Source organism: Curtobacterium sp. AC268, from assembly GCF_979258745.1.
The window spans coordinates 3,298,682-3,674,048 of the sequence record NZ_OZ409878.1; the positions used below are offsets into that span (position 1 = coordinate 3,298,682).

At 70.4% G+C, this 375,367-nt stretch carries 342 protein-coding genes, 4 tRNA genes, 3 rRNA genes and 5 pseudogenes (1 of these 354 only partly in view); 219 read left to right on the forward strand and 135 right to left on the reverse strand.

Annotation, left to right across the window (positions count from 1 at the left end; all coding sequences use genetic code 11):
• Positions 1-207: the 5' portion of a hypothetical protein gene (locus ACZZ9K_RS15650; protein ID WP_017886047.1), read on the reverse strand. The gene continues 60 nt to the left of window position 1, outside the view; 207 of the gene's 267 nt are visible here — the first part of the coding sequence; its start codon is at positions 205-207; its stop codon lies beyond the left edge, outside the window.
• Positions 208-357: 150 nt separating this feature from the next.
• Between ACZZ9K_RS15650 and msrA the strand changes: the two genes are divergently transcribed.
• The 3 genes from msrA (at position 358) to ACZZ9K_RS15665 (ending at position 1,926) form a co-directional block, all read left to right on the forward strand.
• Positions 358-885, forward strand: a complete 528-nt coding sequence (gene msrA, locus ACZZ9K_RS15655; RefSeq protein ID WP_463444541.1) for a peptide-methionine (S)-S-oxide reductase MsrA — start codon at positions 358-360, stop codon at positions 883-885.
• A gap of 37 nt (positions 886-922) precedes the next feature.
• A complete protein-coding gene (locus tag ACZZ9K_RS15660) occupies positions 923-1,126 on the forward strand; it encodes a hypothetical protein (protein WP_027464651.1) in 204 nt (67 codons plus the stop codon).
• A 119-nt stretch (positions 1,127-1,245) separates the two neighbouring features.
• Positions 1,246-1,926, forward strand: a complete 681-nt coding sequence (locus ACZZ9K_RS15665; RefSeq protein ID WP_463444542.1) for a single-stranded DNA-binding protein — start codon at positions 1,246-1,248, stop codon at positions 1,924-1,926.
• Positions 1,927-1,996: 70 nt separating this feature from the next.
• On the opposite strand, the gene ACZZ9K_RS15670 is transcribed toward ACZZ9K_RS15665, so the two are convergent.
• Positions 1,997-2,734: a hypothetical protein gene (locus ACZZ9K_RS15670; RefSeq protein WP_463444543.1), complete on the reverse strand. Its 738-nt coding sequence runs from the start codon at positions 2,732-2,734 to the stop codon at positions 1,997-1,999.
• Positions 2,735-2,926: 192 nt separating this feature from the next.
• Between ACZZ9K_RS15670 and ettA the strand changes: the two genes are divergently transcribed.
• Positions 2,927-4,612 (forward strand): energy-dependent translational throttle protein EttA, encoded by a 1,686-nt coding sequence (ettA, locus tag ACZZ9K_RS15675; protein ID WP_027464653.1) that lies wholly within the window; start codon positions 2,927-2,929, stop codon positions 4,610-4,612.
• Positions 4,613-4,644: 32 nt separating this feature from the next.
• Entirely contained in the window at positions 4,645-5,097 is a 453-nt protein-coding gene (locus ACZZ9K_RS15680) for an acyl-CoA thioesterase (protein ID WP_071405517.1), read from the forward strand.
• Here ACZZ9K_RS15680 and ACZZ9K_RS15685 read toward each other — a convergent pair.
• Entirely contained in the window at positions 5,084-5,947 is an 864-nt protein-coding gene (locus ACZZ9K_RS15685; RefSeq protein ID WP_463444544.1) for an acyl-CoA thioesterase, read from the reverse strand. The two genes, ACZZ9K_RS15680 and ACZZ9K_RS15685, sit on opposite strands and share 14 nt — an antisense overlap.
• A gap of 67 nt (positions 5,948-6,014) precedes the next feature.
• Here ACZZ9K_RS15685 and ACZZ9K_RS15690 point away from each other — a divergent pair, with 67 nt between their 5' ends.
• Positions 6,015-6,740, forward strand: coding sequence for a hypothetical protein (locus ACZZ9K_RS15690; protein WP_463444545.1), 726 nt, complete (start codon positions 6,015-6,017; stop codon positions 6,738-6,740).
• 137 nt (positions 6,741-6,877) lie between these two features.
• The gene (locus tag ACZZ9K_RS15695) at positions 6,878-7,660 is read left to right on the forward strand and encodes an NAD(P)H-binding protein (RefSeq protein ID WP_463444546.1); all 783 of its coding nucleotides are present in this window, start codon (positions 6,878-6,880) and stop codon (positions 7,658-7,660) included.
• 151 nt (positions 7,661-7,811) lie between these two features.
• On the opposite strand, the gene ACZZ9K_RS15700 is transcribed toward ACZZ9K_RS15695, so the two are convergent.
• The 3 genes from ACZZ9K_RS15700 to pepN all read right to left on the reverse strand — a co-directional run bounded on the left by ACZZ9K_RS15700 (position 7,812) and on the right by pepN (position 12,048).
• Positions 7,812-8,273 carry a globin gene (locus ACZZ9K_RS15700; RefSeq protein WP_260678908.1) on the reverse strand — a complete coding sequence of 154 codons (462 nt, stop codon included), beginning with the start codon at positions 8,271-8,273 and terminating at the stop codon, positions 7,812-7,814.
• Positions 8,274-8,329: 56 nt separating this feature from the next.
• On the reverse strand, positions 8,330-9,394 hold the full coding sequence (locus ACZZ9K_RS15705; protein ID WP_463444547.1) for a mechanosensitive ion channel family protein: 1,065 nt from the start codon (positions 9,392-9,394) through the stop codon (positions 8,330-8,332).
• Positions 9,395-9,468: 74 nt separating this feature from the next.
• The gene (gene pepN, locus ACZZ9K_RS15710; protein ID WP_463444548.1) at positions 9,469-12,048 is read right to left on the reverse strand and encodes an aminopeptidase N; all 2,580 of its coding nucleotides are present in this window, start codon (positions 12,046-12,048) and stop codon (positions 9,469-9,471) included.
• Between the two features lie 213 nt (positions 12,049-12,261).
• On the opposite strand from pepN, the gene ACZZ9K_RS15715 reads away from it, so the two are divergent.
• The gene (locus ACZZ9K_RS15715) at positions 12,262-12,822 is read left to right on the forward strand and encodes a mycothiol-dependent nitroreductase Rv2466c family protein (RefSeq protein WP_244993485.1); all 561 of its coding nucleotides are present in this window, start codon (positions 12,262-12,264) and stop codon (positions 12,820-12,822) included.
• 66 nt (positions 12,823-12,888) lie between these two features.
• Here ACZZ9K_RS15715 and ACZZ9K_RS15720 read toward each other — a convergent pair whose 3' ends face one another.
• Positions 12,889-13,407: a GNAT family N-acetyltransferase gene (locus tag ACZZ9K_RS15720; protein WP_463444549.1), complete on the reverse strand. Its 519-nt coding sequence runs from the start codon at positions 13,405-13,407 to the stop codon at positions 12,889-12,891.
• On the opposite strand from ACZZ9K_RS15720, the gene ACZZ9K_RS15725 reads away from it, so the two are divergent.
• The 3 genes from ACZZ9K_RS15725 to ACZZ9K_RS15735 are packed head-to-tail and all read left to right on the forward strand — an operon-like array spanning position 13,406 to position 15,548.
• Complete coding sequence (locus tag ACZZ9K_RS15725) at positions 13,406-14,047, forward strand: helix-turn-helix domain-containing protein (RefSeq protein WP_463444550.1); 642 nt, start codon at positions 13,406-13,408, stop codon at positions 14,045-14,047. The two genes, ACZZ9K_RS15720 and ACZZ9K_RS15725, sit on opposite strands and share 2 nt — an antisense overlap.
• A gap of 46 nt (positions 14,048-14,093) precedes the next feature.
• Complete coding sequence (locus tag ACZZ9K_RS15730; RefSeq protein ID WP_027464669.1) at positions 14,094-14,582, forward strand: ribose-5-phosphate isomerase; 489 nt, start codon at positions 14,094-14,096, stop codon at positions 14,580-14,582.
• 36 nt (positions 14,583-14,618) lie between these two features.
• Positions 14,619-15,548 (forward strand): Fpg/Nei family DNA glycosylase, encoded by a 930-nt coding sequence (locus ACZZ9K_RS15735; RefSeq protein WP_071246661.1) that lies wholly within the window; start codon positions 14,619-14,621, stop codon positions 15,546-15,548.
• Positions 15,549-15,584: 36 nt separating this feature from the next.
• Here ACZZ9K_RS15735 and ACZZ9K_RS15740 read toward each other — a convergent pair whose 3' ends face one another.
• Together ACZZ9K_RS15740 and ACZZ9K_RS15745 are read right to left on the reverse strand one after the other, a co-directional pair.
• Positions 15,585-17,054 (reverse strand): amidohydrolase, encoded by a 1,470-nt coding sequence (locus ACZZ9K_RS15740; RefSeq protein WP_463444551.1) that lies wholly within the window; start codon positions 17,052-17,054, stop codon positions 15,585-15,587.
• A complete protein-coding gene (locus tag ACZZ9K_RS15745; protein WP_463444552.1) occupies positions 17,051-17,704 on the reverse strand; it encodes an FMN-binding negative transcriptional regulator in 654 nt (217 codons plus the stop codon). Before ACZZ9K_RS15745 ends, ACZZ9K_RS15740 begins: the two co-directional genes overlap by 4 nt.
• A gap of 179 nt (positions 17,705-17,883) precedes the next feature.
• Here ACZZ9K_RS15745 and ACZZ9K_RS15750 point away from each other — a divergent pair, with 179 nt between their 5' ends.
• The 7 genes from ACZZ9K_RS15750 to ACZZ9K_RS15780 all read left to right on the forward strand — a co-directional run bounded on the left by ACZZ9K_RS15750 (position 17,884) and on the right by ACZZ9K_RS15780 (position 26,369).
• Complete coding sequence (locus tag ACZZ9K_RS15750) at positions 17,884-19,470, forward strand: peptide ABC transporter substrate-binding protein (protein ID WP_463444553.1); 1,587 nt, start codon at positions 17,884-17,886, stop codon at positions 19,468-19,470.
• An 8-nt stretch (positions 19,471-19,478) separates the two neighbouring features.
• Positions 19,479-20,873, forward strand: a complete 1,395-nt coding sequence (locus ACZZ9K_RS15755) for a M14 family zinc carboxypeptidase (protein WP_463444554.1) — start codon at positions 19,479-19,481, stop codon at positions 20,871-20,873.
• Entirely contained in the window at positions 20,873-21,814 is a 942-nt protein-coding gene (locus ACZZ9K_RS15760) for an ABC transporter permease (RefSeq protein ID WP_463444555.1), read from the forward strand. The genes ACZZ9K_RS15755 and ACZZ9K_RS15760 overlap by 1 nt, the downstream gene beginning before the upstream one ends.
• The gene (locus tag ACZZ9K_RS15765) at positions 21,811-22,701 is read left to right on the forward strand and encodes an ABC transporter permease (RefSeq protein WP_071246671.1); all 891 of its coding nucleotides are present in this window, start codon (positions 21,811-21,813) and stop codon (positions 22,699-22,701) included. Before ACZZ9K_RS15760 ends, ACZZ9K_RS15765 begins: the two co-directional genes overlap by 4 nt.
• A 70-nt stretch (positions 22,702-22,771) precedes the next feature.
• Complete coding sequence (locus ACZZ9K_RS15770; protein ID WP_260678823.1) at positions 22,772-24,181, forward strand: serine hydrolase; 1,410 nt, start codon at positions 22,772-22,774, stop codon at positions 24,179-24,181.
• Positions 24,178-24,711: a GbsR/MarR family transcriptional regulator gene (locus ACZZ9K_RS15775; RefSeq protein WP_231495614.1), complete on the forward strand. Its 534-nt coding sequence runs from the start codon at positions 24,178-24,180 to the stop codon at positions 24,709-24,711. Before ACZZ9K_RS15770 ends, ACZZ9K_RS15775 begins: the two co-directional genes overlap by 4 nt.
• Positions 24,708-26,369 carry a dipeptide ABC transporter ATP-binding protein gene (locus ACZZ9K_RS15780; RefSeq protein WP_463444556.1) on the forward strand — a complete coding sequence of 554 codons (1,662 nt, stop codon included), beginning with the start codon at positions 24,708-24,710 and terminating at the stop codon, positions 26,367-26,369. The genes ACZZ9K_RS15775 and ACZZ9K_RS15780 overlap by 4 nt, the downstream gene beginning before the upstream one ends.
• Before the next feature lie 17 nt (positions 26,370-26,386).
• Here ACZZ9K_RS15780 and ACZZ9K_RS15785 read toward each other — a convergent pair whose 3' ends face one another.
• The gene (locus ACZZ9K_RS15785) at positions 26,387-26,968 is read right to left on the reverse strand and encodes a hypothetical protein (protein WP_463444557.1); all 582 of its coding nucleotides are present in this window, start codon (positions 26,966-26,968) and stop codon (positions 26,387-26,389) included.
• A 147-nt stretch (positions 26,969-27,115) separates the two neighbouring features.
• Between ACZZ9K_RS15785 and ACZZ9K_RS15790 the strand changes: the two genes are divergently transcribed.
• Both ACZZ9K_RS15790 and ACZZ9K_RS15795 read left to right on the forward strand, forming a co-directional pair.
• Positions 27,116-27,445 (forward strand): hypothetical protein, encoded by a 330-nt coding sequence (locus tag ACZZ9K_RS15790; protein ID WP_138802820.1) that lies wholly within the window; start codon positions 27,116-27,118, stop codon positions 27,443-27,445.
• A gap of 99 nt (positions 27,446-27,544) precedes the next feature.
• The gene (locus ACZZ9K_RS15795) at positions 27,545-27,697 is read left to right on the forward strand and encodes a hypothetical protein (RefSeq protein WP_017886018.1); all 153 of its coding nucleotides are present in this window, start codon (positions 27,545-27,547) and stop codon (positions 27,695-27,697) included.
• 68 nt (positions 27,698-27,765) lie between these two features.
• Here ACZZ9K_RS15795 and ACZZ9K_RS15800 read toward each other — a convergent pair whose 3' ends face one another.
• The 4 genes from ACZZ9K_RS15800 to ACZZ9K_RS15815 form a co-directional block, all read right to left on the reverse strand.
• Complete coding sequence (locus ACZZ9K_RS15800; RefSeq protein ID WP_463444558.1) at positions 27,766-28,623, reverse strand: EamA family transporter; 858 nt, start codon at positions 28,621-28,623, stop codon at positions 27,766-27,768.
• A 13-nt stretch (positions 28,624-28,636) separates the two neighbouring features.
• Entirely contained in the window at positions 28,637-29,299 is a 663-nt protein-coding gene (locus ACZZ9K_RS15805) for a response regulator transcription factor (RefSeq protein WP_027464682.1), read from the reverse strand.
• A gap of 39 nt (positions 29,300-29,338) precedes the next feature.
• Complete coding sequence (locus ACZZ9K_RS15810) at positions 29,339-30,907, reverse strand: sensor histidine kinase (protein WP_463444559.1); 1,569 nt, start codon at positions 30,905-30,907, stop codon at positions 29,339-29,341.
• 221 nt (positions 30,908-31,128) lie between these two features.
• On the reverse strand, positions 31,129-32,160 hold the full coding sequence (locus ACZZ9K_RS15815; protein WP_463444560.1) for a LacI family DNA-binding transcriptional regulator: 1,032 nt from the start codon (positions 32,158-32,160) through the stop codon (positions 31,129-31,131).
• A gap of 118 nt (positions 32,161-32,278) precedes the next feature.
• Between ACZZ9K_RS15815 and ACZZ9K_RS15820 the strand changes: the two genes are divergently transcribed.
• The 8 genes from ACZZ9K_RS15820 to ACZZ9K_RS15855 all read left to right on the forward strand — a co-directional run bounded on the left by ACZZ9K_RS15820 (position 32,279) and on the right by ACZZ9K_RS15855 (position 42,154).
• A complete protein-coding gene (locus ACZZ9K_RS15820) occupies positions 32,279-33,553 on the forward strand; it encodes an ABC transporter substrate-binding protein (RefSeq protein WP_463444561.1) in 1,275 nt (424 codons plus the stop codon).
• Between the two features lie 33 nt (positions 33,554-33,586).
• Positions 33,587-34,465 carry a carbohydrate ABC transporter permease gene (locus ACZZ9K_RS15825; RefSeq protein ID WP_027464687.1) on the forward strand — a complete coding sequence of 293 codons (879 nt, stop codon included), beginning with the start codon at positions 33,587-33,589 and terminating at the stop codon, positions 34,463-34,465.
• On the forward strand, positions 34,462-35,478 hold the full coding sequence (locus tag ACZZ9K_RS15830) for a carbohydrate ABC transporter permease (protein WP_463444562.1): 1,017 nt from the start codon (positions 34,462-34,464) through the stop codon (positions 35,476-35,478). The genes ACZZ9K_RS15825 and ACZZ9K_RS15830 overlap by 4 nt, the downstream gene beginning before the upstream one ends.
• A complete protein-coding gene (locus ACZZ9K_RS15835) occupies positions 35,478-36,875 on the forward strand; it encodes a glycoside hydrolase 5 family protein (protein ID WP_463444563.1) in 1,398 nt (465 codons plus the stop codon). The genes ACZZ9K_RS15830 and ACZZ9K_RS15835 overlap by 1 nt, the downstream gene beginning before the upstream one ends.
• Before the next feature lie 14 nt (positions 36,876-36,889).
• Positions 36,890-39,913 (forward strand): alpha-mannosidase, encoded by a 3,024-nt coding sequence (locus ACZZ9K_RS15840; RefSeq protein ID WP_463444564.1) that lies wholly within the window; start codon positions 36,890-36,892, stop codon positions 39,911-39,913.
• Between the two features lie 56 nt (positions 39,914-39,969).
• Positions 39,970-40,947, forward strand: coding sequence for an endo-beta-N-acetylglucosaminidase H (locus ACZZ9K_RS15845; protein WP_138802828.1), 978 nt, complete (start codon positions 39,970-39,972; stop codon positions 40,945-40,947).
• A 235-nt stretch (positions 40,948-41,182) separates the two neighbouring features.
• Positions 41,183-41,473 (forward strand): DUF1905 domain-containing protein, encoded by a 291-nt coding sequence (locus ACZZ9K_RS15850; RefSeq protein WP_071246689.1) that lies wholly within the window; start codon positions 41,183-41,185, stop codon positions 41,471-41,473.
• Between the two features lie 348 nt (positions 41,474-41,821).
• Positions 41,822-42,154 carry a hypothetical protein gene (locus ACZZ9K_RS15855; RefSeq protein ID WP_301566807.1) on the forward strand — a complete coding sequence of 111 codons (333 nt, stop codon included), beginning with the start codon at positions 41,822-41,824 and terminating at the stop codon, positions 42,152-42,154.
• A gap of 237 nt (positions 42,155-42,391) precedes the next feature.
• On the opposite strand, the gene ACZZ9K_RS15860 is transcribed toward ACZZ9K_RS15855, so the two are convergent.
• A tRNA-Gly gene (locus ACZZ9K_RS15860) sits at positions 42,392-42,462 on the reverse strand.
• Between the two features lie 54 nt (positions 42,463-42,516).
• Between ACZZ9K_RS15860 and ACZZ9K_RS15865 the strand changes: the two genes are divergently transcribed.
• The 5 genes from ACZZ9K_RS15865 (at position 42,517) to ACZZ9K_RS15885 (ending at position 45,809) form a co-directional block, all read left to right on the forward strand.
• Positions 42,517-42,792 carry a hypothetical protein gene (locus ACZZ9K_RS15865; protein ID WP_111054863.1) on the forward strand — a complete coding sequence of 92 codons (276 nt, stop codon included), beginning with the start codon at positions 42,517-42,519 and terminating at the stop codon, positions 42,790-42,792.
• Between the two features lie 94 nt (positions 42,793-42,886).
• A tRNA-Pro gene (locus tag ACZZ9K_RS15870) sits at positions 42,887-42,963 on the forward strand.
• 53 nt (positions 42,964-43,016) lie between these two features.
• Positions 43,017-44,324 (forward strand): trigger factor, encoded by a 1,308-nt coding sequence (gene tig, locus ACZZ9K_RS15875; RefSeq protein ID WP_027464695.1) that lies wholly within the window; start codon positions 43,017-43,019, stop codon positions 44,322-44,324.
• A 169-nt stretch (positions 44,325-44,493) separates the two neighbouring features.
• Positions 44,494-45,123, forward strand: coding sequence for an ATP-dependent Clp protease proteolytic subunit (locus tag ACZZ9K_RS15880; protein WP_035807635.1), 630 nt, complete (start codon positions 44,494-44,496; stop codon positions 45,121-45,123).
• Between the two features lie 26 nt (positions 45,124-45,149).
• The gene (locus ACZZ9K_RS15885) at positions 45,150-45,809 is read left to right on the forward strand and encodes an ATP-dependent Clp protease proteolytic subunit (protein ID WP_027464696.1); all 660 of its coding nucleotides are present in this window, start codon (positions 45,150-45,152) and stop codon (positions 45,807-45,809) included.
• A 63-nt stretch (positions 45,810-45,872) separates the two neighbouring features.
• Here ACZZ9K_RS15885 and ACZZ9K_RS15890 read toward each other — a convergent pair whose 3' ends face one another.
• Positions 45,873-46,481, reverse strand: coding sequence for a copper resistance CopC family protein (locus ACZZ9K_RS15890; protein ID WP_463444565.1), 609 nt, complete (start codon positions 46,479-46,481; stop codon positions 45,873-45,875).
• Positions 46,482-46,531: 50 nt separating this feature from the next.
• Positions 46,532-47,376, reverse strand: a pseudogene (locus tag ACZZ9K_RS15895) (YcnI family copper-binding membrane protein).
• A gap of 119 nt (positions 47,377-47,495) precedes the next feature.
• Here ACZZ9K_RS15895 and clpX point away from each other — a divergent pair.
• Positions 47,496-48,776, forward strand: coding sequence for an ATP-dependent Clp protease ATP-binding subunit ClpX (clpX, locus tag ACZZ9K_RS15900; protein ID WP_017886000.1), 1,281 nt, complete (start codon positions 47,496-47,498; stop codon positions 48,774-48,776).
• 212 nt (positions 48,777-48,988) lie between these two features.
• On the opposite strand, the gene ACZZ9K_RS15905 is transcribed toward clpX, so the two are convergent.
• Entirely contained in the window at positions 48,989-51,013 is a 2,025-nt protein-coding gene (locus ACZZ9K_RS15905; RefSeq protein WP_463444566.1) for a M3 family metallopeptidase, read from the reverse strand.
• A 227-nt stretch (positions 51,014-51,240) separates the two neighbouring features.
• The gene (locus ACZZ9K_RS15910) at positions 51,241-51,822 is read right to left on the reverse strand and encodes a TetR/AcrR family transcriptional regulator (RefSeq protein WP_111039271.1); all 582 of its coding nucleotides are present in this window, start codon (positions 51,820-51,822) and stop codon (positions 51,241-51,243) included.
• Positions 51,823-51,944: 122 nt separating this feature from the next.
• Here ACZZ9K_RS15910 and ACZZ9K_RS15915 point away from each other — a divergent pair, with 122 nt between their 5' ends.
• On the forward strand, positions 51,945-52,784 hold the full coding sequence (locus ACZZ9K_RS15915) for an alpha/beta fold hydrolase (RefSeq protein ID WP_463444567.1): 840 nt from the start codon (positions 51,945-51,947) through the stop codon (positions 52,782-52,784).
• A 117-nt stretch (positions 52,785-52,901) separates the two neighbouring features.
• On the opposite strand, the gene ACZZ9K_RS15920 is transcribed toward ACZZ9K_RS15915, so the two are convergent.
• On the reverse strand, positions 52,902-53,153 hold the full coding sequence (locus ACZZ9K_RS15920) for a hypothetical protein (protein ID WP_027464702.1): 252 nt from the start codon (positions 53,151-53,153) through the stop codon (positions 52,902-52,904).
• Between the two features lie 65 nt (positions 53,154-53,218).
• A pseudogene (gene valS / locus ACZZ9K_RS15925) lies at positions 53,219-55,800 on the reverse strand (valine--tRNA ligase).
• Between the two features lie 299 nt (positions 55,801-56,099).
• Between valS and proP the strand changes: the two are divergent.
• Positions 56,100-57,665 (forward strand): glycine betaine/L-proline transporter ProP, encoded by a 1,566-nt coding sequence (gene proP / locus ACZZ9K_RS15930; protein ID WP_463444568.1) that lies wholly within the window; start codon positions 56,100-56,102, stop codon positions 57,663-57,665.
• 150 nt (positions 57,666-57,815) lie between these two features.
• Here proP and ACZZ9K_RS15935 read toward each other — a convergent pair whose 3' ends face one another.
• The 4 genes from ACZZ9K_RS15935 to ACZZ9K_RS15950 are packed head-to-tail and all read right to left on the reverse strand — an operon-like array spanning position 57,816 to position 63,071.
• Positions 57,816-59,558: an ABC transporter ATP-binding protein gene (locus ACZZ9K_RS15935; RefSeq protein WP_463444569.1), complete on the reverse strand. Its 1,743-nt coding sequence runs from the start codon at positions 59,556-59,558 to the stop codon at positions 57,816-57,818.
• Positions 59,555-60,454, reverse strand: coding sequence for an ABC transporter permease (locus ACZZ9K_RS15940; protein ID WP_463444570.1), 900 nt, complete (start codon positions 60,452-60,454; stop codon positions 59,555-59,557). Before ACZZ9K_RS15940 ends, ACZZ9K_RS15935 begins: the two co-directional genes overlap by 4 nt.
• Positions 60,451-61,446 (reverse strand): ABC transporter permease, encoded by a 996-nt coding sequence (locus ACZZ9K_RS15945; protein WP_463444571.1) that lies wholly within the window; start codon positions 61,444-61,446, stop codon positions 60,451-60,453. Before ACZZ9K_RS15945 ends, ACZZ9K_RS15940 begins: the two co-directional genes overlap by 4 nt.
• A 5-nt stretch (positions 61,447-61,451) precedes the next feature.
• The gene (locus ACZZ9K_RS15950; protein WP_463444572.1) at positions 61,452-63,071 is read right to left on the reverse strand and encodes an ABC transporter substrate-binding protein; all 1,620 of its coding nucleotides are present in this window, start codon (positions 63,069-63,071) and stop codon (positions 61,452-61,454) included.
• Positions 63,072-63,103: 32 nt separating this feature from the next.
• Between ACZZ9K_RS15950 and ACZZ9K_RS15955 the strand changes: the two genes are divergently transcribed.
• A complete protein-coding gene (locus tag ACZZ9K_RS15955) occupies positions 63,104-63,703 on the forward strand; it encodes an acyl-CoA-like ligand-binding transcription factor (protein ID WP_027464707.1) in 600 nt (199 codons plus the stop codon).
• Between the two features lie 255 nt (positions 63,704-63,958).
• Here ACZZ9K_RS15955 and ACZZ9K_RS15960 read toward each other — a convergent pair whose 3' ends face one another.
• A complete protein-coding gene (locus ACZZ9K_RS15960) occupies positions 63,959-64,981 on the reverse strand; it encodes a cation diffusion facilitator family transporter (RefSeq protein WP_463444573.1) in 1,023 nt (340 codons plus the stop codon).
• Positions 64,982-65,226: 245 nt separating this feature from the next.
• Here ACZZ9K_RS15960 and ileS point away from each other — a divergent pair, with 245 nt between their 5' ends.
• Genes ileS through ACZZ9K_RS15985 form a run of 5 tightly spaced genes read left to right on the forward strand, consistent with a single transcriptional unit; the run spans position 65,227 to position 71,705 of the window.
• Positions 65,227-68,484: an isoleucine--tRNA ligase gene (ileS, locus tag ACZZ9K_RS15965; RefSeq protein WP_463444574.1), complete on the forward strand. Its 3,258-nt coding sequence runs from the start codon at positions 65,227-65,229 to the stop codon at positions 68,482-68,484.
• Positions 68,481-69,974, forward strand: coding sequence for a bifunctional folylpolyglutamate synthase/dihydrofolate synthase (locus ACZZ9K_RS15970; RefSeq protein WP_463444575.1), 1,494 nt, complete (start codon positions 68,481-68,483; stop codon positions 69,972-69,974). The genes ileS and ACZZ9K_RS15970 overlap by 4 nt, the downstream gene beginning before the upstream one ends.
• Positions 69,971-70,387 carry a DUF4233 domain-containing protein gene (locus tag ACZZ9K_RS15975; protein ID WP_463444576.1) on the forward strand — a complete coding sequence of 139 codons (417 nt, stop codon included), beginning with the start codon at positions 69,971-69,973 and terminating at the stop codon, positions 70,385-70,387. Before ACZZ9K_RS15970 ends, ACZZ9K_RS15975 begins: the two co-directional genes overlap by 4 nt.
• Before the next feature lie 35 nt (positions 70,388-70,422).
• Positions 70,423-70,842 carry a nucleoside-diphosphate kinase gene (gene ndk, locus ACZZ9K_RS15980; protein ID WP_017885984.1) on the forward strand — a complete coding sequence of 140 codons (420 nt, stop codon included), beginning with the start codon at positions 70,423-70,425 and terminating at the stop codon, positions 70,840-70,842.
• Between the two features lie 14 nt (positions 70,843-70,856).
• The gene (locus ACZZ9K_RS15985; protein ID WP_111057898.1) at positions 70,857-71,705 is read left to right on the forward strand and encodes a DsbA family protein; all 849 of its coding nucleotides are present in this window, start codon (positions 70,857-70,859) and stop codon (positions 71,703-71,705) included.
• 70 nt (positions 71,706-71,775) lie between these two features.
• Here ACZZ9K_RS15985 and ACZZ9K_RS15990 read toward each other — a convergent pair whose 3' ends face one another.
• Positions 71,776-72,639 carry a DsbA family protein gene (locus ACZZ9K_RS15990; RefSeq protein ID WP_463444577.1) on the reverse strand — a complete coding sequence of 288 codons (864 nt, stop codon included), beginning with the start codon at positions 72,637-72,639 and terminating at the stop codon, positions 71,776-71,778.
• Between the two features lie 31 nt (positions 72,640-72,670).
• Positions 72,671-73,273 carry a vitamin K epoxide reductase family protein gene (locus tag ACZZ9K_RS15995; protein ID WP_463444578.1) on the reverse strand — a complete coding sequence of 201 codons (603 nt, stop codon included), beginning with the start codon at positions 73,271-73,273 and terminating at the stop codon, positions 72,671-72,673.
• Positions 73,274-73,620: 347 nt separating this feature from the next.
• Here ACZZ9K_RS15995 and ACZZ9K_RS16000 point away from each other — a divergent pair, with 347 nt between their 5' ends.
• Together ACZZ9K_RS16000 and ACZZ9K_RS16005 are read left to right on the forward strand one after the other, a co-directional pair.
• The gene (locus tag ACZZ9K_RS16000) at positions 73,621-76,641 is read left to right on the forward strand and encodes an Rne/Rng family ribonuclease (RefSeq protein WP_463444579.1); all 3,021 of its coding nucleotides are present in this window, start codon (positions 73,621-73,623) and stop codon (positions 76,639-76,641) included.
• 1 nt (position 76,642) lies between these two features.
• On the forward strand, positions 76,643-77,449 hold the full coding sequence (locus ACZZ9K_RS16005; RefSeq protein ID WP_463444580.1) for a hypothetical protein: 807 nt from the start codon (positions 76,643-76,645) through the stop codon (positions 77,447-77,449).
• A 95-nt stretch (positions 77,450-77,544) separates the two neighbouring features.
• Here ACZZ9K_RS16005 and ACZZ9K_RS16010 read toward each other — a convergent pair whose 3' ends face one another.
• A complete protein-coding gene (locus ACZZ9K_RS16010; protein ID WP_138802846.1) occupies positions 77,545-77,817 on the reverse strand; it encodes a DUF4031 domain-containing protein in 273 nt (90 codons plus the stop codon).
• 179 nt (positions 77,818-77,996) lie between these two features.
• Here ACZZ9K_RS16010 and rplU point away from each other — a divergent pair, with 179 nt between their 5' ends.
• The 15 genes and pseudogenes from rplU (at position 77,997) to ACZZ9K_RS16085 (ending at position 94,205) form a co-directional block, all read left to right on the forward strand.
• Positions 77,997-78,305, forward strand: coding sequence for a 50S ribosomal protein L21 (rplU, locus tag ACZZ9K_RS16015; protein WP_027464715.1), 309 nt, complete (start codon positions 77,997-77,999; stop codon positions 78,303-78,305).
• Positions 78,306-78,317: 12 nt separating this feature from the next.
• Complete coding sequence (gene rpmA, locus ACZZ9K_RS16020; RefSeq protein ID WP_017885976.1) at positions 78,318-78,569, forward strand: 50S ribosomal protein L27; 252 nt, start codon at positions 78,318-78,320, stop codon at positions 78,567-78,569.
• A gap of 104 nt (positions 78,570-78,673) precedes the next feature.
• Positions 78,674-80,236 (forward strand): GTPase ObgE, encoded by a 1,563-nt coding sequence (gene obgE, locus ACZZ9K_RS16025; protein WP_176708422.1) that lies wholly within the window; start codon positions 78,674-78,676, stop codon positions 80,234-80,236.
• 7 nt (positions 80,237-80,243) lie between these two features.
• Positions 80,244-81,061 (forward strand): annotated as a pseudogene (gene proB, locus ACZZ9K_RS16030) (glutamate 5-kinase).
• A 372-nt stretch (positions 81,062-81,433) separates the two neighbouring features.
• Positions 81,434-82,699, forward strand: coding sequence for a glutamate-5-semialdehyde dehydrogenase (locus ACZZ9K_RS16035; protein WP_138802848.1), 1,266 nt, complete (start codon positions 81,434-81,436; stop codon positions 82,697-82,699).
• A gap of 40 nt (positions 82,700-82,739) precedes the next feature.
• Positions 82,740-82,940, forward strand: a complete 201-nt coding sequence (locus ACZZ9K_RS16040) for a hypothetical protein (protein WP_035807661.1) — start codon at positions 82,740-82,742, stop codon at positions 82,938-82,940.
• A gap of 11 nt (positions 82,941-82,951) precedes the next feature.
• Positions 82,952-83,551, forward strand: a complete 600-nt coding sequence (gene nadD, locus ACZZ9K_RS16045; protein WP_027464719.1) for a nicotinate-nucleotide adenylyltransferase — start codon at positions 82,952-82,954, stop codon at positions 83,549-83,551.
• Positions 83,548-85,032: a hypothetical protein gene (locus tag ACZZ9K_RS16050; RefSeq protein ID WP_138802849.1), complete on the forward strand. Its 1,485-nt coding sequence runs from the start codon at positions 83,548-83,550 to the stop codon at positions 85,030-85,032. Before nadD ends, ACZZ9K_RS16050 begins: the two co-directional genes overlap by 4 nt.
• Before the next feature lie 132 nt (positions 85,033-85,164).
• The gene (gene rsfS / locus ACZZ9K_RS16055; RefSeq protein WP_027464721.1) at positions 85,165-85,539 is read left to right on the forward strand and encodes a ribosome silencing factor; all 375 of its coding nucleotides are present in this window, start codon (positions 85,165-85,167) and stop codon (positions 85,537-85,539) included.
• Between the two features lie 108 nt (positions 85,540-85,647).
• A tRNA-Ala gene (locus ACZZ9K_RS16060) sits at positions 85,648-85,720 on the forward strand.
• A 79-nt stretch (positions 85,721-85,799) separates the two neighbouring features.
• On the forward strand, positions 85,800-86,723 hold the full coding sequence (locus ACZZ9K_RS16065) for an aldose 1-epimerase family protein (protein WP_463444581.1): 924 nt from the start codon (positions 85,800-85,802) through the stop codon (positions 86,721-86,723).
• Positions 86,702-88,219 carry an anthranilate synthase component I family protein gene (locus ACZZ9K_RS16070; protein WP_463444582.1) on the forward strand — a complete coding sequence of 506 codons (1,518 nt, stop codon included), beginning with the start codon at positions 86,702-86,704 and terminating at the stop codon, positions 88,217-88,219. Before ACZZ9K_RS16065 ends, ACZZ9K_RS16070 begins: the two co-directional genes overlap by 22 nt.
• A gap of 46 nt (positions 88,220-88,265) precedes the next feature.
• A complete protein-coding gene (locus ACZZ9K_RS16075) occupies positions 88,266-89,135 on the forward strand; it encodes a hypothetical protein (protein WP_463444583.1) in 870 nt (289 codons plus the stop codon).
• Positions 89,132-90,760 (forward strand): DNA polymerase Y family protein, encoded by a 1,629-nt coding sequence (locus ACZZ9K_RS16080; RefSeq protein WP_463444584.1) that lies wholly within the window; start codon positions 89,132-89,134, stop codon positions 90,758-90,760. The genes ACZZ9K_RS16075 and ACZZ9K_RS16080 overlap by 4 nt, the downstream gene beginning before the upstream one ends.
• 34 nt (positions 90,761-90,794) lie before the next feature.
• Entirely contained in the window at positions 90,795-94,205 is a 3,411-nt protein-coding gene (locus ACZZ9K_RS16085) for an error-prone DNA polymerase (protein WP_138802853.1), read from the forward strand.
• A 28-nt stretch (positions 94,206-94,233) separates the two neighbouring features.
• Here the strand turns inward: ACZZ9K_RS16085 and ACZZ9K_RS16090 are convergent, their stop codons facing one another.
• The 3 genes from ACZZ9K_RS16090 to ACZZ9K_RS16100 all read right to left on the reverse strand — a co-directional run bounded on the left by ACZZ9K_RS16090 (position 94,234) and on the right by ACZZ9K_RS16100 (position 98,128).
• Positions 94,234-95,745, reverse strand: a complete 1,512-nt coding sequence (locus ACZZ9K_RS16090) for a sensor histidine kinase (protein ID WP_138802854.1) — start codon at positions 95,743-95,745, stop codon at positions 94,234-94,236.
• Complete coding sequence (locus tag ACZZ9K_RS16095; protein WP_017885962.1) at positions 95,742-96,419, reverse strand: response regulator transcription factor; 678 nt, start codon at positions 96,417-96,419, stop codon at positions 95,742-95,744. Before ACZZ9K_RS16095 ends, ACZZ9K_RS16090 begins: the two co-directional genes overlap by 4 nt.
• A gap of 77 nt (positions 96,420-96,496) precedes the next feature.
• A complete protein-coding gene (locus ACZZ9K_RS16100; RefSeq protein WP_463444585.1) occupies positions 96,497-98,128 on the reverse strand; it encodes an FUSC family protein in 1,632 nt (543 codons plus the stop codon).
• 80 nt (positions 98,129-98,208) lie between these two features.
• Between ACZZ9K_RS16100 and ACZZ9K_RS16105 the strand changes: the two genes are divergently transcribed.
• Positions 98,209-99,453 carry a phosphotransferase enzyme family protein gene (locus ACZZ9K_RS16105; RefSeq protein ID WP_071405569.1) on the forward strand — a complete coding sequence of 415 codons (1,245 nt, stop codon included), beginning with the start codon at positions 98,209-98,211 and terminating at the stop codon, positions 99,451-99,453.
• Positions 99,454-99,905: 452 nt separating this feature from the next.
• Positions 99,906-102,031 (forward strand): annotated as a pseudogene (locus ACZZ9K_RS16110) (DEAD/DEAH box helicase).
• A 104-nt stretch (positions 102,032-102,135) separates the two neighbouring features.
• Here the strand turns inward: ACZZ9K_RS16110 and ACZZ9K_RS16115 are convergent.
• Positions 102,136-102,408 (reverse strand): mycoredoxin, encoded by a 273-nt coding sequence (locus ACZZ9K_RS16115; protein ID WP_027464730.1) that lies wholly within the window; start codon positions 102,406-102,408, stop codon positions 102,136-102,138.
• Positions 102,409-102,466: 58 nt separating this feature from the next.
• Here ACZZ9K_RS16115 and ACZZ9K_RS16120 point away from each other — a divergent pair, with 58 nt between their 5' ends.
• Entirely contained in the window at positions 102,467-103,996 is a 1,530-nt protein-coding gene (locus ACZZ9K_RS16120) for a CYTH domain-containing protein (protein ID WP_463444586.1), read from the forward strand.
• A gap of 105 nt (positions 103,997-104,101) precedes the next feature.
• Here the strand turns inward: ACZZ9K_RS16120 and ACZZ9K_RS16125 are convergent, their stop codons facing one another.
• A complete protein-coding gene (locus ACZZ9K_RS16125; protein ID WP_138802857.1) occupies positions 104,102-106,273 on the reverse strand; it encodes a S9 family peptidase in 2,172 nt (723 codons plus the stop codon).
• 29 nt (positions 106,274-106,302) lie between these two features.
• Positions 106,303-107,499, reverse strand: coding sequence for a Fic family protein (locus ACZZ9K_RS16130; protein WP_463444587.1), 1,197 nt, complete (start codon positions 107,497-107,499; stop codon positions 106,303-106,305).
• A gap of 94 nt (positions 107,500-107,593) precedes the next feature.
• On the opposite strand from ACZZ9K_RS16130, the gene ACZZ9K_RS16135 reads away from it, so the two are divergent.
• A complete protein-coding gene (locus ACZZ9K_RS16135; protein ID WP_138802859.1) occupies positions 107,594-108,793 on the forward strand; it encodes an amidohydrolase in 1,200 nt (399 codons plus the stop codon).
• Between the two features lie 87 nt (positions 108,794-108,880).
• On the opposite strand, the gene ACZZ9K_RS16140 is transcribed toward ACZZ9K_RS16135, so the two are convergent.
• Positions 108,881-109,771 (reverse strand): aminodeoxychorismate lyase, encoded by an 891-nt coding sequence (locus ACZZ9K_RS16140; RefSeq protein ID WP_027464735.1) that lies wholly within the window; start codon positions 109,769-109,771, stop codon positions 108,881-108,883.
• 19 nt (positions 109,772-109,790) lie between these two features.
• Positions 109,791-110,141: a tryptophan synthase subunit alpha gene (locus ACZZ9K_RS16145; RefSeq protein ID WP_027464736.1), complete on the reverse strand. Its 351-nt coding sequence runs from the start codon at positions 110,139-110,141 to the stop codon at positions 109,791-109,793.
• Positions 110,142-110,205: 64 nt separating this feature from the next.
• Here ACZZ9K_RS16145 and ACZZ9K_RS16150 point away from each other — a divergent pair, with 64 nt between their 5' ends.
• Positions 110,206-110,724 carry an 8-oxo-dGTP diphosphatase gene (locus ACZZ9K_RS16150; RefSeq protein ID WP_463444588.1) on the forward strand — a complete coding sequence of 173 codons (519 nt, stop codon included), beginning with the start codon at positions 110,206-110,208 and terminating at the stop codon, positions 110,722-110,724.
• 3 nt (positions 110,725-110,727) lie between these two features.
• Here ACZZ9K_RS16150 and ACZZ9K_RS16155 read toward each other — a convergent pair whose 3' ends face one another.
• Genes ACZZ9K_RS16155 through ACZZ9K_RS16165 form a run of 3 tightly spaced genes read right to left on the reverse strand, consistent with a single transcriptional unit; the run spans position 110,728 to position 114,251 of the window.
• Entirely contained in the window at positions 110,728-111,015 is a 288-nt protein-coding gene (locus ACZZ9K_RS16155; protein ID WP_027464737.1) for a hypothetical protein, read from the reverse strand.
• A gap of 16 nt (positions 111,016-111,031) precedes the next feature.
• Positions 111,032-112,510, reverse strand: coding sequence for an ABC transporter permease (locus ACZZ9K_RS16160; protein ID WP_463444589.1), 1,479 nt, complete (start codon positions 112,508-112,510; stop codon positions 111,032-111,034).
• Between the two features lie 52 nt (positions 112,511-112,562).
• Positions 112,563-114,251: a cation:proton antiporter gene (locus ACZZ9K_RS16165; RefSeq protein ID WP_111057467.1), complete on the reverse strand. Its 1,689-nt coding sequence runs from the start codon at positions 114,249-114,251 to the stop codon at positions 112,563-112,565.
• Between the two features lie 115 nt (positions 114,252-114,366).
• Here ACZZ9K_RS16165 and ACZZ9K_RS16170 point away from each other — a divergent pair, with 115 nt between their 5' ends.
• The 3 genes from ACZZ9K_RS16170 to ACZZ9K_RS16180 all read left to right on the forward strand — a co-directional run bounded on the left by ACZZ9K_RS16170 (position 114,367) and on the right by ACZZ9K_RS16180 (position 118,063).
• Positions 114,367-115,623: an inorganic phosphate transporter gene (locus tag ACZZ9K_RS16170; RefSeq protein ID WP_035807670.1), complete on the forward strand. Its 1,257-nt coding sequence runs from the start codon at positions 114,367-114,369 to the stop codon at positions 115,621-115,623.
• Positions 115,623-115,919 (forward strand): hypothetical protein, encoded by a 297-nt coding sequence (locus ACZZ9K_RS16175; RefSeq protein WP_027464739.1) that lies wholly within the window; start codon positions 115,623-115,625, stop codon positions 115,917-115,919. Before ACZZ9K_RS16170 ends, ACZZ9K_RS16175 begins: the two co-directional genes overlap by 1 nt.
• A gap of 683 nt (positions 115,920-116,602) precedes the next feature.
• Positions 116,603-118,063 (forward strand): aspartate ammonia-lyase, encoded by a 1,461-nt coding sequence (locus ACZZ9K_RS16180; protein WP_035807851.1) that lies wholly within the window; start codon positions 116,603-116,605, stop codon positions 118,061-118,063.
• Between the two features lie 79 nt (positions 118,064-118,142).
• Here the strand turns inward: ACZZ9K_RS16180 and ACZZ9K_RS16185 are convergent, their stop codons facing one another.
• A complete protein-coding gene (locus ACZZ9K_RS16185; RefSeq protein ID WP_138802863.1) occupies positions 118,143-119,228 on the reverse strand; it encodes a YihY/virulence factor BrkB family protein in 1,086 nt (361 codons plus the stop codon).
• A 190-nt stretch (positions 119,229-119,418) separates the two neighbouring features.
• A complete protein-coding gene (locus ACZZ9K_RS16190) occupies positions 119,419-120,738 on the reverse strand; it encodes an MFS transporter (protein WP_111094701.1) in 1,320 nt (439 codons plus the stop codon).
• Between the two features lie 69 nt (positions 120,739-120,807).
• Here ACZZ9K_RS16190 and ACZZ9K_RS16195 point away from each other — a divergent pair, with 69 nt between their 5' ends.
• The 3 genes from ACZZ9K_RS16195 to ACZZ9K_RS16205 all read left to right on the forward strand — a co-directional run bounded on the left by ACZZ9K_RS16195 (position 120,808) and on the right by ACZZ9K_RS16205 (position 124,337).
• Complete coding sequence (locus ACZZ9K_RS16195) at positions 120,808-121,179, forward strand: FKBP-type peptidyl-prolyl cis-trans isomerase (protein ID WP_173035534.1); 372 nt, start codon at positions 120,808-120,810, stop codon at positions 121,177-121,179.
• Positions 121,179-122,015 (forward strand): aldo/keto reductase, encoded by an 837-nt coding sequence (locus tag ACZZ9K_RS16200; protein ID WP_027464743.1) that lies wholly within the window; start codon positions 121,179-121,181, stop codon positions 122,013-122,015. Before ACZZ9K_RS16195 ends, ACZZ9K_RS16200 begins: the two co-directional genes overlap by 1 nt.
• A 78-nt stretch (positions 122,016-122,093) precedes the next feature.
• Entirely contained in the window at positions 122,094-124,337 is a 2,244-nt protein-coding gene (locus ACZZ9K_RS16205) for a HelD family protein (protein ID WP_463444590.1), read from the forward strand.
• A 61-nt stretch (positions 124,338-124,398) separates the two neighbouring features.
• Here ACZZ9K_RS16205 and ACZZ9K_RS16210 read toward each other — a convergent pair whose 3' ends face one another.
• Genes ACZZ9K_RS16210 through ACZZ9K_RS16220 form a run of 3 tightly spaced genes read right to left on the reverse strand, consistent with a single transcriptional unit; the run spans position 124,399 to position 126,883 of the window.
• Positions 124,399-124,668: a protealysin inhibitor emfourin gene (locus ACZZ9K_RS16210; RefSeq protein ID WP_051596534.1), complete on the reverse strand. Its 270-nt coding sequence runs from the start codon at positions 124,666-124,668 to the stop codon at positions 124,399-124,401.
• A gap of 29 nt (positions 124,669-124,697) precedes the next feature.
• Positions 124,698-125,747, reverse strand: a complete 1,050-nt coding sequence (locus ACZZ9K_RS16215; RefSeq protein WP_463444591.1) for a M4 family metallopeptidase — start codon at positions 125,745-125,747, stop codon at positions 124,698-124,700.
• 59 nt (positions 125,748-125,806) lie between these two features.
• Entirely contained in the window at positions 125,807-126,883 is a 1,077-nt protein-coding gene (locus tag ACZZ9K_RS16220; RefSeq protein ID WP_463444592.1) for a glycoside hydrolase family 6 protein, read from the reverse strand.
• A 182-nt stretch (positions 126,884-127,065) separates the two neighbouring features.
• On the opposite strand from ACZZ9K_RS16220, the gene ACZZ9K_RS16225 reads away from it, so the two are divergent.
• The 8 genes from ACZZ9K_RS16225 to ACZZ9K_RS16260 all read left to right on the forward strand — a co-directional run bounded on the left by ACZZ9K_RS16225 (position 127,066) and on the right by ACZZ9K_RS16260 (position 132,314).
• Entirely contained in the window at positions 127,066-127,515 is a 450-nt protein-coding gene (locus ACZZ9K_RS16225) for a VanZ family protein (RefSeq protein ID WP_463444593.1), read from the forward strand.
• Positions 127,516-127,615: 100 nt separating this feature from the next.
• Positions 127,616-127,885 (forward strand): 30S ribosomal protein S15, encoded by a 270-nt coding sequence (rpsO, locus tag ACZZ9K_RS16230; protein WP_017885935.1) that lies wholly within the window; start codon positions 127,616-127,618, stop codon positions 127,883-127,885.
• 243 nt (positions 127,886-128,128) lie between these two features.
• On the forward strand, positions 128,129-128,746 hold the full coding sequence (locus ACZZ9K_RS16235) for a CE1759 family FMN reductase (RefSeq protein ID WP_071245007.1): 618 nt from the start codon (positions 128,129-128,131) through the stop codon (positions 128,744-128,746).
• Positions 128,747-128,880: 134 nt separating this feature from the next.
• Complete coding sequence (locus ACZZ9K_RS16240) at positions 128,881-129,231, forward strand: hypothetical protein (protein ID WP_463444594.1); 351 nt, start codon at positions 128,881-128,883, stop codon at positions 129,229-129,231.
• Entirely contained in the window at positions 129,228-130,157 is a 930-nt protein-coding gene (locus ACZZ9K_RS16245) for an FAD:protein FMN transferase (protein ID WP_463444595.1), read from the forward strand. Before ACZZ9K_RS16240 ends, ACZZ9K_RS16245 begins: the two co-directional genes overlap by 4 nt.
• Complete coding sequence (locus ACZZ9K_RS16250) at positions 130,157-130,714, forward strand: ferric reductase-like transmembrane domain-containing protein (protein ID WP_035807679.1); 558 nt, start codon at positions 130,157-130,159, stop codon at positions 130,712-130,714. The genes ACZZ9K_RS16245 and ACZZ9K_RS16250 overlap by 1 nt, the downstream gene beginning before the upstream one ends.
• Positions 130,711-132,018 carry an NADH-ubiquinone oxidoreductase-F iron-sulfur binding region domain-containing protein gene (locus tag ACZZ9K_RS16255; protein ID WP_463444596.1) on the forward strand — a complete coding sequence of 436 codons (1,308 nt, stop codon included), beginning with the start codon at positions 130,711-130,713 and terminating at the stop codon, positions 132,016-132,018. The genes ACZZ9K_RS16250 and ACZZ9K_RS16255 overlap by 4 nt, the downstream gene beginning before the upstream one ends.
• Entirely contained in the window at positions 132,015-132,314 is a 300-nt protein-coding gene (locus tag ACZZ9K_RS16260) for a ferredoxin (protein ID WP_463444597.1), read from the forward strand. The genes ACZZ9K_RS16255 and ACZZ9K_RS16260 overlap by 4 nt, the downstream gene beginning before the upstream one ends.
• 41 nt (positions 132,315-132,355) lie before the next feature.
• Here ACZZ9K_RS16260 and ACZZ9K_RS16265 read toward each other — a convergent pair whose 3' ends face one another.
• Complete coding sequence (locus tag ACZZ9K_RS16265; RefSeq protein ID WP_463444598.1) at positions 132,356-133,573, reverse strand: coiled-coil domain-containing protein; 1,218 nt, start codon at positions 133,571-133,573, stop codon at positions 132,356-132,358.
• A 281-nt stretch (positions 133,574-133,854) separates the two neighbouring features.
• Here ACZZ9K_RS16265 and ACZZ9K_RS16270 point away from each other — a divergent pair, with 281 nt between their 5' ends.
• Complete coding sequence (locus ACZZ9K_RS16270; protein ID WP_017885932.1) at positions 133,855-136,134, forward strand: polyribonucleotide nucleotidyltransferase; 2,280 nt, start codon at positions 133,855-133,857, stop codon at positions 136,132-136,134.
• Positions 136,135-136,317: 183 nt separating this feature from the next.
• Here ACZZ9K_RS16270 and ACZZ9K_RS16275 read toward each other — a convergent pair whose 3' ends face one another.
• Positions 136,318-136,845: a YbhB/YbcL family Raf kinase inhibitor-like protein gene (locus ACZZ9K_RS16275; protein WP_463444599.1), complete on the reverse strand. Its 528-nt coding sequence runs from the start codon at positions 136,843-136,845 to the stop codon at positions 136,318-136,320.
• Between the two features lie 170 nt (positions 136,846-137,015).
• On the reverse strand, positions 137,016-137,663 hold the full coding sequence (locus ACZZ9K_RS16280; protein ID WP_110859266.1) for a TetR/AcrR family transcriptional regulator: 648 nt from the start codon (positions 137,661-137,663) through the stop codon (positions 137,016-137,018).
• Positions 137,664-137,914: 251 nt separating this feature from the next.
• On the opposite strand from ACZZ9K_RS16280, the gene ACZZ9K_RS16285 reads away from it, so the two are divergent.
• On the forward strand, positions 137,915-139,249 hold the full coding sequence (locus tag ACZZ9K_RS16285; RefSeq protein WP_071245003.1) for a M16 family metallopeptidase: 1,335 nt from the start codon (positions 137,915-137,917) through the stop codon (positions 139,247-139,249).
• An 8-nt stretch (positions 139,250-139,257) separates the two neighbouring features.
• On the forward strand, positions 139,258-139,860 hold the full coding sequence (locus ACZZ9K_RS16290) for a histidine phosphatase family protein (RefSeq protein ID WP_027464756.1): 603 nt from the start codon (positions 139,258-139,260) through the stop codon (positions 139,858-139,860).
• A 114-nt stretch (positions 139,861-139,974) separates the two neighbouring features.
• Here ACZZ9K_RS16290 and ACZZ9K_RS16295 read toward each other — a convergent pair whose 3' ends face one another.
• A complete protein-coding gene (locus ACZZ9K_RS16295; RefSeq protein ID WP_463444600.1) occupies positions 139,975-140,466 on the reverse strand; it encodes a GNAT family N-acetyltransferase in 492 nt (163 codons plus the stop codon).
• A gap of 23 nt (positions 140,467-140,489) precedes the next feature.
• Here ACZZ9K_RS16295 and ACZZ9K_RS16300 point away from each other — a divergent pair, with 23 nt between their 5' ends.
• Both ACZZ9K_RS16300 and ACZZ9K_RS16305 read left to right on the forward strand, forming a co-directional pair.
• Positions 140,490-141,236, forward strand: coding sequence for a 4-hydroxy-tetrahydrodipicolinate reductase (locus ACZZ9K_RS16300; protein ID WP_260678832.1), 747 nt, complete (start codon positions 140,490-140,492; stop codon positions 141,234-141,236).
• Between the two features lie 15 nt (positions 141,237-141,251).
• A complete protein-coding gene (locus ACZZ9K_RS16305) occupies positions 141,252-141,716 on the forward strand; it encodes a tetratricopeptide repeat protein (protein ID WP_463444764.1) in 465 nt (154 codons plus the stop codon).
• Positions 141,717-141,735: 19 nt separating this feature from the next.
• Here ACZZ9K_RS16305 and ACZZ9K_RS16310 read toward each other — a convergent pair whose 3' ends face one another.
• Positions 141,736-142,650, reverse strand: coding sequence for a TIGR01777 family oxidoreductase (locus tag ACZZ9K_RS16310; protein WP_071245000.1), 915 nt, complete (start codon positions 142,648-142,650; stop codon positions 141,736-141,738).
• Between the two features lie 38 nt (positions 142,651-142,688).
• Between ACZZ9K_RS16310 and ACZZ9K_RS16315 the strand changes: the two genes are divergently transcribed.
• From ACZZ9K_RS16315 to dapF, 14 genes are all read left to right on the forward strand, one after another.
• Positions 142,689-143,519, forward strand: coding sequence for a thymidylate synthase (locus tag ACZZ9K_RS16315; protein WP_035807687.1), 831 nt, complete (start codon positions 142,689-142,691; stop codon positions 143,517-143,519).
• Positions 143,519-144,004, forward strand: a complete 486-nt coding sequence (locus tag ACZZ9K_RS16320) for a dihydrofolate reductase (protein WP_463444601.1) — start codon at positions 143,519-143,521, stop codon at positions 144,002-144,004. Before ACZZ9K_RS16315 ends, ACZZ9K_RS16320 begins: the two co-directional genes overlap by 1 nt.
• A 125-nt stretch (positions 144,005-144,129) precedes the next feature.
• A complete protein-coding gene (gene dapA, locus ACZZ9K_RS16325) occupies positions 144,130-145,107 on the forward strand; it encodes a 4-hydroxy-tetrahydrodipicolinate synthase (RefSeq protein WP_017885921.1) in 978 nt (325 codons plus the stop codon).
• Between the two features lie 49 nt (positions 145,108-145,156).
• On the forward strand, positions 145,157-146,833 hold the full coding sequence (locus ACZZ9K_RS16330; protein WP_027464761.1) for a ribonuclease J: 1,677 nt from the start codon (positions 145,157-145,159) through the stop codon (positions 146,831-146,833).
• Positions 146,834-146,929: 96 nt separating this feature from the next.
• Positions 146,930-149,869: an FtsK/SpoIIIE family DNA translocase gene (locus ACZZ9K_RS16335; protein ID WP_463444602.1), complete on the forward strand. Its 2,940-nt coding sequence runs from the start codon at positions 146,930-146,932 to the stop codon at positions 149,867-149,869.
• A gap of 5 nt (positions 149,870-149,874) precedes the next feature.
• Positions 149,875-150,519 (forward strand): CDP-diacylglycerol--glycerol-3-phosphate 3-phosphatidyltransferase, encoded by a 645-nt coding sequence (gene pgsA / locus ACZZ9K_RS16340; protein WP_185974141.1) that lies wholly within the window; start codon positions 149,875-149,877, stop codon positions 150,517-150,519.
• The gene (locus ACZZ9K_RS16345) at positions 150,516-151,043 is read left to right on the forward strand and encodes a CinA family protein (protein WP_138802881.1); all 528 of its coding nucleotides are present in this window, start codon (positions 150,516-150,518) and stop codon (positions 151,041-151,043) included. The genes pgsA and ACZZ9K_RS16345 overlap by 4 nt, the downstream gene beginning before the upstream one ends.
• Positions 151,044-151,197: 154 nt before the next feature.
• Positions 151,198-151,506 (forward strand): helix-turn-helix domain-containing protein, encoded by a 309-nt coding sequence (locus tag ACZZ9K_RS16350; protein ID WP_027464765.1) that lies wholly within the window; start codon positions 151,198-151,200, stop codon positions 151,504-151,506.
• Positions 151,507-151,592: 86 nt separating this feature from the next.
• The gene (locus ACZZ9K_RS16355) at positions 151,593-151,817 is read left to right on the forward strand and encodes a DUF3046 domain-containing protein (RefSeq protein ID WP_017885915.1); all 225 of its coding nucleotides are present in this window, start codon (positions 151,593-151,595) and stop codon (positions 151,815-151,817) included.
• A gap of 272 nt (positions 151,818-152,089) precedes the next feature.
• Positions 152,090-153,151, forward strand: a complete 1,062-nt coding sequence (gene recA / locus ACZZ9K_RS16360) for a recombinase RecA (protein WP_027464767.1) — start codon at positions 152,090-152,092, stop codon at positions 153,149-153,151.
• Entirely contained in the window at positions 153,148-154,062 is a 915-nt protein-coding gene (locus ACZZ9K_RS16365) for a regulatory protein RecX (protein WP_463444603.1), read from the forward strand. Before recA ends, ACZZ9K_RS16365 begins: the two co-directional genes overlap by 4 nt.
• Positions 154,063-154,088: 26 nt before the next feature.
• Positions 154,089-155,585, forward strand: a complete 1,497-nt coding sequence (miaB, locus tag ACZZ9K_RS16370) for a tRNA (N6-isopentenyl adenosine(37)-C2)-methylthiotransferase MiaB (protein WP_463444604.1) — start codon at positions 154,089-154,091, stop codon at positions 155,583-155,585.
• A complete protein-coding gene (miaA, locus tag ACZZ9K_RS16375; RefSeq protein WP_463444605.1) occupies positions 155,572-156,549 on the forward strand; it encodes a tRNA (adenosine(37)-N6)-dimethylallyltransferase MiaA in 978 nt (325 codons plus the stop codon). Before miaB ends, miaA begins: the two co-directional genes overlap by 14 nt.
• Positions 156,546-157,436 carry a diaminopimelate epimerase gene (dapF, locus tag ACZZ9K_RS16380; RefSeq protein ID WP_027464770.1) on the forward strand — a complete coding sequence of 297 codons (891 nt, stop codon included), beginning with the start codon at positions 156,546-156,548 and terminating at the stop codon, positions 157,434-157,436. The genes miaA and dapF overlap by 4 nt, the downstream gene beginning before the upstream one ends.
• A 116-nt stretch (positions 157,437-157,552) precedes the next feature.
• On the opposite strand, the gene ACZZ9K_RS16385 is transcribed toward dapF, so the two are convergent.
• Positions 157,553-158,164 (reverse strand): class I SAM-dependent methyltransferase, encoded by a 612-nt coding sequence (locus ACZZ9K_RS16385; RefSeq protein WP_463444606.1) that lies wholly within the window; start codon positions 158,162-158,164, stop codon positions 157,553-157,555.
• 61 nt (positions 158,165-158,225) lie between these two features.
• Here ACZZ9K_RS16385 and hflX point away from each other — a divergent pair, with 61 nt between their 5' ends.
• Positions 158,226-159,767: a GTPase HflX gene (gene hflX, locus ACZZ9K_RS16390; protein ID WP_111054278.1), complete on the forward strand. Its 1,542-nt coding sequence runs from the start codon at positions 158,226-158,228 to the stop codon at positions 159,765-159,767.
• A 207-nt stretch (positions 159,768-159,974) separates the two neighbouring features.
• Here the strand turns inward: hflX and lexA are convergent, their stop codons facing one another.
• Complete coding sequence (lexA, locus tag ACZZ9K_RS16395) at positions 159,975-160,619, reverse strand: transcriptional repressor LexA (protein WP_027464773.1); 645 nt, start codon at positions 160,617-160,619, stop codon at positions 159,975-159,977.
• 236 nt (positions 160,620-160,855) lie between these two features.
• On the opposite strand from lexA, the gene ACZZ9K_RS16400 reads away from it, so the two are divergent.
• From ACZZ9K_RS16400 to ACZZ9K_RS16470, 15 genes are all read left to right on the forward strand, one after another.
• Complete coding sequence (locus tag ACZZ9K_RS16400) at positions 160,856-161,233, forward strand: LysM peptidoglycan-binding domain-containing protein (protein ID WP_110859282.1); 378 nt, start codon at positions 160,856-160,858, stop codon at positions 161,231-161,233.
• A 64-nt stretch (positions 161,234-161,297) separates the two neighbouring features.
• Positions 161,298-162,404, forward strand: a complete 1,107-nt coding sequence (locus ACZZ9K_RS16405) for a histidinol-phosphate transaminase (protein WP_463444607.1) — start codon at positions 161,298-161,300, stop codon at positions 162,402-162,404.
• Positions 162,401-163,003, forward strand: a complete 603-nt coding sequence (gene hisB / locus ACZZ9K_RS16410; RefSeq protein ID WP_027464776.1) for an imidazoleglycerol-phosphate dehydratase HisB — start codon at positions 162,401-162,403, stop codon at positions 163,001-163,003. The genes ACZZ9K_RS16405 and hisB overlap by 4 nt, the downstream gene beginning before the upstream one ends.
• A complete protein-coding gene (gene hisH / locus ACZZ9K_RS16415) occupies positions 163,000-163,638 on the forward strand; it encodes an imidazole glycerol phosphate synthase subunit HisH (protein WP_463444608.1) in 639 nt (212 codons plus the stop codon). Before hisB ends, hisH begins: the two co-directional genes overlap by 4 nt.
• A 97-nt stretch (positions 163,639-163,735) precedes the next feature.
• The gene (gene priA, locus ACZZ9K_RS16420) at positions 163,736-164,482 is read left to right on the forward strand and encodes a bifunctional 1-(5-phosphoribosyl)-5-((5-phosphoribosylamino)methylideneamino)imidazole-4-carboxamide isomerase/phosphoribosylanthranilate isomerase PriA (RefSeq protein WP_017885902.1); all 747 of its coding nucleotides are present in this window, start codon (positions 163,736-163,738) and stop codon (positions 164,480-164,482) included.
• Positions 164,483-164,486: 4 nt separating this feature from the next.
• The gene (locus ACZZ9K_RS16425; protein ID WP_111057442.1) at positions 164,487-165,302 is read left to right on the forward strand and encodes an SseB family protein; all 816 of its coding nucleotides are present in this window, start codon (positions 164,487-164,489) and stop codon (positions 165,300-165,302) included.
• A gap of 132 nt (positions 165,303-165,434) precedes the next feature.
• Positions 165,435-166,310 (forward strand): ParA family protein, encoded by an 876-nt coding sequence (locus ACZZ9K_RS16430; protein ID WP_017885900.1) that lies wholly within the window; start codon positions 165,435-165,437, stop codon positions 166,308-166,310.
• Positions 166,294-167,097, forward strand: a complete 804-nt coding sequence (locus ACZZ9K_RS16435) for a segregation and condensation protein A (RefSeq protein WP_171907825.1) — start codon at positions 166,294-166,296, stop codon at positions 167,095-167,097. Before ACZZ9K_RS16430 ends, ACZZ9K_RS16435 begins: the two co-directional genes overlap by 17 nt.
• Complete coding sequence (scpB, locus tag ACZZ9K_RS16440) at positions 167,087-167,776, forward strand: SMC-Scp complex subunit ScpB (RefSeq protein WP_463444609.1); 690 nt, start codon at positions 167,087-167,089, stop codon at positions 167,774-167,776. The genes ACZZ9K_RS16435 and scpB overlap by 11 nt, the downstream gene beginning before the upstream one ends.
• 1,264 nt (positions 167,777-169,040) lie before the next feature.
• Positions 169,041-169,829 (forward strand): pseudouridine synthase, encoded by a 789-nt coding sequence (locus ACZZ9K_RS16445; protein WP_228501111.1) that lies wholly within the window; start codon positions 169,041-169,043, stop codon positions 169,827-169,829.
• A 58-nt stretch (positions 169,830-169,887) separates the two neighbouring features.
• On the forward strand, positions 169,888-171,000 hold the full coding sequence (locus ACZZ9K_RS16450; protein ID WP_463444610.1) for a prephenate dehydrogenase: 1,113 nt from the start codon (positions 169,888-169,890) through the stop codon (positions 170,998-171,000).
• A gap of 197 nt (positions 171,001-171,197) precedes the next feature.
• Entirely contained in the window at positions 171,198-171,893 is a 696-nt protein-coding gene (cmk, locus tag ACZZ9K_RS16455; protein WP_051596569.1) for a (d)CMP kinase, read from the forward strand.
• Positions 171,894-171,999: 106 nt separating this feature from the next.
• Complete coding sequence (gene der / locus ACZZ9K_RS16460; RefSeq protein WP_027464783.1) at positions 172,000-173,520, forward strand: ribosome biogenesis GTPase Der; 1,521 nt, start codon at positions 172,000-172,002, stop codon at positions 173,518-173,520.
• 115 nt (positions 173,521-173,635) lie between these two features.
• Positions 173,636-174,262, forward strand: a complete 627-nt coding sequence (locus tag ACZZ9K_RS16465; RefSeq protein ID WP_463444611.1) for a hypothetical protein — start codon at positions 173,636-173,638, stop codon at positions 174,260-174,262.
• Between the two features lie 139 nt (positions 174,263-174,401).
• Positions 174,402-174,923 (forward strand): hypothetical protein, encoded by a 522-nt coding sequence (locus ACZZ9K_RS16470; protein WP_071244988.1) that lies wholly within the window; start codon positions 174,402-174,404, stop codon positions 174,921-174,923.
• Between the two features lie 96 nt (positions 174,924-175,019).
• Here the strand turns inward: ACZZ9K_RS16470 and ACZZ9K_RS16475 are convergent, their stop codons facing one another.
• Together ACZZ9K_RS16475 and ACZZ9K_RS16480 are read right to left on the reverse strand one after the other, a co-directional pair.
• Positions 175,020-177,167: a RecQ family ATP-dependent DNA helicase gene (locus ACZZ9K_RS16475; protein WP_463444612.1), complete on the reverse strand. Its 2,148-nt coding sequence runs from the start codon at positions 177,165-177,167 to the stop codon at positions 175,020-175,022.
• A 75-nt stretch (positions 177,168-177,242) separates the two neighbouring features.
• Entirely contained in the window at positions 177,243-178,718 is a 1,476-nt protein-coding gene (locus ACZZ9K_RS16480) for a hypothetical protein (protein WP_463444613.1), read from the reverse strand.
• Positions 178,719-179,062: 344 nt separating this feature from the next.
• On the opposite strand from ACZZ9K_RS16480, the gene ACZZ9K_RS16485 reads away from it, so the two are divergent.
• The 5 genes from ACZZ9K_RS16485 (at position 179,063) to ACZZ9K_RS16505 (ending at position 183,923) form a co-directional block, all read left to right on the forward strand.
• Complete coding sequence (locus tag ACZZ9K_RS16485; protein WP_463444614.1) at positions 179,063-179,620, forward strand: endonuclease/exonuclease/phosphatase family protein; 558 nt, start codon at positions 179,063-179,065, stop codon at positions 179,618-179,620.
• The gene (locus tag ACZZ9K_RS16490) at positions 179,617-180,198 is read left to right on the forward strand and encodes a hypothetical protein (protein WP_463444615.1); all 582 of its coding nucleotides are present in this window, start codon (positions 179,617-179,619) and stop codon (positions 180,196-180,198) included. Before ACZZ9K_RS16485 ends, ACZZ9K_RS16490 begins: the two co-directional genes overlap by 4 nt.
• Before the next feature lie 137 nt (positions 180,199-180,335).
• Positions 180,336-180,409 (forward strand) — tRNA-Pro (locus ACZZ9K_RS16495).
• Between the two features lie 269 nt (positions 180,410-180,678).
• Positions 180,679-181,284 (forward strand): hypothetical protein, encoded by a 606-nt coding sequence (locus ACZZ9K_RS16500; RefSeq protein ID WP_463444616.1) that lies wholly within the window; start codon positions 180,679-180,681, stop codon positions 181,282-181,284.
• 179 nt (positions 181,285-181,463) lie between these two features.
• On the forward strand, positions 181,464-183,923 hold the full coding sequence (locus ACZZ9K_RS16505; protein WP_463444617.1) for a GH32 C-terminal domain-containing protein: 2,460 nt from the start codon (positions 181,464-181,466) through the stop codon (positions 183,921-183,923).
• Positions 183,924-183,984: 61 nt separating this feature from the next.
• Here the strand turns inward: ACZZ9K_RS16505 and ACZZ9K_RS16510 are convergent, their stop codons facing one another.
• On the reverse strand, positions 183,985-185,457 hold the full coding sequence (locus ACZZ9K_RS16510) for a glycoside hydrolase family 32 protein (RefSeq protein WP_071293201.1): 1,473 nt from the start codon (positions 185,455-185,457) through the stop codon (positions 183,985-183,987).
• The gene (locus tag ACZZ9K_RS16515; protein ID WP_456796170.1) at positions 185,458-186,507 is read right to left on the reverse strand and encodes a LacI family DNA-binding transcriptional regulator; all 1,050 of its coding nucleotides are present in this window, start codon (positions 186,505-186,507) and stop codon (positions 185,458-185,460) included.
• 137 nt (positions 186,508-186,644) lie between these two features.
• On the opposite strand from ACZZ9K_RS16515, the gene ACZZ9K_RS16520 reads away from it, so the two are divergent.
• The 12 genes from ACZZ9K_RS16520 to ACZZ9K_RS16575 all read left to right on the forward strand — a co-directional run bounded on the left by ACZZ9K_RS16520 (position 186,645) and on the right by ACZZ9K_RS16575 (position 197,033).
• Positions 186,645-188,051: an ABC transporter substrate-binding protein gene (locus tag ACZZ9K_RS16520; protein ID WP_463444618.1), complete on the forward strand. Its 1,407-nt coding sequence runs from the start codon at positions 186,645-186,647 to the stop codon at positions 188,049-188,051.
• A complete protein-coding gene (locus tag ACZZ9K_RS16525; protein WP_456796168.1) occupies positions 188,051-188,998 on the forward strand; it encodes a carbohydrate ABC transporter permease in 948 nt (315 codons plus the stop codon). The genes ACZZ9K_RS16520 and ACZZ9K_RS16525 overlap by 1 nt, the downstream gene beginning before the upstream one ends.
• Positions 188,995-189,903, forward strand: coding sequence for a carbohydrate ABC transporter permease (locus ACZZ9K_RS16530; protein WP_083402920.1), 909 nt, complete (start codon positions 188,995-188,997; stop codon positions 189,901-189,903). Before ACZZ9K_RS16525 ends, ACZZ9K_RS16530 begins: the two co-directional genes overlap by 4 nt.
• Positions 189,900-191,330, forward strand: coding sequence for a glycoside hydrolase family 32 protein (locus ACZZ9K_RS16535; protein ID WP_463444619.1), 1,431 nt, complete (start codon positions 189,900-189,902; stop codon positions 191,328-191,330). The genes ACZZ9K_RS16530 and ACZZ9K_RS16535 overlap by 4 nt, the downstream gene beginning before the upstream one ends.
• A gap of 50 nt (positions 191,331-191,380) precedes the next feature.
• A complete protein-coding gene (locus ACZZ9K_RS16540; RefSeq protein WP_456796166.1) occupies positions 191,381-192,289 on the forward strand; it encodes a carbohydrate kinase family protein in 909 nt (302 codons plus the stop codon).
• A 56-nt stretch (positions 192,290-192,345) separates the two neighbouring features.
• Positions 192,346-193,107, forward strand: coding sequence for a twin-arginine translocase subunit TatC (gene tatC, locus ACZZ9K_RS16545; RefSeq protein WP_071293195.1), 762 nt, complete (start codon positions 192,346-192,348; stop codon positions 193,105-193,107).
• Between the two features lie 35 nt (positions 193,108-193,142).
• Positions 193,143-193,355 (forward strand): twin-arginine translocase TatA/TatE family subunit, encoded by a 213-nt coding sequence (locus ACZZ9K_RS16550; protein ID WP_071293194.1) that lies wholly within the window; start codon positions 193,143-193,145, stop codon positions 193,353-193,355.
• A 32-nt stretch (positions 193,356-193,387) separates the two neighbouring features.
• The gene (locus ACZZ9K_RS16555) at positions 193,388-193,714 is read left to right on the forward strand and encodes a Sec-independent protein translocase family protein (RefSeq protein WP_456796165.1); all 327 of its coding nucleotides are present in this window, start codon (positions 193,388-193,390) and stop codon (positions 193,712-193,714) included.
• Positions 193,704-195,293, forward strand: coding sequence for a glycoside hydrolase family 32 protein (locus ACZZ9K_RS16560; protein ID WP_071293193.1), 1,590 nt, complete (start codon positions 193,704-193,706; stop codon positions 195,291-195,293). Before ACZZ9K_RS16555 ends, ACZZ9K_RS16560 begins: the two co-directional genes overlap by 11 nt.
• 201 nt (positions 195,294-195,494) lie before the next feature.
• The gene (locus ACZZ9K_RS16565) at positions 195,495-195,758 is read left to right on the forward strand and encodes a hypothetical protein (RefSeq protein WP_463444620.1); all 264 of its coding nucleotides are present in this window, start codon (positions 195,495-195,497) and stop codon (positions 195,756-195,758) included.
• A 102-nt stretch (positions 195,759-195,860) separates the two neighbouring features.
• On the forward strand, positions 195,861-196,262 hold the full coding sequence (locus ACZZ9K_RS16570; protein ID WP_396290734.1) for an NUDIX domain-containing protein: 402 nt from the start codon (positions 195,861-195,863) through the stop codon (positions 196,260-196,262).
• Between the two features lie 264 nt (positions 196,263-196,526).
• Entirely contained in the window at positions 196,527-197,033 is a 507-nt protein-coding gene (locus ACZZ9K_RS16575) for a hypothetical protein (RefSeq protein ID WP_463444621.1), read from the forward strand.
• Between the two features lie 200 nt (positions 197,034-197,233).
• Here ACZZ9K_RS16575 and ACZZ9K_RS16580 read toward each other — a convergent pair whose 3' ends face one another.
• From ACZZ9K_RS16580 to ACZZ9K_RS16620, 9 genes are all read right to left on the reverse strand, one after another.
• Complete coding sequence (locus ACZZ9K_RS16580) at positions 197,234-197,776, reverse strand: VanZ family protein (protein ID WP_463444622.1); 543 nt, start codon at positions 197,774-197,776, stop codon at positions 197,234-197,236.
• 321 nt (positions 197,777-198,097) lie between these two features.
• A complete protein-coding gene (locus tag ACZZ9K_RS16585; RefSeq protein ID WP_463444623.1) occupies positions 198,098-198,760 on the reverse strand; it encodes an ABC transporter ATP-binding protein in 663 nt (220 codons plus the stop codon).
• On the reverse strand, positions 198,757-200,049 hold the full coding sequence (locus ACZZ9K_RS16590) for a hypothetical protein (protein WP_463444624.1): 1,293 nt from the start codon (positions 200,047-200,049) through the stop codon (positions 198,757-198,759). The genes ACZZ9K_RS16585 and ACZZ9K_RS16590 overlap by 4 nt, the downstream gene beginning before the upstream one ends.
• On the reverse strand, positions 200,037-200,948 hold the full coding sequence (locus ACZZ9K_RS16595) for a hypothetical protein (protein WP_463444625.1): 912 nt from the start codon (positions 200,946-200,948) through the stop codon (positions 200,037-200,039). Before ACZZ9K_RS16595 ends, ACZZ9K_RS16590 begins: the two co-directional genes overlap by 13 nt.
• A 278-nt stretch (positions 200,949-201,226) precedes the next feature.
• Entirely contained in the window at positions 201,227-205,072 is a 3,846-nt protein-coding gene (locus tag ACZZ9K_RS16600; RefSeq protein WP_463444626.1) for a TIM-barrel domain-containing protein, read from the reverse strand.
• Between the two features lie 330 nt (positions 205,073-205,402).
• Positions 205,403-207,214 (reverse strand): histidine-type phosphatase, encoded by a 1,812-nt coding sequence (locus ACZZ9K_RS16605; RefSeq protein ID WP_463444627.1) that lies wholly within the window; start codon positions 207,212-207,214, stop codon positions 205,403-205,405.
• Positions 207,215-207,341: 127 nt separating this feature from the next.
• Positions 207,342-207,527 carry a hypothetical protein gene (locus ACZZ9K_RS16610; RefSeq protein WP_214520786.1) on the reverse strand — a complete coding sequence of 62 codons (186 nt, stop codon included), beginning with the start codon at positions 207,525-207,527 and terminating at the stop codon, positions 207,342-207,344.
• A gap of 89 nt (positions 207,528-207,616) precedes the next feature.
• Positions 207,617-208,600, reverse strand: coding sequence for a zinc-binding alcohol dehydrogenase family protein (locus ACZZ9K_RS16615; RefSeq protein ID WP_463444628.1), 984 nt, complete (start codon positions 208,598-208,600; stop codon positions 207,617-207,619).
• Positions 208,597-209,091 carry a MarR family transcriptional regulator gene (locus ACZZ9K_RS16620; RefSeq protein WP_042536897.1) on the reverse strand — a complete coding sequence of 165 codons (495 nt, stop codon included), beginning with the start codon at positions 209,089-209,091 and terminating at the stop codon, positions 208,597-208,599. Before ACZZ9K_RS16620 ends, ACZZ9K_RS16615 begins: the two co-directional genes overlap by 4 nt.
• 44 nt (positions 209,092-209,135) lie before the next feature.
• Here ACZZ9K_RS16620 and ACZZ9K_RS16625 point away from each other — a divergent pair, with 44 nt between their 5' ends.
• The gene (locus ACZZ9K_RS16625) at positions 209,136-209,558 is read left to right on the forward strand and encodes an ester cyclase (protein WP_056071192.1); all 423 of its coding nucleotides are present in this window, start codon (positions 209,136-209,138) and stop codon (positions 209,556-209,558) included.
• 88 nt (positions 209,559-209,646) lie between these two features.
• On the opposite strand, the gene ACZZ9K_RS16630 is transcribed toward ACZZ9K_RS16625, so the two are convergent.
• The gene (locus ACZZ9K_RS16630) at positions 209,647-210,210 is read right to left on the reverse strand and encodes a TetR/AcrR family transcriptional regulator (RefSeq protein ID WP_052481587.1); all 564 of its coding nucleotides are present in this window, start codon (positions 210,208-210,210) and stop codon (positions 209,647-209,649) included.
• Positions 210,211-210,327: 117 nt separating this feature from the next.
• On the opposite strand from ACZZ9K_RS16630, the gene ACZZ9K_RS16635 reads away from it, so the two are divergent.
• On the forward strand, positions 210,328-210,993 hold the full coding sequence (locus ACZZ9K_RS16635) for an SDR family NAD(P)-dependent oxidoreductase (protein WP_017885863.1): 666 nt from the start codon (positions 210,328-210,330) through the stop codon (positions 210,991-210,993).
• 72 nt (positions 210,994-211,065) lie between these two features.
• Here the strand turns inward: ACZZ9K_RS16635 and ACZZ9K_RS16640 are convergent, their stop codons facing one another.
• Positions 211,066-211,683: a TetR/AcrR family transcriptional regulator gene (locus ACZZ9K_RS16640; protein WP_017885862.1), complete on the reverse strand. Its 618-nt coding sequence runs from the start codon at positions 211,681-211,683 to the stop codon at positions 211,066-211,068.
• Between the two features lie 78 nt (positions 211,684-211,761).
• Between ACZZ9K_RS16640 and ACZZ9K_RS16645 the strand changes: the two genes are divergently transcribed.
• Entirely contained in the window at positions 211,762-212,952 is a 1,191-nt protein-coding gene (locus ACZZ9K_RS16645) for an ABC transporter permease (protein ID WP_463444768.1), read from the forward strand.
• Between the two features lie 99 nt (positions 212,953-213,051).
• Positions 213,052-214,116, forward strand: a complete 1,065-nt coding sequence (locus tag ACZZ9K_RS16650) for an amidohydrolase family protein (protein ID WP_463444629.1) — start codon at positions 213,052-213,054, stop codon at positions 214,114-214,116.
• A gap of 150 nt (positions 214,117-214,266) precedes the next feature.
• Here ACZZ9K_RS16650 and ACZZ9K_RS16655 read toward each other — a convergent pair whose 3' ends face one another.
• Together ACZZ9K_RS16655 and ACZZ9K_RS16660 are read right to left on the reverse strand one after the other, a co-directional pair.
• Positions 214,267-215,514, reverse strand: a complete 1,248-nt coding sequence (locus ACZZ9K_RS16655) for an MFS transporter (RefSeq protein ID WP_214520782.1) — start codon at positions 215,512-215,514, stop codon at positions 214,267-214,269.
• Between the two features lie 57 nt (positions 215,515-215,571).
• Positions 215,572-216,165: an MFS transporter gene (locus ACZZ9K_RS16660; RefSeq protein WP_463444630.1), complete on the reverse strand. Its 594-nt coding sequence runs from the start codon at positions 216,163-216,165 to the stop codon at positions 215,572-215,574.
• Between the two features lie 280 nt (positions 216,166-216,445).
• On the opposite strand from ACZZ9K_RS16660, the gene ACZZ9K_RS16665 reads away from it, so the two are divergent.
• The 6 genes from ACZZ9K_RS16665 (at position 216,446) to eno (ending at position 220,552) form a co-directional block, all read left to right on the forward strand.
• On the forward strand, positions 216,446-216,952 hold the full coding sequence (locus tag ACZZ9K_RS16665; RefSeq protein WP_060915497.1) for a universal stress protein: 507 nt from the start codon (positions 216,446-216,448) through the stop codon (positions 216,950-216,952).
• Positions 216,949-217,692, forward strand: a complete 744-nt coding sequence (locus ACZZ9K_RS16670; protein ID WP_463444631.1) for a 2,3-bisphosphoglycerate-dependent phosphoglycerate mutase — start codon at positions 216,949-216,951, stop codon at positions 217,690-217,692. Before ACZZ9K_RS16665 ends, ACZZ9K_RS16670 begins: the two co-directional genes overlap by 4 nt.
• A gap of 89 nt (positions 217,693-217,781) precedes the next feature.
• Entirely contained in the window at positions 217,782-218,192 is a 411-nt protein-coding gene (locus ACZZ9K_RS16675) for a CrcB family protein (RefSeq protein ID WP_055962328.1), read from the forward strand.
• A complete protein-coding gene (locus ACZZ9K_RS16680) occupies positions 218,189-218,560 on the forward strand; it encodes a fluoride efflux transporter FluC (RefSeq protein ID WP_055960823.1) in 372 nt (123 codons plus the stop codon). The genes ACZZ9K_RS16675 and ACZZ9K_RS16680 overlap by 4 nt, the downstream gene beginning before the upstream one ends.
• Positions 218,561-218,586: 26 nt before the next feature.
• Positions 218,587-219,072: an inorganic diphosphatase gene (locus ACZZ9K_RS16685; protein WP_055960822.1), complete on the forward strand. Its 486-nt coding sequence runs from the start codon at positions 218,587-218,589 to the stop codon at positions 219,070-219,072.
• A 145-nt stretch (positions 219,073-219,217) separates the two neighbouring features.
• Positions 219,218-220,552, forward strand: coding sequence for a phosphopyruvate hydratase (gene eno, locus ACZZ9K_RS16690; RefSeq protein ID WP_083393829.1), 1,335 nt, complete (start codon positions 219,218-219,220; stop codon positions 220,550-220,552).
• Here eno and ACZZ9K_RS16695 read toward each other — a convergent pair.
• Positions 220,537-221,469, reverse strand: coding sequence for a LysR family transcriptional regulator (locus ACZZ9K_RS16695; protein WP_208385475.1), 933 nt, complete (start codon positions 221,467-221,469; stop codon positions 220,537-220,539). The two genes, eno and ACZZ9K_RS16695, sit on opposite strands and share 16 nt — an antisense overlap.
• A 165-nt stretch (positions 221,470-221,634) precedes the next feature.
• On the opposite strand from ACZZ9K_RS16695, the gene ACZZ9K_RS16700 reads away from it, so the two are divergent.
• From ACZZ9K_RS16700 to ACZZ9K_RS16720, 5 genes are all read left to right on the forward strand, one after another.
• A complete protein-coding gene (locus ACZZ9K_RS16700; protein ID WP_240614499.1) occupies positions 221,635-222,699 on the forward strand; it encodes a TDT family transporter in 1,065 nt (354 codons plus the stop codon).
• Between the two features lie 140 nt (positions 222,700-222,839).
• On the forward strand, positions 222,840-223,268 hold the full coding sequence (locus ACZZ9K_RS16705; protein WP_228506156.1) for a uracil-DNA glycosylase family protein: 429 nt from the start codon (positions 222,840-222,842) through the stop codon (positions 223,266-223,268).
• Between the two features lie 140 nt (positions 223,269-223,408).
• The gene (locus tag ACZZ9K_RS16710; protein ID WP_055960814.1) at positions 223,409-224,011 is read left to right on the forward strand and encodes a recombinase family protein; all 603 of its coding nucleotides are present in this window, start codon (positions 223,409-223,411) and stop codon (positions 224,009-224,011) included.
• Between the two features lie 6 nt (positions 224,012-224,017).
• Positions 224,018-225,427, forward strand: a complete 1,410-nt coding sequence (locus tag ACZZ9K_RS16715) for a transposase (protein ID WP_463444632.1) — start codon at positions 224,018-224,020, stop codon at positions 225,425-225,427.
• On the forward strand, positions 225,424-226,236 hold the full coding sequence (locus ACZZ9K_RS16720) for an AAA family ATPase (RefSeq protein ID WP_055960810.1): 813 nt from the start codon (positions 225,424-225,426) through the stop codon (positions 226,234-226,236). The genes ACZZ9K_RS16715 and ACZZ9K_RS16720 overlap by 4 nt, the downstream gene beginning before the upstream one ends.
• A gap of 45 nt (positions 226,237-226,281) precedes the next feature.
• Here ACZZ9K_RS16720 and ACZZ9K_RS16725 read toward each other — a convergent pair whose 3' ends face one another.
• Both ACZZ9K_RS16725 and ACZZ9K_RS16730 read right to left on the reverse strand, forming a co-directional pair.
• Positions 226,282-226,905 carry an MFS transporter gene (locus tag ACZZ9K_RS16725; RefSeq protein ID WP_463444633.1) on the reverse strand — a complete coding sequence of 208 codons (624 nt, stop codon included), beginning with the start codon at positions 226,903-226,905 and terminating at the stop codon, positions 226,282-226,284.
• 347 nt (positions 226,906-227,252) lie between these two features.
• Positions 227,253-227,735 carry a MarR family winged helix-turn-helix transcriptional regulator gene (locus ACZZ9K_RS16730; RefSeq protein WP_111102958.1) on the reverse strand — a complete coding sequence of 161 codons (483 nt, stop codon included), beginning with the start codon at positions 227,733-227,735 and terminating at the stop codon, positions 227,253-227,255.
• A gap of 55 nt (positions 227,736-227,790) precedes the next feature.
• On the opposite strand from ACZZ9K_RS16730, the gene ACZZ9K_RS16735 reads away from it, so the two are divergent.
• Together ACZZ9K_RS16735 and ACZZ9K_RS16740 are read left to right on the forward strand one after the other, a co-directional pair.
• Complete coding sequence (locus tag ACZZ9K_RS16735) at positions 227,791-228,981, forward strand: FAD-dependent monooxygenase (RefSeq protein ID WP_418516839.1); 1,191 nt, start codon at positions 227,791-227,793, stop codon at positions 228,979-228,981.
• Positions 228,982-229,038: 57 nt separating this feature from the next.
• Positions 229,039-229,377: an ASCH domain-containing protein gene (locus ACZZ9K_RS16740; protein WP_463444634.1), complete on the forward strand. Its 339-nt coding sequence runs from the start codon at positions 229,039-229,041 to the stop codon at positions 229,375-229,377.
• 171 nt (positions 229,378-229,548) lie between these two features.
• Here the strand turns inward: ACZZ9K_RS16740 and ACZZ9K_RS16745 are convergent, their stop codons facing one another.
• Positions 229,549-230,259, reverse strand: a complete 711-nt coding sequence (locus tag ACZZ9K_RS16745; RefSeq protein ID WP_463444635.1) for an SDR family oxidoreductase — start codon at positions 230,257-230,259, stop codon at positions 229,549-229,551.
• Positions 230,260-230,314: 55 nt separating this feature from the next.
• On the opposite strand from ACZZ9K_RS16745, the gene ACZZ9K_RS16750 reads away from it, so the two are divergent.
• The gene (locus ACZZ9K_RS16750) at positions 230,315-230,710 is read left to right on the forward strand and encodes a MerR family transcriptional regulator (protein ID WP_463444636.1); all 396 of its coding nucleotides are present in this window, start codon (positions 230,315-230,317) and stop codon (positions 230,708-230,710) included.
• A gap of 9 nt (positions 230,711-230,719) precedes the next feature.
• Here ACZZ9K_RS16750 and ACZZ9K_RS16755 read toward each other — a convergent pair whose 3' ends face one another.
• Together ACZZ9K_RS16755 and ACZZ9K_RS16760 are read right to left on the reverse strand one after the other, a co-directional pair.
• Complete coding sequence (locus ACZZ9K_RS16755) at positions 230,720-231,094, reverse strand: VOC family protein (protein ID WP_138802943.1); 375 nt, start codon at positions 231,092-231,094, stop codon at positions 230,720-230,722.
• Between the two features lie 112 nt (positions 231,095-231,206).
• Entirely contained in the window at positions 231,207-231,902 is a 696-nt protein-coding gene (locus ACZZ9K_RS16760) for a helix-turn-helix transcriptional regulator (RefSeq protein ID WP_463444637.1), read from the reverse strand.
• A gap of 255 nt (positions 231,903-232,157) precedes the next feature.
• On the opposite strand from ACZZ9K_RS16760, the pseudogene ACZZ9K_RS16765 reads away from it, so the two are divergent.
• Positions 232,158-233,229, forward strand: a pseudogene (locus ACZZ9K_RS16765) (magnesium and cobalt transport protein CorA).
• Between the two features lie 92 nt (positions 233,230-233,321).
• On the opposite strand, the gene ACZZ9K_RS16770 reads toward ACZZ9K_RS16765, so the two are convergent.
• Positions 233,322-234,266, reverse strand: a complete 945-nt coding sequence (locus tag ACZZ9K_RS16770; protein ID WP_463444638.1) for a GNAT family N-acetyltransferase — start codon at positions 234,264-234,266, stop codon at positions 233,322-233,324.
• A 144-nt stretch (positions 234,267-234,410) separates the two neighbouring features.
• Here ACZZ9K_RS16770 and ACZZ9K_RS16775 point away from each other — a divergent pair, with 144 nt between their 5' ends.
• Positions 234,411-234,608 carry a hypothetical protein gene (locus tag ACZZ9K_RS16775; RefSeq protein WP_463444639.1) on the forward strand — a complete coding sequence of 66 codons (198 nt, stop codon included), beginning with the start codon at positions 234,411-234,413 and terminating at the stop codon, positions 234,606-234,608.
• A 36-nt stretch (positions 234,609-234,644) separates the two neighbouring features.
• Here the strand turns inward: ACZZ9K_RS16775 and ACZZ9K_RS16780 are convergent, their stop codons facing one another.
• On the reverse strand, positions 234,645-236,162 hold the full coding sequence (locus ACZZ9K_RS16780; protein ID WP_463444640.1) for a SulP family inorganic anion transporter: 1,518 nt from the start codon (positions 236,160-236,162) through the stop codon (positions 234,645-234,647).
• A 212-nt stretch (positions 236,163-236,374) separates the two neighbouring features.
• Here ACZZ9K_RS16780 and ACZZ9K_RS16785 point away from each other — a divergent pair, with 212 nt between their 5' ends.
• The 3 genes from ACZZ9K_RS16785 (at position 236,375) to ACZZ9K_RS16795 (ending at position 238,955) form a co-directional block, all read left to right on the forward strand.
• Positions 236,375-236,761: a MerR family transcriptional regulator gene (locus ACZZ9K_RS16785; RefSeq protein WP_307807752.1), complete on the forward strand. Its 387-nt coding sequence runs from the start codon at positions 236,375-236,377 to the stop codon at positions 236,759-236,761.
• Positions 236,762-236,931: 170 nt separating this feature from the next.
• Complete coding sequence (locus ACZZ9K_RS16790) at positions 236,932-237,744, forward strand: HAD-IIB family hydrolase (RefSeq protein ID WP_463444641.1); 813 nt, start codon at positions 236,932-236,934, stop codon at positions 237,742-237,744.
• On the forward strand, positions 237,741-238,955 hold the full coding sequence (locus ACZZ9K_RS16795) for a glycosyltransferase family protein (protein ID WP_111033140.1): 1,215 nt from the start codon (positions 237,741-237,743) through the stop codon (positions 238,953-238,955). The genes ACZZ9K_RS16790 and ACZZ9K_RS16795 overlap by 4 nt, the downstream gene beginning before the upstream one ends.
• A gap of 98 nt (positions 238,956-239,053) precedes the next feature.
• On the opposite strand, the gene ACZZ9K_RS16800 is transcribed toward ACZZ9K_RS16795, so the two are convergent.
• Positions 239,054-240,085, reverse strand: coding sequence for an LLM class flavin-dependent oxidoreductase (locus tag ACZZ9K_RS16800; protein ID WP_463444642.1), 1,032 nt, complete (start codon positions 240,083-240,085; stop codon positions 239,054-239,056).
• A gap of 63 nt (positions 240,086-240,148) precedes the next feature.
• Positions 240,149-240,541 carry a VOC family protein gene (locus tag ACZZ9K_RS16805; protein WP_418516853.1) on the reverse strand — a complete coding sequence of 131 codons (393 nt, stop codon included), beginning with the start codon at positions 240,539-240,541 and terminating at the stop codon, positions 240,149-240,151.
• 70 nt (positions 240,542-240,611) lie between these two features.
• Between ACZZ9K_RS16805 and ACZZ9K_RS16810 the strand changes: the two genes are divergently transcribed.
• The gene (locus ACZZ9K_RS16810) at positions 240,612-241,478 is read left to right on the forward strand and encodes an SMP-30/gluconolactonase/LRE family protein (RefSeq protein ID WP_463444643.1); all 867 of its coding nucleotides are present in this window, start codon (positions 240,612-240,614) and stop codon (positions 241,476-241,478) included.
• A gap of 282 nt (positions 241,479-241,760) precedes the next feature.
• Positions 241,761-242,768 (forward strand): SPFH domain-containing protein, encoded by a 1,008-nt coding sequence (locus ACZZ9K_RS16815; RefSeq protein WP_214523964.1) that lies wholly within the window; start codon positions 241,761-241,763, stop codon positions 242,766-242,768.
• A gap of 186 nt (positions 242,769-242,954) precedes the next feature.
• Here ACZZ9K_RS16815 and ACZZ9K_RS16820 read toward each other — a convergent pair whose 3' ends face one another.
• The 5 genes from ACZZ9K_RS16820 to ACZZ9K_RS16840 all read right to left on the reverse strand — a co-directional run bounded on the left by ACZZ9K_RS16820 (position 242,955) and on the right by ACZZ9K_RS16840 (position 248,630).
• Positions 242,955-244,223, reverse strand: coding sequence for a sugar ABC transporter permease (locus ACZZ9K_RS16820; protein WP_463444644.1), 1,269 nt, complete (start codon positions 244,221-244,223; stop codon positions 242,955-242,957).
• Positions 244,220-244,984, reverse strand: coding sequence for an ATP-binding cassette domain-containing protein (locus tag ACZZ9K_RS16825; RefSeq protein ID WP_111038920.1), 765 nt, complete (start codon positions 244,982-244,984; stop codon positions 244,220-244,222). Before ACZZ9K_RS16825 ends, ACZZ9K_RS16820 begins: the two co-directional genes overlap by 4 nt.
• Before the next feature lie 129 nt (positions 244,985-245,113).
• A complete protein-coding gene (locus ACZZ9K_RS16830; RefSeq protein WP_138802953.1) occupies positions 245,114-246,229 on the reverse strand; it encodes a sugar ABC transporter substrate-binding protein in 1,116 nt (371 codons plus the stop codon).
• Between the two features lie 176 nt (positions 246,230-246,405).
• Positions 246,406-247,578 (reverse strand): ROK family transcriptional regulator, encoded by a 1,173-nt coding sequence (locus tag ACZZ9K_RS16835; protein ID WP_071246751.1) that lies wholly within the window; start codon positions 247,576-247,578, stop codon positions 246,406-246,408.
• A 116-nt stretch (positions 247,579-247,694) separates the two neighbouring features.
• Positions 247,695-248,630 (reverse strand): ketopantoate reductase family protein, encoded by a 936-nt coding sequence (locus ACZZ9K_RS16840; RefSeq protein ID WP_463444645.1) that lies wholly within the window; start codon positions 248,628-248,630, stop codon positions 247,695-247,697.
• A 77-nt stretch (positions 248,631-248,707) separates the two neighbouring features.
• Here ACZZ9K_RS16840 and ACZZ9K_RS16845 point away from each other — a divergent pair, with 77 nt between their 5' ends.
• Positions 248,708-249,274, forward strand: a complete 567-nt coding sequence (locus ACZZ9K_RS16845; RefSeq protein WP_463444646.1) for a TetR/AcrR family transcriptional regulator — start codon at positions 248,708-248,710, stop codon at positions 249,272-249,274.
• 4 nt (positions 249,275-249,278) lie between these two features.
• On the opposite strand, the gene ACZZ9K_RS16850 is transcribed toward ACZZ9K_RS16845, so the two are convergent.
• From ACZZ9K_RS16850 to ACZZ9K_RS16865, 4 genes are read right to left on the reverse strand one after another with little or no spacing between them, the layout of a single operon-like run.
• Positions 249,279-250,223, reverse strand: a complete 945-nt coding sequence (locus tag ACZZ9K_RS16850; RefSeq protein ID WP_463444647.1) for a hypothetical protein — start codon at positions 250,221-250,223, stop codon at positions 249,279-249,281.
• Positions 250,220-251,182, reverse strand: a complete 963-nt coding sequence (locus ACZZ9K_RS16855; RefSeq protein ID WP_214520765.1) for an NAD-dependent epimerase/dehydratase family protein — start codon at positions 251,180-251,182, stop codon at positions 250,220-250,222. Before ACZZ9K_RS16855 ends, ACZZ9K_RS16850 begins: the two co-directional genes overlap by 4 nt.
• A complete protein-coding gene (locus ACZZ9K_RS16860; protein WP_214520764.1) occupies positions 251,179-251,826 on the reverse strand; it encodes a MerR family transcriptional regulator in 648 nt (215 codons plus the stop codon). The genes ACZZ9K_RS16855 and ACZZ9K_RS16860 overlap by 4 nt, the downstream gene beginning before the upstream one ends.
• A gap of 40 nt (positions 251,827-251,866) precedes the next feature.
• Positions 251,867-253,048 carry an epoxide hydrolase family protein gene (locus ACZZ9K_RS16865; protein ID WP_463444648.1) on the reverse strand — a complete coding sequence of 394 codons (1,182 nt, stop codon included), beginning with the start codon at positions 253,046-253,048 and terminating at the stop codon, positions 251,867-251,869.
• Between the two features lie 93 nt (positions 253,049-253,141).
• On the opposite strand from ACZZ9K_RS16865, the gene ACZZ9K_RS16870 reads away from it, so the two are divergent.
• On the forward strand, positions 253,142-253,735 hold the full coding sequence (locus ACZZ9K_RS16870; protein WP_071404274.1) for a MarR family winged helix-turn-helix transcriptional regulator: 594 nt from the start codon (positions 253,142-253,144) through the stop codon (positions 253,733-253,735).
• Positions 253,732-254,652: an NmrA family NAD(P)-binding protein gene (locus tag ACZZ9K_RS16875; RefSeq protein ID WP_111038929.1), complete on the forward strand. Its 921-nt coding sequence runs from the start codon at positions 253,732-253,734 to the stop codon at positions 254,650-254,652. The genes ACZZ9K_RS16870 and ACZZ9K_RS16875 overlap by 4 nt, the downstream gene beginning before the upstream one ends.
• Here ACZZ9K_RS16875 and ACZZ9K_RS16880 read toward each other — a convergent pair.
• Positions 254,621-254,938, reverse strand: a complete 318-nt coding sequence (locus tag ACZZ9K_RS16880; RefSeq protein WP_463444649.1) for a hypothetical protein — start codon at positions 254,936-254,938, stop codon at positions 254,621-254,623. The two genes, ACZZ9K_RS16875 and ACZZ9K_RS16880, sit on opposite strands and share 32 nt — an antisense overlap.
• Before the next feature lie 251 nt (positions 254,939-255,189).
• On the reverse strand, positions 255,190-255,546 hold the full coding sequence (locus ACZZ9K_RS16885) for a nuclear transport factor 2 family protein (RefSeq protein WP_463444650.1): 357 nt from the start codon (positions 255,544-255,546) through the stop codon (positions 255,190-255,192).
• A gap of 158 nt (positions 255,547-255,704) precedes the next feature.
• Between ACZZ9K_RS16885 and ACZZ9K_RS16890 the strand changes: the two genes are divergently transcribed.
• The gene (locus ACZZ9K_RS16890) at positions 255,705-256,859 is read left to right on the forward strand and encodes a low temperature requirement protein A (RefSeq protein WP_463444651.1); all 1,155 of its coding nucleotides are present in this window, start codon (positions 255,705-255,707) and stop codon (positions 256,857-256,859) included.
• Between the two features lie 75 nt (positions 256,860-256,934).
• Here the strand turns inward: ACZZ9K_RS16890 and ACZZ9K_RS16895 are convergent, their stop codons facing one another.
• Entirely contained in the window at positions 256,935-258,764 is a 1,830-nt protein-coding gene (locus ACZZ9K_RS16895) for a BCCT family transporter (RefSeq protein WP_463444652.1), read from the reverse strand.
• A gap of 351 nt (positions 258,765-259,115) precedes the next feature.
• On the opposite strand from ACZZ9K_RS16895, the gene ACZZ9K_RS16900 reads away from it, so the two are divergent.
• From ACZZ9K_RS16900 to ACZZ9K_RS16915, 4 genes are read left to right on the forward strand one after another with little or no spacing between them, the layout of a single operon-like run.
• Complete coding sequence (locus tag ACZZ9K_RS16900; protein ID WP_463444653.1) at positions 259,116-260,387, forward strand: ABC transporter substrate-binding protein; 1,272 nt, start codon at positions 259,116-259,118, stop codon at positions 260,385-260,387.
• A 25-nt stretch (positions 260,388-260,412) separates the two neighbouring features.
• On the forward strand, positions 260,413-261,369 hold the full coding sequence (locus ACZZ9K_RS16905; protein WP_071246778.1) for a carbohydrate ABC transporter permease: 957 nt from the start codon (positions 260,413-260,415) through the stop codon (positions 261,367-261,369).
• Complete coding sequence (locus ACZZ9K_RS16910; RefSeq protein WP_111024510.1) at positions 261,366-262,277, forward strand: carbohydrate ABC transporter permease; 912 nt, start codon at positions 261,366-261,368, stop codon at positions 262,275-262,277. The genes ACZZ9K_RS16905 and ACZZ9K_RS16910 overlap by 4 nt, the downstream gene beginning before the upstream one ends.
• 10 nt (positions 262,278-262,287) lie before the next feature.
• On the forward strand, positions 262,288-264,807 hold the full coding sequence (locus tag ACZZ9K_RS16915) for a glycoside hydrolase family 31 protein (RefSeq protein ID WP_463444654.1): 2,520 nt from the start codon (positions 262,288-262,290) through the stop codon (positions 264,805-264,807).
• Positions 264,808-264,876: 69 nt separating this feature from the next.
• Here the strand turns inward: ACZZ9K_RS16915 and ACZZ9K_RS16920 are convergent, their stop codons facing one another.
• The 4 genes from ACZZ9K_RS16920 to ACZZ9K_RS16935 form a co-directional block, all read right to left on the reverse strand.
• Entirely contained in the window at positions 264,877-265,923 is a 1,047-nt protein-coding gene (locus ACZZ9K_RS16920) for a LacI family DNA-binding transcriptional regulator (protein WP_301597920.1), read from the reverse strand.
• Between the two features lie 68 nt (positions 265,924-265,991).
• On the reverse strand, positions 265,992-266,705 hold the full coding sequence (locus tag ACZZ9K_RS16925; protein ID WP_463444655.1) for a GAF and ANTAR domain-containing protein: 714 nt from the start codon (positions 266,703-266,705) through the stop codon (positions 265,992-265,994).
• Complete coding sequence (locus ACZZ9K_RS16930) at positions 266,702-267,415, reverse strand: GAF and ANTAR domain-containing protein (protein WP_463444656.1); 714 nt, start codon at positions 267,413-267,415, stop codon at positions 266,702-266,704. The genes ACZZ9K_RS16925 and ACZZ9K_RS16930 overlap by 4 nt, the downstream gene beginning before the upstream one ends.
• Entirely contained in the window at positions 267,408-268,196 is a 789-nt protein-coding gene (locus tag ACZZ9K_RS16935; RefSeq protein WP_463444657.1) for a helix-turn-helix domain-containing protein, read from the reverse strand. Before ACZZ9K_RS16935 ends, ACZZ9K_RS16930 begins: the two co-directional genes overlap by 8 nt.
• Before the next feature lie 183 nt (positions 268,197-268,379).
• Between ACZZ9K_RS16935 and ACZZ9K_RS16940 the strand changes: the two genes are divergently transcribed.
• The 4 genes from ACZZ9K_RS16940 (at position 268,380) to ACZZ9K_RS16955 (ending at position 271,219) form a co-directional block, all read left to right on the forward strand.
• A complete protein-coding gene (locus tag ACZZ9K_RS16940; RefSeq protein WP_214520753.1) occupies positions 268,380-268,712 on the forward strand; it encodes a hypothetical protein in 333 nt (110 codons plus the stop codon).
• Positions 268,706-269,749 (forward strand): helix-turn-helix domain-containing protein, encoded by a 1,044-nt coding sequence (locus ACZZ9K_RS16945; protein WP_463444658.1) that lies wholly within the window; start codon positions 268,706-268,708, stop codon positions 269,747-269,749. The genes ACZZ9K_RS16940 and ACZZ9K_RS16945 overlap by 7 nt, the downstream gene beginning before the upstream one ends.
• Before the next feature lie 134 nt (positions 269,750-269,883).
• On the forward strand, positions 269,884-270,993 hold the full coding sequence (locus ACZZ9K_RS16950; RefSeq protein WP_111235189.1) for a fatty acid desaturase family protein: 1,110 nt from the start codon (positions 269,884-269,886) through the stop codon (positions 270,991-270,993).
• Positions 270,994-270,997: 4 nt separating this feature from the next.
• Positions 270,998-271,219: a cold-shock protein gene (locus ACZZ9K_RS16955; RefSeq protein WP_463444659.1), complete on the forward strand. Its 222-nt coding sequence runs from the start codon at positions 270,998-271,000 to the stop codon at positions 271,217-271,219.
• 262 nt (positions 271,220-271,481) lie between these two features.
• Here ACZZ9K_RS16955 and ACZZ9K_RS16960 read toward each other — a convergent pair whose 3' ends face one another.
• The 5 genes from ACZZ9K_RS16960 to ACZZ9K_RS16980 all read right to left on the reverse strand — a co-directional run bounded on the left by ACZZ9K_RS16960 (position 271,482) and on the right by ACZZ9K_RS16980 (position 275,673).
• Complete coding sequence (locus tag ACZZ9K_RS16960; RefSeq protein WP_463444660.1) at positions 271,482-271,985, reverse strand: hypothetical protein; 504 nt, start codon at positions 271,983-271,985, stop codon at positions 271,482-271,484.
• A gap of 241 nt (positions 271,986-272,226) precedes the next feature.
• Complete coding sequence (locus tag ACZZ9K_RS16965) at positions 272,227-272,736, reverse strand: hypothetical protein (protein WP_463444661.1); 510 nt, start codon at positions 272,734-272,736, stop codon at positions 272,227-272,229.
• Positions 272,733-274,490, reverse strand: a complete 1,758-nt coding sequence (locus ACZZ9K_RS16970; protein ID WP_463444662.1) for a hypothetical protein — start codon at positions 274,488-274,490, stop codon at positions 272,733-272,735. Before ACZZ9K_RS16970 ends, ACZZ9K_RS16965 begins: the two co-directional genes overlap by 4 nt.
• On the reverse strand, positions 274,490-274,774 hold the full coding sequence (locus ACZZ9K_RS16975) for a hypothetical protein (RefSeq protein ID WP_463444663.1): 285 nt from the start codon (positions 274,772-274,774) through the stop codon (positions 274,490-274,492). Before ACZZ9K_RS16975 ends, ACZZ9K_RS16970 begins: the two co-directional genes overlap by 1 nt.
• A gap of 215 nt (positions 274,775-274,989) precedes the next feature.
• Positions 274,990-275,673, reverse strand: a complete 684-nt coding sequence (locus ACZZ9K_RS16980; RefSeq protein WP_110865654.1) for a hypothetical protein — start codon at positions 275,671-275,673, stop codon at positions 274,990-274,992.
• A gap of 198 nt (positions 275,674-275,871) precedes the next feature.
• Between ACZZ9K_RS16980 and ACZZ9K_RS16985 the strand changes: the two genes are divergently transcribed.
• The 9 genes from ACZZ9K_RS16985 (at position 275,872) to ACZZ9K_RS17025 (ending at position 283,445) form a co-directional block, all read left to right on the forward strand.
• Positions 275,872-276,387 carry a GNAT family N-acetyltransferase gene (locus ACZZ9K_RS16985; RefSeq protein WP_463444664.1) on the forward strand — a complete coding sequence of 172 codons (516 nt, stop codon included), beginning with the start codon at positions 275,872-275,874 and terminating at the stop codon, positions 276,385-276,387.
• The gene (locus tag ACZZ9K_RS16990) at positions 276,384-277,046 is read left to right on the forward strand and encodes an HAD-IA family hydrolase (RefSeq protein WP_463444665.1); all 663 of its coding nucleotides are present in this window, start codon (positions 276,384-276,386) and stop codon (positions 277,044-277,046) included. The genes ACZZ9K_RS16985 and ACZZ9K_RS16990 overlap by 4 nt, the downstream gene beginning before the upstream one ends.
• Positions 277,043-277,693 carry an HAD family hydrolase gene (locus tag ACZZ9K_RS16995; protein ID WP_463444666.1) on the forward strand — a complete coding sequence of 217 codons (651 nt, stop codon included), beginning with the start codon at positions 277,043-277,045 and terminating at the stop codon, positions 277,691-277,693. Before ACZZ9K_RS16990 ends, ACZZ9K_RS16995 begins: the two co-directional genes overlap by 4 nt.
• A gap of 19 nt (positions 277,694-277,712) precedes the next feature.
• A complete protein-coding gene (locus tag ACZZ9K_RS17000; protein WP_463444667.1) occupies positions 277,713-279,461 on the forward strand; it encodes an AMP-binding protein in 1,749 nt (582 codons plus the stop codon).
• Positions 279,462-279,488: 27 nt separating this feature from the next.
• Entirely contained in the window at positions 279,489-280,349 is an 861-nt protein-coding gene (locus tag ACZZ9K_RS17005) for a hypothetical protein (protein ID WP_463444668.1), read from the forward strand.
• A 49-nt stretch (positions 280,350-280,398) separates the two neighbouring features.
• On the forward strand, positions 280,399-280,884 hold the full coding sequence (locus ACZZ9K_RS17010) for a luciferase domain-containing protein (protein WP_463444669.1): 486 nt from the start codon (positions 280,399-280,401) through the stop codon (positions 280,882-280,884).
• A gap of 184 nt (positions 280,885-281,068) precedes the next feature.
• Positions 281,069-282,001: an ABC transporter ATP-binding protein gene (locus ACZZ9K_RS17015; protein ID WP_138802976.1), complete on the forward strand. Its 933-nt coding sequence runs from the start codon at positions 281,069-281,071 to the stop codon at positions 281,999-282,001.
• Positions 281,998-282,861 (forward strand): ABC transporter permease, encoded by an 864-nt coding sequence (locus ACZZ9K_RS17020; RefSeq protein WP_463444670.1) that lies wholly within the window; start codon positions 281,998-282,000, stop codon positions 282,859-282,861. The genes ACZZ9K_RS17015 and ACZZ9K_RS17020 overlap by 4 nt, the downstream gene beginning before the upstream one ends.
• Before the next feature lie 95 nt (positions 282,862-282,956).
• Positions 282,957-283,445: a hypothetical protein gene (locus ACZZ9K_RS17025; RefSeq protein ID WP_463444671.1), complete on the forward strand. Its 489-nt coding sequence runs from the start codon at positions 282,957-282,959 to the stop codon at positions 283,443-283,445.
• 8 nt (positions 283,446-283,453) lie between these two features.
• On the opposite strand, the gene ACZZ9K_RS17030 is transcribed toward ACZZ9K_RS17025, so the two are convergent.
• On the reverse strand, positions 283,454-284,059 hold the full coding sequence (locus ACZZ9K_RS17030) for a dihydrofolate reductase family protein (RefSeq protein WP_463444672.1): 606 nt from the start codon (positions 284,057-284,059) through the stop codon (positions 283,454-283,456).
• A 104-nt stretch (positions 284,060-284,163) separates the two neighbouring features.
• Between ACZZ9K_RS17030 and ACZZ9K_RS17035 the strand changes: the two genes are divergently transcribed.
• Both ACZZ9K_RS17035 and ACZZ9K_RS17040 read left to right on the forward strand, forming a co-directional pair.
• Positions 284,164-286,107: a family 43 glycosylhydrolase gene (locus tag ACZZ9K_RS17035; RefSeq protein WP_463444673.1), complete on the forward strand. Its 1,944-nt coding sequence runs from the start codon at positions 284,164-284,166 to the stop codon at positions 286,105-286,107.
• 230 nt (positions 286,108-286,337) lie between these two features.
• Positions 286,338-287,750, forward strand: a complete 1,413-nt coding sequence (locus ACZZ9K_RS17040) for a protein kinase domain-containing protein (RefSeq protein WP_185974150.1) — start codon at positions 286,338-286,340, stop codon at positions 287,748-287,750.
• 602 nt (positions 287,751-288,352) lie between these two features.
• On the opposite strand, the gene ACZZ9K_RS17045 is transcribed toward ACZZ9K_RS17040, so the two are convergent.
• Positions 288,353-289,150: an SDR family NAD(P)-dependent oxidoreductase gene (locus tag ACZZ9K_RS17045; protein WP_463444674.1), complete on the reverse strand. Its 798-nt coding sequence runs from the start codon at positions 289,148-289,150 to the stop codon at positions 288,353-288,355.
• Between the two features lie 110 nt (positions 289,151-289,260).
• On the opposite strand from ACZZ9K_RS17045, the gene ACZZ9K_RS17050 reads away from it, so the two are divergent.
• Entirely contained in the window at positions 289,261-290,166 is a 906-nt protein-coding gene (locus ACZZ9K_RS17050) for an AraC family transcriptional regulator (protein ID WP_463444675.1), read from the forward strand.
• Between the two features lie 6 nt (positions 290,167-290,172).
• Here the strand turns inward: ACZZ9K_RS17050 and ACZZ9K_RS17055 are convergent, their stop codons facing one another.
• From ACZZ9K_RS17055 to ACZZ9K_RS17070, 4 genes are all read right to left on the reverse strand, one after another.
• The gene (locus ACZZ9K_RS17055) at positions 290,173-290,658 is read right to left on the reverse strand and encodes a tetratricopeptide repeat protein (RefSeq protein WP_071246354.1); all 486 of its coding nucleotides are present in this window, start codon (positions 290,656-290,658) and stop codon (positions 290,173-290,175) included.
• Positions 290,655-291,464, reverse strand: coding sequence for a DUF6807 domain-containing protein (locus ACZZ9K_RS17060; protein WP_463444676.1), 810 nt, complete (start codon positions 291,462-291,464; stop codon positions 290,655-290,657). Before ACZZ9K_RS17060 ends, ACZZ9K_RS17055 begins: the two co-directional genes overlap by 4 nt.
• A 10-nt stretch (positions 291,465-291,474) precedes the next feature.
• Positions 291,475-292,155 (reverse strand): class I SAM-dependent methyltransferase, encoded by a 681-nt coding sequence (locus ACZZ9K_RS17065; RefSeq protein WP_138802984.1) that lies wholly within the window; start codon positions 292,153-292,155, stop codon positions 291,475-291,477.
• 204 nt (positions 292,156-292,359) lie between these two features.
• Positions 292,360-293,109, reverse strand: coding sequence for a FadR/GntR family transcriptional regulator (locus ACZZ9K_RS17070; RefSeq protein WP_111093734.1), 750 nt, complete (start codon positions 293,107-293,109; stop codon positions 292,360-292,362).
• Between the two features lie 287 nt (positions 293,110-293,396).
• Here ACZZ9K_RS17070 and ACZZ9K_RS17075 point away from each other — a divergent pair, with 287 nt between their 5' ends.
• From ACZZ9K_RS17075 to ACZZ9K_RS17100, 6 genes are read left to right on the forward strand one after another with little or no spacing between them, the layout of a single operon-like run.
• Positions 293,397-294,815: an MFS transporter gene (locus ACZZ9K_RS17075; RefSeq protein WP_463444677.1), complete on the forward strand. Its 1,419-nt coding sequence runs from the start codon at positions 293,397-293,399 to the stop codon at positions 294,813-294,815.
• Positions 294,812-296,572 carry a dihydroxyacetone kinase family protein gene (locus ACZZ9K_RS17080; protein ID WP_463444678.1) on the forward strand — a complete coding sequence of 587 codons (1,761 nt, stop codon included), beginning with the start codon at positions 294,812-294,814 and terminating at the stop codon, positions 296,570-296,572. Before ACZZ9K_RS17075 ends, ACZZ9K_RS17080 begins: the two co-directional genes overlap by 4 nt.
• 25 nt (positions 296,573-296,597) lie before the next feature.
• Positions 296,598-297,083 (forward strand): ribose-5-phosphate isomerase, encoded by a 486-nt coding sequence (locus tag ACZZ9K_RS17085; RefSeq protein ID WP_138802987.1) that lies wholly within the window; start codon positions 296,598-296,600, stop codon positions 297,081-297,083.
• Entirely contained in the window at positions 297,083-297,904 is an 822-nt protein-coding gene (locus tag ACZZ9K_RS17090; protein WP_463444679.1) for a triose-phosphate isomerase family protein, read from the forward strand. Before ACZZ9K_RS17085 ends, ACZZ9K_RS17090 begins: the two co-directional genes overlap by 1 nt.
• The gene (locus tag ACZZ9K_RS17095) at positions 297,901-298,746 is read left to right on the forward strand and encodes a sugar phosphate isomerase/epimerase family protein (protein ID WP_463444680.1); all 846 of its coding nucleotides are present in this window, start codon (positions 297,901-297,903) and stop codon (positions 298,744-298,746) included. Before ACZZ9K_RS17090 ends, ACZZ9K_RS17095 begins: the two co-directional genes overlap by 4 nt.
• Positions 298,743-299,660: a phosphogluconate dehydrogenase C-terminal domain-containing protein gene (locus tag ACZZ9K_RS17100; RefSeq protein WP_463444681.1), complete on the forward strand. Its 918-nt coding sequence runs from the start codon at positions 298,743-298,745 to the stop codon at positions 299,658-299,660. The genes ACZZ9K_RS17095 and ACZZ9K_RS17100 overlap by 4 nt, the downstream gene beginning before the upstream one ends.
• Positions 299,661-299,692: 32 nt before the next feature.
• Here the strand turns inward: ACZZ9K_RS17100 and ACZZ9K_RS17105 are convergent, their stop codons facing one another.
• Entirely contained in the window at positions 299,693-301,288 is a 1,596-nt protein-coding gene (locus tag ACZZ9K_RS17105) for a hypothetical protein (RefSeq protein ID WP_463444682.1), read from the reverse strand.
• Positions 301,289-301,368: 80 nt separating this feature from the next.
• Between ACZZ9K_RS17105 and ACZZ9K_RS17110 the strand changes: the two genes are divergently transcribed.
• From ACZZ9K_RS17110 to ACZZ9K_RS17120, 3 genes are all read left to right on the forward strand, one after another.
• Positions 301,369-302,130, forward strand: coding sequence for an SDR family NAD(P)-dependent oxidoreductase (locus ACZZ9K_RS17110; RefSeq protein WP_463444683.1), 762 nt, complete (start codon positions 301,369-301,371; stop codon positions 302,128-302,130).
• 109 nt (positions 302,131-302,239) lie between these two features.
• Entirely contained in the window at positions 302,240-302,434 is a 195-nt protein-coding gene (locus ACZZ9K_RS17115; RefSeq protein ID WP_071246336.1) for a hypothetical protein, read from the forward strand.
• Positions 302,435-302,519: 85 nt separating this feature from the next.
• Complete coding sequence (locus ACZZ9K_RS17120) at positions 302,520-303,035, forward strand: hypothetical protein (protein ID WP_463444684.1); 516 nt, start codon at positions 302,520-302,522, stop codon at positions 303,033-303,035.
• Between the two features lie 9 nt (positions 303,036-303,044).
• Here the strand turns inward: ACZZ9K_RS17120 and pdxR are convergent, their stop codons facing one another.
• Positions 303,045-304,496, reverse strand: coding sequence for a MocR-like pyridoxine biosynthesis transcription factor PdxR (gene pdxR, locus ACZZ9K_RS17125; RefSeq protein ID WP_463444685.1), 1,452 nt, complete (start codon positions 304,494-304,496; stop codon positions 303,045-303,047).
• Between the two features lie 21 nt (positions 304,497-304,517).
• On the opposite strand from pdxR, the gene ACZZ9K_RS17130 reads away from it, so the two are divergent.
• The 9 genes from ACZZ9K_RS17130 (at position 304,518) to ACZZ9K_RS17170 (ending at position 319,163) form a co-directional block, all read left to right on the forward strand.
• Positions 304,518-305,267, forward strand: coding sequence for a pyridoxamine 5'-phosphate oxidase family protein (locus tag ACZZ9K_RS17130; protein WP_463444686.1), 750 nt, complete (start codon positions 304,518-304,520; stop codon positions 305,265-305,267).
• Positions 305,268-305,449: 182 nt separating this feature from the next.
• Positions 305,450-306,403 (forward strand): C40 family peptidase, encoded by a 954-nt coding sequence (locus ACZZ9K_RS17135; protein ID WP_463444687.1) that lies wholly within the window; start codon positions 305,450-305,452, stop codon positions 306,401-306,403.
• 93 nt (positions 306,404-306,496) lie between these two features.
• The gene (gene rlmN / locus ACZZ9K_RS17140; protein ID WP_463444688.1) at positions 306,497-307,729 is read left to right on the forward strand and encodes a dual-specificity RNA methyltransferase RlmN; all 1,233 of its coding nucleotides are present in this window, start codon (positions 306,497-306,499) and stop codon (positions 307,727-307,729) included.
• A gap of 558 nt (positions 307,730-308,287) precedes the next feature.
• Positions 308,288-309,809, forward strand: a 16S ribosomal RNA gene (locus ACZZ9K_RS17145).
• 407 nt (positions 309,810-310,216) lie between these two features.
• A 23S ribosomal RNA gene (locus ACZZ9K_RS17150) occupies positions 310,217-313,344 on the forward strand.
• Positions 313,345-313,500: 156 nt separating this feature from the next.
• Positions 313,501-313,617: ribosomal RNA gene (gene rrf, locus ACZZ9K_RS17155) — 5S ribosomal RNA — on the forward strand.
• The 16S, 23S and 5S rRNA genes sit together here, the layout of an rRNA operon.
• 126 nt (positions 313,618-313,743) lie before the next feature.
• On the forward strand, positions 313,744-314,874 hold the full coding sequence (locus tag ACZZ9K_RS17160) for an ROK family transcriptional regulator (protein ID WP_051596651.1): 1,131 nt from the start codon (positions 313,744-313,746) through the stop codon (positions 314,872-314,874).
• 105 nt (positions 314,875-314,979) lie between these two features.
• Positions 314,980-316,995, forward strand: coding sequence for a beta-galactosidase (locus ACZZ9K_RS17165; protein ID WP_463444689.1), 2,016 nt, complete (start codon positions 314,980-314,982; stop codon positions 316,993-316,995).
• Positions 316,992-319,163 carry an alpha-galactosidase gene (locus ACZZ9K_RS17170; RefSeq protein WP_463444690.1) on the forward strand — a complete coding sequence of 724 codons (2,172 nt, stop codon included), beginning with the start codon at positions 316,992-316,994 and terminating at the stop codon, positions 319,161-319,163. Before ACZZ9K_RS17165 ends, ACZZ9K_RS17170 begins: the two co-directional genes overlap by 4 nt.
• A gap of 73 nt (positions 319,164-319,236) precedes the next feature.
• Here ACZZ9K_RS17170 and ACZZ9K_RS17175 read toward each other — a convergent pair whose 3' ends face one another.
• Positions 319,237-321,807, reverse strand: coding sequence for a glycoside hydrolase family 2 protein (locus ACZZ9K_RS17175; RefSeq protein WP_463444691.1), 2,571 nt, complete (start codon positions 321,805-321,807; stop codon positions 319,237-319,239).
• A 116-nt stretch (positions 321,808-321,923) separates the two neighbouring features.
• Between ACZZ9K_RS17175 and ACZZ9K_RS17180 the strand changes: the two genes are divergently transcribed.
• Genes ACZZ9K_RS17180 through ACZZ9K_RS17205 form a run of 6 tightly spaced genes read left to right on the forward strand, consistent with a single transcriptional unit; the run spans position 321,924 to position 329,651 of the window.
• Complete coding sequence (locus ACZZ9K_RS17180; protein WP_463444692.1) at positions 321,924-323,609, forward strand: ABC transporter substrate-binding protein; 1,686 nt, start codon at positions 321,924-321,926, stop codon at positions 323,607-323,609.
• A 34-nt stretch (positions 323,610-323,643) separates the two neighbouring features.
• Positions 323,644-324,633, forward strand: a complete 990-nt coding sequence (locus ACZZ9K_RS17185; RefSeq protein WP_071247140.1) for an ABC transporter permease — start codon at positions 323,644-323,646, stop codon at positions 324,631-324,633.
• 14 nt (positions 324,634-324,647) lie between these two features.
• Complete coding sequence (locus ACZZ9K_RS17190; RefSeq protein WP_084741308.1) at positions 324,648-325,688, forward strand: ABC transporter permease; 1,041 nt, start codon at positions 324,648-324,650, stop codon at positions 325,686-325,688.
• Complete coding sequence (locus ACZZ9K_RS17195; protein ID WP_194622258.1) at positions 325,685-326,641, forward strand: ABC transporter ATP-binding protein; 957 nt, start codon at positions 325,685-325,687, stop codon at positions 326,639-326,641. Before ACZZ9K_RS17190 ends, ACZZ9K_RS17195 begins: the two co-directional genes overlap by 4 nt.
• Positions 326,638-327,531 (forward strand): ABC transporter ATP-binding protein, encoded by an 894-nt coding sequence (locus ACZZ9K_RS17200; RefSeq protein WP_111023915.1) that lies wholly within the window; start codon positions 326,638-326,640, stop codon positions 327,529-327,531. The genes ACZZ9K_RS17195 and ACZZ9K_RS17200 overlap by 4 nt, the downstream gene beginning before the upstream one ends.
• Positions 327,528-329,651 carry a glycoside hydrolase family 36 protein gene (locus ACZZ9K_RS17205; RefSeq protein ID WP_463444693.1) on the forward strand — a complete coding sequence of 708 codons (2,124 nt, stop codon included), beginning with the start codon at positions 327,528-327,530 and terminating at the stop codon, positions 329,649-329,651. Before ACZZ9K_RS17200 ends, ACZZ9K_RS17205 begins: the two co-directional genes overlap by 4 nt.
• 205 nt (positions 329,652-329,856) lie before the next feature.
• Here the strand turns inward: ACZZ9K_RS17205 and ACZZ9K_RS17210 are convergent, their stop codons facing one another.
• From ACZZ9K_RS17210 to ACZZ9K_RS17230, 5 genes are all read right to left on the reverse strand, one after another.
• Positions 329,857-331,461 carry a DHA2 family efflux MFS transporter permease subunit gene (locus ACZZ9K_RS17210; protein WP_463444694.1) on the reverse strand — a complete coding sequence of 535 codons (1,605 nt, stop codon included), beginning with the start codon at positions 331,459-331,461 and terminating at the stop codon, positions 329,857-329,859.
• A gap of 79 nt (positions 331,462-331,540) precedes the next feature.
• Positions 331,541-332,173 (reverse strand): response regulator transcription factor, encoded by a 633-nt coding sequence (locus tag ACZZ9K_RS17215; protein ID WP_412148066.1) that lies wholly within the window; start codon positions 332,171-332,173, stop codon positions 331,541-331,543.
• Positions 332,170-333,372, reverse strand: coding sequence for a sensor histidine kinase (locus ACZZ9K_RS17220; protein WP_463444695.1), 1,203 nt, complete (start codon positions 333,370-333,372; stop codon positions 332,170-332,172). The genes ACZZ9K_RS17215 and ACZZ9K_RS17220 overlap by 4 nt, the downstream gene beginning before the upstream one ends.
• A gap of 29 nt (positions 333,373-333,401) precedes the next feature.
• Complete coding sequence (locus tag ACZZ9K_RS17225; RefSeq protein WP_463444696.1) at positions 333,402-334,199, reverse strand: ABC transporter permease; 798 nt, start codon at positions 334,197-334,199, stop codon at positions 333,402-333,404.
• On the reverse strand, positions 334,196-335,035 hold the full coding sequence (locus ACZZ9K_RS17230) for an ABC transporter ATP-binding protein (protein ID WP_463444697.1): 840 nt from the start codon (positions 335,033-335,035) through the stop codon (positions 334,196-334,198). Before ACZZ9K_RS17230 ends, ACZZ9K_RS17225 begins: the two co-directional genes overlap by 4 nt.
• Before the next feature lie 246 nt (positions 335,036-335,281).
• Between ACZZ9K_RS17230 and ACZZ9K_RS17235 the strand changes: the two genes are divergently transcribed.
• Both ACZZ9K_RS17235 and ACZZ9K_RS17240 read left to right on the forward strand, forming a co-directional pair.
• Positions 335,282-335,836 (forward strand): hypothetical protein, encoded by a 555-nt coding sequence (locus ACZZ9K_RS17235; protein WP_463444698.1) that lies wholly within the window; start codon positions 335,282-335,284, stop codon positions 335,834-335,836.
• 59 nt (positions 335,837-335,895) lie between these two features.
• A complete protein-coding gene (locus ACZZ9K_RS17240) occupies positions 335,896-336,828 on the forward strand; it encodes an NADP-dependent oxidoreductase (protein ID WP_463444699.1) in 933 nt (310 codons plus the stop codon).
• Positions 336,829-336,985: 157 nt separating this feature from the next.
• On the opposite strand, the gene ACZZ9K_RS17245 is transcribed toward ACZZ9K_RS17240, so the two are convergent.
• A complete protein-coding gene (locus ACZZ9K_RS17245) occupies positions 336,986-337,585 on the reverse strand; it encodes a GIY-YIG nuclease family protein (RefSeq protein ID WP_463444700.1) in 600 nt (199 codons plus the stop codon).
• A gap of 239 nt (positions 337,586-337,824) precedes the next feature.
• On the opposite strand from ACZZ9K_RS17245, the gene ACZZ9K_RS17250 reads away from it, so the two are divergent.
• A complete protein-coding gene (locus ACZZ9K_RS17250; protein WP_463444701.1) occupies positions 337,825-338,580 on the forward strand; it encodes a DUF4839 domain-containing protein in 756 nt (251 codons plus the stop codon).
• A 93-nt stretch (positions 338,581-338,673) separates the two neighbouring features.
• Entirely contained in the window at positions 338,674-339,111 is a 438-nt protein-coding gene (locus tag ACZZ9K_RS17255; RefSeq protein WP_463444702.1) for a DUF6998 domain-containing protein, read from the forward strand.
• A gap of 254 nt (positions 339,112-339,365) precedes the next feature.
• On the opposite strand, the gene ACZZ9K_RS17260 is transcribed toward ACZZ9K_RS17255, so the two are convergent.
• The 3 genes from ACZZ9K_RS17260 to ACZZ9K_RS17270 all read right to left on the reverse strand — a co-directional run bounded on the left by ACZZ9K_RS17260 (position 339,366) and on the right by ACZZ9K_RS17270 (position 340,494).
• A complete protein-coding gene (locus ACZZ9K_RS17260) occupies positions 339,366-339,539 on the reverse strand; it encodes a hypothetical protein (RefSeq protein ID WP_274008283.1) in 174 nt (57 codons plus the stop codon).
• Between the two features lie 198 nt (positions 339,540-339,737).
• Complete coding sequence (locus ACZZ9K_RS17265) at positions 339,738-340,226, reverse strand: hypothetical protein (RefSeq protein WP_463444703.1); 489 nt, start codon at positions 340,224-340,226, stop codon at positions 339,738-339,740.
• Positions 340,195-340,494 carry a UvrD-helicase domain-containing protein gene (locus ACZZ9K_RS17270; protein ID WP_463444704.1) on the reverse strand — a complete coding sequence of 100 codons (300 nt, stop codon included), beginning with the start codon at positions 340,492-340,494 and terminating at the stop codon, positions 340,195-340,197. The genes ACZZ9K_RS17265 and ACZZ9K_RS17270 overlap by 32 nt, the downstream gene beginning before the upstream one ends.
• Before the next feature lie 328 nt (positions 340,495-340,822).
• Between ACZZ9K_RS17270 and ACZZ9K_RS17275 the strand changes: the two genes are divergently transcribed.
• Genes ACZZ9K_RS17275 through ACZZ9K_RS17285 form a run of 3 tightly spaced genes read left to right on the forward strand, consistent with a single transcriptional unit; the run spans position 340,823 to position 348,410 of the window.
• Positions 340,823-343,006 (forward strand): site-specific DNA-methyltransferase, encoded by a 2,184-nt coding sequence (locus tag ACZZ9K_RS17275; RefSeq protein WP_274008285.1) that lies wholly within the window; start codon positions 340,823-340,825, stop codon positions 343,004-343,006.
• Positions 343,003-345,615, forward strand: coding sequence for a DEAD/DEAH box helicase (locus tag ACZZ9K_RS17280; protein WP_463444705.1), 2,613 nt, complete (start codon positions 343,003-343,005; stop codon positions 345,613-345,615). The genes ACZZ9K_RS17275 and ACZZ9K_RS17280 overlap by 4 nt, the downstream gene beginning before the upstream one ends.
• Positions 345,612-348,410: an ATP-dependent helicase gene (locus tag ACZZ9K_RS17285; RefSeq protein ID WP_463444706.1), complete on the forward strand. Its 2,799-nt coding sequence runs from the start codon at positions 345,612-345,614 to the stop codon at positions 348,408-348,410. Before ACZZ9K_RS17280 ends, ACZZ9K_RS17285 begins: the two co-directional genes overlap by 4 nt.
• 537 nt (positions 348,411-348,947) lie before the next feature.
• On the opposite strand, the gene ACZZ9K_RS17290 is transcribed toward ACZZ9K_RS17285, so the two are convergent.
• The 7 genes from ACZZ9K_RS17290 to ACZZ9K_RS17320 all read right to left on the reverse strand — a co-directional run bounded on the left by ACZZ9K_RS17290 (position 348,948) and on the right by ACZZ9K_RS17320 (position 355,681).
• Complete coding sequence (locus ACZZ9K_RS17290; protein WP_463444707.1) at positions 348,948-350,516, reverse strand: PTS transporter subunit EIIC; 1,569 nt, start codon at positions 350,514-350,516, stop codon at positions 348,948-348,950.
• Between the two features lie 44 nt (positions 350,517-350,560).
• Positions 350,561-351,484, reverse strand: coding sequence for an N-acetylmuramic acid 6-phosphate etherase (gene murQ / locus ACZZ9K_RS17295; protein ID WP_463444708.1), 924 nt, complete (start codon positions 351,482-351,484; stop codon positions 350,561-350,563).
• An 8-nt stretch (positions 351,485-351,492) separates the two neighbouring features.
• Positions 351,493-352,380: a MurR/RpiR family transcriptional regulator gene (locus ACZZ9K_RS17300; RefSeq protein ID WP_463444709.1), complete on the reverse strand. Its 888-nt coding sequence runs from the start codon at positions 352,378-352,380 to the stop codon at positions 351,493-351,495.
• A gap of 166 nt (positions 352,381-352,546) precedes the next feature.
• Positions 352,547-353,134 carry a hypothetical protein gene (locus ACZZ9K_RS17305; protein ID WP_463444710.1) on the reverse strand — a complete coding sequence of 196 codons (588 nt, stop codon included), beginning with the start codon at positions 353,132-353,134 and terminating at the stop codon, positions 352,547-352,549.
• Positions 353,116-353,721: a hypothetical protein gene (locus ACZZ9K_RS17310; protein ID WP_463444711.1), complete on the reverse strand. Its 606-nt coding sequence runs from the start codon at positions 353,719-353,721 to the stop codon at positions 353,116-353,118. The genes ACZZ9K_RS17305 and ACZZ9K_RS17310 overlap by 19 nt, the downstream gene beginning before the upstream one ends.
• Positions 353,718-355,010 carry a DUF7224 domain-containing protein gene (locus ACZZ9K_RS17315; protein ID WP_463444712.1) on the reverse strand — a complete coding sequence of 431 codons (1,293 nt, stop codon included), beginning with the start codon at positions 355,008-355,010 and terminating at the stop codon, positions 353,718-353,720. The genes ACZZ9K_RS17310 and ACZZ9K_RS17315 overlap by 4 nt, the downstream gene beginning before the upstream one ends.
• Entirely contained in the window at positions 355,010-355,681 is a 672-nt protein-coding gene (locus ACZZ9K_RS17320; protein ID WP_463444765.1) for an ATP-binding cassette domain-containing protein, read from the reverse strand. Before ACZZ9K_RS17320 ends, ACZZ9K_RS17315 begins: the two co-directional genes overlap by 1 nt.
• A 165-nt stretch (positions 355,682-355,846) precedes the next feature.
• Here ACZZ9K_RS17320 and ACZZ9K_RS17325 point away from each other — a divergent pair, with 165 nt between their 5' ends.
• A complete protein-coding gene (locus tag ACZZ9K_RS17325) occupies positions 355,847-356,275 on the forward strand; it encodes a hypothetical protein (protein WP_463444713.1) in 429 nt (142 codons plus the stop codon).
• A 273-nt stretch (positions 356,276-356,548) separates the two neighbouring features.
• Here ACZZ9K_RS17325 and ACZZ9K_RS17330 read toward each other — a convergent pair whose 3' ends face one another.
• The 3 genes from ACZZ9K_RS17330 to ACZZ9K_RS17340 form a co-directional block, all read right to left on the reverse strand.
• On the reverse strand, positions 356,549-357,028 hold the full coding sequence (locus ACZZ9K_RS17330) for a DUF4395 domain-containing protein (protein WP_138803023.1): 480 nt from the start codon (positions 357,026-357,028) through the stop codon (positions 356,549-356,551).
• Positions 357,025-357,522 carry a TlpA family protein disulfide reductase gene (locus ACZZ9K_RS17335; protein WP_138803024.1) on the reverse strand — a complete coding sequence of 166 codons (498 nt, stop codon included), beginning with the start codon at positions 357,520-357,522 and terminating at the stop codon, positions 357,025-357,027. The genes ACZZ9K_RS17330 and ACZZ9K_RS17335 overlap by 4 nt, the downstream gene beginning before the upstream one ends.
• 91 nt (positions 357,523-357,613) lie before the next feature.
• A complete protein-coding gene (locus ACZZ9K_RS17340; protein WP_138803025.1) occupies positions 357,614-358,366 on the reverse strand; it encodes a hypothetical protein in 753 nt (250 codons plus the stop codon).
• A 91-nt stretch (positions 358,367-358,457) separates the two neighbouring features.
• On the opposite strand from ACZZ9K_RS17340, the gene ACZZ9K_RS17345 reads away from it, so the two are divergent.
• The 3 genes from ACZZ9K_RS17345 (at position 358,458) to ACZZ9K_RS17355 (ending at position 363,274) form a co-directional block, all read left to right on the forward strand.
• Complete coding sequence (locus ACZZ9K_RS17345) at positions 358,458-358,676, forward strand: DUF1653 domain-containing protein (RefSeq protein ID WP_463444714.1); 219 nt, start codon at positions 358,458-358,460, stop codon at positions 358,674-358,676.
• 68 nt (positions 358,677-358,744) lie between these two features.
• Positions 358,745-362,236, forward strand: coding sequence for a TM0106 family RecB-like putative nuclease (locus ACZZ9K_RS17350; RefSeq protein WP_463444715.1), 3,492 nt, complete (start codon positions 358,745-358,747; stop codon positions 362,234-362,236).
• A 180-nt stretch (positions 362,237-362,416) separates the two neighbouring features.
• Positions 362,417-363,274 (forward strand): nuclease-related domain-containing protein, encoded by an 858-nt coding sequence (locus tag ACZZ9K_RS17355; protein WP_463444716.1) that lies wholly within the window; start codon positions 362,417-362,419, stop codon positions 363,272-363,274.
• Between the two features lie 32 nt (positions 363,275-363,306).
• Here the strand turns inward: ACZZ9K_RS17355 and ACZZ9K_RS17360 are convergent, their stop codons facing one another.
• The 5 genes from ACZZ9K_RS17360 to ACZZ9K_RS17380 all read right to left on the reverse strand — a co-directional run bounded on the left by ACZZ9K_RS17360 (position 363,307) and on the right by ACZZ9K_RS17380 (position 369,858).
• Positions 363,307-363,732, reverse strand: a complete 426-nt coding sequence (locus ACZZ9K_RS17360; protein WP_463444717.1) for an SseB family protein — start codon at positions 363,730-363,732, stop codon at positions 363,307-363,309.
• 95 nt (positions 363,733-363,827) lie between these two features.
• Positions 363,828-364,631 (reverse strand): SDR family oxidoreductase, encoded by an 804-nt coding sequence (locus ACZZ9K_RS17365; RefSeq protein ID WP_027465177.1) that lies wholly within the window; start codon positions 364,629-364,631, stop codon positions 363,828-363,830.
• A gap of 159 nt (positions 364,632-364,790) precedes the next feature.
• Positions 364,791-365,456, reverse strand: a complete 666-nt coding sequence (locus ACZZ9K_RS17370) for a GOLPH3/VPS74 family protein (RefSeq protein WP_138803031.1) — start codon at positions 365,454-365,456, stop codon at positions 364,791-364,793.
• Positions 365,457-365,532: 76 nt separating this feature from the next.
• On the reverse strand, positions 365,533-366,324 hold the full coding sequence (locus tag ACZZ9K_RS17375; protein ID WP_463444718.1) for an HNH endonuclease family protein: 792 nt from the start codon (positions 366,322-366,324) through the stop codon (positions 365,533-365,535).
• Positions 366,325-366,399: 75 nt separating this feature from the next.
• Positions 366,400-369,858, reverse strand: coding sequence for a DEAD/DEAH box helicase (locus ACZZ9K_RS17380; RefSeq protein WP_463444719.1), 3,459 nt, complete (start codon positions 369,856-369,858; stop codon positions 366,400-366,402).
• 436 nt (positions 369,859-370,294) lie between these two features.
• Between ACZZ9K_RS17380 and ACZZ9K_RS17385 the strand changes: the two genes are divergently transcribed.
• Positions 370,295-371,296 carry an AraC family transcriptional regulator gene (locus ACZZ9K_RS17385; protein WP_463444720.1) on the forward strand — a complete coding sequence of 334 codons (1,002 nt, stop codon included), beginning with the start codon at positions 370,295-370,297 and terminating at the stop codon, positions 371,294-371,296.
• A gap of 7 nt (positions 371,297-371,303) precedes the next feature.
• On the opposite strand, the gene ACZZ9K_RS17390 is transcribed toward ACZZ9K_RS17385, so the two are convergent.
• The gene (locus tag ACZZ9K_RS17390; RefSeq protein ID WP_111110622.1) at positions 371,304-372,716 is read right to left on the reverse strand and encodes an amino acid permease; all 1,413 of its coding nucleotides are present in this window, start codon (positions 372,714-372,716) and stop codon (positions 371,304-371,306) included.
• 216 nt (positions 372,717-372,932) lie between these two features.
• Here ACZZ9K_RS17390 and ACZZ9K_RS17395 point away from each other — a divergent pair, with 216 nt between their 5' ends.
• Positions 372,933-373,433: a DUF427 domain-containing protein gene (locus ACZZ9K_RS17395; RefSeq protein WP_071247210.1), complete on the forward strand. Its 501-nt coding sequence runs from the start codon at positions 372,933-372,935 to the stop codon at positions 373,431-373,433.
• 7 nt (positions 373,434-373,440) lie between these two features.
• On the opposite strand, the gene ACZZ9K_RS17400 is transcribed toward ACZZ9K_RS17395, so the two are convergent.
• Positions 373,441-373,773, reverse strand: coding sequence for a hypothetical protein (locus ACZZ9K_RS17400; RefSeq protein ID WP_463444721.1), 333 nt, complete (start codon positions 373,771-373,773; stop codon positions 373,441-373,443).
• A gap of 90 nt (positions 373,774-373,863) precedes the next feature.
• Between ACZZ9K_RS17400 and ACZZ9K_RS17405 the strand changes: the two genes are divergently transcribed.
• The 3 genes from ACZZ9K_RS17405 to ACZZ9K_RS17415 all read left to right on the forward strand — a co-directional run bounded on the left by ACZZ9K_RS17405 (position 373,864) and on the right by ACZZ9K_RS17415 (position 375,221).
• Entirely contained in the window at positions 373,864-374,244 is a 381-nt protein-coding gene (locus ACZZ9K_RS17405; RefSeq protein WP_027465186.1) for a DoxX family protein, read from the forward strand.
• Positions 374,217-374,690 carry a DUF6264 family protein gene (locus ACZZ9K_RS17410; RefSeq protein WP_395876601.1) on the forward strand — a complete coding sequence of 158 codons (474 nt, stop codon included), beginning with the start codon at positions 374,217-374,219 and terminating at the stop codon, positions 374,688-374,690. Before ACZZ9K_RS17405 ends, ACZZ9K_RS17410 begins: the two co-directional genes overlap by 28 nt.
• Positions 374,691-374,786: 96 nt before the next feature.
• Positions 374,787-375,221, forward strand: a complete 435-nt coding sequence (locus ACZZ9K_RS17415) for a hypothetical protein (protein WP_138803037.1) — start codon at positions 374,787-374,789, stop codon at positions 375,219-375,221.
• Positions 375,222-375,367: the final 146 nt, after the last annotated feature.

A 375,367-nucleotide genomic window follows, 5' to 3' on the forward strand; every position in this document is an offset into this window, starting at 1 on the left:
GAACCGGCGCTCGGTCGCGACGTACCGGCGGGCGCGGTACGCGGTGTCGCCGGCGACGTCGATGCGGTCGACGTACCCGACGATCTCGCCGTTGGCCCGGGTGACCCGGCTCAGGTCGTCGCGGACGTCGAGGATGCGGTAGTCGCCCCGGGCGCGGGCCAGCGGGACGGTGCGGATCCGCAGTGCGGGTTCGGTGATGGTCTGCATCGCTGGCCTCCTGGTCGGTGTGGTACCGACGCTACGGCGGACCACCGACACGCCGAGAGGTGCCAGCCGATCTGGGGAACAGGGTCTCCGCGCACACTGTTGTGGAGGAACGAGGTGGCTGCATCGGCGGCCCGGAGAGAGGGAGTGGCCATGACCACGTTCGTGCTCGCAGGTGGATGTTTCTGGTGTCTCGACGCCGTGTACCGCACGCTCCAGGGTGTGCAGGACGTCGTGTCCGGCTACATCGGCGGACAGGTCGAGGAGCCCTCCTACGAACTGGTGTGCACCGGTACGACAGGGCACGCCGAGGCGGTCGCCGTGACGTTCGACGAGTCGGTGATCCCGGCCGACGTGATCCTCGACGTCTTCTTCACGCTGCACGACCCGCGTCAGCTGAACCGTCAGGGCGCCGACGTCGGCACGCAGTACCGCTCGGCGATGTTCCCGGCCGACGACGCGCAGCGCGAGCTGTTCGAGCGCGCGATCGAGCGGGCTTCCGACATCTGGGACGGCGGCATCGTCACCACCATCGAGCCGCTCTCGACGTTCCACCGCGCCGAGGAGTACCACCAGGACTTCTTCGCGAAGAACCCCGGCCAGGGCTACTGCCTCGCAGTGGCGCTGCCCAAGGTGAACAAGGTCCGGAAGGCCTACAGTCAGTACATCCTGGCGTCCTGACCCCGGGACGGCAGGGCCACGAGGAGGTGGTTCGAACATGACGGACAACACGGGAACCTGGGTCGCCATCGGTCCGGCCGGCGCGGTGGGCAGCATCCACCGGGCGGCGGACGGCTTCCAGGTCGAGCTCTACGGACGCCGACGGGCGGGCGGGCCCTACCCGTCCCTCGAGTCCGCCAAGGGTGCGGTCCACGCCGCGCTCGGACCGTTGGCCGCCCGGCCCGAGTTCCGAGCGCACTGAGCGGGTCCGTCCAGGAGGCCCGGGGGACTCGTCCTCCACAGGTCGCCTGATCGGGTCCACATGCCACAGATCGAGCCCGGGGCCGCTGACGCAGCCCCGGGCTCCGTGACGATCGACGCATGAACGACATCATCACCGTCTGCGGAATCGTCGCCACCGAGCCCCGGCACCTCGTCACCGAGACCGGCATCGCCATCACGAGTCTCCGACTCGCGTCGCCCTCACGCCGTTGGGACCGGGCCACCGCCGCCTGGGTCAACGGCGCGACCAACTGGTACACCGTCACCGCGTTCCGGTCGCTCGCGTCGAACGTGTACAAGTCCCTGAAGAAGGGCGACCGGATCGTCGTCGCCGGCCGGGTCCGCATCCGCACGTGGGAACGCGACGGTCGCGGTGGGACCTCGGTCGAGATCGACGCCGACGGCATCGGCCACGACCTGGCCTGGGGGATCAGCAACTGGCTCCGGGTGCCACGGCAGGTCGGCGACGGTGCATCGGGGCAGGGTGGCCTGCGCGGCGTGGACCCCCGCACCGGCGAGGTCCGTGACCCCGCTGCGGGGCGCGGTGCCGGTCACGGGCCCGACCACGGGGCAGAGTCCGACGGCGCGCACGAACACGCACCGTCCACGGAGCACGGTCCGGACGGAGACCTCGACGGGGCAGACGGCGCGCCGGCCCTCGGCGACGGCGACGGTGCGGAGCCCGCCGAGCCCTCCGAGCACGTGCTCGACCAGGACGACGCACCATGGGACCCGGCGCCACCCCTCGACGACCACACCCACGACGCCGAAGCGGCCTGACCCGCACGCCGACCGGGGTCGGGGTGCGGGTCAGGCCGCTGGGCGCGCGCGGGTCAGCGCGTCGCGTCGGTCACCACTTCTGCGCGATCATCCCGATGCCGGACACCTGATCGGTGTCCCAGTTGCCGCCGCGCGGCAGCCCGGAGACCCGGCCGTTGATCCGGAACGTCGCCCCCTGGACCGCCGGCGCGTTGATCTGGGTCGCCTTGATGCCGTGGAACGAGAAGTTCGTGTTCCACTTGCCGTTCAGACCGGTCCGGCCCGCGACGTTGCCCACCGTGATGCGGGTGTTCTGGACCGTGGAGTGCACGACATCGCCGTTGAGTCGACCGTTCGCCTCGGCGTTGAAGAACAGCCGCCCGTCCAGGTTGAGCTTGAGCGTGCCGATCGTCTTGTGGTTGACGATCATCGTCGCGACGTCGTTCTGGTACCAGCGCATCCCGATCGGGGTGTTCTTGTTCGTCGCCGGACCGAGGTACCCGTAGGTGAACTTGCCGTTCTGCACCCGCTCCCAGATGAAGCGCGGCTTGCCCTTGCTCTCGGGCGAGCCCTTGTCCGACTGGATGCCGAACGCGTACGCGTTGTTGTGGGCGTCGTGCACGTTGATGTAGGACGAGTACCCCGTGCCGGCGCCGTCCGCGCTGATGGTCGCCGTGTAGAGCAGGTAGGGGGAACCCTTCGGCACGGCACCGGCGGCCGATGCCGGCGACACGGGTGCGAGGAGTGCGGCGGTGAGTGCGATCGCTCCGATCAATGGGAGCGCGAGGCGGCGGAGCCGCGACGTGGTCGTGTTCGTGTGCGTGGTCATGGTCCTCGTCCTGTCCGTGGTCCTGATCCTGGTCCTCGTCGTGGTGAGCGACGGGCCCCCGAGGTTGCGGGGCGAGGAGAGGTTACGTCGAGACGTGCGTTGCGCAACAGGGCTGTTCGTACAGGTGCGGGAAGCGGCGATCCGGCGTCGGGCGAGCGGTGCTCCGGCGGTGTCACTACACTTGGGGCCGATATGGCTGAGTACATCTACCAGATGGTCCGCGCCCGCAAGGCGGTCGGCGACAAGCTGATCCTCGACGACGTCACGATGTCGTTCCTCCCCGGTGCCAAGATCGGCGTCGTCGGACCGAACGGTGCTGGCAAGTCGACGATCCTGAAGATCATGGCGGGTCTCGACCAGCCGTCCAACGGCGAGGCGAAGCTCACGCCGGGCTTCAGCGTCGGCATCCTCATGCAGGAGCCGGAGCTCGACGAGAGCAAGACCGTGCTCGAGAACGTGCAGGAAGGCGTGGGCGAGATCCACGGCAAGCTCGCACGCTTCAACGAGATCTCGGCGCTCATGGCCGAGCCGGACGCCGACTTCGACGCGCTCCTGGCCGAGATGGGCACGCTGCAGGAAGACATCGACGCCGCCGACGCATGGGACCTCGACTCCCAGCTCGAGCAGGCCATGGCCGCGTTGCAGTGCCCCCCGGGGGACGAACTCGTCACGCACCTGTCCGGTGGTGAGAAGCGCCGCGTCGCGCTCTGCAAGCTGCTGCTCCAGAAGCCCGACCTGCTCCTCCTCGACGAGCCCACCAACCACCTCGACGCCGAGAGCGTGCTCTGGCTCGAGCAGCACCTGCAGCAGTACCACGGTGCCGTCCTCGCCGTGACCCACGACCGGTACTTCCTCGACCACGTCGCCGAGTGGATCGCCGAGGTCGACCGCGGCCGCCTGTACCCGTACGAGGGCAACTACTCGACCTACCTCGAGAAGAAGCGCGCTCGCCTCGAGGTCCAGGGCAAGAAGGACGCCAAGCTCGCGAAGCGCCTGTCCTCGGAGCTCGACTGGGTCCGGAGCAACACCAAGGGCCGTCAGGCGAAGTCGAAGGCCCGTCTCGCCCGCTACGAGGAGATGGTCACCGAGGCCGAGCGCACCCGCAAGCTCGACTTCGAGGAGATCGTCATCCCGGTCGGCCCGCGTCTGGGTTCGCAGGTCATCGACGCCGAGCACCTGCGCAAGCAGTTCGGTGAGCGCGTCATCATCGGCGACCTGTCGTTCACGCTGCCCCGCAACGGCATCGTCGGCGTCATCGGCCCGAACGGCGTCGGCAAGACCACGCTCTTCAAGACGATCGTCGGCCTCGAGCCCCTCGACGGCGGCACGCTGAAGATCGGTGACACCGTCCAGATCTCCTACGTCGACCAGACCCGCGGCGGCATCGACCCGAACAAGAACCTGTGGGAGGTCGTGTCCGACGGACTCGACTACATCCAGGTCGGCAAGACCGAGATCCCATCCCGCGCCTACGTGTCGCAGTTCGGGTTCAAGGGCCCGGACCAGCAGAAGCGCGCCGGCATCCTGTCCGGTGGCGAGCGCAACCGTCTGAACCTGGCGCTGACGCTCAAGCAGGGCGGCAACCTGCTGCTCCTCGACGAGCCGACCAACGACCTGGACGTCGAGACGCTCGGCAGCCTCGAGAACGCCCTGCTCGAGTACCCCGGTTGCGCCGTGGTCATCACCCACGACCGGTGGTTCCTCGACCGCATCGCCACGCACATCCTGGCGTGGGAGGGCCTCAACGAGGACGGCACGCCGAACTGGTACTGGTTCGAGGGCAACTTCGAGGCCTACGAGGAGAACAAGATCGAGCGCCTCGGCGCCGATGCCGCGAAGCCCGGGCGCGCGACGTACCGCAAGCTCACCCGCGACTGATCCCCGTGGCGAGACTGCACGCTCCCATCCGCATGCGGTGGAGCGACATCGACGCCTACGGTCACGTCAACAACTCCGCGATGCTGCGCCTGCTCGAAGAGGCGCGCATCGTGGGGTTCTGGGGTGCGGACCCGGGTGAGGACCCGGACGGCGACCTGCCCGAGCCGATCATCGACGGTCGGCCCGGTTCGGGCACCATGACGGTGATCGCCGGCCAGCGCCTCGAGTACCTGGCGTCGATCCCGTACCTCCGCCAACCGCTCGACATCCAGATGTGGATCGGGCGGCTCGGGGGCGCGAGCATCGACGTCTCCTACGAGGTCTGGTCGCCGGTGGGGCAGCACCCCGCCGTCCTGTACACGCGGGCGACGACGGCACTCGTGATGGTCGACGCGGCGACGAACCGTCCGCGTCGGCTGACCGACACCGAGCGGGCCGCGTGCGAGCGCTACCTCGAGGAACCGGTGCAGTTCAGCCGGCCGTAGGCACCCGCATCATGCCCTCCTGGGCGACGGTGGCCAGCAGCTTGCCGTCACGGGAGAACATCCGGCCGAATGCGAGTCCCCGTCCGCCCTGTGCGCTCGGGGACTCCTGCGTGTACAGGATCCACTCGTCGGCGCGACCGTCGCGGTGCCACCACATGGCGTGGTCGAGGCTCGCGCTCTTGACCCCCGGGGTGCCCCAGGCGACGCCGTGCCGACGCATGACCGGCTCGAGGATCGACAGGTCGCTCGCGTACCCGAGCACCGCACGGTGGAGCGCCGGGTCCTCCGGCAGGTCGCCCTGCACCCGGAACCAGACCGCCTGGTGCGGCACGTGCTCGCCCTGCACGTCGACGAACACCGGTCCCTCGACGTGTCGCAGGTCGATGGACCGCGCGGCCCAGGCACGTGCGACCGGGTGGTCGATCGCGGACAGGATCGACGCAGCCGACGGCAGGGACTCCGGGTCCGGGGTGTCCACCGGGTACGGGTCCTGGTGCTCGATGCCGGTGTCCGGCACCTGGAACGACGCAATCATCGAGAAGATCGGGACACCCCGCTGGTAGGCCTGCACGCGACGGGCCGCGAACGACCGGCCGTCGTGGATGCGCTCGACGCCGAAGGTGATCGGCACGTCGATGTCGCCGGGCCGCAGGAAGTAGCCGTGCATCGAGTGGACGTCGCGTCCCTCGATGGTCCGCTGCGCGGCGACGATGCACTGCGCGAGGACCTGGCCGCCGAACACCCGTCCACCGGGGGACCAGTGGCTGGCACCGGTCAGGATCGTCTCGCCCGTGCTCGCGCCGGTGTCCTCGAGTCGCAGGGTCCGCAGGAAGTCGGGTTCGCCGTTCACGCTGTGCAGTCTACGAACGGCTGCCCGCCGCCGTCGCGGGTCGTCGCCCCCAGGCTGCGCGGCGCCGATGGCCGGTAGGATCGAGGACGACATGGGCAACTCGTTCACGCTTCCCGACGCCGCCTCACTCGGTGACCTCCGCACGTACCTCGGACGTGCCGCTCGGATCGAGGACGGCTCGGTCCGGCTCATCGCCGACTCCGGCGTCCTGGCCGTCTACACAGCGATCCTCTACCCGCTCGGGCTGCTCGACGAACTGCCGACGGTGCTCGGGCTCCGCACGTTCTCGCTCACCGAGCCCGCGTCGATCGACACCGTGGTCCCGCTGCAGTCGCTCCTCGAGCGCCTCCGCCTGCTGGCCGAGGCGCAGGACGCCGAACACGCCGAGGGAGCCGACCCGACGCGGGCCACCCCGATCGAGGTCGAGCTGCCGCACGAGGTGCACACCGTGACGTGGGCGGCCATCTCACCGCCCCGCGGTGGTTGGGTCCCGCTGCCGGACGTCTCCCCGGAACTCCTCCGCCGGGCCACCCGCGACGGCATCGCCGAGGTCGCAGACGCTGTGCCGTCCAACGCGGGCGAGGCCATCGTCCGGCGGATCCGTGCCGAGGTCTGGGGCCGACCGGTCCCGGGCGTCGAACACCTGCCCGCCGGTGCGGGCTTCGCGGGCGAGAGCCTCGGGTTCCTCGGGCACGACCCGGTCCGCCTGTTCGAGACGGGTCCGTGGAGCCGACTCACGACCTCGCGCGGCCACGTGCTCGTCAAGCGCCGCGCCTGGACCCTGAGCTCCTAGCGACGGCGACGGCGACGGCGACGGCGACGGCGACGACGACACCGCCCGGCCGCCGTGGTTGGCTGGCCGCATGCACGTCTTCCTCACCGGCGCGTCCGGCTACATCGGCTCCTCCGTCCTCCGTCCTCCGCTCCCTCGTGGCCCACGGCGACGAGGTCACCGCGCTCGTCCGGTCCGACGAGAAGGCCCAGCGCGTCCGTGACGCCGGTGGCCGGGCGCTGGTCGGCGACGTCACCGACACCGACGTCGTCGAACGGCTGCTGCACGAGAGCGACGGTGTGGTCCACACGGCATCGGCGCCCGGCGTCGACCCGGACTTCATCCGCACCGCGATCGGCGCTTTGTCCGGCACACCGAAGCCGTTCGTGCACACCGGTGGGATCTTCACCTTCGGCGACTCGACGGACATCTCCGAGCAGTCGCCGCTCGACCCGCCGGCGTTGACCGCCTGGCGCGGACCGAACGAGGCCCTGCTGCGGGCGAGCGACGTGCGGAGCACCATCGTCGCCCCCGGCATCGTGTACGGGCGCGGCGCCGGTATCCCGGCGATGTTCGTCAGCGACGGCGAGCAGCCGGTGCGGCTGGTGGGCGACGGCTCCCAGCGGTGGACGACGGTGCACGTCGACGACCTCGGCGAGCTCTACGTCCTCGCGCTGCACCGCGGCGAGCCCGACGGGTACATCGTCGCCGCGACCGGCGACAACCCCACCGTCCGCCAGGTTGCCGAGGCCGGGTCCCACGGCGCACCGGTCGTCGCCGAGAGCGTCGACGCGAGCCGTGAACGGCTCGGGCGGGACTACGCCGACGCCCTGCTGCTGCACCAGGAGGCGTCCGGCGCGCACGCCCGGTCGGCGTTCGGCTGGCGTCCGTCACGGCCGTCTCTGGTCGAGGACCTCGCCTCCGGCTCGTACGTGCGCTGAGACGCGCTGGCGGAAGACGCCGGCGTCCCACGAACACGCCGCGAGTCCCGCGAGACGCCGCCGAATACGGAGGCGTGAAACGCACATGGCGGCGTCGAACGGACACGACGGCGTCCGGCGTGCACTGCGCCGGCGTCGCGCCGGGTGCGCGTCAGTCGAAGGTGTTCGTCATCGCGTGGGCGGCGCGGTCGAGGTAGCCCCAGAGCTCGGCTTCGTCGAGGGGCGCGAGCTCGAGTGACTCGACCGCGTCGTGCATGTGGTGGAGCCAGCGTTCCCGGGCCTCCGACGTGATGCGGAACGGGTTGTGCCGCATCCGCAGGCGGGGGTGCCCGCGCTGTTCGCTGTAGGTGCCCGGGCCGCCCCAGTACTGCTGCAGGAAGGCGGAGAGGCGCCAGATCGCACCCTCGAGGTCGTCGGCCGGGTACATCGGCCAGATGACCTCGTCCTGCTGCACGCCCTCGTAGAAGCGCCGGACGAGCCGGTCGAAGGTGGGGGCACCGCCGATCCGCTCGTACAGCGACCCGGTGGCCGAGGCGCCGTGCTCGCCGACGCGCAGGGTGATCGGCTGCGCCGGGACCCCGACGGAGCCGGGCACGCCCGGGGAGCCGGGCATGCCGAGCGAGCCGCGTGCTCCGGGCCCGCCGGTGCCGCTCGGGGGTGTGGGGTCGGTCATCGGGGGTCCTTCCCGCTGTCGGGGTCGTCCGTGCGGATCGGCTGCCCGAGGATGTTGCGCTTGGTCCGCCGGGGCTTCGTGGGCGCCGGCGTCGGCTGGGTCCGGACGGTGCGCAGGCCGTTGATCGATGTGGCGTTCTCCCAGCCCTCGGGCATGATCATCGCCATCGCGGGCAGGCTGATGCCGAGCTCGTCGACGGCGTGCTTCAGGCGGGTGCGGAGCTCCCGGCCGACGACGTCGAGCTCGGACGCGCGGGTCTTCACGACCAGGCGGAAGACCATGCCCGCGTCGGTGATCGACTGCAGGCCCCAGATCTCCGGCTTCTCGACGATCCGCTGCCGCCAGCGGGACTCCTGCGACATCGTGACTGCGGCCTTGAGCAGGGCGTCCTGCGCGGCGTCGATGTCGGTGTCGTAGGGCACGGTGATGTCGACGAGCACGCGCGACCAGCCTTGCGACAGGTTGCCGACGCGCAGGATCTGGCCGTTCGGCACGAACCACAGGATGCCGTTCACGTCGCGGATCTGCATGACGCGCAGCCCGACGTTCTCGACGACGCCCGTGGCCTGACCGGTGTCGACGACGTCACCGACGCCGGCCTGGTCCTCGAGGATCATGAAGACGCCGGACAGCAGGTCCTTCACGATCGACTGGGCGCCGACGGCGAGACCCGCTGCGACGAGCGATGCCCCGCCGACGATGCCGACCGCGGCGTCCGGGATCGCGACCGGGATGATGATCGCCAGCGCGATGACGACGACGATGACCGTCGCCAGGTTCTCGAGCACACTGCCCAGCGTCCGGGTCCGCTGCACGACCCGGGCGGTCTGCACGGGCGAGGCGATGAGCGCCTGCGTGTCCTCAGCGCCCTGGCGCTTCTTGACGCCGTTCACGACCCGGTCGACGACCTGCTTGATCATGCGCCGCAGGAACACGCGCACGAGGATCGCCGCGAGGATCGTGATGACGATCGTGATCGGGATGTGCCACGCGTCGACGAACTGGGTGAAGGTGTTGGAGGCCCACTTCGGGACGTCGGTGGAGTCTGCAGCCAGGTTCATATCCGGTCGATGCTAAGCGGCGGGGCCTCGGCATCCCTGGAGGAACACCAAGACCCCGCCGGATCAGCGCAGGGTCAGGCGTCGGCGGCCTGGACCCGGAGCGCGCGCTCGGTGCCCGCGAGGCTCTCGGACACGATGCGGCGCAGCGCCGGCGTCTCCGGGTGCTCCTCGAGCCACGCGGCGGCGGCGTCACGGAGCTCGGCCGACGCGAGCGGCGCCGGGTAGAGGCCCGAGACGATGGTGTCCGCCATGTGGTAGCTGCGCTCGGCCCAGATGCGCGTGAGCACCTCGAAGTACTTCGGCACGAGGCCCTCGAGCAGCACCGGGCTGTTCACGTGCTGGAACCCGACCGTGGTCTGGCGCACGATGGCGTTCGGCAGCTCGGACGAGTCGACCAGCGACGAGAACGCCGCCAGCTTGCCCTCGGCCGTGGGGATCGTCGCCCGGGCGCGGGCCGCGGCCTGCTCGCCCGACGCGGTCTTGTCCGCGGCGAGCTCGGCGTCGATCTCGGCGTTGTCCGCAGCACCCGCGAGCACGAGGCCCTCGAGCAGCTCCCAGCGCAGGTCGGTGTCGATCTCGAGGCCCTGGAGCGTGACCGATCCGTCGCGGAGACCCTGCAGCGTCGCGACGTGCTCGGGCGTGGACGGGATCTGCGCGAAGAACTTCACGAACTGGAACTGCGCGTCGGAACCGGCCTCGGCCGAGGACGCGAGCTGCCAGAGCGTGTCGCCGACGGTGCGGACCGTGGCCTCGACCGAGCCCGGTGCCACGTAGTTGCGTGCGGTGAGCAGCAGCTGCGAGAGCGTCGTGCGGATGGTGGTCGACTCGGTCTCGGTCGCGATGTTGCCGAGCACGAGGCGGACGTAGTCGCTGGCCGGGGACTCGGCGTCGCGCGTGGCGTCCCACACGGAACCCCAGACGATCGAGCGGGCGAGCGGGTTCGCGATCGACGCGAGGTGCTCGATCGCGGTGCGCCGGGAGTGCTCGTCGAGACGGATCTTGGCGTAGGCCAGGTCGTCGTCGTTCAGCAGCACGAGGTCGCCGCTCTGGACGCCGACGAGCTCGGGCACCTCGGTGCGGGCACCGTCGACGTCGATCTCGACGCGGTGGACCCGCTCGAGCTTGCCGCCGGCCGAGGCCGTGTCGGCACCGAACGGCGCGGACTCGTCGTTCCGGAAGGCGTACACGCCGATCGCCAGACGGTGCGGTCGCAGCGTCGGGTAGTCGGCGGGGGCTTCCTGCAGGACGGTGAACGACGTGATGACGCCGGACTCGTCGGTCTCGATCTCGGGACGCAGGGTGTTGACGCCCGCGGTCTCGAGCCAGAGCTTCGACCACTCGGTCAGCTCACGGCCGCTCGTCGCCTCGAGCTCGACGAGCAGGTCGCGGAGCTCGGTGTTCGAGTGGTGGTGCTTCTTGAAGTAGGCGGAGACACCCGCGAAGAACGCGTCGATGCCGACCCAGGCGACGAGCTGCTTGAGGACCGAGCCGCCCTTCGCGTAGGTGATGCCGTCGAAGTTGACCTGGACGTCTTCGAGGTCGTTGATCGTCGCGACGATCGGGTGCGTCGAGGGGAGCTGGTCCTGGCGGTAGGCCCAGGACTTCTCCATCGCCTGGAACGTGGTCCAGGCCTCGGTCCACTCGGTGGCCTCGGCCGTGGCGATCGTGGAGGCCCACTCGGCGAAGGACTCGTTGAGCCACAGGTCGTTCCACCACTTCATGGTGACCAGGTCGCCGAACCACATGTGGGCGAGCTCGTGCAGGATCGTGACGACCCGGCGCTCCTTGATGGCGTCGGTGACCTTCGACCGGAACACGTAGGTCTCGGTGAAGGTGACCGCGCCGGCGTTCTCCATCGCACCGGCGTTGAACTCCGGCACGAACAGCTGGTCGTACTTGTCGAAGGGGTAGGCGACGTCGAACTTCTCCTCGAAGTACGCGAAGCCCTTCTTCGTGATGTCGAACACGTACTCGGGGTCGAGGTACGAGGCGAGCGACTTGCGCGCGAACACGCCGAGCGGGATCGTCCGGCCGTCGCGGCTGGTCAGCTCGTCGCGCACGACCTCGTACGGGCCGGCGACGAGCGCGGTGATGTAGCTCGAGATGCGCGCGGTGGGCGGGAAGGCCCAGGTCGCGACGTCGCCGTCGACGTGCGGCTCCGGCGTGGGGGAGTTCGAGACGACCTGCCACCGCGACGGCGCCGTCACGGTGAAGGAGAACTCGGCCTTCAGGTCGGGCTGCTCGAACACCGCGAACATGCGGCGGGAGTCGGGGACCTCGAACTGGGAGTACAGGTACACCTCGTCGTCCACCGGGTCGACGAAGCGGTGCAGGCCTTCACCGGTGTTCGTGTACAGCGCGTCGCTGACGACCACGAGCTCGTTCTGCTCCTGCAGGTCGTCGAGCCGGATGCGCACGCCGTCGTTCACCGCGGCGACGTCGAGCGCCGTGCCGTTCAGCGTGATCGAGTGCACGGTCTTCGTGATGGCGTCGATGAAGGTCGATGCGCCGGCGGTGGCGGTGAAGCGCACCCGCGTGGTGCTGCCGAAGCTGTCGGCGCCGCGGGTCAGGTCGAGCTCGACGTCGTACGTCTGCACGGCGACGACGGCCGCGCGCTCCTGGGCTTCGATTCGGGTGAGGTTCTCTCCGGGCACGCAACGCTCCATCTTCGCTGGGGACGCGGACGATCGGTGTCCGCGTACGGGGCCCCGGACGGCGTCGTGCGCCGGCGGGACGATGGGTTCCAGCCTAGCGACGCCGCGTACGCTCGGATCGTGACCGAGACGACTGTGGACAACCCGACCGACCCCACCACCGAGCGCACCGCCGTGGAGTTCTGGTTCGACCCGAACTGCCCCTGGGCCTGGATGACGAGCCGCTGGGTGGGTGAGGTCGCCGAGCACCGCGACCTCGACGTGACCTGGAACGTGATGAGCCTGTTCGTCCTCAACGAGGACCAGGACGTCCCGGAGAGCTACAAGGAGCGCCTGCACGCGGGCCAGGTCTACCCGCGCATCGTCACGGCGGCGAGGCTCCGGCTCGGACAGGACGTCGTCAAGCCGCTCTACGACGCCCTCGGCGAGCACATCCACCACCGCCAGGAGTCCGACCCGGAGCAGGTCGTCCCCGCCGTCCTCGCCGAGCTCGGCCTCGACGCCGACCTGCTCGAGTACGCCTGGACGGACGAGGTCGACGCCGCCGTTCGTGCCAGCCACCAGGACGGCATCGACCGCGTCGGACAGGACGTCGGCACGCCGGTCATCGCCGTCGAGGGCACCGCGTTCTTCGGACCGGTCATCTCCCCGGCACCCAAGGGCCAGGAGGCGCTCGACCTGTGGGACGGCGTCGTCGCCGTCGCGAAGTACCCCGGCTTCTTCGAGCTCAAGCGCTCGCGCACGGTCGGTCCGATCTTCGACACCACCGACTGATCCGGTACCGACCGACGGGGGACGGGCGGCCGGGAGGCCCGTGGTGCGTCCGCCCCGCCCGTCGCGTCAGACGAGCGGCAGCTGCATCATCGTCAGGTCGAGCCAGCGGTCGAACTTGCGTCCGACCTCGGGCACGACCGCGACCGTGGTGAACCCCAGGCGTTCGTGCAGGGCGATCGACCCCGTGTTGGTGCTGCAGATCCCGGCCATCATGACGTGCCGGCCCTCGGCGGTGGCGCGCGCGATCAACTCGGCCATCAGGGTCGTCGCGATGCCCCGGCCGCGGAACGCCTCGACCACGTAGACGCTGTGCTCGACGGTCAGCCGGTACCCCTGGTGCGGCCGCCACTGGGAGTACGTGGCGTACCCGGCCACGACGCCGTCGACCTCGGCCACGACCACCGGGTACCCGCCTCCCTGCCGTTCGGCGAGCCACCCGTCGAAGTACGCACGCGGGTGCGGGGTGTCCTGCCAGATGGCCGTGGAGTGCAGGACGGCGTCGACGTGCAGGGCGTGCACGACGTCGAGGTCGCTCGGGGTGCAGTCGCGGATCACGACCCCGTTCGTCGCATATGCTGTCGTCATGTCTCACATCGTAGACGACGAGCGCCCCGATCCCGCGACCGGCGTCGACGACACCTCGGTCGCCGAGCAGCGGGCGCTCGGTGAACGCCTCCAGCGGCTCCGCACCGAGCGGAAGTGGAGCCTCACCGAGCTCGCCGAGGAGTCGGGCGTCTCCCGCGCGATGATCAACCGCGTCGAGCGCGGGGTCTCCAGCCCCACCGCGACGATCCTCGGTCGCCTGTCCGGTGCCTTCGGCCTGACGATCTCGCAGCTCCTCGACGATGCCCTGGAGCACGAGGTGCCCAGGGTGACGGACCCCGACGAGGCGCGCGGGGTCCAGCGCGGCGCGACCGCCGATTCCTGGACCGATCCCGACACCGGGTACCGCCGCCGTCCGGTCTCGAGCGCGACGTTCCCCGCCGACGTCACCGAGGTGCGCCTCCCGGCCGGCCGCGAGGTGGCCTACCCGGCGTCCGCCTACGCGTTCCTGCGGCACTGCATCTGGGTCGTCGACGGCGTGCTCGAGGTGGTCGTCGGCGGCGAGCCGACGCGTCTGGCGGCGGGGGACCGGATCGAGCTCGGCGACCCAGCCGACGTCGTCTACCGCAACCCGGGCGAGGACCCCACCCGGTACCTCGTCGTGGTGGTCCGCGCGCCGTAGTCCGTGGTGGTCCGGGGCCCGGAGCCGCAGGAATATGATCGGTTCCATGCGCATCCACCTCGGAACGGACCACGCCGGCCTCGAGTTCAACAAGACCCTCGCAACCCACCTGACCGAAGCCGGGCACGAGGTGGTGGACCACGGTCCGACCGAGTACGACGCGCTCGACGACTACCCCTCGTTCTGCATCAACGCCGCGCACGCCGTGGTGCAGGACCAGCGCGCCGGTGTCCAGGCGCTCGGTGTCGTCTTCGGCGGTTCCGGCAACGGTGAGCAGATCGCCGCCAACAAGGTCGAGGGCATCCGTGCCGCGCTCGTCTGGAACGAGTCGACCGCGCTGCTCGCCCGTCAGCACAACGACGCCAACGTCATCTCCATCGGCGCGCGCCAGCACACCGAGGACGAGGCGATCCGGTTCGTCGACCTGTTCATCGCCGAGCCGTTCTCCGGCGAGGAGCGCCACGCCCGCCGCATCGCCCAGCTCGCCGAGTACGAGACCACCGGGCTGATCGCCGGCCGCCAGATCGACGCGTAGTCCGGCCCGTCAGGGGTACCGGGTAGAACGGTAGTCATGCCCGAGGGTCACTCCGTCCACCGCATCGCCAACCAGTTCACCCGGCACTTCGTCGGCAAGCGCTGCGAGGTGTCGAGCCCCCAGGGGCGCTTCGCCGCCGGGGCCGCGCAGCTCGACGGCAAGCGCATGATCGCCGCGCGTGCGGTGGCGAAGCAGATGTTCCTGGAGTTCGAGGGCGACCTGTTCCTCCGCGTCCACCTCGGGCTGTACGGGGCATGGGACTTCGCGGGCGTGATCTCCACCGCCGAGGCGCTGTCCGACGACGACGACCGCGAAGAGTCGCTCAGCTCGATCGGCGCACCGCGGCTCGCCCGCTACCGGATGGCCGAGCAGGAGAAGGCGGAGGACCCGATCGAGTCCTTCCCGCCGGACCCGGTGGGCCAGGTCCGGGTGCGGATCCTCACCGAGGACACCGTCGCCGACCTGCGCGGCCCGACGGCGTGCGTGGTGGAGACCCCGGCCGAGGTGCAGCGCGCGCTCGACAAGCTCGGCCCCGACCCGATGAACGACGACGGGCCCGAGGCCGAGAAGACCTTCGTCGACAACGTCCGCCGTCGGAACGTCGCGATCGGGCAGCTGCTCATGGACCAGTCCGTCGTGGCCGGCATCGGCAACATCTACCGCGCCGAGCTGCTGTTCCGGCAGCGCATCGACCCGTACAAGCCCGGCAAGAAGATCACCGTCAAGCAGGCCAAGGCGCTCTGGGCCGACTGGTCGAAGCTGCTCCACGACGGCGTCCGCGACGGCCTGATGATGACGATGGACGACCTGTCCGAGGCCGACCACAAGAAGGCCCTGCGCTCCCGCAAGGACCGGCACTGGGTCTACCACCGGCAGGGCGAGCCGTGCCGGGTGTGCGGCACCGAGATCCGGATGGCCGACATGGCCGGCCGGAAGCTCTACTGGTGCCCGAAGGACCAGAAGTAGCCCACGGGGCACAGACGCAGCCGCCCGCCCTCCTGGTCACAGCTCCCGGTACGTGAACCGCCCGGCCACGGCCGTCCCGAGCACCCGCATGCCGCGCAGTGCGGCGGACGGCGCCGCCAGCGGGTCGGACTCGACGAGCACCAGGTCCGCCACGTCGCCGACGGACACCCCGACCCGCCCGTCGGTCGACCCCTGCCAGGCGACGAGCGCCGAGAGCCGTTCGGCCGGGTGCCACGGGTCCCGCCCGTCGCGGTCCCGCCCGACGGCCGCCGCCATCGACACCCACGGGTCGAGCGGCGCCACCGGCGCGTCCGACCCGAGCAGCAGGCGCGCTCCGGCCCGGGCGAGCGAGGCGAAGGCGAAGGCCCGGTCGGTGTGCCCGGCCCAGTGTCGATCGGCGATGTCCCGGTCGTCCATGGCGTGTTCGGGCTGCACGGACGCGGCGACCCCGAGCCGGGCGAACCGGTCCACGTCGGTGTCGACGAGCAACTGCGCGTGCTCGATCGTGCCGCGGGCCCCGACGGTCTCGAAGACGTCGAGCGCCAGGGTGTTCGCACGGTCGCCGATCGCGTGGATCGCGGGGACGAGTCCGGCGTCGACGGCACGGCGGGTGATCGCGACGAGCTCCTCGAACGGCCAGGCGAGCACGCCGGAGCCGTCGGTCATGGCGGCGGTCCGGGTGCCGAGCGACCCGTCCGTGACCACCTTGAACGGGCCCATCGTGAGCAGGCCCCGCGTGCCGTCGACCACGTCGCCGGTGCGCAGACCCCGGGCGATGGCCTCGTCGAGCTCGGCCGGGTACACCCCGGACGCGACCCGGATCGCGTCGGTGCCGGCGTGGATCCGGCGGCGCCAGCGGTCGAGCCCGAAGCGCATCTCGAGGTCGACCACGCCCGTCACCCCGCGGGCCGCCGCGGCCTCGGCAGCATCCGCCACGTAGGCGTCGAGCAGGTCGTCCGGCACCTGCGACAGCGCACCGGTCACGTCGAACGCGTCCTGCTCGCGCAGGACCCCGTCCTCGCCCGCCTCGAGCGGGCGGCCGACAGCAGCCGAGAAGTGCGCGAGCGCGAGCGCGTTGCACCACACCGCGTGCAGGTCCGCGCTGATCACGACGACCGGGAGGCCCGGTGCGGCACGGTCGAGCAGCTCGCGTCGTGCCGGGCGCGGCCACATCCCGTCGCGGTAGCCGTGTCCGACCAGGACGCGGTCCGTCACGCCCGACTGCGCGACGGCGGCGAGCAGGTCGGCGGTCGCCTCGGCGGAGTCGCAGCCGGTGACGTCGACACGGCGGCGGACGAGTGCCCACTGGTCGAAGTGCGTGTGGTGGTCGCGGAGCCCCGGGCCGAGCCAGGCGCCGGCGGCCTCGACCACGTCGGTGTCGACGCTCATGGGGTCGAGCGTGCCGGCCGGTGCGATCTCGGCGACCCGGCCGTCGACGATGCGGACGTCGGCAGGGGCCCCGGAGGTGCCCACCCTGCGGACGGTGCGCAGCAGGATCTCGCTCATCGAGCCTCCCGGTCGTCAGCGCGCGCAGCGTGCGCTCGTGCCATCTCGTCGGCGAGCGCCGGCGACGCGTAGGGGCCGTCGCCCCGCAGCCCGTCGACGATGCGGTCGATCACCTCGGGAGCCTTGTTCTGCGACAGCTTGGCGCGGGCGTCGAACCGGGTGACGCGGATCCGGATGCCGACGGTGCCCTTCGCGATCCGGCGGGCGGTCTCCTCGTCGATCTGCAACGACACCGGCGAGGGCATGACCCGCTCGAAGTGGTCGACGAGTTCGCCGAGCACCCGGAAGTTCTCGTCGTCGGACAGGATCTCGGGGGTGCCCCAGACGTGGGCGGTGACGTGGTTCCAGGTGGGCACGAACTGCTCCGGCGGGTACCACGCGGGGGAGACGTAGCCGTGCGGGCCCTGGAACACGACGAGGACCTCGTGCCGTCCGAGTTCGTGCGCGACCTCGTCGGGGCGGCCGACGTGGGACACCAGGACGAGGGCGTCCGGGTCGTCGTCGGGGCCGGGGGTCTCGAGCAGCACCGGGTAGTGCGAGGCGACCAATCCGGCCTCGGTGTGGGACACGATCGTCGCCCACGGGTTCCCGGTGATGAGGCGTCGGACCTCGTCGACGTCGGTCATCAGGAAGTGCGGTGTGTGGCGCATGTTCCGAGCGTGGCACAACGGGCCCGGTCGCGCGACGGGTGTCGTTTCGTCAGTGTTTCTGCGCGGTAAAACTCTCAGAGCGCATTGAAAGAAGTCTTGTGGTCGGGATTCGAACCGTCCTAGCTTTCCCACCACGACGACCGGGCAGGGATCCGGCCGCACCCGATCGAGGAGAGATCATGCGACGCAGGACGATCGCCGCGCTGGCCGCGGCGGCAACCTTGGCACTGGTGGCGACCGGCTGTTCGGCGGGCGGCGCGGCCGACGACGACGCTCCCTCGAGCCTGGTCTACGCGACCGGCGAGCCCGACCACCTGACCCCGGGACGGCAGACCGTGGCCTTCGACCAGGTGATGAGCGTCTTCGCGCCGCTGACCCAGACCGACGCCGACGGTGACCTGCGGTACGTCGCGGCGAAGAGCGTCGAGAGCGACGACGCCACCACCTGGACGATCACGCTGCGGGACGGCTGGACGTTCCAGAACGGCGAGGCCGTCACACCGGAGAGCTACGTGACGGCCTGGAACCACGTCGCCTACGGCCCGAACGCTTGGGAGAACAGCGGTCAGCTCGCCGGGATCGTCGGGTACACCGACCTCAACCCGGCGAAGGGCACCCCGGAGACCAAGGAGATGTCGGGACTCAAGGTCACCGGCAAGGACACCTTCACGGTCACGCTCACCCACGCGGACAGCCAGTTCCCCCTGCAGCTCAGCCAGGCCCAGACGGCGTTCTACCCGATGCCCGAGGCCGCCTACGACGACCTGAAGGCGTACGACAAGAAGCCGATCGGCAACGGCCCGTACGAGATGACGAAGGCGTGGAAGGCGGACCAGGAGTTCACCGTCACGGCCTGGAAGGACTACGAGGGCACGAAGCCCGCCACCGACGAGGTGACCTTCCGCAGCTACTCCGACATGAACACCGCGTACACCGACGTCCTGGCCGGCAACGCCGACGTGCTGTTCCTGCCGACCGACAAGATGACGAGCGCGAAGGCCGACTTCGGCGACCGCCTGCACTCCTTCGACGCCCCCGGCATCGACTACCTCGGGTTCCCGCTGTGGGACGACCGGTACTCCGACCCCGACGTGCGCCGCGCGATCTCGATGTCGATCGACCGTGACGAGGTCAACGACGCGATCTACGGCGGCCTGTACGACCCGGCCACCGCGCTGACCCCACCGTCGATGTCCGGCACCGAAGAGGGGATCTGCGGCGACGCCTGCGAGTTCGACCCGGCAGCGGCGAAGAAGCTCCTCGCCAGCGCCGGCGGGTTCGACGGCACCATGACGCTCGTCTACCCGGGCGGCACCGGCCTCGACTCCCTGTACGAGGCGTACGCCAACCAGATCCGGCAGAACCTGGGCGTCGACGCCGAGGCGAAGGCCACCACCGACTGGGCGTCCTACTACTCGGAGCTCACCGACAAGACCGTCGCCGGCCCGCACTTCGGCCACTGGGGCGCGCTGTACATCAGCCAGCAGAACACGCTCCGCGCGCTGTTCACCACGGCCGGCGGCTGCTCCCCGTGCACCGGCTACTACCAGTCCGACGACGTCGACTCGCTGCTCGCGAAGGCCGACTCCGCCGGGTCCCAGGACGAGGCGAACGGGTACTACACGAAGACGCAGGAGGCGGTCCTCGAGGACTTCCCGATCGTCCCGACCTTCTTCGACAAGTACTCGTACGTCACGAGCGACAAGATCGCGAAGCTGCCGGCGGTGGCGGGCAGCCCCGTGATCGCGCAGATCGCCGTGAAGTAGGGCGGGGCATGGAGCAGCACACCGTCCTCGACCTGGTCCGCGACGTCCCCGACCGCGACGGCTTCCCGCTCGTCGACGACCTGCACGCCCGGTTCGCCGCGCTCGCCGCCGCGCACCGGGACCGGGTCACGGTCACCCGGATCGGCACGAGCCGCCTCGGCGAACCCCTGCACAGCTACCGCATCGGCACCGGGTCGCACGCGGCCGTCGTGGTCGGCGGGGTGCACCCGAACGAGCCGATCGGTTCGTGGACGGCGCTGCACCTCGCCGAGACGGCCCTCGGTGACGAGCGGGTGCAGGCGCTCGACGTCACCTGGCACATCGTCCCGACGATCGACCCGGACGGCATGCGGCTCAACGAGGCGTGGTTCCACGATCCGCACGACCGGGTCTTCTACTCGCGGCACTTCTACCGGCCCGCGCCGGACAGCCAGGTCGAGTGGACGTTCCCGAACAGCTACAAGTCGGTGTACTTCGACCAGGTGCTGCCCGAGACGCTCGCGTTCATGCGGCTCATCGACGACACCGAGCCGGACCTGCTCGTGAGCCTGCACAACGGCGAGATGGGCGGCGTCTACTACTACCTGTCCGAGGACCTGCCCGACGTCGTCGACACCCTGCACGCGGTGCCGGCCGCACTCGGGCTGCCGCTCGACACCGGGGAGCCGGAGTCCCCGTACCTGCGGGAGCTCGCCCCGGCCGTGTTCGCGATGGACGGCATCGAGACGGCGTACGCCTACCTCGAGGAGCTCGGCGTCGACCCCGGCGAGCACATCCACGGCGGGTCGAGCGCGGCGTGGGCGATGCGCCACGGCGCCCTCTGCATGGTGGCCGAGCTGCCGTACTGGAGCCACCCCGACGCCGACGACCCGACCCCGACCGACGAGTCGTACGCCGACCTGCTCCGCCGGTGCGCGGACGAGCTCGGTGCCTCGGGTGCGGAGCTGCAGGCGTTCCTCGACGAGGCGTCGCCGATGCTCTCGATCCCGTCCCCGTTCCTCGAGGCCTCCCGGGCGTTCGTCCCGATGCTCGTCGGCATGGCGGACACCGACCGCCGCCGCGCCGAACGGGAACCGGCCGACCGCACCGCCACCGTCGCGGAGCGCTTCGGCTGCGAGGACCTCGTCCGCTGCTTCCGCCTGCGCTACGGCGGCATGCTCCTGCGCGCCGTCGAGGCGGAGACGACCGCCGGCACGGCGTCCGCGCCGCTCCGGCGGCTCCGCGACCGCCTGGCGGAGCGGTACGCGCACTGGCAGGCGGACGCGTCGACGGGTGCCGAGCCGATCCCGGTGGGGAAGCTCGTGGGCGTGCAGTACGGGGCGATCCTCGCCTGCGCGGCGCACGTGGCGGACCCGACCCGCGCCTCCCGGCCGGTGTCGGCGACCGTCTCGGGAGGCGCGTGATGCGTCCGACGCTCGCCGTCGGTCGCCGACTCGGCGGCCTGGTCATCGTGTTCCTCGGGGTGACCTTCCTGATCTACGCGATGACGTTCGCGCTGCCCGGCGACCCGATCAAGGCGCTCGGCGGCGAGCGCCCCCTCACCGACTCGGTCGTGCGGGCGCTGCGGGCGGAGTACCACCTGGACCAGCCGCTGTGGCTGCAGTACGTGCAGTACCTGGGCGGCCTGTTCCGGGGTGACTTCGGCACCGACTTCAACGGGCAGTCCGTGGGCGAGCAGATGGCCTCGCGGTGGCCGGTGACGATCACGCTGGCGCTGAGCGCGTGGGCGCTCGAGATCGTCCTCGGCATCGGGCTCGGCGTCGTCTCGGCGCTCAAGCGCGGCACCGTGCTCGACAAGACGGTGCTCGTCGGCACCATCGTCGTCGGCGCGGTCCCCGTGTTCGTGCTCGGTGTGGCCCTGCAGCTGGTGTTCTCGGTGCGGCTGCACTGGTTCCCGGTCGCGGGCGTCACCGCCGGGTGGCCGACCGCGTACGTCCTGCCGGCGTTCGTGATCGCCCTGTTCGGCCTGGCCGCGGTGTCCCGGCTCACCCGGACGTCGATGATCGAGACGCTCGACGCCGACTACGTGCGGACGGCCCGTGCCAAGGGGCTCGCCCCGGGCCGGATCGTCGGCGTGCACGTGCTGCGGAACTCGCTCATCCCCACCGCCACCTACCTGGCGACCGACCTCGGGTACCTGATGGGCGGCACCGTCATCATCGAGGGCATCTTCAACCTGCCGGGCGTCGGGAACCTGCTGTTCCAGGGCATCCGCTCGCACGAGGGTGCCGTCGTCGTCGGCATCTCGACCGCCCTCATCCTGGTGTTCCTCGTCACGAGCGTGCTCGTCGACCTGCTGCACGCCGCCCTCGACCCGCGCGTCCGGACAGGAGCCACCCGATGACCACCGAAGCCCTCGGCGCCACCGTCGAACCCGTCGTCGGGGTCCGGCGCCGGCCACTGCTCGCCGCGGCACGGACGCCGGGGTTCTGGGTGCCCGCGTCGGTGCTCGTGGTGGTCCTGCTCATCGCGGCGTTCCCGCAGCTGTTCGCCGGCCTGTTCGGCCACGGCGACCCCCGGGTGTGCGACCTCGGCCGGAGCGGGGCGTCACCGACCGCCGGGCACCCGTTCGGCTTCGACCTGCAGGGCTGCGACGTGTACGCGAACGTCGTCTGGGGCACCCGGTCGTCGATCGCCGTCGCGGTGCTCACGACCCTGCTCGCCGGCATGGTCGCGGTCGTCGTCGGGACCGTCGCGGGCATGGTCGGCGGGTGGGTCGACGCCGTCCTCGCCCGGCTCACCGACGTGTTCCTCGGGTTCCCGTTCCTGCTCGGCGCCGTCGTGGTGCTGAACAGCGTGGGGGAGCGGTCGGTGCTCACCGTGTCGCTCGTGCTCGCCCTGTTCGGGTGGCCGACGATGGCCCGGCTCGTGCGGTCGAGCGTCCGCAGCGTCCGGGGCGCCGAGTTCGTGCTCGCCGCGCGGACGATGGGGTTGTCGACGTGGCGGATCACCACCCGGTACGTGCTGCCGTCGTCGATCTCGCCGCTGCTCGTGCTCGCCACCATCACGGTCGGCGGCGTCATCGTGTCCGAGTCGTCGCTGACCTACCTCGGCATCGGGCTGGAGCGTCCGGCGATCTCGTGGGGGCTGCAGCTGTCCGCGGCGACGTCGCAGTTCCTCCGGGCCCCGCACATGCTCATCGCGCCGGCGGCGTTCCTCGCCGTGACCGTGCTCGCCGTCATCGCGCTCGGCGACACGCTGCGTGCCGCACTCGACCCGCGTCGGCGCTGACGTGCGTCGCGGCGGACGCCGCAGCGATCGACGCGCCAGACTCGAACCACCGCTTCTCGAAAGGACCACCGTGACCGACACCCTCTCCGCCTACCGGAAGACCCTGCCCTACATCCGTGAGTGGGTGTCGTACAAGGTGTGGCAGCTGCGGGTGCCCGGCGTGCAGGTCGCCGTCGGGTACGGCGGCGAGGTGCTGTTCGACGAGGCCTGGGGCTACGCCGACGTCGAGGCCGGGCGCCGCCTGACCACCACCGACCTGTTCCGCATCGCCTCGCACTCGAAGACCTTCACCGCGACGGCCCTGCTGCAGCTCGCCGAGCGCGGGTCGCTCCGGCTCGACGACACCGTCGGCACGTACGTCCCGGCACTGGTCGACGGTGGCTCCCCGCTCGCCGACGCCACCCTGCGCGAGCTCATGGAGATGGGTGCCGGTGTCATCCGCGATGGGCACGACGGCGACTACTGGTCCCTGCTCCGCCCGTTCCCCGACGAGCAGGAACTCCTGGCGCTCGTGCTCGACCGGGGCCAGAAGGTGCCGACCGGCTCGTCGTTCAACTACTCGAACCTCGGCTACTCCCTGCTCGGCCTGGTCATCGCCGAGGTCTCCGGGCGGTCGTACAACGACTTCGTGCGGGAGTCGATCACCGAACCCCTGGGCTTGCGGAACACCGGCCCCGATTGGGACCCCGCACGCGCCGACGACTTCGTGGTCGGGTACACCGGCTTCCACACCGCCAGGCACCGGCAGCGCATCGACCACGTCGACACCCGCGCGATGGCCGCCGCCACCGGGTTCCACGGCACCGCGTCCGACCTGGTCCGCTACTTCTCGCAGCACGTGATCGGGCAGGGCACCCTGCTCGACGACCACTCCAAGCGCCTCGCGCAGCGGAAGGCCTGGAGCGCCACCGACGACCCCGCGGCCCGCGGCTACGGCGCCGGGTTCATCGTCGACCGGATCGGCGGACGGGAGATCCGCGGCCACTCGGGCGGGTTCCCCGGCCACATCACCCAGTCGATGTTCGACCCGGCGTCCGGGCTCGTCGTGTCGGTGCTCACGAGTGCCGCCGCCGGACCCGCCACGCTCATCGCCACCGCGGTCATCGCCATGCTCGACGCAGCGGCCGACGCCGATGCCCCGGGGACCCCGGTGCCCGACGACGTCGACACCGCCGCGTTCACCGGACGCTTCGCCAACCCGTGGGGCGTCACCGACGTCGCCCGGATCGGTGACCGGCTCGTCGAGGTCGACCCGTCCGGCCCCGAACCGATGGACACCCCCACCCGGCTCGAGGTCGTCGACGCCGACACCCTGCGGATGACCCACGGCAACCGCTTCGGCTCGGTCGACGAGGACATCACCTACACGCGCGACGAGGACGGCACCGTGCGGGCGATCCGCGGCGGGGGCGGCATGTCGCAGGAGCCGTGGTCGATCCCGGACGAGCGACCCGAGGTGGCCGCCGGGCTGGCCTCGTGACCGACGACCGGCTGCTCGGACCGGAGCGCCAGGCGTTCGTCGAGGAGTTCGCCCTGATGCTCAACGACGGCGCGGGCATGCCCCTCACCGACGCCCGGGTGCTCGGCTACCTGATGATGACCCGCGCGCCGCACTCGTCGTCGTCCGACCTGCAGGCAGCGCTCGGTGCCAGCTCGGGGTCGGTGTCGATGGCCACCCGGCGGCTCGTCGACTCCGGGTTCGTGAAGCGCCACATCGTCCCCGGCGAGCGCAGCCACTACTTCCGCGCCGAGGCCGACGTCTGGGGCTCCTGGCTCGCCAGCGAACGGAAGTACCTCGACCGGCAGCGCGACATCATCGGCCGCGGGCTCGCCGTCGTCGAGGGTGCCGGCCGCACCGGCACGGGCGACGTGGACGCCGAGGTCCGCGAGCGCCTGCTCAACGGCCGCGACTACATGCAGTGGCTGCAGGGCTACCACCGCAAGATGCTCGAGGAGTGGGAGGCCTTCAAGGCCGCCCGCGACGACACCGACCCCCCGGAGACCCCATGAGCGGCACCACCGACGTCCTGACCGTCGAGCACCTCACCGTCACCTTCGACGTCGACGGCGAGGTCGTCCGCGCCGTCGAAGACGCCTCGTTCACCGTCGCCCGGGGCGAGGTCGTCGCGGTCGTGGGGGAGTCCGGCTCCGGCAAGAGCATGACCGCGATGACCGCGATGGGCATCGCCCCCGACGGTGCGCGCGCCTCGGGGAGCATCCGGCTCGGCGACCTCGAGGTCATCGGCACCGACGAGCGCACCCTCCGGTCGGTCCGGGGCCGCAGCGTGTCGATGATCTTCCAGGACCCGTCCGCGGCGCTGAACCCGGTGTTCACCATCGGGTTCCAGCTCGCCGAGGCCGTCCGACGCACCGACGGCCCGCACGACCGCGCCGCCGTCCGGGAGCGCTCGCTCGAGCTGCTCCGCGCCGTGGAGGTCCCCGAACCCGAACGCCGCCTGGGCCAGTACCCGCACGAACTCTCCGGCGGGCAGGCCCAGCGCGTGATGATCGCGATGGCGCTCGCCGCCGACCCGGACCTGCTCATCGCGGACGAGCCGACGACCGCCCTCGACGTCACCGTGCAGGCCGAGGTGCTCGACGTCCTCCGCGCGCTGCGCGAGCGCACCGGCACCGCGATCCTGCTCATCACCCACGACATGGGCGTCGTCGCTGACCTCGCCGACCGGGTGGTCGTGATGCGCCGCGGACGCGTCGTCGAGACCGGCACCGCCGAGGCGGTCTTCGCCGCACCGTCCGCCGAGTACACGCGGGAACTCCTCGCTGCGGTCCCGCGGATGGGCACCGGGTCCGGCCAGGAGGCCCGGCTCGGTTCCGCCACGGAGCCCCCGGCCGCCGTGTTGGACGTCCGGCACCTCGTGGTCGAGTACGGCGGTGCCCTGCGCGGGCGCTTCCGTGCCGTCGACGACGTGTCGTTCACCGTCGGCCGTGGCGAGATCGTCGGCCTGGTGGGGGAGTCCGGCAGCGGCAAGACCACCATCGGCCGGGCCGCGGTCGGTCTCGCGCCGATCACCTCCGGCTCGGTGGTCGTCGACGGCACCGACGTCGCCGGCGCACGACGAGCCGCCCGCCGGCAGATGCGCCAGCACGTCGGCGTGGTGTTCCAGAACCCGCTCCGGTCGCTCAACCCCCGGTACACCGTCGGGCAGACCGTCGCCGAGCCCCTCCGCCAGATCCTCCGGCTGCCGGCGGTGCAGGTCGAGGAGCGTGTCGAACGGCTCCTCGCCGACGTCGGTCTCGACGGCGGCTACGCCGAGCGCTACCCGCACGAACTCTCCGGTGGCCAACGGCAACGCGTCGCGATCGCCCGCGCGGTGGCCCTCGACCCCGCGCTCCTGATCGCCGACGAGCCGACGAGTGCGCTCGACGTGTCGGTGCAGGCCCGCGTGCTCGACGTGTTCCGCGAGCTGCAGGAGCGCCTCGGGTTCGCGTGCCTGTTCGTCACGCACGACCTCGCCGTGGTCGACACCCTGTGCGACCGGGTCGTCGTGCTGCACGGCGGCCGGGTCGCCGAACACGGGACCCGCGACGCCATCCTGCGCTCGCCGCAGGACCCGTACACACGACGGCTCATCCAGGCCGCCCCGGTGCCGGACCCCGGGGAGCAGGCACGCCGACGCTCCGAGCGTCTGGCGGCCCGCGCAGGCTGAGGCGGGCGGTGTCCGGGTCAGCGCACCTCGGCCGAGGCCCACAACACGCCGACACCGCGGCCCACCGGGCGCAGCAGCGGCACCGCGACGAGCACCGCCGCGGCCAGGTACGCGACGGTCTGCAGCAGGCCCGGGACCGCGAAGGCCACGCCGAGCGACTCCTGCGGGAGCGCCGTGAGGAGCACGGTCTCCGACAGCAGCGCGGTGACGAACCACGCCGCGGCCGCCACCGTGACGATCCAGCCGAAGGCCCGCTGCACTCCCGGCTCACTCCGGACGGTGACGACACCGAAGGCCACGAGCGCCGCCTGCGCGACGACGAGGAACACGTCGATCAACAGTCCGGGAACCAGCGACACGAGCGCGAACGCGAGCACGGACACCCCGAACGTGAGCGCCCGGCGGTCCCGAGCACGCACCGCGGCGACGAGCACGACGACTGCGGCGATGCCGGCGACGACCGTGGCGCCGAGGAGCAACCCGCGGGGCAGGTCCCAGGGCGCCAACCAGACCGTCCCGACCAGTCCGGCCGCTCCGAACACCAGCGCCGCCACGACCGCGGCCGCCGACACCACCCGTACCCCCGTGCTGCTCTGCATGCCCGCACCCTATGCCCCGGGACCCCGCCAGCGGAACACGCTCCCCGCCGTTCGGTGCCCCTTGCGACACGCCCGTCCGTCCCCGGGTGCTCGTCCAGACGGCGCGGTCGACTTGACTGTCGTTCGAACACACGTTCGAATACCGTCGTGGGACGGCGTCGCGAGAACCGGTGGCAGCCCCCGGAACACCCGGAGGTCGAGCGTCCGCGCGCGTACTCCCTGTCCGAGGACGCCCGCGGCGGCGACGTCTGCCACGCCGTCACCCCGAAGCCGGTCTGGGCGTGGATCCAATTCCCGACCTTCCACGTCCGGGTGAAGGCCTTCGCGAAGAGCTGGACCCGCGATGCCGTGCTGGTGGAGTGGGCGCAGTTCGGGCAGCAGGCCGAGGCGTGGGTGTGGCGCTCCGCGGTGAAGCACCGCATGCTCCGTGCCGACCGGGACAGCGCGAACCGGAGTCCGCAGAACGCACTGCGTTGACTTCCGCCCGCACCCCGAGGATGGTTTAGCGAACGCGGGTTCAGCAAGTAACTCACTGATCGAGGCATTCGGTCCGACCCGTGTCCAGAAGGAGGCACCATGAAGAACGCAGCGGTGCCGTCCTGGGTCGCCCACGTGCTCACCCCGCCCGAGGTCATCAGCGCCTACGTCGAGCGCCGGATCAACGATCCGGCCCTGCTGTCGGGCGAGCAGTCGGAACCCACGTACGCAGACTTCCTGCGCGACGAGTAGACGGTCTTCTCCAGGAGGCCCGGATCACGCACCGCCGTCGGCGGAGTTGATCCGGGCCTCCTCTTCGTTCACCCCACCGGTCCGCCGCGTCGGCGACGCGCCGACAGCGTCACGCCGACGCTCGCGGCGGTGACGCACGCCAGGGCGACCGTCTCGAGCACCGACAGCCCCTCGGCCAGCACCACCAGGCCGGCCAGGGCGGCGATCGCCGGGCCGAGGCTCTGCAGCACGCCGAACACCCGCGTCGGCATCCGGCGGAGCGCGAGCATCTCGAGGGCGTACGGCAGCACGCTGGACAGCACGGCGACCGCACCGAAGACGATCAGGAGCGTCGGTTCGCGCAGGACGCCGTCGACCGCGGACCGGAGCCCGAAGGGCAACGACACGAGCATCGCGACCACCATCGACACGACGAGCCCGTCGACTCCGGGGATCGCGGCGCCGACGTGCCGGTTCATCACGATGTAGCCCGCCCAGCACCCGGCTGCCAGGACCGCCCAGACGACCCCACCCACCTCGGTCACCGCGGTCGGACCGACGCCGAGCAGCACGACCCCGGCGAGCGCCAGCACCGCCCACAGTGCATCGCGCCAACGCCGGGTGTGCACGAGCGACAGGGCGAGCGGCCCGAGGAACTCGATCGTCACGGCGACCCCGATCGGGATGCTCGCGAACGACAGGTAGATGAAGACGTTCATGCCGCCGAGCGCCAGGCCGAGCCCGACCGCACCGAGCCACTGCGCCCGCGTCCAGTGCCGGACGCGGGGACGGACCACCACGGCGAGCACGACGGCACCGATGACGAGCCGCAGCGTGGCGGCCCCGACCGCACCGACGTCGTCGAAGTGGGTCTTCGCGATCGCGGCGCCGAGCTGGACGGACACCATCGCGGTGAGGGCCAGCAGGGGCGCGGGGACCCGGTTCATCCTCGGGCTCGGCTCATCCGAGGTAGGCGAGGACGGCGAGGACCCGGCGGTGGTCCTCTCCGGTGTCCTCGAGTGCGAGCTTGCCGAAGATGCTCGACACGTGCTTCTCGACGGCACCGGTGCCGATCACCAGGGCGCGGGCGATCGCGGCGTTCGTGCGGCCCTCGGCCATCAGCCCGAGCACGTCACGCTCGCGCGGGGTCAGGGCTGCGAGCGGGTCGCGGCGGCGGCTCATCAGCTGCGTGACGACCTCGGGGTCGAGCACGGTGCCCCCGGCGGCGATGCGGCGGACGGCGTCGTCGATCTCCTCGAGCCGGGTGACGCGGTCCTTGAGCAGGTAGCCGATGCCGGTCGCGCCGGCGGCGAGGACGTCCTCGGCGTAGGTGGCCTCGACGTACTGGGAGAGCAGGAGCACGCCCGTCCGTGGGGCGATCCGGCGGGTCTCGACGGCGGCGCGGACGCCCTCGTCGGTGAAGGTCGGCGGCATCCGCACGTCCATCACCACGACGTCGGGTGCACCCTCGGGCAACGTCGCCAGGAACGCCCGGGCGTCGGAGTACTGCCCGATGACGTCGATGCCGGCCTCGTCGAGCACGCGGGCCAGGCCCTCGCGCAGCAGGACGGCGTCGTCGACGACGACGGCCCGGATGCGTGCTGCATCCGGGCCGTCTGTCATGCCGACCAGCCTAGTGGGAGCGCGGACGCCCCCGTGGGGTCACGACCGCTGGTTCGCCGCCGTCGGCACGCCGTTCAGGGCACCGAGGGGGATCCGGGCGGTGGCCTCGGTCGGGCCGCCCTCGGGGCTCGAGACGACCAGGTCGCCGTCGAGGGCCCGCATGCGGCCGATCAGGCCCTCGATCCCGTGGCCCTGCTGCGGTCGGGCACCACCTCGGCCGTCGTCGGTGACGCTGACGGTCAGGTACCAGAGGCCCGAGGCGTCGACGACCAGGCCGAGGTACACCCCGGCGGTGGTGGCGCCGGCGTGCTTCATGGTGTTCGTCAGGAGCTCGCTCACCGTGAAGTACACGTTGCGCTGGATCTCCGTGGCGAGTTCCAGGCCCTCGGGCAGCCGGACGTCCAGGCCCACCGGGATCGGGGTGCGGGCGACCAGTGCCTCGAGCGCCGCGACGAGTCCGCGGTCGAGCAGGATCGGCGGGGCGAAGCCGCGTGACAGTGCGCGCAGTTCGTCGAGGGCGTCCTGGGCGTGCTCGGATGCCTCACCGATGAGCTGCTTGGCCTTCTCGGGGTCCTTCTCGAAGGCGCGCTCGGCGGCGGACAGGTCCATGCGGAGTCGCACCAGCCGCTGCTGCGGGCCGTCGTGCAGGTCGCGCTCGATCTGGCGGAGTGCCTGGCCCTCGGCGGTGACGGCACCGGCGCGGGAGGCCTGCAGGCCGGCGACGCGCTGCTCGAGTTGCTCGGCCCGGAAGCCGCCCAGCAGGCCGAAGTCGACCCAGTAGTGCGCCAGGACGGAGCCGCGGGCCCAGAGCGGGAAGAGCACGACCGAGGCGGCCATCGACAGCAGCCCGAGGGCGCCGACGCCGGTCACGAACCCGACGCTGTCCGTGAAGTAGCCGACCCGGACGTTGTTCGCGAAGTACAGTCCGCCCACGACGATCGGCCAGGCGAAGCCGACGAGCAGCAGTGCACCGGTCCCGACGGTCACGACCGCGACGAGCGGGTACACGACCGCGGCGTGCAGCAGGTAGAGCCAGTAGTGCGGGTTGGCGACGGCCGAGCCCGTGCGGGTCCACCAGTTCTGCTGCCAGCGGGGCGTCCAGTCCACCGGGCGGATCGGACGTCGGTCGGCCCAGCTCATGCGGAGCTTCTCGAACTGTCCGAGCCACCGCGCCACGAACAGCGCGATGAAGAACATGAGCAGGACGAAGGGGTTGAACAGGTCCCGGAACCCGCCACCGAAGACCGCCGCCGGGAACGCGAAGTACAGCGTGCAGAGCAGCACGGCGGTGAGCGCCATGTAGCCGAAGTCCCGCGGCAGGCGCTTCCACGCGTCGCGGTAGAACTGCCCCGCGGTCATGCCGGACCCGCGACCGGAACCACCGACCGGGCCGGACCCGACCCGAGGGGTGGCGCTCCACGACGCCGGCGGTGACTGCGGGGCGTCCTGGGGGTCCTGGTGGTGCTGGCGCGGGTACTGGGGCATCGGCTTGGTGGCTCCAGGGGGCACGGAGTCGCCCAGCGGGACGGTCTGGGCCTGGTCGGGCGAAGGCGTGACGTCGTCCAGCGGGACGGTTCGCGCCTGGTCGAGGCGGTCGGTGTCGGTCATGCATCCAGCCTCGCGATCGCGGAGCCGTTCCCCCATCCTGCCCTCTCCCCACCCCGGGTGGGGTTATCCCCCCTCTTCCGCAGGCCACCCGATCCTCGCCCACGCGTCCTGCCCGTGGATCACTGTCCCGTGCGAGGTTCCGGAGTCGGTGCTGGGCAGGAGCCGCTGCACGGTATCCGGAACCTCGCACCGTGTCACGCGGGGCAGCCGGGGCAGCAGGGTCAGGCGGGTGCGCGACCGGTGGACTCGCGGACGCTCAGGGTGAGCGAGGGGCCCGGGCGTGAGGGGAGCGCGGCGCTGGCGTCGATCTGCGCGCGCAGCAGGGTCGCCGCACGCTGTCCGAGCTCGACCGTGTCGCGGGTGAGCGAGGTGATCGCCGGCCGGACGAGCCGGATCATCGCCGAGTCGTCGAAGGACACGATCGAGACGTCGCCGGGCACCGCGACGCCCATCTCGCTCGCCACGCCCAGCCCGGCGACGGCGAGCACGTCGTTGTCGTAGACGATCGCGGTCGGTCGGACGCTCCTCGACAGCAGAGTGCGGGTGGCGCTCGCGCCGGCCTCGGCCGAGTAGTCCGTCGGCACCGAGACCGCGTCGTCGAGCCCCTCGTCGGCAGCGAACGCCCGGAGCCGGTCCATGCGCATGGCGGTGTGCTCGAACTCGGGCCTGCCGGCGACGTGCGCGATGCGTCGGTGCCCGAGGGCGTGCAGGTACCGCAGAACGGTGTCGGTGGCGTCCGAGTCGTCGATCCAGACCGTGGGTGCTGCGCCGTCGGGAGAGGGGTGCGAGCCGACGACGACGGTCGGCATGCCGAGGTCGGCGAGCAGGGCGAGCCGGGCGTCGTCGCGACGGGGGTCGATCACGATCACGCCGTCGACACGGTGCCCGCGCCACCAGTCCCGGTAGGTCTCGAGTTCTTCCTCGGCATCACGGGCGACGAGCAGGTTCATGCCGACGTGGGTGCCGGCGAGCCCGAGCTGGATGCCGGAGATCAGGTCGCCGAAGAACGACTCCGTGCCCAGGGTCCGGGCCGGGCGGTTCAGCACGAACCCGATGGAACCGGCCTTCGCGCCGCCGAGTGCCCGGGCCGCGGTGTGTGGCTGCCAGTCGAGCTCGCGGGCGATCTCACGCACGCGGCGACGGGTCTCGTCGGAGACACCGGGGCGGTCGTTCAACGCGAACGACACCGCGCTGATGGACACACCGGCCCGCGCGGCGATGTCGGCGATCGTCGTTCGACGCTTGGTGGCCACGGGGTTGACTATAGCGCTTTAGTCATCCACAGTGGCTGCCACACACGGGTTCGGTGACTGCTGCTGAACCGGTTCAGCTATGACGAGGGAGTCAGACGCCATGAGGACCACCACACGCATGACGAGGGGCCGCGCCACCGCGCTGCTCGCGACGGCCGCCGCGACGGCGCTCGTCCTGACCGGCTGCTCGAGCGGCGGAAACGCGGCCGACAACGGCGGCGGCGAGATCAGCGGCACCATCACCCTGCAGACCTGGGCGCTCACGCCGACCTACACGGGCTACCTCGACGGGGTCATCGAGGACTTCGAGCAGGCCCACCCGGACGCGAAGGTCAAGCTGCAGGACCAGCCCGGCGACGGGTACGCCGACAAGGTGCTCAGCCAGGCCTCGTCGAACAGCCTGCCCGACGTGATCAACCTGCCGCCGGACATCGCCCTGCCGCTCGCGAAGCGCGGGTTCCTGCAGGACGTCGCGAAGGACGACTCGAAGCTCGAGGGCACGTACGTCGCCGGCGCGTTGGACTCTTACAAGTACAAGGGAGTGGACGGCACGTTCGGGTACCCCTGGTACCTCAACACCGACGTGAACTACTGGAACTCGACGATGTTCGCCAAGTGCGGCCTCGACGCGAAGAACCCGCCGAAGACCACCGACGAGCTGTTCACGCAGGCGAAGACCATGCACGACAACTGCCCGACCGACTACCTGATGAGCCGGAAGCCCGGCCTCGGTGACTTCACCCTCGCCGGCGTCAAGGTGCTCAACGCCGACGGCACGAAGTTCACCTTCGCCGACTCGGCGAAGGCCGCCGACCTGATCGACCGCTACAAGGACGCGTACCAGGACGGCTACATGCCCTCCAACGTGCTGAACAGCGACTACCTCGGCAACTCCACCCTCTTCACACAGGCCAAGGTCGCCTGGACCACCGGTGGGGCCACCTCGCTCGCCGACTTCGAGAAGAACAACCCGTCGCTCAAGGGCAAGGTCACCGTCAGCCCCGCACTCGACACCCCGCCGCTCTACGTGCAGGGCCTGTCGGTCTCGAGCAAGTCGAAGCACCTCGCCACCGCCGAGGCCTTCGCGGAGTTCATGACGAACGCGAAGAACCAGGAGGCGTTCGCCCACAAGGTCAACATCTTCCCGTCCACCACGTCGTCGCAGTCCGACCCGTACTTCTCGAAGGACGACGGCACCGTGAACGGCGAGGCCCGGGTCCTGGCGAACGAGGCCCTGAAGACGGCGAAGGTCATCAACCCGGTCGAGGCGAACTCCGCGATGACGGACTTCCTCGACCAGCAGATCGCCCTCGCGATGAAGGGCCAGGTGGCGCCCGAGAAGGCGCTGCAGACCGCCCAGACCAAGATGAACAGCCTGCTGGCCAACGGCTGATCCGGCCCCGGAGAAGGAAGAGGGAGGATCGTCATGCGTGCGAACCGCTGGTACACGCCCTGGTTGCTCGTCCTGCCGGCACTGATCTGGCTCGTCGCGTTCAGCCTGTGGCCCTCGATCAACACGGTCCGGTTGTCGTTCACGAACGCCAGCCCGCTCGGCGGCGTCAGCCAGTGGGTGGGGGTCCAGAACTTCGAGACCCTGCTCGCTGATCCGCAGGTGTGGGAGGCGCTGCTCAACAGCGTCATCTACATGGCGGTGTGCCTGCCGCTGCTGACGGTCCTCCCGCTCCTCATCGCGGTGCTCGTGCAGCAGAAGCTGCCCGGGATCGCGTTCTTCCGCACCGCGTTCTACACGCCGGTCATCGCGTCCGCGGTGGTCGTCGGGCTCATCTGGACGTGGATCCTCGACGACCGCGGCGTCATCAACGAGATGGCGCAGGCCCTCGGCGTCGTGCAGGGCAGCGTCCCGTTCCTGACCGACCGCTGGCTGCTGCTCCTCAGCGCCATCAGCCTGACGGTGTGGAAGGGGCTCGGCTACTACATGATCATCTTCCTGGCCGCCCTCGGGAACGTCGGCAAGGACCTGCACGAGGCCGCCGCGCTCGACGGCGCCGGCGCGGTCCGGCGCTTCTGGTCGGTCACGATGCCCGGGGTCCGCGGCACCATGACGCTCGTCGGGATCCTGGTGTGCGTCTCCGCGCTCCGGGTGTTCAGCGAGCTCTACATCCTCACGAACGGCACCGGCGGGCCCGGCGGGCAGGACAACTCGCTCGTCATGCTCATCCAGCAGTACGCCCGCGGCTTCACCGGCAACCTCGGCTACGCGTCCGCCCTGAGCCTCCTGCTCTTCGTCGTGACGCTCGTGCCGATGCTCGCCCTCGCCCGGATGAACAGCAAGGCGGACAAGTGACGAACACGACCAGCACGACCGAACCCGTCATCGGCGGCGCGCAGGGCGCAGCCAGCCCGACGCCGGACGTGACCGGCGCGACGGGCGCAGCCAGCCCGACGCCGGACGTGACCGGCGCGACGGGCGCGGGACGGGCCTCCAGGCAGAAGGGACGCGACGGACGCAAGCGGCGCCGCGCGGTCTGGGGCGTCATGTCCACCCGCGAGAAAGTCGTCCGCTACGTCCTGCTCATCGTGGTGCTCTTCATCACGATCGGCCCGTTCCTGTGGCAGCTGTCCACGTCGCTCAAGGGCGCCGGTGAGGACATCTACACGGCGAACCCGTCGTTCATCCCGTCCGAACCGACCATCGAGAACTACCTGAAGGTCGCCGCCGCGATCCCGGTGTGGCGGTACATCGGCAACTCGCTGCTCGTCGCCGCGATCGACGTGCTCGGCAACATCGTGTTCGCGACCCTGGCCGGGTTCGCCCTCGCCCGTCTGCAGTGGCGGCACCGGAAGCTCGTGCTCGGCCTGTTCCTCGGCACCCTCGTGCTGCCCGGCGAGGCGACGATCATCTCCCAGTTCGTCACCGTGAAGGACCTCGGCCTCGCCGACAACCTGGTCGGCGTCGCCCTGCCCGGCATGATCGCGGCGCTCAACGTCCTGCTGATGTTCAACGCGTTCCGGCAGATCCCCGAGGAGATCGACCAAGCCGCGGTGATGGACGGTGCGAACGCCCTGCAGCGCCTGCGCTACATCTCGCTGCCCGCCGTGCAGGGGACCATCGCGGTCATCGCGATCTTCTCGTTCATCGGTGCTTGGGACGACTTCCTCTGGCCGCTCATCGTGCTGCAGTCGCCCGAGAACCTCACCCTGACCGTCGGGTTGCAGTACCTGCAGGGCACGTTCGCCACCGACCAGCGGATGATCGCGGCCGGCACCATGATCGCCTTCATCCCGATCGCCGTGATCTTCGCCGTCCTGCAGCGCTTCTTCTTCAAGGGCGTCGAAGAGGGCGGTGTGAAGGGCTGATGCGGTTCGGGGTCAACTACACGCCCTCGGTCGGCTGGTTCCACTCGTGGCTCGACTTCTCGCGGTCGGACACGGCCAGGGACCTCGAGGCCATCGCGTCGATCGGCGCCGACCACGTGCGGATCTTCCCGCTCTGGCCGGTCGTCCAGCCGAACCGCACACTCATCCGGCAGCAGGCCCTCGACGACGTCGCGACGGTCGTCGACCTCGCCGGCTCGTTCGGACTCGACGTCAACGTGGACGCCCTGCAGGGGCACCTGTCGAGCTTCGACTTCGTGCCGTCCTGGCTGGACAGCTGGCACCGCCGCAACATGTTCACCGACCCGGACGTGGTCGCGTCGACCGCCGCGTACGTCCGGGCGCTCGCCGGAGCGGTCGCCGACAAGCCCAACCTGCTCGGGATCACCATCGGCAACGAGGTCAACCAGTTCGCACACGCGCCGCACCCCGCACCGCACGCGATCACGGCGGAGCAGGGGCACGCGTGGGCGGCGGCGATGGTCGCGGCGGCGCGGGCGGGGCTGTCGGAAGGGTCGTCGGCGTCGGTCGCCTCGTCCGTGTCGGTCGGCCTGGAGGCGCGCCTCGACCCCGCCTCGTCGGTCCCGTCCGCCACCGGGTCGCGCCCCGGGCCACTGGTCACCGTCGCGCAGTACGACGCGGCCTGGTACGACGACACCCAGCCCTTCGGCCCCGAGCACGCGGCGGACCACGGTGACGCCACGGTCACGCACTCGTGGGTGTTCAACGGCTCGGCGGCCCTGCACGGCGCCCTCGGAGCCGGGTCGGTGCGGCACGGGGAGTACCTGCTCCAGCTCGCCGCGGCCTGGAACCGCGACCCCGCCCGGCCGAACTGGCTGCAGGAGGTCGGCGCCCCCACCAACGTCGTCGACCCCGCCGACGCCGCCGCCTTCACCGAGCAGACCATCCGGCACGTCCTCGACGCGCAGCAGGTGCTCGGCGTGACGTGGTGGTGCTCGCACGACGTCGCCCGGTCGCTCGCGGACTTCCCGGAGCTCGAGTACGACCTCGGGCTGTTCACGAACGACGGACGACTGAAGCCCGCCGGCGAGGCGTTCGCCGCCCTGGCCCGCGCCGAGCACACCCGCGACGCCCGCGCCGCACCGTCGGCCACGGCGCTCGTCCTCGACGACGTGCTGTCCGACGGCACCGACCGGCACGGCACCCGCGCCGACTGCGCCCCCGGCGGTCGGTTCGCCGCCGCCTGGCTCGCCCTGGCCGAGGCCGCACCGGACGGCCGCGGCCCGCAGGTCGTCCTGCGCTCCCGACGCTCGGACACCGCGCTGCTGGCCGCCCGCGGCATCGACCGCTGCGTCGACGTGCCCTCCGACCTCGACACCACCACCGTCCGCGTCGCCCACCCGGCGACGACGCCCTGACCCCGGAAGGCCCCATGCACGACGACATCCCCCTCACCACCGGACGCGCCCGACGGGTGCTCGACGAGCGGATCACCCCCGCGGTGCACGCGACCACGACGGCCCTCCAAGCCGCCTGGCACGAGCTGCCGGGGGAGCCGGTCCCGCCGACCGAGGGGCTCGCGCTCACGTTCGAGCCCTACGAGGTCGGCACTCCGTGGGGCGCGGCCTGGGGCACGACGTGGTTCCGGCTGACCGGGACCGTGCCGACCGAGTGGGCCGGACGCCGGGTGGAGGCCGTGATCGACCTCGGCTTCGACAAGAACATGCCCGGGTTCCAGTGCGAGGGACTCGTCTACCTGGCAGACGGCACCCCCGTGAAGTCGATCAACCCGCGCAACCAGTGGGTCCTGGTCACCGAACGGGCCGAGGGCGGCGAGACCGTCGAACTGTTCGTCGAGGCCGCGTCGAACCCCGTCCTGCTCGACTACCACCCCTTCCTGCCGACGCAGGAGGGCGACGTGCAGACCTCGTCCTCGAAGCGCCTCTACGCCACCCGGCGGATGGAGCTCGCCGTCTTCGAGTCCGAGGTGCACGAACTCGCCCTCGACATCGACGTCCTGCTCGAACTGCAGGCCGAGCTGCCCGCCGGACCCCGACGCATGCGGATCCTGCAGGCCCTCGACGACGCCCTCGACGCGCTCGACCTGCAGCACATCCCGGAGACCGCCGGAGACGCCCGTGCGGCGCTCGCCGAGGTGCTCGCCGCTCCTGCCGAGGCCTCGGCGCACACGATCTCGGCCGTCGGGCACGCCCACATCGACTCCGCCTGGCTCTGGCCCGTGCGCGAGACCATCCGCAAGGTCGCCCGCACCACGTCGACCATGACCGAGCTCATCGACCAGACCGACGACTTCCTGTACGGCATGTCGAGCGCGCAGCAGTACGCGTGGATCAAGGAGCACCGCCCCGAGGTCTACGCCCGGGTCACGGCCGCGGTCGAGGCCGGCCGGTTCCTGCCGATCGGCGGCATGTGGGTCGAGTCCGACACCGTGATGCCGACCGGCGAGAGCATCGTCCGGCAGTTCTCGCAGGGCCAGCGGTTCTTCGAGCGCGAGTTCGGCATCCGACCCAAGGGCGTCTGGCTGCCGGACAGCTTCGGGTACTCGCCGGCACTGCCGCAGCTCATGCGCCGTGCGGGCTTCGAGTGGTTCTTCACGCAGAAGATCTCGTGGAACCAGGTCAACAAGTTCCCGCACCACACGTTCCTGTGGGAGGGCATCGACGGGTCGCGGGTGTTCTCGCACTTCCCGTCGATGGACACCTACAACTCGCGGTTGTCCGGCAGCGAGGTCGCGAAGGCCTCCCGCCAGTTCCGCGAGAACCGGCTCGCGACCGGCTCGATCGCCCCGGTCGGCTGGGGCGACGGCGGCGGTGGCACCACCCGCGAGATGACCGGCACCGCCGCACGGTTGGCGGACCTCGAGGGCAGCGCGAAGGTCCGCTGGGAGCACCCGGACACGTTCTTCGACCGGGCGAAGTCCGAACTGACCGATCCGCCCGTGTGGGTGGGGGAGCTGTACCTCGAGCTGCACCGGGCCACGCTCACGTCGCAGCACGGCACGAAGCAGGGCAACCGCCGGTGCGAGCAGCTGCTCATCGAGGCCGAGCTCTGGGCCGCGACCGCCGCCGTCCGCACCGACTTCGCCTACCCGTACGACGAGCTCGACGCCCTGTGGCAGCAGGTCCTGCTCCAGCAGTTCCACGACATCCTGCCGGGCACATCGATCGCGTGGGTGCACCGCGAAGCGGTCGAGCGGTACGCCGAGACGGCCGCGGCGCTGACCGCGATCATCGACCAGGCGCTCTCGGCGCTCGCCGGCACCGGGGACGCGGCCGTCGTCGTGAACCCGGCCCCGTTCCTCCAGGCCGGAGCACCCGCGCAGGGCGCCGTCGTGGCGATCGATGTGGCGGTGGCGACCGCCGTGTCCCTGACCGAGCGGGACGGCGGGTACGTGCTGGCGAACGACCTGGTGCGGGTCGTCGTCGACGCGCAGGGGCTCGTGACGAGCGCCGTCGACCTGGCGAGCGGGCGCGAGGCGATCGCGGCAGGCCAGGCGGCGAACCTGCTGCAGCTGCACCAGGACTTCCCGAACATGTGGGACGCGTGGGACGTCGACCGGTACTACCGCAACCGCGTCGAGGACCTCGTGTCGACCACCGCGCTGACCGCTTCGGTCGACGAGGCCGGGGTCGCACGGGTCGTCGTGTCCCGGGCGTTCGGTGACTCGACGGTGACGCAGGAGATCGTCCTGGCGCCGGGGTCCCGCACCCTGGAGTTCGACCAGGTGACCGACTGGCACGAGACCGAGAAGTTCCTCAAGGTGGCGTTCCCGCTCGACGTCCGCGCCGAGCACACCGTCGCCGAGACGCAGTTCGGCGCGCAGAAGCGGGTGACGCACACGAACACCTCGTGGGAGGCCGCGAAGTTCGAGACCTCGATGCACCGCTACGTGCTGGTGGCCGAGCCCGGCTTCGGTGTCGCGCTCGTGAACGACTCGATCCACGGCTTCGACACCACGCGCGACGCCGTCGACGGGCACGTCACCACCACCGTGCGGCTGTCGCTGCTGCGGGCACCGCGGTTCCCGGACCCCGAGACCGACCAGGGCGTGCAGACGCACCGGTACGGCATCGTCATCGGCACCGACCAGCTCGGAGCGACGTCGGCCGGCGTGCGGATGAACGCGGGCGCGCGGACGATCACGGGGGCGCACGGCTTCGAGCCGCTGGTGCAGGTGTCCGGCGACGTCGTGCTGTCGAGTGTCAAGCTCGCCGACGACCGGTCGGGCGACCTGGTCGTGCGCGTCTACGAGCCGTCCGGGCAGCGGGGGACCGGGGCCATCGCGGTCTCGGCCGACGAGGCGACCTTCGGCGCTGCCGTCGAGGTGACCCTGCTCGAGGAACCGCTCGGTGACGCCGGGGCGTCGTCCGCCGCCGCGTCCTCGTTCGCCGTCGACGCCTACGAGGTCCGCACCTTCCGGTTCCCGCGCGCCTGACCGACTGACCGACCGACTGACCGACCAACCGCCCGTCCCACCCAAGGAGGAACCACATGAAGCAGTCCACGAAGTTCAGCATCGCGACCGCACTGGTCGCCATGCTCGCGGCACCACTGGTGCCCGCCGCAGCGTCCGCGGCGCCCTCCTCGTCCGGGTCCAGCCACGGGCACGGGCACGGTTCGTCCCACGGCGGCGGGCACGGCCACGGTCATGGCCACGGGCACCACGCTGCGCCCACCAAGTCAGGGCCGACGAGCATCGCCTACGTCGAGGTGAACAACGACGAGCTCGCCAACGTCGGTCGGTACACGCTGGAGAACGGTGCGAACGCGTTCGACGTGGCGATCATCTTCGCCGCGAACATCAACTACGAGGACGGCAAGGCGGTCCTGTACAACAACGAGAACGTGCAGCGCACCCTCGACCAGGCCGCCACGCAGATCCGCCCGCTGCAGGCCAAGGGCATCAAGGTCACGCTCTCGGTGCTCGGCAACCACCAGGGCGCCGGCCTCGCGAACTTCCCGACCAAGGCCGCGGCGCGGGACTTCGCGGCGCAGGTCTCGGCGACGGTGAAGAAGTACGGACTCGACGGCGTCGACCTGGACGACGAGTACTCCGACTACGGCGTGAACGGTACCCCGCAGCCGAACCAGCAGTCCATCGGCTGGCTCATCAGTGCCCTGCGTGCGGACATGCCGGGCAAGATCATCTCGTTCTACGACATCGGCCCGTCGTCCGACGCCCTGAAGACCGCGAGCCCGTCGATCGGCGGCAAGCTCGACTACGCCTGGAACCCGTACTACGGCACCTACACGGCGCCGACGATCCCGGGCCTGCCGAAGTCGAAGCTGTCCGCCGCCGCGGTCGACATCCAGAACACCCCGCAGGCCACCGCGGTGTCGCTCGCACAGCGCACGAAGGCCGACGGGTACGGCGTCTTCATGACGTACAACCTGCCGGGAGGCGACGAGTCCGCCTACGTCTCCTCCTTCACGAAGGTGCTGTACGGACAGGCCGCGTCGTACCGCTGACGCGTCCGTCGTGACGGCGGCTCGCGCTCCGTGCTCCCCGGCTCCGGCCTGGAGGCGCGGGGCGCGTCCGTCGTCCGGGTCCCGCTGGTCAGGGGGAGGCACCAGTTCCTCCTCGCCCGTGACGGTTCCGGTTCGCAGACCCCGGCGATCGTGAACCGGAACCGCCATCCACCGACAACGAATCCCGGCCCGGCCCGGCCCGGCGCGCTCGATGCCGCGGCCGTACGATCGCCGCATGGAGCTCGAGTTCCGCGGCGAGGTGATCGAGTGGCGCGGCCCGTCACCGTTCTTCTTCGCCGTCGTGCCGCCGGACGCCGCCGAGGTCATCGCTGACCTCGCGCCGGTGCTCACCTACGGGTGGGGTGTGATCCCGGCGCGCGTGACGATCGGCTCGGTGACGTGGACGACGTCGCTGTTCCCGAAGGACGGCGGGTACCTCGTGCCGTTGCGTGCCGCGGAGCGCAAGCGTGCCCGGGTGGAACTCGGCGACTCCCCGGAGATCACCCTGGAGTTCGCCGACCCCTGACGGAGAGCCACCGACCGCCAGTCCTCCACAGGTCCGTCGATCGCGATACCTCCCCACAGTCATCGACGGTGGGCCCCGGTGTCGTGGTCCTGCTCCCTACCGTCGAAGGTGTGGAGGGGAGGTGGCGATGGTCGAACGACCACGACATCCCAAGAAGGACATCGAACGGGTCATGCGCGGGGCAGAGGCGCGGGGATGGCGCTTCGCGAAGGGGCGGAAGTACTACAAGGCGTACTGCCCGTGCGGCGAACACCTGCACACGGTCGACTTGACGCCGTCGAACCCCTGGTACGTTGTGCATCTGAAGTATCGGCTCGCGCGAACGGGCTGTGAGGACAGGAGAACGTGATGACGAACTACCTCGTGCGGCTCGAGTGCGTGGCGCAACTCGGGGCAGCGGACGATCCGCGCGCAGCCCTCGCAGCGGACTTCGACGCCATCGCGGACGCACTCTTCGACCTCGACGACGTCCACGACCAGGACCTGACCGCTGACCTGTCGAGCGGCACGCTCACCTTCTCGATCGGTGTCGACGCGGACGACGAGTCCGGTGCACTCGACCGTGCGCTCGGAGCCGTCCGGACCGCGCTGCACGTCGCTGGACGCGGCACTCCCGGTTGGGAGCAGCACTACCGGATGCTGCGGCAGGAAGTCGGAGAAGCGCCGCTCGGAGCGCTCTAGGGGAGGCTCGGGAGCGAGCGAGCGACCGTTCGTTCGGCACTGAGCTCCTTGGTATGGCGAGAACGGCTCAAGTGTCCTGGGATCAGCCCCGCCGTCCCATCCCCAGTTCTGGGTGGGACCGAGCGCACGGTAAGCAGGTGGTGCGAGGTTGATCGCTCGGTGCGCCGGAAGAACCTCGCACCGAGCGTGCAACCGCGCACCAGCTGACGAAGCGCGGCGCCGAAGGAGGAAGAAGAGAGGGGATGACGGGAATCGAACCCGCGTAGCCAGTTTGGAAGACTGGGGCTCTACCATTGAGCTACATCCCCGCGCCTGCGCACCAGGCGCAGCCCGACCATCGTAGCGGACGAACGAGCACCGACATGCCGACGCGCGTCATCCCGAAGCCGGACGCCGGTGCGGAGCGCACCATCCGCTGGTCGCGAGTGGTCTCCTACGTGCTGGTGGTCCTCGCCGCCGCGGTCCTGTCCCTGCGGCCCGATCTGTTCGGCGACCCGCAGTCGCAGCCCGCGCACGCACTGCTGCACGTCTGGCGGATCGTCGTCGGACTGCTGCTCGCGGTGGCCGCTCTCGGGGTCCAGGTGGCCGTCGGGATCCGGTGGCGGCGGGGTCTGCGACGCGCCGCGGAGGACGACTGAGCAACCCCCGGGAACAGCGCGCCGTCGGACCGCTAGACTCACCGGGGTCGCATGCGCCCCTCGGCGTGCGCGGCTGATCCCTGGCACGAAGCAACGGGGCGTAGCTCAGCTTGGTAGAGCGCCCGCTTTGGGAGCGGGAGGTCGCAGGTTCAAATCCTGTCGCCCCGACCAGGTCCTCCGAGCACCACCGACCACACGAACGTCAACCAACAGGAGAACATCCCTTGGCCACCAGCACCGTCGACAAGGTGAGCGACACCCGCGTCAAGCTCACCGTGAACGTGACGCCGGACGATCTCAAGCCGAGCATCGACCACGCCTACAAGCACATCGCCGAGCAGATCAACATCCCCGGCTTCCGCAAGGGCAAGGTCCCGCCGGCGATCGTCGACCAGCGCGTCGGCCGCGGCGAGGTCCTGAACCACGCCGTCGGTGACGCCATCGACAACTTCTACCGCCAGGCGGTGGAAGAGCAGGAGCTGCGCATCCTCGGCCGTGCCGAGGCCGACGTCGCCGAACTGCCGAACGTCGCGGACTTCACCGGCGACCTCGTCCTCACTTTCGAGGTCGACGTCCGCCCCGAGTTCGACCTGCCGGACTACTCCTCGTACGAGCTCACCGTCGACGCCGTCGAGGTGTCGGACGACGAGATCGAAGAGGAGCTGCAGAACCTCCGCACCCGCTTCGGCACGCTCGTGACGGTCGACCGTCCGGCGAAGACCGGCGACTTCGCGCAGATCGACCTCACCGCCAGCATCGGCGACGACGAGGTCGACTCGGCCACCGGCGTCTCCTACGAGATCGGCTCCGGCGACCTGCTCGAGGGCATCGACGAGGCGCTCGAGTCCCTGACCGCCGGTGAGTCGACGACCTTCGAGTCGAAGCTCGTCGGTGGCGACCGCGAGGGCGAGACCGCCCAGATCGCCGTCACCGTCACCGCCGTCAAGGAGCGCGAGCTCCCCGAGGCCGACGACGAGTTCGCCCAGATCGCCAGCCAGTTCGACACCATCGACGAGCTCAAGGCTGACCTCAAGGAGCAGATCGCGAAGTCCAAGACCTTCGGTCAGGGTGCCGCGGCTCGCGACAAGCTCGTCGAGAAGCTCACCGAGGACGTCAACATCCCGATCTCGGAGCAGCTCATCGCCGACGAGGTGCACCGTCACCTCGAGCAGGAGAACCGCCTCGAGGACGAGGAGCACCGCAAGGAGGTCTCCGAGTCCAGCGAGACCGCCTTCCGCTCGCAGATCCTCCTCGACGCGATCGCCGAGAAGGAAGAGATCCAGGTCTCGCAGGAGGAACTGACCCAGTACCTCATCCAGGCCGCCGCGCAGTACGGCATGGAGCCGGCCGAGTTCATCAAGGTCATCGACCAGAACGGCCAGATCCCCGGCATGGTCGGCGAGGTCGCCCGTTCGAAGGCGGTCGCGACCGTCCTGTCCAAGGTGACCGTCAAGGACACCAACGGCGACGCAGTCGACCTGTCCGCCTTCACGGCGGGCGTCGCGCAGGAGCCGGCAGGGGACGCCGAGTAACGATCTCGACGCCACCAGCATGCAAGACGGGAGGCACGGTGCCAGCTGGCACCGTGCCTCCCGTCTCGTGTTTTCCGCACCACCGCATTGCTGTCGGCGAACAGACGAGAACTGGTGCGTTGCACCCGATAAGTTCGACAACAAGCGACAACTGAACGGGAGCTTTTCCATGGCCGAAGCAACACTGAACCCCAGTGTTTTTGACCGCCTTCTGAGAGACCGGATCGTGTGGCTCGGCTCCGAGGTCCGCGACGACAACTCGAACGAGATCGCAGCCAAGCTGCTGCTGCTCGCCGCCGAGGACCCTGAGAAGGACATCTACCTCTACATCAACTCGCCCGGTGGTTCGATCACCGCCGGTATGGCGATCTACGACACGATGCAGTTCGTCCCGAACGACATCGTCACCGTGGGCATCGGCCTCGCCGCGTCGATGGGACAGTTCCTGCTGTCCTCCGGCACGCCCGGCAAGCGCTACATCACGCCGAACGCGCGCGTGCTGCTCCACCAGCCGTCCGGTGGCTTCGGCGGCACCGCTGCCGACATCCAGACGCAGGCCAAGGTCATCCTCGACATGAAGCAGCGCATGGCGGAGCTCACGGCCGAGCAGACCGGCAAGTCGGTCGAGCAGATCCTCAAGGACAACGACCGCGACAACTGGTTCACGGCGCAGGAAGCACTCGAGTACGGCTTCGTCGACCACCTCCGCGCCTCGAGCGCCGAGGTCATCGGCGGTGGTGGCACCGTCGGCGACGGCGAGACGCCCACCAGCGCAGCCGAGCCCGACGCCCAGTCCTGATCACCACCGAAGAAAAGGAAACGAGAATGCATCTCCCCATGCTCGGTGGCGCGCAGAACGTCCCGGCTCCGTCCAATCGGTACATCCTGCCGAGCTTCGAAGAGCGCACGGCCTACGGCTACAAGCGCCAGGACCCGTACGCCAAGCTGTTCGAGGACCGCATCGTGTTCCTCGGCGTGCAGGTCGACGATGCGTCGGCTGACGACGTCATGGCCCAGCTGCTCGTGCTCGAGTCGATGGACCCCGACCGCGACATCGTGATGTACATCAACTCGCCCGGTGGCTCGTTCACCGCGATGACGGCGATCTACGACACGATGCAGTACATCCGTCCGCAGATCCAGACGGTCTGCCTCGGCCAGGCTGCCTCGGCCGCGTCGGTGCTGCTCGCCGGTGGTACCCCCGGCAAGCGCCTCGCGCTGCCGAACGCCCGCGTGCTGATCCACCAGCCCGCGACCCAGCAGGGTGGCGGCCAGGCGTCCGACATCGAGATCCAGGCAGCGGAGATCCTCCGCATGCGCACCTGGCTCGAGGAGACGCTGTCGAAGCACTCCAACAAGACGCCGGAGGAGATCAACCACGACATCGAGCGCGACAAGATCATGTCCGCGCAGGAAGCCGTGGAGTACGGCCTGATCGATCAGGTCCTCACCAGCCGCAAGAACCTGCCGGCGCTCGTCAAGTAGCACCAGCAGGAACGACGAAGGCCCCGCACCGAACGGTGCGGGGCCTTCGTCGTTGCGCGGTGGTCAGTCCTCGGTGTCGTCGGACTCCGGGGCCGGCTTGCGGCGCAGGAGCAGCAGCACCGCGACGACCACCCCGACCAGCACGACGCCACCGGCGCCGATCCAGATCGCGTCGGACGCCGCCGAGTCGCTCGACCCCGAGGCGGTGCCGGTGGTGGTGTCCGAGCCGGCGTCGTCGTCAGCAGCGGTGGCGCAGGTCGGGGGCTTCGCCGTACCCGAGGCCGGGGTGAAGCCCGACGGCGCCTTCCAGGTGAAGGGGTACTCGTCGGACACGGTGTGCCCGTCGGCGGAGACGATCTGCCACTCGACGGTGTACTTGCCGGATCCGCCGAGTGCGGCGGTCGTGGTCATCGACGGCCCCTCGACGTCGACGCAGCCGTCCTCGTAGTACCTGTCGTCGGGGCCGACGATGCGGAACGCGAAGCCCGACCCCGAGTCGCCGATGTCGAGCAGCCTGTCGTTCGTCGTGATGTCGAACGTCTTCGGCAGCTCGGTCAGGGTGCCGCCGACCTCCGGGTCGGACGAGATCAGGTAGTTGTGCGCGCTGGCCGGACCGGCGAGCCCGAGGACCGCGCCACCGGCGATCGCGACGGCCGCGGCGGTCCCGGCCACGAGCCTCCAGGCAGAGGACCGGGGCCGGGACCGACGCGAGCCGCGCTGCGTCACTTGGCGGAGCTCCGACGACGCGTGCCGGCGACGGCGACGACCAAGGCGACGGCGCCGAGCACCAGGCCGCCGAGGCCGAGGAAGCGGCCGACCAGGTCGGGGTCGCTCGAGGCGGTCGTGCCGGCGGCCTCGGCCGTCGGGGTCGCGGCGATCGGGTCACCGTCGTCGTCCGTCGCCTCGGCGGCGGTCAGCGTGATCGAGGGGGCCGGGTGTTCGGGCTCGGCTTCGCCGGCCTTCTGCTCCTGGTTCCACTCGACGCTGCCCTTCTCGCAGGTCTGGATCGCGGGGAACTCGACCAGGTCACCGGCCTTGCCGTCCGGCAGCGAGAACGAGAGTGCGAAGGTGTCGCGCTCGTCAGCGGGCAGGGGGTCTTCGCGGTGTACGTGACGCTGGTGACGCGCTCGGCGGCCGTCTCGGCGTGGTCCTCGTCCGACGCCGAGGCCGAGGGGTCGGTGTAGGGCTCGGTCGCCTTCGTGATCGTCCAGTTCGGGTTCACGGTGGGCGTGACCTCGATGACGGACTCCGGCACCTGGAACTGGATCTTCGTCGTGGGGGAGCCGTCGCAGCCGTGCGGGACCGAGAAGGTCGCCGTGGTGTACGAGTTCGCTGCGGTCGACGTGGCCGTGGCGGACACGTGTGCGCTGGCCGCCGTGGCGCTGCCGAGGACGATGACGGCTGCGACACCGAGGGTGACGGCGCCGCCGGCGGCGAGACGCTTCTGCATGGGGTTCCTTCCGGGGTGGTTCTGCACCTGCTGTTCTACAAGATGTAGAGAAGTCCGGATCACCGTAGCAGGCTCGCACGCCCTGGGCGAACGCGCGGGCGGATTCCGGAGGGGCATCGCGGTCGGTGTCACCGGTTGCGGTTAGGCTCGTGTCCACGACGAGGTGCCCACCAGCAGCGGTGCACCAGCGGTGGTGCGACAGCGCGGCCGGCATGTCCAATCAGGGAGGCACGGGAATGGCACGCATCGGAGAGAGCGGCGATCTCCTCAAGTGCTCGTTCTGCGGCAAGAGCCAGAAGCAGGTCCAGCAGCTCATCGCCGGACCGGGCGTCTACATCTGCGACGAGTGCGTCGAGCTCTGCAACGAGATCATCGAGGAACGTCTGGCCGAAGCCGGCGAGGACACCTCGAGCGGGGACTTCGAACTGCCCAAGCCGCGGGAGATCTTCGACTTCCTGCAGGAGTACGTCATCGGGCAGGACCCGGCGAAGCGCGCCCTCGCCGTGGCCGTCTACAACCACTACAAGCGCATCCGTGCGCAGGGGCAGATCACCGCCGCCGAAGACCGCGACGACATCGAGATCGCCAAGTCGAACATCCTGCTCATCGGCCCGACCGGCTGCGGCAAGACGTACCTGGCCCAGACGCTGGCCAAGCGCCTCAACGTGCCGTTCGCCGTCGCGGACGCCACCGCCCTGACCGAGGCCGGCTACGTCGGCGAGGACGTCGAGAACATCCTCCTCAAGCTCATCCAGGCCGCCGACTACGACGTGAAGCGCGCCGAGACCGGCATCATCTACATCGACGAGGTCGACAAGATCGCCCGCAAGGCCGAGAACCCGTCGATCACCCGCGACGTCTCGGGCGAAGGCGTGCAGCAGGCGCTGCTCAAGATCCTCGAGGGCACGGTCGCCTCGGTCCCGCCGCAGGGCGGCCGCAAGCACCCGCACCAGGAGTTCATCCAGATCGACACGACGAACGTGCTGTTCATCGTGGCGGGTGCGTTCGCCGGGCTCGAGGACATCGTGTCCTCGCGCGTCGGCAAGCGCGGGATCGGCTTCGGGGCACCCCTGCACAGCGCGACCGACCACCAGGACCTGTACTCCGAGGTGCTGCCGGAAGACCTGCACAAGTTCGGTCTGATCCCCGAGTTCATCGGTCGTCTGCCCGTCGTCACCACGGTGTCGCAGCTCGACCAGGCGGCGCTCATGCAGATCCTGACCGAGCCGAAGAACGCTCTGGTGAAGCAGTACCAGCGGATGTTCCAGATCGACGGCGTCGAGCTCGAGTTCGACCAGGGTGCGCTCGAGGCCATCGCGGACCTCGCGGTGCTGCGCCAGACGGGCGCCCGCGGGCTCCGGGCGATCCTCGAAGAGGTCCTCGGCCCGGTGATGTTCGACGTCCCGTCCGACGACGACGTCGCCCGCGTGGTGATCACCCGCGAGTCCGTGCTCGAGAACGCGGCGCCGACGATCGTGCCGCGGCCCCGGGCCAAGCGCGTCGAGAAGTCGGCGTAGTCCGCTCCGTCGTCCTCAGCGTGAAGGCCCGCACCGTGATCGGTGCGGGCCTTCGTCGTTCGTGCCGCGTTGTCGCGCGAGTCGGTGCGGGAGCGCTGCGCACAACCAAAGTCGCCCCGAACCACGCGGTTGCGTGGTTCGGGGCGACTTTGGTTGTGCGGTGCCCGCGCCACCTGCCGCCGGCGTCCGCCGCCGGCGGCACCGTGCGCCGCCTACTCCAGCCCGCGGCGCCGCAGCAACGGGCCGACCTCGGCGTCGCGGCCGCGGAAGTCCCGGTACGCCTCGAGCGGGTCCTTCGCCCCGCCGACCCCGAGCAGGCGTTCCGCGAAGCGTCGACCAGCTGCACGGTCCAGCCCGCCGTTGTCGCGGAACCACTCCACCGTGTCGGCGTCGAGCACCTCGGACCAGATGTACCCGTAGTACCCGGCGTCGTAGCCGCCCGAGAACGTGTGCGCGAAGTACGTCGACGAGTAGCGCGGCGGCACGGCCTCGACGGCGATGCCGGCGGACTCCAACGCCGAACGCTCGAAGTCCTCGACGGACGTCACCGCCGCGGCGTCGGCAGCCGACAGTCGGTGCCACGCCTGGTCGAGCAGTGCTGCGGCGAGGTACTCGGTCGTGCCGAAGCCCTCGTTGAACCCCTCGGACTCGCTGAGCCCCAGGACGAGCTCGGGCGGCAGGGGTGCTCCGGTCTCGTGGTGCTTCGCGTAGTTCGCCAGCACGGACGGCCACGACAGCCACATCTCGTTCACCTGGCTCGGGAACTCGACGAAGTCCCGCTCGACGTTCGTGCCGGAGAACCGCGGGTAGGTGGTGCGGGCGATGAGACCGTGCAGGGCGTGGCCGAACTCGTGGAAGAGCGTCTCGACCTCGTCCTGGATGAGCAGGGTGGGGGAGCCGGCGGACGGCTTCGCGACGTTGAGGTTGTTGACCACGACGGGCAGGGTGCCGAGCAGCTCGGACTGCTCGACGACCGGGTTCATCCACGCGCCGCCGCGCTTGCCGTCACGCGTGTAGAGGTCGAGCAGGTACAGCCCGACGGGTTCGTCGTCGTCGCCGGTGACCTCGAAGACCCGGACCTCGTCGTTGTAGCCGTGCAGGTCCGGGCGCTCGGTGAAGGTCAGACCGTACAGGGCGCCGGCGGCGTGGAAGACCCCGTCGTGCAGGACCCGGTCGGCCTCGAAGTACGGGCGGAGCGCGGTGCTGTCCGCGGCGAACTGCTCGCCGCGCAGGATCTCGGTGGCGTACGCCCAGTCCCACGACTCGATGTCGAACCCGACCGTGCGCGACCGGACCGCACGCTCGTCGTCGGCGTTCCGTGCCGCGGCGCCGACGAGCGAGGACAGCAGCCCGTCCACGGCCTCGGGGGTCTTCGCCGTCTCGTCGGCGGTGACCACGGCGGCGTGGTTCGGGAACCCGAGCAGCTCGGCGCGCTCGGCGCGGAGCCGGACGATGCGGAGCAGCACGTCGCGGTTGTCGTACTCGTTGCCGCGACGACCGCGGGTGAGCGAGGCGCGCATGATCCGCTCGCGCAGGTCACGGTTCGCCAGTGACGACAGCCACGGGTGTCCGGTGTAGAGCGGCAGCGTGATGAGCCAGCCGTCGAGGCCCCGGTCGGCTGCAGCAGCGGCCGCGGCGGACTTCGCCCCGTCGTCGAGCCCCTCGAGCTCGTCCTCGTTCGTCACGTGCACGGCGGAGTCGTTGGTGTCCTCGAGCAGGTTCCGCTCGAAGGTCGTCGTGAGGGTCGAGAGCTCCTGGTTGATCGCGGTCAGACGCTCCTTGCCCGCGTCGTCGAGGCCGGCGCCCGCCAGGGTCATCTCGGCGTGGGTCCGCTCGACCAGGCGCAGCGCCTCACCGGTCAGTCCGGCGGCCTCGGCACCGCCCCGCACCTCCTGTACGCGGGCGTACAGGCGGGAGTCGAGCGTGATCGCGTCGCGGTGGGCGGCGAGGAGCGGGGAGACCTCGGCCTCGAGGTCGTGCAGCTCCGGGGTCGAGTCGGCCGACGACAGCGTGAAGAACACGTGGCTGACGCGGGTCAGCAGCTGCCCGGATCGCTCGAGTGCGACCAGGGTGTTCTCGACCGTCGGGGCGTGCGGGTCGGTGGCGATGGCCTCGACCTCGGCGCGCTGCTCGGCCATGCCGGCCTCGAACGCCGGTCGGTAGTGCTCGAGTCGCACGTCGCCGAAGGGCGGCAGGGCGTAGGGGAGGGTGCTCGGGACGTCGAACGGGGTTGCCATCTGCCCACCCTATGCACGGGTGCTGGAGTCCGTTCCTTCCCATGACGCCCGGACTGGGAAGCGGAATCGGGCGTACCTGGTCGAAGGAACCGACCCGGTACGCCCGGAACGACCAGGTACGCCCGGAACGGCCCGGCGAGCGCACCCGCGCCCGGCGCGACCAGCGGGATGGTCTGGAGGCCCGTGGCGGCGCCACCACGGGCCTCCCGACCGTCCCGCGTCGCGTGTCAGCGCATCGCGGCGTCGATCAGGGTCACCGCGGCACGGCGCGCGTGCGCGGCCGGCGCCGTGGTGCCGGCGATGGCCGCGGTGGTCTGCGCGCCCTCGGCGAGCAGTGCGAGCTGCGCGGCGAGTTCCTCGGCGTGCTCGGGGTCGGCGACGACCTCGGCGGTGAGGCGCTGCACGAACTGCTGGAACGAGTCCTTGTGCGCGCGCGCGATCTCGGCGACCGCGGGCGAGGTCGCGCCGAGCTCGCCGAACGCGTTGATGAACCCGCAGCCGCGGAACGTGTCGTCGCCGAACCACGACTCGAGGAAGTCGTAGACCGCGAGGAGCTTGTCGCGCGGGCTGGTCGCAGCCTCGACCGCGCCGTGCACACCCTGCTCCCACATGTCGTGGCGGCCGGCGAGCACCGCGGCGATGAGCTGCTCCTTGCCGGGGAACGCCGCGTACAGCTTCTTGAGGGAGACTCCTGCGCCGGTGCGGATCTCGTCCATCCCCACGGACTGGATCCCGCGCGTGTAGAACAGCTGGTCCGCGACCTCGACGATGTGTGCTCGGACGTCCGGCTCGACGGTGCTGGTGGCCATGTGTGTACCCCGTTCCCTGAGTGTTCACCGTTCTCGACTTGCGTCGGGAACGGGCGTTCTCTACTGTAGTCCACATCGGCGGAGAACGATCGTTCTCCGCGATGCTCAGGGAAGGAACGATCATGGGTGCCATCACCGTCGGAACCGAGAACAGCGTCGACATCGAACTCCACTACGAGGACAAGGGCCAGGGGCAGCCGATCGTGCTGATCCACGGCTTCCCCCTCGACGGCAACTCGTGGGAGGGGCAGGTCCCGATGCTCCTCGAGGCCGGCTACCGCGTCATCACGTACGACCGCCGCGGCTTCGGCCGGTCCTCGCAGCCGTCCACCGGCTACGACTACGACACCTTCGCCGACGACCTGCACACGGTCCTGACGACCCTCGACCTGCGCGACGTGATCCTCGTCGGCTTCTCGATGGGCACCGGCGAGATCGCCCGCTACATCGGCCGCCACGGAGAGGACCGGATCGCGAAGGTCGCGTTCCTCGCCTCGCTCGAGCCGTTCCTGGCCATCACCGACGACAACCCCGACGGCGCCGGCCCGATGTCGTTCTTCGAGGGCATCGCCGCCGACGTGGCGAAGGACCGCTACGCGTACTTCACGAACTTCTACCAGGACTTCTTCAACCTGTCGGAGAACCTCGGCACCCGCATCTCCGAGGAGCAGGTCCGCAACGCCTGGAACATCGCGGCCGGCTCCGGCTCCATCGCGTCCGCGGCCGCACCCCTTACCTGGCCGACCGACTTCCGCCAGGACATCCCGAAGGTCACCGTCCCCGCCCTGATCGTGCACGGCACGTCGGACAACATCCTGCCCATCGACGCCACCGGCCGACGCTTCACCCAGGCACTGCCCGCGGCGAAGTACGTCGAGATCGAGGGCGCGCCGCACGGCCTGCTCACCACGCACACCGCCGAGGTGAACGAGGTCCTCGGCACCTGGCTCGCCGAGTCCTGATCCCTCGGCGATCACGCGGGCGCTCCCCGGCGGGGGCGCCCGCATCGTGAGCAGGAATGGTCGGGTCCCCACCGGGGACCCGACCATTTCTGCACTCCAAGCGAACCAAGCCGCGCGCTAGTCCTCTTCGCCCGCGTCGTCGGGGTTCGTCACCTGGGCGTGCCCGAGTGCGTCGAGGTGGATCGAGGTGCCGTCGTCGAGCTCGACGATCGGCTTGCCCTCCAGGAACGTCAGGGTCCAGCCCCACGTCGCCGTGTCGACGGACTCCGCCGCGAGCTCGTCCTCGACCCCGCGCACGGCGACGACCATCGTCTCGGGCAGTCGCGCAGGCGGCTCCCCACCCACGTTCCAGCGTGTGCCCAACTGCATCCGTGCCTCCGATCCGGTGGTTGACGGGCCGGGTCGCCGAAGTGACCCGGCCCGGAGAGCCGACGTTACGCCTGCTGCTCCGCGAGCTCGATCTCGGTGACGGCGAGCTCGTCGCCGTCGACGAACGACAGGTTCTCGATGCGGCCGACTGCCGCCAGGTCGACGGCCGCGCGCTCGATGAGCACCCGCGTCTCGGCGGGCGCCGCGACAACGGCACGCGTCACGGGCGTCTTCTGGGACGCCTTCGCCGCCGTCTTCGCACCGCGGATCCCGATGAGCGCCTGTCCGACGGCCGCGAGCAGCCCGGTGGGGGCCGCGTCGGTCGGCAGGTCGGCAGCGGTCGGCCAGGAGGCCCGGTGCACGCTGGTCTCGTGGGTCCAGGCCCACACTTCTTCCGTCGCGTACGGGAGGAACGGTGCCAGCAGTCGGAGCAGCACGTCGATCGCGCCGCGCAGCGCCAGGACCGCGCTCGCCTGCGTCTCGTGCGTCGCGTCGGACGCGGTGCCGTACGCACGCTCCTTCACGAGCTCGAGGTAGTCGTCGCAGAACGTCCAGAAGAAGCGCTCGGTGATCTCGAGGGCACGGGCGTGGTCGAACCCGTCGAACGCCGCGGTGGCCTGCTCGACGACGGCACCGAGCTCGGCGAGCATGTCGACGTCGAGGGCCTCGGTGACGCTCGTGGCGCCCTCGGGCAGCGGGAAGCCGTAGACGAACTTCGCCGCGTTGAGCACCTTGATCGCCAGACGACGGCCGACCTTGATCTGCTTCGGGTTCTGCGGGTCGAACGCCGCGTCCGTGCCGAGCTTGGACGAGGCCGCCCAGTAACGGACCGCGTCGGCGCCGTGCTGCTCGAGGATCGACAGCGGCGTGACGACGTTGCCCTTCGACTTCGACATCTTCTTGCGGTCGGGGTCGACGATGAAGCCGGAGATGGAGGCGTGCTTCCACGGCACCACGTCGGCCTCGAGCTGGCTGCGGAGCACGGTCGTGAACAGCCACGTGCGGATGATGTCCTGCGCCTGCGGGCGGACGTCGTACGGGTACACCAGGTCGTAGAGCGCCGGGTCGGTCTCCCACTTGCCCGCGAGCTGCGGGGTCAGCGACGAGGTGGCCCAGGTGTCCATGACGTCGAGTTCGCCCTGGAACCCGCCGGGCACGCCGCGCTGGTCCTCGGTGAAGCCGGGGGCGGGCTCGGAGGCCGGGTCGACGGGCAGCTGCGCCTCGGTCGGCACGATCGGCTGGTCGAACACCGGGTTGCCGTCGGCGTCGAGCGGGTACCAGACGGGCAGCGGCACGCCGAAGAAGCGCTGGCGCGAGATGAGCCAGTCACCGGACAGGCCACCGACCCAGTTGTCGTAGCGGACGCGCATGAAGTCCGGGTGGAACGCGATCTCCTCGCCGCGCTGGCGGAGCGTGCTCTTCAGCTGCTCGTCGCGCGCACCGTTGACGATGTACCACTGGCGGGTCGACACGATCTCGAGGGGCTTGTCGCCCTTCTCGAAGAACTTCACCGGGTGCTGGATGGTCTTGACGTCACCGATCAGCTCGCCGGACTCGGTCAGGGCGTCGACGACGACCTTCTTCGCCGAGAACACGGTCTTGCCGGCCATCTCGGCGTAGAGCTCCCGGCCCGTCGCCGACTCGATCCAGGCGGGCTCGTCGGAACGCACGCGGCCGTCGAAGCCGATGATCGCGCGGTTCGGCAGCTGCAGCTCGCGCCACCACACGACGTCGGTGGTGTCACCGAAGGTGCAGACCATCGCGATGCCGGCGCCCTTGTCCTTCTGCGCCAGGTGGTGTGCGAGCACCGGGACCTCGACGTCGAACAGGGGGAGCGGACCGTGGTGCCGAAGAGGTCCTGGAACCGCTCGTCGTCCGGGTGCGCCACCAGGGCGACGCAGGCGGGGAGGAGCTCCGGGCGGGTGGTCTGGATGACGACGTCGTCGCCGCCGTCGGTGCGGTGGAAGGCGATGCCGTGGTAGGCGCCGGGCATCTCCTTGTCCTCGAGCTCGGCCTGCGCGACCGCGGTGCGGAACGTGACGTCCCACAGGGTCGGGGCGTCGGCCTGGTAGGCCTCGCCGCGCTCGAGGTTGCGCAGGAACGCGCGCTGGGCGCTGGCCCGCGAGGTGTCGTCGATGGTGCGGTACGACTGGGTCCAGTCGACCGACAGGCCGAGCGTGCGGAAGAGCTCCTCGAACTGCTGCTCGTCCTGCACGGTCAGGCGCTCGCACAGCTCGATGAAGTTGCGGCGCGACACCGGCAGCTGGTCGGCGGCCTTCGAGGACTTGCCGTCCCCGCCCTCGAACGGCGGCGTGAACCCGGGGTCGTACGGCAGGGTCGGGTCGCAGCGGACCCCGTAGTAGTTCTGCACACGGCGCTCGGTGGGCAGACCGTTGTCGTCCCAGCCCATCGGGTAGAAGACGTGCTTGCCGCGCATGCGCTCGAACCGGGCCTTGAGGTCGGTGTGCGTGTACGAGAACACGTGGCCGATGTGCAGCGAGCCGGAGGCGGTGGGCGGCGGGGTGTCGATCGACCAGACGGCGTCGCGGTGACCGGCGGCGTCGCGGTCGAAGCGGTAGGTGCCGTCCTGTTCCCAGACGGGCCCCCAGACCTGCTCCAGTCCGTCGACGCTCGGCTTCTCGGGCATGGGCTTGGTCATGGGTGTGCCTTCCGTACGTGTGTGCGGCACCGAGTCCGTGATGAGGTGCCTGAGTGTTCCGCGCCTGACGCGCGGTGCCCCAATCGTAGCGGCCGCGCACACACGCGCAGGCGGACGACCGATCGGACGGGGCCATCATCGAGCAGCGTTTAGCACACCGAACTGTCGGACACGCCCGGAGCCTGCTAGTCTTCCTGGGTTTGTCCGGCGAGCGCAGGGTTCGCAGGAGCTGCAACGTCGCCGTCCGCCGGACGCCCGAAGGAAGCACCGCACCCCGGAGGAACGACTTGGCACCGAACAACGCACCCCACCCGCACGGCGATCGGCCGCTGCGCACGAAGGGCGCCGCGAAGCGCGCTCGTCGCGATCTGACGAAGGACGACGTCACCGTCGTCGAGGAGTCGCTGCTCAAGCGTGCCGTCGCGGCTGCCGCGCTCGGCAACGCCATGGAGTGGTTCGACTTCGGCATCTTCGCGTACCTGACGGTCACCATCTCGCAGGTGTTCCTGCCGCAGGGCGACCCGGCCGCGAACATCGTCGCCACGTTCGGCTTCTTCGCCGCCGCGTTCATCGTGCGCCCGATCGGCGGTGCCGTGTTCGGCCCGATCGGCGACAAGATCGGCCGCCAGAAGGTCCTCGCGCTGACGATGATCCTGATGGCAGCCGGCACGCTCATGATCGGTCTGATCCCGTCGTACGACACGATCGGCTTCTGGGCCCCGGTCCTGCTGCTCGTCGCCCGCTTCGTGCAGGGCTTCTCGACCGGTGGTGAGTACGGCGGCGCTGCGACCTTCATCGCCGAGTACTCGCCCGACAAGCGCCGCGGCTTCATGGGCTCGTGGCTCGAGTTCGGCACCCTCGCCGGCTACGTGCTCGGCGCCTCGATCGTCACCGGCCTGCAGTTCGGCCTGTCCGAGGACGCCCTGCTCAGCTGGGGCTGGCGCATCCCGTTCATCGTCGCGGGCCCCCTCGGCCTGATCGGCCTCTACCTGCGCCTCAAGCTCGAGGAGACCCCGGCGTTCCAGAAGCAGCAGGAGCAGGCCGCCGAGCGCGAGGGCCAGAAGACCCCGTTCCTCAAGCTCTTCGCCGAGAACTGGCGCTCGCTCATCATCTGCATCGGCCTGGTCCTGGTCTTCAACGTGACCGACTACATGCTGCTGTCGTACATGCCGACCTACCTCGAGCAGAACCTCGGCCAGAAGGCCACGTTCGGCCTGATCCTCATCGTCATCGTGATGCTGCTCATGATGGTCGTCATCACCTTCGGCGGCCGACTGTCCGACAAGTTCGGGCGCCGTCCGGTGCTCGCCGCCGGCTGCATCGGCTTCATCCTGCTGTCCTGGCCGGCCCTCAAGCTGGTCCAGACCGGCACCGGCGTCGGCGTCTTCGCCGGACTGCTGATCCTCGGCGTCGTGCTGGTCACGTTCACCTCGACCATGCCGTCGACGCTGCCCGCGCTGTTCCCGACGATCATCCGCTACGGCGCCCTGGCGATCGCGTTCAACGTGTCGGTGTCGCTCTTCGGCGGGACCACCCCGCTCGCGACCGCCGCGCTCATCAACGCCGCGAAGGACGCCGGGTACGGCTGGGCCGAGGACATCCCCGCGTTCTACCTGATGCTCGCCGCCGTGATCGGCCTGGTCGCGGTGTACTTCACCAAGGAGACCGCCGCGAGCCCGCTGATGGGTTCCGGCCCGACGGTCGGCTCCGAGGACGAGATCGCCGGCGTCATCGAGGACTACAACGACCCGACGTCGGAGCTCGCGCAGTCCGACTGGGCGAAGGACTTCTCGACGAGCGAGATCCCGATCATCTCGGCCGACGCAGCGCAGAAGGAACCCTCCGGTTCCTGACCACGGGGCCGCCCCGCGGCAACCCGGCCAGGAGGCCCGGTGCACGTTCCGTCTCGGAACGCGCGCCGGGCCTCCTGGCCGTTCCAGTGCCGTCGGTGACGTCACGCGCACAGCGACAGTCCACGGGTGCGAGCGCGCGTGGACTGTCGCTCAGCCCGTGAGGGCGGGGCCCGCTGCCAGCCGCTCCGCGGCGTGCAGCAGCCGCGCGGTCACCGGGTGCGCCGGGCGCGCGAAGACCTCGGCGGCGGGGCCGTGCTCGACGACCGCACCGCGGTGCACCACGAGCACGTCGTCGGCCATCCGCCGGACCGCCCGCAGGTCGTGCGACACGAACACCATCGCCACCCCGGTCTCGTCGCGGAGCCGTTCGAGCAGCCGCAGCACGGCGTCCTGCACGGTGGCGTCGAGGGCGGTCACCGGCTCGTCGAGCACGATCACCTCGGGCTCGGTCGCCAGCGCACGGGCGATCGCGAGCCGCTGTCGTTGCCCGCCGGACAGGGTGCGGGGGGAGCGGGACCGCAGCACGGGGTCGAGGTCGACCTGCCGCAGTGCCGCGTCGACCCGTTCGCCGAGCGCACCGCGTGCCCGCCGTTCGTCACCGCGCGAGAACGCGTCGGCGAGGACCCGCTCCACGCTCCACCGTTCGTCGAACGTCGCGCCGGGGTCCTGCACGACCGCCGCGACCCGGTGCCGTCGGGGGCGTCGCTCGCGCTCGGGCAGCGGGACCCAGGGTTCGTCGTCGAGCGTGACCGTGCCGGCGTCGGGCGTCTCGAGCCCGAGGAGCATCCGCGCCAGCGTCGTCTTGCCCGAGCCCGAGGCGCCGATCACCCCGAGCACCCGGCCGCGCACGAGCCCGAACGACACGTCGTCCACCGCGAGCACCCCGTCGTACTCACGCGAGAGCCCCTGCGCCGCGAGCACCCCCCTCGCACCGTGCGAGGCTGCGCGCTCGGTGCCGCGGTCGCCGATCGGCGCATGGTGCGCAGTCGCGCGGTCGGTGCGAGGCTGGCCGCTCGGTGCATCGTCAGAGGACTGCACGGAGCCATCTCCCTCGCACCGGTCCGCTCGATCGGCACCGTGCGGTGGCTCGGGCTCTGCGCCGGGCTTGGGCTCGGGGCCGGCCGCCGCCGCAACGGCCGCCCGCACCAGCGCCCGGGTCGCGGGGTGCGTCGGCGCCGCGAAGACCTCGGCGACCGCGCCCTGCTCGACGATCCGGCCCTCGTGGACGACGGCGACCCGGTCGGCCCACCCCGCGACGAGCCCCAGGTCGTGCGTGATGACGAGCAGTCCGGCGCCCCGGGTCTGCGCGGCCCGCAGCTGCTCCATCACGGTGACGGCGACCCCGGCGTCGAGCGCCGTCGTCGGTTCGTCGGCGACCAGCAGCGCGGGGGACCCGACGGTCGCCGCGGCGATGAGGGCCCGCTGACGCATCCCACCCGACAGCGTTCCGGCGAGCCGGCCGTCCGTCGCGATGTCCGGGTCGAGGCCCACCGCGGCCAGGGCGTCGCGCACGGCGTCCACGCGCTCGGCCGCACGCATCTCGGTGTGCAGGCGGAGGCTGTCGGCGACCTCGCGCCCGACGGGGCGCAGCGGGTCCAGCGCGCCCAGGGCCTCCTGGCCGACGTAGCCGACCCGTGATCCCCGCAGCCGGCGCCACCGCCGGTCCGTGTACCCGCCGACGTCGACGCCGTCGACCGCGAACGCGTCGGCGTGCACGGCGGCACCGGGCGCGGACAGGCCGAGCACTGCTCGGGCGGTGACGGTCTTGCCGGAACCGGACGCCCCGACCAGGGCGACGCACTCGCCGGCGTCGACGCGCAGGCCGACACCGTGCACGATCGGGGTGCCGCCGATGGCGACGGTGAGCCCGCGGACGTCGAGGACAGCGCTCACCGCGCGGCCCCGGTCCGTCGGATCGCGCGGCCGAGCACGGTGACGGCGGTCGCGAGCACCACGATCGCGAGTCCGGGGAAGGTGCTCATCCACGGCGCGGTCTGCAGGTACGTGCGACCGTCGGCGAGCATCGCGCCCCACTCCGGCGCGGGCGGGGGCGTGCCGACGCCGAGGTAGCTCAGCGCCGAGGCCCACACGACCGCCTGCCCGACCCCGAGCGTGGCGACGGCGACGACGGGCCAGAGCGCCGTCGGCAGCACGTGCCGGACCACGGTGCGGGCGGGGGAGCGGCCGAGCAGCACCGCCGTCTCGACCACCTGCGAACTCCGGGCGGCCCGGACCAGGCCGCGCACGATCCGGGCGTAGCCGGGAGCGGTCGCGAACCCGACCGCGAGCACCGCCGGCACCGGACCCGGACCGGTCACGGCGATGACGACCAGGGCGACGAGCAGCAGCGGCAGGGCGAACGCGACCTCGGTGACGCGTCCGATGACGGCGTCGAGCAGGCGTCCGGGTCGTCCGGCCCCGGCGCCGAGTCCGGCCACGACGCCGAGCAGGACGCCCACGCCGCCGCCGATCAGGGTCGCGGCGACGCCGACGACGAGCGATGCCCGGGTCCCCGCGACCACCCGTGCCAGGACGTCGCGTCCGGACTCGTCGGTGCCGAACGGGTGCGCGCCGCTCGGCGCAGCCAGGGCATCTGCGGGGTGCACCGCGAGCGGGTCCCCACCGCCGAGCAGGGCGGGCCACGCCGCCGCCACGACGGCGACCAGGACGACCACCCCCGCGGCGGTGCCGCCGGCGCCGAGCGTCCCCCCACGGACGCGCTCGGTGCCGACGGCGGTCTGGTGGCCGGGCGCTCCGGTCTGGAGGCCCGGGTCGGCGATCCCGCTCACCGCGCGCCCGCCGGACGTCCGGCTCGACGGCGTCGCGCACCACCGGGGTGCAGGGCCGCGTTCCGTGCGGTGCTGCGCGGGTCGACGGCACGCTCGACCAGGTCGGCCACGGCCAGCACGACGACGTACGCGGCGGCGGACACCATCGCGATGCCGGCGACGAGTGGCATGTCCCGCTGGGTGACGGCGGTGACCAGGGCACGGCCGATGCCGGGCAGGGCGAACACGGACTCGACGACCACGGCTCCGGAGACGAGCGACCCGAAGGCCCACGCGGACAGCGCGATCCCGGGCAGGGCGGCGTGCCGGAGCAGGTGGCGTCCGAACAGTCCGAGGCGGGTCTCACCCCGGCCCCGGGCGGCGAGTGCGAAGGCGGAGCGCTGCGCGTCGACCACGCCGTCGCGCACGGTCTCGGCCAGGTACCCGGCGACCGGCACGGCCACGGTCAGCACCGGGAGCACCCACCCGCGCGCGGTGCCGTCACTGACCGCAGGCACCCATCCCAGGGAGGTGGCGAACACCACGATGAGCACGCTGCCGAGCCAGAAGTGCGGCATCACGCTCGCGGTGACGCTCAGGGCGCTGGTGAGCCCGGCGGCGATCCGGCCGCGCTGCGTCGAGGCCCACGCGGCGACGATCGCGAGCACCCAGGCGACGACGAGGCCGGCGACCGCGAGCGTCAGCGTGACGGGCAGCTGCTGGGCGAGGAGCGTCGCGACCGGGGTGCGGAAGGCGTACGAGTCCCCGAGCTGGCCGGTCGCCAGGCGTCCGAGGAACACCGCGTACTGCACCAGGACCGGCTGGTCGAGGCCGTACTCGTGCCGGACCTGGGCGACGGCCTCGGCCGAGGCCTGCGAGCCCGGTCCGCCGAGGATCGCGAGCGCCGGGTCACCGGGGATGAGCCGGATCGCGACGAAGACGATCGTCGCGACGGCCCAGAGCACGCCGATGCCCCCGGCGAGCCGCCGGACGGCCCACCAGACCCATCGCATCCGGGTCAGCGGTCGATCCAGGCGGTGCCGAACCAGGGCGTCGAGACCGGGGTGGTCCGGATGCCGTGCACGGCCGAGCGCACCAGGAAGTGGTTCTGCTGGTCGTACAGGGGGAGCACCGTGTCGCTCGCCAGGATCGCCTTCTGGGCCTGCTCGTACAGGTCGGGGCGCTGGTCGGCGTCCGAGGTGCGGGCGGCCCGCTCGAGCAGCCGGTCGAGCGCGGGGTCGTCGAGCTGGGCGAGGTTCGCGAAGTAGCCGGACGGTGCCGGTTCGATGCTCGCGCTGTCGTACAGGATGCGCAGGACGTCGGGGCCGACCTTCGTGTACGGGGCGCTGACGACGTCGTACTCGTTCGCGGCGAGGGCGGCGTACCAGCTGGACAGGTCGAGTTCGTCGAGGACGACCTTGAACCCGACGGCCTTCTCGGACGCCTGGATCTGCTGGAACAAGCTGCGCTCGGCCGGCACCGACTGGTTCGTCGAGACGGGGAACGTCACGGTGAGCTGCTTGCCGTCCTTCTCGCGGATGCCGTCCGACCCGACCTTCCACCCGGCGTCGTCGAGGATCTGCTTCGCCTTGGTGGGGGAGTAGTCGAACCGGCTCTTCTCCGAGTACGCGAGCGGCTCGGCGCTCGAGAGCACCGAGTACGAGCGCTTCGCGGTGCCGAGGAACAGCGACTGCAGGCCTGGGTCGATCTCGGCACCGGCGATGAAGGCCTGGCGCACCGATTGGTCGCGGAACACCCCGTGACCGGAGTTCAGCTCGAGCCGGTTCGAGGCACCAGGGCGTGGGGCGTCGAGGTCGCGGATGGCGCCCTTCGCCGATGCGGCCTTGAGCTGGTCGGGCTGGGCGTTGTCGATCACGTCGACCTGGCCGGACTGCAGTGCGGCGTAGCGCGAGGTCGAGTCCGGCAGGAACCGCCACGTGATGCCGGACAGGCGCGGCTTCGTCGCGCCCCAGTAGTCGGTGTTCTTCGTCAGGGTGACGCGGTCGCCGTGCTTCCAGCCGGTGACCCGGAACGGGCCGGTGCCGACGGGGGACTCGCAGTTCGTCGCCTGCTCGCGCTCGAGCGCCTTCGGCGATTCCATGCCGACCCAGGGCTGCGAGAAGGACTCGAGCAGCGCGCTGTCCGGTCGGCTCAGCGTCAGCGTGACGGTGCGCTCGTCGGTGGCGGTCGCCTTCGTGATGGACTGCAGCGCCAGGTAGCCGGTGCTCGAGGCGGTGGCCGGGTCCTGCACGTGCTCGATGTTCGCCACGACCGCGGCGGCGTCGAACGGGGTGCCGTCGCTGAAGGAGACGTCGTCACGCAGGGTGAACGTCAGGGTCTTCCCGTCGTCGCTCGTGGTCCACTTCGTCGCGAGTTCCGGCGTGGGCTTGCCGTCCTCGAGCCCGACGAGCTCCTCGATGTACTGCGTCGCCAGGAGCGCCTGCGGGTAGTTGCCGCCGACGTGCGGGTCGAGGCAGGTCGGTTCGGCGTCGCCGGAGGCGTAGGTGAGCGTGCCGCCCGCGACCGGGGTGCTGCTCCCGGTGCTCGTGCCCGGTCCGCTGCAGGCAGCCAGGACGAGCAGGACCGCCGAGGCGCCCGCGACGGCGGTGAGGGTTTTCTGTACTGAGTCCAAGATCATGGCTGACCGAGTCTAGCGGTTTACTGGGGCCCATGGACGAACCGATCCGCCGCGGTGGCCGCCCCCGACGCTCGAGCGCCGAGGTGCTCGCGGACGCCGCCGCCGAGCTCTTCCTCGAGCAGGGGTACGGACGCACCACGGTCGACCAGATCGCCGCCCGCGCCGGGGTCAGCCGCGCGACGTTCTTCAACTACTTCCCGGCGAAGGCCGACGTGATGTGGCTCGAGCTTGACGCCGCCGTCGCCGGGCTGCCCGGGTACCTCGCCGCGTCGACCGAGCCGAGCGTCGTCCGGGCCGTCGAGCAGGCGCTCCTCGCCGCAGCGCGTGCCCACGACCCCGAGCGGGTGCCGTGGGCCGTCGCGCAGGCCGAGGTGATGGGCATCGGGCCCGAACTGGTGGCGGGCGTCGCGGTCCGGGTGACGGCGCAGCACGAGGCCGTCGCCGCCTTCGTCGCGGGCCGCACGGGGGAGCAGCCGCGCTCGCTCTGGCCGCAGACGGTGTCCGGCGCGATGCTCGGTGCCGCCGCCGCGGCGTTCGGGGTGTGGGTCACCGACGGGGTCGGCCGCCGTGCGCTCGTCGAGTACGTCGCGGCGGCGCTCACCCCGGTGGTCGCGGGCCTCGACGCCCGCTGACGCCGTCGTCCTGCGGTCGTGCCCGGGGCGGTGGTCGTGACCGACGGTCGGTCCGGAGGCTCGTGGCGGTCTGGCACCGCGCCTCCCGTCCGCCGGTCGGTCGCTCACAGAACACGCCGTCGTCTTCGCGGGACGCCGCCTCGCCGGCGAGACGCCGCCGGATTCGGCGGCGTCTCGAGCACGTGGCGGCGTCGGACGGACACGCCGGCGTCTTGCGACACGAACGCCGCCGCCGTCCACCCACCGAGTCGATGCTCACTCGGTGCGCAGGGTCCCCGCGCCACCGGACGCCACGTCCGAAGCCGTGCCGTCCCGGACCACCTCGGGCACGTCGCCGTCGGTCGGCACCAGCGACTCGTCGCCCGGGTAGCTCAGGGTGAGGACGGCCTCCTCGATGTACGGGCTGTCCTCGAGTGACTTCTCCACGTCGCGCAACCGCACCGCCACGTGCTCCTCGGTCTCGTTGCCCGTCAGGTCGACGGCCGCGACGAGGTACACCCGCGACGGCCCCACGAACTCCAGGTGCAGGTATGTGACCCGCTCGACCTGCGACCGGCCCAGCAGCTCGACGAGCACCGCGTTCTCGAGCTCGGGGGACGTGCTCTGACCGAGCAGGAACCGGCGGTTGCGGTCGATCAGCACGATCGCGACGATCCCGAGCAGCACACCGATCGCGATGGAGCCGAGCGCGTCGAACACCGCCAGCCCGGTGACCTGGTGCAGGAACACCCCGAGGAACGCCACGACCAGGCCGATCAGCGCCGCCGCGTCCTCGGCGAACACCGCACGGAGCGTCGGGTTCGACGACTGCAGAACGTGCCGCAGCACCGGGACCCTGCGCTTGGTCGCGGCACCGTGCGCCTGCCGGTACGCCTGCAGGAAGCTCGTGCCCTCGAGCAGGAACGCGACCCCGAGCACGACGTAGTTGAGCACCACGTCCTCGGCCGGCCCGGTGTCCCCGAACTCCGAGATGCCGTGGTAGATCGACACGATCGCACCGGCCGTGAACAGACCGAACGCGGCGAACATCGACCAGATGTACGTCTCGCGTCCGTACCCGAGCGGATGCGCGGTGTCCCGCTTCTTGCCGCCCCGTCGTTCCGCGACGAGCAGGAACACCTCGTTGCCGGTGTCCGCCCAGGAGTGCGCCGCCTCGGCCACCATCGAGGCCGAACCCGAGACGAGCGAGGCGATCGTCTTCGCGATCGCGACGAGCAGGTTCGCCCCGAACGCGATCAGGACGGTGACGAGTGACTCGGGACGTTCTTCTGCGGGCATCACTCAAGCATGCTCCCGTCCGGTAAAGTCGTGTTCCAAGAGCGTCGATCCGGCCATCACCGGGGAGCTTCCGGAAGAACGCGGAGCGCACCAGCGCCTCCGTCAGTAGAACCGGGCGGGTTCGGGACCGTCACCACCCCCGACACAGAGTGGTCGCACAGCGCACGTTGGGCGGCAAACGAGGTGGTACCGCGGAACCTGTTTTCCGTCCTCGTGGAGATCGAGCGAACCCACAAGGAGTCCCGGTGCCGTACCCGTTGAACGCCGATGCCGATGGCGTCGTCCCCTCGCCGAGCTTCCCCGCCGTCGAGCGGGGCATCCTCGCCTTCTGGAAGCGCGACGACACGTTCCAGGCGTCCATCGACGCGCGACAGGGCTGCCCGGAGTGGACCTTCTACGACGGCCCGCCGTTCGCCAACGGCCTGCCGCACTACGGGCACCTGCTGACCGGGTACGCGAAGGACGTCTTCCCGCGCTACCAGACCATGCGCGGCAAGCAGGTGCACCGCCGCTTCGGCTGGGACACCCACGGCCTGCCCGCCGAGCTCGAGGCGATGCGCCAGCTCGGCATCACCGAGAAGCACGAGATCGACGCCATGGGCATCGACGTCTTCAACGCCGCCGCCAAGAAGTCCGTGCTGCAGTACACCGACGAGTGGCAGGAGTACGTCACCCGTCAGGCGCGCTGGGTCGACTTCGAGGACGACTACAAGACCCTCGACGTCACCTTCATGGAGAGCGTGCTCTGGGCGTGGAAGCAGCTCTGGGACAAGGGCCTGGCGTACGAGGGCTTCCGAGTCCTGCCGTACTGCTGGAACGACCAGACGCCGCTGTCCAACCACGAGCTGCGCATGGACGACGACGTCTACAAGATGCGCCAGGACCAGTCCGTCACGGTCTCGTTCCCGCTGCACGGCTCGCGCGCGGACGCGCTCGAGCTCACCGGCGTGCGGGCACTCGCCTGGACGACGACCCCGTGGACCCTCCCGACGAACGCCGCCCTGGCCGTCGGTCCGGAGATCGCGTACGCGGTCGTGCAGGCAGGGCCTGGAGGCGCGGCTGACGGTGCCGAAGCCGGTTCCGTCTCCTACCTGCTGGCTTCGGACACCGTGGCCGCGCACGCCAAGGAGCTCGGCTACGCCTCGGGTGACGAGGCGCTCGCCGCCGTCGCGCGCACGCTGACGGGTGCCGAGCTCGACGGCGTCGAGTACGAGCGCCTGTTCGACCACCTGGCCGACCAGGAAGGCTACGAAAACGCCTGGCGCATCCTGGTCGCCGAGTACGTCGAGACCGGTGAGGGCACCGGCATCGTGCACCAGGCCCCGGCCTACGGTGCCGACGACCAAGAGGTCTGCGCCGCCGCCGGCATCCCCGTGGTGCTGTCCCTCGACGAGGGCGGCGTCTTCACGTCGCAGTTCGGCGAGGTCGCCGGCATGCTCTGGTCGGACGCGAACAAGCCGCTGACGAAGGCCGTCCGCGACGCCGGGCGACTGCTCCGCCAGGCGTCCTACGAGCACAGCTACCCGCACTGCTGGCGCTGCCGGAAGCCCCTCATCTACAAGGCCGTCTCGTCGTGGTTCGTCCGTGTCACCGAGCTCCGCGACCGCATGGGCCAGCTCAACCAGGACATCAACTGGGTGCCGGACAACGTCAAGGACGGCCAGTTCGGCAAGTGGGTGGGCAACGCCATCGACTGGTCGGTCTCGCGCAACCGCTACTTCGGCACGCCGATCCCGGTGTGGCAGTCCGACGACCCCGAGTACCCGCGCACCGACGTGTACGGCTCGCTCGCCGACATCGAGCGCGACTTCGGTCGCCTGCCGGTGAACGCCGAGGGTGAAGTGGACCTGCACCGGCCGTTCATCGATGACCTGACGCGGCCGAACCCCGACGACCCCACGGGCGGGTCGACGATGCGCCGGATCACCGACGTGTTCGACGTGTGGTTCGACTCCGGGTCGATGCCGTACGCCCAGGTGCACTACCCGTTCGAGAACGCTGCGTGGTTCGAGTCGCACAGCCCGGCCGACTTCATCGTCGAGTACATCGGGCAGACGCGCGGCTGGTTCTACGTCATGCACGTGCTCTCCACCGCGCTGTTCGACCGGCCGGCGTTCCAGAACGTCATCAGCCACGGCATCGTCCTCGGCTCGGACGGCCAGAAGATGTCGAAGTCGCTCCGGAACTACCCGGACGTCTCCGAGGTCTTCGACCGCGACGGCGCCGACGCCATGCGCTGGTTCCTGATGTCCTCGTCGGTGATCCGCGGCGGCAACCTCGTCGTCACCGAAGAGGGCATCCGCCAGGGCGTCCGCGAGTTCATGCTGCCGCTGTGGTCGACGTACTACTTCTTCACCCTGTACGCGAACGCCTCGGGTCCCGACGGCTACCGGGCCCAGCGCCGGACCGACTCGACCGACGTGCTCGACCGGTACCTGCTCGCGAAGACCCGGGTCCTCGTCACCGACGTCCGGACGCACCTCGACGCCCTCGACACCCCGCTCGCGGCCCAGGCCGTCCGCGACTTCGCCGACGTGCTGACGAACTGGTACGTCCGCCGCTCGCGCGACAAGTTCTGGACCGGGGCCGACGCGGACGCCGGAGCCGAGACCCGTGCGGCGTTCGACACGCTGTACACCGTGCTCGAGACCCTGACCCGGGTCGCCGCCCCGCTCGCGCCGCTCGTCACCGAGGAGATCTGGAAGGGCCTGACCGGCGGGCGCAGCGTCCACCTGACGGACTTCCCGGACCCCGACGAGTTCCCCGCCGACGACGCCCTCGTCGACGCGATGGACCGCGTGCGCGACGTCGCCTCGAAGGGCCTGGCGCTCCGCAAGGCCACCGGCAAGCGCGTCCGCCTGCCCGTCGCCACCCTGACCCTGGTGGTGCCGGACCCGGCCGCGGTCGAACCGTTCGCCGACATCCTGCGCGACGAGCTCAACGTCAAGCGCGTGGTGCTCGAGGCCCAGGCCGAGGAGTCGCTGGCGCAGTACGGCATCGAGCGGAAGCTCACCGTGAACGCCCGCGTCGCCGGCCCCCGCATCGGCAAGCAGGTGCAGCAGGTGATCCCGGCCGCCAAGAAGGGCGACTGGACCGCGACCGACTCCGGCGTGACCGTCGGCGGCGTCGACCTGATCGAGGGCGAGTACTCGCTCGACCTCACGGTGGCCGACGCCTCGGTGGCCGTGGCGTTCCTCGACGAGGGCGGCTTCGTCGTGCTCGACACCGTGACCACGCCCGAGCTCGAGGCCGAAGGGCTGGCCCGCGACGTCGTCCGCGCCGTCCAGCAGGCCCGCCGCGACGCCGACCTCGACGTCAGCGACCGCATCGCCCTGACCCTCCGGGTGGACGACACTGCCGACGGCGCGGTCCGCACGCACCAGGAGCTCATCGCGGGGGAGACCCTGGCGACGAGCGTCGAGATCGAGCCCCTCGGGGCGGACGACACCACCACCGACGTCGGTGACGGTGCGAAGGTATCCGTGGAGGTAGCACGCGCATGAGTGACGACGACCAGTACGACGGCCACGAGGCGAACGAGGAGTTCGTCGGACACGACGAGTTCGACGGTCGCGACGAGGACGGCATCCGCATCCCGGTCGGCCCCTCCGGAGACGCTCCGTCCGACGCCGTGCCCTACGGCGGCGACGACGACGAGGTCCGCCGCGTCGAGGCCGCCCTGTACGCCCGCATCGGTGAACAGGCCCCCGAGCGCCGGCTGACCGCGACCCGCCGCGCCGTCGAGCTGCTCGGCGACCCGCACCTGGCGTACCCGGTGATCCACGTGACGGGCACGAACGGCAAGACGTCGACCGCGCGCACCATCGAGAGCATCGTCCGGGCACACGGTCTGCGCACCGGTCTGATGACGAGCCCGCACCTGGTGTCGATCCGGGAACGCATCGTGGTCGACGGCCAGCCGATCGCGGCGGACCGGTTCGTCGAGAACTGGGACGACATCGCCCCGGTGCTCGAGATCACCGACCGCGAGCTCGCCGACAAGGGCGAACTCCCGCTGACCTTCTTCGAGGCGCTCACCGTGCTCGCCCTGGCGTGCTTCGCCGAGGCGCCGGTGGACGTCGCCGTGATCGAGGTCGGGATGGGCGGCGAGTGGGACTCCACCAACGTCGTGCAGAGCCAGGTGTCGGTGTTCACGCCGATCGCGATCGACCACGCGAAGCAGCTCGGTGCCACCGTGGCCGAGATCGCCCGCACCAAGTCGGGCATCGTCAAGCCGTCGTCCGCCGTGGTGTCGAGCCGGCAGGTCCCCGAGGCCCTCGCCGAACTCGAGCGCGCCGCCGAGCTCACCGAGTCCACCCTGGCCGTCGAGGGCACCGGCTTCAGTGTCGTCGACGTCACCCCGGCCGTGGGCGGACAGCTCATCACCGTGCAGGGCATCGCCGGCCGCTACGACGACCTGTTCCTGCCGCTGTTCGGCCGGCACCAGGCCGAGAACGCCGCCGTGGCGATCGCGGCGGTCGAGTCGTTCCTCGGCCGCGGGGCCCAGGCCCTCGACGAGGACGTCCTGTCCGAGGGCATCGCCGGCACGACCAGCCCCGGCCGCCTGCAGCCCATCGCGACCGACCCGACCGTCGTCGTCGACGCCGCGCACAACCCGCACGGTGCGAAGGCCCTCGCCGAGGCGCTGCCGGTCGCGTTCCCGTCCGAGCACGTCGTCGGCGTCGTCGGGATCCTCGGCGACAAGGACGCCCGCGGGTTCGTCCGCGCGCTCAAGGACACCGTCGCGACGTTCGTCGTGACACAGCCGCCGGGGGAACGTGCGCTCGACGCGGACGAGTTCGCCCGGGTCGTCGTCGACGAGGTCGGCGAGGACCGCGTCGTCGTCGAGCCGTCCCTGGCATCCGCACTGCAGGAAGCGCGCAGCCTGGCCGACGAGGCGGACGCCGAGGACGCCCTCGTGCTCGTCGCGGGCTCCATCGTGATGGTGGGCGCGGTCATGCACCTCGTGCACCGCGAAGGCGAGTCGAAGTGACGGACGCACCCCGGGCCTCCCGGCCGGGCCGGTCACCGCGCACCCGGAAGCCGCGCCGCGAACGCGGGGCGCAGGAGAGCCTGCTCTCGATCACGCTGGTGCTCGAGGCGATCATGTTCTTCTTCCCCATGCTCGTCGTCTTCGGCAAGGGCACGCTGCCGCCCGCCGCGGCCTTCGGCGGTGGCATCGGCGCGATCATCGTCCTCGCAGCTGCCTCACGTCTGACGGGCAACCGGGCCGGTGTATGGTTCGGGTGGCTGCTGCAGGCGGCCATCCTCGCCACCGGGTTCATCGAACCGTTCATGTTCGCGGTCGCCGTGGTGTTCCTGGCGCTGTGGGTCTTCTGCTTCGTCAAGGGCGGTCAACTGGACCGTCAGAACGCCGCGCGCCGAGCGGCCATGGGCGAGGACTGACCACCACATTCGACCCCGAACACAGGGAGTACTGCGTGTCCGACTTCGAAGAGACCCTCGTCCTCGTCAAGCCCGACGGCGTCGCCCGCCAGCTGACCGGTGAGATCCTCCGCCGGATCGAGGCGAAGGGCTACGAGCTCGTCGACCTGAAGATGCTCACCGCACCGCGCGACCTGCTCGACGCGCACTACGAGGAGCACCAGGGCAAGCCGTTCTTCGAGCCGCTCGTCGAGTTCATGCAGTCCGGTCCCGTCGTCGCCGTGCGCGTCGCCGGCAACGGTGCGATCGCGGGCTTCCGCTCGCTCGCCGGCACCACCGACCCGACCTCGGCCGCGCCCGGCACCATCCGTGGTGACCTCGGCCGCGACTGGGGCCTCAAGGTGCAGCAGAACCTGGTCCACGGTTCGGACAGCCCCGAGTCGGCCGCGCGCGAGCTCGCGCTCTGGTTCGCCTGAGCGGCGGGCACGACGTGACGAACAACGACCGACCCACCAAGAACGAGCGGCGTCAGCACGCCCGAGAGGTCGCACGCCAGCGCGCCGACGCCGAGAAGCGCCGCAAGCGCCGCAACAAGTGGTTCCTGCAGGGCGGCATCGGCCTGGGCATCGTGGCGATCGCCGCGATCATCGCGATCGTCGTGGTGAACGTGAACAACGCCCCCGTGGTGTCCGCAGCGGGGCCGAAGAACATGGCCACCGGCGCGATCCAGTTCACCGGCCAGGACGGCAAGGTCACCCCGGTGACCACGCCGGCCGTCTCCGCGACGGGTTCGGCCTCGCCGGTCCCGACGGCGAACAGCGATGGCGCCGTGACGGTCACCGAGTACGTCGACTGGGCCTGCCCGGTCTGCAAGCAGTTCGAGGCGGCCTACTCCGACCAGATCCTCGACAAGGTGAAGTCGGGCGACGCGACCCTGGCGATCCAGCCGGTGTCGATCCTCGACCGCAGCTACGCGGGCTCCCGCTACGCCAGCCGTGCCGCGAACGCCGCCATGTGCGTGGCGAACTACGCGCCGGACAAGTTCCTCGACGTGCAGACGCAGTTCTTCGAGAACCAGCCGGCCGAGGGCACCAAGGGCCTGACCAACTCCGAGATCGCGAAGCTCGTCAAGGCGGGCGGCGCGACCGGATCGGACCTGTCCGAGTGCCTGTCGTCCGAGCAGTTCAAGGGCTGGGTGACGAAGTCCACGCAGGCCGTCACCACGAACGAGGCGCTCGCGGGCACGCAGGGCTTCGGCACGCCGACGATCGTCGTCGACGGCAAGCGCCTGGACGACCTGAGCACCGTCATCACCGCGATCGACGCCGCGGCGAAGTAGCACTCCCCGAACGACCGACGGCCCTCGCTCCCATCCGGGAGCGGGGGCCGTTCGTCGTGAGCGGGGAAGGCTAGGACGCTCCGCCGTGCTTCCGGACGAAGGCCGCGAACGCGTCGACGTCGGCGAGGGACGCCGCGCCGTCCGCGTTGTACTGCTCGCCGTCGACGATGATCGTCGGCGTGCTCGTGATCCCGTCGAGCGACGAGTTCGGCACCGGGTCGTTCATCGCCCGGTTCGTGGCGTCGGCGACCCACCCGGCGAAGTCCTGCCGGGTGATGCAGGGTGCCACGGCCGGGTCCGTCGCCCCGGCCTGGCGCGCGAGGGACGCCAGCTCGTCGTTGGTGAGTCCGCGCGTGCTCTCCGAGGGCTGGTGTTCGTAGAGCGAGCTGTTGAACGTCAGGAACGCGTCCGGGTCGTGGTCCGCCACGCAGGCCGCAGCCGCAGCCGACCGGGTGGAGTACCGCGACCCGAGCGACACGCGGTCGAGCAGCCCGAGCGGATGCAGCTCGAGGGTCGCGGTGCCGTCCTCGACCCACTGTCGGATCCGGGGCATCTGGGCCGTCTCGAACTGGTTGCAGTACGGGCACATGTAGTCCGCGTAGATCGTGATCGCGGCCTTGGAGCCGTCCTGCTCGGTCGGCGTCGGGGTCCCGCCGTCGGGCACCGCCCGCGTCTCGACGGGCACGATCCTGCCGTGCACCCCGGTGAGCAGGACGCCGTCGCTCGCCGCGTTCCGCGGACCCGGCCCGGCGGGCTGCACGGAGTTCGCGATCACCAGGACGACGACCGCGGCCACCGCGAGGCCACCGACGATGATCCCGCTGATGCCGAGTGCGCGGCGGCGTCGTCGTCGCGACTGCTCCGCCGCCCGTGTCGCTCGCGCGCGGTCACGTGCGGCGTCCCGGCGCGCCCTGCTGCTCTCGTTCTCGCTCATCGGTCCCGAGCGTAGGGGCAGCGGGGACGGCTCAGAAGCTGGTGAGCACCGCGGGGAACTTGATGATGATCGTGACGATGATGACCAGGTAGTTCGCCAGCGCGAACGCCCAGCTGAAGGGCAGGAGCGACCGCCCGACGCGCTGCGCCCCGGCGCCGAAGCGACCCTGCGCCGTGTTCCAGATCGTGAACACCCAGAACATCGGGATCGTCATCGACCAGACGAGCATGCACCACGGGCACAGGGCACCGATGACGAAGACGGTCTGCGTGAACAGCCAGGTCACGAACACCCATGCCAGGAAGACCCCGGCGTTGAAGACGATCCAGAACCAGCGCGAACCGTTCCGGAACCCGGCGAGCAGCAGCACTGCGACGGCGATCGGGGCGACGAACCCCATGACGCCGAGCAGCGGGTTCGGGAACCCGAACAGGTTCCCCTGCCAGCTGGCCATCACGTCGGAGCAGTTGATGAACGGGTTCACGTCACAGCTCAGGACGGCCTTCGGGTTCTGGTACTTCGTGAACTCGTCGAGGACGAGCCGGAACGAGCCGAACAGGCCGACGATCCCGGTGACGAGCAGGAAGACCGCCATCGCGATCGGACGACGGGGGGCAGGGGCAGACGCGGTCACGCGGCCATCATCGCATGCGGGTTCCGGTGCTTTCCGGGTGCGGCATGCGATAATGCCTGGAGGTCGTGCGGCCAACCGCACACCGAAGAGAGCTTTCCGAGTGACGCCCCACCGGGCCGAACCCGGACGATCAGGTGCGGTGAGAGCGCACTGTGGTCGGGCAGCGTCACTCCGACGCCGAGCCGGACCGGGCCGGGTGCCCGGACCGGAACGGGCGCGGACGCAACGAGAAGTTGACGCGGACCGATCACGAGACAGCGAGCGCGGGGGCGTCGACGCCGCCCGCCACGACACAGAATTCCCGCCACCCGAAAGGGTGCGAGTGGGGCCGAGGAGTGCACCAGTCCATGGTGGAGCAGAACAACGACAACACGACCAACGACGAGAACGCGCCGAAGCGCCGGAGCCGCCTGTTCGGCGGTCGCCGCGCCCGGTCGTCCGGCCAGGAGGCTGGGCCCACGCGAGCCGGTTCCGACGCGTCGCGAAGCGACGTGGCGGCCGAGCTCGTGGGGAAGAGCGCCGAGCAGGCACCCCACGCCGACGAGACCCTCGCGCTGACGGGCGGCGCTGACGCCCGTCCCGCGGCCAGCGTCGCGTCGGCCGGTTCGCCGGACTCTCCCGATTCGCCGGCCTCGCCCGACTCCCCGGCCTCGCCGGCGTCGCCCGTCGAGCCGACCGACACCGGGGCGGTCTCCGTCGCGGTCGAGGCCGTCGCCGACAGCGGTGCCGAGCCGCACGACGTGAGCACGCTGACCGGTGACCTGCCGGTCGTGACGGGCGACCAGTCGGGCAGCGCGACCGACGGGGCGGACGCGGACCGCGCCTCCCGTCCGGCCGACGCCGCACCGACGGCCGAGGCGAGCGACGACGCCGCACCCGCCGACGAGCCGTTCGTGCCGAAGGCCACGAGCACGCTCAGCCTGATCTTCCACGCGCCGGTGCTGCCGGAGCTGCCGCAGCGCGCGCCCCGGTTCGACCGCGACCGCGACCGCGATGAGGACGACCGCTACGACCGCGAGGACCGGTTCGACCGCGACCGCGATCGTGACCGTGACGACCGCGACGACCAGGGCGGCTCGCGCCGTCGCTCGCGTCGCCGTGGTTCGAGCGCCGACCGCGAGGCCCGTGAGCCGCGCGACCACCAGGAGCCGCGCCGCCGCGAGCCGGAGCTCATCACCGAGCCGCAGCGCATCAAGGGCTCGACCCGGCTCGAGGCGAAGAAGCAGCGCCGTCGTGACGGCCGCGACGCCGGACGCCGCCGTCAGGTGGTCAGCGAGGACGAGTTCCTCGCCCGCCGCGAGAGCGTCGACCGCCAGATGATCGTCCGCTCCAGTTCGTCGACGATCGAGATCGGCGTGCTCGAGGACGGCATCCTCGCGGAGCACTACATCACCAAGTCCGAGAACGTGTCGCTCATCGGCAACGTCTACCTCGGCAAGGTGCAGAACGTCCTGCCCTCGATGGAGGCGGCGTTCGTCGACATCGGTCGTGGCCGGAACGCCGTGCTCTACGCCGGTGAGGTCGACTGGAACTCCGTCGAGACCGGCAACCACGGTCGCCGCATCGAAGCAGCGCTCAAGCCGGGCGACAAGGTCCTCGTGCAGGTCACGAAGGACCCGGTCGGCCACAAGGGCGCCCGTCTCACCAGCCAGATCTCGCTGCCGGGTCGCTACCTGGTCTACGTGCCGAACGGCTCGATGAACGGGATCTCGCGGAAGCTGCCGGACACCGAGCGTGCCCGACTGAAGAAGATCCTGAAGGAGGTCCTGCCGGAGCACGCGGGCGTCATCGTGCGCACCGCTGCCGAGGGCGCGACCGAGGAGCAGCTCACCCGCGACGTGCAGCGCCTGACCAGCCAGTGGGAGGCCATCCAGAAGAAGGTCGCCGGTGGCCACGCCCCGGTGATGCTGCACTCCGAGCCCGACCTGCTCATCAAGATCGTCCGCGACGTCTTCAACGAGGACTTCACGAAGCTGATCATCGACGGCGAGGCCGCCGGCGGCACCATCGACGAGTACCTGTCGGCCGTCGCCCCGGACCTCAAGGACCGCGTCGTCCGGTACGAGGGCCCCGACTCCTTCGAGGAGTTCCGCCTCAACGAGCAGATCGACAAGGCGCTCGACCGCAAGGTCTGGCTGCCCTCCGGCGGTTCGCTCGTCATCGACCGCACCGAGGCCATGACGGTCGTCGACGTCAACACGGGCAAGTTCGTCGGCTCCGGCGGCAACCTCGAGGAGACGGTCACGAAGAACAACCTCGAGGCCGCCGAGGAGATCGTCCGGCAGCTCCGCCTGCGGGACATCGGCGGCATCATCGTCGTCGACTTCATCGACATGGTGCTCGAGGAGAACCGCGACCTCGTGCTCCGCCGCCTGGTGGAGTGCCTGAGCCGTGACCGAACGAAGCACCAGGTCGCCGAGATCACCTCGCTCGGCCTCGTGCAGATGACCCGCAAGAAGATCGGTGTCGGCCTGCGCGAGTCCCTCGACGAGGTCAACGCCAAGATCAACGACAACAACGCCGACCCGGGCCCGAGTAAGGGTCGTCGCAAGGGCCGTGGCGGGAACGGCAACGAGAACGGTCGGTCCGGCAACGGCGGCAACGGCGGGAACGGCAACGGGAACTCCGGTTCGTCGGGGTCGTCGAACGGGGCGTCCAGCCAGGCGCACCAGATCACCGACGACGTGAAGAACGCGCTGTCGCGGATCGCCGCCTCGACCCTGTCGCACGACGAGCAAGAGGCAGCAGCGGCTGCCGTGACCGCGACGGAGGCCACGGCACCGTCGTCGGCCGACGCGTCGACCAGCACGGACAGCACGGGTGGCGAACAGCCGACCGGTTCGAAGCGTCGTCGTCGTGGCCGTGGAGGCCGCGGGGGAGACCAGCAGAACAGCGACCAGCAGACCGGCGACCAGCAGGCCGCCGCGCAGGCCGAAGCCGCCGAGCAGTCGGACGCACCGGAGTCCTCGGCAATCGCCGAGCCCGCCGTGGTCGTCGAGTCCGAGGCGCGCGCGCCGAAGGCTGACGCTCCGGCCGTCACGGAGCCCGCTGCCGAACCGAAGGCGAAGGCCCCGGCCCGCCGTCGCGTGAGCTCGAGCGCCACCGTGACCCCGACCGACAACACCGTCGCGATCCTGGACATCCCGATCGCCGCGGCGCCCAAGCGCGAGCCCCGCGCGGTCGCCCCGGACGCCGAGTCCCTGCTCGACTCGGTGCTCCAGGCGCTCCCGGAGCCGAAGCAGCCCGGACAGGGGCGCTCGCGCTCCCGCCGGGTCTCGTCGCCGAGCATCAGCGCTCCGGCCACCCCGACGGAGGAGCCGACCGACGACGCCGACGGCTCCGACGGCGCAGTGATCCTGGGGAACTGACGTGACGAACCCGGGCGACCCGCAGCAGCAGCGTGGGTACTACGGTGCGGGCTGGTCCCAGCCCGCACCGCCCGGCCCGGGTGCCCAGCCGCCCGGTGGCCCCGTGCCGCCGCAGCAGGGCGGTGTGCCGCAGTACGGGCGTCAGCCCGGTGCCGGTGCGCCGTACGCCCCGCCGCGGCCGCCCCGTGCCCCGGCAGACCCGCGTCGGGCCTTCGCGCCCGGCGCCTCGGTGGCGAACACGGCCGGTGCGCTCATCGCCGTGGTGGCGCTGGTGCTCGTCGAGTTCGTGTCCGGGCTCTTCGGGCTGCTCGGCACCTCGCTCGTGGTCAGTCCGTTCCGGCACTACGGTGCCGGCACGAGCCTGCTCGGAAGCTTCACGACCGGGGTCTTCGTGGCGCCGTTCCCGTACTACGTCGGCGCGTTCCTGGCCCTGGCGTTCCTGACGCCGATCGACCGCCGCAGTCCGCTGCCGAGGCTCCTGCTCCGCGTGGTCCTCGCCGGCGCCGCTGGCACGGTGGCCCTGATGCTCGTCGGGGTCTTCACCGGGTCGCTCGGAGCGACCACCGCCGGCGCCTCCCAGCTCGTCATCGACGTGGTCACGCGGCCGCTGCAGAACGGTCTGCCGTTCACGGTGATGCTCCTGGCGACCGCCACGGCGGCCTGGCTCTGGCTCGGTCGACCGCGCCGCGGACGAGGCCCGTCGACGACCCCGGGGATGCCGGGCACCGTCCGACCCGCCGACGCGGTGCCGCCGTCGACGATCCAGCAGCCCCCGGCGAACCCCTGGGGCGGTCCAGCGCCCCGCTGAGCCCGTTCGTGCGGCCCTGCGAGCCGGCGGCGCGCCGTGCGAGGTGCCGCGCGGGGCGGACCCGACCCGTGCCTCCCGGCCGCCCTGCGGTGCTGTCAGCGGCCGCGCTTGTCCCGCTGCGCCACGCGCAGCCCACTGCGGATCAACCGCAGCACGAGCTCGCGACCGGTCACGGCCGAGGCGCCCGCGGCCACCAGTTCGTCGTACCGCGCGAGCGGGACGTCGTAGTGGTCGTGGTCGAACGCGCGGCGCGGCACACCGGCACGCGCAGCGAACGCGTGGAGTTCCGCGTAGGATTCATCACTGACGAGGTGCGACCACAGTGTGTCGTGGGCGGGCCACGTCGGTGGGTCGATCAACACGGTCACCGTGCAATCGTACGGGTGTCGCCGTTTGACCGGACCCAGGGTGATCGAGTATTCTCGGTCCCTGGTGTCAGCGGGCCGTTCTGCCTGCGTCGCCGATCGGGCCCGGCCTTCCGGGAGCCGCTCGTGCAGAAGTGGGCACCCGAGACTTCCCTCAAGCAGAGTTACGTAAGGATTTCCACGTGGTTTACGCAGTAGTGCGCGCCGGCGGCCGTCAGGAGAAGGTCGAGGTCGGCACCATCCTGACCATCGACCGTGCCAAGGCGGACGACAAGGGCAACATCGACCTCGCCCCCGTGCTCCTCGTGGACGGTGACAAGATCACGTCGGCGGCTTCCGAGCTCGCGAACGTGACCGTCACCGCCGAGGTGCTCGACGACCTCCGTGGTCCCAAGGTCATCATCCAGAAGTTCAAGAACAAGACCGGGTACAAGAAGCGCCAGGGTTTCCGCGCTGAGCTGACCCGCGTCAAGATCACCAAGATCGCGTAAGGGAGTCAACTCATGGCACACAAGAAGGGTGCGAGTTCCACTCGCAACGGTCGTGACTCGAACGCACAGCGCCTCGGCGTGAAGCGCTTCGGTGGCGAGGTCGTCAACGCCGGCGAGATCATCGTCCGCCAGCGCGGTACCCACTTCCACCCGGGCGCCAACGTCGGCCGCGGTGGCGACGACACGCTGTTCGCCCTCTCGTCCGGTTCGGTCGAGTTCGGCACCAAGGGTGGCCGCAAGGTCATCAACATCGTCAACGCGTAGTCGTTCGAACGACTGCAGCTGGAGGGGCGGGCCGAGTGCCCGCCCCTCCTTCGCTTTTCCCGCCGACGATCCCGTCGGCACAACGAAACACCAGGAGTGGACCCATGGCGACCTTCGTCGACCGCGTGACCCTGCACCTCAGCGCGGGGCACGGCGGCAACGGCTGCGTGTCGGTCCGCCGTGAGAAGTTCAAGCCCCTCGCCGGGCCCGACGGCGGCAACGGCGGTGACGGCGGTGACATCGTGCTCGTCGCCGACCCGCAGGTGACGACGCTGCTCGGCTACCACCGTTCACCGCACCGCTCGTCGAAGAACGGGCAGCCCGGCATGGGCGACCACCGCAGCGGTGTCAGCGGCGAGGTCCTCGAACTCCCGATGCCCGTCGGCACCGTGGTGTACGACGAGTCCGGCGAGGTCATCGCCGACCTCACCGAGCCCGGCATGCGCGTCGTCGTGGCCCCCGGTGGACAGGGCGGCCTCGGCAACGCGGCGCTCTCCACCACGAAGCGCAAGGCCCCCGGCTTCGCGCTCCTCGGCACCGAGGGCTGGGCAGGGGACATCAGCCTCGAGCTGAAGACCATCGCCGACGTGGCCCTCGTCGGGTTCCCGAGCGCCGGAAAGTCCTCGCTCATCGCAGCCGTCTCCGCCGCCAAGCCGAAGATCGCGGACTACCCGTTCACGACCCTCACCCCGAACCTCGGTGTCGTCGAGTCCGGCGACACCCGGTTCACCGTCGCCGACGTCCCCGGTCTGATCGAGGGCGCGTCCGAGGGCAAGGGCCTGGGCCTCGAGTTCCTGCGCCACGTCGAGCGGTGCGAGGCGCTGCTCCACGTCATCGACTGCGCCACGCTCGACCCGGGCCGCGACCCGATCAGCGACCTCGACGTCATCCTCGGTGAGCTCGAGCGCTACCCGGTCCCCGAGGGCCAGGTGCCGCTGCTCGAGCGCCCGCAGCTCATCGCCCTGAACAAGATCGACGTACCCGAGGCGCAGGAGCTCGCCGAGTTCGTCACCGCCGAGCTCGAGGGCCGCGGCTACCGCGTCTTCCCGATCTCCACGGCGTCCCGCAAGGGGCTCCGTGAGCTGACCTTCGCCCTGGCCGACATCGTCGAGCAGGCCCGCGCCGCCCGTGCGGCAGAGCCCGTGCCGGAGCGCATCGTGCTCCGCCCCCGCTCGGTCAACGAGAAGCCGTTCACCGTGCGCGCCGAGGGCGGCGAGGAGCACCGCTTCTACCGCGTCCGCGGCGCCAAGCCGGAGCGCTGGGTCCAGCAGACCGACTTCACCAACGAAGAGGCGATCGGCTACCTGGCCGACCGGCTCGCGAAGCTCGGCGTCGAGGACGGCCTGTTCAAGGCCGGAGCCGTCGCCGGCTCGACCGTCGTCATCGGTGGCGACGGCGGCATGGTGTTCGACTGGGAGCCGACGCTCACGTCGACCGCGGAGCTCATCACGAGCGCCCGTGGCACCGACGCCCGCATCGGTGCGACCTCGCGTCCGACCCGCAACGAGCGGCGCGAGGAGTACTTCGAGCGGATGGACGCCAAGGCGGCCGCCCGTGCCGAGCTCGAGCAGGAGCGCGTCTCCGGGCTCTGGGTGGACGACGACGTGGTGACCAGCGACCAGCTCGGCACCAGCGAGCAGGTCGAGACCAGCGACCAGAAGGACTGACCGCGGCATGACCGACACGACCGCCCGCACCGACCTCGGACCCGTCACCCGGCGCGAGGACATCCCGCGTGCGCGGCGGATCGTGGTCAAGGTCGGCTCGTCCTCGGTCAGCGGTGACGCCGCCGGCCAGATCGGCCCCCTGGTGGACGCCCTGGCCGCCGCCTACGGCCGGGGAACGGAGGTCGTGCTCGTGTCGTCCGGTGCGATCGCGACCGGGTTCCCGTTCCTCGGGCTCGAAGGCCGGCCGGACGACCTCGCCACCCAGCAGGCTGCGGCGGCCACCGGGCAGAACGTCCTGATGTTCCGGTACCAGAAGGAACTCGACCGGCACGGTGTCGTCGCGGCGCAGATCCTGCTCACCGCCGGTGACCTGCAGAACCCCACGCACCGGGTGAACGCCCAGCGCGCCATCGACCGGTTGCTCGCGCTGCGCGTGCTGCCGATCGTGAACGAGAACGACACCGTCGCCACGCACGAGATCCGCTTCGGCGACAACGACCGGCTCGCGGCCCTGGTGGCCCGGCTGCTCGGGGCCGATGCCCTCGTGCTGCTCTCCGACGTCGAGGCGCTCTACACGGCACCCCGGAGCAGCCCGGCGCGACCCGCATCGACGAGGTGCCGTTCGGCGACGAGCTGGCCGGGGTCACCTTCGGCTCGATCGGCACCGCCGGCGTCGGCACCGGGGGAGCGGGGACCAAGGTCGCCGCCGCGCGGCTCGCGGCCGAGGCGGGCACCGCTGTGCTCGTGACCGACACTGCGCTGGTCGACCGTGCGCTGGCCGGCGAGCACCTCGGCACCTGGTTCCACGCCGCGCCGCGCCCCTGAGGCGGGTTGCGCCCGGAGTGGTCACGATCCGCCGTCGGGACTGCGCCGACTGGTCGGGGACCGTCGGCGCGGGCGTCGCGGAGCGACGATCTGCGACCGCTCGGCGGGCGTGACGCGACGTGTCGTGTCCGGTCGGCGGGGTGGACGCGACTGCCTGGAGGCCCGGTGCGGGTCCCTGGACCGGTGGCGGGCCTCCAGGCGGTCACGACTCGCCGTCGGGGTGCGGTCGTGTGGTCGGGAACCGTCGGCGCGGGCGTCGCGGAGCGACGATCTGCGACCGCTCGGCGGTCCTGGTACGACGTGTCCTGACCCGTCAGCAGGGTCTGTGGGCGCGTCCGTCACACGGGCTCGCCGCGGACCTACAATCGGTCCATGTCGTCGATCGCGCCCGCCCCGACCCTGACCGACAAGCTCGTGGCCGCACGGGCCGCCTCGTCGGCGCTCGCGACCGCGACGACCGCCGTCAAGGACGCGGCCCTCGGTGCGATCGCCTCGGCGGTGCGTGCCGCGACCGACGAGATCGTCGCCGCGAACCACGACGACCTCGTCGCCGGCGAGGACGGCGGACTCTCGTCCGGGCTGCTCGACCGGCTGCGACTCGACCCCGTCCGGATCGAGGCCCTCGCCGCCGCGGTCGAGCACGTCGTCGGGCTGACCGACCCCGTGGGGGAGCACGTGCGCGGGTCGCAGCTGCCGAACGGACTCCAGCTCACCCAGGTGCGCGTGCCGTTCGGTGTCGTCGGGGCGGTCTACGAGGCGCGCCCGAACGTCACCGTCGACATCGCCTCGCTCGCGCTCAAGTCGGGCAACGCCGTCGTGCTCCGTGGCGGATCGGCGGCCCAGCACACGAACGCCGTGCTCGTCGCCCGGATCCAGGACGCGGTCGAGTCGGTCGGCCTGCCCCGCGACCTGGTGCAGACCATCGACGAGTTCGGCCGCGCCGGTGCCACCGAGCTCATGCGCGCACGCGGCCTGGTCGACGTGCTGATCCCGCGGGGGAGCGCCGCACTCATCCAGACCGTCGTCACCGAGTCGCAGGTGCCCGTCATTGAGACCGGTGCGGGCGTCGTGCACGTGTTCCTCGACGCCTCCGCGCCGGAGCAGCGTGCGGTCGACATCGTCCTGAACAGCAAGGTGCAGCGGCCGAGCGTGTGCAACGCCCTCGAGACCCTCCTGGTGCACGAGGCCGCCGCCGAACGACTCCTGCCGGTACTGGCTGACCGGCTGCGGGCCTCCGGTGTGACGCTGCGCGGCGACGACGCCACGCGGGCGATCGTGCCCGGGGTGCTCCGCGCCACCGACGACGACTGGGCGACCGAGTCGATGGACCTCGACCTGTCGATCCGCGTCGTGCCCGACGTCGACGCGGCGATGGCGCACATCGCACGGTGGTCGACGCACCACACGGAGTCGATCGTCACGAACGACGTCGACACCGCCGAACGGTTCCTGGCGACCGTCGACTCGGCGGTCGTGATGGTGAACGCGTCGACCCGGTTCACCGACGGCGGCGAGTTCGGTTTCGGGGCCGAGGTCGGCATCTCGACGCAGAAGCTGCACGCGCGCGGTCCGATGGGCCTGCCGGAGCTGACGAGCACGAAGTGGATCGTGCGCGGCTCCGGGCAGATCCGCGGCTAGACTGAACGGCGTCTTTCCCCGACCGAACGGAGCACGAACGATGACCCTCCTCGCAGAAGCTGCTGAGCACGCCTCCGGGGCGCCCGCGTTCGTGTTCCCCATGGTCGGCGCCCTCTTCTTCATCTTCCTCGGCTTCGTGACCTGGAGCTTCCGCGACGTGGCCTACCGCCACTCCCAGAAGTTCGAGGCCACCCGCCACCACGAGACGGGTGTCGACGAGTTCGGCCACACCAAGATCTGACCGACCACTCGATGCTCGAGACCACCGGACGGCCACGCATCGGCGTGATGGGTGGCACGTTCGACCCCATCCACCACGGGCACCTGGTCGCGGCGTCCGAGGTGGCGCGGGCGTTCGACCTCGACGAGGTCGTCTTCGTCCCCACCGGACAGCCGTACATGAAGTCCGACGTCACCGACGCCGAGCACCGGTACCTGATGACCGTCATCGCCACCGCGTCGAACCCGATGTTCACCGTCAGCCGCGTGGACATCGACCGCCCGGGGCCGACGTACACCGTCGACACCCTGCGGGACCTGCACGAACAGCGACCGGATGCCCAGCTCGTCTTCATCTCGGGCGCAGACGCCGTTCAGCAGATCGTCGACTGGAAAGACCATGATGGTCTTTGGGACCTCGCGCACTTCGTGGCCGTGACGCGTCCGGGACACGCCTTGAGCCTCACCGGATTGCCCGAGCGGGACGTAAGCTTGCTCGAAGTCCCTGCACTGGCCATATCCTCGACGGATTGCCGTGACCGGGTTCGACGGGGGTTCCCCGTCTGGTACTTGGTTCCCGACGGTGTCGTCCAGTACATCTCCAAGCACCATCTGTATCGGAGCGTTGCATGAGTTCGTCCGACGCGCAGCCGCCCCTGTCGCGGCGCCAGGCGCGCGAGCGGGAGCGTGCCGCCGCGGCCGGTTCGCAGCCCGCGACGCCGCCCCCGACCGTCGCCGCACCCGCCGCCGAGACTCCCGAGTCCCGCCGTCCCGGGTCGCACGTCGCCCCGGCCCCCGGTGGCCCCGCCCAGTCGTCCACGCCGGCCTCGGCGCAGGCCGCTCCGGCCTCTGCCCCGTCCGTCCCGGCATCGGGGTCCGCGGCCGGTGTGCCGCCGTTCCCGCCTGCTTCCGCGACCGAGATCGTCCCCGGCAGCGGTGGGCTCACCCGTCGGCAGATCCGGCAGCTCCGCGCCGCCGAGCGCCAGGCGGTGCAGCCGGTCCCGCTGCAGGACCCCACGCCCCAGTCGTCCGACCGCACCGTCGAGGACGTCCTCGGGTCGGTGGACACGATCGACCCCACGGCCGCGCCGCAGAGCGCTCCGGACGCCGAGGCCGCGCACGACGAGCAGCCCGCTGCCCCGACGGTCCTCGACCAGGCCGCGGTCGCCCAGGCCACAGAGGCCGACGGCTCCCCGGACGCGCTCGAGCCCCTCGACGAGGCCGCTGCGCACGCCGAGGAGCCCCGCCGCCACCGGTCGACGTGGTCGCCGCCCGCCGACGTCACCGACTCCGACGCACCGGCGACCGACGTCCCCGAGTCCGATGCGCCGGTGACTGACGCCCCTGCGGACGAGACGACCGACGTCGCCCCGGCGGACGAGACGTCCGAGGACGCTCCGGCCCGTTCGGCCGACGACGCTCCCGCTCCCGCCGCCGGCTCGCAGCCCGCCGTCACGCCGGTGCCGATCCCGACGAACACCGCAGCAGCGACCCCAGCGGTGTTCCCGCTCTCGCTCGACGCCGAGGACGACGACACCAACGAGGTGCCGCTGCCCGAGCCCGCGACCGAGGCCCCGAAGGTCCCCGCCGCGTTCCAGCGTCCGACCGAGCCGAAGCCGGTGACCACGGCCTTCGCGCCGCCCGCCGGCCACTGGTCGCAGCAGGCGCACGACTCGAACGACTCCGAGGTGCACGACGCCGAGACCGGCACCCGCCGCGTCGCGGTGACGAACACGAACGCGATCATCCTGCCGAACTCGGCCCTGGCCGACCCCACGGGCGCCCTCAACGCGACGGGCGAGGTGATCCTGACGGGGTCGATCGACCTGCCGGCATCGCTGTCGTCGACGGGGTCGCACCGGCCGATCGACGGCGCCGAGGTCGACCGCCTGCTCGAGCAGCAGGACGAGCAGCCCGACACCGATGCCAGCCCGGTCCGGGCCAGCCGCGCGGTGTCCAGCCACACCTCGACCCGCCAGGTCGTGCTCGCCGCCGCCAAGCCGAAGGAGTCGCGGACGCCGCTGATCCTCGGTGTCACGGTCGGCGCGGTCGGACTGGCTGCGGCCGGTGTCATCATCACCGCACTGCTCACCACCCACGCGTTCGGCGGCTGACCGCTGCCGTCCCCGACGTCCGTTCTCCACCACCCCGCCGACCCTGGCCTGGCCGCTGTCGGCGGGGTGGCTTATGATCGTGACCCATCAAGCGAACCGGCTGTCCGTCGGTTCGACGACCGGAAGGAATCCGTGACCGCCTCCACTCGCGCACTGGAACTCGTGCAGGCCGCAGCACTCGCGGCCGACGCCAAGCAGGCCGAGGACCTCGTCGCTCTCGACGTGACCGGGCCGTTGCAGCTCACGGACGTGTTCCTGCTCGCAACCGGTCGGAACGAGCGCAACGTGCAGTCCATCGCCGATGCCGTCGAGGAGCGCCTCCTCGAGCTCGGTGCCAAGACGCTCCGCCGCGAAGGCCGTACCGAGGGCCGTTGGGTCCTCATCGACTTCGGCGAGATCATCGTGCACGTCTTCCACGACGAAGACCGTCAGTACTACTCGCTCGAGCGTCTCTGGGCCGACTGCCCGACGATCCCGCTCGAGCTCCCGGTGGACCACACCGCCTGATCAGCGACGCGCCCGGGTGACGGCTTCGATTTCGTTGCCCGGCGTGCGCATGGTGTACGCTTCTATGGTGCCTCCGGGGAACCGGTTGGTACGGAAGCAGCACGATCTGGGTCTGTGGCGCAGCTGGTAGCGCACCTGCATGGCATGCAGGGGGTCAGGGGTTCGAGTCCCCTCAGATCCACCCTCAACCCCGTCGTTCCTCGGAACGGCGGGGTTTTTCGTGCGCCCGTCAGGCCTCGGTGGCCCGATACGCTGAGCGCATGAGCAACGACGCGCCGCTGTCCGGGTCCCCGCTGACGATCGCCTCCGCCGGGTACACGGCTGACATCGCCACCGTCGGAGCGACACTGCGGACCCTGCGGCACGAGGGCCGGGACCTGGTCGTCCCGTTCGACGCCGACGAGGTCCGCCCGGTCTTCCGTGGTGCCGTCCTGGCCCCGTGGCCGAACCGGATCGTCGACGGCGAGTACTCCTTCGGCGGCGTCGACCACGAGCTCGCCCTCACCGAGCCCGCACGGCACCACGCCCTGCACGGACTCGTCGCGTGGACGGACTTCCGCGTGCAGGAGCAGGCGGACGACCGCGTGGTGCTCGCCACGACCGTGCAGGCGCAGCAGGGCTACCCGTACCGCGTCGAGGTCACCGTCGAGTACCGGCTCGACGCCGAGGGGCTGCACACCACGATCACCGGGACGAACACCGGCGCCGAGGACGCGCCGTGGGGGACCGGCCCGCACCCCTACCTCGTCGCGGGTGCCGGCACCGTCGACGACTGGACCCTGACGCTCCCCGCCGCCCAGGTGCTCGAGGTGACGCCGGACCGGCTCGTCCCGACCGACCTGGTCCCCGTGCACGACGAGTTCGACCTGCGCACGCCCACACTGATCGGCGACCGGTTCATCGACCACGCCTTCACCGGCTTCGACCGTGACGCCGCCGGCCTCGCCACCATCGCGGTCACGGCGGCGGACGGTCACGGGGTCCGTGCGAGCTTCGGGCCGGAGTGCGGCTGGGCCCAGGTGCACACCGCCGACCACGTCGTCCCCGAGTACCACCGCGCCGGTCTCGCCGTCGAGCCGATGACGTGCGCCCCGGACGCCTTCAACGACGGCGAGGACCGCGGCCTCGTGGTGCTCGCGCCCGGTGCCTCGCACGCCGCCGCATGGACGATCGCCGCGATCTGAGCACCCCCGACCCCGGCGTCCGCGTCGAGGTCCGCCGACTCGACCCGGTCCCCGACCTCGCGGCCGTGGTGGCGCAGGTCGCCGGGGACGTGGTGTGGCTCGACTCCGGCCTGCCCGACGGTGCTCCCGCCACGGCTCGACCCCGGGCGCGGTGGTCCGTGCTGGCGTGGACGGACGGGCCGTTCGCCGCCCGGTTCCGGCACCAGGACCGTCGTGCGCACCTGACGGTCGCCGCGCCCGCCCAGGAGTGGTTCGGGCCCGCCCGATCCGAGGATCGTCCGGCCTTCGCGGTGCTGGCTGACCTGCTCCGACGCACGCCCAGCCTGCCCGAGCCGGTCGTCGGGTGCGGGTTCGCGCTGGGTTGGGTCGGGTTCCTCGGCTACGAGCTCGGCCGCGAGTCCGGCGGCCCGGACCGCACCGCCGACGGGCACGCCGACGCCGACCTGCGGTTCGTCGACCGAGCCGTCGTCGTCGACCACACCGGTGGCGCCTGGGCGCTCGCGCTCGTCGCCGACGCGGAACCGGCGGCCAGCGCGCGGAACCGCGCGTGGCTCGAGGAGATGCGCACCCCCGCGACGTCGGTCGGTGTCGTGGACGCGGCCACGGGCCTCCCGGCCGGGGTGTCCACGGCGACCGGACGCGTGACGCGTGCCGCCTACGAGCGGGCGGTCGACGTGTGCCGCGCGGAGATCCGCGAGGGGAACGCGTTCCAGGTCTGCCTCACCACCGCCTTCGCGGTCGGACAGGAGGCCCGTGGCGGCCCCGGTACGGACCCGCACCTGGACGAGTACCTGCGGATGCGGGCGTCCGACCCCGTCCCGTTCGGTGCGTTCCTGCGGCTCGGCCCGCTGCGCGTGGCGAGCCGGTCACCGGAGCGGTTCCTGCGGATCGACGCGGCCGGAGCGGTGCTCGCGGAGCCGATCAAGGGCACGCGGCGGCGGCTCGCCGACGCGGTGGCGGACGCAGCCGCGCGGGACGACCTGGCGGCGAGCCCGAAGGACCGCGCCGAGAACGTGATGATCGTCGACCTGCTGCGGAACGACCTGCTGCGGACCGCGGTGCCCGGGTCGGTGCACGTCGAGCGGCTGTGCGCCGTCGAGACGTACGCCAGCGTGCACCAGCTGGTCTCGACGATCGGGGCGGTGCTGCCGCCGGGGACGTCTCGGGCCGACGTGGTGCACGCGGCGTTCCCGCCGGGGTCGATGACCGGGGCGCCGAAGAGCAGTGCCACGGCGATCGCGGACCGGCTCGAGGGGGCGCCGCGCGGGGTGTACTCGGGCGCGATCGGGTACTTCTCGGCGAGCGGGGCGGCCGACCTGTCGGTGGCGATCCGTAGCCTCGTGACCGTGCTCGACGAGTCGGGGGCGGTGCGTTCCCGGACCCTCGGAGCCGGGGGAGCGGTGACCTGGTCGTCGGTGCCCGCGGACGAGGCGGACGAGGTCGAGACCAAGACGCGGTCGGTGCTCGGCGGAGTCGGGTCGGTCGCCAGCTGGTGAGCTGATGCCCTGATCCGAACACGTGTTCGACCAGGACTGTCCACGGATGTCGGACGCGATTGACATCATCGAACACATGTTCGAATATGAGGGCATGCAGACGGCGGCGGCACTCCGGTCGCCCACCCCGGACCGGGGCGGGCGGAGCGGTGCTGCACGCGGTGGCAGCGGTGCGGGCGGTGGCGGTGCGCGCCGTGGGCCGGACCACCTGAGCGATGCCCGGGCCGCGCTCGACCGCATCACGTCCCTGCGGTCCCGGGTGGCCGACATGGAGTCCACGCGGGTCGACACCGCCGGGCTCCCCACGGCCCCGGCACTCGAACCCCTGCTGCCCGGTGGCGCGATCCGGGTCGGTGGCACCTACGCCGTCCCCGAGTCGGTGCTGCTCGCGATCACGATGCTGCAGGCGGCCTCGGCGGCCGGGGCGTGGTGTGCGGTCGTCGGGGTGCCGTCCTTCGGGATCGAAGCCGCCGCCGCCGCGGGGATCGACCTCGAACGACTCGTGCTCGTCCCCGATCCCGGTGACCAGTGGCTCGCCGTGACGGCGGCGATGGCCGACGTCGCCCAGATCGTCCTCACCCGACCGCTCGGCCGGGTCGTGCCGGGCGACGTGGCACGGCTGTCGGCTCGGCTGCGACAGCGCGGCGGCGCGCTCGTCGCGCTCGGCTCCTGGCCCGGGGCGGACGTCACGCTGCGGGTCACGTCCTCGACGTGGAGCGGCATCGGTCAGGGCCACGGCCACCTGACGGAGCGCCTGGCCACCGTGACCGCGACCGGGCGAGCCGGCGCGGTGCGTCCGGCGACCGCCGAGCTGCTCCTGCCCGCGGCCGACGGTGCGGTCCGGGCCGCCACACCGGTGCCGACGGTGGTCTCCGGGGACACCCGGGTGCTGCGGCCCGTGGCGGTGGCGTCGTGATCGCCTCCGGGCGCGTCCGGACCGACGCGATCACGCGTGGGGCGGCACTGCCCGAACCACCCCCGACCCGGACGATCGTGCTCTGGTGCCCGGACTGGCCGGTCATCGCGGCGGCTCGGGCCGGTGGCACCCCGCCGGAGCAGCCCCTCGCCCTGACCGCCAAGGGGCTCGTGTTCGCGAGCTCCGCGTCCGCGCGTGAGCAGGGTGTCGTGCGGGGGCTCCGCGTGCGTGAGGCCCAGGCACGATGCCCCGAGCTCCTCGTGCAGCCCTACGACGACGCCCTCGACCACCGCGCCTTCGAGCCCGTCATCCGTGCGGTCGAGGCTGCGGTCCCCGGGGTCGAGGTGCTGCGGCCGGGCACCCTCGCGCTCCGCGCCCGCGGCCCGGCCCGGTACTACGGCGGTGAGCGCGCGGCAGCGGCGACCCTTGCCGGCATCGCGGCCGACCACGGCGCCCCCGCGGTGCGGGCCGGGGTGGCCGACACCCCGTTCGCGGCGGACCAGGCCGCCCGGGCCCGTCCGGTGCGTCCCGGTGAACGGGTGCGGCTCGTGCCCGTCGGGGGATCGGCGGACTTCCTCGCGCACCTGCCGCTCGGTGTGCTCGGCGACCCCGACCTCACGACGGTGCTCGACCGGCTCGGCATCACCACGCTCGGCGACTTCGCGGCACTCGGCGACGAACAGGTGCGGGACCGCTTCGGCGTGGCCGGGGCGTTCCTGCACCGATTGGCCGGGGGCCGCGACCCCCGCGAGATCGCGGCGCGGGAGATCCCGCCGGAACTCCGGGTCGAGGCGTCGTTCGAACCCCCGCTGGACCGCGCCGACCAGATCGCGTTCGCGTTCCGGCGTTCCGCCGACGACTTCGCCGAGCGACTCCGGGCCGAGGGGCTCGTGGCGACGACCATCCGTGTGGGGATCGTCGACGAGCGCGACATCCTGCTCGAACGGACCTGGGCGCACCCGCGCTGGTTCGACGCTGCCGACGTGGTCGACCGGGTGCGGTGGCAGCTCGCCGGCGGGGTGGACCCCAGCGGGCTCGAGGCGCCGGTCACCTCGGTCGTGCTCGAGCCGGTCGCCGTCGACGACATGGCGAACCACGAGCGCGGGCTGTGGGGCTCCGGCCCGGACGAGCGCGTGCACCACGGCCTCGCCCGGATCCAGGGCATGGTCGGCCACGACGGTGTGGTGAGCCCGCGCATCGGCGGGGGCCGCACCCTGTCCGAGCGCGTGGTGCTCGTGCCGTGGGGCGACGCACCCGCCGGCGGTGAGCGAGCCCTGGCGACCGTCCGCGACCGCCCGTGGCCCGGCAAGCTGCCCGGCCCGCCCCCCGCCACCGTGCTCGAGCGCCCCCGACCGGTCGACGTCGTCGCCGTCGGTGGTGCGAGCGTCGACGTCGATGAGCGTGGCGTGCTGTCCGGCGCACCCGAACGGTTCCGTGCCGAGGGCGACCGGGGCGGCGGCTTCTCGGCCGTGACGGCCTGGGCGGGTCCGTGGCCGCTCGTCGTCCGGTGGTGGGAGTCCGGCGGCCGACGCCTGCACCGGCTGCAGCTCGTCGACGCCGAGGGGCGTGCCTGGTACCTGGTGCTGGCGGACCACCGCTGGTGGGCCGAGGCGATCGCGACGTGACCCCGACCACCACCACCGACAGGAGCGTGACCTGATGGGCTACAGCAACCCACCCATCCCGTGGTCGCAGTTCGAGCGCGCGCTGTCCGACAAGCGGAGCCCGGGCACGGCGCACGACGGCGACGGCGGCGACAGCCCCGCGTGGTCGCGGAAGCGCGAGCCGTACGTCCCGTCACCGCTCGACACCGACGGCGGGCCCGTGGTGCCGTACGCCGAACTGCACGCGCACTCGGCCTTCAGCTTCCTCGACGGCGCCAGCCAGCCCGAGCACCTGTTCGAAGAAGCTGCTCGGCTCCGACTGCACGCCCTCGCGCTCACCGACCACGACGGCTTCTACGGGGCCGCCCGGATGGCCGAGGTCGCCGAGTCGTACCCGCAGGTCGGCACCGTGTTCGGCACCGAGCTGTCCCTGGGGCTGACCGAACCGCAGAACGGTGTGCCCGACCCCGAGGGCTCGCACCTGCTCCTGCTCGCCGACGGTCAGGACGGCTACCACCGGCTCGCCGGTGCGGTGACGAGCGCACACCTGGCAGCCGGGTCCGAGAAGGGCAGCCCGCAGTACGACCTCGACGACCTCGCCGCGCGGGCGGACGGGCACTGGCGCGTCCTCACCGGGTGCCGGAAGGGCTCCGTGCGGCAGGCCCTCGAGCAGGGTGGCGAGTCCGCCGCCGAGACCGCGCTCCGGGTGCTGCTCGACCGGTTCGGCAGCCGCAACGTCGTCGTGGAGCTGCTCGACCACGGCGACCCGCTCGACAGCGCCCGCAACGACGCCCTGGCCGCCCTCGCCGCGAAGCACGCGCTGCCCCTGGTCGCGACTGGCAACGTGCACTACGCCACCCCCGACCGGTTCCCGGTGGCGACCGCGCTCGCGGCGGTGCGTGCCCGCCGCAGCCTCGACGAGATCGACGGCTGGCTGCCGGCCGCCGACACCGCCCACCTGCGCTCCGGCGCCGAGATGGCCAGACGGTTCGGGCGCTACCCCGGTGCGATCGAGCGGACCGTGGAACTCGCCGACGAGCTCGGGTTCCGGCTGAAGACCGTGCAGCCCGGGTTGCCCGACCTCGACGTCCCGGACGGACACACCGCGATGTCGTGGCTCCGCGAGCTGACGTGGACGGGTGCCCGGCGGTTCTACCCCGGCAGCGCCGACGGCGTCGACCCCCGCAAGCGGGAGCGCATCGAGCGTGAGCTTTCCGTGATCGAGGAGAAGAACTTCCCGGGGTACTTCCTGATCGTGCGCGACATGGTGCAGTACGCCCGCGGTCGGGGCATCCTCTGCCAGGGGCGTGGCTCGGCGGCGAACTCGGCGGTCTGCTACCTGCTCGAGATCACCGCGGTGGACTCGATCCGGTACGGGTTGCCATTCGAGCGGTTCCTGTCGGCGATGCGCGACGAGGAACCCGACATCGACGTCGACTTCGACTCGGACCGCCGCGAAGAGGTGATCCAGTACGTGTACGCCAAGTACGGCCGGCACAACGCCGCCCAGGTCGCGAACGTCATCACCTACCGGCCCAAGGGTGCGGTGCGCGACATGGCGAAGGCGCTCGGCCACAGCCCCGGGCAGCAGGACGCCTGGTCGAAGCAGGTCGAGCGGTGGGGCTCGGTGACCGAGAGCCAGGACCACGACATCCCGCCGGCGGTCGTCGGGCTCGCGAGCGACGTCCTCGGGTTCCCGCGGCACCTCGGCATCCACTCCGGCGGCATGGTGCTGACCGACCGCCCGGTGGGCGAGGTCGTGCCGATCGAGCACGCCCGGATGGACGGCCGCACCGTGCTGCAGTGGGACAAGGACGACTGCGCCTACATGGGGCTCGTGAAGTTCGACATGCTCGGGCTCGGCATGCTCGCGGCCCTGCAGTACTCGTTCGACCTGGCGGCAGAGCACTGCGGGGAGCGCTGGGAGATGCACTCCATCCCGAAGGAAGAACAGGGTGTCTACGACCAGCTCTGCCGCGCGGACACGATCGGGGTGTTCCAGGTGGAGTCCCGCGCGCAGATGGGCACCCTGCCCCGACTGCTCCCGCGGCGGTTCTACGACCTGGTGATCGAGGTCGCACTCGTCCGACCCGGACCGATCCAGGGCGGCGCGGTGCACCCGTACATCCGCCGGCGCACGGGGGAGGAACCGATCACCTACATGCACCCGGCGCTCGAACCCGTGCTCGAACGCACCCTCGGGGTCCCGCTGTTCCAGGAACAGCTCATGCAGATGGCGATCGCGGTCGGCAACTGCTCCGGTGACGACGCCGACCTGCTGCGACGGGCGATGGGGTCGAAGCGCGGGCACGAGAAGATCGACCGGCTGCGCGACAAGCTCTACACGGGGATGGCGGACAACGGCATCCACGGTGCGGACGCCGACGCGATCTACGCGAAGATCCAGGCCTTCGCGAACTTCGGCTTCGCGGAGAGCCACTCGATCAGCTTCGCCCTCATCGTCTACGCGAGCGCGTGGATGCGGCTGCACTACCCGGGGGCGTTCCTGGCGGCGCTGCTCCGGGCGCAGCCGATGGGGTTCTACTCACCGCAGACCCTGGTCGCCGACGCCCGACGGCACGGCGTCCGCGTGCTGCGACCGGACATCCTGCGGTCCGGGGTCGACGCCACGCTCGAACCGCTGCCGGACGGGGACACCCCTGCCGGTGACGACGCGTGCCTGGCCACCGAGCAGCCCCCGGTGCTGCCCTTCGCCAAGGCGCTCCCCGACGACACCGCGAGCCACCGACGCGACGGTGCCTTCGCCGTGCGGCTCGGGCTCGCCGAGGTCGCGTCGCTCAGCCGGAAGAGCGCCGAGAAGATCGTCGCGGAGCGGGACGCGAACGGTCCCTTCCGCGACATGTCGGACCTGGCCCGACGGGTCGGGCTCACCACGCCGCAGCTCGAGGCACTCGCCGCTGCCGACGCCTTCGCCCCCTTCGACATCGACCGCCGCGGTGCGATGTGGTCGGCTGCCCAGGCGGCCGCCGAACGTCCGGACCAGTTGCCGGACACGCAGGTGTTCGTGCAGCCGCCGCTGTTCGGGCAGATGACGAGCGGGGACGTGCTCATCGCCGACATGTGGTCGACGGGCATGACGACCGACGACCACCCCGTCCGGCACGTGCGCGACCGCCTCGCCGCCCGCCGGGTGCTCAGCGTGCAGGACACCGCGACCGCCGAGACCGGACGACGGGTCGAGGTCGGCGGGATCGTGACGCACCGGCAGCGTCCGGCGACGGCCTCCGGCATCACGTTCCTGAACGTCGAGGACGAGACCGGGCTGGTCAACGTCATCTGCAGTGTCGGGGTCTGGGGGCGCTTCCGCCGGGTGGCGCGGGAGTCCCCGGCGGTGATCGTCCGGGGCATCCTCGAGCGCTCGCCCGACGGGGTCGTCAACCTGGTGGCGGACCGCATCGAGCACCTGTCGCTGTCCGTCCGCACCCGCTCGCGGGACTTCCAGTGAGCGGTCGTGCACGGGCGAGTGGTTGTGCTCAGCGCACCTCGGGCAGGCGGATCGTGACCTCGAGCCCACCGGTGGGCACGTTGCGGAGCGACGCCGTGCCTCCCGCCCGTTCCGCCACCGCACGCACGATCGCGAGTCCCAGCCCGGAGCCGCCGGGCAGGGCGCCGACACCGGTCGACGGGTCCGGGTTCGGGCGGGACGTCCGGGCCTCGTCCGGACGCGTGAAGCGGTCGAACGCCACGGGGATGAAGGACTCGGGGACGCCGGGGCCGTCGTCGGTGATCTGCAGCACGCCCTCGCCGCCGGTGCTCCGCCAGGACACGAAGATGCCGCCGCCGCGGGGGAGTGCCGCCACGGCGTTGCCCGCGATGTTCGTGACGAGCTGGGCCATCCCGCCGGTGTCGATCCGGTACCGCGGTTCGACGGTGCCACCGCCGATGCCCGGGCCGGAACCGCCGACGGCGACGGGCGGCTCGAGGTCGAAGTCGACGGTGACGTCCTTCGCCGAGGCGATGAGCCGGACGCGGTCGACCGCGGCCATCACCTCGTCGCCGAGGTCCGACCACGCGGTCTCGGGTCGTCGGTCGCCGTCCTGTTCACGCCGCTCGGACTCCTCGATCCGCGACAGCGCGAGCAGGTCGTTCGCCAGCCGCGACAACCGCGCGACGCTGTGCTTGGCGCGTTCGATGTGGGCGGCGAGGGCGGCGGCGTCGTTCCCGTCGAGCGAGGCGAGGTCGAGCTGGGTCGTCAGGATCGCCAGGGGTGTCCGGAGCTCGTGGCTGGCGTCCGACACCATCTGGCGTTCGCGCTCGGTCGCCTGCCGGGTCCGGGCGAGGAACGCGTTGAGCGTGGTCGCCAGGGATGCCAGCTCGTCCTGTGCGGGGCCCACCGGCAGTTCGGCACGCTCCGGGGCGACGGAGAGCCGTTCGGCTTCGCGGCGCATCCGGTTCACCGGGCGCAGTGCGGTGGTCGCGAGCACCCAGGACGCCACGCCGAAGGCGAGCAGGATCGCCAGGCCGGTCAGGGACAGGGTCGTCGTGAGGTCGTCGACGACGATGGCCTCGGCCTGCGAGTTGCGGGCGGCGACGACGGTCCAGCGGCCGGCCTCGTTGACGGGGTGCTCCACCACGACGCGGTACTCCGAGCCGGAGACGGTGATGATCGAGGTGCCGGCAGGGGTGGACCGCAGACTGCCGAGCGCCTGCTCGACACGGTCGGGCATCGTCGACAGCACGATCTCGCCGGACGGGGACACGACGGCGACGAGCTGCGCGTTGCCCGGCGGCGACAGGTCGGGGTCGCTGTCGACCTCGAGCGTGGCGACGTAGGGGTCGGCGTCGGCGTCGAGCAGCGTGCGCGTCGCACTCGCGACGACGCTCACCACCTGGAACCGCATCACGAGGACGAGCAGCAGGATGACGATCGCGGCGATCGCCGTCGAGCCGATCGTGATCCGGGCACGCAGCGACAGCAGACGCAGCGGCCGGATCGGACCGCCGCGTCGGCGGTCCGACCGTGGGGCGTCGTCGGCCCCGTTCACGCCCCGAGCAGATCCAGGCGGTACCCGCGACCGCGGACCGTGGCGATGGCGACGGTCGCCTCGTGCGCGGTGAGCTTCTTGCGGAGGTACGAGATGTACTGCTCGACCACGTTCGGGTCGACGTGCTGCGAACCGTCCCAGACCTCTTCGAGGATCTTCGGGCGGTCGACGACACTGCCGGCGGAGCGGGCGAGCAGTCGGAGCAGGGCGAACTCGGTGGGGCTCACGGCGACGCGCTGCCCCTTGATCGAGATGCGGCGCGCCTCGGAGTCGATCGACACGTCCCCGACCTCGATCGTGCGGGGAGCCCCGGCGGACTCGCGACGGCCGAGCGCACGCAGCCGGGCGGTGAGCTCGGCGAAGGCGAAGGGCTTGGTGAGGTAGTCGTCCGCGCCGGCGTCGAGCCCGAACACGCGGTCGTCGACGGCGTCGCGCGCGGTCACGAGCAGGATCCGCACGGGGTCCTCGCGCTCACGGATCCGCCGCGCGAGCTCGAAGCCGGACATGCCGGGCATCATCACGTCCACGACCGCCAGGTCGAACGCCTGCTCGCCGAGGGCGATGAGCGCCTCGACACCGTTCTCGACGGCCGTGACCCGGTACCCCTCGGCCGCGAGTCCGCGTTCCATCAGGGCACGCATCTCGTCGTCGTCCTCGACCACCAACAGCCGCATAGTGGACCTCCTCGAACCCATCGTGGCATCGAACCGGCGCGGAGGGCCGTTCTCCGGGTCCGACTCGCTGAATCTCGTCACAGGACAGAGCAGAACGGTCTGTCCCACGTTCTAGGGACGTGAGCGCCGCTTGCTTCGTTGCTAGGCTCCGGCAGCGGACAGCGCGACCCGATGCGCCGCCCGCACTGGGGGATCATGAACGACTCGATCGACCACCCGGCCATCGTGCGCCTGCGCGCCGAACTGGACGCCGCGTGGAAGGGCATCGGCGCCCTCGCGCAGCTGGAGGACGCTCCGCGCGACCGCGTGGTCGCGGAGCTGCGGACGGCCGTGCCGGACGTGGCGAGCCGTGCTGCGCGCGAGGTCGGCACCGAGGCCGTCGTCGCGGAGATCAGCCGGTACGCCGACGCCGGCATCCCAGGTGCGACCGCGACCGACGTCGTCCCGACCGCGGTGATCTGGTCCGACGTCGTCCGGACGGCGTCGGAAGCGGCATGCGCAGCGCGCTGAAGCGGACCGAGCGGCATGCGCAGCGCGCTGAAGCGGACCGAGCGGCCTGCGCAGCGCGCTGAACCGGACCGAGCGGCCTGCGCAGCACGCTGAACCGGACTGACTAGTCGTCCTCGCCGAGCAGCTCGCCACGCACCCGTCGGATGTCCTCGAGCAGCGCCCCGATGAGCACCCAGTGCCGGGAGCTTCGGCCGCACCACCTCGAGCGGCGCGGTGAGCGCCGGCTCCGAGGCCTCCGCCCACGGCTCGACGTCCGGTCCGAAGGCAGCGGCGTCCGCCCGGCCGGCCCCGTCCACCGGGTCGAGTCGTGTCGATTCGACCCGCGCACTGAGCGCCCGGACGTCCGCACCGATCCGTGCCACCTCGGTCGCGATGCCGTGCACCACCGGGTCGTCGCGCAGGTCCGGTGCGGTGTTGTCGCGGATCGCCCGGGTCATCCCGGTGACCCGGGTCACCAGGACGCGCAGGTGGTCGGTGGTCACCACATCGCGGTCGAGGATCGTCCGGTGCCGGCCGCCGCGCGGGTTCATCGTCAGGGACTCGCGCGCCGACCCCAGGGACGCCTCGGCCTTGGCGTGCTGCTGCCGCAGTGCCCGGGCGGCGACGAGCGCCTCGTCCCAGCGCTCGCGGTCCCACCCCTCGGTCAGGCCGATCGCGATCCGCTCGAACGCCACCGCGGTGTCACGGGCGAGCCGCGCGACGGCGAGGTGAGCCGGTTCGAGCAGCACGGGCGGCACGATGAGCGCGTTCACGACCAGGGCGACGATCGCACCGATCACGGTCTCGAGGATCCGGTCGGCGGAGTAGTTCGGCGTCACGACCCCGGCGGTGAGCACGAGCATCCCGCTGATCCCGACCTGGGTGGCCGAGGTCGGGGTGAGCCGGAGCGCCCAGGCGATGAGGATCGCGAGCACGATGACGAGCAGCACGACGAACACGCCGTCGCCGAGCAGCAGGTGGAACCCGGTGGCCAGCACGACGCCGATCACGACGCCCGCGCTCCGCTCGAGCCCCTTCACGAACGACTGGTTGATGCTCGGCTGCACCACGAGCAGGGCAGCGATCGCCGCGAAGGTGGGGAACGGCCCCTGGATGACCAGGCGGCAGAGGAGCACGGCTGCGACCACCGCGACGGCGGTCTTCACGACCTGCAGGAACGGCGTGCGACTGGAGCTGCGGAGGCGCGCGACCGGGTTCACACCGACCACGGTAGCCACCGGCCGCGCGCCGAGCCGTGCACGAACGCGACGAAACCCGCGCGACACGGTTGACTGATGTCGTGTGGCCCAACCATGAGCGCGTCATCCCGCAGGCCTTCGCCGGCTCCGGGACCTCCGTGGTGGCCGCGCGGGCGCACTCCGTCGAGCCCTCGGGCAACGGCTACCTGTACGGCTACGAGGTCGACACGGTGGACCGCAACGGCCAGCGCGCCACGGTCCTGACCTACGTCGACACCGGCGGCACCCACGACCAGAACAGCGCGATCGTCACCGATCCGGCGACGGGCGACCCGGTGTCGGTGTGGGCGTACCCGAACGATCCCGGCCTGCCGGTGCTGCCGCAGGTCACCTACCGCGACGCCGTCGCCGAGCTGCTGACCACGCTCGGCATGCCCGTCACCGACCCGGTGCTCACCGTGGCGGCGTACCGGCCCGGCAAGCGCGCGGTCGTGCGCGTGGACGCCCCCGAGCGCACGCTGTTCCTGAAGATCGTGCGTCCGCACCGGGTCGCACCGATCGTGCAGTCGCACGAGCAGTTCGTCGCGGCCGGTCTGCCCGTGCCGCGTGTGCTGTCCAGCCGTGGCGACGGCCTGCTCGTGCTCGAGCGCATCCGCGGCGTGCCCGCCGGCAGCCGGATCCTCGACATCGCCGACGACCCCCGCTTCGTGGCGTCGCTCGCCGCGCTGAGCGGCCGGGTCGCCACCGTCCCGATGACCCAGCAGGCGCGTGCCGACGCGATGGACCACGCCGACTGGCACCGTCGCACGCTCATCGCCGCGCTGCCGCGCGACGCCGAGGAGATCGACCGCCTGTACGACGCCATCGGCCGCCGCTCCATCGGCTGGTCGAGCTCGACCAAGCAGGTCGTGCACGGCGACCTGCACCTGGAGCAGGTGTTCGTCGACGAGGACGAGCCGTGGCGCATCTCCGGTCTGCTCGACATCGACACCGCGGGCTGGGGCTTCCCGGTCCGTGACGTCGGCGCCGTCGTCGCCCACCTCGTGGTCACCGGGCTCTGGCACCGGTCCCGCGGCGACGCCGAGCGCGGCGCCGCCGCCGAGCGCCTCGCCGACGCGATCGCCCGCGACTGGGTCGCGCGCAACCCGCGCGAGGCCGACCGCATCGGACCGGCCATCGGCGCCCAGCTGCTCGCCCACGCCGGCGGTCAGGCGACCACCGGCTCCGCCAACGGGATCCAGACCGCCCAGCAGCTCCTCGCCGCGACGCAGGCCGCCCTGGCGGACGCTGCCCCGAGCCTCCCGACCGGTGGTTCGACCCGCCCGCGGTCCGCACCGCAGGTCTGAGAGGCGACCGAAGAGCGGACGGGAGGCGCGGGTCGGGCCCGCCACGGGCCTCCCGTCCGCCGTCGCGACGCGCGCGGGCAACGCGTCGGTCGCCTCTGTCGGTGGTCCGGGAGTAAACTGAGCGCGCACGCACCGCGTTCCCGCGTGCCGCGTCGATTCCGGACGCAGCCGTCGATCACTTGATCGACGCGGGGACCGGGCCGTGACCGCCCCGAGGGGGCATCACGTGCGTGCGACGACGCCGGATCCCGGCGCGGACCGTCCGAACCTGCTCCCGGCAGGTGCTCGTGTGGAACGGCTCGCGGGAGTCCACCGGACGTCCCGATGCGGGGACCGGCGATGCGGTGGGCCACGGTGGCCCGCAGCCGAACCGGAGCCGCGCCAGGCCCCGGTGCAGGACTTCCCGCCCCACGGGCGGATCGCCCCGACGTGTGGGCGGAACAGGAGGAGCGTTGGCTCGATCAGGCACCCGGCGTGCTGCCGGCGGGACGCGGACCGCGTCACGTCGCACCAGGCCGCTGGACAACGACGGCGTCATCCCCGTCCTCGCCCGCGCTGTGCGCGAGGTCGAGGCCGCGGCACAGCGCGGACCGCTCAAGGCATCGAACCGGACGAAGTTCCAGGCGGTCGCCCTGCTCATGCGTGAAGAGCGCGCACGGGTGAAGGCCGACACGGAGCTCACCGACGCGCAGCGCGCCGAGCAGCTCAAGCGGCTCGACGGCGTGGCCACGATCCTGGCGAAGACGGCGGCGCGCGACACCAGCGTCATCCAGCTCCTCGCCGAAGAGGTCCAGGTGTCCGAGGCGACGCGTGCGGTCAAGCGCGACATGATGATCGCCGGCGGCATGGAACTGCAGCCGGAGGACCTCGTCATCGCGTCCGAGCCGGCCGCGGTGGTCGAGACCCCGGTGCGGGCCGTCGTGCCGCAGGCGGTCGTGCAGCGCCAGCTCGCGAACCCGTTCATGCCGCCGGACTTCGCCCTCGCCGACCAGCCCGTCGCACACCCGCGTCGCCTGGCGAACTGGGAACTGTTCGGACCGCTGTTCAAGTCGTTCGAGTACGGCGCGGGCGGGGAGCGGCGTCGATGCCGCTGCCGGAGCCCACGACGCTGCACTCGCGCTCGGGCACCACGCTCATGAAGCACCAGGCGGAACTCGTCGTCGCCGCCGCGCAGGGGCACCGCACGTTCCTGCTCGCAGACGAGCCCGGCCTCGGCAAGACCGCACAGTCGCTGCTCGCCGCCGATGCCGCGAACGCGTTCCCGCTGCTCGTCGTCGTGCCGAACGTCGTCAAGACGAACTGGGCGCGCGAAGCCGAGCGCTGGGTGCCGAACCACCGCGCCACGGTGATCCACGGGGATGGCAACGACCTCGACGGGTTCGCCGACATCGTCATCGTGAACTACGAGATCCTCGACCGGCACGCCGGGTGGCTCGGCAACTTCGGGTTCAAGGGGATGGTCGTCGACGAGGCGCACTTCATCAAGAACAAGGACTCGCAGCGCGCCCGGTTCGTGCTGCAGATCGCCGAGCGGATCCGGCAGCGCACCGCCGCGCCGCTGCTCATGGCGCTGACCGGTACCCCGCTGATCAACTCGGTCGAGGACTTCCGCACCATCTGGGAGTACCTCGGCTGGATCGACGACAAGAAGCCGCGCGCGAAGCTCATGAACGAGCTCGAGGAGATCGGTCTGACGCCGGCCGACCCTGGGTTCTTCGTCGAGGCCCGCCGTGCCGTCATCGACCAGGGCATCGTCCGACGCCGCAAGGTCGACGTCGCCGCGGACATCCCCGCCCGCCGGATCGCCGACATCCCCGTCGAGCTCGACGGTGACGAGGGTCGCTCCATCCGCGACGCGGAGCGCGAGCTCACCGCGAAGCTCGTCCGCCGCTACCACCAGGCGCTCGACGCCCGCACCGGGCAGGACCCGGTCGTCGGCATCGACCACAAGCTGGTCCGCCAGGTCGCGCGCTGGGAGCTCGAGGACCAGGACGCCTCGTCGACCGGCGAGAACGTGTTCTCGATGGTCCGCCGCATCGGCCGAGCCAAGGCCCAGCTCGCGGCCGACTACGCGGCACAGCTCGCCTCGAACGTCGGCAAGGTCGTGTTCTTCGCGAAGCACCTCGACGTGATGGACCAGGCGGAAGAGGTGTTCGCCCGTCGCGGCCTGCGCACCGCCACGATCCGCGGCGACCAGACCCCGACGCAGCGCACGGCCGAGATCGACTCGTTCGTGAACGACCCCGACGTCGCCGTCATCGTCTGCTCGCTGACCGCGGCCGGTGTCGGTCTGAACCTGCAGGTGTCGTCGAACGTCGTGCTCGCCGAGCTGTCGTGGACGAGCGCCGAGCAGACCCAGGCGATCGACCGTGTGCACCGCATCGGCCAGGAAGAGCCCGTCACCGCGTGGCGCATCATCGCCGCGCAGACGATCGACACCAAGATCGCCGAGCTCATCGACTCGAAGGCGTCCCTGGCCGCCCGCGCGCTCGACGGTTCGGACGAAGAGGTCGTCGACTCCGGTGACATCCAGCTCGACGCGATGGCTGCGCTGCTGACCGAGGCGCTCGGCGGCTAGGGCTGGCGCGCGGCGCTGACAGCAAAACACCGGTGTTCGCACTCTGAACCGCGTCATGCGCGTGTTCGGAGCGTGAACACCGGTGTTTTGCGGAGGGCCGCCGCTCAGATGCGGGACTGCACCTCGGCCAGGGACGGGTTCGTCGCCGTCGTGCCGTCGGGGAACACCAGCGTCGGCACGGTCTGGTTGCCGCCGTTGACCTCGGCGACGAGCTCGGCGGTGCCCGGGGTCTGCTCGATGTCGACCTCGGTGAAGGGCACCCCTGCCTTCGACATCTGGTTCTTCAGCCGGGCGCAGTAGCCGCACCACGTGGTGGTGAACATCGTGACGCCGCCGGCTTCGGGCGTGAACTGCTCGCGGGTGATCGTGTCGCTCATCCCTGCAGGCTAACCCCGGGTGCGGGGAATCCCCGCAGTGCCTGGTAGACAAGAGCGTGTGAGCCACACGCACCTCGAGATCGAGCGCACCTACGACCTGCCCGAGGGCGGTGCCCTCCCCGACCTCGTCGGCGCGGGCGGCATCCTCCGCACCGAGCACCAGGAGCCGTTCGAACTGGACGCGACCTACTGGGACACCGAGCGGTACGACCTGGTGGCGGCGCGGGTGACCGTGCGCCGCCGCACGGGCGGCCCCGACGCCGGCTGGCACATCAAGCGCTCGGAGTCGGACACGGTCCGCCACGAGCAGCAGTTCCCCCTGACCGACGACCCTGACACGGTGCCCGACGAGGTCCTCGCCGCGCTCTTCACGGAGCGTCGCGGTCGCGGGCTGCGTCCCGTCGTCCGGATCACCACCACCCGCACCGTCACCCGACTGCTCGACGAGGACGGCGACCAGATCGCCGAGCTCGCCGACGACCAGGTCACCGCCCAGCGCCTCGACGACGATGCTCCGGAGACCCCCCGCACCTGGCGTGAGGTCGAGATCGAGCCCGTCGACGGCGTCGACCCGCAGATCGCCCACGAGCTGTTCGCGGCCCTCGACGGGCGCTTCGCGGCCGTCGGCGCCGGCCCCGCCGCCGTCGCGTCCAAGCTGGCACGCGGGCTGGCAGGAGCACCGGCACCGCGCCTCCAGACCGAGGAGAAGCCGGCCAAGGGCACGACCGCACGCATCCTGGCGAAGCGGGTGCGCAAGCTGCGCGTCGCGCTGCTCGGCCAGGAGGCCCGGCTCCGCTCCGGCGACACGGCCGACCTCCGGCAGGCGGCCGACACCACCCTCGAGATCGCCGCGATCCTGGGCGCCTACCGCCCGGCGTTCCCCGACGGCGAGGCCGTCGACCGCGCCGCCGAGGCGGCGGACGGCCTGGCGGGCGTCACCACGCGGGCAGCGCTGGCCGAGTACCTGATCAACCGGCTGCCGCGGGCGTCGTCGCCGGCGCAGGACGACCTGGTCGACGCGAGGACCCGCGAGCGCATCCTCGCCTCGACCCGGGAACGTCGCGACCAGGCGGTGCGGGACGTCGTCGCGTTCCTGCACGGCGAGCCGTTCCTCGAACTGCTCGACGCCCTCGACGACGCTGCCGAGCGCCCGGCGCCGACGGCGTGGTCGCTCCGCGCACCGAAGCAGGTCGCGCAGGACGTCGGCGCCGACGTGAAGCCGCGTGTGCGCGAGCTCGTCCGGGCCGCCGTGGCCGACGACACCTCGGACACCGCCGCCGAGCGCGAGGCCGCCGACCGGACCACCACCGAGGCCGCGTGGCAGGAGACGATGCGCGCCCGGATGGCGATGGACGTGCTCGGCGACGACGCGTTCCCGCACGCGCTGTGGAAGCGGATCGGCACCGCTGCCGACGTGCTGACCGAACGGGTGCGGTCCCTGCACGCCCTCGACATCCTGCGGGCGAACGCGGCGATCGCGGAGCGCGGGGGTGAGGGCACGTTCGGGTACGGGGTGCTCGCGGGGGACCGGGTGCGCCTGGCCGAGGAGTCCTACGACGAGGCGGTGCACGCGCTCAACCGCGTGTGATCGGGGTGCGGGCGCTGCGTGCGCCGCTGGTCGCTTGGTGAGCAGAAGAGGTCGGGTCCCGCGTTCGGACCCGACCTCTTCTGCTCACGGAGTGCGCGGTGCGGCTCAGCCCGCGGCGATCGGGTTGGCGGTCGCTGCGGCGGGCGTCTCGTCGGCGAGCCCGAGCACGTCGAGCAGCCAGGCGAGCTCGAACGCCCGCTCCTTCCATGACGCGTAGCGACCGCTGACACCACCGTGGCCGGCGGACATCTCGGTCTTCAGCAGCACCGGAGCGCCGACCTCGCGGAGCTTCGCGGTCCACTTCGCGGGCTCGACGTAGAGCACACGGGTGTCGTTGATCGAGGTCACGGCGAGGATCTGCGGGTACTGCACGTCGTCGCGGACGTTCTCGTACGGGGTGTACTCGCTCATGTACCGGTAGACCTCGGCGTCGTGCAGCGGGTCGCCCCACTCGTCCCACTCGATGACGGTGAGGGGCAGGTCCGGGTCGAGGATGCTCGTCAGCGCGTCGACGAACGGCACGGCGGCCAGGATGCCGGCGAACCGCTCGGGTGCGAGGTTGGCGACCGCACCCATCAGGAGCCCGCCCGCGCTGCCACCCTCGGCCACAAGCCGGTCGGCGCTCGTCCGGCCGGACTCGATCAGGTGCTCGGCGACCGCGACGAAGTCGGTGAACGTGTTCTTCTTCGTCAGGGTCTTGCCGTTCTCGTACCAGTGCCGGCCGAGCTCACCGCCACCACGGACGTGGGCGACGGCGAAGACGACACCGCGGTCGAGCATCGACAGGCGCATGACGCTGAAGCCGGGGTCGATCGAGTGCTCGTACGAGCCGTAGCCGTAGAGGTGCAGCGGTGCCGGGGTACCGTCCTCGACGGCGTCACGACGCCAGACGAGCGAGATCGGCACGCGGGTGCCGTCCGACGCGGTCGCCCAGTCGCGCTCCTGCACGTAGTCGGCCGGGTCGTAGCCACCGAGCACGGGCTGGCGCTTCAGGACGGTGACCTCGCCGGTGGCCAGGTCGAGGTCGCTGACCTCGGAGGGGGTCACGAACGACGTGTACCCGATGCGGAGCGTCGGCTGCTCCCACTCCGGGTTGCCGCCGAGCCCCGCCGAGAACAGTGCTTCGTCGAAGGGGACCTCGTGCGCGTCGCCGTACCCGTCGCCCTCGATCGGGATGATCGCGACGCGGGGGAGCGCCTCGGAGCGGTACTCCAGGGCGAGGTGTCCGGCGAAGGCGTCGACCGACTCGATGCGGCGCTCGGTGTGGTGCGCCACGACGACGCGGCGGTCACGCTCTGAGGTCGGGTCGTCGGCGGGGACGTCGACGAGCTCGAAGTTCTCGGCGCCGTCGTTGTGCAGCACCAGGAACCGGTCGCTGCCGCCGACGATGGCGTGCTCGATCTCGTACTCGACGCCCTCGCGGCGAGGCCAGACGACCTGGAACTCACCGGTCGGGTCCGCGGCGTCGAGGACGTGCGCCTCGGATGTGATCTTCGAGCCGAGCTCGATGACGATGTACTGCGAGGAGCGGGTGACACCGACGCCGACCCAGTAGCGGTCGTCGGGCTCCTCGAACACCAGGACGTCCTCGGACGTCGCGGTGCCGACCGTGTGGCGCCAGATCTTGTCCGGACGCCAGGACTCGTCGACCGTGGGGTAGAACACGTAGCGGCCGGCCGGGTCGAACGTGGCGCCGGCCCCGGTGTTCGGGATCGCGTCGCCGAGGTCGGTCCCCGAGGCCAGGTCGCGCACGTGCAGGGTGTACCGCTCGTCACCCTCGACGTCGATGCCGTAGACCAGGCGGGTGCCGTCGTCGCTGATGTCGTAGGTGCCGAGGGAGAAGAACTCGTGGCCGTCGGCCAGGGCGTTGCCGTCCAGGACCACCTGCTCGCCGGGGAGCGTCGACTCGCCCTCGACGACGGCGGGCGGCGTCCAGTCGTCGGCACCGGCGACCGGCACGCGGCAGTGCACGCCGTACTGGCTGCCCTCGGCGGTGCGGGTGAAGTACCACCAGTCGCCCATGCGGACCGGTACCGAGAGGTCGGTCTCCTGCACGCGGCTCTTCACCTCGGCGAAGATGCGGTCCCGCAGCGGCGCGAGGTGCGCGGTGGCGGCGTCGGTGTGGGCGTTCTCGGCTTCGAGGTACGCCAGGGTGTCGGGGGATTCCTTGTCCCGCAGCCACTCGTAGTCGTCGACGAAGTCGATGCCGTGGTGGGTCCGTGTCACGGGCCGCTTCGCGGCGCTGGGCGGGGTGGATGCGGTGTGCTCGTTGCTCACCGTCCCACCCTATTCGCCCGCACCCCCGGTCAGGCCGCCGTGCGCTCGCGGCCGCCCACAGCGGCGTGCACCCGCTGCTCGAACGCCTCGAGCTCGGCGACCACGGCGGGTGCGACCCACGCGCGGTCACGGCGACGACCGGTGACCGGACGGAGCGCCCCTGCCAGCACCAGGTCGTGCGTGACGCGCTCGACCTGGTCGGCGGTGAGCAGGGTGTCCAGGTGCGCTTCGGTCAGGACGGGATCGTCGGCGAGTGCACGGCCGACCACGGCGTGCGGGCCCGAGGCGCAGGGGCCGGCGGACCGGTCGGCGTCGTGCTCGGCGAGCAGCAGGGCGCTCAGCGTCGCCTCGTCGCACACCGTCCCGATCGCCAGGGCCAGGTCGACCACGAACCCGGTGACCCGGCCGTCGCGGTACTGATCCAGGTGCCGGAAGTACCGCAGCCGGTCCGCCGCGAGCGCGGCGGACACCGGTGCCGTGACCGTGGTCGTCACCCCGCGTCGCCGGAGCACGGCCCCGATCAGCGCCCGCCCGATCCGACCGTTGCCGTCGGTGAACGGGTGGATCGACTCGAACTGCGCGTGGGCGATCGCGGCCTGGGCGATCGGGTGCAGGTCCACGCGGTGCACGAACGCGAACAGGTCGGCCATCAGCGGTGCCACGAGCTCGGGCGGTGGTGGCACGTGGACGGCGTCGCGGGGCGTGGCGCCGCCGATCCAGTTCTGCACGTCGCGGTACCGGCCGGCGTACCGTCCGTCGACCGGGTCGTCGCGCATCAGCAGGCGGTGTGCCTCGAGCAGGGACGACTCGGTGACGGTGCCCGAGTCCGCTCCGGACACCAGGTGCTCGACGGCGCCGCCGGCCCGGACGACCGCGGTGGCACCCGCGTTCGCCCGGATGCCGACGAGAGCCCGCGCCAGGTCGTCGATGGTCGCGGACTCGTCCTCGATCCGCGACGACGCGACGGCTTCGGTCCGGCCGAGCACGGACCCGAGCGGTGCGAGCCGGGAGCCGTGGTGGACGTCGAGGGCGCGCAGGGCCGTGGCGCTCCGGTCGAGCAGCGCGACGGTGTCGTCGTCGGGCGTCCACCGGGCCCTCGCGATGGACGGGGGCAGCGACACCTGCACGGTGGTCACCAACCGGTCGTCGCGGCAGCCGCGGACGGTGCTCCGCCACGGTCGCACGCTGCGTTCGTGCGTCGGCCAGGTGTCGCTCCGGTGTGCCATCCCGCGACGGTAGAACCACCCGGACGCTCGACGCCAGGAATCGGTATTCCGCCCGCTCGCCGCCGCCCGCACGCCCACGCGTACCGTTGGTGCCATGAGCAACTCCTTCGCGATCACCGGTGCCCACGTCGTCCCCGTCTCCGCCCCCGCCTTCGACGGCGGCGCGGTCGTCGTCGAGGACGGCCGGATCACCGCGATCGGTCCGGACGTCTCCCCGCCCGAGGGGATGACGGTCATCGACGCCGCGGGTTCGTGGCTCGTCCCCGGCTTCGTCGAGGCACACGGCCACGTCGGGATCCACGAGGAGGCCAACGGCGAGGCCGGCAACGACACGAACGAGATGACCGCCCCGAACATGGCCGGCGTCCGGGCGATCGACGCGATCGACATCGACGACGAGGGCTTCCGGGATGCGCTCGCCGGCGGCATCACGAGCATCGTCGTCAAGCCCGGCTCCGGCAACCCGATCGGCGGTCAGAGCGTCGCCATCAAGACCTGGGGCGGCCGCACGATCGACGAGCAGCTCATCTCCGACTCGGTGAGCGTGAAGAGCGCCCTCGGCGAGAACCCGAAGCGCGTCTACGGCGGCAAGGGCCAGACGCCCTCGACCCGGCTCGGCGTCGCGAAGGTCATCCGAGACGCCTTCGTCGAGGCGCAGAACTACCGGGCCGCCCGTGACGCCGCCGCCGCGAAGGACGAGCCGTTCGCCCGCGACCTGACGAAGGAGACGCTCGTCCGGGTGCTCGACGGCGAGCTCGTCTGGGACCAGCACACCCACCGCCACGACGACATCGCCACCGCGATCCGCCTGTCCGAGGAGTTCGGCTACCGGCTCGTCGTGAACCACGGCACCGAAGCGCACAAGATCGCCGACGTGCTGGCCGCCAAGGACATCCCGGTCATCTACGGCCCGCTCTTCACCAGTCGCTCGAAGGTCGAGCTCCGCGACCGCGGCATCCCGAACCTCGCCACGATCGCGGCGGCCGGTGTGCGGGTCGCCATCACGACGGACGCGCCGGTCGTGCCGATCAACATGCTCGTCGACCAGGCGACCGCCGCCGTGAAGGAGGGCCTGCCCGCCCAGACCGCACTCGAGGCGCTCACGGTCAACCCGGCCGAGTTCCTCGGGTTCGGGGACCGCGTCGGTCGGCTGGCCGAGGGGTACGACGCCGACCTCGTGCTCTGGGACGGCGACCCGCTCGACGCGACCAGTCGCGCGACGCGCGTCTGGATCGACGGCGAGTCCGTCTTCACGTGGGCCGACGGAGCCGGCGTCACCACGCCGCGCTGGTAGCGGGTGCAGAGCCTGGAGGCCCGGATCGCGACGTGCCTGCGGGTCGCGATCCGGGCCTCCAGGCCGTTGCGCCGGGGCGCCGCGCACTCAGACCTCGCGCGCCAGCAGGAAGTCGTTGATCCGCGTCGTGAGCTCCGCGTCGATCGGGCGCGCGTCGCCGTTCACCGAACGGATCGGCGCCGCCTGCCGCACGCTCGACACGAGCCAGAGCGCGTCCGCCGCCGCCAGGTCGGCGAGGGTGACGAGTTCGTAGGCGGTCTCGATGCCCTCCTGCTCGGCGAAGCGGAACACGTCGGCCTGCGTCGTGCCGGCCAGGATCCCGATGTCGGTGCGGGGCGTGACGAGCCGGTCGCCGACCTTCATGATCAGGTTGGCGCGCGTGCCCTCGAGCACGTAGCCGTCGCTCGAGACGAACAGGGCGTCGTCGGCGCCGCGGCGGACGGCCTCGCGCAGGGCGGCCATGTTGACGCCGTACGACAGCGTCTTCGCGCCCTGCAGCAGCCACGGCGAGGTGCGCTCGACGTCGTGCCGGTACCCGCGGTCCAGGACGACGACGGAGATGCCCTCGGTGCGTGCGGCCGTGGAGTCGCCCGACGGCGCCGCGTAGACCCACCCGGTCGGGCGGTCGGTGCCCTCGACGCCGCGGGTCAGGACGGTCTTGGCGAAGGCCTCGCGCACCGGGTCGAGTCGGGCGCAGACGGCCTCGATGGCCTGGCGCCAGGCCTCCGGATCAGGGGCGGGCAGGTCGAGCATCGCGGCGGAGCGGCCGAAGCGGGCGAGGTGCGCCTCGAGGGCCTGGGGCCGACCGTCGATGACCGTGATCGTCTCGAACACGCCGTCGCCGCGCGTCACGCCGAGGTCCTGCACCTGCACGTGCTCCTCGAGCGGCTTCGCCCAGGTGAAGGCGTCGGCCGCGGGGTCGTGCGGCGCGGCGTCGCGGGAGGGCTGGTTGAGGACGGCGAGCACGGTTTCGGTCATGCGTCCATCCAACCGCAGCTCAGCCGGCTTCGGGCAGCGCGCCCAGCAGCTTCCACACGGCGGGCGTCAGCTCGGGGTGCTGCAGCGCGATCCGGCGCAGCCGGTGGTACTCCTCGCCCAGCCTGGTGCCCTGCCCGGACGCCGGGTGGCTCGACCACTGCGCGTGCCGCTTGCCGATCGCCTCGTCCAGGTCGACGGCGTCCGCACGCAGGATCAGCACGACCTGCTCGTCGACGGTGGGGAGCGTCGGCATGAACTCCCACGGGTCCTCACCCTGACGGCTCCGGTGCTCGACGAGCATCGAGATCTCCTCGGCGGCCTCGGCGCGCAGCACTTCGAGGCTGCGCCCGGTCCTGCGGGGCTCAGCCATGGTGCCCCCGCAGCACGCCTGCCATGGGAAAAGCGTACGACACTCCATCGGTCACACTGGACGCGTGACCCTTCGCGACGAGAGCAAGTCCCAGCATCCCCGGGTGGTGGTCGTGTACCTGCTGCGCGACGGCGAGGCAGGCCCCGAGGTGCTGCTGGGGGAGAAGCGCCGTGGCCTCGGCACGGGCCGTCTGGTCGGCCCCGGCGGCAAGCGCGAGCCCGGCGAGTCGGCGGTCGAGACCGCCGTGCGCGAAGTGCGTGAAGAGGTCGGCCTGCAGCTCGACACGGTCGACCTGGAGGCCCGTGGCACGTTGGACTACCGGTTCCCGTACCGACCGTCCTGGTCCCAGGTCTCGGACGTCTTCGTCTGCCGCCGCTGGCAGGGAGACCCGTCGGGCTCCGATGAACTGGAGCCGCGGTGGATACCGGTCGACACCGTGCCCTACGACGCGATGTGGGACGACGCCCGCTACTGGCTGCCGGGGGTGCTCGCCGGTGGCAGCGTCCGCGCGCGGTTCACGTTCGCCGAGGACGACGCGACGGTCGCCGGGTTCACCGGGACGGGCGTCGGCGTGGGTGACTAGCGGCTAGCGCGGCTGCTGGGTGCGGGTGCTGCCGGTGCGCGCTTCCTCGGCGGCGGCCATGACGTCGGCGTCGCCGCTCCGGCCGCCCAGGGGCCGCACGAAGAAGTCGATGATGCCGACGACGATCGCGCCGATCATCGAGAACATCGCCCACCCGACGAACAGCCCGGCGGTACCGCGGCCGTCGGCGGGCGCGAGCAGGACGCTCGCGGCGTAGAAGCCGACCGTCAGCACGAGGAACACGACGACGACGGTGATGAGGACGCGGTGCCAGGTGATGCGCGGGTTCATCCGATCAGGATACGCGTCAGCGGTCGGCGTGCTTGCCGTGCTGCGCCGCCGCCGGTCGCGGTTCCTTCCGGTTCGCCGGGCGCTGCACGGCGATGCGTCCGGTCGGCGTCCCGCTGGGCTCGAGGCCGTCGCGACCGCCGGTGAAGACGTCACCGCCGGTGCGGTCGTCCTCCCAGTCGTCGTCCCGCAGCACGCTCAGGGTGCCGGTCTCGGTGGAGGTCAGGCCGTGGCGCTCGAGCTCGGCGTCGCGCTGCCCGCCGAGGAACTCGCGGTTGGCCGTGTTGGCGTCCTGGAACATCGTGGTCCGGCCGGTGACGATCGCCCGGATCCGTCGGCGCTCCCACCACTTCTTGCCGAAGTACATCAGCACCAGGCCGGCCGTGGCGTAGCAGGCCATCGTGATCAGGCCGCGAGCCGGGCCGGGGCCGACGCCGTAGACCTGGTGCTTGATCATGTCGACCATGCTCGAGCCGACGACGACGTTGTTCAGCCAGGCGAAGGGCTCGGGCATGAACCACTTCGGGTAGGCGCCGCCGGACGACGGCATGGACAGGAAGACGAAGCAGATCATCGCGGGTGCGGCGATGAACCGACCGACGAAGTAGCTCAGGCCGTTCACCGCGAGGCCGATCGCCACGATCCAGCCCCAGGCGATGAGCACGAGCTGGATCCAGTGCCCGTGGATGGCGCCGAGCACGGGCCCGGCGAGCGTGTTCGTGATGAGCGAGATGACGAGGCCGCCGACCACGATGACCGTCATCCGGGTGCGGTGCCGGAGCGGGCCGCCCATGATGCCGATGAACATCGCGACCATGTAGCCGCCGATGCACCACGCGAGCATGACGTACATCGCGACGGTGCCGTACTCGTCCCACGCCGGCAGGGGTGCGAGCTCGGTGACCTTCGGGGTGGCGACGCCCAGGCCGGTCAGCACCGCGGTGAGGGTGGCCGGTACGAGGCTCGCGACCTGGAACTGGTGCGCGCTCGCCTTGAAGAACTCGTTCGCAGCGGGGTCGTACGCGACCGCCATCGAGCCGCCCACCACGTCGCGCTTCGCCTGCGCGAGCGAGTCGTACGTGTGGAACACGAACTCGCCGGGCAACGCCTGCTGCACCGCCCGCACGAACGCCGGGTCACTGCCGATCAGGGCGATCGGGACGTCGTGTGGGTGCGGGGCGTGGAACGCGAAGACGTAGCACAGGCAGAACCCGACGATGAAGAACAGCGGCATCCAGAGCTGCAGGCCGATCAGCTGCAGCGACGGGTGCAGGGTCGAGTACCACCGGCGGTAGGCGCCGTGCTGCTGGGGCGCAGGAACCGGAGCCTGTCGCCGGGGTCCCGAACGCGTGTGCCCGGCGACCTTGCCACCACGACGGGGCTTGGTCCCACGTGCGGAGGGCCGGGACCCGCGCGGCTTCGGCGGCGTGGGACGGGGACCGCCGGGGCGCTCCGGTCCGTCGTCGTTCCTGGGGACGTCGTTCCGCGGCGTGCTCACTCGGCGCTCTGCTCCTGCTCTCGATCGGAGCGCCAGGATACGCCCGGGGTGCTCAGGAGCGACTGCGCGACGCCTGCGCCGAGTCCATCGCGAGCTCCTCGGCGTCGAGGGTCACGAGCACGCGGCGCATGACCTCCTCGTCGAGGTTCCCCTTCTCCCGCTCCTCGAGCACGATCTCGCGGCGGCGGTCGAGGAGCTCGCGCCGGATGTCCTGGATCTGCGAGCCACGCAGGCGCAGTGCGACGTTCCGCCCTTCGTCCTCTTCTTCCTCGGCGTCCTGACGGAACGTCTCGGCCTGTCGCTCGAGTCGCGCCTTCAGCCGGTTCACCACCGAGTCGACGGCCTCCGAGCCGTACTGCTTCGCCCACGCCGGACGCCGCTTCTCGAGCAGCTCGATCGCGGCCTCGGTGGTGCGCTGGTTGAGCCGCATCTCGCTGCGCACGTCCTCCTCGCCCTCGGCCGGGTCCTGCACCTTGAGCGCGCGTATGACGAACGGCAGGGTGAGTCCCTGCAGCAGCAGGGTGCCCACGGTGACGAAGAAGGCGATGATGAAGATCGTGTCCTGTGCCGGGATCTGCGTCGGGCTCGCCACGACGGACACCGCAGCCGCCAGGGTCACCACACCGCGCATACCCGTCCACGAGATGACGGTGAGCTCCCGCCAGTTGAGCTTCGGCTCGGCGGAACCGCGCATCCAGCGCAGCGAGGGGTGCCCGCGGGACAGCTTGATCCGCAGTGGCCGGAGCCACTTCCCGTTGAAGCGGTTGCGCGCGTAGGACTCGAACACGAACAGCGGCCGCACCAGGATCACGACGACGAGCACGACGGCCGCGGCGGTGAGTGTCTGCCCGAGGCTCCGCTCGCTCTCGACCAGGTCCTGCACGACGGTGTTGAGCTGCAGGCCGATGAGCGCGAACACGAAGCCCTCGAGGATGACGTCGATGCTCGTCCAGAGTGGACGTTCCTGCAGGCGGGTGGCGTAGCCCTCCTTCGGCGAGTTGTAGCCGATGTACAGGCCGGCCGTGACGACCGCGATGACCCCGGAGCCGGACAGGTCCTCGGCGAGGATGTAGGCGACGAAGGGCAGCAGGATGCTCATGATCGTCTCGACCACGGGGTCGTTGATGCGCATCCGGATCCAGTGCACGACGACGCCGAGCACGATGCCGACGACCAGACCGACGCCGATCGCCAGGCCGAAGATGCCGAGGTCCTGCCAGACGGTCAGTGAGGTGCCCGCGATGATGAGCGTGAACACCCGCACCAGGGTCAGCGAGGCCGCGTCGTTGATCAGGCTCTCGCCGGACAGCACGGTCATGACGCGTCGGGGGAGTCCGAGCTTCCGGCCGATCGCGGCGGCGGACACCGCGTCCGGCGGGGCGACGATCGCGCCGAGCAGGATCGCCGCCGGCAGCGTCATGTCCGGGATGAGCAGGTACGCCACCCCGCCGACGACCAGGGCGGTGACGATCACCAGGAAGATGCCGAGCCGTCGGATCTGCTTGATCGAGCCGCGGAAGCTCTGCCACGACACGTCGAGGGCCGCCGAGTAGAGCAGCGGCGGCAGGATCACCGTGAGGATGACCTCGGAGTCGATCTCCATCGGCGGCAGCCCGGGCAGGAACGAGGCGGCCAGGGCGACCGCCGTGACGAGCAGTGGCGCGGGGAGTCCCTTGGCCCGGGCGAACCCCGTCACCGCGAGCGATCCGATCAGCAGGATGAGGAGCTCAGCGGTGTCCATGGAAGCATTCTCCCATCGGCATGGTTCCGAAGCTGAACGAGTGTGAAGCTGCGGTGAACAACGGGTTGCCGATCAGGTTTGCTCGAAGGGCCGACGCCTGGGACACTTGCCCGCGGTGGACATCACACTCATAGTCGTCCTGGTCATCGCGTTGGCCCTCTTCTTCGACTTCACAAACGGTTTTCACGACACCGCCAACGCGATGGCGACCCCGATCGCGACCGGCGCCATGAAGCCCAAGGTGGCGGTCACCGTCGCCGCGGTGCTCAACCTGGTCGGTGCGTTCCTCAGCACCGCCGTGGCGACGTCGATCTCGCACGGGTTGATCAACGAGGGGCCCGGTGGCGTCGCCATCAGCCCGGAGATGATCTTCGCGGGCCTGATCGGGGCAGTCGTCTGGAACATGATCACATGGCTCCGCGGGCTGCCGTCGTCGTCGTCGCACGCGCTGTTCGGCGGGCTGATCGGTGCCGCGATCGTCGGCGCCGGGTTCCAGTCGGTCAACTACGTCGCGCTGCTGACGGTGGTGATCATCCCCGCGTTCGCCTCGCCCGTGATCGCCGCGCTCGTGTCGTTCCTGTCGACGCGCATCGCGTACCGGATCACGAAGCGTCCGGTGTTCCCGAACGAGCGGGGCGGCTTCCGCATCGGGCAGGTCTTCACCAGCTCGATGGTGTCCCTGGCGCACGGCACCAACGACGCGCAGAAGACGATGGGTGTCATCACGCTGACCCTCATCGCCTCGGGCGCGCAGTCGTCGAACCAGGGCGTGCAGTTCTGGGTCGTCGTCGCCTGTGCCCTCGCGATCGCCCTCGGTACCTACACGGGCGGTTGGCGCATCATCCGCACCCTCGGCTCGGGCATCACCGAGATCCGTGCGACGCAGGGCTTCGCCGCCGAGGCCTCGACCGCCGCGACGATCCTCGCCTCCAGCCACCTCGGCTTCGCGCTGTCAACCACGCAGGTGTCCTCGGGCTCCATCATCGGTGCCGGGCTCGGCCGCCGCGGCTCGAAGATCCAGTGGTCGACCGCCGGCAAGATCGTCATCGCCTGGTTCATCACCCTGCCCGCCGCCGCCGCGGTCGGTGCGGTCGCCTCGGGCATCGCCCGCCTCGGCGTCATCGGGCTCGTGCTCGACGCCGTGATCGGTGCCGTCGTCATCCTCGGCCTGTACCTGTGGTCGCTCCGGAAGCCGCACGAGCAGGCCTCCGCGATCGAGGTCGACGTCGCCGCGAACGCGGTCCTGACCCGCAAGGAGCTGCGTGACATGCAGCGCAAGAAGCGTGCCGACGCGGTCGCCCAGCGTCGCGCCGAACTGAGCCGCGAGCGCACGCTGCGTCGCATGGCGGCCCGCAAGGGGGGCCGTCGCTGATGGGCATCGACTGGTTTGCATTCCTCACCGTGGCGCTCGTCGCCGTGGTCTCGTCGTGCTTCGTCGTCGCCGTGTACTCGGTCGGCCTCCGTCTCTGGAGCGCCGCTGACACCCGCGAAGGCAAGTTCACCGTGAAGGACGACGGCACGATCGGCCCGGCCACCGCCGGCTTCCCGAACCCGGCCGGAGCCTCGGCAGCGGCACGTGCGCTCCGCGCAGCGGCCATCGCCTGCTTCGTCGTGTGCGGCGCCGTCGTGCTCTACGGCATCTACCTCATCGTCCCGCAGTTCCACTGACGGGCCCGCTCACCGAGTGAGCAGAAGACGCCGGGTCGCCCTTCGCGACCCGGCGTCTTCTGCTCACTCGTCCCGCTTTCACCGCGTGCGCTGCGCGAGCGGGCGAAATACCCGCGTCTTCGCGCGCAGGAACCCCGCCATCTCGCCCGCTCGCGTCCGGGCGTGAGCGTGGGTCGGACGGGAGGCCCGTGGCGGCCTGGCACCGCGCCTCCAGGCCGTCGCGGGCGAGCGGGCGGAATGCCGGCGTGCGTTGCCGAGGCGACCGCGGGATTCCGCCCGCTCGCGCGGGCGGCGCGTTCGGTGAGCAGAAGGTGTCGGGTCGCCGTCTGGGACCCGACATCTTCTGCTCACGAAGTGCAAGCGAGGGCGTCCGGGCGTGAGCGTGGGTCGGACGGGAGGCCCGTGGCGGCCTGGCACCGCGCCTCCAAGCCGTCGCGGGCGAGCGGGCGGAATGCCGGCGTGCGTTGCCGAGGCGACCGCGGGATTCCGCCCGCTCGCGCGGGCGGCGCGTTCGGTGAGCAGAAGGTGTCGGGTCGCCGTCTGGGACCCGACGTCTTCTGCTCACGAAGGGCGAATGGTGCCGTCGCGCAGGAACGCGCGGTCCCACCAGCCCCGGCGCGTTCCCGGACCGGCCGGACGGACGGGACTAGCCTCGACGTGTGACCGGCAACGAGGAGGCACCTGTGACGACGACGACGCGGACCGAGAGCGACTCGCTGGGATCACGGGAGGTCCCGAACGACGCGTACTGGGGCGTCAACACGTTGCGGGCCCTGGAGAACTTCCCGATCACCTCGGTCCCGATCGCCGTGTACCCGGACCTCATCGAGGCGCTCGTCACCGTCAAGCAGGCGGCGGCACGGGCGAACCGGGCGATCGGTGTCCTCGACGAGGAGCGCGCCGACGCGATCGACCGCGCGGCGCAGGAGGTCCGCGACGGGGCGCTCCGCGAGCAGTTCGTCGTCGACGTCGTGCAGGGCGGCGCCGGGACGAGCACGAACATGAACACGAACGAGGTGCTCGCGAACCGGGCCCTCGAACTCCTCGGGCGGGAGCGTGGCGACTACGCGTACCTGCACCCGATCGACCACGTGAACCGCAGCCAGTCGACGAACGACACGTACCCGACGAGCATCAAGATCGCGATGATCTTCGGGGTCCGTCGTCTGATCGTGCAGCTCGAAGAACTGTCGGCGGCGTTCGCCGAACGGGGCCGCGCCTTCGCCGACGTGCTGAAGGTGGGCCGGACGCAGCTGCAGGACGCCGTGCCGATGACCCTCGGGCAGGAGTTCACCGGGTTCTCGCACACGATCCAGGAGGACGCGGACCTGCTCCGCAAGGTGATGCCGCTGCTCGCTGAGATGAACCTCGGCGCGACGGCGATCGGCACCGGGATCACCGCGGACCCGCTCTACCGCGACGAGGTCCGTCGGCAGCTGCAGGAGGCGAGTGGCATCGACGTCGTCACCGCCCCCGACCTCATCGAGGCGACGAGCGACGCCGGTGCGTTCATGACCCTGTCCGGCACGGTGAAGCGCAGCGCCGCGAAGCTCTCGAAGATCTGCAACGACCTGCGGCTGCTGTCGTCCGGTCCGCAGGCGGGCCTCGGCGAGATCACGTTGCCCGCTCGCCAGGCCGGCTCGTCGATCATGCCGGGCAAGGTCAACCCGGTGATCCCCGAGGTCGTGAACCAGATCGCCTACGCGGTCGCCGGGGCCGACACCACCGTGACGATGGCGGCGGAGAGCGGGCAGCTGCAGCTCAACGCCTTCGAGCCGATCATCGCCCACTCGATCCTGCAGTCGCTGCAGTGGATGTCCCGCGGCTGCGCGACCCTGCGCGAGCACTGCGTCGTCGGTATCGAGGCGAACGAGGCGAAGCTCGCTGCCCAGGTCGACACGAACGTCGGCGTCGTCACCGCGCTCACGCCGTACATCGGGTACGCGGCGGCTGCGTCGATCGCGCACACGGCGCTGACCACCTCGACGCCGATCTCGACGCTCGTCGTGGCCGCGGGGCTGATGGAGGAGGACCAGGTCATGCGGGTGCTCAGCCCGGCACGGCTGTCGGGCATCGAGCTGGCGACGGGCGCGATCCCGATCATCACCGAGGAGATGCTCGACGCCGAGGCGCGCAAGCGCTGAGGCGGGGCGTCCGCGCCGACAAGCACGCGCGCACGCGCGCCCACGCACGCGCCCCACGCGGCGCGCCCGCACGCACCCGTCAGGGCAGCGGCCGCTCGCCCACCCGCACCTGCTGCGCCATCGCCCGCAGGTGCTCCTCGCCCGGGGTCAGCTCGGCGTGCTCGTCCTCGGCCACCCGCGCGGCCTCGGCCCGCACGTGCTGCGCGGCCGCGATGTCCTGGTCCCGCCAGCGCGCGAGCGTGAAGTTCCGCGTGACGTCCCGCAGCGGCAGCCGGATCGACTCGTCCGCTTCGATGCCGGCGAGCAGCTGCCGCATCCGGATCACCTCGGAGTCGAGCTCCCCGCCGACCACGAGCACGAAGTTCGAGATGTACAGGTAGACGAGCAGCAGGATCGCGCCACCGAGCCATCCGTAGGCGCGGTTCCCGCCGCCCAGGGTCTCCACGTACAGCGCGAACCCCACCGTCGCGATGGCCCAGGTCACGATCGCGAACGCGGCACCGGCCGACACCCACCGCAGCTGCGGAGTCTTCACGTTCGGCGTCGCGTAGTAGAGCACCGCCACCATCACGACGAGGTCGGCCGCGAGCACCGGCCACTTCACCACGTTCCACACGTCGTCGATCCAGGGCGCCCACCCGAGCTGTCGGATGACGGCTTCGGAGATCGTCGGCGTGCCGAGCAGGATGACGATGGCGACGGCGCCGCCGACCATGACGAGCAGCGTGACGAGGAGCATCATGCTGCGGAACTTCCAGATCCGCCGGCCCTCCTCGACCTCGTAGGCGGTGTTCATCGCCCGCCCGAACGCCGTCGCGTAGCCGGACAGCGACCAGAGCGTGAGCACGACGCCGATCGTGAACCCGAGCCACGGGTTGTCCAGGGTCAGCAGCTGCCGGAGCGGCCCCTCGAGGTGCTCGGCGGTCTCCGGCCGGACGATGAACCCGAGGACCTCGACGATGTCGGTCAGGCTGTCGCCCTTGCGGTCGACGATGGACAGCGCCGACACGACCGCCAGCGCGGTCGGGAACACCGTCAGCAGCGCGAAGAACGTCAGGGACGCGGCCGCGTCGACGACGCGGTGCCGGATGACCGAGTGGTAGGTGCGCCGGACGACGGCGCGGACTCCGGTCCGCTGGAGGTCGCGCGATGCGCTGTCCGGCATGTCTCGTACGGTACCCGACACGTGCGGTCCTGGAGGCCCGTGGCGGGCCCGCCCCGCGCCTCCCGACCGCCTGTTGGTCGCGCTGGTGCGCCGGCAAGACACCGGTGTTCACGCTCCGCACCGCGGAACGCGGGTGTTCCACGCGCGAACACCGGTGTTTTGCGGCCCCGACCCCGACGGCCGCCCGAGGTCAGTTGGCGTGCGGGTGCAGGGCGTCGTAGCGGCGGAACGACGGGACCATCCGGAGGAGCAACGCGACGAGGCCGATGATGAGCACGCCGCCGATCACCGGCGGGTACGCGATGCCGGCCGCGACGACCAGGCCGGCGTACAGGTCGCCGAGCCGCGGGCCGCCCGTGACGACGACGATGAAGATGCCCTGCAGTCGACCGCGCATGCCGTCCGGCGACGCCGCCTGCAGGATCGTGTTCCGGAACACCGAGCTGACGTTGTCCGCGCCGCCGGCCATCGCCAGGAACAGCGCCGCGAGCCCGAGGGCCGGCAGGATCTCGACGCCGAACGCCTCGCCCGAACGGCCGCCGAGCACGTGCGCCAGCGCGATGACCACACCGAACGCCGCGATCGCCCCGCCGTACGCCGTGATGGCCCAGCCGACGGCCTCACCCTGGCGTCGGACGTGCCCGAGCGGCCCGGAGAACACGCTCGACAGCAGCGCCCCGATCGCGTACGCGGCGGTCAGGGTGCCGACGGTGATCGACCCACCGCCGATGACGAGCGCGCCGATCGCGGGGAACAGCACACGCGGCTGCCCGAAGGTCATCGCGATGATGTCGAGCACGAACGTCATCGTGATGTTGCGCGACCGCCGCAGGAACTTCGCGCCCTCGATGAGCGAACCGAGCCCGGGCCGCAGTGCGTCGTGGTCGGCGGCCATCCGGGGCAGCGTGAACACCCCGAGGAACGCGAACGTGAACAGCACGACGTCGATCGTGTAGGTCGGCGCGAACCCGACGCTCGCGATGAGCACGCCGGCGATCGCCGGACCCACGGTGACCTGGAACCCGGACGCGATCCCGCCCAGGGCGCTCGCCGCGGGCAGCAGGTCGGTACCGACGAGCCGCGGGACGATGGCCGAGCGGGAGGCATTGCTGACGGTGGCGGCCACGGCGTTCACCGTCGCGAGCACGTAGAGCAGTGCGACGCTGTGCAGGTCGAGCCAGGCGTGCGTGGCGATCAGGGCGACGGCGACCCAGGCGATGATCGACGACACGAGCGCGACGAGGCGTCGGTCGAAGGCGTCCGCGAGCATGCCGCCGTACAAGCCGGCGACGATCATCGGCACGAGCGCGATGACACCCACCAGGGCCACGGCGAACGTCGAGCGGGTGATCTCGTAGACCTCGAGCCCGACGGCGACCGTGGTCATCTGGGTGCCGATGCCGGCGATCGCGGTGCCGGCCCAGAGCCGGGCGAAGGCGGGGGAGCGGCGGAGCGGGGTGAGGTCGGCGAGCAGGCGGCGGCGCGGCGGTGCGGGAGTCGATGGTGTCACGGTGGAACCATTCTGCGGGCTGGACGCTCGTTGCGCGTGCCCGGTGCGCGCTCTGGTTGACTGATCGGCATGACTGACCTGAACAGCAAGCCCGAGTTCGACGCCCCCGAGGGCCCCGCCCCCACCGAGCTCGTCATCACCGACATCGTCGAGGGTTCCGGCGAGGAAGCGTCCGCCGGCTCCACCGTCAAGGTCCACTACGCCGGGGTCGAGTACGAGACCGGCGAGGAGTTCGACAGCTCCTGGAACCGCGGCGAGCCCATCGACTTCCCGCTCGCGGCCCTGGTGCGCGGCTGGCAGGAGGGCATCCCCGGCATGAAGGTCGGCGGTCGCCGCAAGCTCGTCGTCCCGCCGGAGCTGGCCTACGGTCCTGCCGGTGGTGGGCACTTCCTGTCCGGCAAGACCCTGATCTTCGTGATCGACCTGCTCGGGGTCCGCTGATGCAGGTCGGTGCCCCGACGATCGAGCTGAACGACGGCCACCGGTTCCCGGAGCTCGGCCTCGGCACCTACGGCCTGAACGGCGACGAGGGTGCTGCCGCGGTCGGCACCGCGATCGCGAGCGGCTACCGGCTGCTCGACACGGCGCTGAACTACGGCAACGAGGACGCCGTCGGCAAGGCGGTGCGCGAGTCCGAGGTGGCGCGCGAGGACCTCGTCGTCACGTCGAAGCTGCCCGGCCGGCACCACGGCTACGACGAGGCGCACCGCTCGATCGACGAGACCCTCGGCAACCTGGGGCTCGACCACGTCGACCTGTACCTGATCCACTGGCCGAACCCGTCGGTGGACAAGTTCGTCGACACCTGGAAGGCGTTCGTCGACCTCCGCGACAGCGGCAAGGTCCGCTCGATCGGCGTCTCGAACTTCACGCCGGAGCACCTCCGCCGCATCGTCGACGCCACCGGGGTCGCCCCGGCCGTCAACCAGGTGGAGCTGCACCCGTACTTCCCCCAGGCGGAACTGCGGAAGGTGCACCAGGAGCTCGGCATCGTGACCGAGAGCTGGAGCCCGCTCGCGAAGCGGTCGGAACTGCTCACCGAGCAGCCGATCGTCGACGCCGCCGCCGCGCACGGTGTGGCCCCCGGCCAGGTCGTGCTGCGCTGGCACGTCCAGCTCGGTGCCGTGCCGGTGCCGAAGTCGGGCGACGCCGCCCGTCAGAAGGAGAACCTCGACGTCTTCGGCTTCGAGCTGACCGACGACGAGGTGCAGGCGATCTCCGCGCTCGAGCGCGGTCGTCTGTGGGACGGCGACCCGGACACGCACGAGGAGATGTGACTCCGACGCGACCCTTCGGGGACAGCGGGGCTCCCGGTGGGCAGTACACTGGTTCCCCCTCTTCCCGAAGGGTTGCGTGTGTCCGAACCGACCGAGATCGACCGTGAACGCGGCTACGTCGACGGCCTCTTCCGTCGTCTCGACGAGCTGACCGCCGAGGCTGAGCAGCGCCTCGCCGAGACCCGCCGACAGGCGGTCGGCGGGAACCACCAGAGCCGCAGCGAGCGCGACGCGTACGCGCGGCTCTACGAGGACACCGTCGCGACGCTCGAGCGGGTGGGGGACCGTCTGGTCTTCGGCCGGCTCGAGGTCGCCGAGCCCGACAACCCCGACGACACCTTCCGGTACATCGGCCGTGTGGGGCTGCGCGACGCCGAGCACCGGCCGCTGCTGCTCGACTGGCGCGTCCCCGGTGCGAGCGCGTTCTACCAGGCCACCGCAGCGCACCCGATGGGCATGCGGTCCCGTCGGCACCTGTCCCTGCAGGGCCGTCGCGTGGTCGGCGTCGAGGACGAGGTGTTCGACGCCTCGCTCTACGACGACGAGCGCACTCACCTGCAGGGCGAGGGGGCGCTGCTCGCCGCGGTGACCGCCGAGCGCACCGGCCGGATGACCGACATCGTCGCGACGGTCCAGGGCGAGCAGGACCGCATCATCCGCTCCCCGCTCGAGGGCGTGCTCATCGTGCAGGGCGGCCCCGGCACCGGCAAGACCGCCGTGGCGCTGCACCGGGCCGCCTACCTGCTCTACTCGTACCGCGAGCGGCTGCGGGGCTCCGGCGTGCTCATGGTCGGCCCGTCCCCGGCGTTCCTGACGTACATCGAGCAGGTGCTGCCGTCGCTCGGTGAGACCGGTGTCGTGATGGCGTCGCTCGGCTCGCTCTACCCGGGCGTGCACGCGACGACGCACGACACCCGCGACGTCGCCGCCGTGAAGGGCGCAGCGCAGATGGCGTCACTCCTTCGGCGGGCCGTGCGCTCGCGCCAGGTCGTTCCGACCGAGTCGGTCACGCTCGACGTCGAGGGCGAGCGGCTCGTCGTGCCGCCGCAGCTCGTCGCCGACGCCATGAAGCGTGCGCAGGACCGCGGCAAGCCGCACAACGCCGCTCGCGTCACGTTCAACAAGATCGCCCTCGACGCGATGACCCGCCTGCTCGCCGAGCAGCTGCGGGAGCGTGGCACCACGGTGGACGAGGCCGACGAGAAGGTCCTGCGCGAGGACATCCGGAGTTCGTACGACGCCCGCGTGCTGCTCAACACCGCGTGGCTGCCGCTGCCGCCGGAGAAGTTCCTCGAGGACCTCTACGCCCGGCCGAACTGGCTCGCCTCGCTCACCCCCGACTGGACCGCGGAGCGCCGAGCCCTGCTGCAGCGTGCCCGAGGGGCAGCCTGGACCGTCGAGGACGTCCCCCTGCTCGACGAGGCCGCCGAACTGCTCGGCCCGTTCGACCCGACCGGCGGCGCCGCCAAGCGCGCGGCGAAGGCCAGCCGGAACCGCGACATCGAGAACGCCCGCCAGGCCATCGAGAACATGGGTGTCGAGGGCATCGTCAGCGCCGAGCAGGTCGCCGGCTCGTTCGCCGAGGGCGGCGACCCCCGCTCCACGGCCGAGCGCGCCGCCGACGACCGCGAGTGGACCTACGGGCACATCGTCGTCGACGAGGCGCAGGAGCTCTCGCCGATGCAGTGGCGCGTGCTCGCCCGCCGCAACCCGCTGCGCTCGTTCACGATCGTCGGCGACATGGCGCAGGGTTCCTCGCCGGGTGCCGCACGCACCTGGGATGACGTCATCGGGGCGCTCGCGCGTCGCCGACGCGGCCGTGCGCCGCAGGTGCCGCTCGACCACCGCATCGAGCAGCTCACGGTGAACTACCGCACCCCGCGCTCCATCGTCGAGGCCGCCGGAGCCTTCGCGGACAGCGCCGGCCTCACCGTCACCCGCAACGAGGCCGTGCGCGACGGCGACCCGGTCGAGCGTGTCCGCGTCGCCCGGGCCGACCTGCTCGACACCGTCGTGGCGGTCGCCGACGCCGAGCGTGCCCGGATCGGCTCCGGCACCATCGGCGTCATCGTCCCCGAGTCCCGGGTCGACACGGTCCGGCAGCGGCTCGCCCGCACCGAGGCGGACGTCCGGGGGCTCGCCTCGCCGAACGCCGGCTCGCTCACGGTGCTGACGGGCGCGGACGCCAAGGGCCTGGAGTTCGACGGCGTGCTGCTCGTCGACCCGGACGGCGTGGGCGCCGACGCCGCCCGTGCCGCCGCCGCGGTGTACGTCGCGATGACGCGTCCGACCCGTCGCCTGACGGTCATCGACGTCGACTGACGCTCGCGTGACCGCGGGGCGGACGGGAGGCCCGGTGCGGGCCCGCCACGGGCCTCCCGGCTCAGGTCGGGTCGCCCTCGGAGCGCACACGCGCGACCAGGTCGGCCCACGGACCGTCGAGGCGGCGACCGGGGATCGTCACGGTGGTGCGCTCGACGGTGATCGTCCAGCTGAAGTCGTCGGGGACGGGCGCTGCCGTCGGCGCCGGGGTGCGCTGCAACGCATCGACGACCTCGGACCACGCCGTGGGGTCGCTGCTCGTGTCGGTGTCGACCCGCCAGCGCCGTGTGGTGCCGGCGAAGCCCCCGGAGCGGCGGACCTCGATGCGCATGCCCACGACGCTACGCCCGGGTGGCGCGGTCAGTCGAGCACGCCCACCTGCTGCCAGGCCTGGCGCACCGCGGTCTGCTCGGCGGAGCCGTTCCCGAACCGCCGCCCGGCCACGTCGACGGTGACGGTGGCGAAGCCCGCGAAGTCGATCGAGGCGGTCACCTCGGGCGACGTCAGGGCGTCCCACCAGACGGCACCGGCGCCCAGCCACGCGGGGCCGCCGATCGCCGTGGCCGCCAGGAAGAACGAGTGGTTCGGTATGCCGGAGTTCGTGTGGACCCCGCCGGCGTCGTCCGTGGTGTCGACGAACCCGGCCATGGTCGCCGGTTGCGGGTCCTTCCCGAGCACCGGGTCGTCGTACGCGGTGCCGGGGGCTCGCATCGACCGGAGCGCGTCGCCCTGCACGGCGTCGGTGAACAGCCCCTCGCCGATGAGCCAGCTCGCCTGCTCGGCCGTCTGCCCCGCCGCGTACTGGGCGACGAGGGAGCCGAAGACGTCGCTGATCGACTCGTTGAGGGCGCCCGACTGGCCCTGGTAGGTCAGGTCGGCGGTGTACTGCGTGACGCCGTGCGCGAGCTCGTGGCCGATGACGTCCAGCGCGACGGTGAAGCGGCGGAACACCTCGTCGTCGCCGTCGCCGAACACCATCCGGTTGCCGTCCCAGTAGGCGTTGTCGTAGTCCTGGCCGTAGTGCACGGTCGCGTCGAGGGGGAGCCCCGCGCCATCGATCGACACCCGGTCGAACACCTCGAGCCAGAAGGCGTGCGTGGCACCGAGGCCCGTGTACGCCTCGTCGACCGCGGCGTCACCGGAGTCGGCGTCGCCCTCGCGCCGGACGACGGTGCCGGGCAGCGTCGTGGTGCCGTGCGCGTCGGTGATCGTCCGCTGCGGGGAGCGGTCGACGGTGCCGCTGACGCCGCGCGGCGCGACCAGGTGCTCGTGCTTCGGCGCCTGCACGGCGTCGAGCGAGGCCAGTGCGGTGCGTGCCGCCGAGGCCGCCCGGGGGAACGCCTGAGCATCGGCGACGGCGCGGAGCAGGTAGGGCGGGACGACGGAGCGGATGCGGTCGGTCGCGGTCATGCGCACATGCAACCACCGGGCACCGACACGGCCCTGCGCGGGCTGTCGGGCGGCGGCGGTCAGTCGCGCTTGCGGTGCTCGACGAGGGCCAGCGCGTACGACTCCCACCACTGGCCGGCCGCGGGGCCGCCGTTGCAGGTGCCGTCGCTGAGCCCCGGCGTCTTCACCCAGAGCAGGGCGTCGAGCCGGGTGCTGCCGCCGGTGACGTGCGGCTCCTGGCCGAGGCCGGCGCCCTCGGGGTTGCACCAGGTTCCCCGCCACCCCTGCCCGTTCCGGGAGACGTCGATGACGAAGTGCGGGTCGCCGCCGATCGCGTCGGCGAGCTCGTCGGCGTACGCGCGCTCCTGGTCGACGCGGTAGAAGTTCGACACGTTCGTGAAGAACCCCTGCACCTCGTCGACGCCGGCCTGCCGCAGCCAGTCCGCCATGGTGGCGGTCGGCACACGGTTCTCGTTGCCGCCGTCCAGGTACACGGTGAGCCCGTGGCCGGTCAGCGCGTCGACGGCCTTCCGCAGCAGGGGCAGGCGTTCGTCACGCAGCCGCTCGCAGTTCTGGATCTGGGCGATCGAGTCGGGTTCGACGAGCACGACGGCGTGCGAACCGGCCATCGCACGGACGGCCGACCGGACCCATGGCAGGTAGGCGTCGTCCGCGGTGCCGCCCTTCGAGTAGCTGCCGCAGTCGCGGTCCGGGATGCTGTAGAGGACGAACACGGGGGTGCCACCGCGTTGCTTCGCCGTGCTGACGACCGACCGGATCGTTGAACGGGTCTCGGCCCGCGAGGTGTTCGTCAGCCAGGTCGCGATCGGCTGGTCGGCGATCACGGCGATCTGCTCGGCGGTCGCGGCGTCGCCGGCGGCCCGTGCCTGTCGCTCGCGGATGCCGGCCTGGTTCACGGCGGTCGGCTGGCGCGCGAGCCCGCCCGGGAACGCCTCGGCGGCGGACTTCCGCTCGGCGACGGTGCGCCCGCTCGGGGTGCCGTCGCCGTCCGGCTGGCCGCCGTTCCACGGGCCGACGACCACGAGCGTCGTGACGACCGCGGCGACGACGACGGCGGCGACGGCGATCCACCCCCACTGCCGCAGGCTGCCGGTGCGGCTGCGGCGCGGGGTGCTGGGTGCCTCGTGCTCCGGCATGCTGCGGTGCTCCTGATCTGCCCGTGCGGTGTCGGTGGTGTGGGCACCGATCGCGCCCCGACCCATGCTGACAGGTGCGGGGGAGTCCTGACCAGCGCCGATCCACGATCCCCCAGGAGTCGCACCGGTCGCTGACAGGAGCGCTCCAGCGACCGGCCAGGACCGTGCAGCACACTGTCCGGATGTTCCGTCGACTCCTCCTCCTCGCCCTGACCGCGGGCTACGCCTGGGTGATCTGGCGGATGACGCTGACCCCGCAGGTCTTCACCTCTGCCCAGAACTCGCTCGTCCTGCACGCGATCGCCTGGGTGCAGCAGCTCCCGCACGGTACGTGGTTCACGTACGAGCGCACCGAGTTCCTCGCCAACATCGCGATGTTCGTGCCGGTGGGGGTGCTCGCGGCGCTGTTGCTGCCCCGGCGCTGGTGGATCCTCGGCGCGCTCGTCGCGGTCGCGCTGTCCACGGGCATCGAGTTCGCGCAGGCCACCTACCTGCCGTACCGCGTCGCGGACCCGCGCGACGTGCTGTCGAACGGCCTCGGCGGACTGCTCGGCGCGACGCTGGTCGGACTCGTCCGCAGTCTGCTGCCGGACCGTCGCCGCCGACGCCGGCTGCACCCCAGGACCGTCTAGGACTCTGGTAGTCTTGTGCGGTTGCCGTCGAACGGCCGCGGACAAAGAGCGCTCGTGCATCAGGCACGGGCACCGCGCAACGGACAGGAAGGGGATCACCATGGCACTTGACGCACAGGTCAAGCAGGAGATCATCGAAGAGTACGCGACCCACCCGGGCGACACCGGATCCCCCGAGGTCCAGGTCGCCGTTCTGACGCGTCGTATCAACGACCTGAACGAGCACCTCAAGGAGCACAAGCACGACCACCACTCGCGTCGTGGCCTGCTCCTCATGGTCGGTCAGCGTCGCCGTCTCCTCGGCTACCTCTCCGACGTCGACATCGCCCGCTACCGCACGCTCATCGAGCGCCTCGGCCTGCGTCGCTAGTCGACCGACACACGCTTGACCGAACGCCCCGGACCTCTTCGTGAGGACCGGGGCGTTCTTCGTTCCCGGGGCGGTCACGATTCGTCGGTTACCGGGGTCCCGGTCGACACTTCGTGACCGCTCCACAGTCAGCGCGCGGGGAGTCGTGACCGAACGGCACGCTGCTCGACGGCGGGAATGGTCGTGACGGTGACTCGGTTGGATGCTATGTTCATGCAAACGCATCGAAAGTCGGGAAGCATCATGACCACCATCGCCGTCGTCTCCGCCGGACTCTCCGAGCCCAGCTCCACCCGCCTGCTCGCCGACCGTCTGGGCGAGGCCGCCGTGGCGTCGCTCGTCGCCGAGGGCACCCCGGCACACGTCGTGCACGTCGAACTCCGGCCGCTCGCGCACGAGATCACCGACGCGATGCTCACCGGCTTCGCGGCCCCGGCGCTCTCCGCAGCGATGGCCGCCGTGGTCGAGGCCGACGCCGTCGTGTTCGTCACGCCGATCTTCACCGCGGGCGTCAGCGGACTCGCGAAGTCGTTCCTGGACGTGCTCGACAAGGACTCCATGGCCGACATGCCCGTCCTGCTCGGGGCCACCGGCGGGACTTCGCGGCACTCCCTCGCGATCGACCACGCCCTGCGGCCCGTCTTCGCGTACCTGCGCGCGGCGATCGTGCCCACCGGGGTCTTCGCCGCGACCGACGACTGGGGGACCGACGGTGACGCGGCCGCCCTGGACGGTCGCATCCGCCGGGCCGGAGCGGACCTGGCCTGGGCGATCCGGGCCTCCAGGCGGGCCCCGCAGGAAGCCGACGCGCTCCCGGCGACCCCGGACTTCGCGAGCCTGCTCGGCGGCCTCGGCCACTGACCGACGGTCCGCCGCCGTCGCCGGGAGCACGTGCTCTTAGACGGACCACAGGGTTCGTACGGTCGGTGCGCGGCGGGTGCGCGGCTGGCTCATCGGTGCCCTCGGGAACCTCGTCATGACGACGAGGAGCACCGATGGACACCAGAGGCAGCGGCAGGCGATGCGCACGGATCACGAGTGCGCTCGTCAGCATGGGCGGGCTCGTGGTGGCGATGGTCACCGGTGCGGGGCTCTGGCTCGGGCACGAGCAGGCGAGCACGAGCAGCGACACAAGCACGAGCAGCAGTGCCGACACGAGCACGACAACCGACTCGTCGACCCAGCCGACCGACGCCGCGACCGACTCGACGAGCGACTCCGACTCGTCGACCAGCTCCGGCACGACCGGCTCCGGCACGACCGACTCCGGCACGAGCGACTCGGATACCGGCGTCTCGCAGGGCACCACCGGCGGGACCTCCGACACCACGACGACGGGGTCGTGACCGTGCGCGCCGCCACCGAGTGGGACCTCTGGACCACGACCGCCCGGGTCGTCCTCGACCACCGGGACCGTCGGCACCTCGCTGCCGCGGAGTCCTGCGTCCGGCAGGTCACCTCCGCCGTCGACGCCGCGTGCAGCCGCTTCCGCGACGACTCCGAACTCACCGCATGCGCCGACGACCTGGTGCGCGGAACCGAGGTGTCGCCGCTCCTCGCCGCACTGGTGCACCAGGCCCTCGACGCAGCCCGGCTCTCCGACGGTGACGTCGACCCCACCCTCGGGCGCCGGATGGTGTCCCTCGGGTACGACGCCGCCTTCGCCGACGCCCGGCCGGTCCCGTCGCCCGAGGCCCTGTCTCGTGCACTCGACGACCGTCCGGCATGGCAGCGCATCCTGCTGTCGGGCACGTTCCTGCGCATCCCCGAGGGGGTCTCCCTCGACCTCGGTGCCACGGCGAAGGCCGCTGCCGCCGACATGGCCGCGGCGAGCATCACCGCACGGCTCGGCATCGGTGCGCTGGTGTCCCTCGGCGGTGACGTCGCGACCGCCGGCCCGGATCCGTCCGGCGGCTGGCAGGTGCGGGTGGAGGACCTCGAGGGTGACCCGGTCGACCACGTCCGGATCGCCTCGGGGTGGTCCGTGGCCACCTCGAGCACGCAGAAGCGCCGCTGGGAGCAGGACGGCACCGCCCGGCACCACATCCTCGACCCGCGGTGGGGTCTGCCCGCCGAGCCGGTCTGGCGCACGGTGACCGTCGTCGCCCCGTCGTGCACCACCGCCAACACGATGACGACCGCCGCCGTGGTGCGCGGTCGCGCCGCCGCCGAGTGGCTCCGGCAGAGCGGACGCGCCGCCCGGCTCGTCGCCGCCGACGGCACGGTCGTGCGGCTCGGCGGCTGGCCCGACGACCGATCGGCGGTCGCCTGATGGACACCGCGCTCTGGGTGATCGGCCGGGGGACCGGGGTCACCGCCGTCCTGCTCCTCACCCTCACGGTGCTCCTCGGCATCGTCACCAGGGGCGGACGACCGCTGCCCGGACTGCCCCGGTTCGCCGTGCAGCTCGTGCACCGCGACGTCGCCCTCGCCGCCACCGTGTTCGTCGCGGTGCACGTGGGTTCGCTGCTGCTCGACACCGAGGCCGAGCTGCGCCTCCTCGACACGGTCGTGCCGTTCGTCGGCGCCTACCGGTGGTTCTGGCTGGGGCTCGGCACCCTGGCCGTCGACCTGCTCGTCGTGCTCGTCGTCACCGCACTGCTCCGCCGCGCGATCGGCCCGCGGGTCTTCCGCGCAGTGCACTGGGCGGCCTACGCCATGTGGCCGATCGCCCTGGCCCACGCGGTCGGCACGGGGACCGACGGCACCTCCGTGTGGTTCCTCGTACTCGCCGGCGTCTGCACCGCGGCGGTCGTCGTCGCCGTCGTCTGGCGCTGCACCGCCCGTGTCACCGAGTTCCGTTCCGCGAAGCTGGAGGTCGTCCGATGACCCTGACCCACCCCCGCACCGTCGTCCCGCCCACCGGCACCCGACGGCTCCTGGCCGCACCCGGTCCGACGCGCATCGACCACGAGGACACCTTCGGCCCGCTCCCGCAGCTCGGCCCGTGGGTGATCGACGAACTCGGCCGCGCCGGCGTCGACGGCCGCGGCGGAGCCGGGTTCCCGCTCGCCCGGAAGCTCGCCGCCGTGACCGCCCGCGGCCGCCGTCGGGGACGGGGTGCGCCCCTCGTGGTCGCGAACGCCGCCGAGGGGGAACCCGCCAGCCGCAAGGACGCCGTCCTGCTCGAGCGCGCACCGCACCTGGTGCTCGACGGCATCGTCGTCGCGGCCGCCGCGATCGGTGCCTCCGAGGCAGTGCTCGCCACGAGTGACCGACTCGCCGGCCCGGTCCGCCGGGCCCTCGCGGAACGCGCCGACCGCGGCACCGACCGCGGCGGCGACCCCGTGCCGATCAGCCTGCGGGTCCTGCCCCACGCCTCCTTCGTCTCCGGGGAGGCCAGCGCCCTCGCCTCGGCCGTCGCCGGTGGCCGGGGTGTGCCCGAGGACCGCGTGGTGCGGCTCGCCGAACGCGGGCCGAGCGGGCGACCGACCCTGGTGTCGAACGTCGAGACCCTCGCTCAGGCAGCACTCGTCGTGCGCTTCGGGGCGGCGTGGGCGCGGGGTGTCGGCAGCCCGAGTGCCCCCGGCACGCGGCTCGTCACGGTGAGCGACGTGACGGACCCGACCACCGCGGTGGTGCTGGAGACCGCCGGGGGTGCGCCGCTCGGGGAACTGCTGCGGGCCTCCCGGCTGCCCGTGACCGATCCGGCGCAAACGCGCGCCGTACTGGTCGGCGGATGGGGCGGGACGTGGCTGCCGGCCGCGGCCCTCGACACGTCCTTCGACCCCGAGGGACTGGCTCGGTGGGGTGCCGCGCCCGGGGCCGGGGTGCTCGCCGTGCTCGACGACCGGACCTGCCCGATCGCGGTGACGGCCCGGCTGGCGACGGCGCTCGCCGGAGCGTCGGCCGGACGGTGCGGACCGTGCGTGAACGGGCTGCCGCGGATCGCCGACGTCGTCGGGGACCTGGCGTCGGGGCGAGCCGGCGTCGGGAGCGTCGCCTCGGGGCGATCCGCCGGTGACCTGGCAGGCGAGGTGCATCGGGTCGCCGCGCTGGTGGACGGTCGCGGGGCGTGTCACCACCCGGACGGGGTGGCGCGGATGGTGCGGAGCGCGCTCGACGTGTTCCACGACGACGTGCAGGCGCACCTCGGCGGCCGGTGCCTGCTGCAGCGCGGGGGTGCGCGGTGAGCGGGGGCGTCGGCGCGGGTGCGGGTGCGGGCGACGTCGCGCTGCACGTCGACTGGACCCGCTGCCGGGGCCGGGGGCTGTGCACGGAACTGTTCGCCGAGCGGCTCGAGCGCGACGAGTGGGGCTACCCGATCGCCCGGGCCGGCGACCCAGGCGGCCCCGGTGCCCGGACCGGCGACCCGGGCGACCCCGGCACCGGCACCCGCGACGTCCCGGTCCGTCCGCACGAGCGGGCCGCTGCGGCCGACGCCGTCGCGATGTGCCCCCTGCAGGCGCTCCGGCTGGTGGAGCGGTGAACGGCCGGAGCCCGGAGCCCGGAGCCCGGCCGGCCGAGCGCTCAGTACCAGTGCGGGTTGACGCTCATCTCGTGACCCCACGCCCCGCAGGGCGAGCCGTAGGCGCTCTTGATGTACGCGAGCCCCCAGTCGATCTGCGTGTTCGCGTTGGTGCGCCAGTCGGCTCCGGCGACCGCCATCTTCTCGGCCGGCAGCGACTGCGGGATGCCGTAGGCGCCGCTCGAGGCGTTGAGGGCGTTCGCCCGCCACCCGGACTCCTGCGTCCAGAGCGACACCAGGCACGAGAACTGGTCGGAGCCCCAACCGTACGACCCGAGCGCGCTCCGTGCGTAGGCCTGTGCGGCCGCGGGGTCCACGGCGACGCCCCCGGTGCTCGGGTAGGACGAGCCGGTGCCGCCGCTGGTCGCGCCGCCGCTGGAAGCGCTGCTGCTGGCGTTCGCGGCGTTCGCGTTCGCCGCCGCCTCGGCCGCCGCCGCTGCGGCCCGCTTGCGCTGCTGTTCCGCCTTCTGCGCAGCGACCCGCTGGCCGAGCTCGTACCCGGCCTCCTGCTTCGCGGTGCTGTCCTTGAGCGACGCGAGTTGCGCGTACAGCTCGTCGCTGTGCTGCTCCGTCGACTCGACGGCGGCGTCCGCGGCCTGTTCCGCCGACTTCGCCGCGGCCGAGCGCTCCTCGGCCGCCTGCGCGCGCGTCGCGCGTTCCGTCTCGGCCCGCTCGGCCTGCTCGTGCAGCGAGGACGCCGTGCCGGCCGCGACGGACGCCTCGTCCATCACACCGGACCAGGTCTCCGACAGCTGGTCGAGCGCGCCGAGCTGGTAGAGCAGCTGGTCCGGGTTCTTCGCGGTCGCGATGCGGGTGGTCATCTGGTTCGTGCTGCCGTCGCGGTACAGGTTCGCGGCCAACTGGCCGGCCCGCTGCTGGGCCCGGTCCGCCGTCTCACTCGCGTGCTGCGCCTGGGCCTGGAGGCTCGTGGCGGCCTGGGTGGCCGACGCCAACTCCGACTCGGCCGCGTCCGCCTTCGACGAGGCCACCAGGGCGGCCTGTGACTTCGCGGCTGCTTCGTCCTGCGCCGACTGCAGCGCGGCCTGCACCTTCTGCACCTCGGCGCGCTTCGCGGTCTCGTTGCCCTTGGCGCGCTGGACGTCCTGCCACGTGGGGTACTCGGTGGCGTTCGCGGGGGCAGCGGTCAGGTCCGGGGCGACGAGCGCGCCGACGACCACGGCGGCCGCGACGAGCACGCCCCGCGAGGGGGTGAAGCGCATGTGGGCAGGCTACCGATGTTCACCATGAGTCCAGCGAGCCGCGCCGCCGACAGCCTGAGGACTGGTAAAGTCCATCGTGTCCGAGGACTCATTCCCCGGACGTCACACACAACACTGCGCAGGCCGGGCACGGAGCTGGTCATCGGTGGTGGCTCGCGGGCCGGAACGGTTTCCCGAGTGCTTCTACTGCTGGCCAGACATGCGTCCGGAACGATCGGCGCGCACGCACCATCGAGTGCCGTCGCCATGGCCTGCCGGAAACACATCAAGGAGGCGCCCTTTTGGAGGGTCCCGAGATCAAGTTCGCCGAAGCCGTCATCGACAACGGCAAGTACGGCAAGCGCACCGTCCGGTTCGAGACCGGTCGGCTCGCACAGCAGGCCCAGGGCGCGGTCGCCGCGTACCTGGACGAGGAAACGATGCTCCTCTCGGCCACCAGCGCCGGCAAGCACCCGCGTGAGGGCTTCGACTTCTTCCCGCTGACCGTCGACGTCGAGGAACGCTCCTACGCCGCCGGCAAGATCCCCGGTTCGTTCTTCCGTCGTGAAGGCCGTCCGTCGACCGAGGCCATCCTCGTCTGCCGTCTCATCGACCGGCCGCTGCGTCCGTCGTTCGTCGACGGCCTCCGCAACGAGGTGCAGATCGTCATCACCGTCCTGAGCATCGCTCCGGACGAGTTCTACGACGCGCTGGCGATCAACGCCGCGTCCGCGTCGACGCAGATCTCCGGTCTGCCGTTCTCCGGCCCGATCGCCGGTGTGCGCCTCGCGCTCATCGGTGACCAGTGGGTCGCGTTCCCGAAGGCCTCGCAGCTCGCCGACGCCGTGTTCGACCTGACCGTCGCCGGTCGTGTCGTCACGGACGAGGCCGGCAACGAGGACGTCGCGATCATGATGGTCGAGGCCGAAGCCACCGAGCACGCCTGGGACCTCATCCAGGGCGGGGCCACCAAGCCCGACGAGGCCATCGTCGCCCAGGGTCTCGAGGCGGCGAAGCCGTTCCTCAAGTCCCTCGTCGACGCGCAGGCCAAGCTCGCCGCGCAGTCGGCCAAGGAGATCCAGGACTTCCCGGTCTTCCCGCCCTACGCGCCCGAGGTCTACTCGGCTGTCGAGGCACTCGCGCTCTCCGAGCTCGGTGACGTGTACAAGATCGCTGCCAAGACCGAGCGTCAGGACGCCGACGACGCGCTCAAGTCGCGCGTCAAGGCCGCCATCGCCGAGCAGGTCACCGCGGGCTCGCTGCCCGAGGTCGCCAACTCGCAGGTCAGCGCCGCGTACAAGTCGGTCACGAAGAAGGTCGTCCGCGGCCGCATCCTGACCGAGCAGATCCGCATGGACGGCCGCGGCCTCGCCGACATCCGTCCGCTCGACGCCGAGGTCGCCGTGATCCCGCGCGTCCACGGTTCGGCGATCTTCCAGCGCGGCGAGACGCAGATCCTCGGCGTCACCACGCTGAACATGCTCAAGATGGAGCAGCAGATCGATTCGCTGTCGCCCGTCACGAAGAAGCGCTACCTGCACCACTACAACTTCCCGCCCTACTCGACCGGTGAGACCGGCCGTGTGGGTTCGCCGAAGCGTCGCGAGATCGGGCACGGCTTCCTCGCCGAGCGCGCCCTCGTGCCGGTGCTGCCGTCGCGTGACGAGTTCCCCTACGCCATCCGTCAGGTCTCCGAGGCGCTCAGCTCCAACGGCTCGACCTCGATGGGTTCCGTCTGCGCCTCGACCCTCTCGCTGCTCAACGCCGGTGTGCCCCTCAAGGCCCCGGTCGCCGGCATCGCGATGGGCCTGGTCTCCGACACCGTCGACGGCCAGACCCGCTACGCGGCCCTGACCGACATCCTCGGCGCGGAAGACGCCCTCGGCGACATGGACTTCAAGGTCGCCGGTACCTCGGAGTTCGTCACCGCGATCCAGCTCGACACCAAGCTCGACGGCATCCCGTCGACGGTGCTCGACGCGGCGCTCAAGCAGGCCAAGGAGGCCCGCTCGGCCATCCTCGGTGTGCTGAACGAGGCCATCGACGCCCCCGACGAGATGGCGGACACCGCTCCTCGCGTCATCTCGGTGCAGATCCCCGTCGACAAGATCGGCGAGCTGATCGGCCCGAAGGGCAAGACGATCAACGGCATCCAGGACACCACCGGTGCCGACATCTCGATCGAGGACAACGGCACCGTCTACATCGGCGCCGTCGACGGTCCGTCGGCCGAGGCCGCTCGTGCCCAGGTCAACGCGATCGCCAACCCGACCAACCCGGAGATCGGGGACCAGTTCCTCGGCACCGTCGTGAAGATCGCCACCTTCGGCGCCTTCGTGTCGCTGCTCCCGGGCCGTGACGGTCTGCTCCACGTCTCCGAGGTGCGCAAGCTCGCCGGTGGCAAGCGTGTCGAGAACGTCGAGGACGTCCTGGGCGTCGGCCAGAAGGTCCTGGTCGAGGTCACCAAGGTGGACGACCGCGGCAAGCTGTCGCTCGCGCCGGTCGTGGCCGACGAGACCGAGGGTGACTCCACCTCGGCCGAGACGGTCCGCGCCCACGCCGAGGACCCGGCCGAGGGCTGATCCTCTCCCGCGTCCTGACGCACGAACGGCCGCCGTCCCTTCCGGGGCGGCGGCCGTTCGCCGTTGCGGGGCGTGTGTGCGTGTTGGCCGCGCGTGCTTTCGCGGTCACCGACACCTCACGAGCACGGCGCCGCGTGAACTGTCGCTGCGCGCGAGAGATCACCGCGCCGTGCCACGTGCCGGTCAGGCCGCGGGGGTCTCCTGCGTGCCCATGAGCTGCGCGCGCCCGAGCAGGTGCCCGCGGAGCATGAAGCCCACGACCGCGGGGGTCGCGTCGGCCGGGACCTCGAGCACGGGGACGTCGAGGGCGCTCAGCGTGAAGAAGTAGCGGTGCACACCGTGGCCCGCGGGCGGAGCGGCCCCGAGGAACGTGTCCGTGCCGAACTCGTTACGGCGGCGGAGCGCCACGGCGGGCAGCAGGGCGTCGTCGGTGCCGGCGCCTGCGGGGAGCGAGGTCGCCGAGCCCGGGATGTCCGTCAGGCTCCAGTGCCAGAAGCCGGAGCCGGTCGGGGCATCGGGGTCGTAGACGGTCAGGACGAAGCTCTTCGTGCCCTCGGGTGCGTCCGACCACTCGAGTGCGGGGGAGCGGTCCTCACCGCCGACGTCGGAGCCGCGTGCCGAGGTGGGCAGCTCGCCTCCGTCGGTGAAGTCGGGGCTCGTCAGGGTGAAGGACGGGACGTCGGGCAGGTTCCAGTTGGGGTCGTTGGCCATGCCCCAAGCCAACACCCGCTGGCTCGGGCTGCGCTCGGTGCGCGCGCGGGGCTGTGGGAGTTCGCACGCGACGGCCTGGAGGCACGGTGCGGGCCCGCCACGGGCCTCCCATCCGACGGCGGTCGCCTCGACCGCCCCGCCGGAGCGACAGATCCGGCGACAGCCGGGCGTCAGCCCGCGAGCACCCGGTCGACCACGCGGTTGAGCGCAGCGGTGGCGGCGATCGCGTCACCGGCGTACGCGCCGGCCATCGCACCGTCGCGCGCGAGCATGAGCTCGTCCGCGCCGTCGCCGGGCAGGGGGTGTCCGGCCTCCTGCAGCAGGGTCGCGAGTCGCTCGGTGTACCAGTCGCGGTGCACGGCGACGACCTGGCGGACCGGATCGCGCGGGTCGTGGTACTCGGCGGCGGCGTGCAGGAACGCACAGCCGCGGAACGCCGGGTCGTTGACGTCGTCGGCCAGTGCGGCGACCCACGCGCGGACGGCCCGGTCGGGGGAGCCGGCGTCGGCGATCAGCTGCTCCATCCGCTCCTGCACGCGCTCGTGCTGGGTGCGGATGTAGGCGAGGATCAGGTTGTCCTTCGACCCGTAGTGCTTGTAGAACGTCGCCTTCGTGACGCTCGCCTCGGAGATGAGGCGGTCGACGCCGACGCTGTGGATGCCCTCTTCGTAGAAGAGCCGCGTGGCGGTCTCGAGGACACGGACCTTCGCGCCGCCGGAGCGGGGAGTCGGGGGGACGCTCGACCCGTCCGGCGACGCGAGGTTCGTGCTCGGGCCGGGGAGACGCTGGACGGCCGGTTGGGGGGAATCGACCGTCACAGCGTGTACTCCTCGGACTCATCGGCTCCGCGACCGGAGTGGGGGGACTCGGTGGTCGCGCAGGACTGATGTCCCGAGCCGCCGGATCGGAACTTAGGGGGGCTTTCGATCCGGCGTGACCAACAGTAGCACAAGGAGGACAGACAGACGAGTCGGTCTGTCCACATTTTCTGTACCCCACTTCGAGTGGCACGCGACCGAGACCGGGAAACTGGGCGGGAGGCATCGACGGATCAGTAGGCTCGTCTGCGATGAACCAGCCAGTGCCACTGCCGCTCGGGGCCCCGGACACGTCGTTCCTGACGTCCGGCGGGGCCTTCGTCCGTCGCACCGTGCTGCCCTCGGGTGTCCGTGTGCTGACCGAGGCGGTGCCGGGCGCCGCGTCGACGAGCATCGGGTTCTGGGTCGGCGTCGGTTCGCGTGACGAGCGCGACGGGCAGTTCGGGTCGACCCACTTCCTCGAACACCTGCTCTTCAAGGGCACCGAGACCCGATCGGCGCTCGACATCGCCATCGCGTTCGACTCGGTCGGCGGTGAGCACAACGCTGCGACCGCCAAGGAGTACACCTGCTACTACGCACGGGTCCGGGACACCGACGTCCCGATGGCCGTGAACGTCATCGGTGACATGGTCACCGGCTCGGTGCTCGAACCGGACGCCTTCGCCGTGGAGCGCGGGGTCATCCTCGAAGAACTCGCGATGGCCGCCGACGACCCGGCCGACGTCGCGGGCGAGGCGTTCTTCGCCGCGGCCTTCGGCGGTCACCCCCTCGGCCGTCCCATCGGCGGGACCCCGGACAGCATCCGTGCGGTCCAGCGCGACGAGGTGCTGGCCCACTACCGCGAGCACTACGCACCGAACGGCATCGTGGTGACCGCCGCCGGGGCCGTCGACCACGACCGGTTCTGCGAACTCGTCGCCGGCGTCTTCCACGATGCCCCCGACGCCGAGCCGCTGCCGCGCCGCACGCCCGAGACCGTGGCCGACCCGGTCGAGGCGAAGCTGTCCGTGGTGCACCGCCCGACCGAGCAGGTCAGCATGCTCCGCGGCTCGCAGGGCCTCGACCTGCGCGACGACCGCCGTCCCTCGCTCAGCGTCCTGAACGCCGTGCTCGGTGGTGGCATGAGCTCGCGCCTGTTCCAGGAGGTCCGCGAGCGCCGCGGTCTGGCCTACGCGGTGTCGTCGTTCGCCCCGGCCTACCTGGACAACGGCGCCTTCGGCGTCTACGCCGGGTGCGCGCCGGACAACGTCGCCGGAGTCATCGACATCGTCGACGCCGAGTTCCGCCGGATGGTCGACCACGGCATCACCGACGACGAGCTCCGACGTGCCAAGGGTCAGATCGAGGGCGCGCTGACGCTCTCGCTCGAGGACTCCGACGCCCGCATGACCCGGCTCGGCCGTTCCGAGCTCGGCACCGGCGAGTACACCGACCTGTCGACGGCGCTCGAGCGCGTCGACGGTGTCACGACCGACGGCGTGCTCGAACTCGCGCGCGACCTGCTGACCCGGCCGACGATCACCTCGGTCGTCGGTGCCGTGCAGCAGGACGAACTCGCCGCGGCCATCGGGATCGGCAGCTGAGCGCGGACATGTCGCACTACCTGTACCTCGTCCGGCACGGCGAACACCAGGACGCCGAACACGGCCTGCGGGACGGCAAGCTCTCCGAACGCGGCAAGCGTCAGGCGACCCTGATCGCCGACCGCCTCGGCGGCGTGCCCTTCGACGGCGTGTACCACTCGCCGCTCGAGGCCCCGAGCGAGACCGCCGCGTTCCTGTCGCAGCGCCTGCCGTCGATCCAGCCCGAGCCCTCGACACTGCTGTTCGACTGCATCCCCTCGGGCCCGACCCCGGACATGCCGCACGCCTACCAGGGCTGGTACGGCGGCATCACCGAAGAGGAGATCGTCGCCGGGCAGGCCCAGATGGGTGACGCCGTGTCGGAGTGGTTCACCCCGGCGCGCGAGGACCGGCACGACCTGCTGATCACCCACAACGCCGTGATCGGCTGGTTCGTGCGTGAGGCGTTCCAGGCCCCCGAGTGGCGCTGGATGGGAACGAACGTCGCCCACACCGCGCTCACGATCATCCGGATCCGGTCGGCGAAACCCGCCGAGGTCGTCACGCTGAACGACCTGGCCCACCTGCCGGTGGAGCTGCGTACCGGTCTGCCGGTCGACCAGCCCGTCTAGCGGCTGCCCGTCCGGCACGCGGTGGCGCGGCCGGGACCTGTGTGCCGGTCGACCAGCCCGTCTCGCGGCTGCCCGTCCGGCACGCGGCGGCGCGGCCGGGAGGCCCGTGGCGGCTCAGACGATCGGCTTGCGGTACCAGGCGGTGGCGTTCGGGTTGTCGTTGAACGGCTCGACCCGCTGGTACCCGCGGCCGCGGTACATCGCGCCCGCCGCCACGAGCGAGTCGTTCGTGTCGAGGACGATGCTCGTCGCACCGAGGTCGGCCCCGGCCCGCTCCAGCAGGTCCATCACGGCCGTCGCCACGCCCGTGCCGCGCCCGGCCGGCGCCACGAAGACGTGCTTGACCTCGAACCGGACGTCGACGGCGCCGGTCGCGTCGACCCCGTCCGCGATCCGACGGAGGCCGCCGCAGCCGACCGCGACGCCGTCGTCGTACGCCACGGCGAACACCCCGTTCGGCGGCGTGAACTCGGCTGCGAGGGTGCGCTTCCGCGAGTACGTGCCCTGCGCGCTCGGGAACGTCGCCTCACGCTCGTCCAGGTACGCATCGAGCAGCGCGTCGACCTCGGGCAGATCGGCCGGCACGGTCCTGACCTCGACTGACATGCGTCGATCCTAGGATGGACCGCATGGTCACTCCCGTCGCCGTCGTCGGCGCCACTGGTCGTCTCGGGGGCCTCGTGGCGTCCGTCGTCGAGGAACTCCCGGAGTTCGCGCTCGTCGCCCGCCTGTCGTCGAAGGACGGCGCGCACGAGGCGCCGCCGTCGGTCTTCGGCGGCGCGGCCCTGGTGGTCGACGTGACGGTGCCGTCGCTCAGCCCGGCAATCGTGGAGAACGCGCTCTCGAGCGGCGCGAACGTGCTCGTCGGCACCTCCGGCTGGTCGCTCGACCGGCTCGCCAAGCTCCGCACCGGGCTGCAGGAACGCCCGGACCAGGGGGTGCTCGTGGTCCCGAACTTCTCGATCGGCTCCGTGCTCGGCACGCACCTGGCGACGATCGCGGCCCCGTGGTTCCCCGCCGCCGAGATCGTCGAGACCCACCACGCCGGCAAGATCGACTCGCCCTCGGGCACCGCGGTGCGCACCGCCGAGCTGATGGCCGACGCCCGGCGCGAGGTCGGCCCCGTGGACGCCCCGCACGTCGACCAGCGCGCCCGCGGCCAGCAGGTCGCCAGCGTGCCCATCCACTCGCTCCGGCTCCCCGGGGTGAAGGCCGTGCAGGACGTCGTGCTGAGCGGCCCCGGCGAGACGCTGACGATCCGGCACGACACCAACGACGACGTCGCCTACGTCGCGGGCATCCGTGCGGCGCTGGCGAACGTGGTGTCGGCGCGGGGCCTCACCGTGGGCCTCGGCAGCGTCCTCGGGATCGGCTGAGGCGTCATGAATCGGATGGAGCGGGCCGGACGCACGATCCGCTCGCCGTTCTGGGGTGCGGCGCTGATGGCGGTGCTGCTCGCCCTGTACATCGTGCTCGTCGGGCAGCGCGCCGTGGCCTTCATCGCGACCGGGATCCCGATCGGCATCGGCATCGGCGTCGCGCTGTTCGTCGTCGCCGCGATCGGGGCGCTGCTGCTCGTGCTCGAGTTCCGTTTCGGCATCCGCATCACCCGGCTCGGTGCACGCCTCGAGGCCGAGGGCGGCACCCCGGACGACGTCGTCCCGGTGCGGCCCTCCGGTCGACCGATCCGCGACGCCGCCGACGAGCTGTTCCCGCGGTACCGCGACGCGGTCGAGCAGGACCCGGGCGACTGGCGTGCCTGGTACCGGCTCGGTGTGGTCTACGACGCCGCCGGTGACCGCAAGCGTGCACGATCGGCGATGCGCACCGCCCTGGCGCGCGCCGCCGACCGCTGACCCCGGGGTCGGCGTCGGATCAGAAGACGGCGTCGATCGCGTCCGCCGCCTGCGTGTACCGGAACGTGTAGCCGGACTCGAGCAGCTTCGTCGGGACCATCCGCTGGCTCGACAGGAGCATGTCGTCGGCGGCGTCCCGCAGCGCCAGGCGCAGGGCGAACTCGGGGATCCGGAACAGGTACGGGCGGTGCAGGACCTCGGCGACGTGCTTCGTGATGCGGTCGGCGACGACGGGCTCAGGACCCGCCAGGTTCACCGGGCCGGAGACGTCCGGGGCCGCGGTCGCCAGGTGCACGATCGCGCCCACCTCGTCCTCGAGCGCGATCCACGGCCAGTGCTGGCCACCGGTGCCCAGCCGGCTGCCGACGCCGAGCTTGGTCAGCGGGACGAGCGGCGCGAGTGCACCGCCGCCCTTGCCGATGACGATGCCGGTACGGAGCGTGACGACGCGCACCCCGGCGGGAGCGGCGTTCGCGGCGGCCTCCCACGCGGTGCAGACGTCGGCGAGGAAGCCCGTGCCCGGGGCGGCGTCGTCCTGCAGCACGTCGGCGGGGCGGTCGCCGTAGACGCCCGAGGCCGAGCCCGACAGGAACAGCGCCGGGGGAGTGGCGGCGTGCCGCATCGCCTCGACCAGGGTGTCGGTGGCGTCGATGCGCGAGCTGCGGATCTCCCTGCGGTAGGCGTCCGTCCACGGCAGCTTGCCGATGTTCGCGCCGGCCAGGTTGATCACCACGTCGGCGCCGTCGAGGATCGCCGGGTCGAGCGGACGCCGCCCCGGCGCCCAGCGGAACTCGGTCGCGGTGCGCGCTTCGCGGCGGACGAGCGTGGTGACGTGGTGCCCCGCCTCGCGCAGGGCGCGGACGAGGGGCGTCCCGATGAACCCGGACGAGCCGGCCACCAGGATCGAGAGCGGTTGTTCCGTCGTGTCGGGCATGCCCGCAACGCTACTCACACCGACGTAGGCTTCTGTGTGTGACCGACAGCGAGACCGTACAGCCCGACGCCTCCGTCCCGACCCCCTACGAAGACCTGCTCCGCCGGGTCCTGACCGAGGGTTCGCCGAAGGGCGACCGCACCGGCACCGGCACCCGCAGCCTGTTCGGTGCGCAGCTCCGCTACGACCTGTCGAAGGGGTTCCCCCTCGTCAGCACGAAGCGCGTGCACTTCAAGTCGGTCGCGTACGAGCTCCTCTGGTTCCTGCGCGGCGAGGGCAACGCGACCTGGCTGCAGGAGCACGGTGTCCGGATCTGGAACGAGTGGGCGGACGCCGACGGCGACCTCGGCCCGGTGTACGGCGTCCAGTGGCGCTCGTGGCCCACCCCCTCGGGTGAGCACGTCGACCAGATCGCCCAGGTCATCGAGCAGATCACGACCAACCCGGACAGCCGCCGGCTCATCGTCTCGGCGTGGAACGTCGCCGACGTGCCGGACATGGCGCTCGCCCCGTGCCACGCGTTCTTCCAGTTCTACGTCAACGACGGCAAGCTCTCGTGCCAGCTCTACCAGCGGAGCGCCGACATGTTCCTCGGCGTCCCGTTCAACATCGCCTCGTACGCGCTGCTGACCCACATGATCGCGGCGCAGACCGGGCTCGAGGTCGGCGACTTCGTCTGGACCGGCGGCGACTGCCACATCTACGACAACCACGTCGAACAGGTCGAGGAGCAGCTGTCCCGCACGGCGTACCCGATGCCGACGCTCGAGCTCGCACCGCGCGACTCGATCGACGACTACGAGTACGAGGACTTCACCGTCGTCGGCTACGAGCACCACCCGGCGATCAAGGCTGCGGTCGCCGTCTGATGATCGGCATGGTCTGGGCCCGCTCGACCACCGGTGTCATCGGTGCCGACGGCGGCATGCCCTGGCACGTGCCCGAGGACCTGGCGCACTTCAAGCAGGTCACCGACGACGCGACCGTGCTGATGGGCCGACGCACCTGGGAGTCCCTGCCCGAGCGCTTCCGGCCGCTGCCCGGTCGCCGCAACGTCGTGCTCACGCGTGACGCGACGTGGACGGCCGACGGCGCCGAGGTCGTGCACGACCTGCAGGCCGCCCTCGACACCGACGAGACCGTCTGGGTCATCGGCGGCGGCCAGGTGTACGACGCCGCACTCGACGCGGCCGACCACGTCTCCGAGACCCTGATCGACGTCGACGTGGCGGGGGACACCGTCGCACCCACGCTCGGCGAGGCTGCCGGCTGGACGCTCGCCGACGAGGGCCCCTGGCAGGAGTCCCGCACGGGCACCCGCTACCGGTTCCTGGAGTGGCAGCGCCGCGCCTGAGTGCCCGGTGTCGGCGGGCGTGACCGGCGGGACGGACGTGATCCGGGCCTCCCGGCCGCGCCGCAGGCGGTCCACCGTCCACACGGACGGCGGTCCTCGCGCGCATCCCCGGTACGCTGGTGCCCGTGTCCCCGCGTGAGAATCCCTTCGGTCAGGTCCTCGTCGCCCTCGTGACCCCGTTCACGGCCGACGGCGAGGTCGACTGGCCCGGCGTCGAGCAGCACATCGACGACTGCATCACCGCCGGCGCCGACGGCATCGTCGTCACCGGCACGACCGGCGAGACGTCGACGCTGACCGACCCGGAGAAGCTCCGTCTGGTCGAGGTCGGCAAGTCCGTCGCCGCCGGCCGCGCGAAGATCATCACGGGCGGTGGCTCGAACGAGACCGCGCACGCGATCCACCTGTACAAGCAGAGCGAGAAGGCCGGCGCGGACGGCGTGATGATCGTCACGCCGTACTACAACAAGCCGACGCAGTCGGGTGTCCTCACCCACTTCCGGATGATCGCGGACGCCACCGACCTGCCGGTGATCCTGTACGACATCCCGGGCCGCACCGGCATCCCGATCACGTACGACACGATCCTGCGTGCGTCGAAGCACCCGAACATCCTCGCCGTGAAGGACGCCAAGGGCGACTTCGCCGAGGTCTCGCGGGTGTTGAACAACACCGACCTCATGTACTTCTCCGGCGACGACACGAACGTGCTCCCGCACCTGTCGATCGGCGCCACCGGCCTGATCGGCGTGACCGCGAACATCACGAGCGCGCCGTACCGCACGATCGTCGACGCCGTGAACCGGGGCGACCTGGCCACCGCGACGGCCGAGCACAAGCGACTCGAGCCGCTCGTCCGCGCCGTGATGACGCACGTTCCCGGTACCGTGGCCGCGAAGTACATCCTGCACGGGCTCGGCCGCATCGGCAGCCCGCGCGTCCGACTGCCGCTCGTCGGCCCCGAGGACTCCGAGGCGTACGCCATCGAGACCTCCCTCGAAGCCGTGCGCGACGTGCCCGGCGCCGACTTCTCGAACTTCCGCCCCGACCGCAACGCGGCGGCCGGCGGTGCACTACCGAAGGTGCCAGGCACCACCCGCTAGCGAACACCGCGGCGCGCAGCACGCGCGTCGCCCGAATCCGTAGGACCGAATGCCCACACAGATCTCCGAACCGCAGCCGCTCGAAGCCGGCACCCTCCGCGTCGTCCCCATCGGGGGCCTCGGCGAGATCGGTCGCAACATGACCGTCTACGAGTACGAGGGCAAGCTGCTCATCGTCGACGCCGGCGTGCTGTTCCCCGAGGAGCACCAGCCCGGCGTCGACCTGATCCTGCCGGACTTCTCGCCGATCCGTGACCGCCTCGACGACGTCCTCGGTGTCGTGCTCACGCACGGCCACGAAGACCACATCGGTGCCGTCCCGTACCTGCTCAAGCTCCGCGACGACATCCCGCTGATCGGCTCCACGCTGACCCTCGCGCTGGTCGAGGCGAAGCTCAAGGAACACCGGATCAAGCCGTACACGCTCGTCGTGGCCGAGGACCAGACCGAGCAGATCGGCCCGTTCCACCTCGAGTTCGTCGCCGTGAACCACTCCATCCCGGACGCCCTCGCCGTCGCGATCACGACCCCCGCCGGTCGTGTGCTGCACACGGGTGACTTCAAGATGGACCAGCTCCCGCTGGACGACCGCATCACCGACCTCCGTGCGTTCGCCCGTCTGGGCGAGGCCGGCGTGGACCTGTTCCTGCCGGACTCCACGAACGCCGACGTGCCGGGCTTCACCGCTCCGGAGCGCGACATCGGCCCGGTGCTCGAGAACATCATCATGCGCGCCCGCAAGAAGGTCGTCGTGGCGAGCTTCTCGTCGCACGTGCACCGCGTGCAGCAGGTCCTCGACGCCGCCGCGGCCGCGAACCGCAAGGTCGCGTTCATGGGGCGCTCGATGATCCGCAACATGACGATCGCCGCCGACCTCGGGTACCTGCGGGTGCCGGAGAACGTGCTCATCGACACGAAGAAGGCGAAGAACGTCCCCGACGACCAGATCGTCTACATGTCGACCGGGTCGCAGGGTGAGCCGATGGCCGTCCTGGCCCGCATGGCGAACCTCGAGCACCAGATCGAGATCGGCGAGGGCGACACCGTCATCCTCGCGTCGTCGCTCATCCCGGGCAACGAGAACGCCGTGTACCGCGTCATCGACGGGCTGACGAAGCTCGGTGCGAAGGTCGTGCACAAGGGCAACGCGAAGGTGCACGTCTCCGGACACGCCTCCGCCGGCGAGCTGCTCTACTGCTACAACATCCTGCGGCCGCGCAACGTGCTCCCCGTCCACGGTGAGCACCGCCACCTGTACGCGAACGCCGACCTGGCGATCCAGACGGGTGTCCCGCCGCGCAACGTGATCCTCGGGCAGGACGGCATCGTCGTCGACCTGAAGGACGGCGTCGCGACGGTCGCCGGTCAGCTCGACATCGGCTACGTCTACGTCGACGGCTCCACCGTCGGCGAGATCACCGACGCCGACCTGAAGGACCGCCGCGTCCTGGCGGAAGAGGGCTTCATCTCGATCTTCTGCGCGGTGGACTTCACCACCGGGCAGTGCGTGATCGGCCCGGAGATCCAGTCTCGTGGCTTCGCCGAGGACGACTCCGTGTTCGACGACGTCCGCCCGCAGATCGCCAAGGCGATCTCCGAGGCTGCCGCGAACGGCACGCGCGACTCGCACGCCTTCGCGCAGGTCGTCCGTCGCACGGTTGGTCGCTGGGTAAACACGAAGCACCGTCGTCGTCCGATGATCGTCCCGGTGGTCATCGAGGCGTAGCGTCAGGCCCCGCCCTGGAGGCCCGTCCAGCGTCCGTCACGGACGCTGCGGCGGGCCTTCCTGCGTTTGTCCTGAGCGGGCGTTAGGGTTCTGCCCATGGCCGGAGGCACCAAGTCGACCACGCGCTCGCGCGCGTCCACGTCGTCCCGTGGCAACGGGACGCGCGGTTCGTCGCGCACCCAGGCCACGACGAAGAAGCTGCCGCAGGCTGCGCCCACGCCGGTGTTCCGCGAGCAGAACCCGCTCGTGACCTTCTGGCTCGCGATGGCGCACGGCGTCGGCGCGATGTTCCGGCTGCTCGGCAAGGAGACCCTCGAGAAGGACCAGCGGCGCGACGGGTTCCCGTTTCTGCTGTTCCTGCTGGCCATCGCCGGCGGGATCGTGGAGTGGCTCAACCCGACGAACAGCGTCTCCGTCGCACTCGACGCGTACACGTTCGGTGGGCTGTTCGGCCGCCTGGCGTTCGCCCTGCCCGTCATCATGATCGTGTTCGCCGGGTGGCTGTTCCGGCACCCGGCCTCGGTGCACGACAACACCCGGATCGGCATCGGCCTGGGCATCCTGATCGTGTCCATCGCCTCGCTCTGCCACGTCTTCGGTGGCCGACCGAGCGCGGCCGACGGCATGCCCGCGCTGGCCGCCGCCGGTGGGGTGCTGGGCTGGGTGGTCATCGGCTGGCTCGTCACGATCGCGACCGCCTGGGTGGCGGTCCCCGTGGCGATCGTGCTGCTCGTGCTCTCGCTCTTCATCATCACCAAGACGCCGCCGAACAAGCTCGGGCGACGCCTGCACGAGCTCTACGCCTACCTGTTCGGCGCCCCGGCCCCCGCAGCAGAACCCGAGGCCGACGCCGCCGCCGTGGCGGAGCCCGCCGCCCGCGCCCGCACGTCGAAGCGCGGCAAGACGGGCGACACCGACTTCCAGCTGTTCGACGACCTCGGGTTCGGTGACGAGCAGGCCGCTGCCGACGCCGACGCCGACGCCGGTGGCGACAACGTGCCGTGGTGGCGCCGGAACAAGTCCGGGCGCGAAGAGGACCCGGCGTACGACAGCCCGGTGCTGCCGCCGGCCACCGGGGTCGCCCCGGCTGCCGCTGCCGTCGCACCCGCTGCGCCCGTCGTGCCCGCTGCGCCGTCCGTGAGCCCGAACGCCGGTGCCGCCGCCGGGCTCGTCGACCTCACGCCGGCCGAGCCCGCGTCGGTCAACCTCAACGACTCCGTCGAGCAGGACCTGCAGGATGCCGAGCAGGCGCTCCGCGCGTTCGGCACCGACGTCCCCGCGCGGCCGGAGCCGACGGCCGACATCCGTCCCGCGGTGCCCGAGGTGCTGTCCGAGCCCGAGATCGTCGACGAGCCAGAGGACATCGACGCCGCCGCTGAGCTGAGCGCGGCCGCCGCCGGTTCCGACGACGATCCGTCGAAGCCCTACCGACTGCCCGCCGCCACGACGCTGAGCTCCGGGACGCCCTCGGTCGCACGGAGCCAGGCGAACGACGACATCGTCGCCGCCATCACCGGGGTGCTCACCGAGTTCAAGGTCGACGCGAAGGTCACCGGGTTCTCCCGCGGGCCGACGGTGACCCGGTACGAGATCGAGCTCGGCCCCGGCGTCAAGGTCGAGCGCGTCACAGCCCTGTCGAAGAACCTGTCGTACGCGGTCGCCTCGAACGAGGTCCGCATCCTGTCGCCGATCCCGGGCAAGAGCGCCATCGGTGTCGAGATCCCGAACACCGACCGCGAGATCGTCTCGCTCGGTGACGTGCTGCGCTCGAACGCCGCCCGCAAGTCGAAGCACCCGATGACGATCGGTGTCGGCAAGGACGTCGAGGGCGGCTTCGTCGTCGCGAACCTGGCGAAGATGCCGCACCTTCTGGTCGCCGGCTCCACCGGTTCCGGCAAGTCGGTGTTCATCAACTCGATGATCACGTCGCTGCTGATGCGCGCGAAGCCGTCCGAGGTCCGCATGGTCCTGGTCGACCCGAAGCGCGTCGAACTGTCGATCTACGCCGGTGTCCCGCACCTCATCACGCCCATCATCACGAACCCGAAGAAGGCGGCCGAAGCGCTGCAGTGGGTCGTGAAGGAGATGGACATGCGGTACGACGACCTGGCGTCGTTCGGGTTCCGCCACGTCGACGACTTCAACAAGGCGATCGAGAACAACGAGATCGTCCTGCCGGCGGGCAGCGAGCGGAAGCTCAAGCCGTACCCGTACCTGCTCGTCGTCGTCGACGAGCTCGCCGACCTCATGCTCGTGGCGCCGCGTGACGTCGAGGAGTCGATCGTCCGCATCACCCAGCTCGCCCGTGCCGCCGGTATCCACCTGGTGCTCGCGACGCAGCGCCCCTCGGTCGACGTCATCACCGGCCTGATCAAGGCGAACGTGCCGTCGCGCATCGCCTTCGCGGTGACGAGCGTCACGGACTCCCGCGTCATCCTCGACCAGCCCGGCGCCGACAAGCTCATCGGTCAGGGCGACGCCCTCTTCCTGCCGATGGGCTCGTCCAAGTCGCTCCGCGTGCAGGGGGCCTGGGTGCAGGAGGGCGAGGTCGCCGAGGTCGTCCAGCACGTCACGCGGCAGGCGCAGCCCGAGTACCGCCAGGACGTCCAGGCCGTGGTCGAGCGCAAGGAGATCGACGCCGACATCGGAGACGACCTCGAACTGCTGCTCGCGGCCGTCGAGCAGGTCGTGTCGACCCAGTTCGGTTCGACGTCGATGCTGCAGCGGAAGCTCCGCGTCGGCTTCGCCAAGGCCGGTCGTCTGATGGACCTGATGGAGTCGCGCGACATCGTCGGGCCGTCCGAGGGTTCGAAGGCCCGCGACGTCCTGGTGACCGCCGACCAGCTGCCCGCGGTGCTCGCGAAGCTCCGCGGCGAGGAGCCGCCCGCCGCGGCCGCTCCGGCAGCGCCGGCCCCGACGCCGTCCGGCGACGGTGACCGCTACGGAGCAGACCCCGTCGGGGACATGACCCGCGGGTACGATGAAGTCCACGACGAGCCCGATGAGGACGCGTGGGGACTGACGGGCAGGGAGTGACGGCGATGACCGCCTCGGACAGCACGAACACCACGCACGGCGCACGGTTCCCGTGGCGCGGGCGGCTGCTGCGCAAGGGCCCCGGCCCGGCGTCGACCGCGAACGTCGCGAACATCATCACGGTGGTGCGCATCCTGATGGCGCCGCTGTTCTTCGTCCTGCTGCTCGCCGACGCCGGCAACGACGGACCCCTGCGCATCTGGGCAGCGGTCGTCTTCGTCGTGGCGATCGTCACGGACAGCGCCGACGGCATCATCGCCCGTCGGCAGAACCTGGTCACGGACTTCGGCAAGCTCGTCGACCCGATCGCCGACAAGGTGCTCATCGGTGGTGCGCTCGTCGCGCTGTCGATCCTGGCCGAGCTGCCCTGGTACGTGACCGTGCTGATCATGGTGCGCGAGATCGGCATCACGGTCTTCCGGTTCGCGGTGCTCTCCGACCGGGTGATCCCGGCCAGCCGCGGCGGCAAGATCAAGACGGTGCTGCAGGCGGTCGCCCTGACCGCCGCGCTGTTCCCGTGGTGGAACCTGGTCGGCGACTGGGCGCACTGGGTCAACGGCATCCTGATGACGGGCGCGTTCCTGGCAACCATCCTGAGCGGGATCGACTACCTCTGGCAGGCATGGAAGCACAACCGCACCACCGCATGACCGGACCCGACCGCTCGACGCAGGCCGCGCCTCCCGTCCCGGTCGCACCGGGACTCATCGCCGAACTGACGGCGCGGGGCGAGACCCTCGCCGTGGCGGAGTCGCTGACCGGCGGCCTCGTGGTCGCGACCCTCGTCGACGTGCCGGGTGCGAGCGCCGTCGTCCGCGGCGGCGTCGTGGCCTACGCGACGCCCGTGAAGCACTCGGTGCTCGGGGTCTCGGCGGAGCTGCTCGAGGCCGAGGGCGCCGTGCACCCCGAGGTCGCCCGGCAGATGGCCGCCGGTGTCCGGTTCGCGCTGTCCGTCGACGGGGAACCCGCGACGTGGGGGATCAGCACGACGGGCGTCGCCGGCCCGGATCCGCAGGACGGCAAGCCCGTCGGCACCGTGTACGTGGGGATCGCCTCCGCCGCGGGGGCTGAGGCCTTCGAGCTGCACCTCGACGGTGACCGAGGGGCAATCCGGCACGCCGCCGTCTCCGAACTCCTTGCACGGATGTCGTCCGAGGTCCGGGGCCGGGAATAGGTCCCGTTTCCACTGGGTTACATCTCACGAAATCTCCAGCAGTACGGCAGCCAGCCTGGCTAACATGCTGCAACCGGCAACGCTATTGTTGCTGAACCCGAACTCGATCCACCGGACCGAGCGGGCGCGGAGACGACAGAGAGGAGGAGTTCTCATGGTTCTCGTTCGTCAGGAAATCGGCGATGTGCTCCGGGACTTCCGCTTGCAGAAGGGCCGGACCCTCCGTCAGGTCGCGTCCAAGGCCAGTGTCGCGCTCGGGTACCTCAGTGAGGTCGAGCGCGGGCAGAAGGAAGCCAGCTCGGAGATCCTCGCGTCCGTCGCGGATGCTCTGGACACGCCCATCTCGACCATCATGCGCGAAGTGGGCGACCGCCTCGCGATCGTCGAGGGGCTGACCCCCGTCCCCGACACGCTCCCGGACGACCTCGTCGCCGAGTTCGACAACGACCTCGCGGTGCGCTGAGCGCATCGCACCGAACGCCCTCGCCGGTCCTTCCCGGCGGGGGCGTTCTGCGTTCCGGCCCGCGAGCACGCGCCTAGGCTGGTCGGATGCGCGTGAGTGAGTTCTGGCGAGCCGTCGACCAGGTGTTCGGTGAGGCCTACGGTTCCGTGGTCACCCGTGACGTCGTGCTCGAAGGGCTCGGCGGTCGCTCCGCCGTGGACGCCCTCGCCGCCGGCATCGACGCCCGCCGGGTGTGGGACGCGCTGTGCGACTCGCAGGACGTCCCGATGGACCGTCGGCACGGCAAGGGCCTGGCCGAACCTCAGGACTGAGCCGGTTCCGCGGGGCCGAGCATCCGAAACTGTGTTCGGCGTGTTGCTCGAACGCGTGTTCGATCGGTGGTAGCTTCCTCCACAGCGGCGTCGCCCGGGTGTTCCATCCACAGATCGCGTGACCGTCGGCAGTGATGTCGGTGGCTCGCCATAGGTTGATGGACATCGGGAACAGCCCGAAGCCTTGTCGCAGAACCATCGGCCTTGCACCATCGGCCGGCGTGGACGCGACAGCCTACAGGCGGCCGAACACGAGCACGAAGGAGCACCCCATGCCATCACCGGCAGACCGCGAGAAGGCCCTCGAGACCGCACTCGCACAGATCGACAGGCAGTTCGGCAAGGGTGCGATCATGCGCCTCGGTTCGGACGAACGCGCCCCCGTCAACGTCATCCAGACCGGGTCGGTGGCGCTGGACGTCGCGCTCGGCATCGGTGGCCTGCCCCGTGGCCGCATCGTCGAGATCTACGGCCCCGAGTCGTCGGGTAAGACGACCCTCACCATCCACGCCATCGCCAACGCCCAGCGCGCCGGTGGCATCGCGGCCTTCATCGACGCCGAGCACGCACTCGACCCCGAGTACGCCAAGAAGCTCGGTGTCGACATCGACGCCCTGCTCGTGTCGCAGCCCGACACCGCCGAGCAGGCGCTCGAGATCGCGGACATGCTGGTCCGCTCCGGCTCCATCGACCTCATCGTCATCGACTCCGTCGCGGCCCTCGTGCCCCGCGCCGAGATCGAGGGCGAGATGGGCGACTCGCACGTCGGTCTGCAGGCCCGCCTCATGTCCCAGGCCCTGCGAAAGCTCGCCGGTGGCCTGAACCAGACGCAGACCACGATGATCTTCATCAACCAGCTGCGCGAGAAGATCGGCGTGTTCTTCGGTTCACCGGAGACCACCTCGGGCGGTAAGGCGCTGAAGTTCTACGCGTCCGTCCGCCTCGACATCCGTCGCATCGAGACGCTCAAGAGCGGCACCGACGCGGTGGGCAACCGCACACGCGTCAAGGTCGTCAAGAACAAGATGGCACCGCCCTTCAAGCAGGCCGAGTTCGACATCCTGTACGGCGTCGGCATCTCGCGCGAAGGCTCGCTGCTCGACTTCGGTGTCGACCACGGCATCGTCAAGAAGTCGGGTGCCTGGTACACCTACGACGGCGACCAGCTCGGGCAGGGCAAGGAGAACTCGCGTTCCTTCCTCATCCAGAACCCCGAGATCGCTGCCGACATCGAAGGCAAGATCCTCGCCAAGCTCGGCGTCGGCGGCGCCAAGGCCGAAGATGCCCCGGTCGAGTCGATCGCGCCGAAGCTCGCGGAGCGCAAGGGCGCGTGAGCACCGACCACGACGACGACGGCCTCGCACCGGTCACCGACCTGTTCGGTGCGAGGTCGCGTCGTCGCGCTCCTGTCACGCCGGTGCTGCCCGCCATCCCCGAGCCTCCGGTGTCACCGGACGAACCGCGCGACTCCGACGGCTGGGCCCTGCCCGAGTCGGACGACGGCCGGGCGGACGAGTTCCCCGCATCGATCGACGCCGATTCGCCGGTGCCCCTGCACGGTGCCCGGGGGCCGGCAGCGTGGGTGTCGCCCGTGATCGGCGACGGCAGCGGGCGCTCGAGCCGTGCGGAGCAGGACGGCTACGACGCCGAGACCGCTGATGCCACCACCGCGTCGGTGTTCTCCATCGCCGGCGGCGAGGAGATCGACCCGGCCGACGCACCGCGTCCGCTCGATGAACAGCGGGCGGATGCCGAACGGATCAGCCTGCGCGCGCTCGGCCGCAAGGGCGTGAGCGAGTCCGAGATGCGGACCCTGCTGCTGCAGCAGGACCTCGACCCCGACGTGGTCGAGCACGAGATCGAACGGTTGACCCGTGTCGGGCTCCTCGACGACGTCGCCCTCGCCACCGACCTGGTGGATCGACTGCACGCGCGCAAGGGCCTCGGTCGACAGGGCGTCGTGACGGAGCTCCGTCGACGGGGCATCGACCAGGTGGCGATCGACACCGCACTCGACGAAGCCGCCGATGACGAGGACGACGAGTTCCTCCGTGCGCAGGAGCTCGCTGACAAGCGGGCGCCGCAGATGCGCGGGCTCGACCGGGCCACCGCGGAACGCCGGCTGTCCGGCTTCCTGATGCGCAAGGGCTACAGCTCCGGCGTCGTCCGGATCGCTGTGGCACGGGCCCTCGACGGTGGCGGGAAGCGGCCGCAACCCGGCCGCGGGACCGTCCGGTTCGAGTAGTCGCTCCGACCTACACTGGAACGACCATGGCCACCGTCGAAGCGCGCCCCCGCACCTACGAAGTCCGCACCTACGGGTGCCAGATGAACGTGCACGACTCCGAGCGGTTGAGCGGGTCGTTGCAGGCCGCGGGCTACATCGCGGCGGATGGTGCGCAGGCCGACGTCGTCGTCATCAACACCTGCGCGGTGCGCGAGAACGCGGACAACCGTCTCTACGGCAACCTCGGTCAGCTCGCGGGGATCAAGCGCGAGCACCCCGGCATGCAGATCGCCGTCGGCGGGTGCCTGGCGCAGAAGGACAAGAACGTCATCCTCGAGAAGGCGCCGTGGGTCGACGTCGTCTTCGGTACGCACAACATGGGGTCGCTGCCGACCCTGCTCGAGCGGGCGCGGCACAACGACGAGGCGCAGATCGAGATACTCGAGGCACTCGACGTCTTCCCGTCGACGCTGCCCACCAAGCGCGACTCGACGCACAGCGGCTGGGTCTCGATCTCGGTGGGCTGCAACAACACCTGCACGTTCTGCATCGTCCCCTCGCTCCGCGGCAAGGAGAAGGACCGCCGTCCCGGTGACGTCCTGGCCGAGATCCAGGCGCTCGTCGACGACGGCGCGATCGAGGTCACGCTGCTCGGGCAGAACGTGAACTCCTACGGGGTCGAGTTCGGTGACCGACAGGCGTTCGGCAAGCTGCTGCGGGCCACCGGCACCATCGAAGGGCTCGAGCGCGTCCGCTTCACGAGCCCGCACCCGGCGGCCTTCACCGACGACGTCATCGACGCGATGGCCGAGACCCCGAACGTGATGCCCCAGCTGCACATGCCGCTGCAGTCGGGCTCCGACCGGGTGCTCAAGGCCATGCGCCGGAGCTACCGCAGCGAGCGGTTCCTCGGCATCCTCGACCGCGTCCGCGCGAAGATCCCGAACGCGGCGATCTCCACCGACATCATCGTCGGGTTCCCCGGCGAGACCGACGCCGACTTCGAGGACACCCTGCGCGTCGTCGAGCAGGCACGGTTCGCCTCGGCGTTCACGTTCCAGTACTCGATCCGCCCGGGCACGCCGGCGGCGACGATGGACGACCAGCTGCCGAAGCACATCGTGCAGGAGCGCTACGAGCGACTCGTCGCCCTGCAGGAACGCATCACCGCGGAGGAGAACGCGCTGCAGGTCGGCTGGAGCGTCGAGGTGCTCGTCGCCTCCGGTGAAGGCCGCAAGGACGACGCCACCCGTCGGCTCTCCGGACGCGCGGAGGACTCCCGGCTCGTGCACTTCACCGTGCCCTCCGGGTCCGAGCTCCCGCGCCCGGGCGACGTGGTCACCGTCGACATCACCCGTGCCGCACCGCACTTCCTGCTCGCCGACGACGACGCTCCGTTGCGCATCCGACGCACCCGGGCCGGTGACGCCTGGGACCGCGCGCAGGCCGAGAGCTGCGGCGTGACCACGCCCGCTGCCGCCGCCGGCGACCGGCCCCGTCCGGTCTCGCTCGGGCTGCCCACGCTCCGTGTCGGGCGCTGACCTGCTGCCCGCCGGTGCCGGTGCCGGTGCCACTGCGGCTGCCACTGCCGACCTGATCGCGGTGGTCGGGGCGACGGGCACCGGGAAGTCCGACCTCGGCATCTCGATCGCAGCGCGGCTGCGTGCTGCCGGCCGCCCCGCGGAGATCATCAACGCCGACGCCATGCAGCTGTACCGGGGCATGGACATCGGTACCGCGAAGCTCCCGCCAGCCGAACGGCACGGCATCCCACACCACCAGCTCGACGCGCTCGACGTCACCGACGAGGCGAGCGTCGCCGCGTACCAGGTCGCCGCCCGGGCCGACGTCGACCGGATCCAGGCCGACGGTGGCGTGGCCGTCCTCGTGGGCGGCAGCGGCCTCTACGTCTCCGCGGTGCTGTTCGACCTGGCGTTCCCGGGCACCGACCCCGCGCTCCGTGCGCAGCTCGAGCGCGAGCACGAGGAGCTCGGCCCGGGCATCCTGCTCGAGCGACTCCGCGCCCTCGACCCGGCGGCCGCCGCGACGATCGACGCACGCAACCCACGGCGGTTGATCCGTGCACTCGAGATCGCGAGCCGATCCGAGGTCGTGACCCCGAGCCTCCCGGCCGCGCCCCGCGTCTGGCGACCGTCCCGGATCCTGCACCTGCGGCGTGACCGCGAGCAGCTCGTGTCGGCGCTGCACGAGCGGGCCGCGCGGATGTTCGAGGCCGGACTCGTCGACGAGGTCGCGGCGCTCCGCGAGCAGGGACTCGAGCAGGGCAGGACCGCGCGCGGCGCCATCGGGTACTCGCAGGCGCTCGAGGTGCTCGCCGGCACGTCGACCCGCGAGCAGGCGGTCGAGGCGACCGGCATCGCGACCCGGAAGTACGCCCGGCGGCAGGTGTCGTGGTTCCGCCGGTACGCCGATGCCGAGACGCTCGACGTCACCGGTGCGGACCGCGGCGACCTGTCGGAACTGGCCCGTAGGATCGTGCCGTGACCGAGCTGCACTTCACCAAGGGCCAGGGGACCGGCAACGACTTCGTCCTGTTCGCCGACCCCGACGCCACCGTCGACCTGACCCCCGAGCGGATCCGCGCCATCGCGGACCGACGCTTCGGCGTGGGCGGCGACGGCGTGATCCGCGCGGTGCGGTCCGAGGCGATCCCCGAGGGGCGTGCGCTCGTGGCCGTCGAGCCCGAGGCGACGTGGTTCATGGACTACCACAACGCCGACGGCACGGTCGCGGAGATGTGCGGCAACGGCATCCGCGTGTTCGCCCGGTACCTGACCGAGTCCGGCCTGGTCGAGCTTGCTCCCGGCGAGACGCTCACCGTCGGGAGCCGCAAGGGGCTGGTCGACATCCAGCGCACCACGAACGGGTTCGCCGCCGACCTCGGCCGCTGGGGCCTGGGCATCGAGGGCGGTGGTTCCGACGACGTGCTCGTCCGGGCCAAGAACCTCGACGGGGCGCGGCCCGGCATCGGCATCGACGTGGGCAACCCGCACGTGGTCGTCGCCGTCGAGACCGAGGACGAACTGGCCGACCTCGACCTCACCTTCCTGCCGGTGCTCGACCCGGCACCGGAACACGGTGCGAACGTCGAGTTCGTGCTGCCCGGCGACCCCCTCATCAAGGACGGTGTCGGCGAGATCACGATGCGGGTGCACGAGCGGGGGAGCGGTGAGACGCTCTCGTGCGGCACCGGGGCGGTCGCGGCGGCCCTCGCCACGCGGTACTGGGTCGGTGCTGGGGCGCCGGACACCTGGCGCGTGCGGGTGCCGGGCGGGCTGCTGACGGTGCGGATGACGGCGACCGAGGACGGCGAGCACGTGTCGTTGTCCGGTCCCGCCGAACTCGTGTTCTCGGGCGACCTGACGGTCTGACGCGGCGCGCGGCGCGCTTCGCCCCGTGTCGCTTCGTGAGCAGAAATGGTCGGGTGCCCAGCGGCGACCCGACCATTTGTGCTCACGATGTGCGCGCTCGCGCTCGCGCTCGCTCGCTACGCGCTGCGGCGCACCCGGATGACGCGGAAGCCCTTGGCCGTCGACTCCCGCGTGACGGCAAAACCCGAGCCGAGCGCCCCGACGAGCCACTTCTGCAACGAGTCGCCCCCGAGGTCCTTCGACACGACGAGCCAGGCGTCGCCCCCGACCTCGAGCCGGGGCAGCCACGTCAGCAGGATCTGGTGCAGCTCGTCCTTGCCGACACGGATCGGCGGGTTCGACCAGATCGTGCGGAAGCGCAGGTCGGCCGGGACGTCGTCGGGCAGCGCGATCGTGACGTTCGACGCCCCGGCAGCAGCCGCGTTGGCGCGCGCGAGCCCGAGCACCCGCTCGTTGACGTCGACGCCCCACACGTGGGCGTCGGGGGACTGCAGGGCCATGGTGATCGCGATCGGGCCCCAGCCGCAGCCGATGTCGAGCAGGGCGCCGTCGGCAGCCGGTGCCGGCACCGAACCGAGCAGGACCTTCGTGCCGCGGTCGACGCCGTCGGGGCTGAAGACCCCCGACGCGGTCGACAGGGTGAGGGGCTGACCGGCGAGCGTGACGTGCACCTGGCGCGGCCGGAGTTCGCTCTCGGGGGTGGCCGAGAAGTAGTGGTCGTTCGCCATGGATGAACCGTACCGGCAACCGAGTGTGTCGGAGGGCCTGCGGAGGTAGCCTGTGCACAGGATGACGGATACCCATCAGCAGAACCACCAGACCAACGACGACAGCGCAGACGGTGTCGTCGAGAGGGTGTTGCGCAACGCAGACCACCGCGCAGCATCGTCCATCTTCGCACCCGCTCAGGCCATCCAGACGCAGTCGGTCGACGACCGCAGCTGGACCGGCGACGGCGACCAGTACGACCGTGAGGACCGTGCGGCGCTGCGCCGTGTCGCCGGCCTCTCCACCGAACTCGAGGACGTCACCGAGGTCGAGTACCGCCAGCTGCGGCTCGAGCAGGTCGTCCTCATCGGCGTGTACCCCCAGGGCGACGCCTCGGACGCCGAGAACTCGCTCCGCGAGCTCGCGGCACTCGCCGAGACCGCGGGCGCCGTGGTGCTCGACGGGCTCCTCCAGCGTCGGCCGAACCCGGACCCGGCAACCTACCTGGGCAAGGGCAAAGCCCAGGAGCTCGCGATGGTCGTCAAGGCCACCGGCGCCGACACGGTCATCGCCGACACCGAACTCGCACCCTCGCAGCGTCGTGCGCTCGAGGACGTCGTGAAGGTGAAGGTCATCGACCGCACGGCCGTGATCCTCGACATCTTCAGCCAGCACGCGAAGACCCGCGAGGGCAAGGCGCAGGTCGAACTCGCCCAGCTGCAGTACCTGCTGCCGCGACTTCGCGGTTGGGGTGACTCGATGTCCCGGCAGGCCGGTGGCCAGGTCTCCGGAGGTGCTGGCATGGGCTCTCGTGGCCCCGGCGAGACGAAGATGGAGCTCGACCGCCGCAAGATCCACACGCGGATGGCGAAGCTCCGCCGGCAGATCGCCGGGTTCACCCCGGCCCGTGAGGCCAAGCGTGCCGAGCGCAACCGCAACGAGGTGCCGAGCGTCGCGATCGCGGGCTACACCAACGCCGGCAAGTCGTCGCTCTTGAACCGGCTCACGAGCGCGGGTGTGCTCGTGCAGAACCAGCTCTTCGCGACGCTGGACGCCACCGTCCGTCGGACCGAGAGCGCCAAGGGCCGGGAGTTCACGTTCGTCGACACGGTCGGCTTCGTACGCAACCTGCCGCACCAGCTCGTCGAGGCCTTCCGCTCCACCCTCGAAGAGGTCGGCGACGCCGACGTCATCGTGCACGTGGTCGACGGCTCGCACCCCGACCCCGGGGCGCAGCTGTCCACCGTGCGCGAGGTCATCGGCGACGTCGGTGCGGGTGACATCCCGGAGATCGTCGTCTTCAACAAGGCCGACCTGATCGACGACGCGCAGCGTCTGGTGCTCATCGGACTCGTGCCGGACGCGGTGTTCGTGTCGGCACGCACCGGTGAGGGCATCCCGGAGCTCCTCGGCGTCATCGAGGACCGCCTGCCCGAGCCCGACGTCGACCTGACGATCGTGGTGCCGTACGACCGCGGCGACCTGGTGTCGTCGCTGCACGACACCGGCTCGGTCGAGTCCGTCGACTACGTCGAGGACGGCACGCGCCTGCGGGTGCGCGTCTTCCAGCGGCAGGTCGCCGAGCTCGAGCCCTACGTGGTCACGCCGGTCCCGACGGTCTGACGCTCGGCCCCGGCGGGCGCTGGAGAGCGCTGCCGCGCGGCCTGGAGGCCCGTCACGGGTCCGCCGGACGCCGTCGCGTCACCGAGACGCCCCGGAACACACGAAACGCCGCCGAATCCGGCGGCGTTTCGTCGTGCAGGGGGGCGTCGTACGAGGGGTTTCGTGCGCTGACGACGGAGTCTCGCGCCGGTGCAGCGCGGGCCGCTGTCAGAGGGAGCGGAGGACCGCGACGACCTTGCCGAGGACCGAGGCGGCGTCGCCGAGGATCGGCTCGAAGGCGGAGTTGCGCGGCAGCAGCCACGTGTGACCGTCGCGCTGGCGGAAGACCTTGACCGTCGCCTCTTCGTCGAGCATGGCTGCGACGATGTCACCGTTCTCGGCAGTCTGCTGCGACCGCACGACGACCCAGTCGCCGTCGCAGATCGCGGCGTCGATCATCGACTCACCGACGACCTTGAGCATGAAGAGCTCGCCGGTGCCGACGAGCTGTCGGGGGAGCGGGATGATCTCGTCGACGTGCTGCTCGGCGGTGATCGGGACACCGGCGGCGATCCGGCCGACGAGCGGCACGAGCGTGGTGGCGTCGATGTCCGGGCCGCCGACGTCGGACGACGGCTCGTCGACCAGGACCTCGAGCGCGCGTGGACGGTTCGGGTCGCGGCGGATCCAGCCACCGAGCTCGAGCTGGCCGAGCTGGTGGGAGACGCTGGAGAGCGAGGAGAGCCCGGCGGCGTCGCCGATCTCGCGCATGCTCGGCGGGTAGCCCCGTGAGGCGATCGACGCACGGATCGCGTCGAAGATCGCCTGCTGCTTCGGCGTCAGCGGCTTCTGGCCCCGCAGTTCGTCCACCACGTCGTCTCGCTTTCGTCGGTGCCGGTCCGGCCGCGGCGGGAATGTCGGTGGTCCCCGTCAGGCTTGTGCCAGTCGATCGAAACAGTATCCGACCAGCCAGGGCCGGACAAACACCTGTTCGAGCGTGTCGCAAGAAAACCCCGTACAAATCTCCTCCGAGGACTTGTGCGTCGTCTGATTCGAAACTATGTTCGGTACACGACTTCGGTTCCACCGAACGGGAAGGCAAGAACGACATGAGCACCATCGCCATCGCTGACATCCAGCGCACCGCGGCGCCCGCCGTGCGTACCCGCCTGCGTCTGACGCGTCGCGGCCGTATCGTCTTCACGACGCTCGCCGCGCTCCCGCTCCTCATCGTCGTCGCGCTCGGCGTGCTGAACGGTGGACAGGCCTCCGCCGGTGACGCCACCGCCGGCGGCGCTCGCACCCAGTTCGAGACCGTGACGATCCAGCCGGGCGAGACGCTCTGGCAGCTCGCCGAGCAGACGGCCCCCGACTCGGACCCGCGCGACTTCGTGCAGGACGTCGTGAGCCTCAACGCGCTCGACGGCTCCGCGCTGCAGGCCGGCGAAGAGATCGCCATCCCCACCAAGTACACCGACGGCGAGTAGCCACTCGGGCAACGCCGTCCAGACGGCTGGTCGTCGCACGGTGACAGCGGCCTACGATGGATCGGTGGCATTCACGCTCGAAGACCTCCCGATCCGAGACGACCTGCGCGGGCAGAGCCCCTACGGCGCTCCGCAGAAGCACGTCCGTGTGCAGCTCAACGTCAACGAGAACACGCATCCGGTTCCGGACGACGTCGCTGCGGACATCGTCGAGTCGATCCGGCAGGCCCTGCTGACGGTCAACCGGTACCCGGACCGCGAGTTCACCGAGCTCCGGCAGTCCCTTGCCGACTACCTCGGGCACGAGCTGACCGCCGAGCAGCTCTGGGCGGCGAACGGGTCCAACGAGGTGTTGCAGCAGCTCCTCCAGGCGTTCGGTGGGCCCGGTCGCTCGGTGCTCGGGTTCCCGCCCACCTACTCGATGCACTCGATCCTCGCGTCGGGCACCGGCACCACGTGGATCCCGGCCCAGCGGGACGACGAGTTCCGCATCTCGCCCGAGACCGTCGTGGCGGCCATCCGTGCGCACCAGCCGGACATCGTGTTCCTGTGCGGGCCGAACAACCCGACGGGCACCCCGCTCGACATCGAGACGATCGCGGCCGCCTACGACGCGACCGACGGCATCGTGATGGTGGACGAGGCGTACGCCGAGTTCATGCCGTCCGACGCTCCGAGCGCCCTCACGCTGCTGCCCGGTCGTGAGCGCCTCGTGGTCTCCCGCACCATGAGCAAGGCGTTCGCGTTCGCCGGTGCCCGGGTCGGGTACATGGCCGCGCACCCGGCCGTCGTCGACGCCGTCCGGCTCGTCCGGCTGCCGTACCACCTGTCCGCGCTGACCCAGGCGGCGGCGGTCGCGGCACTCCGGCACGCCCCCGAGATGCTGGCGATGGTCGACGACATCAAGGGGCAGCGCGACCGCATGGTCACCGAGCTCCAGGCCATGGGGTACCGCACCTACGAGACCTGGTCGAACTTCGTCCTGTTCGGTGGTGTGGCCGACCCGAACGCCGCGTTCGGAGCGCTCCTCGAGCGTGACGTCATCGTGCGCGACCTCGGGATCCCGAACCACCTGCGGGTGAGCGCGGGAACCGAGGCCGAGACGACCGCGTTCCTCGACGCCATGCGGCAGGTCGCCGCCGAGCAGCCGCCGGTTAGGGTTGAGGCATGACCGCCCGCACCGCCTCGATCAGCCGTTCGACGAGCGAATCGAGTGTCGAACTCGAGCTCGACCTGGACGGCACCGGGACCTCGTCGATCTCGACCTCCGTCCCGTTCTTCGACCACATGCTGACCGCGTTCAGCAAGCACTCCCTGATCGACCTGCGGGTGCGCTCGACGGGCGACACCGACATCGACGTGCACCACACGGTCGAGGACACCGGCATCGTGCTCGGACAGGCGATCAAGCAGGCCCTCGGGGACCGCTCCGGCATCGGCCGGTACGGCGACGCCCTGGTCCCGCTCGACGAAGCGCTGGCCCAGGCTGTCGTCGATGTCTCCGGGCGTCCGTTCCTCGTGCACTCCGGCGAGCCCGCGGGCTTCGAGTTCCACCGCATCGGCGGCCACTTCACCGGCTCGATGGTCCGCCACGTGTTCGAGGCGATCACGTTCAACGCCGGCATCACCGTCCATGTCCGCGTGCTCGAGGGCCGGGACCCCCACCACATCGCCGAAGCCGAGTTCAAGGCGTTCGCCCGAGCCATGCGCAAGGCGGTCGAACTGGACCCGCGCGTCGACGGCATCCCCTCGACGAAGGGCGCCCTGTGACCGCCGCCAAGCCGAACGTCGTCGTCCTCGACTACGGGTCGGGCAACGTCCACTCCGCCGCCAAGGCGCTCGAGCGCGCCGGGGCCGACGTCACGCTGACCTCCGACAAGCAGGCGGCGCTCAAGGCCGACGGCCTGCTCGTCCCCGGCGTCGGCGCGTTTGCCGCCGTGATCGACCAGCTCGAGGGCGTTCAAGGCGGCGAGATCGTCGACCACCGTCTGGCCGGCGGGCGACCCGTGCTCGGCATCTGCGTCGGCATGCAGGTCCTGTTCTCGCGCGGCATCGAGCGTGGTGCCGACGTCGAAGGGCTCGGCCAGTGGCCCGGCACCGTGCAGGAGATCCAGGCCGAGGTGCTGCCGCACATGGGCTGGAACACCGTGCAGGCCCCCGAGGACTCCGTGCTGTTCGACGGGCTGCACGACGAGCGTTTCTACTTCGTGCACTCCTACGGCGTGACCGACTTCCCACTCGAGGCCTACGGGCCGTTCCGTGAGCCCCGTCTGACGTGGGCCGAGCACGGGCAGCCGTTCATCGCCGCGGTCGAGAACGGACCGCTCACCGCCACGCAGTTCCACCCCGAGAAGTCCGGCGAGCCGGGCATCCGCCTGCTCTCCAACTGGGTGCGTTCGCTCTGAACCCGGCCGGCGCCGGGCGCGACGGCCGTGCCGGACGCGCACCGGGCCTCCCGGCCGTCCGCAGCCTCTTCTCCACCGCAACGAAACCGACAGGACCATGACCGACCTCACCGACACCCCGCCCCTCGTCCTGCTGCCGGCGGTCGACGTCGTCGACGGACAGGCCGTGCGACTCACGCAGGGCGAGGCGGGGAGCGAGACCGGCTACGGCGACCCCGTCGCCGCTGCCCGGACCTGGCGTGACCAGGGCGCCGAGTGGATCCACCTCGTCGACCTCGACGCGGCGTTCGGCCGTGGCGACAACCGCCGGGTGATCGCGCACGCCGTCCGCGAGGTCGAGGGCGTCTCCGTCGAGCTGTCCGGCGGCATCCGTGACGACGCCTCGCTCGAAGCGGCACTGGCGACCGGTGCGGCACGCGTGAACCTCGGCACCGCGGCGCTCGAGAACCCCGACTGGGCCGCCCGTGTGATCGGTGAGTACGGCGAGCAGATCGCGGTCGGGCTGGACGTCCGCGGCACCACGCTCTCGAGCCGCGGCTGGACCGAGGACGCCGGTGACCTGTGGGAGGTGCTCGACCGGCTGGAAGCCGCCGGGTGTGCCCGCTACGTGGTGACCGACGTCACCAAGGACGGCACGCTGCAGGGGCCGAACGTCGAACTGCTCCGCCAGGTGTGCGACCGGACCGACCAGCCCGTGGTGGCCTCGGGCGGGATCTCCACGCTCGACGACCTCCGTGCGCTCCGCGAACTCGTGCCGTACGGGCTCGAGGGCGCGATCATCGGCAAGGCGCTGTACTCCGGGGCGTTCACGCTGCCGGCCGCACTCGACATCGCCTCCGAGTAACGCCGTGGCGGGCATCTCGAACGGCCGTGGCACCGGACCCGACGCCGACGACGCGCACACCCCCGGTGGGGCCGCGGACTCGGCGGGCTTCTCGTGGGAAGGCCGCACGTTCGACCACCACGACACCGCGTTCGCCGAGGACGACGGACTCGCCGACCCCGCGGTGGTCGCCGCGATCGGCGCGCTCGCCGGCGGTGCCTCGCAGGCGGCGATCGTCGAGGCGCTCCGCACCGCCCGCCTGCTCATCCCGCTCATCGCCGAGGCCGGCGACGTGGGGGAGACCGACGAGGGCAAGCTCGTCGACAAGACCCAGGAACTCTCGATCGTGACGGTCGCCGGTCCGGACGGTCGCAGCGTCATGCCGGCGTTCACCTCGGTCGACGCCATGCACGCGTGGGACCCGGACGCGCGCCCGGTCCCGGTGGAGTCCCGCCGTGTGGCGATGGCCGCGGCGAGCGAGGACACCCAGCTCGTCGTGCTCGACCCGAAGTCGCCGACCGAGTTCGTGCTGCGTCGTCCGGCGGTGTGGGCGCTCGGGCAGGACCTGCCGTGGGCCCCGTGCTTCGAGGACCCCGACGTGGCCCGCGCGTTCGCCGCGTCGGTCGAGGGGGAGTCCAGCGTCGCCCGTGTCGAACTCGCGCCGGGCGACCCGGTCGGCCGGTTCGCCGGGCCGGAGCTGACGGTGGGCCTGGCGCTGCACCCGGGGCTCGACCGAGAGCAGGTCGGCGAGCTCGTCGGCCGGCTGCAGCAGCGGTGGTCGACCGACCCCGTGATCGCCGAGCGGGTCGACAGCATGCGCGTCGCCCTGCGCGCTGCCTGACGAGCAACAGCAACAGCGCAGCAGCAGCAACAGCGCAGCGGCAGCGCCCGCGGCCAGGCTGCCAGCCAGCGGCGCAGCGGTCCCGCGGCGGTGCGACCCGGCCCAGCCCGAGGTCGCCGGTACGATGACGGGGTGAGCCCGAACCCGACGACCAACCCCACCGGCGCGACCACCCACGGTCCGACGGGGCGTCCCGTCCGGGACTTCCCCGTGCCCGAGGAGCTCGACAGCACCGGACCCGCCCGCATCATCGCGCTCTGCAACCAGAAGGGCGGCGTGGGCAAGACCACGACGGCCATCAACCTGGGCGCCGCGCTCGCCGAGTACGGCCGCAAGGTCCTGGCCGTCGACTTCGACCCGCAGGGTGCGCTGTCCGCTGGCCTCGGGGTCCGGACGCACGACATCCACACCGTGTACGACCTGCTGATGGGTGCCGTGAAGGACCCGAACCAGGTCATCCAGCCGACGAACACCCCCGGCCTCGACGTCATCCCGGCGAACATCGACCTGTCCGCGGCCGAGGTGCACCTGGTCAACGAGGTCGCCCGCGAGCAGATCCTGGCGAGCGTGCTGCGCAAGGTCGCGAACGACTACGACGTGATCCTGGTCGACTGCCAGCCGTCGCTCGGCCTGCTCACCGTGAACGCCCTGACCGCGGCGCACGGCGTGCTCATCCCGCTCGAGTGCGAGTTCTTCGCGCTCCGCGGTGTCGCCCTGCTCATCGAGACGATCGACAAGGTGCGCGACCGCCTCAACCCGGCGCTCAAGCTCGACGGCATCCTGGCGACCATGTACGACTCGCGCACACTGCACTCCCGCGAGGTCATGGAGCGGGTCGTCGACACCTTCGACGACCGCGTGCTCGACACCGTCATCGGCCGCACCGTGAAGTTCCCGGACGCCACGGTGTCCGCGCGCCCGATCACGCAGACCGCGCCGGACCACCCTGCCGCCCACGCCTACCGGCAGCTCGCACGAGAGCTCGTCCAGCGTGGCGCCGTCGCCTGACGCGGGGTTCCGGGTCCGGCTTGCCAACTTCGACGGACCGTTCGACCTCCTGCTGTCGCTCATCACGAAGCACGAGCTCGACATCACCGAGGTGTCGCTCGGTGCCGTGACGGGGGAGTTCATCCAGTACGTCCGGCAGGCCGAGTCCGCCGACGAGCTCGACGAGGCCAGTGAGTTCCTGGTCGTCGCGGCGACCCTGCTCGACCTGAAGATCGTCGGGCTGCTGCCCCAGGGTGAGCTCGTGGACGCCGAGGACGTCGCCCTGCTCGAGGCCCGCGACCTGCTGTTCGCCCGACTGCTGCAGTACCGGGCGTTCAAGCAGGCCGCCGACTGGTTCGGGGAGCGCTGGGGCGTCGAGTCGCGCCGGCACGTCCGCAGCGTCCGGCTCGAGGAGCGGTTCCGTGCGCGGACGCCGGAACTCGTCTGGACCCTGTCGGTGCAGGACTTCGCCGCGCTGGCCGCGCTGGCCTTCGCCCCGCGGGAGATCCCGACCGTCGGCCTCGACCACCTGCACGCCCCGCTCATCAGCATCCGCGAACAGGCCGCGATCGTCGTCTCGATCCTCCGCACCCGTGATGGTGAGGGCGTCTCGTTCCGTGAACTGGTCGCGGGCGTCGACCAGACGGGTATCGTGGTGGCTCGCTTCCTCGCGATCCTCGAGCTGTACCGGAACGCGTCGATCTCGTTCGAGCAGCTCGAGCCGCTCGGGGAGCTGACACTGCGGTGGACCGCCGAGGACTGGTCCGACGAGAGCCTCGCGAACCTGGGAGCCGACTATGACGGATGACGTGCACGACACGTCCAGCGCCGAACCCGGCGGCGCCGACGAGATGGCCGACGCCCGCGCGATCGAGCACGAGATCCACGAGCGCGCCGCGTCCGAGGCCCACCCCGCCATCCCCATCGACCGCCAGCTCGAGGCCATCCTGATGATCGCCGACCAGCCACAGTCGCTCGTCGCCCTCGGTGCTGCGGTCGGTTCGCCCGTCCCCGCCGTCCGCCAGGCGATCGACCGCCTGGTCGCGGACTTCGACGGCGTCGACGGCACGATCCGTCGTGGCTTCGAACTGCGCGAGGTCGGTGGCGGCTGGCGCTTCTACGTCCGCACCGACCTGGACCCCGTGGTCGAGCAGTTCGTCGAGGCCGAGCGCCCCTCGCGGCTGTCGCAGGCCGCGCTCGAGACCCTGGCGGTCGTCGCCTACAAGCAGCCGATCACCCGCTCGCAGATCGCTGCGATCCGCGCCGTCAACGTCGACGGCGTCGTCCGAACCCTGGTGGCACGCGGCCTCATCGAGGAGTCGTTCACCGACGCCGAGACCGGCGCCATCAACTACGTCACGTCCGGCCTGCTCCTGCAGCAGCTCGGCATCAACTCGCTCGACGAGCTGCCGCTCATCTCGCCCCTCCTGGACGACGGTGCGGACGGCTTCGAGCAGAACGAAGGGATCCCCGATGGCAGGGTTTGACGACCGGGGGCGCGGCGCGCCCCGAGACCGAGACGACCGCAACGGACGCTCAGGAGGCCCGGATCGCTCCGGCCGCCCGACCGGCGGACGCGGCGGGGCCGGTTCCGGTGCCGGTGGCCGCTCCGGCGGGTACGGTCGCGACGACCGCGGGGGCGCACGCTCGCCGCGTGACGACGACCGCCGTGGCGGGTACCCGTCGCGTGACGACCGTGGCGGCGACCGCGGCGGGTACCGCGGGGCCTCGGCTCCGCGTGACGACCGTGGTGGGTACCGGGGTCGTGACGACCGTTCCGGTGGCGGTGACCGTGGTGGCTACCGCGGGAACTCCGCTCCGCGTGACGACCGCGGCGGCTACCGGGGTCGTGACGACCGTGGGGCTTCCGCGCCGCGCGACGACCGGGGTGGCGATCGTGGTGGGTACCGCGGGGCTTCGGCTCCGCGTGACGACCGTGGTGGGTACCGGGGTCGCGATGACCGTTCCGGTGGCGGTGACCGTGGTGGCTACCGTGGCAACTCGGCTCCGCGTGACGACCGTGGTGGGTACCGCGGACGTGACGACCGTGGGGCTTCGGCTCCGCGGGACGACCGCGGCGGCTATCGTGGCTCGGCTCCGCGCGACGACCGTGGCGGGTACCGGGGTCGCGACGACCGTGGGAGCTCGGCACCACGCGATGACCGCGGTGGGTACCGCGGCAACTCGGCACCTCGTGACGACCGTGGTGGGTACCGCGGCCGTGACGACCGTGGTGCTCCTGCCCCGCGGGACGACCGTGGCGGCTACCGGGGTCGCGACGACCGTTCCGGTGGCGGCGACCGTGGTGGGTACCGCGGCAACTCCGCTCCGCGTGATGACCGTGGTGGCTACCGCGGCCGTGACGACCGTGGGGCTTCGGCACCGCGTGACGACCGCGGCGGGTACCGCGGCCGCGACGACCGTGGGGCTTCGGCACCGCCTGACGACCGTGGCGGGTACCGGGGTCGCGACGACCGTGGCAGCTCCGCTCCCCGCGACGACCGGCGCGACGACCGCCGGACTCCCGACGGCCAGCAGAGCCGCGTCTGGCACAACGGACGCCGTTACGTCGGCGGCACCACGAGTGTCCGCAACAGCGACCGCACCACGCCGAAGCCGAGCGGGCAGCGCGACGACCGGGGCAACCCGGCCGAGGGCACGCCCGAACGGCCGATCATCGAGGACTGGGACGCGGCGGACGGAACGGCTCCTGCCGGGGCCGAGCCGGGCCTCCAGGCAGAGGGTGAGCGCCTGCAGAAGGTGATCGCCGCTGCCGGCGTGGCATCCCGCCGGGTCGCGGAGAACCTGATCGTCGAGGGCCGCGTGACGGTCAACGGTGAGGTCGTGGACGCCCTCGGGCGTCGTGTCGACCCCGAGAAGGACGCGATCAGCGTCGACGGCGTGCCGGTGCAGATCGACTCGTCGCGGCGCTACATCGTGCTGAACAAGCCGACCGGTGTCGTCTCGAGCCTGCAGGACGAGCGCGGTCGCCGCGACCTGACCGAGTTCGTGGACCGCTACGAGGAGCGTCTGTTCAACGTCGGCCGTCTCGACGCCGAGACCTCCGGGCTGCTCGTCCTGACGAACGACGGCGACCTGGCACACGTGCTCGCGCACCCGTCGTTCGGCGTGCAGAAGACGTACATCGCGAAGGTCCACGGCAACGTGAACCCCGCCGTGGTGCAGCGCCTGACCGAGGGCGTCGAGCTCGAGGACGGTCCGATCAAGGCCGACAAGGTGCGGTTGCTCGAGTCCTCGCGGGGTGAGTCGCTCGTCGAGATCACCCTGCACTCCGGCCGCAACCGCATCGTCCGTCGCATGCTCGAGGCCGTCGACCACCCGGTCCTCGAACTCGTCCGCCGGTCGTTCGGACCGCTGCACCTGGGCAGCCTGCCGCCGGGCAAGATGCGCGAGCTCGGCACGGTCGAGGTGGGCAAGCTGCTCAGCACCGTCCGTGACGCGAAGCCGTCCGCTCGTGACGACCGCGACGTCGCCCTCGACCAGGACGACGACGAGTACGAGGACGAGTCGGCGGACTGACCGACCCCGACGCTCGGGCATCGACCGATGCCCGAGCCTCGATCGGTAGGCTTGCCCGGTGACCGACGTGACCCCGACCGACATCGACCGCCGTCTGCGCGGCCCGGTCCGGGTCGTCGGTGCCGGGTTGCTCGGCGCCTCGATCGGTCTCGCCCTGCGCGAGAAGGGCGTGGACGTCGTCCTCGACGACGTCTCGCCCGCCGCGCTGGCGCTCGCCGTGGACTACGGCGCCGGGCGTCGACCCGCCGCCGGCGACCAGCCGGAGCTCGTCGTCGTCGCGGTGCCGCCGGACGTCGTCGCGACCGTGGTGGAGCGCGAGCTCGCCGCCCACCCCGACGCCGTGGTGACGGACGTCGCCAGCGTGAAGTCCGGGCCGCTCGCTGCCCTGGTGGCGGCCGGGGCCGACGTCTCCCGCTACATCGGGTCGCACCCGATGGCCGGACGTGAGCGCAGCGGTCCGACCGCCGCCCGCGCCGACCTGTTCGTCGGGCGCCCCTGGGTGATCGCCGGGCACGACGGCATCACGTACCAGCGTGCCGCGGTGGTCGAGGACCTCGCGCTCGACGTCGGCGCCACCGTCGTGCCGATGGACCCGGAGTCGCACGACCTCGCCGTCGCGTACGTCTCGCACGCGCCGCAGCTCGTGTCGACGCTGATGGCCTCGCGCCTGCGGGATGCCCCCGACGGGTCGCTCGGCCTGGCCGGCGGCGGCGTGCGCGACGTCACCCGGATCGCCGCGAGCGACCCCGGTCTCTGGGTGCAGATCATCGCTGCGAACGCCGGGCACATCCGGCCGGTGCTCACCGACCTGCGCGACGACCTGTCCCGCGTGATCGACGCGCTCGGCGACCCGGACGGTGCCGGATCGCCCCGCACCATCGCCGAGACCATCGCCGACGGCAACCGTGGGGTCGAACGACTCCCCGGCAAGCACGGCACCACCAAGCGCTTCGCCCAGGTGGTCGTCCTGGTCGACGACACCCCCGGGCAGATCGCCGCACTCCTGACGTTCATCGGGGAGATCGGCATCAACCTCGAGGACATGCGCCTCGAGCACTCACCGGGCGCACAGATCGGCATCGTCGAGGTGTCGGTGCTGCCCGAGCAGGAACAGCGACTCGTCGAGGAACTCGAGGGGCGCGGATGGAGGATCGCAGCAGCATGGGCCTGAACGACGACACGAACGACTCCGGCGTGATCAGTGGACGCGCTCCGGCCGGCGGGACCGACGGGCCCGACTCCGGCCTGCCGACGCCGACCCCGACTCCTGGCGACGGGGCACGCGGCGGTGCTGAGGGTGGCCCCCTCGGCGGTCCGGCCGGCGGCCTCGGCGAACCCGGCGGGGAGCCCGGCTCCACCAGCGCCCCGATGCCGTCCGGCCTGGCCGACGGCGCCTACGTGGCGAAGATCGTCATCGCGGTCGACGGCCCCGCCGGCAGCGGCAAGTCGAGCGTCTCCCGTGCGGCAGCCCGCGCCCTGGGCTACGGCTACCAGGACACCGGCGCCGCCTACCGTGCACTCGCGTGGCACGCCCTGCAGCAGCGGGTCGACCTCGACGACGCCGCGGCGATCCTGGCGAGCTGGGACACCTTCGACTACGCCATCGGCACCGACCCCGACGACTACTACGTCAAGGTGGGGGAGACCGACGTGACCGAGGCCATCCGCACCCCCGACGTCACCGGCGCGGTCGCCCACATCGCGAAGCTCCCGGACGTCCGGAAGCGCCTGGTCCAGCTGTTCCGGAACGTGATGCGGAAGACCGACGCCCCGGGCATCATCACCGAGGGCCGGGACATCACCACGGTCGTCGCACCCGATGCCGAGGTCCGGATCCTGCTGACGGCCGACGAGTCCGTTAGAATGGCCCGACGCTCGGCAGAGGTCACGACCCAGTCGGCCGCCGAGACCTCCGCAGCACTCGCTCGTCGCGACGCGGCGGACGCGAAGGTCGTCGACTTCATGAACGCCGCCGACGGCGTCACGACGCTCGACTCCACCGACCTCGACTTCGACCAGACCGTGCAGGCGGTCGTCGACCTGGCCCGCGCGGCCACGCACTGACGCAGACCGGACCGCTTCGGCGGGACGGTCCACCACGGCCGGACCCCCGGCCCGGCCGGCAACGGCCACCGACACCGCGGCCCCGGCCGCTCGCGAGGAACCCAAGATGGCTCAGCTGGACAACCCGGACAACGACGACTTCCCCCAGTACGACGACGCCCTCGGCGAGCGGCTCGCCGGACTCGACGAGGCCGAGGCCGAGCAGCGCGCGACCGCGCTCCGCGCCGGACTCGAGGAGTACGACCTCGAGGACGAAGACCTCGCGCTGCTCGAGGCCGGTCAGGTCGGCGAGGACGGCGTCCACTACCTGCCCGCCTACCCGGTGCTCGCGATCGTCGGCCGCCCGAACGTCGGCAAGTCCGCGCTCGTGAACCGCATCCTCGGTCGTCGTGAGGCCGTCGTGCAGGACGTCCCCGGCGTCACCCGCGACCGTGTCAGCTACAAGGCCGACTGGAACGACAAGCGCTTCACGCTCGTCGACACCGGCGGCTGGGAGCCCGGCGCCGAGGGCATCAACGCCTCGGTCGCCGCGCAGGCCGAGGTCGCGATCGACCTCGCCGACGCCGTGCTGTTCGTCGTGGACGTCACGGTCGGGATCACGGCCACCGACGAGCACGTCGTCAAGATGCTCCGCGGCACCGACCGCCCCGTCATCGTCGTCGCGAACAAGGCCGACGACGAGCGCCGTGAACTCGACGCCTACGAACTCTGGAACCTGGGGCTCGGCGAGCCGCACCCGGTGTCGGCCCTGCACGGACGCGGCGTCGCGGACCTGCTCGACCTGATCATCAAGACGCTGCCCGACACCTCGGCCGTCGCCAAACAGGAGGTCGGCGGCCCTCGCCGCGTGGCCATCCTCGGCCGCCCGAACGTCGGCAAGAGCTCGCTGCTCAACAAGGCCGCCGGTGAAGAGCGGGTCGTCGTGAACGACATCGCCGGCACCACCCGTGACCCGGTGGACGAGCAGATCGAGCTCGGCGGCAAGGTGTGGCGCTTCGTCGACACCGCCGGCATCCGCAAGCGCGTGCACATGCAGCAGGGCGCCGACTTCTACGCCTCGCTCCGCACCACCGCCGCGCTCGAGAAGGCCGAGGTCGCCGTCGTCGTCCTCGACGTCACCGAGCCGGTGTCCGTGCAGGACCTCCGCATCATCGACCTCGTCCTCGAGTCCGGCCGTGCCCTCGTGCTGGCCTACAACAAGTGGGACCTGCTCGACGACGAGCGCCGCCGTTACCTGGAGCGCGAGATCGAGCAGGACCTGGCGCACGTCGCCTGGGCTCCGCGCGTGAACATCTCCGCCCGTACCGGCCGCCACCTCGAGAAGCTCGTGCCGGCGCTCGAGACAGCCCTCGAGTCGTGGGACACCCGCATCCCGACCGGCAAGGTCAACGCCTTCATCGCCGAGCTCGTGCAGGAACACCCCCACCCCGTGCGCGGCGGCAAGCAGCCCCGCATCCTGTTCGGGACCCAGGCGTCGAGCCAGCCGCCGACCTTCGTGCTCTTCACGTCGGCGTTCCTCGACCCGCAGTACCGGCGCTTCATCACGCGTCGCCTCCGCGAGGTCTGGGGCTTCTCCGGCACGCCGATCAACGTCAACATGCGGGTGCGCGAGCGCCGGAAGCGCTGAGCCGTCCCACCCGTCACGCAGAACGCGCCTCGATCCGTCGGGGCGCGTTCTGCGTTCGTGTTCGGCCTGGAGGCCCGCAGTCGGTCCGGCACGCCGGTGCGGCATCATTGGGGGCGTGCGTACCGGGCCGTGGGCAGCGGACCGACGTCGGCTCGCCCTGGTGGGCGTCCTCGTCGGTGTGGTCGTCGTGGGTTCGGTGTCCCTCTGGACGATCTCGCACACGTCCGACGACGGCGACACGGGCACCCGTGCCGACCCCGTGCCCTCCGAGCCGGCGCAGTCGCCCGACGTCCGACTGCCGCCGTCCACCGGCCTCGAGGAACCGATCGAGCCCGAACCCGTCCGTCCGGTCGACGGTTCGCCGATCGACCCGTGGTGGCGCCGCGTCCCGCCGGTGTCCGGTGACATCGTCGGCATCGGGGCTGCGGCCTCCGGGCACGTCCGGATCGCTGCGAACACGAGTGACGAGACCCTCGCGGTGGAGATCGACCACCTGGAGACCGGCGGGGACGGCCCCGTCGACGTCGTGCTGTCCGCGGGGACGGTGCGCGGTGGTGCGAAGCCGATGTGGACGCCCGCCGGGGAGTCCTACGACCTGTTCCAGGCCGCCGGGGTCGAACAGGGACTGACCGTCGTGCTCAGCGATCCGTGGTCACTGCCCGACGAGGTCCGTTCCCTGGTCCTGCTCGACGCCGACACCGGCACCGTGCTGGGCGGCGCGGCACTCGTCCCGTCGGACTGAGCGGGGCGTGCCGGGGGCGTGCTGAACCGACGCCGAACGACACTGTCGTGGTCGTCCGACGTCGACAGTGTCGTTCCGCATCGGTGCTCGTGGCTGTGCCGCGTCCGCTGCCGCCGCCGGGATGGGGCACGATGTACTGGTGACGCAGCAGAACGACGGACTCGGTGTGCTCGCCGACCGCGTGTGGTGCCGTCTGCGGCTCGACCGCTTGGCCGGAGGCCGACAGTCCGGGTACGTGATCCGCGAGGACATGCTCGGACACCCCGACACCGTCCGCTCGTTCCGGTGGATCCGGTGGCTGCTCGTCGCGGAGACCGTCGTCGGGCTCACCGCCATCGTGGTCGCCGTGCTGCTGACCCGCGCGGGGGAGTCCCTGTCGTGGGCGGTGTGGTTCCGGTCCACCGTGGTGCTGCTCATCACCCTGACGCTCTACGTGTTCGCCTGGCGGGCGCAGCTCGGGTACTACTGGGCGTACCAGCGGCTGCGGTTGTTCAGCCGGATCTTCCCGATCGTGACGCTGATCGTCGCGGCGATCCCCGGGCTCTACCCGTTCTGGATGGTCATCGAGCAGATCCTGTTCTCGGTGCTCATGGTCGGCATCGGCGACGTGCTGACGAGCGACCACATGCGGGCGACGTTCCCGAAGCCCGCCCGGCGCTGAGGCGCCCGTCGGCCGGCGTCGGACCGGATCTGCGACAGAACACGAGTCGATCGACGCGTGGAGTGTCGCAACGGTGGTGCGAGACCAGCGCCCGGGCTACGCGACCGTGGCCAGGGCGAACGGGAGCACGGCGGAGGCCCCGGCGCGCCGGAGCTCCCGGCCGGCCACGGTCATCGTCCACCGGCTGTCGACCAGGTCGTCCACGAGCAGCACCGGGCCCTCGTGCGCCTGCAGGGCGGTGGCGAGCGACGGATCGACCACGAAGGTGTCCCACACGCCGGACAGTCGGTAGGCGCTGTTCGTCGCACCGTCGCCGCGAGCGGTCCCGCCGGCGCGGCCGAGCGTGCCGAGGAACTGCAGCCGACCGATCGTGGACAGCGCCTGGGCGAGGGACCCCACGAGCTCGGGACGTGACCGCGAGGACATCGCCACGACGCCGGTCGGCCGGGTCTCCCACGGCCAGTCCTTGAGCGCCCGGACGCAACCGTCGACGAGCTCGCGCGAGATCGGGGCATCGGGGGTGGACGGCGAGAACAGCGCACGCAGTTGGCCGCCCCAGCCGAGGTCGGTCAGACGCGCCACCGCACGGCCGGGCTGCACGAGCTCGTCCGCGCCGATCTTGCCCCGCACCGAGACCCCGAGCGACGACATCCCCGAGGGCCACTGGGCACGCGGAGCGATCTCGACGCCGACCTTGTCGAGTGCGGCTGCTGCCCCGGACGAGTCGGTGTCGGACACGGCGGTCGGGAACCAGGCCCCGGCGCAGTTGTCGCACCGGCCGCAGGGCTCGGCCGAGGGGTCGTCGAGGTCCTGCTGCAACAGCTGCATGCGGCAGGCCGAGGTGGACTCGTAGTCGAGCATCGACGCTGCCTCGGCAGCGCGGGCAGCTGCGACCCGCTCGTACCGGGGTGCGTCGTACTCCCACGGCTGCCCGGTCGACACCCAGCCCCCGGTGACACGTCGGACGGCGCCGTCGACGTCGAGCACCTTGAGCAGGAGTTCGAGGGTGGAACGCTTGATGTCGACCAGGCCCTCGAGCGCCACGGTCGACATCGCGGTGTCGGTGGACAGGGCGCCGAGCACGGCGGCGGCACGGGCCTCGGTCGGCATCGAGGCGCTGGCGAAGTACTGCCAGATCTCGCGGTCCTCACGCCCGGGCAGGAGCAGGACGTCGGCGTTGTCGGTCGCACGACCCGCACGACCGATCTGCTGGTAGTAGGCGACGGGCGACGAGGGAGCCCCGACGTGCACGACGAACCCGAGGTCGGGCTTGTCGAACCCCATGCCGAGCGCACTCGTGGCGACCAGGGCCTTCAGCTCGTTGCCCTTGAGCTGCTGCTCGAGCTGTTCGCGCTCGTCGGTGTCGGTGCGCCCCGTGTAGGCACGGACGGCGTACCCGTTGTCGCGCAGCAGCCGTGCGATGTCCTCGGCCGCCGAGACGGTGAGCGTGTAGATGATGCCGCTGCCGGGCAGGTCGCCGAGGTGTGCGAGGAGCCAGCCGAGCCGCTGCCGGGCATCGGGCAGCGTCAGCACGCCGAGGCGCAGGGACTTGCGAGCCAGGGACCCGCGGATCGTGAACACCGGGTCGGCCGGACCGGCGGTGAGCTGTTCGGCGACGTCCTCGACCACGCGCTCGTTCGCCGTCGCCGTGGTCGCGAGGACCGGCACCCCGTGCGGGAGCGACCGGATCAGCTCGGCGAGCCGCCGGTAGTCCGGCCGGAAGTCGTGGCCCCAGTCGGAGATGCAGTGCGCTTCGTCGACGACGAGCATGCCCATCCGAGCGATCAGGGTCGGCATCTGCTCGTCGCGGAACTTCGGGTTGTTCAGTCGCTCGGGGGAGACCAGGAGCACGTCGACCTCGTCACGGGCGAGGGCGGCCTGGGTCTCGCCCCACTCGTGGGCGTTCGCGGAGTTGATCGACACCGCACGGACACCGGCCCGCGCGGCGGCGGCGACCTGGTCGCGCATCAGGGCGAGCAGCGGCGACACCAGGACGGTCGGGCCGCCCCCGCGTCGGCGCAGCAGCAGCGTCGCGAGGAAGTACACCGCGGACTTGCCCCACCCGGTGCGCTGCACGACCAGGGCACGCTGCCGGTGCTCGACCAGCGCCGAGATGGCCTCGAGCTGGCCGGGGTGGAACACCGCGTCGGGGCGCCCCGTGAGCGCAGCAAGCGCCTGCTGCGCCTCGGCAGCGATGTCCGCAGAAGGCGAGACGACAGACGGAGCGGCGGTGGGGGTGTCCATGCCCCCATGCTGTCAGCACCGACCGACGAAACCCGACCCGCGCCTCCAGACTGTGGACAACGCGACGGCGCGCGCTTACTGGTACGTGACCAACGACGGCGTCGGCTGCACGTCCTGCATGGTCTGCGCGGGCGTCAGCATGGGCGTGTCCTCGTCATAGAAGTTCTTCCAGCCCCAGTGCAGCCCCTCCGGCGCGCCCTGGTGCAGTGCCTTCCACGTCGCCTGCTTGTCCGGTTGCGACCCCTGCCCGTCGACGTGCACGAGCATGTCGAGCTCCGGGTGGGTCCGCAGTGCGGAGCGGTCCTGGATCATCGACAGCCGGAACTGGTGCAGCACCAGGGCCTTCGGCGGCAGCCCCTCCTTCTTCACCAGTGCAGCCAGCCACGAGGAGACCTCGTTCACCTCGGACGCCGAGACGCTGCCGATCTGCTGCAGGGGCACCTGGTCCTTCGTCAGCCGCCACTCCGGGTCGAGCGCCAGCCAGACGCCCGGCTTCTTCAGCAGCGACTCGTACTTCTTGGCCTGCGACAGGAAGTCCGACCGCCCCGGCTGCAGGTCGATGATGACCGGCATGTCCGCATCGTGCGCGGCCTCGACGTAGGGCTCGAGCGTCGACACCGGCAGCTCCGTCGAGTAGTCGCCGTCGGCTCCGGCGTCCCCGGCGGCGACGGTCGCGATGACCTCCATCGCGGGCGTCACGAGCTCGTCGGACTCGGCCCGGTACGGCTTCGCGACCTGCTCGGCACGCTGCACGGTCTCCTTCGGCCCCTGCTCGCCGAGCACGCCCAGCGCCGGCGCCCCCGGAGCCCCGTACAGCGCGACGTACCGGTGCCCGTCGAACGGCCGCTGGCCGCCGTTCCGCAGCTGGAACCCGCCCTCGGCAGCCCGGACCGTCCACTCCGGATCCGGCAGGGCGTCGAACGCCGCGCCGACCAGGACGGTCGGGTGCTTCGCCCGCTCGTGCAGCGCCGTCACCACGTCGGGTGCGGCAGCCGGGTCGGTCACGCCCTCCGGCATGGTCACGACGCGGGCGCCGGCGGCCTTCGCGGTCGCCACGGCAGCAGCGTCCGCACTCGCGTCCGCCACCACCACCGTCGCCTGCCGGGAGGCCCGGGTCGACTCCGGCGCGTCACCGCCGTCCGGTGCCTGCCGCTGTTCGACGTCCGTATCGACCGACACGTCGCCCTCGGCCTGGTACCAGTCGGCACCGAGCCGGTCGAGCTCGCGGGCGACGGCGGCGCTCGTGTTCTTGGTCGTCAGCAGCACCGGGACGTGAGCGCTCGCCGCAGCCTTCGCCGCACCACGGATCCCGTCGGTGTCGCCGGCCCGGGCGACGACCGCTCCGGGAGCACTCGCGAACAGGGCCTTGCTGACGCGGACGGACCGGGCTGCGGCGTCCGAGGCATCGGCCACCGTGACGGTGTCGGCCGAGGCCTTGGCCAGGGTCGGGCGGCTGGTGTCCGGTCCGCTCGACGTGCACCCGGCGGCTCCGAGCAGCAGCCCGGAGACCGCGATCGCGATCAGGAAACGAGGGGTGGAACGAGAACGCATCGAGCCACCATACGAGCCAGACGGAGAGGTCCCTGGGAATCCGACGGGTGTCGTCTCGTAGAAGGGAGGCATGCCCCACCACCCCGACGACCGCCCGCTCATCGGACCGGTCCGGTCGCCCGAGGTGCACTGCATGACGCTCAACGTGCGTCGCCGCGTGCCGCGACCGCCGACACACCCGGACGCCTGGGATCGTCGCCGCGACGCCGTGGTCGCGCTCGTCACGTCCGAAGCGCCCACCGTCCTCGCCGTCGAGGAGGCCCTGCCCACGCAGGCAGACGACCTGACGTCCGGCCTCGGGTCGGGTTGGGAGCCCGTCCTGGCCGGGCGAGGAGCGCACGGCGGTGGCGAACAGGTCGGCCTGTTCCTCGACCGCTCCCGCCTCGACGTCGTCGAGCGCCGCACCTGGGCGCTCTCCCGCACGCCCCACCGCCCCGGCTCGCGGTCGTGGGCCACGTCCTTCCCCCGGCACGCCGTCGGAGCCGTGGTCGACGACCGCGAGACGGGCATCAGGTTCCTGGCGATCGCCACCCACCTCGACGTCGCCCTCGCCGTGGGCCCGACTCCGCTCCGCCGAACTGCTCGGCCGGATCGTCCGGCAGCGCGGCCTGCCCGCCGTGGTCATGGCCGACTGGAACAGCCCCGCCGGTTCCGCACCATGGCGAGCCCTGGCGGAGGCGGGTGTCGAGGACAGCTGGGGGCGGGCCTCCAGGCAGGTGGGTGAGCCCTACGGGACGTACCCGCACTACGGGAGTCCGCGCGTCGGCGGCCGGCGGATCGACGGCGTGCTCGTGACGTCCGAGGCGGAGGTGGACCGCGTCGCGGTCGACGTGCGGCGGCCGGGCGGCGTGTGGCCGTCCGACCACGCCGCCGTGCACGCGGTCGTGCGGTGGGCGTCGTGATCGCGACGCTCGGACCGACGTTCCTGCGGCCGCGGTTCCTGGTGGCCGACGTGGTGCGGGCGCTGACGCTCGTGAGCGTCGTCGTGGCGAGTGTCGGGTGGGGTGGGACGGCGTTCCCGGTCATGGCGCTGGCGCTGCTCGGGGTCGTGGTGCCACGGATGCTCGGGCTGCGGCCGGCCTTCGACGTGGCGGTGTGCGTGCTCGTGCTCGTCGCCGGGTGGTCGAGCGTGCTCGAGTGGTACACGACCGTGTTCCTGTGGGACAAGTTCATGCACGTCGTGCTGACGGGGCTGCTCGCGGCGGTGCTCTACGTCATCGGTGCCGATCTGCGGGCGGTACCGGCCCCGCACGCCGAGCGCCGGGTGGTCGTCGCGGTGCTCGGGCTGTGTGCGGGACTCGCGGTCGGGGCGGTCTGGGAGATGGGGGAGTGGCTCGGGCACAACTTCGTCGACTCGAAGATCTTCGTCGGGTACGACGACACGATCGGGGACCTGGCTGCGGACGGGTCCGGCGGGTTGCTCGTCGGGCTCGGGTTGCCGTGGCTGGCGGCGCGGCGCGAGGTGGTGCGGCCGGGCTGAGCGTGTCGTTCGGGTCGCGTTGCTCCGACTCGCCGTGGCACGAAGGGGGTCTGACGTCCGCTATGCTGGACCGGTCGCTCGCGCTCCGGTCGGACGTGGGCGAGGATCCTCCGGGATCCTGAGTTCTCCGGAACTCGCGGGCTGTGGCGCAGCTTGGTAGCGCACTTGACTGGGGGTCAAGGGGTCGCAGGTTCAAATCCTGTCAGCCCGACCGAAGGCCGGCTCGGACATCGTCCTGAGTCGCCACGACGAAGAAGCCCACCGAGGATCTCGGTGGGCTTCTTCGTCGTCAGTAGCGGTCGTGGGGTCGTACGCATAGGGCTCCCTCACTGCGACGATCAGCGGACCACCCATGTGAGACACGACCGTGGTCGAAGCTGCGTCCGGTTCGAGTCGGTATGGGAGACCGCTGGTGGACCGGCTACCGAGACGGCGGTACGAACGAGCGCCGACACCGCGGCGACGTGCAAGTCTGTCCAGGTGAATCTCGAAGGCCTGCCCCGACTCTCCGCTCCTAATCGGTGGGTCTATGTCGTCGGCAAGATTGTCGTTGAGTCCGTGAGCATGGATGCGCGGCTGCGAGCACTGCTGGCAATCATGCGCGGCCAGGCGGAGCCGGACGCCGCGCTGGAGGCGGCCCCGCCGTGGAACAAGAGCATCACCGACTGCCGGGAGCTTCTTCCCGCCATCGCAGACGACACCACTCGAGCTGCGGTCGCGGCTGTTCTGGGCGAGGCTGACCATGCCTGGAACGAGCGGAACCGGTACGTCCACGACATGCTCGTCGACAAGATCGCAGCAGACGACGATTCTTATCCGACAGTTGTCGGATCGAAAGGCGACGACCAACGGCTGCGAATGAGGCTCGCGCGCGACAAGAAGGGTGGCGCGCCGGCCGCTGAGGTGGTCTCCCTCCATCATGCCGTCGAGCTGGTTGAGCAGATCGTGTCGGCCACCTGGCGTCTGCAAGCTGCGCGGGGCTACCTCCTCGGCCGAACGAACATGTGGCGTCCTCTTCTCTTTGGGCACGTCACCGGAGTCTGGGACGGATCCGTCGAATGGATTTCTGTTGACGACGACGACTGAGGCGTCTCGGTAGCCGATCGGACGCTGCACGAGATGTCGCCTTCGCGTGCGTTATGCCTTGACCAGGTAGCCCGCCGCGTGCAGGATGAATAACTAGGCGGTGCTAATACGTATTAGCTCGATGGTCTTCAGAGAGGAAGGCTCCAAGCGACATGTTTCGACCACTTCAACGCATCAGCGTGATCGCGGCGGCAGCGATATCGGGGGCGCTGGTTCTCGCGACCGTGACCGCGACAGCGAGCTCGGCCGATACCAGCCAGTACCACGAGACGTACCGGCCCCAGTTCCACTACTCACTACCGTCCGGCTGGATCGGGGACCCGAACGGCCTCGTCTACGACGACGGGCTCTACTACCTGTTCAGCTACGGCACGTGGGAGGGAGCAGTGAGCAAAGACCTGGTCCACTGGGAGAACATCCCGGTGAAGGGGCCTGAGCCAGACCCGGGTAGCAACGCGTTCTTCAGCGGGGGAGCGGTTGTCGACAACGGCAACACCAGCGGCTTCGGAACCAAGAAGAACCCAGCCATGGTGGCGTTCTACACCAGCGTCCAGGCCGGAACCGGCATCCAGTCGCAGTCGCTGGCATACAGCACCGATCACGGCCGCACGTGGACGCGGTACGCCGGCAATCCGGTCCTCGACCTCCAGTCGACGAACTTCCGCGACCCGAAGGTGTTCTGGTACGCGCCGAAGAAGGAGTGGGTGATGGCGGTCACCCTCTCCGATCAGTACAAAATCGCCTTCTACACGTCGAAGGACCTGAGGTCGTGGACACACGCCAGCGACTTCGGTCCGCGCGGCGCAACCAGCGGCGTCTGGGAGATGCCCGACCTCTACGCACTGCCCGTGGATGGCAACAAGCGGCAGATGAAGTGGGTGCTCAGCGTCAGTGTCGGCAGCACAGGTGTCCAGTACTTCACCGGGCAGTTCGACGGTACATCGTTCACCCCGGATGGCCCGGCGACCTACACCGCTCCAGCCGGCGCGACAGTGGCCGACTTCGAGTCGGGAACCTACGCGGGCTGGACCGCGACCGGCTCCGCGTTCGGCGCGGCACCCGCAGCCGGCGCCCTCCCTGACCAGCAGGCCGTCGCAGGCTTCCAGGGCAAGTACCTCGTTGACAGCTACAACGGGGGTGACGGAGCAACCGGGACGCTCACCTCGGCACCGTTCACGCTCAACAAAGCGCGCCTGAACTTCCTCGTCGGCGGAGGCAACAACCCCGCTATCCCAGGCTCCGTTCCAGCAGGGACGGTTCCGAGCGGATCTGTCCTCGCTGACTTCGCCGGCCCCACCTACGGTGAGGGTTGGACCGCGACCGGTTCCTTCATCGGCGCCGGGCCGACAAAGGAATCACTGCCGAACCAGATCGGCAGCTCGGTGCTGGACACGTTCACCCCGGATGGGGATGCCGGGACCGGCACGGTCACGTCGCCGACGTTCACCGTCACGAAGCCCTACATCGACCTGCAGATCGCCGGCGGCGACCACCCGTGGGGACAGGCGAACCCCACGGCCGTCAACCTGATCGTTGACGGCAAGGTCGTGCAGTCAGTCACCGGCGACGGCACCGGGACGCTTCGATGGGCAAGCCTCGACGCCACGGCGTACCAAGGCAAGGACGCGCAGATTCAGGTTGTCGACGACAACGACGGCACGGGCGGCTGGGGTCACCTCATGGTTGGGCAGATCATCGCCGCGGACCAGAAAGCCGCTCCCTGGGACACGCAGACCACGGTGAACCTCCTCGTCGACGGGAAGGCTGTTCGCACTGCGACCGGTGCAAACAGCGAGACGCTGGATTGGACGTCGTGGAACATCGCCGACCTGCGCGGCAGGCAAGCGCAGCTCCAGATCGTTGACAACGCCACCGGCGGATGGGGCCACATCCTCGCCGACGGGTTCACGCAGAGCGATGCGCCGGCATTGACCCGGTACCAGCGTGCCAACTGGTTGGACTACGGGGCTGACTTCTACGCGGAGAACACGTGGGAGAACGCCCCCAACGGGGAGCGCATCGCCATCGCCTGGATGAACAACTGGGCGTACGCCTCAAACGTGCCGACGTCCCCATGGCAGGGCGCCGAGACGTTCCCGCGCGCCCTGTCACTGCGGACCATCGATGGGAAGCTCAAGATCGTCGAACAGCCCGTCGACGGTATCGACAAGCTGCACGCGGGTCGTCCTGCGCGGGTGAAGAACGTCTCTGTCGCGAACACGACGACAGCGCTCCCGGTGACAGGCCAGACTCTCGATGTGCAGGCCCACCTCACCGCAGGTTCGGCGAAGACCTTCGGCCTCAACGTGCGAACTGGTGCCGGACAGTACACGCAGGTTGGGTACGACACGAGCACCGGAACGGTGTTCATCGATCGCACCCGCTCTGGGAACGTGGCCTTCAGCAGCGCGTTCGCATCACGCAGCGATGCGCCGCTGCAGTTGACCCGCGGTGGCTTGGATCTACGGATCCTGGTTGACGCCTCTTCGATCGAGGTGTTCGGCGCGAACGGCCAAGTGGTCCTCACCGACCAGATCTTCCCGGACTCGACCAGCACCGGTGTCAGCGCTTTCGCTACGGGTGGTACAGCCCGCGTCGACGACCTCCGAGCCTGGAACCTCAAGTCGATCTGGAAGTAGCGCAACGAACGAAGTGCGCCTGCCCGCGATCCGGGGCAGGCGCACTTCGTCGATGCTGGCGCTAGCGAGTACTGACCGTCAGACGATCAAGGGTGAACGCGCCGTCCTGCGCGAAGACACCGACGCGCCCCGCGGGGCGATCGTAGAGACGCGTGCTCAACGCGACGGCCCCGTCGACGATGGCGACACAGATGTCCCCGTCCAACTGCACCTCGAGGTGATGCGCGCCTGGGGCGAGCTCCACCGGGCGCTCGAGCTCGACGGCGTGCGGAACGTCGCCGAGGATCTGCCACTGCTCGGTGCCAGTGCTGCCGCGCGGCCAGCGGTCCAGCACGAGCCAGTTCCGATCCGGCTCGAAGCGCAGGGCGTAGCCCTCTTCGCCGTCGTCGCTGGTACGCAGGAGTACGCCGAACGACCTGGTGTCTGCGTCGAGTGTCAGGTCCACCGCCAGGAGCGCCTCGGTCGGGAGCTCGGGCCCGACCCAGGACGCGTACCGGGTCGCTGCGCCAGCGCCCACGGTCGCTGCAGCACCGTTGACCGGTTCGAGGTGTGCCGTGAGATCGATCTCCTCGGTGTATGCCGCCTTGATGCCGTCGGGGAGGTCGAACCGCAGCGACCCGTCCGTCCGCTGGTGGGCTTGCAGTGTGGCCATGGTCCCGGCCCACTGCCACGCGCCGCCATCCCGCTGGTCTTCCTTGGACGCGATCCACCCGACGAAGTACCGCTGGTCGTCGAGTGCGACGGTCTTCGCGGCGTAGAAGGCTCGGCCGTCGACGGTGTCATCAGCCGGCGCAAACCATGGGCCGTCCGGTGACTTCGCGATGCGGTAGCGGGTGCAGAACGCGTCGGAGAACTCCGAGTACACGAGGTACCACCACTCGCCCCACTGGAACACGTCAGGGCACTCCTGGGTGATGAAGCGGTGTGGTTCCCAGATGGGGTCAGCGTCTCGCCAGGTGATGAGGTCGTCAGACTCGAGCCGTGCCACGACGCCGGAACGCCGATACGGCTCGTCCGGTCGCCGAGTGGCGAGGAGCATCTGCCAGGGCCGGTCGGCATTGGGACGGAAGACGAAAGGGTCTCGCCAGTCTTCGGGGGAGTAGCCAGCGAGTGCGGGGAAGTCCCACTCGGGATGCTTGGTCCAGTCGGTCAGATCACCGGATGACGTCGCGTGCGCGACAACCTGCGCGTCCTTGAAGCCGCCATCGGGTCCGGTCTTGATACGGGGATTGTGCCCCGTGTAGAACAAGTGCAGCGTTCCCTCCTCATCACGAACAACGCTGCCGGTGTAGCAGTCAAAGTCGCTCGCGTCGGGGCCGCCGGAGGGCAGTACCACGCCCTTGTCGGTGAAGGTGACGAAGTCGGTTGTGGTCACGACCGCCCAGGGCATGCCCGTTGCTCGCTTGAGCGGCGGAGCGTCCGGCCGTTCGTCGAGCAGGTAGAACAACCACGCGGTGCCTTCGTGTTCAAACGGGATGACGTCGCCGACGTAGCCGTTCGGGGGCCGGAAATGGGTGCTGGACGGGAGCGTCATTCAAGTTCCTTCGGGTCGTGGGGCCGCAAGCGAGCTGCGGGCGACGTATTCGCAGGGCACGAGGTGTCGGCCGGGCTGTTCCGCCTCCGCTAGCAGCAGAGTTCCGGCTTCAAAGCCCATCTGCTGGTGCGGCAGCGCGACGGTGGTGAGCGGTGGGTGCATCTGGTCGGCGAGGTCGGGTTGGTCGTCGAAGCCGACGATGCTGATGTCCTCCGGGCATCGCATTCCCAGTGCCTGAGCAGCCATCAGAGCGCCGACCGCCATGCGGTCGTTTCCGCAGATGATCGCCGTCGGACGGATGGCCACGTCGTCGAGGGCCTCGACCGCGAGGTCATAGCCGGATCCCACCTGGAAGGTGCCGAACGTGATCCTGATCTGTGTCGACGGGATGCCCGCGTCGGCGGCGGCGCGCTCGAGTCCGCGCTTTCGTTCTTGGCAGGCGTAGTCGTCCTCAGGGCCGCCGAGGAAGGCGACGGTGGTGTGGCCGGCTGCGAAGACGGCGGCGGCGACGTCGTACCCGCCCTGGTACTCGTCGGCGAGCACGGTGACTGCGGGTGCGTCCTCGGGTGGGAAGCAGTTGACGAAGACCGTTGGGACCGCGTCGAGTCCGGCAACCGGGGTGACGTACTCGGGCCCGGGCGCTGCGTAGACCAGGCCAGCGACTCCTTGCTGAACGAGGTTCTCGACGGCAGCTTTGCCTCCGTCGGACGTCTGCGCGGTCTCGACCACGAAGCACACGTATCCGGCCTCCTGCACGGCCTGCTGCACGCCGAGCACGATGTGACCCGCGTAGGGCTGGGAGACAAGCCGATCGGCGATCACACCAACTGTGTAGGACCGATTCGATCGCAGCGACTGCGCCGCCCGGTTGGGCTGGAAGTTCAGCTCCTTCGCGGCCTCGAGGACACGAGTGCGCGTCTCGGCAGCGATTGAAACGTCCCGGCGATCGTTAAGGACGAACGACACCGTCGGCTGGGACACGCCAGCGTGGCGCGCGACGTCCTTCATGGTGACGCGCTGTGACTGCGTTGTGCGCTTGCGGTTCGCCATTGAGCCTCCTCCGTTGCCATCATCATGCCAGAAGCAAATACGTATTGCGTCCGCTCCGCATGCTGTGTACGCTCGCCCTGCAAATACGTATTGGCCCCGACCTAGCGGGGTCACGATCGCTCAGAGAGGAGCGACCCATGGCGAACGGATTCAGCACCCCGATCGACCGGCGCACGCTGTTCAAGTTCGGTGGCGCGGGACTCGCGCTGGCCGGCATCGGATCGCTGGCGGCTTGCTCGACCACCGGCGGCGGGGGCAGCAGCTCCGGCACGGTGAAGATGCTCTACTTCGGTGAGCAGAGCGCGGCGACGGCCCTGCAGAAGGCCATCGAGCCGAAGATCAAGGCCCTCGACAAGAAGGCGAGTCTGCAGGTCACGGCGATCAACGGGACCGACTGGAACGACTTCCTCGCGAAGGTCCTCACGCAGATCGCCTCGGGTGACGTGCCGGACATCGTCAGCGTGGCAACCGAGGGGCAGCAGCTGCTGGCGTCGAAGAACCTTCTGACGCCTCTCGACGACTACGTGACGAAGAACCTGTCGGACCTGCACAAGTACTTCACCGGCGCCCACCCGGCGCTGCTGGAGTCGACGATGTACCAGGGGCACCTCTACACGCTTCCTGACAGCTTCAACGCGGGCAGCATGTTCTACTCGACCGACCTGTTCGACAAGGCCGGCCTGTCCCACCCGACGAGCAAGTGGTCGATGGACGACTTCCACTCGTCGGCCGAGAGCCTGGCGAAGGTCGGGGGCGGCACGTACGCGTTCGACTGGGTGGTACGGCTCTGGGGCAGCTGGACGTCGTTCCTCTACGCCAACGACGGTAACCTCCTCGAGGAGGGCAAGTACTCCGGCGGTGACTGGCTGTGGAAGAGCAAGGCGTTCTCCGACAACCCGATCAGCGTCTCTGGGCGCAAGGGCGGCTGGAAGTGGGGCGACCCGACGGCGAACTCGGACGCGGCCGTCGAGGCGCTGCAGTACGTCATCGACCTGCAGAAGTCGGGCGCCTCGCCCTCGCCCGATGTCGGCGGTGGCGCAACGCTGCAGGGCCTGATGGCCTCCGGCCGGATCGGCATGACGATCGGCGGCGGCTTCTGGGCCGGCGGTCTCCACAACGCCGGGATGAAGAACGGGAGCTTCGACGTAGTCGAGTTCCCGACGTGGAAGAGCAACAAGTCGCTCTTCGGCGCCGGCGGCTACGGCATCTTCAACTCCTCGAAGAACAAGGACCTCGCGTTCGAGGTCATCAAGGTCATGGTGCAGCCGGAGAGCTTCGACGCCCTCTGGCCCGGCAACGTCACCACTCCGGCGCAGAAGTCGCTGATGACCGCCGACCGGTACAAGACCACCGGGCCGGAGCACTGGTCGGTGTTCTACGACCAGCTCGACAACTCGGTGCCGATCTCCGCACCGCCGTACTACAACGCCCTCGCCACGGCCCTCAACCAGCGCACCACCCAGGCGATTTCCTCCGGGAACGCCAAGAAGGCGCTCGACGGCCTCCAGGCAGACATCGAGAAGGCAGCCTCGCAGGCTTCGTGATGACAGCAGCAACAGAAACACCCATCCGGCGGGCTGCCAAGGTCGCAGCCCGCCGGCCGGCGGCCAAGCGCGCGCGCCGACGTGAGTCCACGTTCGGGTTCCTAATGATCGGGCTCGCGGTGATCTTCGTCGCCGTATTCACCCTCATCCCCATCCTCGCCTCCCTCGGACTCTCATTCACCTCATGGGACGTCATCAGCAGCCCGAAGTGGGTCGGGTTCGACAACTACACGCGGCTCTTCACCGACGGGCCAGTCCTGGCGTCGTTCGGTGTGACCGTGGCTCTCGCGATCGCGATCGTCGTGCTGCAAATCTCGCTCGGCCTGCTCCTGGCGGTGCTGGCGAACAACCGAAAGCACAACACCACGCGTGTGTTCTTCCGTACGTCGTTCTACCTGCCCCTGCTGGCCTCGACGGCGGCGGTGTCGATCTTCATGGGCTACATCTTCGACACGAAGTTCGGCCTCATCAACTACTACCTGAACGAGATCGGACTACCCGGCGCGCACTGGTTGAACGATCCCTTCTGGGCGAAGGTCACGGTCGTGATGGTGGTCGTCTGGCAGCAGGTCGGCTTCACCTTCGTGCTCTTCGTCGCCGCACTGCTCGCGGTACCGGTCGACGTGCAAGAAGCTGCAGCGATCGACGGTGCGGGGCCCTGGCGGACCCTGTTCCGGATCAAGATCCCGCTCATCAGCCCCACGATCCTGTTCGCGACCGTGATCGCGATGATCAACGCAATGCAGCTGTTCGACCAGCCATTCATCATGACCAAGGGCGGCCCCGGCACCGCGACGACGACCGCCACGATCTCCATGTACCAGGCCGGGTTCCAGAACCTGCAGTTCGGGTTCGCCTCCGCCATCGCGATCCTGCTGCTGGTGATCATCGGCATCATCACCGGGATCCAGTTCATCGCCGCACGAAAGCTGGTGTTCTACCAATGACGACCACTGACACCCTCAACCCGCTGCATGCTCCGGAGACGGTCGCGCAGCCCGCCGTCAGTCATATCGTTCGGCGCCGGAAGCCGGTGGCAAAGGTCGGCAGCATCCTCGGCATGATCATCCTGATCATCGCCGCCGTGTTCGCGCTCGGACCGCTGCTCTGGACGCTGACCACATCGCTGCGCACCCCGGCGGAGTCGTTCAACAACCCTCCGCAGTGGTTGCCCCTGTCCTGGGACTTCAGCAACTACGCGGCGGTGTTCAACCAGATTCCGATCGGGCAGTTCTTCGTCAACAGCGTCCTGGTGACACTGCTCATCGTCGTCGGTCAGACCATCACGTGCACCTTGTCCGGGTACGCCTTCGCGATGATCAGCTTCCCGGGGAAGAACACCATCTTCGGGATCTTCCTCGCCACGATGATGGTGCCGATCCAGACGATCATCATCCCGGTGTTCGTCATCCTGAAGGACATGGGGCTGACCGGCTCCATCGCGTCGCTCATCGTCCCTGCGCTCGGCAGTGCGTTCGGCACCTTCCTAATGCGGCAGTACTTCATGCAGATGCCGAAGGAACTCGGGGAGGCGGCCCGCATCGACGGTGCCAGCCAGTTCGGGGTGTTCTGGCACGTGTACTCGCGGATGGCGAGCCCGGCGATCGCGACGCTCGCGATCCTGAACTTCTCCGGCTTCTGGGCCGAGTACTACCGGCCGCTGATCTTCCTCAACCAGCAGGACACGTTCACTCTCCCGCTCGGGCTCGTCGGACTCCAGGGCAACCTCGGCACCGGATCGATCTCCGTCGTGCTCGCCGGCGTCGTGCTCACCATGATCCCGAGCGTCCTGCTGTTCATCTTCGCCCAGCGGTACTTCATTGAAGGCGTCACGGCGGGATCATCCCGATGACCGACCTTCACGCCCTGCCGACAGCACTCCAGGAAGCCGCACTCGCCGTGACCGCAGCCGACCACCACCTCCCGCAGTTCCACGTCCGACTCCCTCGCGGGTATGTCAACGACCCGAACGGCCCGATCGACATCGGCGGGCAGGCGCACCTGTACTTCCAGTCGCGGCCCAAGGTCGACCTCGAGATCCCGGTCGAGTGGGGACACGCCACCAGCGACGACCTGGTGCACTGGACCCTCCACCGCCCCGCCATTGTCCCCGTCCCCGGTGGCGCCGACTCCGGTGGCGCTTGGTCCGGCAACACGGTCCTGCACGACGGGGTCGTCCGCGCCTACTACTCCGGGAAAGTGGATCACAGCCCGTTCCAGTCGGTGCTCCTCGCCGAGTCCACGGACGGCGGGACCACCTACGGCGCCCCCGTGCAGGTCGTCGCAGACCCGTCCACGGACGAGGCGATCACCATGTTCCGCGACCCGTTCGTCTGGCAGACAGACGACGGCTGGTCGATGGCGGTCGGAGCGGCGGCCAGGAACCAGACCGCGTCCGTCCGCCACTACCGATCGACGGACGGCATCAGCTGGACGTACGTCGGCGATCTGGTGTCGATGGCACGCGACACGGTCAACGGCATTGACACCGGTGAGGGGTGGGAGTGCCCGCAGATCCTCACCGTCGACGGCACCGAGATGGCGATCGTGGCGTCCTGGTCCCATGCCGACGGCCCGGGTGACGTCGTCGCGATCCCGCTGACCGGGTCTCCTTCGCCGTTCAAGGTCGACGACGGGCAGCATTTCTACGCGGCTTCCGTGATGCGGACCAGCTCCTGGGGGCCGGTGCTCTTCGGGTGGGTCACAGAGGGCCGGACCGAGCAGTGGACCGAGCAGGCAGGTTGGTCCGGAGCGATCTCCCTGCCGCGCCGGGCGTGGATCACGAACGGTCGACTCGGCACCGAACCCCATCCCGCAATCGACGCCCTCCGCGCCGGCAGCTCGCAGGCTGCGCACGGTGCTCGCATCGGCGCGCAAGCCGAAATCGTGCTGCCTGTCGCCGTCACCGGCTGCATCCGGCTGCGCTTCTCCGAGACCGAATACCTCGACATCACGATCGACGTCGACGCGGGCACGCTCACCATCGACCGGGCACATGCCAGCACAGACCACCGCGCTGACCCGAGCCCCGCGGTGATTCGTGCTCCCTTCGACCGGACCGCGGACCGACCTGCAGTGCGAGTACTGCTTGACGGATCGGTCGTCGAACTGTTCACCAGCGCCGGACGCTCCATCACCACCCGCGTCTACCCGACGCAAGCACCGCCGTGGAGCGTGGAAGCCCCGAACCAAGCGTTGGTGTGGGATCTCGAGCCCACCGTCACGACCATTGCGGCTCCCGCCGCCGACGTCACCGCTGGATCCGCGCGATCTGACTGAGCGGCGCCGACAGGTCCACCGGCACCAACTCGTCCCGATCATCGAAGGAGATGACTGTGCATCGAATCACCGTTGCGGGAGAAGCGCTCGTCGACATCGTCCACGACGACGCCACGCGGGAGATCCCCGGAGGAAGCCCCGCGAACGTCGCCCTCGGTCTCGGACGGCTCGGCGCGCCGGTCGAATTCGCCACATGGCTCGGTGATGACGTGCGCGGCCACCAGATCGCAGATCACCTCGACGCGTCAGAGGTCGGGCTGGTTCCCGGCGTCTTCGGGGCCACGAGAACCCCGGCGGCGACAGTCCGGCTCACTCCCGACGGCCAGCCCACGTACGAGTTCGACATCGAATGGGACCTGCCGCACCTACCGCAAACGCCGCGATGGCTGCACATCGGATCGATCGGCGCATTCCTGCAGCCGGGAGCGGGCAAAGTGCGAGAGCTCGTCCAGCGCACCGCAGCCGCCGGCGGCATCGTCTCGTTCGATCCGAACATCCGGCCCGCGCTCCTCGGAGACGCGGCCGCTGAGCGGGTCTGGTTCGAGCACCTCGCGGCAGAAGCCACTGTGCTGAAACTCTCCGACGAGGACGCCGCCTGGCTCTACCCAGGCGACAGCGTCGACGTCGTCCTCGACCGTCTCCTCGAGCTCGGCGTGACGCTGGCCGTCATCACCACCGGTGCCGCCGGCGCAACGCTTGCGACCACCCGAGAGCGGGTTGCCGTGCCCAGCAAACGCGTCGACGTCGTCGACACGGTCGGCGCCGGAGACACCTACATGGCCACCCTCATCTGGCAACTTCAGGACACCATCGTCACCCTCGATGCCTTGGACTCCAGCGCTTTGGCACGACTCGGCCAGATCAGCGCCAGCGCCGCGGCGATCACAGTGAGCCGTCGTGGTGCGGACCTACCAACCGCTAGTGACGTGCTCGCAGCGCTTGGAGAACCCACCAGATGAGCGCCCCGTCCGTTCCGCGCGGGACGACGCGGCAGAAGCGCCCCGAAGCCGGAACGATGTCACTCGGACAGCACCTCAACGAGCTCCGGAAACGGCTCTTCCGCGCGGTGCTCGCCATCGCAATCTGCGCAGTCATCGGCTGGTTCCTCACACCGTTCGTGCTCGACCAACTCCGCGCACCCGTCACCGAGCTCGCAGACGCCGGCGGCGGTCACACCGCGGAACTGAACTTCCCTGCCATCAGCGGCGCCTTCGACCTGCGCCTTCAAATCACGATCACGATCGCGGTCGTCATCGCCAGCCCCGTTTGGCTGTACCAAGTCTGGGCGTTCATCGTTCCTGCCCTGGTTCGGAAGGAACGGCTCTACGCAATCGGGTTCCTCGGCTCCGCGATCCCGCTCTTCCTCGGCGGATGCTGGTTCGGCTGGTACGTCCTGCCGCACATCGTGCAGATCCTAGGCAGCTTCGTCGCACACCAGGACACCTCGATCGTCGACGCGAAGGCGTACTACGACTTCGCCGTGAAGCTCGTCCTTGCCGTCGGTATCGCGTTCGTCTTGCCGGTGTTCCTCGTCCTGCTCAACTTCGTCGGCGTCCTCACCGCGAAAGCGATCCTCGGTGCCTGGCGCATCGCCGTGCTCTGCATCCTCATCTTCACCGCGCTCGTCACACCATCGGCGGACATCGCATCGATGTTCCTCCTCGCCATTCCGATGGGCGTGCTCTACCTCGCAGCGTGCGCGGTCACTTGGCTGCATGACCGCCGTCTCGCCCGCCGCCTCGCGGCCGCTTCCTCAACCACCCACCCCGTGACGTAGCGTCCGCTTCGCCGCCTGCACACGAAGGACTCATCATGCTCGGCAACCTCACCGGCATCCACCTGCTCATCATCCTCGGCATCGTCGTACTGCTCTTCGGCGCCACCAAGCTGCCCGCCCTGGCAAAGGGGCTCGGGCAGTCGCTCAACATCTTCCGCAGTGAGATCCACGCCGGAGACAACAAGAAGAGCTCCGACCAGGCCAGCGCCCCGGTCGCACACGACGGCACCGTGCCGTCGCACGAGTGAGCTGCTTTTCGGCGAGCTGACGGGTAAGCACCGTGGACGTCGAGAAACTGCTCGTCATCGCCGTCATCGCCGGGTTGTGTCTCGGACCGGCTCGGCTGGCCGCCCACACCAAACAGCTCACCAACTTCCTGCGTCAGCTGCGGGGATGGGCTGACACGACTAAAGCTCAGATCGAGGAGCAGACCGGAGTCGACATCGACTGGTCAGAACTCGACCCGCGCCGTTATGACCCGCGCCGCATCATCCGCGACGCACTCACCCAACCTCCGACACCGCACGAACCCGCCGTTGAACCAACGGTGCTCACCCACACTGCGGAACCAACCAACTCTCGAACCGGAGTCAACGATGACGTCTGAATTCCACCGCCGAGCTCTCTTCCAGGGCGCCGGCATCGGCGCCCTGGCGCTGCTCGCCACCGCCGCGCCCGCTGAAGCCGCCCAGGCTGCCACCGCGGGATCCGCCTCCACATCAGCGACCGCAGCGACATCATTCCGCGCGAAGTACCACATGACCCCGCCGTCGGGATGGCTCTCGGACCCGCAGCGACCGGTCTTCACCCGGGGCGCCTACCAGCTGTACTACCTGCACTCCGACGTCGACAACGGGGACGGCGGGTGGGACCACGTCTCCACCACCGACGGCATCAACTTCACCTTCCAGGGCACCGTCATCCCCCTGCAGACCAACCTGCCCACCTGGACCGGTTGCACCCTGATCGACACGAACAACACCGCCGGCTATGGCGCCGGTGCCGTCATCGCCCTCGCCACCCGACCCACCGGAGGGGTGCGAAAGTACCAGGAGCAGTACCTCTTCTACTCCACCGACGGCGGCTTCACCTTCACCGCCCGACCCAACCCCGTCATCGTCAACACCGACGGACGCACCGCAACCACCGACGCGCAGATCTCCAATGCCGAGTGGTTCCGCGACCCCAAGGTCGCGTGGGACGACGCCCGCAACGAATGGGTCTGTGTCATCGGCCGGCAGCGCTACGCGGCGTTCTACACGTCGAAGAACCTCATCGACTGGACCCTACAGCACAACTTCGACTACCCCGACCACAACCTCGGCGGCATCGAATGCCCCGATCTCTTCCAGATCACAGCAGATGACGGCACCAAGCACTGGGTTCTCAGCGGCAGCATGGACGCCTACAACGAGGGGCTGCCCTGCACGTACGCGTATTGGACCGGCTCCTGGAACGGCACCGCGTACACGGCGGATAACCTCACCCCGCAATGGCTCGACTGGGGATGGGACTGGTACGCGGCAGTCACCTGGCCGGCCAACGAAGCGCCGACAACGAAGCGGTACGGCCTCGGCTGGATGAACAACTGGAAGTACGCCAACCGGCAGGTCCCCACCGACGCATCCGACGGGTACAACGGCCAAAACTCGATCGTCCGCGAGATCACACTCCAGAAGCAGACCGATGGTCATTACACCCTCCTCAGCGCACCGATCGCGGCGCTCAAGGGCACCGCGAAGCGCACCGTGCCGATCGCGAACCAGACCGTCAACGGTTCAGTGGTCTTGCCCTACAACGGCCGCGCGTATGAGATCGAGCTCGACGTCACGTGGACCAACGCCACCAACGTCGGAGTCTCCGTCGGACGCTCGGCGGACGGAGCGCGACACACCAACATCGGCAAGTACGGCAGCGATCTGTACGTGGACAGGGCCCCGTCCGACCGTGCAGGATTCGCATTGGCGCCCTACACGCGGGCTGCAGCGCCCATCGACCCCGCCGCCCGCGCCGTGCACCTTCGCATCCTCGTCGACACGCAGAGCGTTGAGGTGTTCGTCAACGCCGGCTACACGGTCCTGTCCAACCAGGTGAACTTCGACGCCGGCGACACAGGCATCTCGCTGTACTCCGACGGCGGCACCGCAACGTTCTCCAACATCACCATCCGCGAATACGGAAGCTAGCGCGCGCAGGGCGGAAGGCAGCAGCTGCCTTCCGGCCTGCGGCTGCTTCTTCGCTGCCCGCCAGACGATCGGTCACCGGACACCCCACTCGTACACCGCTTCGACCCGTAGTCTCGGCACGTGACAGACCGGTTCTGGCAGCAACGCGATCCGATGGAGGTGCGCAGCCATGATGGGTCGGGGCGAGCGTCTGCCGGGTGGGTGGCCCTCGTACTCGTAGCGCTCTACTCGGCGCTGCTGGCGCTCGTGCTCTCGGTCGGGCTCGTCGGCGTCGCCGCGCTCCCCATCGCCCTCGCCGTGATCGCGCTCGGGTACCGCGGCGTGGTTCGAGGCTGGGTCGCCGGTCGACGAGTTGGCTGGGTGGCGCTCGTCATCGGCGGGGTTGGTCTGCTCCCCGCCCTCTTCGCCTGCCTGTTCGGGATGCTGATCTGCGTGCTCGACGGAGGAGTGATCGCCAGTAGCTGACCATCGAAGCGAGCGAGACTGTCTCGACAGCCGATCGACATTCGGGACCCCTCGACGCCGGGCTGTGGGACACGAACAGGCGTTTCGTGGTGTGCTAGCCGGATGCGCGTCAGATCAGCGGCCGTCGTCATCCGAGACGAGAGCCTGCTCGTCATCGATCGGTTGAAGGACGGTCGGAACTACTGGGTGCTTCCTGGTGGTGGGGTGGAGGAAGGTGAGAGCCTCCGCGAGGCTTGCCGGCGCGAACTGCGCGAGGAGACTGGCCTTGAGGCGATCATCGGTGATCTGCTCGACGTGCCAGTGGATAGCGCCGCTCCAGCGGCCTACTTCGCAGCCCAAGTGCGTCCTGGTCCGTTGGTACTCGGTGGCCCAGAGATCGAACGAGCATCAGAACTGAACCAGTACGTGCCGAGGTGGGTGGAAGTTGCCTTGCTCACCCAAATCCCGTTGGTGCCGGAAACGGCGAGGCAAGCGGTGCAGCTGGTCCTCAAAGCGCGCCGGTAGGGGATCGGCCATCGAGACGGCCAGAGACCGCTGCAGCGGTCGGATCTCATATGCTCCGTGCATGGGGATGAACAAGGACCAGCAGCTCACGGTCATCGGCGGAGCCCTTGTGGCAGTGTTCGCCGGCGTGGGCGTGGGCGTGATCGTCGCGTGGGCGACGGGGTTCATCACCCTCTAGTCGCTCGCTGAGCGATCGGCTGTAGGCGATCGAGACGACACGGTGGTCTGTGCCTCTGGTCTCCGGGCACGACCTAGGGTGAATGGATGTCTTGGGTCTCTGAGGATTCCGGTTCCCTGGCGGTGACTGAGTCCGGCGGGACGCCCGGGCGTCGGACGTTGCTGTCCGTCTTGCCGTTGACGACGGCGTGGGTGGGAGCCGCAGCTGTTGTTGCCGTCCCGATCGCAGGCGTTGTCGTCGGTTCCGTTGTCGAGCGTCGGCCCAGTGGGTTGTCCTTCATCCTGATCATGGTCCCGGTGCTCGTAGGAGCGGCGGCGGCGACATTCGTGTTCGGGCTCGCAGCTGGAGCGTTGGCGGGTCTACCGGATTGGTTCCTGCGTCGACGTCCACTCGGCACGGTCGGCGTCGTCGCGGCCGTTGTGATCCTGACTGTGCTCGTGGCGGGCGCATCGGGCGCCGCGTTTCTGGTGGTGCCGTACTTGGTCCCATGGCCGGTACTGACGCAGGTTTGCGTTGTGGCAGCCGCGACAGCGATCGCGACGCTGGTGGTTGTCGCATCGCACCGCCGACGCGAACGTCGACGACACCAGTAGACGAGCGGCCTCGCTGCTGCCCCTGGTGGGCGGAACGGCGTCCGGAGGCGGATCGGCTACCAGATTTCTCCTTCCGCCCCTGAATTGAAAGTTTGCCCTATCCACTTTTGCGGGCGGGGGCAAGACCTTGCCCCGGGTGGATCCGCTAGCGCACGGCGCTTGGCAGTTCATGCGGTGCGTGCTGCCCCGGCGGTCGAGCGTCAGCGGAACCGGTTCACGAGCGCGGCGACGATCGGGACACGTGTCAGCAACACGATGATCGCGTAGCCGATGACTCCACCGAGGGTGTTCCAGATGAAGTCGTTGACGTCAGCGACGTGACCACCGGAGAACAGCTTCTGCGCGGCGAGTTGCAGGAGCTCGATCGTCAGGCTGACGGCCGCGGAGGTGAGCAGCGCCTTCCACCACCGCGGACGCCGCATGAGGAGCTGCAGGAGGACGCCCAGTGGCACGAACACCGCCACGTTGGTGAGCGCGTCCGCGAGCTCGTAGTCGTGGAACGGGATCAGCGCCAGCGCCGGTGCCCACGGCTCGTCGCTCGAGGTCGGGTGAAGGAAGATCGGGAAGACCGTGTTCGCGAGGATCCCCGCGGCGCAGACGGCGATTGCGGCGGCGACGGCAACACGCGGCCACGTGAAGCGCCGTCCCCTGAGCAGGAGCGCCAGCTGGACGACGAACACGACGACACCGGAGGGAACGGCAACCGGCAGGACGGGGACTTCGCCGAACGGGTTGGAAGACATCCGGAGAAGCCTAGTGACGCTGAGCTGCTGCGGAGGACCAACGAGCGTCGACCGCCGCAGGTGCTCGCGTTCCGCGATCCGTCAGGACGCACGCGACCGCACCGCGGACGCGTGATCGGGGCTCTGCAGCGCAACCCCTGACGGACGGGAGGCCCGGTGCCAGCTGGCACCGTCCCTCCAGGCACGGCCGTCACCCCGCTGGCGCGGTGCGCCGGTACTGGCTGGTGGGGCCCACCTCCAGGCACGGCCGTCACCCCGTTGGCGCGGTGCGCCGGTACCGGCTGGTGGGGCCCACCTCCCTCCCTTTCGCTTCTGGTTCCGTCAAGTACTGCACTCGATGAGTTGTTCATGTTCCAGGTGGAGTCGACGCCCGCATCGCTGTGCGACGCGCTCACTGTGGGTGACGATCACGAACTTGGTTCCTGCTTGCTGCAGCCGGTCGAAGAGGGCGAGCACGTCGTCTTCGGTCGTCTCGTCCAGTGCGCCGGTGGGCTCATCGGCGAGGACGACGGCGGGGCGCTTCGCGATGGCTCGCGCGATCGCGACGCGCTGCGCTTCTCCTCCTGACAGTCGTCGTGGGCGCTTGCCAGCGAGGTGACTGATGCCGACCGCCTCGAGAGCCTCATGTGCTCGGTCAGCGGACTCTGTGCGAGCAGGAACGCCGAGCCGGACGTTGTCGAGCACGCTGCGGTCGCCGAGGAGGCTGTGGTCCTGGGTGACGATGCCGATGTGTCGCAGTCGGTGTGCCGCCATCCTCCGTGCCGTGCGCTCGAGCACGTGCCCGTCGTGCTCGTAGGTCCCGCCGAAGTCGGTGTCGAGGCCGGCGAGGATCCGGAGCAGCGTGCTCTTGCCGGATCCGCTCCGCCCGGTGATCGCGACCGAGTGATCGTCTTCGCGAAGGTCGAAGTCGAGCCGGTCGAACAGTGGTCGGGTCGATCCGTCGGGCTCGGTGATGGTCTTCGAGACGTCGCGCAGCACGATCATCGTGGGGTACCTCTTCGGGGTTGGGTGGTCAGTTCGATGCGGACGGCTCGTCGGCCGAGTGCGCCGTCTGCCACGCACCAGAGGAGCAGGGCGGTGCCGGCTCCGAGTCGAGCCATCGCACTGTCGTTGGGGAGCAGCGCGCTGGTCGCGAGGAACAGCCCGAGCGCGGCGGTGTACTCGGTCAGTCGGCTTGCGCGGAACAGTCGGTTCGTGGCATCCGGGCTCCTCCCGAGGAGATGGTGCACCCGCGCCACTGGCGCTCGACGGTGATGCAGGAGCCGGTGGAGGAACGCCGTGATGATGCCCACGCCCGCGGTGAGGACGACGAGCAGCGCGGTGACGAGCACCAGGTTGTCCTGGATGAGCTGGCGAACGAGGGAGAGCTGCACGAGGTAGGTCGGTACTCCGAGCAACGTGTACGACCGGAAGCCGGTGTCGTCCCCGATCGCGTCGAGACGCGCGACGACGCCTGCGAAATCGAGGCTGGGATCGACGGCGAGGTCGGCGTTGAGCACCTGGAACACCAGGCGCCCGAACAGCTCGGGATCCAACCGGTCGAGTGCTGCTCGGTCGAGTCCGGCGAGTGTCGGCGGGTAGGGCACGATGACGGTGTCATCGAGGTAGTGGGTGGCTTCACCGCGGAAGTACACGGCGCTGTTCGGTTCGAGGAAACCGACGACTTCGAGCTCCTGCTCCTGCAGGATGACCGCTCCGGTGAGTCGCTCTCCGAGCTCGTACACGCCGCGGTACTCGTTGCCGAGCAGCACCGGGATCCGGCCGGATCCCCAGTCGACAGCGTCCCAATCGATCGGCACGCCGTCCTGCACGGAGAGCCCCGCGAACTCGTACGCGTTCTCGTTGAGCTGGATGGACTTGATGTCCTGAACGCTGCGGCCGGACTCGTCCTGGTACTTCCCCTTGAGTGTGTACTCGGTGCCGTAACCGACGTCGAAGCGGTCGTCGCCGCGGAAGTCCTGGACGGTGGCGGGCTGGTCGTACGAGGAGATGAAGTTGAATCCGGGCTCGTCATCGACGCGGTCGACGAACGAGGCGACGTCGTCGAGCGCGTGCTGGTCTCGCCGGATCGCTTCGAAAGCATCGGGGTCGAGATCGTCGACCACCGTGTAGAGGTCGACATCGGCATCAGCGGACAGGCCCTGGGCCACGGCCTGCGAGGTGGACTGGGTGAACGACGCCACGTTGTACCAACAGAGTGCGAGCAGCACGAGCAGGACGATCTTGGCGACGATGATCGCCCAGTTGGACCGGAGGTCGTTCAGCAGTTCCATCGTCGGGTTCCCTGCCAGAGCGAAGTGACGGACACGGCGAGCACGACGATTCCGACCGCGACGACTGCGGCGGTGACGTCGAGGTCGAGGTCGAGGATGGTGCTCTGCCTGACGACCGCCGCGCCCGCGAGGGCGGTCGTACAGGCGGCGGTGCTGATCACGCCGACTCGGATGGCAGCGCTGCGAAAGGTGGTCAGCGGTCGGATCCCCGTGGTGAAGCGGACGGCGGCAGCGCGGAGTTCCCATCGTCCAGCTTGCAGCCCGGCGACCACGGCGATGAGCACGACGACGAGGGAACCGAGCGCGACCAGGATGGGCGACACGGCGTCGACGTTCGTCCTGCGGTTCGTGCCGTCGTCGATGACCTCGACGCTCCTGCCGGGGAACTGTGCGCTGTAGTGGCGGGCGCTGCTCGGGCCGTCCAGGAGCAGTCGCTCTGGTGACGCCGAGAACCGCGACGGATCAGCGAGGACCACATCGTCGGACAGCAGGCTGTCGGCCCGAACGCCGAGTCGCCCCACCACCTCGTACGTCATGCCATCGACGGTGATGTCCTCGCCGCGGACGTCGACGGCAGCGCCGACGAGGGCCTCGCCGGGACGTCCGGTCAGGGCGTGCCCGTCGTGCAGCGGAACGTCTGTCCACTGTCCGGACAGGACCACGACGGCGCGGACGTCACCGTCCAGACCCACGAACACCTTCGTCCCCGGTTCGAACGCGCTCCGAGCACGCATGAGTTCGTCGATCGTCGCGGTCACCCACGCGCTCTGGCCGGAGCGAAGATCGTTGCCCTCCGCCGCGACGACACGTCGGCGAGCGTCGAACACCCCGATCAAGACCGTCAACAGCATGGCCAGCAGCAGCAGGCCCGCGATCGCCGTGATCTGTTGTTTCGTCACGTCCTCTCCTCACGCCTCGGACGGTGCGCGTCACCAGCCGTTAACATGTCAGACGTCGGAGGTTTTGCCTAGGAGCGTGTCGTAGTCGCGCCCGTCCTGCGGACGCGTGATCGGGACCCGCAGAGCGACCACGGATGGACTGGAGGCCCGGTGCCAGCTGGCACCGGGCCTCCAGGCTCGGCCGTCACCCCGCTGGCGCGGTGCGCCGGTACCGGCTGGTGGGGCCCACCTCCCGTCCGTCCGTCATCCGCTCGTGACGGGTGACCGCTCAGGCGGGCTCAGACACGCGCCCGGCGTCGCCGGCTCCGCAGCGTCCACACGAGTCCACCGGCCGCGAGCAGTGCCGCCGCCAACAGCCCGAGGGGGAGCAGGTTCGCGCCCGTCCAGGCCAGTGCGTCGCCCGGGTCGCTGCCCGCATCCGCGCCGCCGTTGCCCGGCGCTGCCGCGCCCGGTGCACCGGATCCGCTGTCACCCGGCGTCGGAGCGCCGCTGCCCGGCGTGCCCGCACCCGGCGAGGTGGTCGGCGTCGGAGCAGCCGCAGCCACCACGGTGAAGGCGGTCCGAGCCAGCGCCACAGCGTCGACCGATGCGGTGACGGCCACCCGACCGGACGCTGTGCTCGGCACCCGCAGGTCGGCCGAGAACGCACCACTCGCGTCGGTGTGCGCGGTGGCACCACCGATGCGTGGCGCGGTTGCCAGAGCCACGTCGGTGTCCGCCGGGAACCCGGCGCCGGTCACGGTCTGCGTGTCGCCCGCGTCCACCCGAGGCGACTCGACCCGCAGGACCGGGGTCGCCGCGGCCTTGCTGGTGAAGGCGACGACCGTTCGCTCCGTCACGGACCGTTCGTCGACCGGCACGCTGATGGTGCGGCTGTCGGCGTCGTAGGTCCAGGCGGTGTCCGCGATCACCCGGCCGTCGATGGTGACGGTGCGGGGGCGGTCCGCGTTCGTGAACGTCGCCGTCCACGAGCGGTCCTGCACCTGGCCGGCGAAGGAGCCGTCGGCGGGGGCGATGGCGAGCGAGCCGCCGGTCGCCTGCTGCGTGTAGCGGACGGCGGTGGAGGCGCTGCCCGCCGCGGCCTTCGCGGACGCTGTGGCCGTGGTCATCGCGCTCGACTTCGCGGTGCCGTCAGCGGCGCTGTCCTCGCCGGCGTCTTCGTGCAGGTCGAACGAGCCGTTCGCGCCGGTCGCCACCGTCAGGGTGACGGCGTCGAGCGGGGCGGCGTCGTTCTGCACCTGCTCCGAGCGGGTGGGGACGATACCGCCGCTCTTCACGAACACCGGCATGCTATTCAGGTCGGTCGTCACGTCGGCGGTGGTGCCTCCGGCGTGCGTCTCACCGGTGAACCAGTCGGTCCACGAGCTGCCGGCCGGGAACCAGACGGAGCGGGTCGCCTTGCCGGAGTCGTCGTTCGCGGTGGTGACCGGGGCGACGAGCACGTCCGGGCCGTACAGGTACTCGGAGCCGGCCTGGGCGTAGGACTCCTGCGCCTCGGGGTACTGCAGGTAGAGCGGCTGCAGGATCGGGGTGCCCGTCTCGGTGGCCTGGGCGGCGAGCGTGTAGGTCAGGGGGACCAGGGCCTCGCGGAGGTTCAGGAACCGCTTCGCCGACGCCTCGGCAGCGGCCGGGTACTGCCACGGCAGACGGTCGCTGTGGTTGCTGTGCAGGCGGTCGATCGGCTGGAAGGTGCCGAGCTGCACCCAGCGGGCGTAGAGGTCCTCGGGCAGCTGGGTCGTGCCCTCCTCGGCGCCCTCGATGCCGTACTGCGCACCGTTGTGGCCACCGATGTCGTGGCTGACCGAGGCCAGGCCGGTCGCGGCGGACTCACCGGGGGTGTAGCCGACCTCGGCGAGGAGCATGTCCCACGACGACGTGGTGTCGCCGGTGAAGTGCACGGTCGTGCGCTTGTCCGCCCACGGGCCGGTCGGGACCGCCTGCGGGTTGCCGTAGCCACCGGCCGTCAGCGAGCCGTACGCCCGCGAGAACGCGAGCCCCCGGCCGCCGAGCGCCTGGTTCGTGTACTCCGCGTACTGCTGGTTGATGAACACGTCGGGGGTGACGCCGTTCGCGGAGTACTTCGAGTTCTCGCTGCAGCACCAGTCGAGCCACCACATGTCGACGCCCTTCGGCTGCAGCGAGGTGTGCAGGTCGAAGTAGGCCTTGAGCTGGTCGGGGTCGGACCAGTCGAACAGGTACCGGTCGCCGTCGCCCTTCGTGAGCTTGCCCTTCGCGGTGGCCTGGGCCTTCGCGAACTGCGGGTCCTGGCTCGAGATCGACGGGTGGATGTTGAGGGTGTTGTGGATGCCCTCGGCGTGCCAGTCGGCCAGCAGGCCGGTCATGTCCGAGATCCGGGACGGGTCGACCGACCAGCCGTTCCACTTGCTGTCACCCTGGTTGGTGGGGCTGCCGATCTTGTAGTCGGTGTCGATCGCCATGACGTCGACGGGGACGTCCTCGTCGTCGAACTGCTTCGCGATCGCCAGGTAGTCGGCCTGCGAGCGGTCGTAGTACTCGGAGTACCAGACGCCGTACGCCCAGCGGGGGAGCAGCTTCGTCGGACCGGTCAGGACGGCGAGTTCCTGCAGGGCGTGACGGTAGTCGCTGCCGTACCCGAAGACGTAGCCGTCCTGGTAGCGCTCGCCGCCGTGGTCGGCGGCGGGGGTGACGGTGTCGGTCGCCTGGTCGTACAGTGCCGAGGCGCTGTCGTCGAGAAGTGACCAGCCGTCCTGGTAGAGCAGACCCGGGTTCGTCTTCACCGATCCGTCGGCGGTGTCGAGGTCGCGTCGGTACCCGCCGAGCGGTGCATGTGCGGCGAGGACCGGCGACGCGGTGTCGACCACGGCGACGGTGTCGAAGTTCACGTTGCAGTTGTTCGCCACGGTCGGGCACCCGATCACGACGTCGTTCGTACCGGCGGCCAGGTGCACCGGGACGGTGGCGGTGTTCCAGTAGTCCCAGCCGCTCGTCTTCGGGAGCGGTGCAGTGGTCGACTGCTGACCGGTCGGGGCCGCGGTGAGCGTCGGCGCCCCGGCGGAGCCGTTGGCGTAGCGGACCTGCAGGGCGTAGTCGCCCGCGGCCGGCACCCCGGTGACGTGGGTCGTCAGGTGCGCCCCGGCACGCTCGAACCCGGCGACGAAGCCGTCCCCGGCGAAGCCGTTGTGGTTCGTGGCGGTCGTCGCCGGAGCGGTGCGTGCCGAGTCCTCGGCCTGGCACACGGTGCCGAACGCGCAGTCCTCGCCGGTGACCGTGGTCGACGGTGCCGGGTAGGCGGCGCCGGTGCCGACCAGGGCCAGGCTGTCGACGTTCACCCGGCCGGAGTCGTCCGCGGTGCGTTCGATGCGCACGCGGTGCTCTCCCGCCGTCAGGTCGAGCGTCGTGGCAGCGGTGGTCTTCCAGTCGTCCCAGTTCGCGCCGGGTGCGAGCCGGATCGTCTTCGCGGCACCGCCGTCGACCCTCACGCTGAGGGTGCGGGTGGCGACCTGGCCGTCGCCGCCCTGCGAGTTCGCGTAGCGCAGGGCGAGGTCGTACGAGCCGGCACGTGCCGCCGTGGTCGTGAAGGTCATCGCGTTGCCGACGGACTCGAAGCCCGCGGCGAACCCGGCCCCGGTGAAGCCCGCGTGGTCCGTCGCGAGGGACAGGCCGGTGAGCCCGAGCGTCTCGGCCTCGCAGAGCGACCCGATCGTGCACGAGGGGGTCGGCGTCGACACCCACGGCGTGCCGGTGACCCGCTGCCCGGACGCCGTGGTCACGGTGGTCTGCAGGGTGTCCTGCGTGAAGGCCCCCGAGCCCTCCTTGTACCGGACCGTCATCGCGCCCGTGTCGAGGGTCAGCCAGCCGTCCCGCTCGGTCTTCGTGAACGTCGTGGGTGCGAATTCGTCGCGGCCGATGACGTTGAAGGTGCTGCCGTCGGCGAACTGCGAGTCACCCGCGTACTCGGTGCGGATCAGGGTGGGGGAGAGCACCTCGAACCGGGCCTGGCCCGAGACGACGGTGCGGTCGGCTGCGGGGTCCGCGGCGGCCGGGATCGCGGCGATCCCGAGCATGCCGAGGGCGGTCGCAGCGACGATGCCCGACGACAGCGCACGACGCAGCCCTCGGGATCGGAAGGAGATGGGGCGCAAGTGGGTGCTCCTCGTGGACGTCGTCGTCCATCGGGCCGTGCAACGGCCGTGACCAGCGGGCCGTCCCTGCGGCGGCCCGTTTACAACGCTGTAAACCATACGACCAGGACGGCTTCGGAGGAAGGGGCAGCCGGGGGTCGGCTCGTTTCGCGGCTTGCGCCGCCTTGGTGAGCGGCGTGGTCGCGTCGTCCGCGGCCGTGGACTCGAGACGCTGACGGACTGGAGGCGCGGTGCCAGGTGGCGCCGTGCCTCCAGTCCGTCCGTCACCCCGCTGGCGCGGCGCGCCGGTACCGGCTGGTCATCTCGAGAAGCCGCGGATCCGCGTCGGTGTCACTCGGTGGGTCGCAGGCGACGCCGGCGACGCAGCACCAGCGTCCCGGCGCCGGCCAGGAGGAGCAGCGTCGCGAGCAACGCCGGTCCGACAGGCGACTCCGCTCCGGTCGCGGCCAGCGTTCCCGTCGCCGTCGCCGGGGCCGTCGGTGTGCCGGCACCCTGGGTCGCCGGTGTCACGGTCGGGGTCGGCGCGGGCTCCGCAGTGGGCGTCGCGGTTGGTCCTGGCGTGGCTGCAGCGATCAGGGGGCTCTCGGTCATCGCGGTGCCGGTCAGGCAGTGCTTGAGCTCGGTCTCCTTCACCCAGTTCGACCCTGCGGCGACCGCACGGCATCCGGAGGCGAACGCGATCTCCCGCTCGTTGTAGAGCATGCGCACGAGCGGCGTGTAGGCCGCTCCGGTGGCGGGGTCGATGCCCGCTCGTGACACGACGTCCCACTGCACGTTCGCCGCCATCGGCGTCACCTGGGAGCCTCGCCACGGGTTGGTGGCGTACCCGTAGACGTCGGCGTCGGATGCCGGAGCAGCGTTGTCGGGCGCGGCGACGGTGGAACCCGGCAGACGCAGCAGCGCAGCGAACGGGATGATCGTCTCGGCGTGCGCGAAGCGGAAGGTCGCGACCACGTCGCCGCCGGCGATGCGGGCGTCGATCGTGGCGAAGAAGTCGTCGAGCAGGGGCTCGGCGATCGAGTAGGTCTCGTCGTGCCCGGCGAGGCTCGGGCCCTTCTCGTAGAAGTCCTCGGCGTCGAGCAGGTACGCGAACCACTCGGCATCGGCCGGCCGGCCAGCGAAGTACTGGGCGAAGTCGAACACGTGCGGAGCGACGTTCTCCTGTTGCATGTCGGCCGCGATGATGTACAGGTTGTAGAGCGACATCGCCGCATCGACGGTGCTCTTGATCGACTTCTTCGGATCGCCGCAGGCATCGGGATCGGCCTTCGTGTCGGCGCCGGGCGCGCACGCCACCGCGCCGCCCTTGGAACCATCGGCGGTGTTGTACCAGGTGTGCGCCTTGTCCGTGCCGATCGCGGCGATGAACCCGGGCGTGAAGATGCCGGAGAGCAGGTCCTGCGCCGCTTCGACCGATCGCGGCTTCGCCTCGATGTACTGCAAGGCCGCCGCGATCGTGCCGCCGTCACCGGTCTGTGCGGCGACGTAGTCCTCGTACGCCTGGGCGCGCTCGCGCTCGGGCGACCCCTCGGCCTTGTCGGTGCCGTCCGGGTTCTCGACGTCGTGGAAGTAGAGCAGATCAGGTCGCGGTTCGAGCTCGACGCCCGCGGCCCCGAAGCCCCGCAAGAAGTTCTCGCCCGACTCCGCGGCGCGAGACTCACCCGAGGTCTCGGCGACCACTCGCCCGCGCGTCTTCGCCGCAGCTGCGAACAGCTGCTTGTTGCGCTGCGCGGCTCGCGCTCCGATGCCCTGGTGCTGGGCGGCGCCCTGACCGGTGAGCATGCCGTAGCCGTTCGCGACGTTCGCCGCGGTGATGGCATCGAGGTTCGCGGAGAACTCCTTCCCGATCTCCGGCGTCAGGAACCCGTTCTCGGCCTGCGCGGTCGCGGCGAGACGGTGCAGCAGCGCGTCGTACTTGTACGCGGAGAGCCCCCGGGATCCGTGTCGGGCGACCGACTCCGTGGCGACGGGTGCGTAGCCCGTCGGTGCCGGCGAGTAGGCGTCGATGTCCGACTGGGTGGGGGCGATGTAGGGCTGCTTGCTGCTGTAGAAGCTGGCCTCGTCGGCGTGTGCCGGTGCTCCGAGCATCAGCGAGGCGAGGGCAGCGACGGCGATGCAGGACAGTGCGGTGCGGGTGTTCATGGGTCCTCCGGAATCGGGACCCTCGGGCGGCGGTCCGACAAGCAGAGGTAGCGGCAGCGGGTGAACAGCCCTTGACCTGGGGGTGACCGGACGGTGCTGCCGGACACGGCAGCGCCGTGGGACCTGCCTAGCTGGGCCCGGATCGTCGGGTCAGCTTCGAGCTGACGACGCCGTAGAGCAGCCAGGCGACGACAACGACGAGTGCGACCGTGCCGTACATCGCCGGCAGGGCGCCCTGCACCAAGAACGGCACGAGCAAGAGACTGACCAGGCCGAGGATGGCCAAGGTGATCTTGTAGCTGCGAGGAGACATCCGACCTTCCTGACTTGCACTGGCTGGCGCCCTTGTCGAGGACGAACGGGTTCCACCCCGAGAGCGGGGTTCCGGAGAACCCGTACCCATCATCGGATGGTGACGACGAGCTTGCCTGACCGGGTCCCGTCCTCCATATCGCGGTGGGCTTGAACGATCTCCTCGAGCGCGTACACCTTCGCGATCGGGACCTGCACGGTGCCGGCTGCGACGGTGTCGAGGAACGCCTGCAGTACCGATGCCGGCAGGTCGCTCGCTTCGCCGGAGTACGCGGTGAGGCGCACCCCGTTGGGGATCACCGCCATCGGGTAGAAGTCGGGGATGGTCCAGACGTCGGAGAGCATCCCGCTGAACGACACGGTGCCGTGGACGGCTGTCGCCCGGAGTGTGTCGGGCAGCGTGTCGGTGCCGATCAGCTCGACCGCTCCGTTGACGCCGTGCGGCACGATTCGACGGACCGTGTCGGCGATCCTGCCCGTGTCCACCACGACGTGGTCCGCACCAGTGGTGTGCAGTCGCTCGGTGCGGTCAGGGTTGCGAGTGGTGGCGAGGACGGTCATGCCCTGCTGCTTCGCCAGCACGATGCACGCCAGGCCGATCGACGACGTGCCACCGCGGATCAGGATCGTGTCGCCCCGGCGGGCACCGACGCCCACTGTGAGCGACCCGTGCGCGGTCTGCAGCACCTCGGGGACGGCGCCGAGCACGGACCAGTCGAGGCTGCTCCGGAACGGCACGACGCTGCTGGCCGGAACGACGGTGTACTCGGCGTAGCCCCCGTCGAAGTCGCGACCCATCCCGCCCATCAGTCCGGCTACTTGGGTACCGGCGGGGAACTCTCCACCTGGGGCTGCCTCCACGGTCCCGACGGCTTCGATCCCGGGCACCCGTGGGAAGGTCCCGGAATGGCCCATGCCGCGGCGGAAGTGCAGCTCGGACCGGTTGAGCCCGAACGCTTCCACACGGATCAGCACCTGGCCCGGGCCTGGGATCGGGACCGGCAGCTCACGGAGGTGCAACACGTCGGGGCCACCGGGTGCGTCGATCACGACGGCCCGCATGGTCGCCGTCATCGCCTTGCCTCCAACGTCGACTGCAGGCGCTCGAGTGCCGCGATGCCGTCTGCGATCGCCGCGGCATCGGCATCCGAGAGCACGGCGTCCAGCGCTTGGTCGAACCGCTCGTCCGCGAGGGCGAAGGCGTCTCTCCCCTGGGGCGAGAGCACGCTCCGGACACTGCGCCGATCGTCCGGGTCCGTGGAACGTTCGAGGAAACCATCGGCGGCGAGCCGGTCGAGCAAGCGACTGGCTGCAGCGATCGACGTCCCGACGCCGGTCGCGACGTCCTGCACCCGGGCGCCCGATGGGGCTGCCTGGACGATCCGCAACACCTCCAGTCGGGCCAGGCTCAGCACGCCCTCGCCCCGCATCCGCTTCTCGACCGCGTTCCACACGTCGGTCTCGTGCCGCACCAGCGCGGCGAAGTACTCCCGCAGACGCGCCGCTCGCCCAGCCCGGTCATCCGGGGCGTCGATTCCAGGGAGGGGTGCGAGGTCCGTGCTCATGCTTCGACTCTACGGCATCTACTTGCTATGTAAAGTAGTTGCCCATGACCACAGACACACGCCTCTCCTTCCTGCGATTCGTCGACTTCATCAACAGCGCCGACCCGTCCATCGGTGAGACGGTCATCGCACCCGAAGCGGCGTTCTTGACGCCGTTCTCGCCCGAGCCGCTGCGCGGGCTGCCGGGGTACATGCAGATCCTGACGATCATGCGGGGCGCGTTCTCCGACATCCAGTGGAGCACCGACCGGATCGTCGTCGAGGGCGACGAAGTCGCAGCACGTTTCGAACTGCGCGGCACGCACGACGGCGAGTTCCTCGGTGTCCCCGCTACGGGGAGGACGGTGGTCGCGAACGCGAGCAACTTCTACCGTTTCGACGAGGGACTGATCGTCGACGAGGTCGGCCAGCCGGACGTGCTCAGCATCCTCGGGCAGATCGGGGCGCTCCCGTCGGCAATCAGGTGAACGGTCAGGGTGCGATCGGCTTCGCGCGACACGGGGCGGCTGCCCGGTGGGTCAGTGGTACTCCGTGACGATCGCCGTGGCATGACCCTCAGGCAAGCCAGGCTGCGGACACGCTCCGGTCCACGACGTGACGCCATCCTTCCGGGGCTGCAGGGTCGTGGCTGGCCATCCCGGCCAGCCACAGGACGGCCATCAGGTCGTCGGCGGTGAAGTCCTCGGCGAGCACTCCGGCGCTGTGTGCGTTGGCGACGAGTTCGGCGCCGAGCGCCATGGATCGTTCGCAAGCGTTGATGAGGAGCACGGCGTCCGGGTAGCGCCGCAGCATTGCGTCGTTCATGGCCGGGTCGCTTCGTTGGAGGTCGATCATCTCGGCGATGAAGGTCTCCAACTGGGAACGGGGACTGTCCTGCGACAGTGTCCGGTCTCGCAGGGTCTTGAGTTTTGCCCCTGCGATGTCGGGCACGACGGCGTCGATGAGTTCTTCGCGCGATCCGACGCGGTTGTAGAGCGTGCCGATGCTCACGCCGGCTTCCCGGGCGATGTCCTCCAGGGGAGCGGACAACCCTCGCTGCGAGAACACGGCGATGGCGGCGGCGCGCAGCTTCTGGAGGTTCGCCTGCGCGTCTCGACGCAGACGGGGTGGGGTGCTCACAGCGACTCCGGAGGATCTTGAGGGCGGTCTCAACATATGCTGCAGTGGATTTGAGGACGTTCTCAACTTACCGCACCAGCTTGCAGGGCCCGGCGGTGGGCCACGAAAGGACACATCATGCCCCTCATCACCATCATCGGCGCGGGACCCGGACTGGGTCTCGAGATCGCTCGCGCCTTCGGGAAGAAGGGCTTCGACGTCGCGCTCGTTGCCCGCAGCCAGGCGAAGGTGGATGCCCTGGCGAGTGCGCTCGTCGCGGAGGGCATCCAGGCTCGCGGGTTCACCGCCGACGTCAGCGAGCCCGACACGATCCGAGGCGCACTCCGGTCGATCCGGGAGTCGCTCGGTCCGATCGACGTCCTCGAGTACTCGCCGGCGGATCGGGCACTGGAGTCGGTCGATGCCGTGGACGTGACGATGGACAACCTGCAGCCACAGATCGACTTCTACCTCGGTGGCGCCATCGCGGCCGTCGGTGCGGTGCTGCCCGACATGATCGCCGCGGGCACAGGCACGGTCCTCGTGACGACCGGTGGTGGTGCGCTCGCCCGGACTCCGGTCCGCGGGAACGTCAACATCGCAGCCGCAGGGCTCCGGAACTGGATCCTCAACCTCGGTGCCGCCGTCGCGGAGAAGGGTGTCTACGTCGGTTTCGTCGCGATCACCGCCCTGATCGGAGGTGGGCGACCGGATGCGGAGCCCGCGGTCATCGCGCAGTCGTACGTGAAGCTCCATGACGAGCGGCGGGACGCCGAACTGCACTACGTCGCCTACGACGGCTGACGACACACCCGTCCGGGCCGGCCGGCCTGGACGGGTGGCTGCCGCGAACTCTGCATGGTGGCGCTCTGCACGTCAGTCGGTGCGGGCACCGGCTGCCGCGGCTGCGAACGTGCGGAGCGTGGCGACCTGCTGCGCGGTGCTCGGCGGTGCGTCGGCCATCTGCCACGTCGACACCAGCGCGATCATGCCGCCGATCGTGAAGGTGCGGGCGTCCCCGCTGAGTGCGACTACCGGTCGGGGGCCATCGCAATCGGACTCCGTCAGCCACGTCGTCATCGCCGAAGCCAGCACCTCGGTGACCCGCTCGCCGCGCGGGATGGCACGGAGCTTGTCGAAGAACTCCCGATCCGATCGTCCTGCGGTGAGCAGCGGTTCGATCCCGCGTTCGCGAACGGCGTCGGTGAGGGCCTGCGCGAGGTTCGCCGCGCCCTCGTCGAGGGGAAGATGGTCTTCGAGGAGTCGACTGATCCAGACATCTGTCGCGAGGTCACCGACGTTGCTGTAGTGGTTGTGGAGCGCCTGCCTGCTCAAGCCAGCTCGCTGCGCCACTGCACTCATCGAGATCGTCTCGCCCTTCGGCGCCTCGGACACGAGTGCGGTCAACGCCCGGATCAGGGCGGCGCGGGTGCGGGTGATGCGCGGGTCCACCCGCTGGCTCGCGAGTGCCGCCGTGGGCGTTCCCTCCGTCATGCGTCCATCTTGCCAGCCTGAGCGCTCTGATGTACGTTCGTCATCTACTGGACAACTGTAAAGGACACCATGACGCACGTGACCGAACCCGCACCGGACCGGCGAGACGGCCCGCAGCACCCGGCCTTCGAAGCGGCGGTCGCGGGCGGAACGCTGAACTCCGAAGGGCCGGGATCGGCTCATCGCTACCGGAACGTGATCCTCGGCGGGATCGCGATCCTGCTCCTCGCGATGGCGATGCTGACGAGCTACTCGAGCGCGTTCGGCGACCCGACGCCGAACAACGTGCACCTCGCGGTCACCGGCGACGCTGACGCGATCGTCGCGCTCGAGCAGCAAGGATCGCTGGACCTCACCGTCGTGGCCTCTGAGCAGCAGGCGCGGACCGCGGTGCTCGACCGCGACGTCGACGGCGCTGTCGTGTTGCCTGCACCGGGGAAGGGCGCCGGCGTCACCACCTACATCGCCAGCGGCGGCGGCCGTGGCCTCGGACAGGCGATCTCCGGTATCGGTGACTCGATCGCAGCGAAACTGCGGACCACCAACACGGCCGCAGACCTCGCACCCCTGCCGAAGCAGGACCCGGTCGGATCGATCGAGTTCTACGCGATCCTCTTCGCCGGCCTGGGGGCCGCCCTCGGTGCGACGGTGTTCGGACGCATCCTCGGCACTGTCGACACGGCGGCGAAGTTCATCGAGCGCAGCATCGTCCTCGTGCTCTACACCGGTCTCCTCGCCGGACTGATCACCCTGTGGATCGACTCCGCACTCGGAGCGGTGACCGTCGGCCCCTGGGCCGTGTTCGGGACCCTCTGGCTGACCGGACTCGCCATCGGGGGAGCGGTCACGGGCGTCGCAGCACTCGGCGGAACCATCGCGGCTCTGGTGATGACGCTCGCCCTGGTGATCCTCGGGAACACGTCGTCCGGTGGCCCGCTCGGGATCCACGTCCTCAACGACTTCTTCCAGACGCTCTACTACGTCTTCCCACAGGGCGACGCGCTCGACCTGCTGCGGTCCGTCCAGTACTTCGACGGCGCCGCGGTCGCCGCCCCGATCATCCGGCTGAGCATCTGGGCCGTGGCAGGCATCCTGCTCACGCTGACGGCGATGCTCATCCGGAACCGACGCGAAGCCGCGGCTCGACCGAAGGGCGGCCTCCGCTCCGAGCGCGATCCCCGCCAGACGGCCGGACCCTCGGGCTCCCACCTCGAGGCCGCTGCAGACACGCCCAACGCGGCCTTGCTGCCGTTGACCCCAACGCCCTGAATGCAACAGGGGTCCTCGACGGGCGGGGATCCCTCGAGGCACCCACTCCTGCACACGACAACCAGCCCTCATTGCTGAGGACGATCGGAGGACTGCACCATGCCAGGAAAGATCGATGTCCACCAGCACCTGCTCCCGCCCCGCTACTTCGAGGCGCTGGCAGCGGCAGGATCGAAAGCGATGGGGGCTGGCGCCCCGGGGGATGCGCCGGCTGCGACCGGAGGGTCCGCGCAGTGGGACCCGTGGGGTGGAAGCGGCGGGACCGCACCGCGACGAGGGCCTCGGGCCATCGGTGGCTGGCTGATGCCGGAGTGGAGCCCCCGAGCGGCGATCGAGATGATGGACAAGGCGGGGATCGAGACCGGAATGCTCTCGATCAGCGCACCCGGCGTGCACTTCGGTGACGACGCCGCGGCGCGGGAACTCGCCCGCGAACTGAACGACTACCAGGCCGAGCTGGTCCGTGAGGCGCCGGACCGGTTCGGGCACTTCGCGGTGCTGCCGCTGCCGGACTTCGATGGTGCCGTCGCCGAGGCTGTGCGAGCACTCGACGAACTCCACGCCGACGGGGTGCTCCTGCTGTCGAACGCGCACGGACGGTACCTCGGCGACCCCGCGTACGAGCCGCTCTGGGCAGAACTCGCCGCGCGCTCGGCCGTGGTCTTCGTGCACCCCACCGCACCACCGATCACCCAGCTGCCAGGGATGCCGACTGCATTGCTGGACTTCCCGTTCGACACCACCCGCACCGCCGTGGACCTCGTCGCGCACGGCGTGTTCGACCGGTACCCGAACCTCCGCGTCATCCTCTCCCACGCCGGCGGGTTCCTGCCGTACGCAGCCAGTCGATTCAGCGCCGCCGCGATGTTCAACCCCGACACCACGCCGGAGAGCATCCAGGCGGGCCTCCGGAAGTTCTACTTCGACACCGCACTGTCCGCGTCTCCCGCCTCGCTGCCGTCACTGCTGGCGTTCGCGGAACCCGGCCATGTCCTCTACGGCAGCGACTTCCCCTACGCGCACCCCGATTGGAGCGCCCGCTTCGACCACGACCTGGACACCTACGACGGCCCCGGCGCAGAACGACTGGGCGAGGTGCACCGAACAGCCGCCGAGCAGCTCTTCCCCCGCTTGAGCGCCGAGCGCGTTCCGGGGAGCGAGTGAGTGTCGAAGCGGTCCGTGAGCCGCCAGGGTGCACCAGCCTGACCGTTCAGCCGAGTGTCCGCGGGGTCTCACCCGCGGAGCCGATCCGCAGCGTCCGACGCTGCACCGACCATGCGGCGGATGAACGCGGTGTGGTGCTCGAGCTCCCCGTTACCGAACTGCGATCGTCCTGAGTGGTGAGCACATCGCCACGACGACGGCGCCGGCGAACACGAGCGTCACCGCGAGCAGCGCGACGCCATCTCCAGCGACGGTCATGAGCGCGCCGCCGCCCACTGCTCCTGCAGCCGCGACGGTCCTGTTCGCGCTGCGCATCGTGCCGTTCATCCGACCGAGCAGCGCGTCGGGTGTGACGGTCTGGCGGAGACTCATCTCGTTCGCGTTCTCGCAGCCCGCTGCAGCGCCGTGCACGGCGAAGGCGACGAACAACACCGCGACAGTCGCCGGTGTTCCTGCGGTGCCGGTGCCGACCGTCGTGAGCGTGACGGCGGCCCAGGCGATCGGGTACGCGGCTCGAGCGGCGATGATCGTCCGGCCGGCACCGAAGCGGGTACCGAGGCGCGGCGCAGCGGTGGCGCCGAGGAGCATCGCGACACCGCTGACGGCGAGGATGCCCCCGTACACGGCCGCTGGGAGCGCGAAGGTGCGGAGCGCGAGTGTCGCGAACACCGTCAGTCCGGCGGCGTTGGCGAGGAACCAGAGATGTGTCGACAGCGCCAGCGGTGCGAGCGTCGCATGACCGTACGTCCACCGCAGACCGTCGGCGATGTCGCTCCGCAACCGCGCACCCGCCGTGCGCGCTGGCGTCTGCTCGATGACGCGGACGCGCGCGATGAGGACGGCGTCGATGAAGTAGCTCACCGCGTCGAGGGCGATCGCGACCGGCGCGGTCACGATGCTGACCAGGACACCTCCGAGAGCCGGGCCCACCGTCTGCGCTGCCGCATCACTCTGGTCGACCCGCGCATTCGCCGCCAGGAGGAGCGGGCGAGGGACGATTCGAGGGAGGAGGGACTGCGTCGCGGCGAATCCGATGACGGACAGGATGCCGAACACGAACAACGCCGCCGCCGTCACCCAGAGGTTCAAGAGCCCGGTGAACCAGAGCACCGGGATCGCGCCCAGGCACACGCCACGACCGACACTCGCCCAGATCAGGAGTGGCTTGCGCCGGAATCGATCGACGTACGCGCCGACGATCAGCCCGAACAACGCGTACGGGAGGAACTGGGCAGCGTTCACCAGCCCCACCTCGAACGGGCTGGCGTGCAGCACGGTCACCACGAGAACCGGTACGGCGACCGCGCTGACTGCTGATCCGAACGATGAGACGGTCGCAGCGGACCAGTACGGGCGGAACCCGAGCACTCCACGCAGCGTGGTCGCGTCCTCGCCCATGCGCCAACGCTGGCAGACCGCGACGCTGCGAGCAAGACAGTTCGCCCAAGACACTGTTCAAGCGTCGATGTCGGTCGGCTCGGCGACTTGTACGCGTCCCGGCAAACCCCGGACCGCTCTGTGCCAAGCCCAGGCGGCGGCGAGGAACACACCCGTGGCGATGAGCCAGAGCAGCCAGGGCGTGCGCGAGTCCAAGAGTCCGAGAGTGAGCGGGAACAGTGCCATGCCGATCGAGCTCGCGGTCTGGAACACCCCGATCGCTCGGCCGCGGATTCGAGGGTGTGGAGCTTCGGCCATGACCGCGTTGGCGGCCGGGAGGTAGATCATGTCCGCAGCTGCCAGCAGGATCGCGACCACGATGACGAAGGACCACGCCGCCAGCCCGTGCAGCGGAGGAAGAACGATGAGCGGTGCTGCGGTCGCGGCAGTCAAGACTGCACAGAGCGCGATGAGCGTTCCACGCTGCTGACCAGCAACCCAGCGGGTCACGGAGGTCTGGAGCAACGCGCACAGGCCCGTAGCGACAGCGAACTGGACGGGCGCGACCGCTGGGGACATGCCCCACTGCTCGACGAACAGAACGCTGAACGCGACGTTCGGCAACACCATTGCGGGACCGATGAGGAACTGTCCGAGCGTGATGAGTCGCATCGACCGGTCGGCGATGAAGGAACGAAGTGACCCGGTCGTGTCCGCCTCTTCCGCATCTGCGAGGGTGTGGGCAGCTTCGCTCCGTGTCGTCGGAATCGCTTCCTTCGGTGTCGGGACGTCGCGGGTGCGCGAGACGGCCCGCGTGACTTGGGGTTCGGGTGCATAATGGTGGTGTCTTCGGACCCGGTAGTGGGGCTTGCCGGACCCAACCTCGACAGTTGTCGACAACAGTCCCTATCTCAGCTGGTCGCGCTTCTGCGCGCCTGAGGTAGGGAGTGTCATGACAGCACCAATCGGTTCCGGACCGGTCGTCGTCGGCGTCCTGCCCGGCCTCGCTCCGGGGGTCATCGAGGTTGCGTCGTCTATCGCGCGGCGCTTCGGTACGACGCTGGTGTGCGTCAGCGTGGATGCATCGCTCTTCGATGCCGGTACGCGCTCGGACGGGTCGGTGATGGTGGAACCGATCGACCCTGACACCGCTGACACGACACCGCAGGGCTTGTCGGACAGTGACAAGGCGGCAGTACGTGCTGCCGCAACGACCTACGGCGTCGACGTCACGTTCGTCCCGGGTGTCGGGGATCCGAGCCGGGCACTGTCGCAGGTGGCCGAAGACCGCGACGCGGCGATGCTGGTCGTCGGGGCCAGGACGGGAGCGGGTCGAATCGCGGAGTTCTTCACGGGGTCGGTCGCGGTACGGCTGACCCATCAGCAGCACCGTTCAGTGCTCGTAGTGCCCGTTGATCCGGTCGGGTTCGATGCCCCACTGCCGTGGGACACCCCGTGACCGGCCAGCTTGTTCTGCTCCGCCACGGACAGAGCACTGCGAACGCTGCCGGTACCTTCACCGGCTTGCGAGACGTCGCGCTGACCGAACAGGGCAGCGCCGAAGCGAATCGGGCTGGGTTGCTACTTCTGCATGCCGGCATCCGACCGGACCTCGTGCTCACGTCGACGCTCGAGCGGGCGCTCCACACGGCGGAGCTCGTCACCGACGTCCTCGGACGTGATGCGCCGATCGAGTCGACGTGGCGGTTGAACGAGCGGAACTACTGCGCCCTCACCGGCATGTCCAAGCAGAATGCGCAAGCGGCGTTGGGGGCGGAGCAGTTCTTCGCTGTTCGTCGGACCCGCACGGGACGGCCACCACGCATGTCGATCCGCGCGTGGCTGGCGCTCCGGCGGACGCCGGCGCTTCGTGGACTGCCGTGGGCGGCACTTCGTCGAACCGAAACACTCTCCGACGTCATCCGCCGGGTCCAACCCGTCCTGTCGCACAGCATCACCCCGGCACTCCGCGACGGGCAGACAGTGCTCGTCGTCGCGCACGGCAACTCACTGCGGGCACTGTGTGCCTGCATGGACGGCCTAACTGACGGTGAGCTCGCGGACCTGAACCTCCCCACGGGCGAACCCCTGATCTACCGGTTCGACGGCGACGGTGGGTTCTGTCCGCGGGGTGGGGAGTACCTGCATCCGGCAGCACGAGCAGCAGCGGCAGCGGTCGCTGCGGAAGGTGGAACATGACCTCCCGAACGGACACGCAGCTGCCCGATGGGCAGCTCCCGCCCGACCCAGACATCGACGCCAACGACCCGGAACGTATCGACCGGCCAGTGCATCTGCGGTGGCGGTACCTCGGTGTCGTCGCACTCGGCGGCGCCATCGGTACCGCCGCACGCGACGGACTCAGCACCGCGTTCCCCGCTCAGCAGGAGGTGTCCTGGGCGATCTTCTGGATCAACATCGCCGGCGCGCTCCTACTGGGTGTGCTGCTGGAACACCTCGCGCATCGCGGACCTGACGAGGGTCGCCGCCGGACACTGCGCCTGCTTCTGGGAACCGGTGTCCTCGGCGGGTTCACCACCTACAGCACCCTCGCGACCAGCACCGCGGTGTTGTTCCTCGCTGGCCGCGGGTTGGCCGGCACCGGGTACGCGCTCCTGACGGTCCTCGCCGGCGCGATCGCCACCGGTAGCGGCCTCGCGATCGCGGGTTTGGTCCGACCGAACGGGGCCACATCATGAGCGCCCTGGCCTTCCTCAGCGTCGCGGTCGCTGGCGGTGTCGGCGCGGCCGCACGGTTCTTCGTGGATGGTGCGATCAACCGGGGTCGGCAGTTCCGGCTCCCGGTCGGGACGCTGACGATCAACATCACCGGCTCGTTCCTGCTGGGCTTGATCACCGGCGCCGCCGGTCACCTCGGCGCCACCCCCGTCGCGGTGCTCGGAACAGGGCTCATGGGTGGCTACACCACGTTCAGCACCGCCAGCTTCGAGACCGTCCGCCTCGCACGCACTGGCCGCACCACCGCGGCTGCCGTGAACGGGCTCGGGATGCTCGTCGTCTCCGTCGCCGCAGCCGCCGGGGGCGTCACCCTCGGCACCCTCACTTGACCATCCGACTGGGAGACGAACAGCTCATGCACTTCGACATCACGATCGAGATCCCCCGCGGCAGCGGCAACAAGTACGAGGTCGACCACGCCACCGGACGGATCCGCCTGGACCGGGCGGTGTTCACCAGCATGGTGTTCCCGCAGGACTACGGCTCGATCGACGACACTCTCGGCGATGACGGCGACCCCCTCGACGCGCTCGTGCTGCTGCCCCGGCCCACGTTCCCCGGCGTCGTCATCGACGTCCGCCCGGTCGGGATGCTCCGCATGGTCGACGAGAACGGCGGCGATGACAAGATCCTCACCGTCCCCGCCGGAGACGTCCGCTTCGACCACGTCCAGGACATCTCCGACGTCGCCGAGCCGGTCCTGGCGGAGATCGAGCACTTCTTCGCCCACTACAAGGAGATCGAGCACGGCAAGCACGTCACCACCAACGGGTGGGCGAACCGTGTCGACGCCGAAGCCATCATCCGCGCCGCACAGGAACGGTTCACCCCGCACCCCTGACCGGCACCCGCGCACCCGACACCATCCAGTGCGCGCCCTGAACCGCCGTGGGGAGGCAACTGGCGCCCAGTGATCGCCAGGAGGTCGTCCCTCCGCCTCCCCGCGGCCCACACCCGCACGACCAACCCGAAAGGCGACAACCGCCGTGAACGACTACATCAGCAACGTCCACCACACCACCCACCATCAGGGCGAGTACGTGACCCACACCAGCCGCCCCGTCACCATCAGCAGCCTGCACGGCTCCCGGATCCTCGACTCCCGCGGCTACCCGACGATCCAGGTGCGTCTCGAGCTCGAGGACGGCACCGTCGTCACCGGTGACGCCCCCGCAGGCGCATCCACTGGCGCGCATGAGGCTGTCGAGCTTCGCGACGGCGGCAGCAGCTACGGCGGCCGCGACGTGAGCCAGGCACTGCACCTCATCACGACGGACGTCGCACCGATGATCACCGGCCAGTCGTGGACCTCGATCGGGCAGGCCGACGCCGCCCTCGCTGCCCTCGACGGCACCCCGAACCACCGCCGGCTCGGCGCGAACAGTGTCGTCGCGACCTCGATCGCGATGGCACGCGCTCTCGCCGCCGCAGCGGAGCTGCCGCTCTGGCGTTGGATCGCAGACGTCACCGGCAGCACGCCCCGCCTGCCCGTCCCGCACTTCAACGTGCTCAACGGCGGAGCGCACGCAGCGAACGCGCTCGACTTCCAGGAGTTCATGATCGCCCCGGTGAACGCCGAGACCATGACCGACGCGGTTCGGATCGGATCGGACGTCTACCACGCGCTGGCGGCACTGGTCCGGGAACGGTTCGGCAGTCTCGGTCTCGGGGACGAAGGCGGCTTCGCCCCGTCGATCGCCGCGCCCGAGGAGGCCCTCGACCTCCTCGTCGCCGCGATCAGTGCCGCCGGTTACGAGCCCGGCGTGGACACCGTCGCGATCGCACTCGACCCGGCGGCGAACGAGTTCGCGCTCGGTGACGGTAGCTACCGGGTCGTGGACCGCCGGCTCGACCGCGCAGGCATGGTCGACTACTACCGCGACCTCATCAGCCGGTATCCGATCCGGAGCATCGAAGACGGCTTCTCCGAAGATGACCACGGCGGCTGGAAGGCGATGTCGTTCGCGCTCGGCGACATGCTCCAGATCGTCGGCGATGATCTCTACGTCACCGATCCGCAGCGCATCCGCGACGGTGGGAAGGACGGGCTCTCGAACGCGGCGCTCATCAAGCCGAACCAGATCGGCACCGTCTCCCAGACCCTCGACGCGATCGGCGTCGCACGCTCGCTCGGGATGCGGAGCATGGTGTCGCACCGGTCCGGCGAGACCACCGACACGTTCATCGCGGACCTCGTCGTCGGCACCGGAACCGGACAGATCAAGTCCGGCGCACCCGCCCGCGGAGAACGCGTCGCCAAGTACAACCGGCTCACCGAGATCGCGGAGAACAATCCGGAGCTGCCCTACGGGCTGCGCTGACCCCGACCGGTCACCTCGTGGGCGACGCGCAGGAAAGCAGAACCAGCTGGCTGAGGCTCTCCCGACCAGATCGCCCGCAACGGCCGGGCAAGTGGCGGCCCAGCGAGCGGGACCCGCACCAGCGACCCGTCGTTGATGTCGGCGGCGACCGTGCGAAGGCTCATCACCGCCGGTGCAATTCCAGCCTGCGCGTTCGCCCGGATGATGCTCGTGGTCTCCAGCACCGCGGCCGGAACCGACATGCTCAAACCGGCCTCCCTGAGCCATGCGGCGAGGGTCGCGCGAGTTCCGGAACCTTCTTCCCGCAGGAGCAGAGCCGTCGCCGCCAGGACCTCCGCAGTGATCCCGGTCGACCGAGCCCAGGGATGTTCCGGCGCAACGACGACCGCGAGCTCATCGTCCGCGATCACCTGCGCGGACACACCTGCCGCCGTCACCGGGGTCTCCGTGAACCCGAGGTTCGCGCCACCCGACTGCACGAGGTCCGTCACCGCGGCGGAGTTGCCCGCGATCAGGCGCACCCGCACGTCGGGTTCGCGGCGGCGGAATTCGAGCAGCCAGCCCGGCAGCAGCAGCTCCGCGATCGTCTGTGACGCTGCGACGACGAGCGAACCCGTGGGAGTCCGCAGCGCAGCCACTCCTGCTTCGAGGTGGCGAGACGCGTCGAGGACCGGTCCGGCCAGCCCGACGACGAGCCTGCCGGTCTCGGTCAGCACCGACCCCGTGGTCGAGCGGTGCACCAACAAGTGACCGACCATGCGCTCGGCGACCCGGATCCGAGCAGACACTGCCTGTTGCGTGACGCCGAGCGCTCCAGCGGCAGCGGAGAGGGAGCCGGTCTCGGCGACGCGTGCGAGCACGTCGAGTGTGTCGAGGTCGAGGGTTCGGTCCGTGAGTCGCCGTAGTGCCACAATCATTGATTGTGCCCTGCCAAGAGGTTCCGGGTACCGCCAGAGGCAGGATTCGCGCAGGCTTGGCCCATGACAACGCTCCGCACGGACCCTGCACCCGCGAACGGTAGCCAGCTGCCCCAACGGCCGCAGACGGCGTTGTTCCGTGACCTGGAGCGGCCAGGCCTGATCGTGTCGAATCTCACACCGAACTGGTTCGCGTCGATCATGGGCACGGGGATCGTCGCTGTCGCAGCTGCGTCACTGCCGCTGCAGTTCCCCGGGCTGCGCCTCGCGGCGACGGTCGTGTGGGCGATCGCCGCGGTGCTCCTCGTCGCCCTCACGACCGCGACGGTGCTGCACTGGATCCGCTACCGGAGCACTGCAGCCGGGCACCAGCTCAACCCGGTGATCTCGCACTTCTACGGCGCACCACCGATGGCGTTCCTCACCGTCGGCGCCGGGACACTCCTGCTCGGCAAGGACTGGGTCGGCCTGCCCGCCGCCGTCACCATCGACTGGGTCCTGTGGACCATCGGCACCATCGGAGGACTGCTCACGGCAGTGCTCGTGCCGTACCTGGCGTTCACCCGCCACGAGAACAAGCCCGACTCCGCGTTCGGCGGCTGGCTGATGCCGATCGTCCCGCCGATGGTGTCCGCCTCCACCGGTGCGCTCCTGCTGCCGTACGCCCCCGCCGGGCAGGCGCGGGAGACGCTGCTGTGGTCCTGCTACGGCTTCTTCGGCCTCAGCCTCATCACGTCGCTGGTCGTGATCACGCTGATCTGGAACCGTCTCGCGCAGCACAAGGTCGGGGCCGCCGGCATGGTCCCGACTCTGTGGATCGTCCTCGGGCCGGTCGGACAGTCGATCACCGCGGTGAACCTCCTCGCATCGAACGCCCCCACCGTTGTCGATGCGAGTACCGCGCATGCCCTGCTGGTCGTGGCGCTGGTGTACGGGTTCGCGATGCTCGGCTTCGCGCTGCTGTGGACCGTCATCGCCCTCGCGATCACCATCCGCACTGCCCGCGAACACTTGCCGTTCAGCCTGACTTGGTGGTCCTTCACGTTCCCCGTCGGGACCTGCGTCACCGGCCTGAACGGGCTCGCCCTGCACTCAGGCCTGACCGTCGTTGCCGTCCTCGCCGTCATCTACTACGCCGGCCTCGTCGCCGCATGGATCACCGTTGCCCTTCGCACCTTTCACGGATCCGTCATCCGTGGCACCCTGCTGGCACCGCCACAGCCGGCATGAGTACCCCCGAGGAACTCGCTGACGTTCGATCGCTGAACGGTCTCGCGGAGACGTGGCGGACCGCGCCCGACGGCAGCCGACGGTTCGTCCCGAGCTTCGACCCACGATCCGGCGGCAGATTCAGCCGTGTCCTGGTCCTGATGCAGTCGCCTGGCCCCCAGACCATCGCCGCAGCGCACGCAGCGATCTGCAGCGAGGACAACCCGGGCCCGACCGCGGCCGCGTTCCGAGCAGCCCGTATCGAGTCCGGACTCGCACGCGGCGAGTACGTCCGCTGGAACCTTGTCCCATGGGAACTGCCCGACCGCGTGCGACTCGAGGACATCGACGAGGGGCGGCATGCCCTCGCCACACTGCTCGCGGCCCTCCCCGCTCTCACTGCGATCGTCACGTACGGGGCCGTTGCCCTCGACGGCGTCATGCGACACTTCACCCTGGACGAGCACCCCCGACTCCTTCCGGTCATCGCAGCACCACATCCGTCTCCCGCCAACGGCCGCCACCGATCGGAACAACACCTCCGTTCCGTGCAAGCACTCCGGCTCGCCGCGCGAGCGCGGCAGACGTAACAAATACGAACGATTCCGCTACAACTATCCGTACCGGCGCTCAGTCCGGGTGCGAGGCGCCGTGTCTTGTAGCGGAACCCAGTCCCAGAATCTACGTGCCGCCACTACCCCTCCTGGTCGAGTTTCGCTACGTTCTCTTCATGGGTCACCTTCTCGGGTATGCGCGCGTGTCCACCACAGACCAGGACGCGTCGCTGCAGATCGACGCGCTCAACGCCGCTGGCTGCTACCGCGTGTTCGTCGACACCATGTCCGGGTCGCTCCAACACCGGCCCGAGCTCGACAAGCTCCTCGACCAGCTCCGCCCCGGCGACACTCTCGTCGTCTGGCGACTCGACCGGCTCGGCCGGTCCATCCGGCACCTCATCGATCAGCTGCACGCTCTCGCCGAGCGCGGCATCGGGTTCCGGTCCCTGCAGGAGACCATCGACACCACCTCGCCCGGCGGCCGGCTCGTGTTCCACGTCTTCGCCGCGTTGGCGGAGTTCGAACGGGACCTCATCAAGGAACGCACCAACGCCGGCCTCGCCGCCGCTCGAGCCCGCGGCCGCACCGGCGGCCGACCATCTCGGCTCTCCGCGGACCAGGTGCGCACCGCACGCCGGCTCTACGAACAGCAGGACATGACCGTCGCGCAGATCGGCGACGTGCTCGGCGTTAGCCGCACCACCATCTACCGTGCACTCGCGAAGCACGCCGAGCCCGTCGCGGCGCGACGAACCAAGCCTTCCCCAACGATGTAGCTGGCTATGGACGCGAGCGAGCGGTGGGGCATCCTTCGACTGCACGTCGAGGACGCCATCCCGCTCGCCACCCTGGCCCGCACCACGGGCGTCGCTGAGCGCACCCTGCAACGCTGGTTGGCCCGCTACCGAACCGGCGGATACCCGGCTCTCGCCGACGGCACCCGCACCGATCACGGCGCCCGACGGACGGCACCGGAACTGGTGCGCCTGATTGAGGGGCTCGCACTCACCAAGCCACGACCTTCGATCGCCACGATTCACCGCCAGGTCGACAATTACTGCACCAAACGAGGTCTCTCAGCGCCGTCGTACTCCGTTGTGCGGTCGATCGTGAACGGGCTTGATCCCGGGATGGTGACGCTCGCGCTTGAGGGGCCCGCGTCATATCGGGACAAGCACGAACTGCTGCTCCGACGTCGTGCGGATCGCCCCAACGCGATCTGGCAGGCGGACCACACGATGCTCGATCTGCTCATCGTCGGACCCGACGGCAAGCCCGAACGGCCGTGGTTGACGGTGATCCTCGACGACTACTCCCGCGCGGTCTGCGGGTACATGGTGTTCCTCGGCGCCCCATCCGCCGCGAACACCGCGCTCGCGCTCCGGCAAGCGATCTGGCACAAGCCGGAACCGGACTGGCCTGTCTGCGGGATCCCAGACGTGCTCTACACAGACCACGGGTCCGACTTCACCAGCCACCGAATCGGCGACACCGCCGCCGTGCTGCACCTCCGCATCATCCACTCGCAGGTCGCTCGCCCCCAGGGCCGCGGGAAGATCGAGCGGTTCTTCGGCACCATCAACACCGAGCTGCTCCCAACGCTCCCCGGCCACCTCGCACCCGGATCCTCGGCGCCGGCGCCGACGCCGGCGCTGGATCTCGCCGGTGTCGACAGTGCCATCAACACGTTCATCCGCCGCTACAACGCCCGCATCCACCGCGAGCTCCGGAAGAGCCCACTGGAAGCGTGGATCGCAGACGGGTGGCTGCCACGAATGCCGGACTCCCTCGAGCAGCTCGACGGGTTCCTGCTCACCGTCCCGACCACGCGTGTCGTGCAACGAGACGGCATCCACTTCGAAGGGCTCCGCTACACCGCAACCACTCTCGCACCCTTCGTGGGCAGCACCGTCAGCGTCCGGTACGACCCCCGCGACGTCACCGAGATCCGTGTCTTTCACCGCGACGCGTTCCTGTGCACCGCGATCAGTACCGCGCATCAGACCGAGACCATCAGTCTCAAGCAGATCCAGGCCGCCCGGAACGCGCAACGAAGAGCCCTGCGCGGGCAGATCCGCGAACGCATCGCGATCGTCCGCCCCACACCCGATGATCACACCCCACCAGCACCCGCACCGGCACCGGCACCGGATCAACCGCGACTGATGACCTACGAGGAGGACCGGTCATGACGAGCCAGTTCATCATCACGAAGGAACACCGTCGGTTCGCGGAGTTCGCCGACGCCGTCCGGAAGCAGAACACCATCGGCGTCTGCTTCGGCCCCGCTGGCGTCGGCAAGACCCTCTCCGCACGCCGCTACGCCCACTGGGACAGCATCGGCCCGTTCATCGCCAGATGGGCCGCACGCAGCGAAGACGACACGAAGATCTACGCCGCCGCCCACCGAGCCCGCACCGTCTTCTACACGCCCGAGGTCTCCGCCACGATGCGCGCCCTGCAGGACGACCTCCGGCACGACATGCTCCGCACCGAACGCTGCATCGAGGAACACCTCCTGCTCCAGGGTCGCCACTTCGACCACGCACACGGCCCCAACCCGTCCCTGCTCGAGCTGATCATCATCGACGAGTCCGAACGCCTCACCGGCAACGCGATCGAGTGGCTCCGCGACCAGTACGACCGCACCGGCATAGCGATGATCCTCATCGGCATGCCCGGCATCGAGAAGCAGTTCAGCCACTACCCGCAGCTCTACAGCCGCCTCGGTTTCGCCCACCAGTACCGTCCGCTCGGCCACGACGAGCTGCTCTTCGTCCTCGAACGTCAATGGCGCAAGCTCGGCAAGACGCTCGACCCCGACGACTTCACCGACGCGCAAGCCATCGCCGCCGTCGAACGCATCACCCGCGGCAACTTCCGGCTCCTTGAGCGCCTCCTCCCTCAGATCCAACGCGTCCTGAAGATCAACGAGCTCGACGTCATCACCAACGACGTCGTCGAGGCCGCCCGCAGCACCCTCGTCATCGGCACCACCTGACCCGACACCGATCGCAGCGAAAACGACGACACAGAGCGAGGCTGCTCACACGAGGGCGGACGGCGGCGTGGATCGATGCCCGGTGGGTTGCGTCGCGAACACGCCGGCCGCCAGAACGCTGGTGACGACGTTGGCGAGGATCAGCCACCGCAACCCGTCTTGGTGGCCGTTCGCGAGGGTGACCGCGGCGATGATCGCGCCAGCGCCGAGCGCTGCGGCCTTCGTCGCTTCGAGGAACGCGAACCACCGCTCGAACGGGCGGCCTTCAGCGAGGTCGTGGACGTACGCGGTCCATGAGGTCCAGTAGAGCCGCTCGGAGCCGTTGGCGAGGAAGATCGCCGCGAAGATCATCATCGGGTCATGGGCGAACAGGTAGAGCGTGAAGCCCGCTGCCGAGAGGAGGTTGTTGAGGATCATCGACGCCTTCGCGCCGAATCGATCGGTGAGGACGCCACCGACCAGTCCGATCGGGAGAGCAACCAGTGTCGCGACGGTGGAGACGGCCCCGAGCACTGCAAGCGGCACGTCGGTGGTGATGGTGAAGTAGACGATCGTCAGTGGCAGCGTGAGGCCGGCGCCGATGGTGTCGGTCAAGACTGCAAAGGTGACGAAACGGTGTTCGCGCAAGCTCGCGAGTGAGGCCCGAAACCGGGCAGGGGTGAAGAACATGGATGTGGTCCCGTGAAGTCGTCGCGCCGTCGTCGCACGACGGCGCGGGCAAGCAGAAGCACGCGAGCACAACGCTCGCGGCGGGGAGAGGCCGACCTTCGTGGTCAGCTCAGTTCTGCGTTGCCATGACTCCGGGAGGGATCGGCCGCGGTCCGACGAACTCGGGCGCAGGCTTGGTGGAGAACAGTCGACGAGGGGCACAGAACGGCATCGTTGCCACCCTTCGCCATCATCGGACCAGTTGAACGAACGCTAGCAGCGCTCAAGATGAGAGATCAACGGTGAATAAGCAGCTGGCGATCGGCCAACGAGAACCCTGGTGATCGGCCGGGCAACTTCGATGACGTCTATCCGCGGAGCCGGTCCGCGGCATCCGACGCGGCACCGACCATGCGGCGGATGAACGCGGCGTGGTGCTCGAGCTCCGCCGCAGGCACCTGTTGCAGGGCGGCGGCGATCTCGGCGGTCGACCGCTCCGTGAACGCCCGCGCGCGTTCCCGCGCAGCCGGTGTCGGACGGAGCGTCACCCGGCGCCGGTCGGTGTGCTCGCGGCTGCGTGCGAGCAGACCGGCCGCTTCCAAGCGGTTCAGCAGCACCGTCACGGAGCCGGAGGTCATACCGATCCGCTGCCCGAGCCGTGCGGGCGACAGCGGGTCCCCTGACGAGTCGGCCCAGAGCACCTGTCCGAGGGCGTTCGCGTCCGTGGTCGGCAGGTCGAGCCACGAGGACATCAGCTGGTTGAGCTCGGCGAACGCCACCGCCCACGTCTGGAGCGCTTCCATCACCTCGACCTGTGGTGCGTCCCACTCCATCTCGAACACGTCGTCCATCAGATTCCTTTACTGTGTAGTATCTTTACTATAAAGCTCGCAACGGAGGAACACCATGGCAAACCGCACCGCTGTCATCTCAGGAGCCAGTATCGCTGGCCTGTCGACCGCCTACTGGCTCCGCCGGACCGGATGGGACGTGACCGTCATCGAACGCGCCGCTGCGTTCCGTGACGGCGGACAGAACGTTGATGTTCGAGGCGTCGCGCGCGACGTGCTTCGCAAGATGGGCTTGTTCGACGCCGTGAAGGCGCGGAACACCACCGAGACGGGCACCGTCCTCGTCGACGGGCGAGGGGCCGTCACCGCCGAACTGCCCTCTGACGGGGCAGGCGGTGCGACGGCGGAACTCGAGATCCTGCGCGGCGACCTGGCTCGGACGATCCTCGACAACCTGCCGCCCGGCGTCTCCTTCGTCTACGGGGACACCGTGTCGGACGTCGACGACGACGCTGCGGGAGTCACCGTGACGACCGCGAAGGGACAGCGCCTGCGCGCGGACCTCTTCGTCATCGCCGAGGGGGTGCGGTCCCGGACCCGTGCGATGGTCTTCGACGAGGACGACGTCGACCAGCGCGACCTCGACGTCACCATGGTCTTCGGGACCATCCCGCGGACCGACGGCGATGACGACCGGTGGCGGTGGCACAACGCCGTCCGCGGACGCCAGGTCCACCTGCGACCCGACCCGTACGGCACCACACGCGCGATCCTCGCCTACTCTCCCGGGGACGACGTCATCGGTCTGACTCGTGAGCAGACACTGGCGGCGGTGCGGCGCAGGTACGACGGAGTCGGGTGGGAGGCGCCGCGGGTCCTGGACGCGCTCGACACGTCCCCGGACGTCTACATCGACCAGCTCCAGCAGATCCGGATGCGGACCTGGCACCGCGGTCACGTCGTGATGGCCGGTGACGCCGGATGGTGTGTCACGCCGATGGGTGGCGGCGGCGCCTCGCTCGCGCTCACCGCCGGGTACGTCCTGGCCGCGGAGCTCGCAGACGCGACGCAGGACCAGGAGTCAGCGCTGACCGCGTACGAGAAGTGGATGCGCCCGCTGGTCGACGATGTGCAGGACCTCCCTCGCGGACTCAAGGCCCTGGCGTACCCGCAGTCCCGACTCGCGCTCGCGCTCCGCGGGCTCCTGAACAAGGTGTTGATGTCACGGCCGCTTCGACCAGTCGCCATGAAGCTCACCCAGGTCGCCGAGACCGATCGCGAGTTGCCGGTCCTCCTCGATCGCTGAGTCCTCAGCGCGGGACCGGGCGCGCTCACTGCGCGTGACGTCCGGCAAGCTGGGGGAATGGCCGACACAGTCCCAGGGACCGTCCACTTCCACCAGAAGCACCACGAAGCGATCATCCGTGGCGAGAAGGTCACAACCGTGCGGTGGAACGAGTCCGTGCAGGTCGGCGCGGCGACGTTCGTGTTCGACGATCACCCGACCGCCGAACCGGTGGCCGGCGCGATCACCGCCGTGCACCGGTACCGGCTCGACACCCTCACGGCAGAACAGGCGCATCAGCCGCCGGAGACGGACATGCGCCGCTTCGGTCAGCAGCTCCGTGAGAACTACTACCCCGAGATGCCGGACGATGCGGTCGTCGAGGTGGCCGAACTCACGACCGGGCCGTCTCAGTAGTCGCAGCCCGACCTCGACGTGGTCACGCGTGAGTTCACGCTCGTCGGGGTGAACCCTGCCCTCGACCAGTTCACCGAGCTGGCCGACGAGTTGCGGGTCCGCGCCGAAGAGCAGGCGGCCCGGCACGGCCGCACGCTGGCGGCCGTGCCGAAGGCTGCGTGAAGCCGGCTCCTACGACGCGAGCATCTGCGCCACCACGGCGTACAGCTCCTCGGGGCGGCCGGCGAGCATCTGCTTGATCAACGCGGTCTGCTCGTCGACGACGACCTCGTAGTCGTCGCGCTCGACCCCGTCCAGGGTCGCGCGCGCCACGTCCGCCGGGTCGGTCTTGGCCATCGAGATCCCCGCGGTCATGTCGGTGTCGGCCACTCCGAGGTGCACCGACATCACCGCGGTCCCTTGACCGGCCAGCTCGTGACGCAACGCGTTGCCCATGTTCCACAGGGCGGCCTTCGACACCGCGTAGGCGGAGGCTCCGGGCATCGCGAGCCACGAGGCACCCGAGGCGATGTTCACGATGCTCCCACCGCCGTTCGCCGCCAGGACGGGTGCGAACGCGCGGATCACGGACAGGGTGCCCCAGACGTTCGTGTCCATGTCGGCGTGCGCTGCGTCCAGATCGCCCAGCAGGGTCGCCGTGGTCGCGATCCCGGCGTTGTTGACCAGGAGATCGACGTCGGTGGCGACCGCGGCGGCCGCTGCGACCGACGCGGGGGAGGTGATGTCGAGGGCGAGGCGCTCGACTCCCTCGAGGTCGATCAGTTCGGGGCGTCGGGCGGTGGCGTAGACCTTCGCCCCGCGGGCGATCAGCTGCGCGGCGAGGTGGCGACCGATACCGCGGTTCGTGCCGGTGACGAGGGCAGTGGCTCCAGAGAGGTTCATGCCGCTACGGTAGAACCTGACGTCAACGTGAGGATCAAGCCCGAGGGACAGAACGATGCGGATCGGTGAACTCGCAGAACGGGCCGGCGTCAGCGTCCGGTCGCTGCGGTACTACGAGGAACAGGGCCTCCTCGAGTCCGAGCGGACCACGGGCGGACACCGTGAGTACCGCGAGCCCGATGTCGCACGGGTGCGCTTCATGCAGATGCTCTACGCGGCGGGCATGCCGAGTCGTCGGATCGTCGAGATCCTGCCCTTCCTCGACACCGGGGTCGCGACGCGGACGATGCTCGACCACTTCGACGAGGAGAGCGAACGCATCCGACGCCAGATCGAGGCCCTCCGTGCCACCCATGACCGCCTCGTGAGGCTCCGCGACATCGCGGCGGAGTCCGTTGCTGGGCGACCGCCGGAGGAGTGCCGCTCGTCGGCGAATGCCGCCGCCGCCTGAGCACCCCGACTAGCTGGCGGCGGGCCTGCTGAACAGGTTGACGACGTTGCCGTCCGGGTCGCGGACCAGTGCGGAGCGGTTGCCCCACGGCATCGTTGTCGGCTCCAGGACGACGTCGTCGCTGCCGAGCTGCAGTCCGGCGAAGTCGCCGTCGACGTCGGCGACCTCGAACTCGATGAACACGGAACGGTTCGTCCCGGGCGTCAGCGTGCCTCCGAGCATGGCCACTGTCGCGGTGCTTGCGATCGCGAGGGTCGCACCCGGGCCGCTGAACTGCGCGAAGACCGGTGCGGGGCGCTCGGCCGGCTGGCCGGTGATCCGCTCGTAGAAGGCGACCATGCCTTCGAGGTCGTCGGTGATGATGCGGACGGATGCGAACGACATGGGGTTCCTCACGGTGGTGCTGCTGACTCGGAGCGACCAGCTTCACCGACTGCCGCGACACCGTCCTGTCGGTGTTTCCGGAAACCGACCGCGTTTCCGGAAACCGACCGCGCTACTCGTCGAGGACCGGCCGGAGTCGTCCGTACTGGATCGCGAGGTCCTCGGATCGCAGGACGCGCTGCGCGGGCCGCTCGTCGGTGACCTCGACGGACAGCATCCGGTCGCCCCGGAACGCCCGCACCCCGTCGCGCTTCCGGCACCAGGCGATCAGGTACCACTGACCGTCCTTCCCGATCGACCCCAGCGGTTCGACGTCGCGTTCGGACTCCGCTCCGTCGGCGTCCCGGTACCGGAGCCGCACGACTCGATCCGCGCGCAGGGCCGCCGCGAACCCGGCCGGGACGACCGTGTCCTCGTCGTCCTCCAGGAAGTGCACCCGGGACGCCAGCGCGCTGGCTCGTGCGGCATCCCCGGCGGGCATCACCGCGAGCGTCTTCCTGGCCGCGGTGTGTGCCGCGTGCCGGAACGGACTCCGCCCCAGCGAGCCGAGCCCGATCAGCACCGCGAGGGCTTCATCCGCCGTGAAGCCCGCCGGACCGAGCGTCGCGGACGCGTCGATGACGTACCCACCCGTCCGGCCGGGCTCCGCCCAGATGGGCACACCCGACTGCTGCAACGCGGAGATGTCCCGTTCGATGGTCCGGACCGACACCTCGAACCGCTCCGCGAGACGACGCGCGCTCCGCGGTTGCGGGGTGACGGCGCGCAACTCCTCCACGAGGCCGTAGAGCCGATCGGTGCGATTCACCTGGCCATCTTCGCTGTCGTGCCGAGGGTTCCGTCAGATCCACGCCGTCCCGTCGGCCACGTGACGGACTGGAGGCACGGTGCCAGCTGGCACCGCGCCTCCAGTCCGTCCCTGGGTCGCGCCCAGGGCGTGTCAGGACTCCGACAGGAATCCGGCGCGCAGCGTGAGGGGTCCGTCAGGGAAGCGCTCGCGCCGTCGGCGGTCCGGCATGCTCGGCAGGTTGCCCGCACGCACCACGGAACCAGGAGGACACCGGTGGCCCTCATCGACAACGGCATCTACGTCAACGGAACGCGGACGGACTCGCCCGCGGACCTCGGGCGCACGGACGAAGCGCTCGCCGCAGCCGGGAGGGGCGCGATGGCCTGGATCGGGCTGTTCCGACCGACCGCCAACGAACTGGCCTCCGTCGCCGACGAGTTCGGGCTGCACCCGCTCGCCGTCGAGGACGCGCACAAGGGGCACCAGCGGGCGAAGCTCGAGCGGTACGGCGACACCCTGTTCGTGGTGCTGCGACCCGCCTGGTACGACGAGGACGAGGAGACGGTCGAGTTCGGTGAGGTGCACCTGTTCACCGGGCGCGACTTCGTCGTCACCGTCCGGCAGGCGGAACGGCCGAACCTCGCCGACGTGCGGAAGCGACTCGAAGCCGACCCGGACGCCCTGGAGGTGCGGGTCCGAGGCGGTGCTCTGCGCGGTCCTCGACGAGGTCATCGACAGCTACGCCCCGGTCGTCGCCGGGCTGCAGGACGACATCGACGACATCGAGGACGACCTGTTCGACGGCGACGTCGACCCGGCGTCCTCGCGGCGGATCTACCAACTGCTCAGCGAGGTCATCGGGTTCCAGCGTGCCATCGGCCCGCTGCCCGGGATGCTCAACGCGTTGCTTCGGGGTGCCCAGAAGTACGGCACGGACACCGAGGTGCAGAACCAGCTGCGGAACGTCCTCGACCACGCGATCCGCGTCACCGAGCGGGTGGACACCTTCCGGACACTGCTCGAGAACGCCCTCACACTGCACTCGACCCTGGTCACGCAGGAGCAGAACGACGCGATGCGCCGGATGACCAGCGCGAGCCTGGCGCAGGGGGAGGAGAGCCGGCGGCTGGCTCGGGCGTCGATGGAGCAGGGCGAAGAGGTGAAGAAGATCTCGTCGTGGGCGGCGATCCTGTTCGCCCCCACGTTGGTGGCGTCGATCTACGGCATGAACTTCGAGCACATGCCCGAGCTGCGGTGGGCGTGGGGGTACCCAGCGGCGATCGTCGCGATGGTCCTGCTGGCGGTCGTGCTGTGGGCGGTGTTCAAGCGGCGGCACTGGCTCTGAGCGTGCGTCACGACGGACTGGAGGCGCGGTGCCAGCTGGCACCGTGCCTCCACCCCGTCGGTCAGTCCGTCCAGGTCTGCGGGATGAGGGCCTCACTGCGCGTGGACGATGCGCACACGGCTGACTGCGAAGCCAGCCCGTTCGAAGGCCGCTCGCATCGGGGTGTTGGCGGTGTCGGTGGTGCCGACGATGCGGTGTTGTCCGTCGTCGTGGTGGACGTGGGTCATCTCAGCCAGCAGGTCGTGGACGAACCCGTGTCCGCGGTGTTCCGGGAGGACACCGAGGTAGCTGATGCTCGCGTCGTACGCCGTCCTGGTGGGGATGATGAACCCCACGGTGGTTCCGTCGAGCAGGTGCGCCGTGCGCCACGCGTGCCGGTCACCGGGCAGCGAGCGGTAGAACTCGAGATCGTCGTCGGCGAGGGCATCGATGCCCTCGCGGGCGACCATGTCGTTGGTGTGGTCGTCGAGGGAGCCAGGCGCGACGGCCGCGAACAGCGCCCGGAAGGTCGTGTCGTCGGACGAGGCGAACCGGAGCCGAGTCGGACGCGGTGTTCTCGGGTCCGTCGCGGTGCGCGCGTAGCTGATGCGCTCGGTGGCGCGGGTGAAGCCGCCGAGGTGTGCTGCTTCGTGTCGCCACCGGACGGCCTCGACTGCTGCCGGGTTGTCCGTCCAGGTCGGAGCGACGTCCACGTTGCACTCGAGCGGTGCGCCGGCGCCGAACGCGTCCAGCCCGGCCCGGACCAACGCGGCACCGACGTCTACCCCGGCGGCGCCTCGAGCGCTCGTCGAGAGACAGTCCAGGGTGGTGGGTCGATCGCTGGCGGACTGGCCCCACCAGAGCGCGCGGCCGACCGGCTGTCCTGCCTGTTCGGCGATCCAGGACCACTCCGGTCGGTAGTTGCCCGCGCGGAGTTCCTCGGTCAGGCGCTCCGCATCGACCCACGCCACGGGTTCGTCACAGGTCCACCGGGCCAGGACCGGCACGTCGTCGGGCGTTCCACGTCGGATCTGCAGTTGTGCGGAGGAGTCGGTCATCGAGCACGAGCCTGACGGATCGGCGGTCGATCCGCCAGGGCCGGTCTGCGCGGGGATCCGCTGCGCCGCGGCCTGCGCTCGGATGAATTCGGGTCAGCCTTCGGTCGGACGCGAGTGCCACGGAACGCGAGGGACACTGCTGCGATGCAGATGAGTGACAAGAAGCGTTCGGTGAACCTGGGATTCGGATCCGGCATCGCGCTGATCCTCGTGGGACTGCTGATGATCTGGTTCGCGCCGGCGGTCTGGAGCGGTTGGGCGACCTTCGCCGTCGTCGTCGGCATCCTGGCCGCGCTCGTCGGGTTCGTCTTCGCGCTCGTCCCGGCGAGCGGCCGACGCTGACGGGTCGTTGCGAGGTGGCAGGCGGAGGTCGGGAGGTCAGTGACCGGCGCCGAGGTTCCCGGCGAGGCGGCCGTGGAAGTCGCGGCTGGCGTCGTTCATGCCCCGTATCTCGACCCGCTTGCCGTGCTGGTGGTACTTCGTCTCGATCGCGTCGAGTGCGGCGACGGTGGAAGCGTCCCAGATGTGCGACCCGGTCATGTCGATGACGACCAGGTCGGGGTCGTCGACGTAGTCGAACTGCGTGGTGAGGTCGTTGCTCGAAGCGAAGAAGAGTTCGCCCTCGACCGTGTAGAGGGCGTGCTGCTCGCCGGTGGGCAGGGTCTCGATCGAGCGCGCGACGTTCGCGAAGTGCGACACCCGGCGGGCGAAGACGATCATCGCGGCGACGACGCCGACGATCACGCCGATGGCCAGGTTGTCGGTCGCGACGACGATGACGACGGTGAGGACCATGACGACGGTCTCGCCGACCGGCATGCGCCGCAGTGTGGACGGCTTGATGCTGTGCCAGTCGAAGGTGCCGACGGACACCATGACCATCACGGCGACGAGCGCGGCCATCGGGATGATCGCGACGACGTCGCCGAGCCCGACCACGAGCACGAGCAGGAAGACCCCGGACAGGAACGTCGAGATCCGGGTACGGGCGCCGGAGGCCTTGACGTTGATCATCGTCTGGCCGATCATCGCGCAGCCGCCCATGCCGCCGAACAGGCCCGAGGCGATGTTGGCCACCCCCTGCCCGAGGGCTTCGCGGGTCTTGCGGGAGCCGGTGTCGGTGACCTCGTCGACGAGCTTCGCCGTCATGAGCGACTCGAGGAGCCCGACGAGTGCCATCGCGAGGGCGTAGGGGGCGATGATCGTCAGCGTCTCGAGGTTGAGCGGGACGTTCGGGATGAACAGGGTCGGCAGGCTGTCCGGGAGCTTGCCCTCGTCGCCGACGGTGGGGATGGCGATGGAGGCCAGCACGGTGACGAGGGTCAGGACGACGATGGCGACGAGGGGTGCGGGGATGGCCTTGGTGAGGCGGGGCAGGAGCACGATGATCGCGATGCCGACGGCTCCGATCGGCCAGACGAGCCAGTCGACGCCGATGATGTTCGGCAGCTGCGCGGTGAAGATCAGGATCGCGAGCGCGTTGACGAACCCGACCATCACCGACCGGGGCACGAACCGCATCAGCTTCGCCGCGCCGAGCCCGCCGAGGACGAGCTGGAACACGCCGCCGAGCAGGACGGTGGCGATCAGGTAGTCCAGGCCGTGCTCCTCGACCACGGGGGCGACGACGAGCGCGATGGCTCCGGTGGCGCCGGTGATCATCGCGGCACGTCCGCCGAGGAACGAGATGACCACGGCCATCACGAACGCCGAGAACAGCCCGACGCGGGGGTCGACGCCGGCGATGATCGAGAACGAGATCGCTTCGGGGATCAGCGCGAGGGCCACGACGAGGCCGGCGAGGACCTCGCGGAGCAGGATCTTCGGGTTCCGCAGGGCGGACAGGACGGTGGGGCTTGCGTGCACCGGAGCCGGTGCGGGCGTGACGGTGGTCACGGTTCTCCTTCGGTGAGGGATGCGGACGCTCGGCGCCCGCGGGGGAATGTCGTGGGGCGCTTCGTCGCGCGAACTGACCGAGTGCGGCCAGGGACCCGAACCTTCCGTAACGGAAGAGTTGGTCGCGTCCGACTCTAACGCAACGGAAGGGTTGCTGCGCAAGCATCGGTACGATCGGTCGGGACCGGGCAACCGGGCGGAAGGGGTCAGCAGTGACGGACGCGGCAGGAGCATCGACGATGCGGATCGGTGAACTCGCCGACCGGACCGGGCTCTCCATCCGGACCGTGCGGCACTACGACGACGTCGGGCTGCTCCACCCCACCGGCCGGACCGAGGGCGGCTTCCGGCTGTACTCCGACGACGACCTGCAACGCCTGCTCGTCATCCGCCGGATGAAGCCCCTCGGCTACTCCCTCGAGCAGATGGCCGAGCTCCTCGGCATCCTCGACGGGCTCCAGGTGGCGGACGGCGCCGAGCGCAACCGGCTGCAGGCGCAGCTCGACGCGTACGTCGTGGACACCGAGGAACGCCGGGCGAAGCTCGCCCGCAACCTCGAGTGGGCCGACGAGTTCCTCGGCATCCTGCGCGCGCACTGACACGCCGTGACGGACTGGAGGCACGGTGCCAGCTGGCACCGTGCCTCCAGTCCGTCCGCTGGTCGCGTCGCGCGACCGACGCCGGCTTGTTCACCCAACCGACGCATGCGCGTGGCAGGGTGGTCCGGGGCATCGTCGCCCGCAGCCCAGCCAGCCGCCAGCGGAGCACGATGCCAACACCCGACCTGATGATCGTCACGGACCTCGACGGGACGTTCCTCGACCACCACGACTACTCGTACGACGCGGCCCTGCCGATGCTGGAACAGCTCCGGGCGGACGACGTTCCCGTGGTGTTCTGCAGCAGCAAGACGCGTTCCGAGATCACGGCGCTGCAGGCGCGCACCGGGCTCGACGGGCACGCGTTCGTGGCGGAGAACGGCGCGGTCGTGGTCGGACCGGCGGGCGTCGTGCTGGTCGGACCGGTCGACGGCGACCTCGAGCGGCTGCACGCCGAACTCGCCCGCGTCCGCCGGGCACTGCATCTGCGGTTCGAGACCTTCGGTGGCGTGACCGACGCGGTCGTCGCCGCGTGGACGGGGCTCGACCTCGAAGCGGCCGGACGAGCGCAGCAGCGCGAGGCGTCCGAGGTGCTGCTCTGGCACGCCGAGGACGACGACCGGGCCGACGCGTTCCGCGCGGCGCTCGCCGCGGTCGGCTTCGACCTGGTGCGGGGCGGCCGGTTCTGGCACGTGCTGCCGGCGGGCCGTGACAAGGGCGCGGCGGTCCGGACGCTGATCGCCGACCACGAGCGCCGGACGGGCACGGTCCCGCGCACGATCGGACTCGGTGACGGCCCGAACGACACCGCGCTGCTCGACGCCGTCGACTTCGCCGTCGTGGTCCGCGGACACGGCCCGGCACCCGGACCGCTCGCGGACGACCGCCCCGAGCGCGTCCACCGCACGACCGCCCCCGGCCCGCAGGGCTGGACCGAGGGCCTCACCCGGTTCACCACCCCGTCCGTCAGGAGCCACCGATGAGCGACTTCCACCAGAACGGCGTCATCACGACGTTCCACGACCTCGGTCGCCGCAGCACCGCGAGCCTCGAGGATGACCTACGGGGCTTCGCCGAGAAACGCCCGATGAGCCTGATCCTGCCGGCGCTGTACTCCGAGCTCGAGCGTCCGGCCCTGTCGCGGATCGTCGACGAGCTCGCCGAGGCCGACTGGCTCAGCGAGATCGTGATCGGGCTCGACCGGGCCGACCGCTCCCAGTTCGAGCACGCCCGCGAGTTCTTCTCGCGGCTGCCGCAGCGGCACCGGATCCTGTGGAACGACGGGCCGCGGCTCCGCGAGCTCGACGCTGAACTGGAGCGCGCGGGCCTGGCGCCGGGGGAGCCGGGCAAGGGCCGCAACGTCTGGTACTGCACCGGGTACGCCCTGGCGTCGGAGCGGGCGGACTGCATCGCCCTGCACGACTGCGACATCACCACCTACGAGCGGGGCATGCTCGCGCGGCTGTTCTACCCCGTCGCGAACCCCGCGTTCGACTACGAGTTCTCGAAGGGCTACTACGCCCGCGTCGCCGACGGTCGGATCAACGGACGCGCCGCACGGCTGCTCGTGGGGCCGCTGCTCCGCTCGCTCCGCCAGGTCTACGGCGAGTCCGAGTACCTGGAGTACCTGAGCAGCTTCCGGTACCCGCTGTCCGGCGAGTTCGCGATGCGCGCCCACGTGCTGAACGGCCTGAAGATCCCCGGCGACTGGGGACTCGAGATCGGCATGCTCTCCGAGGTCTACCGCGACTACGCGACCCGGCAGGTGTGCCAGGTGGAGATCGCCGACGCGTACGACCACAAGCACCAGCCCCTCGCCGAGGCCGACGGCACCGGCGGCCTCGCCCGGATGGGCAACGACATCGTGCAGTCGCTGCTCCGGAAGCTCGCGACCATGGGCGTCCCGCTCACGTCCGACTCGTTCCGCGTGCTCAAGGCGACGTACTACCGGAACGCGCTCGACATCGTCGAGGTGTACCGGCACGAAGCCGAGATGAGCGGGCTCGCGTTCGACCAGCACGCCGAGGAAGCCGCGGTGGAGCTCTTCACCAAGGCGATCCTCGACGCCGGCGGCGCCTTCACGGCGCGGCCGAACGACAAGCCGTTCATCCCGAGCTGGAGCCGGGTGCGCTCAGCGGTGCCGGACGTGCTCGACCGGCTGCGGGACGCGGTGGAGGCGGACCAGCAGGACTGATCCGGCGCCTGAGCGCGCCCTGGGCGCGCGTCGACGGCGGACTGGAGGCACGGTGCCAGCTGGCCCCGTGCCTCCAGTCCGTCGGTCTGGCGCCGTTCTCAGGCCGCGACCTGCGGCGCCCAGCCGAGTTCCGGACCCAGCCGCTCGGCGATGTCCGTGATGATCTGCGCGTAGTCGTCGGGCTCGAACGAGAACGGGAGTGCGAAGGCGACCTCGGTGACCGCCTGGTAGCCGACGTCGGCACGCAGCCGGTCTGCGATCTCGGCCGAGGTGCCCACCAGATCGGCGGCGAAGAGCATCCCGGCGGGGCCCTGCGGCACGCCGACGCGGCCCGAGCGGCTGTCGACGTAGGCGCGGTAGCGGGCCGCTTGCTCGGCGGTCGCGGTGTCGGTGGGGATGACGACCAGGCCCTGCGAGACGCGGGCGGCAGCGGGGTCGGGGTGGACGTCGAGGTAGGCGTCGATCTGAGCGCGCTGGTTCGTGGCGAAGTCGGTGCCGTTCTCGCTGCGGGTGACGCTCGAGGTGAGCAGGTGGAAGCCGTTCTCACCTGCCCACACGGCCGACTTCGTGCTGCCGGTGCCGTACCAGATCCGGTTGGCCAGGCCGGCGCTGTGCGGCTGGACGGTGCTCGCGAACTCCTCGATGCCGCGGCGTTCGACGGTCTCCGTGGCCGTCACCGGGTCACCGCGCACCAGGTCGCGGAAGCGCAGGAGCCGGTCGTTGCCGAGGTCCTCGTGCTCCAGGGTGTCGGGGTAGATCGCGTCGCGGTACAGGTCGAAGTTCATCGGGGTGCCGACCGAGAACCCCGGGTTCAGGCGGCCGCCGAGGAGCACGTCGACCGTGCTGAGGTCCTCCGCCAGGCGGAACGGGTTCTCCGCGCCGATCGGGGTGACGGCGGTGCCGAGGTCGATGCGCGAGGTGCGCTGCGAGGCGGCGGCCAGCACCGCGACGGGGGAGGAGATGCCGTGCTGCAGGTGCCGGTGGCGCAGCCAGGCGCTGTCGAAGCCCAGGGCCTCGGCGCGCTCGATCACGCGCAGGGTGTCCTCGTGGCCCTCGGACGGTCGTGCGGGGTCGAACGACCCGATCGTCAGGAAGCCGAGCCGGTGCAGGGGAGTTCCGTCGAGGGGCATGGGTCGATCGTGCCAGATGCGTCGTGCCGTTCGTCCGTTGATGACCGTTGTGCAGCCGCCGGCTCAGTCACCGGTCTCCTTGATCAGGGCCTCGACGTTGTTGCCGTCCGGGTCGGACACGAACGCGGTGTACGCGTGGTACTCCGGCCAGTAGCGCGGCTCGTGCCGTGACACCCCGCCGGCGGCGACGGCTTCGCGGTGGAAGGCGTCGACCTCGCTCCGTGACCCGGCCTCGAACGCCAGGTGGAGTCCGCGCGTCGCCGCTTCGGGGGTCCGGGCGGTCTCGAGCGAGACGCTCGGGGTGTCGTCCCCGTGCTGCCAGAACTCGGCGACGGCGTCCGTGCGGTAGCCCGCTCCGATGCCGAGGGGCGCGAGGGCGGCGGTGTAGAACGCGTCGCTCGCGGCGAAGTCGCTGGCGAAGACGCCCAGGTGGTGGATGAGGTGACGACCCGGCATGGGACGACCCTAGGCCGCCGTCACGGCATCCGTCCGGGCAGCATCCCGGTCCCGCTGGCAGGCTGGATCCGTGCACATCACCCTGGACTCCGCGACCGACATCGTCATCTCCGGCATCCGTTTCCCGGAGGGCAACCGTTGGCACGACGGGCGGCTCTGGTACTCGGACATGCACACCGGCCAGGTGTTCTCGGTCAACCCGTCCTCGACCGACGGCCCCCGGCTCGAGGCCACCGTCGATGGGCAGTCGTCGGGGCTCGGGTGGCTCGCCGACGGGCGGTTGATCGTCAGCTCGATGGAGTCCCGCACGGTCGTCGCCGTCGACCCGGACGGCAGCACCTCGGTGTTCGCCGACCTGTCCACGATCGAGTCGTCGCTCGTGAACGACCTGGTCGTCGACGCCCAGACCGGCCGGACCTACATCGGTGCCTTCGGCTACGACCTGTACGCGGGCGAGGAACTGCGCCCCGGCCCGCTCTACGTGATCGACCCCGACGGCTCGGTCCGCCTCGCCGCCGAGGGCCTGGTGTTCCCGAACAGCGCCAACATCCTGCCCGGCACCCGGACCCTGGTGGTCAGCGAGACGTGGGGTGGCCGCCTCACCGCCTTCGACATCGAGGACGACGGTTCGCTGACCGGCCGGCGCGAGTGGGCAGCCCTGCCCGGCGGCGTGACCCCGGACGGCAGCACCGTCGACCGTGACGGCGCGATCTGGGTCTGCTCGGTCGACACGGGGGAGTTCCTGCGGGTCGTCGAGGGCGGCGAGGTGACGGACCGCATCGACGCACCCGGGGACTGCGCGATCGACTGTGCGCTCGGTGGCGAGGACGGGCGCACCCTGTACCTGGCGACCGCCGACAGCTACGACCCGGCCGTGACGGCGACGACGCGCGCCGGTCGGATCAGTTCGGTGCGCGTCGAGGTGCCGGGGTGGTGAACCCGAGCGACCTCGCCGAGGCGACGCGTCGTGCCGAGTACTGACGTCTGACCCCCGACGCGTGGCCGGGCGTGCGGCTCGGGGTCGATGGACGTACGGTCGGTGCGAGGTTGCACTCCTGGTGCGAGGCATCGAGGGTCGCACCAGGTGCGCAACCTCGCACCAGACGACACGGACACCAGACGACACGGACCCCAGGCGACACGGACCCCGCGCACTCGAGTCACCCACACCCCTCCGGGTACGGCAGACTGCACGGACAAGCATCCAGGAGTGATCGTCATGTTCGTCGCCGCCATCGTCTTCCTCGTCATCGCGCTCGTCGCGCTCTTCTTCCGAACACGCACCTACTCCACCCCCGCACGACCGGCCACACCCGGTCGCGAGGCACGCCCCGCCGTCCCGACCCGCCGCCCGAACCTCATCGCGACGTGGACCGCGGCCGCCGCCGGCGTCCTGTTCGTCGGGCTCACGCTCGGCAGCACCCTGTACGCGCAGGACACGGGTGAGTCGAAGGTGCAGGTGGACATCTCCGGCAACATCGTCGGGCAGAGCACGGACTCCGGGTTCCACTTCAAGGCGCCGTGGGCGACGCTGCACACGTTCAACATCCGCAACCAGACCGTCACCTACATCAACGCGGTCAACGGCTCCGACTCGGACAACAACGGCAACGTCCGCTCCGGCCCGTACGTCACGGTGCAGGACCAGGACGGTGTCTCGTCGAACGTCAGCCTCAACCTGCAGTACAGCATCGACGCGAAGTCGGTCACCGACATCTACCGGTCGTACAAGACCGAGGAGAACTTCAAGACGCAGTTCATCGGCAACTCGGTGCGCAGCGTCGTGCGCCAGGTGCCGAACGACTTCACCACCATCGAACTGATCACCAAGCGAGGCACCGTCGAGAAGGCGATGATCCAGGCGCTCGAGAAGCGGTGGAAGGGCTCGGGCGTGCACGTCGACAACTTCGCCCTGCAGGAGATCACGCCGCCGAAGTCGGTCATCGACGCCTACGCCACCGCGCAGCAGGCGCAGATCCAGGTCACGAAGGAGCGCGCGCTCCTGGACGCCAAGAAGGTGCAGGCGCAGCAGCAGGTCGCCGAGGCACAGGGGCAGGCCGACGCCAACGAGGTCCTCAACGAGCACCCGCTCTCCGACGCCGCCCTCAAGCAGCGCGAGATCGAGGCCCTCAAGAGCGCCGGCGACAACGGCTCCCTGATCGTCGTGCCGCAGGGCACCGACAACATCCTCAGCCTGCCGGGGACCTCGGGTTCGAAGAGCAAGTAGCGCGCCGAGACGCCGCCCAGTCGCCGAGACGCCTCCGTTTTCGGAGGCGTCTCGCACCCGGGGCGGCGTCGGGGGAACACGCCGGCGTCTTCCGGATCCGAGACGCGCGCCGCGACGGACGGGAGGCCCGTTGCCAGCTGGCACCGTGCCTCCCGTCCGTCCGCGTGGCGGGGTCCAGGGCCCCGCTCAGGCTGCGCCGTGACTGGCGCGGCTGCGCCGCGAGAGCGAGTCGATGATGACAGCGAGCAGCAGGACCGCGCCCGTGATCATGTAGCGGATCGACGAGTCGAGGCTCAGCAGGGTGAGCCCGTTCGAGATCGACTGGATCACGATGATGCCGAGCAGCGCCGACCAGGCGCTGCCGCGGCCACCGAACAGGCTGGTCCCGCCGATGACGGCTGCGGCGATCGCGTTGAGGTTCGTGTCACCGGCGCCGGACGACAGGCTCGCGGAGTTGAGGCGGGCCGCGGCGAGGATGCCGCCGACGGTGGCGAAGAGCGAGGTCAGCATGAACACCGAGATGTAGATGCGGTTCACCCGGATGCCGGAGCGCCGTGCGGCCTCGACGTTGCCGCCGACCGCGAAGACCGAGCGGCCCCAGCGGGTGCGCTTCAGCACGAAGTTCATCAGCACGACCAGCACGACGAAGAACACGAACGAGGTGCCGGTGCCGAAGTCGCGCGACAGGTACCAGACCATCAGCGCGAGGCCGAGGAACAGGGCGACTGCCTTGACGATGGTCAGCGACATCGCTCCGGTCGACAGCCCGGCACGGCGGCGGCGGGCAGCGCGACGGACCTCGGTGAAGAAGAGTCCTCCGGCGGCCAGGACGGCCAGCATGTACGCGAGCCACGGCGGCAGGTACGAGGCCGAGGCGAACTGCACGATCGGTGAGTCGTACGGCAGGTTGATCGAGCCGTTCGGCCCGAGGATGAGCAGCTGCAGCCCGAGGAACCCGAGCAGACCGGCGAGCGTGATGACGAAGCTCGGCACGCCGAAGCGGGTGAACAGCAGGCCGTAGAGCAGGCCGGCCGCGGCACCGACGGCCAGGGCGACGGTGAGCACGAGCCACAGCGGCCAGCCGAGCGTCGTGAGGCCCTGGCCGAGGATCGCGGCGGAGAGCCCGCTGACGCTGCCGACGGACAGGTCGATCTCGCCGAGCAGCAGCACGAGGACGATGCCGATCGCGATGGTGCCGACCGCGGCGCACTGCAGGGCGAGGTTGACCAGGTTGCCCGGGGACAGGAAGTCGGGGGAGAGCGCCTGGAACACCGCCCAGATGACGATGAGCCCGACGACCACCGGCAGCGAGCCGATGTCACCGCCGCGGACCCGTCGGACGAACGCCTTCGCCGCGCCGCCGAGCCCGGCGTCACGCAGGAGCCGCTCGTCCTGCAGGTCCGCGGCCGAGGGCGTCGGGGTCGCTGCGGTGAGGGTCTCGTCGGTCTTGCTCATGCGGAGGTCTCCTGCTCGGTGCGGGCGGCGGCGCGACGGGTGACGGCGTTGTCGGTGGCGCCGGTGATGGCCGCGATGATCTCCTCGTAGGAGACGTCGTCGATGCGGAAGGTTCCGTTGTTGCGGCCGAGTCGCAGGACCGCGACCCGGTCGGCGACGGCCTGCACGTCCGCGAGGTTGTGGCTGATGAGGACGACGCCGAGTCCGCGCTCGCGCAGGCGTTCGACGAGGTTCAGGACCTCGGCGGTCTGTGCGACACCGAGTGCGGCGGTGGGCTCGTCGAGGACGACCACCTGCGGGTCGCCGATCAGCGAGCGGGCGATCGCCACGGTCTGTCGCTGCCCACCGGACAGCGACGCGATCGGGATCCGTACCGACGGGATCCGGGCGGCGAGCTGCTGGAGGAGCTCCCACGATCGGCGCTCCATCTCCTCCTCGTCGAGGAACGGGTGGGCGATCTCGCGCCCGAGGAACAGGTTCGAGACCACGTCGAGGTTGTCGGCGAGGGCGAGGTCCTGGAACACCGTGGCGATGCCGAGGGTCTGGGCCGCGGCGGGGTTCGGGACGGTGACCTCGTCGCCGCCGAAGGTGATCGTGCCGCCGTCGGGCGTGTAGACCCCGGCGAGGATCTTCACGAACGTCGACTTGCCGGCGCCGTTGTCGCCGACGATGGCGACCACCTCGCCCGGGTAGACGTCGAAGTCGATGTCGCTGAGGGCCTGGACGGCGCCGAACCGCTTGGTGATCCCGCGCAGGGACATCACCGGGTCGGCGGAGGGGTGTGCTGCTGGTGACGCGTTGCTCACGGGTGTCGTGCTCACGGGTGTCGTCCTCGATCGGTGAGGCCCGCCCGGTCCGCAGTCGGACCGGGCGGGCAGAGGGGGTCGGACCTACTTGATGCCGGCGCTGTCGCAGGCTGCCTTGTACTGCGCGGTGCAGATCTTCGACACCTCGTACAGGCCGTCCTTGACGACCGTCGACTGGACGTTGTCCGCGGTGACGGCGACCGGGTCGAGCAGCGTCGACTGGACGCTCGCGCCCCCGGCGGTGTCGACGGTGGTGTCGCCCTTCGGCGTCTCACCCTTCGCGAACTGGATCGCCAGGTCGGCGGCCTTCGACGCCTCGGGCTTGAAGGCCTTGTAGACGGTCATGTACTGCTCACCGGCGAGGATCCGCTGGATGCCCGCGAGTGAGGCGTCCTGCCCGGTGACGGGCGGGAGCTCGGTGACACCGGCCGACTTCAGGGCCGCGATGACGCCGCCGCCGGTGTCGTCGTTCGCCGCGTAGACGCCGGTGATCTTGTCCTTGCCGAGCTTGCTGATCTGGCCGGCTGCCCAGTCCTGCGCCTTGGCGGGGTCCCATCCGGGGGTGTCGTACTCGGCGAGCACCTTGTAGCCGCTGTCGTCGATGACCGAGTGCGCGCCCTTCTTGAACTGCGAGGCATTGTTGTCGGTGGGGGACCCGTTCACCATGATGATGCCCGAGCCCTCCGGGACCTTCTTCGCCTTGAGGGCGTCGACCAGGGCCTGGCCCTGCAGCTCGCCGACCTTCTCGTTGTCGAACGAGATGTAGTAGCTCAGGTCGGGGCTGTTGATGAGCCGGTCGTAGGAGATCACCGGCACCTTCTTGGCCTTCGCCTGCTGGACGATGGACGCTGCGGCCTCGCCGTCGAACGGGTCGAGGACCAGGACCTTGACGCCCTGCGTGAGCATCGACTGGGCCTGCTGCAGCTGCTTCGACGCGTCGCCGTCGGCGTTCGCGTAGATGACCGAGCAGCCGCTGCACTGCTTCTTCACCTCGGCGGTGAAGAGCGGGCGGTCGGCGCTGGCGTAGCGGGCGGTGACGGAGTCGGGCAGGAGCAGGCCGATCTTGGCCTTCGACGCGTCCCCGCCGCCTCCGCCGGAACCGGTCCCGGCGTCCGCGCCGTTGGAACAGCCCGCCAGGGTGGTGATCGCGAGCAGCAGGGCGCTGACGCCCAGCATCGCTCGTGTGGTGGATTTCTTCATTGAAACGTCCTCCAACAGTGGACCGCCCCCATCGGCGGTGCCCTGAGTGTGACAGCGAGCGTTCTTGGCTGCAAGAGTTGAACGCAAGGACCGCGCGCCGTGACGAAAACGTTATCCGGTGGGCGCGGGGTGGCCACGTCGGCGGGCGCGTGCGGCCCGGCAGGGAGCGCCTCCGCTCAGCGTGCGCGCGTCACATCCACGGCTTCGATCGCCAGGGCCAGCGCGCCGGTCACCGAGGCCTTCTCGCCGAGCTGCCCCTGCACCACGTCCGGCGTGCCGTCCACGTCGACGATCAACGACGACTCGAGGGCGTGCCGCATCGGGCCGAGCAGGAGTTCCCCGGCCCGTGCGAACTCGCCCGTGACCACGACCCGCTCCGGATCGAGGACGTTGCAGAGCCCCACCGCCGCCGAGCCGATCGCCCGCCCGGCGTCGGCCACGGCGCGCATGCAGACCTGGTCGCCGCCCATCGCGCGCAGGATCAGGTCCGCCAGCTTCAGGGTGCCGACCTCGTCGCGGACACCCTCGAGCACGGCGGGCGCGCCGGCGATCGCCTCGAGGCACCCACGGTTGCCGCACCGGCACAGGGGTCCGTTCGGCAGGACGGGGGTGTGCCCGAACTCGCCGGCGATGCCGTGGTGCCCGCGGAACAGGTGCCCGCCCAGCACGAGTCCGGCGCCGATGCCGTTGCCGACGTCGAGCGTCACCACGGTGTCGCGGCCGCGGGCCGCCCCGCTCCGGTGTTCCGCCAGGGCGGCGAGGTTGGCCGAGTTGTCGACCTGCACGGGCTTGTCCATCCGCCGGGCGAGCGACTGGCCGAGCGCGATGCCGTCCCAACCCCGCAGGATCCCGCCGCGGGCCGTCATCCCGGTGCGGGCGTCGATCGGGGCGGCCACGGCGAGGCCGACTGCGAGCACCTCGTCCATCGACGACTCGATCGACTCCACCATGTCCAGCACGAGCAGCGCGGTCTTGTCGAGCTCGGCGTCGGCGCGGTGGTCACGGGCCAGGGGCATGTGCCGCTCGGCCAGGACGGCGCCGTTCAGGTCCGACAGCGCCAACCGCAGGTGCCGCGGCGAGACGTGCACCCCGGCGACCAGCCCGAGGCCGTGCGGCAGGGTCACGCGGAGCGCCCGGCGGCCGCTCGAGGTGCTCGGCGTCGCGTGCAGGGCACCGGTCGCGACGAGTTCCTTGACGATGTTCGAGACGGTCGCGGGGGAGAGTCCGGTCACCCCGGCGAGCTCGACCTGCGTCAGCCCGCCGTGCCGCTTCACCGCGCTGACGACCCGACCCCGGTTGGCTTCACGCAGTGAAGCTTGGTTCCCCGGACTGCGGCGCGGCTCTGACACGGGGACAGCGTAACGGGCGGGTCCGGAACGCTCGCCGTGACGGCCTGGAGGCACGGTGCCAGCTGGCGCCGGGCCTCCAGGCCGTGGGCGGTCCGGTCCAGGGCCCGCACCCGCCGTCAGACGCGTCGCGCAGCGCGGTCGAGGCGCGGGGTCGGGATGCCCAGGGTCTCGGCGGTGCGCCGGACGTCCTCGAGGACCGCCAAGGGTTCCGCGGCGGTCGGGTCGTCGTGCGCGGCGAGGCTCGCACGCGCGATCGGGACGAGCGCCGTGGCCGCGGCGACGAGCGTTGCCGTCGTCCCCGGCAGCCGGACGGGCATGGTCGTGGAGCGGTGTCGGGAGAGGTCGACGCCCCGTGCCTGCAGGACCGGGAGGAGTTCCCGACCGATCAGGAACGCCTCGCGGAGCGCCTGCCGATCCCCGACCATCGTCGCCAGGCCACCGCTCTGCAGTGCCTGTGCGAACATGCCGGCGTCGAGCACGAAGTGCAGCCACAGCCATCCGCGGATGTCGTCCTCGTCCTGCACGGTGAACCCCGCCCGCTGGAACACCGACCGCACCAGCTCCCGCCGGTCCGGAGCCGCGCCCGTCGTCCCGAGCCGGACCGAACGGAGGACGGCACCGTGCAGGACCCCGTCGGCGTCGAACCCGCCGCCGGCTCCAGGGAACCCGAACAGCACCCGGTCCGCGGCGAGCGGTGCGACCGCGGCGAGGGGTTCGTCCCACACGTTGCCGAGGACCAGCACCGTGGCGTCACCGATGTGGGGTGCCAGGGTGGCCACGGCCTCCTGCAGTCGGTGGTGGCCGACGCTGAGGACGACGAGGTCGTACGCGTCGTCTGTGTCGATCGACTCGACCAGTCGCGTCGGCGACGTCGATCGGGTCCGCCGACCCAGGGGTCCGCGGCGGCCGTCGATGACGTCGGTCTGCACGGTGTCGCCGTACTCGGCAGCGCGCCCGGGTCGCACCAGGTGGTCGACCTGGTGCCCGGAGCGCTGGAAGGCGTGGCCGTAGATCGTGGCGATGACGCCCCGTCCGAGCATGAGGATCCGCATCAGGCACCTGTCCGCTAGTCTGGAGACGATCTCCACTTGGAAGATATGGAGATTGTTTCCACTTGTCAAGGAGCGCCGTGCCGGTCGAGGAACCCCTGCCTGCCGCGAAGCCGATGCGCGCCGACGCCCGTCGGAACCGCGACGCGATCGTGGCCGCTGCCCGGACGGCGTTCGAGCGTGACGAGCAGCTGCGCTTCGACGACTTCGCCGGACGCGCCGGCGTCGGTGTCGGCACGCTCTACCGACACTTCCCGACACGTGAAGCGCTGGCGGCGGCGGTCTACCGGGGTGAGGTCGACGTCCTCTGCCGCCGTGCTCGTGAATCGACGCGGCCCGCGGCGGAGAGCCTCGACGACTTCCTGCGCGGGTTCGTGGAGTACGTGGTCGACCACGCGGCGCTCGCCCGCACCCTCGCCGCCGTGGTCGACGCCACCACGCGGGCCGAGGGCGGGGGAGACCTGGAGCGGACACTCGCCGAGTTGATGGCTCGCGCGGCCGCTGACGGGGCCATCCGGTCCGACGTCGCCCCCGGGACGGTGCTCATGCTGCTGCACGGCATCGGGGCCGGGATCGATCGCCCCGGGTGGGCGACGGAAGCCCGTGCTGCCGCCGACCTGGTCTCCCGCGGACTCCAGGCCCGCTGATCCGTCAGCGCGGTCGCGCCACCGGAGTGGTGTGGGCGCGGAGCAGGACGGCCACACTCGCGGCCGCAGCCAGTACGACGAGTGACCACGCCACCGCGGCCACCGTGCCCGCGGGGTGGACCACCGACTGTCCGACCGCGGCCTGCACGGTGAGGAGCACGGTGCCCGCCGCCCACGCGACCGCGACGACGACCACGATCCGGACCTGCGTGGTCGGGTGTGCCAGCCACGGCAGGTGCCGACCCGCGGCGGCGACGAGGAGTGCCACCAGCGGGAGCACCTGCAGGGCGTGCATGCCGACGAAGTGGGCGACCCGGTAGTCACCGCCGACGGTGCTCCACCCGAGCAGTGGCACCCCGGGTCCGCCGTCCGCGATCCCCACCGTGTGGGCGCCGACGATCCCGTCCGGGGCGGTGAGCTGGGTGGAGGTCGGGCCGGTCATCAGGAACGCAACCCCGATGCCGAGGAGCGCGATGACGGCACCGGCGCGGACGGCGACCGTCAGTGCCGGGGTGGGCAGGCGCAGGAAGAACAGTGCGATCGAGGTGACGAAGGTGCAGAGGTAGAGCGTCGTGATCGCGACCGCCATCACCGCCCACACCACCACGTGCACGCTGTTCGACACGTTGAAGTGACTCGTCGTGCCGGTCGCGGCGGCCCACACGATGAGCACCTGTTCGACCACCAGGGCCACGGCCACCACGGTGCCGAGTCGGCGAGCGAGCGTCCGCCACTTCGGCAGGTGGGCGATGAGCCACGCCCAGGTGACGGCGTAGAGCAGGATCGACAGCGAGAACTTCAGGGGCTTCATCCACGCCGGTGCCCCGAGGATGGTCCGGGGATCCACGACGAGTCCGACGAGACAGACCGCGGTGGACACGACCATCAGGCCGGCCACGGCCATGAGTGCCGGGTGCCACGCGACCGCTCGACGGACGGCGGCGATCACCGGGTCACGCTCCGGGCGTGCAGCAGGGCGGCGGCCACGACGTCGGCGGTGGGGGTCGGGTGCACGCCGAACGTCTGCTCGAACGCCGACGAGTCGAACACGTAGGGGTCGGTGTACTGGTACCGCAGCTCGAGCGTCTCCCGGGCGGACGTGGCGAACAGTGCACCGAGGCGCAGCGTGGCCGACGACATCACGGCGGTGTCGGCGGCGGGGACCCCGGCGAGCTCGACGTACTGCCGACCGGTCAGCGCTGGAGCGGTCGGCAGGTGCCAGGTCCGGCCCGTCGCACGGTCGTCGGTACCGAGGGTCACGAGTGCGTCGCCGATGTCGGTCGTGGCGGTGAGGGAGTGCGGTTGGTCGGCGTCGAGCAGCCAGGTCGGGCGCTTGCCGGCGGCGATCCGGTCGACGACGAAACCGTTGAACACGCTCGTCGTCGCGCCGGGGCCGGTGAAGTCGGCGCTCCGCCCGACGGTGACGGCCAGTCCGCGGTCGGCCGCGGTCCGCAGCTGCTCGAGGGCGGCCGCGCGCACCGCACTTTTCCGACCGGACGGGTTGATCGGGGTCGCCTCGGTCATCGGCCCGGACACGCGGCCGTAGGCGTAGACGTTGTCGAGGTACACCAGGTGAGTGCCCTCGGCCAGGGCTGCTCCGACGGTGTTGTCGACGATCCTCGGCCACTGGTCCGCCCAGACCCCAGACGAGTACGGCAGGCCGGCGACGAGGTACGCGACGTCGGCGCCGTGCAGCGCGCGGCGCACGGCGGTGGGGTCGAGCAGGTCGGCGATGACGTGGTCGGTGCGGGCGTTGCCGCTCTCGCTCTCGCTGTTGCCTGCCGTTGCTGTTGTCGACGGGCGCCGGCCGACGGACACGGCGGCGACGTCGTGCTCACGCAGTGCACGGAGTGTCTCGCGCCCGACGACACCGTTGCCGCCCAGGACGACGTGCAGCGGAACGGTCATGCGCCGGCCTCGTCCGTGTCGGCGACGGGGAACAGGTCGTGGGTGGCGTCCTGCTGCGCCAGACGCCGGAGTCCCGCGAAGAGAGGATCGCCGAGGACGGTGCCGATCACCATCAGCTCCGCCATCGCGGTCCGGCCGTCGCGGTCCTGCAGTGCGGTGACGTCGGCCCGTGCCGCGCTCGCCGCTGCCGACACGTAGGCGTCGAGGTAGTCGTCCGGAGCGTCGAACCCGATGGTGCGCAGTCCGTCGAGCGCCCGGGCCGCGGTCTCGAGTCCCGGGTTGTCCGACGTCGCGCACCAGCCGGCGGCCGACACCCGTTCCTCGATCCGGGCGCGGGCCTCCGGGGTCGCCTCGGACTCGGGGGAGCGCGGGGTGGTCATGGCGTACTGGGCGACGGCGAAGACCTCGGCCAGCGGTGCGGTCTCGGCGTCGAGCACGGCCAGGACCTGCTTCGTCACGGCGACCGAGAGCCCGCCGGTCTCCAGGAGTGCCCGGACGAGCCGGACTCGTTCGACGTGCCGGTCGTCGTAGGCGGTCTGGTTCGGCGCCGACTTCTCGCCGGGGGGCAGGAGGCCTTCGCGTTGGTAGTACTTGACGGCGGTGACCGGCGTGGACGCCGCTCGGGCAAGTTCAGATATTCGCACTATCGGAGAGTAGCGGTATCCGCTCGCTCTCCACAAGGCATCAGCGCAGGTTCCGGAAGGTCGCACGGACGTCGTCGACGAGCAGCTCCGGCTGTTCGAGCATCGCGAAGTGCCCGCCGCGCGCGACCTCGTTGAAGAACACCAGGTCGGTGTACCGGCGCGCTGCCCAGCGGCGCGACCGGCGGACGTACTCGCCCGGCATGATGCTCAGGCCGACGGGCAGGGTCAGCGGCTCCTCGACGGTGCCCGGGCTGGCCCAGCCGGTGCGGGTCGCCTCCCAGTAGATGCGCGCCGCGGACGCGGCGGTGTTCGGCAGCCAGTACAGCATGACGTCGTCGAGGATCTCGTCGAGCGGGAAGAGCCGCTCGGCATCGCCGTGTTCGTCGTGCGAGCCGCCGACGTCCTGGAACATCGCGTAGATCCACGACGCCAGCCCGACGGGGGAGTCCGCCAACGAGTACCCGATGGTCTGTGGGCGGGTCGACATCTGCTGCGAGTAGGCCGACAGCTCCCGCCAGTAGTGGCCGCTCTCCTGCAGCATGACCCGCTCGTCAGGGGAGGCGTTCCGGGCTTCGTCGTCCGTCGGCATGAACAGCGCCATGTTGAGGTGGATCCCGGCGAGCCCGATGTCCCCGGCGGCCTGCAGGGCGGCGAGCTCCGCGGTGACGGTGGCGCCGAGGTCACCGCCCTGGGCGAACCAGTCCGTGTACCCGAGCCGGGACATCAGCACCGACCAGGCCCTCGCTGTCCGGGCGGTGTTCCACCCGGTGGTCGTCGGCTTCCCGGAGAAGCCGAACCCGGGCAGGCTCGGGATCACGACGTGGAACGCGTCCGCCGCGTCGCCGCCGTGCGCCTCCGGGTCGGTGAGCGGACCCATCGCGTGGCGGAACTCCAGGACGGAACCGGGCCAGCCGTGGGTGAGCAGGAGTGGACGGGCGCCGGGGACGGCGGACCGGACGTGCAGGAAGTGGACCTCGAGCCCGTCGATCCGGGTCGTGTGCTGGCCCCAGCCGTTCAGCAGTGCCTCGGTCCGGCGCCAGTCGTACTCCGTCGTCCAGTGCTCGACGAGGGCGCGGACCTTCTCGAGTCGGGGTCCTTGCGAGGTGTCCTCGACGGTCTCGGCATCGGGCCAGCGGGTGGCCAGCAGGCGACTGTGCAGGTCGTCGAGCTCCGCCTGGGTGACGTCGAGGGTGAACGGGGTGATGGCTGCGGTGTCCGACATGGGGTCCTCGGCTGCTCGGCGTCCTGGCGGTTGTCCGTCTTGATCGCAGATGATCTTTGCACAAGACGATCTTGTTCCGGTACGGTCTACGGTATGGACAGTCCGACGCCGACCGATGCACTCCCCGAGATCGACTGGGGTGCCGAGGGCATCGAATCCGAACTCGGGTGGGCGCTGCCGCTGGCGCTCCAGGGCTTCACTCGGCTGGGCAGTGAGGCGGTCGCTGACGTGCCGGGTGGTCCCCGTGGCTACCAGGTGCTCGTCGCGACCACCACCGAGGAACCGTCGTCACAACTCGGACTCGCGCAGCGCCTCGGGATCGACAAGACCCAGATGACCTACATCGTCGACGCGCTCGAGGCGGGCGGGTTCGTCGAACGTCGCCCCGCCCCGACGGACCGGCGGGTGCGGCAGGTCCACCCCACCGACGCCGGCCGTGCCCTGCTCGCCCGGACACGGTCCGCCCTGCGCGGCGCCGAGGGCGTGCTCATGCGGCACCTCGACGACGACGAGCAGACGACGCTGCGCCGGCTGCTGGCCCGCGTCGCGCTCACCGCCGGGCTCGGCACCGCCGGACCGGACCAGGCGGACCCCACGTTCCAACACCCCCTCGCCGTCCCGGAGCGATCTCGACGGCGCACCGCGACGACCACGTCGACCACCACTGCAGTGAGGCCCCGCCCATGACCACCACCATCCTCGTCGCCGGTGCCACCGGCGACCTCGGGCACCGCATCGTCCGCGAGCTCACCCAGCACGACGTGCGGGTCCGGGTCCTCACCCGGCCCGGCAGCAGGACCGCCGCAGAACGCTTCGGCGACGACGCCCGTGTCGACGTCGTCGCCGCCGAGTACGGCGACCACGACGCCCTGACCCGGGCCGTCAGCGGGGCCGACGTCGTGGTCTCCGCCGTGAGCGGGACACGTCCGGTGATCGTCGACGCCCAGCGCGCGCTGCTCGCCGCGACCGTGGCGGCGGGCGTCCGGCGGTTCATCCCGTCCGACTACTCGGCCGACTACCGGCGGATCGCACCCGGCACCAACCGCAACTTCGAGCTGCGGCGCGAGTTCGCCGCCGACCTCGATGCGGCCCCGGTGCAGGCGACCTCGATCCTGACCGGCATGTTCACCGACCTGCTGACCGGCGAGGCCCCGATGATCCTGTCCGGCCGTCGGCTCGTGCTGTTCTGGTCGTCGGCGGACCAAGTGCTCGACTTCACCACGAAGGACGACGTCGCCCGGGTCACGGCCCTCGCCGCCCTGGACGACGATGCTCCGCGGGTGATCGAGATGGCGGGCGACCAGGTCACCGCCCGCGACGTCGCACGCACCATGAGCGAGCTGACGGGGGAGCGCTTCCGGCTGCAGTGGGCCGGCACCACCGGCACCCTGTCCGCGATGAGCGCCGTCGGCCGGCGCCTGTCGAAGGACCCCGACGAGACGTTCCCGGCATGGCAGGGGATGCAGTACTTCGTGAGCATGTTCAGCGGGCAGGCCCAGCTGCACCACGTCGACAACGATCGCTACGGCGTGCAGTCGTGGACGAGCGTCCGTGACGTGCTCCGCGCACACCTCAGCGGACAGGGCCACCCGGCGACGGACTGACGGGCGCGGTGTGCGGTCGTCGGCGGCGGAGCAGGAACGCGAGACCGACGACGACGACCGGCACCAGCGCGAGCGCGGCGAGCCAGACGAGGACGTCCCACTCGGGTGAGAGCGGCACGCCGAGCGCGCTCGACGAGGTCCGCCAGACCTGGTCGCCGGGCCCCTCGTGCTCGTCGACCCCGGTGACCGGGAACAGCAGCGCCGTCACGATCGCCCAGCCCACCAGCACCACGACGGCGATCAGCGTCCAGGGACGCTGACTCGCCGCAGGGCCCGTGCTCGTCATCGGACGTCCACCGCGTTCGTGGCCCACCCCACCGCTCGTTCCACCGTGCGCTCCGTCCTGTTCGCCATCGGTCGCTCAACCATGCCGCACGCCGGGCCGCACCGGTGTCTCGATCCGGCAACGACTCGACCGTACCGACAGGCGGACTGGAGGCCCGGTGCCAGCTGGCACCGGGCCTCCAGTCCGTCAGCCGCTCACGGTGACCGCATCGCTCGCGCCCGACGATCGCCACCACCTGCGGGAGGTGGCGGTCAGGCGGTCAGGATCGTGTAGACCTTCGCGATGACGTCGCCCTCGATGAAGCAGATGTCCATGCCGGACACGACGGGCGGTGCTCCCTCGGGGCCGAAGTGCCAGGCGAGGTACCCCATCCCGTGGTTCTCGTAGACCGGGCCGGCCGCCGAGAACACGAACCCGGGAGCCTCGTCGAGCAGGCGCTGCGCCTTGGCGTGCAGGGCCTCGTGCCCGGTGACGACCTCGTCCGGGTCCAGGAACACGACGTCCGGGGCGTAGGTCCGCTCGATCGCGGCGCGGCGGCGCTCCGGGTCCCGTTCCCCGAACACCTCGAACAGGTTGGCGTGCATGAGCGATTCGAGCGGTTGCGACATCGTGTCTCCGTCGGTTGTCGGCTGTTCGGTCAAGTGTGTGGCAAACACGGGTTCGCTGCGACGGATCGTCGGCCGGACGCGGCCCGACCCGACGGGATTCGACCGACCCGCCACACGCGCGTTGGCACGGCGTCGGGCCGGGCCCTACCGTTGGCCCCATGCCGACCATCGGACTGCGCCGGATGGTGCCGCGCGACCCCGACCAGCAACACCGGGCGGCGAGCCCCCTGGAGCTCCTGTTCGACCTGGTGTTCGTCGTCGCGGTGGGCTTCGCCGCGACGAACCTGCACGAGATCGAGCTCGAGGGACACGTCGCCTCCGCCGTCCTGGCCTACGGGCTGGTGTTCTTCTCGATCTGGTGGGCGTGGATGAACTTCACGTGGTTCGCAACGTCGTTCGACACCGACGACTGGCTCTACCGCGTGATGACCTTCGTGCAGATGGCCGGGGTGCTCGTCCTCGCCGCCGGGGTGCACGCGGCCATGGTCGAGAACGACTTCACGATCGGCGTCATCGGCTACGTCGTCATGCGGCTGGCCCTGGTCGGGCAGTGGATCCGCGCCGCCGCGTCCTCCACCCGCCACCGCCGGACCGCCACCCTGCACGCCGTCGGCATCACGGTCGTGCAGGTGCTCTGGGTGGTCTCCCTGGCCCTGCCCGACGACGTCTGGTCCTACGCGGCACCGTTCCTCGTGCTCGCCGAGCTGTCCGTGCCGATCTGGGCGCAGACCTCGACGGGGACGGCCCCGTGGCACACCCGGCACCTGGCGGAGAGGTTCTCCCTGTTCACCCTCATCGTCCTCGGCGAGGGGCTGGTGGCCTCGGCCGGCGCGGTGATCGACGCCGTCGCGCACACCGAGCACCTCGGAGCCCTGCTGGCGCTCGCCGGCTGCGGGCTCGTGATCACCGTCGGCATGTGGTGGATCTACTTCTCCCGCGAGCAGCATGCGCACATCCGCTCGCTGCCCACCGCGCTCGTGTTCGGTTACGGCCACTACTTCGTCTTCGCCGCCGCCGGTGCCCTGCCGGCCGGCATCGAGGTCGCGGTCAGCGCCGACGCCGGACACGTCGCACTGTCGTCCGCCTCGGTCGCCGCGACCGTCGCGGTGCCGGTCGCCGTGTTCGTGCTCTCGATCTGGGCGCTCGCGATCCGGCCGTCGCTGTCGGCCCGGGCCAACGCGGTCGTGGTGGCCCTGGTGCTCGTGGCCCTCGCGTCGATCGCGGTGCCGGCGGTGTCGCTGCCGGTCACGGCGCTCGCCGTGGTGGCGGTCGTCGTGACCCTCGAGGTGGCGTCCGCACGGACCGACACCTGACGGACGACGGACGGGAGGCACGGTGCCAGCTGGCACCGTGCCTCCCGTCCGTCAGGTGGTCGCGTCGACCGCCCGTCAGCGCTCGGGCTGCTCCGTCGCGTGCCCGTCGGCCGACGCCGGACGTGCGTCGAGGCTCGGGTCGACCGCCGGGTCCGCCGAGATCGACGACGGCCGCACGGGGAAGTCCTCGAGCGCACCGGCCTCCACCGTCGGGGACGTGGTTCCGCGACCGCCGCGGACGCGGTTCTTCACCGCGGCCCACGGACGGCCGAGCCCGGACCGCGCCGGACGCTCGGTCGGTGCCTCGACCTCGAGGCCGTAGTAGGCGCCGACGTGCTCGAGCAGGACCTCGCGCTCGGCCTTGTCGTACGCACGGCGCTCGCGGGTGAAGGCGATGATCGTCGACCAACAGGTGAGCAGCAGGACGATGCTGAACGGCAGCGCGGTCGTGATCGCCGCCGTCTTCAGCGCGTTCAGTCCACCGCTGAGCAGCAGGGCGACGGCGAGCAGCGCAGCGACACCGGCGAAGAAGACCCGCAGCCAGTTCTTCGGCTCGATGTCACCGCCCGACGCGATCATCGCCATCACGAGCGACCCGGAGTCCGACGAGGTCACGAAGAACACGCCGATCAGCAGGATCGCGCCGTAGGTCAGGACCATGCCGGCGGGGAGGTCACCGAGGACCGCGAACAGCGACCCCTCGATGTCGACCGAGCCGTCCGAGCCGATCAGGCCGCCCGAACCGTCGGTCTGGCGGTGGATCGCGGTGCCGCCCAGGACGGCGAACCACAGGAACGTGAGCGCGGTCGGCACCAGCAGGACGCCGAACACGAACTGTCGGACGGTGCGGCCCTTGGAGATGCGGGCGATGAAGACACCGACGAACGGCGCCCACGACATCCACCAGCCCCAGTAGAAGGTGGTCCAGGCGCCCTGCCAGGCCTCGCCCTCGGCGCCCTGCTGGGCGGTGACGTTGAACGACAGGCCGACGATGTTCTGCAGGTAGGAGCCGATCGACTGCACGAAGTCGCGGAGCAGGAACTGCGTCGGGCCGACGATGAGCACGAAGAGCAGTAGCGCAGCGGCGAGCAGCAGGTTGAAGTTCGACAGGATCTTCATGCCCTTGGTCACGCCGGTGACGAGCGAGACGATCGTGACGGCGGTGATCACCGCGATGATGGCGATCTGGCTGACGATGCTGCTGTCGGCGATGCCGGCGCTCTCGAGCCCGGCGCCGATCTGGATGACGCCGAGGCCGAGCGAGGTCGCGACGCCGAAGAGCGTGCCGACCAGGGCGATCACGTCGATCAGGTTGCCCCAGCCGCCGCGCACGCGGTTGCCGAGCAGCGGTTCGAGGGCCCAGCGGATCGACACCGGACGACCCCGGCGGTGGATCGCGTACGCCAGGGCCAGGCCGAGGACGACGTAGATCGCCCACGCGTGCAGGCCCCAGTGCAGGAACGTCTGGGTCAGTGCCTGCTGCGCGAGCTCCTTCTCGGTGCCGGTGACGCCGGGGCGCGGGGAAGCGAAGTGGCTGAGGGGCTCGGAGACCCCGTAGAAGACGAGGCCGATGCCCATGCCGGCGGCGAAGAGCAGTGCGAACCACGAACCGGTCGAGAACTCGGGCTCGTCCTGGTCCTTGCCGAGCTTGATGTCACCGAAGCGGCTGAAGCCGACGAACAGCGAGAAGCCGACGAAGAACGCGGCGATCAGCACGTAGTACCAGCTGAAGTTCTTGACGATGCCGTCCTGCAGACCGAGGAACAGCGCCTCGGCGGTGGAGGGGGAGATCAGGGTGAAGGCCACGAACCCCAGCACGATGACGGCGGCGGGCCAGAACACCCACCGCCGCAACTGCGGCGTCGTGGTCACGGGTCCGGGCAGGGGAGGAGTGGTGCTTGCCATCTCTCCATGGTGCCTGCTCGCGATCCTGTGTGTTCGCCCAGGCGTGTCGTGAGGGTGCCGGGGCGTGCCCGGTGCGAGGTTCCACGCTCCGTGCGGCGCTGCGGTCGCGCACGGAGTGCGCAACCTCGCACCAGGCGGCGGCGTGCGGCAGCGGACGCGCTGCGCGGCGGCCGGGAGGCGCGGGGCGGGCTGGCACCGTGCCTCCCGTCCGTGGGGCGCACCGACCACCGCCACATGCGATTACAACGTTGACGTACGCTTTACAGCGCTGTAAACAGGAGCCTGCGCGACGATGCGCAACGAGGGAGAGACCCGATGGTGGGAAGCAGGACCGCAACACTCCAGGCGGCGGTGAGCCGGCGGGGGTTCCTCGCGGGCGCGGCCGGTGGCATCGCACTCGGCACGATGGCGCTCGCCGGGTGCGCGACCCCGGGGCGTGCCGCCGGTGGTGCCACGACGCTCCGCTTCTACGAGCAGAAGCAGGAGGTCATCGCGTACTTCGACAAGCTGCTGCGGAGGTTTGAGGGGGAGCACACCGGCATGTCGGTCGTGCACGACAGCACGGCGGCCATCGCCCCGCAGTTCGTCCGCGGCGAACCGGCGGACGTCGGGTGCTTCAACGACAACCTCGAGCTCGCCCGGTACATCTCGCGCGGCGTGCTCAGTGACCTCAGCGACCTGCCGTCGGCAGCGCGGGTCCGACCCGACATCGACACCCTGACGAACCAGTACGCGAAGTTCGAGGACCGCACGAGCGTGCTGCCGTACTCGCTCGCGGCGGCCGGGGTGATCTACAACAAGCGGATCTTCGCCGAGCACGACCTGCCGGTCCCGACGACGTGGGACGAGTTCGTCGAGGTCTGCCGGGCGCTGCAGAAGGCCGGCATCACGCCGATCTACGCCACCGACCGGGACACCTGGACGCTCTGGCAGGGCCTGTTCGACTACTCGGTGGGCAGCCTCGTCGACACCGGCTCGTTCTTCCGCAAGATGAAGGCCCTCGGCGCCGACGTCGGCCCCGACTCCGAGGTGTCGTTCGAGAAGGACTTCGCGGTGCCGATGGAGCGCGCGAAGACCATCTCGTCGTTCTTCAACCGCGACCACGCCACCCGGGCCTACGCCGACGGCAACCTGGCGTTCGGCAAGGGCGAGGCCGCGATGTACCTGCAGGGCCCGTGGGCGCTCGGGCAGATCGCGCTGATCGACGACGAGCTGCCCGTCGGCACCTTCGCCCTGCCGGTGTCGAACGACCCGGCCGACCGCAAGGCCCGGGTCAACATCGACCTCGGGCTCTGGATCCCCACGGCGTCCGAGCACCCGGAGCAGGCGAAGGAGCTCGTCGAGTTCCTCATGCAGCCCGACGTCATCGACGCCTACAACCGCGACAACCTGGCGTACTCGCCCCGCATCGACGCACCACCGCAGCAGGACGAGCGCCTCGCCGGCCTGCAGCAGTACGTCGACGACGCCGCGTTCTACCAGGGCGCCGGCACCTTCATCCCCACGTCGATCCCGCTCGGCAACTACCTGCAGTCGGCGATCCGGAGCGGGGACTTCACCTCGATGCTGCAGCGGCTCGACTCGGACTGGCGGCGGCTCGCCGGCCGTTCCGCGACGGTCTGAGCCGGACCAGGACACAGGAGTCACCATGACCATGCAGACCCCGCTCTCCCGCGACACCGACCCGGCAACGTCCGGACCGGCGACTGCGGCGTCCCGTACGCACCGGCGTGTGGGTTCCCTCCACCGGACGGAGGGCATGTACTACCTGTTCCTCGTGCCGGCCCTCGTGCTGTTCACGGCGTTCGTCGTCGCCCCCGCCTGCGTCGGCGTCTTCTACAGCTTCACCGACTACCTGGGGTTCGGGCAGTGGGACTTCATCGGCGTCGAGAACTACAGGGCGCTCGTCTCCGACCCGGCGATCCTGGCGTCGTACGGCTTCACGCTCGGCTTCGCGGCCGTCACCGTCGTCGTCACGCAGGTCGTGGCGCTGTCCCTGGCGATCGCGCTGGCGAAGAAGATCCGGTTCGCCGCCGGGTTGCGGTCGGTGTTCGTCATCCCGATGGTGATCTCGGGGATCATCGTCGCCTACGTGTTCAACTTCCTGTTCTCGAACACCGTGCCGGCCCTGGCCACGAGCGTCGGTTTCGGCCCGCTCGAGCAGAGCATCCTCGGCGACCCGAACCTCGCCTGGCTCGCGATCGTGATCGTGTCCGCCTGGCAGACCGTCCCCGGCGCGCTCCTCATCTACACGGCGGGCCTGACGTCCATCCCCGAGGAGCTGTACGAGGCCAGTGCGCTCGACGGTGCGACCGGCTGGAAGCAGCTCCGCTCGATCACGCTCCCGCTGCTCGGCGGCTTCATCGTCATCAACACCGTGCTCGGCGTGAAGGGCTACCTCGGCGCCTACGACGTGATCGTCGGTCTGACCAACGGCGGCCCCGGCAGCGCGACGAGCAGCGTCGCGATGACCATCTTCGGCGGCTTCACCGGCGGCGACTACGCCTACCAGATGGCGAACGCGACCGTGTTCTTCATCATCACCGTCCTCATCTCCGTGCTGCAGCTCGCGGCGACCCGCGGAAGGAACCTGCGACTCGCATGACCGCCATCGACACACGACCCCCGACCGACACCCGCGCCGTGACCACCGGCGGCGGCGGTCGCTCTGGCCGCGGCCACCGCCGACGACTGGGCGGCACGAACTGGACGCTGACCGTGGTCCTCGGACTCGCGTCGCTGACCGTGCTCATCCCGCTGTACGTGACGCTCTCGATGGCGTTCAAGACCACCGAGCAGTCCGTCGACGGCAACGCGCTCTCGCTGCCGTTCCCGTTCAACCCCGGCTCGTTCGCCGAGGCCTGGCAGCTGACCCGGTTCCCGGTGTCCTTCTCGGTGTCCCTGGGCGTCGCGGCGCTCACCGTCGTCGCGACGCTGCTGCTCAGCTCGTTCGCCTCGTACGCGATCGTCCGGAACTGGCACAAGCGGTTCTTCCGGTACTCGTTCGTCTACCTGCTCGCGGCGATGTTCCTGCCGTTCCCGGTGGTGGCGCTGCCGCAGATCAAGCTGACCGCCGAGATCGGCCTCGACAACCCGATCGGCGTCGGGATCCTGCACGCCATGTTCCAACTGTCGTTCAGCGTGCTGCTCTACTCGGCGTACCTGCGGTCGATCCCGGTCGAACTCGAGGAGAGCGCCCGCATCGACGGGGCGTCCACGTGGCAGATCTTCTGGCGGATCATCCTGCCGCTCCTCGGCCCGATGAACGCGACGGTCGGCATCTTCGCGTTCCTGGCATCGTGGAACGACTTCATGATGCCGTCGCTCATCACGGCGGATCCGGGGTTGCAGACCCTGCCCGTGGTGCAGAACATCTTCCAGAGTCAGTTCGGCACCAACTACAACGTCGCCTTCGCTTCGTACCTGATGGCGATGGCGCCCACGATCATCGTCTACCTGTTCGCGCAGCGCTGGGTCATCAGCGGCGTGACGCAGGGCGCGGTCAAGAGCTGAGAGGCACCTCGTGAGCAGCAGCAGCACCACCGGCACGGGCACCACGGGCACCACGGGCACCACGGGCGCGGTCCTCCCCACCATCCGTCCGTTCCCGGGTTCGGACCCCGTCGCCGACCCCGCAGCCGTCGTCACCGGCGACCACTGGCGCATCACCGTGCTCGACGCCGGGGCGTTCCGCATCGAGTGGAGCGACGACGGCGGGTTCGAGGACCGGGCGTCGACCTTCGCGATGCGCCGCCGCCTGCCCGTGCCGACGTTCACCGTGGAGCGGACGGCCGCGGCCGACGGCACCGGCACCGGCACCGCCGCCGGCGTCGTCGTCACCACCGACCGCGCCCGCCTGCGCTACGACGGCCGCCCCTTCAGCCCGAGCGGCCTGGTGGTCGAGACCACCGGCCCGGACGCCAACCGCTGGCGCTGGGGGCAGGAGCCGCGCGACCTCGGCGGCACCGGCCGGACCCTCGACGACGTCGACGGCCGGATGCCGCTCGAACCGGGGATCCTGGCCCGCGACGGCATCACCGCGCTCGACGACAGCGAGTCGTTCCTGTTCGCCGACGACGGCTGGATCGGCACGCGGGTCCCCGGGCGCCGCGACGTCACGGTCTTCGCGTACGGCCGCGACTACGACGCTGCGCTCCGCACCTACCACGCCGTCTCCGGGCCGCCGTCGCGGATGCCGCGGTGGGCACTCGGCAACTGGTGGAGCCGGTACCACCCGTACAGCGACACCTCGTACCTCGAGCTGCTGGACCGCTTCGCCGACGAACACCTGCCGTTCTCGGTCGCCGTCATCGACATGGACTGGCACCGGGTGGACTCCGTCCCGCCGCGCTTCGGCAACGGCTGGACGGGGTACTCGTGGGAGCCGTCGCTCTTCCCGGACCCCGAAGCCTTCCTCGCAGAGCTCCACCGCCGGGGGATGCGCACGACGCTGAACCTGCACCCGGCCGACGGCGTGCGGGCGTTCGAGGACGCCTACGCCGCGGTGGCGCGGGCGATGGGCGTCGACCCGGAGACCGAGCAGCCGATCGCGTTCGACCCGACGGACCGGCGGTTCCTGCAGGCCTACTTCGAACAGCTGCACCGCCCGCTCGAGGAGCAGGGCGTCGACTTCTGGTGGATCGACTGGCAGCAGGGTCGTGAGACCGGGCTGCCCGGGGTCGACCCGCTGTGGCTGCTCAACCACTTCCACCTGCTCGACTCAGCGCGACACGCGGCATCGGGTGACGCCGACGCAAGGCCTGACGGCGGCGCGGACACGGCTCCAGACGACGACGCAACAGCAGACCCCGTCGACGGCATGACCTTCTCGCGCTACGCCGGCCCCGGCAGCCACCGGTACGCCGTCGGGTTCTCCGGTGATGCCGTCGTGTCGTGGGCGTCCCTGGCGTTCCAGCCCGAGTTCACCGCCACCGCCGCGAACATCGGCTACCCCTGGTGGAGCCACGACATCGGTGGCCACACCCGCGGCGTCCGCGACGACGAGCTCGCCACCCGCTGGGTGCAGTTCGGGGTGTTCTCGCCGATCATGCGCCTGCACTCCGCGAACAACCCGTTCATCCGCAAGGAGCCGTGGGCGTTCCCCGCCGAGGCCCGAGCCGCGATGGGCGAGGCGCTCCGTTTCCGTCACCGCCTGGTGCCGTACCTGCACACCATGAACCACGGCACCGCCGAGGGCACCGCACTGGTCCGGCCGCTCTACCACCTGGAGCCGCGCCGCGACGAGGCGTACCGGGTGCCGAACACCTACGCGTTCGGCTCGGAGCTGCTCGTCGCGCCGATCGTGGCGCCGCGCGACCCGGTCAGCCGGCACGGGGTCGCCCGGGCCTGGCTGCCGCCCGGCACCTGGACCGACGTCTTCACCGGCACGGTGTACGCAGGCGACCGGTTCGTGGACCTGCACCGCACGCTCGACACGGTGCCGGTCCTGCTGCGCGCCGGTGGGATCCTGCCGCTCGCGGCGGCCGACCAGCTCGACGCCACCGTCAACCCGACGGCGTTCGAGGTCCTCGTCGCGCCGGGTGCGCCCGGCGAGTTCACCCTGGTCGAGGACCACGAGGGCGAGGGCAGCCGCACCGCCCGGACCCGCCTGACCTGGGACCCAGCGCACGCCGCGTTCCGGGTGCACGCCACCACCGGCGCCCTCGACGTCGTTCCCGCCCACCGCGACTGGCGGATCACGTTCCTCGCTGCGCCGGCCGACGGGCAACCGACGTCGGCACGTGCGGCCGACCGGTTCTCGGTCGACCTGTCCGTCGACTCGGCGTCGGGCGGATCGGTCACGCTGGTCGGCGCTCCGGTCGTCGGCGTCGACGCGCGGGAGGCCGCGCGGCGGGTCCTCGAGGGCGCGCAGGCCGGCAACCCGGAGAAGCTCGAGGCGTGGGAGGTCGTCGCGAAGGACCTGCCGCGTGCGGACCGCATCGTCGAGCTCGGCACCGTCGGGCTGCCCGACGCCCTGCGGGACGTCGTCGTCGAGCTGCTCGGCAGCGTGCACCCGGGGGAGTCGGCTCCCGCAGGCCGCTGACGGCAGTCGACGGGGGAAAGGCGGACGGGAGGCGCGTGGCGGCACCGCCACGGGCCTCCCGTCCGCCGTTCACGCGCGCTGGTGCGCCGCCCGGTCGGACGTGCCGTCCGCGTACGGCGCGCTCTCGCCGACGAGCAGGCGGTGGCCGACCGTGACCAACCGGCCGGGCACGTCGGAGCCGTCCATCCGCTCGACCAGCAGGTCGAGCGCGGTGTCGGCGAGGGCCACCGTGTCGGGTGCGACGGAGGTCAGGCTCGGCACCAGGCTCGACCCGAGTCCGACCGCATCCCACCCGACGACGGCGACGTCACCGGGGGCGTCCAGGCCGCGCAGGCGCATCGCCCGGAGCGCCCCGAGCGCGGCCAGGTCGTCGCGGCAGAGCAGACCGTCCACGCGGAGTCCGGCGTCGAGCGCAGCGCCGAAGGCGACCTCGGCACCGGCGGCGTCACCGACCTCGCGGGGGACCAGCAACGCATCGTCGAGCGGCAGGCCCGCGGCGACGAGTCCGGCGCGGTAGCCGTCCAGACGCAGTCCGGACGTGCGCGACGACGGGCCGGTTTCGTGCCCGAAGAACCCGATGCGGCGGCAGCCGAGTGCGACGAGGTGCGCGACGGCCTCGGTGGCGGCCCCGGCGTTGTCGATGACGACCTGGTCGGCGTGCGGGGGCCGGACGTCCTCGCCGAGGAACACCACGGCGGTGTCCCCGCGGATCCGGTCGATGGCCTCGGGTGTGAGCACCTGCGGGTGGATCACGACCCCGTCGACCACACCGGCCTCACGTCCCCGCACCGCTGAGCGTTCACCGTCGGGGTCGCCGCCGGTCTCCTCGAGCAGGAGCTGGTAGCCGCGGTCGGCGCACACCCGCGAGAACACGTGGGCGAGTTCGGCGAAGTACGGACGCCGCAGGTCGGGGAAGGCGAAGGCGAGCATGTTCGAGCGTCCGGTCGCCAGGGACCGGCCCGAGACGTTCGGGCGGTAGCCCAGCTCGTCGATCGCGGCCTGCACCCGGCTGCGCATCGGGTCGCTGACGTGCTGGTAGCCGCGGACGACGTTGGACACGGTCTTCATCGAGACGCCGGCGTGCGCGGCGACGTCCTGCAGCGTGACCTTGCCCATCCGCTCACCGTAGCGGGCGGGACTCGCTGGACGCGTCGGACCGGCCGGGCCGTGCTCGCTCGTGGTCGTCAGGGGACGAGTCGGCGCTGCACGATCGCGCGGGCGACCTCGGAGAGCGGCTCGTGGTGCTCGAGCGCGTACCCGCGGATCACCGCGAAGGCGTCCTCGATCGAGACGCCGCGCAGGTACGACACGACGCCCTTGGCCTGCTCGATGACCTCGCGTGATCCGATGGTCCGCTGCAGCTGCGCGCGGACGACCTCGTGCTCGCGCAGGGATCGTTCGTGCAGGATGCCGATCGTCGCCACGTCGGCCAGTGCCCGGGCGACGCGCAGGTCCGACTCCGCGAGGGCACCGACGCCGGCACCGAACAGGTTGAGCGTGCCGATGACGTTGCTCCCCAGCCGGAGCGGGACGGCGTGCACCGACCGGAACCCGAGTTCGAGTGCTCCCGTGCGGAACATCGCCCACTCCGCCGGAGCCATCTCGATGTCCGGGCACGTCACGACCCGTCCGGTCGCGAACGAGGTCATGCAGGGGCCGGCCTCGGCATCGAGTTGCAGCACCTCGACGAGCCGGGTCGCCTCGGAGGTGGAGGCCACGACCTCGAGCTCCTGGTCGTCGTTCGCAAGCAGGATGCCCGCGGCGTCGATGCCGAGCACGTCGGCGCACGTCTCGACCAGGGTCTGCAGCAGTTCCACGACGTCGTAGGCGTCCACCAGTGTGTCGGTGAGCGACGTGAACGTCTCGAGGATCCGGGCTTCTCGGCCTGCCGTCGTCACTGGACCTCCTCGATCAGGTCGCCTCGCTTCTCGAACCGGACCGTGCCGTCGAGGATCTCCTCCGCCACGCGCCGCATCGTCGTCCGACGGGCGAATGCGTGGCCCTGCAGCAGCAGGTAGGCGTCCTCGGGGCTGATGTCGAGCTGCGCGAGCACGACCCCGGTGGCCTGGTGCACCACGCGCCGCGACGACGGGCTCCGATCGAGCAGGGCGTCGTCCTCGTCCGCGATGGAGCGGAGTGCCCGGCGCAGGACCCGGCGGCTGACGGCCGAGGCGAGGGTCATCGCCTGCCGCACGGTGTCGTCCTCGATCGTCGCGGGCTCCGTCACGTACACGTCGATCGCGCCGAGCGGGAACGGCCCGAAGGCGACCGGGAACGCGAAGACCGCGCCGACGGGTTCGCTCCGGACGGCATCGTTGAAGGCGGGCCACGCGGCGTTCGGACGCTGCACGAGATCCGTCTCCAGCACAGGGGCATCGGTCGCGAGCGCGGTCCAGCACGGTCCCTCGGACAGGTCGAGCTGGATCTCGTCGATCCGGGTGGCGACCTCGTCGGTCGCGGAAACGGTCTCGCTCGGGCACAGCTCACCGAAGGTCGAGATCGAGACACCGCCCATCGGCAGTGCGAGCGCGAACGGCCGACTGAGTTCGTCGTCGGCGATCTCTGCCGACCGGAGCGCACGGAGTGCACGCTCGAATGCGTCATCCATGGGCGCCTTCCCTGCCGTCTCTCGATCCTACGCGCTGGTCGGTGTCGGACGATCCGGACGGCGCAGGCAGGTTCGGCGGTGGGCCGGCGCGCCAGGCCGGCAGCTCTGCGGGCGGGTACGACCCCTGCTCGTCCTGCACCCGGAGCATCGCATCGAGCGCGACGAGGCTCACACCCGGGGTCTCACGCACCGCCGTCCGCACCGCGTTGCCGAGCAGGAACGCCATCAGGTCCTCGCTGCCCCCATCCGGTCGGTAATCGCGCCACGGACCGGCCCCCGCGCGTTGCAGGGCACCGGCGAGCACCGCCTTCGCGTCGTCGACATCGACCTCGCAGTCGAGCACCAGGCGGAAGCGTCGCTGGCTCCGGTCCGACAGGCTCGGTGCGCCGTCCTCGTCGTCCTCGGGCACGAAGGACCGCAGCGCCGACGACGGTGCGATGCCGTACGCCGCGCGGAACGCCGCAGCCATCCGGCCCGCGTTGCTGAACTGCCAGCGCTCGGCGATCTCCGCGATGGTCCGGCGGTCCGGCGCACCGGACGCTGCCTGCAGGTCGCGACGGACCCCCTCGAGGCGCACGGCGCGCAGGAAGGTTCCCGGGGACTGCCCGATCTCGGCCTGGAACCGCTTCTGCAGGCTCCGCGGCGACAGCTGCACGGCCGCGGCGACGTCGGCGACGGTGATGTGCGTCGCCGCCCGCTCGTGGACGAACCGCATCGCATCCCGGACCGCACGCGAGAGTCGGGGCGGGCCGTCCTGGGTCGCGCTGCTCCCGTCGCTCATGTGCCGACCGTACGGGACCCGCCGACGGCGCGCTCCCAGGGCTCCGATCGAGGCCGCGGAGGGTCCACCTTGCGCGGTACGAAGTCAACCCCTGACATGACTGGAATCGTCCTGTCGATACTGAAAGTGTCTCGTGCATCGCGGTCGAAGCGATGCGCCACATCGAACCGACAGGGAGGCGCGATGGGACACGCACAGGGAACCTCGAGCACGGTGACCGACTCGGCCGTCTGGCAGCAGGTCGTCCACACAGACCGGATCCGTGCGCTCGCCGCGACGGACCCGACGGACATCCGCGTCCAGCCGGTCGACTCCGGCTGCTGGCGGGTCGTCGACGCTGCGGCCGCCTGGGGGGACCCGGACATGCTCCTCGGCTTCATCGAGCGCACGGTGGAGGGTTTCGACTGCACGCTCATGGCGGCGCTGCACGAGCAGGACCGGCGCGCGAGCATGCAGGATGCCCGTGCCTGGTTCGAGCGCCGCTGCGGACAGCACGTCGACGAGGCACCGTGCTGACCGCGGTTCACGGGACCGACGCCGCCCGGACCGTCACCGCGAGGATCGACGCGCAGCGACGCCGCACCGAACGATCCGGTACCGACCGGACCTTCGCCGCACGCGTGCTCGCCCAGGCCGGGCACGGTCGTGACGTGCGCTTCGACGTCGACGACGACGCCTTCCGGCTGCCGTTCCGGTTCCGCTACCGGACCCGCCGCGACGGTTGCGTGAGCCTCGTCACAGCGTCGACGACCTCCGGCTTCTCCGGGGTCTTCGAGCCCGTCGACCGCATCGTCGTCGGGTGGTCGAGCACCGGCGGTGTCCACATCGCCGTCGAGGACGGCGTCGTCCTCGAGACCCGCCCGGGCACGCCCGTCCTGATGCCGACGTCCGGGGAGTTCTCGGTGCGCGCCCCGAAGGGCACGGTGCAGCTCGTGAGCATCGACCGGGCGCTCCTCGACCAGGTGTGCTCGTCGCTGGGAGCCGCAGCGCCGGCGCTGCCGGCCCTGGGAGCCGAGCCCGCCGTCGCGGCGCTCGAACACCTGCGCCGGTGCGTCGAGCAGGTGGCGGTCACGGCGACGCGCGACGGGTTCACCTCGGGCACCCGGAACGCCGCGCAGGTCGCGCTGGTCGAAGCCGTGCTCGGAGCCTTCGGCGTCCGGACGGCCGCCGTCCTCCGCCGTGCGGCGATGCCGTCGACGGTCGAGCTGGCCGAGGCCTACCTCGACGGACACTGCGATCAGGTGCTCTGCCTCGCCGACATCTGCGACGCCGTGGGCGTGAGTCCGCGGACCCTGCAGACGGCGTTCATGCGGGAGCACGGTGTCTCGCCGATGACGTTCCTGCTGCGGATGCGGCTCGACCGGGTGCACGCCGCGCTGGAGTCCGGCAGCCGGCACGAGACCAGCGTCAGCGAGGCCGCGATGGCCTGGGGCTTCCGGCACCTGGGGCGGTTCTCGGGCACGTACTTCCGCCGGTTCGGGGAGTATCCGGGGCAGACTTTGCGTGCATCGTCCGGCCGGTGCGCAGACGGTCCGGAGCGTCACGCCGGCTGAGTTCGTGCACCGCGCAACGTGTTCCGGACACCACGGTGAACACGCAAGTTCGGCCCCTAGGGTCGCCGCAAGCGCAATCGCGTGAACTCCCTCGAACCGGTTGAAGGACCGATCCGTACCGGAAGGCGGTCCACATGACCACCACTCCGCTCGCTCCGGGTTACACCCGCACTCGTCCCGCTACGGGGGCCCGCAAGGGCACCTCGACCTACTCCGCGCTCCTGGCGCAGGTGAAGGAGAACGGCCTCCTGCGCCGTCGTACCGGTTTCTACTGGGCACTGTTCGGCGCACTCGTCGGCAGCCTCGCCCTCGCCTGGGTCGCGTTCGCGTTCCTCGGCGACTCGTGGTTCCAGCTCATCGTGGCCGGCGCGCTGGGCGTGCTGTTCACACAGTTCGCGTTCCTGTCGCACGAAGCCGCCCACCGCCAGGTGTTCGAGTCCCAGAAGTGGAACGACCGCGCGGGCCGCTGGCTCGGCACGTTCCTTGTGGGCCTCAGCTACTCGTGGTGGATGAACAAGCACACGCGCCACCACGGCAACCCCAACACCGTCGGCAAGGACCCCGACATCGCCCCCGACGGCATCCGGTTCCTGCCGGAGGACGCCGCCGCCGTCAAGGGCGGCGCGATGAAGACCTTCATGCGCTTCCAGGGGTGGCTCTTCTTCCCCCTCCTCACGCTCGAGGGCCTGAACCTGCACCGCTACGCAGTGATGTCGATCGTCACCGGCAACGGCACCAAGGCCGACAAGAAGCACCGCCTCATCGAGGGCGCCCTGCTGGTGGCGCGTTTCGCGATCTACCTGACGGTTGTGTTCTGGTTCCTGCCGTTCGGGATGGCGTGTGCGTTCCTCGGCGTGCAGCTGGCCGTGTTCGGCGTGATGATGGGCGCCTCGTTCGCCCCGAACCACAAGGGCATGCCGACCATCGCGCACGACGCCAAGGTCGACTTCTTCTCCCGTCAGGTGCGCACCTCGCGCAACATCCGTGGCGGCTGGTGGGTGTCGTTCCTGATGGGTGGGCTGAACTACCAGGTCGAGCACCACCTGTTCCCGTCGATGCCGCGGCCGGCGCTGAAGCAGGCCCGCCTGCTCGTCCGTGACCACTGCGACACCCTCGACGTGCCCTACACCGAGACCACGCTGCTGCGTTCCTACGGCATCGTCGTCCGGTACCTCAACCGCGTCGGCCTCGCCGCCCGCGACCCCTTCGCGTGCCCGATGGTCGCGCAGCTGCGCATCCACTGACGCCATGCTGACCGCCATGCCGACGGGCACCGTCAAGTGGTTCGACCACAGCAAGGGGTACGGCTTCATCCACCCCGACGACGGGTCCCAAGACCTGTTCGCACACTTCTCCAGCATCGTCGCGGCGACCGGCTCCCGGCCGCTCGCCCAGGACGACCACGTCCAGTACGAGATCGGACCAGGCAAGAAGGGCCCGCAGGCGGACAACATCTCGATCATCCACTGATCGGCACCACCACGAGCAACGCCCCGACCGTTCCGGTCGGGGCGTTGCTCGTCGCTGCGGGAGTGGCCGCGGTCGACGGAGTCTCGCCCTGCCGGACAGCTAGCGGGTCCCGGCATCCGCAACGTGTCCGCGGAACCGAGTCTCGGCAGGGGCTCCGGCCCTGCGCACCACGAGCTCGGGCCGTGATCTCGCGCCGAACGACAGCCCACGCCCGGTGAACCACGCAAGGTGTCGCTCAGCCCGAAACGAGGCGGGCGTTCACTCAGTCGTCGTGCAACGAACCCGGGAAACACTGCGAGAACGACGACAACCGGACCTTCTTGGCGTCGTTGTAGATCGTGATGAGGTACTGGTCGTCGTTCGTCCCGGTGAGCGTCAGTCGCTTCGCGCCCCTGCCGGTCGTGTCAGTGGCGGCCGTGTACCCGTCGTCCCGGACAGCGGCGGTGATCGCGTCGTAGGTCTCATCGACGTCAACTGGGCGCGCCAGGGTGATGGCGGCGCCGCCCGCTGCCGAGACAGCGGTGTCCGAGCAGGCCAGCAGCGTCCAGTCGATCGTGCGGCTGCTGGCGACCGCGTCGTCCGGGATCGCACCGATCAGCCGGTCCTGGACCCCCGTCGTGCGACGTTCAGCAGTTGTCCGGGACACCGAGGCGCGTGCGCCCGGCTCGTGTTGTTCCTTGCCCGATGGTCCTCCAGCGCAGGCAGTGATGGACAGTGCGAACGTCGTCACGAGACCCGCGACGAACCAAGCGGAGCGGGTGGTCACTCGAAGATCTCCTCGGCGAGTTGGTCGAGGGCGGCACGATTGCCCTCGATGCGTGCGACCTTGTCCGTCTCGTCCATGGTCTTGGGCCGTGGTTCAGCGACCAACGACAGCTCACGCCCCTCGGACCCCGTGAGGTGTTGCTCACGCCCGGAACGCGCTGGGCGTTCACTTGCCCGGATCACCGCAGGCCTCGTCGAGACCTGCGGTCCCGGCACCACGGTCCTCCAGCGCATCGGTGTGCTCAACGGTCGGACAAGGAACCCCGATAGCAGGGCGAGAACGAGGCGATCCGGACGGTCAGCGACTCGTTGTCGACAGTGACCAGGTATCGCTCGCCGGTGCCGCGGCTGAGCGCGAGCCGTTCGAGGCCCTTGCCGGTCCGGTCTGTCTCGACAGTGAACGAGGGGTCCGTTGAGAACTCGGACCGGATCTTGCCGTACGCGGGATCCACTGCTTCTGACTTCGTCAGCCGCAGGGTGATGCCGCCGGCAGACTGCACCTCTGAGTCAGAACATGCGAGCAGCACCCACTTCCGAGTCATCTCAGACGAAAGCTTCTCGGCGTTGAACGTGTCGGCGATCTTTCGTTGCACGGCACCCGTGCGCTCCTCGGCAGCAGCGCGGGTCTCCGCTTGATCGGAACCCGATGATGTCGTCGGTGATGCCGGCATGGGTTGCCCTCCGGTGCATGCGGTCAGTGCGAGGGCGATGATCGCCCCGATGGCGGATGAGATGGCCGGGTGTTTTGTCACGGGAAGATCTCCTCCACGAGGTCGTCGAGGACGTCCTGGTTTCCTTCGATCCGAGCAACCTTGTTGTGCTGGTCCATGAGGTACCCGAAATCGTACGGGTTCACGTCCTCGGGCGGCGGCCCGTAGTACTCGCCGTGGCCGAACGCCGGGTTCCGGCGAGGATTGTTCCCGTCCCACACCCCGCCCGTCGCTTGCCCGACCTGCAGGATGTCGACGTAGGAGTAGTCCGTGTAGGTGGTCTGTCGGTTGGGCTGCCACGTCTCCGGCATACCGGCTCCGGAAAGCGACGCGACCTGGTCGTACTGTGCACCGAGGGTCTCCGAGGTCGTGATGTTCGCCAGGCCCCAGCTGTGCCCGATCGCCGTCGTCTGCGCGTCCGTCAGGTTGGGGTCCACGTCGAGCCCTGCCGACAACTGCCGGAGTCGTTCTGCGGGAGCGAGAGCGAAGTCGGGGTCGTTGGCTTCCGCGACCCCAGCGGCGCCGGCTGTCTCCTCGCCAGGGAAGACGCCGTCCTTCGCGACGAAGACGACCGTGTCGTCGGGGGAGTACCCCTGGAGGTATTCGGGCACCTGTTGCACGCTGCCGTTGTAGAAGGACTCGACGTTGCTGAAGGTCCCCGGCACGTACGTGATCACGTGCTCCGTGTCCGGCGACGGCGTGCCGATCATCTCGATGATCCGATGGTCCTCCGGGTCGTACAGGTACAGCTGGGTCTTCGGCGGCTCGGCCGTGACCCGGAGCAGGTACTTCTCCTCGAGCGCCAGCCGGTCGATCTCGTCCTTGGTCGACTTGTCGGTCCGACCGGAGAGCGCCTCGGACCAGGCGAGAGCCAGTCGGAGCGCCTGGAGCCGAGACTGCACGGCCGAGAGGCGGTTCCCCGCGAGGTTCTTGTTCGCCGCGACGCGCGCCGCGGGCGGGAGGCCGTTCAGTCCGCCGAGCACCGACGGCACTGCTGCGATGAGTGCCTGCTGCTCGGGGGACAGGGTTCCGTCGTCGCCGTTCCCGAGCGACTGCCACCACGCACGCGCCGCGCCGGGGTCGGCCTGCTGGATGGTCTCGACGACTTCGGGGTGGGCCTTCAGGAACGCTGCTGCTTCGTCAGCGCTCATGCTCTGGAGCAGGGCGAGCAGCGTCAACGGGGTCGCACTCGCGATGTCGGACCCACTCAGCTTCTGGGGAAGTCCGTTCGCCTGACGGGCCGAGAGCGCGTCGATGCACCGCCGGTCGGCCGCACGACGCTGCTCGACGAGGGCGTCCCACTCCATGTCGAGGGACCGGGTCGTCGCGACTGCGTGGGACAGCTGGTCGTCGGCCCGGTTCGCGGTGGACTGCAGTCCAGCGCCCGCCTCGGGGGTCGTGGTGGCGTCCTTCGCAGCCGAGCGTGCTGCGTCGCGAGCCGTTTCGGACGCAGTCTGGGCGGACGCGAGAGCCGTTGCGGCCGAAGCCCGGGCGGTCTCGAGCCGCTGTTGCTCCTGCTGCACCGCCTCGAGGTCCATCGCGTACCGCTCCAGAGCGGACGCCTGCTCGACGAGCGCAGCCCGGAGCATCATCGTGTCCGCGCTGAAATCGCCGATGTTCGACAGGAACGGTTCCTTCGCGCGTCCCTTCCAGTCGGCGCTCTGGCCGTCGCTCGCGATGTCACGCAGGGTCCGCTCGACGTCCTGCAGGTCATCAGCCTTCGTGCGTCGCGCAGTCGCCAGCGTCGCGAGGGCGGCGGTGTCGCCAGCTCCGGGGTCGGTGGTCGTCCAGGACATCAGCGACCGCCAGACCGGCCCGCGAGGTCGTCCTCGACCGCGGAGATCTTCGTTGCCACGTCGCGCGGGTACTGCCCGATGGCGCTGAGGGACTGCGCGAGCACTTCGGCACGGTCGGTGATGGCGGTGCCGGCCGTCCCCAGTGCGTCTGCGACCTCGGCCGACCCGAGTGCGTCCTCTCGCGGATCGCTGAAGGCCCGGTCGAGCCGGACCGCCTGCGGTACCGGCGTCAAGGCGTTCGTCAGCGCATCGAGCGTCGTCTCGTCGACCTGCAGATCCCCCATCGGTGACCCCTCCCGTGGCCTGCAACGACCCTAGCAGCGGTCGCCACCGCACGCGGTGGGGCTGTGGAAGCGCCGACGAGACGGACTGGAGGCGCGGTGCGGTCTGGCACCGCGCCTCCAGTCCGTCGTTCCTCACGTCCACCGCAGCCGACGCAAAAACGTCGGCCCGGACCGCGCTGGTGCGTGGTCCGGGCCGACTGTGGTGGTGCGGGGTGTTACTTGATCTGCGCGGTGATGGTGGCGGTGCCGACGAGCAGGCCGCGCTTGACGGCGTCGGTGCCGAAGGTCTTGTTCAGCAGGCCGGCGGCGTCTTCGCTGATGTGGACGGTGGTGCCGGTGAGGATGGCGTTGTCGCCCTCGAGCTGGAGGGGCTTGAGGGAGCCGCCGTGCAGCTCGAACAGGAACGCGTTGGCCGCGGCGACCTTGCCGTTGACGAGGACGTCGCCGTAGAGCTTGGACGAGCCCGGGTTCACGACGAAGTTCTCCAGCGTGACGGTGGTGTCGCCGGCCTTCAGGGTCAGACCCGAGTCGTCGTGGTTCAGCAGGCCCTGCACGTACGGGCGGTAGTTGCCGTCGGGGGACCAGTAGGTGACCGACCCGGCGGTGATCGGGAACGACACCGACCCGTCAGCCAGGGTCGCATCGCCCGAGACGCCGGGGGTGAGCTTCAGGGCGGTGAGGGCGTCGGTGAAGCCGGAGTCGAGCTTCACGGCGGTGGAGCCACCGAGGACCTCGGGGACCGAGGCGACGGGTGCGGGGATCTTCGACTCGGACGACGAGGACACCGTGTGCACGTTCGGGGTCGCGGCCTGGGCGGAGGAGATCCCGAACGCGGCACCGCCGAGGACGAGGGCGCCGGTCGTGGCGAGGGTGATGGAGGTCTTGAGGCTCTTACGCATCGTGATCAGTCCTTTGCTGTTGTCGCGCTCGGCGCGGCTGCTGTGTGCGCGCCGAACACACCCTTGGTGGGGTGGAGAACCAGCGATGTGCGGCTGGTGAGCGCTCCGGGTGTTTCCCGGTCGTTGCAGGTGATTCGGCGTCGTCCGCCAGTCGGATTGGAACGACTTCTCCGGGCCTGTCGCCCCTAGGCTCGGGGCATGCGGGGAACGACGATCCGACCGACCACGGAGGACGACTGGGAGTCCGTGCGGGCACTGCGGCTCGAGATGCTCCGGGACACCCCGAAGGCGTACGGGGAGCGACTCGCCGACGCGGAGCGCATGCAGGAGCGTGACTGGCGCCGACGCGGCCGCCGTGAGCACGACGTCGGCGGGACCACCCTCGCCGCCATCGACGCCGACGGCCAGTGGGTCGGGACGATGGGGGTGTTCGTGCCCGGCCCCCGGGTCGGGCCGCTCCTCGTCGGCGTCTACGTCGCACCGTCGCACCGTGGTCGTCCCGCCGGTATCGCCGATGCGCTGCTCGACGAGATCGAGGTGTGGGCGGCTGCACACGGATCGGCACTGCGGCTGCACGTGCACGAGGGGAACACCCGTGCACAGGCCTTCTACGCTCGACGTGGCTACGAGCCGACGGGGGCGACCGAGGCGTACGTCCTCGATCCGAGCGAACTCGAGATCGAGATGATCCGGCAGCTGCGGGGATCGCTGTGAGCGGCGGGACGGCCGGGGCTGCCGGGCCCGTCGTGCGGTGGCTGCTGTCCGACGTGGGCGGCGTCCTCGAGCTCGTCGACGACGCCGTCTGGCCCGGACGCTTCCGGGCGCGGTGGGCCGAGCGTCTCGGGATGACGACGGACGACTTCTCCGCTCGCCTCGTCGCGGCCGACCTGCCCGACGCCTCCCGTCAGACCGGCGTCGTCGACCGCTACTGGGGTGCGATCGGGACAGCGCTCGAACTCGGGGCCGATCAGCTCGCCGTGATGCGGGCCGACTTCTGGGATGCGTACTGCGGAACCCTGAACCAGCCGTTGTACGACTTCCTCGCCGGACTCCGCGGCACGATCGGCCTGGCGATCCTGTCGAACTCGGGCGACGGCGCTCGAGAGGAAGAGGAGCGGCGCTTCCGGTTCTCGGCGGTGTTCGACCCGATCTGCTACTCCCACGAGATCGGCGTGAACAAGCCCGAACCAGGGGCGTTCCGCATCACCCTCGAGCGCCTCGGGGCGGATCCGGACGAGGTGTTCTTCGTGGACGACGTGCCCGAGAACATCGAGGCCGCACGTGCGCTCGGCATCGGGGCGCACCTGCACGTCGACACCGACGAGACGATCCGGGTGCTCGGTGCGGTCGTGCGGGGGAGCGGCCGGGCATGACCGTCGGCATCGTGTTCTTCGACATCGACGGAACCCTCGTCGGCCCCGGTTCCAGCAGCAGCTTCCTGGCCGCTCGGTTCGGACACCAGGACGCGCTCGACGAGGCCGAAGCCCGCTACGCCGCCGGCGCCCTCACCAATCAACAGGTGAGCGAGGTCGACGCGCTGGCGTGGCGTGGGACGACCACGGCGACGATCGACCGGTGGCTCGACGACCTCCCGGTGTTGCACGGAACCGAGACCGTCGTCGCGTGGTGCCGCGCCCACGGCGTCGAACCCGTACTGGCGTCGCTCGCGTGGCAGCCCGTGACCCGTTCCCTCGCGCGGCGGTTCGGGTTCGTCCCGAACGGCGGGCCCCGCGTGGGGGAGCACCGCGGCATCCACGACGGCACCGTCGCCGAGCACTTCGACGAGTTCGACAAACGGGACCGGGCGCTCGCGCTCGCTCGCGACCTCAGTGTGCCGATCGAACACTGCTGCGCCATCGGCGACAGCCGCTCGGACATCCCGCTCTTCCAGGCGCTCCCCAGTGCGTTGGCGCTCAACGCGGGTCCGGCGGCACGTGCGGCCGCGAGTGACGCGATCGACGCGGACGACCTCTCGCGCATTATTCCCTGGCTCGACCGCTGGCTCCGGGAACTCGCCTGATCGATCGGCTCTGAGATGGATGCGGCATGATCGGTCCGTGCCTGATGTGAACCCGACCGCCGCGTACCGTGCCGCCCGCGACCAGCTCCTCGCCGCGGACTCTCCCGAAGCGGCACACGCCGGGTTCCGCTGGCCGGACGTCGGCGACACGTTCAACTGGGCGACCGACTGGTTCGACGTCATCGCGACCGACAACAGCCGCACTGCGCTTTGGATCGTCGAGGAGGACGGTCGTGAGCAGCGGCTCAGCTACGCCGAGATGGCCGCACGATCCGATCGGCTCGCCGCGCGCCTGCACAGCTTCGGCGTGCAGCAGGGCGACCACGTCCTCGTCATGCTCGGCAACCAGCTCGAGCTCTGGGAGACGATGCTCGCCGTGATCAAGCTCGGTGCGGTCATCCTGCCGACGTCGACCATGCTCGACACCGCGGACCTGCAGGACCGCGTCGACCGGGGCTCCGTGGCGCACGTCGTCACGAACCGGAGCGAGACGCACAAGTACGACGACGTCCGCGGGTCCTTCACGCGCATCGTGATCGGCGGTCCCGCTGACAGGTGGACGGAGTACCCGAGCGACCTGGGCGAGCCCGCTCCTGCCGACGAGGTCCGTCCCCACGTCGTCACCCGCACGACCGACCCGTGCCTGGTCTACTTCACGTCCGGCACGACGTCGAAGCCGAAGATGGTCGTGCACACCCAGACGTCGTACCCGGTCGGGCACCTCAGCACGATGTACTGGCTCGGCGTCCGGCCCGGTGACGTGCACCTGACGATCAGCTCGCCCGGGTGGGGCAAGCACGCCTGGAGCTGCTTCTTCGCGCCGTGGATCGCCGAGGCCACCGTGTTCATCCACAACACGGCGCGCTTCGACCCCGCTGCGCTCCTCGCGCAGCTCGAGCGGGCCGAGGTCAACACGTTCTGCGCGCCGCCGACCGCGTGGCGGATGATGCTGCAGTCCGACCTCGGCGTGAAGCCGCGGGCGCTCCGCGAGCTCATCTCGGCCGGCGAGCCGCTCAACCCCGAGGTCATCGGCCGGGTCGAAGCGGCGTGGGGCCTCACCATCCGCGACGGGTACGGGCAGACCGAGACGACGGCGATCATCGGCAACGCCCCGGGTGCCGCCGTGACGCCCGGCGCGATGGGCAAGCCGCTCCCCGGCGTGACCGTGACGCTGCTCGACCCCGTGTCCGGCGAACCGGGCGACGAGGGTGAGGTCTGCCTCGACCTCACCGAGCGGCCCGTCAACCTGATGGCCGAGTACCTCGGCGACCCCGACCGCACGGCCTCGTCCATGCGCGACGGCTTCTTCCACACCGGCGACATCGCCGTCCGCGACGCCGACGGTGAGCTGACCTTCATCGGCCGCACCGACGACGTCTTCAAGTCCTCGGACTACAAGGTGTCGCCGTTCGAGGTGGAGAGCGCCCTGCTGGAGCACCCGGCCGTGGCCGAGAGCGCGGTCGTCCCGGCCCCCGACGACGCCCGTCTCAACGTCGTCAAGGCGTACGTCACGTTGGCCACCGGATGGGAGGCGTCGGCCGAGACCGCCAGGCAGGTCCTGGAGTACGCACGCACGGCTCTGCCCGCCTACGCGCGCGTCCGCCGCGTCGAGTTCGCGGAGCTCCCGAAGACCATCTCGGGCAAGATCCGCCGCGTGGAGCTCCGGGAGCGCGAGGAGCAGTCGGTGAGCAACGGCACGCGCGCCGAGGGGGAGTGGCGCGACGACGAGTTCCCCGGCCTCCGCGCGCCCCGCCCGCAGGCGAGCTGACCCGCACGGGCACCCTGGGCTCGACACGTGGAACTGATCGAGGACGCCTCACGCGGCGACTGGTTGCTGGCCCGGGCCGGCTCGTTCGCCTCGTTCGGCGGCGTCGCGGGCACCGGGTTCGAGGCCTACGCCCGGATCCTGCACCCGCTCCGAGCGGATCGCGAGGACCGGACGACCGTGGACGAGTACGACGAGCACCCGGTCCTCGAGTCGGCCGAGTGGCGCTGGGCCGACGTCGCCGAGCGCACCCGTCGGACGATCGACCCGCTCGTGTCGTGGCAGACGCTCAGCGGTCGGGACGACGAGTCGGACCTGCCCTTCGACGACGGCTGGGTCGTCCATCCACCCGAAGAGGGCTGGTACGAGCCGAGGCAACTCGCCGCGCTCACCGAGCTCCTCGCCGAGGCGACGTCGACCCCGGACGACCTGGTCGGGGCGATCTGGGACGGATGGGGCGACCTGAACGGGACGTCGACATTGGGCTTCGGGTGGCAGGGGAGCGGCGAGCCGACGGCGGCCGAGCGCGTGGAGATGCAGGCGCACATCGACCGGAGGCAGGCGCAGCACCGGCGGGAGCAGGCTGCGCTCCGGGAGTCGCTCGCGGGTCCGCGCTTCCTGTGGCCGGCCCGCGAGTGCTTCCTGCTCTCCATGTCCCTGCCGCAGCTCAGCGACCCGTCCTGGACGGACGACGCCCGCGTCGGCACGTACGTCGGCTTCGGGCACACCCCGCAGATGCTCTGGCCCGAGGGGCACGAGTGGGTGCTCGCCACCGAGATCGACTGGGACTCGACGATCGTCGCCGGGTCGCGGTCGCTCGTCGACGCGATCCTCGCCGATGCCCGGTTCGAGGCGTACGAGGTCGACGCGGACGCTTCCCCGTCCTCGTGAGGGCGCGAACAGGAGCGATGCAGCCCGGCCGAGACTGTATCGTCGAGCAATGATCAGGTCCATCCGCCGCGGCGAACGGCCCGCCGTGTCCGACGCCGGTCCCCAGCGTCAGCTCACCGACCGCGCGACGCCGGAACTGTGGGGAGCGCTCGTCGGGAGCGCCGTCGCGCTGCCCGGCGTCGAAGAGGGGTACAGCCAGGTGTCGCCGGCGTCGTCACGCGCGTTGTTCCTGCGCGATCAGCGCGACCACGTCGTCCCGTGGACGTCACTGGCGCCGGACGGACGACTCGAGCCCGTGCACCTGCACGGCGTCGAGGACACCTCGGTCCACCTCTGCCTCCCGGTCGCACGGGGAGCCGAACTGACCGAGCTCGGCTGGGCGATCCCGCACCAGTACGAGGACCACGGGACCGAGTTCATGGTCCACGGCCCGCGCAACGTCGAGGAACTCGCGGTCGTGCTGTCGATCATCGAGGAGAGCCTCGCGTTCGCTCGCGACCCTGGCGACGAGCGCCCGGCGCACCACCCCGCCTGATCACTTCGCGTCCAGCGACACCTCACGGCCGGCTGCGCGCGTGAACTGTCGCCCAGCGCGAAAACCCGCGCGCCCCGCCCGCACCCCGCGCGACCCCGCCCGCCCCCGCGTCACCCTGTGGGAGCACACATCTCCCCCCAGCGGCGGACGCGGCGACGCCGCGCACTCCCGTAGCGTCGAGGCCGTGATCGAAGTCAGCCATCTCACCAAACAGTACGGTCCGAAGACCGCCGTGGACGACGTCTCCTTCGTCGTGCGTCCCGGCAGTGTGACCGGCTTCCTCGGGCCCAACGGCGCCGGGAAGTCCACCACGATGCGCATGATCATGGGGCTCGACCGGCCCACATCGGGCAGCGCCACCGTGAACGGCCAGTCCTACACGAGCTTCCGCGACCCGCTCCGGCAGGTCGGCGCCCTGCTCGAGGCGAAGGCCGTGCACTCGGGGCGCAGCGCCTACAACCACCTGCTCTCCCTCGCGGCGACCCACGGCATCCCGAAGTCCCGCGTGCACGAGGTCATCGACATGACCGGCCTCGACTCCGTCGCGAAGAAGCGCGTCGGCGGGTTCTCGCTCGGCATGGGGCAGCGCCTGGGAATCGCTGCCGCACTGCTCGGTGACCCGAAGACCCTGATCCTCGACGAGCCCGTCAACGGCCTCGACCCCGACGGCGTGCTCTGGGTGCGTCAGCTCGCCCGCCGCATGGCCGCCGACGGCCGCACGGTGTTCCTCTCCAGCCACCTGATGAGCGAGATGGCACAGACCGCCGACCGCGTGGTCGTGCTCGGCCGGGGCAAGGTCCTCGCCGACGCCCCGATCGCCGAGTTCGTCGCCGGTGGTGGCGCCGCTGCCGGCACCGATGCCGCCGTCAGCCGCGTCATCGTCCGCACGCCGGACCCGAACGGCCTGTTCACCGCCATCGGCCCGAACGCCGCGGTCACCCAGCGCGAGGACGGATCGTTCCTCGTCGTCGGGCCCGACGCCCCGACGGTCGGCAACATCGCCGCGCAGGCCGGCGTCCCCCTGCACGAACTCACCCCGACCGGCGCGAGCCTGGAAGAGGCCTACATGGCCCTCACCCGCGACGACGTCGAGTACCGATCGGAGGGCACCCGATGAGCGCCACCACCTCGCCCACCTCGCCGTCGACCCGGATGAGCGGCTCGACCCGCCTGTCGTTCCCGCACCTGGTGCGGAGCGAGTGGATCAAGCTGCGCAGCATCCGGTCCACGTTCTGGTGCTACGCGATCCTGGTCGTCGTCACGATCGGCATGGCCGCGCTGGTCGGAGCGAACACGAACAGCGGCGGGCAGGACCTGCCGACGGACATCGCCAACGGCACGTTCGTCAACGCCAACACCGTCGGCGTCCTGCTCTCGTCGCTCGTCGTCGGCGTGCTCGGCGTCCTCATCATCACCGGTGAGTACGGCACGGGCCAGGTCCGCTCGACCTTCACCGCCGACCCCCGTCGCACCGGCGTGATCCTGGCGAAGGCCACCGTCCTCGCCGTCACGACGTTCGTGGTCAGCGCCGTCGCCACCTGGATCGGCGTCCTCATCTCGCTCCCGCTGCTCGCCGGCAACGGTGTCGAGCCGGAGATCGGTGACCCGTCGGTCTTCATGCCGATCCTCGGTTCGTCGGTCTTCCTGACCCTGCTGGCGCTCCTCGCCTACGGCATCGGTCTGCTCGTCCGCTCGAGCGCCGGCGGCATCGCGATCACGCTCGGCATCCTGTTGGTCCTGCCGGTGGTGCTGGGCCTGATGGCCGGGCTGATGAACGTCGAGTGGCCGACGAACATCGCCGCGTTCCTGCCGGACATGGCCGGCGGTCAGCTGTACGCCTACGCGTACGACGGCGCGAGCGAGGCCGACAACAGCGGGGTCGTGCTCAACGGATGGGGCGGTTTCGGCGTCCTCGCGGCCGAGGTCCTGGTCATCGGTGGCCTCGCCCTGACACTCGCGCGCCGTCGCGACGTCTGACGCGACCACCCCACGGCCGGGAGGCGCGGTGCCAGCCGGCACCGCGCCTCCCGTCGTTCCGCGGTGCGGGTCCACCGCGTCACTAGGCTCACAGCGTGCGTTCCGTCCCCGCCCTGCTCCTGCCCGCGATCGCGGGCGTGCTCCTGCTGGCCGGCTGCGCCGGGCCGCCGCCCGTCGACGAGGCTGCGCTGCACGCCTGGGAGAAGCGCCAGATGGCCACCGACTCGGACCGGGATCTCGGTGCGATGTACGCCCCGGAATCCGCCGGGCAGAGCGCGACGGGGAACGACGACGAGATCGACCGTGGCATCACGATCACGTTCGCGCACCCGGAAACGGTCGACCACCTCGAGTTCTCGTGCTTCGGTGACGGGCACATGAGCGGTTCCGTCACGGTCGTCTCCGGGAGCACGTCGCGGAACGACATCGCCGAGTCGATGCCCTGCGGCGACGGAGCGCAACGCATCGACCTGCGGCGGACCTGGCGTGCCGACGTCGACAGCATCTCCTTCAACGGGTTCGACAGCGACCGCGACAGCGCCTGGAACGTCCGCGTGATCGGCGCAGAGCCCGTCGAGGACTGACCGAGCGCTCAGCACCGCCGGACGTCGTACCGGTGCAGGGTGACGCCGTTGTCGTAGCGCTGCTGCTCGAGCAGGTCGAGCTGCACGAGCGGGCGGTGCCCCGAGCGCGGCGGATCGAACAGCGGCCGACCGGCGCCGAGCACCGACGGGTGTGTGAAGAGCATGACCTCGTCGAGCAGCGCGGCATCGAGCAGCTGACTCGCGATGCTCGGTCCGCCCACTCCGATGTCGCCGTCGCCGGAGGCACGGATCGCGGCCAGCTCGGTGATCGCGTCGCCGTCGCCACCGATGACCCGGGTGTCGTGGTCGGCGGTGGTCCTGGTGCGGGACACGAGGACCTTCGGCTGCGCGGTCCAGATCTCGCCGTACTCGCGCAGGTACTGCGGCATCGACTCGTCGTGCCGGGCGTCGGGCCAGAACGGGTCCATCATGTCGCGCACCACCCGGCCCTCGACCGACAGGGTCATCGCGGCGGCGCGGGCGTTGAACTCGCGGTGCAGCGGTTCGTCGATCCGGATCCAGTCGGGTCCGTCCAGGCCGTCGTGCTCGCCGGGGGCCCGTTCGACGAACCCGTCGACGGAGACGTTGATCCAGTAGACGAACCTCGCGGGCATGTCATGACTCCTTCGTCGAGCCGAGCGTACGCTCGCGCACGTCGCCCGTCGACACCCGCAGTCCCTCCAGCAGCACCTCCCTCAACGACGAGAGCAGGTCAGGCATGCGCCGATCGTCCACCGCACTCCTCGCCGCCGTGACGTTCCTCGGCGTCGCGACCACGGGCCTCCAGGCTGCACCAGCGGATGCGTCCGCGGTGCCGGGCGGGACCACCCGGGCGACCACCACCACGACCGCGGCGTCGAGCGCCGCCAGCCGGCACGGCCGCACGGCACCCAACCACCAGAACCCGGTCGCGCTCAGCCTGCCCGACGGGCAGACGGCCGCGAGCTGCGCGGACCCGACCGTGATCCACGGAGCCGGACGCGACCGCAACTGGTACCTCTACTGCACCACCGACGCGCTCACCGCGACGGAGCAGAACCCGGACGGGTCACTCGTGCAGCACGCCGTCCCCACGTACCGGTCGACCGACCTGACCCACTGGACGTACGTGAACGACGCGTTCCCGACGAAGCCCTCCTGGGTGGGCGACGCGAACGGGATCTGGGCGCCGGACGTCGTGTACCGCGCCGGGGACCGTGGCCGGGCCGGCACCTGGTACCTGTACTACGCGGCGTCGGACACCCCGTCGGCGACGGGGCCGAGCGGCGGCGGCTCCGCGGTCGGGGTGGCGACGAGCTCGAGCCCGACGGGTCCGTGGAAGGACTCCGGCGGCCCGGTCGTGGCACCACAGACCGCACCGAACGGCGACGGCGCGCGGTGGGCGTTCGACCCCGAGGTCATCACGGACGGCGGCACGACCTACCTGTACTTCGGCAGCTACTTCGGCGGCGTGAACGTCCGACGGCTCAGCGCGGACGGCCTGCGCTCCGACCCGTCGACCGAGCGGCAGATCGCGATCGACAACCGCTACGAGGGTGCGTACCTGATGCGGCACGGCGGCTGGTGGTACTTCATGGGCTCCGCCACGAACTGCTGCAACGGTGCCCTCACCGGCTACGGCGTCTTCGTCGCCCGGTCACGGAGCCCGCTCGGGCCGTTCACGGACCGCGACGGTGTGTCGATCACGAGCACCCGGGTCGGCGGCACGCCCCTGCTCGCGCAGAACGGCAACCGCTGGGTGGGGACGGGGCACAACACCGTGGTCACCGACTTCGCCGGCCAGGACTGGATCATCTACCACGCGGCCGACCGCAACGATCCGTACTACGCGGGGCAGCCGACCTACACGAAGCGGCCGGCGCTGATCGACCCCCTCGACTGGCAGGGCGGCTGGCCGGTCGTCCGCGGTGGTGCCGGGCCGTCCGACACGGTGCAGCCGGGGCCGGTCGCGCAGCCCGGGCAACGGCCGACCTACCGGGCGTCCACCGCCCCGGTCGACGTGCCGGGTCGGACGATCCGCGCCCTGTCGACCTCGTTCGACGGTGCCGCGCTGCCGGGGGCGGAGCCCGGGGCGCTGCCCGCCGCGCTCACGTGGACGCGTGCGCCCGACCCGTCCACCTGGACCGTCGCCGACGGCACGTTCCGCTGGCAGACGCAGGACGCCGACATCCACCCGCCGGCGACGCCGCTCGCATCGGTGTTGTCCGAACCGGCGCCCCGTGGGGACTACGTGCTCCAGACCACGGTCGGGGTGGACACTCCGGCCACCGGCGACGGCCTGAACTACGTGCAGGGCGGCCTGATCGTCTGGGGTGACGACGGCAACTACGTCCGGCTCACGTCGAACTCGATCTTCAACACGCGCCAGACCGAGTTCGGCAAGCAGGTGTCCGGGCAACCGGCCGGGGCGCCGAGCTACGGGAACATGGTCGTCGGTCCGGTCGGGGACACCACCACGCTCCGGATCGTCCACCGCGAGGTCCGGGGCGAGGACCGGTACACGGCGTACACCAGCCTGGACGGGCGGCACTTCGTCCGGGGCGGGACCTGGACGGCGGACCTCGGCAGTGCCCCCCGCGTCGGGCTCATCTCGCTCGGAGGCTCCGGCTTCACCAGCACCTTCGAGGACCTCCGCGTGAGCACGGTCGCGACGCGTCGCTGACGGGGTGGGTGCGCAAAACACCGGTGTTCGCAGGCTGAACCGCGGTCTGCGCGTGTTCGACCCGCGAACACCGGTGTCGTGCAAGCCGCACGGCGCCGCCGCCGCACGGCCGCGCCGCACGGCCGCGCCGCCGCACGGCCCCGTTCAGCCGCGAAACGTCGCCCGTCAACGAGATACCCGTCGGGATGCGAAGATGCATCGTTGGTGCCGGAGCCGAGAACGAGGGTTGGATGATCCCGACGGAAGAACACGACGCGAGCGCGCCGCTGCTCGACGGTCGGTACCGCGTGGAGCAAGCGATCGGCCAGGGCGGCATGTCCGTCGTCTACCGGGGTGTGGACGAGAGCCTGCACCGCCCGGTCGCGATCAAGCTCTTCCACGCGGGCATCGTCGACATCGCCCGGCAGGAGGCCGAACTCGGCGTGCTGGCCTCGCTCGAGCACCACAACCTCGTCAGCCTGCTCGACGCCGGTGTCGTCACCGGGCAGGACGGCACGCAGCAGCGCTACATCGTGATGTCGCTCGTCGTCGGGCAGGACCTCGAGGAGCGCCTGGCCGTCGGCCCGCTCGCCTCGCGGCACATCGCCGAGATCGGCTACGACATGGCCGAGGCCCTCGACTACATCCACGCCCACGGCGTCGTGCACCGCGACATCAAGCCGTCGAACATCCTGCTCGTCGACTACGGCAACGGTTCCGACCGGGCACGAGCTCGCCTGACCGACTTCGGCATCGCGCTCGCCGCCGGCGTCGAACGCCTCACCGCCGACGGTGTGACCACCGGCACCGCCGCGTACCTCAGCCCGGAGCAGGCGCGCGGCGGCGAGGTCGGTCCGCCCAGTGACGTGTACTCGCTCGGCCTCGTGCTGCTGCAGTGCTTCACCCGCCGCCGCGAGTTCCCGGGCTCGCTCGTCGAGTCGGCCGTCGCCCGGCTGTCCCGCGACCCCGTGGTCCCCGAACCCCTGCCCGAGCACTGGAAGCACCTGCTCCGTGCCATGACCGCGCAGGACCCCGCGGCCCGTCCGCTCGGCGCCGAGCTGGTCACGATGCTCCGTGACGTCGTGATCGCGGAGACCGCCACGAGCGACCACGTGGTCGAGCCGACCGACGAGACGGCCCAGGTACCGACGCGCCCCGAGACGGACCGCCCGGCGACCCTCGACAGCCTGCCCGACGAGTCGCTGCAGCGCACCACGGCGATGGCCGCACGGCTCTTCGACGCACCGATCGCCCTGGTCGAGGTCCTCGACGAGGACCGCGAGTGGTCCCAGTCGTACATCGCCGAGGGCATCGACGAGGCAGCCCGCAGCATCAGCTTCCGCAACGGCTTCGCCCCGGTCCCCGTCCCCGTCGTGATCCCGGACGGCTCCGCGCACCCCGAGATGCGGAACAGCCCCCTGGTCACCGGCCCGCTCGGCATCCGCTTCTACGTCAGCGTCCCGCTCGTGAAGCACGACGGCGCACCGATCGGGACCCTCGCCGTCCTCGACACCCGCCCGCGGCAGGCCACCGAGGACGACCTCGCGAACCTCCGCGACCTGGCGGCGCTCGCCGTCTCGCAGCTCGAGATCCGCCAGGAGTCCCTGCGGACGACCAGCGACTCGCTGCCGGTCCCACGGGTGGTCGGCGACCACACCGCCTGACGGGAGGCCCGGTGCCAGCCCGCACCGCGCCTCCCGACCGCGTGGTGGTCGCGCCCACCGCCGCGCCCACGCCGTCCGCCGAGCGGTCACCATCCGTCGCCCGGCGCGCTCCCGCGCCGACGCAGTCCGGCGAGCGGTCACGATCCGTCGCCTGGCGCGCTCCCGCGCGACGGTCCGTGACCGCTCGACCACCTGCCAGCGGTGCGTCATGACCACTCGCGGATCCGATGCCCGGCTGACCGACTCCCGCCGAGCGGGCGAAATGCCCGGGTGCGTCCGTGTGCCGACCCGGGTGTTCCGCCCGTTCGTGGTGGTGGGGGTTCAGTGGCGTCGGTCGGCGCTGCCGAGCGGGCGAAATGCCCGGGTGCCTCCGCGTGCCGACCCGGGTGTTCCGCCCGTTCGTGGTGGTGGGGGTTCGTGCGCGTCGGCTGGCGCTGCCGAGCGGGCGGAATGCCGGGGTGCGTCCGTGTGTCGACCCGGGTGTTCCGCCCGTTCGTGGTGGTGGGGGTTCTCCCGCGACGTTTGGGGCTGCCGAGCGGGCGAAATGTCGGGGTGCCTCCGCGTGCCGACCCGGGTGTTCCGCCCGCTCGCGCGGGGCGCGCTCAGCCGAGGCGGGTCGCGGCCAGGCCGCCGTCCACGTCGATCGTGGCGCCGTGAACGAAGGTCGCCTCGTCGGAGGCCACCCAGCGCACGGCGAAGGCGACGTCGACGGGGCGGACGGGTGCTCCGGCGGGGGTGCCCGCCGTCATCTGCGCGAGGACGTCGTGCGAGTCCGCGTTGCCCGGTGTCGCGGTGGCCCCGGCCGACACGGTCGACACCCGGACGCCGCGCGGTCCGAGCTCGGCTGCCCAGGCGCGGGTCAGCTGCTCGACCGCGGCCTTCGTCGCCGGGTAGAGCGCCGTGAACGGGACGCCGACGCGGGACATCCACGAGCCGATGTTCACGACGACGCCCGATCCGCGTTCGACCATCGCAGGGGCCAGCGCTCCGACCAGCACGTGCGGCGCGCGGACGTTCGTGGCCCAGAGGGCTTCGGCGTCGTCGTCGGCGAGCAGCGCGGTGGGGCCGACCGGGTAGACGCCGGCGTTGTTGACGAGGACGTCGACCCGGCCGCCGAGGGCCTCGGTGGCGCGGGCGGCGAGGTCACGGACCGCGTCGGGGTGGGTGTTCAGGTCGCCGATCACGGCCACGGCGGTGCCTCCGGACGCGGTGATGGTGTCCACCACGGCCTGCGTGCGCTCCGGGTCGCGGCCCGCCACTGCGACGGTGGCGCCGGAGGCGGCGAGGACACGGGCGACGGCTTCGCCGATGCCGCTCGAGGCGCCGGTCACCAGCGCGGTGCGGCCCGCCAGTCGGTCGTCGGTGGTCAGGGAGTCGAGGAGTGCTTCGTTGGTCTGCATGCTCCGATGCTCGGTCCGACGGGCCCGGCGGTGATTGCCCAGGACTCCGGAGTGCTTGCCGGATCCCGCACGGGCACTCCTCGCGTCGGATGCCTCGACAGAATGGGCACATGGACGACGTCACCTCGGACCGGCTGGACCGTGCGCTGCAGAGCGTCCTCGCCCACCTCGACGACACGGAGCGCGCCGGACGGCTCGGCCTCCGCCTGGCCCGGGTGAACCGTCCGACCGACCTCGGGTACCAGCGCTACACGCCGTCGGTGTCGGTGGTGCTCGCCGGACGGAAGCGCTCGATAGTGGGGGACGACGACCAGCTCTGGGGTCGCGAACGCTTGATCATCACGCCCGTCGACCTGCCCGTGATCGCCGGGGTGGTCGAGGTCGAACCACCCGCGGGGTTCGTCGCGGTCGTCTGGCAGCTCGACCCCGCGGTGGTGGCCGAGGTCGCGACGGCGATGTCCCGCCCGCACCAGGACGAGGCGCCGCCGGCACGACTCGGCAGCTGGACCCCGCCCCTGGCGGACGCGTTCGCCCGACTCGTCGGACTGCTCGATGCTCCGGAGGACATGGCCGTCCTCGCCCCGCTCGTCACCCGCGAGGTGGTGCTCCGGCTGCTGCAGACGGACCAGGCACCGCGCATCCTGGCCGCGATCGGCAACCGGGACGGCGACGTCGTCGCCGCGGCAACCGCCCTGCTCACTGAACGGCTGGCGGACCCGTGGTCGGTGGCGGGCCTGGCCGCGGCGGTCCGGACGAGCGAGTCGACACTGTTCGCACGCTTCCGGCAGGTCACCGGCATGAGCCCCGTGCAGTACCTGCGGCGGCTGCGTCTGGGGGAGGCCCGGCGGCGGATGATCGTGCTCGGCGACACCGCCGCCCAGGCTGCGGCGGCGGTGGGGTACCGGAGCGCCTCGCACTTCTCGCGTGACTACCGCGCGCTGCACGGCCGACCACCGGCTGCCGACGCCGGTCGGGCCCGTGCACTGCTCGCACGGGGTGAGGTCGCGATCGCCTGAGGCGCGTCAGTCCTCGGTGAGGGCCGCCGCGTAGGCACGGACGGACCGGTGGTACCGCGGGAGCGTCGGCTCGACGGCCTCGATCGCGACGCGCAGCGCCTCGGCGGAGCGTCCCGCGCTGTGCAGGGCGAGCGCGAGGAACACCCGCGGTGCCGCCCCGGTGGCAGGGTGCTCCGGCGCGTCGCGGAGCATCGCGATGGCCGCGTCGATCCGGCCGAGGTTCCGCAGGGTCGAGGCGTGCTGGACGACCATCCGGGCGGCTCGGTCCGGGTCGACGGAGTCCAGGCCGGCTGCGGTCGCGGCGGCGTACTGCACGTCGGCATCGGCCTCGTGTCCGCCTGAGTCGAAGGCACCCCCGAGCTCGAACGCGCCGAGCGCTGCGTGCGGAGCGTCGGCGGCGAGGTCGCGCATCCGCTCGATCCGCTGCTGGTCGTCGATCGTCTCGTCGTCCCACAGCGCCGCGACGCGTGACTCCCAGTCCCCTGTGCTCATCCAGCGAGCGTAGCGCCGTCGGTGATCGTCGCGCGGAACGAGCGGACCAGCGGTTCGCCGGGCTGCACGACGGCGGGGGTGTCCCACGCCAGCGCCGAGCCGATGGCGGGGTACTCCTCGGCGCGGACGAACCAGGGGTCGTGGTGGTCGACGGCCTCGATCCGGATCGTCGCCGGAACGCCGTCGAACACCGCCGACCAGGTGATCCAGGGTGTGACCGAGCCGTGCACGGCGGTCTCGCCCTCGGCGTCGGCGGTCCGGACGGCGACCCCCGTGCACTCGGGGAACCGCCAGAAGAAGCCGCCGTAGCCGGCTCCGGTCCGGCCGTTGCTGCCCGGGCCCCCGAGGTGCACCGGAGTGTCACCCGGGGTGCGGAACGACGACGACCAGGACAGTTCCCACCCGCTGGTGACCGCGCGCCAGCCGAGGGTGCGGTCCTCGCGCAGGACCACCGTGCGGTCCGGACCCCGCCAGACGAGTGCCTCGGCGGACATCGTGTCGTGCTGCTCCGCGTGCACGACATCGACCGAGCCATGGTCGTCGCGCCACACGTAGCCGAGCCCCTCGACGTAGGTCCGGCCGCCCCAGCAGTTCACGCCGTCGACGTCCGGGATCGCGACGCCGACACCGCAGTGCCAGTCGTGGTCGCCGGGGTGGTGCGCGCTGACGACGGTGCCGCCGAGGGTCCGGACCGGGTGCAGGTACGGCCGAGGGGACGACGTGGCGATCGTGCCGGCGCCGCTGCCTTCGACGGCGACCTCGACACCGTCCACGACGAGTGCGCGGATGCCGTCGTCGGTGCTCACGCCACCGACGCTACCCGCGCATCAGCCGGGCGAGCACGACGCTGTCGAGCACCTCGTGTGGATCACCCTCGGGCGTCGTCGCGGTGCGCGGCCGGACCTCGGCGACCAGGACCTCCCACCGGTCGTCGAGCTGCAGGGCGGCGAGGTCGTCGGCCGGCGCAGGGAACCGGTACTCCCGCAGCTCGGGCGGCAGGTCGTCGTGCGGGGGAGCGGCGTGTGCGGTGACGAGCAGGTGCCCACCGACGTCGACGAAGCCGGCGGCCCGACGCAGGATGTCGGCTCGGGGGATCTCCACCGGCCACGACTGCAGGAACGACGCCGTCACCAGGTCGAACCGCGCGGCGGTGTCCCACCGGCCGAGGTCCGCGGCGACGAACGCCGTCCGCTCCTGGACTCCGGTGGCGACGGCAGCCCGCGAACCACGCCGGAGCGCCGTCACGGACAGGTCGATGCCCGTCACGTCCCAGCCCTGCTCGGCGAGCCACACCACGTCGCCGCCCTCACCGCAGCCGAGGTCGAGCGCCCGCCCCACCGGAAATCCCCACGTCACCGAGGCGAGCACGGCGTTCACCCGGCCGGACCAGATGCCGTCGCGCTCGGCGTAGCGGGCCTCCCACCAGTCCCGGGCGGAGGGCGCGGCAGTGGCATCGGTGGCAGATCCGGCGGCGGAGCCGTCGTGGTGGGTGTGCATGCAGCTACTCCAGCGCACGTGCCGGGCCGGACCCAAGCGGTGTTGCCGACCCGGCAACACCGCACCGTGCGAGGCGGGCACACGCCGGGCCTCCCGTCCGCCCCGATCGTGAGCAGAAGGTGTCGGGTCGGCTCGACGAACCCGACCATTCCTGCTCACGAAGCGAGCGAAACGAGCGAGCGAGCGAGCGACCGCGCGCGCCCGCTACTCGTCGGCGGGCAGCGGCTCGGCGTGCTCGATGCGTGCGCTCGCCGTGGCCATGTGCGCGTCCATCGCGCGCTGCACGGCTGGCACGTCGCGGGCACGCAACGCCTCGAAGACGGCGCGGTGCTCGTGGAAGGCGGCCTCGGTCGCCTGCCGGGTCTGCACGCGCCGCGCGACCCAGACGCTCAGCATCGAGCGCAGGCTCTGCAGCAGGTCGGCGAGCACGTCGTTGCCCGACGCCCGCGCCAGCAGGACGTGGAACCGGACGTCGGCGTCGATGAAGGCCTGCGGGTCGTCGAGCGTCGCCTCTTGCCGGACCAGGTACTCGCCGAGCTCGGTGATCTGCTCGTCGGTGGCGCGCTGCGCGGCGAGGATCGCGGCCGTGCGCTCCAGTGAGGACCGGATCTCGAGCAGCTCGCGGGTGCGGTTCGACGCGAGCATGAGACCCCACGACAGGGTCGTCGGGAGCAGGTCCGAGGTGCCTCCGCGCAGGTAGGTGCCCGAACCGGGGCGGATCTGCACGATGCCCAGGATCTCGAGGGCGGCGAGGGCCTCACGGACGGCCGAGCGTCCGACGCCGAGCCGCTCGGACAGTATCCGCTCCGAGGGCAGCCGTGAGCCGGGGGCCAGTTCGCCGGCGGTGAGCAGCGAGACGAGCTGTCGGGCGACCACCGAGGCGGGGGACCCGACGGGCACGGACTCGAGTTCGAGTCGGATGTTGAGGGGGTCGTCCGGGCTGAACGCGGGCATGCAGTGAGCGTACCGGTCGGTCAACCGGTTGCGGCGGGGGCAGCGCCGTGGCCACCGACACCGTGCAACAAGCAGCGCCGAGCGCGCGAAATGGTCAACCGGTTGACAAGTTGCCCGACCGCGACGCACACTGGATCAGGCGCACCGATGCGCCCGCTCTCGATCCGCGCAGCAGCACGGAGCGTCCCGGCGAAAGCCGATCGGAAGGTCCCGGCGTAGCCGCCAGGAGCGTCCCGGCGCAGCCGCCAGGACGGGAGTCGTACCACCCCCACCGAGCAGGAGTCATCGTGGACATCCCCGCCACGCGAGGCATCCCCACCTCGGTCGTCGAGAAGACGGCCATCCGCAAGATCGCGATCCGCATCGTGCCGTTCGTGGCACTGATGTTCTTCATCAACTTCCTCGACCGCACCGCGATCTCCTTCGCCGCCCCCAACGGCATGGAGGCCGACCTCGGCCTGACCGCCGCCCAGTTCGGCTTCGCGTCCGGTGTGTTCTTCATCGGCTACCTCGTGCTCGAGGTGCCGTCCAACCTGGCGCTGCACAAGTTCGGCGCCCGGATCTGGCTCGCCCGCATCATGATCACGTGGGGCATCGTGTCCCTGCTCTTCACGTGGGTGCAGAACTACCCGCAGCTCGTCGGCCTGCGCTTCCTGCTCGGCATCGCCGAGGCCGGCTTCTTCCCCGGCGCGATCCTGTTCCTGTCGACCTGGGTCCCGGCCCGTCACCGCGGCAAGATGCTCGCGCTCTTCTACCTGGCGCAGCCGCTCACGAGCGTCATCGGTTCCCCGCTCGCGGGCTGGCTGATGACCCACGAGGGGATCCTGGGCGGCCTGGCCGGATGGCGCTTCATGTTCCTCTGCGTCTCGATCCCGGCGATCATCGTCGGCGTCCTGTGCCTCTTCGTCCTCAAGGACAAGCCGTCGCAGGCGAAGTGGCTCGACGAGGACGAGAAGGTCTGGCTGGAGACGACGCTCGCTGCCGAGAGCGCCGCGAAGGGCGGCGGGGACGGTCACGGCAAGGGCGGCCTGCGGGCGGCCTTCGGCTCCGGCCGCGTCTGGATGCTCGCCGCGGTGTACTTCGGCTTCATCTACGGCCTCTACGCGCTCAGCTTCTTCCTGCCGACGATCATCGACGGCTTCCAGGAGCAGTTCGGCACCACGTTCGACCTGTTCCAGAAGGGCCTGATCACGGCCATCCCGTACGTGCCGGCCGCGGTGGTCTTGTACTTCTGGTCGCGTGACGCCTTCCGTCGTGGCGTCCGGGTCTGGCACATCGCCGTCCCGGCCCTGGTCGGTGGCCTGAGCATCCCGGTCGCGCTCTACATGAACAGCCCGGCCGCCACCGTCGCGGTCATCGCGATCACCGCGTGTGCGATCTTCGCGGCCCTGCCGAACTTCTGGACGGTCCCGACGCAGTTCCTGACCGGTGCCGCCGCAGCCGCGGGGGTCGCCCTCATCAACACCGTCGGCAACCTCGGTGGGTTCGCCGCCCCGTACATCACGGGTGCGGTCAGCGAGTGGACCGGCGGGTACCAGGTGCCGATGTTCATCGTCGGGTTCTTCATGGTGCTGTCGAGCGTGCTGATGTTCGTGCTCGGCCGGAACACCAAGCGCAACGAAGCGGCCGCCGCGGCATCCGGAGCCGACACCGCGGTCTCCGCCACGGACGGACCGACCGCGATCGCGAAGGAGGCCGGCGCATGACCCGCCTGTTCAACGACCCGGCGGACTTCGCCGACGAGATGGTGGACGGCTTCGTCGCCGCCAACCACGCCCGGGTGCGCAAGGTGCACGGCGGGGTCGCCCGCTCCACCACCAGCCCCGAGGGCACCGTCGCGCTCGTCGTCGGCGGTGGCTCCGGCCACTACCCGGCCTTCGGTGGCCTCGTCGGACACGGCCTGGCGGCCGGTGCCGCGATGGGCAACCTGTTCGCCAGCCCGAGTGCCCAGCAGGTCACCGCGGTCGCGAGGGCGTCCGAGCACGGCGGCGGCGTACTGCTGAGCTACGGCAACTACGCGGGTGACGTCCTCAACTTCGACGCCGCGGCACGGGCACTCGAAGCGCAGGGCATCGACGTCCGCACGGTCCGCGTGACCGACGACGTCGCGTCCGCGCCCGCCGACCAGGCACACAAGCGCCGCGGGATCGCGGGGGACCTCTGCGTGTTCAAGGTGGCGGGCGCGGCCGCGGAACGCGGCGACGACCTCGACGCGGTCACCGCGATCGCGACCCGGGCCAACGACCGCACCCGCAGCTTCGGCGTCGCGTTCTCGGGCTGCTCCCTGCCCGGCGCCGACGAGCCGCTCTTCACCGTCCCCGAGGGGCGCATGGCCATCGGCATGGGCATCCACGGCGAACGCGGCATCGCCGAGGCCGACGTCCCCACCGCGGACGGCCTGGCCGACCTGCTCGTCGACAAGCTCCTCACCGAGCGACCCGACGGCACCGGCACCACAACACACGGCACCGCACCAGAAACCGCAACAGCACCCGCCGGCCCCCGCGTCGTCCCGATCCTCAACGGCCTCGGCTCGGTCAAGTACGAGGAACTCTTCGTCGTCTTCGGCGCCGTCCAGCGGAAGCTCACCGACGCCGGCATCGTCGTCGTCGAGCCTGAGGTCGGCGAACTCGTCACGAGCTTCGACATGGCCGGCGTCTCGCTCACCCTGTTCTGGCTCGACGACGAACTCGAGGAACTCTGGGCCGCCCCCGCCGACGCCCCCGCGTACCGCAAGGGCGGCGCCGTCCCGCAGCAGCCGGTGCCGGTCGAGGTGCTCGAAGCCGGCGTGGTCGTGCCCGTCACACCCGGCAGTGAGGAGTCCCAGGCCTCGGCCGCCCGCGTCGCGGCCGCGATCACCGCGATCCGCGCCACCATCGACGACCACGCCGACGAGCTCGGCCGCATCGACGCCGTCGCCGGTGACGGCGACCACGGCATCGGGATGCAGCGCGGCTCCACCGCCGCCGACCGTGCGGCACAGGACGCCGCCGCCCGTGGTGCCGGCGCCGGTTCGGTCCTCGCGATCGCCGGCGACGCCTGGTCCGACAAGGCCGGTGGGACGTCCGGTGCGATCTGGGGTGCCGCCCTGGAGGCCCTGGGTCGCGTCCTCGGGGACGAGTCCCGTCCGACACCCGCCACCGTCCAGAGCGCGGTGCACGCCGCCGCCGAAGCCGTCCTGGCTTTCGGCGCGGTCCCCGGCGACAAGACGATGGTCGACGCGCTCGTGCCGTTCGACCAGGTCTTCTCCGCCCGGGTCGACGCCGGCGACGAACTCGTCGACGCCTGGTCGGCCGCCTCGGCCGCAGCACAGACCGCGGCGGACGCCACGGCCGACCTGTTGCCCCGGATGGGCCGTGCCCGCACCCACGGCGAGGACGCCGTCGGCACCCCGGACGCCGGCGCGATCTCGTTCGCGCTCATCACCGCCGCGGTCTTGGCGACCATCGCCGTCCCCGCCTGACCACCACCACGAAAGGCACACCCGCATGAGTGAGCAGCAGTTCCGCATCGTCGTCGGTTCGGACGACGCCGGCTTCGACTACAAGGAGGTCATCAAGGCCGACCTGGCGAACGACCCCCGCGTGGCCTCCGTGGTCGACGTGGGCGTGGACGCCGACGGCCACACGGCCTACCCGCACGTCGCCGTCGACGCCGCCCGTCTGGTGGCGAACGGCGAGGCCGACCGCGCGATCCTGATCTGCGGCACCGGCCTCGGCGTCGCGATCGCAGCGAACAAGGTCCCCGGCATCCGCGCCGTGACCGCGCACGATTCGTTCTCGGTGGAGCGCTCGATCCTGTCGAACGACGCCCAGGTGCTCTGCATGGGCCAGCGCGTCGTCGGGGTCGAGGTCGCGCGCCGGATGGCGAAGGAGTGGCTCGGCTACACCTTCGACCGGACGAGCGCGAGCGCCGAGAAGGTCGACGCGATCTGTGCCTACGACGGCTCTGCCCCGGTCGGGACCGACGCCTGATGCCCGCGACCACGGCGGCCGCCCCGGTGACGATCGGGGTGTCGCTCAAGATGTACTTCAGCCATGCCCGGACGCTCGAGTGGGCGGCCGCCGTGGCCGAGATCGCCCGGAGCCACCCGGCGGTGCGGTCCGGCGCGGTCGAGCTCTTCGTGGTGCCGACGTTCCCGTCGCTCGTCCCCGTCCGGGCGATCCTGACCGGGTCAGGCGCTCCGGTGCTGCTCGGTGCCCAGGACCTCGCCTGGGCCGACGAGGGTGCCTTCACCGGCGAGGTCTCCGGCTCCGAACTCCGTGAGATCGGGGTCGACCTCGTCGAGATCGCACATGCCGAGCGACGCGAACTGTTCCACGAGACGGACGACGAGATCGCCGGCAAGGTGCACGCGGCGTACCGCAACCACCTGCGGCCCCTGGTCTGCATCGGCGAGACCGAGCGCGCTGCCGACGGCGACCCCGCGGCCGCGATCGCCGAGGTCACCGCGCAGCTCGACCGGTTCCTGGCGACCGCGACCGCCGACGGCATCGCCGGACCGCTCATCGCCGCGTACGAGCCGGTGTGGGCGATCGGTGCCCCGCAGCCCGCGCCCGACGGGCACATCGTCGCGGTCCTGGCCGGCATCGAGCAGCACCTGGCGACCCGGCCGGAGCTCGCCGGCTCCGTCGCGATCTACGGCGGCAGTGCCGGTCCGGGCCTGCTGACCCGGGGTGCCGGACGCATCGGCGGCCTGTTCCTCGGCCGCTTCGCCCACGACCCCGAGGCGATCCGCACGATCCTCGACGAAGCCGAGGCGCTGGCCGCGACGCAGGACGGAGCACCGGCATGACCTCCCTGCTCGGTCTCTCCACCTACGCCTACTTCTGGCGCATGTCCGACCGCGTCCCGTCGCCGATGTCCCTCGACGACGCCCTGCGCGACGCCGCGTCGCACGACGGCGTCGACCTGTTCCAGATCTGCGACCACCTGCCGCTCGACACCGCGACCGACGAGCGCCTGGCCTCGATCCGGTCCCTGGCCGTCCAACTCGGTCTCACGCTCGAGGTCGGTACCCGCGGCACCCGGCCGGAGCACCTCGCCCGGTACCTGCACGTCGCGCAGCAGCTCGGCGCAACGCTCGTGCGGAGCATGTGGACGAGCGGCGACGACCAACCCGACGCGGCCGAGACCGAACGACGCCTGCGGCAGGCGCTCCCCGCCTACGAGCGCGCGGGCGTGACCCTCGCGCTGGAGACCTACGAGGTCGTCGCCACCGCCGACCTCGTCGCGGTCGTCCGGGCGATCGGTTCCGACAACCTCGGCATCTGCCTCGACCCGGCGAACACCGTCGCCCGGCTCGAACACCCGGGGGACGTCGTGGCGATGACCGCCCCGCACGTCGTCAACTGGCACGTCAAGGACGCCGCCTTCACCCGTTCACCGGGCTGGGTCGGCTTCCAGTACACCGGCGTCCGCACGGGCACCGGGATCCTCGACTACACCGCCGTCCGGGCCGCGGTCGAGCCGGACCCACGGGGGATCAACCGCGTCATCGAGTTCTGGCTGCCGTGGCAGGACGCGCACGCGGGCGCCGAACCGCTGCCGGGGGAGACCCCCGCACAGACCACCACCCGCATCGAAGCGGCGTGGACCGAACACACCATCGAGTACATCAGGAGCAAGGAATCATGACCGACACCGTCACCACCCCCCACACCGTCGCTGCCGGATCCGGCACGGCCGACGTCACCGTCGCCGTGATCGGTGCCGGCGGCAAGATGGGCACCCGCGTCTCGAACAACTTCGCGAAGAGCGAGTACACCACCCTCTACAGCGAGGCCTCGCCCGCCGGCCAGGAGCGCATCCGGGCCCTCGGCCGCGAGATCACCGACAGCCTCGACGCTGCGAAGGCCGCCGACGTCGTCATCCTCGCCGTCCCGGATGTCCTGCTCGGCACCATCTCGGAGCAGCTCGTCCCCGTCATGAAGTCAGGCGCCAGCATCCTGACGCTCGACCCGGCCGCCGCCTACGCGGGTCTCCTCGCCAATCGCGAGGACATCCACTACGCCGTGGCGCACCCGTGCCACCCGTCGGTGTTCCTCGAGCGCACCACCAAGGCCGAGTGGGACGACACCTTCGGTGGCATCGCCGCCCCGCAGGAGGTCATCGCGGCCTTCGACGCCTCGGAATCGCTCGGCGACGAGGGCGACCGCGCCAAGGCCGTCGCCGAGGCCGTCATCACCACGATGTACGCCCCCGTCATCCAGGTGCACTGGGTCACGGTGAAGCAGCTGGCCGTGCTCGAGCCGACCCTGGTCGAGACGATCGCCTGCATGATCGGCGACTTCCTCAACGACGCCCTCGAGGAAACGGTCACCGGTGTCGGCGTGCCCCGCGAGGCCGCCCGCGCCATGCTCTACGGCCACACCTGGATCGCGCTGACCAACGGCCTGCGCGGCTCGAACCCGTTCTCCGACGCCTGCCACATCGCGATGGGCTACGGCCGCGAGAAGCTCATCAAGGAGGACTGGAAGCAGGTCTTCGACGACAGCGAGCTCGACTCGGTCATCGCGAAGATGCTCAAGATCGACGCAGTCCGGCGCTGAGCCGGACCGCCACCGACCACCGCGCCGACCCGTCAGCGCGCCCGGACCGGAACGCCCCGCCGACCCCCTTCCGGCGGGGCGTTCCCCGTGCCGTCGGCGGCCACGAACCCCCGCGGCCCCCACGCCTCGGCCAGCGTGATCGAGGCCACGCCCGGCACGGTCAGCGCCCGCACCGTGTCGGCGAACCACCGCGCGGCGGCCGGGGTGTGCTGCGCCGGGTCGGTCGCGTCCGGAACGGTCTCCGGGCCGTACCCGTGCTCCACGGTCGCGTCCGTCACGACCCGGGTCGGCGCCGTCGCCACCGCGTTCCACCGTGGCCGCAGCGTCACCGGTCCGACGTGCAGCGCCCTGCCGGCGACCAGCCTGGAGGCGCTGCTCACCACCCAGCGCTGCATCCGGATCGACTCGGTCACCTGTTCGGGCGACCGGTCGTGCATCTGCGGCGTCACGCTGCAGGTCAGGGGGCCGTCCCAGCCCGAGAACACCGCGATCGAGCGGTTCAGCTCGGTGAAGTGGGCCCGGGTACCGGCGACGACCTCCAGTGCGCCGACCGCCGCCACCGCTTCGCGCAGTGCCCGCTGCAGCGCCGGCGTCGTCACGTGCGACACCGGGTCGAACGCCCCGACGCGTGCCACCGGCCCGCCCTCGAGCACCGCGTCGATCGCCGCGCGCAGCAGCACCGGGTCGTCGGTGACGAACCGGACGTCCAGGGGAGCGCCACCCGCGTCCCGCCGGGCCGAGGCGAGCACCGCCTCGACGCCCGGGGCCCCGAGGGTCGGCTCGACCAGGATCGGGAACCCGCGGAGCAGGTCGGCGTCGTCCGGGCGCGCAGCGACCGGTGCCGAACCCGCGAGCAGCTGGAGCGTCGGCGGCGTCGTGACCACGGCACCGGGAGCCGGCCCGTCGAGCGCCGCGAGGTCCGGGGCGGGGGAGGCCGCGCCTCCCGGCCGGGTGCCCGGACCACCTGCTGGACCGCCCGCCGTCGCACGCAGGGTGAGCCCCTGCCGGACCGTCGTCCCCGGCGTGATCGCGACCGGGAACGGCTCGGCGAGCGGCGTCGAGTACGTCTTGAACGAGGCGTCGGTCCAGTTCCGCTGGTCCTCGGTCTCGAACACGTCGCCGGTCAGGTCGAGCGCCAGTGCGACCGGACCCGCAGCCCAGTCGAGTCCGGCGACGTCGACGGCCGGTTGGTGCGGCGCGATCCAGAACGGGAACGCCGTCGCGGTGCTGCCACCGGACGGGTGCCGCACCGTCAGTGGCTGCCCGGCCAGGGTCGGCGGGTGCAGGACGACGAGCCCGATGCGGTTGCGGCGGAAGGCCCGTGGGACCGTCGCGACCGCGGCGACCTGCAGGGTGTCGTCGTCGAGTGTGACCTCGAGGACGGTGCGGACGGCCTCGACGCCGTCGTACCGTGCGCTGATCTCGAGGCGGATCCACCCGTCGTCACCGTCCACCGTGCGTGTCAGCACGGTGTCGTCGGCGGTGCGCCAGTCGTGGTCGCGGACGACGAACCGGACGGCGCGCAGGACGAGCGTGCCCCGGAACGTGACGTCGGCGAGTTCGGCTCCGCGCAGGGCCAGACGCCAGGGCCCGACGGACACGATCTCGTCGTTCGACGTCGCAGTCATGGTGCATGCCTAGCACCGGTCAACCGGTTGGGCAATGATGGGGGCGACGGAGCAGCGCTGCTCCGAGGACGGAGTCCCACATGACCGCACGACTCGACGGCCGGACCGCACTCGTCACGGGAGCGGGGTCCGGCATCGGCCGCGCGATCGCCGACCGCTTCGTGGCCGAGGGGGCCACCGTCGTCTACGCCGACCGCGACACCGATGCGGCCGCCGGTGCCGCCGCCGCAGCCGGCCCGACCGCGATCGGCCTGACCATGGACATCGCCGACGAGGCGAGCGTGGCCGCGGGGTTCGCCGGACTGACCGACCGTGGTGCGAGCCCCGACGTGGTGGTCGCGAACGCCGGTGTGCAGCTGTTCGGCCACGACGCGAAGGTCGCCGACCTGTCGCTGGAGACCTGGGACCTCACGGTCGCGGTCAACCTCACCGGCACGTTCCTGACGATCAAGCACGCCGTCCGGGCGATGCTCGCGAGCGGCGCCGGCGGGTCGGTCATCGCCACGGGGTCGCCGACCGGCCTGAACGGCGAGGGCGCCGACTTCGCGGCGTACTCCTCGACCAAGGGCGGCATCCACGCACTCGTCCGGGCGACCGCGATGGCCTACGCGCGGGACGGCATCCGGGTGAACACGGTCGTGCCGGGCTACACCGAGACCGGCCTCGTGTCGGCGATCTCCGGTGACCCCGAGGCCCGAGCCGCGATCGTCGCCCGCACGCCCCTCGGCCGCCCGGGCACCCCCGACGACGTCACCGGGATCATGGTCTACCTGGCCAGCGGGGAGTCGTCCTACGCCACCGGAGCGGAGTTCCGCGTCGACGGCGGCATGACGAGCCTCTGACCCGTCTCGGAGGCTCGGTGCGCCGCGCCGGACCCTCCCACGCCCGACGTTTGGCCGCGGAACGCAGCACGCGGTTCGGCGGCTCCCGGCACGCGTACCGTCCGTCGCGATGACCGAATCACCCACCACCACTGCCCCGTCGAACTACGAGTCCGCCGACGGTGTGGACCCCCTGCACGTCACCACCTACCGACAGGTCCGCAAGGCCGCCCGCCGCGGACACGCACTGCCCGGCGACGCCGGTGAGCCGTCCCTGGCCGACCTGGTGAACGCCCGGAAGAACGGCACCGCCGAGTCCCGCTGACGCAAGCTCACGATCCGGTCTCGACCAGGTCTCGATCGGGACACGACGACGCGAGCAGCACGAGGGTGCTGTCACGATGACGTCCATGGTCTCCTTCCGGTCCGCACTGCCCCTGGTCGTCGTGAGCGCGGTCCTCGTGTCCGGCTCGCTCGCCGGCTGCTCGGCCGACGCCGACGCAGCGGCGCGGCCGACGTCGACCCCGACCCCGACCTCGGAGACCTCGGACGCCCAGCCCGCGGGCGGCGCGACGGACCCGATGGAGGAAGACCGGAGTGCTGCGGCGATCTGCGGCCAGATCACTGCGCTGACGACGATCTCGCTGAACGCGACGGTCGGGCGAAGCCAGGGCGATCTCTCCGAGGCGCAGTACCAGGCACTGATCGCGGCGGAACGCTTCGGCTACGAGCACCTGTCGAGCAGCGACGAGGAGCTCGACGACGCGATCGACTACGCGCACGAGTACCTCGACGCGCACCCCGCACCGAAGTCCGGGCCGGCGCTCGAGATGACCCCCGAATGGGAACTCGTCGGGCGGACCCTGACCACCGCGTGCCGGGGTGCCGGGTCGAACGTCGTGGGCACCGCCCAGTACGGCGGCTGACGACCCTGATCAGGGTCCCGTGACCGCCGTCACGAGCGCGTCGAGCGCGCGGTCGAGCTCCGGCATCGTCACGGCGCCGTAGCCGAACACGATGCCCGGCGGCGTGCTGCCCGGCGCGAGCCCGTACTCCTCGAGCGTCGCGACGAGCACCCCGGCGTCCGCCAGCAGACGCGCGATCTGTGCCCCCGTGGTCGGACCCGACCACGTGACCACCGCGTGCAGTCCGCCGTTCAGGGCACGGGCCTCCAGGCCACCGACGTCGCCGAGCCGAGCCGCGATCCGGGCCCGGCGGTGCGTGTAGTCGCGACGCACCCGACCCAGGTGCCGCCGCAGCCCACCCGTCCGCAGCAGCTGCACGAGCGCGGCCTGCACCGGTTCGGCGACGACCGCGCCACGAGCCCGACGAGCGGCGAGCACCGCCTCCGTCACCGGGGAACCCGTCGCTGCGACCGTCGGCAGCACGACGTACGCGCAGCGCAGCCGGGGGTCGAGCGTCTTCGAGAAGCCGCCGACGTGCAGCACCACGCCCTCGGCGTCGAGCGCGGCCAGTGCGGGCACGGGAGCGCCACGGTGCCGGAACTCGGAGTCGTAGTCGTCCTCCACCACCACGGTGCCGGTGGTGGCGGCCCAGGTGAGCAGCCGCCGGCGCCGGGCGACGGGCATCACCGACCCGAGCGGGTACTGGTGCGTCGGGCTGACCAGGACGGCGTCGACCGGTCCGGCGGCCTCGAGCGCGTCGAGGTCGAGGCCGTCCTCGCCGACCGGGACGCCCACCAGGGATCCACCAGCGCTCGTGATCGCACGGTGTCCGGTGCGGTAGCCGGGGTCCTCGACGGCGACGACGGGAGCGCGACCCAGCAGCCCCCGCAGCGCCTCGGTGACGAGCGACAGCGCTTCCGAGGTCCCCGCGGTCACGAGCACCCGGTCGATCGTCGCCGCGAACCCGCGGGTCAGGCCGAGCTGGGCGACGACCTGTGCCCGCAGGTCGAGGGAGCCGAGCGGGTCCGCGATCGCGTTCCGGAGCGGGGCCGAGGCCGCTGCGCGCCAGGCTGCCCGCCAGTCCCGCTGCGGGATGGCGGTGACGGCGGGGATGCCCGGACGGCAGTCGATGAGCGGAGCGGACGGCGGAGCGGCCTCGACGCCGACCGCGCCGGAACCGGCGGTGTCCGTCCCGACGGCCGACGGCGCACCCGTGGTCCGACCGTGCAGGTCCGCCGCGACCCGTGCGAGGGCACCGTGCCGCGTCCGCAGGTACCCCTCGCCGTCGAGCTGCTCGTACGCCGCGACGACGGTTCCCCGGGCCACCCCGAGCTCCGCCGCCAGCGCCCGCGTCGACGGCAGCGGATCGCCCTCGCGCAGGGTGCCGTCGTGCACCATCCCGCGCACCCGTGCCACCACACCGGACACCTTGCTCGACTGGTCCACCGTGATCGCCCCGATCTGGTCCAGGCACCGGACCACTGGCGACCCTAGCGTGACGACATGACCACCTCGAGCCCCGAACCGGAACCGCCCACCGACGGCCCTTCGCTCCGCGTCCGCCGCCTGCGCGACCGCCAGTCCGACGACCCCGCCGTCCTGCACGCGATCCTCGCCGAGGCCCACGTCGCCCACGTCGGCATCGTCCGCGGTGGCCAGCCCGTCGTCCTGCCGTTCCTCTGCGCCGTCGGGGACCTCGGCGACGGCCCGGTCCTGCTGCTGCACGGCTCGACCGGTGGTGGGCTGTTCCTCGACGCCGGGGCGGAGGGCGTGCCGGTCGCCGCCACCGTCACCCACCTGGACGGTCTCGTCTTCGCACGCTCCACCAACGACAGTTCGGCGAACTACCGCAGCGCGATGGTCGCCGGCCGCGCCACCGTGGTGCCGACCGACCTGCGCACCGAAGCCCTCTGGCAGGTGGCCGACCACCTCATGCCTGGCCGCCGGGCCGAGGTGCGCGAGATGACCGCGAAGGAGGTCCGCGCCACCCAGGTCCTCCAGCTGCCCCTCGACCGCGCGAGCGTCAAGGTCCGAGCCCACGGAGTCGGCGAGGACCCGGCGGACGGTGAGGACCACACCGTCTGGGCGGGCGTGCTGCCACTCGCGGTCCGCGCCGGGGTCCCGATCCCGGGGGACATCTCGGGGGACAGCCCGGTGGACGCCTCGGTCGTCGCACTGTCGGCTCGCCTCGACCGCCTGGCGGCCGACCGGGAGGCCCGGATCGCCGCCGTCATGCGGGTCACGCCGGTCTGAACCCGGGTCCACCGCCGCGGGCCGGCTCCGGAACGCCCGTGCGCGCCGTCGGAGTGGCCTGCGAGCGGTGCTCGTTCCTGTGACCAGCTGCAGGAACACTCCGGCGCTGCCCAGCCGCGGGCACCGTCGTGACCAATACGTTACTTTCCGGACCGCCGAGTGGTCCCGACCCGGAAGGACCCATGGGACGCCACGCCCTGCCTGCAGCAGCCGACGACCGTCAGCCCGCGCGAACGCACACGCACCCCGCGGTCGACCCCGCGCCGCTGACGCCGGACACGCAGCAGTCCCGTCCCCGTGGTCGCCGCTCGGCCCTCGGCCCCGCGGCCGCCCGCTCCACCTTCGTCGAGCACCCGAAGCCGGCCCGGACCGTGCGGATGCAGCCGCGTCCCGCCCCCGTCGCGTCGTCGGCCGGCAGCGCGGTGCTGAGCCGGACCGCCACCCTGCGTGCCGAGCGCGCCGTCGACCCGCGGCACATCCGCCGTTCCGCCAACGCGAAGCGCGCGGCCATCCTGCTCGCCCCCGCGATCGCGGTGACCTCGAGCCTGACGCTCGCCCTGCCCGCGAACGCCGACACCCTGCCCGCGGACACCCGTTCCGGCACGACCACGGCACAGAACGCCCAGACCTTCACGGTGGCGCACGACGTCCAGGTCCCCGTGGTCTCCACCGACGGCATGACCACCACGACGACGATCGTGTCCTACCCGACGCTCGACCTCCGCTTCGGGGTGACGACCGCGCAGGCACAGTCCGCGTTGTCCGCCGCACTCTCGGCCGGGGGCGACCGGGCCACGATCGTGCAGACCGCCCTGCAGTACATGGGGGACCCGTACGTCGAGGGCGGCGCGAGCCACGAGGGCATCGACTGCTCCGGGCTCACGATGGTCGCCTACCAGGCGGTGGGGATCCAGCTCGTGCACTACGTGCCGACGCAGGACGCCGTCGCCACCACGATCCCCGAGTCCGAGGCACTGCCGGGCGACCTCGTCGTGTACGACGACGAGGACCACGTCGGCCTGTACCTCGGCCAGGGGCTGGTCCTGCAGGCACCGCACCCGGACGAGGTCGTCGACATCGTCCCGATGTACTCGGCGGCGCACCACTTCGCGCGCGTCCTGCCCGCCGGCAGCTGAGCCGACCAGCGGTGGTGCAGCCGTGGTGGTGACCAGCAGGACCACCCGGACGGGGCGTCCCCACCGATCACGGGCCTCCCGTATCCTGGAGTGATGGCTTCCGACACCCGCACCCCGTTCGAACAGCAGCAGTCTGCTCGTCCGCAGGTGCGTCCGCGCACCGAGGGCTGGAAGCAGGCCACCGACACCGACGGTCGCCCGCTGCTGCAGTTCGCGTCCCCGAAGCGTGGCAAGCCGCCCGTGCACCTGGCCGACCTGACGGCCGAGGAACGCGAGGCCCGCGTGAAGGAACTCGGCCTGCCCGGGTTCCGCGCCAAGCAGCTCGCGACCCACTACTTCCAGCACTACACGTCCGACCCGGCCAAGATGACCGACCTGCCCGCCGCCCAGCGGGAGCAGCTCGTCGCCGGGATGCTGCCGCCGCTCCTCACCGAGACCCGGCGGCTGGCGACGGACAACGGCGACACGATCAAGTTCCTCTGGAAGCTGCACGACGGCGCCCTGGTCGAGTCGGTCCTCATGCGCTACCCGGGCCGCATCACCCTGTGCGTCTCGTCCCAGGCCGGGTGCGGCATGAACTGCCCGTTCTGCGCCACCGGCCAGGCGGGGCTGACCCGCAACATGTCCACCGCCGAGATCATCGAGCAGATCGTCCGAGCCAACGCCGCGATCGCCGCCGGTGAGCTCGGGGGCGATCCCCGCAAGGGCGGCTACGACCGCGTCGACGCCGAACGCGTGACGAACATCGTGTTCATGGGGATGGGGGAGCCGCTCGCGAACTACAAGCGGGTGATGGACGCCGTGCGGTTGATGGTCGCACCGCAGCCGAACGGTCTCGGCATGAGTGCCCGCGGCATCACGGTGTCGACCGTCGGCCTGGTGCCGGCGATGATCAAGCTCGCGGACGAAGGGATCCCGCTCACCTTCGCGCTGTCCCTGCACGCACCCGATGACGAGCTCCGCGACGAGCTCATCCCGGTGAACTCGCGTTGGAAGGCCGACGAGGCGATCGACGCCGCCCACAACTACTACGTCAAGACCGGCCGTCGTGTCTCGATCGAGTACGCGCTCATCAAGGACATGAACGACCACGCCTGGCGAGCCGACCTGCTCGCCGAGAAGCTCAACAAGCGCGGCAAGGGCTGGGTGCACGTCAACCCGATCCCGCTCAACCCGACGCCGGGCTCCGTGTGGACCTCGTCCGAGGTGCACGTGCAGGACGAGTTCGTCCGCCGACTCAACGCCGCCGGCATCCCGACGACCCTGCGCGACACCCGCGGCAAGGAGATCGACGGGGCATGCGGGCAGTTGGCAGCGGCCGAGTAGGTCGGTCCGGTTCGTTCGTTCGGGAGGCACGGTGCGGGTTCGCACCGTGCCTTCCGTCGTTCCCGGGGTCGCGCCCACCCCGTCGATCCCCGGAAAATCGGGGGACACGTGCCGTTCACCCGACTGCGACACGCCCGGGAGGGACGACGGTTGGCAGGGCCCCCGGGGCGTGTGTAAAGTAATCACTCGTTGCCGCTGAGGCGGAGAACGGAACGGCCGAGACGGTCACAGGGTGCAAGCCCTGGATGCGCAGTCCGGACGGGGTCCCGCTCAGGCAACATCCCCCGAAGAAGTCGAAGTGATTCGACGTGTCTGACGGTGGAACAAGACGAATGCCTCTCTGGCGGAACCTGTGATGGGTCGAGCGGGGAGTGCGTCTGGTCCTTGAGAACTCAACAGCGTGCACATTGTCAATGCCAATTTATTGATTGACCTCGTGCCTGGTCGGCTTGCTGACCGGGTCATGAAGCAATTCCTTTTGGATTGAAGATTGTCAGTAGACAGTCAACAGTCAGAATCAACTCGGTCTGATGCCTTCGGGTGTTGGGTCTGTATTTTTTTACGGAGAGTTTGATCCTGGCTCAGGACGAACGCTGGCGGCGTGCTTAACACATGCAAGTCGAACGATGATGCCCAGCTTGCTGGGTGGATTAGTGGCGAACGGGTGAGTAACACGTGAGTAACCTGCCCCTGACTCTGGGATAAGCGTTGGAAACGACGTCTAATACTGGATATGATCACTGGCCGCATGGTCTGGTGGTGGAAAGATTTTTTGGTTGGGGATGGACTCGCGGCCTATCAGCTTGTTGGTGAGGTAATGGCTCACCAAGGCGACGACGGGTAGCCGGCCTGAGAGGGTGACCGGCCACACTGGGACTGAGACACGGCCCAGACTCCTACGGGAGGCAGCAGTGGGGAATATTGCACAATGGGCGAAAGCCTGATGCAGCAACGCCGCGTGAGGGATGACGGCCTTCGGGTTGTAAACCTCTTTTAGTAGGGAAGAAGCGAAAGTGACGGTACCTGCAGAAAAAGCACCGGCTAACTACGTGCCAGCAGCCGCGGTAATACGTAGGGTGCAAGCGTTGTCCGGAATTATTGGGCGTAAAGAGCTCGTAGGCGGTTTGTCGCGTCTGCTGTGAAATCCCGAGGCTCAACCTCGGGCTTGCAGTGGGTACGGGCAGACTAGAGTGCGGTAGGGGAGATTGGAATTCCTGGTGTAGCGGTGGAATGCGCAGATATCAGGAGGAACACCGATGGCGAAGGCAGATCTCTGGGCCGTAACTGACGCTGAGGAGCGAAAGCATGGGGAGCGAACAGGATTAGATACCCTGGTAGTCCATGCCGTAAACGTTGGGCGCTAGATGTAGGGACCTTTCCACGGTTTCTGTGTCGTAGCTAACGCATTAAGCGCCCCGCCTGGGGAGTACGGCCGCAAGGCTAAAACTCAAAGGAATTGACGGGGGCCCGCACAAGCGGCGGAGCATGCGGATTAATTCGATGCAACGCGAAGAACCTTACCAAGGCTTGACATACACCGGAAACGGCCAGAGATGGTCGCCCCCTTGTGGTCGGTGTACAGGTGGTGCATGGTTGTCGTCAGCTCGTGTCGTGAGATGTTGGGTTAAGTCCCGCAACGAGCGCAACCCTCGTTCTATGTTGCCAGCGGGTTATGCCGGGGACTCATAGGAGACTGCCGGGGTCAACTCGGAGGAAGGTGGGGATGACGTCAAATCATCATGCCCCTTATGTCTTGGGCTTCACGCATGCTACAATGGCCGGTACAAAGGGCTGCGATACCGTAAGGTGGAGCGAATCCCAAAAAGCCGGTCTCAGTTCGGATTGAGGTCTGCAACTCGACCTCATGAAGTCGGAGTCGCTAGTAATCGCAGATCAGCAACGCTGCGGTGAATACGTTCCCGGGCCTTGTACACACCGCCCGTCAAGTCATGAAAGTCGGTAACACCCGAAGCCGGTGGCCTAACCCTTGTGGAAGGAGCCGTCGAAGGTGGGATCGGTGATTAGGACTAAGTCGTAACAAGGTAGCCGTACCGGAAGGTGCGGCTGGATCACCTCCTTTCTAAGGAGCATCTGGCATCGCTTGCGGTGTCCAGGCGCCTGATTCGGACCGAACGTGTCCGACGGGTAGCTCATGGGTGGAACATTGACAGTGCAGTTGGGAGTGATGCTTCCGACCTCAGTACGCTCTGCTTGCAGGGTTGGGACGGGTCGGGGGTGGAGTGACTGGCTGGTGCACGTTGTTGGGTCCTGAGGGACCAGGCTTCCTGTCGTCACGTGAGTGGTGGTGGGGGTTGGGCCTACGGGTCCTTCGTCGGGCCAGGGTGAACCTACCGTTGTGGTGGGGGAGTGCTGGTGCCGATCGTATGTTGAGAACTACACAGTGGACGCGAGCATCTTTGATTCGCGTCATCCATGATCAGCCTTCGGGTTGGTGTGGTGACGTTGGATCGCAATTTTAATCTTTGTGGTCAAGTTTCTAAGAGCAAACGGTGGATGCCTTGGCATCTGGAGCCGATGAAGGACGTAGAAATCTGCGATAAGCCTCGGGGAGCTGATAATCGAGCCTCGATCCGAGGATTTCCGAATGGGGAAACCCCGCCAGGCGTTTTGCGACCTGGTGACTCCCGCCTGAATATATAGGGCGGGTAGAGGGAACGTGGGGAAGTGAAACATCTCAGTACCCACAGGAAGAGAAAACAACATGTGATTCCGTGAGTAGTGGCGAGCGAAAGCGGATGAGGCTAAACCGATCATGTGTGATAGCCGGCGGGCGTTGCATGGTCGGGGTTGTGGGACACGTCACTCAGTTCTGCCGGACTGGGACGGTTACAGCGCATCATAGTCGAACCGGTTTGAAAGCCGGGCCGTAGTGGGTGCCAGCCCCGTAGACGAAATGGTGTTATGGCCGGATGTGTATCCCAAGTAGCACGGGGCCCGAGAAATCCCGTGTGAATCTGTCAGGACCACCTGATAAGCCTAAATACTCCCAGATGACCGATAGCGGACAAGTACCGTGAGGGAAAGGTGAAAAGTACCCCGGGAGGGGAGTGAAATAGTACCTGAAACCGTTTGCTTACAAACCGTCGGAGCCTCCTTAGTAGGGGTGACGGCGTGCCTTTTGAAGAATGAGCCTGCGAGTTAGTGATATGTGGCGAGGTTAACCCGTGAGGGGCAGCCGTAGCGAAAGCGAGTCTGAATAGGGCGTTTGAGTCGCATGTTCTAGACCCGAAGCGAAGTGATCTATCCATGGCCAGGTTGAAGCGACGGTAAGACGTCGTGGAGGACCGAACCCACTTCAGTTGAAAATGGAGGGGATGAGCTGTGGATAGGGGTGAAAGGCCAATCAAACTTCGTGATAGCTGGTTCTCTCCGAAATGCATTTAGGTGCAGCGTTGCGTGTTTCTCGCCGGAGGTAGAGCTACTGGATGGCCGATGGGCCTCAACAGGTTACTGACGTCAGCCAAACTCCGAATGCCGGTGAGTGAGAGCGCAGCAGTGAGACGGTGGGGGATAAGCTTCATCGTCGAGAGGGAAACAACCCAGACTACCAACTAAGGTCCCTAAGCGTGTGCTAAGTGGGAAAGGATGTGGAGTTGCACAGACAACCAGGAGGTTGGCTTAGAAGCAGCCACCCTTGAAAGAGTGCGTAATAGCTCACTGGTCAAGTGATTCCGCGCCGACAATGTAACGGGGCTCAAGCACACCACCGAAGTTGTAGATTTCGCACTATAGACAAGCCTTCGTGGTTCAGTCGTGCGGAGTGGTAGGAGAGCGTCGTGTGGCGAGTGAAGCGGCGGAGTGATCCAGCCGTGGACGCTACACGAGTGAGAATGCAGGCATGAGTAGCGAAAGACGGGTGAGAAACCCGTCCTCCGAAAGACCAAGGGTTCCAGGGCCAGGTTAATCCGCCCTGGGTAAGTCGGGACCTAAGGCGAGGCCGACAGGCGTAGTCGATGGACAACGGGTTGATATTCCCGTACCGGCGAACAACCGCCCAAGCTAATCCAGTGGTGCTAAGAGTCCTAACCCGGTACAACCGGATCCCTTCGGGGTGATGGTGGCCGGTCTAACGCTCGACCCCATGCTGGTGCGGTTAGCGTATGAACAGGTGTGACGCAGGAAGGTAGCTGAGCCAGGCGATGGTATCCGTAAGGTGAACCTGGTGTAAGGATGTAGGGCTGACGATAGGCAAATCCGTCGTCTGTGTGCCTGAGATCCGACGCGTACCCGTAAGGGGAAATCAGTGATCCTATGCTGCCGAGAAAAGCATCGACGCGAGGTTGCAGCCGCCCGTACCCGAAACCGACTCAGGTGGTCAGGTAGAGAATACCAAGGAGATCGAGAGAATCGTGGTTAAGGAACTCGGCAAAATGCCCCCGTAACTTCGGGAGAAGGGGGGCCGGACACGTGACCGGATTTACTCCGTGAGCGTTGAAGGCCGCAGAGACCAGTGGGAAGCGACTGTTTACTAAAAACACAGGTCCGTGCGAAGTCGCAAGACGATGTATACGGACTGACGCCTGCCCGGTGCTGGAAGGTTAAGAGGAAGGGTTAGCCTTTGGGCGAAGCTCTGAATTTAAGCCCCAGTAAACGGCGGTGGTAACTATAACCATCCTAAGGTAGCGAAATTCCTTGTCGGGTAAGTTCCGACCTGCACGAATGGCGTAACGACTTCCCAGCTGTCTCAACCGCGAACTCGGCGAAATTGCACTACGAGTAAAGATGCTCGTTACGCGCAGCAGGACGGAAAGACCCCGTGACCTTTACTACAGTTTGGTATTGGTGTTCGGAGTGGCTTGTGTAGGATAGGTGGGAGACTGTGAAGCGGGCACGCTAGTGTTCGTGGAGTCATTGTTGAAATACCACTCTGGTCACTTTGGATGTCTAACGTAGGACCCTGATCGGGTTCATGGACAGTGCCTGATGGGTAGTTTAACTGGGGCGGTTGCCTCCCAAAGAGTAACGGAGGCGCCCAAAGGTTCCCTCAACCTGGTTGGCAATCAGGTGGCGAGTGTAAGTGCACAAGGGAGCTTGACTGTGAGACTGACAGGTCGAGCAGGGACGAAAGTCGGGACTAGTGATCCGGCAGTGGCTTGTGGAAGCGCTGTCGCTCAACGGATAAAAGGTACCTCGGGGATAACAGGCTGATCTTGCCCAAGAGTCCATATCGACGGCATGGTTTGGCACCTCGATGTCGGCTCGTCGCATCCTGGGGCTGGAGTAGGTCCCAAGGGTTGGGCTGTTCGCCCATTAAAGCGGTACGCGAGCTGGGTTTAGAACGTCGTGAGACAGTTCGGTCCCTATCCGCTGCGCGCGTTGGAAATTTGAGAAGATCTATCCCTAGTACGAGAGGACCGGGATGGACGAACCTCTGGTGTGTCAGTTGTTCTGCCAAGGGCACCGCTGATTAGCTACGTTCGGACCGGATAACCGCTGAAAGCATCTAAGCGGGAAGCCGTCTTCGAGATGAGATTTCCATGCACCTTGAGTGTGAGAGGCTCCCAGCAGACTACTGGGTTGATAGGCCGGATGTGGAAGCGGGGACTAACGACCCGTGGAGCTGACCGGTACTAATAAGCCGAAGACTTGATAACACACTGATTTCCGTGCACTTGTTGCACGGGCTCGCGTCCACTTTGTGGTTCCCGACAGACGATCGGGAATCGAAACTGAATACACCGCTCTGCCCTCTTCACCGGGGGCAGCAGTCGGGACAGCTTTGAGACCAAGTATGATCTGGTCGAGAGTGTTCCGGTGGTCATAGCGAGAGGGAAACGCCCGGTCACATTCCGAACCCGGAAGCTAAGCCTCTCAGCGCCGATGGTACTGCAAGGGGGACCTTGTGGGAGAGTAGGACGCCGCCGGACTTAACGTAGAAGAACCAGGGAACCCCTGACCATTCGTGGTCAGGGGTTTTCTGCGTTCAGGCCCGTTCTGGGTCCTTGTCGACGGGGCCCGGTCAGGCCGTAGGATCAGCCGACGACGGAGGAACGATGACCGAAGCCTGGCCGGCCCTGCCCGACGGCTCCCGACTGGCGCTGCGGGAGATCCTCATCCACGGGGTGCTCTCCCGCGCCGAGATCGCTCGGTCACTCGGGCTCTCACGGGCGAGCCTCACGCGGGCGATGCGCATCCTCGTGTCACAGCGGCTCGTGGTCGAGGTCGGCACTGATGTGCGTGGTGCCACCGGCCGCCCGTCGGAGCTCCTGCAGGTGAGCAGCGGGCAGTGGGAGTTCCTCGGCATCAAGCTCACGAAGGACCGCCTGTACGCCGCGGTCACGGACCTGGGTGGACGGGTCCTCGCCCTGCACGAAGAAGGCATCGACGACACCGCCGCCGAGTCGCTCGCGGAGCAGATCACGGCGGTGCTCGGCCGACTCCGTGCTGCGCATCCAGCCATCTGCGCGATCGGGGTCTCGCTGCCCGGCGATGTCATGGTCCGCGCCGGGGAGTCCGTCGTCGCGGCGTCGGTGTTCCTCGGGTGGCACGAGGTGCCGTTCGCCCGGATGCTCGAGGAGCGGACGGGCATCGCCACGTTCACGGCGAACGACGTCCACGCGCTCACGGCGAAGGAGCACTGGTTCGGTGCGGGTGCCGGTCGCGGGTCCATGGTGCTCGTGACGGTCGGTGAGGGCCTGGGCCTCGGGCTCATCGCGAACGGGCAGGTCTCCACCGGGGAGCACGGACGGCTGGGGCGCATCGGGCACCTGCCGGTCCTCGGAGGCGGTCCGGACTGCGGCCTCGGTCACGCCGGGTGCGCCTCGAGCTACCTGCCCAGCCCGGTCATCGTGCGGAACGCCGGCCACGAGGGGAAGACCTACGACCAGGTGGTCGAGCTCGCCCGGGACGGCGACGAGGCAGCCCTCGCGGCGTTCGAGGATGCCGGCCGTGCCCTCGGGGTCCTGCTCGCCACCGCGGTGCACATCGCCGACCCCGCAGCGATCGTGCTGACGGGCGACGGGCTGCCCGTGTACGACCTGGCGCGGGCGACCGTCGACGAGTCGATGCGGGCCGCCCTGGCGCCGTACACCGAGCCGGTCACGGTAGAGGTACAGCCGTTCGAGTTCTCGGAGTGGGCACGTGCAGGGGCGGTCCTCGCCATCCGACGGCTGCTGGGGGAGTGAGCGGTCGAGGGATCAGGCAGAGGTCTCGATGCGTTAGTTACGCACGTTGACAAACGCCGACGCAGACGGGAGGCTTGAGCGGTCCACACCATCGAAGGAGATGCCGTGACCGCTGCCCCCACCGTCCCGTGGCCGACCGACGGCCTGTCGTTCGGCGGCGACTACAGCCCCGAACAGTGGCCCCGGGAGACCTGGCTCGAGGACGTCCGACTGATGCGCGAGGCCGGGGTGAACCTGGTCACCGTCGGGGTGTTCTCGTGGGCGCTGCTCGAGCGGTCGCCGGGGGACTTCACGTGGGAGTGGCTCGACGACGTGCTCGCGCTGCTGCACGAGCACGGCATCGCGGTGGACCTCGCGACGCCGACCGCTGCCCCACCGAACTGGCTGCTGACCGCACACCCGGAGATCCTGCCCGTGGACGCCACGGAGCGGCGGGAACGACCGGGTGGGCGACTCGGGTGGTGCCCGGCCTCCGAGCTGTTCCGGGAACACGCGCTCCGCATGGTCGACGCGCTGGCCGAGCGGTACGGCCGACACCCCGCGGTGCGGCTCTGGCACGTGAGCAACGAGCTCGGCGGCGGCAACGGCCGGTGCTACTGCGAGGAGTCGGCAGCGGACTTCCGGCACTGGCTCGTCGCGGAGTACGGCCACGTCGAGGCCGCGAACGACGCGTGGGGCACGGCCTTCTGGGGGCACACCTACACCTCGTTCGACGAGGTCTCGCCGCCGCGCGGTGTCGGCGGCGCGCCGAACCCCGGGCTCGCGCTGGACTTCGAGCGGTACTCGTCCGATGCCCTGCTCCGCCAGTACGACGCCGAGAAGGAGGTCATCGAGCAGCACTCGGACGTGCCGGTCACCACGAACTTCATGGTGGGTGCCGGGTCACAGGTCGTCGACTACGCCGGGTGGGCGAAGCACGTGGCGATCGTCGCGAACGACCACTACACGCTCGTCGACGACGCCCGCCGCGAGCAGGACCTCGCGCTGGCCGGCGACCGGATGCGCGGGATGTCGGCGGACCGCCGTCCCTGGCTGCTCATGGAGCACTCGACGGGTGGCCCGAGCTGGCAGCAGCGCAACCGCGCCAAGGAACCCGCGGAGCTCGTCCGGAACGCCCTGGCGCACGTCGCGCACGGGTCCGACGGGGCGCTGTTCTTCCAGTGGCGGGCCTCCACCGCGGGTGCGGAGCAGTTCCACTCGGCGATGCTCCCGCACGCCGGCACCCGCACACGCATCTGGCGCGAGGTGCTCGCCCTCGGCCGGGCGCTGCAGGACCTCGCACCCGTGCAGGGCACCCGAGTCGAGCCGGCCCGGGTCGCGATCGTCGTGGACGAGGCCTCCGGGTGGGCCGTGCAGTCGGGGCTCAAGCCGCATCGGGGCCTGCGCTACGGCCGGGAGCTCCGCGCCTGGCACCGCGCGTTCCACGACCGGCAGGTGCTCACGGACGTGGTCCCCGCCGACGCCGACCTGGACGGCTACGACGTGGTCGTCGTGCCGACGATGCTCATCGTCGACGACGCGACCGCCGCGCGGTTGTCCGCCGTGGTGGATCGCGGCGCCACCCTGATCGTCACGTACCTGTCCGGCGTCGCCGACGAGACCGCGCGCATCCGCACCGGGGGCTACCCGGGAGCGTTCCGCCAGGTGCTCGGCGCCTGGAGCGAGGAGTTCACCCCGCTGCAGCGCGACGAACGCTGGACGCTCGACGACGGCGAGGTCGTCACCGACTGGGCCGAAGCGGTCGTGCTCGAGGACGCCGAGTCCGTGCTCCGGTACACCGACGGCCCGCTCGCGGGCCGGCCCGCCGTCACGCGCCGCGCCGTCGGCGGCGGCGCCTGGTACGTGTCCGCGATGCTCGCGCACGACAGCATCCAACGGCTCGTGGACGGGGTGATCGCGGAGCGGGGGATCCTGCGGACGGTCACCGGGCCTCCCGGCCTGGAGGCGGTGCGTCGCGTCGGCGACGACGGTTCCGCCTTCCTGTTCCTCGTCAACCACCGTCCTGACGACGTCACGGTCGTCGCGTCCGGGACGGACCTGCTCGACGGGTCCGGCCACGGGCCGGACACCGTCGTGCCGGCCGGACGCGTCCGCGTGCTACGCGAGGAGCGGGCCTCGTGACCGTCGTGGAGCGCGAGTCGACAGCCGTCGGTGCAGGCGATCGACGGGTGCACGTGCTGCGATCAGCCGGGGTGTCGCTGGTGCTGGCCTCCGCGGCGGACGGGCTGCCCGAGGTGCTGCACTGGGGTCGGGACGTCGGGCCCGTCGCGCCGGACGACACGGCCGACCTGCTGCTCGCACTCGGCCGGCCGCTCGGACCGAGTGCGCTCGACGCGCGGTGGCCGCTCACGGTGCTGCCGACCGAGCGCGACGGGTGGGAGGGCCGACCGGGGATCGCCGGGCACGTGGACGGGCTGCCGCTCGTGCCGCGGTGGCGTGACGTCGCCACGGCTGTCGTCTCCGTCGCGGACGAACAGCGGATCGTCGTGACCGCGGAGTCGGACTCGTTGGCGCTCCGGAGCGAGTTCGCGCTCGACACCGCCGGGGTGCTGCGGGTGCGGCACACGGTGACGAACACGCGCGCCGAACCCGTGCACGTGCAGGCGCTCGAGGCGACGCTGCCGGTGGGGGAGCGGATCACCGAGGTGCTCGACCTGGGCGGACGGTGGACCCGTGAGCGCACCCCGCAGCGCCGGGCAGCGACCGCCGGGAGCCACGCGCGCGAGAGCCGTCGCGGGCGGACCGGACACGACTCGCCGACGTTGCTCGTGCTCGGGACGCCCGGGTTCTCGGATGCCGAGGGCGAGCTGTGGGCGGTGCACCTGGCCTGGAGCGCCGACTCCGTGTACCGGTACGACCAGCTCGCCGAGGCGCGACCGCTGCTCGGCGCCGGGGAACTGCTGCGCGCCGGCGAGGTCGTGCTCGGCGAGGGGGAGTCGTTCACCGCCCCCGACGCCGTGTTCGTCTGGAGCGACACCGGGATCGACGGGCTGTCCGACCGCCTGCACGACTCGTTGCGCAGCCGTCCGGGGCACCCGCGACGACCCCGGCCCGTGGTGCTGAACACGTGGGAGGCCGTCTACTACCGGCAGGAGCTCGAGCCCCTGGTGGCACTGGCGGAGACGGCGGCGGACATCGGCGTCGAGCGGTTCGTGCTCGACGACGGGTGGTTCCTCGGCCGGCGGTCGGACTCGACCTCGCTCGGGGACTGGCGCGTCGACCCGACGGTGTGGCCGGACGGGCTGGCACCGCTCGTCGACCGGGTGCGTGCGCTCGGCATGGAGTTCGGCCTGTGGTTCGAGCCCGAGATGGTCAGCCCGGTCTCCGAGCTGGCGGAGGCGCACCCCGAGTGGATGCTCCAGCGTCCCGAGGACGACGTCCGCACGTGGCGGAACCAGTACGTGCTCGACATGGCGAACCCGCTGGCCCGGCACCACGTGCTCGAGAGCATGTCCCGCGTGATCGGTGCGCACCACGTCGACTTCGTGAAGTGGGACCAGAACCGGGACATCGTGCACGCGGTGCACGCGGGCCGCGCCGGCATCGACGCGCACACCCGCGGCGTGTACGCCTTGATGGACGAGCTGCGTGCGCGGCACCCGTGGCTCGAGATCGAGGCGTGCGCGAGCGGCGGTGCCCGGATCGATCTCGGCGTGCTCGAGCGGACCGACCGGGTGTGGCCGTCGGACTCGAACGACGCCTTCGAGCGACTGCCGATCCAGCGCTGGACCGAGGCGCTGCTCCCGCTCGAGCTGATCGGTTCGCACGTCGGGCCGGAGATCTCGCACACCACGGGCCGGCACCTCGACCTGGACTTCCGGATGGCGGTGTCGCTGTTCGGCTCGGCCGGCATCGAGACCGACATCACGAAGCTGTCACCCGAGGAGCTCGACCGGCTCCGGGCCTGGACGGCGCTGTACCGACGGGAGCGCGGGCTGCTGCACTCCGGGCGGCTGCGGCACCTGGACCTCGGGGACCCGGGGACGGTGGCGACGTCGGTCGTGGCCACCGACCGTTCGCGGGCGCTGGTGCGGGTGGCGCGGACGGAGACGGGGCCGAGGTCGTTGCCGGTGCCGCTCCGGGTGCGCGGACTCGACCGGTCGCGGCGCTACCGGCTCGCCCCGGTGGCCGGGCTCGCCGTGCCGCACGGGCTCGACATGGTGCCGCCGGAGTGGCTCGTGCGCGGGCACCTGGAACTGACCGGCGCCGTGTTCGAGGACGTCGGCGCACGGCTCCCGCTGCTCGCCCCCGCGACCGCGATCGTGCTGGAGCTCCGCGCCCTCGACTGAGCACGTTCGACCGACGGTTCCGGTTCGCGAACCCGGGGGATCGTGAACCGGAACCGTCAGCGCGACGCCCCGGTCAGGGCAGGAGCGAACCCGCGTGGCGGAGGACGAGCGGGTGGACGAGCTCCTGTGCAGCGATGCCCGGCGCACCCGTCACCGTGAAGGTCACCGACTCGCCGGGGAGCAGGGACACCAACCCGTCGTCGACGCGGGCGGCCGCATCCACGCGGTCGGGGAACAGCGAGACGTCACGCGCGTAGGCCGTCGCCGTCACGGTGACCGCCGCGCCGTCGTCCGTCGCCGACACGACCGTGGACAGGGGCGAGGGCTCGAGCGCCTGGTCGACGACCTCGGCGAAGTCGTGCACCGTGCGGGTGCCGGCTCCCGTGACGACGAGGACCTCGGAACCGGGGTCGCCCGGTACCGCGAGCGACGACGGCAGCTGCACCCGGGCGGCATCGGCGGGGTCGGCCGCGAGCGTGAACGACGACGACTCGAGTACGGTGCCGTCGAAGGCGACGCGGGAGACCGTGACCTCGTCGGCGACCGACGCCCCGGACGCGTTGACGAGGACGACGTCGAGCCCACCCTGGCCACCGGACGACAGCTGCACGGTGAGCAGCACGGGCTGGTAGGCCTGCCGGACGGCGTACCAGACGGGCTTCCGGATGCCGGCGTGGTCGACGAGCGCCCAGGACACCACGGGCCAGTCGTCGTTCAGCTGCCAGACGACCATGCCGGTGTTGTCGGGCGTGCGGGAGCGGAACCACTCCATGCCGAAGCGGATCGCGTGCGCCTGGTTGAGCTGCGCGGCGAAGTGCCAGTCCTCGATCGAGGCCGGCTCGGGCAGGTGGCCGCGCATGCCGTCGGCGAGCTTCCGGTTGCCCTGGTCGGCCTTCTGGTGCACGAGCATCTCGTGGCCGTCCGGGTCGAGGGGCTCGTCGTGCACCACCGCGGTCAGGGTCGACCACGCCGGCGGGCCCTGGAACCCGAACTCGGCGACGAACCGCGGCTCCCAGTCGGCGTAGGCGCGGTAGTCGAGCCGGTTCCAGACGTCCCAGATGTGCACGCTGCCGTTCCGCTGGTCGTTCGGCGTCAGGTACTCGTCGAACGAGAACGGGCTGCCCGGCGTGTACGGCCGGGTCGGGTCCAGCTCGGAGACGACCGACGGCAGCAGGGAACGGTAGTAGCCGTTGCCCCAGGTCCGGCCGACGAGCGACGGCCGCCAGCCCCACTCGGCGTAGGCGACGAGGTTCTCGTTGTTGCCGTTCCACACCACGAGCGAGGGGTGCGGGCTGAGGCGGGTGACGGCCTCGCGGACCTCGGGCTCGACCTCGTCGGCGAGCCAGGGCTCCTCGGCGTAGGCGGCACAGGCGAACAGGAAGTCCTGCCACACCAGGACGCCGAGCTCGTCGCACCGGTCGTACAGGTCGTCGGACTCGTAGATGCCGCCGCCCCAGATGCGGAGCAGGTTCATGTTCGCGTCGATCGCGTCCTGGATCCGGTCCGCGTACCGCTCGGGTGTCATCTCGGTCAGGTAGGCGTGGTCGGGGATCCAGTTCGCCCCGCGCACCATCACCGGACGGCCGTTGACGCGGAGCAGGAACGGCGCGCCGCCGGCGTCGGCAGCGGTGTCGAGCGTGACCGTGCGGAAGCCCACGCGGCCGGTCCACACGTCGTCGCCGACCTCGACCCGGACGTCGTACAGCGGCTGGTCGCCCTCGCCGCGGGGCCACCAGACGGCAACGTCGGGGACCTCGAGGCGGACGGTCGCGGCGCCGTCGAGGACGGGGCGCGCGCCGACGACCCGGCCGACGGTGTCCGGGGTGTCACCGGGACGGACGGGAGGCTCGGTGTCGGAACCCGGGTGCCCTGCGGACGCGTGGTGCGGGGCCAGGGTGATCCGGGCCTCCAGACCGCTGCCAGCGGAACCGTCCGCGGACGCGACGGGCGCGCTGCCGATCGCCTGCGAGAAGGAGCCGGTGGACCCGGCATGCTCGACGTCGACGTGGGCCGTCAGCACCCCGGTGGTGCCGTCGAGGTCGACGAGCGGGCGGACGGCCGCGATGCGGACGCCGCTCCAGGACTCGATGCCGACCGACTTCCAGATGCCGCTCGTGGCGACGTCGACGCCCCAGTCCCACCCGAAGTTCGACGCGTTCTTGCGGAGCGCGTTGTAGGGGTGGTGGTTGACGTGGGGCAGCTCGCCGCCGTGCAGTGCGGACAGACGCTCGGCTGCGGGGACGGGCGCGTCGAACGTGACGACGAGCTCGTTTGTGCCCGATCGGAGCAGATGCCCGACGGGGAACCGGTACGAACGGTGCTGGTTGGCGGTGGTCGCGACGACGATGCCGTTGAGCTCGATCGTGGCGAGGGTGTCGAGGCCCTCGGCGACGAGGTCGTGGCGGGTCTCGTCTGGCGCTGCCCAGTCGAACGTGCGGCGGTAGCGCCAGACGGTGTCGCCGATCCACTGGGTGGCGGCCTCGCCGTCGCCGTCGAACGGGTCGGGGATCCGGCCGGCCCGCAGCAGGTCGGTGTGCACGCAGCCGGGGACCTGCGCCTCGACCGGTTCGCGGTGCTCCGCCGACTGCTCGGGACCGGTCACCGCCTCGAGGGTCCACGTGCCGTCCAGGGTGGTCCGCTCCATTGCGTCTCCTCATCGTTACGGGGCCGTGACCCGACCCCTTGACCACCTTAGTTTACGCGTGTAACAATCACGCTCACAACGTGGACCCTGCGACGACGCAGACCGAGAGGACAACGATGTTCAACCCAACCCGTTCACGGCTCGCCATCGGCGGCGCCGTTCTCCTCGCAGCCGGCCTCGCGCTCAGCGGCTGCAGCTCCAGCGGCACCGCCAGCACGAACGACGCCGCTGCCTCGACCCTGGTGGCGTACACCGGCCAGTCCGGCGACTACCAGATCAACTTCAACCCGTGGTCACCGTCCAACATCGGCGGCGTCGGCACGATCTACGAGTCGCTCTTCTTCATCACCAACGTCAACACGAAGGACCCGAAGCCGCTGCTCGGCAAGTCCTACGAGTGGAACGAGGACGGCACGCAGCTCACCATCACGCTGCGCGACGGGGCCACCTGGAGCGACGGCGAACCCTTCACCTCGAAGGACGTCGTGTTCACGCTCGACATGCTCAAGAAGCAGAAGGCCCTGAACTCGATCGGCTACGACGGCACCGCGAAGGCCGAGGGTGACGACAAGGTCGTCGTCTCGTTCGACAAGCCGTCGTTCGTGCTCGGCCCGAACCTGCTCGGCAAGACCTGGATCGTGCCCGAGCACCTGTGGAAGGACATCGACCCGACCACCGACGTCGTGCGCGAGCCCGTCGGCACCGGCCCGTACACGCTCGGCACCTTCAAGGCGCAGGCGTTCACCCTCGAGGCGAACAAGAAGTACTGGGACGGCGCCCCGGCCGTGAAGACCATCCGCTACCTGTCGCTCTCCGGCAACACCGCCGGCGCCGACGCACTGAAGCAGGGGTCGATCGACTGGCAGACCGGCCCGGTGCCGAACATGGACGACATCCCCGCCAACTACAACGGCTACGACGGCATCACCGTCGGCCAGAACCAGATGGCCCTGCTGACCTGCTCGAACACCGACCTGGGGTGCGCCGGCCCGCAGACCGACCCGGCGGTCCGCCACGCGATCGCCGACGCCATCAACCGCAAGCAGCTCAACTCGCTGGCGTTCGAGAACACCGCGAGCGAGATCTCGCCGACCTTCGCGCTCACCACGACGCAGAAGGACACCATCTCGAAGGACATCGAGCCGGCCGTGATGCCGGAGACCGCCGACACCGACGCGGCCGCCTCGACCCTCGAGGACGCCGGGTGGGAGAAGGGCTCCGACGGCATCTACGCCAAGGACGGCAAGAAGCTGTCCCTGACGGTCGAGGTCGTCACCGGGTGGACCGACTACATCACCGCGATCGACACGATGACGCAGCAGCTCAAGGCCGCGGGTATCGAGCTCAAGGCGCAGCAGTCGTCGTGGAACGAGTGGACCGACAAGAAGACCAAGGGCAACTTCGAGCTCGCGATCGACTCGCTCGGCCAGGGCCCGACGGCGAACCCGTACTACCTGTACAACAACTACTTCACGACGGCCAACACCGCGAAGGTCGGTGAAGCGGCCCCGATGAACATCTCGCGGTACAGCAACCCCGACGTCGACAAGGCCATCGCGAAGCTCGCCACGATCAACCCCGAGGACACCGCGGCGACCCAGCCCGAGCTCGACACGATCCAGGAGCACATCGTCGAGGACCTGCCCTACATCCCCGTGATGACCGGCGGTACGACGAGCGAGTTCCACGCGGCGAAGTTCACCGGCTGGCCGACGAAGGACGACCTGTACGCGTTCCCGGCGGTCTGGGCGAGCCCGGACAACGCCGAGATCTTCAAGGCGCTCAAGCCGGCGAAGGGCTGACACCGATGGGATCGCGACCGAGGGGCACTCGACGATGACCTACTTCCTGCGCAAGATCGGCTTCTACGTCGTCGCACTGTGGGCGGCCCTGACGCTGAACTTCATCATCCCCAGGCTCCTGCCCGGCAACCCGGTGGACATCCTGCTCGCCAAGCTCCAGCAGCGCGGCGGGCAGGTGACCCCGGCGACCCGGGAGGCGTACGAGCTGCTCCTCGGTGGCGATTCCTCGGAGCCGCTCATCTCCCAGTACGGCCACTACCTGGTCAACGTGTTCCGCGGTGACCTCGGCGTGTCCGTCAGTTACTTCCCGGCACCCGTCACCGAGGTGATCGGTAGTTCGCTGCCGTGGACCATCGCCCTGGTCGGCATCGCCACCATCGTGGCCGCGATCATCGGCGTCGGCCTCGGGGCCTTCGTCGGGTGGCGGCCCGGCACCTGGCTCGACTCGTTCGTGCCGGCCACCACCCTGCTCGCCGCGGTGCCGTACTTCTGGCTCGCGCTGATCCTGGTGTACTTCTTCGCCACCGGACTCCACCTGTTCCCGGCACAGGGCGGCTACGACGTCATCCTGACGCCCGGGTTCAACTGGGACTTCATCGTCTCGGCGGTGCAGTACGGCGTTCTGCCGGCGGTGACGATCGTGCTCGCGTCGCTCGGCGGCTGGCTGCTCGGCATGCGCAACATGATGGTGTCGACGCTGTCCGAGGACTACATCACCACCGCGCAGGCCAAGGGGCTGTCCGACGGCAAGATCCTGCGGAACTACGCCGCCCGGAACGCCGTGCTGCCGTCCGTCGCCGGGTTCGCGATCTCCCTCGGGTTCATCGTGTCCGGCTCCGTCGTCACCGAGCAGGTGTTCTCGTACCCGGGCATCGGGTCGAAGCTGCTGTCCGCCGTGACGAACAACGACTACGCGCTCATGCAGGGCATCTTCCTGTTCATCACCCTGGCGGTCCTCGGCGCGAACCTCGTCGTCGACCTGCTGTACGGACTGATCGACCCGCGCACGCGGGCCCGGAGCTAGGGGAGGAGACGACCATGACCAACATCCAGCAGGAGACCGAGCCCACCATCGGCGCGCTGACCGAGGAGGCCGACAGCACCACGTCGATCGCCACCCGGCGCGCGTCGAAGGGCGGCATCCGTCGGTTCCTCCCGACCCTCACCCCGTGGCTCGTCACGGGCATCGCGCTCGTCGCCGGCGTCACGCTGTTCGGGGTGATCGGACCGCTGCTCGTCGGCGACCCGACCACCATCCGCGACACCGGGCTGCAGGGGCCGAGCGGCTCGAACGTCCTCGGCACCACCCAGACCGGTCAGGACGTCCTGGCGCAGCTCGCCTTCGCCACCCGGGGCAGCCTGCAGATCGGGCTCATCGTCGGCGTCCTCGCCACGGTGCTGTCCGCGTTCTTCGGCATCCTCGGCGCCTACCTGGGCGGGATCATGGACGAGGCGTTCTCGCTGTTCTCGAACGTGTTCCTCGTCATCCCCGGCCTGCCGCTCGTCATCGTCATCTCCGGCCTGGTGCCGCGTGAGGCCCGCGGGCTCTGGACCATCGCGGTCGTCCTGGCGATCACGTCGTGGGCCGGGTCCGCGCGGGTGCTGCGGGCGCAGACGATGTCGATCCGCAACCGCGACTACGTGTCCGCCGCCCGGGTCGCCGGCGAACGGCCCTGGCGGGTCATCGCCGTCGAGATCCTGCCGAACCTGCTGCCGGTGCTCGCGTCGCAGTTCGTGTTCGCGGTGATCGCCGCGATCCTCGGGGAGGCGGGGCTGTCGTTCCTCGGGCTCGGGGCGTCGAACTCGTCGACGCTCGGCACGATGCTCTTCTACGCCCAGAACGGCTTCGCGCTGGCGAACGGCGCCTGGTGGTGGTTCGTGCCGCCGGGCCTGCTCATCGCCCTGCTCGGCATGGGCCTGTCCCTGGTGAACTTCTCGATCGACGAGGTCATCAACCCGCGACTCGCGAACGTGCGTGCGCAGCGACGGCGCGACCGTCGTGCGAAGCGTGCGGCCCGCTCGGGAGGCCCGACCCGCGTCGCCACCGCCGGTCACGACACGAAGGGGGTCGCCCGATGAGCGCCACCGACACCGCACGACCGGTCACCTCCGACGCCACGGGCGACGGCCGCCGGCCGGCCGTGCTGACCATCGACCACCTCGACGTCGTCTACGAGACCGAGCACCCCGTGCACGCCGTCAAGGACGTCTCGCTCACCCTGGCGCCCGGCGAGATCCTCGGGCTCGCGGGGGAGTCGGGCTGCGGCAAGACGACCCTGGCGTACGCCATCACCCGGCTGCACCGGCCGCCGGCGAAGGTCACGTCGGGCAGCATCACGTTCCACGACCGCGACGGCACCGACGTCGACCTGCTCGGTCTGCCGCACGAGCAACTCCGGGCCGTGCGGTGGTCGAAGCTGTCGATGGTGTTCCAGGGGGCGATGAACGCGCTCAACCCGGTCACCACCATCCGCGCCCAGCTCGACGACGCCCTGGTCGAACACCGCAAGGGCATGCCCCGCAAGGAACGTCGGGCCATCGCCGAGGACGCCCTGCGCCGCGTCGGCGTCGACCCGTCCCGCATCACCGCGTACCCGCACGAACTGTCGGGCGGCATGCGGCAGCGCGTGATGATCGCCATGGCGATGCTGCTCGAACCGCAGATCATGATCATGGACGAGCCGACCACCGCGCTCGACGTCGTGGTGCAGCGGGAGATCCTGCGCGAGATCGTCCGACTGCGGGACGAGCTCGGGTTCGCCGTCGTGTTCATCACCCACGACCTGCCGCTGCTGCTCGAGATCAGCGACCGGATCGCGATCATGCTCCGCGGCGAGGTCGTCGAGTGCGACCGTGCCAGCGTGATCCAGCACGACCCGCAGCACCCGTACACGCGGAAGCTGCTGCAGTCGTTCCCGAGCCTGTCCGGAGCCCGCGGCGCGTTCATCCGCACCGGGGTCGAGGACGGCGCCGAACCCGAGACCGACACCCGGGCCGTCGTGGTCCAGGCAGCACAGGAGACGGACCGATGACCAGTGTGACCGTCAGCCACCTCGGCAAGGACTTCCACACCCGCAAGGGCCTGAAGCGCACCACCCTGCGGGCCGTCGACGACGTGTCGTTCGACCTGCTGCCCGGCCGGACCGTCGCGCTGGTGGGGGAGTCCGGCTCGGGCAAGTCCACCATCGCGCGGATGCTCGCCAAGCTCGAGACCAGGACGCGCGGCTCGATCGACGTGCGGCTCGAGGACGGCACCCCCGTCGAGGGCAGCATGTACCGGCGGCACGTGCAGATGGTGTTCCAGGACCCGTTCGCCTCGCTCAACCCGTTCCACTCGATCGAGCACCACATCGCCCGGCCGCTGCAGTTGCACCACCGGGCCCGCGGCGCCGACGAGACCGCCGACAAGGTGCGGGAACTGCTCGGCCGGGTGAACCTCGACGAGGACTTCGCGTCGCGGCGGCCGCACGAGCTCTCCGGCGGGCAGCGGCAGCGCGTCGCCATCGCCCGCGCACTCGCTCCGGGCGCCCAGGTGCTCATCGCCGACGAACCCGTGTCGATGCTCGACGTCTCGATCCGCCTGAGCGTGCTCAACCTGCTCGGCCGGCTGCAGCGCGAGGACGAACTCGCCGTGCTCTACATCACGCACGACCTGGCGACCGCGCGGCACTTCTCCGACGAGATCCTGGTGCTCTACCGAGGCCGGGTCGTCGAGCGGGGACCGTCGGACGCCGTCATCCTCGACCCGCACCACGACTACACCCGGCTGCTCGCCGAGGCCGCCCCCGACCCGGAGCGCACCGAGCGCCGGATCACCGCGGGGCCGCCGCTCGACCGGACGAAGATCGACAACACCACCTGCTACGACCACACGGTCGGGGACTGGGTGTCGAGCGAGCCCGCACCGGTCGGGGCGCGATGAGCGACGGGTTGACGTTCGTCGACTGGGTCACCGACGGGTTCGCCGCACGGTTCCGGGTCGGTGCGGACCAGCCCGCGGCGCTCGTGTCGTTCGTGCCGGCTGGCGGAGCGCTCGCCGGCGGCACGCTCGCCGACGGGCCGGACGACCCGCAGCCACTCGTCGAGCTGACGACGATCGGGCACGGGCGGTTCCCGGGCGGGTTCCGGCACGTGGACTCCACCATCGGGGCGCGACTGCGCCCCGTGTCGCACCACGCGCACGACGACGGGACCGACCTGTGGTTCCGGATCGTGCAGGTGGACGCGGCCACGGGCCTCCAGGCCGAGTCGGTGTTCCGGGCGCGCGCCGGCGTACCGGCGTTCCAGACGTGGACCGAGGTGTCGGCCGAGCACGGCGAGCACGTCGTCGACTCCGTGTCGTCGTTCGCGACCGGGGCGTTCCTGACCGACTCGGGCGCCAGCGTCGACGAGCTCGCCCTCGTGCACGCCGACAACGACTGGGCAGCGGAGAGCCGGTGGCGGACCGATCCGCTGCGTGACATCGGGCTTGCGCGCATCGACCGGGAGGCCCAGCACCACCCTCCCCGCAGCCGCGCCGTCGTGCAGAACCGCGGCTCGTGGTCGACCGGTGAGGCGCTGCCGATCGGGGTGCTGCGGGCGGAGGACGCTGTGTCGCTTCCGTACGCGCTCGTCTGGCAGGTCGAGCACAACGGGCCGTGGCTGTACGAGCTCGGGGAGACCCGGCGGCACGCGTACCTGCTGCTGAGCGGCCCCACCGACCAGGAACACCAGTGGACCACCGTCGTCACGCCCGAGCAGCCGTTCACCTCGGTGCCGGTGTCCGTCGGGATCGCCGGGTCGATCGACGACGCCTTCGTGGTGCTCACCCGGCAGCGTCGGGCGTTCCGGCACGTGCGGGAGGCCGACCGTGCCCTGCCCCTGGTGTTCAACGACTACATGAACACGCTCATGGGCGACCCGACCACCGAGAAGCTCCTGCCGCTCATCGACGCGGCCGCCGACGCCGGAGCGGACCTGTTCTGCATCGACGCCGGCTGGTACGCCGAGGGGCACTGGTGGGACACCGTCGGAGCGTGGGAGGAAGCGGCGTCGCGGTTCCCGACGGGGCTCGAGGCCGTCATCAACCACATCCGTGCGCGCGGCATGCAGGCCGGCCTCTGGCTCGAACCCGAGGTCATCGGCATCCACTCGCCGCTGGCCTCGACCCTGCCACCGTCCGCGTTCGTCGAGCACCACGGGGTCCGGGTCGCGGAGCACGGGCGGCACCTGCTCGACCTGCGCTCGCCGGAGGCCCGCGCACACCTCGACGCGGTGGTCGACCGGCTCGTCGGGGAGCTCGGGGTGACGTTCTTCAAGATGGACAACAACACCATGACGGGGCCGTTCGCCGGGATGCTCGACCACCAGCGTGCGCTGCTCGACTGGCTCGACGCGGTGCAGGAGCGGTACCCGGCACTGCTCGTCGAGAACTGCGCCTCGGGAGCGATGCGCGCCGACTGGGCCGTGTTGTCCCGCCTGCACATGCAGTCGACGTCGGACCAGCAGGACCCGGTGTTGTCCGCCACGATCGCCGCCGCTGCTCCCGCCGCGATGCTGCCCGAGCAGGCGGGGAACTGGGCCTACCCGGCGCCGACGATGGACCCGGAGCTGTTCACGCTGTCGCTCGTGAACGGGGTGCTCGGGCGGATGTACCTGTCGGGGTACCTGAACGAGATGTCGTCGTCGCAGCGGGCGGTGGTCGGTGACGCCATCGCGGCACACCGGCAGGTGCTGGACGTCGTCGAGGCGTCGGTCCCGGTCTGGCCCCTCGGGCTGCCCGCCTGGGAGGACCCGTGGGTCGCGCTCGGCCTGCACGCCGCCTCGGGCGATCTGTACCTGTCGGTGTGGTCGCTGCCCGGTGCGTCGGCGTCGGTGTCGTTGCCGCTGCCGGCGTTCGCCGGGCAGGGGGTGGTCGTCGAGCCACTCTTCCCGACGGCACTCGGGTCGTGGTCCGTGGCGTGGGACGCCGCTTCGGGCTCGCTCGAGGTCGCGAACGGCGGATCGACCCCCACGGCGCGGGTGCTCCGCGTCCGGTCGCAGGAGGCGGACGCGGGGGCCTGAGCGGGCGCGCGTCGCGATGGCAGGGCGCGCGCTGGAGCGGACGGGAGGCACGGTGCGGGCAGGCACCGTGCCTCCCGTTTCGTCGGTGGTCGCGTCCACGGCGCGCGGGACGCGGGTTCGTGTCCGCGCGGTGACGGTTCTGGTTCAGGATCCTCGGGGATCGTGAACCCGAACCGTCAGGAGCGCTGCAGAACGGGGTCTCCGGTCAGGCCTGGTCCTCGTCGTCGGGGCGTCGCGGAGCGCGGAGGCGCAGGGTGGCGCCGAGGCCGATGACCAGGAAGCCGGCGGCGGAGAACGCGGCAGCGCGGGTGCCGTCGGAGAACGCGTCGGCGGCGTCGGCACGCGTGGCCCCGTCGAGGCCGGAGATGGCTCCGCCGGAGGACTGCACCACGGCGTCGGCGATCTTCGTCGCGGTGGCGGCCGGGGTGCCCGCGTCCTGCAGACGGTGCTCCAGGATGCTGCCGGTCGAGGTGAACAGGACGGTGCCGAGGACGGCGATGCCGAGCGCCGAGCCGATCTGGCGCGCGGTGCTCTGGGCACCGGACGCCTCACCGCTGCGTTCGACCGGGACGTCCTGCAGCACCACACCGGTGAGCTGGGCCGTCGCGAGCCCGACGCCGAACCCGTAGACGAACAGGCACGGCACGATCGCCCACCACGGCGTCGACGACGTCACGACGAACCCGATCGCGGCGACCCCGACGACCTCGGCGCCGATGCTCATCCGGACGATCGGCAGTGCTCCGACGCGTTGCCCGACCGTCGCGGCGAACCCACTCGCGACGAACGACCCGATCGCCAGTGCGAGCAGCACGAAGCCGGTCTGCAGGGCGGAGTACCCGAGCACGTTCTGCAGCCAGAGCGGCAGCGACAGGATGATGCCGAACTCGCCGAGCGACACGATGAGCGCGGCGACGGAACCGTTCCGGAACGAGCCGATGCGGAACAGGTCGAGTGCGATCAGGGTCGAGCGTCCGGCTCGCTGCCGGCGCAGGGAACGGACCACGAAGGCGGTTCCGGCAGCGACCGCGATCACGAACGCGACCGGGATCGGGGAGACCGGGCCGTCCCACGACCACGAGCCGATGGTGAGCGGCGTCGACGACGGGGTCCACCAGCCGTAGGTGCGGCCCTCGATGAGCCCGAACACCAGGGCGGCACTCGCGACCACGGACAGCAGCGCTCCGACGAGGTCGATGCGGCCGGTGTGCCGGGCATCCCGCGACTCCCGCACGGCGACGGCGAGCCCGACGAGGATGACCGCGACGATCGGGACGTTGATGCCGAAGGCCCACCGCCACGAGAAGTCCGTCGTCAGCCAGCCGCCGAGCAACGGGCCGACCGCGACCATGCCGCCGATCGTCGAGCCCCACACGGCGAACGCGATGCCGCGCTCCCGGCCGGTGAACGTCGCGTTGAGGATCGAGAGCGTGGTGGGCAGGACCATCGCGCCGCCGATGCCCTGCAGCACGCGGGACACGACGAGGAGCTCACCGGTCGGCGAGAGCGCGGCGAGCACCGACGCCACCGCGAACACGATGACGCCGGTGGTGAGCAGGCGTCGGCGGCCGAACCGGTCGGCCACGGACCCGAAGACGAGCAGCAGGGCGGCGAACACGAGCGTGTAGCTCTCCTGCACCCACTGCACCAGGGTCGAGCCGATGTCGAGGTCGGCGACGATGCTCGGGATCGCGACGTTGACGATCGTGGAGTCGACGATGATGAGCGCCACGGCGAGGCTGATCACGACCAGGCCGAGCCAACGACGACGGTCCGGCGTGGTGGGTGGTGCTGCGGCGGGAGCGCGCATTCCGGTGGTTCCTCTCAGATGATCAGCATGCTGACGACCTGACGGTACACCCGCTTCCGATGACCGGCGGACCGGGGACTCACGGCAGGAGCTGGAGCTCCATCGCGCGGGTCACGGCACGGGTGCGGTCGTTCACGCCGAGCTTCTCGAAGACGTGGCCGAGGTGGGTCTTCACCGTGGCCTCGCTGAGGAACAGCGCGCGGCCGATCGCCGGGTTGCTGTTGCCCTGGGCGACGAGGCGCAGGACGTCGAGTTCGCGCGGGGTGAGCGACGGGCCGGCCGCGGCGGGGAGCGTGCCCGTCGCCCGGCGGACGAGCGCCGCGGCCGCAGAGGGCGCGAGCGCGGTCTCGCCCCGTGCGGTCGCCCGGACGCCGGCGAGGATCTCGGACTCGGGGGCGGCCTTGAGCAGGTAGCCGGTGGCGCCGGCCTCGATGGCAGCGAGGATCTGGTCGTCGGACTCGTACGTGGTCAGGATCAGGACGCGGACGCCGGGGTCGGCGGCGAGGATCTCCGCAGTCGCCGCATCGCCGTCGAGCACGGGCATCCGGAGGTCCATGAGCACGACGTCGGGGCGTTCGGCCAGCGCCACCGTCACCGCCGCGCGGCCGTCGCTCGCTTGACCGACGACCTCGACGTCGTCGGCGTCCTGCAGCAGGGCCACGATGCCCGACCGGACGATCGGGTGGTCGTCGGCGACCACGACGCGGATCACCGGGTCACCTCCGCGACGGGGTGACGATCGGCGGACGGGAGGCTCGGCTCGGGTCCGGTGGGCAGGCTCGCGTCGACGACGGTGCCGCCGCCAGGGCTGCTCGTGATCGTGCAGGTACCGCCGGAGAGCGCCAACCGTTCGTGGAGGCCCCGGAGACCGTGCCCGGCCGTCGGGACGCCGGTGTCGAAGCCGACGCCGTCGTCGGTCACACGGACGCCGACCCGTTCGGGCGCGTGCTGCAGGACGATGCGGACGGAGCCGGCGTCGGCGTGGGCACGGATGTTCGCGAGGGACTCCTGGACGACCCGGAGCAGCACGACCTGGGCATCGCGGTCGAGCGGGCCGTCGGTCGCGTCCACGGCAACGGGCGTGCCGGTCTCGCGGGTGTAGCGCTCGGCCAGGCGGTGCAGGGCCCCGGCCAGGCTGCCGCTCGTGGCACCGGCGACCCCGGCGGCGATGAGGGCGCGGGAGTCCTCGAGCGCCGCTCGCGCCGACTCCTCGAGGACCGCCAGCCGTTCGTCGAGCGCGGCACCGCGGTCGTTCGCCAGGTCCTTGCGGGCACGTTCGGTGAGCATGACGATGCCGGCGAGGTTCTGCGCGACGGTGTCGTGGATCTCGCGGGCCAGGCGCTCCCGTTCGCTCGCGACGCCCGCGCTGCGGTGGGCATCGGCGAGGGACTGCTGCGTGGCGCGGAGTTCGTCGAGGAGCTGGCGGCGCTCCTCGGACAGGCCGGCGACGCTCGAGATCCACACGCCCATCGCGCAGGCACCGATGACGCTGATGCCCTCGATGAGCACGGTGCTGACGAGGGCGTCCGGGCCGCCGGAGACCTGCAGGCCGATGCCGCTCGCGATGCCGACCGCGACCGAGAGCAGGACGGCGGTGCGGACCCGTTCGGACTGCACCCAGACGAGCGGGAACGCGATGCACTGCACGAACGCGGTGCTCGGCACGACGGCGGGCAGCACCAGGGCGGCGACGAGGACCAGCGGCAGGAAGGCCGCGGCGGCACGGGGGCTGTCGTAGCCGCGGTGGCCGAACACGGCGTAGGCGACGACGAGCACCACGACCGCGGTGTAGGCGGGCCAGCGGGTACCCCACGGCGACCACCCGAACACGGTGATCACGGCGGTGAGGAGCATCGTGCCCGCGAAGAAGACGTGCAACCACCGGTTGCGCATCCACGTCTCGCCGTTCATGTGCCCAGCATCCCACCAGCGGGGCGTCATCAGGCGTCCTTGCGGTTCCACCGGAACGTCAGCAGGCAGGCCACCGTGCCCAGGACCAGCCACGCTGCCAACACGAGGGCTCCGAGGCCGAGGTGCCACGCGCCTCCCGGCTCACCCGACTCGAACGCACCCGGCAGGAAGACGGACCGCATGCCGGACGCCATCCAGCGCAGGGGGAAGACGGAGGCGACGTCCTGCAACCAGGTGGGGAGCTGCGTGAAGGGCAGGTAGACGCCGGAGATGAACTGCAGCACCAGCACGATCGGGACGATGGTGGCGGTGGCGCGCCGGCCCTCGCGGGGGAGCGCCGAGACCGCGATGCCGAGGACGCAGCTGGTGGCGATGCCGAGGACGATCACCCCGGCGAAGACACCCCAGTTGCTCGCGTCGGTCGGCAGGTCGACGCCGAACACCAGGCTCGCGATCGCCAGCAGCAGGGCGGTCTGCACAAGCGTGGTGACGAGGACCATGCCGATCTTGCCGACGAAGTACGACAGGACGGGCAGCGGTGTGCCGCCGAGGCGCTTCAACGTGCCGTCGCTGCGCTCGCCGGCGATGTCGACGCCGAGCGACTGCGTGCCGGAGAGCAGGATGCCCGTCGCGACCAGGCCGGGCAGGTAGTAGGTGGCGTAGTCGACGCTGACGTCGGGGCCGGCCTGGATGTCGGCGGCGCCGGAGAACGCCACCGAGAACAGCGCCAGCATGATGATCGGGAACAGGAACGTGAAGAAGACCGCGTCGGGAGCACGGAAGTAGGTGCGGATCTCGTACGAGATGCGGCTGGTTGCTGTCTTCATTTCTGTCCCACCATGTCGAGGTAGACGTCCTCGAGGGACGGACGGATGACTTCGAGGTCGTGCATGGGTGTGGTGCTGCTGCGGATGAGCGCCGTCGGGTCGGTCGTGCGCTCGTCGTGGTGTCCGCCGTCGTCGTCACGCCAGCGGACCCGGGGCGTGCGGGCCTCGGCGCCGCCGATCTCGTCGATGGGTGCGAGGTCGAGGAGCTTCCCGTCGGCGATGACCGCGGCCCGGTCGGAGAGCTGCGCGGCTTCGTCGAGGTAGTGCGTGGTGAGCAGGATCGTCGTGCCCTCGTGCTGCACCTGGCGCAGGAGGTCCCAGAACTGCCGGCGGGCCTCGGGGTCGAAGCCCGTGGTCGGTTCGTCGAGGAACAGGACCTCGGGTCGGCCGATGATGCCGAGCGCGACGTCGACGCGGCGGCGCTGGCCTCCGGACAGTCCGCTGATGCGGGTGTTGCGCTGCGTCTCGAGCCCCGTCGCGGTGAGGAGTTCCTCGGTGCTGCGGTGCTTCGGGTAGAGCGTCGCGAAGTGGTTCAGCTGCTCGGCGACGGTGACGTTCGGGGACTCCGCGCTGGTCTGCAGGACGATGCCGATGCGTGCGTTGTGGCTACGGCTCGTCCGGGCGGGGTCGTGGCCGAGGACGCGGACCTCGCCGGCGCTGCGGGAGCGGTACCCCTCGAGGATCTCGACCGTCGTGGACTTGCCGGCACCGTTCGGGCCGAGCAGAGCGAAGGTCTCGCCACGTTCGATCGTGAAGGAGACGTCGTCCACGGCGCGTTTGCCGGTGGCGTACTGCTTGCCGAGGTGCTGGACCTCGATGGCGGGGGACTCGGGCATGGGTCCAGCTTCGCCGCCGTGGCGCCGTGGGGGATCGGCCGGGGCGGTGGTCTCGGCATCGTCCGATCGGGGGATGGTGCGATGTGAGCGCTTTGTCTTGACCTTGGCCATCTCGTGTCTGCAGCTGTATCGAAACTGGCCAAGGCGTCGACGGCCACGGCTGACCTCGTTGCAGGAACCAACAGATGCCGATCGCTCCGCTTCACCGGATCTCATTCGCATCGCAGTTGCATGCATAATCGAGGTGTGCCGTACCCCATGTGGAGTTACTTCCCCCGGAACGCCAGACCCGAGGAATGGGCGCTCGGACTTGTCGAGAGCGTCGAGCGAAACCGCTCGACGCTCGATACGACCGAGGTATCGAGCGAGAGCGTCACCAAATTGACGAGTGACGCCGTTCTCGAGGTCTTGCGTCCTGCGATGGAGGAGCTCGGCTTCAAGGTCGAGTCGGGGAAATCCCGAGGTCAACGGATTGAGCGACCCGTGCTCTTCGGAGACAACGGTCGACCCGAAGTGAAGTACGAGATTGACGCGTTTCACGATGAGCTCGGTATCGCGGTCGAAGTCGAGGCGGGGCGAGGTGCCATGAGCAACGCTGCTTACCGCGACATCATCAGGACCTCTCTGCTTCTCGATGCAAACTACTTCGTCCTGATGATGCCGATCGAGTACCGGTACCAGTCCAGCGGCCGCGTCCTGATGACTGAGGCGTTTGCGAAGACCAGAGATCAGTTGTCCGCGATCTACGCATCCCGCCGCCTGCGCCTTCCATTCGCCGCGGTCTTGCTCATCGGCTACTGAATCGTCCGGCCCCTGGTCGCGTCAGGTTGCGTCAAGCAACGTGCGCGTAGACCGGGAGGATGCAGGTCGTCGGAGTCGAACAGTTCGGAGGGCCCGAGGCCCTCGCCGTCCACGAGGTGCCGGAGCCGCACGCCGGTGCGGGGTCCGTGCGGATCCGGGTGCAGGCGTTCGCCGTGAACCCGACCGACACGGGGGTGCGTGCCGGGCAGCGGGACAGCTCGCAGGCCTCGCCGCCGTACGTGCCGGGGATGGACGCCGCCGGCGTCATCGACGAGGTCGGGCCCGACGTCACCGGATGGCAGGTCGGCGACGAGGTCATGGCGATGGCGTTGCCGCTCAGTGCCCACGGTGGCGCCTACGTGCAGGAGCTCGTCGCGCCGGTGGGGTCGTTCGTGCGGATCCCTCGCGGGACGTCGATCGACGCCGCGGCGACCGTGCCCATGAACGGGTTGACGGCGTTGCAGATCCTGTCGCACGCCTCGCTCGCGCCGGGGCAGACGCTCGCCGTGACTGGAGCCGCTGGGCTGCTCGGGAACTACGTGGTGCAGCTGGCGAAGGCCGCCGGGCTGACGGTGATCGCGGATGCTGCTCCGGCCGACGAAGCACTCGTCCGGTCGCTCGGGCCGGACCACGTGGTGCCGCGAGGTGCTTCCTTCGCCTCCGCTGTCCGTGAGCTCGTGCCGGACGGGGTCGACGCGCTCGCCGATGCTGCCGTGCAGCGCGATGAGGTGGTGGACGCCGTTCGGGACGGGGGAGTGTTCTTCGACGTGCGGGGGTGGCAGGGGAACGGGGCTCGGGGGATCGAGTTCGTGCAGGTGATGGTGTTCTCGGAGTACCGGTCGTTCGACAAGCTCGAGCAGCTGCGGCACGCGGTGGAGAGCGGGACGTTGACGCCGCGGGTCGCCGAGGTGCTGCCGGCTGCGCGGGCTGTGGAGGCGCATGAACGGTTGGAGGCCGGGGGGACGCGGGGGCGGTTTGTGTTGACGTGGTGAGTTGATGACGCGGTGATGGACGGGAGGCGCGGTGCCGGTTGGTGCCGCGCCTTCCGTCGTTCGGCGGCGAGGCTCTCGTGCTTCGCCCACGTCGAGTAGATGCTCAACCGGCAGGCGGCCCGACAAGACAGTCAGAGCGTGTGGGCTCCTGTGGAGGTCAGTCCGACCAAGACCGCGCCTGTGCGCTCAGCACCGAGCGTGCGGCTCTGAGCGCAGCGCGAGAGCTCGCGGCCCCCTGAATGTTGATCGGCGGATCCCATTCGCGGATGATGAGCGCCTCTAGCGAGCGGAGAGGCGCAGCCAACTCCGCGGGCTTTGCCGACGCGGACAGCAGGAGGTGTTTGTGCATCCACGTGGTCAGACGGAGGTCATCGTCCGAGCGCAGAGCGTAGTTCGAGAAGTGCCCGGGCTTCTCGACGTTCCTCGGGATGGCCCGGAAGCCCAACGACGGTGCCAGGAGTGCTGCGAAGGAGCGGCGCACCGTGGACGAACCCGTCTTCGAGGCCGAACTACTCCCCGCGGCAAAGTGCGTGTCGATCTCGCGTTTGCGAAGGCTGTTCTCGGCCTTGCCGACGTAGAGCGGAGTGAGCGGCCCCCGCCACTCGATTCCGAGTTCTGACCAGGTTTCTTCATCAGACCAGACCGCATAGAGACCCGGACCGGTCGGCATCCGCTCGGCCGACGTGACCGGGAATGGGTCGGCTCTCAGGGCCTGCTTCGCATCGTCCAGATGGACCTCGAGAGAGTCAGAGCTCATGAAGAAATCCTAGGCATTGCCCGCGGCCAGCGGTTGGACGGGCCGATCACGAGAGCGAGCGCACGCAACCGTCGATGGCGCGCGGCTCGTCGGTGTCGCTCTTGCGTGATCCCGAAGGGATATCGCAGTTTTGGCGCAGGCGTTGCCGCACTGGTCGATGGAGGGATGCGCGTTCCCATAGGCTCCTGCGGGCCGACTAAGTGCCGGTGGCGCGCCTGCGCAGAAGAAACGGGGAGAGCATGGCCGACGAGGCTGTTCGGTACCAGACACGCACGGTCAAGTGCGTCCGGGGGATGGAATCTCGCACAGCGGCACGCTGGGAGCAGGACGGGTGGGAGGTTGTTTCTCAGAAGCAGGGACGCCTTCAGTCTGAGCTCGAGATTCGGCGGCCGATGCGGAAGATCTCTCGGCGTGCTCTCGTCATCGGTGGCGGCGTCGCGTCAGCACTCGTCGTCGTGATTGTCCTCGGGGCGACCGGAGTCTTCGGGAGCGACAGCAGCGAGAACGACACCCGAGCGGGAGGTGTTTCGACGACAGCGACGGCTCCTTCGAGGACGCCGACGCAGTCCTCCGCTCCAACTCCTGCGGCGGAAACGAGCGCTGACCCCGCGGTCATCACTGCCGCGAATACCCCGCAGTTCGCTTCGCTGTTACAGCTCGGGGAGTACTGCGATTCCTCGATCAGCGCGTTCGCAAACGACTACAAGGGTCGCACAGTTGCTTTCGACGGCTCGATCCTAAAGATGAACAATCACGGCAGCTACGCCACTCGGTACGACATCCTTATCGGGGCAGACGATCCCACTGCGAGCGAGGGCCGAGGTCCGGCCTTTCAGTTCGAGGACGTCAATACGACGCTCGATCTGCACTACGTCGGCGACGTGCCCGACACCATTGGCGAGGGAACGAATGTTGCTGTGACCGCGAAAGTCGCCACCTACGACTCGGACCAGTGCCTGCTCCGGCTCGTGCCCGTCCAGACAGCAATCCGCTGACCGCAGCCGTACAGTGCACTGGTGAACACGCCTGGCTTGCCGTTCGATCCGTCAGCGCTGTCCGTCCGGCAGCTGCTCGCCACGTCCGTCGCGGTGATCGAGGAGCTGCTGCATCGTGGATTGGTCCGCACGCGGAACTCACCGCTCGGCGACCCCGCGGAGTCGATCGCGCTCCGGGCCTACGGTGGAGTACTGGCTCCGAACTCCGAGAAGAGCTACGACCTCCTCGCCGATGACGGCCGGCGCATCCAGGTGAAGGCCCGGCTCGTCGCCCCGACTGACCGACGCAGCCAGCAGTTCTCGGCGTTCCGGTCCTGGTCGTTCGAAGCTGCGCTGTTCGTACTCTTCGACGCACGGACGTACGACATCATCTGGGCTCGGGAGCTGTCCGGTGCTGAAGTGCAGAGTCTTGGCCGGCGTGTAGAACACACCAACTCGTCTGCTGTGCTCGTCCGACAAGTTGCCTCTGCCGGTCAGGAGGTGACAGAGGCGATCGCGGCGGCGTTCGATCGGCTCGACGATCCCGCTTGAAAAGCATCGCCCGGTCACCACGCGCGCGCTTGCAGTCACTCGAAGTCTGCAATGTTCCCCGTGCCACAGTTCGACTGCACCTCGATTGACACCCGTCGAGGGCTTGCGTTTATCGAGATCGACTCGACCGCGTGTCCGGTGGTGACAGCTGACCAGAGCGGCCGCCCGTCGTCGATCGTGTCCTGGCGAATGCTCACGTCGTAGTCGGCCTGCTTCCACGTCGTCGCGACCGTGCGGATGGGTGATTCCGGGTCTCAAGTGCCGGCACGCTCCTGGTCCCAGGAGTACGTGACGCCTGCACTGCCTTCAGCGGTCGAGCACTCCGACAATGCGGGCTCGTTCGAGAGCAGATTCCAGCCGCCGCCAGCGGCATCGATGGTGTGCTGGACCATCGCGACCATGTCGTCTCGGACCTGAGCGGCGTCCATCGCTCTGTCGTCTTGGTCGTTCGCGCACCCGGTGAGCAGCGAGAGAGCGCCGACCGCAGTCAGGGCAGCTGTCGCTCTGTGTTGTCTCATCAGTCGCCGACGATATCGGTGTGTGCTCAACCGACAAACCATCGTCGTTCCAGCGACCGCGCGCTGCTCCGCTCCGGACGCCCACCCACAGGCCGTCCCGGGCCCGGGTCATCCCCGCGTAGAGTTCGCGGCGCCCCGCTCCCGCTGCCCCCGCTCCCGCCGCCCCGCTCCCGCCGCCCCGCTCCCGCCGCTCCCGCCGCCCCGCTCGGTCTCCGACGGGTTGTCCGGAGCAGCATCGAGCAGCCGGGGATCGACGTGCGCCAGGAGCACCTGCTTGAAATCGAGGCCCTTCGCGCGCTTCACGGTCCCCACGCGGACCGCGTCGGAGCTCCGTCCCGAGTACTTCTGCAAGGAGACGCTCGGGATGCCCGCACTTCCGAGCGCCCCCATGACGTCGTCCGCCTGCCGGTTCGTCGCCGTGAGGATGCCGACGTCACCGTGACCGGTCCCGACCAGCCGAAGAACCTCAGTCAGCCGGTCGAGCATCACCAGGTCGTGGCCGGCACGACTGGTGAACCGCGTCATCGTCGGAGCAGCACCGGAGCGTGAGACATCGGGCACCGCGTCACCGACCCCGTCGACACCCTCGATGTCCACGAACTGGTCGTCCGCCACCATCTCCTACGCGAAATCGAGGATCTCGGCTCTGTTCCGGTGGTTGACGTTGAGCACGACGCCCCAGCCTGACAGGTTGATGCCGACCTCGCCGAGCGTACCCGCCGCGGTAGATCGTCTGCTGGCCGTCGCCGATGAGCGTCAGGCCGTCGGTCCGATCACCCACGAGCTGGTGCACCAGCGCGACCATCGCGCAGGACAGGTCCTGCGCCTCGTCCACGATGACCGCGTCGTACCGCTTGAGCGGCACCGCACGGACCGCATCGCGAGCGAGCAGCGCGCTGTTCGTCGTCGTCGTCGCATCGAGTAAGCTGATATAAAATCGCTATACCGGCGGAAACGGTGGCGGCAGGTTGCGCCGTGGGGCAGCTGCCGTGTGCGACACGGCTCACATCCTCGCGAGGGCTGGTAGATGCGCTGCTGAGCGTCGTCTCACGGGGAGCGCCATCCCTCGTCTTCGCTGCATAGGCGGCTCATCTACCCCGAACAGGGGTAGGGCTCGCTGGCTCGGCGAGTATGGGATTATCCCGCGGCTCGCTAGATTTAGGAGTGGATTGCTTGGCCGGAGGGGACGAATAGTGGCGCGGATTCACGAACTTTTGACACAGTTGCGGGCGACTTCGCCCGCTCTGGCAGCCGACATCGAGCGTGAGGTGGACGCTCTGTCCGACCGGCGCTCTTTCGGTCTCAACTTTGAACGGCACGCCCCGGAAGCGGTCGAGCTGCCCGGCCGGAAGATCCGCACCGGCGACAAGGTGCGGACCCAGCCCCTGCGTGGCGAGAAGCCGACCGCAACGGGTCGCGCGCTGTATCGGGTGGTATCGATCGAGCGACGCGACGGCCGGCGCATGGCGAGCATCGCGCCTCTTGGCGCCGAGCTCGAGGGTGCAGCCGCTGGCGGTGCGACCGAGCTTGTAGATGCCGACGATTTAGTCTTCGTTGCCGAGTTCCGCGACCCCATCCATCCGGGACTCGTGTCGACCGGCAAGGTCGAGCGCGGCAGTGGCACGCTCGACGACCCAGGCGACAAGCCTTACCACGCGGTCATCAACGCGGAGAACTTTCACGCCCTGCAGGCATTGCTATTCACACATCGCGGCAAGGTGGACGCGATCTACATCGACCCGCCGTACAACTCGGGCGCTCGCGACTGGAAGTACAACAACGACTACGTCGAGAGCGATGACTTGTACCGCCACTCGAAGTGGCTTGCGTACATGGAGCGGCGACTGCTGCTGGCGAAAGAGCTCCTCAACCCTGAAGACTCAGTCCTCATCGTCACAATCGACGAGAAGGAGTACCTGCGACTGGGGCTGCTGCTGGAGCAGACGTTCCCAGAGGCGACGATCGAGATGGTCACGTCAATCATCAGCGCGAAGGGTGTAGCGCGCTTTGGTCAGTTCTCGAGAGTGGAAGAGTACCTCTTCGTGGTTCGGTTCGGTTCGCAGGAGGTTGGCCTCGGTGAGAGCAACATGCTCGACGAAACCCGTTCCGCATCCGCGCGAGTTGGAAGACCTGTCGAGTGGCTGGGCCTTCGTCGACGTGAACCGTCTGCGCGTCGTGGCGCACGACCCAAACAGTTCTACGCCATTTTTGTAGACGAAGCGACAGGTTATGTTCACTCGATTGGCGACCCTCTCACGAACGAAGTGGATCGCCTGACTGTGACCGCTCCCGACGGAACCTTCGCGGTTTGGCCGCTCCTGCCCAACGGCACGGAAGGGCTCTGGGGCATCACGCCGGAGACAGCACGTACCTATCTTGCAGGCGGGTATCTCCGATCGCGCAACTACAAGCCCTCAACTGGGTACGTCGCGGTCCAGTACCTCCCGAGTGGAACCGTCGCCGCGATCGAAGGCGGCGACATCGAAGTCACCAGCACCGCCGAGGATGGTGCTGTTATCGCGATTTACCGGTCAGCGAAGGGGGTTATTCCCAAGAGAGTCTGGAACATGCCGTCGCACAACGCAGAGACCAGTGGCACAAACATTGTCAGCGCTCTGCTTCCAGGGCGCCGCTTTCCGTTCCCCAAGTCGGTCTTCGCGGTCGAAGATACGCTTCGTTTTTTCGTCGTCGACAAGCCGAGCGCAACGATCGTCGACTTCTTCGCGGGCTCGGGTACGACAGCCCACGCGGTCATGCGCCTTAACAAACAGGACGGCGGGCGTCGTGTTTCGATCTCGGTGACGAACAACGAGGTGGGCGCCGACGAGCAGAAGAATCTTCGCAAGCAGGGTCTCCGCCCTGGCGAGGCTGGTTGGGAACAATGGGGCATCTGCGACTACATCACCAAGCCGCGAATCCGGGCGGCGATCACCGGAGTGACGCCGGATGGCCACGCGATCAAGGGTGATTACAAGTTCACGGACGCTTTCCCGATAGCCGATGGTTTTGACGAGAACGTGGAATTTTTTACGCTCACGTACGAGGCGCCGATGCGGGTGCAATCGAATCGCGAGTTCGCGCGCATCGCACCGTTCCTGTGGCTGCGTGCCGGATCGCGCGGCCGCAGAATCGACTCGGTCGAGACGGGGTGGGATGTTGCGGACGCCTACGGCGTGATCTCGGACCTCGACCAGACGGAAGCGTTCATTGCAGCGCTTGCAGCGAAGCCCGGGGCGAAGGTTGCGTTTATCGTGACAGACGAGGACAGGCTGTTCGAGGCCGTCGTCCATGATCTACCCGAGGGAGTCGAGCCGGTGCGGATGTACGAGGCATACTTGCGTAACTTCGAGATTGACGCGATGCGGAGCGTGCGATGAAATTCACACTAAAGGATTACCAGCGAGATGCTGTCATCCAGGTGCTCGACAATCTTGAGCGGTCCCGAAAGAAGTACCACGACGACAATCGTGAAACGTCATTCACGCTCACCGCGACGACTGGTGCCGGCAAGACCGTCATGGCCGCTGCCGCAATTGAGGCGCTCTTCTATGGCAACGACGAGTTCGATTTTGACCCGGATCCTGGTGCGGTTGTCATATGGTTCTCAGATGACCCGAACCTGAACGATCAGACACGGTTGCGCCTAATGCAGGCGTCGGAGAAGCTCACGTTTGACCGGCTGGTCACCGTCGAGTACCCGTTTTCGGTGCCGCAGCTGGATGCGGGGAAGGTGTACTTCCTCAACACTCAGAAGCTCACCGCGACCTCACGGCTGACGATGGAGGCGGCGCGGCGCAAGGCGACCGTTGAAACGGGGCAGGCCTCCTTGATTTCAGCTGACGACATGGCGTGGACTATCTGGGAGACGCTCGCCGAGACGATCGATGACAGCGGGCTGACTGTCTACTTGGTCGTCGATGAGGCGCATCGCGGATTCAACACGAAATCGACCCGCGACAAGTCGACGATCGTCAAGCGCCTCGTCGATGGGGTAGCGACCGGCTATCCGATGCCGGTCGTGTGGGGTATTTCGGCGACAATCTCGCACTTCACGGAGGCGATGAATGCGGCTCAGATCGACGGGCGCGCGCGCGAAGCATTGCCTGCGGTTAGTGTCGACCCCGCACGTGTCCAGGCGTCCGGACTCATCAAAGACAAAATCGTCTTGGACATCCCAGCCGAACCGGGGAACCTCGAGACGGCACTGGCTACCCACGCCGCGCAGAAGTTACAGGACTCTTCGCGTCGCTGGGAGAGGTACCTCGCTGACCAGGCTCGGATGCCTGGCGAAAAGGCGCCTGCTGCCGTCACGCCGCTACTCGTGGTGCAGATCCCGAACACGGAGGACCAGGACGCAGTCGGCTTGTGGCTCGACACCGTGCAAGGCGTGCTCGGCGACCTCACCTCGAATCACGTCCGACATGTGCTCGGGGACCACTCGGCTCGTACGTTCGGGTCCTGGGACGTTGAGTGGATAGAGCCGCAGCGGATCCAGGAGACGAACGAAGTTCGGATCGTCATCGCCAAGGAAGCGATCTCGACCGGCTGGGACTGCCCGCGCGCGGAAGTCCTGCTGTCTTTCCGGCCCGCACGCGACCACGACCACATCACTCAGCTGCTCGGCCGCATGGTACGCACGCCACTTGCCCGGCGGGTCCCGGGCGACGAGCGGCTGAACTCAGTCGACTGTATTCTCCCGCACTTCGACCGCACCACCGCCGGCAACGTGGCACGGTTTTTGACCGGCCTCATCGATGAAATGCCCGGCGGCGGTACGATCCAGGTCCTCCTGGACGGCCGAGAACTCGGTGTGAACCCGAACGTGCCCGCCGAGGTCTGGGACTGCTTTGATAAGCTGCCGAGCCTGGTGGTACCTCAGCGCGGCGCGCGACCGGTTAAGCAGCTCGTCTCTCTAGCACAGGCTCTCGCCGCCGACGGGCTTAAAGCCGGCGCCCTCAAGTCGGTCGAGAAGCAGATGCACCTGGCCCTTGACGGGCTCGCGGCACGCTACGACGGGCAGCTGCGCAGCGCGGAGATCGAGGTGCGGACGGTGCGTGGCATGTCGATCGCGGCCAGCTTCGGCGGGACAAAGCTTTCCTACGCCGACTTCGCGCTGCGCGCCGATGACCGAGCAATCCGCGTCGCTTTCGAGGACGCCAAGCGTGCCTTCGGTGCGGATATCGCCCAGTCGTATGTCAACTATCTAGCCGGCGAGGACGACCCCGACGCCGACGACGACGGCCTCCGCGGCGCATACGTGCAGGCAGCGGCCCTTGCCACCGTCGGCGCCGTGCGCGACAAGCTGGACGACGACGCGAAGGGCCTCGTCGACGAGTTGTTCGCCGATTACCGGGTCGCGATGCGAAGTCTCTCCGACGAGCGACGCGATGCGTATGAGGATATTCGCGCTCAGGCGGTTCAGCCACAGCTGCGGCCGCTTCAGCGCCCGCGCACCCGGATGGCCGATTTCAAGGAACTGGACGGGGAGCAGGAGCGGGCGGCGGATCTGGTCGGCAAGCACCTCATGTCGGACGTGGACGGCTGGTACCCGACGACGGGCCTGAATGACTGGGAGAAGATAGTCGTACATAGGGAGACAAGCAGGCTCGACTGCGTGGGCTGGTACCGGAATCCGTCCGTGTCCTCGGCCGACTCTCTTGGGATAACGTTCCGCGATGGCGTTACCGCGAACTGGAGGGCGATGCACCCGGACTTCATCGTTTTCAATGAGGTGGGAGGTGCGGTGAAGCCGTCGATCGTCGACCCGCATGGAACCCACCTCGATGACGCACTTGTGAAACTGCAGGGGCTTGCCCGCTACGCGCAGGCACATGGCGCGGTATTCCACCGCATCGATGCGGTCGCTCACAGCGGCGAGCTCCGGGTGCTGGACATGAAGAACGAGGCCATCCGGGAAGAGGTTCTCACCAGCAAGAAGTCGGCGGCCGAGCTGTTCGCTGGCGAGCTGGCGGTGAAGTTCGCGTGAGCGAGACAGCTCTCGGCTTCACGCCGAACCAGCAGGCGGCGATCGCGGAGCTCGTCAAGCCGCTCCAGCTGATCGCGTGCGCTGGCTCAGGGAAGACGGAGGTGCTCGCGCAGCGCATCGCGAACATCCTGGCGCAGCCGGGCGTGAAGCCCGCCAACGTGATCGCGTTCACCTTCACCGATAAGGCCGCGGCCGAACTAAAAGAGCGCGTGCACCGTACGGTCATGGCGAAGACCCCCGGCATCGTCGGCCTCGCCGAGATGTACGTCGGAACGATGCACGGCTACTGTCTAGACCTGTTGCAGACATACATCCCCGAGACATTTAAGTATGGGGTGCTCACCGACATCACTCAGCAGCTGCTGATCGACCGGGAAACGAACAAGTCAGGTTTCAATACAGCCGTCAAGGTCGTCCAAGGCGTGCCGCAGAGGTTGAAGCGCTACCAAGACACCCGCGTGTTCAAAGGAGCACTCTCGGTGCTGCAGGAGGACGCAGTCGACTTTGGGCTCGTGCCGACCGCGACGACCACGAGTCTCGCCACTTACAAAAGCTTCCTGCGCGACAAGAAGTACTTCGACTACACCTCGATGATGGTCGATGCCGTCGGCTTTCTTGAGCGCTCCCAGACCGCCACGACCCTGGACACGGCAGAGCAGTCACTACGCGATCACGTTGAGCATGACGTGAAGTACGTGATCGTCGACGAGTACCAGGACGTGAACCCAATCCAGGAGCGCCTGGTCGAGCGCCTCGTTCACTTCGGAGCGAATCTGTGCGTCGTGGGTGACGACGACCAGACTATCTACCAGTGGCGCGGCTCGGACGTGCAGAACATCCTTACCTTCGATCAACGGTACGCGGACGTGCGGCCCATCCGGCTGGAGGAAAACTTCCGTTCCTCGAGGGGGATCGTCGAGCTCGGACGGTCGGTGGCGGAACGTCTCGACTCGATCGAGCGGCTTCCCAAAAAGATGACCGCCGCCGGGCATCAGACCTGGGAGCGCGGCGACATGCTCACGCTCCAGTTCGGGGACGATCTCGAGGAGGCCGAATGGGTTGCCGATCGCATCGGCGAGCTGCAGGGCATGCCGTTCGTCGACCGCCCCGGTGCCGACCCGCGCGGCCTCTCGTGGTCCGACTGCGCGGTGCTGTTCCGGTCCGTCAAGGACGCCACAAAGCTTGTTGATGAGTTCAAGCGGCGCGACATACCGTTCATAATTAAGGGGCTCTCCCGGCTCTTCGACACGGCCGAGATCCAAGCGTGCGTCGCTCTATTCCGGTACATGACGGGTGAGATTACCGCGCAGGATCTGCGGGCGAAATGGGACGCTGCACGGCTGATTCCGGACGGGGCAAAGTGGGCGGAGACGGTCCGAGTACTCGACGAGGGCGCCGACTTCACGGCCAGCCAGCGCTGGGGCGTCTACAACATTCAACGCCTGTTCCTGAAGGTGCTGGAGACCCTCGATCTGCACGAGGAAACGATTCCCGGCGACGGGCGTCGCGCGGAACTCGTGATGTACACGCTAGGCAAGTTCTCGCAGGTCATTTCCGATTTCGAGACCATCCATTTCGCCTCGAGTCCGGAACGCAAGTACGAAGCGTTTGTCGGCTTCCTGACGTTCCAGGCTCCCGGCGTCTACGAGGAAGCGGACGACGATGCCGGGTACGTCGCGCCCGACGCCGTCGTCATCTCAACGATCCACCGATCCAAGGGTCTGCAGTGGCCGGCCGTATTCGTGCCGATGTTGCGCGCCAACCGGTTCCCGATGAAGGCGCAAGGTGGAACTCAGACGGTTCCGCACCTCGTCCCCATCGAAGCTGTGCCGAACGGCGACAGATACAAGACCAACCGCTCGGACGAGACAAGGCTGTTCTACGTCGCGGTGACTCGCGCCCAGAAGTACCTCTACGTCTCTTACTCGCCGGGAGACTCGAGGCTCTACAAGAAATCGTCTGACTTCTACCTGCACTGCTCAGCGTCATCCTGGATGTCCACGACCGACGAAGGACTGCCCGACGTTGACCGCCTCCCGCCGATGGCCAAGCAGGAGCTTCCGAACGTCACGATCTCCTTTTCGGAGCTCAAGTACTTGATCGACTGCCCGTACCAGTTCAAACTCCGGTTCATGTACGGGTTCAACCCTCCGATTCACGAGGCGCTCGGCTACGGCAAGGGACTCCACGACGTGCTTGCCGAGATGCACAAACGGGCACTCGCCGGCGACATTCCGACGAAGGTGGAGACGGAAACTCTCGTCGACCGGCACCTTCACACGCCGTACGCGTATCCCGTGCTGCGGGAACAGCTGCGCAAGTCGGCGATCACCGCAATTAACCGCTACTTCGACCGGCACGGCGGGGACCTCACCCGGACCGTCCACTCGGAAAAGGTGATTGAGGTTGAGATCTCGCCCGGTGTCACCGTGAACGGCCGCATCGACCTGATCAAGTCGCTTGAGACGGGCGAGACCGCGATCGTTGACTTCAAGTCGACGCAGGACTCGCAGGCGGAGAGCGTCACGAAAGACCAGCTGTCGATCTACGCCCTGGGATACGAGCAGCTCACCGGGGGCAACGCCGACCGCATCCAGATCCTGAACCTCGATGACCAGGGCAAGAGCACCAACGACCCGGTGAACCCGACCCTGGTGTCCGCCATCAAGTCAAAAGTCGATGCGGTCGCAGACGACATCCGGGTGAACCACTTCGTTTGCACGCACGATCACTCGACGGAATCCGCGTATGACGACCTTGCCTGGCTCGCGAAAGGGGGCCACGTCGGCCGATGAGTTGCGTATATGTCGTCCCTGGCAGCAACTGCCCGATGGTCACCGTGCATTCAGGCTCAGATGACCCACCGCGGCTGCCTCGTTGAAGGGGGCGGAGCCCGCCCAGTGCGGGCCCTCAGCTGCTGCGGGGATCCCCGGCGGCCGGGATCGTGCCTGTAAGCGCGTTCAACTGGGTGACACTCGAGTGAGTCGTTGACGCTGCGAACATCGCGTATCGGCGGCAGTTCCTGCTCGAGAAGTACCTCGAGCTCGGTGCTGCCGCACACTTCGAGGTGGTCATCGATGAGGGATCGGCGGCCACGAATGAGGCACACGGGAGCATTATCGAGGTTGACGGCCTTCAGCGAGCTTGACGGCCTTCAGCGAGCTCGGCGGCCTTCAGGAAGCAGGCGGACCAAGAATCGAGTGACCGGGGATAATGTCAGTGCTGAAATAATCCCACCGTATCGGCGCGAGCGAGACGATTCGCGGCTGTTGCCTGGCAGATCGGCCCAGTCAGTGGACCATTTACCAAGTGAGCGCTCGCACCGAACCGCATCAGCGCGACGCCCGAGGCCCGGAGCAGGATGAAACTCCGGCTCCAGGACCAGCAGCCACCGGTGCATCGGTCGCATAACCGGGCTGGGCCGACGCGACGACTTCGAGCGGCGCCGCTGGACTGACTGGGCCCCCCGACGAAGTTGCCGACTGCGCCTCCAGATCAGCCCGCACCGACGCGGAGACCCCGAACAACAACGTTGCCACTAACCCCACGACGTACGCCACGATGAGCCCCGACCCGTACCCGAGCAGCGCCCATCCGTAGCCAGAGGACCCGTTCAGTAGCGGGATCAGCGACAGGTCCGAGGCGCCGATGGCGATCGCCCCGACGGAGTGCCCGAGCTGGTCGAACAGCCCGACGACACCGCCGCCGAAGGCTCCGCCGATGCACGCGGTGATGAACGGCCGACCGAGGGGGAGCGTCACGCCGTAGATCAGGGGCTCGCCGACACCGAGGAACCCGGCCGGCAGCGCCCCGCGGATGGTCCGCACCAGCGAGGCGTTCGAGCGGAACCGCACCCACAGCGCGATGCACGCACCGATCTGCCCGGCACCACCCATCGCCAGGACGGGCAACAGCACGGTCCACCCGGTCTGGTCGATCAGCGTGGTGTGGATCGGGATGAGTCCCTGGTGCATCCCGGTCATGACGAGGGGCAGGAACAGGCCTCCGAGCACGAAGCCGGCAAAGGCCCCACCGTTCGCGAGCAGCCAGGTCGCCGCGGTCCCGATCGCGACGGAGACGACACCGGCGACGGACATCAGGATCCCCAGCGTCACCGAACCGGCAACGAGCACGGTGACGGTCGGCACGACGATGAGTGCGATGACGTCCGGCGTGACCCGGCGCATGAAGCGCTCGACGTAGGCGGCGAGGATGCCACCGGCCAACGCGCCGAGCACACCGCCCTGCCCGGGGGCCAGGGTCTCGCCGAACACGGTGACGTTCGCGACACCGGCCGCGACGATGATGCCGCCGACCGCACCGCCGAGGACGGGCGTGCCGCCGAACTCCTTCGCGGCGTTCATCCCGACGAACACGGCGAGCAGCGACAGGAAGCCGGACGAGAGCACGCCGAGGAACGGCGTCACCCCGGGCACCCACCCCAGGTTCGTCAAGATGCCGTTGATCCCGGCGATCAGCCCGCAGGCGATCAGCGCGGGGATGAGCGGGATGAAGATCGCGGAGATCTTCCGGATCGCGCGCATCGTGCGGCCGTCGGAACGGGACCGCGCGGTCGCCTTGATGGACGCACCGCGAGCAGCGAGCTCCTCGGGCGACGCACCAGGCCCGCCAGCCGCAGCCGACGGGGCGGCCGCGCGCAGGGCCTCCAGATCGTCGGCCACGCGGTCGACGAGACCCGGACCGAGCACGATCTGCAGGTTCGAGCCGGCCGCGATCGCGGCCATGACGCCGTCGGTGGCCTTGAGGTCTTCGAGCGCGACGGAGGAGTCGGACACGACCTCGACCCGCAGGCGGGTCATGCAGTTCTCGACGTCCGCGATGTTCGCGGAACCGCCGACGGCGTCGAGGATCTGCTGGGCGAGTTGCTGTGCATCGGGCATTGCTGTGCTCCTCGGGGGAGGGGAAACGAACGGGGAAACGGGGTCTACAGCACGGCGCGCAACGAGCCAGCAGCAGCATCGAGGCGCTCGCGGGCCGAAGCAGCGGAGGCGCCGGTCAGGATCACGGCGATGGCGGTCTTCACCTCCCCGTCCGAGGCGTCGAGCGCCGCCTGGACCTCGGCCGAAGGAGCGCCGGTGACGTCCTGCACGAGCGAGAACGCCCGGGCGACGAGCTTCGCGTTCGTCGCCCGCACGTCGACCATGCGGTTGCCGTACGTCTTGTGGCTGCGCACCATCGCGAGCGTGGTGAGCATGTTGAGCACGAGCTTCTGCGCGGTGCCCGCCTTCAGGCGGGTCGACCCGGCGATGAACTCGGGGCCGACGACGACGTCGATGGCGATGTCCGCCTCCCGCCCCGCGGCCGAGTCGGGGTTGCACGCGACGGAGACCGACAGGGCGGAGCGGCGCCGGGCCTCCAGGATGGCCGCGATGACGTAGGGCGTCCTGCCGGACGCGCTGATCCCGACGACCACGTCGTCGGCCGTCAGGCCGAGCGCGTCGAGGTCGCGGACGGCGGCCGCTTCGTCGTCCTCGGCGCCCTCCACCGCGGTGGTCAGGGCGGGGTCGCCGCCGGCGATCACGCCGACCACCTGGCTCGGATCGGTGCCGAAGGTGGGCGGGCACTCGCTGGCGTCGAGGACGCCGAGCCGGCCAGGCGTGCCGGCGCCGACGTAGACGAGTCGGCCGCCACGCGCGAACGCTGCGGCGATCGAGTCTGCCGCCAGGGCGATGGCCGGGAGGCACGGCTCCAGTGCCGCAGGCACGCTGCGGTCTCCGGCGTTCATGCGCTGGGCAGCTTCCAGCGTGGAGATCGTGTCGATGTCGTCCAGCGAGTGGTCGGTCGCCTCGGTGGTGAGGGCGGCGAGTTCGTCGCGGAGGGCGTCGTGGGTTTCGTGCGTCTGGTTCATGGTGGTGCTCAGTTCCGGTGGTGGGTGCGGACGGCATCGCGGCTGCGGGCGAGGAGCGGCTGGGAGCGCTCGTCGGTGCGCTGCGCGACGACGATGAACAGGGTGTCGACGATGGCGAGCTGGCTCATCCGGCTACCCATGGCCGCGGGGCGCAGGGCACTCTCGGCACCGGCGACACCGAGCAGGACGTGGTCGGCGGTGGTGGCGAGCGGAGCGGAGGCGTGGCCGGTGATCGCGACGATCGTGGCGTGTTGGGCTCGGGCGGCGTGGGCGACCTCGAGGGTCTCGACGGTGGAGCCCGAGTGGCTGACGAGCACCAGGACGTCGTGCTCGCCGATGACGCTCGCCAGTGTCAGGGCGTTGTGCGGGTCGTCGGCGATGGAGCTCACGATGCCGATGCGTTCGAGCTTGAGGTGCAGGTCGCGGGCGACGATGCCGCTCGCGCCGACGCCGTACAGGACGACGCGGCGGGCGTTGGCGAGTTTCCGTGCTGATTCGTCGAGTGCGTGCGGGTCGAGTGCGGCGCGGGTGTCGGCCATCACCGCGCGGACGTCCTCGGTGACCTTCGCGATCACGGTGGCGACGTCGTCGTCGACCGCGACCCCGGCGTGGATCTCGGTCGACTCACGCTCGTGGATCCCGCGTTCGACCGCCCGGGTCATGCTGCGCTGCAGGGCGGCGAAGTTCGCGAAACCCAGGTGCTGGGCGAACCGGGAGACCGTGGCGGGGGAGACCCCGGCTCGGCCGGCGAGGTCGGTGGCGTTCGTGGTGGCCGCGGCTGCCGGGTCGTCGAGGACGGCGTCGGCGATGGCGCGCATGCTCGACGGCATGCTCGCCGACTGGGTGCGGACGAGGGCGAAGGCGTCGGCGCGCTCGGACCGCTCGGTGATCGTCATCCCGCCATGAAAGCGCCTTTTGTGAGCGAGCGCCAGTGCTGAAAGTAAATTGCGTTTTACGGGGTGCGGGTCGGCGGTGCGGTTCGGCTTCGCGCAACCGAAGTTCGCCCGCGCCGCGGGATCGGGCGGCTCGGACGCACTTTGGTTGTGCGAGCGGTCGTGTTCGTCAGGTCTGCGGGGTCGGGGATGCCACGACGGTCGACGCCTGCAGGTACCGTCGCGATCGACGAACCGCTCGCAGCAGGATCGGCGTCATGGTCAGTGCGGTGATGAGCAGTGCCGCGCAGAGGAACCGGGCGAACGCCGAGCCGAAGACGTCGTCGTCCGCGAGCCTCGGGAACTGGATGCCGGCGATGCCGACGTGGAGCAGCAGGAACTGGGCGAGGGCGAGCGGCTGGTAGGTGGAGAGCAGTCGTGCGTGCTCGTGTGCTCGGAGGGCGAGATCGGACTCGTGCGGCTGGATCGTGCTGCCGGTCTTGATCGCTTGCGTCACCATGCGCTTGCCGACAGGGGAGAGCCCCGCCGTCGTGGCCTGCATCGCGGTCGACATCCCGATCGTCGTTGCGAGCATCGAGAAGGTACCGGTCAGGCCGCCGACGGACGCGCCGAAGCCGACGACGGTGAGGACTGCGACGGCGCCCGACTCGGTCGTGGCCAGCTGCCAGCCGATGACGGCGCCCACGACGGCTCCGATCAGCGCAAGGAAGGTCGTCCGCCGCCAGGCGCGACGTGCTGTCAGTTCGAGTTCCCCCATGCCCCCACCCTAGGAGCGGATCGCCCGACGGTGACGACGGCCGCGACGATGACGATCGGCGCAATGAACAGCCAGTAGGTCAGCTCGGTGTTCGTCGTGACGATGCTGGCCCAGACGGCAGGGCGATCCGGCGTTCCGCGTCCGAACAGCCCTGCGACGAGCAAGTACAGGACGCCCGGCACGGATTGGTAGCGATCACCGAGCACCGCGCGGCTGGCCACCGCGAGCGCACAGAACGCGATGGTGTTCCGGATGGTGGCGAGCGAGACAGCGGGATGCGCGCCGAGGATGAGGCCGACGGTACCGATCGCGCACACCAGTCCGATCACCACCAGGACGGTGCTCAGCTCGAGCAGGTCGGTCCGTCGGGTCGGAGCGGGGAACGGTGCGCGACTGATCGATGCACCCGCCGCGATCGCGAGCACCAGCGGTCCGACCGCAGCGACGGGGATCATCGCGAAGGGAGCGCCACCGCCGAACGACGGGAACAGCATGCCGATCGGTCCGAGGCTGATCGTGAGCACCGTGACGGAGGTCGTGAGCCCGAGGAGGGCCACCGTGCGGTGCACACGCAGCCACCAGGTCATGCGGCCGGCACTGCGATGTGGCCGATCGAGCAGTCGATCAGGCGGTGGACCGTCGCGGTGACCCACGCTGCCTGCGCCGGCACCGGGGCTTTCCGCAGTTCTCGGAGTGCCGAGGGGTCGTTCATCTCCAGCGCGGGTTCCACGCGATCCGCATCGACGATCCCGCGGGCAGCCACGTCGACGAGCCAGCGGTTCGCGACGGCGGCGTCGTTGAGTCGCTCGGTGTCGTCTGGTTCGGACTCGCAGTAGGCGACCTCTGCGTCGCCCAGGACCGAGGTGGTGAGGCTGTGCACGAGGTCGGCGTTCGTCATCCGCACCTGCACGATCATGTTCAGGTCGTCCGGAGACGAGGGTGCGTTGCTCGCCCGGATCGTCGGCTGGATCGTGATACCCGAGTGGCTGAGGTTCTCGGCGGCCTTCCGGATCACGGCCTCTGAGTCGCCGTCGGCGCGCTGCTCTGGGAACAAGCAGATCGTCGGACGGTTGCCGCTGCAGATCGATTCGGCCTGCGGGCGCTCGATGATCGGCGCGGCGCCCAGCCCCGAACCGGACACGAGCGCGACGACCGTGACGACCACGAACAAACTGGCGCCGATCTGGACCCCGAAGCGGTGGAGCCGATCGCCACTCGTGCGTCGAGCGACCGCGATGATCAGCAGACCGACTCCCGCGAATGCGCTGAAGGCGGTTGCGATGATCGGCGCCCGTGGATCCAACGACGTCTCGACAGAGCAACAGTCTGACATCACGAGGCCGGCGAGGTAGCGCAGCGGAAAGTAGTCCACGGACCACGAGAAGCCGAGCCAGCTGTACGACGCGAGCAGGCTGAGCGGCAGCGACGCGACCGGCGGGAGCCAGCGACCGATGGCGAACCCGATGCACGTGTGGAAGAACAGGATGCTCGCGAACGTCAGTCCTACGAGCGGCGACGGGGTACCCGGAGCGCCCCAGGTGTCGCGGCTCATGAGCACGACGGCGACGGCCTGGAGCAGGATGCCGGCAGCGAGTGGTGTCCACAGATGATCGGCGAAGATCGTCGCACTCGATCGACTGCTGGTCTGGATGAATGCTGTGCCGGCGCGGTAGCGCTTCCCCTCCCACGCCGCGGCAGTCGCAGCGACACCGCAGGAGAAGACCAAGAAGATCGCGGCGCCGGCGACCGCGGCCGGCCAGTACCCCGAGACGGACGTCTCAGACGAGAACTGCACGCTGTACGCGACCACGCCGAGCAGTCCAGGCGCGAGGAGCCACACTGCTGCGCGACTGCGCCACGGGACGATCGGGCGCATCAGTCGTCCTCGCTCGTGAACCGTGCGTACGAGGCGGTGATCGCATCTGCGGGGGAGAGTCCCGGGAACGGTTCCGTGAAAGCGTCGACGGAACCGGAAAACGGGACGTGTCCGTCCACGAGCACGGTCACGTGGTCGTACGTCGCAGCAACGTCCTCGGTCTGGTGCGTCGAGACGATCACGGAGATCTCGCGCGGCAGGTTCTGCATCACCTGCGCGAATCGTGCGCGTTGCGCTGGGTCCAGCCCCGCGGTGGGTTCGTCGAGCAGGATCCACTGCGCTCCCGAGACCAGCGCACCGGCGACGCCGAGACGGCGGATCTGCCCGCCCGACAGGGTGCTGGCCCGTACATCGGATCGGGTGGAGAGATCGACCGCGGTCAAGGCTGCCACGGCACCGTCCCAGGCATCTCTGCGCGAGAGTCCCTTCAACCAGCCGCAGTAGGCGACGTGCTCTCGAGCGGAGAGCCCGGGGAAGGCACCACTCCGCTGCGGAAGCCAAGCCACCCCTCGGCGGTACCTCCGTCGGCTCGCACGATCGCTAGGTCTGCCCAGACCGTCGACACGGATCGTCCCCGAACTCGGTCGAAGGGCGTCAGCGACGAGGCTGAGCAGCGTCGACTTACCGGCCCCGTTCGGCCCGAGCAAGACGCTGCCGCCGCTCGGGAACACCGCTGACAGGGACGCGAAGACATGGTGGTCTCGTCGGTACCCGAAAGCGAGCTCATCGATCTGAACGGCCAAGACAACCCCCTGGAACCTTGCATTGATGTTTCACCGTACATTAGCGTTCGATCGGCTCGGACCTTCCGCGCCACTACTCAAGGGGGAATCAAGATGATCAACATCAGTCGTCGTGCGGCCGCAATCGTCTCCGGGGGAGTCGTGCTCGCTACAGTGCTCGCGGCGTCGCCGGCATTCGCTGAGGGCGCGTGGTCGTCGAAGCTGACCGGCGTCGCCATCGGCAAGAACTCACGAAGCTGGCAGGACTCGCACAAGGACAGGGTCCGGACCGCGACGGCGTTCGCCGGCTGCCGGATCTCTGGCAATGCGAGTGGCTTCAAGTCCGCGTCTGTGAGGCTCTACGACGAACGAGGTCTTCTGCCGGACAAGAGCATGGGCACGAAGGTCAACACGTGTGGCAGGAGTGACTGGGGTGTGATGACCCGGCCGGACCGCTACCACTGGACGATCTCGGCGCTCAACGGGGCGTCGTACGAGCCGGCGTTGCGTCTGTCGGTGACGACGGTGCGCCAGTCCTACTGAGCCGGCGTCGCCGGTCGGTCGCGCCTGCGGCTGGCCGGCCCTGTCACCCCCGCCGGTACCGCGTCGCTGGCTTCCCCGGCTGGTCCGCCCGCTTCGTGGCCGTCGCGGTCAGTTTGGGCATCGAGCTTCCGCCGTCGCAAACCCAAAGTCACCTCGAACCGTGGAATTGCGCGGCGCGAGGTGACTTTGGTTGTTCGCCGGGCGGTGGGCGCGACCGAACTCGCGGCGCGGGCGGCGGGGCGGAGGCGAGGCGGGCCTCCAGGCCGGACGCCGTCAGGCGACGCCGCGTCGCGGACGGAAGACCCCCGCGCGGACCAGCCACACGTAGAGCAGGCAGCCGATGCAGACGTCGAAGACGGCGTTGAGGAACGCGGCGACCAGGGCGACCGCGGCACCGATCGGTGCGGCGTACGGCACGCCGAGCAGTGCGAGGAGCAGGGCGACCGCGGTCACGAACAGGCCGACCCGCTGGGCGAAGGTCGGGGGCTCTGGAGCCTCGAGTTCGGCGGGCGGGGCAAGGCGTGGGCGGACGACCCGTCGGAAGAGCGCGCCGTAGGGGTGTCGGCGGATGCCCGCGATGCCTCCGACGGCGAACAGCACGACGATGACCGCGAGCAGCACGATGCCGGCGACCCACGTCTCGGGGATCAGCGTGAGGACGATCGTCGCGGCGAGGAGCACCGTGGTGATGGCGGCGCCGAAGCGTGGGGAGCGCGGGTCGATGCCGCGGTCGGGGTCGTTCGGGGTGGTCATCGGGACTCCTGGGTGCCGGTGGTTCCTGGGGTGCCTGTGCCGCGTGTGGTGTCTGTTCTGCCTGCGGTCAGGACGGCGTCGAGGGCTGCGGTGAGCTCGGGTGGGCGGGGTGGGCCTCCGAAGCGGGTGCGAACGGTCCGGTTGGCGTCGAGGAGCAGGACCGTCGGCGTCTGCATCACGTCGAAGCGGCGAGCGAGTTCGGGGTGCTCGGCGAGGTCGATCTCGATGCGTCGGACGCCCTCGTGTTGATCGGCGACGGAGGCGAGCTGGCGCCGGGTCGCCGGGCACCGCGCACAAGTCGGCGTGGAGAACTGGACGAACGTGGCGGCGGTGCCGTAATCGGTGTCGAGCGCGAGGCCGTCTGCGTCCTGCCTCGTCGACGCGGCGCTGCCCGCCGACCGGGCTCGACCGGTCCGGTGGCGGAGCAGGAGACCGAGGACCGTCGCGAGCGCGAGGACCCCCACGAGCACGGCCACTGCGGTTCCGAAGGTCACACGGCGACGGTACGCGCAGCCGACGAACTGCTGTCGAACGTGACCGGATGTGACGCGGAGCTGTGCGCGTCGCGCCGGGCTCGGCGGGGGCTCAGTCCTCGGGGAGCGTGCGGACCCACTGCTCGAACGCGGCGGCGTCGTCGTCGCTGAAGACGGCGGCAGGCCGCGACTCGTCCTTCGCCGAGTGCAGGAACAGCGTGCCGTCGGCCATCCCCGTCGTCGCGTCGTCGAGGACGGACGACTTCGCCGCGACGCCCTTCCTGGTGAGGAAGGTCAGCTGTTCGCCGTTCGCCGATTCTGCGATCGCCGCATCACCGTCGAAGAACGAGGCGAGCTCCATCACCAGGAACGCGGTGGCCCCGTCCTGCGTGGTGAGAGCGACGGTCGGCTTCGTCCGACTCTTGCCGAAGGGGCGCTCGACGGCCGTGGCCGTGACTCCCGAGCCGGTCCACGGTCGCACGTCGGTCAGGGGGAGCCTGGCGGCGACCCGCGCTGCGGGTCGTTTCGGCGGGAGGGCGGCCTGGAACAGCAACGTCCCGATCACCACCGCCAGGAACCATGCGTACGGCGAGAACGTCTTCGTCGCGATGAGGACGAGGAAGCCACCCAGGAACCCCGCCGCGACCAGGTTCGGCCACCACCTCGACTCCTGACGCAGGCCGAGCGGCCACACCACGGCGCCGTACAGGAGTCCGACGACCGTGGGGACCCAAAAGGCCGAGGGGCGGATGACGCCGGCGTGGAAGTGCAGCCAGACGTCCGCGACCGCCAGGACGACCGCCATGACGACGAAGAAGACACGCTGTGCGCGACGGTCCCGCTCGCGAGTGCTCAGTGCGGTCATGTCGTTCCCCCGTGGTGCTCGTTCCCCGTGCTGCTCAGTCAAGCAGAACGCGCGGTCATGGTCCCACCGCTCGGGCCGTACCCTCGGTCGGGTGACTGACGACGTGACCGCGGGCCGCTACCGGCACTTCAAGGGCAACGACTACGAGGTGCTGCTCGTCGCTCGTGACGTCGAGACCGAGGAGCCGGTGGTCGTGTACCAGGCGCTGTACGGCGAGCGGGGGCACTGGGTTCGCACGCTCGCCGACTTCACCGCGCACGTGACACGTGACACGTACGACGGGCCGCGGTTCGTCCCGGTTGCCGGCTGACAGCCCGAGCAACCGGTGTCGGCGCTCGCCCCTAGGCTTTCAGCGCACCGGAGAGCAAGGGGGAGCGCATGCAGATCGGCGTCGACGGGCACGTGCTGCTCAGCCCGAGTGACCTGAGCACGTGGTCGGCCTGCGAGTGGGCGTTCCTCCGCCGCCTCGACGCCAAGCTCGGTCGCGGGGAAGCCCTGCCGGACGTGCACGACGACATGCTCGAGCGCACGGCTCGGCTGGGGGACCAGCACGAGCTCGACTACCTCGACATCCTCAAGCAGACCCGCAACGTCGTCGAGTTCGACCGCCCCGCCCCGCCGGACTACGCACGCGCCGCAGCCGAAGCACGACAGGCCTTCGCCGACGGTGCCGACGTGCTGTACCAGCCGACGTTCCACGCAGCACCGACGGCCGACGAGCCCGGGTTCATCGGCTTCGCGGACTTCATCATCCGCAACGACCGCGGCGAGTACGAGGTCTACGACACCAAGCTCGCCCGCCACGCCAAGATCAGCGCCCTGCTGCAGCTCGCCGCGTACGCCGAGCAGATGCAGGCGCACGGCATCCCCACCGGTGAGCAGGTGCACCTGGTGCTCGGCGACCGGACGACGACCACGCACGACCTCGCCGACATCGCGCCGGTGTACCGCACGCAGCGCGCCGAACTGCAGCGGGTCATCGCCGAGCGCATCGCGGCAGACGAACCGTTGCGGTGGGGCGACCCGCGCTACTCGAGCTGTGGCCGATGCGACGTTTGCTCCACACAGGTCGCCGAGCACCGTGATCTCGTCCTCGTCGCGGGCGTGCGCCTCGACCAACGGGCGAAGCTGATCAAGCACGAGGTGCGGACGATCGACGACCTGGCGGTCCGCACCCGGGCAGTGCCGGGCTTGTCCCGCGCGACGCAGGATCGGCTGGTACGTCAGGCGAGCCTCCAGATCGAGTCGGAAGACGCCCGACGGAAGGGCGCCGACGGGCCGGGCCAGCCCGTGAAGCCGCGCTTCGAGGTCCTCGACGCCCGCGCGCTCGACGCGATCCCGGCACCCGACCCGGGCGACGTGTTCTTCGACTTCGAAGGCGACCCGCTGCACACCGAGGACGGCGAGCACTGGGGCCTCGACTACCTGTTCGGCCTGGTCGACGACCGCACCGAGTTCACCGCGTTCTGGGCGCACACCATCCGCGACGAACGAGTTGCGCTGGAGCAGTTCCTCGCGTTCATCGAAGCCCGGCGGCAGCAGTACCCGGGCATGCACATCTACCACTACGCGGCGTACGAGCGGACCCACCTGCTGTCGCTCGCAGCCCGGCACGGGGTGGGTGAAGAGGCCGTCGACGACCTGCTGCGCGCCGGGGTCCTGGTCGACCTGTACCCGATCGTCCGCAAGGCCCTGGTCGTCGGCAGCCACAGCTACTCGATCAAGAAGCTCGAACCGCTGTACATGGGGTCGGACCTGCGCGAGAGCGACGTCACGAACGCCGCGGACAGCATCACCGCCTACGTCGACGCGATCGAGGAGCTCCGGAACGGCGACGCTGTCGAGGGGCAGCGGATGCTCGACCAGGTCGCCGACTACAACGCCTACGACTGCCGCTCGACCCTGCGCCTGCGCGACTGGCTCCGCTCGCTGCGCACCGACGACCTCGATGCGGCCGACCCGGCGCTCGAGCTCGAGGTCCCACCGATCCCCGTCGAGCGCGAGCCGAACCCGGTGTCCGTCGCGCTGGCCGCGCAGCTCGAGGACGTCGACGCCCTCGACCGCAGCCCGGACCAGACCGCGTTGGCGCTCGCCGCGGCCGCGATCGACTACCACCGCCGCGAGGCCAAGACCTTCTGGCAGGACCACTTCGACCGCCTGCGGAACCCGGTCGACGACTGGGCCGACACGCGTGACGTCCTGGTCGTGGAGCGTGCGTCCGTCGAGCGCGACTGGGACACGCTGCCGCGTGCCCGGTCGCAGTCGCGGGAACTCCGGTTGTCAGGGATGCTCGCGCCCGGTTCGCGGCTCCGGCCTGGAGGCACGCCCCACCTTGTTTACGACGACCCACTTCCGCCCTCTGTCGCCTCCCCGGGCCCCGGGTCGAAGGGTGCTTCGTCGCGCGCCGTGATCGTGGACGTCCGGGACGACGGCGATGCCGTCGAGGTCCTCGTGAAAGAGGGACTGCCCGTCGGCGGCGAGCCGCACCACGAGTTCCCCGTGGCCCTGGCCCCGTCGGCACCGCCCCGAGCGAAGCCGCAGCCCGAGGCGATCGCGTGGTGGGGTCAGGCCGTACTCGACGAGCTGCCCGAGATGCTGCCCGACCCGGCTCTCGACCTGCTGCGCCGGGTGACCCCGCGTGGCCCGATCGTCCCGGTGCAGGGCGACGACACGGTGTCGGCCGTCGTCTCGACCCTGCTCGACCTCGACCGCTCGTACCTGGCGATCCAGGGTCCTCCCGGAACGGGCAAGACCTACGTCGGCTCGAACGTCGTCGCCCGACTCGTCCGCGAGTACGGCTGGCGCGTCGGGGTCGTCGGGCAGTCCCACGCGACGTCGGAGAACTTCCTGACCTCGGTCGTGAACGCCGGCGTCCCCGCGGACCGGGTCGTGAAGGTGCCGAAGTCCGGCGCGACCGAGGACGAGCTCGACGCCGCAGCCTGGACCCCCGTGAAGAACGGTGCCGCGGTCGCCGCGTTCCTGTCCTCGTGCAAGGCCTCGGGCACTGGCGGTGTCGTCGGTGGCACGGCGTGGACGTTCGCGAACGAGTCCACGATCGAGCGCCGTTCCCTCGACCTGCTCGTGGTCGACGAGGCCGGACAGTTCTCCCTCGCCCCGACCATCGCTTCGTCGGTCGCTGCGACACGGCTCCTGCTGCTCGGGGACCCCCAGCAGCTGCCCCAGGTGTCGCAGGGCTCGCACCCCGAGCCCGTTGACGAGTCCGCGCTCGGCTGGCTCGCCGACAGACAACACGTCCTACCGCCCGAGTTCGGGTACTTCCTCGCCAGCACCCGCCGCATGGAGCCCGCGCTGACCGAATCCGTCTCGTCCCTGTCCTACGACGGGCAGCTCGCCTCGATGGTCTCCGGCCGGCACCTCGACGGTATCGACGCGGGTGTGCACCCCGTGCCGATCGTGCACGCGGGCAACACGACGTCCTCGGCTGAAGAGGCCGCCCGGGTCGTCGCGCTCGTCGGTGACGTCGTCGGCCGCACCTGGACCGACGGTTCCGACACCCGAGCGCTGACCGACGAGGACGTCATCGTGGTGGCGCCGTACAACGCGCAGGGGGCACTGATCCGGCAGGAGCTCGACCGCGCGGGCTTCACCGGCACCCAGGTCGGCACGGTCGACCTGTTCCAGGGCCGAGAGGCCGTCGTGTCGATCGTGTCCCTGGCGGCGTCGAGTGCGGCGGACATCCCGCGCGGCCTCGACTTCCTGCTCATGCCGAACCGGTTGAACGTGGCGATCTCGCGGGCGAAGTGGGCGGCGTACCTCGTGCACTCACCGGCGCTGACCACCGGGCTGCCCCCGTCGATCGCGGGCTTGTCCCTGTTGTCCCGCTTCATCGAGCTCGTCCACCCCCGCTGAGCCGGCGGGTGAGTCCGCTGAACGGGAGGACAACTCCGGATGCATGACGGTTCTGGTTCGCCATCCCCGAGGATCGCGAACCAGAACCGTCAACGATGCGGAACCTCGACCCCACCCGCCGCGCGATGACGCCAGAACGAGGGCTGGCCGGACCAGCGGTCGTCCTGGAACGGTGGAGGCATGGGGGAGCACACGATCACCGCGGACCGCCCGAGCCCGAAGGGAACGGCACCGCTGACACTCCGCGCTCGCAAGCCCGGGTACGCCGTGATGCAGCAGTGTCTCGCCATCCAGTCCGGCGGCCCTGTGCGGACTGCCTGGCAGCGGTTCTGGGGGCACGACCCGCTGCGGCCCGAAGCCCGTTCGTGGTTCAAGGGCGCGATCGGCGAGCGGCAGGTCGCGGCACAGCTCGAGGAGCTCGGCCCGGACTTCACGGTCCTGCACGCCGTCCCGGTCGGGGCGGGCAGCACGGACATCGACCACGTCGTCGTCGGTCCGACCGGCGTCTTCTCGATCAACACGAAGAACCACTCCGGTCACTCGGTGTGGGCGGGCGGACGCACACTGATGGTGAACGGCCAGCGGACGCCGCACCTGCACCGCGCGCTGGCCGAGGGGGAGCGGGCGACCGCACTGTTGTCGGCCGCAGCGGGCGGCCCGATCCTCGTGCAGCCGATCCTGGTGGTCGCGGCCGCCGAGCTCCGGTTCGGCAAGAAGTCGCCGGCAGCCGTGATCCTCGAGCCCGAGCGCGTGGGGAGCTGGATCCGCGGTCTTCCGCGTGCGCATTCCGACGAAGCCGTGCGCTTCCTGTCGATGCTGGCGGAGGAACGGGGCACATGGCACGTCGACGCCGTCGTCATCAACGACACACTCCGCCACGTCCAGCGCTTCGAGCGACTCGAGCGTGAGATCGCTGACGCGCGCTCCCGCCGCAGCCTGATGCGTCGAGCTCGGGTCCTCGCGGTCTTGGCTGTTCCGGCGGGTGGTCTGCTCGGCTACTGGTGGGCTGTCGCTGCCGCCGCGATGGCGGCTGCTTGACGACGAACGGTCTGAGCCTCCGACGGAGCGGGTCAGCCGTCGCTGGTCGTGACGCCACCCTGCATCTGCGCCCGCATCTCGGCGAGGACGTCGGCATGCAGGAAGTTCGCCTCGGCCGCACTCGTGGGGTCGACCACGATGCCGAACTGATCGGGGAGCGCGGACACGAGCTCCGACATCGGCACCGGGCGCCCCTCGGCCTCGGGAAGCCCGGCGGCGAGTTCGTCCGGGTCGGTGAAGACGGGCACGAACGGCTTGTCGCGGATCATGACGTGGGCGACGCTGCCGGCCTCCGGAGTGCCCGCAGCCTTCCAGGGGACCCACGCCGCGCTCCGCAGGAAGCCCGCGGGCGAGGCGGCCATCCTCCGTCGCAGTTCGGCGGCCGCGGTCGGCGGGGCCTTGTCGACGCCTCGGCCGAAGGCTGATCCGTTCGTGTCATCGGTACTCACGCCAGCCATGCTGTCACGGTCGGCGGACACGGCGGGGCCGAGCCGCGCCTCCAGGCCGATGCCCGGCGCACGCGGACGTGCGACGGGCGTCGGAGGCGACCGTCTCAGTACGCGGCCGACTGTCCGCCGTCGATCGGGACGACCGTCGCGTTGACGTAGGACGCGTCGTCCGACAGCAGGAAGGCGACGACGGCGGCGATCTCGGGGGCCTCGCCGTAGCGCTTCGTCGGGTTGACCTGGATGAACTCCTCGGCGGCCTTGCGCGGGTTCTCCGCGTCGAGCTGCTTCATCGAGTTCTCGACCATGGGCGTCCAGATGGCTCCGGGGGCGATGGCGTTGATGCGGATGCCGTAACGGCCGTACTCGACGGCCGAGTTGCGGGTGAGGCCGACGACGCCGTGCTTGGCTGCCGCGTACCCGGACTGGTTGCCGATGCCGCGGATGCCGCCGACGCTCGCGGTGTTCACGACCATGCCGGAGCCCTGCTCGCGCATGACCTTGAGCACCTTCTCGAGCCCGAGGAAGACGCCGCGCAGGTTGATCGACACGACACGGTCGAACTCGGCGGCGGTGAACGACTCGGTGGGGTTCTGCTTGCCCTCGATGCCGGCGTTGTTGAAGAAGCCGTCGATGCGGCCGAAGCGCTCGGTCGTGGCGGTGACGTAGGCGTCGACCTGGGCCTCGTCGGACACGTCGGCGACGGTCGTCAGGACCTGCGCGTCGGGGGTGGCCTCGAGCACGGCGGTCTTCGTCGCCTCGAGTCCCTGCTCGGAGACGTCGACCAGGGAGAGCGCGGCGCCCTCGGCGGCCAGGCGGACGGCGGTCGCGCGGCCGAGGCCGGAGCCGCCGCCGGTGATGAGGACGACGCGGTCGGCGAAGCGGGTGGTGACGGTGCTGGTTTCGGGCATGGGGGAGGCCTCCTGAGGTCTTCGACGGTGAAGGGCTCGGGGTCCGCGGTGGGGCAGCGAGTCCGATCGATGCATCTGCATCGAGAGACCTAGACTACACCTGTCGTTTAACGGCCGGGTCAGATGGCGTTCAGCACCCGCACCATCACGCTGCCGACCTCAGCTCGTGACGATCGAGGTCGTCGTTGCCATGGTCGCCGCCATGATCACGACCATCGTCGCGGCCTCGATCTCCTCGAGTACCGCCTTCACCGCCGGGCTCGCCCAGGAGCCCGAGGTGATCTGCTTGACCAGGTCCTTGTCGACGGCGCCGAACTGCTTCCGCAGGGTGTACGTCGCGTCGAGCAGGCCGATGACCGCGGCGGAGAACGGCGTGGGTCCTGCGCGGCCGGCCAGCACGTCCCCGATGCCGGATCGCAGCAGCGCCTCCGGGGCTCCGTCCCGCTCCGGGTGCTTCGTGGTGGGGAAGAGGCCGAGCACCTTCCCCTGCTCGATGCTGATGACGCCGCGCTCGACGAGTCCGGCGAACACGTCGTCGCGCAGCTGGCGCTTGCCGAGTCGGCTCACCCACCACTTCGCCTTGCGTGGTGCACCGGCCGCCGCGATGGAGCCGACCACGCCGTCGAGCACGGGGTCGCCCGTTGCGGCGCCGTTCACGACGGTGACGAGTCCGTCCTGCAGCGAGACGGCACCGCGCAGCGCGAGGTCGGCGAGGACCGCTCCCGCGAGACCGGTGTCGAGCGTCGAACCATCGAGCGCGTGGCGTCCGTCGGGCTCGACCTGCAGGAGCGCGAACGCCTGTGGGACCGTGAGTTGCTCAGCCATGCCCGCAGCCTGCCACGCGGGGCGGAGGTGCGCCGGGCCTCCGAGCCGACACCCAGCGGCGCCGGACCGCTCGACGTCAGCAGGCGTCCAGCACCCGCACCATCGCGTCCCGCTCCGCCGGGGCCACCCACAGGCGGTACTTCGCCTTCACCGTGACCTGGTGCTCGACGTAGGTGCAGCGGAACGCCTTGTTGGCGGGGAGCCAGGTCGCCGCGTCGCCGGAGCCCTTCTGCGAGTTGGACCGGCCGTCGACGGCGAACAGGTTCACCGGGTCGTTCGCCAGCGCCTGCCGTTCGGTCTCGGTGAGCCGCTGGGCACCGGTGCGCCAGGCGTTCTCGAGCGCGACGACGTGGTCGATCTGCACGAGCGTCGAGGTCTTGTTGCCGCGCACGAAGTCCACCGTCGCACCGGTGTACGGGGAGACGAGGGTGCCCGTGAGGACCTTGCAGCGGCCCTCGCGGGTGATGTCGGCGAGGTCGCGGGCGAGGACGTCGTTCCGGGTGTCGCACCCGTTGTGGTCGACGTCGAGCCAGGCGCTGCCGAAGTCGCCGGTGCGGTCGTAGCCGGTGCTGGCTGCCTTGCCCTTGACGGGCAGGTCGGCGAGCTGGGTGCGTGCGCGGACCGCGTCGGCGTCGGTTCCGCGGCTCACGGTCGGACTGGAGGCGGGGGTCGCCCCCGACGAACCCTGCTGCGGTCCGATGGTGGTCGTCTCCCCGGCCGTGGGGCCGCCCGCCGCGGTCGTGCCCGCCGCGTCGGCGTCCGGCCCGAGGACGCCGGACGCATCGAACGCGTACCCGCCGACGGCGAGGGCCAGGACGACGAGGACGGAGGTCAGGGTGATGCGGCTGCGGCGTCGGCGGGACGTCATGCGGTGGGACTCCAGGTGGTGCGGGGCGGAACGGTGGTGCGGGCGGAACGGTGGTGCGGCGGTGTGCGCAGCGGATCAGGTCAGCAGGGAGCGGATGTCGTCGGCGGTCAGGTCGTCGGCGAACAGGGCGTCGTCGTCGATCATCGTGGCGAACAGCTCGGCCTTGCGGGCGGCGAGGGCGAGGACCTTCTCCTCGATGGTGTCCTCGGCGATGAACCGTTGGACGCTGACCGACCGGGTCTGCCCGATGCGGTGCGTGCGGTCGACGGCCTGGGACTCGGCGGCGGGGTTCCACCACGGGTCGAGCACGAACACGGTGTCCGCCTCGGTCAGGGTGAGCCCGAACCCGCCGGCCTTCAACGAGATGAGGAACGCCGGGGCGGTGCCCTGCCGGAAGCGCTCGATGACCTCCGGGCGCTTGCGGGTGGAGCCGTCGAGGTACTCGTAGCCGATGCCCCGGGCGTCGAGGGCGTCGGACACCATCCGCAGGAACGAGGTGAACTGGCTGAACACCAGGGCGCGACGGCCCTCTGCTGCGAGCTGCTCGAGTTCGTCGAGCAGCAGGTCGAGCTTGGCGGAGGGGATCGGGGTCGATCCCGACGTGACGTCCGAGTCTGACGAAGACGCCCCGGACGACACCAGCGTCGGCGACAGCGCGAGCATCCGCAGCAGCGTCAGCGACCGGAACACGATCATCCGGTTCTTCGACAGGTCGTCGATCAGGTCGAGGACCTTCAGGCGCTCCCGGTTCAGGGTGCGCTCGTACAGCTCCCGGTGCGCGGGGTCGAGCGTGACCCGGACGACCTGTTCCTGCTTCGGGGGCAGGTCGGCCGCGACGGCTTCCTTGGTGCGGCGGAGCATGAGTGGCCGGATCCGTCGGCGCAGCCGCCCGGTGAGTTCCTGCCGGGCCTCGCCGCGGAGCTCGGGCGAGGCGAGGGGCTTCACGTAGTCGTCGCCGAACCGGGTCCAGGTGGACAGCAGCCCGGGCGCGACGATGTGGAACAGTGCCCACAGGTCCGTCAGGCCGTTCTCGAGCGGGGTGCCGGTGATCGCGAACTTCACCGGTGCCTGCAGCTCCGAGGCCACACGGTGGGTCTGGGACTGCGGGTTCTTCACGAACTGGGCCTCGTCGAGCACCAGCGCCGACCACGGCAGGTCGGTCCAGGCGCGGGCGTCGAGCCGGAGCAGCGCGTACGAGGTGACGACGATGTCCGACGCAGCGGCGGTCCGCGCGACGAGCCCGGGGTCCTTCAACGACGTCGAGGTCACCGTCGCGACCCGCAGCGACGGCACGAACTTGGCGGCCTCGGCGGCCCAGTTGCCGACGACCGACGTCGGTGCGACGACCAGGAACGGGGGCGCGTCGGGCTCCGCGGCACGGCGGGCGGCGACCATCGCGAGCACCTGCAGCGTCTTGCCGAGCCCCATGTCGTCGGCGAGCACCCCGCCGATGCCGTGCGTCACCAGGAACGACAGCCACGCGTACCCGGCGTGCTGGTACGGCCGCAGGTCGGCGTGCACGGTGTCCGGCACGGGGACGTCGCCCGGGGGAGTCGCCCCGAGCAGCCCCGAGGCGATCGCCTGCCACCGCTCGTCGTGTGAGGTCTCGTCGGCCAGCAGGTCGAACTCCGACCACAGCCCGGCGTGCAGGGGCGTGACGGCGATCGGCTGGTCGGGCTCCCACTCGTCCAGGTCGCGGGCCTCGTCGATGAGCTCCTTGAGCCGGTCGAACGCGGGGTCGGCCAGCGACAGGTACGAGTTGTCGACGAGCTTGAGCCGTCGCTGCCGACCCGCCAGCGCGGTGAGCAGCGGCGTGAAGGGGATCTGCTTGCCGTTGACGCTGACGATGATGCCGAGGTCGAACCAGTCGTGCTTGTCCGACGGCATCGTCGTGACCCGGATGTGCGGCCGCCCGCTCAGCCGCTCGTAGTCGAGCCGCTCGCCCTGCACGACGGTGCGGACGCCGAGCGACGGCAGCTCGGGCAGGAACTCGTTCGCGAACACCGCGACGTCGGCCCCGTCGATGGTGCCGTCCTGGAACCAGTCCAGTCCGCCACCGGGTCCGGCAGGGCGGACGGGAGGCCCGGCCTGCGTCGCGTCGTCGTCCGACGTCGTCGCCGTGGTCGGTTCCACGGCCGCGGCCGGGTCCGCCACGAGGGCGCCGTTGGTACTGGCCGGAACGTCGGTGCTGTCCGGGCCGTCGGTGCCGGCCGGATCGTCGGCGGCACGGAGCCCGGACAGGTCGGGGAGCGGGCCGTGCAGGGACACCGGGTCCTTCCGGCCGTCGACGTGCCAGCGCCAGTGCAGGTGCACGCGGTCGTCGGTGCGCGGCGCCCGGGCCGGCTCGAAGGTCGCGGTGAGGACGAGCTCCGGCGGGGTGCGCTCGGGCAGCTCCACCGAGCCGTCGGAGCTGACGAGTCCGAGGGCACCGCGCAGCCGGGGTGACCAGTCGGCCAGGAACTCGTCGACCTCGGCGGTCGGCACGGTGATCCGGGTGCCCTCGACGAGCATGCGGCGCTGGTCCTCGGGCACCGGTGCCGGGGTCGGGGCGACGGCGACCGTGAACTCGGGGCTCTCGCGGAACACGTAGACGCCGTGGTCGCCGATCATCCGCGCTGCTCCGGGCACCACGGGCCGGCCGTCCAGCACGGCACTCGCGCCGATCACCACGGCGTCGTCGTGCCGGGCGACGTCGAGCAGCACCTGGGCGTGCGTGCCGAGCACCGCACCGCCCTCGCGCTTGCCGGTGACGAACGCGATGTCGAGCGCCGCGGCCTGCTGCAGGAGCGGCCAGAGCAGGGGGCTCCGGAAGTCGTCGAGGTGCAGCCAGTCGCTCTCACCGGGCAGGCCCGCGAGCTGGCCGGCGCGGTGCAGGGCGGCGAGCTGCAGGAACCAGGCGTGCTGCTCGGCTCCGACGCCGAGCCGGTTCTGCGAGTAGGGGAGCGTGCCCCAGGTCAGCTGCCCGCGCACCCAGTTGCCGGCGTCGCTGCGGGTCACCGGACGGACCCCGAGCCGCACGCTGCGGGACGGCGCGGGCAGGGCACGGCCGGCCGCACGGGCTCGCGAGGCGAGCTTGGCGGGGACCGCGTCACGCAACTCGAACTGCAGTCCCATCCGGGTGCCCTGCGGGGTGGGCACCCGCTCGTCGTCACCGGCGAGGCGGGCGAGGTCGTGCCTCCAGTCCGAGGGCGGCGGAGCCGGCGTTTCCGGACGTGGGCCGGCGTTCGCGGCGAGGGCGCGGGCGTTGATGGTGAGGAGCGCGGCCGCGACGTGCTTGCAGTCGCCGCCGAGCGGGCAGCTGCAGGTGCTGCGGACCGGGCGGACGAAGTCGCCGCGCGCGGGGGTGGTGTCGACGCGGAGTTCGTACGGGTCGTCGGCGGTGCCGGACACGACCGCGGTGACCGTGCCGTCGTCGTCGTGCCAGGTGGCGTCGTCGACCAGGCCGGCGCGGACGACGTCGCGTGCGCGGCCGAAGGTCTGCGGCCCGACGAAGCGGATGACGTCGACGGCGTCGATCATCGGGGCAGCAGGCACGGGACCATCGTGCCAGTCGCCACCGACGATCCCCGCCGCCACCCTGTGCGACGGACATCTGGCAGGACTACCGTCCAACTCGGAGCGCGACGACAGCGGTCCACGGAATCGATTGGAACCTCATGCCGGACCGACTGCGGTGGGTACGCGACTCAGCCGACCACTGGAACGGGTGGATCGACGCCGAGGTCGTGTGCGACATCACCCGGACCGACACGTACACCGTCGATTCCCCGGACCACTCGCTGACCGGCGGGCACTCATCCTTCGAGAGCGCGGCCGCTCAGGTGCACGGCTGGGTTCGCTGGACCGGCCGTTAGGCCGCAGAGCGCAACCCGGTTGTACGTCTACCCGCTGCTCCCTAGCGTGAGAGGGCAGGCCGGGGTCCACCCGGAGGTGACCACACCGCTCTGCTCCAGGAGAGAGAGGTGTTCCGATGACCGACACGACCGAGTCGCAGGCGCCCGCTCCGGGTTCCGATCCTGCTGCACGCCCCACCTCGCCGCGTTCGCTCGTCGCCGTGGCCGGTCAGGACACCGACGAGGCCATCAGCTCGCTCGCCGGCATGTACGCGGGCAAGGCCTGGTACTCGCGAGCCCTCGACCAGGACTACTGGTTCAAGTACGTCGGTGTCGGTGACGAACGGCTGAGTGTCCGCCGTTCCCAGATGCACGGGTACCTGCGGGGTGACGTCGCCACCGAGGGTGAGGTCGTCGTCCAGTGGCTCGAACGCGGCGAGGCCCGCGTCGACGTCGGCCGCGACGAGGTCCGCATGCAGCCCGGCGTCCCGACACTGTTCCCCGTCGAGCGCCGGTTCGAGATGGAGTACCAGGACTGGGACCAGCGCCTGGTGCACCTGCGCCGTGACCTGGTGCTCGACGTCGCCGCCGAGGACCACCTGGTCGACGGCGCCATGGCGTTCGACACCACGACGACTCCTGACGCCGTAGCCCTGGGCCAGTGGCGGACCGCGGTGTCCGGCGCGCTCCGTGCGCTGCGCGAGGAGGGCGAGGAGTCCCTCGCCTGGCACGAGGCGCAGCGCGACGTCGCCCGGGCACTGTTCCGCATGTACCCGCTGCAGGCCGAGCGGTTCCCCGCGGGCTACGGCGCCCGCAGCGACGGACGACTCCGGGCCGCGGTCGAGTTCATCCAGGCGCACGCCCACGAACCGCTCACCGTCGCCGACATCGCGCAGGCCGCGGGGCTCAGCATCCGGGGGATCCAGGAGTCGTTCCAGCGGGCGTTCGAGCGCTCGCCGATGACGTACCTGCGCGAGGTGCGGCTCGGACGCGTGCACGAGGAACTGCGGATCCTCGACCCGCAGGCGACCTCGGTGGCGGACGTCGCCCGGCGGTGGGGCTTCGCGCACATGGGGCGGTTCGCCTCGGTGTACGCGAACCGCTTCGGGGAGTACCCGCGGGAGACGTTGCGGCGCTGAGGGGCGCTCAGCGCTTTTCCGGCTCGGCGAGCTTGCTGTGCTTCCGCGAGTACCCGAAGTACACGCCGAGTCCGATCGCGAACCAGATCGCGAACCGCACCCACGTCTCCCACTGCAGGAACGTCACGAGCCACAGCGACGCGATGACGCCGATGATCGGGATGACCGGCATGAACGGCAGCCGGAACTGGCGGTCCAGGTCGGGCTGCCGGTAGCGCAGCACCACCACGGCCGAGCACACCACCACGAACGCGAGCAGGATGCCGATGTTCGTGAGCTCGGCGACCACGCCGATCGGCAGCACCCCGGCCAGGATCGCCGACGCGATGCCGAGGATCCAGGTCACCCGGGTCGGCACGTGCCGCTTGGGGTCGGTCTTCGCGAACCACTTCGGCATCAGGCCGTCGCGGCTCATCGAGAACCAGACGCGCGAGGCTCCGAGCATGAACGTCACGAGCACCGTGACGATGCCGACGATGGCACCGATCGCGATGACGTTGGCGACACCACCGAGCCCGACCGACGCGAACGCCGACGAGAAGCCCGACGCCGGGTCGATGTCGGTGTACTTCTGCATCCCCGTGAGCACGAGCGTCGCCAGGACGTACAGCACCATCGAGATGCCGAGGGACAGCAGGATCGCCTTCGGCATGTGCTTGCGGGCGTCGGTGGACTCCTCGGCCGCGGTGGACATCGCGTCGTAACCGAACACCGCGAAGAACACCGTCGCGGCACCGGTCATCACACCGCCGAAGCCGAACGGGAAGTACGGGGAGTAGTTCGCGCTGTTGATGTGGAACACGCCGAGCACGACGATGAGCACGACGAGCGCCACCTTGATGCCGACGGCGACGAACTCGAACCGCGCGGCGCTGCGGATGCCGCGCGTGAGCACGAACGCGGTGAGCAGGCACAGGGCGATCGCGAAGACGTCGATCACGTGCCCGTCACCGGTGCCCGGGGCGCCGAGCATCCACGCGGGCAGGTCGATGCCGAACTGGCCGACCAGGAACCCCACGTAGCCGGAGATGCCGATCGCGACCACCGCCACGATCGCCGTGTACTCGAGCAGCAGGTCCCAGCCGATGAACCACCCGACGATCTCGCCGAGCACCGCGTAGCCGTACGTGTACGCGCTGCCGGCCTTCGGGATGAGCCCGGCGAACTCGGCGTACGACAGTGCTGCGGCGGCGCTCGCGACCCCGGCGACCAGGAAGCTGATCAGCACCGCGGGCCCGGCGACGCCGTTCGCGACGGTGCCGGCGAGGGTGAAGATGCCGGCACCGATGATGCCGCCGATGCCGATCGCGGTGAGCTGCCACAGGCCGAGGTGCCGTTTCAGGCCGCCCTCGCCCCCGGCCTCGTCATCGATCGTGTCGATGGGCTTCCGTCGGAACAGGGTGCGTGTCGTCGTCGTCACCCGCCCATGGTGCACCCGGAGGCGGTCGTGCGCACGGGTGGGGGCGGGGCGCGGGCGGCTGGTTGCGCGCGTGCGCGGCGGTGGGGCCGGGCGGAGTTTCGCGCTGGACGACACTTCTCGCGCCGCCGAGCCCGTGAGCTGTCGCTCAGCGCGAAAGGTCGGGGGCGCGAGGCACGCACGCGGCTGCACCGCAGACACCGGGCGTAGACCTGGAGCATGCGCCACCCGAAGAGGACCGAGCCCGGCCCCGGCCAGGAGTCCGTCTGGGACTACCCCCGCCCACCCGCCGTCGAGCGGGTCACCGCCCGCGTCGTCGTCCGTCTGGGCGGCACGGTCGTCGCCGACACGACCGACGCCGTCCGCGTGCTCGAGACCTCGCACCCGCCGGTCTACTACCTGCCGATGGCCGACCTGGCCGAGGGTGCGCTCGTGAAGGCACCCGGCTCGAGCATGTGCGAGTTCAAGGGCCTGGCGCGCTACTTCGACGTCGTCGGCGGCGACGGGACGGTCGCGAGCCGTGCCGCCTGGAACTACCCGACGCCCGTGCCCGGCTACGAGTCGCTGCGGGAACGCGTGGCGATCTACCCGTCGGCGATGGACTCGTGCGAGGTCGGTGGCGAACGGGTCCAGGCGCAGGACGGCGACTTCTACGGCGGCTGGATCACGGCGGACATCGTCGGACCGTTCAAGGGCGCGCCCGGCACGCTCGGCTGGTGACCCCGCGTCAGCGGCTGGCGTACGGCGACCAGAACGGCGGCGGGAACGCGCCCCCGGTCACGATCACGAGCACCTGCCAGACGAGCATGACGAGCCCGGCGGTCCCGATCACGATGCCGATCCACGACCACACCTGCACCGCGCGCCGACGCCCGGCGATCCGGATCGCCCGCCAGCCGCTCAGCACGCACACGAGCCCGAACACCGCACCGAGCAGCACGTGCCGCACGGTGGACTGCGCGGGCACGATGATGCCGAGGTAGAACGCGACCGGTCCGAGCAGCACCGCGAAGGTCGCCGGGGCTGCCGGCGGTTCGTGGTCACGAGCAACTGCTCCCATGGACCGCATGTTAGCGAGTGAACCTCGCTTCGAGCACGTCCAGGTCGCGCAGCGCGGGCACCCGATCGCGGGAACGGGCACCATGGAGGCATGCGTTCCTTCTTCCGCGTCCTGCTCGGCCTGGCCCTCGTCGTCGCGGGCACGAGCCACCTCACCTTCGCGCGCAAGGAGTTCACGGCGCAGGTGCCCGACTTCGTCCCCCTGGACGACGACACGACGGTGCTCGCGTCCGGGGTCGCGGAGATCACGCTCGGCTCGGCCCTGGTGCTCGCTCCGAAGCCGGCCCGCCGCTTCGTCGGCTCGGTCGCGGCCCTGTTCTTCACGGTCATCTTCCCCGGCAACCTGTCGCAGTGGGTGAACCGTCGCGACGCCTTCGGTCTGGACAGCGACGAGAAGCGCTTCGTCCGCCTGTTCGGTCAGCCCGTCCTCATCGCGCTCGCCCTCTGGTCGACGCGCGGCCGGCGCTCCTGATGGGCGCGCCCGCGCGCCAGAGTGGCCCGGCCCCCGGCGCGGGTCCGGATCCGCTCGGGTCCGGCCCGTCACGCTTCGGTCGGGAGGCCCGCCACCCCCTGGCAGGTCGCAGCCGCGTCGCGGACCTGGTCGCCTCCACCGCCCTGCTCGTCGTGCTGACGGTCGGCGCGTTGGCAGCGGGGTGGGGGATCCGGCTGATGTCGCTCGCGTTCGTGTCGTGCGGGGCGCCGGGCAACACGTGCAACGAGACGCTGGGGGACTCGGTCGTCGTCGTGGGGCCGATCGTCGTGGCGGCGGTCCTGGTCGCGACGATCACGGTCTGTGTGCTGCGGCTCGTGCGGCGGCGGCTGACCTGGCCGGTGGTGCTCGTCGGCATGGCGGCGATCGTGGCGGTGTTCTTCGCCTCGCTGTTGCTCGTCGACAGCTCGGTCACGCACGGCATCTAGGCGCTTCTTCCTCCACAGGCGGGGGAGTGCCGGGCGTCTCTCCACAGAAGCCGGCGTGCGCCTCGGTGGCGGCGGTCGGACCGACACGCTGGAGCCATGCCTGACACCGAGATGCTCGACCGCCTGATCCGTGAACCCGTCCGTACCGACGACGACGTCGTCCGACTCGTCGAAGCCGTCGTCGAACGACCGCTGCGCCGGCAGTGCTGGGTGCTGTTCCTCGACGACCGTGGGATGTCGATCCCGTTCCTGCTGCCGATCGCCGACCTGCCGTACTCCCCGGACGAACACGTCGACGACTTCGCGGCCCTGATCGCGGACATCGTGGCGCAGCTCGGGGCCGTCGACGTCGTGCTCGTGTGGGAGCGCCCCGACGCGGACCGGCTCTACCCGGTGGACTGGGAGTGGGTCGACGCCTGTGCGTGCGCCCTCGACGAGCACACGATCCGGCTCCGCGCCCAGGTCGTCGTGCACTCCGGCGGAGCCGCGATCGTCGAGTTCGACGAGGACACGCAGCCGGTGGCCTCGTGAGTGGTCAGCCCTGGGGCGCGGCGTCCGGCACGTCCTGGCCGGTGAGCTCCTCGACGATCGCCTTCGCCTGCGGCCACGACTTCGCGTAGTGGTCCGGGTCCGAGTTGATCTGCACCGCGTGCGCCATCTGCGTCGGGCTCATCGTC

Coding starts and splice junctions, on each gene's coding strand:
- msrA (WP_463444541.1), top strand. CDS start 358: ATGACCACGTTCGTGCTCGCAGGTGGATGTTTCTGGTGTCTCGACGCC.
- ACZZ9K_RS15660 (WP_027464651.1), top strand. CDS start 923: ATGACGGACAACACGGGAACCTGGGTCGCCATCGGTCCGGCCGGCGCG.
- ACZZ9K_RS15665 (WP_463444542.1), top strand. CDS start 1,246: ATGAACGACATCATCACCGTCTGCGGAATCGTCGCCACCGAGCCCCGG.
- ACZZ9K_RS15670 (WP_463444543.1), bottom strand. CDS start 2,734: ATGACCACGCACACGAACACGACCACGTCGCGGCTCCGCCGCCTCGCG.
- ettA (WP_027464653.1), top strand. CDS start 2,927: ATGGCTGAGTACATCTACCAGATGGTCCGCGCCCGCAAGGCGGTCGGC.
- ACZZ9K_RS15680 (WP_071405517.1), top strand. CDS start 4,645: ATGCGGTGGAGCGACATCGACGCCTACGGTCACGTCAACAACTCCGCG.
- ACZZ9K_RS15690 (WP_463444545.1), top strand. CDS start 6,015: ATGGCCGGTAGGATCGAGGACGACATGGGCAACTCGTTCACGCTTCCC.
- ACZZ9K_RS15700 (WP_260678908.1), bottom strand. CDS start 8,273: ATGCCCGGCTCCCCGGGCGTGCCCGGCTCCGTCGGGGTCCCGGCGCAG.
- ACZZ9K_RS15705 (WP_463444547.1), bottom strand. CDS start 9,394: ATGAACCTGGCTGCAGACTCCACCGACGTCCCGAAGTGGGCCTCCAAC.
- ACZZ9K_RS15715 (WP_244993485.1), top strand. CDS start 12,262: ATGACGAGCCGCTGGGTGGGTGAGGTCGCCGAGCACCGCGACCTCGAC.
- ACZZ9K_RS15725 (WP_463444550.1), top strand. CDS start 13,406: ATGTCTCACATCGTAGACGACGAGCGCCCCGATCCCGCGACCGGCGTC.
- ACZZ9K_RS15720 (WP_463444549.1), bottom strand. CDS start 13,407: ATGACGACAGCATATGCGACGAACGGGGTCGTGATCCGCGACTGCACC.
- ACZZ9K_RS15730 (WP_027464669.1), top strand. CDS start 14,094: ATGCGCATCCACCTCGGAACGGACCACGCCGGCCTCGAGTTCAACAAG.
- ACZZ9K_RS15735 (WP_071246661.1), top strand. CDS start 14,619: ATGCCCGAGGGTCACTCCGTCCACCGCATCGCCAACCAGTTCACCCGG.
- ACZZ9K_RS15740 (WP_463444551.1), bottom strand. CDS start 17,054: ATGAGCGAGATCCTGCTGCGCACCGTCCGCAGGGTGGGCACCTCCGGG.
- ACZZ9K_RS15745 (WP_463444552.1), bottom strand. CDS start 17,704: ATGCGCCACACACCGCACTTCCTGATGACCGACGTCGACGAGGTCCGA.
- ACZZ9K_RS15750 (WP_463444553.1), top strand. CDS start 17,884: ATGCGACGCAGGACGATCGCCGCGCTGGCCGCGGCGGCAACCTTGGCA.
- ACZZ9K_RS15755 (WP_463444554.1), top strand. CDS start 19,479: ATGGAGCAGCACACCGTCCTCGACCTGGTCCGCGACGTCCCCGACCGC.
- ACZZ9K_RS15760 (WP_463444555.1), top strand. CDS start 20,873: ATGCGTCCGACGCTCGCCGTCGGTCGCCGACTCGGCGGCCTGGTCATC.
- ACZZ9K_RS15765 (WP_071246671.1), top strand. CDS start 21,811: ATGACCACCGAAGCCCTCGGCGCCACCGTCGAACCCGTCGTCGGGGTC.
- ACZZ9K_RS15780 (WP_463444556.1), top strand. CDS start 24,708: ATGAGCGGCACCACCGACGTCCTGACCGTCGAGCACCTCACCGTCACC.
- ACZZ9K_RS15785 (WP_463444557.1), bottom strand. CDS start 26,968: ATGCAGAGCAGCACGGGGGTACGGGTGGTGTCGGCGGCCGCGGTCGTG.
- ACZZ9K_RS15795 (WP_017886018.1), top strand. CDS start 27,545: ATGAAGAACGCAGCGGTGCCGTCCTGGGTCGCCCACGTGCTCACCCCG.
- ACZZ9K_RS15800 (WP_463444558.1), bottom strand. CDS start 28,623: ATGAACCGGGTCCCCGCGCCCCTGCTGGCCCTCACCGCGATGGTGTCC.
- ACZZ9K_RS15805 (WP_027464682.1), bottom strand. CDS start 29,299: ATGACAGACGGCCCGGATGCAGCACGCATCCGGGCCGTCGTCGTCGAC.
- ACZZ9K_RS15810 (WP_463444559.1), bottom strand. CDS start 30,907: ATGACCGACACCGACCGCCTCGACCAGGCGCGAACCGTCCCGCTGGAC.
- ACZZ9K_RS15820 (WP_463444561.1), top strand. CDS start 32,279: ATGACGAGGGGCCGCGCCACCGCGCTGCTCGCGACGGCCGCCGCGACG.
- ACZZ9K_RS15825 (WP_027464687.1), top strand. CDS start 33,587: ATGCGTGCGAACCGCTGGTACACGCCCTGGTTGCTCGTCCTGCCGGCA.
- ACZZ9K_RS15835 (WP_463444563.1), top strand. CDS start 35,478: ATGCGGTTCGGGGTCAACTACACGCCCTCGGTCGGCTGGTTCCACTCG.
- ACZZ9K_RS15840 (WP_463444564.1), top strand. CDS start 36,890: ATGCACGACGACATCCCCCTCACCACCGGACGCGCCCGACGGGTGCTC.
- ACZZ9K_RS15845 (WP_138802828.1), top strand. CDS start 39,970: ATGAAGCAGTCCACGAAGTTCAGCATCGCGACCGCACTGGTCGCCATG.
- ACZZ9K_RS15850 (WP_071246689.1), top strand. CDS start 41,183: ATGGAGCTCGAGTTCCGCGGCGAGGTGATCGAGTGGCGCGGCCCGTCA.
- ACZZ9K_RS15855 (WP_301566807.1), top strand. CDS start 41,822: ATGACGAACTACCTCGTGCGGCTCGAGTGCGTGGCGCAACTCGGGGCA.
- ACZZ9K_RS15865 (WP_111054863.1), top strand. CDS start 42,517: ATGCCGACGCGCGTCATCCCGAAGCCGGACGCCGGTGCGGAGCGCACC.
- ACZZ9K_RS15880 (WP_035807635.1), top strand. CDS start 44,494: ATGGCCGAAGCAACACTGAACCCCAGTGTTTTTGACCGCCTTCTGAGA.
- ACZZ9K_RS15885 (WP_027464696.1), top strand. CDS start 45,150: ATGCATCTCCCCATGCTCGGTGGCGCGCAGAACGTCCCGGCTCCGTCC.
- clpX (WP_017886000.1), top strand. CDS start 47,496: ATGGCACGCATCGGAGAGAGCGGCGATCTCCTCAAGTGCTCGTTCTGC.
- ACZZ9K_RS15905 (WP_463444566.1), bottom strand. CDS start 51,013: ATGGCAACCCCGTTCGACGTCCCGAGCACCCTCCCCTACGCCCTGCCG.
- ACZZ9K_RS15910 (WP_111039271.1), bottom strand. CDS start 51,822: ATGGCCACCAGCACCGTCGAGCCGGACGTCCGAGCACACATCGTCGAG.
- ACZZ9K_RS15915 (WP_463444567.1), top strand. CDS start 51,945: ATGGGTGCCATCACCGTCGGAACCGAGAACAGCGTCGACATCGAACTC.
- ACZZ9K_RS15920 (WP_027464702.1), bottom strand. CDS start 53,153: ATGCAGTTGGGCACACGCTGGAACGTGGGTGGGGAGCCGCCTGCGCGA.
- ACZZ9K_RS15945 (WP_463444571.1), bottom strand. CDS start 61,446: ATGCGATGGGTCTGGTGGGCCGTCCGGCGGCTCGCCGGGGGCATCGGC.
- ACZZ9K_RS15950 (WP_463444572.1), bottom strand. CDS start 63,071: ATGATCTTGGACTCAGTACAGAAAACCCTCACCGCCGTCGCGGGCGCC.
- ACZZ9K_RS15955 (WP_027464707.1), top strand. CDS start 63,104: ATGGACGAACCGATCCGCCGCGGTGGCCGCCCCCGACGCTCGAGCGCC.
- ACZZ9K_RS15960 (WP_463444573.1), bottom strand. CDS start 64,981: ATGCCCGCAGAAGAACGTCCCGAGTCACTCGTCACCGTCCTGATCGCG.
- ACZZ9K_RS15970 (WP_463444575.1), top strand. CDS start 68,481: ATGAGTGACGACGACCAGTACGACGGCCACGAGGCGAACGAGGAGTTC.
- ACZZ9K_RS15990 (WP_463444577.1), bottom strand. CDS start 72,639: ATGAGCGAGAACGAGAGCAGCAGGGCGCGCCGGGACGCCGCACGTGAC.
- ACZZ9K_RS16000 (WP_463444579.1), top strand. CDS start 73,621: ATGGTGGAGCAGAACAACGACAACACGACCAACGACGAGAACGCGCCG.
- rpmA (WP_017885976.1), top strand. CDS start 78,318: ATGGCACACAAGAAGGGTGCGAGTTCCACTCGCAACGGTCGTGACTCG.
- obgE (WP_176708422.1), top strand. CDS start 78,674: ATGGCGACCTTCGTCGACCGCGTGACCCTGCACCTCAGCGCGGGGCAC.
- ACZZ9K_RS16035 (WP_138802848.1), top strand. CDS start 81,434: ATGTCGTCGATCGCGCCCGCCCCGACCCTGACCGACAAGCTCGTGGCC.
- ACZZ9K_RS16040 (WP_035807661.1), top strand. CDS start 82,740: ATGACCCTCCTCGCAGAAGCTGCTGAGCACGCCTCCGGGGCGCCCGCG.
- nadD (WP_027464719.1), top strand. CDS start 82,952: ATGCTCGAGACCACCGGACGGCCACGCATCGGCGTGATGGGTGGCACG.
- ACZZ9K_RS16050 (WP_138802849.1), top strand. CDS start 83,548: ATGAGTTCGTCCGACGCGCAGCCGCCCCTGTCGCGGCGCCAGGCGCGC.
- ACZZ9K_RS16065 (WP_463444581.1), top strand. CDS start 85,800: ATGAGCAACGACGCGCCGCTGTCCGGGTCCCCGCTGACGATCGCCTCC.
- ACZZ9K_RS16070 (WP_463444582.1), top strand. CDS start 86,702: ATGGACGATCGCCGCGATCTGAGCACCCCCGACCCCGGCGTCCGCGTC.
- ACZZ9K_RS16075 (WP_463444583.1), top strand. CDS start 88,266: ATGTCGGACGCGATTGACATCATCGAACACATGTTCGAATATGAGGGC.
- ACZZ9K_RS16085 (WP_138802853.1), top strand. CDS start 90,795: ATGGGCTACAGCAACCCACCCATCCCGTGGTCGCAGTTCGAGCGCGCG.
- ACZZ9K_RS16095 (WP_017885962.1), bottom strand. CDS start 96,419: ATGCGGCTGTTGGTGGTCGAGGACGACGACGAGATGCGTGCCCTGATG.
- ACZZ9K_RS16115 (WP_027464730.1), bottom strand. CDS start 102,408: ATGAGCGACACGATCACCCGCGAGCAGTTCACGCCCGAAGCCGGCGGC.
- ACZZ9K_RS16130 (WP_463444587.1), bottom strand. CDS start 107,499: ATGGCACACCGGAGCGACACCTGGCCGACGCACGAACGCAGCGTGCGA.
- ACZZ9K_RS16135 (WP_138802859.1), top strand. CDS start 107,594: ATGAGCAACTCCTTCGCGATCACCGGTGCCCACGTCGTCCCCGTCTCC.
- ACZZ9K_RS16140 (WP_027464735.1), bottom strand. CDS start 109,771: ATGACCGAAACCGTGCTCGCCGTCCTCAACCAGCCCTCCCGCGACGCC.
- ACZZ9K_RS16145 (WP_027464736.1), bottom strand. CDS start 110,141: ATGGCTGAGCCCCGCAGGACCGGGCGCAGCCTCGAAGTGCTGCGCGCC.
- ACZZ9K_RS16155 (WP_027464737.1), bottom strand. CDS start 111,015: ATGAACCCGCGCATCACCTGGCACCGCGTCCTCATCACCGTCGTCGTC.
- ACZZ9K_RS16165 (WP_111057467.1), bottom strand. CDS start 114,251: ATGGACACCGCTGAGCTCCTCATCCTGCTGATCGGATCGCTCGCGGTG.
- ACZZ9K_RS16175 (WP_027464739.1), top strand. CDS start 115,623: ATGGGCATCGACTGGTTTGCATTCCTCACCGTGGCGCTCGTCGCCGTG.
- ACZZ9K_RS16185 (WP_138802863.1), bottom strand. CDS start 119,228: ATGCCGGACAGCGCATCGCGCGACCTCCAGCGGACCGGAGTCCGCGCC.
- ACZZ9K_RS16195 (WP_173035534.1), top strand. CDS start 120,808: ATGACTGACCTGAACAGCAAGCCCGAGTTCGACGCCCCCGAGGGCCCC.
- ACZZ9K_RS16200 (WP_027464743.1), top strand. CDS start 121,179: ATGCAGGTCGGTGCCCCGACGATCGAGCTGAACGACGGCCACCGGTTC.
- ACZZ9K_RS16210 (WP_051596534.1), bottom strand. CDS start 124,668: ATGCGCATCGAGGTCCGCCGCTCCGGGGGCTTCGCCGGCACCACACGG.
- ACZZ9K_RS16215 (WP_463444591.1), bottom strand. CDS start 125,747: ATGACCGCGACCGACCGCATCCGCTCCGTCGTCCCGCCCTACCTGCTC.
- ACZZ9K_RS16220 (WP_463444592.1), bottom strand. CDS start 126,883: ATGCCGGAGCACGAGGCACCCAGCACCCCGCGCCGCAGCCGCACCGGC.
- ACZZ9K_RS16225 (WP_463444593.1), top strand. CDS start 127,066: ATGTTCCGTCGACTCCTCCTCCTCGCCCTGACCGCGGGCTACGCCTGG.
- rpsO (WP_017885935.1), top strand. CDS start 127,616: ATGGCACTTGACGCACAGGTCAAGCAGGAGATCATCGAAGAGTACGCG.
- ACZZ9K_RS16235 (WP_071245007.1), top strand. CDS start 128,129: ATGACCACCATCGCCGTCGTCTCCGCCGGACTCTCCGAGCCCAGCTCC.
- ACZZ9K_RS16240 (WP_463444594.1), top strand. CDS start 128,881: ATGGACACCAGAGGCAGCGGCAGGCGATGCGCACGGATCACGAGTGCG.
- ACZZ9K_RS16250 (WP_035807679.1), top strand. CDS start 130,157: ATGGACACCGCGCTCTGGGTGATCGGCCGGGGGACCGGGGTCACCGCC.
- ACZZ9K_RS16255 (WP_463444596.1), top strand. CDS start 130,711: ATGACCCTGACCCACCCCCGCACCGTCGTCCCGCCCACCGGCACCCGA.
- ACZZ9K_RS16265 (WP_463444598.1), bottom strand. CDS start 133,573: ATGCGCTTCACCCCCTCGCGGGGCGTGCTCGTCGCGGCCGCCGTGGTC.
- ACZZ9K_RS16275 (WP_463444599.1), bottom strand. CDS start 136,845: ATGGCCAACGACCCCAACTGGAACCTGCCCGACGTCCCGTCCTTCACC.
- ACZZ9K_RS16285 (WP_071245003.1), top strand. CDS start 137,915: ATGAACCAGCCAGTGCCACTGCCGCTCGGGGCCCCGGACACGTCGTTC.
- ACZZ9K_RS16290 (WP_027464756.1), top strand. CDS start 139,258: ATGTCGCACTACCTGTACCTCGTCCGGCACGGCGAACACCAGGACGCC.
- ACZZ9K_RS16295 (WP_463444600.1), bottom strand. CDS start 140,466: ATGTCAGTCGAGGTCAGGACCGTGCCGGCCGATCTGCCCGAGGTCGAC.
- ACZZ9K_RS16300 (WP_260678832.1), top strand. CDS start 140,490: ATGGTCACTCCCGTCGCCGTCGTCGGCGCCACTGGTCGTCTCGGGGGC.
- ACZZ9K_RS16305 (WP_463444764.1), top strand. CDS start 141,252: ATGGAGCGGGCCGGACGCACGATCCGCTCGCCGTTCTGGGGTGCGGCG.
- ACZZ9K_RS16310 (WP_071245000.1), bottom strand. CDS start 142,650: ATGCCCGACACGACGGAACAACCGCTCTCGATCCTGGTGGCCGGCTCG.
- ACZZ9K_RS16320 (WP_463444601.1), top strand. CDS start 143,519: ATGATCGGCATGGTCTGGGCCCGCTCGACCACCGGTGTCATCGGTGCC.
- ACZZ9K_RS16330 (WP_027464761.1), top strand. CDS start 145,157: ATGCCCACACAGATCTCCGAACCGCAGCCGCTCGAAGCCGGCACCCTC.
- ACZZ9K_RS16335 (WP_463444602.1), top strand. CDS start 146,930: ATGGCCGGAGGCACCAAGTCGACCACGCGCTCGCGCGCGTCCACGTCG.
- pgsA (WP_185974141.1), top strand. CDS start 149,875: ATGACCGCCTCGGACAGCACGAACACCACGCACGGCGCACGGTTCCCG.
- ACZZ9K_RS16345 (WP_138802881.1), top strand. CDS start 150,516: ATGACCGGACCCGACCGCTCGACGCAGGCCGCGCCTCCCGTCCCGGTC.
- ACZZ9K_RS16350 (WP_027464765.1), top strand. CDS start 151,198: ATGGTTCTCGTTCGTCAGGAAATCGGCGATGTGCTCCGGGACTTCCGC.
- ACZZ9K_RS16355 (WP_017885915.1), top strand. CDS start 151,593: ATGCGCGTGAGTGAGTTCTGGCGAGCCGTCGACCAGGTGTTCGGTGAG.
- recA (WP_027464767.1), top strand. CDS start 152,090: ATGCCATCACCGGCAGACCGCGAGAAGGCCCTCGAGACCGCACTCGCA.
- miaB (WP_463444604.1), top strand. CDS start 154,089: ATGGCCACCGTCGAAGCGCGCCCCCGCACCTACGAAGTCCGCACCTAC.
- ACZZ9K_RS16385 (WP_463444606.1), bottom strand. CDS start 158,164: ATGGCGAACGACCACTACTTCTCGGCCACCCCCGAGAGCGAACTCCGG.
- hflX (WP_111054278.1), top strand. CDS start 158,226: ATGACGGATACCCATCAGCAGAACCACCAGACCAACGACGACAGCGCA.
- ACZZ9K_RS16400 (WP_110859282.1), top strand. CDS start 160,856: ATGAGCACCATCGCCATCGCTGACATCCAGCGCACCGCGGCGCCCGCC.
- hisB (WP_027464776.1), top strand. CDS start 162,401: ATGACCGCCCGCACCGCCTCGATCAGCCGTTCGACGAGCGAATCGAGT.
- priA (WP_017885902.1), top strand. CDS start 163,736: ATGACCGACCTCACCGACACCCCGCCCCTCGTCCTGCTGCCGGCGGTC.
- scpB (WP_463444609.1), top strand. CDS start 167,087: ATGACGGATGACGTGCACGACACGTCCAGCGCCGAACCCGGCGGCGCC.
- cmk (WP_051596569.1), top strand. CDS start 171,198: ATGCCGTCCGGCCTGGCCGACGGCGCCTACGTGGCGAAGATCGTCATC.
- der (WP_027464783.1), top strand. CDS start 172,000: ATGGCTCAGCTGGACAACCCGGACAACGACGACTTCCCCCAGTACGAC.
- ACZZ9K_RS16475 (WP_463444612.1), bottom strand. CDS start 177,167: ATGGACACCCCCACCGCCGCTCCGTCTGTCGTCTCGCCTTCTGCGGAC.
- ACZZ9K_RS16480 (WP_463444613.1), bottom strand. CDS start 178,718: ATGCGTTCTCGTTCCACCCCTCGTTTCCTGATCGCGATCGCGGTCTCC.
- ACZZ9K_RS16510 (WP_071293201.1), bottom strand. CDS start 185,457: ATGACGCTCCCGTCCAGCACCCATTTCCGGCCCCCGAACGGCTACGTC.
- ACZZ9K_RS16515 (WP_456796170.1), bottom strand. CDS start 186,507: ATGGCGAACCGCAAGCGCACAACGCAGTCACAGCGCGTCACCATGAAG.
- ACZZ9K_RS16520 (WP_463444618.1), top strand. CDS start 186,645: ATGGCGAACGGATTCAGCACCCCGATCGACCGGCGCACGCTGTTCAAG.
- ACZZ9K_RS16525 (WP_456796168.1), top strand. CDS start 188,051: ATGACAGCAGCAACAGAAACACCCATCCGGCGGGCTGCCAAGGTCGCA.
- ACZZ9K_RS16530 (WP_083402920.1), top strand. CDS start 188,995: ATGACGACCACTGACACCCTCAACCCGCTGCATGCTCCGGAGACGGTC.
- ACZZ9K_RS16535 (WP_463444619.1), top strand. CDS start 189,900: ATGACCGACCTTCACGCCCTGCCGACAGCACTCCAGGAAGCCGCACTC.
- ACZZ9K_RS16540 (WP_456796166.1), top strand. CDS start 191,381: ATGACTGTGCATCGAATCACCGTTGCGGGAGAAGCGCTCGTCGACATC.
- tatC (WP_071293195.1), top strand. CDS start 192,346: ATGTCACTCGGACAGCACCTCAACGAGCTCCGGAAACGGCTCTTCCGC.
- ACZZ9K_RS16550 (WP_071293194.1), top strand. CDS start 193,143: ATGCTCGGCAACCTCACCGGCATCCACCTGCTCATCATCCTCGGCATC.
- ACZZ9K_RS16560 (WP_071293193.1), top strand. CDS start 193,704: ATGACGTCTGAATTCCACCGCCGAGCTCTCTTCCAGGGCGCCGGCATC.
- ACZZ9K_RS16570 (WP_396290734.1), top strand. CDS start 195,861: ATGCGCGTCAGATCAGCGGCCGTCGTCATCCGAGACGAGAGCCTGCTC.
- ACZZ9K_RS16575 (WP_463444621.1), top strand. CDS start 196,527: ATGTCTTGGGTCTCTGAGGATTCCGGTTCCCTGGCGGTGACTGAGTCC.
- ACZZ9K_RS16580 (WP_463444622.1), bottom strand. CDS start 197,776: ATGTCTTCCAACCCGTTCGGCGAAGTCCCCGTCCTGCCGGTTGCCGTT.
- ACZZ9K_RS16585 (WP_463444623.1), bottom strand. CDS start 198,760: ATGATCGTGCTGCGCGACGTCTCGAAGACCATCACCGAGCCCGACGGA.
- ACZZ9K_RS16590 (WP_463444624.1), bottom strand. CDS start 200,049: ATGGAACTGCTGAACGACCTCCGGTCCAACTGGGCGATCATCGTCGCC.
- ACZZ9K_RS16605 (WP_463444627.1), bottom strand. CDS start 207,214: ATGAACACCCGCACCGCACTGTCCTGCATCGCCGTCGCTGCCCTCGCC.
- ACZZ9K_RS16610 (WP_214520786.1), bottom strand. CDS start 207,527: ATGTCTCCTCGCAGCTACAAGATCACCTTGGCCATCCTCGGCCTGGTC.
- ACZZ9K_RS16615 (WP_463444628.1), bottom strand. CDS start 208,600: ATGACGGCGACCATGCGGGCCGTCGTGATCGACGCACCCGGTGGCCCC.
- ACZZ9K_RS16620 (WP_042536897.1), bottom strand. CDS start 209,091: ATGAGCACGGACCTCGCACCCCTCCCTGGAATCGACGCCCCGGATGAC.
- ACZZ9K_RS16625 (WP_056071192.1), top strand. CDS start 209,136: ATGACCACAGACACACGCCTCTCCTTCCTGCGATTCGTCGACTTCATC.
- ACZZ9K_RS16635 (WP_017885863.1), top strand. CDS start 210,328: ATGCCCCTCATCACCATCATCGGCGCGGGACCCGGACTGGGTCTCGAG.
- ACZZ9K_RS16640 (WP_017885862.1), bottom strand. CDS start 211,683: ATGACGGAGGGAACGCCCACGGCGGCACTCGCGAGCCAGCGGGTGGAC.
- ACZZ9K_RS16650 (WP_463444629.1), top strand. CDS start 213,052: ATGCCAGGAAAGATCGATGTCCACCAGCACCTGCTCCCGCCCCGCTAC.
- ACZZ9K_RS16655 (WP_214520782.1), bottom strand. CDS start 215,514: ATGGGCGAGGACGCGACCACGCTGCGTGGAGTGCTCGGGTTCCGCCCG.
- ACZZ9K_RS16660 (WP_463444630.1), bottom strand. CDS start 216,165: ATGCGACTCATCACGCTCGGACAGTTCCTCATCGGTCCCGCAATGGTG.
- ACZZ9K_RS16665 (WP_060915497.1), top strand. CDS start 216,446: ATGACAGCACCAATCGGTTCCGGACCGGTCGTCGTCGGCGTCCTGCCC.
- ACZZ9K_RS16680 (WP_055960823.1), top strand. CDS start 218,189: ATGAGCGCCCTGGCCTTCCTCAGCGTCGCGGTCGCTGGCGGTGTCGGC.
- ACZZ9K_RS16685 (WP_055960822.1), top strand. CDS start 218,587: ATGCACTTCGACATCACGATCGAGATCCCCCGCGGCAGCGGCAACAAG.
- ACZZ9K_RS16695 (WP_208385475.1), bottom strand. CDS start 221,469: ATGATTGTGGCACTACGGCGACTCACGGACCGAACCCTCGACCTCGAC.
- ACZZ9K_RS16705 (WP_228506156.1), top strand. CDS start 222,840: ATGCAGTCGCCTGGCCCCCAGACCATCGCCGCAGCGCACGCAGCGATC.
- ACZZ9K_RS16710 (WP_055960814.1), top strand. CDS start 223,409: ATGGGTCACCTTCTCGGGTATGCGCGCGTGTCCACCACAGACCAGGAC.
- ACZZ9K_RS16715 (WP_463444632.1), top strand. CDS start 224,018: ATGGACGCGAGCGAGCGGTGGGGCATCCTTCGACTGCACGTCGAGGAC.
- ACZZ9K_RS16720 (WP_055960810.1), top strand. CDS start 225,424: ATGACGAGCCAGTTCATCATCACGAAGGAACACCGTCGGTTCGCGGAG.
- ACZZ9K_RS16725 (WP_463444633.1), bottom strand. CDS start 226,905: ATGTTCTTCACCCCTGCCCGGTTTCGGGCCTCACTCGCGAGCTTGCGC.
- ACZZ9K_RS16730 (WP_111102958.1), bottom strand. CDS start 227,735: ATGGACGACGTGTTCGAGATGGAGTGGGACGCACCACAGGTCGAGGTG.
- ACZZ9K_RS16735 (WP_418516839.1), top strand. CDS start 227,791: ATGGCAAACCGCACCGCTGTCATCTCAGGAGCCAGTATCGCTGGCCTG.
- ACZZ9K_RS16740 (WP_463444634.1), top strand. CDS start 229,039: ATGGCCGACACAGTCCCAGGGACCGTCCACTTCCACCAGAAGCACCAC.
- ACZZ9K_RS16745 (WP_463444635.1), bottom strand. CDS start 230,259: ATGAACCTCTCTGGAGCCACTGCCCTCGTCACCGGCACGAACCGCGGT.
- ACZZ9K_RS16750 (WP_463444636.1), top strand. CDS start 230,315: ATGCGGATCGGTGAACTCGCAGAACGGGCCGGCGTCAGCGTCCGGTCG.
- ACZZ9K_RS16755 (WP_138802943.1), bottom strand. CDS start 231,094: ATGTCGTTCGCATCCGTCCGCATCATCACCGACGACCTCGAAGGCATG.
- ACZZ9K_RS16770 (WP_463444638.1), bottom strand. CDS start 234,266: ATGACCGACTCCTCCGCACAACTGCAGATCCGACGTGGAACGCCCGAC.
- ACZZ9K_RS16775 (WP_463444639.1), top strand. CDS start 234,411: ATGCAGATGAGTGACAAGAAGCGTTCGGTGAACCTGGGATTCGGATCC.
- ACZZ9K_RS16790 (WP_463444641.1), top strand. CDS start 236,932: ATGCCAACACCCGACCTGATGATCGTCACGGACCTCGACGGGACGTTC.
- ACZZ9K_RS16795 (WP_111033140.1), top strand. CDS start 237,741: ATGAGCGACTTCCACCAGAACGGCGTCATCACGACGTTCCACGACCTC.
- ACZZ9K_RS16800 (WP_463444642.1), bottom strand. CDS start 240,085: ATGCCCCTCGACGGAACTCCCCTGCACCGGCTCGGCTTCCTGACGATC.
- ACZZ9K_RS16805 (WP_418516853.1), bottom strand. CDS start 240,541: ATGCCGGGTCGTCACCTCATCCACCACCTGGGCGTCTTCGCCAGCGAC.
- ACZZ9K_RS16815 (WP_214523964.1), top strand. CDS start 241,761: ATGTTCGTCGCCGCCATCGTCTTCCTCGTCATCGCGCTCGTCGCGCTC.
- ACZZ9K_RS16820 (WP_463444644.1), bottom strand. CDS start 244,223: ATGAGCAAGACCGACGAGACCCTCACCGCAGCGACCCCGACGCCCTCG.
- ACZZ9K_RS16825 (WP_111038920.1), bottom strand. CDS start 244,984: ATGTCCCTGCGCGGGATCACCAAGCGGTTCGGCGCCGTCCAGGCCCTC.
- ACZZ9K_RS16830 (WP_138802953.1), bottom strand. CDS start 246,229: ATGAAGAAATCCACCACACGAGCGATGCTGGGCGTCAGCGCCCTGCTG.
- ACZZ9K_RS16840 (WP_463444645.1), bottom strand. CDS start 248,630: ATGCGGATCCTCATGCTCGGACGGGGCGTCATCGCCACGATCTACGGC.
- ACZZ9K_RS16855 (WP_214520765.1), bottom strand. CDS start 251,182: ATGACCGTTCCGCTGCACGTCGTCCTGGGCGGCAACGGTGTCGTCGGG.
- ACZZ9K_RS16865 (WP_463444648.1), bottom strand. CDS start 253,048: ATGTCGGACACCGCAGCCATCACCCCGTTCACCCTCGACGTCACCCAG.
- ACZZ9K_RS16870 (WP_071404274.1), top strand. CDS start 253,142: ATGGACAGTCCGACGCCGACCGATGCACTCCCCGAGATCGACTGGGGT.
- ACZZ9K_RS16875 (WP_111038929.1), top strand. CDS start 253,732: ATGACCACCACCATCCTCGTCGCCGGTGCCACCGGCGACCTCGGGCAC.
- ACZZ9K_RS16880 (WP_463444649.1), bottom strand. CDS start 254,938: ATGACGAGCACGGGCCCTGCGGCGAGTCAGCGTCCCTGGACGCTGATC.
- ACZZ9K_RS16885 (WP_463444650.1), bottom strand. CDS start 255,546: ATGTCGCAACCGCTCGAATCGCTCATGCACGCCAACCTGTTCGAGGTG.
- ACZZ9K_RS16890 (WP_463444651.1), top strand. CDS start 255,705: ATGCCGACCATCGGACTGCGCCGGATGGTGCCGCGCGACCCCGACCAG.
- ACZZ9K_RS16895 (WP_463444652.1), bottom strand. CDS start 258,764: ATGGCAAGCACCACTCCTCCCCTGCCCGGACCCGTGACCACGACGCCG.
- ACZZ9K_RS16905 (WP_071246778.1), top strand. CDS start 260,413: ATGACCATGCAGACCCCGCTCTCCCGCGACACCGACCCGGCAACGTCC.
- ACZZ9K_RS16910 (WP_111024510.1), top strand. CDS start 261,366: ATGACCGCCATCGACACACGACCCCCGACCGACACCCGCGCCGTGACC.
- ACZZ9K_RS16920 (WP_301597920.1), bottom strand. CDS start 265,923: ATGGGCAAGGTCACGCTGCAGGACGTCGCCGCGCACGCCGGCGTCTCG.
- ACZZ9K_RS16930 (WP_463444656.1), bottom strand. CDS start 267,415: ATGGATGACGCATTCGAGCGTGCACTCCGTGCGCTCCGGTCGGCAGAG.
- ACZZ9K_RS16935 (WP_463444657.1), bottom strand. CDS start 268,196: ATGAGCGACGGGAGCAGCGCGACCCAGGACGGCCCGCCCCGACTCTCG.
- ACZZ9K_RS16940 (WP_214520753.1), top strand. CDS start 268,380: ATGGGACACGCACAGGGAACCTCGAGCACGGTGACCGACTCGGCCGTC.
- ACZZ9K_RS16950 (WP_111235189.1), top strand. CDS start 269,884: ATGACCACCACTCCGCTCGCTCCGGGTTACACCCGCACTCGTCCCGCT.
- ACZZ9K_RS16955 (WP_463444659.1), top strand. CDS start 270,998: ATGCTGACCGCCATGCCGACGGGCACCGTCAAGTGGTTCGACCACAGC.
- ACZZ9K_RS16970 (WP_463444662.1), bottom strand. CDS start 274,490: ATGTCCTGGACGACCACCGACCCCGGAGCTGGCGACACCGCCGCCCTC.
- ACZZ9K_RS16975 (WP_463444663.1), bottom strand. CDS start 274,774: ATGGGGGATCTGCAGGTCGACGAGACGACGCTCGATGCGCTGACGAAC.
- ACZZ9K_RS16980 (WP_110865654.1), bottom strand. CDS start 275,673: ATGCGTAAGAGCCTCAAGACCTCCATCACCCTCGCCACGACCGGCGCC.
- ACZZ9K_RS16985 (WP_463444664.1), top strand. CDS start 275,872: ATGCGGGGAACGACGATCCGACCGACCACGGAGGACGACTGGGAGTCC.
- ACZZ9K_RS16995 (WP_463444666.1), top strand. CDS start 277,043: ATGACCGTCGGCATCGTGTTCTTCGACATCGACGGAACCCTCGTCGGC.
- ACZZ9K_RS17000 (WP_463444667.1), top strand. CDS start 277,713: ATGCGGCATGATCGGTCCGTGCCTGATGTGAACCCGACCGCCGCGTAC.
- ACZZ9K_RS17010 (WP_463444669.1), top strand. CDS start 280,399: ATGATCAGGTCCATCCGCCGCGGCGAACGGCCCGCCGTGTCCGACGCC.
- ACZZ9K_RS17020 (WP_463444670.1), top strand. CDS start 281,998: ATGAGCGCCACCACCTCGCCCACCTCGCCGTCGACCCGGATGAGCGGC.
- ACZZ9K_RS17030 (WP_463444672.1), bottom strand. CDS start 284,059: ATGCCCGCGAGGTTCGTCTACTGGATCAACGTCTCCGTCGACGGGTTC.
- ACZZ9K_RS17035 (WP_463444673.1), top strand. CDS start 284,164: ATGCGCCGATCGTCCACCGCACTCCTCGCCGCCGTGACGTTCCTCGGC.
- ACZZ9K_RS17040 (WP_185974150.1), top strand. CDS start 286,338: ATGATCCCGACGGAAGAACACGACGCGAGCGCGCCGCTGCTCGACGGT.
- ACZZ9K_RS17045 (WP_463444674.1), bottom strand. CDS start 289,150: ATGCAGACCAACGAAGCACTCCTCGACTCCCTGACCACCGACGACCGA.
- ACZZ9K_RS17050 (WP_463444675.1), top strand. CDS start 289,261: ATGGACGACGTCACCTCGGACCGGCTGGACCGTGCGCTGCAGAGCGTC.
- ACZZ9K_RS17055 (WP_071246354.1), bottom strand. CDS start 290,658: ATGAGCACAGGGGACTGGGAGTCACGCGTCGCGGCGCTGTGGGACGAC.
- ACZZ9K_RS17065 (WP_138802984.1), bottom strand. CDS start 292,155: ATGCACACCCACCACGACGGCTCCGCCGCCGGATCTGCCACCGATGCC.
- ACZZ9K_RS17070 (WP_111093734.1), bottom strand. CDS start 293,109: ATGCCCGCGTTCAGCCCGGACGACCCCCTCAACATCCGACTCGAACTC.
- ACZZ9K_RS17080 (WP_463444678.1), top strand. CDS start 294,812: ATGACCCGCCTGTTCAACGACCCGGCGGACTTCGCCGACGAGATGGTG.
- ACZZ9K_RS17085 (WP_138802987.1), top strand. CDS start 296,598: ATGAGTGAGCAGCAGTTCCGCATCGTCGTCGGTTCGGACGACGCCGGC.
- ACZZ9K_RS17090 (WP_463444679.1), top strand. CDS start 297,083: ATGCCCGCGACCACGGCGGCCGCCCCGGTGACGATCGGGGTGTCGCTC.
- ACZZ9K_RS17095 (WP_463444680.1), top strand. CDS start 297,901: ATGACCTCCCTGCTCGGTCTCTCCACCTACGCCTACTTCTGGCGCATG.
- ACZZ9K_RS17100 (WP_463444681.1), top strand. CDS start 298,743: ATGACCGACACCGTCACCACCCCCCACACCGTCGCTGCCGGATCCGGC.
- ACZZ9K_RS17105 (WP_463444682.1), bottom strand. CDS start 301,288: ATGACTGCGACGTCGAACGACGAGATCGTGTCCGTCGGGCCCTGGCGT.
- ACZZ9K_RS17110 (WP_463444683.1), top strand. CDS start 301,369: ATGACCGCACGACTCGACGGCCGGACCGCACTCGTCACGGGAGCGGGG.
- ACZZ9K_RS17115 (WP_071246336.1), top strand. CDS start 302,240: ATGACCGAATCACCCACCACCACTGCCCCGTCGAACTACGAGTCCGCC.
- ACZZ9K_RS17120 (WP_463444684.1), top strand. CDS start 302,520: ATGGTCTCCTTCCGGTCCGCACTGCCCCTGGTCGTCGTGAGCGCGGTC.
- ACZZ9K_RS17130 (WP_463444686.1), top strand. CDS start 304,518: ATGACCACCTCGAGCCCCGAACCGGAACCGCCCACCGACGGCCCTTCG.
- ACZZ9K_RS17135 (WP_463444687.1), top strand. CDS start 305,450: ATGGGACGCCACGCCCTGCCTGCAGCAGCCGACGACCGTCAGCCCGCG.
- rlmN (WP_463444688.1), top strand. CDS start 306,497: ATGGCTTCCGACACCCGCACCCCGTTCGAACAGCAGCAGTCTGCTCGT.
- ACZZ9K_RS17160 (WP_051596651.1), top strand. CDS start 313,744: ATGACCGAAGCCTGGCCGGCCCTGCCCGACGGCTCCCGACTGGCGCTG.
- ACZZ9K_RS17175 (WP_463444691.1), bottom strand. CDS start 321,807: ATGGAGCGGACCACCCTGGACGGCACGTGGACCCTCGAGGCGGTGACC.
- ACZZ9K_RS17180 (WP_463444692.1), top strand. CDS start 321,924: ATGTTCAACCCAACCCGTTCACGGCTCGCCATCGGCGGCGCCGTTCTC.
- ACZZ9K_RS17185 (WP_071247140.1), top strand. CDS start 323,644: ATGACCTACTTCCTGCGCAAGATCGGCTTCTACGTCGTCGCACTGTGG.
- ACZZ9K_RS17190 (WP_084741308.1), top strand. CDS start 324,648: ATGACCAACATCCAGCAGGAGACCGAGCCCACCATCGGCGCGCTGACC.
- ACZZ9K_RS17195 (WP_194622258.1), top strand. CDS start 325,685: ATGAGCGCCACCGACACCGCACGACCGGTCACCTCCGACGCCACGGGC.
- ACZZ9K_RS17200 (WP_111023915.1), top strand. CDS start 326,638: ATGACCAGTGTGACCGTCAGCCACCTCGGCAAGGACTTCCACACCCGC.
- ACZZ9K_RS17205 (WP_463444693.1), top strand. CDS start 327,528: ATGAGCGACGGGTTGACGTTCGTCGACTGGGTCACCGACGGGTTCGCC.
- ACZZ9K_RS17210 (WP_463444694.1), bottom strand. CDS start 331,461: ATGCGCGCTCCCGCCGCAGCACCACCCACCACGCCGGACCGTCGTCGT.
- ACZZ9K_RS17220 (WP_463444695.1), bottom strand. CDS start 333,372: ATGAACGGCGAGACGTGGATGCGCAACCGGTGGTTGCACGTCTTCTTC.
- ACZZ9K_RS17225 (WP_463444696.1), bottom strand. CDS start 334,199: ATGAAGACAGCAACCAGCCGCATCTCGTACGAGATCCGCACCTACTTC.
- ACZZ9K_RS17230 (WP_463444697.1), bottom strand. CDS start 335,035: ATGCCCGAGTCCCCCGCCATCGAGGTCCAGCACCTCGGCAAGCAGTAC.
- ACZZ9K_RS17240 (WP_463444699.1), top strand. CDS start 335,896: ATGCAGGTCGTCGGAGTCGAACAGTTCGGAGGGCCCGAGGCCCTCGCC.
- ACZZ9K_RS17245 (WP_463444700.1), bottom strand. CDS start 337,585: ATGAGCTCTGACTCTCTCGAGGTCCATCTGGACGATGCGAAGCAGGCC.
- ACZZ9K_RS17250 (WP_463444701.1), top strand. CDS start 337,825: ATGGCCGACGAGGCTGTTCGGTACCAGACACGCACGGTCAAGTGCGTC.
- ACZZ9K_RS17260 (WP_274008283.1), bottom strand. CDS start 339,539: ATGGACGCCGCTCAGGTCCGAGACGACATGGTCGCGATGGTCCAGCAC.
- ACZZ9K_RS17280 (WP_463444705.1), top strand. CDS start 343,003: ATGAAATTCACACTAAAGGATTACCAGCGAGATGCTGTCATCCAGGTG.
- ACZZ9K_RS17290 (WP_463444707.1), bottom strand. CDS start 350,516: ATGCCCGATGCACAGCAACTCGCCCAGCAGATCCTCGACGCCGTCGGC.
- murQ (WP_463444708.1), bottom strand. CDS start 351,484: ATGAACCAGACGCACGAAACCCACGACGCCCTCCGCGACGAACTCGCC.
- ACZZ9K_RS17300 (WP_463444709.1), bottom strand. CDS start 352,380: ATGACGATCACCGAGCGGTCCGAGCGCGCCGACGCCTTCGCCCTCGTC.
- ACZZ9K_RS17305 (WP_463444710.1), bottom strand. CDS start 353,134: ATGGGGGAACTCGAACTGACAGCACGTCGCGCCTGGCGGCGGACGACC.
- ACZZ9K_RS17310 (WP_463444711.1), bottom strand. CDS start 353,721: ATGACCTGGTGGCTGCGTGTGCACCGCACGGTGGCCCTCCTCGGGCTC.
- ACZZ9K_RS17315 (WP_463444712.1), bottom strand. CDS start 355,010: ATGCGCCCGATCGTCCCGTGGCGCAGTCGCGCAGCAGTGTGGCTCCTC.
- ACZZ9K_RS17325 (WP_463444713.1), top strand. CDS start 355,847: ATGATCAACATCAGTCGTCGTGCGGCCGCAATCGTCTCCGGGGGAGTC.
- ACZZ9K_RS17330 (WP_138803023.1), bottom strand. CDS start 357,028: ATGACCACCCCGAACGACCCCGACCGCGGCATCGACCCGCGCTCCCCA.
- ACZZ9K_RS17340 (WP_138803025.1), bottom strand. CDS start 358,366: ATGACCGCACTGAGCACTCGCGAGCGGGACCGTCGCGCACAGCGTGTC.
- ACZZ9K_RS17350 (WP_463444715.1), top strand. CDS start 358,745: ATGCAGATCGGCGTCGACGGGCACGTGCTGCTCAGCCCGAGTGACCTG.
- ACZZ9K_RS17355 (WP_463444716.1), top strand. CDS start 362,417: ATGGGGGAGCACACGATCACCGCGGACCGCCCGAGCCCGAAGGGAACG.
- ACZZ9K_RS17360 (WP_463444717.1), bottom strand. CDS start 363,732: ATGGCTGGCGTGAGTACCGATGACACGAACGGATCAGCCTTCGGCCGA.
- ACZZ9K_RS17365 (WP_027465177.1), bottom strand. CDS start 364,631: ATGCCCGAAACCAGCACCGTCACCACCCGCTTCGCCGACCGCGTCGTC.
- ACZZ9K_RS17370 (WP_138803031.1), bottom strand. CDS start 365,456: ATGGCTGAGCAACTCACGGTCCCACAGGCGTTCGCGCTCCTGCAGGTC.
- ACZZ9K_RS17375 (WP_463444718.1), bottom strand. CDS start 366,324: ATGACGTCCCGCCGACGCCGCAGCCGCATCACCCTGACCTCCGTCCTC.
- ACZZ9K_RS17385 (WP_463444720.1), top strand. CDS start 370,295: ATGACCGACACGACCGAGTCGCAGGCGCCCGCTCCGGGTTCCGATCCT.
- ACZZ9K_RS17395 (WP_071247210.1), top strand. CDS start 372,933: ATGCGCCACCCGAAGAGGACCGAGCCCGGCCCCGGCCAGGAGTCCGTC.
- ACZZ9K_RS17400 (WP_463444721.1), bottom strand. CDS start 373,773: ATGGGAGCAGTTGCTCGTGACCACGAACCGCCGGCAGCCCCGGCGACC.
- ACZZ9K_RS17405 (WP_027465186.1), top strand. CDS start 373,864: ATGCGTTCCTTCTTCCGCGTCCTGCTCGGCCTGGCCCTCGTCGTCGCG.
- ACZZ9K_RS17415 (WP_138803037.1), top strand. CDS start 374,787: ATGCCTGACACCGAGATGCTCGACCGCCTGATCCGTGAACCCGTCCGT.